The sequence below is a fragment of the Afipia dichlorophenoxyacetatis genome, assembly GCF_055386385.1.
Map to the genome: position 1 here is coordinate 570,021 of NZ_AP029250.1, position 451,305 is coordinate 1,021,325.

The 451,305-nt window shown below is 58.5% G+C and carries 422 protein-coding genes, 6 tRNA genes, 1 other RNA gene and 4 pseudogenes (2 of these 433 running past the window's edge); 233 read left to right on the top strand and 200 right to left on the bottom strand.

The features are described from left to right. Nucleotides 1-856: the 3' portion of a 3-hydroxyacyl-CoA dehydrogenase NAD-binding domain-containing protein gene (locus ACZ5C3_RS02625; protein ID WP_464044498.1), read on the top strand. 1,358 nt of this gene lie to the left of the window's left edge; the window shows 856 of its 2,214 coding nt (coding positions 1,359-2,214); the start codon falls outside the window, past its left edge; its stop codon occupies nt 854-856. A 114-nt stretch (nt 857-970) separates the two neighbouring features. On the opposite strand, the gene gstA is transcribed toward ACZ5C3_RS02625, so the two are convergent. Further along, complete coding sequence (gstA, locus tag ACZ5C3_RS02630; RefSeq protein WP_464035038.1) at nt 971-1,585, bottom strand: glutathione transferase GstA; 615 nt, start codon at nt 1,583-1,585, stop codon at nt 971-973. A gap of 130 nt (nt 1,586-1,715) precedes the next feature. Here gstA and ACZ5C3_RS02635 point away from each other — a divergent pair, with 130 nt between their 5' ends. From ACZ5C3_RS02635 to ACZ5C3_RS02655, 5 genes are all read left to right on the top strand, one after another. Beyond that, a complete protein-coding gene (locus ACZ5C3_RS02635) occupies nt 1,716-2,213 on the top strand; it encodes a MarR family winged helix-turn-helix transcriptional regulator (RefSeq protein WP_464035039.1) in 498 nt (165 codons plus the stop codon). A gap of 141 nt (nt 2,214-2,354) precedes the next feature. Beyond that, on the top strand, nt 2,355-3,725 hold the full coding sequence (locus tag ACZ5C3_RS02640) for a glutamate--cysteine ligase (protein ID WP_464044499.1): 1,371 nt from the start codon (nt 2,355-2,357) through the stop codon (nt 3,723-3,725). Between the two features lie 154 nt (nt 3,726-3,879). Beyond that, nucleotides 3,880-4,452: a PAN domain-containing protein gene (locus ACZ5C3_RS02645; RefSeq protein ID WP_464035040.1), complete on the top strand. Its 573-nt coding sequence runs from the start codon at nt 3,880-3,882 to the stop codon at nt 4,450-4,452. Between the two features lie 123 nt (nt 4,453-4,575). Further along, nucleotides 4,576-4,932 (top strand): DUF6152 family protein, encoded by a 357-nt coding sequence (locus ACZ5C3_RS02650; protein ID WP_464035042.1) that lies wholly within the window; start codon nt 4,576-4,578, stop codon nt 4,930-4,932. Further along, the gene (locus tag ACZ5C3_RS02655; RefSeq protein ID WP_464035043.1) at nt 4,932-5,501 is read left to right on the top strand and encodes a DUF6644 family protein; all 570 of its coding nucleotides are present in this window, start codon (nt 4,932-4,934) and stop codon (nt 5,499-5,501) included. Before ACZ5C3_RS02650 ends, ACZ5C3_RS02655 begins: the two co-directional genes overlap by 1 nt. Here the strand turns inward: ACZ5C3_RS02655 and lepB are convergent. The 3 genes from lepB to ACZ5C3_RS02670 form a co-directional block, all read right to left on the bottom strand. Continuing rightward, entirely contained in the window at nt 5,485-6,252 is a 768-nt protein-coding gene (gene lepB, locus ACZ5C3_RS02660; protein WP_464035045.1) for a signal peptidase I, read from the bottom strand. The genes ACZ5C3_RS02655 and lepB overlap by 17 nt on opposite strands. Then, complete coding sequence (gene tldD, locus ACZ5C3_RS02665; protein WP_464044500.1) at nt 6,249-7,691, bottom strand: metalloprotease TldD; 1,443 nt, start codon at nt 7,689-7,691, stop codon at nt 6,249-6,251. The genes lepB and tldD overlap by 4 nt, the downstream gene beginning before the upstream one ends. Before the next feature lie 96 nt (nt 7,692-7,787). Then, on the bottom strand, nt 7,788-8,417 hold the full coding sequence (locus tag ACZ5C3_RS02670) for an invasion associated locus B family protein (RefSeq protein ID WP_464044501.1): 630 nt from the start codon (nt 8,415-8,417) through the stop codon (nt 7,788-7,790). A gap of 409 nt (nt 8,418-8,826) precedes the next feature. Here ACZ5C3_RS02670 and coxB point away from each other — a divergent pair, with 409 nt between their 5' ends. The 12 genes from coxB to ACZ5C3_RS02730 all read left to right on the top strand — a co-directional run bounded on the left by coxB (nt 8,827) and on the right by ACZ5C3_RS02730 (nt 19,758). Next, a complete protein-coding gene (coxB, locus tag ACZ5C3_RS02675) occupies nt 8,827-9,666 on the top strand; it encodes a cytochrome c oxidase subunit II (protein ID WP_464035046.1) in 840 nt (279 codons plus the stop codon). Between the two features lie 83 nt (nt 9,667-9,749). Beyond that, on the top strand, nt 9,750-11,366 hold the full coding sequence (gene ctaD / locus ACZ5C3_RS02680; RefSeq protein ID WP_464035048.1) for a cytochrome c oxidase subunit I: 1,617 nt from the start codon (nt 9,750-9,752) through the stop codon (nt 11,364-11,366). A gap of 100 nt (nt 11,367-11,466) precedes the next feature. Continuing rightward, nucleotides 11,467-12,408 carry a heme o synthase gene (locus tag ACZ5C3_RS02685; protein ID WP_464035050.1) on the top strand — a complete coding sequence of 314 codons (942 nt, stop codon included), beginning with the start codon at nt 11,467-11,469 and terminating at the stop codon, nt 12,406-12,408. Continuing rightward, nucleotides 12,405-12,587, top strand: a complete 183-nt coding sequence (locus ACZ5C3_RS02690) for a CoxF protein (protein ID WP_464035052.1) — start codon at nt 12,405-12,407, stop codon at nt 12,585-12,587. Before ACZ5C3_RS02685 ends, ACZ5C3_RS02690 begins: the two co-directional genes overlap by 4 nt. A gap of 19 nt (nt 12,588-12,606) precedes the next feature. Further along, nucleotides 12,607-13,218: a cytochrome c oxidase assembly protein gene (locus ACZ5C3_RS02695; RefSeq protein WP_464035054.1), complete on the top strand. Its 612-nt coding sequence runs from the start codon at nt 12,607-12,609 to the stop codon at nt 13,216-13,218. 57 nt (nt 13,219-13,275) lie between these two features. Beyond that, nucleotides 13,276-14,133 carry a cytochrome c oxidase subunit 3 gene (locus ACZ5C3_RS02700; protein WP_464035056.1) on the top strand — a complete coding sequence of 286 codons (858 nt, stop codon included), beginning with the start codon at nt 13,276-13,278 and terminating at the stop codon, nt 14,131-14,133. A 90-nt stretch (nt 14,134-14,223) separates the two neighbouring features. Next, the gene (locus tag ACZ5C3_RS02705) at nt 14,224-14,613 is read left to right on the top strand and encodes a DUF983 domain-containing protein (protein ID WP_464035058.1); all 390 of its coding nucleotides are present in this window, start codon (nt 14,224-14,226) and stop codon (nt 14,611-14,613) included. Between the two features lie 43 nt (nt 14,614-14,656). Further along, nucleotides 14,657-15,427: an SURF1 family protein gene (locus ACZ5C3_RS02710; protein WP_464038240.1), complete on the top strand. Its 771-nt coding sequence runs from the start codon at nt 14,657-14,659 to the stop codon at nt 15,425-15,427. Between the two features lie 135 nt (nt 15,428-15,562). Continuing rightward, nucleotides 15,563-16,981: a threonine synthase gene (gene thrC / locus ACZ5C3_RS02715; RefSeq protein ID WP_464035060.1), complete on the top strand. Its 1,419-nt coding sequence runs from the start codon at nt 15,563-15,565 to the stop codon at nt 16,979-16,981. Further along, nucleotides 16,978-18,267, top strand: a complete 1,290-nt coding sequence (locus tag ACZ5C3_RS02720; protein ID WP_464044503.1) for a M16 family metallopeptidase — start codon at nt 16,978-16,980, stop codon at nt 18,265-18,267. The genes thrC and ACZ5C3_RS02720 overlap by 4 nt, the downstream gene beginning before the upstream one ends. A 119-nt stretch (nt 18,268-18,386) precedes the next feature. After that, a complete protein-coding gene (locus ACZ5C3_RS02725) occupies nt 18,387-18,974 on the top strand; it encodes a GNAT family N-acetyltransferase (RefSeq protein WP_464044504.1) in 588 nt (195 codons plus the stop codon). A gap of 94 nt (nt 18,975-19,068) precedes the next feature. Beyond that, nucleotides 19,069-19,758, top strand: coding sequence for a hypothetical protein (locus ACZ5C3_RS02730; protein ID WP_464035064.1), 690 nt, complete (start codon nt 19,069-19,071; stop codon nt 19,756-19,758). A 102-nt stretch (nt 19,759-19,860) separates the two neighbouring features. Here the strand turns inward: ACZ5C3_RS02730 and ACZ5C3_RS02735 are convergent, their stop codons facing one another. The 5 genes from ACZ5C3_RS02735 to ACZ5C3_RS02755 form a co-directional block, all read right to left on the bottom strand. Then, complete coding sequence (locus tag ACZ5C3_RS02735; protein ID WP_464035066.1) at nt 19,861-20,346, bottom strand: F0F1 ATP synthase subunit B family protein; 486 nt, start codon at nt 20,344-20,346, stop codon at nt 19,861-19,863. Between the two features lie 5 nt (nt 20,347-20,351). Next, on the bottom strand, nt 20,352-20,909 hold the full coding sequence (locus ACZ5C3_RS02740; protein ID WP_464044505.1) for a F0F1 ATP synthase subunit B family protein: 558 nt from the start codon (nt 20,907-20,909) through the stop codon (nt 20,352-20,354). 67 nt (nt 20,910-20,976) lie between these two features. After that, nucleotides 20,977-21,204 (bottom strand): F0F1 ATP synthase subunit C, encoded by a 228-nt coding sequence (locus ACZ5C3_RS02745; protein WP_002714289.1) that lies wholly within the window; start codon nt 21,202-21,204, stop codon nt 20,977-20,979. Nucleotides 21,205-21,256: 52 nt separating this feature from the next. Continuing rightward, nucleotides 21,257-22,006: a F0F1 ATP synthase subunit A gene (locus tag ACZ5C3_RS02750; RefSeq protein ID WP_464035070.1), complete on the bottom strand. Its 750-nt coding sequence runs from the start codon at nt 22,004-22,006 to the stop codon at nt 21,257-21,259. Between the two features lie 135 nt (nt 22,007-22,141). After that, nucleotides 22,142-22,525 (bottom strand): AtpZ/AtpI family protein, encoded by a 384-nt coding sequence (locus tag ACZ5C3_RS02755; RefSeq protein WP_464038241.1) that lies wholly within the window; start codon nt 22,523-22,525, stop codon nt 22,142-22,144. Between ACZ5C3_RS02755 and ACZ5C3_RS02760 the strand changes: the two genes are divergently transcribed. The 3 genes from ACZ5C3_RS02760 to ACZ5C3_RS02770 are packed head-to-tail and all read left to right on the top strand — an operon-like array spanning nt 22,424 to nt 23,990. Then, nucleotides 22,424-22,759, top strand: coding sequence for a hypothetical protein (locus ACZ5C3_RS02760; RefSeq protein ID WP_464038480.1), 336 nt, complete (start codon nt 22,424-22,426; stop codon nt 22,757-22,759). The genes ACZ5C3_RS02755 and ACZ5C3_RS02760 overlap by 102 nt on opposite strands. A 40-nt stretch (nt 22,760-22,799) precedes the next feature. Further along, the gene (locus ACZ5C3_RS02765; protein WP_464044506.1) at nt 22,800-23,423 is read left to right on the top strand and encodes a DsbA family protein; all 624 of its coding nucleotides are present in this window, start codon (nt 22,800-22,802) and stop codon (nt 23,421-23,423) included. A gap of 33 nt (nt 23,424-23,456) precedes the next feature. Next, on the top strand, nt 23,457-23,990 hold the full coding sequence (locus ACZ5C3_RS02770; RefSeq protein WP_464035072.1) for a hypothetical protein: 534 nt from the start codon (nt 23,457-23,459) through the stop codon (nt 23,988-23,990). 71 nt (nt 23,991-24,061) lie between these two features. Here ACZ5C3_RS02770 and ACZ5C3_RS02775 read toward each other — a convergent pair whose 3' ends face one another. Next, nucleotides 24,062-25,684, bottom strand: a complete 1,623-nt coding sequence (locus tag ACZ5C3_RS02775; RefSeq protein ID WP_464044772.1) for an MFS transporter — start codon at nt 25,682-25,684, stop codon at nt 24,062-24,064. Nucleotides 25,685-26,165: 481 nt separating this feature from the next. On the opposite strand from ACZ5C3_RS02775, the gene ACZ5C3_RS02780 reads away from it, so the two are divergent. Continuing rightward, complete coding sequence (locus ACZ5C3_RS02780; protein WP_464035074.1) at nt 26,166-26,837, top strand: response regulator; 672 nt, start codon at nt 26,166-26,168, stop codon at nt 26,835-26,837. Nucleotides 26,838-26,845: 8 nt separating this feature from the next. Here ACZ5C3_RS02780 and ACZ5C3_RS02785 read toward each other — a convergent pair whose 3' ends face one another. The 6 genes from ACZ5C3_RS02785 to ACZ5C3_RS02810 all read right to left on the bottom strand — a co-directional run bounded on the left by ACZ5C3_RS02785 (nt 26,846) and on the right by ACZ5C3_RS02810 (nt 37,920). Beyond that, entirely contained in the window at nt 26,846-30,346 is a 3,501-nt protein-coding gene (locus ACZ5C3_RS02785; protein ID WP_464044507.1) for a PAS domain-containing hybrid sensor histidine kinase/response regulator, read from the bottom strand. A gap of 211 nt (nt 30,347-30,557) precedes the next feature. Continuing rightward, a complete protein-coding gene (hemA, locus tag ACZ5C3_RS02790; protein ID WP_464035076.1) occupies nt 30,558-31,784 on the bottom strand; it encodes a 5-aminolevulinate synthase in 1,227 nt (408 codons plus the stop codon). A 164-nt stretch (nt 31,785-31,948) separates the two neighbouring features. Continuing rightward, nucleotides 31,949-33,013: an MBL fold metallo-hydrolase gene (locus ACZ5C3_RS02795; RefSeq protein ID WP_464035077.1), complete on the bottom strand. Its 1,065-nt coding sequence runs from the start codon at nt 33,011-33,013 to the stop codon at nt 31,949-31,951. A gap of 131 nt (nt 33,014-33,144) precedes the next feature. After that, nucleotides 33,145-34,212 (bottom strand): biotin synthase BioB, encoded by a 1,068-nt coding sequence (gene bioB, locus ACZ5C3_RS02800; RefSeq protein ID WP_464035079.1) that lies wholly within the window; start codon nt 34,210-34,212, stop codon nt 33,145-33,147. A gap of 166 nt (nt 34,213-34,378) precedes the next feature. Next, a complete protein-coding gene (locus ACZ5C3_RS02805) occupies nt 34,379-36,526 on the bottom strand; it encodes a methyl-accepting chemotaxis protein (protein ID WP_464035081.1) in 2,148 nt (715 codons plus the stop codon). A 203-nt stretch (nt 36,527-36,729) separates the two neighbouring features. Then, nucleotides 36,730-37,920 carry an MFS transporter gene (locus ACZ5C3_RS02810; protein ID WP_464035083.1) on the bottom strand — a complete coding sequence of 397 codons (1,191 nt, stop codon included), beginning with the start codon at nt 37,918-37,920 and terminating at the stop codon, nt 36,730-36,732. A gap of 93 nt (nt 37,921-38,013) precedes the next feature. Between ACZ5C3_RS02810 and ACZ5C3_RS02815 the strand changes: the two genes are divergently transcribed. Further along, on the top strand, nt 38,014-38,832 hold the full coding sequence (locus ACZ5C3_RS02815; RefSeq protein ID WP_464035085.1) for an AraC family transcriptional regulator: 819 nt from the start codon (nt 38,014-38,016) through the stop codon (nt 38,830-38,832). Nucleotides 38,833-38,843: 11 nt separating this feature from the next. Here the strand turns inward: ACZ5C3_RS02815 and ACZ5C3_RS02820 are convergent, their stop codons facing one another. From ACZ5C3_RS02820 to ACZ5C3_RS02845, 6 genes are read right to left on the bottom strand one after another with little or no spacing between them, the layout of a single operon-like run. Then, nucleotides 38,844-40,013 (bottom strand): serine hydrolase domain-containing protein, encoded by a 1,170-nt coding sequence (locus tag ACZ5C3_RS02820; protein WP_464035087.1) that lies wholly within the window; start codon nt 40,011-40,013, stop codon nt 38,844-38,846. A gap of 59 nt (nt 40,014-40,072) precedes the next feature. Next, the gene (glnQ, locus tag ACZ5C3_RS02825; RefSeq protein WP_464035089.1) at nt 40,073-40,801 is read right to left on the bottom strand and encodes a glutamine ABC transporter ATP-binding protein GlnQ; all 729 of its coding nucleotides are present in this window, start codon (nt 40,799-40,801) and stop codon (nt 40,073-40,075) included. Then, nucleotides 40,798-41,577, bottom strand: coding sequence for a glutamine ABC transporter permease GlnP (gene glnP, locus ACZ5C3_RS02830; RefSeq protein WP_464035091.1), 780 nt, complete (start codon nt 41,575-41,577; stop codon nt 40,798-40,800). The genes glnQ and glnP overlap by 4 nt, the downstream gene beginning before the upstream one ends. Next, nucleotides 41,555-42,298, bottom strand: coding sequence for a transporter substrate-binding domain-containing protein (locus ACZ5C3_RS02835; RefSeq protein ID WP_464035093.1), 744 nt, complete (start codon nt 42,296-42,298; stop codon nt 41,555-41,557). The genes glnP and ACZ5C3_RS02835 overlap by 23 nt, the downstream gene beginning before the upstream one ends. A gap of 14 nt (nt 42,299-42,312) precedes the next feature. Continuing rightward, a complete protein-coding gene (locus tag ACZ5C3_RS02840) occupies nt 42,313-42,810 on the bottom strand; it encodes a RidA family protein (protein WP_464035095.1) in 498 nt (165 codons plus the stop codon). Next, nucleotides 42,807-43,697 (bottom strand): PhzF family phenazine biosynthesis protein, encoded by an 891-nt coding sequence (locus tag ACZ5C3_RS02845; protein ID WP_464035097.1) that lies wholly within the window; start codon nt 43,695-43,697, stop codon nt 42,807-42,809. The genes ACZ5C3_RS02840 and ACZ5C3_RS02845 overlap by 4 nt, the downstream gene beginning before the upstream one ends. A gap of 219 nt (nt 43,698-43,916) precedes the next feature. Here ACZ5C3_RS02845 and ACZ5C3_RS02850 point away from each other — a divergent pair, with 219 nt between their 5' ends. Then, a complete protein-coding gene (locus tag ACZ5C3_RS02850) occupies nt 43,917-44,792 on the top strand; it encodes a helix-turn-helix domain-containing protein (protein ID WP_464035098.1) in 876 nt (291 codons plus the stop codon). Between the two features lie 19 nt (nt 44,793-44,811). Here ACZ5C3_RS02850 and ACZ5C3_RS02855 read toward each other — a convergent pair whose 3' ends face one another. The 3 genes from ACZ5C3_RS02855 to ACZ5C3_RS02865 form a co-directional block, all read right to left on the bottom strand. Next, on the bottom strand, nt 44,812-45,591 hold the full coding sequence (locus ACZ5C3_RS02855) for a formyltransferase family protein (protein WP_464035100.1): 780 nt from the start codon (nt 45,589-45,591) through the stop codon (nt 44,812-44,814). Between the two features lie 43 nt (nt 45,592-45,634). After that, entirely contained in the window at nt 45,635-47,047 is a 1,413-nt protein-coding gene (locus ACZ5C3_RS02860; RefSeq protein ID WP_464035101.1) for a hypothetical protein, read from the bottom strand. A 100-nt stretch (nt 47,048-47,147) separates the two neighbouring features. Next, nucleotides 47,148-49,640 carry a hypothetical protein gene (locus ACZ5C3_RS02865; protein ID WP_464035103.1) on the bottom strand — a complete coding sequence of 831 codons (2,493 nt, stop codon included), beginning with the start codon at nt 49,638-49,640 and terminating at the stop codon, nt 47,148-47,150. Between the two features lie 560 nt (nt 49,641-50,200). Between ACZ5C3_RS02865 and ACZ5C3_RS02870 the strand changes: the two genes are divergently transcribed. The 12 genes from ACZ5C3_RS02870 to ACZ5C3_RS02925 all read left to right on the top strand — a co-directional run bounded on the left by ACZ5C3_RS02870 (nt 50,201) and on the right by ACZ5C3_RS02925 (nt 60,899). Then, entirely contained in the window at nt 50,201-50,893 is a 693-nt protein-coding gene (locus ACZ5C3_RS02870; RefSeq protein ID WP_464035105.1) for an RNA polymerase sigma factor, read from the top strand. A gap of 139 nt (nt 50,894-51,032) precedes the next feature. Further along, nucleotides 51,033-51,857, top strand: a complete 825-nt coding sequence (locus tag ACZ5C3_RS02875) for a flagellin (RefSeq protein ID WP_464044508.1) — start codon at nt 51,033-51,035, stop codon at nt 51,855-51,857. Nucleotides 51,858-51,922: 65 nt separating this feature from the next. Next, the gene (gene fliD, locus ACZ5C3_RS02880) at nt 51,923-53,614 is read left to right on the top strand and encodes a flagellar filament capping protein FliD (protein ID WP_464044509.1); all 1,692 of its coding nucleotides are present in this window, start codon (nt 51,923-51,925) and stop codon (nt 53,612-53,614) included. After that, nucleotides 53,614-54,030, top strand: a complete 417-nt coding sequence (locus ACZ5C3_RS02885) for a flagellar export chaperone FliS (RefSeq protein ID WP_464035109.1) — start codon at nt 53,614-53,616, stop codon at nt 54,028-54,030. The genes fliD and ACZ5C3_RS02885 overlap by 1 nt, the downstream gene beginning before the upstream one ends. Before the next feature lie 192 nt (nt 54,031-54,222). Continuing rightward, nucleotides 54,223-54,663, top strand: coding sequence for a hypothetical protein (locus tag ACZ5C3_RS02890; protein ID WP_464035110.1), 441 nt, complete (start codon nt 54,223-54,225; stop codon nt 54,661-54,663). A gap of 16 nt (nt 54,664-54,679) precedes the next feature. Then, nucleotides 54,680-55,168 carry a periplasmic heavy metal sensor gene (locus tag ACZ5C3_RS02895; RefSeq protein ID WP_464035112.1) on the top strand — a complete coding sequence of 163 codons (489 nt, stop codon included), beginning with the start codon at nt 54,680-54,682 and terminating at the stop codon, nt 55,166-55,168. 300 nt (nt 55,169-55,468) lie between these two features. Continuing rightward, entirely contained in the window at nt 55,469-56,137 is a 669-nt protein-coding gene (locus ACZ5C3_RS02900) for a flagellar hook assembly protein FlgD (protein ID WP_464035114.1), read from the top strand. 21 nt (nt 56,138-56,158) lie between these two features. After that, complete coding sequence (flgE, locus tag ACZ5C3_RS02905; RefSeq protein ID WP_464035115.1) at nt 56,159-57,433, top strand: flagellar hook protein FlgE; 1,275 nt, start codon at nt 56,159-56,161, stop codon at nt 57,431-57,433. 2 nt (nt 57,434-57,435) lie between these two features. Then, nucleotides 57,436-57,723, top strand: coding sequence for a hypothetical protein (locus tag ACZ5C3_RS02910; protein WP_464035117.1), 288 nt, complete (start codon nt 57,436-57,438; stop codon nt 57,721-57,723). Beyond that, nucleotides 57,720-58,178 carry a flagellar protein FlgN gene (locus ACZ5C3_RS02915; protein ID WP_464035119.1) on the top strand — a complete coding sequence of 153 codons (459 nt, stop codon included), beginning with the start codon at nt 57,720-57,722 and terminating at the stop codon, nt 58,176-58,178. The genes ACZ5C3_RS02910 and ACZ5C3_RS02915 overlap by 4 nt, the downstream gene beginning before the upstream one ends. Before the next feature lie 26 nt (nt 58,179-58,204). Then, nucleotides 58,205-59,977 (top strand): flagellar hook-associated protein FlgK, encoded by a 1,773-nt coding sequence (gene flgK / locus ACZ5C3_RS02920; protein WP_464044510.1) that lies wholly within the window; start codon nt 58,205-58,207, stop codon nt 59,975-59,977. Nucleotides 59,978-59,987: 10 nt separating this feature from the next. Further along, nucleotides 59,988-60,899 carry a flagellin gene (locus tag ACZ5C3_RS02925; protein WP_464035120.1) on the top strand — a complete coding sequence of 304 codons (912 nt, stop codon included), beginning with the start codon at nt 59,988-59,990 and terminating at the stop codon, nt 60,897-60,899. A gap of 355 nt (nt 60,900-61,254) precedes the next feature. On the opposite strand, the gene ACZ5C3_RS02930 is transcribed toward ACZ5C3_RS02925, so the two are convergent. Both ACZ5C3_RS02930 and ACZ5C3_RS02935 read right to left on the bottom strand, forming a co-directional pair. Next, nucleotides 61,255-61,329 (bottom strand) — tRNA-Thr (locus tag ACZ5C3_RS02930). 153 nt (nt 61,330-61,482) lie between these two features. Beyond that, the gene (locus ACZ5C3_RS02935) at nt 61,483-61,932 is read right to left on the bottom strand and encodes a nuclear transport factor 2-like protein (protein WP_464044511.1); all 450 of its coding nucleotides are present in this window, start codon (nt 61,930-61,932) and stop codon (nt 61,483-61,485) included. 259 nt (nt 61,933-62,191) lie between these two features. Here ACZ5C3_RS02935 and ACZ5C3_RS02940 point away from each other — a divergent pair, with 259 nt between their 5' ends. The 14 genes from ACZ5C3_RS02940 (at nt 62,192) to ACZ5C3_RS03005 (ending at nt 72,041) form a co-directional block, all read left to right on the top strand. Beyond that, a complete protein-coding gene (locus ACZ5C3_RS02940; protein WP_464035124.1) occupies nt 62,192-62,386 on the top strand; it encodes a hypothetical protein in 195 nt (64 codons plus the stop codon). 69 nt (nt 62,387-62,455) lie between these two features. Then, nucleotides 62,456-64,195, top strand: coding sequence for an FAD-dependent oxidoreductase (locus ACZ5C3_RS02945; protein WP_464044773.1), 1,740 nt, complete (start codon nt 62,456-62,458; stop codon nt 64,193-64,195). Between the two features lie 55 nt (nt 64,196-64,250). Next, nucleotides 64,251-64,559: an EthD family reductase gene (locus ACZ5C3_RS02950; protein WP_464035126.1), complete on the top strand. Its 309-nt coding sequence runs from the start codon at nt 64,251-64,253 to the stop codon at nt 64,557-64,559. A 32-nt stretch (nt 64,560-64,591) separates the two neighbouring features. Beyond that, nucleotides 64,592-64,897, top strand: a complete 306-nt coding sequence (locus ACZ5C3_RS02955) for a UBP-type zinc finger domain-containing protein (RefSeq protein WP_464035128.1) — start codon at nt 64,592-64,594, stop codon at nt 64,895-64,897. 162 nt (nt 64,898-65,059) lie between these two features. After that, nucleotides 65,060-65,545 carry a hypothetical protein gene (locus tag ACZ5C3_RS02960; protein ID WP_464035130.1) on the top strand — a complete coding sequence of 162 codons (486 nt, stop codon included), beginning with the start codon at nt 65,060-65,062 and terminating at the stop codon, nt 65,543-65,545. 24 nt (nt 65,546-65,569) lie between these two features. Beyond that, nucleotides 65,570-66,232: an NAD-dependent epimerase/dehydratase family protein gene (locus tag ACZ5C3_RS02965; RefSeq protein ID WP_464035132.1), complete on the top strand. Its 663-nt coding sequence runs from the start codon at nt 65,570-65,572 to the stop codon at nt 66,230-66,232. 188 nt (nt 66,233-66,420) lie between these two features. Then, nucleotides 66,421-67,710, top strand: a complete 1,290-nt coding sequence (gene murA, locus ACZ5C3_RS02970) for a UDP-N-acetylglucosamine 1-carboxyvinyltransferase (RefSeq protein ID WP_464035134.1) — start codon at nt 66,421-66,423, stop codon at nt 67,708-67,710. A gap of 182 nt (nt 67,711-67,892) precedes the next feature. Then, on the top strand, nt 67,893-68,369 hold the full coding sequence (locus tag ACZ5C3_RS02975; RefSeq protein ID WP_464035135.1) for a DUF2948 family protein: 477 nt from the start codon (nt 67,893-67,895) through the stop codon (nt 68,367-68,369). Nucleotides 68,370-68,469: 100 nt separating this feature from the next. Beyond that, entirely contained in the window at nt 68,470-69,765 is a 1,296-nt protein-coding gene (gene hisD / locus ACZ5C3_RS02980; RefSeq protein ID WP_464035137.1) for a histidinol dehydrogenase, read from the top strand. Continuing rightward, nucleotides 69,762-70,256 (top strand): UPF0262 family protein, encoded by a 495-nt coding sequence (locus ACZ5C3_RS02985; RefSeq protein ID WP_464035138.1) that lies wholly within the window; start codon nt 69,762-69,764, stop codon nt 70,254-70,256. The genes hisD and ACZ5C3_RS02985 overlap by 4 nt, the downstream gene beginning before the upstream one ends. Before the next feature lie 9 nt (nt 70,257-70,265). Next, entirely contained in the window at nt 70,266-70,718 is a 453-nt protein-coding gene (locus ACZ5C3_RS02990; RefSeq protein WP_464038242.1) for an arsenate reductase ArsC, read from the top strand. A gap of 222 nt (nt 70,719-70,940) precedes the next feature. After that, nucleotides 70,941-71,564, top strand: coding sequence for a Maf-like protein (locus ACZ5C3_RS02995; RefSeq protein WP_464035140.1), 624 nt, complete (start codon nt 70,941-70,943; stop codon nt 71,562-71,564). Next, nucleotides 71,554-71,742 carry a DNA gyrase inhibitor YacG gene (yacG, locus tag ACZ5C3_RS03000; protein ID WP_464035142.1) on the top strand — a complete coding sequence of 63 codons (189 nt, stop codon included), beginning with the start codon at nt 71,554-71,556 and terminating at the stop codon, nt 71,740-71,742. The genes ACZ5C3_RS02995 and yacG overlap by 11 nt, the downstream gene beginning before the upstream one ends. Nucleotides 71,743-71,965: 223 nt before the next feature. Then, a tRNA-Phe gene (locus tag ACZ5C3_RS03005) sits at nt 71,966-72,041 on the top strand. 142 nt (nt 72,042-72,183) lie between these two features. On the opposite strand, the pseudogene ACZ5C3_RS03010 reads toward ACZ5C3_RS03005, so the two are convergent. Both ACZ5C3_RS03010 and ACZ5C3_RS03015 read right to left on the bottom strand, forming a co-directional pair. Further along, nucleotides 72,184-73,161, bottom strand: a pseudogene (locus ACZ5C3_RS03010) (tyrosine-type recombinase/integrase); the annotation flags it as partial. Between the two features lie 398 nt (nt 73,162-73,559). Further along, nucleotides 73,560-73,805 (bottom strand): hypothetical protein, encoded by a 246-nt coding sequence (locus ACZ5C3_RS03015; RefSeq protein ID WP_464035144.1) that lies wholly within the window; start codon nt 73,803-73,805, stop codon nt 73,560-73,562. Between ACZ5C3_RS03015 and ACZ5C3_RS03020 the strand changes: the two genes are divergently transcribed. Genes ACZ5C3_RS03020 through ACZ5C3_RS03030 form a run of 3 tightly spaced genes read left to right on the top strand, consistent with a single transcriptional unit; the run spans nt 73,798 to nt 75,579 of the window. Continuing rightward, complete coding sequence (locus ACZ5C3_RS03020; protein ID WP_464035146.1) at nt 73,798-74,136, top strand: hypothetical protein; 339 nt, start codon at nt 73,798-73,800, stop codon at nt 74,134-74,136. The genes ACZ5C3_RS03015 and ACZ5C3_RS03020 overlap by 8 nt on opposite strands. Nucleotides 74,137-74,158: 22 nt before the next feature. Beyond that, nucleotides 74,159-74,455: a hypothetical protein gene (locus ACZ5C3_RS03025; protein WP_464035147.1), complete on the top strand. Its 297-nt coding sequence runs from the start codon at nt 74,159-74,161 to the stop codon at nt 74,453-74,455. Beyond that, nucleotides 74,452-75,579, top strand: a complete 1,128-nt coding sequence (locus ACZ5C3_RS03030) for a tyrosine-type recombinase/integrase (RefSeq protein ID WP_464035148.1) — start codon at nt 74,452-74,454, stop codon at nt 75,577-75,579. Before ACZ5C3_RS03025 ends, ACZ5C3_RS03030 begins: the two co-directional genes overlap by 4 nt. Nucleotides 75,580-75,754: 175 nt before the next feature. Here the strand turns inward: ACZ5C3_RS03030 and ACZ5C3_RS03035 are convergent, their stop codons facing one another. Beyond that, nucleotides 75,755-76,153 carry a hypothetical protein gene (locus ACZ5C3_RS03035; RefSeq protein WP_464035150.1) on the bottom strand — a complete coding sequence of 133 codons (399 nt, stop codon included), beginning with the start codon at nt 76,151-76,153 and terminating at the stop codon, nt 75,755-75,757. 137 nt (nt 76,154-76,290) lie between these two features. On the opposite strand from ACZ5C3_RS03035, the gene ACZ5C3_RS03040 reads away from it, so the two are divergent. From ACZ5C3_RS03040 to ACZ5C3_RS03050, 3 genes are all read left to right on the top strand, one after another. After that, nucleotides 76,291-76,890 (top strand): hypothetical protein, encoded by a 600-nt coding sequence (locus ACZ5C3_RS03040; RefSeq protein WP_464035152.1) that lies wholly within the window; start codon nt 76,291-76,293, stop codon nt 76,888-76,890. Beyond that, nucleotides 76,891-77,616 (top strand): SOS response-associated peptidase, encoded by a 726-nt coding sequence (locus ACZ5C3_RS03045; RefSeq protein ID WP_464035154.1) that lies wholly within the window; start codon nt 76,891-76,893, stop codon nt 77,614-77,616. A gap of 210 nt (nt 77,617-77,826) precedes the next feature. Further along, nucleotides 77,827-78,051: a hypothetical protein gene (locus tag ACZ5C3_RS03050; RefSeq protein WP_464035156.1), complete on the top strand. Its 225-nt coding sequence runs from the start codon at nt 77,827-77,829 to the stop codon at nt 78,049-78,051. 44 nt (nt 78,052-78,095) lie between these two features. Here ACZ5C3_RS03050 and ACZ5C3_RS03055 read toward each other — a convergent pair whose 3' ends face one another. Together ACZ5C3_RS03055 and ACZ5C3_RS03060 are read right to left on the bottom strand one after the other, a co-directional pair. Beyond that, a complete protein-coding gene (locus ACZ5C3_RS03055; RefSeq protein ID WP_464035157.1) occupies nt 78,096-80,255 on the bottom strand; it encodes a phage tail tape measure protein in 2,160 nt (719 codons plus the stop codon). Continuing rightward, nucleotides 80,248-80,568: a hypothetical protein gene (locus ACZ5C3_RS03060; protein WP_464035159.1), complete on the bottom strand. Its 321-nt coding sequence runs from the start codon at nt 80,566-80,568 to the stop codon at nt 80,248-80,250. Before ACZ5C3_RS03060 ends, ACZ5C3_RS03055 begins: the two co-directional genes overlap by 8 nt. 114 nt (nt 80,569-80,682) lie before the next feature. Between ACZ5C3_RS03060 and ACZ5C3_RS03065 the strand changes: the two genes are divergently transcribed. From ACZ5C3_RS03065 to ACZ5C3_RS03075, 3 genes are read left to right on the top strand one after another with little or no spacing between them, the layout of a single operon-like run. Continuing rightward, on the top strand, nt 80,683-81,126 hold the full coding sequence (locus tag ACZ5C3_RS03065) for a PDDEXK-like family protein (RefSeq protein ID WP_464035161.1): 444 nt from the start codon (nt 80,683-80,685) through the stop codon (nt 81,124-81,126). A 42-nt stretch (nt 81,127-81,168) separates the two neighbouring features. Continuing rightward, entirely contained in the window at nt 81,169-81,906 is a 738-nt protein-coding gene (locus ACZ5C3_RS03070) for a hypothetical protein (protein WP_464035162.1), read from the top strand. Nucleotides 81,907-81,933: 27 nt separating this feature from the next. Beyond that, nucleotides 81,934-82,770, top strand: coding sequence for a hypothetical protein (locus ACZ5C3_RS03075; RefSeq protein ID WP_464035164.1), 837 nt, complete (start codon nt 81,934-81,936; stop codon nt 82,768-82,770). Between the two features lie 223 nt (nt 82,771-82,993). On the opposite strand, the gene ACZ5C3_RS03080 is transcribed toward ACZ5C3_RS03075, so the two are convergent. The 7 genes from ACZ5C3_RS03080 to ACZ5C3_RS03110 all read right to left on the bottom strand — a co-directional run bounded on the left by ACZ5C3_RS03080 (nt 82,994) and on the right by ACZ5C3_RS03110 (nt 88,969). Beyond that, the gene (locus ACZ5C3_RS03080; protein WP_464035166.1) at nt 82,994-83,341 is read right to left on the bottom strand and encodes a P27 family phage terminase small subunit; all 348 of its coding nucleotides are present in this window, start codon (nt 83,339-83,341) and stop codon (nt 82,994-82,996) included. Between the two features lie 758 nt (nt 83,342-84,099). Beyond that, nucleotides 84,100-84,864, bottom strand: coding sequence for a hypothetical protein (locus tag ACZ5C3_RS03085; protein ID WP_464035168.1), 765 nt, complete (start codon nt 84,862-84,864; stop codon nt 84,100-84,102). Beyond that, entirely contained in the window at nt 84,865-85,266 is a 402-nt protein-coding gene (locus tag ACZ5C3_RS03090; protein WP_464035170.1) for a hypothetical protein, read from the bottom strand. Between the two features lie 164 nt (nt 85,267-85,430). Next, on the bottom strand, nt 85,431-85,892 hold the full coding sequence (locus ACZ5C3_RS03095) for a MerR family transcriptional regulator (RefSeq protein ID WP_464035172.1): 462 nt from the start codon (nt 85,890-85,892) through the stop codon (nt 85,431-85,433). Nucleotides 85,893-86,082: 190 nt separating this feature from the next. Beyond that, nucleotides 86,083-86,559, bottom strand: coding sequence for a hypothetical protein (locus ACZ5C3_RS03100; protein ID WP_464035173.1), 477 nt, complete (start codon nt 86,557-86,559; stop codon nt 86,083-86,085). Between the two features lie 418 nt (nt 86,560-86,977). Beyond that, nucleotides 86,978-88,624 carry a YfjI family protein gene (locus ACZ5C3_RS03105; RefSeq protein WP_464035175.1) on the bottom strand — a complete coding sequence of 549 codons (1,647 nt, stop codon included), beginning with the start codon at nt 88,622-88,624 and terminating at the stop codon, nt 86,978-86,980. Nucleotides 88,625-88,699: 75 nt separating this feature from the next. Next, nucleotides 88,700-88,969 carry a hypothetical protein gene (locus ACZ5C3_RS03110; protein ID WP_464035177.1) on the bottom strand — a complete coding sequence of 90 codons (270 nt, stop codon included), beginning with the start codon at nt 88,967-88,969 and terminating at the stop codon, nt 88,700-88,702. Between the two features lie 264 nt (nt 88,970-89,233). Between ACZ5C3_RS03110 and ACZ5C3_RS03115 the strand changes: the two genes are divergently transcribed. Beyond that, a complete protein-coding gene (locus ACZ5C3_RS03115) occupies nt 89,234-89,830 on the top strand; it encodes a hypothetical protein (protein WP_464035179.1) in 597 nt (198 codons plus the stop codon). 1,368 nt (nt 89,831-91,198) lie between these two features. Continuing rightward, entirely contained in the window at nt 91,199-92,290 is a 1,092-nt protein-coding gene (locus ACZ5C3_RS03120; protein WP_464035181.1) for an amidohydrolase family protein, read from the top strand. A 178-nt stretch (nt 92,291-92,468) separates the two neighbouring features. Here ACZ5C3_RS03120 and ACZ5C3_RS03125 read toward each other — a convergent pair whose 3' ends face one another. Next, nucleotides 92,469-93,284 carry a TetR/AcrR family transcriptional regulator gene (locus ACZ5C3_RS03125; protein ID WP_464035183.1) on the bottom strand — a complete coding sequence of 272 codons (816 nt, stop codon included), beginning with the start codon at nt 93,282-93,284 and terminating at the stop codon, nt 92,469-92,471. 162 nt (nt 93,285-93,446) lie between these two features. Here ACZ5C3_RS03125 and ACZ5C3_RS03130 point away from each other — a divergent pair, with 162 nt between their 5' ends. Together ACZ5C3_RS03130 and ACZ5C3_RS03135 are read left to right on the top strand one after the other, a co-directional pair. Then, a complete protein-coding gene (locus ACZ5C3_RS03130; RefSeq protein ID WP_464035185.1) occupies nt 93,447-94,007 on the top strand; it encodes a cupin domain-containing protein in 561 nt (186 codons plus the stop codon). A 266-nt stretch (nt 94,008-94,273) separates the two neighbouring features. After that, nucleotides 94,274-94,483: a hypothetical protein gene (locus ACZ5C3_RS03135; RefSeq protein ID WP_464035186.1), complete on the top strand. Its 210-nt coding sequence runs from the start codon at nt 94,274-94,276 to the stop codon at nt 94,481-94,483. Between the two features lie 43 nt (nt 94,484-94,526). Here ACZ5C3_RS03135 and ACZ5C3_RS03140 read toward each other — a convergent pair whose 3' ends face one another. Beyond that, the gene (locus ACZ5C3_RS03140) at nt 94,527-95,474 is read right to left on the bottom strand and encodes an AEC family transporter (RefSeq protein ID WP_464035188.1); all 948 of its coding nucleotides are present in this window, start codon (nt 95,472-95,474) and stop codon (nt 94,527-94,529) included. 243 nt (nt 95,475-95,717) lie between these two features. Between ACZ5C3_RS03140 and ACZ5C3_RS03145 the strand changes: the two genes are divergently transcribed. The 3 genes from ACZ5C3_RS03145 (at nt 95,718) to ACZ5C3_RS03155 (ending at nt 99,669) form a co-directional block, all read left to right on the top strand. Beyond that, on the top strand, nt 95,718-97,406 hold the full coding sequence (locus tag ACZ5C3_RS03145) for a methyl-accepting chemotaxis protein (RefSeq protein WP_464035190.1): 1,689 nt from the start codon (nt 95,718-95,720) through the stop codon (nt 97,404-97,406). Nucleotides 97,407-97,609: 203 nt separating this feature from the next. Beyond that, nucleotides 97,610-98,770, top strand: a complete 1,161-nt coding sequence (locus tag ACZ5C3_RS03150; protein ID WP_464038243.1) for an MFS transporter — start codon at nt 97,610-97,612, stop codon at nt 98,768-98,770. Nucleotides 98,771-98,853: 83 nt separating this feature from the next. Continuing rightward, entirely contained in the window at nt 98,854-99,669 is an 816-nt protein-coding gene (locus ACZ5C3_RS03155) for an MBL fold metallo-hydrolase (protein WP_464035192.1), read from the top strand. Nucleotide 99,670: 1 nt separating this feature from the next. Here the strand turns inward: ACZ5C3_RS03155 and ACZ5C3_RS03160 are convergent, their stop codons facing one another. Next, nucleotides 99,671-100,717 (bottom strand): hypothetical protein, encoded by a 1,047-nt coding sequence (locus tag ACZ5C3_RS03160; RefSeq protein WP_464038244.1) that lies wholly within the window; start codon nt 100,715-100,717, stop codon nt 99,671-99,673. 140 nt (nt 100,718-100,857) lie between these two features. Then, nucleotides 100,858-101,646: a thioesterase family protein gene (locus tag ACZ5C3_RS03165; protein WP_464035194.1), complete on the bottom strand. Its 789-nt coding sequence runs from the start codon at nt 101,644-101,646 to the stop codon at nt 100,858-100,860. Nucleotides 101,647-101,926: 280 nt separating this feature from the next. On the opposite strand from ACZ5C3_RS03165, the gene ACZ5C3_RS03170 reads away from it, so the two are divergent. After that, on the top strand, nt 101,927-102,160 hold the full coding sequence (locus ACZ5C3_RS03170) for a hypothetical protein (RefSeq protein ID WP_464035195.1): 234 nt from the start codon (nt 101,927-101,929) through the stop codon (nt 102,158-102,160). A 7-nt stretch (nt 102,161-102,167) separates the two neighbouring features. Here ACZ5C3_RS03170 and ACZ5C3_RS03175 read toward each other — a convergent pair whose 3' ends face one another. The 4 genes from ACZ5C3_RS03175 to ACZ5C3_RS03190 all read right to left on the bottom strand — a co-directional run bounded on the left by ACZ5C3_RS03175 (nt 102,168) and on the right by ACZ5C3_RS03190 (nt 106,810). Beyond that, on the bottom strand, nt 102,168-103,868 hold the full coding sequence (locus ACZ5C3_RS03175; protein WP_464044512.1) for an MFS transporter: 1,701 nt from the start codon (nt 103,866-103,868) through the stop codon (nt 102,168-102,170). A gap of 104 nt (nt 103,869-103,972) precedes the next feature. Then, nucleotides 103,973-104,407 (bottom strand): hypothetical protein, encoded by a 435-nt coding sequence (locus ACZ5C3_RS03180; protein WP_464035197.1) that lies wholly within the window; start codon nt 104,405-104,407, stop codon nt 103,973-103,975. Nucleotides 104,408-104,521: 114 nt separating this feature from the next. Beyond that, entirely contained in the window at nt 104,522-105,526 is a 1,005-nt protein-coding gene (locus ACZ5C3_RS03185; protein ID WP_464035199.1) for a Bug family tripartite tricarboxylate transporter substrate binding protein, read from the bottom strand. Between the two features lie 105 nt (nt 105,527-105,631). Then, nucleotides 105,632-106,810: a YncE family protein gene (locus ACZ5C3_RS03190; RefSeq protein WP_464035200.1), complete on the bottom strand. Its 1,179-nt coding sequence runs from the start codon at nt 106,808-106,810 to the stop codon at nt 105,632-105,634. Nucleotides 106,811-107,114: 304 nt separating this feature from the next. Here ACZ5C3_RS03190 and ACZ5C3_RS03195 point away from each other — a divergent pair, with 304 nt between their 5' ends. From ACZ5C3_RS03195 to ACZ5C3_RS03215, 5 genes are all read left to right on the top strand, one after another. Then, complete coding sequence (locus ACZ5C3_RS03195) at nt 107,115-108,128, top strand: tetratricopeptide repeat protein (protein WP_464035202.1); 1,014 nt, start codon at nt 107,115-107,117, stop codon at nt 108,126-108,128. Nucleotides 108,129-108,284: 156 nt separating this feature from the next. Further along, complete coding sequence (locus tag ACZ5C3_RS03200) at nt 108,285-110,195, top strand: propionyl-CoA synthetase (protein WP_464035204.1); 1,911 nt, start codon at nt 108,285-108,287, stop codon at nt 110,193-110,195. A 43-nt stretch (nt 110,196-110,238) separates the two neighbouring features. Further along, nucleotides 110,239-110,445 (top strand): DUF6494 family protein, encoded by a 207-nt coding sequence (locus ACZ5C3_RS03205; RefSeq protein WP_464035206.1) that lies wholly within the window; start codon nt 110,239-110,241, stop codon nt 110,443-110,445. Nucleotides 110,446-110,539: 94 nt separating this feature from the next. Next, on the top strand, nt 110,540-110,812 hold the full coding sequence (locus ACZ5C3_RS03210; RefSeq protein ID WP_464035207.1) for a hypothetical protein: 273 nt from the start codon (nt 110,540-110,542) through the stop codon (nt 110,810-110,812). A 122-nt stretch (nt 110,813-110,934) separates the two neighbouring features. Further along, nucleotides 110,935-111,606 (top strand): DsbA family protein, encoded by a 672-nt coding sequence (locus tag ACZ5C3_RS03215; protein ID WP_464035209.1) that lies wholly within the window; start codon nt 110,935-110,937, stop codon nt 111,604-111,606. A 76-nt stretch (nt 111,607-111,682) separates the two neighbouring features. Here ACZ5C3_RS03215 and ACZ5C3_RS03220 read toward each other — a convergent pair whose 3' ends face one another. Next, nucleotides 111,683-112,393, bottom strand: a complete 711-nt coding sequence (locus ACZ5C3_RS03220) for a DUF1013 domain-containing protein (protein ID WP_464035210.1) — start codon at nt 112,391-112,393, stop codon at nt 111,683-111,685. A 198-nt stretch (nt 112,394-112,591) separates the two neighbouring features. On the opposite strand from ACZ5C3_RS03220, the gene ispH reads away from it, so the two are divergent. The 3 genes from ispH to rnhA are packed head-to-tail and all read left to right on the top strand — an operon-like array spanning nt 112,592 to nt 115,003. Then, nucleotides 112,592-113,563: a 4-hydroxy-3-methylbut-2-enyl diphosphate reductase gene (ispH, locus tag ACZ5C3_RS03225; protein WP_464035212.1), complete on the top strand. Its 972-nt coding sequence runs from the start codon at nt 112,592-112,594 to the stop codon at nt 113,561-113,563. 7 nt (nt 113,564-113,570) lie between these two features. Next, nucleotides 113,571-114,551 carry a homoserine kinase gene (locus ACZ5C3_RS03230; protein ID WP_464044513.1) on the top strand — a complete coding sequence of 327 codons (981 nt, stop codon included), beginning with the start codon at nt 113,571-113,573 and terminating at the stop codon, nt 114,549-114,551. Beyond that, entirely contained in the window at nt 114,548-115,003 is a 456-nt protein-coding gene (rnhA, locus tag ACZ5C3_RS03235) for a ribonuclease HI (protein ID WP_464035214.1), read from the top strand. Before ACZ5C3_RS03230 ends, rnhA begins: the two co-directional genes overlap by 4 nt. Nucleotides 115,004-115,095: 92 nt before the next feature. Here rnhA and ACZ5C3_RS03240 read toward each other — a convergent pair whose 3' ends face one another. Both ACZ5C3_RS03240 and ACZ5C3_RS03245 read right to left on the bottom strand, forming a co-directional pair. Beyond that, entirely contained in the window at nt 115,096-115,581 is a 486-nt protein-coding gene (locus ACZ5C3_RS03240; RefSeq protein WP_464035216.1) for a redoxin family protein, read from the bottom strand. Between the two features lie 97 nt (nt 115,582-115,678). Then, nucleotides 115,679-116,515 (bottom strand): protein-disulfide reductase DsbD domain-containing protein, encoded by an 837-nt coding sequence (locus ACZ5C3_RS03245; RefSeq protein WP_464044515.1) that lies wholly within the window; start codon nt 116,513-116,515, stop codon nt 115,679-115,681. Nucleotides 116,516-116,697: 182 nt separating this feature from the next. Here ACZ5C3_RS03245 and ACZ5C3_RS03250 point away from each other — a divergent pair, with 182 nt between their 5' ends. After that, entirely contained in the window at nt 116,698-117,354 is a 657-nt protein-coding gene (locus tag ACZ5C3_RS03250; RefSeq protein WP_464035218.1) for a YqgE/AlgH family protein, read from the top strand. 43 nt (nt 117,355-117,397) lie between these two features. Here ACZ5C3_RS03250 and ACZ5C3_RS03255 read toward each other — a convergent pair whose 3' ends face one another. Further along, the gene (locus ACZ5C3_RS03255; RefSeq protein WP_464044516.1) at nt 117,398-120,382 is read right to left on the bottom strand and encodes an EAL domain-containing protein; all 2,985 of its coding nucleotides are present in this window, start codon (nt 120,380-120,382) and stop codon (nt 117,398-117,400) included. A 111-nt stretch (nt 120,383-120,493) separates the two neighbouring features. Beyond that, nucleotides 120,494-121,492: an NAD(P)H-quinone oxidoreductase gene (locus ACZ5C3_RS03260; protein WP_464035221.1), complete on the bottom strand. Its 999-nt coding sequence runs from the start codon at nt 121,490-121,492 to the stop codon at nt 120,494-120,496. 66 nt (nt 121,493-121,558) lie between these two features. Here ACZ5C3_RS03260 and ACZ5C3_RS03265 point away from each other — a divergent pair, with 66 nt between their 5' ends. Next, nucleotides 121,559-121,750: a DUF1192 domain-containing protein gene (locus ACZ5C3_RS03265; RefSeq protein WP_464035222.1), complete on the top strand. Its 192-nt coding sequence runs from the start codon at nt 121,559-121,561 to the stop codon at nt 121,748-121,750. 378 nt (nt 121,751-122,128) lie between these two features. Then, complete coding sequence (gene rcdA, locus ACZ5C3_RS03270) at nt 122,129-122,641, top strand: protease adaptor protein RcdA (protein WP_464035224.1); 513 nt, start codon at nt 122,129-122,131, stop codon at nt 122,639-122,641. Between the two features lie 117 nt (nt 122,642-122,758). On the opposite strand, the gene rpmE is transcribed toward rcdA, so the two are convergent. After that, nucleotides 122,759-122,986, bottom strand: a complete 228-nt coding sequence (gene rpmE / locus ACZ5C3_RS03275; protein WP_002717151.1) for a 50S ribosomal protein L31 — start codon at nt 122,984-122,986, stop codon at nt 122,759-122,761. 167 nt (nt 122,987-123,153) lie between these two features. Between rpmE and ACZ5C3_RS03280 the strand changes: the two genes are divergently transcribed. Further along, nucleotides 123,154-125,037: an ABC transporter ATP-binding protein/permease gene (locus ACZ5C3_RS03280; RefSeq protein ID WP_464035226.1), complete on the top strand. Its 1,884-nt coding sequence runs from the start codon at nt 123,154-123,156 to the stop codon at nt 125,035-125,037. A gap of 7 nt (nt 125,038-125,044) precedes the next feature. Here the strand turns inward: ACZ5C3_RS03280 and ACZ5C3_RS03285 are convergent, their stop codons facing one another. The 10 genes from ACZ5C3_RS03285 to tkt (ACZ5C3_RS03330) form a co-directional block, all read right to left on the bottom strand. Continuing rightward, nucleotides 125,045-125,494 carry a GNAT family N-acetyltransferase gene (locus ACZ5C3_RS03285; RefSeq protein WP_464035228.1) on the bottom strand — a complete coding sequence of 150 codons (450 nt, stop codon included), beginning with the start codon at nt 125,492-125,494 and terminating at the stop codon, nt 125,045-125,047. Between the two features lie 32 nt (nt 125,495-125,526). After that, nucleotides 125,527-126,555: a peptidoglycan -binding protein gene (locus ACZ5C3_RS03290; protein ID WP_464035230.1), complete on the bottom strand. Its 1,029-nt coding sequence runs from the start codon at nt 126,553-126,555 to the stop codon at nt 125,527-125,529. A 43-nt stretch (nt 126,556-126,598) separates the two neighbouring features. Further along, nucleotides 126,599-127,600, bottom strand: coding sequence for a flagellar motor protein MotA (locus tag ACZ5C3_RS03295; protein WP_464035232.1), 1,002 nt, complete (start codon nt 127,598-127,600; stop codon nt 126,599-126,601). Between the two features lie 219 nt (nt 127,601-127,819). Then, nucleotides 127,820-128,611, bottom strand: coding sequence for an inositol monophosphatase family protein (locus ACZ5C3_RS03300; protein ID WP_464035234.1), 792 nt, complete (start codon nt 128,609-128,611; stop codon nt 127,820-127,822). Nucleotides 128,612-128,889: 278 nt separating this feature from the next. After that, complete coding sequence (locus ACZ5C3_RS03305; RefSeq protein WP_464035235.1) at nt 128,890-130,038, bottom strand: tetratricopeptide repeat protein; 1,149 nt, start codon at nt 130,036-130,038, stop codon at nt 128,890-128,892. Nucleotides 130,039-130,042: 4 nt separating this feature from the next. After that, nucleotides 130,043-130,723 (bottom strand): thiamine phosphate synthase, encoded by a 681-nt coding sequence (locus tag ACZ5C3_RS03310; RefSeq protein ID WP_464035237.1) that lies wholly within the window; start codon nt 130,721-130,723, stop codon nt 130,043-130,045. A gap of 236 nt (nt 130,724-130,959) precedes the next feature. After that, the gene (gene fba, locus ACZ5C3_RS03315) at nt 130,960-132,027 is read right to left on the bottom strand and encodes a class II fructose-bisphosphate aldolase (protein ID WP_464044517.1); all 1,068 of its coding nucleotides are present in this window, start codon (nt 132,025-132,027) and stop codon (nt 130,960-130,962) included. 72 nt (nt 132,028-132,099) lie between these two features. Continuing rightward, nucleotides 132,100-133,305, bottom strand: coding sequence for a phosphoglycerate kinase (locus tag ACZ5C3_RS03320; protein WP_464044518.1), 1,206 nt, complete (start codon nt 133,303-133,305; stop codon nt 132,100-132,102). Between the two features lie 35 nt (nt 133,306-133,340). After that, nucleotides 133,341-134,348, bottom strand: coding sequence for a type I glyceraldehyde-3-phosphate dehydrogenase (gap, locus tag ACZ5C3_RS03325; RefSeq protein ID WP_464035239.1), 1,008 nt, complete (start codon nt 134,346-134,348; stop codon nt 133,341-133,343). A 104-nt stretch (nt 134,349-134,452) separates the two neighbouring features. After that, nucleotides 134,453-136,444, bottom strand: a complete 1,992-nt coding sequence (gene tkt, locus ACZ5C3_RS03330; RefSeq protein ID WP_464035241.1) for a transketolase — start codon at nt 136,442-136,444, stop codon at nt 134,453-134,455. A gap of 271 nt (nt 136,445-136,715) precedes the next feature. Here tkt (ACZ5C3_RS03330) and ACZ5C3_RS03335 point away from each other — a divergent pair, with 271 nt between their 5' ends. The 14 genes from ACZ5C3_RS03335 (at nt 136,716) to ACZ5C3_RS03400 (ending at nt 145,903) form a co-directional block, all read left to right on the top strand. After that, nucleotides 136,716-137,045 carry a DUF4164 domain-containing protein gene (locus tag ACZ5C3_RS03335; RefSeq protein WP_464035242.1) on the top strand — a complete coding sequence of 110 codons (330 nt, stop codon included), beginning with the start codon at nt 136,716-136,718 and terminating at the stop codon, nt 137,043-137,045. After that, nucleotides 137,042-137,425, top strand: coding sequence for a cell division protein ZapA (locus ACZ5C3_RS03340; protein WP_464035244.1), 384 nt, complete (start codon nt 137,042-137,044; stop codon nt 137,423-137,425). Before ACZ5C3_RS03335 ends, ACZ5C3_RS03340 begins: the two co-directional genes overlap by 4 nt. A 43-nt stretch (nt 137,426-137,468) precedes the next feature. After that, nucleotides 137,469-137,629, top strand: a non-coding RNA gene (gene ssrS / locus ACZ5C3_RS03345) — 6S RNA. A gap of 106 nt (nt 137,630-137,735) precedes the next feature. Further along, nucleotides 137,736-138,320 carry a 5-formyltetrahydrofolate cyclo-ligase gene (locus ACZ5C3_RS03350; protein ID WP_464044519.1) on the top strand — a complete coding sequence of 195 codons (585 nt, stop codon included), beginning with the start codon at nt 137,736-137,738 and terminating at the stop codon, nt 138,318-138,320. Continuing rightward, entirely contained in the window at nt 138,321-139,139 is an 819-nt protein-coding gene (locus ACZ5C3_RS03355; protein ID WP_464035248.1) for a TIGR00282 family metallophosphoesterase, read from the top strand. Nucleotides 139,140-139,279: 140 nt separating this feature from the next. Continuing rightward, nucleotides 139,280-140,026, top strand: a complete 747-nt coding sequence (locus tag ACZ5C3_RS03360; RefSeq protein ID WP_464035250.1) for a YebC/PmpR family DNA-binding transcriptional regulator — start codon at nt 139,280-139,282, stop codon at nt 140,024-140,026. 97 nt (nt 140,027-140,123) lie between these two features. Next, nucleotides 140,124-140,648 carry a crossover junction endodeoxyribonuclease RuvC gene (ruvC, locus tag ACZ5C3_RS03365; protein ID WP_464035252.1) on the top strand — a complete coding sequence of 175 codons (525 nt, stop codon included), beginning with the start codon at nt 140,124-140,126 and terminating at the stop codon, nt 140,646-140,648. A 70-nt stretch (nt 140,649-140,718) separates the two neighbouring features. Continuing rightward, nucleotides 140,719-141,336: a LysE family translocator gene (locus ACZ5C3_RS03370; protein WP_464035253.1), complete on the top strand. Its 618-nt coding sequence runs from the start codon at nt 140,719-140,721 to the stop codon at nt 141,334-141,336. Nucleotides 141,337-141,345: 9 nt separating this feature from the next. Next, the gene (gene ruvA, locus ACZ5C3_RS03375; RefSeq protein ID WP_464035254.1) at nt 141,346-141,963 is read left to right on the top strand and encodes a Holliday junction branch migration protein RuvA; all 618 of its coding nucleotides are present in this window, start codon (nt 141,346-141,348) and stop codon (nt 141,961-141,963) included. Between the two features lie 7 nt (nt 141,964-141,970). Next, nucleotides 141,971-143,020: a Holliday junction branch migration DNA helicase RuvB gene (gene ruvB, locus ACZ5C3_RS03380; RefSeq protein ID WP_464035255.1), complete on the top strand. Its 1,050-nt coding sequence runs from the start codon at nt 141,971-141,973 to the stop codon at nt 143,018-143,020. A 49-nt stretch (nt 143,021-143,069) separates the two neighbouring features. Next, nucleotides 143,070-143,987: a metallophosphoesterase gene (locus ACZ5C3_RS03385; protein WP_464035256.1), complete on the top strand. Its 918-nt coding sequence runs from the start codon at nt 143,070-143,072 to the stop codon at nt 143,985-143,987. A 172-nt stretch (nt 143,988-144,159) separates the two neighbouring features. Further along, nucleotides 144,160-144,567, top strand: a complete 408-nt coding sequence (gene ybgC / locus ACZ5C3_RS03390; protein WP_464038245.1) for a tol-pal system-associated acyl-CoA thioesterase — start codon at nt 144,160-144,162, stop codon at nt 144,565-144,567. A gap of 107 nt (nt 144,568-144,674) precedes the next feature. Continuing rightward, nucleotides 144,675-145,139, top strand: a complete 465-nt coding sequence (locus ACZ5C3_RS03395) for a nuclear transport factor 2 family protein (protein ID WP_464035257.1) — start codon at nt 144,675-144,677, stop codon at nt 145,137-145,139. Between the two features lie 188 nt (nt 145,140-145,327). Further along, on the top strand, nt 145,328-145,903 hold the full coding sequence (locus tag ACZ5C3_RS03400) for a TetR/AcrR family transcriptional regulator (RefSeq protein ID WP_464035258.1): 576 nt from the start codon (nt 145,328-145,330) through the stop codon (nt 145,901-145,903). Between the two features lie 218 nt (nt 145,904-146,121). Here the strand turns inward: ACZ5C3_RS03400 and ACZ5C3_RS03405 are convergent, their stop codons facing one another. Next, nucleotides 146,122-146,763, bottom strand: coding sequence for a glutathione S-transferase N-terminal domain-containing protein (locus ACZ5C3_RS03405; RefSeq protein WP_464035260.1), 642 nt, complete (start codon nt 146,761-146,763; stop codon nt 146,122-146,124). 102 nt (nt 146,764-146,865) lie between these two features. On the opposite strand from ACZ5C3_RS03405, the gene ACZ5C3_RS03410 reads away from it, so the two are divergent. The 3 genes from ACZ5C3_RS03410 to ACZ5C3_RS03420 all read left to right on the top strand — a co-directional run bounded on the left by ACZ5C3_RS03410 (nt 146,866) and on the right by ACZ5C3_RS03420 (nt 148,823). Further along, nucleotides 146,866-147,519, top strand: coding sequence for a TetR/AcrR family transcriptional regulator (locus ACZ5C3_RS03410; RefSeq protein WP_464035262.1), 654 nt, complete (start codon nt 146,866-146,868; stop codon nt 147,517-147,519). A gap of 41 nt (nt 147,520-147,560) precedes the next feature. After that, on the top strand, nt 147,561-148,226 hold the full coding sequence (locus tag ACZ5C3_RS03415; protein ID WP_464035263.1) for a TetR/AcrR family transcriptional regulator: 666 nt from the start codon (nt 147,561-147,563) through the stop codon (nt 148,224-148,226). Between the two features lie 99 nt (nt 148,227-148,325). After that, entirely contained in the window at nt 148,326-148,823 is a 498-nt protein-coding gene (locus ACZ5C3_RS03420) for a DUF2852 domain-containing protein (protein WP_464035265.1), read from the top strand. Between the two features lie 60 nt (nt 148,824-148,883). Here the strand turns inward: ACZ5C3_RS03420 and ACZ5C3_RS03425 are convergent, their stop codons facing one another. Together ACZ5C3_RS03425 and ACZ5C3_RS03430 are read right to left on the bottom strand one after the other, a co-directional pair. Further along, nucleotides 148,884-149,279 carry a ribosomal maturation YjgA family protein gene (locus tag ACZ5C3_RS03425; RefSeq protein WP_464035267.1) on the bottom strand — a complete coding sequence of 132 codons (396 nt, stop codon included), beginning with the start codon at nt 149,277-149,279 and terminating at the stop codon, nt 148,884-148,886. Beyond that, nucleotides 149,280-150,194 carry a DUF817 domain-containing protein gene (locus ACZ5C3_RS03430; protein WP_464035268.1) on the bottom strand — a complete coding sequence of 305 codons (915 nt, stop codon included), beginning with the start codon at nt 150,192-150,194 and terminating at the stop codon, nt 149,280-149,282. 519 nt (nt 150,195-150,713) lie between these two features. Between ACZ5C3_RS03430 and tolQ the strand changes: the two genes are divergently transcribed. The 18 genes from tolQ (at nt 150,714) to ACZ5C3_RS03520 (ending at nt 171,819) form a co-directional block, all read left to right on the top strand. After that, complete coding sequence (tolQ, locus tag ACZ5C3_RS03435; RefSeq protein ID WP_464035269.1) at nt 150,714-151,427, top strand: protein TolQ; 714 nt, start codon at nt 150,714-150,716, stop codon at nt 151,425-151,427. A 51-nt stretch (nt 151,428-151,478) separates the two neighbouring features. Continuing rightward, nucleotides 151,479-151,934 (top strand): protein TolR, encoded by a 456-nt coding sequence (tolR, locus tag ACZ5C3_RS03440; protein ID WP_464035271.1) that lies wholly within the window; start codon nt 151,479-151,481, stop codon nt 151,932-151,934. A gap of 2 nt (nt 151,935-151,936) precedes the next feature. Continuing rightward, nucleotides 151,937-152,878 carry a cell envelope integrity TolA family protein gene (locus ACZ5C3_RS03445; RefSeq protein ID WP_464035273.1) on the top strand — a complete coding sequence of 314 codons (942 nt, stop codon included), beginning with the start codon at nt 151,937-151,939 and terminating at the stop codon, nt 152,876-152,878. Nucleotides 152,879-152,924: 46 nt separating this feature from the next. Beyond that, a complete protein-coding gene (gene tolB, locus ACZ5C3_RS03450; protein ID WP_464044774.1) occupies nt 152,925-154,292 on the top strand; it encodes a Tol-Pal system beta propeller repeat protein TolB in 1,368 nt (455 codons plus the stop codon). Between the two features lie 186 nt (nt 154,293-154,478). After that, a complete protein-coding gene (locus ACZ5C3_RS03455; protein WP_464035276.1) occupies nt 154,479-156,824 on the top strand; it encodes a putative bifunctional diguanylate cyclase/phosphodiesterase in 2,346 nt (781 codons plus the stop codon). Nucleotides 156,825-157,115: 291 nt separating this feature from the next. Beyond that, a complete protein-coding gene (locus tag ACZ5C3_RS03460; protein ID WP_464044775.1) occupies nt 157,116-157,868 on the top strand; it encodes an N-acyl amino acid synthase FeeM domain-containing protein in 753 nt (250 codons plus the stop codon). Nucleotides 157,869-158,445: 577 nt separating this feature from the next. Next, nucleotides 158,446-158,943: a peptidoglycan-associated lipoprotein Pal gene (pal, locus tag ACZ5C3_RS03465; RefSeq protein ID WP_464035277.1), complete on the top strand. Its 498-nt coding sequence runs from the start codon at nt 158,446-158,448 to the stop codon at nt 158,941-158,943. Between the two features lie 149 nt (nt 158,944-159,092). Next, on the top strand, nt 159,093-160,160 hold the full coding sequence (ybgF, locus tag ACZ5C3_RS03470) for a tol-pal system protein YbgF (RefSeq protein ID WP_464035279.1): 1,068 nt from the start codon (nt 159,093-159,095) through the stop codon (nt 160,158-160,160). A 110-nt stretch (nt 160,161-160,270) separates the two neighbouring features. Beyond that, nucleotides 160,271-161,299, top strand: a complete 1,029-nt coding sequence (tilS, locus tag ACZ5C3_RS03475; protein WP_464035280.1) for a tRNA lysidine(34) synthetase TilS — start codon at nt 160,271-160,273, stop codon at nt 161,297-161,299. A gap of 274 nt (nt 161,300-161,573) precedes the next feature. Then, a complete protein-coding gene (ftsH, locus tag ACZ5C3_RS03480) occupies nt 161,574-163,490 on the top strand; it encodes an ATP-dependent zinc metalloprotease FtsH (protein WP_464035282.1) in 1,917 nt (638 codons plus the stop codon). Nucleotides 163,491-163,732: 242 nt separating this feature from the next. Beyond that, nucleotides 163,733-164,491 (top strand): AzlC family ABC transporter permease, encoded by a 759-nt coding sequence (locus tag ACZ5C3_RS03485; RefSeq protein ID WP_464035284.1) that lies wholly within the window; start codon nt 163,733-163,735, stop codon nt 164,489-164,491. Then, the gene (locus tag ACZ5C3_RS03490; RefSeq protein ID WP_464035286.1) at nt 164,488-164,805 is read left to right on the top strand and encodes an AzlD family protein; all 318 of its coding nucleotides are present in this window, start codon (nt 164,488-164,490) and stop codon (nt 164,803-164,805) included. Before ACZ5C3_RS03485 ends, ACZ5C3_RS03490 begins: the two co-directional genes overlap by 4 nt. Nucleotides 164,806-164,929: 124 nt before the next feature. Next, nucleotides 164,930-165,622, top strand: coding sequence for a TetR/AcrR family transcriptional regulator (locus tag ACZ5C3_RS03495; RefSeq protein WP_464035288.1), 693 nt, complete (start codon nt 164,930-164,932; stop codon nt 165,620-165,622). 116 nt (nt 165,623-165,738) lie between these two features. Further along, on the top strand, nt 165,739-167,232 hold the full coding sequence (locus tag ACZ5C3_RS03500; RefSeq protein ID WP_464035289.1) for an FAD-linked oxidase C-terminal domain-containing protein: 1,494 nt from the start codon (nt 165,739-165,741) through the stop codon (nt 167,230-167,232). A gap of 56 nt (nt 167,233-167,288) precedes the next feature. Beyond that, on the top strand, nt 167,289-168,521 hold the full coding sequence (locus ACZ5C3_RS03505) for an FAD-binding protein (RefSeq protein WP_464035291.1): 1,233 nt from the start codon (nt 167,289-167,291) through the stop codon (nt 168,519-168,521). A gap of 18 nt (nt 168,522-168,539) precedes the next feature. Next, entirely contained in the window at nt 168,540-169,874 is a 1,335-nt protein-coding gene (glcF, locus tag ACZ5C3_RS03510) for a glycolate oxidase subunit GlcF (protein WP_464035293.1), read from the top strand. Nucleotides 169,875-169,945: 71 nt separating this feature from the next. Next, entirely contained in the window at nt 169,946-170,395 is a 450-nt protein-coding gene (locus ACZ5C3_RS03515) for a histone (RefSeq protein WP_464044520.1), read from the top strand. A 410-nt stretch (nt 170,396-170,805) separates the two neighbouring features. After that, on the top strand, nt 170,806-171,819 hold the full coding sequence (locus ACZ5C3_RS03520) for a TorF family putative porin (RefSeq protein WP_464035298.1): 1,014 nt from the start codon (nt 170,806-170,808) through the stop codon (nt 171,817-171,819). A 153-nt stretch (nt 171,820-171,972) separates the two neighbouring features. Here ACZ5C3_RS03520 and ACZ5C3_RS03525 read toward each other — a convergent pair whose 3' ends face one another. Then, a complete protein-coding gene (locus ACZ5C3_RS03525) occupies nt 171,973-173,721 on the bottom strand; it encodes an ABC transporter ATP-binding protein/permease (RefSeq protein ID WP_464044521.1) in 1,749 nt (582 codons plus the stop codon). 309 nt (nt 173,722-174,030) lie between these two features. Here ACZ5C3_RS03525 and ACZ5C3_RS03530 point away from each other — a divergent pair, with 309 nt between their 5' ends. Together ACZ5C3_RS03530 and ACZ5C3_RS03535 are read left to right on the top strand one after the other, a co-directional pair. Continuing rightward, nucleotides 174,031-175,695, top strand: coding sequence for an L-lactate permease (locus ACZ5C3_RS03530; RefSeq protein ID WP_464035300.1), 1,665 nt, complete (start codon nt 174,031-174,033; stop codon nt 175,693-175,695). Nucleotides 175,696-175,842: 147 nt separating this feature from the next. Then, entirely contained in the window at nt 175,843-176,253 is a 411-nt protein-coding gene (locus ACZ5C3_RS03535; RefSeq protein WP_464035302.1) for an META domain-containing protein, read from the top strand. A gap of 2 nt (nt 176,254-176,255) precedes the next feature. Here the strand turns inward: ACZ5C3_RS03535 and ACZ5C3_RS03540 are convergent, their stop codons facing one another. The 4 genes from ACZ5C3_RS03540 to ACZ5C3_RS03555 all read right to left on the bottom strand — a co-directional run bounded on the left by ACZ5C3_RS03540 (nt 176,256) and on the right by ACZ5C3_RS03555 (nt 181,255). After that, on the bottom strand, nt 176,256-177,743 hold the full coding sequence (locus ACZ5C3_RS03540) for a phytoene desaturase family protein (protein WP_464044522.1): 1,488 nt from the start codon (nt 177,741-177,743) through the stop codon (nt 176,256-176,258). Nucleotides 177,744-177,781: 38 nt separating this feature from the next. After that, entirely contained in the window at nt 177,782-178,987 is a 1,206-nt protein-coding gene (locus ACZ5C3_RS03545) for a hypothetical protein (protein WP_464035305.1), read from the bottom strand. 166 nt (nt 178,988-179,153) lie between these two features. Next, nucleotides 179,154-180,806 (bottom strand): chaperonin GroEL, encoded by a 1,653-nt coding sequence (groL, locus tag ACZ5C3_RS03550; RefSeq protein WP_464035307.1) that lies wholly within the window; start codon nt 180,804-180,806, stop codon nt 179,154-179,156. Between the two features lie 152 nt (nt 180,807-180,958). After that, nucleotides 180,959-181,255, bottom strand: a complete 297-nt coding sequence (locus ACZ5C3_RS03555) for a co-chaperone GroES (RefSeq protein WP_464035309.1) — start codon at nt 181,253-181,255, stop codon at nt 180,959-180,961. A gap of 314 nt (nt 181,256-181,569) precedes the next feature. On the opposite strand from ACZ5C3_RS03555, the gene ACZ5C3_RS03560 reads away from it, so the two are divergent. Further along, on the top strand, nt 181,570-182,097 hold the full coding sequence (locus tag ACZ5C3_RS03560) for a hypothetical protein (protein WP_464035311.1): 528 nt from the start codon (nt 181,570-181,572) through the stop codon (nt 182,095-182,097). Nucleotides 182,098-182,221: 124 nt separating this feature from the next. Here ACZ5C3_RS03560 and ACZ5C3_RS03565 read toward each other — a convergent pair whose 3' ends face one another. Then, a complete protein-coding gene (locus tag ACZ5C3_RS03565) occupies nt 182,222-183,028 on the bottom strand; it encodes a protein phosphatase CheZ (RefSeq protein WP_464035313.1) in 807 nt (268 codons plus the stop codon). A gap of 292 nt (nt 183,029-183,320) precedes the next feature. Here ACZ5C3_RS03565 and ACZ5C3_RS03570 point away from each other — a divergent pair, with 292 nt between their 5' ends. Continuing rightward, nucleotides 183,321-184,130 (top strand): L,D-transpeptidase, encoded by an 810-nt coding sequence (locus tag ACZ5C3_RS03570; protein ID WP_464035314.1) that lies wholly within the window; start codon nt 183,321-183,323, stop codon nt 184,128-184,130. 68 nt (nt 184,131-184,198) lie between these two features. Here the strand turns inward: ACZ5C3_RS03570 and ACZ5C3_RS03575 are convergent, their stop codons facing one another. From ACZ5C3_RS03575 to ACZ5C3_RS03600, 6 genes are all read right to left on the bottom strand, one after another. Continuing rightward, entirely contained in the window at nt 184,199-185,059 is an 861-nt protein-coding gene (locus tag ACZ5C3_RS03575; protein ID WP_464035316.1) for a DUF2076 domain-containing protein, read from the bottom strand. Nucleotides 185,060-185,362: 303 nt separating this feature from the next. Further along, nucleotides 185,363-186,214, bottom strand: a complete 852-nt coding sequence (locus ACZ5C3_RS03580; RefSeq protein ID WP_464044523.1) for a ChbG/HpnK family deacetylase — start codon at nt 186,212-186,214, stop codon at nt 185,363-185,365. Then, nucleotides 186,211-187,260: a glycosyltransferase family 2 protein gene (locus tag ACZ5C3_RS03585; RefSeq protein ID WP_464044524.1), complete on the bottom strand. Its 1,050-nt coding sequence runs from the start codon at nt 187,258-187,260 to the stop codon at nt 186,211-186,213. The genes ACZ5C3_RS03580 and ACZ5C3_RS03585 overlap by 4 nt, the downstream gene beginning before the upstream one ends. 415 nt (nt 187,261-187,675) lie before the next feature. Then, nucleotides 187,676-188,653, bottom strand: a complete 978-nt coding sequence (hisG, locus tag ACZ5C3_RS03590) for an ATP phosphoribosyltransferase (RefSeq protein WP_464035319.1) — start codon at nt 188,651-188,653, stop codon at nt 187,676-187,678. Beyond that, nucleotides 188,650-189,792 (bottom strand): ATP phosphoribosyltransferase regulatory subunit, encoded by a 1,143-nt coding sequence (locus ACZ5C3_RS03595; protein ID WP_464044525.1) that lies wholly within the window; start codon nt 189,790-189,792, stop codon nt 188,650-188,652. The genes hisG and ACZ5C3_RS03595 overlap by 4 nt, the downstream gene beginning before the upstream one ends. A 123-nt stretch (nt 189,793-189,915) precedes the next feature. Beyond that, nucleotides 189,916-190,671, bottom strand: a complete 756-nt coding sequence (locus ACZ5C3_RS03600) for a 16S rRNA (uracil(1498)-N(3))-methyltransferase (RefSeq protein ID WP_464035323.1) — start codon at nt 190,669-190,671, stop codon at nt 189,916-189,918. A 167-nt stretch (nt 190,672-190,838) separates the two neighbouring features. Between ACZ5C3_RS03600 and ACZ5C3_RS03605 the strand changes: the two genes are divergently transcribed. Both ACZ5C3_RS03605 and ubiA read left to right on the top strand, forming a co-directional pair. Then, complete coding sequence (locus ACZ5C3_RS03605; RefSeq protein WP_464038246.1) at nt 190,839-191,534, top strand: hypothetical protein; 696 nt, start codon at nt 190,839-190,841, stop codon at nt 191,532-191,534. Nucleotides 191,535-191,723: 189 nt separating this feature from the next. Further along, complete coding sequence (gene ubiA / locus ACZ5C3_RS03610) at nt 191,724-192,656, top strand: 4-hydroxybenzoate octaprenyltransferase (RefSeq protein WP_464035325.1); 933 nt, start codon at nt 191,724-191,726, stop codon at nt 192,654-192,656. Nucleotides 192,657-192,661: 5 nt separating this feature from the next. Here the strand turns inward: ubiA and ACZ5C3_RS03615 are convergent, their stop codons facing one another. Continuing rightward, nucleotides 192,662-193,192, bottom strand: a complete 531-nt coding sequence (locus tag ACZ5C3_RS03615; RefSeq protein WP_464035327.1) for a DUF6101 family protein — start codon at nt 193,190-193,192, stop codon at nt 192,662-192,664. 275 nt (nt 193,193-193,467) lie between these two features. Here ACZ5C3_RS03615 and ACZ5C3_RS03620 point away from each other — a divergent pair, with 275 nt between their 5' ends. The 6 genes from ACZ5C3_RS03620 to lpxK all read left to right on the top strand — a co-directional run bounded on the left by ACZ5C3_RS03620 (nt 193,468) and on the right by lpxK (nt 198,990). Then, nucleotides 193,468-194,865 carry a TldD/PmbA family protein gene (locus ACZ5C3_RS03620; protein WP_464035329.1) on the top strand — a complete coding sequence of 466 codons (1,398 nt, stop codon included), beginning with the start codon at nt 193,468-193,470 and terminating at the stop codon, nt 194,863-194,865. Continuing rightward, nucleotides 194,852-195,670: a 3'(2'),5'-bisphosphate nucleotidase CysQ gene (locus ACZ5C3_RS03625; RefSeq protein ID WP_464035331.1), complete on the top strand. Its 819-nt coding sequence runs from the start codon at nt 194,852-194,854 to the stop codon at nt 195,668-195,670. The genes ACZ5C3_RS03620 and ACZ5C3_RS03625 overlap by 14 nt, the downstream gene beginning before the upstream one ends. Before the next feature lie 61 nt (nt 195,671-195,731). After that, nucleotides 195,732-195,980 carry a DUF4170 domain-containing protein gene (locus tag ACZ5C3_RS03630; RefSeq protein ID WP_464035332.1) on the top strand — a complete coding sequence of 83 codons (249 nt, stop codon included), beginning with the start codon at nt 195,732-195,734 and terminating at the stop codon, nt 195,978-195,980. Next, nucleotides 195,977-196,690, top strand: a complete 714-nt coding sequence (locus tag ACZ5C3_RS03635; protein WP_464035334.1) for a lysophospholipid acyltransferase family protein — start codon at nt 195,977-195,979, stop codon at nt 196,688-196,690. The genes ACZ5C3_RS03630 and ACZ5C3_RS03635 overlap by 4 nt, the downstream gene beginning before the upstream one ends. Beyond that, entirely contained in the window at nt 196,683-197,987 is a 1,305-nt protein-coding gene (locus ACZ5C3_RS03640) for a 3-deoxy-D-manno-octulosonic acid transferase (RefSeq protein ID WP_464035336.1), read from the top strand. Before ACZ5C3_RS03635 ends, ACZ5C3_RS03640 begins: the two co-directional genes overlap by 8 nt. Next, nucleotides 197,980-198,990: a tetraacyldisaccharide 4'-kinase gene (gene lpxK, locus ACZ5C3_RS03645; protein WP_464035338.1), complete on the top strand. Its 1,011-nt coding sequence runs from the start codon at nt 197,980-197,982 to the stop codon at nt 198,988-198,990. Before ACZ5C3_RS03640 ends, lpxK begins: the two co-directional genes overlap by 8 nt. Nucleotide 198,991: 1 nt before the next feature. On the opposite strand, the gene ACZ5C3_RS03650 is transcribed toward lpxK, so the two are convergent. Both ACZ5C3_RS03650 and xseA read right to left on the bottom strand, forming a co-directional pair. Further along, on the bottom strand, nt 198,992-199,219 hold the full coding sequence (locus ACZ5C3_RS03650) for a DUF2093 domain-containing protein (protein ID WP_464038247.1): 228 nt from the start codon (nt 199,217-199,219) through the stop codon (nt 198,992-198,994). A gap of 108 nt (nt 199,220-199,327) precedes the next feature. Next, nucleotides 199,328-200,791, bottom strand: a complete 1,464-nt coding sequence (gene xseA / locus ACZ5C3_RS03655; protein ID WP_464035340.1) for an exodeoxyribonuclease VII large subunit — start codon at nt 200,789-200,791, stop codon at nt 199,328-199,330. 82 nt (nt 200,792-200,873) lie between these two features. On the opposite strand from xseA, the gene purD reads away from it, so the two are divergent. From purD to ACZ5C3_RS03670, 3 genes are read left to right on the top strand one after another with little or no spacing between them, the layout of a single operon-like run. After that, complete coding sequence (gene purD, locus ACZ5C3_RS03660) at nt 200,874-202,154, top strand: phosphoribosylamine--glycine ligase (protein WP_464035342.1); 1,281 nt, start codon at nt 200,874-200,876, stop codon at nt 202,152-202,154. An 11-nt stretch (nt 202,155-202,165) separates the two neighbouring features. Beyond that, a complete protein-coding gene (locus ACZ5C3_RS03665; RefSeq protein WP_464044526.1) occupies nt 202,166-203,074 on the top strand; it encodes an alpha/beta fold hydrolase in 909 nt (302 codons plus the stop codon). After that, nucleotides 203,074-203,520, top strand: coding sequence for a GNAT family N-acetyltransferase (locus tag ACZ5C3_RS03670; RefSeq protein ID WP_464035346.1), 447 nt, complete (start codon nt 203,074-203,076; stop codon nt 203,518-203,520). The genes ACZ5C3_RS03665 and ACZ5C3_RS03670 overlap by 1 nt, the downstream gene beginning before the upstream one ends. Here the strand turns inward: ACZ5C3_RS03670 and ACZ5C3_RS03675 are convergent. Continuing rightward, nucleotides 203,517-203,963 (bottom strand): nucleoside deaminase, encoded by a 447-nt coding sequence (locus ACZ5C3_RS03675; RefSeq protein ID WP_464035347.1) that lies wholly within the window; start codon nt 203,961-203,963, stop codon nt 203,517-203,519. The two genes, ACZ5C3_RS03670 and ACZ5C3_RS03675, sit on opposite strands and share 4 nt — an antisense overlap. 153 nt (nt 203,964-204,116) lie before the next feature. Between ACZ5C3_RS03675 and ACZ5C3_RS03680 the strand changes: the two genes are divergently transcribed. Together ACZ5C3_RS03680 and rsmD are read left to right on the top strand one after the other, a co-directional pair. Beyond that, entirely contained in the window at nt 204,117-206,381 is a 2,265-nt protein-coding gene (locus tag ACZ5C3_RS03680) for a pseudouridine synthase (protein WP_464035349.1), read from the top strand. A gap of 22 nt (nt 206,382-206,403) precedes the next feature. Next, nucleotides 206,404-207,000: a 16S rRNA (guanine(966)-N(2))-methyltransferase RsmD gene (rsmD, locus tag ACZ5C3_RS03685; protein ID WP_464038248.1), complete on the top strand. Its 597-nt coding sequence runs from the start codon at nt 206,404-206,406 to the stop codon at nt 206,998-207,000. Between the two features lie 6 nt (nt 207,001-207,006). On the opposite strand, the gene mutL is transcribed toward rsmD, so the two are convergent. Continuing rightward, on the bottom strand, nt 207,007-208,854 hold the full coding sequence (gene mutL, locus ACZ5C3_RS03690) for a DNA mismatch repair endonuclease MutL (protein ID WP_464044527.1): 1,848 nt from the start codon (nt 208,852-208,854) through the stop codon (nt 207,007-207,009). A 136-nt stretch (nt 208,855-208,990) separates the two neighbouring features. Between mutL and ACZ5C3_RS03695 the strand changes: the two genes are divergently transcribed. Then, the gene (locus ACZ5C3_RS03695; RefSeq protein WP_464035353.1) at nt 208,991-209,986 is read left to right on the top strand and encodes a DUF3592 domain-containing protein; all 996 of its coding nucleotides are present in this window, start codon (nt 208,991-208,993) and stop codon (nt 209,984-209,986) included. Between the two features lie 108 nt (nt 209,987-210,094). Here ACZ5C3_RS03695 and arfB read toward each other — a convergent pair whose 3' ends face one another. Together arfB and ACZ5C3_RS03705 are read right to left on the bottom strand one after the other, a co-directional pair. Beyond that, nucleotides 210,095-210,511, bottom strand: coding sequence for an alternative ribosome rescue aminoacyl-tRNA hydrolase ArfB (gene arfB, locus ACZ5C3_RS03700; protein WP_464035355.1), 417 nt, complete (start codon nt 210,509-210,511; stop codon nt 210,095-210,097). Between the two features lie 63 nt (nt 210,512-210,574). Then, complete coding sequence (locus tag ACZ5C3_RS03705) at nt 210,575-211,327, bottom strand: sulfite exporter TauE/SafE family protein (protein WP_464035357.1); 753 nt, start codon at nt 211,325-211,327, stop codon at nt 210,575-210,577. A 101-nt stretch (nt 211,328-211,428) separates the two neighbouring features. On the opposite strand from ACZ5C3_RS03705, the gene ACZ5C3_RS03710 reads away from it, so the two are divergent. Further along, the gene (locus ACZ5C3_RS03710; RefSeq protein ID WP_464035359.1) at nt 211,429-212,322 is read left to right on the top strand and encodes a LysR substrate-binding domain-containing protein; all 894 of its coding nucleotides are present in this window, start codon (nt 211,429-211,431) and stop codon (nt 212,320-212,322) included. A 13-nt stretch (nt 212,323-212,335) separates the two neighbouring features. On the opposite strand, the gene hisN is transcribed toward ACZ5C3_RS03710, so the two are convergent. Both hisN and ACZ5C3_RS03720 read right to left on the bottom strand, forming a co-directional pair. After that, nucleotides 212,336-213,118, bottom strand: a complete 783-nt coding sequence (hisN, locus tag ACZ5C3_RS03715) for a histidinol-phosphatase (RefSeq protein ID WP_464035361.1) — start codon at nt 213,116-213,118, stop codon at nt 212,336-212,338. Nucleotides 213,119-213,714: 596 nt separating this feature from the next. After that, nucleotides 213,715-214,614, bottom strand: a complete 900-nt coding sequence (locus ACZ5C3_RS03720) for an N-formylglutamate amidohydrolase (RefSeq protein ID WP_464035363.1) — start codon at nt 214,612-214,614, stop codon at nt 213,715-213,717. Between the two features lie 243 nt (nt 214,615-214,857). Between ACZ5C3_RS03720 and cpdR the strand changes: the two genes are divergently transcribed. The 7 genes from cpdR to ACZ5C3_RS03755 all read left to right on the top strand — a co-directional run bounded on the left by cpdR (nt 214,858) and on the right by ACZ5C3_RS03755 (nt 222,251). Beyond that, nucleotides 214,858-215,220, top strand: coding sequence for a cell cycle two-component system response regulator CpdR (gene cpdR, locus ACZ5C3_RS03725; protein ID WP_424629287.1), 363 nt, complete (start codon nt 214,858-214,860; stop codon nt 215,218-215,220). A 152-nt stretch (nt 215,221-215,372) separates the two neighbouring features. Next, nucleotides 215,373-215,447: transfer RNA gene (locus ACZ5C3_RS03730), tRNA-Val, on the top strand. A gap of 322 nt (nt 215,448-215,769) precedes the next feature. Next, the gene (locus ACZ5C3_RS03735) at nt 215,770-217,659 is read left to right on the top strand and encodes a hypothetical protein (RefSeq protein ID WP_464044528.1); all 1,890 of its coding nucleotides are present in this window, start codon (nt 215,770-215,772) and stop codon (nt 217,657-217,659) included. A 155-nt stretch (nt 217,660-217,814) separates the two neighbouring features. Then, nucleotides 217,815-218,798 carry a glycosyltransferase family 2 protein gene (locus ACZ5C3_RS03740; RefSeq protein ID WP_464035368.1) on the top strand — a complete coding sequence of 328 codons (984 nt, stop codon included), beginning with the start codon at nt 217,815-217,817 and terminating at the stop codon, nt 218,796-218,798. A gap of 4 nt (nt 218,799-218,802) precedes the next feature. Then, nucleotides 218,803-220,671, top strand: coding sequence for an asparagine synthase (glutamine-hydrolyzing) (asnB, locus tag ACZ5C3_RS03745; RefSeq protein ID WP_464044529.1), 1,869 nt, complete (start codon nt 218,803-218,805; stop codon nt 220,669-220,671). A gap of 1 nt (nt 220,672) precedes the next feature. Continuing rightward, on the top strand, nt 220,673-221,416 hold the full coding sequence (locus tag ACZ5C3_RS03750; protein ID WP_464044530.1) for a class I SAM-dependent methyltransferase: 744 nt from the start codon (nt 220,673-220,675) through the stop codon (nt 221,414-221,416). Nucleotides 221,417-221,426: 10 nt separating this feature from the next. Further along, entirely contained in the window at nt 221,427-222,251 is an 825-nt protein-coding gene (locus tag ACZ5C3_RS03755) for a class I SAM-dependent methyltransferase (RefSeq protein ID WP_464044531.1), read from the top strand. Nucleotides 222,252-222,338: 87 nt separating this feature from the next. Here the strand turns inward: ACZ5C3_RS03755 and ACZ5C3_RS03760 are convergent, their stop codons facing one another. Next, nucleotides 222,339-223,019 carry a spermidine synthase gene (locus ACZ5C3_RS03760; RefSeq protein ID WP_464035376.1) on the bottom strand — a complete coding sequence of 227 codons (681 nt, stop codon included), beginning with the start codon at nt 223,017-223,019 and terminating at the stop codon, nt 222,339-222,341. A gap of 131 nt (nt 223,020-223,150) precedes the next feature. On the opposite strand from ACZ5C3_RS03760, the gene ACZ5C3_RS03765 reads away from it, so the two are divergent. Continuing rightward, nucleotides 223,151-223,351, top strand: coding sequence for a DUF3551 domain-containing protein (locus ACZ5C3_RS03765; protein ID WP_464035378.1), 201 nt, complete (start codon nt 223,151-223,153; stop codon nt 223,349-223,351). Nucleotides 223,352-223,397: 46 nt separating this feature from the next. On the opposite strand, the gene ACZ5C3_RS03770 is transcribed toward ACZ5C3_RS03765, so the two are convergent. Continuing rightward, entirely contained in the window at nt 223,398-225,161 is a 1,764-nt protein-coding gene (locus tag ACZ5C3_RS03770) for an ABC transporter ATP-binding protein (protein ID WP_464035379.1), read from the bottom strand. A 198-nt stretch (nt 225,162-225,359) separates the two neighbouring features. On the opposite strand from ACZ5C3_RS03770, the gene ACZ5C3_RS03775 reads away from it, so the two are divergent. Beyond that, nucleotides 225,360-226,424, top strand: coding sequence for a glycosyltransferase family 4 protein (locus ACZ5C3_RS03775; protein WP_464035381.1), 1,065 nt, complete (start codon nt 225,360-225,362; stop codon nt 226,422-226,424). 26 nt (nt 226,425-226,450) lie between these two features. Here the strand turns inward: ACZ5C3_RS03775 and ACZ5C3_RS03780 are convergent, their stop codons facing one another. Together ACZ5C3_RS03780 and ACZ5C3_RS03785 are read right to left on the bottom strand one after the other, a co-directional pair. Beyond that, complete coding sequence (locus ACZ5C3_RS03780; RefSeq protein WP_464035383.1) at nt 226,451-227,710, bottom strand: MFS transporter; 1,260 nt, start codon at nt 227,708-227,710, stop codon at nt 226,451-226,453. Between the two features lie 21 nt (nt 227,711-227,731). Next, nucleotides 227,732-228,388 (bottom strand): PRC-barrel domain-containing protein, encoded by a 657-nt coding sequence (locus ACZ5C3_RS03785; RefSeq protein ID WP_464035385.1) that lies wholly within the window; start codon nt 228,386-228,388, stop codon nt 227,732-227,734. Nucleotides 228,389-228,783: 395 nt separating this feature from the next. On the opposite strand from ACZ5C3_RS03785, the gene ACZ5C3_RS03790 reads away from it, so the two are divergent. Beyond that, nucleotides 228,784-230,967 carry an amylo-alpha-1,6-glucosidase gene (locus tag ACZ5C3_RS03790; protein ID WP_464044776.1) on the top strand — a complete coding sequence of 728 codons (2,184 nt, stop codon included), beginning with the start codon at nt 228,784-228,786 and terminating at the stop codon, nt 230,965-230,967. A 7-nt stretch (nt 230,968-230,974) separates the two neighbouring features. Here ACZ5C3_RS03790 and ACZ5C3_RS03795 read toward each other — a convergent pair whose 3' ends face one another. After that, nucleotides 230,975-231,247: a hypothetical protein gene (locus tag ACZ5C3_RS03795; protein ID WP_464035389.1), complete on the bottom strand. Its 273-nt coding sequence runs from the start codon at nt 231,245-231,247 to the stop codon at nt 230,975-230,977. 149 nt (nt 231,248-231,396) lie between these two features. Between ACZ5C3_RS03795 and ACZ5C3_RS03800 the strand changes: the two genes are divergently transcribed. Together ACZ5C3_RS03800 and ACZ5C3_RS03805 are read left to right on the top strand one after the other, a co-directional pair. After that, nucleotides 231,397-231,624 carry a hypothetical protein gene (locus ACZ5C3_RS03800; protein WP_464035390.1) on the top strand — a complete coding sequence of 76 codons (228 nt, stop codon included), beginning with the start codon at nt 231,397-231,399 and terminating at the stop codon, nt 231,622-231,624. Between the two features lie 59 nt (nt 231,625-231,683). Continuing rightward, entirely contained in the window at nt 231,684-233,498 is a 1,815-nt protein-coding gene (locus ACZ5C3_RS03805; protein ID WP_464038249.1) for a glycoside hydrolase family 15 protein, read from the top strand. 13 nt (nt 233,499-233,511) lie between these two features. Here the strand turns inward: ACZ5C3_RS03805 and ACZ5C3_RS03810 are convergent, their stop codons facing one another. From ACZ5C3_RS03810 to ACZ5C3_RS03875, 14 genes and pseudogenes are all read right to left on the bottom strand, one after another. Beyond that, nucleotides 233,512-234,318 (bottom strand): Cof-type HAD-IIB family hydrolase, encoded by an 807-nt coding sequence (locus tag ACZ5C3_RS03810; protein WP_464038250.1) that lies wholly within the window; start codon nt 234,316-234,318, stop codon nt 233,512-233,514. 102 nt (nt 234,319-234,420) lie between these two features. Beyond that, a pseudogene (locus ACZ5C3_RS03815) lies at nt 234,421-234,903 on the bottom strand (gluconokinase); the annotation flags it as partial. After that, nucleotides 234,864-235,604, bottom strand: coding sequence for a 6-phosphogluconolactonase (gene pgl, locus ACZ5C3_RS03820; RefSeq protein ID WP_464035392.1), 741 nt, complete (start codon nt 235,602-235,604; stop codon nt 234,864-234,866). The pseudogene ACZ5C3_RS03815 and the gene pgl, both read right to left, overlap by 40 nt. Continuing rightward, nucleotides 235,601-237,121 carry a glucose-6-phosphate dehydrogenase gene (zwf, locus tag ACZ5C3_RS03825; protein WP_464035393.1) on the bottom strand — a complete coding sequence of 507 codons (1,521 nt, stop codon included), beginning with the start codon at nt 237,119-237,121 and terminating at the stop codon, nt 235,601-235,603. Before zwf ends, pgl begins: the two co-directional genes overlap by 4 nt. Nucleotides 237,122-237,141: 20 nt before the next feature. Beyond that, nucleotides 237,142-238,155: a phosphogluconate dehydrogenase (NAD(+)-dependent, decarboxylating) gene (gene gnd, locus ACZ5C3_RS03830; RefSeq protein WP_464044533.1), complete on the bottom strand. Its 1,014-nt coding sequence runs from the start codon at nt 238,153-238,155 to the stop codon at nt 237,142-237,144. Between the two features lie 9 nt (nt 238,156-238,164). Next, entirely contained in the window at nt 238,165-241,014 is a 2,850-nt protein-coding gene (locus ACZ5C3_RS03835) for a bifunctional transaldolase/phosoglucose isomerase (protein WP_464035395.1), read from the bottom strand. After that, entirely contained in the window at nt 241,011-243,113 is a 2,103-nt protein-coding gene (gene tkt, locus ACZ5C3_RS03840) for a transketolase (RefSeq protein WP_464035397.1), read from the bottom strand. Before tkt (ACZ5C3_RS03840) ends, ACZ5C3_RS03835 begins: the two co-directional genes overlap by 4 nt. 139 nt (nt 243,114-243,252) lie before the next feature. Further along, the gene (locus tag ACZ5C3_RS03845; protein ID WP_464044534.1) at nt 243,253-245,721 is read right to left on the bottom strand and encodes a glycogen/starch/alpha-glucan phosphorylase; all 2,469 of its coding nucleotides are present in this window, start codon (nt 245,719-245,721) and stop codon (nt 243,253-243,255) included. A gap of 483 nt (nt 245,722-246,204) precedes the next feature. After that, a complete protein-coding gene (gene treY, locus ACZ5C3_RS03850) occupies nt 246,205-249,009 on the bottom strand; it encodes a malto-oligosyltrehalose synthase (RefSeq protein ID WP_464035399.1) in 2,805 nt (934 codons plus the stop codon). Further along, nucleotides 249,009-250,772 carry a malto-oligosyltrehalose trehalohydrolase gene (gene treZ, locus ACZ5C3_RS03855; protein ID WP_464035401.1) on the bottom strand — a complete coding sequence of 588 codons (1,764 nt, stop codon included), beginning with the start codon at nt 250,770-250,772 and terminating at the stop codon, nt 249,009-249,011. Before treZ ends, treY begins: the two co-directional genes overlap by 1 nt. Beyond that, on the bottom strand, nt 250,769-252,844 hold the full coding sequence (gene glgX, locus ACZ5C3_RS03860; RefSeq protein ID WP_464035403.1) for a glycogen debranching protein GlgX: 2,076 nt from the start codon (nt 252,842-252,844) through the stop codon (nt 250,769-250,771). The genes treZ and glgX overlap by 4 nt, the downstream gene beginning before the upstream one ends. Before the next feature lies 1 nt (nt 252,845). Next, nucleotides 252,846-254,993: a 1,4-alpha-glucan branching protein GlgB gene (gene glgB, locus ACZ5C3_RS03865; RefSeq protein WP_464035404.1), complete on the bottom strand. Its 2,148-nt coding sequence runs from the start codon at nt 254,991-254,993 to the stop codon at nt 252,846-252,848. Continuing rightward, nucleotides 254,990-258,277, bottom strand: coding sequence for a maltose alpha-D-glucosyltransferase (treS, locus tag ACZ5C3_RS03870; RefSeq protein WP_464044535.1), 3,288 nt, complete (start codon nt 258,275-258,277; stop codon nt 254,990-254,992). The genes glgB and treS overlap by 4 nt, the downstream gene beginning before the upstream one ends. 8 nt (nt 258,278-258,285) lie before the next feature. Next, nucleotides 258,286-260,259: an alpha-1,4-glucan--maltose-1-phosphate maltosyltransferase gene (locus ACZ5C3_RS03875; RefSeq protein WP_464035407.1), complete on the bottom strand. Its 1,974-nt coding sequence runs from the start codon at nt 260,257-260,259 to the stop codon at nt 258,286-258,288. Nucleotides 260,260-260,395: 136 nt separating this feature from the next. On the opposite strand from ACZ5C3_RS03875, the gene malQ reads away from it, so the two are divergent. Further along, complete coding sequence (malQ, locus tag ACZ5C3_RS03880) at nt 260,396-262,354, top strand: 4-alpha-glucanotransferase (RefSeq protein WP_464035408.1); 1,959 nt, start codon at nt 260,396-260,398, stop codon at nt 262,352-262,354. A gap of 80 nt (nt 262,355-262,434) precedes the next feature. Further along, nucleotides 262,435-262,599 carry a DUF3309 family protein gene (locus ACZ5C3_RS03885; protein ID WP_011315652.1) on the top strand — a complete coding sequence of 55 codons (165 nt, stop codon included), beginning with the start codon at nt 262,435-262,437 and terminating at the stop codon, nt 262,597-262,599. Nucleotides 262,600-262,657: 58 nt separating this feature from the next. On the opposite strand, the gene ACZ5C3_RS03890 is transcribed toward ACZ5C3_RS03885, so the two are convergent. Beyond that, entirely contained in the window at nt 262,658-263,467 is an 810-nt protein-coding gene (locus tag ACZ5C3_RS03890) for a dienelactone hydrolase family protein (RefSeq protein ID WP_464038251.1), read from the bottom strand. Between the two features lie 304 nt (nt 263,468-263,771). Between ACZ5C3_RS03890 and ACZ5C3_RS03895 the strand changes: the two genes are divergently transcribed. Together ACZ5C3_RS03895 and ACZ5C3_RS03900 are read left to right on the top strand one after the other, a co-directional pair. After that, entirely contained in the window at nt 263,772-264,200 is a 429-nt protein-coding gene (locus ACZ5C3_RS03895) for a hypothetical protein (RefSeq protein WP_464038252.1), read from the top strand. Between the two features lie 70 nt (nt 264,201-264,270). Then, on the top strand, nt 264,271-264,483 hold the full coding sequence (locus ACZ5C3_RS03900; protein WP_464035410.1) for a hypothetical protein: 213 nt from the start codon (nt 264,271-264,273) through the stop codon (nt 264,481-264,483). A 63-nt stretch (nt 264,484-264,546) separates the two neighbouring features. On the opposite strand, the gene ACZ5C3_RS03905 is transcribed toward ACZ5C3_RS03900, so the two are convergent. From ACZ5C3_RS03905 to ACZ5C3_RS03920, 4 genes are all read right to left on the bottom strand, one after another. Further along, complete coding sequence (locus tag ACZ5C3_RS03905; RefSeq protein WP_464044536.1) at nt 264,547-264,858, bottom strand: polyhydroxyalkanoic acid system family protein; 312 nt, start codon at nt 264,856-264,858, stop codon at nt 264,547-264,549. Nucleotides 264,859-264,885: 27 nt separating this feature from the next. Further along, a complete protein-coding gene (locus ACZ5C3_RS03910; RefSeq protein ID WP_464035412.1) occupies nt 264,886-266,085 on the bottom strand; it encodes an alpha/beta fold hydrolase in 1,200 nt (399 codons plus the stop codon). Nucleotides 266,086-266,110: 25 nt separating this feature from the next. Further along, nucleotides 266,111-267,190 carry an amidohydrolase family protein gene (locus ACZ5C3_RS03915; RefSeq protein WP_464044777.1) on the bottom strand — a complete coding sequence of 360 codons (1,080 nt, stop codon included), beginning with the start codon at nt 267,188-267,190 and terminating at the stop codon, nt 266,111-266,113. 373 nt (nt 267,191-267,563) lie between these two features. Continuing rightward, entirely contained in the window at nt 267,564-269,960 is a 2,397-nt protein-coding gene (locus ACZ5C3_RS03920; RefSeq protein ID WP_464035414.1) for a mechanosensitive ion channel domain-containing protein, read from the bottom strand. A 238-nt stretch (nt 269,961-270,198) separates the two neighbouring features. On the opposite strand from ACZ5C3_RS03920, the gene ACZ5C3_RS03925 reads away from it, so the two are divergent. Then, nucleotides 270,199-271,158 (top strand): Bug family tripartite tricarboxylate transporter substrate binding protein, encoded by a 960-nt coding sequence (locus tag ACZ5C3_RS03925; RefSeq protein ID WP_464035416.1) that lies wholly within the window; start codon nt 270,199-270,201, stop codon nt 271,156-271,158. 86 nt (nt 271,159-271,244) lie between these two features. Next, complete coding sequence (locus ACZ5C3_RS03930; protein ID WP_464044537.1) at nt 271,245-271,436, top strand: DUF3606 domain-containing protein; 192 nt, start codon at nt 271,245-271,247, stop codon at nt 271,434-271,436. Nucleotides 271,437-271,464: 28 nt separating this feature from the next. Here the strand turns inward: ACZ5C3_RS03930 and ACZ5C3_RS03935 are convergent, their stop codons facing one another. The 5 genes from ACZ5C3_RS03935 to ACZ5C3_RS03955 form a co-directional block, all read right to left on the bottom strand. Next, a complete protein-coding gene (locus ACZ5C3_RS03935) occupies nt 271,465-271,839 on the bottom strand; it encodes a CsbD family protein (protein ID WP_464035419.1) in 375 nt (124 codons plus the stop codon). 203 nt (nt 271,840-272,042) lie between these two features. Then, on the bottom strand, nt 272,043-272,867 hold the full coding sequence (locus tag ACZ5C3_RS03940; RefSeq protein WP_464035421.1) for an alpha/beta fold hydrolase: 825 nt from the start codon (nt 272,865-272,867) through the stop codon (nt 272,043-272,045). Between the two features lie 205 nt (nt 272,868-273,072). After that, the gene (gene wrbA, locus ACZ5C3_RS03945) at nt 273,073-273,672 is read right to left on the bottom strand and encodes an NAD(P)H:quinone oxidoreductase (protein ID WP_464035422.1); all 600 of its coding nucleotides are present in this window, start codon (nt 273,670-273,672) and stop codon (nt 273,073-273,075) included. A 115-nt stretch (nt 273,673-273,787) separates the two neighbouring features. After that, on the bottom strand, nt 273,788-274,486 hold the full coding sequence (locus ACZ5C3_RS03950; RefSeq protein ID WP_464035424.1) for a pirin family protein: 699 nt from the start codon (nt 274,484-274,486) through the stop codon (nt 273,788-273,790). 71 nt (nt 274,487-274,557) lie between these two features. Then, nucleotides 274,558-275,307 (bottom strand): SDR family NAD(P)-dependent oxidoreductase, encoded by a 750-nt coding sequence (locus ACZ5C3_RS03955; RefSeq protein WP_464035426.1) that lies wholly within the window; start codon nt 275,305-275,307, stop codon nt 274,558-274,560. Nucleotides 275,308-275,430: 123 nt separating this feature from the next. Between ACZ5C3_RS03955 and ACZ5C3_RS03960 the strand changes: the two genes are divergently transcribed. Both ACZ5C3_RS03960 and ACZ5C3_RS03965 read left to right on the top strand, forming a co-directional pair. After that, nucleotides 275,431-276,348, top strand: a complete 918-nt coding sequence (locus tag ACZ5C3_RS03960; protein WP_464035427.1) for a LysR family transcriptional regulator — start codon at nt 275,431-275,433, stop codon at nt 276,346-276,348. Nucleotides 276,349-276,564: 216 nt separating this feature from the next. Next, nucleotides 276,565-278,142 (top strand): gamma-glutamyltransferase family protein, encoded by a 1,578-nt coding sequence (locus ACZ5C3_RS03965; RefSeq protein ID WP_464035429.1) that lies wholly within the window; start codon nt 276,565-276,567, stop codon nt 278,140-278,142. Nucleotides 278,143-278,206: 64 nt separating this feature from the next. On the opposite strand, the gene ACZ5C3_RS03970 is transcribed toward ACZ5C3_RS03965, so the two are convergent. Together ACZ5C3_RS03970 and ACZ5C3_RS03975 are read right to left on the bottom strand one after the other, a co-directional pair. After that, entirely contained in the window at nt 278,207-278,527 is a 321-nt protein-coding gene (locus ACZ5C3_RS03970; protein ID WP_464044538.1) for a hypothetical protein, read from the bottom strand. Between the two features lie 121 nt (nt 278,528-278,648). Further along, on the bottom strand, nt 278,649-279,386 hold the full coding sequence (locus tag ACZ5C3_RS03975; RefSeq protein ID WP_464035431.1) for a haloacid dehalogenase type II: 738 nt from the start codon (nt 279,384-279,386) through the stop codon (nt 278,649-278,651). 210 nt (nt 279,387-279,596) lie between these two features. Here ACZ5C3_RS03975 and ACZ5C3_RS03980 point away from each other — a divergent pair, with 210 nt between their 5' ends. From ACZ5C3_RS03980 to ACZ5C3_RS03990, 3 genes are all read left to right on the top strand, one after another. Continuing rightward, on the top strand, nt 279,597-281,276 hold the full coding sequence (locus ACZ5C3_RS03980; protein ID WP_464044539.1) for a methyl-accepting chemotaxis protein: 1,680 nt from the start codon (nt 279,597-279,599) through the stop codon (nt 281,274-281,276). A gap of 138 nt (nt 281,277-281,414) precedes the next feature. Beyond that, the gene (locus tag ACZ5C3_RS03985) at nt 281,415-282,413 is read left to right on the top strand and encodes a tripartite tricarboxylate transporter substrate binding protein (RefSeq protein WP_464035437.1); all 999 of its coding nucleotides are present in this window, start codon (nt 281,415-281,417) and stop codon (nt 282,411-282,413) included. 55 nt (nt 282,414-282,468) lie between these two features. Continuing rightward, the gene (locus ACZ5C3_RS03990) at nt 282,469-283,332 is read left to right on the top strand and encodes a fumarylacetoacetate hydrolase family protein (protein ID WP_464035439.1); all 864 of its coding nucleotides are present in this window, start codon (nt 282,469-282,471) and stop codon (nt 283,330-283,332) included. Between the two features lie 25 nt (nt 283,333-283,357). Here the strand turns inward: ACZ5C3_RS03990 and ACZ5C3_RS03995 are convergent, their stop codons facing one another. Continuing rightward, the gene (locus ACZ5C3_RS03995; protein WP_464044540.1) at nt 283,358-283,837 is read right to left on the bottom strand and encodes a YbaK/EbsC family protein; all 480 of its coding nucleotides are present in this window, start codon (nt 283,835-283,837) and stop codon (nt 283,358-283,360) included. A 62-nt stretch (nt 283,838-283,899) separates the two neighbouring features. Between ACZ5C3_RS03995 and ACZ5C3_RS04000 the strand changes: the two genes are divergently transcribed. Beyond that, nucleotides 283,900-284,277 carry a DUF3175 domain-containing protein gene (locus ACZ5C3_RS04000; protein WP_464035442.1) on the top strand — a complete coding sequence of 126 codons (378 nt, stop codon included), beginning with the start codon at nt 283,900-283,902 and terminating at the stop codon, nt 284,275-284,277. A 29-nt stretch (nt 284,278-284,306) separates the two neighbouring features. Here the strand turns inward: ACZ5C3_RS04000 and ACZ5C3_RS04005 are convergent, their stop codons facing one another. Then, nucleotides 284,307-285,089 (bottom strand): IclR family transcriptional regulator domain-containing protein, encoded by a 783-nt coding sequence (locus ACZ5C3_RS04005; RefSeq protein WP_464035444.1) that lies wholly within the window; start codon nt 285,087-285,089, stop codon nt 284,307-284,309. A 110-nt stretch (nt 285,090-285,199) separates the two neighbouring features. On the opposite strand from ACZ5C3_RS04005, the gene ACZ5C3_RS04010 reads away from it, so the two are divergent. The 3 genes from ACZ5C3_RS04010 (at nt 285,200) to ACZ5C3_RS04020 (ending at nt 287,209) form a co-directional block, all read left to right on the top strand. Beyond that, nucleotides 285,200-285,676: a MaoC family dehydratase gene (locus tag ACZ5C3_RS04010; protein ID WP_464035445.1), complete on the top strand. Its 477-nt coding sequence runs from the start codon at nt 285,200-285,202 to the stop codon at nt 285,674-285,676. A 26-nt stretch (nt 285,677-285,702) separates the two neighbouring features. Beyond that, nucleotides 285,703-286,143 carry a MaoC family dehydratase gene (locus tag ACZ5C3_RS04015; protein WP_464035447.1) on the top strand — a complete coding sequence of 147 codons (441 nt, stop codon included), beginning with the start codon at nt 285,703-285,705 and terminating at the stop codon, nt 286,141-286,143. Nucleotides 286,144-286,276: 133 nt separating this feature from the next. Next, on the top strand, nt 286,277-287,209 hold the full coding sequence (locus tag ACZ5C3_RS04020; RefSeq protein WP_464038254.1) for a tripartite tricarboxylate transporter substrate binding protein: 933 nt from the start codon (nt 286,277-286,279) through the stop codon (nt 287,207-287,209). Between the two features lie 15 nt (nt 287,210-287,224). Here the strand turns inward: ACZ5C3_RS04020 and ACZ5C3_RS04025 are convergent, their stop codons facing one another. Beyond that, nucleotides 287,225-288,193: an acyl-CoA desaturase gene (locus ACZ5C3_RS04025; RefSeq protein WP_464035449.1), complete on the bottom strand. Its 969-nt coding sequence runs from the start codon at nt 288,191-288,193 to the stop codon at nt 287,225-287,227. 405 nt (nt 288,194-288,598) lie between these two features. Here ACZ5C3_RS04025 and ykgO point away from each other — a divergent pair, with 405 nt between their 5' ends. From ykgO to ACZ5C3_RS04045, 4 genes are all read left to right on the top strand, one after another. Further along, nucleotides 288,599-288,724 (top strand): type B 50S ribosomal protein L36, encoded by a 126-nt coding sequence (gene ykgO / locus ACZ5C3_RS04030; protein WP_002718645.1) that lies wholly within the window; start codon nt 288,599-288,601, stop codon nt 288,722-288,724. 107 nt (nt 288,725-288,831) lie between these two features. Beyond that, on the top strand, nt 288,832-289,473 hold the full coding sequence (locus ACZ5C3_RS04035; protein ID WP_464035450.1) for a tetratricopeptide repeat protein: 642 nt from the start codon (nt 288,832-288,834) through the stop codon (nt 289,471-289,473). Nucleotides 289,474-289,662: 189 nt separating this feature from the next. Next, nucleotides 289,663-290,046: a hypothetical protein gene (locus ACZ5C3_RS04040; RefSeq protein ID WP_464035452.1), complete on the top strand. Its 384-nt coding sequence runs from the start codon at nt 289,663-289,665 to the stop codon at nt 290,044-290,046. Between the two features lie 181 nt (nt 290,047-290,227). Next, nucleotides 290,228-290,632: a phasin family protein gene (locus tag ACZ5C3_RS04045; protein ID WP_464035453.1), complete on the top strand. Its 405-nt coding sequence runs from the start codon at nt 290,228-290,230 to the stop codon at nt 290,630-290,632. Between the two features lie 107 nt (nt 290,633-290,739). Here the strand turns inward: ACZ5C3_RS04045 and sorB are convergent, their stop codons facing one another. From sorB to ACZ5C3_RS04065, 4 genes are all read right to left on the bottom strand, one after another. Beyond that, entirely contained in the window at nt 290,740-291,057 is a 318-nt protein-coding gene (gene sorB / locus ACZ5C3_RS04050; RefSeq protein ID WP_464035454.1) for a SorB family sulfite dehydrogenase c-type cytochrome subunit, read from the bottom strand. A 14-nt stretch (nt 291,058-291,071) separates the two neighbouring features. Next, complete coding sequence (sorA, locus tag ACZ5C3_RS04055) at nt 291,072-292,283, bottom strand: SorA family sulfite dehydrogenase catalytic subunit (RefSeq protein WP_464035456.1); 1,212 nt, start codon at nt 292,281-292,283, stop codon at nt 291,072-291,074. Between the two features lie 184 nt (nt 292,284-292,467). Further along, complete coding sequence (gene pyk / locus ACZ5C3_RS04060; protein WP_464035458.1) at nt 292,468-293,904, bottom strand: pyruvate kinase; 1,437 nt, start codon at nt 293,902-293,904, stop codon at nt 292,468-292,470. Beyond that, nucleotides 293,901-294,452 carry a DUF1036 domain-containing protein gene (locus ACZ5C3_RS04065; RefSeq protein WP_464035460.1) on the bottom strand — a complete coding sequence of 184 codons (552 nt, stop codon included), beginning with the start codon at nt 294,450-294,452 and terminating at the stop codon, nt 293,901-293,903. Before ACZ5C3_RS04065 ends, pyk begins: the two co-directional genes overlap by 4 nt. 281 nt (nt 294,453-294,733) lie before the next feature. Here ACZ5C3_RS04065 and ACZ5C3_RS04070 point away from each other — a divergent pair, with 281 nt between their 5' ends. Then, entirely contained in the window at nt 294,734-295,036 is a 303-nt protein-coding gene (locus tag ACZ5C3_RS04070; RefSeq protein ID WP_464035461.1) for a DUF1244 domain-containing protein, read from the top strand. Nucleotides 295,037-295,248: 212 nt separating this feature from the next. Continuing rightward, the gene (locus ACZ5C3_RS04075) at nt 295,249-295,518 is read left to right on the top strand and encodes a DUF2312 domain-containing protein (protein ID WP_464035463.1); all 270 of its coding nucleotides are present in this window, start codon (nt 295,249-295,251) and stop codon (nt 295,516-295,518) included. Nucleotides 295,519-295,624: 106 nt separating this feature from the next. Here the strand turns inward: ACZ5C3_RS04075 and ACZ5C3_RS04080 are convergent, their stop codons facing one another. The 3 genes from ACZ5C3_RS04080 to ACZ5C3_RS04090 form a co-directional block, all read right to left on the bottom strand. Beyond that, on the bottom strand, nt 295,625-297,217 hold the full coding sequence (locus tag ACZ5C3_RS04080; protein WP_464035465.1) for a peptidoglycan L,D-endopeptidase MepK: 1,593 nt from the start codon (nt 297,215-297,217) through the stop codon (nt 295,625-295,627). A 390-nt stretch (nt 297,218-297,607) separates the two neighbouring features. Further along, on the bottom strand, nt 297,608-299,743 hold the full coding sequence (locus tag ACZ5C3_RS04085) for a L,D-transpeptidase family protein (protein ID WP_464035467.1): 2,136 nt from the start codon (nt 299,741-299,743) through the stop codon (nt 297,608-297,610). A 322-nt stretch (nt 299,744-300,065) separates the two neighbouring features. Then, a complete protein-coding gene (locus ACZ5C3_RS04090; RefSeq protein WP_464035468.1) occupies nt 300,066-301,592 on the bottom strand; it encodes a sigma-54-dependent transcriptional regulator in 1,527 nt (508 codons plus the stop codon). Between the two features lie 203 nt (nt 301,593-301,795). Here ACZ5C3_RS04090 and ACZ5C3_RS04095 point away from each other — a divergent pair, with 203 nt between their 5' ends. The 5 genes from ACZ5C3_RS04095 to ACZ5C3_RS04115 all read left to right on the top strand — a co-directional run bounded on the left by ACZ5C3_RS04095 (nt 301,796) and on the right by ACZ5C3_RS04115 (nt 307,018). Further along, the gene (locus ACZ5C3_RS04095) at nt 301,796-303,736 is read left to right on the top strand and encodes a M3 family oligoendopeptidase (RefSeq protein WP_464035470.1); all 1,941 of its coding nucleotides are present in this window, start codon (nt 301,796-301,798) and stop codon (nt 303,734-303,736) included. Nucleotides 303,737-303,915: 179 nt separating this feature from the next. Continuing rightward, nucleotides 303,916-304,068, top strand: a complete 153-nt coding sequence (locus tag ACZ5C3_RS04100; RefSeq protein ID WP_464035472.1) for an aa3-type cytochrome c oxidase subunit IV — start codon at nt 303,916-303,918, stop codon at nt 304,066-304,068. A gap of 75 nt (nt 304,069-304,143) precedes the next feature. Beyond that, nucleotides 304,144-305,271, top strand: coding sequence for a Re/Si-specific NAD(P)(+) transhydrogenase subunit alpha (locus ACZ5C3_RS04105; protein ID WP_464035474.1), 1,128 nt, complete (start codon nt 304,144-304,146; stop codon nt 305,269-305,271). A 12-nt stretch (nt 305,272-305,283) separates the two neighbouring features. Continuing rightward, nucleotides 305,284-305,604, top strand: a complete 321-nt coding sequence (locus ACZ5C3_RS04110; RefSeq protein ID WP_464035476.1) for a proton-translocating transhydrogenase family protein — start codon at nt 305,284-305,286, stop codon at nt 305,602-305,604. Nucleotides 305,605-305,617: 13 nt separating this feature from the next. Continuing rightward, nucleotides 305,618-307,018 (top strand): NAD(P)(+) transhydrogenase (Re/Si-specific) subunit beta, encoded by a 1,401-nt coding sequence (locus ACZ5C3_RS04115; RefSeq protein ID WP_464035477.1) that lies wholly within the window; start codon nt 305,618-305,620, stop codon nt 307,016-307,018. Between the two features lie 67 nt (nt 307,019-307,085). Here the strand turns inward: ACZ5C3_RS04115 and ACZ5C3_RS04120 are convergent, their stop codons facing one another. After that, a complete protein-coding gene (locus ACZ5C3_RS04120; RefSeq protein ID WP_464035479.1) occupies nt 307,086-307,469 on the bottom strand; it encodes a VOC family protein in 384 nt (127 codons plus the stop codon). Between the two features lie 133 nt (nt 307,470-307,602). Between ACZ5C3_RS04120 and ACZ5C3_RS04125 the strand changes: the two genes are divergently transcribed. Next, nucleotides 307,603-308,700, top strand: a complete 1,098-nt coding sequence (locus ACZ5C3_RS04125) for a calcium:cation antiporter (protein ID WP_464035480.1) — start codon at nt 307,603-307,605, stop codon at nt 308,698-308,700. Here the strand turns inward: ACZ5C3_RS04125 and ACZ5C3_RS04130 are convergent, their stop codons facing one another. Next, complete coding sequence (locus tag ACZ5C3_RS04130) at nt 308,701-310,056, bottom strand: vWA domain-containing protein (RefSeq protein ID WP_464035482.1); 1,356 nt, start codon at nt 310,054-310,056, stop codon at nt 308,701-308,703. 5 nt (nt 310,057-310,061) lie between these two features. Further along, nucleotides 310,062-311,009, bottom strand: a complete 948-nt coding sequence (locus tag ACZ5C3_RS04135; RefSeq protein WP_464044541.1) for an AAA family ATPase — start codon at nt 311,007-311,009, stop codon at nt 310,062-310,064. A gap of 365 nt (nt 311,010-311,374) precedes the next feature. On the opposite strand from ACZ5C3_RS04135, the gene ACZ5C3_RS04140 reads away from it, so the two are divergent. Beyond that, the gene (locus ACZ5C3_RS04140; protein WP_464035483.1) at nt 311,375-312,244 is read left to right on the top strand and encodes a cell envelope biogenesis protein TolA; all 870 of its coding nucleotides are present in this window, start codon (nt 311,375-311,377) and stop codon (nt 312,242-312,244) included. A 12-nt stretch (nt 312,245-312,256) separates the two neighbouring features. On the opposite strand, the gene ACZ5C3_RS04145 is transcribed toward ACZ5C3_RS04140, so the two are convergent. Then, nucleotides 312,257-313,378, bottom strand: coding sequence for a substrate-binding domain-containing protein (locus ACZ5C3_RS04145; protein ID WP_464035485.1), 1,122 nt, complete (start codon nt 313,376-313,378; stop codon nt 312,257-312,259). Nucleotides 313,379-313,496: 118 nt separating this feature from the next. Here ACZ5C3_RS04145 and ACZ5C3_RS04150 point away from each other — a divergent pair, with 118 nt between their 5' ends. Together ACZ5C3_RS04150 and ACZ5C3_RS04155 are read left to right on the top strand one after the other, a co-directional pair. Continuing rightward, on the top strand, nt 313,497-314,984 hold the full coding sequence (locus ACZ5C3_RS04150; protein ID WP_464035487.1) for an aldehyde dehydrogenase family protein: 1,488 nt from the start codon (nt 313,497-313,499) through the stop codon (nt 314,982-314,984). A 195-nt stretch (nt 314,985-315,179) separates the two neighbouring features. Then, nucleotides 315,180-315,989 carry an alpha/beta hydrolase gene (locus ACZ5C3_RS04155; protein WP_464035489.1) on the top strand — a complete coding sequence of 270 codons (810 nt, stop codon included), beginning with the start codon at nt 315,180-315,182 and terminating at the stop codon, nt 315,987-315,989. Between the two features lie 78 nt (nt 315,990-316,067). Here ACZ5C3_RS04155 and rpsU read toward each other — a convergent pair whose 3' ends face one another. Next, on the bottom strand, nt 316,068-316,373 hold the full coding sequence (rpsU, locus tag ACZ5C3_RS04160) for a 30S ribosomal protein S21 (RefSeq protein WP_424629358.1): 306 nt from the start codon (nt 316,371-316,373) through the stop codon (nt 316,068-316,070). A gap of 272 nt (nt 316,374-316,645) precedes the next feature. Here rpsU and aqpZ point away from each other — a divergent pair, with 272 nt between their 5' ends. Continuing rightward, complete coding sequence (gene aqpZ / locus ACZ5C3_RS04165; RefSeq protein WP_464035491.1) at nt 316,646-317,362, top strand: aquaporin Z; 717 nt, start codon at nt 316,646-316,648, stop codon at nt 317,360-317,362. Nucleotides 317,363-317,432: 70 nt separating this feature from the next. On the opposite strand, the gene ACZ5C3_RS04170 is transcribed toward aqpZ, so the two are convergent. Both ACZ5C3_RS04170 and purE read right to left on the bottom strand, forming a co-directional pair. Then, entirely contained in the window at nt 317,433-318,533 is a 1,101-nt protein-coding gene (locus ACZ5C3_RS04170) for a 5-(carboxyamino)imidazole ribonucleotide synthase (RefSeq protein ID WP_464035493.1), read from the bottom strand. Continuing rightward, nucleotides 318,530-319,018 (bottom strand): 5-(carboxyamino)imidazole ribonucleotide mutase, encoded by a 489-nt coding sequence (gene purE / locus ACZ5C3_RS04175; protein WP_464044542.1) that lies wholly within the window; start codon nt 319,016-319,018, stop codon nt 318,530-318,532. The genes ACZ5C3_RS04170 and purE overlap by 4 nt, the downstream gene beginning before the upstream one ends. Nucleotides 319,019-319,094: 76 nt before the next feature. On the opposite strand from purE, the gene ACZ5C3_RS04180 reads away from it, so the two are divergent. Continuing rightward, nucleotides 319,095-319,919, top strand: coding sequence for a GGDEF domain-containing protein (locus ACZ5C3_RS04180; protein WP_464044543.1), 825 nt, complete (start codon nt 319,095-319,097; stop codon nt 319,917-319,919). On the opposite strand, the gene ACZ5C3_RS04185 is transcribed toward ACZ5C3_RS04180, so the two are convergent. Further along, a complete protein-coding gene (locus tag ACZ5C3_RS04185) occupies nt 319,892-320,098 on the bottom strand; it encodes a YdcH family protein (protein WP_464038255.1) in 207 nt (68 codons plus the stop codon). The genes ACZ5C3_RS04180 and ACZ5C3_RS04185 overlap by 28 nt on opposite strands. 341 nt (nt 320,099-320,439) lie before the next feature. Between ACZ5C3_RS04185 and ACZ5C3_RS04190 the strand changes: the two genes are divergently transcribed. Next, nucleotides 320,440-320,625, top strand: a complete 186-nt coding sequence (locus ACZ5C3_RS04190) for a YdcH family protein (RefSeq protein WP_464035497.1) — start codon at nt 320,440-320,442, stop codon at nt 320,623-320,625. Nucleotides 320,626-320,697: 72 nt separating this feature from the next. On the opposite strand, the gene ACZ5C3_RS04195 is transcribed toward ACZ5C3_RS04190, so the two are convergent. Both ACZ5C3_RS04195 and ACZ5C3_RS04200 read right to left on the bottom strand, forming a co-directional pair. Next, complete coding sequence (locus ACZ5C3_RS04195) at nt 320,698-321,807, bottom strand: NAD(P)/FAD-dependent oxidoreductase (RefSeq protein WP_464035499.1); 1,110 nt, start codon at nt 321,805-321,807, stop codon at nt 320,698-320,700. A gap of 87 nt (nt 321,808-321,894) precedes the next feature. Beyond that, complete coding sequence (locus tag ACZ5C3_RS04200; RefSeq protein WP_464044544.1) at nt 321,895-322,566, bottom strand: hypothetical protein; 672 nt, start codon at nt 322,564-322,566, stop codon at nt 321,895-321,897. Nucleotides 322,567-322,788: 222 nt separating this feature from the next. Between ACZ5C3_RS04200 and ACZ5C3_RS04205 the strand changes: the two genes are divergently transcribed. The 5 genes from ACZ5C3_RS04205 to ACZ5C3_RS04225 all read left to right on the top strand — a co-directional run bounded on the left by ACZ5C3_RS04205 (nt 322,789) and on the right by ACZ5C3_RS04225 (nt 329,831). After that, nucleotides 322,789-325,473, top strand: coding sequence for an EAL domain-containing protein (locus ACZ5C3_RS04205; protein ID WP_464035503.1), 2,685 nt, complete (start codon nt 322,789-322,791; stop codon nt 325,471-325,473). Between the two features lie 65 nt (nt 325,474-325,538). Next, nucleotides 325,539-326,999: a glycerol-3-phosphate dehydrogenase gene (locus tag ACZ5C3_RS04210; RefSeq protein ID WP_464035505.1), complete on the top strand. Its 1,461-nt coding sequence runs from the start codon at nt 325,539-325,541 to the stop codon at nt 326,997-326,999. Then, nucleotides 326,996-328,102, top strand: coding sequence for an ABC transporter ATP-binding protein (locus ACZ5C3_RS04215; RefSeq protein ID WP_464035507.1), 1,107 nt, complete (start codon nt 326,996-326,998; stop codon nt 328,100-328,102). The genes ACZ5C3_RS04210 and ACZ5C3_RS04215 overlap by 4 nt, the downstream gene beginning before the upstream one ends. Continuing rightward, on the top strand, nt 328,099-329,013 hold the full coding sequence (locus ACZ5C3_RS04220) for an ABC transporter permease (protein WP_464035509.1): 915 nt from the start codon (nt 328,099-328,101) through the stop codon (nt 329,011-329,013). Before ACZ5C3_RS04215 ends, ACZ5C3_RS04220 begins: the two co-directional genes overlap by 4 nt. Beyond that, a complete protein-coding gene (locus tag ACZ5C3_RS04225; RefSeq protein ID WP_464035510.1) occupies nt 329,013-329,831 on the top strand; it encodes an ABC transporter permease in 819 nt (272 codons plus the stop codon). Before ACZ5C3_RS04220 ends, ACZ5C3_RS04225 begins: the two co-directional genes overlap by 1 nt. Here the strand turns inward: ACZ5C3_RS04225 and ACZ5C3_RS04230 are convergent. Beyond that, nucleotides 329,828-331,819: an AsmA family protein gene (locus tag ACZ5C3_RS04230; RefSeq protein ID WP_464035512.1), complete on the bottom strand. Its 1,992-nt coding sequence runs from the start codon at nt 331,817-331,819 to the stop codon at nt 329,828-329,830. The two genes, ACZ5C3_RS04225 and ACZ5C3_RS04230, sit on opposite strands and share 4 nt — an antisense overlap. A gap of 313 nt (nt 331,820-332,132) precedes the next feature. On the opposite strand from ACZ5C3_RS04230, the gene ACZ5C3_RS04235 reads away from it, so the two are divergent. Together ACZ5C3_RS04235 and ACZ5C3_RS04240 are read left to right on the top strand one after the other, a co-directional pair. After that, a complete protein-coding gene (locus ACZ5C3_RS04235; RefSeq protein WP_464035514.1) occupies nt 332,133-332,834 on the top strand; it encodes a CoA transferase subunit A in 702 nt (233 codons plus the stop codon). A 25-nt stretch (nt 332,835-332,859) separates the two neighbouring features. Next, nucleotides 332,860-333,510, top strand: a complete 651-nt coding sequence (locus ACZ5C3_RS04240; protein WP_464035516.1) for a 3-oxoacid CoA-transferase subunit B — start codon at nt 332,860-332,862, stop codon at nt 333,508-333,510. Nucleotides 333,511-333,532: 22 nt separating this feature from the next. On the opposite strand, the gene ACZ5C3_RS04245 is transcribed toward ACZ5C3_RS04240, so the two are convergent. From ACZ5C3_RS04245 to ACZ5C3_RS04260, 4 genes and pseudogenes are all read right to left on the bottom strand, one after another. Next, nucleotides 333,533-333,964, bottom strand: coding sequence for an anthrone oxygenase family protein (locus ACZ5C3_RS04245; RefSeq protein ID WP_464035518.1), 432 nt, complete (start codon nt 333,962-333,964; stop codon nt 333,533-333,535). A 65-nt stretch (nt 333,965-334,029) separates the two neighbouring features. Then, nucleotides 334,030-335,672 (bottom strand): annotated as a pseudogene (locus tag ACZ5C3_RS04250) (ABC transporter permease). A gap of 153 nt (nt 335,673-335,825) precedes the next feature. Further along, nucleotides 335,826-336,851 carry a Fe(3+) ABC transporter substrate-binding protein gene (locus ACZ5C3_RS04255; RefSeq protein WP_464035519.1) on the bottom strand — a complete coding sequence of 342 codons (1,026 nt, stop codon included), beginning with the start codon at nt 336,849-336,851 and terminating at the stop codon, nt 335,826-335,828. 137 nt (nt 336,852-336,988) lie between these two features. Next, nucleotides 336,989-340,543: a PAS domain-containing sensor histidine kinase gene (locus ACZ5C3_RS04260; RefSeq protein WP_464044545.1), complete on the bottom strand. Its 3,555-nt coding sequence runs from the start codon at nt 340,541-340,543 to the stop codon at nt 336,989-336,991. A gap of 347 nt (nt 340,544-340,890) precedes the next feature. Between ACZ5C3_RS04260 and ACZ5C3_RS04265 the strand changes: the two genes are divergently transcribed. From ACZ5C3_RS04265 to ACZ5C3_RS04275, 3 genes are all read left to right on the top strand, one after another. Continuing rightward, complete coding sequence (locus ACZ5C3_RS04265; RefSeq protein ID WP_464035523.1) at nt 340,891-341,262, top strand: phasin family protein; 372 nt, start codon at nt 340,891-340,893, stop codon at nt 341,260-341,262. A 204-nt stretch (nt 341,263-341,466) separates the two neighbouring features. Beyond that, a complete protein-coding gene (locus tag ACZ5C3_RS04270; protein ID WP_464035524.1) occupies nt 341,467-341,895 on the top strand; it encodes a phasin in 429 nt (142 codons plus the stop codon). Between the two features lie 168 nt (nt 341,896-342,063). Next, a tRNA-His gene (locus ACZ5C3_RS04275) sits at nt 342,064-342,140 on the top strand. A 26-nt stretch (nt 342,141-342,166) separates the two neighbouring features. Here ACZ5C3_RS04275 and ACZ5C3_RS04280 read toward each other — a convergent pair. Further along, complete coding sequence (locus ACZ5C3_RS04280; protein ID WP_464035526.1) at nt 342,167-344,578, bottom strand: bifunctional diguanylate cyclase/phosphodiesterase; 2,412 nt, start codon at nt 344,576-344,578, stop codon at nt 342,167-342,169. 264 nt (nt 344,579-344,842) lie between these two features. Beyond that, nucleotides 344,843-345,118 (bottom strand): metal-sensitive transcriptional regulator, encoded by a 276-nt coding sequence (locus ACZ5C3_RS04285; RefSeq protein WP_464035527.1) that lies wholly within the window; start codon nt 345,116-345,118, stop codon nt 344,843-344,845. Nucleotides 345,119-345,160: 42 nt separating this feature from the next. Here ACZ5C3_RS04285 and ACZ5C3_RS04290 point away from each other — a divergent pair, with 42 nt between their 5' ends. Beyond that, entirely contained in the window at nt 345,161-347,590 is a 2,430-nt protein-coding gene (locus ACZ5C3_RS04290; RefSeq protein ID WP_464035529.1) for a heavy metal translocating P-type ATPase, read from the top strand. A gap of 269 nt (nt 347,591-347,859) precedes the next feature. Here ACZ5C3_RS04290 and ACZ5C3_RS04295 read toward each other — a convergent pair whose 3' ends face one another. Further along, entirely contained in the window at nt 347,860-348,783 is a 924-nt protein-coding gene (locus tag ACZ5C3_RS04295; protein WP_464044546.1) for a LysR family transcriptional regulator, read from the bottom strand. 4 nt (nt 348,784-348,787) lie between these two features. After that, the gene (gene trxB, locus ACZ5C3_RS04300; protein ID WP_464035531.1) at nt 348,788-349,753 is read right to left on the bottom strand and encodes a thioredoxin-disulfide reductase; all 966 of its coding nucleotides are present in this window, start codon (nt 349,751-349,753) and stop codon (nt 348,788-348,790) included. Nucleotides 349,754-350,023: 270 nt separating this feature from the next. Here trxB and ACZ5C3_RS04305 point away from each other — a divergent pair, with 270 nt between their 5' ends. Further along, on the top strand, nt 350,024-350,506 hold the full coding sequence (locus ACZ5C3_RS04305) for an Lrp/AsnC family transcriptional regulator (protein WP_464044547.1): 483 nt from the start codon (nt 350,024-350,026) through the stop codon (nt 350,504-350,506). A 139-nt stretch (nt 350,507-350,645) separates the two neighbouring features. Continuing rightward, on the top strand, nt 350,646-351,404 hold the full coding sequence (locus ACZ5C3_RS04310; protein WP_464035533.1) for a sulfite exporter TauE/SafE family protein: 759 nt from the start codon (nt 350,646-350,648) through the stop codon (nt 351,402-351,404). 15 nt (nt 351,405-351,419) lie between these two features. On the opposite strand, the gene ACZ5C3_RS04315 is transcribed toward ACZ5C3_RS04310, so the two are convergent. From ACZ5C3_RS04315 to ACZ5C3_RS04340, 6 genes are all read right to left on the bottom strand, one after another. Further along, entirely contained in the window at nt 351,420-351,827 is a 408-nt protein-coding gene (locus ACZ5C3_RS04315) for a DoxX family protein (protein ID WP_464044548.1), read from the bottom strand. 457 nt (nt 351,828-352,284) lie between these two features. Next, a complete protein-coding gene (locus ACZ5C3_RS04320) occupies nt 352,285-352,578 on the bottom strand; it encodes a hypothetical protein (RefSeq protein WP_464035535.1) in 294 nt (97 codons plus the stop codon). Between the two features lie 119 nt (nt 352,579-352,697). Further along, entirely contained in the window at nt 352,698-353,174 is a 477-nt protein-coding gene (greA, locus tag ACZ5C3_RS04325) for a transcription elongation factor GreA (protein WP_464035537.1), read from the bottom strand. Between the two features lie 291 nt (nt 353,175-353,465). After that, nucleotides 353,466-356,795, bottom strand: a complete 3,330-nt coding sequence (gene carB / locus ACZ5C3_RS04330) for a carbamoyl-phosphate synthase large subunit (protein WP_464035539.1) — start codon at nt 356,793-356,795, stop codon at nt 353,466-353,468. A 189-nt stretch (nt 356,796-356,984) separates the two neighbouring features. After that, nucleotides 356,985-357,060, bottom strand: a tRNA-Cys gene (locus tag ACZ5C3_RS04335). A gap of 110 nt (nt 357,061-357,170) precedes the next feature. Continuing rightward, on the bottom strand, nt 357,171-357,866 hold the full coding sequence (locus ACZ5C3_RS04340; protein ID WP_464044549.1) for a class I SAM-dependent methyltransferase: 696 nt from the start codon (nt 357,864-357,866) through the stop codon (nt 357,171-357,173). A 122-nt stretch (nt 357,867-357,988) separates the two neighbouring features. On the opposite strand from ACZ5C3_RS04340, the gene ACZ5C3_RS04345 reads away from it, so the two are divergent. After that, nucleotides 357,989-358,513 (top strand): Dps family protein, encoded by a 525-nt coding sequence (locus ACZ5C3_RS04345; protein ID WP_464035541.1) that lies wholly within the window; start codon nt 357,989-357,991, stop codon nt 358,511-358,513. Between the two features lie 209 nt (nt 358,514-358,722). Beyond that, on the top strand, nt 358,723-360,228 hold the full coding sequence (locus ACZ5C3_RS04350; protein ID WP_464044550.1) for a cation:proton antiporter: 1,506 nt from the start codon (nt 358,723-358,725) through the stop codon (nt 360,226-360,228). A 39-nt stretch (nt 360,229-360,267) separates the two neighbouring features. Here the strand turns inward: ACZ5C3_RS04350 and carA are convergent, their stop codons facing one another. Then, the gene (gene carA / locus ACZ5C3_RS04355; RefSeq protein WP_464044551.1) at nt 360,268-361,458 is read right to left on the bottom strand and encodes a glutamine-hydrolyzing carbamoyl-phosphate synthase small subunit; all 1,191 of its coding nucleotides are present in this window, start codon (nt 361,456-361,458) and stop codon (nt 360,268-360,270) included. A 157-nt stretch (nt 361,459-361,615) separates the two neighbouring features. On the opposite strand from carA, the gene ACZ5C3_RS04360 reads away from it, so the two are divergent. Next, nucleotides 361,616-363,208, top strand: coding sequence for an AMP-binding protein (locus tag ACZ5C3_RS04360; protein WP_464035544.1), 1,593 nt, complete (start codon nt 361,616-361,618; stop codon nt 363,206-363,208). Between the two features lie 33 nt (nt 363,209-363,241). Here ACZ5C3_RS04360 and ACZ5C3_RS04365 read toward each other — a convergent pair whose 3' ends face one another. Then, a complete protein-coding gene (locus ACZ5C3_RS04365) occupies nt 363,242-363,856 on the bottom strand; it encodes a LysE family translocator (RefSeq protein ID WP_464035546.1) in 615 nt (204 codons plus the stop codon). A 120-nt stretch (nt 363,857-363,976) separates the two neighbouring features. On the opposite strand from ACZ5C3_RS04365, the gene ACZ5C3_RS04370 reads away from it, so the two are divergent. Genes ACZ5C3_RS04370 through ACZ5C3_RS04380 form a run of 3 tightly spaced genes read left to right on the top strand, consistent with a single transcriptional unit; the run spans nt 363,977 to nt 365,266 of the window. After that, the gene (locus tag ACZ5C3_RS04370) at nt 363,977-364,291 is read left to right on the top strand and encodes an ArsR/SmtB family transcription factor (RefSeq protein WP_464038256.1); all 315 of its coding nucleotides are present in this window, start codon (nt 363,977-363,979) and stop codon (nt 364,289-364,291) included. Next, entirely contained in the window at nt 364,284-364,751 is a 468-nt protein-coding gene (locus tag ACZ5C3_RS04375) for an SRPBCC family protein (RefSeq protein ID WP_464035548.1), read from the top strand. Before ACZ5C3_RS04370 ends, ACZ5C3_RS04375 begins: the two co-directional genes overlap by 8 nt. Further along, on the top strand, nt 364,748-365,266 hold the full coding sequence (locus ACZ5C3_RS04380) for an SRPBCC family protein (RefSeq protein WP_464035550.1): 519 nt from the start codon (nt 364,748-364,750) through the stop codon (nt 365,264-365,266). Before ACZ5C3_RS04375 ends, ACZ5C3_RS04380 begins: the two co-directional genes overlap by 4 nt. A 65-nt stretch (nt 365,267-365,331) precedes the next feature. On the opposite strand, the gene ACZ5C3_RS04385 is transcribed toward ACZ5C3_RS04380, so the two are convergent. The 5 genes from ACZ5C3_RS04385 to ACZ5C3_RS04405 all read right to left on the bottom strand — a co-directional run bounded on the left by ACZ5C3_RS04385 (nt 365,332) and on the right by ACZ5C3_RS04405 (nt 370,053). Beyond that, on the bottom strand, nt 365,332-366,942 hold the full coding sequence (locus ACZ5C3_RS04385; protein WP_464044552.1) for an acyl-CoA synthetase: 1,611 nt from the start codon (nt 366,940-366,942) through the stop codon (nt 365,332-365,334). Nucleotides 366,943-367,108: 166 nt separating this feature from the next. Continuing rightward, complete coding sequence (locus ACZ5C3_RS04390; RefSeq protein WP_464035554.1) at nt 367,109-367,564, bottom strand: GatB/YqeY domain-containing protein; 456 nt, start codon at nt 367,562-367,564, stop codon at nt 367,109-367,111. Between the two features lie 110 nt (nt 367,565-367,674). Beyond that, on the bottom strand, nt 367,675-368,376 hold the full coding sequence (locus tag ACZ5C3_RS04395) for an alpha/beta fold hydrolase (protein WP_464044553.1): 702 nt from the start codon (nt 368,374-368,376) through the stop codon (nt 367,675-367,677). Nucleotides 368,377-368,445: 69 nt separating this feature from the next. Further along, nucleotides 368,446-369,147, bottom strand: a complete 702-nt coding sequence (locus ACZ5C3_RS04400) for an alpha/beta fold hydrolase (RefSeq protein WP_464035558.1) — start codon at nt 369,145-369,147, stop codon at nt 368,446-368,448. Between the two features lie 96 nt (nt 369,148-369,243). After that, complete coding sequence (locus tag ACZ5C3_RS04405) at nt 369,244-370,053, bottom strand: N-formylglutamate amidohydrolase (RefSeq protein ID WP_464035559.1); 810 nt, start codon at nt 370,051-370,053, stop codon at nt 369,244-369,246. Between the two features lie 98 nt (nt 370,054-370,151). On the opposite strand from ACZ5C3_RS04405, the gene ACZ5C3_RS04410 reads away from it, so the two are divergent. The 3 genes from ACZ5C3_RS04410 (at nt 370,152) to ACZ5C3_RS04420 (ending at nt 372,670) form a co-directional block, all read left to right on the top strand. Beyond that, on the top strand, nt 370,152-371,060 hold the full coding sequence (locus ACZ5C3_RS04410; RefSeq protein ID WP_464035561.1) for a transglutaminase family protein: 909 nt from the start codon (nt 370,152-370,154) through the stop codon (nt 371,058-371,060). After that, nucleotides 371,045-371,860, top strand: coding sequence for a transglutaminase-like domain-containing protein (locus tag ACZ5C3_RS04415; protein ID WP_464035562.1), 816 nt, complete (start codon nt 371,045-371,047; stop codon nt 371,858-371,860). Before ACZ5C3_RS04410 ends, ACZ5C3_RS04415 begins: the two co-directional genes overlap by 16 nt. Nucleotides 371,861-372,265: 405 nt before the next feature. Beyond that, on the top strand, nt 372,266-372,670 hold the full coding sequence (locus ACZ5C3_RS04420; protein WP_464035564.1) for a gamma-glutamylcyclotransferase family protein: 405 nt from the start codon (nt 372,266-372,268) through the stop codon (nt 372,668-372,670). A gap of 14 nt (nt 372,671-372,684) precedes the next feature. Here ACZ5C3_RS04420 and ACZ5C3_RS04425 read toward each other — a convergent pair whose 3' ends face one another. Both ACZ5C3_RS04425 and ACZ5C3_RS04430 read right to left on the bottom strand, forming a co-directional pair. Beyond that, nucleotides 372,685-373,893, bottom strand: a complete 1,209-nt coding sequence (locus tag ACZ5C3_RS04425) for an MFS transporter (protein ID WP_464035566.1) — start codon at nt 373,891-373,893, stop codon at nt 372,685-372,687. Between the two features lie 178 nt (nt 373,894-374,071). Beyond that, a complete protein-coding gene (locus ACZ5C3_RS04430) occupies nt 374,072-374,692 on the bottom strand; it encodes a cysteine hydrolase family protein (RefSeq protein WP_464035568.1) in 621 nt (206 codons plus the stop codon). Nucleotides 374,693-374,837: 145 nt separating this feature from the next. Between ACZ5C3_RS04430 and dnaG the strand changes: the two genes are divergently transcribed. Next, entirely contained in the window at nt 374,838-376,841 is a 2,004-nt protein-coding gene (gene dnaG, locus ACZ5C3_RS04435) for a DNA primase (RefSeq protein ID WP_464044554.1), read from the top strand. A 240-nt stretch (nt 376,842-377,081) separates the two neighbouring features. Beyond that, entirely contained in the window at nt 377,082-379,223 is a 2,142-nt protein-coding gene (rpoD, locus tag ACZ5C3_RS04440; RefSeq protein ID WP_464035570.1) for an RNA polymerase sigma factor RpoD, read from the top strand. 106 nt (nt 379,224-379,329) lie between these two features. Here the strand turns inward: rpoD and ACZ5C3_RS04445 are convergent, their stop codons facing one another. Both ACZ5C3_RS04445 and ACZ5C3_RS04450 read right to left on the bottom strand, forming a co-directional pair. Beyond that, nucleotides 379,330-380,181, bottom strand: coding sequence for an SDR family NAD(P)-dependent oxidoreductase (locus ACZ5C3_RS04445; RefSeq protein WP_464035572.1), 852 nt, complete (start codon nt 380,179-380,181; stop codon nt 379,330-379,332). A 221-nt stretch (nt 380,182-380,402) separates the two neighbouring features. Next, entirely contained in the window at nt 380,403-380,990 is a 588-nt protein-coding gene (locus ACZ5C3_RS04450) for a hypothetical protein (protein WP_464035574.1), read from the bottom strand. A gap of 122 nt (nt 380,991-381,112) precedes the next feature. Between ACZ5C3_RS04450 and ACZ5C3_RS04455 the strand changes: the two genes are divergently transcribed. The 5 genes from ACZ5C3_RS04455 to ACZ5C3_RS04475 all read left to right on the top strand — a co-directional run bounded on the left by ACZ5C3_RS04455 (nt 381,113) and on the right by ACZ5C3_RS04475 (nt 387,483). Beyond that, nucleotides 381,113-381,925: a lytic murein transglycosylase gene (locus tag ACZ5C3_RS04455; RefSeq protein WP_464035575.1), complete on the top strand. Its 813-nt coding sequence runs from the start codon at nt 381,113-381,115 to the stop codon at nt 381,923-381,925. 55 nt (nt 381,926-381,980) lie between these two features. After that, the gene (locus tag ACZ5C3_RS04460) at nt 381,981-383,135 is read left to right on the top strand and encodes a M20 family metallopeptidase (RefSeq protein ID WP_464035576.1); all 1,155 of its coding nucleotides are present in this window, start codon (nt 381,981-381,983) and stop codon (nt 383,133-383,135) included. A gap of 755 nt (nt 383,136-383,890) precedes the next feature. Beyond that, on the top strand, nt 383,891-385,102 hold the full coding sequence (locus ACZ5C3_RS04465) for a GGDEF domain-containing protein (protein WP_464035578.1): 1,212 nt from the start codon (nt 383,891-383,893) through the stop codon (nt 385,100-385,102). Between the two features lie 197 nt (nt 385,103-385,299). Beyond that, nucleotides 385,300-386,508 (top strand): GGDEF domain-containing protein, encoded by a 1,209-nt coding sequence (locus ACZ5C3_RS04470; RefSeq protein WP_464035580.1) that lies wholly within the window; start codon nt 385,300-385,302, stop codon nt 386,506-386,508. Nucleotides 386,509-387,240: 732 nt separating this feature from the next. Beyond that, on the top strand, nt 387,241-387,483 hold the full coding sequence (locus ACZ5C3_RS04475) for a PilZ domain-containing protein (RefSeq protein ID WP_464044555.1): 243 nt from the start codon (nt 387,241-387,243) through the stop codon (nt 387,481-387,483). A gap of 26 nt (nt 387,484-387,509) precedes the next feature. On the opposite strand, the gene greA (ACZ5C3_RS04480) is transcribed toward ACZ5C3_RS04475, so the two are convergent. After that, nucleotides 387,510-387,977, bottom strand: a complete 468-nt coding sequence (gene greA, locus ACZ5C3_RS04480; protein WP_464044556.1) for a transcription elongation factor GreA — start codon at nt 387,975-387,977, stop codon at nt 387,510-387,512. 121 nt (nt 387,978-388,098) lie between these two features. Between greA (ACZ5C3_RS04480) and ACZ5C3_RS04485 the strand changes: the two genes are divergently transcribed. Next, the gene (locus ACZ5C3_RS04485; protein ID WP_464038257.1) at nt 388,099-388,632 is read left to right on the top strand and encodes a DUF4112 domain-containing protein; all 534 of its coding nucleotides are present in this window, start codon (nt 388,099-388,101) and stop codon (nt 388,630-388,632) included. Nucleotides 388,633-388,757: 125 nt separating this feature from the next. Here ACZ5C3_RS04485 and ACZ5C3_RS04490 read toward each other — a convergent pair whose 3' ends face one another. The 4 genes from ACZ5C3_RS04490 to msrA form a co-directional block, all read right to left on the bottom strand. Continuing rightward, entirely contained in the window at nt 388,758-389,051 is a 294-nt protein-coding gene (locus tag ACZ5C3_RS04490; protein ID WP_464038258.1) for a hypothetical protein, read from the bottom strand. Nucleotides 389,052-389,300: 249 nt separating this feature from the next. After that, entirely contained in the window at nt 389,301-389,732 is a 432-nt protein-coding gene (locus ACZ5C3_RS04495; RefSeq protein WP_464035584.1) for a hypothetical protein, read from the bottom strand. 134 nt (nt 389,733-389,866) lie between these two features. Next, entirely contained in the window at nt 389,867-390,286 is a 420-nt protein-coding gene (gene msrB / locus ACZ5C3_RS04500; protein ID WP_464035586.1) for a peptide-methionine (R)-S-oxide reductase MsrB, read from the bottom strand. 19 nt (nt 390,287-390,305) lie between these two features. Then, nucleotides 390,306-391,022: a peptide-methionine (S)-S-oxide reductase MsrA gene (gene msrA, locus ACZ5C3_RS04505; RefSeq protein ID WP_464035588.1), complete on the bottom strand. Its 717-nt coding sequence runs from the start codon at nt 391,020-391,022 to the stop codon at nt 390,306-390,308. Nucleotides 391,023-391,267: 245 nt separating this feature from the next. Here msrA and ACZ5C3_RS04510 point away from each other — a divergent pair, with 245 nt between their 5' ends. Beyond that, entirely contained in the window at nt 391,268-391,477 is a 210-nt protein-coding gene (locus ACZ5C3_RS04510; protein ID WP_464035590.1) for a hypothetical protein, read from the top strand. 3 nt (nt 391,478-391,480) lie between these two features. On the opposite strand, the gene ACZ5C3_RS04515 is transcribed toward ACZ5C3_RS04510, so the two are convergent. The 5 genes from ACZ5C3_RS04515 to ACZ5C3_RS04535 form a co-directional block, all read right to left on the bottom strand. After that, entirely contained in the window at nt 391,481-391,924 is a 444-nt protein-coding gene (locus tag ACZ5C3_RS04515; protein WP_464035592.1) for a GFA family protein, read from the bottom strand. A gap of 24 nt (nt 391,925-391,948) precedes the next feature. Beyond that, nucleotides 391,949-393,181: a serine hydrolase domain-containing protein gene (locus ACZ5C3_RS04520; RefSeq protein WP_464035594.1), complete on the bottom strand. Its 1,233-nt coding sequence runs from the start codon at nt 393,179-393,181 to the stop codon at nt 391,949-391,951. Between the two features lie 261 nt (nt 393,182-393,442). Continuing rightward, nucleotides 393,443-393,814, bottom strand: coding sequence for a BA14K family protein (locus tag ACZ5C3_RS04525; protein ID WP_464035596.1), 372 nt, complete (start codon nt 393,812-393,814; stop codon nt 393,443-393,445). A gap of 146 nt (nt 393,815-393,960) precedes the next feature. After that, the gene (locus ACZ5C3_RS04530; RefSeq protein ID WP_464035598.1) at nt 393,961-395,667 is read right to left on the bottom strand and encodes an ArnT family glycosyltransferase; all 1,707 of its coding nucleotides are present in this window, start codon (nt 395,665-395,667) and stop codon (nt 393,961-393,963) included. A 252-nt stretch (nt 395,668-395,919) separates the two neighbouring features. After that, a complete protein-coding gene (locus ACZ5C3_RS04535; protein WP_464035600.1) occupies nt 395,920-397,029 on the bottom strand; it encodes an ATP-dependent DNA helicase in 1,110 nt (369 codons plus the stop codon). 187 nt (nt 397,030-397,216) lie between these two features. Between ACZ5C3_RS04535 and ACZ5C3_RS04540 the strand changes: the two genes are divergently transcribed. The 4 genes from ACZ5C3_RS04540 to ACZ5C3_RS04555 all read left to right on the top strand — a co-directional run bounded on the left by ACZ5C3_RS04540 (nt 397,217) and on the right by ACZ5C3_RS04555 (nt 399,268). Continuing rightward, a complete protein-coding gene (locus ACZ5C3_RS04540; protein WP_464035602.1) occupies nt 397,217-397,378 on the top strand; it encodes a hypothetical protein in 162 nt (53 codons plus the stop codon). Between the two features lie 104 nt (nt 397,379-397,482). Next, on the top strand, nt 397,483-398,721 hold the full coding sequence (locus tag ACZ5C3_RS04545) for an aminotransferase-like domain-containing protein (protein WP_464035603.1): 1,239 nt from the start codon (nt 397,483-397,485) through the stop codon (nt 398,719-398,721). Between the two features lie 17 nt (nt 398,722-398,738). After that, entirely contained in the window at nt 398,739-399,017 is a 279-nt protein-coding gene (locus ACZ5C3_RS04550) for a hypothetical protein (RefSeq protein ID WP_464038481.1), read from the top strand. Next, nucleotides 398,936-399,268: an SRPBCC family protein gene (locus ACZ5C3_RS04555; protein ID WP_464038259.1), complete on the top strand. Its 333-nt coding sequence runs from the start codon at nt 398,936-398,938 to the stop codon at nt 399,266-399,268. The genes ACZ5C3_RS04550 and ACZ5C3_RS04555 overlap by 82 nt, the downstream gene beginning before the upstream one ends. Before the next feature lie 51 nt (nt 399,269-399,319). Here ACZ5C3_RS04555 and flbD read toward each other — a convergent pair whose 3' ends face one another. The 8 genes from flbD to ACZ5C3_RS04595 form a co-directional block, all read right to left on the bottom strand. Continuing rightward, nucleotides 399,320-400,696, bottom strand: a complete 1,377-nt coding sequence (flbD, locus tag ACZ5C3_RS04560) for a sigma-54-dependent transcriptional regulator FlbD (protein WP_464035605.1) — start codon at nt 400,694-400,696, stop codon at nt 399,320-399,322. 59 nt (nt 400,697-400,755) lie between these two features. Further along, nucleotides 400,756-401,109, bottom strand: coding sequence for a flagellar motor switch protein FliN (gene fliN / locus ACZ5C3_RS04565; RefSeq protein WP_464035606.1), 354 nt, complete (start codon nt 401,107-401,109; stop codon nt 400,756-400,758). Beyond that, nucleotides 401,106-401,744, bottom strand: coding sequence for a FliH/SctL family protein (locus ACZ5C3_RS04570; protein WP_464035608.1), 639 nt, complete (start codon nt 401,742-401,744; stop codon nt 401,106-401,108). Before ACZ5C3_RS04570 ends, fliN begins: the two co-directional genes overlap by 4 nt. Continuing rightward, the gene (fliG, locus tag ACZ5C3_RS04575; protein WP_464035610.1) at nt 401,744-402,871 is read right to left on the bottom strand and encodes a flagellar motor switch protein FliG; all 1,128 of its coding nucleotides are present in this window, start codon (nt 402,869-402,871) and stop codon (nt 401,744-401,746) included. The genes ACZ5C3_RS04570 and fliG overlap by 1 nt, the downstream gene beginning before the upstream one ends. 6 nt (nt 402,872-402,877) lie before the next feature. Continuing rightward, complete coding sequence (gene fliF, locus ACZ5C3_RS04580; RefSeq protein ID WP_464035611.1) at nt 402,878-404,470, bottom strand: flagellar basal-body MS-ring/collar protein FliF; 1,593 nt, start codon at nt 404,468-404,470, stop codon at nt 402,878-402,880. A 255-nt stretch (nt 404,471-404,725) separates the two neighbouring features. Beyond that, nucleotides 404,726-405,001 (bottom strand): CtrA inhibitor SciP, encoded by a 276-nt coding sequence (sciP, locus tag ACZ5C3_RS04585; RefSeq protein ID WP_002714638.1) that lies wholly within the window; start codon nt 404,999-405,001, stop codon nt 404,726-404,728. A gap of 166 nt (nt 405,002-405,167) precedes the next feature. Continuing rightward, nucleotides 405,168-405,926 carry a flagellar hook assembly protein FlgD gene (locus ACZ5C3_RS04590; RefSeq protein WP_464044557.1) on the bottom strand — a complete coding sequence of 253 codons (759 nt, stop codon included), beginning with the start codon at nt 405,924-405,926 and terminating at the stop codon, nt 405,168-405,170. 11 nt (nt 405,927-405,937) lie between these two features. Further along, a complete protein-coding gene (locus tag ACZ5C3_RS04595; RefSeq protein ID WP_464035613.1) occupies nt 405,938-407,569 on the bottom strand; it encodes a flagellar hook-length control protein FliK in 1,632 nt (543 codons plus the stop codon). Nucleotides 407,570-407,859: 290 nt separating this feature from the next. Between ACZ5C3_RS04595 and mnmA the strand changes: the two genes are divergently transcribed. From mnmA to ACZ5C3_RS04625, 6 genes are all read left to right on the top strand, one after another. Next, a complete protein-coding gene (mnmA, locus tag ACZ5C3_RS04600) occupies nt 407,860-409,038 on the top strand; it encodes a tRNA 2-thiouridine(34) synthase MnmA (RefSeq protein ID WP_464035615.1) in 1,179 nt (392 codons plus the stop codon). A 28-nt stretch (nt 409,039-409,066) separates the two neighbouring features. After that, complete coding sequence (locus ACZ5C3_RS04605) at nt 409,067-409,705, top strand: class I SAM-dependent methyltransferase (RefSeq protein WP_464035616.1); 639 nt, start codon at nt 409,067-409,069, stop codon at nt 409,703-409,705. Between the two features lie 210 nt (nt 409,706-409,915). Beyond that, a complete protein-coding gene (locus tag ACZ5C3_RS04610) occupies nt 409,916-410,281 on the top strand; it encodes a hypothetical protein (protein WP_464035618.1) in 366 nt (121 codons plus the stop codon). A gap of 257 nt (nt 410,282-410,538) precedes the next feature. Then, nucleotides 410,539-410,615, top strand: a tRNA-Met gene (locus tag ACZ5C3_RS04615). Between the two features lie 609 nt (nt 410,616-411,224). Then, nucleotides 411,225-412,811: a hypothetical protein gene (locus ACZ5C3_RS04620; protein ID WP_464035619.1), complete on the top strand. Its 1,587-nt coding sequence runs from the start codon at nt 411,225-411,227 to the stop codon at nt 412,809-412,811. Nucleotides 412,812-412,898: 87 nt separating this feature from the next. Beyond that, entirely contained in the window at nt 412,899-413,648 is a 750-nt protein-coding gene (locus ACZ5C3_RS04625) for a class I SAM-dependent methyltransferase (RefSeq protein WP_464035621.1), read from the top strand. 54 nt (nt 413,649-413,702) lie between these two features. Here the strand turns inward: ACZ5C3_RS04625 and ACZ5C3_RS04630 are convergent, their stop codons facing one another. From ACZ5C3_RS04630 to ACZ5C3_RS04665, 8 genes are all read right to left on the bottom strand, one after another. Then, nucleotides 413,703-414,104 carry a GtrA family protein gene (locus ACZ5C3_RS04630; RefSeq protein WP_464035623.1) on the bottom strand — a complete coding sequence of 134 codons (402 nt, stop codon included), beginning with the start codon at nt 414,102-414,104 and terminating at the stop codon, nt 413,703-413,705. Further along, the gene (locus ACZ5C3_RS04635; RefSeq protein WP_464044558.1) at nt 414,101-415,006 is read right to left on the bottom strand and encodes a class I SAM-dependent methyltransferase; all 906 of its coding nucleotides are present in this window, start codon (nt 415,004-415,006) and stop codon (nt 414,101-414,103) included. The genes ACZ5C3_RS04630 and ACZ5C3_RS04635 overlap by 4 nt, the downstream gene beginning before the upstream one ends. Continuing rightward, entirely contained in the window at nt 415,003-417,045 is a 2,043-nt protein-coding gene (locus ACZ5C3_RS04640) for a hypothetical protein (RefSeq protein WP_464044559.1), read from the bottom strand. The genes ACZ5C3_RS04635 and ACZ5C3_RS04640 overlap by 4 nt, the downstream gene beginning before the upstream one ends. A gap of 87 nt (nt 417,046-417,132) precedes the next feature. Then, on the bottom strand, nt 417,133-419,097 hold the full coding sequence (locus ACZ5C3_RS04645) for an NAD-dependent epimerase/dehydratase family protein (protein WP_464035631.1): 1,965 nt from the start codon (nt 419,095-419,097) through the stop codon (nt 417,133-417,135). A 48-nt stretch (nt 419,098-419,145) separates the two neighbouring features. Next, a complete protein-coding gene (locus ACZ5C3_RS04650) occupies nt 419,146-420,054 on the bottom strand; it encodes a transketolase family protein (RefSeq protein ID WP_464035633.1) in 909 nt (302 codons plus the stop codon). Next, entirely contained in the window at nt 420,051-420,842 is a 792-nt protein-coding gene (locus ACZ5C3_RS04655) for a 1-deoxy-D-xylulose-5-phosphate synthase N-terminal domain-containing protein (protein ID WP_464035635.1), read from the bottom strand. Before ACZ5C3_RS04655 ends, ACZ5C3_RS04650 begins: the two co-directional genes overlap by 4 nt. A gap of 500 nt (nt 420,843-421,342) precedes the next feature. Beyond that, nucleotides 421,343-422,728 carry a glycosyltransferase family 61 protein gene (locus ACZ5C3_RS04660; RefSeq protein WP_464035637.1) on the bottom strand — a complete coding sequence of 462 codons (1,386 nt, stop codon included), beginning with the start codon at nt 422,726-422,728 and terminating at the stop codon, nt 421,343-421,345. 781 nt (nt 422,729-423,509) lie between these two features. After that, nucleotides 423,510-423,662, bottom strand: coding sequence for a hypothetical protein (locus ACZ5C3_RS04665; RefSeq protein ID WP_464035639.1), 153 nt, complete (start codon nt 423,660-423,662; stop codon nt 423,510-423,512). Nucleotides 423,663-424,416: 754 nt separating this feature from the next. Between ACZ5C3_RS04665 and ACZ5C3_RS04670 the strand changes: the two genes are divergently transcribed. The 5 genes from ACZ5C3_RS04670 to rfbC are packed head-to-tail and all read left to right on the top strand — an operon-like array spanning nt 424,417 to nt 428,732. Further along, complete coding sequence (locus tag ACZ5C3_RS04670) at nt 424,417-425,352, top strand: glycosyltransferase family 2 protein (protein ID WP_464044778.1); 936 nt, start codon at nt 424,417-424,419, stop codon at nt 425,350-425,352. After that, nucleotides 425,352-426,446 (top strand): dTDP-glucose 4,6-dehydratase, encoded by a 1,095-nt coding sequence (rfbB, locus tag ACZ5C3_RS04675; protein WP_464044560.1) that lies wholly within the window; start codon nt 425,352-425,354, stop codon nt 426,444-426,446. Before ACZ5C3_RS04670 ends, rfbB begins: the two co-directional genes overlap by 1 nt. After that, a complete protein-coding gene (gene rfbD / locus ACZ5C3_RS04680; protein WP_464044561.1) occupies nt 426,443-427,333 on the top strand; it encodes a dTDP-4-dehydrorhamnose reductase in 891 nt (296 codons plus the stop codon). The genes rfbB and rfbD overlap by 4 nt, the downstream gene beginning before the upstream one ends. Then, entirely contained in the window at nt 427,330-428,214 is an 885-nt protein-coding gene (gene rfbA, locus ACZ5C3_RS04685; RefSeq protein WP_464035646.1) for a glucose-1-phosphate thymidylyltransferase RfbA, read from the top strand. The genes rfbD and rfbA overlap by 4 nt, the downstream gene beginning before the upstream one ends. After that, nucleotides 428,211-428,732 (top strand): dTDP-4-dehydrorhamnose 3,5-epimerase, encoded by a 522-nt coding sequence (gene rfbC / locus ACZ5C3_RS04690; protein ID WP_464044562.1) that lies wholly within the window; start codon nt 428,211-428,213, stop codon nt 428,730-428,732. Before rfbA ends, rfbC begins: the two co-directional genes overlap by 4 nt. 34 nt (nt 428,733-428,766) lie before the next feature. On the opposite strand, the gene ACZ5C3_RS04695 is transcribed toward rfbC, so the two are convergent. After that, the gene (locus ACZ5C3_RS04695) at nt 428,767-429,549 is read right to left on the bottom strand and encodes an ABC transporter ATP-binding protein (RefSeq protein ID WP_464035648.1); all 783 of its coding nucleotides are present in this window, start codon (nt 429,547-429,549) and stop codon (nt 428,767-428,769) included. Further along, nucleotides 429,485-430,318: an ABC transporter permease gene (locus tag ACZ5C3_RS04700; RefSeq protein WP_464035650.1), complete on the bottom strand. Its 834-nt coding sequence runs from the start codon at nt 430,316-430,318 to the stop codon at nt 429,485-429,487. Before ACZ5C3_RS04700 ends, ACZ5C3_RS04695 begins: the two co-directional genes overlap by 65 nt. 391 nt (nt 430,319-430,709) lie before the next feature. Here ACZ5C3_RS04700 and ACZ5C3_RS04705 point away from each other — a divergent pair, with 391 nt between their 5' ends. After that, nucleotides 430,710-432,035: a glycosyltransferase family 61 protein gene (locus tag ACZ5C3_RS04705; RefSeq protein ID WP_464035651.1), complete on the top strand. Its 1,326-nt coding sequence runs from the start codon at nt 430,710-430,712 to the stop codon at nt 432,033-432,035. Nucleotides 432,036-432,211: 176 nt separating this feature from the next. On the opposite strand, the gene ACZ5C3_RS04710 is transcribed toward ACZ5C3_RS04705, so the two are convergent. The 6 genes from ACZ5C3_RS04710 to ACZ5C3_RS04735 form a co-directional block, all read right to left on the bottom strand. Continuing rightward, nucleotides 432,212-433,315, bottom strand: a complete 1,104-nt coding sequence (locus ACZ5C3_RS04710) for a DegT/DnrJ/EryC1/StrS family aminotransferase (protein WP_464035653.1) — start codon at nt 433,313-433,315, stop codon at nt 432,212-432,214. Next, the gene (locus ACZ5C3_RS04715; RefSeq protein WP_464035655.1) at nt 433,312-433,725 is read right to left on the bottom strand and encodes a sugar 3,4-ketoisomerase; all 414 of its coding nucleotides are present in this window, start codon (nt 433,723-433,725) and stop codon (nt 433,312-433,314) included. The genes ACZ5C3_RS04710 and ACZ5C3_RS04715 overlap by 4 nt, the downstream gene beginning before the upstream one ends. Nucleotides 433,726-433,766: 41 nt before the next feature. Beyond that, a complete protein-coding gene (locus ACZ5C3_RS04720) occupies nt 433,767-434,852 on the bottom strand; it encodes an FkbM family methyltransferase (RefSeq protein WP_464035657.1) in 1,086 nt (361 codons plus the stop codon). Then, a complete protein-coding gene (locus ACZ5C3_RS04725; protein ID WP_464035659.1) occupies nt 434,849-436,012 on the bottom strand; it encodes a Gfo/Idh/MocA family protein in 1,164 nt (387 codons plus the stop codon). The genes ACZ5C3_RS04720 and ACZ5C3_RS04725 overlap by 4 nt, the downstream gene beginning before the upstream one ends. After that, a complete protein-coding gene (locus ACZ5C3_RS04730; protein ID WP_464035661.1) occupies nt 436,009-437,184 on the bottom strand; it encodes an ATP-grasp domain-containing protein in 1,176 nt (391 codons plus the stop codon). The genes ACZ5C3_RS04725 and ACZ5C3_RS04730 overlap by 4 nt, the downstream gene beginning before the upstream one ends. Before the next feature lie 72 nt (nt 437,185-437,256). Beyond that, on the bottom strand, nt 437,257-438,558 hold the full coding sequence (locus ACZ5C3_RS04735) for a glycosyltransferase family 61 protein (protein ID WP_464035662.1): 1,302 nt from the start codon (nt 438,556-438,558) through the stop codon (nt 437,257-437,259). 1,092 nt (nt 438,559-439,650) lie between these two features. On the opposite strand from ACZ5C3_RS04735, the gene ACZ5C3_RS04740 reads away from it, so the two are divergent. The 6 genes from ACZ5C3_RS04740 (at nt 439,651) to ACZ5C3_RS04765 (ending at nt 448,713) form a co-directional block, all read left to right on the top strand. Continuing rightward, a complete protein-coding gene (locus ACZ5C3_RS04740; protein ID WP_464035664.1) occupies nt 439,651-440,712 on the top strand; it encodes an acyltransferase family protein in 1,062 nt (353 codons plus the stop codon). A gap of 327 nt (nt 440,713-441,039) precedes the next feature. After that, nucleotides 441,040-442,983: a PrkA family serine protein kinase gene (locus tag ACZ5C3_RS04745; RefSeq protein ID WP_464035665.1), complete on the top strand. Its 1,944-nt coding sequence runs from the start codon at nt 441,040-441,042 to the stop codon at nt 442,981-442,983. Nucleotides 442,984-443,002: 19 nt separating this feature from the next. Next, entirely contained in the window at nt 443,003-444,274 is a 1,272-nt protein-coding gene (locus ACZ5C3_RS04750) for a YeaH/YhbH family protein (protein ID WP_464035667.1), read from the top strand. After that, nucleotides 444,271-445,818 carry a SpoVR family protein gene (locus ACZ5C3_RS04755; RefSeq protein WP_464035669.1) on the top strand — a complete coding sequence of 516 codons (1,548 nt, stop codon included), beginning with the start codon at nt 444,271-444,273 and terminating at the stop codon, nt 445,816-445,818. The genes ACZ5C3_RS04750 and ACZ5C3_RS04755 overlap by 4 nt, the downstream gene beginning before the upstream one ends. A 57-nt stretch (nt 445,819-445,875) precedes the next feature. Beyond that, nucleotides 445,876-446,841 carry an arginase gene (gene rocF / locus ACZ5C3_RS04760; protein WP_464035671.1) on the top strand — a complete coding sequence of 322 codons (966 nt, stop codon included), beginning with the start codon at nt 445,876-445,878 and terminating at the stop codon, nt 446,839-446,841. Between the two features lie 249 nt (nt 446,842-447,090). Continuing rightward, entirely contained in the window at nt 447,091-448,713 is a 1,623-nt protein-coding gene (locus ACZ5C3_RS04765; RefSeq protein WP_464035673.1) for an ABC-F family ATP-binding cassette domain-containing protein, read from the top strand. Between the two features lie 73 nt (nt 448,714-448,786). Here ACZ5C3_RS04765 and ACZ5C3_RS04770 read toward each other — a convergent pair whose 3' ends face one another. Continuing rightward, the gene (locus ACZ5C3_RS04770; RefSeq protein WP_464044563.1) at nt 448,787-449,839 is read right to left on the bottom strand and encodes an alpha/beta fold hydrolase; all 1,053 of its coding nucleotides are present in this window, start codon (nt 449,837-449,839) and stop codon (nt 448,787-448,789) included. Nucleotides 449,840-450,258: 419 nt separating this feature from the next. On the opposite strand from ACZ5C3_RS04770, the gene ACZ5C3_RS04775 reads away from it, so the two are divergent. Next, complete coding sequence (locus tag ACZ5C3_RS04775; RefSeq protein ID WP_464035675.1) at nt 450,259-450,675, top strand: organic hydroperoxide resistance protein; 417 nt, start codon at nt 450,259-450,261, stop codon at nt 450,673-450,675. A 314-nt stretch (nt 450,676-450,989) separates the two neighbouring features. After that, a pseudogene (locus tag ACZ5C3_RS04780) lies at nt 450,990-451,148 on the top strand (thioredoxin domain-containing protein); the annotation flags it as partial. Between the two features lie 84 nt (nt 451,149-451,232). Here the strand turns inward: ACZ5C3_RS04780 and ACZ5C3_RS04785 are convergent. Further along, nucleotides 451,233-451,305 carry the 3' portion of a c-type cytochrome gene (locus ACZ5C3_RS04785; RefSeq protein ID WP_464035676.1) on the bottom strand. Its footprint extends 1,208 nt past the window's final position, so the window shows 73 of its 1,281 coding nt (coding positions 1,209-1,281); its start codon lies beyond the right edge, outside the window; its stop codon occupies nt 451,233-451,235.

Genomic DNA, 451,305 nt, shown 5'->3' on the forward strand with positions numbered 1-451,305 from the left:
ATGGAAGGATCAGTCGAAGTTCATCGGTATTCACTTCTTCTCGCCGGTCGAGAAGATGATGCTGGTGGAAATCATTGTCGGCAAGAACACCGGCGACGTGGCGCTTGCCACCGCGCTCGACTACGTGCGGCAGATCAAGAAGACGCCGATCGTGGTGAACGACTCGCGCGGCTTCTTCGCCAACCGCTGCGTGCTGCGCTACATCGCCGAAGGCTACGAAATGTTGCTGGAAGGTGTGCCGCCGGCGATGATCGAGAATGTCGGCAAGATGGCCGGCATGCCTGTCGGTCCGCTCTCGCTCAATGACGAAATCGCGATCGACCTTGCGCTCAAGATCATCAAGGCGACGGAGGTCGATCTTGGTCCGCAAGCCATTGAGCAGGACCAGAAAAAGCTGCTGATCGAAATGGTTGAGAAGCAGGGCCGTCTCGGCCGCAAGAACGGCAAGGGCTTCTACGACTATCCCGAGAAAGGCAAAGGTCAGAAGAAGCTGTGGCCTGAGCTGACGACGCTGCAGCCCAAGCATCTCGATCCCGATACGCTCGACGTCGAGGAATTGAAGCAGCGCTTCCTGGTGGTTCAGGCGGTCGAGGCTGCCCGCACGGTGGAAGATCACGTCATCACCGATCCGCGCGAGGCCGACGTCGGCTCGATCCTCGGTTTCGGCTTTGCACCGTTCACCGGTGGAACGCTGTCCTATATCGACTTCATGGGTACCAAGAAGTTCGTCGAATTGTGCCAGAAGCTCGAGAAGAAGTTCGGATCACGCTTTACGCCGCCGAAGCTGCTGCTCGACATGGCATCCAAGGGTGAGACGTTCTACGTGCGCTTCGCACCGAAGAAGCAGGCCGCGTAAGCGGGTGCTTTGCCGGGAGAGCGGCGAGGCCCGCTTCCAGCGAACGAGGACAAGCAAGATAAGAAAAAAGGCTGGATCGTCGATCCAGCCTTTTTCATTCGTTGGTGACGCCTGTCACGAAGCCTTCATCAAGCCTTCGGCTTTCAGGGCTTCCTGCACCATCGGCCGTGCGGCGACGCGCGTCTTGTAGGCGACGAGGTTCTCAAGTCCGGAAATGTCGATCTTCTGCCCATCGGCCCAGCGCAGCATCGTGAACAGATAGCCGTCGGGGACCGTGAACTGGCTGCCCATCAGGTAGTCCTTCCCGGTAAGCGCCGTGTTGATGTAGGTGAACTTGCCGGTGATGCGATCTTTGAAAAACTGCTTCACATCGTCGGGGATGGCCGGGTTGAACAATGGACTGAAGTTTTTGTGTAGTTCGCTGCCGACGAAGTTGAGCCACTCCTGTGCTCGGTAGCGTTCAACCGTCCCGGCCTGCGGCACCAGGTTCTTGCCAGGGACTTTGTCCGCGATCATCTGCACGATCACGGCGCCCTCGGTCAGGACGTCGCCATTGTCCATGCCAACGGCAGGGATCTGCCCCTTGGGATTGAGGCCCAGGTAGTCGCTGCCGTCTTCCGTTTTCTTGGCTTTCAGGTCGACTTTGACCAGATCGAACGGGATTCCGGCCTCTTTCAAGGCGATATGTGGCGATAGCGAGCAGGCCCCAGGCGAATAGTAGAGCTTCATAGGAGGTATCCTTCCCTCAGGCATTGGCAAATTGAACGCAGGTCCATTAAATGCATCTGCATGAAGCGGTCAACGTTGATGCAACTGCATTTAGTGGGGTACAATCGGGTTGAGCTGTACGGACGAGACCATGAAACGCAAACCTTCGACCGAGGCGACGGATGTCTGGATCCGCTTGATGCGCGTCCAGGGCCGGGTGCTTGGTGCAGTCGAGCAGGATCTCAAGAAGGCAGGGTTCCCCCCCTTGGCCTGGTATGACGCGCTGCTTGAGTTGTCGCGCGCGCCGGGTGGCGAGTTGCGCCCCGTCGAACTCGAAAAGCAGATGCTGCTGCCGCAATATTCGACATCCCGGCTGATCGATCGTCTGGTCGAAGAAGGGCTGGCGGTGCGCCGCGAATGCACAATGGACAAGCGCGGTTTGTTTGTGGAGATCACCGAGGCCGGACGCGATTTGCAAAAGCGGATGTGGGCTTCCTATTCCGCCGCGATCGAACGGCATATCGGCTCGAAACTATCGGATGCCGATGCCGTGAAACTCAGCGGCCTGCTTGACCGGCTTGGCTGCTCGTGCAGTGCGACTTTGTCGCCGGCAGCGCCTGCGCCCAAAGAAGCTACACCCGCACGATGATTTTTCCTCTGTTTCCCGTTACAACGGATGCTTGCGTCCGCGGCGTTGTCCAACGTGCGCGCATGGCGTGTCCTTCACAATCGAAGTTGCGATCTGAATACGCGCAGACATTCGAATTAAAACCTCTTACCTGGAATTCCTATGGCGCGTGATCAAATCGATATGACGCCGCTCCAATCCCGTGACGAACTCGTTGCGTGGCTTGAAGCGGGCGTGAAGCCGAAATCGGAATTCCGCATCGGCACCGAGCACGAGAAGACACCGTTCACTTTGGAGGGGCACAATCCGGTTCCCTACGAAGGCGCACGGGGAATCGGCGCGTTGCTCGAGGGAATGAAGCTCCTGCTCGGCTGGGAGCCGATCATGGAGAACGGCAATATTATCGGGCTTCATGATGTCACCGGCGGGGGCGCCATTTCGCTCGAGCCCGGGGGGCAATTCGAATTGTCCGGAGCGCCGGTTGAAACCGTGCATCAAACGATGTCGGAATTGATGGCGCATCTGGCGCAGGTGCGCGAGATCGCGACACCGCTTGGCATCGGTTTTCTTGGGCTAGGAATGACGCCGTCATGGTCGCGGGCCCAGATGCCGGTGATGCCGAAGGGCCGCTACCGGATCATGACCAATTACATGCCGAAAGTCGGCCAGTATGGCCTCGACATGATGTATCGCACCTGCACGGTGCAGACCAATCTCGACTTCTCCTCTGAAGCCGACATGGTCAAAAAGCTGCGTGTGTCGGTTGCCCTGCAGCCCGTTGCCACTGCGATGTTCGCCAACTCTCCGTTCACTGAGGGAAAGCCGAACGGTTTCCTCTCGTTCCGGTCGGAAATCTGGCGCGACACCGATAATGCCCGCGCGGGAATGCTGCCATGGGCGTTCGAAGACGGCATGGGTTTCGAGCGATGGGTCGACTATGCGCTCGATGTGCCGATGTATTTCGTCAAGCGCGGCGATGACTACATCGACGTCTCGGGTTCGTCGTTCCGTGACTTCTTTGAAGGCAAGAACGACAAGCTTCCCGGCGAAAAGCCGACGCTATCCGATTGGGCCAACCATCTCTCGACGATTTTCCCTGAAGTGCGATTGAAGCGTTATCTCGAAATGCGCGGGTCGGACGGCGTGCCATGGCAGCAATTGCCGTCGCTCCCGGCATTCTGGGTCGGGCTACTCTATGATGATGATTGTCTCGAAGCAGCCTGGGATATCGCCAAGCGATGGACCGCCCACGAGCGTCAGGCTTTGCGCGATGACGTGCCAAAGCTCGGCTTCAAGGCAAAGATCGGCAACCGCTACCTGTTCGAAGTCGCCAAGGATTGCATGGTGCTGGCGCACAAGGGATTGGCCAAGCGTGGCCGGATTGATGCGCTGGGCCGTGATGAAACGCGCTATCTCGAGCCGCTTGATCACATCATGGATACCGGCCGGACACCGGCGGAAGGATTGCTTGAGAAATTCCACAACAGCTGGAGTGGCTCGGTCGATCCGGTCTACCGAGAATATGCCTTCTAATTCAGGACGTTGAGCCTCATCACGAGAACGTTGTTCCAGCGTTTATCTGCCGTTCATCTGCCATCCATTAAGACGGCAATGAAATAGAACTTGTCTTGTCCGGCTGGATTCCCGGTCATTGGCTCGGGTCCGTCTCGCACTGAAAGTTATCGGCATGCTCCGAATCTGCGATTTCAGATCGTGCTTTCGCGCATTCCGTGCATTCAGTCTCATTTTTAGCGTCCTGGTCTTGGGGGTGTTTGCCGCCAGCTCCCCCGCGCACGCGCAAGCCAATTTCGATCGGCCGGGAAGTGATTATTTGAGTACGCCTGTGCCCTCGGGGGATCCCGCCGATTGCGCCTTGCAATGTGAACGCGACCGCCGCTGCCGCGCGTGGAGTTTCAACTATCCGACCGTGAGTGCGGACGGAGCGATTTGCTGGCTCAAGAGCGCCGTTCCTTCTCGTGTGAAGAGCGATTGCTGCGTTTCGGGTGTGCGCGGCGCCGGGGTCATCGAGCAGCGTAACAGCGCGATCGAAGGAGAGACGGACAGGCTCGGTGGTGACTATCGCAGCATCGACGCTGGGCAAGAAGAAGCCTGCAAAGCCGCGTGCGAGGCTGACAACAAATGCCGCGCCTGGACATTTGCACGGCCGGGATATGTCGGAAAGTCGGCCCGTTGCTTCCTGAAGGATCACGTCAAACCGCCGCGCCGCAAGCCCGGATTTATCTCCGGGGTGGTGCGATAGTCCGGTTGCCGGGCAAACCATTTCCAGATTTGAACGTTAGAACCGGCTCTCAGGCAGTACCGGTTCGGGCTGATTCATCGGATCAGAATTCAGTGCGGACTGAAGGACATCAGGAGCATCCCGATGAAGCATATCCGCGTGGCAATCATTGCGTTCTCGGCGTTCGCGGCCACGACGATGGTCGCGATCGCCCATCATGGCTGGGGAAGTTATGACGCGAGCCACCCGATCACGGTCGAAGGCTCGATCCTGAACAGCACGTTCGAGAATCCGCACGCGACCATTGCGGTGAAGGGCGCGGACAAGATCTGGACCGTGACATTGGCGCCGACGTCACGCATGATCGCCCGGGGACTACAGGCTGATATGGTTGCGATCGGCAAGAAAGTCTCTGCCTACGGCTATCCCTCCACGGTGGAGATGAATGAGATGCGCGCCGAACGCATTACCGTCGATGGCAAGACCTTCGAGCTGCGCTGATGACGGAGAGCGCGCCTGCAATCTTTATTGCGATTGAGGCGTCAGGTTTCGGTGCGGCAATACGACAGTCCCGCTGGCTCTATATGGCGGCGAACGTCGGTCACATTGTCTCGTTGATGGTGTTTGCCGGTGCAATTGCGGTCATGGATCTGCGGATGATGGGTGCGTTCGCGGCAACTTCCCCAGGGCGCGTGCTGAGAGCCGCGCGCACGGCCGCAATGATCGGGTTTGCCGGCCTCGTCTTGACCGGGTCCTTTTTATTCGCGGCTGAAGCCAGCCACGTGATCATGAATCCGGTCTTTCAGATCAAGCTTGGATTGATCGCGCTAGGTCTCATCAACATCGCGCTGTTCGAGATTTTCGTTACGCCGAAGGTCAGACATTTACCGCCCTCAACATCACTGCCGCCTGGTGCGTGTGCCAGCGCAGTGACATCGATCGGATCGCGGTCGCGATTTGCGGTCGCACGATCGCTTATTTTTGAGCGCGGTCCGGCAACTTCGGGCCACTGCAATGCAATGGCCCTAATCGTCGAATGTCGTCGCGGGTTGCTTAATGCACCGTTGTGAACGATCGCGCGAGCCGAAGGCCGGACAGCCAGGTCCAGATCGGACGGTTCTTCATGCCCATATCCCAGGAGCCCACCACAGCGTCGACGCGGCCGACAAGATTTTCGACCGGCAGCAGACCAACGCCGCCGTCATCGACAGGGACGCGGCTGTCCGCGGAATTGTCGCGGTTGTCGCCCATCACAAACAGGTGGTCCGGCGGGACGACGACATCCGGTGTATTGTCGAGGAACGCGTGTTCCCGCAGTTTAAAGATGGTGTGCTTGATGCCGCCCGGCAGGGTTTCGGTGAAGCGTGCCGCAGGTGTCCCGTGTCCTTCTTCGTCCTCTGCCTGACCTGTGCCGTCGCGGCTGAGATCAACGGGCTGTCCGTTGATCCAGAGACGGCCGTCACGCATCTGAACATGATCGCCCGGCAATCCGATCACGCGCTTGACCCAGACCTGGGATGTATCGCCAGGCCAGCGAAACACGACGACATCGCCGCGATTGGGCAGCGATCCGAACAGCCGCTGGGTGGGCGGCACCGCGACATGGATCGGAAGCGAAGCCGTGCTGTAGCCGTAGGGATATTTCGACGCGAGCAATGCGTCACCGATCAGCAGCGTCGGCTCCATCGACCCTGACGGGACGTAGAACGGCTCAGCAATCGCGCCCTTGGCTGCGAGCACGATCAGGAAGGCGGCTGCGATTTCGACAAAAGCCTTTGACCAGGAACGGGCCGGTTTGGCCGTGGTTGGCGTTTCGGTCATGCGCCTGTTCCTCCAACGGTGATTCGATCCATGCGAAGCGTCGGCTGTCCGACGCCAACCGGCACGCCCTGACCTTGTTTGCCGCAGGTGCCGATGCCGTCATCGAGCTGGAGGTCGTTGCCGATCATGGAAATGCGATGCAGGTCGGTCGGGCCGTTGCCGATCAACATGGCGCCCTTCAGTGGCGCGCCGAGCTTGCCATTTTCGATCCTGTAGGCCTCGGTGCACTGGAAGACATATTTGCCTGACGTGATGTCCACCTGGCCACCGCCGAAGTTGGCAGCGAAGATTCCGTTCTTCACCGACGCCAGAATCTCTGCCGGATCACGTTCGCCGGCCAGCATGTAAGTGTTGGTCATGCGTGGCATGGGGACGTGAGCATAGCTTTCACGGCGGCCATTGCCCGTCGGCTTCATGTTCATGAGCCGCGCGTTCTGGCGATCCTGCATATAGCCAACCAGGATGCCGTCTTCGATCAGCACCGTGCGGTTTGTCGGCGTGCCTTCGTCGTCAATCGAGAGTGAACCGCGCTTCGATGAAATGGTGCCGTCGTCCACGACGGTGACGCCCTTGGCAGCCACCTGCTGGCCCATCAGGCCAGCGAAAGCTGAAGTCTGTTTGCGGTTGAAGTCGCCCTCAAGACCGTGACCAACCGCTTCGTGCAGCATGACGCCCGGCCAGCCGGGGCCGAGAACGACATCCATTTCACCTGCCGGGGCCGGCACGGATTCGAGATTGACCATCGCCTGCCGGATCGCGCCGTCGGCGGCGGATCGCCACGCCTTGGTCTCTATGAAGCGCGCATAGCCCTCGCGGCCGCCATATCCGTGGCTGCCGGTTTCCTGACGGTCACCTGAGCCGGCAACGACGGAAATGTTGACGCGCACCAGCGGGCGGACATCGCGGTAGCTCTCACCGTCCGGGCGCACGATCTCGACCACCTGCCAGGTGGCGCCCAGGGTGACAGTCACCTGACGCACGCGCGGATCCTTGTCGCGCACATAGGCATCGATCTCCGCCAGCAGCTTGACCTTGGTCTCGAAGCTCTGGCCGTCGAGCGGGTTTTCATCGCCATAGAGGCGCACGTTGGTATGTCCCGGGGCCGCGGCGAAGGTTCCTGAATAGCCACCGCGCACGGCGCTGACGGCGTCGGCTGCGCGAATCAGGGCCGGCAGCGAGACGTCCGAGGAATGAGCGTACCCGACGGCGTCGTTCTTCACAGCGCGGAGGCCGAAGCCTTGTGCAGTGTCGTAGGTCGCCTGCTTCAGGCGTCCATTGTCGAACCCGAGCCCCTCGGACTGATGGTATTCAAGAAACAGTTCACCATCGTCGGCTCCGGCCAACCCGCGAATGATCTGGGCTCGCACCTCGTCCCGGTTGAGGCCGGCGCGGTCGAGCAGCGAAGCGGTGGCGGATACGGTGTCGGATGGATTGCTCATGGAAACTCCGGGATCCCGGTTGGGATCGCAAAAGGATTGGACTCCAAAGATAGGAGCGATCGGGCCGGAGGGCGAGGGGGCCTCAAGCGTCGGCGATCAGGGAAGCTTATCGTAGCCTTCGCCGAGACCCTTCAGGCTTAGCGGGAAGCCGATACCTTCTTCGGGTGTCTCGAAGATGATGAAAGTGGCGGTTTTCGCGGTTTTCAACTGATTGAGGAGGTCGTCATTCATCACAACCTCGGCAACGCAGCCGTTGGGCAGGCAGCGGACGAACCCGGCGCGCCCCACGTCCTTGTCGTCGAGCTTGAGGCCGAGACCGGAGGGCAGGAGGACGCCCAGTGGAGCCACCACACGCATCAGTTTGCTCTTCTGATCCGCGGTTTTGAGAATGATCACCGTGAGGCCGGCATTGGAGCGGTCCTCGGCGACCACGCTCTGGATCAGGGCGCACTGCTCGTTCTGGGCTCCGGCGGGCGTGTCGCAGCGGATCTGCCAATCGCCATGAACGGACTTGACCGCGCCTTGGGCTTGCGCCGGCGCTGGCATTGTTCCGAGCGACAAAAGCGTCGTCGCGGCGAGGATCGCCAGCCAAACGAGGGCAATGACACGGCGACAGATTGTTACAAGCTTCTTGGCCACACTGAAATCTCGCTGTTCAGAATAGCCCCTCAGGCTAAATCCCCTGTCCGGGGTCTCGGTAAAATATCCGGTAATACTTTTGACCATATTCGAGGTCTGTTCCCTGATCAGGCCCGCCCGATACGCACGGATTGACAGGGCAATGACGGCGTCTTGAAGGCAAGTCTATCCCGCAAATCTATTCTCAGGATACGCCCTAGCACTGCCGCGAATCGCATTTCTGCAGCCTATCCAGCTTGTGGGTACAACGGGCAGTCCACGTGTCAAGCGTCTCCTCCAGTACTCGGGTTGGATTAGCCCATTTTGGCAAGGGATTCCGGATACCTGTGCGCCTTATTACGTGCATTGCGATATGCGGCGAATTATGGTTTGAGAGGCGGGAAATTCGACGCGTTCTAACTTTGGCGAGTGATCAAAAGCCTGAGCGCGAATAGAAAATGCAGGTCTTGCCGCCCGGCGGGACCACTGGGGTGATAAGAGCAGGAGCGATAGCGGCATGAAGATGTCGAAGGGTCAAAAAGGCCGCTGGATACTGGGTTTTGCGGTGGTCGCCACCGCCATGGCCGCAGCGGGGGCTGCTTTCGCTGGAATGGGGCAGCCGTCACCGTGGGAATGGACCCTTCAGCAGTCCGCTACGCCGGTGATGGAGAACATCACCTGGTTTCATAACTTCCTGCTGTGGATCATCTCCGCGATCACGATCTTCGTTCTGATCCTGCTGATCATGGTCGCGGTCAAATTCAATGCCCGGGCCAATCCGGTGCCGTCCAAGACCACCCACAACACGCTGATCGAAGTAATCTGGACCATCGTTCCGGTTCTGGTTCTGGTCGGCATCGCGGTGCCGTCGTTCCGGCTGTTGTTCCAGGAGCTTGACGTTCCAAAGGCGGATCTGACGATCAAGGCCACGGGCAAGCAGTGGTACTGGAGCTATGCTTACCCCGATAACGGCAAGTTCGAATTCGACTCGCTCCTGGTTGCCGACAAGGCGCCCCGCCTGCTGGGTGTGGATAACGAAGTCGTCGTTCCAGTGAACAAGATCATCCGTGTCCAGACGACGGCGGCTGACGTGATCCATTCCTTCGCGATCCCGTCCTTCGGCATCAAGATCGACGCGATCCCGGGCCGTCTCAACGAGACTTGGTTCAAGGCGACCAAGGAAGGCATGTACTACGGCCAGTGCTCCGAGCTTTGCGGCAAGGATCACGCCTTCATGCCGATCGCCATTCGTGTTGTGAGCGACCAGGAATTCGCGACCTGGGTTGAAGCCGCGAAGAAGAAGTTCGCAAGCGCGCCGGCAAACACCTACGCTTCGATCGGCGTGGCGGCGCAGTAAGCGCATCGACGGATCAATGCGCGGCCCGCGGGGGCGCGAGAAACAACAGGCTGACGGAACTGCAAGGTTCAAAGGGATTGAAAATGGCCACCAACGCTGCAACACACGATCACGCTCATGACGATCATGCGCACGATCACCCAACTGGGTGGCGGCGTTACGTCTATTCGACGAACCATAAGGACATCGGCACGATGTACCTTATCTTCGCGATCATGGCGGGCATCATCGGCGGCGCGATGTCGGTCGCGATCCGCATCGAGCTGATGTATCCGGGTGTTCAGATCTTCCACGAATCCCACACCTACAACGTGTTCGTGACCTCTCACGGCCTCATCATGATCTTCTTCATGGTGATGCCTGCGATGATCGGCGGTTTTGGCAACTGGATGGTGCCGCTGATGATCGGCGCGCCGGACATGGCCTTCCCGCGCATGAACAACATCTCGTTCTGGCTGCTTCCGGCCTCGTTCGCGCTCCTCATTATCTCCACCTTCGTCGAGGGTGAGCCAGGAGCAAACGGCGTCGGCGCCGGCTGGACCATGTATGCGCCGCTCTCGACCTCGGGGCACCCCGGCCCGGCAGTGGACTTCGCCATTCTGTCGCTGCATCTCGCCGGTGCATCCTCGATCCTCGGTGCAATCAACTTCATCACCACGATCTTCAACATGCGCGCGCCGGGCATGACCCTGCACAAGATGCCGCTGTTCGTGTGGTCGGTGCTCGTGACCGTGTTCCTGCTGCTGCTGGCGCTGCCTGTTCTCGCCGGCGCGATCACCATGCTGCTGACCGACCGCAACTTCGGCACCACGTTCTTCGCAGCTGACGGCGGCGGTGATCCGGTTCTCTTCCAGCACCTGTTCTGGTTCTTCGGTCACCCTGAAGTGTACATCCTGATTCTGCCGGGCTTCGGCATGATCAGCCAGATCGTGTCGACCTTCTCCCGCAAGCCGGTGTTCGGCTATCTCGGCATGGCCTACGCGATGGTCGCCATCGGCGGCATCGGCTTCGTGGTGTGGGCTCACCACATGTACACCGTCGGTATGTCGTCGGCGACGCAGGCTTACTTCGTCGCGGCAACCATGGTCATCGCAGTGCCCACCGGCGTGAAGATCTTCTCGTGGATCGCCACCATGTGGGGCGGCTCGATCGAATTCCGCGCTCCGATGGTCTGGGCGATGGGCTTCATCTTCCTGTTCACCCTCGGTGGCGTGACGGGCGTCGTGCTCGCCAACGCAGGCGTCGATCGCGTGCTTCAGGACACTTACTACGTCGTCGCGCACTTCCACTACGTGCTGTCGCTCGGCGCTGTGTTCGCCATCTTCGCCGGCTGGTACTACTGGTTCCCGAAGATGTTCGGCTACATGTACAATGAAGGCATCGCCAAGCTGCATTTCTGGGTCACCTTCGTCGGCGTGAACCTGGTCTTCTTCCCGCAGCATTTCCTCGGCCTGTCCGGCATGCCACGACGCTATGTCGACTATCCGGATGCATTCGCTGGCTGGAATCTGGTCTCGTCGATCGGCTCCTACATCTCGGCCTTCGGCGTGCTGATCTTCATCTACGGTGTGATCGATGCCTTCGCGCGCAAGCAGCAGGCACCGGCCAATCCGTGGGGTGCTGGTGCGACCACGCTGGAATGGACGCTGTCATCGCCACCTCCGTTCCACCAGTTCGAGGTTCTGCCGCGCGTGCAGTAACCAGTTCATTCGCGACGGAGTTAGCGTCGCGATAAGATGAGACATCCGCCATAGCCGAAAGGCTGCGGCGGGTGGCGCATTAAAGGAAGTGAGTTCGATCTTGTCGGTTGTCGATCATCATACGCTCGATATTTCGCCCCGGATTTCCGAGGCGGGAGTCGCTGATTATCTCGCGCTGCTGAAGCCGCGCGTGATGTCGCTGGTGATTTTTACCGCGTTGGTTGGATTGTTGATTGCACCGGGGCATGTTCACCCGGTGACGGCCGTGACTTCGCTGCTCTGTATCGCGGTTGGTGCGGGCGCATCGGGCGCATTGAACATGTGGTACGACGCCGACATCGACGCATTGATGTCGCGGACCGTGAATCGGCCGATCCCGCGCGGGCGCGTTCTGCCCGGTGAGGCGCTGGCCTTCGGTCTGACGCTGTCGTTCTTCTCGGTGATGACGCTGGGCATCCTGGTGAACTGGCTCGCCGGTGGTCTGCTGGCGTTCACGATCTTCTTCTACGTGGTCATCTATACGATGTGGTTGAAGCGCTGGACCGCCCAAAACATCGTGATCGGCGGCGCGGCAGGGGCGTTGCCTCCCGTGGTGGCCTGGGCTGCGGCAACCGGTTCGCTCGCGCCCGAGCCGATCATGCTGTTCCTCATCATTTTCCTGTGGACGCCGCCCCACTTCTGGGCGCTGGCGCTGTTCCGCACCGACGATTACGCACGGGCCAATGTGCCGATGTTGCCGGTCACCGCCGGTCCGGACGCGACGCGCCTTCAGATCCTGCTTTATACCATCCTGCTTGTCGCCGTTGCGCTCGCGCCATGGCCGCTGGGTTATTTCAGTGCGGTCTATGGCGTGACTTCACTTGTCCTCGGCGCGGGAATGCTGTGGCTCGCCGTTCGGGTCTATCGCGACCGTACGGGAAGCCCGGCGCTGCGCGCGACACGCGGGTTGTTCAAATTCTCGATTCTCTATCTGTTTGCGCTGTTCGCTGTACTGCTCTGTGAAGTCGTCGTGTCCGCAGTGATGCGGATGGTTGGGGCATGAACAAGAGCATCGTCATGGACAGTAAAGAGCCGCAGGAAGGCATCGTTCTCACACCGGAGCAGAAGAAGCGCCAGCGCGAGCGGTCGATTGCTATCGCGCTCGCTCTGGGTGTGCTTGTGATTCTGTTTTTTGCAATGACAATGGTGAAGGGCCCGGCGGTCCTGCAGAGGCCGATTTAAGGAAAGACGCGCGAAATCGATGACGCAAGAACCGACCAGCAAGCGCAAGCCACGGATGAGCCGCGACGTCGTCGTGGCGTCGATCTGTGGTTTCGTCGTTGCGCTGATGGTCGGAGCGTCTTACGCAGCGGTCCCCTTCTACAACTGGTTTTGCCGCGCCACGGGCTTCAATGGGACGACGCAAGTCGCGACCTCGGCTCCGGCTAACGCGACCGAGCGTCGTATCGCCGTCCGCTTCGATGCCAATGTCAGCGGCGGCTTGCCCTGGAAGTTCGAGCCTGAGCAGACCGAGATCACCGTCAAGATCGGCGAGGTCGTCACGGCTTATTACACCGTGACCAATCAGGCCGCGCGTCCGACGTCAGGTCTTGCGGCCTACAACGTGGCGCCGTTGACCGTTGGGGCGTTCTTCCAAAAGATCAATTGCTTCTGCTTCACCGAGCAGAGCTTCGCACCGGGCGAAAAACGCGAGATGGCGGTCGTTTTTTATGTCGATCCCGCGCTCGTTGCCGACCACGAATACGACGAACTGAACACGATCACCTTGTCCTACACTTTCTACCCTGCGAAAGATTCGACACCGAAGCCGGTTGCGGCATCGGAGCCGGACAATCGCAAGGGCAATCTGTAATCTTAGTCTAGCAAGCTACGAACATGCGCCGGGCAACCGGCATCACGGAGAGACCAAATGGCAGCGGGCCAAGCCAAACACCACGACTATCATCTCGTTGACCCAAGCCCGTGGCCGTTCGTCGGCTCGGTTGCAGCATTCATCATGGCATTGGGCGCGATTGCCTGGATGCACAAGATGTTCGCTGGTGCGCCGATTGTGTTCGGCATCGGCACCATCGGTGTCCTCTACACCATGGCGAGCTGGTGGGGCGACGTCATTCGCGAGGCCGAATACAAGGGTGATCACACCCGCGTTGTTCAGCTGCATCATCGCTATGGCATGATCCTGTTCATCGCCTCCGAAGTCATGTTCTTCGTGGCGTGGTTCTGGGCCTACTTCAATGCAGCGCTGTTCCCGGCCGATCCGGTTCACTTCGCGCGCGAAGCTCTGTTTGGCGGCGTCTGGCCACCGAAGGGTATCGAGACCTTCGATCCCTGGCATCTGCCGCTGCTCAACACGCTGATCCTGCTGACCTCGGGCACCACCGTGACCTGGGCGCACCATGCGATGCTCGAGAACGACCGTCAGGGCGTGAAGTGGGGTCTCATCCTCACCGTGTTGCTCGGCGCCTGCTTCACCGTCGTGCAGGCCTTCGAATACAGCCACGCTGCGTTCAGCTTCGCTGGCCACGTGTATGGCGCAACGTTCTTCATGGCCACGGGTTTCCACGGCTTCCACGTGCTGGTCGGCACCATCTTCCTGCTGGTCTGCCTGCTGCGCGTCTACGCCGGTCACTTCACGCCGAAGCAGCACCTCGGCTTCGAATTCGCCGCATGGTACTGGCACTTCGTCGACGTGGTGTGGTTGTTCCTGTTCATCTGCATCTATGTCTGGGGACATGGCGCAGAGACGATGGCTCACGGCGCCCACTAATCGCCGGAATCATTTCCAACACCAGGGCGGCCTTTGGGCCGCCCTTTTGTTTGGTCCTTGCGATCAAGGGCGTAGCGAGAGGACATGGCCATGCAAGATCCCACCTCAGCCCCCTGGACACAGGCCGCCATGCGCGGAATTGCCTGCAAATGTCCGCGCTGCGGCAAGGGCAAGCTTTATGCGGGCTTCCTGTCGCTGCGGCCGGCTTGCGACCAATGCGGCCTCGACTATGCGTTTATTGATGCCGGGGACGGCCCTGCAATTTTCATCATTATGATTGCGGGCTTCATCGTCGTGGGGGCTGCGCTGGTGGTTGAGATCAAATATCAGCCGCCGTTCTGGGTTCATGCGGCGCTGTGGATTCCACTCGTTTTGGCAACGACGCTGTTGCCGCTACGGTCGATGAAATCGCTGCTGATCGCCTTGCAGTATCATCACAAAGCGTCCGAAGGGCAGTTGATTGAACGAAATCGGGAATGAAGCCTTTGTCCCGAGCAAGCGTGCGTGAAGTGGTCATGTGTCAATGATAACAAGCCCGACAACTGAAGTACCCGTCCGCAGGCGCAGCATATTAGGCCTCGCGCTCATTACGCTGGTGATGGTGTCGGTCCTGACAAGTCTCGGGATCTGGCAACTGCATCGACGGGATGAGAAGCACGCCTTGATCGCAGCGCTGACCGAGCGCCTCGCAGCGTCACCGGAAGCGCTTGCTCCATCGTCGGAATGGAAAACCTTGGATCCGCCGCATGATGAATTCCGGCGCGTCATACTGACAGGAACGTTCGCCGCAAAGCCTGATGCGATGGTCTATAGCTCGGGCTCGGCGGTGCGTGAGGACGTCTCTGGTCCGGGCACGTGGGCGTTTATGCCTGCGCAGCTTCCCGATGGCAGTGTTGTCGTGATCAACGCAGGCTTTGCGCAGAACACGATGCAGGACCGCGCTCAGCAGGATCGTGCGGTGGCGCGGCTCATCACCGGCGCGCCGCTGAAACTGACCGGCTATATTCGCTTTCCAGAACAGCGCGGTTGGCTCACGCCCCATCAAGACACTGCCAAGCGGCTGTGGTTCTTGCGCGATCATGTCGCCATGGCCCAGGCACTGGGGTGGGGCACCGTCGCGCCGTTCTATATCGATCTTGAATCTCCCGTTCCTTCGTCCGGCGTGCCGAAGCCTGGTCCGCTGACGGTTCATCTCAAGGATGATCACATGCAATATGCGATCACCTGGTTCGGTCTTGCACTCGTGGTTGCTGCAGCGTTTGGCTTCTGGGTGGCGAGCCAGCGACGGTCATGAGTGCGGCGCACACCGTCGCGGCTTCCTTGTGAAGCCCGTGGACAGCCGATATGGTGCGTTTCGCCTTCACTGCGGTGAAGTAAATAATCACTCATTGTCAAAGGCTTGCAGAGGAGTGAGCCTTTGGAGGACGTTTTGACGACGTATATTTCGACCCGGGGCGAGGCGCCCCACCTTGGTTTCTGCGATGTGATGCTGACCGGGCTTGCCCGCGATGGCGGCCTGTACGTGCCTGAAAGCTGGCCCCACCTCGATCCAGCAACCATCGCGGGGTTCTTTGGGCGCCCCTATTGGGAAGTCGCGGTTGAAGTGATTCGTCCGTTCGTGGCCGGAGAAATTTCCGAAGCGGATCTGGGGCGCATGGCGATCGAAGCCTATGCCACGTTCCGTCATCCAGCCGTCGTTCCGCTCAGCCAGATCAATTCGCATCTGTTCGTGCTTGAGCTCTTTCATGGCCCGACGCTCGCGTTCAAGGACGTGGCCATGCAGTTGCTGTCGCGCCTGATGGACCATGCGCTTGCCAAGCGCAGTCAGCGTACAACCATTGTGGTGGCGACGTCTGGTGATACCGGCGGCGCGGCTGTCGATGCGTTTAGTGGTCTCGACAATGTCGATCTCGTCGTGCTGTTTCCGCACGGTCGCATTTCCGACGTGCAGCGGCGCATGATGACGACGACCGGCGCCTCGAATGTGCACGCGCTCGCGATCGAAGGTACATTCGACGATTGCCAGGCGATCGTGAAAGGTTTGTTCAATCACCACAAATTCCGCGACGCGGTTGCTCTGTCCGGTGTGAACTCGATCAACTGGGCGCGCATCGTCGCGCAGGTGGTTTACTATTTCACTTCGGCGGTTGCGCTGGGCGCGCCGGGGCGTGAGGTCGATTTCACTGTGCCGACGGGAAATTTCGGCGACATCTTCGCGGGCTATGTTGCCAAGCGCATGGGATTGCCGGTGCGCCGTCTGCGGATCGCAGCGAATATCAACGACATTCTGGCGCGTACCCTCAAGACAGGAATTTACGAAGTGCGCGAAGTGCACGCCACCACTTCGCCGTCGATGGATATTCAAGTGTCCTCGAACTTTGAACGATTGCTGTTTGAAGCATCCGGACGGGACAGCGCCATGGTGCGCTCGCTAATGGGATCGCTGGCGCAATCGGGGCGCTTTGTGTTGCCTGATGCCGTGCTCGCAAAGGTGCGCGCTGATTTCGATGCCGGCCGCGCAGATGAGACCGAAACCAGTGCGGCCATCCGGACGGCGTGGCGCGAGGCGGGCGACCTTGTCGATCCGCATACGGCCGTCGCATTGACTGTTGCTGAGCAGGACAAGCCGGTCTCGACAGTACCGAATATCGTGCTCTCTACCGCGCATGCGGCGAAGTTTCCGGACGCGGTCGAGGCCGCCTGTGGCGTGCGCCCGACATTGCCGGCCTGGCTCGATGGACTGATGACCCGGTCCGAGGCCATGACGGTGATGAAAAACGACCAAAATGAAGTCGAGCGGTTTGTGCTCTCCGTGAGCCGTGCCGCGAAGCAGGGAGTAGCCGGATGAGTGTCGAAATCACCAAGCTGCCATCAGGTCTTACGGTGATCACCGACACGATGCCGCATCTCGAGACGGCGGCACTGGGTGTGTGGGCCGGCGTTGGCGGTCGTGATGAGAAACCGGACGAGCATGGCATGTCGCATCTGCTCGAACACATGGCCTTCAAAGGCACCACCACGCGCACGTCGCGCGAAATCGTCGAAGAGATCGAGGCCGTCGGCGGCGATCTCAATGCGGCTACGAGCACCGAAACCACAGCCTATTACGCACGCGTGCTAAAGGCCGATGTGCCGCTCGCGCTCGATGTGCTGTCGGACATCCTCGCCAATCCATCGTTCGATGCCGAAGAGTTGGAACGCGAGAAGAGCGTCATCGAGCAGGAAATCGGCGCGGCGCAGGATACGCCGGACGATGTCGTGTTCGAGCACTTGAGCGAGTTGAGTTATCCCGACCAGGCTATGGGCCGTTCACTGCTCGGAACGCCCCAGACGCTTGCCGCTTTTAACCGTGATAATTTACAGCGCTATCTGAATACGCACTACCGCGGTCCGGAGATGGTGGTGGCCGCGGCCGGTGCCGTCGATCATCAGCGCGTTGTCACTGAGGTTGAACGGCGATTTGCGAGCTTCGATGGCTCGCCTTCGCCGAAGCCCACGCCGGCGTCGTTCGGTAAGGGCGGTTCGCGTGTCATTCATCGTGACCTCGAACAGGCGCACTTAACCATGGCGCTGGAAGGACTGCCGCAATCGGATCTGTCGCTGTTCAGCCTGCAGGTCTTCACCAACATTCTCGGCGGCGGTATGTCGTCCCGCTTGTTCCAGGAAGTGCGTGAGAAGCGCGGTCTTTGCTACTCGATCTACACCTTCCACGCGGCCTATTCCGACACCGGCTTCTTCGGCCTCTACACCGGCACCGATCCAGCCGACGCGCCGGAAATGATGGAAGTCATTGTCGATGAAATTAACAATGCTGTGGAAACCCTGACGGAAGCGGAAATCGCACGCGCGAAGGCGCAGATGAAGGCCGGGTTGCTGATGGCGCTGGAAAGCTGCAGCGCGCGCGCCGAACAAATGGCGCGGCATATTTTGGCTTATGGGCGTCCGCTGACGGTTGATGAACTGGTGAAACGCATCGATGCTGTCAGCGTCGAAACCACGCGTGATGCAGCGCGTGGCCTGCTGAGCCGCAGCCGTCCCGCAGTAGTCGCGCTCGGCAGCGGTCGCGGCCTCGATACGGCTGTAGGTTTTGCCGAAGGTTTGTCCAAGCCTAAGGCGAGGGCGCTCCTGCACTGACTGACCGGGCTCCGCCAGCAGCGCGGAACTGCTCTGTCTGAGGTGCTTGTCGATGGCCGCGACAGTGGTATCGACTTTAGCTATCATTATTTGCCCGTTTGGAACTGAGAGGGGTCCGCATGGCCCTGTTTCGCCTTCCTTCTGCGACTGCCCCGGCGCTCGCGCCGCGCGGCCATGGCTTGTTGCTGCGCGCCCCGCAGATGGCGGACTACGTCCAGTGGAGTGATTTGCGCGAAAGCAGCCGGGCATTTCTGACCCCGTGGGAGCCGATCTGGCCCTCGGATGATCTCACCCGGGCAGGTTTCAGGCGTCGGCTACGTCGGTATTCCGAAGATATCGCCGAGGATCGGGCCTATCCGTTTGTGGTGATTCGCGAGAACGATGGGGTGCTGATCGGGGGCGTGACCCTCGCCAATGTGCGGCGTGGCATCGTGCAGGCTGGGACCGTAGGGTATTGGGTCGGCCAGCCTTATGCGGGCAAGGGATATATGACCGCTGCTCTCCGCGTTCTGCTGCCAACACTGTTTGGCGAGCTGAATCTCCATCGCATCGAAGCCGCCTGCATTCCAACCAATCAGCCCTCCATCCGGGTTTTGGAAAAATGCGGTTTTGCCCGGGAGGGGCTGGCGCGGCGCTACCTGTGCATCAACGGGATCTGGCAGGATCACTATCTCTATGGCCTGCTGGATGAGGATTTCTGCGGTTAACCAGCCCTCCCAATGACGATGTTGCGCCTTTGGTTCGCCGCGTTTGCCCTGCTATAAGGCCTCTCTCAGATTTTGGGGATCCAGTGGAAGCATAATGGCGGCCAGTCTTTTGAAGCGTGCGGCAGGGATCGCGTTGGTTATGATGGCGAGTTCTGCTCTGTCGGGCTGCGGCGGAGGCAGCTTGCTGGGGTCCTCGTCGAGCTCAAGTTCGTCGTCCTCCTCCGGGTCTGGCCTTACCAGCAGGTTCAGCCAGTTGTTCGGCTCGAAGTCTGAGGAGGCGACCACCACATCGACGCCGTCCACACAGGCGACAGAAAACAGCAATGATCTGACCTGTCCGAGTGTCGCTATTCGCTATGGCGCTTCGACATTGTCGGTTGGGTTGCCAGGGAAACCGGCTTCCGGCAGCGACCTGCGTTATCAGGGCTCGATCACGCGCACGGCGCGCGATTGTACCCTGTCGAACGGTCAGGTGACGGCGCGCATTGGTATTGTCGGCCGCGTCATCGTTGGACCGGCGGGGGCGCCGCCGACCGTCGATGTGCCCCTGCGTGTAGCCGTGGTGCAGGACGGGGCTCCCGAGAAGGTGATCGCGACGAAGGCCATCCGGACCACTGTCACCATCGCGCCTGATGAACAGAATGCTGAATTCAGCCTCGTCGCCGAGGATCTCACGTATCCAGCGCCAACCGCCGCGGCCAACGACAAGTACATCTTCTATGTTGGCTTCGATCCAGCAAGCCTGAAGCCGGAAGCGCCTGCCCGCGGAAGGAAAAAGAAGTAGCCGCAGCGATAGGTGCCGACAGACGCGCTCTCTGCTTCGCAGAAATAAAAAAGCCGGCCTCGCATCACGAGGCCGGCTTTTTGTTTCTTGGAAAGGTGTCGATCAGTTCAGCTTGCTGCGAACGTCAGCGATGCCCTTGGAAATCAAGTCGTCCGCCACGGATCCGCGAACCGACTGCCCCATGATGGAGGTGGCTGCGGAGACCGCAGCTTCGGCCGCCGCTGCACGAACGTCGGCAATTGCCTGGCTTTCGGCCTGGGCAATCTTGTTCTCGGCCGTCTTTGTGCGACGTGCGACGAACTCTTCCATTTTCGCCTTTGCTTCAGCCGCAATTCGCTCGGCTTCAGCCTTGGCGTTGGTCACGATGTCCTGTGCTTCACGCTCGGCGCTGGCGCGACGGGACCGATATTCCTCGACCAGCTTCGCTGCCTCTTCCTTGAGGCGGCGGGCATCGTCGAGCTCTTTCTGAATCCGGTCGCGGCGATGATCCAGCGCCGACAAGATTGTCTTGTGAACCCCGAAATAGGCAAACAATGCCAACAGGATCACAAAGGCCGCGGCAACCCAGAATTCTGCTTCAAGCAACATCGATCTCAACCCTTCAAGGACGCATCGACGGCACTTTCGACAGCCTTGCTGTCGGGCGCCACACCGGTCAAACGCTGAACGATCGCCGAAGCCGCATCAGATGCGATCGAGCGAACGTTGCCCATCGCTGTTGTGCGAGTCGCGGCGATGGTCTTTTCGGCGTCTGCAAGCTTGGTCGTCAGGCTTGCTTCCAGCGCCTTGCGGTCGCCTTCAGCCTGCGCGTTCAGCTTGTCACGCGTCTCGGTGCTGATGGCCTGAGCCCGCGCCCGCGCATTTGCGAGTTCGGTTTCATATGCCTTCAGCGCTTCGTCGGATTCGTCCTTCAGCTTCTGTGCTTCGGAAAGATCATTCTCGATCTTGCCTTCACGGGTGGCAAGCAAGCTGCCGACCCGAGGAAGCGCGAACTTCGACACGATGAAGTAAAGCAGCGCAAAGGCAATCGCGAACGAAACCAACTGCGAAGCAAAGGTCTCCTTCTGGAAAGGCGGGAATCCCGCCTTGCCATGGCCCTCTGCTTCGGTGTGGGCGGTCGCGCCCTTCACATTGCCCTGACTCGTGGCCATGAGCGTCTCCTGTTGGCGTCAACCGCAGTTATACAAGATTTGCGGTGACGCATCCATTCGGTCTGACTTAGACGGCGAACAGCAGCAACAGCGCGATCAGCAGCGAGAAGATGCCGAGCGCTTCCGTCACGGCGAAGCCGAAAATCAGGTTAGCGAACTGGCCCTGAGAAGCCGACGGATTGCGCAGCGCGCCGTTGAGGAACTGGCTGAAGATCATGCCGACGCCGACACCTGCGCCGCCCATGCCGAGACAAGCAATGCCTGCGCCGATGTACTTTGCTGCGACTGGATCCATAGTAAAACTCCTTCTTGGGATGTTGGTATGAGTAACGGTTGAGGAAATCCGGTTAGTGACCGGGATGAAGTGCGTCGTTCAGATAGATGCAGGTCAGGATCGCGAACACGTAGGCCTGCAGGAAGGCCACAAGCAGTTCAAGTGCCGTCAACGCTGTGGTCATTGCCAGCGGCAATACAGCGCCAACCGCGCCTGCAGCGCCGATCGCGCCCATGGAGGCGACGAAGCCTGCGAACACCTTCAAGGTAATGTGGCCCGCCAGCATGTTGGCGAACAGACGCACCGAGTGAGATACCGGTCGCGACAGGAAGGAGATGACTTCGATGACAACAATCAGCGGCAGGATGTACATCGGGATGCCGCTGGGGACGAAAAGCTTGAAGAATTTCAGGCCGTTCTTATAGAGCCCGTAAAGAAAGACCGTCAGGAATACCATCAGCGCGAGCGAAAGCGTGACGATGAGATGGCTGGTCACGCTGAAGGTAAAGGGAATGATGCCGATCAGGTTCGCGACGAGAATGAACATGAAGATCGAGAAAACGAGAGGGAAGAACTTCATGCCCTCGTCGCCGGCGCTTTGTCTAAGTGTATTGGAGACAAATTCGTAGGACAGCTCCGCCAGCGACTGGAAGCGGTTCGGAATCAGCCGGCGTCCGGCACTGCCGCCGATCATCAATAATCCGATCAGGGCCACCGTCGCGAACATGTAGGCGGACGAGTTCGTGAACGCGATTTCCTGATTGCCGATGTGGCCCAGGGTGAAGATCTTGTGGATCTCAAATTGATGGATCGGATCGGCCATCCCGTCGCGTCTTTCATTTCTGCCGGCTTGCGCCGGGGTGCATCGTTGCCGGCAGTGCCGGTGGATTAGGGCCGGTATCCCGGCATGTCACGTGCGCCAGTGGATCTGGCACAAAATTCCAACAGCGTTCTTCGGTTAGGAGCGATCGGACGCGTTCGTATTCGCGACGCCGGCTGACCGCATCACGTTGATCACCCCAGCCACAAAGCCAAGCAGAAAAAACACGATGAGACCCCAAGGAGACGTCGACAATAAACGGTCGAAGCCCCAGCCGATGACCGCTCCGACAAGGACACCTGCAATCAATTCGGAGGAGAGGCGGAAACCCCGTGCCATCGCGGACGCGTTGGCGGAGGCAGCCCCGCTTCCTGACTGATCTGTCTGGCTTTTACGGTCTTTCCGGAATGCGGAAAGGCGATGATTCAGACGGTCAAGCCTCGCGGAGAGCGCAGCTTCGTCGGCCGGCGGTTTATCTCGCCTGTCCTCACTGCGACCATCCTTGCGCGTGCCGTTCGCCATTGCCTCGACACCCACGTTCGTCGCGCGATTTCAGAAAAAACGCCCACCACCCACGAAAACCGCGCGGACCATACTGACGGCATACGGTCAAGTCAAGATTGCCTGATCAATCATTATCATATTGAAAACGCTTGTGGAATTCTAGAAATTTTTGAGCTCTGCGCGCACTCGCCGCATTGCGATAACCACAATGGCCAGTCCGCTGCTTGTCGAGGCCAATTCGGTCTGTTGTGATAGCCCTGAGCTGTGATGGATTCGAGCGACCGGAGGACCAATGGCGCGCCAGATTGACTACTATTTTTCCATTCAATCGCCCTGGGCCTATATCGGGCACGCGCTGTTTGAGGATCTCGCTCGCGCTCATCAGTTGAAGGTCAACTACAAGCCGGTCTTGCTGGTGGACTTGTTCTCTGAGACGGGGGGGCTGCCTCTGACCAAGCGTCATCCGGCCCGGCAGCGCTATCGCTTGATGGAAATGCAGCGCTGGCGTGACAAGCGCGGCCTGAATTTCCACATCAGGCCGAAGCATTGGCCGTTTGATGTGAAATTGGCCGACGGAACGGTGGTCGCCGCGATCGAGGCCGGCCACAATCCTGAAGCGTTCCTTCGCCGGGCGTTCGCCGGCGTGTGGGAAAAAGAGGAGAACTTGGCAGACGCCGCAACGCTCACGCGTCTGGCGGATGAGGCTGGGTTGCCTGGTGCGCAGCTTGTCGAGCGGGCGTCATCGGACGCTGTTGCCGCCCTCTACGAGCAGAATCGCCAGGATGCGATTGCCGCAGACGTGTTTGGCTCCCCGGCCTGGGTATTGGATGGGGAGATTTTCTGGGGGCAGGACCGGATCGAATTGTTGGCCGACGCGTTGAAAGCGGGTCGTAAAGCCTACACGGCTGATGTGTAAGGTACCGGGATCAGCAGAACGGGCGTTGATCATATGAAGCACGCAGCCGCGACACTGCAATTTTTCCGGCCCTCGCGTGGGCTGGCGATTGCGTTCGCGATGCTGGCTGCGCCGCTCTCAGCAGATATCGTCCGTGCACAGGACACGCCCGATACGGAGAATGGCCGATACACGTTGTCTCCCGTGTCGGAAGGTTTTCTTCGTCTCGACACCCGCACCGGCGCGGTTTCCACCTGCAGCGGCGTGAAGGACAATTGGGTTTGCCGCGTGGTGCCCGATGAGCGCGCGGCGCTCGATACCGAAATCGGCCGGCTGCAGGCAGACAACAGAAAGCTGAAAGAGCAGCTTGCACAGCGTGACACGGTCACCGGCAAGACGGACGCACCGCTTTCGAAGGAAGATCGTAAGGATCTCGATAGCAAGTCGGCGCAGGCGCCTTCCGATAAGAAAGCCGAGAGGCCTTTGTCCGCCGAACATGAAAAGCTCATGGCGCTGATCGATCGCGTCTGGGACCAGCTGCTTGATATGGCTGTTCGGCTGCAGAAAAAGCTCTCTGATAAAATCTAACAACGGGCCAAAAAGAAATCGGCCGCGGAATGATCCGCGGCCGATTGGCATTGGTGATTGTGTTTTGTTTGTTACTTCGTGATGTCGACGTCCTTGGTTTCCGGCAGGAAGAAGAAGCCGATCACCACGGTGATAAGTGCGAAGATTACCGGGTACCAGAGACCCGCGTATATATCGCCCGTTGAGGCCACGATAGCGAATGCGGTCGCCGGGAGCAGTCCGCCGAACCAGCCGTTACCGATGTGATAGGGCAGCGACATCGAGGTGTAGCGGATGCGGGTCGGGAACAGTTCCACCAGCATCGCAGCGATCGGGCCGTAAACCATGGTGACGAAGAGCACCAGAATGAACAGCAGCCCGATCACGGCCGCCACCTGAGGCCTGAAGATGTCGAACGGGTGCGACATCTTCACGATGCCCGCATTACCGGCCTTCGGATAGCCGGCATCCGCGACCGCCGCAGCAACAAGTGGATTCGATGTCTTGGCGTCGGCGTAAGGCACCTCCTTGCCGTTCACCATCACCTTCACGCCCGAGCCTGCCGGTCCCGGCACGGTCGAGTACTTGACCGACGACTGAGCCAGGAAAGCACGAGCGGTATCGCACGGTGCGGTAAAGACGCGGGTGCCGACCGGGTTGAACAAGTCACCGCACCCCTTCGGATCGGCCACCACCTCTACCTTCGCCGTCTCAATCGCCTTTTCCAGCGCCGGGTTGGCGTTGGTCGTGATCATGCGGAAGATCGGGAAGAAGGTGAGGGCGGCAATGAGGCAGCCCGCAAGAATGATCGGCTTGCGGCCAATCTTGTCCGACAACGCGCCAAACACGATGAAGAAGCCGGTGCCGAGCAACAGCGACCATGCGACCAACAGGTTGGAGGTATAACCGTCGACCTTAAGGATCGATTGCAGGAAGAACAATGCGTAGAACTGGCCCGTGTACCAGACCACGCCCTGACCCATCACGCCGCCGAGTAGTGCGATCAACACGATCTTGGCGTTGCTCCAGTTGGCGAAAGCTTCGGTCAAAGGTGCCTTCGAAGCCTTGCCTTCGTCCTTCATGCGCTGGAACACAGGCGACTCGTTCAGGCGCAAACGGATCCAGACCGAGATGCCGAGCAGCAGCACCGACACCAGGAACGGGATGCGCCAGCCCCAGGCGGCGAAGTCTGCCTCACCCAGGATCGTACGTGTGAAGAGAATCACGATCAGCGAGAGGAACAGGCCAAGCGTTGCGGTGGTCTGAATAAAGGAGGTGTAATAACCGCGCTTGCCCATTGGGGCGTGTTCCGCGACGTAGGTTGCCGCACCGCCGTACTCACCGCCGAGCGCGAGGCCCTGCAGCAGGCGGAGTGCGATCAGGATGATCGGTGCCGCGATGCCGATGGTGGCTGCGTTCGGGAGCAGGCCGACGATAAAGGTCGACAGGCCCATGATGAGGATCGTCACCAGGAAGGTGTATTTGCGGCCGACGATATCGCCAACGCGGCCGAAGACAATCGCGCCGAACGGGCGGACAAGAAAACCCGCCGCGAAGGCCAGCAGCGCGAAGATGTCACGCGTTCCAGGTGGATAGGCGCTGAAGAATTGCGCGCCGATGATCGCCGCCAGCGATCCGTAAAGATAAAAATCGTACCATTCGAATACGGTGCCGAGCGATGACGCGATGATGACGAAACGTTCGTCCTTGGTCATGCCGGGCGCTTTGGACGTGGTCGTCGTAAGCGTTGCCATTATTAAAGCTCCCCGATTGTTTCCCGAAAATTCAGCGTCCGCGCGTCGGTCTTTTTGCCGGCTTCAATGCGCGAGGCGTTCGCAAATACGGTAACATCGGCGTGAAATATCGCCATATACGACTTTTGGACGTATGAACTGGCGATCCGTCGTACGGTGCGATGCACAATGGCATCGTGGCGCGCTTCTCAACTTGCCAGAGTGGAAAGGGCGGTGGACACTTGATTTGCTCGATCCGTCAGGCCACTCAGGCGATCTAGAGTCCCGCTTCCAAAGTTCGCATCATTCCGCCGCTCGTTCGTCTGCGAACTTTGGAAGCGAAGGACTCTAGTAAGTTATTGTTCTAGTGTGGCTTTGGTTCTGAAGTCCGCATTCCAGACTCGCCGCACGAACGATGCGGACTTCAGAACCGCCACACTAGTCACGTTCTCGCGCGGGATAAATGAACGCAGTTTCCAGCACCCATCTCGTCATCGCCGACGACCATCCGCTCTTCCGCGACGCGCTGCGACAAGCAGTCGCGACTGTTGTGGCCTCTGCAAAGATCAACGAGGCGGGGTCATTCGAGGAGCTAACGGCGCTGCTGGAACGCGAGACCGATGTCGACCTGATCCTGCTTGATCTATCGATGCCGGGAATCAGCGGGTTTTCAGGGCTGATTTATCTGCGGGCGCAGTTTCCCGCGATTCCTGTGGTGATCGTTTCCGCCAGTGATGACGCGGCAACAATCCGCCGATCGATGGATTTTGGCGCATCCGGATTTATCCCGAAGCGATTCGGCGTCGAGACGTTGCGCGACGCTATCGGGAAGGTGATGAACGGCGACGTGTGGATTCCGGCTGACGTGGATATCTCGGCCGCGGCCGACCCCGATATGACCAAGTTGCGCGACCGGTTGGTGACGCTGACTCCGCAGCAGGTGCGAGTGCTGATGATGCTGTCGGAGGGGCTGCTCAACAAGCAGATCGCCTACGAGCTCGGTGTCTCGGAAGCGACCATCAAGGCGCACGTGTCGGCAATTCTGCAAAAACTCGGCGTCGAGAGCCGGACCCAGGCTGTGATCGCCGCCGCGAAGATTGCCGGCGGGCAATGGCGCCAGGGCGAACCGTCCTAGACACCACGTTATTCGGCCGCAACCATCTGCTGTGTGCGCCATTGGGCAAGCAATGCGCGCAGCGCTGCCGGCTTCAGCGGTTTGTTGAGCACGACGATGTTGTCCTCACGCGCGGCGTCGCGCACATGCGGGCTGCGGTCGGCGGTGATCAGGATCGCCGGGATGGACTGGCCGAACTTCTGGCGGATATCGCGGATCGCTGCGATGCCGTTGCCGCGGTCGAGATGATAGTCGACCAGCAAGCCGGTTACACGTTCGCCTGAAGCTGCAATGGCGTCCGCAGCCGACGTCGGGTCGACAGCGGCGATGACTTTCGCATCCCAGCCCGTCAGCAACGTCCGCATGCCGTCGAGAATGGCACGGTCGTTCTCGATGCAGACAATGAGCGTCCCGCTCATGGGCGTTTGGGCCGAAATATTGGCTCCCGAGAGCGCGGCCGTAAACGTCACGGTCTTCGCAATCGGCATCATCACCGAGAAGCGTGAGCCGCCGCTGCGGTTCGAATCGACCGCGATGCCGTGGTTGAGCACGCGGGCCAGCCGCTCCACGATCGAGAGGCCGAGTCCAAGTCCGCGCGCGATACGGGCTCCCTGGTCGAGGCGGTGGAACTCCTTGAAGATCTCGCCGCGCTTTAAAATCGGAATGCCGAGCCCTGTGTCGTAAATTCCGATCTCCAATGACGTTCCCTTGCGCCGGCAGCCAACCAGCACACGCCCTTTGGGGGTGTATTTGATGGCGTTGGAGATCAGGTTCTGCAGCAGCCGCCGCAGCATCACGCGGTCGGACGAGACGGCCAGCGCGCATGGCACGAATGTCAGCTTGAGCTTCCGCGCGCGCGCAATCGGAGAGAACTCGACTTCAAGTGAGCGCATCAAATCGCCGATCTTGAAGCTGGTGATCGAAGGCGTCATCGCGCCGGAATCCAGGCGCGAAATGTCGAGCAGGGCGCCGAGGATTTCCTCGATGGCTTCGAGGGAATCATCGATGTTGCCGACGAGTCGAGCGTCTTCGCCACCGTCCTGCCGCTCGACCAGACTCGTGACGTAAAGCCGCGCAGCATTCAGCGGCTGCAGGATGTCGTGACTGGCCGCGGCGAGAAAGCGGGTCTTTGAAATATTGGCTTCTTCCGCGGTACTCTTGGCCCGTGCCAATTCGGTGTTGAGGCGGGTCAGTTCCTCAGTGCGTTCCCGAACACGTCGCTCAAGCGTCGCATTGGCGCGTTCCAGAGCTTCCGCGGCCTCGAAGCTCGGTGTGACGTCGGAGAATGTGATGACCAGCGCGCCGCCGGGCATCCGGTTGGCGCGCACCTCGACCACCATGTTGCGGTCCGTCAGCCGTTCGAGATAGGGCTCTCCCTCGGTGGTGTAGGCTGTGATCCGCCGCTCAAGCGCAGCGCGATCAGTGTCGTTTGTGGTTCCCTTGCTTCCGATAAACTCGATGATCTCCGTCAGCGGAATCCCGATCTGGGTGTATTGCGCGGGAAGATCGAGAATTTCGCCGAACTGCCGGTTCGAGGTGATGAGCTGCAGTTCGGGATTGAACACGGCAATGCCCTGACGCACGTGGTTGAGCGCTGTCTGCAGCATCTCGCGGTTGAAGTGCAGGGCGGCATGAGCGTCGTCGAGCAGTTTCAGCGCGGCCTTGGCGGACACGGCGCGCTTGCGCAGCAGAAGCGAGAGCACGAGCCGCGACGACGCGGCGCCGATTGATGACGCGATCAGGTGCTCGGCGTGACGAAGCAGTTGAAAATCGGCGGGCGCGGTGCGTTCGAGATTGATGCGGTGACGCGTGGCGAAGGTTTCGAATGATAGCTGCGCGCGTTCGGGGCCGAGATATTGTGCCACCGTGCTGAGAAGATCCTGCACAGTGACTGTCGTCCGCCAGCGCATGAAGCTCGGTGCGATCGGCGCGAGCTCGCTGGGGACGAACACGTCCGCCTGCACACGTTCAATCGACGTCGGTTGACGCCACAGCGACATCACGACATAGGTCAAAACGTTGAGCGAGAGACTCCACAGCACACCGTGGATGAGGGGGGGCATCTCTGCGCCGAATAGCGCCTGAGGCCGCAACGCTGCGATTCCGAATAGTCCTTCGTTGAGCCAGAGCGTTCCAAGCGGGTCAACGTCGGCAAAGCTCGGCAGGAACAGCGTATAAGCCCATACCGCGAAGCCAACCAGCATGCCGCCGATCGCGCCTTGCGCGGTTGCTCGGCGCCAGAACAGTCCTCCGAGAAAGGCGGGAGCAAGCTGTGCAATGGCCGCAAATGAAAGCAGGCCGATGGCGGCGAGCTGTGCATTCCCGAGTGCGTGATAATAGAGGTAAGCCATCGCCATGATGGCAAAGATCGCGACGCGGCGAACGGTGAGAAGGAAGCCGCCGAAATTCGGTTTGCCGCCCTGGGACGCGGGCCGCAGCACGAGCGGCATCACCATGTCGTTCGACACCATGATGGCGAGTGCCACGCATTCCACAATCACCATGGCTGTCGCGGCTGACAACCCGCCGACGAAAACCGCGACGCTGAGAAATGTTGATCCCGCCGAGATCGGCAGCGCAAGCACGTACATGTCGCTGTCGACTGCGCCAAACGGGAAGGTGATGAGGCCCGCCAGCGCGATCGGGATCACGAACAGGTTGATCGCGACCAGATACAGCGGGAAAAGCCAACGCGCGCGGCGGACCTCGGCGTCGGAAGAATTCTCGACCACGCTGACATGAAACTGCCGCGGCAGAAGCATGATCGCGAGAAACGATAGTAGCGTCATCGCGATGAAGTTGCCGATGGACGGCGTGGTCTGGAGCGCACGCGCGGCTTCCGGCGTCTTCATGGCGCGTTCGATCAGTTCGGTCGGCCCGAACATGTAGAAGGTGACGAAGGCGCCTGCAGCGAGGAAGGCCACCAGCTTGACGAGGGATTCGGTTGCCACGGCGAGCATCAGGCCGTGTTGATGTTCGGTGGCGTCGGCCTGGCGCGTCCCGAACAGGACTGCGAACACGGCAAGCGTGATGGTGACGATCAGAGCGATGTCGCCGATGTAGGGGATGCTGGAGACGTCCTGATCCTGGTTGAGGATGGTCTCCAGCGATGACGCGACCGCTTTCAGCTGAAGCGCGATATAGGGCACCGAGCCGATGATGGCGATGGCGGCGGCAGTTGCCGCGACCGCCTGGCTCTTGCCGTACCGTGCGGCAATGAAGTCGGCGATCGACGTGATGTTCTGCGATTTTGCGAGGTGGATGACGCGCATCAGGAGCGGCGTGCAGCACGCCACCATCAGGATCGGTCCGACATAGATCGCGAGGAACTCGATGCTGGTCCGGGTCGCGAAGCCAACCGAGCCGAAAAACGTCCACGATGTGCAATAGATCGCAAGCGATAGTGGATAGATGAACGTGCCGAGGCGGCCGCGCTGGAACTGCGTCAGCCGCTCGCCGTAGCTGGCAACGACGAAAAGGAAGCCGATGTAGCCGAACGCGGCTGCGATCACGCCCCAGTCATGCAGCATTCAGTTGCTCCTTATGGGCTTTAAGCCCGTCCGGAGACTTTACCCGGCCCGCGCGTCCGGCGCATCGATTTTGGTGCTTTATTTGGCTGAGCCGGGGTGCTCGACGTTAACGTGGGTCCACGGCGCCGGTTGCGCCGCGGCACATGGCGGTTTACCCGCGGGCCGGGCTTATTCGCCCGGCGCTACGCGCGTTGGTGATGAGGTGAAACGCCTATTCAGCCGCCATGGACTTGGCGTGCAATGGCAGGCCAAGACGCTCCCACACCTGAACCAGTGCATCGGCAAGATCGTCGATCAGCGCGTCGTCGTGATAGGGCGATGGCGTAATACGAAGCCGCTCCGAGCCCTTGGGCACAGTCGGATAGTTGATCGGCTGGATATAGATGCTGTGTTCTTCGAGCAGGATATCGCAGGCCTGCTTGCAGCGCTCGGGGTCGCCGACAAACAGCGGCACGATGTGCGTGTCGCTCGACATCACTGGGAGCCCCGCGGCATTGAGGATCGCCTTCACGCGCGCGGCGCGATCTTGATGGCGTTCGCGTTCCCAAGCTGATGTCTTCAAATGCTTGATCGCGGCTGTCGCCGCCGCGCAAACCGCCGGCGGAAGCGCGGTGGTGAAGATGAAGCCGGGTGCGTAGGAGCGCACCGCGTCAACCAGCTTGGTGCTGCCGGCAATATAGCCGCCGAGGCAGCCAAAAGCCTTGGCCAGCGTGCCTTCCAGCACGTCAATCCGGTGTATGACGCCGTCGCGCTCGGCAATGCCGCCACCGCGGGGACCATACATGCCGACGGCATGGACTTCGTCCACATAGGTCATGGCGCCGTAACGCTCGGCAAGATCGCAGAACTTGGCGAGTGGCGCCACGTCGCCGTCCATCGAGTAAAGGCTCTCGCAAACGATCAGGGTCGGGCGGCCGGCATTGGCGATCAGCAATTCTTCCAGATGCGCGACATCGTTATGGCGGAAGATGATGTAGGGAATGCCCGACTGGCGGATGCCCTCGATCATCGAGTTGTGATTCAGCGCATCAGACAGGATCAGGCAATTCGGGATCAGCTTCGCGATCGTCGCGATGCCGGTCTGGTTGGAGACGTATCCCGAGGTGAAAACGAGCGCCGCTTCCTTGCCGTGCAGATCGGCGAGTTCGTCCTCAAGCTTGATCAGCGAATGATTAGTGCCTGCGATGTTGCGGGTGCCGCCGGCGCCGGTGCCGACGCGGGTCGCGGTCTCGACCATGGCGCCCACCACCTTCGGATGCTGGCCCATGCCGAGGTAATCGTTTGAGCACCAGATCGCGACGTTGCGTTCACCCTTGGGGGAATGCCAGACGGCATGGGGAAAACGGCCTGCGATACGCTCAAGATCGGCAAATACGCGATAGCGCCTTTCGTTGTGGAGCTTATCGAGGGCGTCGCCGAAGAACTTATTGTAATCCATCACAAATTTCCTGGATGGGAACTCAAAAAAAGACGGTCTGGGCACCCAGGCGCAGGCTGTCGCAGGGTCTTTTTAGAGCTTTTCCAGGTTTAATGTCGAGGCGGATTTCGCCGGGGGGCTATGTCACTTTGTCCAACCTCGGAGGGTTGGATCAAGTCCGTCTATCAGACGGCCCGGAAGCGCAGCACGCCGTCTGCTCTTGTCTCGGATGTCAGCCGGCCCTGCACCAGCATGTAATTGACGTGAGCGATCAGCTCGCCGGCGGCGAAACCGGTCTGGTGGGCATCGAGCACGTGCTTGTGGAAGACGACAGGCACCAGCTCCGCGGATGTCTTGGGTGTCTCGGTGCAGGCCTTGGCGATCAGCTGGCAGCGCTCCTCATGGTGATCGGCAAGCTGCCTGATTCGGGTCTTGACCCCGTAGAAGGGGACGCCGTGGCCGGGTAGCACGAGCACATCGTCGGGCAGTTCGCGCTCAAGTTCAGCGAGCGAAGCGAGATATTCGCCGAGCGAGTTGGCATCAGGCTCAACGGCCCAGACGCTGACGTTGGGGGAGATCTTGCTCAGCACCTGATCGGCGGACAGGAAAATATTATCCGCTTCGCAATAGAGCATCACCTGATCGAGCGCGTGCCCGCCGCCGGTGAGCACCTTGAAGGTCCGTGATCCGATCACGACGTCATTGCCCTTCGACAGGCGGTGATAAGACGCCGGCAGGATCGAGACGCGCTTGAGATAATCCTGTCCGCGGCCGAGCAGCTGATCGGTGATGGTTTCGTCCATCCCGTGGCGGCGGAAGAACAGCCGCTGCGCCAGCATGCGCTCTTCCGAGCCGCGATGCTGATGATAGGCGCTCTGCAGATATTCCACCTGCGACATGTGGAGCGCGCATCCGAAGCGCTCGACGATCCATCCCGCAAGGCCGACGTGATCTGGGTGAGCGTGGGTGACAATCAGCCGCGTGATCTTGAAGGATTTCAGTGGTCCTTCGAACAGCACAGTCCATGCAGCGATGGTGGCTTCATTGCCGAGGCCGGTATCGACCATGGTCCAGCCGTCGCCGTCGGCGATCAGATAGACGTTCACATGGTTGAGGCGAAACGGCAGCTCAAGCCGAACCCAGATCAGTCCAGGTGCAACTTCGATCACTTCATCCGGCTGGGGCGGCGTCTCAATGGGATAACGCAGTCCGTCCGCCGCAGCGGGAGTCGTGGTCGCCTTTGTGTGCATCGTCTCGCAATCGCTTTGTTCAACATCGGCTTAACGTGACAGATCCTATCACGCCAGCCGAAATTGATGCTGAGCGGCGGTTGGCGGCATGGCCGCCATGCGCTTGTTTTGCGAAACTCGTTTAAAACGGATTATGCAGCCGTTGCGCCTTTTGCGGCCACGTCTGCAGGTGCAACGGCACCTGCCGGAACCGTCTCTCTCGCATGATCGAGCTGCGACTTGATGCCGAGCCGGTCGAGTAAATCCGCGTCGCGCACCGTCTGCGGATTCTTGGTCGTCAGCAGCACGTCACCAATGAAGATCGAATTCGCGCCCGCCACGAAACACAGCGCCTGCAGTTCGTCGGTCATGTACTGACGGCCTGCGGAGAGACGCACCACGCTCTTCGGCATCATGATGCGGGCGACCGCGACCATGCGCGCCAATGCGATCGGGTCCGGGCGCTCGGCTGTGTTGGCGACGGGCACGCCCTTCACTTCGTTCCACATGTTGATGGGAACGCTTTCGGGATGTTCTGGCAAGTTGGCGAGCAGCGCTAGCATGCCGAGACGATCGTCAACCTGCTCTCCCATGCCGATGATGCCGCCGCAGCAGACCTTGAGTCCGGCGTCGCGTGCGTGAGCCAGCGTATCGATGCGATCCTGCATCGTGCGCGTGGTGATGATGTTGCCGTAGAACTCCGGTGAGGTATCGACGTTGTGGTTGTAGAAATCGAGACCGGCATCATGCAGCCGCGTCGCTTGTGCGGGCGTCAGCATGCCCAGCGTCACGCAGGTCTCCATGCCGAGATCCTTCACGGCGGTGATCATCTCGGCGACCTTGTCGAGGTCCTTGTCCTTCGGGTTGCGCCAGGCTGCGGCCATGCAGAAGCGGCTCGCACCGGCATCCTTCGCACGCTGCGCGGTTGCCAACACGTCGTCCTTCTCCATCAGCTTGGTCGCTTTCAGGCCGGTGTCGTATTTGGCGCTCTGCGAGCAGTAGCCGCAGTCCTCGGGACAACCACCGGTCTTGATGCTGAGCAGGCTCGCGGTTTCGACGTGGTTCGGATCGAAATTGCGGCGGTGAATGCTCTGAGCCTGGAAGATCAGATCCGCAAACGGCAGATCATACAGCGCCTGCGCTTCTGCGCGTGTCCAATCGTGTCGTGGCGTGATGGAGGAATCCTTGCCGCCATTGATTGAAACCGGCGATGTGCTCATGCGCTGATCCTTTGCACTTACGTTTATTGTCGCGCAGTAACACGTCCTGCGCGAGGGCCCTAAATACCTGAATTAGCAAGGATCACGAGCCCTAAGAAGAGTCAATCTGAGGACCGGATGGGATGGAACGCAGCCATGCCGGTCGGCATGGCTGTGTCTGACCGGCTCAAGCGGCCCGGATATTGAGCAGGAACGTATCGATTTCTGCACGTAAAGTATCGGCCTCGCGGCGAAGCTCGCCGGATGCGTTCAGGACCTCGCTTGCAGCGGCGCCGGCTTCGATGGACGCCTGGCTCACGCCCACGATGTTGGTTGACACCTCGCTGGTTCCGCCGGCCGCATGTTGAATGTTGCGGGCGATTTCCCGGGTCGCAGCACCTTGCTGTTCGACAGCCGCGGCGATCGCCGTGGTCACGTCGTTGATTTGGCCGATGGTTGAGCCAATGCTGCGGATCGCACCGACTGCGGACGATGTCACGGTCTGCATGCTGGTGATCTGCCCACGGATCTCGTCGGTGGCTTTCGCGGTCTGTTCGGCGAGATTCTTCACTTCCGATGCGACAACCGCAAAGCCGCGGCCGGCATCGCCGGCGCGTGCGGCTTCAATGGTCGCATTGAGTGCGAGCAGATTGGTCTGCGACGCGATCTCCTGGATGAGATCGACGACGCTGCTGATGCGGTTCGCATTCTCGGCAAGGCCCTGCATGGTCGCATCGGTTTGGCTGGCCTCGCTGACGGCGTTGTTGGCGATCTCCGTCGATGTCGTCACCTGACGGCCGATTTCCTGGATCGAGGACGACAGCTCTTCAGTGCCCGAGGACACCGTCTGAACGTTCACCGATGTCTCTTCGGCAGCCGAAGCCACGGCACTGACGAGTGCGCTGGAGCGGTCAGCTGTTGCCGACATGCTCTCAGCCGTCACCTGCATGGAGTTTGCCGACGCCATCAGGCCTTCGAGGGCCACACGGACTTTGTCCTCGAAGCCTGCAATCTGCGCTTCGATACGCGAGGCCCGGTCGGCCTTGGCGGCGCGATCCTGATCCTGCTCGCTGCTCAATGCGCGCGACTGGATCATGCTTTCACGGAACACTTCAAGCGAGCGGGCCATTACGGAGATTTCGTCCTGCTGCTTGCTGCGTGCCGCCTCCGCATCAAGATCGCCGTCCGACAGCCGCTGCATCACCTTCTGAAGATTAGCGATGCGCCTCAGAATACTGCGTCCGACATAGAGCCAGACGAACAGGAACGAGCCGACAAGCGTGAGGCCGCCAAGTACCAGCATGACGGTGGTTGCCAGAGAGATCTTGCCTTGTGCGACGCCGGCCGCGGCTTGCGTTTGCGACTGTACATCGCTGACGAGTTGCTTGACGCTGATTTCAAGCCCGCGGTTCAGCTTGCGGGTTTCGTCCACGATGAGCTGGCCATATTCGGCCGCATCGAGCTCCTTCTGGCGAATCTTGAAGACGCCGTCCTTTCCGTCCGCCAGCGCGAGAAGCTTGTTGAGCGGCTCTCTGATTGCGCCGCCGGTGTTGAGCTCCTTCAGGTCCTTGAGCTTGGTGGCAAGGCCGTCCTTGCGGGATTTGAACGAATCCTGAAATGGGTTGAGCGCATCGCTGCTGGTTGCCGAGAGCGCGGCCGTCATGTCGGCTGTCATCAAATTTGCATCGGTGATGATGCTGCCGAGCAGGTCGTTCGCGCGCGAGGTTTCCATGGCGTCGCTTTGCGAGAACGCGGCTGAGCCGAGCACAGCGTTCATTTGGGTCTGGGCGTCGAGCGTCGCGGCGCTTGCCGCGGCGAGGAAATCGGTCTGCGCCTTGCGTAGAGCCACCGATTGAGTTTCGCGTGCTGCAGCAGCTTCAAGGCGCTCCTTGGCGGCAGACCCGATGCTGGTGACGGTGTCGCCGATGTTCTTGCTGGTTTCGATCAGGGCATCCACGACCGATTTGTCGGCGCCGAGTTTCGCGATCTCCGCGAGCTTGTCGGCAGCACCCAGCTGAGTTTCCTTCATCTGCGCGGTGCGCTCTTTCAGGGCACTTTCGTCGGCCGACGACAACAGCGATTGGGCCTGGCTCGCCAGCGCCGCGCTTTGGGCCGAAAGCTGCAGGCTAGCCGAGAGGCGGGGAATGTCGCGCTCGTTGAGGTTGCTCACGATGCCGCCGAGCTGCTGGAGAAGCAGGCTGGCGCTGGCGCTGATGACAAGCGCCATGCCCGCAATCACGGCGAAGGCGAGAAAGAGATTTCCCCGAATTCCCATTTTGAGGCGTGGAATGCGGAGCCGATTGAGTAATTTTCCAAAAGGAAATCGCAAAGCCATGGAGCCCCCAGCTAACTCAAATGATCGAAAAATAAGCGGCAGCAGTATCGCGGGAGCGGGTTAATAAATTTCGGAATTTGGAACTTTGGGGGCCTGAAATCGGACTGCTGGGCTGCTATGCGCCGAAACTAACGAGATCTAATCCGCACAGCGAAATTAGACCTCAGATCATGCGTCTTCTCACGTTGAGGGAAAGGCGATGGCTACTCCGCCGGCTGCTGTGCCGGAGCTTGCGCACGTTCTTCAGACGGAAACACGAGCGCACCCAGAATCACCAGCACGCACAGCGCCGAGAACACTTGCAGCGTCAGGGCGAATCCGCCGCGCTCATGGAGCCATGCCACCAAACCGACTGAGGCGCCCGCAGCGGTGAAGCCGACAAAGTAGCGTACTGAATACGCGCGCGCCCGCCATTGATCGGCAGTGTATTTGCCGACCATCGCATCGTTGACCGTGACCTGACCGAAGATGCCCATCACGATGCCGATCGAGACCACGATCAACGGAAGATTCTGAAATTCCGCGGCGAGGTATAGCAGCGGCGTCAACACGATCGATAGCGGAAGAAACACGGCCTTGAGTGAATAGCGGTCGATCAGGCCGCCGATGGTGTACTGCGTCAATGCGCCGAAGATGTAGACCCCGGCTGTGATCAGGCCGAGCGTCGCCGGACTTGTGGTGATATCCGCCAGGCGCTCAGCAAACAGCTTCGGCAACGCCACGGTGACCGCGTTGAACGTCGTCGAACTGGCGATCACGGTGACGATAAGTGCGACGACCACGCGCCACATCGCGCTTTTAGAGACACGGGCTGTGGCGCCGGCAGTCTTGTGACCGGTGCGGACCTCGTGATGGACCGCGCGCATGAACGCCACGCCGAATGCGATGGTCACCAGTCCGGGCAGGATAAAGGCCCAGCGCCATCCCAGCATCTGCGCTGCGACGCCGGTGACGAGAGCTGAAGACGCCACGCCGAGATTGCCCCACACGCCGTTGATTCCGACTTCACGGCCAAGATTTTTGTCTGAATAGGAAACGATCATCGCGGTGCCGACTGGATGATAGATCGCGGCGAACAGGCCGACCACGAACAGGGCGATGCCAAGCTGCATCGGCGTTTGCACCAGGCCGACCGCAATCATGCTTGCGCCGATGCCAAGGAAGAAGATCACCATCATGTGCCGGCGGCTCCAGCGGTCGCCGAGCCAGCCTGTCGCCAGCGAGCCCGCACCAAAGGCGACGAAGCCGGGCGTGGCGTAGGGCAGCAGGTCGCCATAGGGGAGGTTGAACACCGGACCCATTACGATCACCGCCGCCGCGAAGATCAGCATCGCGTAGTGGTCGATGAAATGCGCGATGTTGACGTAATTGATCACGGTTTGAGGGCGGTTCATCGGCAGGCCACTTCCTTCGGGCGGTTTTGCGATCGAGGGTTTCTCCGAACCCCAAACCAGCATACGCTGGCGGCCTATCGATTTGGAGCCGATATGTATCGCCAAGACGCCAGTGGAGCCGCCAATGGAGGGCGGCGCCATGTCCCCTCGATCCCCGTCTGCGGGGGAATGCGTGTTCTTGCGCGCAGCTATCGCAGAGGGACCCGGCTCGACACCCACATGCATCGGGAAGCTCAGCTGATCTTTGCCGAGCGCGGCGTCATGCAGGTGACGACGCCGAAGGGGCGTTGGCTCGTTCCGCCCGCCCGCGCAGTGTGGGTGCCGCCACGGCTTGAACATGCCATCGATGTGTTGGCCGATATCGAGATGCGTGCGCTTTATGCCGAGCCTGAGTGGTTGGCGACGCATCCGGAAGCACCGCGCCTGACCCGCGAGTTTGTTGTCGCCGTCGGCCCGTTGCTGCGGGAATCGGTGCTTGCCTTGTTCGGCGATCAGATCCATCCGCGCCGGGCGGAAGTGCTGGCCGAACTTGTTCTGTATGAACTGGCCGAGGCGGAGGACCCGGCCACCTTCATGCCGATGCCGGCAGATGCGCGTGCCCGGCAGGTCGCGGCGCTGGTTCTGGCCGACCCTCTGGTGGAACGGGACCTCGACGATCTCGCGCTTGCGGCCGGCGCTTCGCCACGCACGGTGACGCGGCTGTTTCCCGACGAGACGGGACTGACGTTTCGTGAATGGCGCCGCCGCGCGCGGATCATGGCCGCAGCGGAAATGCTCAGCAGCGGATCACGGCCGGTGAAGGATGTTTCCTCGCGCTTTGGCTTTTCCAGCACCGCTGCGTTCGGCCATGCCTTCCGCGAGGTGATGGGCATGACGCCCGGCGAGTTTCAACGGCGGTCAGGCGGTTTCTAGCAGGATTGCATTCAAACCATTTCCGACAGAGCCGCGAACAACGCCAAGTTTAAGTGCTTGAGCGGATTATTGATCGGTTCTGGTTGCGATGAGAACTTGGCAATCACAGTCTCCGCCTTTGGATTCACGTAGAGCCACTGGCCATGAATACCTAGCGCGAAGAACGCATCGCCCAACTGATACCATTGGTTTCGATAATTTCCGTCAGGCAGCCAATACGCACCGCTTCCCTTTTGCCAGGCTTCTCGGCTTCCGCCAGAGATGGTGTCCCGGACCCACTCAGCTGCCACAATGCGACGTCCGTTCATGGTGCCGTTGAGCCGCATGAGTTCGCCTACTCTTGCGAAGTCCCGTGTCGTCATGAAGAGACCGCCGCCAGCCCGCGCCGTCCCCGTTGCGTCGACAGTGACGTAAGCATCTTCACGCGCTCCGATCGGCCGCCAGAGACGCTCACTGATCAGATCTGGGAAACGTTGGCCGGATGCGCGCTCAACGATGAGGCCGAGAACATCCGAGTTGGGAGAGCAATAATGAAACGGGCCACCATGATCGGATGATCCTTTTTTCAGGGATGCCAGAAATTCGATGACGGATTCCTTTTTGCTTCCCTCGCGCGGTGGATCCAGCAGTCCGGCCCGACGGTAGCGTGCAAAGTCACCCATCGGATCGAGATAGTCCTCGTTGAACGAAAGACTCGTCCGCATATCGAGCACGTGCCTCACCGTGGCATCCCCGAACGCGGAGTGCTCCAGCTCAGGCACGTAACGCGTGACGACTTTTTCCGGATCGAGACGGCCATCGTCCACAAGCATTCCAGCAAGAATGCCGGTGACCGATTTGCTTGATGAAAAGAGAATGTGGCGGCTGCGCACCGTGACGTTCGGAGCAAGAAAATCGGCGACAAACTTTCCAGCCTTGCTGACGACCAGGGCATCGGTATGGGTTTGCCGAAGCGCTTCCGCGACGGTCTTGCGCTCGCCGCCTAGCTCGAACTCCTGCTTGCTCAAGTCAGAGGGATCAGTTGCGGGCTCCTCAGCGGTACCAGTCGAGGCTTCGATACGCGCCATCGGGATCAGTTCAGGGATGTTGCGAAACGCCCAAGTGCTAAAGGGCGTATCGCGCCAATTGCCAAGATGAACGCTGTCTCGGCGAAATCCGTTGTCTTGTTCGAAAGTGGTCATGCTGATAGCGAGATCCAACGTGCGGTGTATGATGGATACGGCGTCGGGCCTATTGCCCTTTAATGAACATGTTGCAGGAAATCACGGAACCGTTCGCTCGGGGGAGAGGTGAGCAGGTCGACAGGCTTTCCATCGTGAATGATGCGACCCGCGTCCATGAACAGCAAGCGCGAGCCCACACGTTGGGCGAAACCCATTTCATGCGTGACAACGATCATTGTCATTCCTTCGCTCGCCAACGTCTGCATGACCTTGAGCACCTCCTGCCGCAACTCCGGATCCAGAGCAGATGTTGGCTCGTCGAAGAGGATCAGTTTGGGCTGGACGGCCAGTGCCCGGGCGATGGCGACACGCTGCTGCTGTCCGCCTGAAAGCTGGGACGGATAGTAGTTCTTCCGCTCCGCGAGCCCGACCTTATCGAGGAGCGCCGCCGCGATGTCCCGCGCTTCGGCCTTTGAACAGCCCCGTGCCCGGACCGGTCCGAACATGACGTTTTGGATGGCCGTCAGTTGCGGAAATAGATTGAATTGTTGAAACACCATGCCGGCTTCGAGCCTGATGCGTCGTACATCGCGTGACGAGCCAAGCACGCTGATGTTGTCCACCAGCAGGTCGCCATCGCTGATCTGCTCGAGGACATTGATGCAGCGGAGCATTGTGGACTTGCCTGATCCGGATGGACCCACCACAACGGCGACTTCGCCGCGATTGACCGTGAGGTTGATCGGATGCAGCACGAGGTGCGTTCCGAATGTCTTTGAAGTGTTTTTGAATTCAACCATGCTCATGGCAAGCGCATCCTTCGTTCCAGGACGCGAAGGCTGAAGGCCAGGATGCTGATGACGATGAGGTAAATCACCGCGACCGCGGTCCAGATTTCCACCGCGCGGAAATTTGTGGCCATGATCTCCTGTCCGCGCCGCGTCAGTTCTCCGACTCCGATGACGAGGAAGATCGACGTTTCCTTGACGACGTTGACCGCCTGGTTGCCCATCGCTGGCAGAGCGCGCCGGACAGCGACGGGTGCAATCACATGGACGATCACGGATCGGAACGTTAGACCCATGGAGAGGCCGGCTTCCTGGAGCCCCTTGGGAACGCTGTCCAACGCTCCGCGCACAATCTCCGCAATGTACGCGCCGGAGTTGATGACGAGCGTGATGATGGCTGCATTTGTCGCGCCGATGCGAATCCCCATCAGGATCGGCAGCGCAAAGTAAACGAACATCACCTGCACCACGATGGGCGTGCCGCGAATAAGAGCGACATAGATCTGAGCCGGAATCGTAGCAATCTTCCCGCCGTAAGTGAGGACGACGCCGGTCAGGATTCCAAGAACGGTCCCACCCGCCAAGCCGATGGCAGCGATCAAAATTGTGAGCTGCAGACCTTCGAGCAGGTCCGGAAGTGCATCGGTAACGGCGGTCCAATCGAACATCATGAGACATGTCTCTTGCGATGGGCGATCCATCGCGGTCGACTGTTGCGACAACAGACAGCCGTGAAATGTGAGCGTTCCGATCGGTGCATTGCGAGACTGTCTACGCGCCGAACCATTGCTCACGCAGCGCCTTCAGGCGCCCGTCTGCCTTCATCGCCGCAAGCTGTGCGTTGACGGGGCCGACAAGCGGGCTGCCTTTTTGCAGCCCGATGCCAACGGGTTGACCGACGAGTTTGGGAAGGATGACCTTCACCTTTCCTTTGCCGGCTGAACTGGCGTAGTACATCAGCTTCGGCGTATCGTAGATCACCGCATCCGTGCGCCCGGCTTCGAGCGCCAGCAGGGCGTTGTTGATATTGGGCAATTGCTCAAGCTTGCTGTCCTTGATGTTGTTCTTGATGTAGTCGATCGCGATCGTCCCGGTCTCGGTTCCGATCGTCTTTCCTTCAAGGTCGGCAGGTGTGTTGATCGCGGTGTTGTCGATACGCGTGATCGCAACCAGGCCGCTATCGTAATACGGGTCGGAAAAGTCGATGACTTTCTGCCGCTCAGGCTTGATGAAGAGCTGGGACACGATCGCGTCGATGTTCTTTGTTTGCAGCGCCGGGATCAAAGCTGCGAATTCCATCTGCTGCCATCGCCATTTGCGACCGATACCCTTGGCGACTTCCCGCCAGACCTCGACATCGAATCCTGTGTAGGTGTCGCCCTGTCTGATGGCGAAGGGAGGGGAGCTGGCATTGGAGCCGACAATCAGCTCAGCATCCTCTGCTTCAGCATGGCGCGACAGCATGATTGCAGGTGCCGCGATGAGGCCGAGTTGCAGCAGTCTACGACGATTCATCATTTCCTCCATTGCTAATGCTCAAACAGAGTTGGGCTCAAACGAGGTGCAGTTGACAGAGCGACAGTGAGTTCAATTTCCATCAACCCGCCGTTAGGGAGACTGTTGACCCCGATGGCAGATCTGGCGTGCTGCCCGCGCTCGCCGAAGATTCGATGGAGAAGTGATGAGGCCTCGTCCAAGACCTGTGAGTGGTTCTGGAAGGCCGGAACGGCGTTGATGAAGCCGCGCAGGAACAGGATGCGCTCCACGCTGGCCGCGTGGTCCTCGGCTTCAGCCAGGATACTTAGGGCACGCAACACGCAAGCTTGAGCCGCGGTGGTTATCGTTTCCGAAGATGTCCGATCATCAACCGGCCCAGTGATCGTCATGTCATCGGCACGGCTGACCTGACCGCTGACGTAAGCCACATCCTGATGGATGACGAGGCTCGAATAGATTCCTCGCGGTGTTGGGGGAGGCGGAAGTGTCAGGCCCAGTTCTACAACGCGAAGGCGAATGCTGAACGTCATGGCGGCGTTTCCTCCATTCGAACGGAGCCGCCGAGCCAGCAACCAGCTGGACGGCCGTTCTCAAGGCGGAAGCGAACCGAGATTTGAGATGGGCGGCCCATGGCTCGGCCCTGTCGTATTGTGATGAGACGCTCGGAGGATTCGACTTCGCCGTTTGCGAGGAGGCCGAATGACAGAGCTGCGGCAGCAATGCCCGTCGCCGCGTCTTCCGGATAGCCGGATGATTTCGGAAATTGCCGTGCGTCGAAGATTTGGCCCTCGCGGTCGTGCGCAGCGTAAGGATAGAGGCCGGTCGAACCGATCTTTTCGCACAGCTCTTCCATACGCCCGAAGTCCGGTTGCAGCTCGTCGAGGATCTTCGTGCTAACGAGAGGAATGAGCGTCTTGACGCGGCTCGTGCATGCGTTCCAGATCGGGTGGGGGGCAAGTTCGCCCTCACCGATGCCGAGAACGTCCAGTATTTCAGCTTTGTTCAGTTCGGGCTCAGGCAACGGCTCGACTGTCCCCAGCGGTTGCGAAATCTCGACCGTTGCGCCGTGATCCGTTCGCCCGAGGATCCGGGCGTCGACGCGCCCGCTCTTGGTCAGAATGGAGAGGTGATCGCGCTGGAGTTGGCCAGCCTGATCGAGCAGCCAGACGGTGCCCACCGTCGCGTGTCCACACATGGACATCTCGTGGTTTGGCACCCAGAAGCGAAATTCGAAGTCGCACTTGGAGGACGGGGGCGGCGGAAAAGCAAAGCCGCTTTCGTGGCCATGGGTCCGGGCGACCTGCTGCATCTCTGCATCGGACATGCCGGCCGCGTCGATGACGATGGGAGCAGGGTTTCCGCCACCGGCCTCTGTGGCGAACACGCTTACAACTTTGACGTCTCGACTCAACCGCATCGAAGCCCCGGAACCGAACTTTCCAATCCGGATAGGCTAGGAGGTCGTCTGGGTCACGGCGCGTTCGAACGGGCCTTGCGTTTTGACTGAACGGGCCATGGGTCGGTTACGATTGTGCGGCCAGCTGCTGCATCCGCAGGGCCGTTTCTGCCTTGATTTTGTTCGAGTTGCCCTTGGAATCGGTATTGGAATACGAGGGCCTTCCGTTATGCTGAAAAGATGCTGAGAGCGTTGCACACACTTACGCACGAAGCCGTGCCCGGCGCGCTGATCGCTGCGGACGATGATCGTGCTGTGCTGAAAGGCGGAGGCGGTTGCTATAGCCGTCCCTGGCACTGGCACGACTGCTTCATGTTTCTTTTGCCAGCCACAGGCGCAATGGAGTTGCGCGTCGAAGAGCAACCGACAGGTTTCTGGTTGTCGGAGGATCGCTTTGCGGTCGTCCCATCCAATCGCGCCCACGAGAGCTCGACGGCCCGGGACAATAGTGCCCATATCGCGATCTATTTGACGAACTCCGCACTCAGTGGAATCGAACGCAAACTTGGATCGCTGTCGCGCTTCAGAGCGCAGACGAAATCCTCCGCGGTGTTTGCGGCCACCCCGCAAATCCGTACTTTGCAAAGGCTTTGCCGCGAGGATAACGCGAATGAATTTGCATCGATCGCTGTGCGCCGGCAGTTGTCTGCGGCGCTGCTTCTGAGCTGTCTCAGCCAAAGCGAACGGACCGAGGCTTTACCCACGGCCTCTCAGAGCTCGCATGGGTCCGCGCTTGTCGCGGAAGTGAAATCGTTTGTGGCGGATCACGTTGCGAAAGAATTTTCGTTGGATCGGCTGTCGGAGCGGTTTGGCGTATCACGGCGCCATATCACCCGCCTGTTCCGCGAACATACCGGCGTGTCGATCGGCGAATTCCAAAAGTGCGAACGGTTGACGCTGGCAAAACGGTTGCTGGCGGAAACTGAGCTGCCCGTCGGAGAAATCGCATTCCGGGTCGGTTTCGAAAGTGGCACGACGCTGGCGCGCATCATGCGCCGTTCCGAGGGATTTTCTCCCTCGGAAGTTCGAGCGATGGCTCGGACGGCGAAGCGATAAGTCTCGTTTTCTTGTACGCCTAGTTTTGGCTTGCGGCCATTGACGGAGCGTCGTTGACCACACGCAACGGGGCTTCCGACCGAGACCGATCTGTCTTTAGCACTTGTTCGACGTGTTTCTTATTATGAACTGGTGCGGCAGCGGCCTGAAACCGGATGCCATGCAAGGTGATCGTCGGGAAAATTGCGCGGAAGTCGTCATGGAAGGCACGAATGCGCAATTCCAGTTCGTCCCGCGAAACATCTGCCGGAATCTCGCATTTTTCCTTGTACATCTGTCGCGTGCTTTTGCGTCCGCTCCATTCGAGCGGCAGGAAAGGCATCGGTTCGTTCCGCGTCGCAAGGTCTTTGGATAGCCGCCAAAACAGATATGCGAGACGGATGAACGCGATCTGTTCGAGTTCGCGCACCGCGATGCCGTCCGGGACTGGGAATGTTTCGACGCCAATGATCGGGCCGGCATCGACGCGCTCGACCATAACATGCGCCGTCGCGCCGAAGGTAGGTGCGCGTTCGTACAATGCGAAATGCGCTGGTGCCCAGCCGGGATAGTGTGGCGGTCCCGGGTGGAAATTGTAGGCTCCGTGGCCAAGCGCCTGCAGGATTTGTGGAGGAACAATGGTGCCCGAGGTGAAGGCGAGGAGGCGCGAATGGCGCAATGTCTCCGGGGGCAGAGCAAGAAGGTCTTCCTTTGTCAGCGCATATCGAAACGAAAGTCGCGGATTGTGCGCCTTGAGCAACGCGGTCAACGCCAGTTGCTGGGAAGCTTGGCCGGTCAGAAGAACAATCTCGTGAAGCATGATGTTCAGGTCACTCTGGGTAGAATAGCGAATGTGCCAACAATCAGTGCAGGACGGTTCCGAAGGGCGCACGCGTCGCTTTTTCTGAACGTGGCGACCAACGAATGACCGTGCCTTCAGCTTGCTTGCCTGCTGCGCCGGAAAATTTTCGAAACATGTCGTCCGGAATGGTTTTGGACGGAACGATTTCGAGGATCTTGTGATTGGAGGCTTTGGCAACCTCGATGGTCGCTTTGACCTCTTCCTGCCAGGAACAAAGCGACAATTCGAGATGGCTGAACCCACCCGAGTCATGGACAAAGGCGCGCGCGACAGCTTCGACGAGCGCCGCCACCGTGCGTGTTCCAGCCGAGTGGATATCGCGTATGATCACCGTGACCGCATCCCTTGAACTCTCGTCATATTTTTTTTCGGCCTTCAGCAAGAGGAGGGCTTCGGGAGCACCGGTCCGTCCTGCGCGCCGCGCGGTGCGGGCTGCGTTGGGGAAGCCCTGGTCGGGATCAAGATCCGCAGAGGTCGCCTGAACATTGTGAATCACAACGGAGTAGTGCTGTGGTCCGTGTCCGACCGATGCGGCATGATATGTCCGCGGCAGCCACACGGTATCGAGCGCCATCTGCGACGATACGAGGGTCCATGCCTGATCGAGGACGTGACCATCCCAGATGCTTCCGAATGATGACGAAAACATTTGCCAAGTCTGGAGAATGGCTTTGGCGGCGGCCGAACGTCCGAAATACAATGTCCGTGTCGACATGCTCCAGCCATTCCATTTGTGAACGGCGAAATCGCAACCAATGTGGGTCAGGAGGGACGGAGGGTCGGCCAAAAGGGCGTCAGGGTCGATCCATAGGATCGGACGATCGTGCTTCTCCCACATCGCCGCAATAAAGTTGGCTTTCTCACAGCCACGCAAACTTTGTGAATCAGCTGTGTCGACAGCTTCAATCACAAAATCCAGATGATGAGATGTGAGAGAGCGCGTGAGGTGCGCAACCTCATGTTCGCGAGTGCCGCGAGGATAACATGAGACGATCAGCGGAAAGTTATCCGACGAGCCGGATTTCGTCAGATCCGACCAGCTTGATCCGCCCCACCAGAGCTCGTGCGGTCCATCGGCGCCCGACGGGCCCGCTGTACCGTAATCGGTGAGCCTGGATTTGAAAGAATCGAAAGCAGGGTTTTCTCCGAATGGAATCACCACAACGCTGTGAGGATGAAGCCCGCGGAAGAAGAATTCCGTGGCCGGGCCCGTCGGAGGGTCCAGCAGCATGATCAATCGGGCATCGCCGGGGTGAGATTCTCTGCGGTCCCACACCACCGGTTCGCCATAACGCTCAACGAGCCAGCTGAGACGCTGCTGTTGTCGCTCTCCGAGTATGATGTGGTGGGTTTCAAGCAGCCGTTCCAGTTGCGTACTTGGCGAGGTCTGATCTGTCTTATCGGTCTGGTTCATGCACGTATCACCTTTAAAGGTTTTACGTTTCGGGAACGCCAATCAGGCGGACCAATTCGCGGTTCGCGATATTTTTTGAGGGGGCGAAGTGAAGGCGAAATTAGCCCGCGGCGACGTGCGGTCCTTGGTCGAGCATCGCCTTCGCGAGGTTGTTGCCGGCGCCGCCGTCTTGCAGAGCCAGAATGCGGTCATTGGTGAGAGGTGTCAGTGCAATACTGAAGATGGTCACTGGCTCGTCCGATTGATCGACCGAGATCAGAAGACATCCGTCATCATCGGTGGCGCGATAATAACGGCCAGAGCGGACGAGCCCTGCCATGGTCATCGCTTGCTCCGGGAGGCCGATGACTTCGACACTTTTTGATGCCTTGCGGATTGTTTGTCCGGTTTGGATCGTGATGCCGTGCAGGATTCCTTCGGGCGCGAGTTGTGTAATGGGAATGGCGATCGTGCTGATCGCGAGCTTGCGCGAAATCGGCACGCGGATCCGGATTTCTCCCAGCCCTGTACGGTAGCAGGCCACACTTTCCATGGTGGCGCTGCCGTCCATACCAAACAGGCCGATCGTGACTGTGCCGCACTTGATGTCGCCGAAGATATCCGCGGGTAATCGATTGGCTCCGAACAGCATGTATAAAAATCCATGTGCCGGCGAGAGAGTGGCAAAGCTGCCAGCAAGCCACATTGGTGGCGCGGGCGCGGTGCAGGCGGTGGGCAAGGCTTGAGCGATCTGGAGATTCCTGATCAGCGTGCCATCGAGCATAGGCGCGAGCGTCTGTGTGCCGAGATTAACGTCGTGTTGGATTGTTCCCAGTGTCACAAGTTCGTCGTCGGTAGGAAGAAGTAGAAAACGCCCAAGGATAGCTGCCGTCCATTTGGCGGCGGTATCGAGCGCTTTGAATGGCTCCAGTTGATAGGCCGGCGAGAGATCGCGCGCGCGAGCGACAAACGCGAGAGCGCCCGCCTGGATTTCGGCGACAAGGGCGAGCTGCTCGACAGGCCGTTGATCTATTTCGCGGAGCACCTCGTTGGCCTGATAGCTTCGCACTGACCCGACCGGCGAGCAGCAGATTTGTTCGAGCAGCATGGCGTTACGCGTCAGCATTCTGTTGACATGTGGCGTCACGACAAGATCCGAGATGAAACCTTCCGCAGTATCATCGGGCGCCAGATCGTCGAATGCGTCGTCGAGCGACATCAGATACTCGCCATGGATCGTGATGTTGATCCCTTTACAGTCAAAGATGCGGCGCAACGACTTTTGAATGCTTCCACAATAGCCAATGTCAACGAGGACAAGGTCGGTGCAGTCGTCGAAGCCCGGAATTACTTGCCGAAGATAAGCAAGCAGTGTTTCGCGCATCGCGGTGGCGATATCGATAATTTGGCTTTCATCCAACAGCCCGGGAAGGGCATCGGCGAGTTCCTTGCCGGTTGCAATCCCATTAGGAAACCCACTGAAGAAGTGTTCGACCGGAGCGGGAAGGATTTTGACGATTTCGCCGAATGTCCTGGCGTCGATCTTCGGGATTTTGCTGAACAGTTCGACGAGCGGCTCTATCGTCGTTGCTGAAGCGATCAGGCTGACCCGCCGGTTGATTTCAATATAGGAAGCTGCGTCGTCGCCGTGACCGCGGCGGATCAGGTGCGGCAGGAAGCCGTCACGCCCAAGATAGGCAACCCTGACATTCGCACCCTTTCTTTGCAGCTGGACGGTTCGCTCGCGGATGAATGCATCAAAAGCCGCTAGCGCGGGGCCGATTGTGGTCACGCCAAGATGGAAGGCCGCAGATTTCTCCGGTACCTGGCCGGTAATCACCCGTCGAAGAGATCGCAAACCATGGTCGAGCCGAGAAAGGTCTCTTGGAAATAACAGCTCGAAAACGGCGCTTTCTCGCTGCAGCTGAGCGGCGAAATCGGCGGTGGCCTGCGGATAGAATCTGGTGCGCATGCCGCGACGACGCGCGCTCTTGATGTCCGCGTTTTCGTTATCGCCAATATGAACGGCCCGAGCGGGATCGAGGCCCTGATCGCCGAGATAGCGGTCGAACAGCTCTTCGCTTTTGCTCGTACCATTTTCGCAGGAGACGTAGAGAAAATCCCAATTCAGATCGGGTTGGCAGTGGCGCAGCAGCGAGGTGAGCTGCCGTTCGTTCCAATAAGTGTCAGATATGAAACCGACGCGCTGGCCGCTTTTTTGGGCCTCTTGATAAAGGCGCAGGATTTCCCTGTTCACTCTGCACAGATCGAACTCTGCCTGAAGTTCGGCATCCACGAGATCCTGCAGGGCGGTCCGGTCGAGCCGGAACAGGCGGAACGGGAAGTAAGAATAGATATCGATGATTGTGACTTCATAGGAGCCGCGTTGCTCCTTGGCTGATGAGCGCGCTCGCGCGTCGGCCTGAATGCGATGCTGGATATAACTCGCTGCGGCGCCGGGATATCTTGCACTGGCAGGTGACAGCTGAAAGGCGCGCTCAAATACACCCTCCGGTGTTGTGCAACTGCGAAGCAGGAAGGTGTCAAAGACGTCGAATGAGCAGAAAGCTGCCTGCTCGCGCGCCTGCGCGATTCTCAAATCTGACTCGATCATCCAATTGCCCCGTGATCCCCGTTGCTTAGTAAACGGAGACGACGAGCAAATCAGGCGCTGCGCTTTTCTGCACAGTTTGTTGATCTCGTTGTGAACGCGTTACTGATTGTTAATTGTTTTGCCGGGTTCGGAATCGTCTAGCGTCGTACGAAGTGATTCGCGGCTTTTCCTCACTGGGGAGAGGTCGCTCCGCATTTGTTCAATCTTACGTAGCTTGGGTATCAGTGCGCGGCGCCATTCTAAGATGAATGGAGCGTCGAAGCCCGGTGTTTAGGCGCGTTGTTGTCGCAGCAGCATATGGCGGACTACGAAGCAAAACTGTTGGGCGAGCACAAAAAGATGCCATGCATCTCGGTAGCCTTTCAGCGATCTCGACATCGTTCTCCGCTGAAGCCCGGTGACGAAGCGCGGCATATTTTGCCTGCCACCAGGCATGTTTTTCCCACTAAGTCTCTGAGAAAAATAAGAAAAGGGGCGCCTGATTTCATTCCCTTCCCCGTTCAAGCTTGTGAGGGCCGTGTGGGGCTGCATTTGCAGGCACGGCAGGGCGGGAGAATTTGATGGCCTACGCGCTTGATCTTTGGGCTCCAAGCAACATTGACAATGTGCCTATCGCGGCTGCGGCCGAGGCGTCTTCGCCTGACAGCAGGCTTACCACACATGATGCGCGTGTGGTTTCCCCGCAGATTTATGATGAGGACGAGCCGCTTCTGAATCGCCTTGCTGCAGATGACGAAGCGGCGTTCAGGATTCTGGTGGAGCGTCACATCGATCGCGCTTTTGGAATCGCGTTGCGCATCGTTGGCAGTCGAGCCGATGCCGAAGATGTCGTTCAGGACACGCTGCTGAAGGTCTGGACACATCGCGGACGCTGGCAGCATGGCCGCGCCAAGTTCTCCACGTGGCTCTATCGGGTCATCACCAACCGTTGCATCGATCTTCGCCGCCAGCCGCGCAGCGACGATGTGGACGCCGTTCCCGAACCGGTAGACACCCGGCCGGATGCCGCAAGCACGATGCAGCGCGATGAAGTCACCGACCTGCTCGAAAAGGCGATGCAGCAGCTTCCCGAGCAGCAGCGGATTGCCGTGATCTTTTCGTATCACGAAGATCTCAGCAACGCCGAGATCGCGGAAGTTATGAACACGACAGTCGCGGCTGTGGAGTCACTGCTCAAGCGTGGTCGGCAACAGCTTAAGGCGATCCTTCGTCGGCACGAGCGGGACCTTCGCCACGCGTTTGGTGATTATTAATCATAAAAAGAGCGTCGCATAATTAGCGCGACCGATGTTGGCGGCTAACCCGTTCAACGTGTCGGGTGGGGGATGTGCCATGTCAGGGGTCCCGCCTAGATGCGGCAGCTGTTGCCGTTCAATTGCAAGGAGCAATTAAATGCCCGTTATTTCGACCAACACGGCTGCCAACTCCGCGGTTCGTTACCTCAATATGAATGCCAATCAGGAATCGAGCGCGCTCTCGAAGTTGTCGAGCGGCTCGCGCATCACCCAGGCGTCGGACGACGCAGCGGGTCTCGCGATTTCCACCCGAATTTCTTCCGACGTCACCACGCTGCAGCAGGCAGCCACCAACGCATCGCAGGCGACTTCGATCCTGCAGACTGCTGACGGCGGCGCGTCCAACATCAGCGATATTCTTGCCCGCATGAAGTCGCTTGCTTCCGAATCGGCCTCCGGCACGGTTACCGACAGCAGCCGCACCTACATCAACTCGGAATTCACGCAGCTGACGAGTGAAATCGACAGCATCGCGAGCGGCACCCGCTACAGCGGACAGAGCCTGCTCGACGGCACCAGCGCATTCGCATCCGGCGTGTCGGTCCTTGTCGGTTCCTCTGGTTCGGACACTGTCACGATCACTATTTCGAGCCTCAAGGCGAGCACATTGGGCCTCAGCACGCTCGGCGTTGACACGCAGGCTAACGCGACCGCAGCATTGACCACCCTCGACACCGCGATCGATACCGTCTCGGCTGCTCGGGCCACCATCGGCGCACAGGAATCGCGCTTCAACTTCAGCGCGGACTCGATCTCTACGCAAACCGAAAACCTTCAATCGGCGAATTCGGCGATCAAGGATGTCGATGTCGCCTCGGAAGAAGCCACGCTGTCTTCCGCGGAAGTCAAGACGCAGGCTGCGGTTTCCGCTGAAACCGCGGCGAACCAGATGCCGCAGTTCCTGCTCAAGTTGCTCGGCTAATACTCGTCTACCGAACGGGCCGGCATACGCCGGCCCGTATTCGATTCACTTCATACAGGTGAGCCATGACGGTCAGCGCAGCATCATCGTCTCCCGCGCCAGCCACGCAGTCGAATCCCGCAAGCCTGGCAACGACGAATCCGGGCGGCCTCGACTGGAATGCGCTTATTCAGGCTGAAGTCAACGCCAAGCTTGCGGCTGCGACGTCAGTCGAGACCAAGATCACTGACAACGAAGCCAAGGTGAGCGCCTATCAGAATTTGCAGAACCTTCTGAGCAGTCTGGCTTCAGCCGCGAATCCGCTCTCGAGTTCGAATACCAGCTCGCTGTCCACGAGCATCTTCAGCGCCCGGACCGCGGACATCACGCCAGTTGGTGACGTCAGCCAAGATTCGGTGGTTTCCATGACGCTGAACAACGGCGCGCCGGCTGGCGCTTACACGCTCGAAGTTGGAAGCATGGCGGAGGCGCAGAAGGTCGCCGGGGCGTCTGTTGCGAGTGAATCCACCCCGCTTGGCTATACCGGTTCGTTCTCGCTCGGTCTGGCAGGAGGGGCGAGCGCGACCGTGTCGGTCAGTGCCGATATGACCCTTCAAGATGTGGTCGCCGTCATCAACGCGCAGATGGACACGACGAATGTGCAAGCCTCGATCGTTCAGGTGTCCAGCAGCCAGTATGAGATGGTCCTGACCGGAACGCAGGACGGCGCCAATATCGTAACCAGCAGTACATCCGGCGATGACGTGCTTGCTGGTCTGGGTGTGACCGATGGTTCCGGGGGCTTTAAGGACGAGATCCAGAAGGCGCAGATGGCAAGCATCACGCTGGACGGCATCAACATCACGCGCAACACCAACGACATCAGCGACGTGCTTGATGGCGTGACGTTCCATCTGCTTCAACCGACACCGGCTGGCACCTCGCTGAATATCAGCATCGGGACCGATCCTGACCAGATCACGACCGCGTTGCAGACGCTCGTGACCGATTACAATGCTTTTCGCGACTTTGTCACGAGCCAGCAGAAGACCAGCTCTGACGGAACCGCATCATCCGATGCGGTGTTGTTCGGCGACTCCACGATGAACGACATCATGACGCAGCTCCAAAGCGCCATGAACACCACAGTGAACGGACTGTCGCTGAGCGATCTCGGCCTGTCATTTAGCGACACGAACGATCTGCAACTTGATACCAGTGTCCTTCGGACGACGCTGAGCAGCAATTTGAAGGGTGTGGAGTCGTTGTTGGCCTCGCAGGCCACGACCTCGTCCGCCGATTTGTCCACTATCGCCGCCGGTGGTGCCGCGCCGGGATCATTCACGCTCGACGTCGCCGTCGATGGTTCAGGAAATCTGGTTTCGGCTTCGGTCGGCGGCGACAGCTCAATGTTTAAGGTAAGCGGCGACACCATCTTGGGAAACCCGGGAACGCCCTACGCTGGTATGGCGTTCGCGTATTCAGGTACGACATCTCAATCCATTGTCGTGACGACGACACCGGGTATCGCTTCGATGCTCAATAACATTGCAGAGACAAACTCAGATCCCTTGAACGGGACGCTGCAGGATCTGGTCTCCAACTTGCAAACACAAGACGGCTCTTTCCAGCAGCAAGTGTCCGATATCCAATCACAAGCTTCGACCTATCAGGCGCAATTGCAGAGCCAGTATGCACAGTATCAGGCTGCGATTCAGGAAGCGTCCACGACACTTGATTTCTTGCAGTCCCTCTTGAACTCGGAATCGAAAAGCTGATGACCCAGAATCTGAATGCCTACCATGCGGCTCAGGCTTATCGCGGCGTTGCTGTCACTGTTCCGTCATTAAGGGCGATTGTCATGCTTCTCGACGGCGCTATTCTTTGTCTCCACAAGACTATCGAGGCGAGCGAAAACAAGCGGATCGAGGAGAGCCACGATCAGCTTATTCGCGCAACATCGATCATGAGAGGGCTGGCGCATCACCTCAATTTCGAGAAGGGTGGGGCGCTCGCTGAGCGGCTCTACAAAACCTACAATTCCCTGATCATGGCCAGCCTTCGGTCGTTCGGCCGGCCAGACGCCACGCAGCGTTATCGCAAGCTCATCGCCAGCTTGACCGAGCTGCGGGATGCCTGGAATTACGTTGCTGTGTCGAACGTCGGTGCGCGATCCGGCGATACGCGCAGCTAGGAATTCCGTTCAATTTCGGAATTGAGTGATTTTTCTTCGTTTTTGCGGTTGTCGGAGATGTTGGATCGATTCCAGCATCGGTTCCGGCGACGCGACTCTTTTAGCTTGAAAAATTGACGCAATGCTTGCTTATACCCTCATGGACAAAATTTTGTCCCATTTCGCGTTGGGCCGACGGGATAAAGCGAGTAAATGGATATCGAGGAGTTCGAGGATTGGCTTGACCGCCTTGGCGACGATCTGTCGAAATGGCCCGAGCCGCAGCAGCAGGCGGCTCGTGCGCTGTTAGCAGAGTCTTCAGCCGCGCGAACTCTTATGAATGAAACGCAGGCTCTCAGCCGCATGCTGCGCTCACCTTCGGTACGCGCGCCTGTGGGTCTGGCTGACCGCATTGTGATGCAGGCCAAATCAGTCCCTGCGCATCGCCCCGTCGAAAAGCCCTCCATTGTTACCTGGTTGTCGGGATTTCTGGCGGTCGCATATCGGCTGTCGCTGGCTGTTTTCCTGCCACTTTGCTTCATTCTTGGGATACTTGTCGGATTCTTCCATAGTGTCGAAGAGCTGTACTCAGATGAACTCGATCTGACGTCCTATCTGATGCAAGTTGTCGATACAGCTGCCGTCCCGGATTAGGGTTTAGGAGTGGGGAATGGCATCGGGGTGGTTGCGACGATCGAATTTGGTCTCTGTGCTTCTGTTCTTGTCGCTCGGTGCCAACCTGTTTTTTATGGGATGGTTGCTTGGCGGCCACCCACATGTCCATGGGCATTTTAGCGGCTTGCTCGGTCATCCGGATCATTTCGGCGACCAGATACAGACGTCCCTGAGCCCCGCCGGGGCGGCCATCATGGAAGATACCTTCAACATCATTCGCAAACGCTTCTCTCGCACCCCGGATAACATTCGCGCGTCACGCGAACGCATCAAGGATGCGATGACTGCTGACCCCTTCGACGCAAGCCGCTTTATCGAAGTGTCCAAGGATGTGCGCTCCGGATACGAGAGTGATCGCGACGCGGCTGACGAAGAAATTGCTCGAGCCATCGCACGGCTGTCGCCCGATGACCGGCGCAAGCTCGCCGATATTCGTTCGACATCTCGATTTGGCGGCAAAGTTGGCGTTAGCCCGTTCCACTAGTCCGCATTCGGTAGCCCGTCCCTGTTGGACGAATAATTTTCGAAGTTGATGTGTCCTGCTCGCTTTGCGAATAGGAAAAAAATGCCGATCTTATGGGCATAACTTGCATTTCGGTGTTTCAAATTTCGCACGCCCGCGCGTGCTGAAAAATGTGCGCGATCCGCGAGCGATCGTGATCAAAAACACTGCCTGATTTTCCCGCGCCATCCGTTTCATCCAAGAACGGAATTCAAGACCACAAAATATCTGAAGCGCATCCCGCGCCGCTAACAGCGAGCGGGTGTATGGCCGGGGTTTGTCATGAGCACTAGTTCGGTCGGCGGAATGCCGTCGGTTGATCCCACAGGATCGTCTGTCAACGCGGCCGCCGCGGCTGGTGGCATCACCTCGGGTGACTTTCTCACTCTGCTGGTGAACGAGCTGCAGAACCAGGATCCACTCGATCCCACTAGCACCACCGACTTCATCAATCAGATGAGCTCTTATGCCACGTTCGATCAGCAGCAGACGCTGAACAATCAACTGGGCACCTTGCTCTCATCGTTCAACAGTCTTCTGACGATGAACTCGGTCAACTATCTCGGCCACAATGTCGAAGCCAAGGGCAACACCGCCACTCTTCAAAACGGCGAAGCATCGTTCGGCTACTCGCTCACTTCAGCAGTGAGCCGCGTCGGCATCACCATCCAGGATTCATCCGGAAATGTGGTGTGGTCAGGCACGGGTCCAACAGCTGCGGGGATGAATTCCGTCACGTGGGACGGCACTACGAACAGCGGCACACAGCTCAGCGATGGTGGTCAGTACACCATGAACGTCACGGCCACCGATGCGGCCGGCAATTCCGTCGTGAGCTACAGCACCTTCGTCGGCACCGTCACCGGTGTCGATAGCTCCAGCGGAACGACGATGCTGGATGTCGGAGGCGTGTCCGTGAATGTCAGCAACATCGTTGGCGTCAGATCTTAAGTTTGAAAAGGCAGATTTATCATGAGTCTCTCAGGTGCATTATCGTCAGCGATCTCGGGATTAAGTGCCCAGAGCCAAGCGTTGGCTATGGTGAGCGATAACCTCGCCAATGCCTCGACCACCGGATACAAGACGACGACGGGAATGTTCGACGACCTCGTCACGGGCTCTTCCAGCGCTTCGCAATATTCGTCAGGTGGCGTTACGGTTTATGGCCGGCAGAACATCACGCAGCAAGGATTGCTGCAAACCACCACAAATCCGACCGATGTCGGTATCCAAGGCCAAGGCTTCTTCATCGTGACGAGTGCGCCGAATGGCGGCGAGACGTCGTACACGCGGAACGGCGCCTTTACGACCGACAATCAGGGCTACCTCGTCAATCAGGGAAGCTATCTGATGGGGTATCGCACCGATGCGTCAGGGAATGTCGTCGGCGGCAATACGCTGGTGCCAATCAATACATCTGTGGCGGAAGTCAGCGCGGCTCCAACGACCCAGACAACGTTCCAGGCGAACTTGCCTGCTGATGCTGCTGCGGGCGCGACATTCACAACATCGATGCCGGTTTATGATGCGCTTGGCGCGGCAAGCACAATCGAGGTGACGTGGACCAAAGATAATTCCACACCTCCGGTTGCGAACACCTGGACAGCATCTTTCGGTGGGTCAGCCACTGATGCATCGGGAAACCCGACCGGAACGGTCACCGGCGCCACGGTGACGGTCACGTTCAATACGGATGGCTCGCTGAAAAGCCTGAGTCCGACATCGCCCTCCGTCGAGGTGACCGGTTGGAAAGACGGTGCGGCCGACAGCAACATCGCGCTGAATCTGGGAACGGTCGGTAAGGCAGACGGCTTGACCCAATACAGCACCGGTTCGGCAACGCCCGACATTAGTGTTACGGGCGGCATTCATTCCGATGGTATTGCGTTCGGAAAACTGAGTTCGGTTTCAATCGGACAGAACGGTATGGTGAACGCAACTTATTCGAACGGTCAGACCATTCCGATCTATAAAATTCCGGTCGCGACGTTCGATGCGCCTGATCAATTATCCGCGCAGAGCGACGGTCTCTATCAGGCGACGGCCGCTTCGGGGACTCCATCCATTCAGGCATCTGGCACGAACGGGGCGGGGACCGTGTTCGGTAGCGAGTTAGAATCAAGCGCTACCAACACGAACGACCAGTTCAGCACAATGATGACGGCGCAACAGGCCTATTCAGCATCCGCGCAGGTCGTCACCGCCGTCAACAAGATGTTTGATACCCTCCTCTCTGCCATGAGGTGATCGTGACCAACACAGAAAAATCCGATGGCGCTTCATTGATGTGGCGGCTTCGCCGCAGCATCGCCAAGGCGCGAAGCTCGGCTTGGAGCGGCGCCAACCATCGTCAGGGCCTTGCCTTGGCGGAGGAGATCAGAGCCGAGATCCGGGAATTGACAAAACGTCTGAATGCCGTCGGAAGCCAGATCGAAGCATCGAGCCGCAGGATTTCTGCGGCGGGTGCTTACAACCGCTGCGCCACTCTCCTCCGCCAGAAACAAGCACTGACACGCAACGAAAGAGCAAAGTCATGAATCGGCCCACCCAGATTTTCTCGGAGCTCAGCAAGGACACCGACACGACGATCGAGCACGTGATTACTCTGATCGACGAGCTGATCTTGGTCGTCGGCGAGGAGAATGCCTGGCTCGCGCAGGGCCTTCCGGCTTCCCGGTCGAAGCAGATTGCGCGCAAGACTGAGCTTGCCGATTGTTTCGAAAAATGCGTGGAGAATATCACGTCGCGCATGTCCTTCATTCAGGTCAACGATGAAGCGCTGCGAACGCGGTTCACCGAGCGGATGCAAGCCCTGAAGGACGCGATGGATGAAAACATCGTTCGGCTCCGCGCAGCGATCGAGGCAAGTCAGCGCCGCATCGAAGCCGTGATGAATGCCATCAAGGAACAGGTGGTGAGTGCGCGTCCCTATACGGCAAACGGCCGCTTGTACTACCCATCCACGTCGATTGGGACAAACATTCGCGCCTGATTTCCTTCCATCTGTGGAGAGTAGTGGTGTCTATCAGCAGCGCCAGTTATATTGCGTACAGCGCCCTCATGGCGACCCAAGTTCAGATATCGGTCGCTTCGGCCAACATCGCGAATGCGGATACCAAGGGTTATACCGAGAAGACAGCTAACCAGTCTGCCATTTTCACGGGTGGTGCGGGCGCTGGCGTCTCTATTAGCAGCATCACCGGGAGCGTCGACCAGCTTCTGATGAAATCTCTGGTGGGCGCGACATCCGACCTCGGCAGCGCCGACAGCATCAACAACTATCTCAATCAGCTTCAGTCTCTCTACGGCAGTACGATTGGTGACGGAAATTCCGGCACGTCGCTCGGAAATACGTTGTCGTCGCTGGAATCCGCGATCTCGTCGCTTGCGAATGATCCCAGCAACGCGTCGTTGTCGGCCAATGTGGTGCAGGCGCTCAACACGGTCGCTACCCAGTTGCGGCAGACATCCAGTGGAATACAGAAGCTGCGCGGAAATGCCGATCAGGACATTGCGTCATCCGTGGCGGACGTCAATCAACAACTGCAGCTCATCGACAGTCTGAATAAGCAGATAGCCCAGACCAGCGCGAGCGGCCAGCCGACCGGCGATCTGGAAGATCAGCGCAACACGGCGTTGCAGGACATTGCGTCCAAGATGGACGTCAGCTACTTCACCGCGCCCAATGGCAGCATGCAGATCTACACCACGAGTGGTCAGGCGCTGGTCGATAGTACTGCGCACGCTCTGAGCTACACCGCTGCGTCGAGCGTTACAGCGGGCACGACATACAGCCCCGGTTCGTCCAGTGGCTTCGGCGGGATCATGCTCAACGGCATGGACATCACGTCGCAGATCAAGGGCGGCTCTATCGGTGCGTTGGTGAGTCTACGTGATACGGTGCTTCCGGGGGCGCAATCGCAGCTCGATCAGTTGGCTGATCAGTTGGCGACGAGTTTGAATGCGGTTCACAATCAGGGCGCATCCTTGCCGCCGCCGGCAACATTGACCGGAACTGCGCCGGTCACGGCCACGACGCCTTTATCTGGAACAGGTACGGCGCGGATTGCCGTGACGGACTCACAGGGTAATCTCGTTTCCTATAAAGACTTCGATCTGTCGAGTTACTCCACCGTCGGCGATCTCGTCTCGGCGATCAACGGCACGCCCGGGCTGTCCGCATCGATCAACTCGGACGGTCATGTCGTCATCGGTGCTACGGGCTCCGGCGACGGCGTGGCGATCGATGAAATGTCGAGTGCAGTCGGCGCCAGTGGGCAAGGGCTTTCCGACTGGCTGGGGCTCAACGATCTGGTGACTGCGTCGGGTGCATCGGATTTCTCCGTCCGCAGCGACATTGTCGCCAATCCGGGTTTGCTGGCTACGTCATCGTTGGATTCATCAGCGTCGCTGACGAGCGGTGCTCAGGTTCTCAGCCCCGGCTCCGCAACCATCGCCAATAGCCTCGAGAGCACGATGACGGGATCGACGAATTTCTCGTCAGTCGCTGGACTTGGTGCGACAACCACGTCGTTTGCCGACTACGCCGCCGATATCGTGGGGAACGTGGCAACGCAGGCGTCGCAAGCATCAGACACCTATAACAACAAGCAGGCCTTGCAGTCGACATTCTCGTCGACCATGTCGTCTAACTCCGGCGTCAATCTCGACGAGGAGACCGCCCGGCTGAGCTCGCTGCAAAATGAATACACTGCCTCCGCCGAATTGTTGCAAGTGATCAACCAGATGTTCACCGCGCTAATGACCGCGGTGCAGACCGCCACGGCTTGAGGGATTCGCGATGGCAATGCGTGTTGCAACTTTTGCTCTCAACGATCAGATGATCGCTTCCGCCTTGCGGACGCAGAGCGTGATGGCCAAGGAGCAGATTCAGGAGGCGACTGGTGTCGTGTCGCCGGACTACGGTGGGCTTGGGCAAACATCGCAGCAGGTCATCAACCTTCAGGTGTCGGTTGCGCGTTCGCAATCCTATGGCGATGCCGCAACCGCCTCTGACAACAGAGTTCAGGCGATGTATTCGACGGTTACGTCGATCTCAGGCGTACTCAGCGACCTGCGGACGGCGCTTACAGCGGCGTCAAACAGCGTGTCCGTGGATCCTGCAACCGTTGCGGCATCGGCGCAGCAGATGCTGCAGGAAATGGCGTCGATGCTCAATACCCAGTACAATGGCGAATATCTTTTCGGTGGAGCACGAACCGAATCGCCGCCGGTCGATATTTCAAGCACCGCCTATCCGCCCGCCACGTCGCCATCGTCTCCCAATACATCTTATTATCAAGGCGATTCTCAGCTTGCTTCGACCCGGGTTTCGGACAGTGAGGTGGTGACCTATGGCGTGACGGCGGACAATTCCGCTTTTGAGCAGGGCATGCGGGCCCTTAGCCTTGTCGCCAATAACTCGCCGCTTTCCGCGGACACGCTCAATGAGGCGTTGAACCTAACCGTCAACGCGATCGATGGGACGTCGAGAGTGCAGGCGGGACTTGGGTTGGCTTCGAAATCCTTAGAGAACGCCAGCTCGTATCAGTCCGACTATCAGAATTTCGCCAAGACGCTTGGTGACGACCTCACGGGCGTGGACGTTGCCGCCGTGACCGCGCAACTCTCGACCTATGATGCGCAGCTCTCCGCATCCTACTCGGCCATTTCGAAGATCCAGGGCTTGGATCTGGCCAATTATCTGCACTAACCCGCGCGGCCCGTATTGGCCGTGCCTGCTGCTTCAGCGGTTCGGTGACGCCTTGCCCTTCAGATAGTTCAGCCGCCACCGGAAGCCGGCGGAGGAACTGCTCGGTGTGTTTTTCGAAGGGGGTTGGAGAACGTCCGGCTCAGAGAACTACTCCAGCGAACGCAGTTCCGGGAAAGGGCCGGGGCGCGGCAGAACAAACCGGGATCTCGCGGGCCAATTTTGCGTCAGCTGACACACGCTTTCTTGCTTTGTTCTTGTCAAAAATGGTGTTTCAGCGGAGCTGTACGCATAGCCTAAGCTTGCGCCAGTTCGCCGAATTGTCTTTTCTTTTCAAGACTTTCGAGATTTGGAGGGATGGTGCTGCCAGACAGGATTGAACTGTCGACCTCTCCATTACCAATGGAGTGCTCTACCACTGAGCTACGGCAGCGAAACCAGATTCGTCATAGATGACGTGAATCAGCTAAAGGCCTCTTGAGGCGGGGCTTCCTTGCCATAAGGCTGATGGCGGCGCAAGCACGGAACGCCCTTCTACTGAAAAGGAAATCCTTGGCTCGCTGGGGGAACGAATCCCAGGCAGGATTCAGCCCTGGGCGGCCCCCATTTTCTTATAGTCTTCCAGCCGGCCCGCGATCCGCTCGTTCATCCGTGCCCCGAGGGCCTGCAGCGCCTTCATCGGCCGAATCATCACCTCGAACTCGATAATTTTGCCGGCGGGATTGAATTTGATCAGATCGATCCCCTTGAGATCGAACTCGCTGATATTGGCGCTGAACTCCAGCCCGACATCATTCGGCCCCGCGACAAGGGTGCGGTGGTAGCGGAAATTCTCAAAAATATGGATGACGTTGGTCAGGATCAGCACACTCGCGTCGCGGCTCGGAAGAGGGATATGCGCGAACGGCGAGCGGAAAACGGTATCCTCGTCAAACAAGGGCCGGAGCACATCTTCGCTTTTTGTTTCGACGAAGCGATGCCAGCCTGCGAGGGTTTCTTGTGCCGCCGGTGCCAGAAGCTGCAAAACGTCGGTCATGAAAATCCTCATGTGGTATGATCTACCATCCGATATTAGCGCAATTGGTTCTGGTTTGCGACGTTGGGCTAGTGTCCCGAATCCGAAGTTCGCCTCATAGTACCGCGCACCTCGTAGCGAACTTCGGATTCGAAAGGACACTAGGAAGCTATGATTCTAGTGTGGTCTAGGTCCAGAAGTTCGCTTGAAGGATGTGTCGAGAGAGTGAAGCGAACTTCTGAACCACCACACTAGGCCATGCGTATGGAATGGATCGTCGATGGCGGATGAATCGGACAAGGAGGCGTCGGGCGCCAAAGCTGCGCGGGAAGCGCGACTGAAAGCGGCGTTGCGCGACAATCTGAAACGGAGAAAATCCCAGGCACGCGGCCGGGCGGGGATGACTGTCGTTACACCCGAAGATGACGCCCGCGTGCGAGAGGATGAATCTGCACGCGAAAAGTCCGGCCAATAGGCGCCGTAATGTTTGAGCATCGTGCAATTCGATGCACCTTTTATTTAGCGAGTAAAAAAGATGAGTGAGATGGTGACAGATCCGGCAGAGACCCTTGGTGCAAACGGAACGGCGCCTTTATCGGTGGCCACGCCTCATGACGAGCAGGCGTTTCCGCGTTACGAGCAAACATTCCCGACGCTGACCGATGCGGAAATTGACCGCATGCATAGCTTCGGGGATGTCCGTCAATATAAGGACGGCGAGCGGTTGTTCGAAACCGGGAAAACTGGTCCGGGCATGTTCGTCGTGTTGTCGGGCACGGTGTCCATCACCCAGCGCGATGGGATGGGACATATCACTCCGGTGATCGATCAGGGGCGGGGTCAGTTTCTCGCTGAGGTCGGGCAACTCTCGAATCGTGTGGCGCTTGTCGATGGCACTGCCGAGGGCGATGTCGAGGCGCTGCTGATTCCGTCGGCCAATCTCCGGGCACTTCTTGTCGCTGAGGCGGATCTCGGCGAGCGCATCATGCGGGCGCTGATCCTGCGCCGCGTCAATCTGATTCAGGGTGGTGTCGGCGGTCCGGTCCTGATCGGTTCGCCGCTGCTTGCCGACGTTGTCCGCCTGCAAGGTTTTCTGGCGCGGAACGGTAACCCTTATCATTTGCTCGACCCGGCAACTGACAAGGACGCGGCCGATCTGATCGGACGGTGTTCGACAAGGCAAAGCGACTTGCCGCTGGTGGTGTGTCCGGATGGCACGGTGTTGCGTAATCCCTCCGAGTCTGCCCTTGCCCGCGCCATGGGGATGATCGGCAGCGTATCGTGCAGGAAGATGTACGACGTGGCCATCGTCGGCAGCGGGCCCGCGGGGTTGGCGACGGCGGTGTATGCCGCATCGGAAGGATTGTCCGTGGCAGTGCTTGATGCGCGCTATTTCGGCGGTCAGGCTGGTGCGAGCGCGCGCATTGAAAACTACCTTGGCTTCCCCACGGGCATTTCGGGGCAGGCTCTTGCGGGGCGCGCGTTCACCCAGGCCCAGAAGTTCGGCGCCGACATGATGATCCCGGTGTCCGCCATCTCGCTCGATTGTTCGAAGCCGGATGGCGCATTCGAACTCGTGCTCGATTGCGGGGAAAAATTAAGGTCGAGGTCGGTGGTGGTGGCGAGTGGTGCGCGGTATCGTCGGCCAGCGATCGAGAATCTCGACAAGTTTGAAGGACGTGGCGTTTGGTACTGGGCTTCGCCCATCGAAGCGCGGCTTTGCGCGGAGCAGGAAATCATCCTGGTGGGGGGCGGAAATTCCGCGGGGCAGGCCGCGGTGTTTCTCTCGGGACACGCCAAAAAAGTTCGCGTGATGGTTCGTAGTGACGGTCTTGCAGCCAGCATGTCGCGCTATCTCATCGACCGCATCAACGCGACACCGAACATCGAGGTGATGACGCGAACCGAAATCGTTGCGCTGGAAGGCGCTCCCGATGAAGGCGGGCTGTCCCGCGTGCGCTGGCGCAACCGCGATTCCGGCAACGAGACGGCTGCCGATATCCGCAACGTATTTCTGTTTGTTGGCGCCGACCCTGCAACGGCTTGGCTCAACGGCTGCGGCGTGACCCTCGATCGCACCGGCTTCGTCGTGACGGGGGCGCAGTCCGAACAAAATCTCGGACGGCTGGTCGCGCCGCTGGAAACGTCGGTGCCCGGCGTGTACGCGGTGGGCGATGTGCGGTCCGGTTCAGTCAAGCGCGTGGGTGGCGCTATCGGCGAAGGCGCGCAGGTGGTTGCGGCGTTGCATGGTTTTCTCAGCGACACGGCGAAGCCGGCGCTATAGGCTGCCTTAGTCGGTCATAAGAACTTGGCCGGTCTTAAAAACAGGGAGGAAGGCAGTGGCACAGCTCGTCGTGACCTACAAAACGCCAAAAGATCCTGCAGCTTTCGATAAGTATTATGCCGAGACCCACATCGGGCTTGCGAAGAAAATTCCGGGCTTGCGAAAATACCAGATCAATCATGGACCGATCACAGCGCTGGCTGGGGCATCCGATGCTTATCTGGTCGCTATCCTCACCTTCGACAGCGCAACCGCCATTCAGGCGGGGCTCGCCAGTCCCGAAGGACAGGCTGCCGCGGGGGATTTACCGAATTTCGCGAGCGGTGGTGCGGACCTTATCCTGTTCGACACGAAAGACGTTTAAGTATCCTCACCAAACAACGGGTGTAGCCAAGCATGCCCAAATGCACACACATCGCCGGAATTCGAGACGTGACGCCAAGCGCGCTTGGCTGCGAGGAATGCCTCAAGACCGGCGATGAGTGGCTGCATCTGCGGATTTGCCGCACCTGCGGCCACGTTGGGTGTTGTGACGACTCGCCCAATAAACATGCGACTAAGCATTTCCACGCGACGCAGCACCCCATCATCGAAGGCTACGATCCGCCGGAAGGGTGGGGATGGTGTTATGTCGACGAGGTCGCCTTTGATCTCTCCGATCGCAAGACACCGCATAACGGTAAAATCCCGCGCTATTACTGAAAGCAGCAGCCTGTCGCTCAGACGCTTTTAGAGCGTCTGTCGCGTCGAGCCACGGCAGGTGCTCTTCACAAATTCTGGAAGCTAGCGCAATCCTGTCGAAGTCCTGTTGCGCTGGTGTGCGCATGCTGTAGCCTTGAATCACCTTAAAGATAGGGGCGCATCATGATTTTAGGTATGAGTCTGCAGGCATTTACGGTTTTCCATCTCATTCTCAGCATGCTTGGCATCGCCTTCGGCTTCATTGTCGCAGGCGGCATTCTTGCATCGAACAAGCTGCCCGGCTGGACCGCGTTGTTTCTTCTGACGACGATCCTCACGAACGCGACCGGGTTTCTGTTTCCGTTCGCCAAGGTCCTGCCGTCGCATATTGTCGCCGCCATCTCGCTGGTGATGCTCGCTGTTGCGCTTTATGCGTATTATGGCAAGGGCCTCGTCGGCGTATGGCGTCCGGTTTATATCGTGACCGCGATGCTGGCGTTGTGGTTCAACGTCTTCGTGCTGGTCGCGCAGTCGTTTCTGAAAGTCGCGTTGTTGAACGTGTACGCCCCGACGGGTACCGAGCCGCCTTTCGCGATTACGCAAGGCGTGGTGCTGGTTTTCTTCATTTTTGCGATTGTTCTCGGTATTCGGCGATTCCGGCCAGCGTAATATTGGCGAAGCGGTAGAGCGCCGATGAGAGTCATTCTGTTCGGCGCGACTGGTATGGTCGGGCAAGGCGTTCTGCGTGAATGCCTGCTCGATCCCGATGTGATCGATGTTCTTACCATCGGACGAAGCGCCACCGGCCAGCCGCATCCAAAACTGCGTGAAATTGTTCACTCGGATTTCCTGGATTATTCGGCGATCGAACATGATCTGTCCGGCTATGATGCCTGCTTCTTCTGTCTTGGCGTGACGTCGCTAGGAATGAGCGAAGAAGATTATCGCCGCGTGACCTACGACATCACGCTGGCCGCTGCGCGAACGCTCGTGCGGCTCAATCCGGATATGACGTTTGTCTATGTGACCGGGGCCAGCACCGACAGCACGGAGCAGGGCCGTGTGATGTGGGCGCGGGTCAAGGGCAAGACCGAAAACGATCTCTTGAGGCTGCCGTTCAAGGCGGTCTACATGTTCAGGCCCGGCGCGATCCAGCCGTTGCACGGGATCAAGTCCAAGACTGCCTGGTATCAGGCGATCTATGTCGTGGCCGGGCCGCTTCTGACGTTTCTGCGCAGGGTTGCGCCGAAATACGTCACGTCCACTGAGCAGATCGGTCGGGCTATGCTGAGGGTTGCCAAACGTGGTTATCCGACGCGGATTCTGGAAAACGAGGACATCAACCGGGTGGTGTGATTCGGCAACGGTGGGCCGGATTATGCCGATCCCGGTCCAGGCGACACAATTCCAGCGAAATTGGTTGCATTAGACTGAAAAGCTGAAGCTTTTGGGGACTATAGGCTTTCGTGGCGGCGATCCGTGCGACGGTTTCCACATCGCCTGAAACACGCTAAGACAATTTATCCGGAAAAGGCAGGTTTGGTATGGATCGCATTCGCATCGTCGGCGGCAATAAGCTCAATGGCACCATTCAAATCTCCGGCGCAAAGAATGCTGCCCTTCCGTTGATGATCGCAGGCCTCCTGACGGACGAAACGCTGATCCTCGACAACGTGCCTCGCCTCGCCGACGTCGTGCAGCTTCAGCGCATTCTCGGCAATCATGGCGTGGACATCATGGCCGCCGGCAAGCGGCCGGGCGACCACGAATATCAGGGCCAGACCCTGCACATTTCGGCTGCGAACATTATCGACACCACGGCCCCGTATGAACTCGTCTCGAAAATGCGTGCGAGCTTCTGGGTGATCGCGCCGCTGCTGGCGCGCATGAAAGTGGCGAAGGTGTCGCTGCCCGGTGGCTGTGCCATCGGCACGCGTCCGGTGGATCTGTTGATCATGGCGCTCGAGAAGCTCGGCGCGACGATTCAGATCGACGGTGGTTATGCTGTGGCTACCGCGCCGAATGGCTTGATCGGCGCTGAAATCGATTTTCCAAAAGTGACCGTCAGTGGCACGCATGTTGCGCTGATGGCTGCGACGCTGGCAAAGGGCACCACCGTTATCATCAATGCGGCCTGCGAGCCTGAGATCGCCGATGTCGCGGATTGTCTCAATAAGATGGGCGCGAAGATTGTCGGTGCAGGCACGCCGCGCATCGTGGTTGAAGGCGTTACCAAGCTCCACGGCGCCCGGCACACCGTGCTGCCGGATCGTATTGAGACCGGAACTTACGCTATGGCTGTCGCAATGACCGGTGGCGACGTGCAACTCGCCGGTGCCCGTCCGGAACTGCTGCAGTCGGCCCTCGATGTGCTGGCCGAAGCCGGCGCTGTTGTTACGCCGAATAACGAAGGCATTCGTGTTGCGCGGAACGGTGCCGGCATCAATCCGGTTGTCGTTTCAACGGCACCATTCCCCGGTTTCCCGACGGATCTGCAGGCGCAGCTCATGGCGCTGATGACAACCGCCAAGGGATCCTCTCATATTACCGAGACGATTTTCGAGAACCGTTTCATGCACGTTCAGGAACTCGCGCGGTTCGGCGCGCGTATTTCGCTGGACGGTGAAACTGCTATTGTCGAGGGTACGTCCAAGCTGCGCGGCGCGCCGGTCATGGCGACCGATCTTCGTGCGTCGGTGTCACTGGTGATCGCGGCACTTGCTGCCGAGGGGGAAACGGTCGTCAACCGCGTCTATCACCTCGACCGTGGTTTCGAACGGCTTGAGGAAAAACTGTCAGCCTGCGGTGCCACCATCGAGCGCATCAGCGGGTAGGAAAACGTCCTAGTACCGCCGATCTGAAGTCCCTGTAGCAGTTGCGGCGATCTCGTCCAGGGACTTCAAATCGATAGCGGTACTAGAATCATAGGTTGCTAGTACCCTTTGCTTTCCGAAGTTCGCAAAGCAGGTGCTGCGACGTGTTACGAACTTCGGAAAGCGGGTACTAGCGAGGGTCGATGTCGCCACACAAGCTGATCGCTCTCGATGAAGATGACCTGGCTGTGATCTCGGCGCATGTCCAGGACGCCTGCATTGTGGCGAGCGACATCATCTGGCGGCAGGGCGAAAAGCGGCTGGTTGTCGGGATGCGGCGGCCGGATTGCGAGGAAATCCTTGCCGGGCAGGGAGCCCCGCATCAGGTCATTTCCGCTCTGCGGTTCGATCGGGTCCTCGCCTGCAAGGCGCGGAACATCGATATGGCCACGCCGGAACGGCCCCTGAAGCTTTTGGGCCTCGAATTCCATCCCACCGATGCCCCCGGCGGCAACGTCCTGTTGCTGTTCGCCAGCGGCGGCGTCCTTCGGCTCGATGTCGAATGTCTTGAATGCGAACTGGCCGATCTCGCCTGCGACGTGTTTGGCGAGGCGTTGGACGAGACCTCCGGCGACGGCCGTTCCGACGGGAGTGATTTTTCCGACAGGACAGGGCTTTAGACGTTTTCCTGTCGATTCCCCGGCTCGCGATCTTGCGTCAGGGATGCTAAGGGTTAGGACCATTTGTTCTTAGTCCTCGACCAGAGAATTCTTCACGACAATGCCCCTTCGTCTCGACAGCAGCGCCGCCGACTTCGCCACGCGTTTCAATGCCTTCCTCGCCATGAAGCGTGAGGTCTCGGCCGACATCGACGCGGCTGCGCGTGCCATCGTGGACGATGTCGCCAGGCGCGGTGATGCCGCGTTGGTCGAAGCCACCCGGAAATTCGACCGTCTGGATGTTTCAGCCGATGGGCTGCGGATCACAGCGGACGAGGTCGATGCTGCCGTCAAAGCCTGTGACGATAGGACCGTCGATGCGCTGAAACTCGCGCGCGATCGCATCGAGCTTTTTCACAAACGTCAATTGCCGAAGGATGAGCGTTTTACAGACGCGCAGGGCGTTGAACTCGGTTGGCGCTGGAGTGCGATCGAAGCGGTAGGTCTTTACGTGCCGGGCGGGACAGCAGCATATCCCTCATCGGTGTTGATGAATGCGGTGCCGGCGAAAGTCGCCGGTGTCGATCGTGTGGTGATGGTGGTGCCGTCGCCTGACAACAAGCTCAATCCGCTAGTGCTCGCGGCGGCAAGGCTCGGTGGCGTGTCGGAGATCTATCGCGTGGGTGGTGCGCAGGCTGTCGCCGCGATGGCGTATGGCACCGCGACCATCAAGCCGGTGGCGAAGATTGTCGGTCCCGGCAATGCGTATGTCGCAGCCGCCAAGCGTCTTGTCTTCGGCAAGGTCGGCATCGACATGATCGCAGGCCCCTCCGAAGTACTGGTGATCGCCGACCGAGGTGCGAATCCGGACTGGATTGCGGCCGATTTGCTGGCGCAGGCAGAACACGACGCCAACGCGCAGTCGATTCTCATCACCGACGATGCATCGCTTGCAGCCGCGGTCGAGCGTGCGGTCGAAGCGCAGTTGACGACATTGCCGCGCGCTGAAATCGCGCGTGCGTCGTGGAACGATTTCGGCGCTGTGATCCTTGTCAAAACATTGGATGAATCCGTGGCGCTCGCCGATGCCATCGCTGCCGAGCATCTGGAAATCATCACCGCTGATCCGGAGAGCCTGAGCACACGCATCAGAAACGCTGGCGCCATCTTCCTCGGCGCGCATACGCCAGAGGCGATTGGAGACTATGTGGGCGGATCGAACCACGTGCTGCCGACAGCGCGATCGGCTCGCTTCTCGTCGGGACTGGGCGTGCTCGATTTCATGAAGCGGACGTCGATCCTGAAGTGCGGGCCGGAGCAGCTGCGTACCCTCGGGCCTGCTGCGATGACGCTGGGCAAGGCCGAAGGCCTTGATGCCCATGCGCGGTCCGTCGGAATACGCCTCAACCTGCCATGAGTACGCCTCCGCCAGATGATGATGTCGGCTACCGCATCGTCGCGGTGACGCTCGATGAAGAATCCATCGGACGTTCAGGGCCCGATATCGAGCATGAGCGTGCAATCGCGATCTACGATCTGGTGGAGCAGAATCTATTCGTGCCTGAAGGTGTGCCGCCGGGCCCTTTCACGCTGCACATCGGCATTACCGGCAATCGCCTGATGTTCGACATCAAGCGCGAGGACGGCACGCCTGTGGTCGTCCATCTGTTATCGCTGACGCCGTTCCGCCGGATCGTGAAGGACTATTTCATGATCTGCGACAGCTACTATCAGGCGATCCGCACCGCGACCCCTGACAAGATCGAAGCGATCGATATGGGGCGTCGTGGCGTTCACGACGAAGGATCGCGGACGCTGATGGAACGGCTTGAAGGTAAGGTGCGCTTGGATTTCGAGACCTCGCGCCGGTTGTTTACGCTGATCTCAGTTCTTCACTGGAAAGGGTGAGCGCGTATGATGGCGCGTTCCCCGCAGGCCGTCCTGTTCATGTGCGGACAGAACAGCGTCCGGTCGCCCACGGCGGCGTGCTTGTTGCGCCATCTCGTTCCGCGCGGGCTTTATGTGCAGTCGGCGGGTGTCAGCAAGGCTGATCTTGATCCGTTTGCGGTTGCGGTGATGAAGGAAATCGGCCTCGACATTTCCAACCACAAACCTTGGACGGTCAAGGACCTGGAAGACTGGGAGGGATTCAATTTTGATCTGATCGTCACGCTCTCCCCCGAGGCCCATCACAAGGCGCTGCAGTTGACAGCGACCCTTGCAACGGAAGTCGAATACTGGCCAACGCCCGATCCCGTCGGCGTTGAAGGTCGCCGTGAGCTGCAGCTCGATGCCTATCGTGCGGTGCGCGACGGTTTGCTGCAGAAAATCCGCAAGCGGTTCGGGTCGCCCGGTATGGCGAACGAGTAGGCCGCGCAATGATCACGCGGCTTGCGGTCCGGGGAGGCACCTGAGCCGAGCCAACGTCCGGTTGGTGGCATCCCTTTCCGGTGTCGTCCCGTGTGCTGGCCGAGTGATGATTATTTCGTCCCGAAAAGCCGCCGAATATGCCAATCCTGTGCTGTTGTCGTTCCGGCAACCTTCGGATAGTTTCCGCGCCCACTAACCTCAGATCGAATTGACCCATCCCGCATGTTAGGCCGTTCTAAATTCGTTCTCGCGTCCGGCTCGCCGCGGCGCCTCAGCCTGCTCAATCAGGTGGGCATCGAGCCCGATGCGCTACGCCCCGCCGATGTGGACGAGACGCCGAAGCGTGGCGAGCTGCCGCGGGCCTGTGCCAACCGGCTTGCACGTGCGAAGGCGGATGCCGCGCTGAAGTCGGTCCAGCTCGACGATGAACTGCGCGGCGCCTATATTCTGGCAGCCGATACGGTCGTCGCGGTCGGACGGCGGATCCTGCCGAAGGCGGAACTGGTGGACGAAGCCTCGCAATGTCTGCGTCTGCTGTCGGGCCGCAATCATCGGGTTTACACGGCGATTTGCCTGGTAACGCCGAAGGAGACCTTCCGACAGCGGCTGGTCGAGACGCGTGTGCGTTTCAAACGGCTGAACGAGGACGATATTGAGTCCTATATTGGCTCCGGTGAGTGGCGCAGCAAAGCCGGTGGCTACGCAGTGCAAGGCATCGCGGGGTCATTTGTGGTCAAGATGGTCGGCTCCTATACCAACGTTGTCGGCCTGCCTTTGTACGAGACCACCGCCTTGCTGGGCGGTGAAGGTTTTCCGATCCGTTTTGGCTGGTTGAATGCCAACTGACGATAAAGCGAAGGCACGTCCTGCCAAGCCTTGCCCGATCTGCGGTAAGCCGTCGATCGAAGCGTCGAAACCGTTCTGTTCGGAGCGCTGCCGCGATATCGACCTGAATCGCTGGCTATCGGGGTCCTACGCCATTCCGGCCCGTGAGGGCGACGACGAGGATGATGCGGAGAGCTGAAATAGTCCCGTCACCGGCGGGGGTGATCAGCCCATCATGTGAATAATCCTCCCCGATCTTGTTGCGGCAATCTTCGCGGTAATGGGCGAGCGTCGGCTAATTTCCGGTAATCATTGGGAAATTTTCACCCCTGTCGGGGCTAAGAATGCGCCGCAGGTGGCTGGACAGGATCGTTCGGTCTCACTATAAACCGGCGCTCTCCCTGAACTTGCTTCGGGGCGGCGCCCAGGTAGCTCAGTTGGTAGAGCATGCGACTGAAAATCGCAGTGTCGGTGGTTCGATCCCGCCCCTGGGCACCATTCGATTTATTTCATCAAAGATTTCAATCTCTTCTTCGGGCCGGTGGGGCACTTTTCCGCTTTTCGGCGAAGAGTGGGACACATTGGGGTGGGCAAAGCGTGCCATGGCGTTCTCGGCCAACACGCGCTGGCGAGCGCCGCGTGTGTATCGGGTAATTTCCTTCGATGTTCGATGGCCCGTAATGGCCATGATTTCGTTTTCTGGTGCACCCAATTCAGCCAGCCGTGCTGCAGCAGCCTTCCGTAATCCGTGCGCCGTACAGTGCGACAGGCCCGCCGCGTCACATTGCTTGCGAAACCAGTTGCCAAAGCCGTTCGAAGTGAATGGCTTGTTGAATTCCGTAACTAAGAAAGTCTCTTTGCCGGTCGCGCTGGCAGCAAGGATGCTTCGCAATTCCGGTCGAACGGGTATCTCCATACGAATCGGTTTGCGTTTCTTGTTCTTCTGCTGGGTAAATATCAGCCACCCATTTTTAAGGTGTTCTGGCCCGAGCAGGACGGCGTCGGAACGCCGCTGGCCCGTGTAGAGCATCAACGCCATCGCAAGTCGTGCCTTGCTGCCGATAGGATGGGCGGCTTCAAATTGCTCAACCTCTTCGATTGACCACGAGTGGAAGCCTTCCGATTGCGACGCAAGGTAGGGCACGTCCCGCGCGGGGTTAGAGTCGCAAAGGTTAGTGACCACCGCATGAGCAAATACCTGCCGCAAGAACTTCAAAAGCTGATTCGCAGCCTCCGGTGTTTCGGAGATCTGATCGCGAATGGCGAGGATATGACGAGGCAAAACTGAATTGCCCGGAAGCTCCCCGTGCTTTTCGCAGAGTCTATCCAACGCACGGCGTCTTACCATCTGCGTCCGTCCGTCCAAGGCTTTGAATTGGGCGCTCGTATAATAAGCGACCACCAGAGACCTCATACTGCCATCCTTCGGACGACGGTCCCTCATCAGAGTGGGCGCGGGTGCCAGTTTCCCGCTTAGTGCTTCGGCATAGGCAAGCTTAAAGTCTCGCGAACCAATTTTGTCGGGCAGGCGAATTTTTCGCTGGCCACGTTTGCGGAAATAGATTCGCACGTTGCCGTGCCGATCTTTGTCTTTGAGAACATAGGGCCAATCGGTCATTGGAGAGCGAGAGCCTTATCCCACGGATTTGCGTCAGAGTCGTCGCTTGGCAGGTTTTCAAATGCACGATCCAGTTCGTGCCGATCCCAAATGACGCGGCCACGAAATCTTCTCGGGCCGGGTATGGTCCGGTCCTTCACGCCAAGATCGAAGCTAGATGGTGAGATGCCAAAGTATTCTGCAGCCATTTCACGGGACAGCCCACGTGGAGGAAGGGATGCCGGTAACGACGAGCGGCGCGGTTGGTTATCGTTGGCTGCAGTTGGGTGGTTCATCCACTTCTCCATCGGACCAGTTAAATAGTTTGACATAAGAGGGGCTTGACGCTCGTCGCAGGAAGTAACCTGTTCGATCTATCATCCAAAAAGAAGAAGCCTCCCGAAGGAGGCCTTTTCTGTTCAGCAGAGACTAAGTGCGAGCTTTTGTATGAAGACATCCGCAAAATCTGGCTCGCCAGTTTGAAAGAGAATTTTACGCTTCGCTTCGCGATCCCCGTCGCTTGATATTGGTGCAGCCAAAATAGCCGCTTCGACGGCTGTCAGCCTGTCGTCCTGACTCGCGTCTTCGCTATCCAAAATCTGCTGCCTTGTGGCTGCAAGTTGATGCACGCTATTGCTCGATAGCGAGTAGCTATTGATGTCCATTGATCGCTCGCTGTTTTGGCTTCTGAAGGCCCGCTCAGTGACAGACCGAGCAACCGGGGGTTCAGAACTTGCCAGCAGCAAGCCGGACGCTTTTAACCTAACGGTCTGGACAGCGCGTCCGCCCCCGGCCATCGCTTGGCCTATACGCAATACTGATGAGCGTTTTTCAATTGCTTTACTGTTTGGGGTTCTGAAGCCCGGCGACACGATGCCATCAACGTCGGTGTTCGCAAGTCATTTCTCGCATCCAAAATCGGTTTTATTTGATCATTTCAAACCGAATATCGGTGCGTACTTGCTGTTGGCACGAAGACTCTTGTGTGTTCACTAAGGCGCGTCTCTCACAACAATGCATGCATGACGAGCGCCAGCCTTCAGCGTGCAAAATTGAACAAGGTCGCTTCATGAAAATAGACCATCGCTTCCCTCAATGGCCGCGTGGCCTAGCCCGCTTGATGGCCGCGCAATACATCGGCGTGTCGCCAGTCATATTCGACAGGATGGTGGCCGAAGGCGACATGCCCCAGCCGAAACGTTTTTATCAAAGAACGATCTGGGATCGGATCGCGGTTGATAAGGCATTCGACTTACTGGATGGTGGGAACGCGACCGCAATTTACGGTGAGGAAATCATAGAGTTTGCGCCGTGAAGATCAAATTACCAAAGTACGTTTCAAAAGATAAAGGACCGGACGGCAAAGAGCGATTTTACTTTCGTCGTGTCGGCCAAAAGAAGATCAGGATACGCGGCATTCCGTGGACGCCATCGTTCATGGCCGAGTACAAAGCGGCGAGTGGTGGTGTCGTTCTAACTCAGAGCATTAAGCCGCAGAAGGTCGGAACCTTCAGTTGGCTTTGTGAGCAATACTTTGCATCTGCAGAGTTTAAAGAACTAGACCAGACACTAACAGCGCCGCGTCGTAAGAATACTCTTTTGAAGATCTGCAAAGAGCCAACGAAGCCCGGAAGTAATATTCTTATGGGCGACGTACTGGTATCGGCATGGAATAAAAAAGCTGTGCGAGCGATGCGTGACCGCGTGGCTCATAAACCAGGTACAGCCAGTGATTGGCTTAAATGCTTGCGCAGTGTCTTTAAGTTCGGCGTAGATGCGGATCACTGCGAAGTTAATCCAACTCGCGACGTTCCTTTTATCCGCAGCAACAATGTCGATGGGCACCATTCTTGGACAATTGAGGAAGTTGAAAAGTTCGAAAAGAAGTGGCCTATTGGTTCGCGTGAGCGATTGGCGTTTTCTCTGCTGCTTTACACCGGCCAGCGTTTGTCGGACATCATTGCGTTTGGACCGCACAATGTAAAAGAAGGTTGGCTTCACTTCACGCAGCACAAGAACCGGAACAAAAAACCGGTTCACATGCAGGTGCCTATCCGGCCAGAACTGCAGCACGTGCTGGACAACACTGTGACCGGCGAAGATACTTTCCTGCACAACACGTTTGGCAAGCCGTACATCGCGAACACGTTCAATATGTTTTTTGCTGGCGCGTGTAAGACCGCAAAGGTCCCCGGTCGCGCTCACGGACTCCGTAAGGCGTTTGCATCCCAGTTGGCAGAGCTTGGATCGTCGGAAAACGAAATCATGTCCCTCACAGGCCACCAGACTTCGAAGGAAGTCACCCGTTACACAAAGGCGGCTAGGCAGCGCGTGATGGCAGAGAAGGCAATGGCAAGGCACAAGGTGGCAGGTGCGGCCCGTTTCGCGTACTTGCGCTTACCACTTCCGACCGCCGAGAACTTTTCCCTTCGACGGTAGGAGTTCGGCCTTTAGCTTGTCTCTTTGTGCGCAAAGGCCGTCGATCTTATCCAGCATACGCTGCAATAACTCTTCGGCAGACGCCGTCGAAATCCCAGCACGTTGAAGCCTCAAGATATCCTTGCGCTGGCGTCCTACCTGGCCACGCATGTACTCGATTTCTCTGCGGACGAATTCAAGAGACGGCATCGGGTCTTGCCACAGCGGTAAATATTGACGGATTGTTTTCTCGCTGGGTGACGAATTCGATGACCTTTTGAAGGAACTCATCAGCATCCACTGGTTCGAAACATCCAGATTGATGCCCCACGTGGTCCACTAGCAGATCAAGCATCTCGTCAAAACTCTGTGGCAGCCTTCTGCGTAATTCCTCGGCCTTGGCAAGCGTATCCAATGGAATTGCGTCAGATGTGTTCGATAAACGATCAAAGATATTGATCATTATCTTTTCGTGTTCATTGTAGTTTCGCACGCAACTGCCAATGGCGTCGTCAAGGTCAGGTTTCCCGTCATTCATGTAAAGGAGCCTCAAGCAGTTAAATCGCTGTGTGAGGTCTTGAACAAAGTTGTCCATGAGTCATGCTCCGACTTCGTTGATCTTTGCGCCTCACACGATCGAGGTACGCGCAACCGCGTTCACACGTTTTTTTTTGCGGGCCGAACGGACTGATCATGTGAGCCCGCTTCAGGGGGTAAATTCCCTGCCACGTATTGACGGCTACCCGTGAATGTTCCTATTTTGTTCTCATGGAGTCAAGCGAACAAAAACGCCGTTTTCCGCCCCCTTGGACGGTGGAACAGAACACCCATGGGTACGCGATTAAGGATTCAAGCGGCTTTGCCTTGGCGTATGTCTATTTTCGCGACGACATCCACGCGCAGAAGTACACCTTCGCCCACCAGTATCTAACGAGCGATGAGGCGCGAAGGATCGCCAAGGCTATTGCGCGCTTACCTGAATTCTTAAAGGCAGAGCCGGAATTTCCAGCCAGGCGCATGAAGCGCGTGGGTCGCTATTGGCGTTCAACTCACCCTTATCACGTGGCTCTTCAAGAATGTTACGTCCAAGAAAATTACGACGAGATTGTCGAATGCTGCCGCTTGAACAAGGTGCCCTTTGATGCAACAGGCGAACGCTTGACGCTCGGCTTCATACAATGGACCACTTACGAGTTCGCCTATCAGTTCGATGCAATCAGGTTTTGGCATAAGTTCGATGGACGATGGATGGTTGGCGACGACTTCATTGTTCCGACACCTCCGAAAGACTTTCGGCCAATGCAATCGGTGAAGAGGAAGGGCGCGATCTAGATGTGTAACCTCTATTCGATGACGACGAATGTCGAGGCAATCAGACGATTGTTCTCAGCGCTCAATAGCCGCGTTGGCAACCTTCCATCAATGCCCGGTATCTTTCCCGATTACCCAGCACCAATCGTCCGAAACATACCGGACGGCCGCGAGATCACCATGGCGCGTTGGGGTATGCCGTCGTCTGCGACCGCCCTATTTCAGGCCACGAAGAAACGCGCCGCGAAAATGGAAGCCAAAGGCAAGCCTGTCGACTTCAAAGAGTTGCTACGCATGGAGCCTGACGGCGGCACGACCAACATCCGCAATGTGACGAGCAAACACTGGACGCGATGGTTGGGGACGGAGAACCGCTGTGTGGTGCCGTTCACATCATTCAGCGAATTCAACAAGGCCGAAGGCGGCGACATCTGGTTCGCTTTTGACGAAACGCGTCCTCTTGCTTGCTTCGCTGGCCTCTGGACCAACTGGACATCCGTGCGCAAAGTCAAAGAAGGAGAGACGAACAACGACCTGTTCGCTTTCCTCACGACGGAGCCTAACGCGGAAGTCGGTGCCATTCATCCGAAGGCCATGCCTGTGATCCTTACGACACCTGCCGAAGTAAACACATGGATGACAGCGCCATCTGACGAGGCTCTCAAATTGCAGCGGCCGCTTCCGGATGGATCACTTCAGATAGTCGCTCGCGGCGTGAAGGAAGATCTAGTCGCGTCGGTGAATTGATCGACGGCCCGTGGGCCAACAACACCAAGCTGCTTGCCATTCAACTTCATGCAGCAAAGTTTTACCGGTACTCCGCTGCAGCAAGCAAATAGCGGCATTTCCACACAACAAGCGTCACTAGGCCTGACTTTCCGTAAGTCTTATTCGGTAATAGATCGACATGTATGGACACGGTAATCTCACTCGTTTTTTTTTCAAAGGAGGATTCCAATGCATAAGATGGTCGGAATCATATTCCTGGCGAGTGTTGTGGTTGGCCCAACATCTTCCTTCGGGGATGACAAGAAAACAACCCAAACCACAACGACGCAAGAGGCTGCAGAGGCAAAGAAAAGAGAAGGTCAAACGGGGACCAGCAACAAAGAAGCAGCCAAACAACTAGAGCAGATGGATAAACTGGAGAGGCAACAAACCACCGGTAAGCCACCGAAATAACACATACCGAAAAGCGGCGCTCCGATTGAGGAGCGCCGCCACCATTACTTCAGTTTTCTTGTTTTTTGAGCGCTCTTAACGACAGCAATCGTTCGCGATTCAAATTCTGCGCGATCTCTCGCCATTTGCTGTTTCAGATCGACAATGTCTTGGGTGTTGCCAGTAACGTTGTAGACCGGAGCGAAGTGAACATTCACCGGCGAGTTGTCGTTCGCTGGAGATCCTCCATTCGGAACGATCTGCGCGCCGTTCGGCACGTACATCCGCTCCGGTCCATGCTCGCCAACAATGGACCAGCCACCAGGTGCACTGGTCGTGCCATCGGCAAACCCAGGTAACGTCGGTCCAATCGGCGCGCTATATCCACCGCCTGGCAGAGCATTGGACGGCAGGGCATTACCCGGTCCGCTACTGCCAAGTCCGAAGAAGCTACCCAAACCACCTAGCAGACCGCTTCCGGCCCCGCCAAAAGCCTTTGACCAGAGGTTATCAACGGCCATGCTCAGAAGCTTGTCGCTGATCTTATTCAGGGCATTGGTACCGGCCTGTGCAAACGAACTCCACGCATTTGACCCACTTGACAAGGCATGGGTGAAATCCGTGGCGAAGCTCGTAGCGACCGACCGGCCTGTATCGCTGATGTCCTTCAGCGCCATATTCACACGCAAAGCAGCGGCTTCACTGCTCGCCAATGCCGCAGGTACGTCGTTTCCGTAAATGCCACGCAATTGCTGGGCAATCTGTAGGTCTTGCGGCCCCAGAAACGCAGTTTTCGCCCCGAAATCTATTTGAGAGGCTACTTTGGCAAGCTCTAAGGCTTGAGCCGCCTTACCGGCGCTTTCTGCAAGACTGTAGAATTTATCCGCGTACTTCTCGAGACCGGTGTATCCGGCCTGCTGAGCGGCAGTATAAAGGCTAGCTTCAGCACGGGATTGAGCCAGCGCGGATGCACCAAGCCCCACAGCCTCCGTATCCGCTTGGGTGCGTGCCGTGTGCTTTTCAAGCTGCTCGATTGCACGGTCAAGTGCATCGGACTGTTCCTCGATATCCGGAAGCTTGGTTGCTTTATTGCCGAATACGGCTGGGTTGACGCCGTCAACGCTCGGAAGATCGATAAGCTGCTTCTTCCAGAACGCAAGGTTCTTGAGCTTCGCGAGCATATCGTCTGCGGTTTGCAGATCAGCTTGGCCATCGCCGAGCAGCATCGATTTTTGGTTCGTTAGTTCTATATCGCGTTTTACAGCTACCGATGATGCCCTTAAACGATCAAAAAATGTTCCTTGAGTGTTCAGCAACGATGTAGGGTCTCGGATCAGATCGTAAATGTCCTTCACGTCCTGCATATTGTTGCGCAGTGACTGCACGGCAGCGATCTGCTTTTCTATATCAGTAGTCGACTGATCCTCAATCGGGGTAAACGACCTCGTAACAAACGAAGTGGCCTTACCTGCCGCCTCCAGAATCGTTGCCGCTAAATTTGCCGCCTGGATAAGCAGTGGCAGAACACCACCTAGCGCAGCTTTAAACTGAAGATCCCAAGCCGCTACAGCCGTTTTCCATTCTTTATCGAATTCAGATGCTTGCTGTACGATGTTGTCATCAACGATGACGCCAAGAGATTCCGCTCTGGTCTTAAGATTATCAATTTCGTCAGAGCCATCGCGAAGCAGCGGCAACCAGTCTTTAGTCAGTCCAACAATGCGAAGAATGGCTTGCTCGACATCAGGGGTCGGTGCGTTCTTAACCAGATTCGAGATGTCTGCGAGGGCATCCTTCGTGGTCTTAAGGTCACCATTTGCGTCCTTGATCGACAACCCGTTCTTTTCAAACAGCTTGCCGAAGTCAGTGGCGCTGCGACTTGCCGCTAGAAGGTCGTCACTGATTCTATCTAGACCGGAGACGAAGTCCTTGTCCGTAACCCCTCGCGATTTTGCCGCGTAAAGGGTCTCTTGAAACTCGCGGACCGACATCTGCGCATTTCGAGCGCTATCCGCAATGTCCGCATATTGCTTATTGATGCCGCCGACTTGGTCAACCGCAGCGCGTAAGCCAGCAAAAATAGCGCCAATTCCCACACCAGCAGCGAGAGTAACGGTAAGAAAATTGGTGGTGACGTCGGCTGCGCCCTGCATGGCTCTAGTGTAATTCTCTGCCTGGCTCACATCGGCATCGATTACGAGCTGGGTAACAACTTGATCAGTCACGAGATGCGGCCTTCATCTGCTTAATTTCGACGCGAGCATTTGGATGCAGGAGTTGAGAGGTAAGCCCTCGAAGAAACCCCAACCGGTAGCCGCGTTCGCCAGCTTCGGTCATGCCATTTTCTGATTTCTGGCTGACAACGTACTGATCTGCTGCGGCAGAGAACCGGGCAAGAACGGCTTCCCGCTTAATAGAGACGCTTTCGCTGTCCTGCAGCAAATTCTGAGCGCATAGAACGCCAAGCTCTAGGCCAAATACCTTGAAGTCAGCAGCAGTCGCTGGCCGGTCGATGACCGTGCCGTCTTGAGTAATCAATTGTGTGTCCTTGAAAGAAGTCTCTATACAGAGACGCCAATTATCGGCTGAAGTTGCAGCGGGACAGGTCATCCTCGCGAGCCAATGGGGATGGATCGAATCGGGTCGATCTCTATGAGTGATTTACCGAGAACAAAGCGTCGTTCTGGAATTCCTACGGGTAATGCGGGCGAATATTTCGTTATGGGCGAATTGCTGCGCAGGGGCTTCGATGCGCAACTCGCAGACAGAAACACCAAGGGATACGACATCTTGGTCGGAGAACACGACGCCGAGCATCTACAAAAAGTTCAAGTAAAGACGGTTCGGGCCGCGCCTTGGTACGTTAATCAATCGAGCTTTAAGGATAAGGGTCTAGATCAGATAACCGTTTACGTACTGCTGGGTCCGGAAAATTCCAAAGCGAGCGTCCGGTATTTTATTGCGAGGAATCGTGACCTCGAACCATTTTTATACATCCCTAAATCAGGAAGTTGGACTGCCAATGCATTTATGCGACTTCAATATCTTCTGCCGCACGAAGGTCAGTGGGCGCTATTTTCGAAAGATAACAATTGAGAAAAGTGAGCTGGAGGGGTGGTATATGGCGGGATACGTCTCATGAATTGCCACGGGCTAGGTTGCCAATCCACCGATCTCATCAAGGCTCACATAATACCTGCCGGTTTTGGTCGCCTGATTAGACCGTCTAATGGCAAAAACATTAAGATTGCTGGCAATCGTGTTCGCGAGGCAAATCCTCAATTAGGAGAATTCGATCCTTCTATCCTATGCGAGAGGTGTGACAACGTCCTTGGCCTGGATGACGAATACGCACTGGATGTCACCAAAAGAATCAAACCATTTCGTGCTGTGAACGAGGAGCTGTTTGTTGACACAACGGTCGATTGTAACCGGTTCAGTAAATTTGCGCTTTCGGTTATCTGGCGTGCCTCAATCAGTAAACGCGAAGCGTTCTCTGAGGTCTCTTTAGGGCCATACGAAAACTTGGCGCGCGATGTTCTGTTTGGGTCACGACCTTTATCCGACTTCCGCCAGTTCGAACTAGTTGTTTCGCGCTTTTCAAGTAAGAATCTCGACCCCAGCGGCATCAATTATTATCCGATGCGCTTCAAATACCTCGACCTCAACCTCAACACGTATGGTTTTTGTGTTTCAGGATTTCGGTTGCTTCTCAAGATCGATAATCGCAAGCTGCCGTCCGAGTATGAGCCATTGATCATTAATCGCACAAACGTCTTCCGTGGAGCATTTTTGCCGTTTGAAGAGTGTCAGGAGTTCAAGGGCCTCAAGGATGCTGTAACTGCCAATCAACGGCGAAGAGCGCAGAACTCATAGCTTGGTGAATCGAACTCAGGAAACGATATGTTTGCTTTTGTTTTAATGCCGTTTGATGCGGATTTTGACGATATCTACCGTCTTGGAATCAAGGAAACCGCTGAAGCCGTTGGCGTAAAAGCTGAGCGCGTCGATGAGCAAATTTTTCACAAAGAGAATATTTTGGAACGCATCTACGGACAGATCGATGCGGCGGATATCATTATTTCCGACATGACGGGTCGCAATCCTAACGTGTTTTATGAAACTGGTTATGCGCACGCCAAAGGCAAGACCTGCCTGCTTCTGACTTCAAACGCAGATGACATCCCGTTCGATTTGAAACACCATCGTCATGTTATCTATGGGGATTCCATTCAGAACTTGAGGCGAATGCTCGAGAGGGAGTTAGTCTCGCTAAAGGCGGTGATACAAAATAGGCAATCCGTCATAACCGTGAAATTGAATCGGGTCGTTGGATTGCTTGAGAAGGATGAATTTAGCGCCGATGCAGAAGTCGATCTAGTTTTCGACTTAAGCAATAAAACGGCGGGGCCTTCGCCAGAAATCGAGGCGATTTACTTCATCACTGGGAAGGGGTGGTTCTTTAAACAAGATGGGCAGGACTGCGCATCACGGGATGTCGATTTTGACGGTTATAAAATCAGTCACTTTGTGAGGTCCCCAGTGAGAAGAGTCCAAGGGACCTCTTGGGCCGAAATAAAGATAACTGGGCGGAAGATTCTTGAATTTGCTTCGTCCGGGAAGAAGCTAAAAGATAGGTATCGAGTATCGGGGCGGGCCATGATCAGAATCGTAACCTCGGATGGAACATTCGACTTTCCGATTGATATAGAAACCGAGGTTGATGAAATTCCGTTCTAGTCATTGATCGGCGGACAGTTGATACGAAACTACAAGGCGCGCGGATTCGTATTCTCTTTCATGTCCCACATGGCTACGCTGGGGTCGCCGTGGGCTTCCCAACAAGCCTTCCGCTCCTCGAATGATGCAAATTGAAACCAGGAGCGGTCACTACCATGCAGCCACATCAGTGTGTCTTCATCAACCGCATCCCGCCGCTTATCGTTCCTTCGACGTACCGGCATTAATTGCTCCTATTTGCTCGAAGCGAGTTTGGTCGGCTTTCGCTCGGCGGGGATACGTCGAGCCCGATTTCCCGGACGAGCCGCGCAAATGCCAGTCGGGAATCCCGCTCAATAGCGCACTCGGGTCGAGCGCGGGGTGCGCCAAATCGATCAGTGTAAGTTAAGCCCTGCTTTGCAATGGCCTCCCGGGCCATTTCACTGCGATCCCATGCTTCGCAAGCCTTCGTGAGGAGACGGATGTGATGGCTGTCGAGCGCAAATTCTGCGAGCACTTCGGCCCACCACCGCGATGTCTCAGGACGCAGGTGTTTTGGCGGCTTTTCAGCCCCAGGCTTCGTTTTGATCATGTTTCCAAAAATTTGTTTTCAATCGGGGAAAGCCTCGTAAATGTTTGCCTACCCGTCCGGTCCAGTCCCCTAAATCGCTAGAGAGTTGACCCGCCCCCTACCTTCAGCATCCGATCTCATTGATCTTCCAAAGCTTCCTTCATACAACGCAGCCTTTTTGCTGTTGCATGTCGTATGATATGGTTGCCAATTACTACGATCCCAAAACAATCTCATATCGCCTTTATGTGCCACGATATGGTCGACCATGTTGGCACGCTTCTTACATCCACATGCACACAAATCGTTGCCAGGTAGAGCAAGGTACGCCTTGCTTGCCTTCTCCCACTCCCATGTGTAGCCACGTTGACGTGCGTTAGGGCGCGTATCAACGTATGGCTTCCATTGTCGTGGTTTGTACTGTGGTGGTCTAAGCGGCACTTTGTCTTACGCTTACATCAGCGGCTTTTGTTAGCTCGACCTGGACCAAATCACCCAATCCAATATCGATATCTCCACCAGAGTGTTGGAAGGTAAGGCTCACCGGCAGAGGTCTTACGGCTGAATTGCGCGGATTAAATATCGGGTGCAATTCAAACGTCGTGGAAATTCCTTTGACTTCTCGGATCGCCGCCACCTTCCTCTCTGCTACTTCAAATATGAATTTACTTCCGCAATCTATCTTCAATCGATCTTCTCTTTCTTAAATGATCCAAACACTAGGTCGACCCGCCCGTTACCCAAGGCAGGCCGACCGGTCATGACGCGGCAGTCGCGCTTTAATAGAGGTAATGAAGGTGCTCCGTCTCTTCGACAAGAGCGTCGTACTGTTCTGACTGCCACCGAGCAGATTGAGACAACGTGAATTCGTACTTTGCTTTCGGGTCTGCATCTCGAATCTTCTGTTTCAGTTCTTTTACTGAGCGCGAGAGTCTGTGAAACCTGTGATGCAGGTCATAGACGTCCGAGCGTATTTCATCGCTAGGCTTTTGGGTATTTTCAGCATCGACGACGACCGCGAATGCGTTATCACCAGCCATTCCGTCTGAAACTTGCGATATTTCGTTAAGCTTGGCCTTGGTGACGACGATCACCTTCTCGCCGTCGACATTTTCAACGCGCGTTTCCATTAGCGTTGCGCCGATGGATATTGAGCTTGCTGCGCCGGATGCACATAGGGTGGCGATCAATGGCCCGCGCCCATTCTCGGCTTTATCGAGATCGAACCAAAAACGCCCATCCTGATAAAGCTCAAGCGCGTTGGTTGTATCGCCCGCCTTTGTCGCGGGATTATGGGCAAACTGAAATTCAACGATCTGTTTGCTTAAATCTCCAAAGCAATCATTCTCAAGCAAATACCATTGTTCTTTAATCTGATCGTAAAATGGAACGCCGAAGGCGGCGAACTGCCCCATCAATGCGCGGCCTTTGGTATCATCAAGTATCGTGTTCCACACGCCGCCTCGTTGATTTCGATCGAGACGAGCTTGGATTCGCTCAAGCGCGCGCATGTCCCGAGGATCTAGTTCAATCTTATTGGGCACTCAGCGCACGCTCTCTGGGATGTCAGATTTTTTGATGTGACCGTTCTCCACGAATTCACTAAGAACGTGATTGTAGAAGCCACAGGAGTCGGTCGGGCTACCGAGGTAGTAGGGACTTACACGGCCAAGACCTGATAGCCTCGCGCCAGTGTTCTCAACCGCATAAACAAACTGCAAGTATTCCTGATGCGCCGCGTGAAGTTCAATTGCTTTGGCTGCAAACTTCTTCGCCAGTCTGGAGTGTTCGGGGGCAGCGTGCTCGCAGACGATCCGAGAAGCTTTGATCTCTTCGTTGATAATTTCGGAATCGATTCTGTCGATGGCTTTGTTATGAGCATCTAACTCGTACAGTAGATCCTGTAGACGTTCGCTGTCTGGGCGGACGTTGTATTGTGTTGTCATTTTAGCTTCCGACAAGCTCAGCTACTCGGTCTGACATCGCCGACCCAAGATGTGGGTTGTCCTGTCGAGCGCGAATACTCACGATTTCAGATTTCAATTTTGCGGACTTCGCAAATAGATCATTTCGCCTTGCTCGAAGTTCGCGGATACGCGGCGATGCTTCCTCAAGACTCATTATGTTTTTCATTTATACCTAGCTTTGATTTTACGTTTGCTGCGAGCTTGCCGCAGTCAATGACGAAGACCGCGCCATCTTTAGGAAGGACGTCGTCTAGCGACTGATCGGGATCAACACAGATCACGTGATAGAAAGAGCGTTTTTGCCCAACCAGAAAAGTTCGTCCCAGCGGATATGGTTCGCCCACCTCGCGACCTTGATTACCTCGGTCGCTGAACATGAACGCTGCTTCAGCTGCGCGCGAAGCCGAGATACCAAGCGATACTAACTTCGTGGTGATAGCGATTTGATAGAGGCGACGAAGCGAATAACCTCGGTTTTGGCCGCTTCCATTTGCTGCGACATCACAGGGTTGGGGCTTGATGATGCCCCGCTCGTAGTAGCTTTGCAGTGTGCGGAATGGCGTATCCGTCGCAGAACAGGCGACGTTAGCCTTATAGGTGATCATTAGCTCCTCGTTGTGAATCCATGTGTGTGGGTGACATGGCCAAAAAGAAAGGACCGCCCCGTGCGGTGAACGGGACGGTCCTTAGTTCAAAGGAAGTAGGAATTGAACGAACTGCGTTCGCACTAATCACTAATTACACATTACCTCGAAACCGCGTGCATCGACCGATTCCGTGCACGGGATACGAAATTTAGGCAGCTCTGGCCTGGGCAGAAGCGTAGTGCCGCTCAAGCACACGCAGGGCTATCACCAAGGCCGTTATGGCTGCTGCACGTGCCTGTTGAGGCTGATTGCGACTACTGTAAGCCTTGCCAGCCACTTCTACGGGCCTGTTGTGAAGCAGGATATCGTCTACTAGTTGGGCGAGCCCTAACGCCTGCAGGGCGTTCCTGGCGCTGTAAAATGGTCGATGTTTATCAAGGATGCGTTCACCTGAAGATAGGTCCCGATAGGGATCGTACCGGCCACAGGATACCTGAGGCTTGGCGTAGTCTGGGCTGGCAATGGTTGAACGGCCTGTCTTATCGAAGTCGATGCGGTACCGCTCGCCGGTTGCGTGTAGCGCATGATTACGGGCGATATCGGCGTCCAATGCACCGTCTGCAAAGAGGCGGTGAAAGGGGTCGGCAATGCGCCGGGTGCGGAAATTGTCGTTGGCATACTTCATCCGGCGTGCTCCGCATCTGCCAAGCCGTAGCTTGCTAAGTCATCTCGTCCGGCCTCGGCAAGGGTCTCACGGAAAACCCAATGCCAACCGCATGTCCCAGTCTCATTATCCCGCGCCAGAAGGTGAATCTGTTCTTCGTCACAATCGTCGATGTCTTCAATGCTGTGGTAGTCCAATTGAATCATGAGTGCTGCTTTCTATGAACTTGTGAACTTGTGAAGTTGTCCCAGTGGCTAGTGTTCGGCGGAAAAATGCCTGGAACCGCAGAATCCGTGGAGTCGGGACAAGTTCAAAAGTAGTAAGAAAATTGGGGTGTTTAATATTAGAAGAGCTTGTGTCTCAGGGACTTTCGGAGGGGCTATAACTTTTGAAATGCCTCACAACTAGCCAAAAGTTCACAACGAGTGCCCGGCCTTCTCTAACAAGTTGGGAACGCGTTGTTGCTTTTCACAAGTTTGAATCGAGCGCGAGCACCAGGCTTTTGACCGGGTGAGGTTAGGTTTACGACCTGGCCGGTGTCGATGAGCCACTGTATCGCCTTTGAGACATCGTCGGCTTCAGCTTGGCTAACATACTGCCGTTGCAGAAGATGCGACCAGGCAAGTGTCTGATCCGGAGCGTCGGAAAGTGCGCCTGCCACGGCCTTACGCAATGCTTCAGCGGTTGAACCCGACATATACTTGGATACACCATCACCGATAACTTGAATTGAGCGATAGACGATGGCCCATGCCCATTCAATGTCGTCGAGATCGATCGTTGGAGTTGCCGCGTTTCGGGAGATTGCACGAACGGTAGCTAGCCGAATCGTGTTTTCAGCAGCGCGCCCGTTGATATCCCGATCTACCTGGGACCAAACTTGGGCATGTTGCCACTGAAAGATTTCTGCCCAACGCTGATAAGCCGGTCCTTCTTGGCCCTCCATGAACGGTACTACCGTTTTCTTTTGAAAAAGTAGATTGCCGTCTCCTTCAGCGACAGGGAACGCCTCCGAGGCGTTCCTTAAGCGCTCCACGAGTTCCGAGGGGATAACCGCCCGTTGACCGAGTTTGGGAGCACTTACATTCTTAGGATGAGTGCCCTCAAGAAAGACGAACCTGCTGAGAAACCCGTTGCCTAGAGAATCCGGAGTAAGCCCCTCATAAAGCGTCTTTGCCGTCGTCATTCCGAGGACCGTTAAGGCGGGTCCGTCGATGGGGCCGTCGTCCTTCTTTGTGTCCTCAGAAGCGTATTGGCGACCGTAAAACATACAGTCAGCTTGGTCGTAAATTGCGAGAATGAATTTTCGGATGGAGGCTGACGCCGAGTTTCCACTGTGCCGTGAGTTAACATCCTGCAACGTGATGCCAAATTCATCCATTACTACCACAGTAGATTTGTTTCTTCGAAGCATCCGCTCGATAGCCGCGTATGACGTTGGGTCTCCGTTCGTCACAGCACCGGGTCGCCCAGCAAGTTGTGCGAGATTAATAATCGATTTAGGCGCGTGCCCCTTACCGCTCGCGACACCCATAACTGTCGTCATGAATAGGTTGATGCCGCTGCGTGTTGGGCCGAGCGCGCGATCTCCAAAGATACCACTAAGGAGAGCAATGCTTGATGCAAGTGCCAACTCCGGGACAGGTATAATGGCGGTATCATTCACGTGCCGAGCGATGTCGCCGAGGAGACCGCCCGCCGCTTGCGGTGTAAACGGAGCCGGATGCATCATTGGAGGAGTGAGATCGATTTTCTTTCGATTGTCGTTAGCGGGCTGACCGCTCGCCTCACCCTCGGCTAAGCCTCGCGAAATGGTTTCGTTGATGCTCTGTTCCTGGTATTCCTTATTATAGAGGCGCGCGCCCGCGTGATGTTTTAGCAGATCTTCAAGATCAATCCGTTGGAACTGGTATGGGCGTAGTAATTGGCCACACTCGAATGCGATGCCGTACAACTTCGGCAGATCATAGGGGGCCTTCCATGCCGAAATTACGCTATTAATAAGGGGATGGAATTGAACTCGATTTTTGTCTGGTAACTCACGCGCATCAATGCTCTCCACAACCGTGGAGCTAGATTTAGTCATTTAGCTTCCTTTGAAAAATGCCAACGTTTTTTTGGTTGGCTATTCAACGCAAAAGTCCCGGCGTTGCTTCGGTATCTACGCGGCCCGTCCTAATTTGCGGCCGTTTTCGTTAGCTGCCTTTTCGGCAGCTTCATCTCGTGCAGCAGCGATATCCATTAGGCGGACTAGGCGGCTAGCAACTCGGCCAGTAATGAGCGGCAGATGTTTGCGGGGCGGCTTGCCTTGCGACGGGGCTGCATATGGTTTTTGCGGCCCACGCAGCCGGGCAGTGCGGGCGCGCAATTCCTCGATGGGAATCTCATAGTCGCTGCGGTCCGTAAGCCCGCAGATTCTACTGGTGGTCATTCTAGAATCCTTTTCACACATTGTGCTGCCGGGCACACCGGCTGGTAACGAACGCAAAACACCACCGCTGTTCGGCGGCGGGCAGGGTAGTTAGCTTGGTAGTTTTTGGCACCGGCCTAATGGCACGCGGCGCATACGCAAATGATGAGGCTACTTGTTTGTAGATAAAATCTGGATTGGATGCAACCGATAAAAGGTTGACATTGCATTGTTCTACCGTTTCGGCGCAGACTCATCAAGCGAAAAGAGGTTGGGGGAAGCATCGTGAACTTGAAGGCAGACACGGATCACAAGATCGATCCAGATTTTTTTGATGTCGTGATCCAGTCACTCTCTGTACTTTCGAGCGTGGCGACGCTCGCAACAACGTGGCTATCGTTTAAAGGGAATAGCCGCGCCAAATCCGATGAGAATGCCGAGCTCGTGCGGTCTGCTTTAAGGACTGTTCGAAGACAACTCGAAGACGTCTTTGAGGCCGTTGAAAATATACTTCGTATCTTGGAAGAGGGCAGAGCCCAAGAACTCGGCAAGGTCGACTTGCTTAGTGAAACTCCAAAGTTTGGATCAGCGGTATTTCTCTCCCAAGGACTGCTTTCACAAGTCCATCACCAACTGTCCAACCTTGACATGGCAACGATGAATGCTCGTCAAACGATTAGAAACATTGAGATGCTCCTCCCCTCTGCTGCGTTTGGGGATATGACCGACTTAAGATTTGATGTCGATCAATTCAATGAAGATCTTAATGAGGTGCTCTTTAAGAGCCGCACGTTCGGGGATGCAATGACCAAACTCCGCTCAGTTCAGCGGCGAGCTGAAGATTTCGTGAGTGACGTGTACAATCGGACAAGAAGAAACTAGGAAGATGGCCTGACGCGCATCATCTTCTCGCGCGGAGCGACGACGCCAATCAGCGATTAACCACCATTACGGTGTGAACGAAGCGAGTAATAAAGTAATAGCAAGCGAGTGAGGCCGCCCACTGAGGCGGCCTTTCTAGGAATAGTGCATGCCGACTTGGCTTATGAGAGTTGCAATTGGATGCGCGACGACAATCATGTCATTTGTCGCGATGGTTCTGCTCTTCATGCTGACGCTGTATCTTAAGTGCGGCGCCTGCGAGCCCGAATATAATAGTTCGGCATCGGACTATTATATCTTAGTCCTAGCAGCACCGTTATTCTTGCTTGCGAGCATTATTGTGGGGGCTGTCGTCGGATACCGAATGAAGCCCAACGCCAAAATTCAAAACGGGCCACTCCCAAAATCAAACTAAGCCATAGCGGTCGAAATTGGACAGGAACAGACGGGCACTAGCAGAACATCGTGTGTACGAGCAGGGGGATTGCGACAATCCTAGTGGGTCACACCGATTCAACTTCCTAAGACAATATGGGACGGTCGCGAGGGACCAACCTGGCTCAAGCGTTTGATTTGTAACCTTTATCTTGGCCCGCCCCTGGGCACCATCAATCTCACAATCGATCATTTTTTTGATTCTCGGCCAAAGCCCCAGTTCGCAGAAGGGGCAGATTGCTATGCGGGTGAGGCGTGCAATCGTTCGCGACGGAGCTGAGACCCTCAATCTTGGATTGTGCGCGACGCGGCTTGCGCCAAGTCGCGGTTTGAAAATCTGACGCGAAAAGCCATCGCGATCCCAACTAGCTTTCGTTCTATCGCCATCGGAAGACGGTTAGGGGGCGCGTGTCTTGTTCCTCGCCTCGAGCCAAAGAGTTCGTCAGCGAATAATCGTTTCGCTGATGCAATCTTTTAGGCAGATGCAAAGATCTCTTTGCAATTCTGATACTGTTCTTCGAAAGAAACAACGCTAACAGTGGTTCATGCCGTGATTTTCGTCGGCAGGCTGATTCATGAGCCCACTGTTTCTGGACTTTGAAATGTGCCGAAGGCCATACCCAGACCATGGTTTCGCATCACAACGACGGCTCCGAAACATGGCGTGTGGGAGTCTTTTTTTCGCAGAACGTTCGATCCGCGATTTCTAAAACAGTCTCTCAGCTTGATCACGCTGCCGCAGCGTTGAGCTTTGAGCAACTCGACACGGTTTCGTGTCTTTGATCCTGGATCGTCTCAATGGCATTGTCCGATCCGATTTCTCGTGAGTCTCGCTGACGATAAGATCGACAATAATCATCTGACGGGCATTTCGAGCGTTTCGCTAGCAAGAACGTCAACCAAACAAGAAGACTGAAAGGGAAAAAACTTATCATGACCACCAGACGAAGCTTTCTAAAACACGGCGCGGCGGCTGTCGCCGGAGTGATGTTTTGTGGCTGTGGCATGATGCACAAGGCCGGCGCGCAACAATCTCGGCAGAAATTGCCGGTGAGCGTCAACGGTAAGCGCATCAAGACCATCGACGTTCACGCGCATTGCCACATTCGAGAAGCCGCCGCACTGCTCGGGGCCGAGGGTGAGAAAATACAGGTCCTTCCGATCAACGGAGGAGACGAGGTTTACATCGGAATCGACAAGCGGCTCGCCGCCATGGATGCTCAAGCTGTTGATCTCGAGGTTCTGTCAATTAACCCCTACTGGTACGACCGCGATCGCGACCTGGCAGGCCAAATCGTCAAGATCCAGAACGAGAAGCTCGCTGAGCTCTGCGCGTCGAAGCCGGAGCGGTTTGCAGCTTTCGCATCGCTCACCCTTCAGGCTCCAGATCTCGCGGTTCAAGAACTAGAAGCAGCGGTCAAGAAACAGGGCCTCAAAGGGGCCGCCATCGGCGGCGCCGTTAACGGCGTGAACTTTTCCGATCCGAAATTCAACCCGGTGTGGGCGAAGGCCGAAGAGTTGGGTGTGCCACTTTTCATTCATCCGCAGGGCATCCCAGAGTTGAACAATCGGCTCTCTGGAAATGGTTGGCTTGCCAACACGATTGCAAATCCGCTCGAAACCACGATCGCCTTGTCTCATCTCATCTTCGAGGGGACGTTCGATCGTTTTCCTGGACTGACGGTTATTGCCGCGCATGGCGGTGGGTATCTGCCGTCATATGCCGACCGCTCAGATCATGCCTGTCTGGTCGGTCCGAAAGGATGCGACCCCAGCATCAAGCTGAAAAAGGCGCCGTCGGAATATCTCAAGCAGATCTATTTCGATTCGCTGGTCTTTACGCCCGAAGCCATTCGGCATCTGGCTGCGCAGGTCGGTCCAAATCAAATCATTCTCGGCAGCGACTATCCATATCCATGGCAGTTGGCGCCCGTCGATCACATCTTCGCTTGCTCGTCGTTGAGTGATGACGATAAGGCCGACATATTGGGGCGGACCGCCGCAAAGGTGCTCAGGTTGAGCTAAGAGTTATACGCGGGAGACGACGGCTTCAAACAGAACCGCCGCTCCCGCGCTCCAGGCCGCGGTTTCTAAGTGCTGCACGAGTCTCGGTATACTGCAGGTCAAGGACAACGCGGAGAGCGAGCTTCAGTCGCTCCTCCCTTCGTATGGCCGCGACGCGGCTAGAGGCAGCGAGCCAATTTCAGCGACGGCTTTGCGTTGGGGTCCGTGTCCTCATGATCAGCTTGGCGTTGTCGTAAAACTGCTCAACGAGCTGGGTGACGGTAGCCGGGATATCGCTGGGTGGTGGAACACCGTAAACCGACACACGAATGCCGATATAAAAAATACTGCCGTGCAAACTCCACATAAGTTCTGTCTCCGGCTCGGTCATCGGAACGGCGTCCAGATCAGGCAGTCCGAACTCATGACGCAGTTCGGCGATCACGCGCTTGAAAAGACCTTGCTTCGTCTGTTGAACGAACCGTTTGGCTATCGTGGCGCCGCCGAGACCCGAATACAGATAGATGCGACCCCACTCGTGATCGTGCAGCATGGTCGCATAATCCAGATAAAAATTGATCAGCCGTTGTAACAGCGTCTCCGCGCGGTTCCTCAAACCGGCCTCCCATTCCGGCCTGATGCGCTTGACGAATAGCTCTTCGTAGATTCGCTCAATCAGAAGATCCTTCGTCGGAAAGTAGCGATAGAGCAACCCTTGCGTGATTCCGAGCTGTTGCGCGAGCTCCCTCGTCTGACCGCCAAAGCCGCGTTCGGCAAAAAAACGAATAGCGCCGCGGACGATGAGATCGCTGCGCTCATCAGGCGAGAGTCGAGTGCGGTGCGGTATTGCCTTCGTTTCCGTTGCTACCGGGCTGCTGACAGATCGGCGAGTGGCCTGACTGGAAACCCTTTCAATGGTTTCTTTCGCTGCTTTCTTTGCAGGTTTTGGCGTCGACTTCCGTTCCGCCGGGCCGGCCTGCTTTGTCGTCTTTGTCATCGCATCCATCGTTTGCATGGCGCACTTAAGGCTCGCCGAGGGCGAACCATAACCGATCAGTCTCAAAAGTTATAATGATCACTTGACCAATAGGCCATGAGGATTTATTGGTCGAATGACCATTAATACGATGGTGCCGTGCCTTTTCCGAGGGCTGGTACAAAAACAAGGGAGATGACGATGGAGACTTTGCCGCGTTTCGGCTTGACCCGCGCCGACATGATGAAGCGAGTGGCATTTTTCAAAGATCTCAAAGGTTCTGACGGCGGGTTGCCCGATAGCAAGATGAAGGGCTGTATCCGCAAGCTTTACAACGTGATCGGCTTTCAGCCGCCAAAGGGCGAGGGTGGAGCGGTGACCTCGCCGGTCGGCGATGATGCCTCGCGTCTCGCGGCGATTCCGATCTCTGAAGGATTCAATCTCGGATATTGCCGCGCCAAGCCCGGCAATGGACCGATGATGCACAACCACGATACGAACGAGACCTTTATCCCGATGACCGGAAAGTGGCGGTGCAGCTGGGAAAATGAAAAGGGTGAAGTCGACTACGTCGACGCGGGTCCGTTCGATGTAGTGTCCTTCCCCGCGGGTTGCGCACGCCGTTTCGAGAATGTCACCGACGGGGATCCCAACGAAGAAGCGATCCTGATGTTCGTGATCGGCGGCAACGGGCCGAAGGCTGAATTCACCGACAAGGCGATGGATCAGCTCGTTGCTGCCGGCGCCTGGAAGCCCGCGTAACCAATCTCACGGTGTCCGGTCGCTGTTCAAGCGGCCGGACGGTTCTCGTCACCATGAGCAAACGGGCCGATCGTATCAACGAGAAAGGCGGTCTGCTGGGACGCAAGGTTCAACTGGTTCGGTACGGCGACCAGAGCAACCCGACCAATGTCCTTGGCATCTAAACCAAGTTGATCGAAGTCGACAAAGTGAATGTGGTCGTCTCTCCGTGCGGCACCAACCTGATTGCACCGGCCACGCCGGTTGTGATGTAGAAGCAGCTTACGATGATGAGCATGTTCGGCGTCGGCGTGAACGATCAATTCAATTACGATAGATACTTCCAGATTATGCCGATGGGGCCGAAGTCGAGCGAAGTCATTCCGGAATCGCTTTTCGAAGTGGCGACGAAGCTTAATCCCGCGCCGAAAACCGTTGCCATCGTCGGTGCCGACGCAACGTCGATCCGGTATGCGGCGCTGCCGGTGCGCTGTTGAAGGAGAAAAGCCTGGTTGCGTAACGTTTCGGCATAAAGAACGTTTAGCCCGCCCGTGCAGCGACACTTGAAAGCACATAGAGCCAGACCAGCAGTGTCGGGACCGACAGCAACGTTGTGATCGAAACCGTGGCCGCGACCAGCGGTTCCTCCACCTTGTATTCCCCTGCCAGGATATACACCGTCTTCGCGGTCGGCACGGCCGCACAGATAACAGCGGCGATCGTGTAAAGCGGATTAAGGCCCGAGGCCATACACAGTCCGTAGACGATCAACGGCATGATCACGAGCTTCACGGCGGCGAGCACGAGGGAGGCTGCGAGATTCGAGCGCACGTCTTTAACCGATAGACCAAGCCCTATCGCGAAAAGCGCGCAAGGCGTGAGTGCGGCTGAAAAGATGTTCAGATAGGCTGCGACCGGAGCAGGAATTGGCAAGCCTGTGATCGCCCACGCCAGACCGATCGCGGTTGATAGCACCATTGGATTGAGCGCAATGTGTTTTATCAGAACGACCGAACGCGCTGATTGCTCGTGCGCGACGCGTCCCTCACTTTCCAAGAGGATGACGGCCGTGGGGAACATCACCGCCGCTACAAACACAGTCGCAATGGCGGCGGGCAGAATTGCAGGCTGGCCGTAGATTGCGTGCAGGATTGGCAATGCCACGAATCCGGTGTTGGTCATCGCTGCGGCCATTCCATGCATCGTGCTGCTGGCGACATCGCGCCCCCGGACGGCGCGGACTACCAGAAATACCAGTCCGAAGCACAGGGCGGAGCCGCCGCCGAACGCCAGCAGAAAGCGCCATTCCAGGAAATTACGCGCCGGCTCCTGCGCGATGGTGACGATCAGCAGCGCCGGCATGGCGATGTTATAGGCAAAGTGCACGAGCCCGTCGGCCAGCGAGCGGGATATGTAGCCGGACCAACCGGCCAGCCAGCCGGTGACGATGATTGCAAACACGGGAAGGACCAGGCCGGCGACTTCCATCTTGGCATCCCTCGGGCAATATCCGATCAGTCGTCGTGTTGTGTGTTGAGCAGTATCGCTCGTCATCCGCGTGCTGATTGACGATAGTCTCAAGTTAACGCGATTATTTTCGCTATATGCGACTGACAAGCAGAAGAGATATTTCCGCTCAGTTCTCCGTGCCACGGATAAGGAAGCCTTAACGTCGTCTTTAGGTAACCGTGGCAGTTTGTCACGAAGTTGATAGCGTTTCTGGGGGCTACGGTGAATTTCTTCAACAAAATCAAGATCCGGACCAAGCTGTATTTGGTTCTGGCGCTCACGGCCGGCTCCCTGGCATTGGCGATTGGCGTATCCACGACGCTTCTCCGCGAGCGCATGATGGAAGACCGCATCGATAAGCTGCGCGCCGTCGCCGAGATGGCTTTTGAATTGGCAAAGTCGCTTGAACAAAACGTCAAGGATGGAAAGCTCTCGCTCGAAGATGCGCAGAAGCAGTTCTACAGCAGCACACGGGCGATGTGGTTCGACGATCACCGCAGCTATATGGCGATTGGCACCTTGGAAGGCGTTTGGACGATGAACGCCTCGGTCCCGAAAGTCGAGGGATCCCGCGGGACCAAGATGCCGAACGGAAAATACATCCTCGAGCATACGCTTGATACCATTGGCAGCAAGGACGAGGGAATATCGTATTACGATTATCCCAAGCCGGGGCAGACTCAGCCGCTGCTGAAGTTGACCTATGGCAAGAAATTCAAGCCTTGGAACCTCGTCATCACGACTGGTGTCTGGGTTGACGATATCGACGCCGATTACCACGAGGCCCTCCTGAAGCTTGCCGGCATGGGCGCCATCATTCTTCTGTTCGCAGGTAGTTTGGTGTTTCTGCTGAGCCGGGACATCAACAAAGGTCTCGCGGGCCTGCGCGACAAGATGAAGAAACTCGTCGATGGGGATCTGTCGGTTGACATCACCGAGGCGTCCCGCGCCGATGAAATCGGCGACATGGCAAAGGCTCTGGAAGTCTTCAAAGGCAACACCGCGCAGATGCGCCAGCTCCAGTCAGAGCAGCAACTGTTGAGCGAGCGCGCTGAGGAGCAGAAAAAGCAGGCGATGCGTGAGCTTGCTGACAGCTTCGAAAGCCGCGTCGGCAGGATCGTGAGCGCAGTGTCGGGCGCTGCAAGCGCCATGCAGGACACGGCGAAAACCATGTCGGGAAGCACCGAAGATACCAAGCAATTGGCCAGTGCCGTCGCTGCCGGTGCAGAGGAAGCGACTGCCAACGTTCAAAGCGTTGCTGCGGCGTCCGAGGAGTTGACCTCGTCCATCACCGAGATTGGCCGTCAGGTCACTCAAGCATCGGTCGTTGCCCGTAAGGCCAACGAGGAGAGCGAGACCACCAACGCGAGCGTGTCGGGCCTGGCCGAGGCTGCGAACAAGATCGGTGAAGTCGTCGCGCTCATCAATGACATCGCGAGCCAGACCAATCTGCTGGCGCTGAATGCGACGATTGAGGCGGCCCGCGCAGGCGAAGCGGGCAAGGGCTTTGCGGTCGTGGCGTCCGAGGTGAAGACGCTGGCAACCCAAACCTCGAAGGCCACCGACGATATCCGATCTCAAATCGCGACCATCCAGGCCGAGACCCAGGGCGCGGTCGAAGCGATCAAGCGCATCTCAAGCACAATCATCGAAGTGAACGAGATTTCAACCTCGATCGCATCCGCAATGGAAGAGCAGGCGGCCGCGACGCAGGAAATTACCCGGAACGTGCAGGAAGCGGCCAGCTCGGCGAAGGATGTCGCGCACAACATCGCCGGCGTCAGCGAATCCGTCGACGCTGCCGGGTCTGCCGCATCGACCTTGCTGGGTGCCGCCGATGAACTGGCCAGTCAGGCCGGAACATTGCGCGCTGAAGTCGACAACTTCCTCGCGACGGTACGCGCGGCCTAAGCCTCGGGGCACTCTCAACTTCTCGAATAAAGCCGCTTTGCTTGGCGCGAGGCGGCTTTATTCTTTTGCGCAATGTTTTTCTGTTGAAAGAAGCGCTCTCCGGCAAAGCGCATCGGAGGCATGTCGCGATTCGATATCGGGACGCGTCGAAGTATGTGATGCTGAGAAACTTGGGTGATATTTCGAAAGATCGTCTCAGGATTATGAGCCAACGCCAGCTACCGATCATTCTTGCTCTGGGCACCACCCAGACACTGGCTTGGGCGTCGAGTTACTACCTTCCAGCAATTCTGGCTGATCCCATCGCGCGCGATCTTGGCGTGTCGAGTAACTGGATTTTCGGGGCCTTCTCCGCGTCGCTGGTCATTTCCGGATTGCTCGGCCCATGGATCGGACGCCGCATCGATGTGGTCGGCGGCCGGCAGGTTCTGTCGATGTCGAACGTCATTTTGGCTGCGGGCTTGGCGTTACTGGGCTGTGCCTATTCCATTTGGGTTCTTGTTGCAGCGTGGCTGTTGCTCGGCATCGGCATGGGCGCTGGTCTATATGATGCCGCATTCGCTGCACTGGGCCGCATCTACGGCCAATCGGCGCGGCGGGCGATCACCGGCATCACGCTGCTGGCGGGCTTTGCGAGCACCATCGGCTGGCCGCTGACGGCGTGGGGACTGGAGACGATCGGCTGGCGCAATACCTGTTTCGCTTGGGCGGCAGCACACGTTCTCATTGGCCTTCCGCTGAATTTGTTTTTCCTGCCCTCGGTTCAAGATGGCTCCTCGAAAGACGTCGCCGCGCTCAAGCCCCACATTCCAATCGATCGCACAATGGTCCTCCTGGCGTTCGCATTCGCCACTGCGTGGGCCGTCACCGGCGCAATGGCTGCGCATCTGCCGCGTATCCTGGAGGCCGCGGGCGCGACCAGTGTTCAGGCGATCAGCGCCGGTGCGCTGATCGGTCCAGCCCAGGTGTTCGCTCGGATTGTGGAAGCAAATTTTCTGAGCAAGCTGCACCCATTGGTCACAACGCGTCTGGCGTGCCTGACCCATCCGGTGGGCGTCGGCATTCTCGCAGTTGTCGGAGGAGGCGCATCCGGGGTCTTTGCAGTCTTCCATGGTGCCGGAAACGGCATCCTGACCATCGCACGCGGCACGCTTCCGCTCGCGATCTTCGGTGCGGAGAATTATGGCTATCGCCTCGGCATTCTCGGTGCGCCCGCGCGCATCTCTCAAGCGATGGCGCCGTTGGCCTTCAGCCTGCTGATCGATCAGCTTGGAAGCCGCGTGCTCATTGTTTCATCTGCATTGAGCTTGATGGCCTTCGCGGCGTTATGCTTGCTCCGCAAAGGTTCGCATGCGGCGGAATGACAGCCGCTTGAAGGTTGCGTTGCCAAAGTCTTCCTGAGAGGATCGTAGCTTAAGCTTGTCAGCGAATGGCTGCGGAGCTTTCGATGCATTATTTGCGCTGGATCGTTGCGTTCGTCTCCTTTGTTTTGTCGTGCGAGGCGTTTGCACAAGACAAGCCGCAGCCCAGCCAATGCCTGGCCGTGGCTCAATCGCTTCCCAACGTCAAATTTGTCAGCTTGCGCATTGCAGCGGCGGAGAAGGGCGAGGTTGTTATCACCTATGCCGGGCATTCAACCTACGTCATCGAAACGCCGAGCCACGTCACCATCGCTACCGACTTCAGCGGTGTCTACACCGCGGGCAAGTCGCCTGACATCGTGACGATGAATCGCGCGCATTCGACGCACTACACGCTCAATCCCGATCCGCGCATCAAGTACGTGCTGCATGGCTGGAGCGACGGTGACGGCCCCGAGAAGCATGCGCTCACAGTTGGAGACGTCTTCATCCGCAATGTGCCGACCGATATTCGCGGCTATGGCCTGGGCCCTGACTCGATCATGCAGAAGGATGGGAATTCCATCTTTATCTTTGAGGTCGCAGGACTTTGCATTGGCCATCTCGGCCATCTGCACCATCCGCTGGACGAGGCCCGTTACGCCGCGATCGGCCGGCTCGACATTGTCATGGTGCCGATCGATGGCACTTACACGCTGTCGCTCGATGGGATGTCGGAGATCACGCGGCGGCTTCGGGCATCGATTGTTCTGCCGATGCATCGTTTCAGCACGCCGCTCTCGGAGTTTATCGCCCGGATGAACGGGCAATTCGAGGTCGATCTTCGCAAGGAGCGATCTTTCTCGATCTCGCTCGATACGTTGCCTAAAGCGCCGACGATTATTATTCTGGATGGCGTCTAACTTAAAAGGCCGCAGCCAGGTCCTTCGCCCCCGGCAGGATCATGTCGCGATCCATCTTGGCGTTGGTCGCGGCCAGAAGCTTGGAAACGACATTGTTTCGGATCGCAACGGGATTGCGTTCGTAGCCGGTGCGCTGGAAGAAATTCGATGTCGGTACCTGAGAGCGCATGGCGTCCGGCATCGACACCATGTCGAAGCCGTTGCCGTCGCCGGTCAGGTTCATCATCTCCAGCTCTGCGGCGGAGAGCGGCGTCATGTATCCTTTACGCTGCGCAAAATTGACCGAGTCCATCAGCTTCATCGTCTGCAGGATCGGCCCGACATCCATGTCGAGATTGAGGGCATGCACGGCGATGCCACGTGGCGTGACGCCGAGTTTTTCGTGGGCGCTCCATTCGTTGGGCACGGTTTTGCAGAAGGCCACCATCTGCTGGACGATGGCGATCTTCCGCTCCAGCTCAGCCTTGCGGGGGCCTGTTGCCTGCTGAAGCTGGTCGCGCAGGGATTTGAGAATGAGACCCCCGTGCTCGGACAGCAGATCGATAGTGTTGGTGGTCAGCAACTGGTTGTAACCAAGCGCGGTGGAAATCGCCCGCCCGCCCGGCTTCTCAAGCCCTGCCTGCACATCGTATTTGCCGTTGCCGCCGGCCTCGAAGCTATAGACGCGCACCGCCTGATCCCTGGTCAGGCCGAAGCTTGAAGCAACCTTGGCGTAGGCGCGCTTGAATTCGATCTCGCTCGCGGGTTTGTGCGGTGTGAATTGAAAATGTTCCAACGCGTTCTGCAGGAAGTCCGCAACCACCGGAATTGGCCTGCGCGCGGAAGGTGGTGTCGGAGGCGCGGACGGATCGACCGGCTTCGGCGGGCCGCTGTAGACCGGGGGCTGGGTCAGCACGTAGTTGTCGAGGGCAATGGGGTCGCCGCTACGTCGCTTTCCGTTTCTTATCTTCCGCTTCTCGCTGATGGCGGACCAATAGGCCGCAGCCTCCTCGTCGAAAGCCTGACGAATGGCTGTATATTCGGCCAGCTTGCGGCGATATTCCGCCATCCGCTGCGGGGTAACCGGGTTAGCGGGGGCTGCCGCCTTGGGTGCGTTGGTCGCTTTTTGCGCTCGACCGTCGGCGGACAGCCCCACAGTTGCTGCGGCAATGGCGATGCAGATCAGCAATGGCAGCCGGCGGCTTTGCCTCACATGAACACCGCCACGTTCTGCCGGGAGACAAGCACGGGCTGGCGTGCGGCATTGAAGACAACGGTCCCCTGACTGGAGTAGCCGTGCAGGACGCTTTCGGCCTGGGTCCTGATCAGCCACCAGCCATTCGTTGTCTCGAGCTTGTCGGTGAGGAAATCAATGGACCACGTCATGGTGCTGATCGGACCGAATTCCTTGAACAGCGACAATGCTGCCGGCGGCGGGGCGTCGGTCAATGCAAGGAGTGCGGTGGTTGAATTGGGTTCCGCATCATCGTGATGGCGCATCCACAATGCGATGGTGGGATCGTCCGCGCCGCTGAACGGGAAGCTGCCACCGGCCAGCCGGCCATCGAAATGTTGTGCGAAGTTAAGTCCAGGAAGCTTGCGAAAGAAATGCTGGCAGGCGTCAGGCTCTGGCACATTCGGTGCAACGAGTTTCCCGTATTCGATCGCAGACTGCCGCGCCGCACCAAAGCAGAAGGTTGCCCGAGTGGCGAGACCGGCATCGCCCGTCAGCTCCACGCCGACAAAGATGGTTGATTTGCCTTTGCGAAGGACGGTCGGCCGGATGGTCAAGCTGCCGGCGGCAGGACCCACGAACGAAAATTGTGCAGAGCGTAATGGCGGCAAGTCGCCGAACTGGCGCGATACGCTCTCGAGGCAGAACGCCGCCGCGAGACCGCCATAGATGGTCCGGCCCTGAAGCCAGTCATCCGTTGCAATGACCGTGCACGCGTCGCCGTCCTTCGCAAGGCTTGCCATCAATGTCGTAAAATCAATCATCTCATTCGACTCGTTCGGGAAAAATCGCGCGAATATACCGGCGTGGAATCACTGTGTCCGATCATAGCAGACATGAAGTGCCCGACTCGTTTGCGACATGCCATCGTGCACATCGCGCGCTTCAAATGGTTCCCGATTCGAATCAGTCAGGAAGGCTGACGGAGTTATCAACAGACGTTTGGAGTTTGCGCAGAGTTCGTGCTCGCACCTTGGACGAGAATCGATTCAAATATATCGTTCGCGAGAATGCGAATGAAGGCGCGTGGCAAGGGCGTTGATTATGAATCAGTTCGTGTCGCCGAAAGGCATTGATCAGAGTAAGCTGTCCAAGCTTTTTGATGATGTTCCGAAGCCGGATCGGGCCGAATGGGCCAAGGCGCTCGCCGCGATGAAGCCTTGGATGTCTCCGGAAAAATTCGCAGAAACCGAGAAGATCCACTGGCGCATGTTCGAGCGTGCGAACCGCTGGTTCGAGCCGCGCACGCCGACGACTGAGCCAAAAACGGGCAAGTGAGCGGCGGTTAGACGCCGCTGCCTGCGGACGTTGTGATCGGCAGCGTGCTCTTCTTGCTGTGATCTGGCGTCTCATCCTTCCAGCGCACCGAGCCCAATGGGCGTTCCAGCATACGACGCACGCGGATCGGTTCCGGTCCCATGTGGAATGAGATGGCTTTGAGATGCAGTTCGCGCTCAGCCCGCGTCGATCGATTGCGCTGACGCAAATAATCCAGCCACGTCGGGCAGTGATATCGTTCCGTCCATAGTTCGGGATCGGCCAGGTCGCGGGAAATCGACCAGTCATAGGCACCGTTGCGTTGCCGTGTCGACTGCACCTTCTGCATCAGGTCGTAGAATTCCCGAGCTTGATCCTGGTTCACCCGATATTCCACCTCAATGACGATCGGGCCACTGCGCGGGGTGATGGAGAGGTTTACCTCGGGTTCTGCGAGCGCTTCGCTCGGGTCATGGTCGGAGCCTTCGACGGCCGGCATGCGCAGCCAGATCACGAGCAGGGGAGACAGGAACATCGTCGCTCCTGCGATCATCAGCGCCTTGTCGACCCCGACGCCGTTCGCGACATGCCCCCAGAGCCAGCTTCCGATAGCGACGCCGCCGGCAATGGCCGCTTGATAGGCGGCCAGCGCCCGGCCGGCGACCCATCGCGGCGTCGAGAGCTGCACGCCGATATTGAACAGTGTCACCGACACCATCCAGGATATGCCGGCAACGATCAGCGCGGCGCCGGTCAGTACGGGACGATGGCTCAGGGCCATAACGCCAATAGCAATGCCCATGGTCAGAGCACACAGGCGGATTGCGCGTTCGCTGCTGAGATATTTCCGCACGCTCGAAATGTTCAGAGCGCCTAGCACCCCGCCCATGCCGAAACAGCCAAGCATCAGGCCGTAGGTCTGGGCGTCGCCCTTGAGGATGTCCCGGGCGACGAGGGGCAGAAGCGCGAGCACCGAGCCACCGGCGATGCCGGTGACCAGCGTCCGGTACAGCACGATGCGGATCGACGGTGAGTGAACGATGTAGCGCACGCCGGAGACGACGGCCCGACGCAGCCGCTCCGGCGGAAGCCGTGAGGGTTCCAGCGTTCGCCGCCACAGGTAGAGCACCGTGAGGAGCGGAATATAGAGCAACACGTTGGCGACAAAGGCGGCGACGGCCCCGCCTGCCGCAACGATAAGGCCGCCAAGGGCCGGGCCGAAACTGCGGGCGATGTTGTAGCTGATGCCGTTCAGTGCGACCGCCGAGGGCAGAGTGTCCGGCGGAACTTGTTCGCTGACCGATGCCTGCCAGGCGGGGCCGAACAGCGCCATGCCGCTGCCGATCATGAAGCAGAACATCAGCAGGCTATTGGGGGTAATCGCGCCGATATGCGCGAGTACCGACAGGGTGATTGCGCCGGTCAGGCCGATGGACAGCGCCACGAGACCGACGACGCGCCGGTCGTACATATCGGCCATCGCGCCGGCCGCCAGTGACAGCAGCATGATCGGCAGCATCAGCGCGGTCTGTACAAGGGCGACCATATCGGCGGACGACGTCATCTGGGTCATCGCCCAGGCTGCACCGACGCCATTGATCATCAACCCAAGGTTGGACAGCAGACTCGCCAGCCAAATCCGCCGGAAAACCGCATGCTTTAACGGCGCCGCGATGCCCTCGGCTGTGAGGAATGAACGTTTGGCAGGTTTGTCGGTCGTCGAACTCACGACGGAGGCCCTTAAATCGTTTCAGGTGGAAACGGCAGAATGGAGGGTGACGCGAAAATGAGACTTTACATCAACATTGGTTTGAAAAGTGTGTTCCGTTCAGCCTACCAGCGCCATTGCCCGTCGTCCGACCAGCGGGAGCGATAGCCGACAAGGCGCATCCAGACCGTGACAATCTGGTCGAAGCCGGTGGCGTAATTACACGCTTTATCGCGGGTCCATTTCGGATCGGCCCTCACCTCGCTCATCGTTTTTTCGTTGGCGAAGGAGAGAAGCTGAAGGGGCTTTGAAGGATCACTGATCTCTCTGCGGTTCGCGATCAGTTCACGATCGAGCTTGTTGAACAAGACGCACGGCGTGCTGGCGTAGGTCTGCCGCTGCTCGTCCACTACGACGCGTGCGTTGTCCGGCGGTTGTTCGATTGTGTACAGGAGGAGGAGCGCTGAAACGGCGACCAATGCGATCAGGATGGCGCTGACAATAATGAGCCGATCCCGGTTCGGCCGTTTCGCTGTCTGTGTCCGAATCGCGGGCGCCATGATTTCGACAATATCACCCCCCGCGAAAATGTTCCTGGCGATCGCGCATTGGGGGCGTCTGTGGTGCTTGGCGGGCGGCCGCGTTTGTTCGCCTGCCGCCCGCTGGGCCAGAAATTACTGAGGCGTGATCTTCGCGAACTCCGCGACCTTGCCCCACTTCTCCATCTCGGCAACCACGAAGGCCTGCATTTCCTCTGGCGTGCCGCCGATCGGCTCGCCGCCGAGCTTGCGGATGCGCTCGATACCGTCGGGCGACTTGATGTATTTGATCACGCTGGCATTCAGCTTCATCACGATGTCCTTGGAGACCTTGGCCGGTGCGGCGACCGTGAAAAAGGCTGCGGCGTCGTATCCCGGCACGCCGGCCTCGGCGATGGTCGGAATGTTCGGCAGCAGCGGCCACCGCTTGGCGGTGCTCACCGCGAGCGGACGCACATTGCCATTCTCCGCGAATGGAAGCACGGCCGGCAGATTGTCGATCATGACATGGACGCGGCCTGCGACCAGATCGGTCAGGGCTGGTGCACTGCCCTTATAGGGGACGTGGACAATATCGACGCCGGTCATCGACTTGAACAATTCTGTTGCGAGATGCGCCGTGCTGCCGAGGCCAGGTGTGCCGTACAGCAACTGGCCGGGCTTCGACTTCGCGAACTCAATGAATTCTGCGACTGATTTCGCCGGCACATCCGGGCTGACCGACATCAGGTTCGGCACGCTTGCGATGATGGTGACCGGCTGAATGTCCTTGAGCTGGTCATAGGGCATGTTCTTCTGAACAAATTTGTTGATTGAATGCGTGCCGGGCGTGCCGATCAGGAAGGTGTATCCATCCGGATCTGCCTTTGCGACGAAGTCAGCCGCGATGTTGCCGCCGGCGCCGGGCCTATTCTCGACGATGAACTGATAGCCGTACTCTTCCGAGAGTTTCTGCGCGACAAGGCGCCCGAGGATGTCGGTAGTGCCGCCGGCTGCGAACGGGACGACAAATTTAACGGGGCGCGATGGCCAGGTGTCTGCTTTCGCGCTGCGCATCAAAAATGGTGTCGCGCCAATCGCGGCTGCACCGCCGAGGAGAACGGAGCGCCGTGTGGGTCCGGAAGAAGTCTTGATGCGCATTGTCGTCAAATCCCTTGATAGTTCGCTTAGAAAAGTGTTCGCCGTCTCGAATGCAATGTGGTGTGTCGCCCCACGGCTGGGGCGACACACTGTACTAGTTTTTAATCAGTGACCCATGCGGGCCGATGCAGGATGTCCCGGCACCTTGAAGCGCTTGCCGGTGTCCGTGACCTTGGTGCCGTTGACCTTCAGAATCGAGAAATCGCTGTCAATGTAATTTCCGACCAGAATGTACTTCCCGTCCGGCGTGAACAGCACTGCTTCCGGCAGGCCGCCGACTTCGATGTCCTGGGTCTTGGTGATCTTGTTGCCGTCGATCTTCAGGATCGAGACGCTGCCGTTCTTCTTGTGGAAGAACAGATTCTTCATGTTGGAGCCACGAAGAATAGCCGCCGCGGCAAGGTTGCCTTTCGGACTCATCGCGATGCCCTCCGGCCCGTCGCCGACCACAACGCGATCGATGAAGCGGGGCGGATTTTGCGTCAGATCGGCAACGCTGACGGTATCGACGCTGCCATCGGACGAGCCTGCGTTGCCGTTGTCCGCAGTGAGCGCAAGCTTGCCATTGGGGGTCACGACGACATTGTAGGGCCAGAGGCCCGCCATCAGATCGACCTTGTTGTAGGTGACTTTGTCGCCGGCAATATCGAGCACTGAAAGCTTATGCGTCGTGAACTTGGTGGCGAGCGCACGCTTGCCATCCGGTGTGAACACCACTTGCGAGACACTGTCGCCCATCGGGATGGTGTCGGTGACTTTCACGTCTGTGCCGTTCACCGAGAGCACCGTGATGGAGTTGTCACCACGATTAGCAACCAGCGCCATCTTGCCGTTGGGGCTAAAGCTCAGGCCCGAGGGCTGCTTCCCGGCGGTCACGGTGCCGGCGAGCTTCGGTGGGTTGGCCTTCATGTCGATGACATAGACCTTGTTATCCAGCGATTGCTTCAGTGCATCGCCGTCCTTGGCGACATCCACCGAGTCCGCAACCAGTGCCACCGATCCGGTGGGATCGATATCGACGTTGACCGGAGGGCCGACCACAGAATTCTTGAGCGGAAGTGTCGCGACGATCTTCGGGCTTTCCGGATTGGCGAGATCGACGATCACCACCGAATCTTTGCCCGCAGCAGACAGCACCACTTTCCCGTCGCCATCCCACATGACCTTTTCGTCGTTGCCGACGATCATGAAGGGGGCAGCGCTTGCGGTATGGACCGCGGAGGCGCCAAGCAAAAGCGCGGCTCCGACAGACAAAGATGTAACGCGGTTAACAGACTTGAACATGATGGACATAGCCTCCCGGTATTACCGGCTTGTGCCGGATTCATAATTGGCCGGGGAGCGTATTCGGTAAGTTGCGATCAGGCCAGAGCACAGCAGCCAAGCATGCGGCAATTTGGACTAAAAAAACGCGCTGGACGGGAGAACGCTCGCCCTGGATAATTGCGATGCAGCAATATGTTCGCGGTTTTTAAGAGAGTCTTATACCAATGTCTAAGCCCGAGGTGTCGCACAGGCTCTCTGAGCTAAGACTTCGCATGCCGATTCATCTGACATGAGGCATCGCGCGGGCAGAATGCTGTTGGCCATGGCTGTTGTTTCGGCGGCGGTGTTGTTCGCGCCATCGGCTCATGCGCAACAGGCCGCGGATGTCTCGCCTGCTCCCGTCGCTGCGGAGACTGCAGGCGGCGTAACCGGAGGAGATCAGCCCAAGCCGGACAGCGCCCCGGCGGTCGCTCCCATGGACAACGCCACTATCGCAGCGGAGCACGTCGCGGCGCTGGTGATGCGTGCGCGCAGCAACCACGCCAAGGGCGATTTCGACAGCGCGCGCGAGGACAGTAGCGAGGCGATCCGCCTCGATCCTCAGAATGCAGAAGCCTTCGAAGTTCGCGGGGATGCCTGGGTCGGTGCCAAGCGCTATGAAAATGCCATCGACGACTACGACGCCGCGATCCGGTTGAAACCTGACGTCGCGCGTCTGTTTGCGCGTCGCGCAGTAGCGTTCGGGTTAATGAAGCAATTCCGCCTCGCGGTGCGCGACTACACCGAAGCTGTGCGTCTCGACCACTCGATTGCGATGTTAAGCGATCGGGCCGGTGCCTTTAAAAAGGTCCGGCGCTATGATCTTGCAATCGACGATCAAAGTGAAGCGATCCGGCTCGATCCCAATTCCGCGGAGCTATACGACAACCGCGGCCAAACCTACGCGCACAACAACGCCTACGATCGCGCGATTGCGGATTACAATGAAGCCATTCGCCTGAAGCCGACCGCGAGTTTCTATCTGAACCGCGGCACGTCTTATCAACTCAAGGGCGATACTGATCTAGCGATTGGGGATTACGACAAGGCGATCGCGCTCGATGACAAACTTGCGCTGGCCTACAACAATCGCGGCGTCGCGCTGCACGAAAAAGGCGATCGCCGTCGTGCTCTGGCGGATTTCACGGCTGCGCTCCGTCTTGATCCCGACCTGGAAGTTGCAGCCACGCATCGCAAGGCACTTGCACTCGAAATTGAGCGGATCGGTGCGCAGATGCCGTTGAAGCGGCCGGCAAAGACCGCATGCGCAGCCGGCGCGAAGGATTGTGCGAAATAATCTGGAAGGCCGAAACGCGAGGCCTGATCCGCCCGACGAATTATCGTCATGTGCGCACTTGTTCCAGTGAGCTCCGTCTTTTAGCTTGTCGGAAAATAGTGCGCTTGGGCTGGATCAAGCCGCCGGGTGCACCAGAAAGATCCGGGAGATCGCTTGATGAATGCCATATCCGACAGCCGTTACGCCGAAGTCCACGCGCGCGCGATGCGCGATCCGGAGGGCTTCTGGGGCGAGGCGGCGCGCGACATCGACTGGATCGAATTTCCCAAGACTATTTTCGATGCCAAGCAAGGCGTTTACGGCCGCTGGTTTGCCGACGGTGTCCTGAACACCTGCTACAATGCGCTCGATCGTCATGTCGAAAATGGCCGCGCCGATCAGCTTGCGTTGATCCATCATTCGCCGCTGGCGAATACGATCACGACCTTTACCTATAAGGATATGCTGAAGGAAGTGCAGGCGCTCGCGGCGGTACTCACTGACTTTGGCGTCGGCAAAGGTGATCGTGTCATCATCTACATGCCCATGGTGTCAGAGGCCGTTATGGCTATGTTGGCCTGTGCACGCATCGGCGCTATCCATTCGGTGGTGTTCGGTGGTTTTGCCGCGAAAGAACTTGCCGCGCGCATCGACGACGCCGCACCGAAACTTGTTCTGTCGGCAAGCTGCGGTCTCGAACCGGGCCGTATCGTCAAATACAAGCCGCTGCTCGACGAGGCGATTGGCCTTGCGAAGGCCAAGCCGGAGGCCTGCATTATTCTTCAGCGCCCGCAGGAGCGCTGCGAGCTAACAGCCGGCCGCGATCATGATTGGGCGGAATTGCGCAAGGCCGCACTCGACGCGGGCAAACAGGCCGCCTGCGTGCCGGTGAAAGCGACCGATCCGCTCTACATCCTTTACACGTCGGGAACGACCGGCGTGCCCAAGGGCGTTGTGCGCGACAATGGCGGCCATGCGGTGGCGCTGAAGTGGTCGATGTTCAATCTCTACGGTGTCAAACCGGGTGAAGTGTGGTGGTGTGGCTCGGACATCGGTTGGGTGGTCGGTCACAGTTACATCATTTATGCGCCGCTGTTCCACGGCGCGACAACCATCATGTACGAAGGCAAACCGGTCGGCACACCGGATGCCGGTGCGTTCTGGGATGTGATCTCGCAGCACAAGGCCGTGGCCTTTTTCACGGCGCCGACGGCGTTTCGCGCGATCAAGAAGGAAGATCCGAACGGCGACTTCATCCGTAAGTACGATCTTTCGAAATTCCGCACACTGTTCCTCGCCGGTGAGCGCGCCGATCCGCCGACGGTGGAGTGGGCGGAACAGCAACTGAAGGTGCCGGTGATTGATCACTGGTGGCAGACGGAGACAGGCTGGTGCATTGCAGGTGATCCGGTTGGCCTCGGCATGCTTCCGGTGAAGCATGGCTCGCCCACGGTGCCGATGCCCGGTTATCAGGTCGATGTGGTCGATGAGGCGGCGCGCCCGTTACCGCCCAACACCATGGGCTCCATCGTCATCAAGTTGCCGATGCCACCTGCTTGCTTACCAACGCTGTGGCAGCAGGACGAACGCTTTCGCGAGGCTTACCTTTCGGAATTTCCCGGCTACTACAAAACGTCCGATGCCGGATACAAGGATGATGACGGCTACATCTTCGTGATGGGCCGCACCGACGATATCATCAATGTCGCGGGTCATCGTCTCTCTACCGGCGGTATGGAGGAGGTTCTCGCTTCGCATACCGATGTTGCCGAGTGCGCGGTGCTGGGCATCAAGGATGCGGTGAAGGGCGAAGTGCCGTGTGGCTTCCTCGTCTTGAAAGCCGGCGTGACGCGGCCAGTTGCGGATGTTGAGAAGGAAATTGTCGCGCTGGTGCGCGAACGAATTGGCCCCGTGGCCGCATTCAAGCTCGCAATTACTGTGACGCGATTGCCGAAGACGCGGTCGGGCAAGATCCTACGCGGCACGATCAAGAAGATCGCCGATGGCGATCCCTGGACGATGCCCGCAACCATTGAGGACCCGATGGTGCTGGAGGAAATCAAGACCGCGCTGAGTGGCCGCGTTTAGATACACGCGCGTCGATGCAACACGGATAACTGAGGAGGATGCGATGAATGAAGACGTGTTCAACACCAGTCTGCGAAAATTCCTCAAGACCGTGGGCGTGACCAGCCAGCGCGAAATCGAAAAATCGGTGCGTGAGGCAGTGTCCAGTGGGCTCCTCAAAGGCAACGAAACGCTGCAGGCAAAGATGGTGCTCACGCTTGGAGGCGTCGCACTGTCATTCACTGTCGATGGCGATATTGCGCTTGAATAAGCCCCGAATGGTCCAGATCCGCCGTGACATTGCCGTGATGGTCCGATAAATCGCTCACGAACAATGCCACCAAGGTTACCCGACAGGACTGCTTATGCGTAAAGAAAGGCTGCGATTTGCTTTTGTGCTTGCCGCGACAGGTTTGTTGTTGGCGGGATGCGCGCAGTTCGAACGGCAGGCCGCGCCGGTTGCCACAGTGGACGATGATGCCTATTGCCGCACCAACGGCGGTGAGCCGGGCTCGGCGGCTTACGTCGCCTGCCGTAAGGATCGTGATGTCGCAGCCAGCCGTGCTGCGTCCGGTGGATCGGGCATCGAGCGGGCGCATCGCAACCTCGCTGAAGATATGCTGAACAATAGGCACTGAGCGGTCGTCGGACCGCTTTGAGTCTAAGCACTGCGACGCGTGCCATCGTGACATTGAGCGCGCATTTGGCTCAAAACCTGTTATAGGTCCCCGGCAATCGAACGTGACCGGGAACCTAGATCATGAACTTCAAGGCTGCTGCCCGCATCGGCGCCATTATTGTTTTATCACTCTGGGCCGGTGCCGTCACAGGAGCCCCCGCGCCAACACCAGCATCCGATACGCCGGACGATGTGCTCTCTAAGGAAAGCGTGTTGCGTGACGCCGATATTCCGGCGCTGGGAAATCCGCAGGGCGATATCACCATCGTCGAGTATTTTGATTACCAGTGCCCCTACTGCAAAAAGATCGCGCCAGTGCTCGATCAAGTGCTGCGCGACGACAAGCAGGTGCGACTGGTCCTGAAGGACTGGCCGATCCTCGGCGATCCGTCCGGTTATGCATCCCGCCTGGTGCATGCGACGAAATATCAGGACAAATATGAAGCCGCGCACCACGCGCTGATCAGCCGCACGGGCAAGCTCACCGAAGCAGCCATTGAAGAGACGCTTGCTCAGGCAGGAGTGGACGTCGCCAAGGCGAAGGCCGATCTGGACACCAACAAGGCTGCGATTGATGCGCTCATGAAGCGCAATACCGAACAGGCCCAGGCGTTCGGATTTCTTGGCACGCCCGGCTTCGTCGTTGGCTCGTTCCGCGTGCCGGGCGGTTTGACCGCGGAGCAGTTCAAGATGGCCATTGCCGACGCACGCGCCGCGGCAAAGAAGGGCAAGGCCAAGGCCAAGGGGAAGTAGCGAATAAGGCGCTACAAACAAAAACGCGGCGGGATATCCGCCGCGTTTGATCAACGTCCAATTGTCGCGTTTGCGCTTAGTTGTTCTCGTCTTCGTCGTGCTTCTTGCCGCCAAGGGTCTTCAGCTTGGCAAACACGGCATCCACTTCAGCGTCATCACGCCGCTTGTCGGAAGCCGCGGTGCTTTCAAGCGGCTCGTCTTTACGGGTGGTTTCTGAGGCCGGCAGCAGCGTCGCTCCACCGTATTCTTGGTTAATCGGCTTCTCCTTCGCGGCGCGCTGCACCTCGAAATCGAGTTCGATCTGCGAACACAGGCCAAGCGTCACCGGATCCATCGGCGTCAGCGTCGAGGCGTTCCAGTGGGTGCGGTCGCGGATGCTTGCGATCGTCGTCTTGGTGGTGCCGACAAGGCGCATGATCTGCGCGTCCTTGAGTTCCGGATGGCTGCGCAGCAGCCAGAGGATGGCGCTGGGGCGCTCGTGACGGCGCGAAACCGGGGTGTAGCGGGGACCCTTCTTCTTGCCGACAGGAGGCAGCACAACCTTGGATTCGCCGAGTTTCAGGCGATAGTCCGGATTGGCCTCGCCGCGCTCGATTTCCTCGCGAGAGAGCTGCCCGGTCGAGATCGGGTCCATGCCCTTAATACCCTGCGCGGCGTCGCCGTCGGCGATCGCGCGGACCTCGAGGGGGTGCATCTTGGTAAATTCGGCGACCTGGTCGAATGTCAGCGCGGTATTGTCAACCAGCCACACGGCAGTCGCCTTCGGCATCAGCGGTGCATTGCTCATGGCAAATCTCCTTTACGCTTCGCCCGCCGGATTTTTCGGAGGGTAAAGCCGTCTGGTCATCAGCGATGACGGGAATTCGTTCTTATATAGTCTGCCGAGGCCAGACCGTGCAATGGTCCGGATTGGCCTTGACAGATGGGGGAGTGCGGCCCCAAGTCCCGTATAATTAGTCCTCAAAACCCTTGATTCCGGCTTAAAATGACCCCTGAAGCGCAGAAACCATCCCTCACAGTCGTGCTTTGTTCGCCTCGGGGCTTTTGTGCCGGGGTGGTCCGGGCCATCGACACCGTCGAACGCGCCCTGAAGCTCTACGGCGCGCCAGTCTATGTCCGTCACGAGATCGTGCATAACCGCTATGTCGTCGAAAGCCTGCGCGAAAAAGGGGCTATTTTCGTCGCAGAACTGGATGAAATTCCCGATACCGAGGCGCCGGTGGTCTTTTCGGCCCATGGCGTGCCAAAGGCGATCCCGAGCGAGGCGGACAAGCGCAATTTCTTTACCCTGGACGCAACTTGCCCGCTGGTGACCAAGGTTCACCGCGAGGCGGCGATCCATTTCAAACGCGGTCGTGAGATCATCCTGATCGGCCATGCCGGTCACCCTGAGGTGGTCGGAACCCTGGGCCAGCTACCCAAGGACGCGGTGGTGCTCATTGAAACCATGGAAGCGGCCCGGACGTTCCAGCCGAAGGATGCTTCCAAGCTGGCTTTCGTGACGCAGACGACGCTGTCCATCGACGACACCAAGGAAATCGTCGCGGTGCTCAAGGAACGCTTCCCGGACATCGACGGCCCGCACAAAGAAGACATCTGCTACGCCACGACCAACCGCCAGCTCGCGGTGAAGAAGGTCGCGCCGAACGTGGACGCGATGGTGGTGGTCGGCTCGCCGAATTCGTCGAACTCCCAGCGCCTGCGTGAAGTGGCCGAGCGAGAAGGTTGCACGCGCTCGGTGCTGGTGCAGCGCGCCTCCGAACTCGACTGGTCGATGTTCGACGGCATCGAGCGTCTTGGTATCACTGCAGGCGCTTCGGCGCCGGAGGTGATCGTCGAGGAAATCATGGATGCGTTTGCCGCTCACTACAAACTGAGCGTTGAAACCGTGTCCGCTGCCCAGGAAAACGAATTCTTCCCGCTGCCGCGTCCGCTGCGGAACGACGCCGCGGAGTAATTTTCACATGGCGGTTTACACCGACGTCACCGCCGAAGAACTCGCGGATTTCCTCTCCACTTACAACATCGGCGAAATGCTCTCTTACAAGGGCATCGCCGAGGGCGTGGAGAACTCAAATTATTTGCTCCACACGACCGCGGGCTACTTTTTTCTGACGCTCTATGAAAAGCGCGTCGCAGTGAACGATCTCCCGTTTTTCCTTGGCCTCATGGGTCATCTTGCTTCCCATGGCATCAATTGTCCTCAGCCCGTGCTCAATAAGCGGGGCGAGGCGTTGAGCAGGCTTGCCGGTCGGCCGGCGGCCATCATCGATTTTCTCGAGGGGGCGTGGCCGCGCAAGCCGAATGTGGCGCATTGTGCCGGCGTCGGTCAGGCGCTCGCGCAAATGCACCTCGCGGGCGCTGATTTTTCCATGTCGCGCGCCAACGCGCTGTCGGTGTCGGGCTGGCGCTCCCTGTTCGATGCGGCTGCTCCACGCGCTGACAGCGTGCAGCATGGGCTGTGTGCGCTGCTTGAGAACGAACTCGATCATCTCGAGAAGCATTGGCCGAACTCACTGCCGCAGGGTGTGATCCACGCCGATCTTTTTCCTGACAATGCTTTGTTCCTCAGCGAGAAGCTTTCCGGCCTGATCGATTTCTATTTCGCCTGCAATGACACGCTGGCCTATGACGTTGCGATCTGTCTCAACGCCTGGTGCTTCGAGAGCGATCATTCTTTCAACGTGACCAAAGCGCGTGCCTTCCTCAATGCCTATACGCGTGAGCGCAAACTGTCCGCGGCAGAGCAGGAGGCGTTGCCATTGTTGGCGCGCGGCGCTGCGATGCGTTTCCTGCTGACGCGGCTGGTGGACTGGCTCAACGTGCCGCCGGGCGCGTTGGTCAAGCCGAAGGATCCGCTCGAATATGTCCGCAAGCTGAGATTCCATCAGAGCGTGACCAGCATGACCGATTACGGCTTCGAGCATTCCGGGTTCGCCGCGTGAGCGACGCCACGCTGCCCCACGTCACGATCTTTACAGATGGTGCCTGCTCCGGAAATCCGGGGCCGGGAGGGTGGGGAGCGATCCTGCGTTTCGGGGATGTCGAAAAAGAACTGAAGGGCGGGGAGAACCCGTCCACCAACAACCGCATGGAATTGCTGGCGGCGATTTCAGCGCTGGAAGCGCTGAAGCGGCCGGCGTCGGTCGATCTCACGACCGATAGCCAGTATGTGCGTCAGGGCATTACCGGCTGGATTCACAACTGGAAGCGTAATGGCTGGCGCACTGCTGACAAAAAGCCAGTGAAGAACGTCGACTTGTGGCAGCGGCTCGATGCGGCTCTGAAAGAGCATGAGGTGCGCTGGCACTGGATCAAGGGCCACGCAGGCCACGCGGAGAACGAGCGCGCGGATCAACTGGCACGTGACGGGCTGGCCGAGCACCGCAACAAGTAACGGCTCTCGGGGCCTACTGTCGCTGAGCCAATCCCTCAGAAACGCGAATGCCCGACACGAGGCCGGGCACAACGCACAGTCCAAAATCTAGATTAGAGCTGTCCGAGCAGCGTATCGCCGCCGGAGACTTCGACCTTGCCCGGAGCAGGCTCAAGATTGAAGATCTTCACCACGCCGTCGTCCACCAGCATCGAGTAGCGCTTCGAACGGATTCCAAGGCCGTTGCCGGATGCATCGAGCTCGAGGCCGATCGCCTTGGTGAAATCGGCGTTGCCGTCTGCAAGGAAGACGCCTTCATCGCGCTGGTCGGTGTCGCGCTTCCAGGCGTTCATGACAAACGCGTCGTTGACGGAAACGATCGCGATAGTGTCGACGCCCTTGGCCTTGATAGCATAGGCGTTCAGGAAAACGCTCGGCATATGCATCTTGTGGCAGGTGCCGGTATAGGCGCCGGGGACGGCAAACAGCGCGACCTTCTTGCCCTTGAAGATATCGTCGGTGGTTTTGACCTGAGGACCTTCCTCGGTCATCACACGAAACTTGGCCTCGGGCAGATGGTCGCCAACTTTAATCGTCATGGTCATTCTCCTTGGATCAATGAATGAGTATTTAAACGAGGTTGATGACAGGCACCACAGCCTTGCACGTCCCGACGCACTCCGAAAACAGGATTAGTTAGTGCAGGGTGGTGTTGAATTCGTAGGCTCCGTCCGAGCCAACCACAGTCAATTTCAGCGCAGCGCCGTCAGGGCTGGCCCCCGGTGGAAGGCCGTCGAGGTCGAAGCTGAAACGCATAATGCCGGATGCGTCGCGTTCGACCAGCTTTGGAATGGGCAGTGCCCAATCCTGGGTCGGCCCTTCCACGAACAGATCGACGTTTTGCTGATTGTCCGTCGCGGCCACATCGACCAACACGGATTTGCCATCGCGCTTCACGTTCAGCACGGTCAAGGGGCCGGCGTCGCCGATTTTCATGGGCTTTGGTACGGTGTCGAGCGCGGCGGTAATCACGCTGTCCTCGGTGCTGGCGACGCTGGCAAAGACGAGTTCGGCATTGGCTTCGACCGGCACGCAAATCTTCTCGCAAACAGCGTAGTTGATCGCGGCGCGTAACGTCACCGGCTTGTCAGCGTGCTTGGCGGTGATCCGCAGTGGTAGGATGACGTGCTTCTGGTACCCCAGCGACGTGCCGCCGGCTCCATCCGGGAATTTCTTCGGGGCAGGCCACAGGATTGTGACGGATTCGACGTTTTCGGATTTCGAAAAATCGATCCGAGGCGGCACGCCGGAATCGCCGGGATTTCGCCAGTAGGTTTTCCAACCCGGTTGCAGCTGGAAGCTGATGCCACCAAGAAAGGCGGCACCGCTCCGGGAGCCTGCGATCAGCCGAACGGCTGAGTAGGTGTCGTTCACCCAAGGCGAGGTATCCTGCGCGTTGGCACCCATCGACATCAGGCAGGCGATTGTCGCGCCGGCGAACTTTGAAATGCGCGGGGGAACTATAAAAGCCATACGCGTCCTTACAAGGCGAGGTACCAGTGAACCATTGAATTGCTCGTGATCGGGTCTTTTTCGCGACTAAAGAATAACCGGAGAGAACCATCAGGCGTTAGCACTCTTAATGTCCCGGACGCTTGATTGACAGAATTGACGCCCAATATCAGGATAAGTGGATACGGTGAGAGTCGTTCGGAATGAACACCACGCGCAAGAAGCCTGAAAAGCTCGCCGCAGGTCGCAAGATGGCCGCGGATAGTGCGTATAATGCGTCAAGCGGCTACCTCGACGGTCAACTGTTAATTGCCATGCCTGTGATGGACGACGAGCGCTTCGCGCGTTCGGTGATCTATGTTTGTGCGCATTCATCGGAAGGCGCCATGGGTATCATCGTCAATCGCCCGGCGGGGAGTATCGATTTTCCGCAACTGCTGATGCAGCTCGATATCATCGACAAGTCCGATTACATCAAGCTTCCTGACAGCGCGGAGATGATGAAGGTGATGAAGGGCGGGCCGGTCGACACCGGCCGTGGCTTCGTCCTGCACTCGAGCGATTTCTTTATCAAGAATGCAACGTTGCCGATCGACGACGGCATCTGCCTTACGGCTACTCTCGACATCCTGAAAGCCATCGCAGCCGGTGCCGGCCCGAAGCATGCGATCCTGGCACTTGGATACGCCGGCTGGGCGCCGGGGCAGTTGGAAAATGAAATCCAGCACAATGGCTGGCTTCATTGTCCCGCCGATCCTGACCTGATTTTTGGGCGCGACGTCGAAGACAAATACCGTCGCGCGTTGGACAAGATCGGTATCGATCTCGCCATGCTGTCCAACGAAGCGGGCCACGCTTAGTCTTTTTCGAACATACATCTGGCGCATGACGCGCCAGAGCGTATCAGGCCGAACCGGACTCGGGTGCGGCAGCCGACTGATCCTCTTGTGAGGGCGCGGTGGCGGGAGTTGCCGCCGGCGAGAGGAGCTTATTGCGGAAGCTTTGCCGCCGAGTGCGCGGCTTCTGGACTTTCTCGCCCGTCAGCAGCCGCATGGCTGCGTCCGCATCCATCGGTTCGCCGAAAGCGAAGCCCTGGGCGTATTCGCAGCCCAACTGATAGAGCTCCACTGCATCGGAGTCGGTTTCGGCGCCCTCGGCGACCACTTCCATGTTGAGGTCATGCGCCAGTGCGACGATGGACTTCAATAGCACCGGCCGCGCGCCGCGATTGGTGGTGCGCACGAACGACTGATCGATCTTGATGGTGTCGAAGGGGAAGCGCTGCAGGTAAGCCAGTGAGGAATGTCCCGTGCCGAAGTCGTCGAGGGACAAACCGACGCCAAGCTCCTTGATCCGGTGCAGCATCTGTGCCGCGTGTTCCGGATTTTCCATCACCAGGGATTCAGTCAGCTCAAGTTTGAGCGAGCCGCGCGTGACCGCTGAGCGCGACAGAACGCCGCGTACATCATGGATCAGGTCATGACGCAGCAACTGGCGCGATGACACATTGACACTGGCGAAAATCGGCTCGCGAGAGCGTACCGCGCGCTGCCAGATGGCGAGTTGCTTGGCGGTGGTGTCCATTACGAACAGGCCGAGTTCGACGATCAGGCCGATTTCTTCTGCGATCGAAATGAACTCGTTGGGCGACATCCGTCCGAGCTTGGGGTGATCCCAGCGCGCGAGCGCCTCGAAACCAGCGATGGCGCGATCTTCCAGCCGCACGATGGGCTGATAAAGAATGGTGATCTCCTGGCGCTCGATGGCGCGGCGCAATTCGGATTCCAGCGTGAGGCGATCGGTCTTCCGCGCACGCATCGCCGGCTTGTAGACGTCGATACGATCGCCGCCGATCCGCTTGGAGTGATACATCGCAAGCTCGGCATCCTTGATGATCTCGTCGCTCAGCGGCGTCTGTGGGTCGCTGAGAGCCAGTCCAATCGAGGCAGTGAGGAAGATTTCGCGGCCATCAAAGGAGATCGGAGCGCGAATGGTTTTGCGAATGGTTTCGGCGAACGCTGTGATCCGCGTCGACTCGTGTTCGGAGGTCAGGATCAGGCCGAATTGATCACCGGACAACCGCGCCAGCGTGTCCTGGGGCTTGAGGATGCGGGTCAGGCGTCGCGCCAGCGTCAACAGGATGGAATCGCCGACAGCAATGCCGACCGAGTCGTTCACCTGCTTGAAGCGATCGAGGTCGATCACCATCACGGTCGGGCGCAGATTGGTGGTCGTCTTGGCGAAATTCGACATCGCGCTAATGCGGTCGATGAAGATCTGGCGGTTGGGCAGGCCGGTCAGGTTGTCGTGCACGGAATCGTGCAGCAGCCGTTCTTCGGCATTCTTGATTTCAGTGACATCGGTCAGCGTGCCGACAACGCGCGACACCTCGCCATCAGAACCAACTACGGGACGCGCCTTCAGCGCGAACCACATGAAGTGACCGTCCGGCGTTCGCAGCCGGAAATCCTGCACCAAGCGGCCGCGGCGCTGGTCGAGCACGCTGTCGAGTGCTGCGCGGAAGCGATCCTGGTCGAGAGGATGAAGCACTTCGAGCCATTTTGCGGCGGGGCCTTCCAATGCTCCGCGCTTCAATCCGAGAAGCGCCTCGGTCTCGGGGCTGGTGAAGACCTTGTCGGCGGACACATCCCAGTCCCAGATCAGGTCGCCCGATCCTGTCAGCGCCAACGCGCGCCGTTCCATATCGGAAACGATGCCGTTAGCCGCGCTGCCGCCGGCGAAGGCGTGTTGCATCACGGTGAATCCGATCAGCATGACGATAAGGACAAGACCGCCGAGCAGTGCAGGCCCGACGATATCGTTAGTCACGCCGCCCGCGACCGTCATGCCTGCAGCGATGACCCAGACCACAAGCAGGAACCATGTCGGGATCAGCAGCACCGCGCGATCAAAGCCATGGGTCGAGAGATAGACGATCAGCACGAAGCCAAACACCGCGATCATCGCCAGCGAAATGCGCGCAATGCCTGACGCGACGGCGGGATCGAACAGCGCAAGGGCAACCAGTGCGCCCAGGAAGACAAGCCAGCCCATGGTGATATGCGAATAACGCACGTGCCATCGCGACAAATTGAGATAGGCAAACAGGAAAACCAGCAGCGTCGCTGCCAGCATCGCTTCGCCCGACGCACGCCAGATGCGTTCCGCACCTGCCGACATGTCGAACACCTTGCCCCAGAATCCGAAGTCGACGCCGATATAGACCAGCACTGCCCATGCCAGCGCCGCGGCAGCGGGGAACATGATGCTGCCCTTCACCACGAACAGGATGGTCAGCACCAGCGCCAGCAGTCCGGAGATGCCAATGACGATGCCCTGGTAGAGGGTGAAGGAGTTGACCTTGTCCTTGTAGGCTTCCGGCTCCCACAGATAGAGCTGCGGAATCTTGTCGGTGCGCAATTCGGCGACGAACGTGATCACGGCGCCGGGATCGAGCGTCACGCGGAAGATGTCGGCGGTTGCACTGTCTTGACGTTCGGGCCGGTCGCCGGTCGACGGCGTAATCGTGGAGATGCGCGACAGGCCGAGATCTGGCCACAGCAAGCCCGATGACACGATGCGATAATGCGGCACCACGATCAGACGGTCGAGCTGATCGTCGGTGTTGTTGGTCAATGCGAAGACGACCCAATTCTGTCCGCCCTCGCGTGCGCGCACCTCAATGCGGCGCACGATGCCGTCAGTTCCGGGAGCGGTGGAAACCTGAATGCGATCGGTGTCGCTGCGCTGGAACTCCAGTACGCCGGTCAGATCGATAGCCGGCGCATCGCTGCGGACGCTGATCGCATCAAGTGCGTGTGCCGGTTCCACGGCGGCAAGCATCATGAAGCTGAGCGCAAGCAGCACAAAGCATCTGAACGAGCGCAAAGTCAGCTCTCCACGTTGGACGCGGCGGACCTTTCAAAGGTCCGCCGATTGGAGCGCGATAAATGACACGAATATGAGGTGATTCAAAGGGTTTAGAGGTGTTCCGGTGCCTTAAACCGTGAGCACAATTTTGCCAATATGTTCGCTCGTCTCCATTCGCGCATGGGCCTTGGAGGCGTCCCTCAGCGGGAATGTGCTATCCATCAAGGGCTTGAGGCGGCCCTCCGCGATCCAGGGCAGGACCTTGGCGTTAATAGCAGTGACCATCGCGGCCTTGTCTTCATTGGTTCGAGGGCGCAGCGTTGAGCCGGTGTGATGCAGACGCTTGATCATCAGCTTGGTGAAATTTGGCGACGCTTTCACGCCTCCTAGGAATGCGATCTGGACAATCCGGCCTTCGATCGCTGCCGCGTCGTAGTTGCGGTCGATGTAGTCGCCGCCGACCATATCGAGAATGACATTGGCGCCCACATCGTTGGTGACGGCCTTGGTCTTGGCGACGAAATCCTCGGTTTTATAGTTGATCGCAACATCAGCGCCGAGCTTCAAGCAGGCATCGCATTTGTCCTGTGAGCCGACAGTCACGATCACCTTGGCGCCGTGTGCTTTTGCCATCTGGATTGCGGTAGTGCCGATGCCGGAAGAGCCGCCGTGAATCAGCAGTGTCTCGCCGGGCTTCAGGCCGCCGCGCTCAAATACGTTGTGCCAGACCGTCATGAGTGTTTCTGGCGTGGCTGCAGCCTCGATCATCGAGAAGCCGTTGGGCACAGGCATCGCGTGCGTCTCATGCGTCAGGCAATACTCTGCATAACCACCGCCTGCGACGAGCGACATGACCTTGTCGCCGATCTTGTACTTTGTTGCTCCCTCGCCGAGGGCAACCACTTCGCCTGACACCTCGAGGCCAGGCAGATCGCTCGCGCCGGGCGGCGGTGGATAACTGCCGCTGCGCTGTGCCACATCGGGACGATTCACACCGGCGGCCGCAACCTTGATCAGAATCTGATGTGGTCCCGGCGTCGGAACCGGACGTTGCTCGGGAATGAGGACCTCGGGTCCGCCGGGCTTGCTGATCGCGACGGCAGTCATTTGCGTGGGCAGCTTATCCATAGGGTAGGTCCTTGCAGTTCAAAAATGGAACATGAGCTATAATCGCGCAGAAGACCGGAGGGAAGCATGCCCATTGATGAGGATGACCGGCCGCGGCCGAAAATAACCCACGAGCTCGGGCAGGATCTGTCGCTGCTTTCGGTGGACGATATCGAAGCCCGCATTGCAGCGCTGACGACAGAGATCGAGCGGCTCAAGGCTGACGCAGCGAAGAAGCGCACGAGCCGGGATGCTGCCAACGCTTTCTTCAAAAGTTAACGCGAAGCATCCGGATCGGCTTCATCGCAAAGGAACCGTAAAAGAAACCGTTCATTTACGACGCATTAAGCTTTCGCGTTTATGACTTTGATCGTCCTTCTTTGGACACCGAGTGGCTCCTGTCCACTCTGTTTGACGCCTCCCTGTTATCAACTTTCAAAGCCGCCGGTAACGGCGGCTCTTTTTTGCCTTATTTCCAGCAATTGCCGCGTTTGATCCGGCAGGCGGATGGGAGGGCGTGTTTCCGCGTTCGCGATGGCGCTCTGGAAACCATATCTCGGCATTGTCACGCCGCACGGCTGGACTCCCGGCCGCAGGCGCGCAATGATTTATTCATCATAAAAAAATCCGCATAACAGCGTGTGTGAGGCGTTAACTATGTCAGACCAGTCGTTCGGCGCAGCCGATCTCGTTCTTTTGAGTGAACGGATCACCAATTCAGCCGCCTTTGGAGCCCTGTTCAAGGAGGGCATGGACCTGGTTGAGGAAACTGCTGCTTACCTTGATGGAGCAGGACGGCTCGAAGCGAAGGCGCTGGAGCGACCTGTCAGCCTGACCTATGCAACCGAAAGCATGCGCCTGACCACGCGTCTGATGCAGCTGGCCTCATGGCTGTTGCTGCACCGCGCGGTCAAGGAAGGTGAGATGACCCTGAGCCAGGCCAATCGGGAGAAGACGAAAGTCAAGCTGAGTGCAGCCGATCCCGGCAACGAGGAGTTGATCGGGAAGTTGCCGCAGCAATTGCAGGATCTGATTACTCGCTCGATGTCGTTGCAGACGCGTGTGCGCCGGCTGGATGCGACCATTCACACGCCGATCAACGAGCAGGTTTCCATCGGCAATCCATTGGTGCCGCAGATGAACCTCTTGAAGGCGGCCTTCGAGCGATAGGCCATTTTTTTCACTTTGATGCCGCCATATGGCGGCATCAAAGTGTGGATATTCCCGAAACGAAAAATGCCCCGGTCGATGCCGGGGCATTTCCGTATTCAGAGACTGAAGAAGGGATCAATCCTTCTTGAGGAAGCCCGAGAACTTCTTCTGGAACCGGGAGACACGGCCGCCGCGGTCGAGAATCTGCTGGGTTCCGCCGGTCCAGGCCGGATGCGACTTGGAGTCGATATCCAGGTTGAGGGTGTCGCCTTCCTTGCCGTAGGTCGAACGGGTGAGGTATTCGGTCCCGTCGGTCATGACCACCTTAATCGTATGATAATCCGGGTGAATTTCGGCTTTCATGGCAAATCCTCTGGCGCCCTGCGCCCACAGATCAGAAATGTTGGGGACGAATTTGGCCGCTCTATATCGCAGGATGGCCGCTGAAACAAGCGGGGAACGTTCATTTGCCAGCGCCCGCCATGGGGCCTATTTGAAGGCCTTCTAAACAAACCCCGCGGCGGGACTTGATGAGCGTAGCTGAAAGACTTGAAGATCAGGCGGCAGGCGGTTCGGCTGGACGTCCTCCGGAACTCGTAGCCGCGACAACGGCGCCCGCGACCGGTTCGGCTATGGGGCCGTTGCCGCTCCCCGGCCCAGAGAAGCGGTCTCGCCTGAAGCTGCGGCCGCTGATGGCGCTTCTGCCGTATGTCTCACGCTACCGCGGACAGGCCTTTGCAGCACTGATTGCGCTGATCGTGGCCTCGGCAGCGACCCTTGCGGTGCCGCTCGCCGTGCGCCGCATGATCGATTTCGGCTTCAGTCCGGAAGGCGTTGCGCTCATCAACAGCTACTTTGCTGTGATGATCGCCGTTGTTGCGGTGCTCGCGGGCGCCAGCGCCATGCGGTACTACCTCGTCATCACGCTGGGCGAGCGCATTGTCGCCGACTTGCGGCGCGATGTATTCAACCATCTCACGTCGCTCTCGCCCTCCTTCTTCGACACCGCGCACAGCGGCGAACTGGTGTCGCGCCTCACTGCGGATACGACGCAGATCAAATCGGCTGTGGGTGCATCGGTCTCGATCGCGCTGCGCAATCTCGTCTTGTTCATCGGCGCGTCCGCAATGATGGTGATCACAAGTCCCAAGCTGTCCGGCTTCGTGCTCGCAGTCATTCCGTTGATCGTGCTGCCGCTCGTTGCGTTCGGCCGCCGGGTGCGAAAATTGTCGCGCGGCGCGCAGGACACGCTTGCTGACGCATCGTCCTATGCATCCGAGTTGATCGGCGCGATCCGAACGCTGCAGGCCTTCACCAATGAGCGTCTGGCGGAAACGCGTTTCGGCGGTGAGGTCGAGCGCGCCTATCAGGCCGCGCGGAATTCGACGGGCGCGCGCGCTTATCTCACCGCGATTGTGATCTTCCTGATTTTTGCAAGCGTGGTGGCGATCCTGTGGATCGGTTCGCACGACGTGCTGACGCATCAGATCAGCGCCGGCCGCCTCGGACAGTTTGTGTTGTACGCGGCGTTCGCAGCGGGCGCGCTGGGCGAACTGAGTCAGGTCTGGGGTGAAATCTCGCAAGCCTCGGGGGCCTCGGAACGTTTGTTCGAGATCCTTCGCATCAAGCCGGACATTGCTCCACCCGCCAACCCGCGTGCATTGCCGGTGCCGCCGCGTGGCGATGTGACTTTCGAGAATGTTCGCTTTGCCTATCCAACGCGGCCCGAACACTTCGCGGCCGATGGCGTGTCATTCTCTGTGCGTGCCGGCGAGAGAGTCGCGGTCGTCGGACCGTCAGGGGCGGGCAAGAGCACGCTGTTTCACTTGCTGCTTCGTTTCTACGATCCGGTCAGTGGCTCGATCTCGCTCGATGGCGTGCCGATCCGCGAGGCGGACCCGCGCGCCGTGCGTGCGCGCATTGCTTTGGTGCCGCAGGATGCCGCTGTCTTCGCGGCTAGTGCGCGGGAAAATATTCGTTTCGGACGTCCGGATGCGACTGATGCGGAGGTCGAGCGTGCGGCGGATCTGGCACACGCCACGGAATTCATCACACGGCTTCCGCTAGGTTTTGAAACTCAGCTCGGCGAGCGCGGCGTAACGTTGTCGGGCGGTCAGCGCCAGCGCGTGGCGATCGCGCGTGCCATTCTGCGCGATGCGCCTCTGCTGTTGCTCGACGAAGCAACCTCGTCATTGGACGCGGAAAGCGAGACTCTGGTGCAGACCGCGCTGGAAGACCTGATGAGCCAGCGCACGACGCTTGTCATCGCGCATCGTCTGGCGACGGTGTTGTCGTGCGATCGCATCCTCGTGATGGAAAACGGCAAGATTGTCGAACAGGGCGCGCACGCGGCGTTGGTCGCAGCCAATGGTCTCTATGCCCGCCTTGCGCGGTTGCAATTCGAAGGCGTGTGAGGAGCGATTACGGTTTCCACGCCATACCGGACACAGGCCGGCCTGAGACCGGATTGACGTCATCGTGGGTGTGGCGGAATCCGTTACGCGTATAAAAGCGGATGGCGCGGGCATTGTCGGTGTTGACGAGCAATGTGATCCCGTTAGGCGACATGGCCTTGGCTTCCGTCATCAATGCGTTGCCGAGCTCTGATCCCCAGGACTCGGGGTCGACAACAAGCTGGTCGAGATATCCCGTTTGATCGATGGTGACAAAACCAATGATCTTGGTGTCTTGCTCGGCGACGACGATGCACGCGGATGGAACAAGCTCATTGCGCCAGCGGATACGCCAGTTGTCCAGACGCGCAGAAAAGTCGATTGACGGATAAGCCTGCTGCCAGGTGCGAAACCACAATTCTATGACCGCGTCTTCATCAGTATCGCGATAGGTCCGCAGATTGAACGCAGAGGTCATGCTGTCTTTCTGTTGGAGCGACTTCTCGCTGGCTACCGCTCGGTGAGTTTGAGTTCGATACGACGATTGCGCCGGTAGGCTTCTTCGGTTTTCTCGGGATCAAGCGGCTGGAATTCGGCAAAGCCTGCTGCGACCAGCCGCTGGGCCGGCACGCCAAGAGAGACAAGATATTGCACAACGGAAATCGCGCGCGCCGATGACAACTCCCAGTTCGACTTGAACTGCGGACTTGCGATCGGCCGCACGTCGGTGTGGCCGTCGACGCGCAGGACCCAGGCGATATCTGATGGAATTTGCTTGTCGAGATCGATGAGCGCCGCGGCGAGCTTGTCGAGTTCGGCGCGGCCTTCCGGCAGAAGTATCGCCTGTCCGGTATCGAAGAAGACTTCAGACTGAAATACGAAGCGATCGCCAACCACGCGGACATCCGGCCGGTTGCCGAGAATGGTCCGCAGCCGTCCGAAGAATTCGGACCGGTAACGCGAGAGCTCCTGGACCCGTTGTGCCAAGGCGACGTTCAGGCGCTGACCGAGATCGGCAATCTTGCCCTGCGATTCCTTGTCGCGTTTTTCTGAGGCATTGAGCGCTTCTTCAAGGGCCGCGAGCTGGCGGCGCAATGCACTGATCTGTTGATTCAGAACCTCCACTTGCGCAAGCGCGCGGGCGGAAATCTGCTTTTCGGAATCGAGCGCTTTGCCGAGTTCAGTGGCGCGGCCTGTTGCATCAGCCCCGGCGCCCGCAAGACCATCATAGAGGCCCTTGATGCGGTCGCGCTCACCTTCCGCTGAGGTCAATCCGGCCCGCATCTGCGAAACCTGATCCTCGAGGTTGAGCTTGCCGAGTTTCTCAAGCGACAGCAGATCGTTGAGCTGAGCGATCTGTGCGTTGAGGCGCTCCAGCGCTTTATCCTTGCCGGTGACTTCCTGCGACAGGAAGAACTGCACGACGAGAAAGACCGACAGCAGGAACACGATGGCGAGCACGAGTGTCGATAGCGCGTCGACGAAGCCCGGCCAGTAATTGAAACCGCTGTCATTGCGGCGTGAACGTGAGAGCGCCATTACCTGATATCCTTAAATGGCCTGCTATCCTTGATCTCAGCCGTCAGTTCTTTTCGGGCTGCCGTGCGATGCGCTCCAGAAGATTCTTGATCTCACGATTTTGTTCGCCCTGGCCGTCCGCCCATTCACGGATCAGTTGCTGCTCTGTTCGCATGTGATGAACAAGGCCCTGAATGGCTTCCGCGAGATTGGCCATCGCGGTTGTCGTTGCGCGGGTCGATCCCATTTCCTCGACAGCGAGGTGCAGCCGATCAAGCACAGGCTTCAATTCAGGCGACACAGCGGCATGAAGGCCATCAGCCGTATATTCCTGGGAGGTTTCTGCCAGCCAGTCTTCGAGATCGGTATAGAAACGGTTTTGCGCCTGGCTGGATTGAAGATCGAGAAAGCCCAGAATAAGCGAACCGGCAAGGCCGAACAGCGAGGACGAAAAAGAGATGCCCATACCGCCAAGTGGTGCGGCGAGGCCTTCCTTCAATGTATCGAATACCGAACCGGCATCCCCGCCGACCTTCAGGCCTTCAATGACCTTGCCAACGGAGCCGACGGTTTCAATCAGGCCCCAGAAGGTGCCGAGCAGGCCGAGAAAAACCAGCAGGCCGGTCATATAGCGAGACAGATCGCGCGCTTCATCAAGGCGTGTTGCGATGGAATCGAGCAGGTGCCGCATGGTCTGCTGCGAGATGCTCATGCGCCCGCCGGTGCGGTGGCTGAGAATGGCGGCCATTGGCGCCAGCAGCCTGGGACGGCGATCGACTGCGAGACCGGGATCGGAAATGCGAAAGCTGTTGACCCAGGAGATTTCGGGATAGAGGCGGATCACCTGCCGGAAGGCCAAGACGATGCCGATGGCCAGCACGCCGACGATCAGTGCGTTGAGGCCGGGATTGGCGAGAAATGCCAGCCAAATCTGTTTGTTGAGGACGACGACGATCAATCCGCACAGGATCAAAAAGACCAGCATCCGGACCAGAAATATTCGGGGCGTTGAGAGCTTGGTGACGTCGATATCGGTCGTGCTGCCGGGTACGGAAGGTTTCGCCATGTCGGGACCGTCATCCTTGTCTGGAGGAGATGTCAGCCACCAATATGGCACAGCGGCGGCGGGAGAAAAGACGGCATCGCTATCCAGCCGTTAAGTCGGGAACCGCGCAGTTGTTCAGCACATCGTTGTGCGCAAGCGAACGCATTCAACCAACGTTGCCGTCAGTAATCCATTCGCGCTGGTTATGTGACAGCCGTGTGCAGGCTGAAAAATAAGCGTTCAGCCCAGCGGCTTGAGGATTTTCACCAGTTCGCGCTGGATCGTCTCATTGCCGCAGACAACGTGGCCTGTCGCCATTGCCGTATCACCGCCCTCGATACCGCTGACGACGCCGCCGGCTTCACGCACCATGATCAATCCGGCCGCGATATCCCACGGCTGCAGATTCCGCTCCCAATAGCCGTCGAGGCGGCCTGCCGCGACGAATGCAAGGTCGAGCGATGCTGCGCCAAAGCGGCGCAGGCCTGCCACGCGATTTTGCATTTCAGTCATTTCACGGCGTGACAGCTCGTGGTCGCCGCGGCCAATATGCGGCAGTCCGCAAGCAACGACGGATTCATTCAGCTGCTTGCGTCCAGCGACGCGCAGACGCATGTCATTCAGGAAGGCGCCCTTGCCGCGTTCGGCAATATAGAGCTCGTCGTTCGCAGGGTTGTAGATCACGCCCGCGACGATCACGCCTTCGCGCTGTAAGGCAATCGAGATCGCGAACTGCGGAATGCCGTGCAGAAAGTTCGTGGTGCCGTCGAGCGGATCCACAATCCAGGTGTTGGCTTTGTCGGTGCCTTCGCGCGTGCCGCCTTCTTCGCCGAGAAAGCCATAGCCGGGCCGTGCCTTCAGGAGATCCTCATAGAGGATTTCCTCGGCGCGCTTGTCCGCGGCGGAAACGAAATTTGCGGGTCCTTTCAACGACACTTGAAGGTTTTCGATCTCGCCGAGATCGCGCTTGAGACTGCGGCCGGCACGACGCGCGGCTTTGACCATGACGTTGATGAGCGCTGAATGAAGCATGGACTCGATTTAAATCGACCTGGAAGAGAGGTCTGGATGAGAGGAGAGGCAATGTTGACTAGTGGTTCGTTTCTAACATTTGCATCCCGTTTCGGCAGGTACAGTTGCAAATGTTAGAAACAAAGAACCACTAGCAAATATACGCCGCTAGTGGAGCTTTGGATTTGACATTCGCCGAACGACCCCGCTGCCTGACCGGTAGCGAATGTCAAATCCGCTCCACTAGGATGCTTGGCGTCAAAGCGGATTGACGTCAAGCATATTGAATTATCGCGGTTTTATTTGGTCCCGAACCACTTTTTCGCGGCATCTTCGGCTTTTTTTTGAATTTCCGGCGGCTGCTGGGCAAATTGTGCGTCGAGGTCAGGATCGCCATTTCCGGCCGTCTTGGCCACCAGGTGCCAGCGAAAACCATTAACCTTGTCCTGGGGTACCCCGATCCCATCGACCAGAATGCGGGCGAGGCGATTTTGCGCGATCGGGCTGTTCTGACGTGAGGCTCTGTTCAGCAGCGCGATGGCTGTCGGGATATCCTTGGGTGTCCCGGTGCCATTGAAAAGTGCAATCGCGTATTCGACCTCGGCATCGATATTGTCGACCATGGCGGCTGCGCGCATCAGCCGTGCCGCTTCGGTGGGGTCTTTTTCGACACCGCGGCCTTCCTTGTAGAAGGTGGCCAGCGCGTATTGGGCTTCAGGGTTGCCGGCATCAGCAGCTTGACGAAACAGTTCGGCAGCGCGTTTCAGGTCCTGCGGAAACGTCTGGCCTTCGAGGTAGAGCAGGCCGAGATTATAGGCCGCCGCTGCTTTGCCCAGTTTGGCTGAAGCCGCGAGCAAGCGCGCCCCTTCTTCTCGATTGGCCGGCCCGCCGCGTCCGGCGATTTTCATCATCCCCAACGCGAACATCGCTTCACGGTCACCGCGATCCGCCGCCTGCTTGTACCATTCGGCGGCCTTCGCATCGTCGCGCTTGATCCCGAGCGCATTGGAATAGAGTTCACCCAGCAGCGTCATCGATTTGGGATCGCTGGTTTCCTGCACGCGCTTCATCGCGATATTAAACGCGGTACGATAGAGGCCTATCTGATAAGCACCATAGGCGGCATCGACATTGGGATTATCGGGCGCCGGTGCAGGAGCTGCAGCCTTGGACGCCGCGCCCTTCTTTTGCGCGGGAGCTGGTGACGGCTTTGGCGCAGGCTGATCTGCTTTCGGAGCAGGAGCTTCTGTCTTCGGCGCAGGTTTGGGAGCGGGAGCCTTTGCTTTCGGCGCGCTTTTTGGTTTCTCGGCGTTGGGCGGGGAAGGTGGCTGCTGGACGCCAGGAGGCGTCAACGAAATCTGCGCCGATGCGCTTGTCGCGAGGGCCACAGCGACAATGCTCGACGCAAAGTATCTTGCAAAAACCTTCGCATGAGAAGGCGTCGACATCGGTCTACGTCCCCTCGACCGTGGTGTGGCCGAACGCCTTGTCGAAACTTTCCGCGACGATATTGCCGGCCTCCACAAGGGCCGCTCGCGGGCCACGTGGGTCTTGCCAGATAAAGTCGCTGAGCAGAATGAAATCGGCTCCGGCTGACGCAAACAGGTCCGCTTCCTCTTTGGTCGCGGCAAAGCCCACACAAGGAGGTTCGAACACCTCCGCCCACCATTGCAGGCGATCAAACACTGCGTCGGCAGACGGGCGTTCGCCGTTCGCATCGGGCTCGCCAAACAGCACGTAGTCAGCTCCCGCTTCCCCGGCGACCATGGCGTCGTGGCGCGTGGTTAATCCACCAACACCGACAATCCGGTCGGGCTTCAGCGTGGGCATGGCCTCCTGCAATGCGTCCAGGCCGGTCAGGTTGGCGCCGTCGGCTCCAGCGCGTGCCACCAGCGTGGGGTGCCCGTCGAGCAGCAGTGCAACACCTGCCTTTTGGATTGCCGGGGCCAGTGCCTTGGTGCGCTGGATCATGCTGCGTTCATCGGCCGGCGCGAGACGGAGCAGCACGGCAGCAACATCTGCTGCCGTTAGCAGGTTAGGCATGTTTGCCAGCAGCTGTGTGGGATCGGTAACCGGCGGCGTCGCAAGGTAGAGCCTTGGTGCGGGTCGAGGTGGTACAGGTTTGGCGGCCATGATGCCTAGTGTCCTGGTTCTAACGTTCGCATCATATTGCAGCACTTTCGTTGGCGAACGTTAGAAGCAAAAGGGACACTAGCGACTCAACGAGGTTAGTGCGGTTTTGGATCTGACGTTCGTAGATAGATCTCGCCGCTACACTGATACGAACGTCAGACCCACCGCACTAATGTGATGCCCCCGGACTGCGGCCAAAAAAGGGGCGGGATAGATCCCGCCCGCTCTGAAAAGGGTTAGGCGATTTTCGGGTCGAGTTCGCCCGAGGCGTAACGTTTCGCCATTTCGGCGGTGGTTAGCACGCGCTTGATCTTGCTGGCCTGGCCTGCGGTATTGAACTCCTGCAGACGCTGCTTGCAGAGCTTGGTCATCGCTTCCATGGCTGGCTTCAGATACTTGCGCGGATCGAATTCGCTTGGGTTTTCGCTCAGGACCTTTCGGATCTGGCCGGTCATCGCCATGCGGTTGTCGGTATCGATGTTGATCTTGCGGACGCCGTTCTTGATGCCGCGCTGAATTTCTTCAACCGGCACGCCCCAGGTCGGCTTCATCTGTCCGCCGAACTTGTTGATGATGTCCTGCAGGTCCTGCGGGACCGATGACGAGCCGTGCATCACAAGGTGGGTGTTTGGCAGTTTGCGATGGATTTCCTCGATCACATTCATCGCCAGGATATTGCCGTCCGGCTTGCGCGTGAACTTGTAGGCGCCGTGCGATGTGCCCATGGCAATCGCCAGCGCGTCGACCTTGGTCTCTTGCACGAACTTCACGGCTTCATCGGGGTTCGTCAGGAGTTGGTCGTGGGAGAGCTTGCCTTCCGCGCCGTGGCCGTCTTCCTTGTCGCCCATGCCGGTTTCGAGAGAGCCCAGTACGCCGAGCTCACCTTCCACCGAGATGCCGCCGAGGTGGGCCATGTCGGTGACGGTCTTGGTCACGCCGACATTGTAAATCCAGTCGCCGGGAGTTTTGCCGTCGGCTTTCAATGAGCCGTCCATCATCACCGACGTGAAGCCGGCCTGAATCGCGGTCATGCAGGTCGCGGCTTCATTGCCGTGATCAAGATGCACGCAGACAGGGATTTGCGGATGGATTTCCGTCACCGCGTCCATCATGTGCTTCAGCATCACGTCATTGGCATAGGAGCGCGCGCCGCGCGAAGCCTGGATGATGACCGGTGCGTCGACGGAGCTGGCGGCTTCCATGATGGCAAGCGCCTGCTCCATGTTGTTGATGTTGAAGGCAGGTACCCCGTAGTCGTGTTCTGCTGCATGGTCCAGCAATTGACGCAAGGTGATGCGAGCCATCTATTCTCTCCAACCGTGATAATGGCGCCCTTGATGGCGCCAGCGTGAACTTAAAACGAAGAGCGCGCCGGTTTAGTGACCGGCGCGGCCCGTCCTTAAAACCTCGACGCCGGGCAAAGGTTTCCCTTCCATCCATTCGAGGAATGCGCCGCCTGCGGTCGAAACGTATGTGAAATCCTTAGCCACGCCTGCGTGGTTCAGCGCCGCAACCGTGTCGCCGCCACCGGCGACCGAGATCAGCTTGCCGGCTTTGGTGCGCGCCGCGGCATGCTTGGCAGCCTGCACGGTGCCGCGGTCGAACGGCGCCATCTCGAACGCACCGACCGGTCCATTCCAGACCAAGGTCGCGGCATCGTCGATTGCTGCGTTAACGCGCTCGACCGACAGCGGGCCGACGTCGAGGATCATGCCGTCATGAGGAATAGCATCGAGACCATACGCATGGGACGGCGCATTCGCCTCGAAGTGATAAGCGACGATCGCATCAACCGGCAGGATGATCGCGCAGTTTGCGCTCTCGGCTTTTTCAAGAATGCGCTGTGCGGTGGGCGCGAGATCCTTCTCGCACAGGGATTTGCCGACATTGACACCCTGCGCGTGCAGGAAGGTGTTGGCCATGCCGCCCCCAATCACCAGCGCATCGACCTTGGAGACGAGATTTTCCAGAAGGTCGATCTTGGTCGAAACCTTGGAGCCGCCGACGATGGCAATCACAGGATGCGTTGGGGCTTCGAGCGCCTTGCTCAGCGCGCCAAGTTCGGCCTCCATGGTGCGGCCGGCGTAGCCTGGCAGCACATGGCCGAGACCTTCGGTCGACGCGTGGGCGCGGTGAGCGCAGGAGAACGCATCGTTGACCCAGATGTCGCCGAGCTTCGCCAGCTCCGCAACAAAGGCCGGATCGTTTTTCTCTTCGCCCGGATGAAAGCGGGTGTTCTCGAGGCAGAGAATTTCGCTGTCCTTCATCGCCGCGACGGCCTTTTGCGCCACCTCGCCGATGCAGTCGGCCGCGAACTCAACATGACGTAGCAGGACGTAGCCGAGCGCAATCGCGACCGGCTTGAGCGATTCCTTCGGGTCCGGACCCTTGGGCCGTCCGAAGTGGGCGAGGATGATGACCTTGCCGCCTTTCTCGGACAGTTCGATGATCGTCTTGGCGATCCGTTGCAGCCGCGTGGTGTCGGACACGCGGCCATTGTCCATCGGAACATTGAGGTCGACGCGCAACAATACGCGCTTTCCCTTCACGTCGACGTCGTCGAGGGTACGAAAACCGGACATCAGAACTCGTTGCGACTGCTGGATGTCTTAACTAATCAGAGCAATTTGCCCATCGCAACGGCCGTATCCGACATGCGATTGGAGAAGCCCCACTCGTTATCGTACCACGACATCACGCGCACGAGCGTGCCGTTCTGAACCTTGGTCTGGTCGAAGGCAAATGTCGACGAGCTGGCGTCGTGGTTGAAGTCGATCGACACGTTCGGAGCGCTGGTGGTGCTCAGGATGCCCTTCAGCTCCTGCGCAGCCGCGCGCTTCATCGCGTCGTTGATCTCTTCCTTGGTGGTGGCCTTCTTGGCAATGATCTTAAGGTCGACGACCGAAACGTTCGGCGTCGGCACGCGGATCGCGACGCCGTCGAGCTTGCCGTTGAGTTCGGGAAGCACGAGACCGATCGCCTTTGCCGCACCGGTCGACGTCGGGATCATCGACAGCGCTGCTGCGCGGCCGCGATAGAGATCCTTGTGCATGGTGTCGAGGGTCGGCTGGTCGCCGGTATAGGCGTGGATGGTGGTCATGAAACCGGTTTCGATACCCACGGTGTCGTTCAGCACCTTGGCGACCGGTGCGAGGCAGTTCGTGGTGCACGAGCCGTTCGAGACCACGAGGTGATCCTTGGTCAGCTTGTCGTGGTTGACGCCGTAAACGATCGTTGCGTCCGCGCCGTCCGCCGGTGCCGAGACCAGCACGCGCTTGGCGCCTGCGGTGAGATGGGCCGAAGCTTTGTCCTTTGCGGTGAAGATGCCGGTGCATTCCATCGCGATGTCGATGCCGAGATCCTTCCAGGGGAGGGTCGACGGATCCTTGACGGCGGTGACCTTGATCTTGCCGTTGCCGAGGTTGATCGAGTCGCCGTCGACCGTCACTTCGCCGGGAAAGCGGCCATGCACTGAGTCATAGCGGAGAAGATGGGCATTGGTCTCGACCGGGCCGAGATCGTTAATGGCAACCACCTGGATGTCTGTGCGCTTGGATTCATAGATTGCGCGCAGAATGTTACGGCCGATACGGCCAAATCCATTGATCGCGACCCGGATTGCCATTCACCTTCTCCTCGACGTTCAAAAATGACGATTTTCGGGGCAGTTTTTGCCCCGAATGGCGTTGTGTTGCAATCTCCCGAAAGCTGAATGTTCCGGAAGGGTTATCAGGCCTTCAGCCGGGCCTGGGCGGCCTCCGCAACGGCGTCCGGGGTGATCCCGAAGTGCCGGTACAGCTCCTTATATGGGGCGCTGGCGCCGAATCCGTTCATGCCGACGAAAATGCCATCCATGCCAATAATGGCGTCCCAGCCCTGACGAATCGCAGCTTCCACCGCGACCTTGACCGGAGCGTTACCGATGATCGCGGCCTTTTTGTTGTCAGGCAGCTCAAGCAGACGATCCATGCATGGGACGGAGACCACCCGTGTCGGAATACCGCGCGCGGCGAGCAGCTTCTGCGCATCCACTGCCATAGAGACTTCCGAGCCCGACGCAAAGATCGAGACTTTCGCCTCGCCGTCCGACTTCGAAATTTCATAGGCGCCGTCAGCGCACTTGTTGTTGGCGTCGTTCGCCAAGCGCAGCTGCGGCAGGTTCTGACGGGTCAGCGCCAGCACGCTTGGGCGATCTTTCGATTCAAGGGCGAGCTGCCAGCACTCCAGCGTCTCCACCGTATCGCAGGGGCGGAACACATCGCAGTTTGGAATGGCGCGCAGAGCTGCGAGATGTTCGACCGGCTGATGGGTCGGGCCGTCTTCGCCAAGACCGATCGAGTCGTGGGTGAGCACGTGGATGACGCGCTCTCCCATCAGCGCCGCGAGGCGCAATGCCGGGCGCAAATAGTCTGAGAACACGAGGAATGTTCCGGAATACGGAATGAGGCCGCCGTGCAGGGCGATGCCGTTCATGGCAGCGGCCATGCCGTGCTCGCGGATGCCGTAGTTGATGTAGCGCCCGCCGTAATTGTTGGCGGAGATCGCGACCATGCCTTTGACGCGGGTGTTGTTGGAGCCGGTCAGATCCGCCGAGCCGCCGATCATTTCGGGAACCGCCACGCAAAGCACTTCAAGCGCCTGTTCGGACGCGGTGCGCGTCGCGATATCCTTAGGAGCAGCGGCAAGTGCCGCCTTCATGCCGGCGACGGCGTCCGCAAGGGCCTTCGCAGGCAAATCGCCTTTAACGCGACGCTCGAATTCCGCGCGTGCACCAGCCTCTGTCGCCGACAGCCGCTTGCTCCACTCGGCACGGGCCTTGGCGCCACGCGATCCCGCTTCACGCCAGGCGCTGAGAATGTCCTGCGGAATTTCGAAGGGCGGCGCATCCCAGTTGAGATTCTTGCGCGCGCCGGCGATTTCCTCGGCGCCGAGCGGCGAGCCGTGCGACTTTTCGGAACCGGCTTTGTTCGGCGCGCCGAAACCGATGGTGGTTTTGCACGCGATCAGGGTCGGACGATCGGACTTCTGTGCACGTGCGAGCGCGTCGGCGATTGCCTTTGGATCATGGCCGTTGATGCGCTCGGCAGCCCAGCCGGCGGCCTCGAAGCGCTTCACCTGATCGACGGAGTCCGACAGGGAAATCGCGCCGTCGATCGAGATGCCGTTGTCGTCGAACATCACGATCAGCTTGTTCAGCTTGAGATGCCCAGCAAACGCAATGGCTTCATGGCTTATGCCCTCCATGAGGTCGCCATCGGATGCGAGGACATAAGTGTAGTGATCAACAACATCGCCGCCGAAGTCCGCTGCCATGCGGCGCTCAGCGAGCGCCATGCCGACGGCGGTTGCAATGCCCTGGCCCAGCGGCCCGGTGGTTGTTTCGATGCCCGGCGTGACGAAGTTTTCAGGATGGCCCGGCGTCAGGGAACCCAGCTGGCGGAAATTCTTGATCTGCTCGATCGTCATCGTCTCGTTGCCGGTCAGATACAGCAGCGCATAGAGCAGCATCGAGCCGTGGCCGGCGGAGAGGACAAAACGATCACGGTCAGGCCAGGCCGGATCCTTCGCATCGAATTTGAGGAACTGCGTAAAGAGCACGGTGGCTACGTCGGCTGCGCCCATGGGCAGGCCAGGGTGACCGGATTTGGCCTTTTCGACCGCATCCATGGCGAGAGCCCGGACCGCATTGGCCATACGGGAGGGATCGACGTGCGTAGTCATGAAATGTCCGCCTGCGATTCGGAGTGTGGGAGGCCCGCGTCCATGGAAATGACGCGGTCAAAAGACCGTCATACGGGGCTGGATAGCACCTGAAAACCCGAGAGTCCAAGGGCATTGGGCACTGCAACCAAGCCACCTCTTCGCTTTGTGTGCATAGCTTGTGGCGAACATTGCGCTTCCCTCGGGAGGGACGTAAATTTCCTGCCCTAAATGCTTGCTGGTTCGCGGCTTTTGCGTCACCGGCTAGAGCAGAAAAGGCTACTGTCCCGCTATGACCGAACGCAGTGCCAAGAGTTTTGCCAATTCCGATCCCGCAGCCACCGGGCCAAGCGATATCGAACTCGCCACCCGGCGTCTTGCTGCCGCTCTTGATGGCCTCGAAAGTGCCGTCGAGCGCCGCCGTGAGGCAGACAACGCGCATGATGAAATGGCTGCGCAGATTCAGGCGTTAGGCAACGACCGTTCGCGGCTGGCCCACGAACTCGACGGCACGTTGGTGCGGTCTCGCACGCTTGAACGGACCAACCGTGAAATCGCGCAGCGTCTCGATGTGGCGATCGACACCATCCGTTCGGTCATCGATTCCGGAGAGCCGGCATGAATCATGTCAATGTCACCATCAATGGCCGGCAGTATCGCATGGCCTGCGAGCAGGGGCAGGAAGCGCGGTTGCTGAAGCTTGCGGAAAGCCTGGAATCCCGTATCTCGAATCTGCGCAGCAAGTTCGGAGAGATCGGCGATCAGCGCCTCACCGTGATGGCCGCATTGATGATCGCTGATGAATTGGTTGATGCCGGACAACGCATCCGCGGCCTTGAGGAAGAACTCGTGGCGTTGCGCGATGTGCGGGTTGTCGCGGCTGAACGCGCCCGGGTGACGCAGACAGCGGTGGTGAATGCGTTGAACTCGGCCTCGGATCGGATTGAAAAGATGACGCGTGAGCTCAATCGCCCGTCGCACAATGGTGTGGCAATTGGCTGAGACCACACTAGCGGTCGCGCGATATCGTGGTTACATTGTTGGGGCGAGGCTGCTTCGCGCGTCAGAAGCCATATAATCCCCGGGGCCTTATCGATCCTTTAGGGAACTGTCCCTGGCCGGGTCTGTGGACCCGATCACATGGTGCCCACCTACTTTCGTAGGTGCTCCGGGATCGAGTGCTTCAACGGCCATAGTGGCTTCGCACTTTCAAATTTCAGCACGTCCTGCTGATGTCGTGTTTCCCGGTCTTGTGTCAGGCTTGAAGGTCCTGTTTGTTGAACAGGCCGCGCCATGACAGTCACGGGGCTAGATGCAAGACGATTCCGCTCAGTTGAAGAATGAATTACGTCGAGCGGTTCTCGCGCGCCGCGATGCCTTGAGTGCCGAACAGCGCGGTCATGCCGCGCAGGTGATTGCAGCGACGCCATTGCCGGTTGAATTGCCTCCCGGTGTGATTGTGGCGGGCTACTCGCCGATCAATAGCGAACTCGATCCATTTCCTTTGATGGATGCTCTTGCAGGAAAAGGCGCGGTGCTCGCCTTGCCGGTGGTGATTGCGCGTGATCATGCGCTGATCTTTCGCGCGTGGGAGCCGAATGAGCGGCTGGTGCGAGGGCAGTACGGAATTTTTCAGCCATCGTCCGATGCGTCGGAGATTGATCCAGACATCGTGCTTGTCCCGCTGGCTGCATTCGATCGCGTAGGGCATCGCATCGGTTATGGCCGCGGATACTATGATCGCACGTTGCAAAATTTGCGCGCGCTCAAAAAGGTTACTGTGATTGGCGTTGCTTTTGCAGTGCAGGAAATCGACATCGTCCCTGCGTTCTCGCACGACGAGCAACTGGATTGTGTGCTAACCGAGCACGAGTTGATCGATCTGCGGAGGTTATAAGTGCGCATATTATTTGTCGGTGATGTGGTGGGGCGAAGCGGGCGCACAATTGTTATCGATACCTTGCCGGACCTTATTCGTGATTGGCAGCTCGATCTGACTGTGGTGAACGGCGAGAACGCTGCGGGCGGATTCGGTATTACTGAAGCCATTTATCAGGAATTGCTCGACGCAGGCGCAGATGTCGTCACGCTCGGCAATCACGCGTGGGATCAGCGCGAAGCGCTTGTGTTCATCGAACGCGCACCACGTCTCATCCGTCCGGCGAATTTTCCGCCGGGAACACCGGGGCGCGGTGCAGCGCTGGTCGAGACGAAAACGGGCAAGCGTGCGCTTGTTATCAATGGAATTGGTCGCGTCTTCATGCAGCCATTCGATGATCCCTTCGGCGTCATCGACCGCGAGCTGAATGCTTGTCCGTTGGGGCAGGCCGCGGATGCTGTCGTGGTCGACTTCCATGGCGAGGCGACCAGCGAGAAACAAGCGATTGGCTATTTCTGCGACGGGCGGGCGAGCCTTGTGGTTGGAACGCACACCCATGTGCCGACATCCGATCATCGTATCTTACCCGGCGGCACGGCCTATATGACTGATGCCGGTATGACTGGCGACTACCAGTCGGTCATTGGCATGGATCGTGAGGAGCCATTGGGGCGTTTCCTACGTGGCTACCCGGCCGGGCGTTTCGAGCCGGCGGACGGTGCCGCAACCCTCAGCGGTGTCGCGGTTGAAACGGATGATGCAACCGGCCTTGCAACGAAAGTCGCTGCGGTGCGGATCGGCCCGCTGCTGGAGCGCTCGGTACCGGACTTCTGGTGAAACCTATTGGCAGCGCGGTTGCTTGCCCCGTAAAATCGATCGACCCGTCTTTAATTTTATCCCGGCCGGGCCTATAAACCCGCGCCGTTGGGCGTTTTTTTGAACGTCCTCGCGAATCACAACTTTCGAGAGACTCCCGCATGGCCGGACATTCCCAATTCAAGAACATCATGCACCGCAAGGGCAAGCAGGACGCGATGCGGTCCAAGATGTTCGGCAAGCTTGCGCGCGAAATCACCGTGGCGGCCAAGCTGGGGACACCCGATCCGGCGATGAACCCGCGCCTGCGCGCCGCAGTGGTGGCGGCACGTGCGGAAAACATGCCGAAGGACAACATCGAGCGCGCCATCAAAAAGGCCATCGGCGGCGAAGGCGAGAACTACGATGAAATCCGTTACGAGGGATACGGTCCCGGCGGCGTTGCCGTCATCGTTGAAGCGCTGACCGACAACCGCAATCGCGCGGCGTCTGATATCCGCTCCTATTTTACCAAGTCGGGTGGCAACCTCGGGGAAACGGGTTCGGTGTCCTTCATGTTCGATCGCGTTGGCGTGATCGAGTACGGCGCGAAGGTCGCATCGACCGACGATATGCTGGAGGCTGCCATCGAAGCCGGCGCCGACGACGTGGTTTCGAGCGAAGATGGCCACGAGGTGTTTGCCTCGCAGGATACGTTCCGCGAAGTGGCCAAGGGCTTGGAATCGAAGTACGGCGAGCCGCGCAAAGCAGCATTGATCTGGAAGCCGCAGAACACCATCACGGTCGATGATGAGACCGGCGAGAAGCTGTTCAAGCTGCTCGACTCGTTGAACGAGCATGACGACGTCCAGAACGTCTACGCGAATTTCGAGGTCTCGGACGCGCTTGCGGCGAAGATGGCCGGTTAACCTTTCGCACATCATCCTGGTTGTTCCGAGGCGCACGATACCCTCGAAACCCATGTCGACTTGGATCAGAGCGGTGCGGTCGTGGTAGGAGTGAACCATGACCTCTCACCCGATTCGCTCGCCCGTTCGTATTCTGGGGATCGATCCAGGCTTGCGCCGGACCGGCTGGGGCGTGATCGATATCGATGGCAATCGACTCATCCATGTCGGTTGTGGTTCGGTGGAATCCCGCGACACGCTCTCGCTGGCGGAGCGGCTGCTCGCCATCCATGAAGGGCTTGCCCGTGTGCTCGGAGAGTTCAAGCCGCAGGAGGCGGCCGTCGAGCAGACCTTCGTCAACAAGGATGGCGCATCGACCCTAAAGCTTGGTCAGGCGCGCGGCGTGGCCATGCTCGCGCCGGCCCAGTTCGGCATTTCGGTGGCAGAATATGCTCCCAATCAGGTGAAGAAGACGGTGGTCGGAGCGGGGCATGCCGACAAGAACCAGATTCGTGTCATGCTCGGCATCTTGCTGCCCAAGGCTGATCCGAAAACGCCGGATGCCGCTGATGCGCTCGCGATTGCCATTACCCATGCTCATCACCGGCAAAGCGCGTTGCTGAAGCTGAAAGTTGCACTTTAAGATCGAGTGTCCGCAGGTGGCGGAGTTCGTCGTTCGATGCGATGATGGCGGAAATCGAGGATCATTTCCGATGGACGTGACGGCCCTGACAATTTTTGCGCTGGCGATTCTGGTGGCGGCGGCATCGCCCGGCCCTGCCATCGCAGCGCTGCTCGCGCGTGTCATTGGGCGCGGCACGGCCGGCGTTCCTGCCTTCATCGGCGGTATCGTGCTCGGCGATATCACATGGTTGGCTGTCGCAGTGCTCGGGCTGTCCTTCGTCGCGAACAGCTTCGCGGTGATCTTCGCGATCATCAAATATGTCGGCGCGGCCTATTTGCTCTTCATCGCCTGGCGCTTGTGGACCGCACCTGCGACGCCTGTCGATGTGAATGCCGCGACCAACGTCGACGGCAAACCCCTGCGATCGTTTTTCGGGGGATTGCTGCTGACACTCGGCAATCCCAAGACGATTGCGTTTTATCTCGCGCTGACACCGACGCTGATCGATGTGTCGCGGATCGACTTTGTCGGCTACGCCGAATTGGCGGGCATCATTGCCGTCGTCCTGGTGTTCGTGCTGGGCGGATATGCACTGGCGGCGGCACGCGCGCGATCGTTGTTTCGCAGCTCTCGCGCTATGCGCCTGCTCAATCGGATCGGCGGCACGGTGATGGCAGGCGCGGCGGCCGCCGTCGCGACACGATAGGGACGGGGCGTGATCGGAAAACTTAAAGGCCTGATCGATTCCTACGGCGAGGATTATGTGATCCTCGACGTGCAGGGAGTTGGTTACCAAGTGCACTGTTCGGCTCGCACGCTGCAGGCGCTGCCAACGCCCGGCGAAGCTGCAGTCTTGTCTATCGAAACTTATGTTCGTGAAGATCAGATCAAGCTCTTCGGCTTCCGGTCCGACACGGAGCGGGAGTGGTTTCGTTTGCTGCAGACCGTGCAAGGCGTCGGCGCCAAGGTCGCGCTTGCGGTGCTCAGCACGTTGCCGCCATCCGATCTCGCCAATGCGATCGCGCTGCGTGACAAGGCCGCGGTCGCGCGCACGCCGGGCGTTGGACCGAAAGTGGCTGAGCGTATTGTCACCGAATTGAAGGACAAGACCCCGGCCCTGGCAAATGTCGATCCGGCGGTGGTGCATCTCTCTGAGGCGATGGACGATAACCGCGCGCCACGCCCTGTGAGCGACGCGATCTCCGCGCTGGTCAATCTCGGTTACGGTCAACCGCAGGCCGCCGCCGCGATTGCAAGTGTAGTCCGCAACGCAGGCGACAATGCAGAGACAGCACAGCTCATTCGTTTGGGGCTGAAAGAGTTGTCAAAGTGAGTGAAGCATGACGACATCGCGCCTTGTGACGCCTGAGCGCCGCGCCGACGACATCGGCGATACCTCGCTGCGCCCGCAGAACCTGTCGGAGTTCGTCGGCCAGCAGCAGGCGCGCGCAAACCTGCAGATATTCATTGACGCCGCGCGCAAGCGTAACGAAGCGCTCGACCACGTGTTGTTTGTCGGCCCTCCTGGATTGGGCAAGACCACGCTGGCGCAGATTGTTGCGCGCGAACTCGGGGTCGGCTTTCGCGCGACCTCAGGGCCGGTGATAGCGAAAGCCGGTGATCTTGCCGCGCTGCTGACCAATCTCGAAGAGCGCGATGTCCTGTTCATCGACGAAATCCATCGCCTCAGCCCGGCCGTCGAGGAAGTGCTCTATCCTGCAATGGAAGACTTCCAGCTCGATCTCATCATCGGTGAGGGCCCTGCGGCGCGGTCGGTGAAGATCGATCTGGCGAAATTTACCCTTGTTGGCGCGACCACGCGTGCCGGGCTTTTGACCAATCCGCTGCGCGATCGTTTCGGCATTCCGGTGCGGCTGAATTTCTACACGGTGGACGAATTGGAAAAGATCGTCACCCGGGGCGCGCGCGTTCTCAACATCGGCATGACGCCGGATGGCGCAAACGAAATTGCCCGCCGCGCACGCGGCACGCCGCGCATTGCGGGACGACTGTTGCGGCGGGTGCGAGACTTTGCGTCCGTGGCGGATGCATCGGCCATCGATCGCAAGATCGCAGACAATGCGCTTGGTGCGCTGGAAGTCGACAACGCCGGTCTCGACGCCATGGACCGGCGCTATCTGACGACAATTGCCTTGAACTATGGGGGTGGCCCGGTCGGGGTCGAGACCATGGCGGCGGCGCTATCGGAGCCGCGCGATGCCATCGAGGACATCATCGAGCCTTATCTGATCCAGTGCGGCTATTTGCAGCGGACGCCACGTGGACGGTTGTTAACCTCTCATGCCTTTAAACATCTCGGGTTAACCGAACCGTCACGAGATCCTGCTCAATTTGGCTTGTTTGGCAGCAGCGACGACGACGCACCGTAATTCCGCTTTAATTGCTCGCCATGGATCGCGTGCATCACGATTAAAAGTCATGATTTCACGTCGACATTTCTTAAAGTTCATGGCCGGGCTGGGCGCATTTGGCGCCTCCACCGCGGCATACGGCTTCGGCATTGAGCCGGAGCGGCTAAACATCACCCAATACCGTGTCACGCCCCCAAAATGGCCCAATGGCCTTCAGCTGAAGATTGCGGCCATCGCCGATCTCCATGCCTGTGACCCATGGATGTCGCTTGATCGCATCGCGGGCATCGTCGATCGCACCAACGCTCTCGGCGCGGACGTCATTGTGATGCTGGGGGACTATGTCGCAGGCCATCGCCACGTCACCCGCTTCATTCCGGCAGCCGAATGGGCGCCGGTGCTGGCCGGGCTGAAGGCGCCGTTAGGCGTGCACGCGATCCTCGGCAATCACGACTGGTGGGACGACCACACTGTGCAGCGCGAGGGGCGCGGCCTGACCATCGCGCGCCAAGCGCTCGAAAAAGTCGGCATCCCCGTTTACGAAAACGATGTGCAACGCCTGACGAAGGGAAATCACCCGTTCTGGCTCGCTGGCCTTGGTGATCAACTGGCTTATGCGCCCGCACGCCGGTTCAGGCCGATGAAGCACTACGGTGTCGATGATCTGTCCGCAACGCTCAACAAGATCACCGATGACGCGCCGATCATTCTGCTCGCGCATGAACCGGATGTGGCACCGCGTGTGCCGGAGCGGGTGGCTTTGCAGCTCAGTGGCCATACCCATGGAGGCCAGGTTCGGTTGTTCGGCTGGTCGCCGATGGCCCCGTCAGGCAGGAAATTAGCCTATGGGCATGTCCGTGAGAAATGCGATGTTATCGTGTCGGGTGGGCTTGGATGCAGCATCATGCCGTTCCGTCTCGGCGTCCCGCCTGAGATCCTATTGGTGACCGTGGGGCAACCTGCAAAAGGCCCCGCCGTCTCGTAGTGCCCTGAGCTTGCGCAAGCGGGAATTTTGCGCAAAACCCTGCGCTATCTTCTTTTTTGACGCGTTTTCTTCACGCGAACCGGTAACCACTTCGCTTGAAAACGCTCTGGCAGCGATAGGTTTGGTAGTGACAGCACATCTCGACGGTTCGATCCGCGACGGCAAGCACGTCATGCAGGTGCGCGTCTATTACGAAGACACCGACTTCACCGGTATCGTCTATCACGCCAATTATCTGCGCTTCATGGAGCGTGGGCGGACGAACTATCTTCGCCTGCTCGGCGCTGATCAGCGCGCGCTGTTTGCGGAAGCCGAAAGCGAAGCGCCTGGGTTTGCCTTCGTCGTGCGCGCGATGCAGATCGAATATCTCAAGCCGGCCCGGATGGACGATGTGCTCGAGGTCATCACGGTCCCGGTCGAAGTGAAAGGCGCCTCGATCACGCTCGGGCAAGAAGTGCGGCGCGGCGATGACGTTTTGATCGAAGCCCGCGTCAAGGTCGCCTTCGTGTCGGGCGGCCGCGCGCGGCCGATTCCGAAACCCCTTCGGATCGCCATGCAGGCGGATCAGGACTCTCTCTGAATTTTTCGAAATTGCGTCAGTTTGCCTGCTCGAAATTTGTCTTGACGGACTGTACTGATCGGTACAATTTTGCGTGTCGGTACAAACAAGCTCGCAGGAGAAGATCGATGTCGCGTCCGCCGCTGCCGCCATTCACACGAGAGACCGCCGCGCAAAAAGCCCGCATGGCGGAAGATGCCTGGAATTCGCGGAACCCGGAAAAGGTTTCGCTGGCTTATTCAGAGGACAGCCGCTGGCGAAACCGCTCGGAATTTTTTCAAGGGCGTCCGGCTATTGTTGAATTCCTCACGCGCAAGTGGGCAAAAGAGCACGAATATCGCCTGATCAAAGATCTCTGGTGCTTCGACGGCAACTTCATCTCGGTACGCTTTCAGTATGAGTGGCATGACGATGATGGCCAGTGGTATCGCTCGTATGGCAACGAGAACTGGGAGTTCGATCAGGAAGGTCTGATGCGTCGTCGTGAAGCCAGCATCAACGATGTCAAAATCACTGAGGCTGAACGCCGCTTCCGCTGGCCTTTGGGGCCGCGGCCTGCGGATCATCCGGGTCTCGCTCCGGAGCCGAAGTAACCGCCCCACGCTAGTGTCCCGATTCCGAAGTTCGCGTCATTGCGCTGCACATTCGTTTGCGAACTTCGGGATCGAAGGACACTAGAAAGTTATCGATCTAGTGTGGCTTTGGTTCAGAAGTCCGCATTCCAGACTCGCCGCACAATGATGCGGACTTCTGAACCGCCACACTAGCGGGAAGGTTGGACATGGCGAAGTCTGTGACAGAGCGCGCGGAGCTGCTGACGCAATTGGCGGAAGTGTTTCGCGCGCATGGTTACGAGGGGGCGACGCTTGCACTGATCTCGCAGGCGACGGGCCTCGGCAAGGGCAGCCTGTACAACTACTTCCCCGGCGGGAAGGAACAGATGGCGGCGGAAGTCCTCGCCGCCATCGATCAGTGGTTTGTCGATCACATCTGCAAGCCGTTGCGCACAACGAGCGATCCCGTGAAGGGAATCGCCGAGATGTTCACTGCGGTCGACAATTACTTTCGGTCTGGCCAACGGGTCTGCCTTGTCGGCGTAATCGCGCTCGGCGCGTCGCGGGATATTTTCGGCGAAAAAGTGAAGACCTATTTCGCGGGTTGGGTCGATGCGCTGGCAACAGCGCTGCGACGGCTCGGCGATGGCAAAGCGCTCGCACGGCGCAAGGCGGAACAGGCGGTGCTGGAGATTCAAGGCGCACTGGTGCTGGCTCGTGCCCTCGATGATCCAAAGCTGTTTTCGCGCGCCATCGAAGAGTCTGAGCGGCGGCTCATGCTGCAAGAAGAAATAAGTGCGTGAACCAAAAAAGGAGCGCCAGCGCCTGAGGGAACGCGCTAGTACCCGCTTTCCGAAGTTCGTAACACGTCGTAGCACCCGCTTTGCGAACTTCGGAAAGCAAAGGGTACTAGCAACCTATGATTCTAGTACCGCTTTCGATTTGAAGTCCCTGGACGAGATCGCCGCAACTGATACAGGGACTTCAAATCGGCGGTACTAGCGCTTGAGTGTCGTGAAGATTATGCGGCCTTGTGGCGCTCCTGTTCAGCCTGGAAGAGTGCGGCCTCTTCTGTCAGCGCGCGCCTTACGCTCGGGCGTTTGCGCAGGCGGGACAGATAGTCCTTCACGTTCGGCCAGTTGGCGAGATCGATTTGCGGTGTGGCCTGGCTCCAGTTCAGCACTGTGACGAGATAGGCGTCCGCCACGGTGAAGTGATCGAGAAGGAATTCGCGGCCCTCGAGATACGTGTTGAGATAGTCGAGCCGCGAAAGGCTTTTCTTCAGTGTATAGTTATGCACCTCTGCCGGGGCTTTGCGGTCCAGCAGGTTGATGAACAATCCCTTATGCAATTCGGTGCCGATGAAGCACAGCCACTGGTGCAGGCGTGTCCGCTCGCGATCTGATGACGCCGCGATCCCTGCATCCGGAAAGCGGTTCGCGACATACTGGAGGATAGCGGCATTCTCGGTGAGAATGTCGCCGTCATCGGTACGCAGGGTTGGAACAAGTCCGAGCGGATTGATGGCGATAAAATCCGCGTTGTCCCGTTGCACGCGTTTTGTCTTCGGATCGACTTCAAAAAATATGGCATCCGCGCCGGCTTCATAAAGCGCAATACGCGTTGCCATTGAGCAGGCCAGGGGAGAAAAATAGAGATCCATCGGGGTGTCTCCTGATGAGGTGAAATCAAGCGGTCGCGCGCCCGTCTTGATTTTTATACCGTTCCGCATAAATTAAATCGGGTCAAGAGAATTATTTGCGATATGGTACAAAAAAAGAATGGAACGTCTGAAGCCCAGAGCGCGCCGAAGCGGCGCGGCCGTCCGCGTGCGTTCGAGCCCGAGGTGGCCCTGGGCAAGGCGATGGATGCGTTTCGCGATGGCGGTTTTGCCGCAACCTCTCTCGACGACCTCAGCGAGGCGATGGGGATCAACAGGCCGAGCCTCTACGGCACGTTCGGCGACAAGCGCGATCTGTTTCTAAAAGCCTATGAGCGTTATCGCCACGAGATGGCGGCGACCTTTGCTGGAGCGTTCGACCCCACACTGACCCTCCGCGAAACGCTGGAGAAGATTTATGCTACCGCCATCGACGTCTACCTTGCCGGTGAAAACGGCCCGCGTGGCTGCTTCACGGTGATGACGGCGACGTCGGAGGCGATGGCTGATCCGGAAATCCGGACCTACGTTCAAAAAGCTCTTGGCAGCACGCAGCGGGCGCTGGCGAAGCGCTTCCAGGTGGCGCAGGAGGCGGGTGAACTGCCGTCGAGTGCGGATGTGCAGGTACTGGCTCAAATCGGGGCTTCGTCTGTCGAGGCTATCGCTATCAGATCCCGCGCTCGCGTCGCCCGCGTTGAACTCGAGGCGATCGCTAAAGGCACGGTGGACCTGATCTGCGGGCCAGCATCCCGCCGCTGAACGGGTGACGCGACCGATCAACTCATGTAAAAGCTGTTCACATGAGTTGGGACAAACGCGGCCGCCGGGAAGGTGGTTATCATCACGGTAATCTGAAAGAGGCGCTGGTGCAGGCCGCGCTCGATCTCATTGCGCAAAAGGGCCCGGCTGGATTCACCTTCGCCGAGGCCGCGCGGTCGGCCGGTGTCAGTCCCGCTGCGCCCTATCGCCATTTTCGCGATCGCGATGAATTGCTCGCCAGCGTGGCACAGCAGGGGTTCGAGCAGTTCGAGGCAAGACTCACTGCGGCATGGGATGATGGCCGGCCCAATACGCCGGCTGCATTCGAGCGCGTGGGTAAAGCCTATCTGGCCTTTGCGCGCGAACATCCGGCTTATTATTCCGCAATGTTCGAGTCCGGCCTTCCATTGGAGAGCAATCCGTCACTGCTGGTGGCCAGCGAGCGCGCGTTTGCGATCATCCGCGCCGCTGCGGAGCGTCTGGTTGCGATGGCGCCGCCCGGCGTGCCGCGTCCGCCGGCGTTGATGATGGCGCTCCATATCTGGTCGATGTCGCACGGCATCGCCTCGTTGTTCGGTCGCGGAGATTCCGCCGGCCGCAAGCTGCCAATGACCGCGGAAGATCTCCTGGAAGCAGGTGTCCTGATCTATCTGAAGGGGCTTGGCTTCCCAACCGACCAGCGTCCGCCGGAACCGTCAAAAAATTAAATTCGGCACGGTCCATTTTGCCGCGCTTGACAAAATCCCGGGATGTTTTATCTATGTGAATGTTATTTACATTCACGGTGACGTGAGGGAGAGACGGTCATGGCGAATACCGCAGACGCCAACACTGCACACTTCGACAGATGGGGTCGCCCAGGATGGGCTGGACGGCCTTCCGATAATTTCGATTCACGGGATTTCGGTTGGCATCCCGGACGGATCATCGTGACCATCGCGGCTTTCATCATCTGGTGGCCGCTCGGTCTGGCCATCCTTGCTTATTCACTCTGGAGCAGAAACATGGGTTGCTGGAGCAACGATCGTCACGGCCGTTGGGCCGACAAGATGGAGCGCATGCAGTACAAGATGGAGCGGATGCGCGACCGAATGGAGCGCCGCGGTAGTTACGCTCCCTCGAGCGGCAACCGGGCTTTCGACGACTACCGCATGGAAACTCTGCGCCGTCTCGAAGAAGAGCAGGTCGAATTCAAGAACTTCCTCGACCGCCTGCGTCACGCCAAGGACAAGGAAGAGTTCGACGCATTCATGGCACAGCAGCGCCAGCGTCCGACCCCGCCGAGCGACCAGCCTCAGGGCTAAGAGAGCTGTCCTAAGTTAGAAGTATCGACGCCCGTTTGCGCAAGCAGGCGGGCGTTTCCTTTAGGTCGCGCGAGCAAATTTCTGTCGCAGCACGATAACGTCAAACGCGGCAATCACCGCAATCCCGGCTGAATACGAGACGATATCCCACCAGGAAAAGAACCGGCCGATCAGTAGAACACCGAGCCGCGTGGCGCGAAAGGCATCGAGTGCCTCGGTGTGCCAAAGCTGGCTGAATTCGACGCCTGCGGCGACAACGATCGCGACGACGGCAATTCGAACCGGATTGGCGTTCGGCGTGAAGCTCGCCAAAATGCAGTAGACCATGCTGCCCCAGAGCGCCGAGCCAAGATATTTGAGCAGCGCGTGATGGGCCGGTGGTGATAGGCGCGTCAGCAAGCCGACGCCGATGATGGCCAAGGCCAGCACAATGTATTTGAAACGCCCGGCCATCATTCAAGCTGCTTCCGCGCGCGTCGTGATCGATTGATCCGTCATCGTTTGCTCGTCGAGTTCGCGCGGTTTGTTGATCAATGCGACCATTGTGTAACTGACGATCAGCAATAGAAACCAGGATCCAAGTTTGGCGAACGAGACCATCGACCAGCCGTTCATCTGGGAGGGATAAAGCCAGGTTCTGCTGTAAGTCCCGATGTTTTCCGAAAACCAGATGAAGAGAGACACGAGTAGCAGACCCAGCAACAGCGGCATCCAGCGGTAATCCCGCCAGATCCGATAATAAATGCGTGTCTTGCGGAAGAGAAAGATGGTCACAGCGAAGAGGGCAAGACGAATGTCGGGAATGTAATGGTGCGCGAAAAAATTGACGTAGATGCCGATGCTCAGCGCGACCAGCGTCCAACCTGGCGGATGGTGCGTAAAGCGGAAGTCGAATATCCGCCACACGCGGAATAAATAGCTTCCGATGCAGGAATACATAAAGCCTGTAAAAAGCGGTACGCCCGCAATGTGGAAGATGCTTGCCTCCGGATAAATCCATGATCCGACCGAGGTCTTGAACAGCTCCATCGCTGTGCCGACGATGTGATAAAGCAGGATGATCTTGGCTTCATCGAGCGTCTCAAGCTTCGTGACCAGCAAGGTGATCTGTACGACAACAGCGCTTAGAAACAGAAAATCGTAGCGGGTCAACGGCATCGACGGCGGATACCAGTAGTGGGTGCCGATTATCAGCGCCACCATGATGCCGCCGAACAAACAGGCCCAGGCCTGCTTCATGCCAAAGCGAAGGAATTCGTAGAGCCACGCCGTCGCGCGGCTTTTTGCCATGTGATCAGCAAACTGTCGTTCGGTCTCAGCGAACAGGCTCAGGACCGGTCCGAGGCGATTGATCGATGTCGAGGAATCCAAACGGGCACTCACGGCAGGGCACGGGTCTTTCTTGGCGTGCGTTTGCGGTCGCCGTCGATGCAAATTGCTGTGTTTGGACGTCCTCAGCGATGTGCAGGTTCAAATTTTGTCGCGACTATGCCGGAGCACTTGGCCTGGGTGGCGTTCGATGAGGTCGGAACCGCGGAAGTCATGTCAGGACAGGCGCTTGACGCACCCAGGAGGAGGACTTCATCGGATATGCAGTTCCGTATATCCCTGTCCAGAATGCCGTTTCCAGAGCGAATGTCGACCGTGGTAACCCCGCCTTAACTATGATTAGCGTTTGGTTATACGAGCAAAATGCTGCTGACAGCCCTCGTTTTGACACGTTGGCAGGGGATTGAGGCGCTGGCCTCGGGACAGGCCCATCCCATGCGACACGAGATCGATAGAGGGCGGTCGGCAGCGTCGGCGCTTGTGCGGTTGGTCAACCCCACTGAGGGCGCCGCCTAGCCGTGTTCGACATGAGGGATTAATCGCCTTGAGAGGATACCGATCATGAATCCAGCCGACGTAACTCAGTCGGCGTTGCCGTTGGCCTCTGCCGATGTGTCGCTGATTTCGCTGTTCTTGCAGGCCCATATCGTCGTCAAATTCGTGATGCTCGGTCTCCTGGCCTGTTCAGTATGGGTCTGGGCGATCGCTATCGACAAGATTTTCCTCTATGCGCGGACCAAACGCGCAATGGATCGTTTTGAGCAGGCTTTCTGGTCCGGTCAGTCCATCGACGAGTTGTATCGAGCGCTATCGGCCAAGCCGACCCACTCGATGGCCGCGCTGTTTGTGGCGGCGATGCGGGAGTGGAAGCGGTCGTTCGAAAGCAATTCGCGGTCGTTCGGAGGCCTCCAGATGCGGATCGACAAGGTGATGAGCGTGTCGATTGCGCGAGAAGTTGAGCGGCTGGACCGGCGGCTGCTGGTTCTGGCTACGGTCGGCTCGGCAAGCCCGTTTGTCGGCCTGTTCGGCACGGTTTGGGGCATTATGTCGAGCTTTCAGTCCATTGCGGCCTCGAAGAACACCTCTTTGGCGGTGGTGGCCCCCGGTATTGCCGAAGCGCTGTTTGCAACCGCGATCGGTCTTATCGCCGCAATTCCGGCGACAATTTTCTACAATAAGTTCACCTCGGAGGTGAACCGGCAGGCCCAGCGGCTTGAAGGTTTCGCCGACGAGTTCTCGGCGATCCTGTCACGGCAGATCGATGAACGCGCGTGAGGAATAGCCTGTGAGCGCAAATGATTTGAGCGCGAACTTGGGGTGCCGGCCATGGGTATGAACATGGGAGGCGGTGCAAACGGTGGCGGTGGTCGCCGGCGTACCCGTCGTGCCGCTGTCATGGCCGAGATCAACGTCACCCCGATGGTCGACGTGATGCTCGTGCTGCTAATCATCTTCATGGTGTCCGCGCCGCTGCTCACGGTGGGCGTTCCGCTCGACCTGCCGCAGACGGCGGCCAAGAGCCTGGATCAGGACAAGGAGCCGCTCACGCTGTCGGTTCAGCTCAGCGGCAAGATTTTTCTGAACAACACCGAGATCAAGCCCGACGAACTGGTGCCAAAACTCAAGGCGATCACGGATGCGCGTGGCGGCATGGATGAGCGCATCTTTGTTCGGGGCGACACAAAGGTGGATTACGGTACGGTGATGCGCGTGATGGGACGCCTGTCCGCTGCAGGCTTCAAGCGCGTAGCTCTGGTGACCGAGGTCGAGCAGGGGACCTGACGTTGAAGATCGACAAGACCATCGTCGCGTCTGTCGCCCTCCACGCCCTGGTCCTTGGCTGGGGCCTGGTCTCGTTCTCGACGAAAGCGTTCGAATCGATGCCGGAAGAATCCGTGCCGGTCGATATCATCTCCTCGGATCAGTATGCCAAGGCGATGCAGGGGATGAAGACCGGCAAGAAGGAAAATCCGAAGCCAAAAGTCGAGAAAGTTGCCGAGGCTAAACCGCCGGTCGACGATGATGTCGGCAAGATCGACGACAAGAAGGCACCGGTCGTAACCGATACGGCGCCGCCGCCTACGCCCAAGCCCGTCGAAAAGCCGGTCGAGAAAAAGCCTGATCCGCCGAAGCCTGTCGCGCAGGACAAGCCGAAGGAAGAGACCAAGCCAGCGGAGAAAAAGCCCGATCAGGCGAAAGTCGATCCGATCGCCGAGGCGCTGAAGAAGGAAGAGAGCAAGAAGCCGCCGCCGAAGCCGCAACAGGCCAAGGCAGTGCCGCCTCCACCGGACAAGAACAAGGCCGAGCGCGTCTTCGATCAGTCTAAGATCGCGGCTCTGCTCGACAAACGTGATCCGTCGCGACAATCGATCACCGGAAGCGAGCTTAATTCACAGGCGTCGCTGGGCACCGCGAAGGGAAGCGCTGCCGACAATTCGGCGACATGGGGTGCCATGTTCCGCCAACAGGTCGAGCGTTGCTGGAAGAAGCCTTATGGCGGTGTTGAAGCACAGAAAGTTGAAGCGGTCTTTTCGATCAGGTTGAAGCGCGATGGCACGCTGGAAACCATGCCGGTGCCGCTACCCGGCGGGTCGAGCCCGTATTTCCGCGTCTATCAGGAGAGCGCGCAGCGCGCGATCATCGAGTGCCAGCCCTATAACTTGCCGGCGGCCTATTTCGATGAATGGAAATACTTCGAACCCGCTTTCACCGAAAAATTTTCGTGATGCGGCGATATAACGGCGTCGCCGCCAGAATGAAGTTTACATGACCATGCGAAACGAAGACGAGTTGCCTGAAATGAGTTTGAGAAGTGGTTTCCACCTGACGCGCCGCCGATTCATGGCGGGCGCGGGGTCGGCCGGCTTGCTGCTGACAACTCCCGTTCAGAAAGCCCTGGCGCAGGGAAAGCGCATTGTGGTCGACCAAGGCAACTTCCAGCCGATCCCGATTGCGATTCCGAATTTCGTTCCCGGCACCCAGGGCGACGGCGATGTGTCAGCCGGCATTGCGCAGGTCATCACCAACAATCTGCGGCGCAGCGGGCTGTTCGCGCCGATCGATCAGGCCGCGTTCATCGAGCGCATTTCGAACATCGACGTTCCACCGCAATTCCAGAACTGGCGCAGCATCAATGCACAGGCGCTGGTAACAGGTCGCGCTACCCGTCAGGGGGATGGACGCCTCAAGGCGGAATTCCGCTTGTGGGACGTGCCACAGGCGCAGCAACTCGCAGGCCAGCAGTATTTCACCTCGCCCGAGTCCTGGCGGCGCATCGCGCACATCATCTCCGACCAGATTTATGAACGCCTCACCGGTGAGAAGGGATATTTCGACAGCCGCGTTGTGTTCGTCGATGAAACCGGTCCCAAGGAGCGCCGCGTCAAACGCCTCGCGATGATGGATCAGGATGGCGCCAATTCGCGCTACCTCACCCGCGGTGCGGATCTGGTGCTGACGCCTCGCTTCTCGCCGTCCACGCAGGAAATCACTTACATGGAGTTCGGCCAGGGTGATCCGCGTGTCTATCTTCTCAATGTCGAGACTGGCCAGCGCGAGATTGTCGGCAATTTCCCCGGCATGTCCTTTTCGCCGCGCTTTTCGCCGGACGGCCAGCGCATCATCATGAGCCTGCAGCAGGGCGGCAACTCGAACCTGTTCGTGATGGATCTGCGGTCAAAATCGACCACGCGTCTCACAGATACCCCGGCTATCGACACGTCGCCATCCTATGCACCGGATGGCGGCCGGATCTGCTTCGAGTCCGATCGTGGCGGCAAACCGCAAATTTATGTGATGGGTGCCGGCGGCGGCAGCGCCCAGCGGATTTCGTTCGGCGACGGCAGCTATTCGACGCCGGTTTGGTCGCCGCGCGGTGACTACATCGCCTTCACCAAGCAGGGCGGCGGCCAGTTTGCCATTGGCATCATGAAACCGGATGGGTCGGGCGAGCGCATTCTCACCTCCGGCTACCACAATGAAGGTCCGACCTTCGCCCCTAACGGACGCGTGGTGATGTTCTTCCGCGATACGGGGGCGGGTCCGTCGTTGTTCACGGTCGATATCTCCGGCCGCAACGAGCAGAAGGTCCCGACACCAGGATTTGCATCAGACCCGGCATGGTCTCCGCTGCTATCGTAAACGGAGCGTAAATGGCGATACCGCTATCCTGCGGCATATCGGCAAGGATTGCCTAGTTTGCTGAATTCATAGACGAATTTCGTGTTTTTGGGTTCCGTATAAGATTTCGAAAACCATGTTCGCTCAGAAAGGCTTCATCTGCTCGCGCTAACAATTGCTCTTCAAAATCAGGGCAATTGGTAGCTGATGCAGCTCGTTGAAGCCGAACTGAAGAGCGACGACGATCGCTTGCCGCCGACGATTTACGCGTCGCTCGTCGATTCTCTTTTTCAGAATTTTATGCCGATCTTCGCGGGTACGGTGACGGCATCGATCGCCGCCGTCATGACGGCGATCAAGACCGGCAACCAGTTGATCTGGCCGTGCGCGGTCTGGATCGTCATGGTCGGTATCGCCCGCACGTTCCAGATGCGGAAGTATGAGATCGAGCGTCGTGAGACACCGCTGACACCGGAACGCGCGGCCTGGTGGGAGCCTCGCTACAAGGTGCTCGCCGATCTCTACGCCAGCTCCCTTGGCTTATGGTGTGCGGTCGTTGTGCTTGGAAGCGACGATGCTGTCGCACACATGCTCTGCACCGCCGTTACGATCGGTTACACCGCTGCGGGTGCCGGCCGTAACTATGGCCGCCCGCTGATTATCCAGCTGCATATTCTGTTCGCGTGCGCGCCGCTCTCGATCGCACTCATCATTCATGGCAACCCTTATTACCTGGGTCTTGGGTTGCTGCTGGTGCTGTTCTTCATCGGTCTCAAATACATCAATCTCAACCTTCATCGGATTTTCGTGAAGGCGAGAATTACCAGCGAACGCCTGGCGTCCATCGCCGGGCAGTTCGATACCGCGTTGAACAACATGCCGCACGGGTTGTGCATGTTCGGCCCCGACGGATGCCTCGCGGTGATGAACAACCGTTTCACCGCCATGATGGCTTTGCCGGAGAACATGGCGCATCTCGGCGCGTCTTTCAGCGAAGTGGTGGCGGCCTGCGTCAAGGCAAGGTCGCTGTCGCCGGAGAATGCCGAAGAGATCGTTCACGAAATCGAACGGACGAAAGCCGCGGAAGTCATCACGGTCAATAGTGAGCGCCGCAGCGAGCGGTCGTTGTCATGGAATTTTCAGCCGATGGTGGGCGGCGGGACCGTCGTGCTGGTGGAAGACATTACAGAGCGGCGTAATGCCGAAGCCAAGATCAGTCATATGGCTCGCTTCGACGAGCTGACGGGCTTGCCGAACCGGCTCAATTTCCGCAACCAGATCGAACAGATGCTGGCGCATCCGTCAGCCGAGGCGCCTCTATCCGCGTTGCTGTTTATCGACCTCGATCAATTCAAACAGGTCAACGACACGCTGGGCCATCCCAGCGGCGATACGCTTCTTTGTGCCGTCACCGCTCGCTTGCGCGGATTGTTGCGGCCGAATGACCTTGTTGCCCGGTTCGGCGGCGACGAATTCGTGGTCTTCCAACGCAATCTTCACTCCGCAGAAGACGCAGCCTCGCTCGCGCGCCGGATCGTCAGCCGTTTGAGCGAGCGTTACGAAGTGGATCAGCACCTCGTCGAAATCGGTGCCAGCGTCGGTATCGCTCTTACGCCGCCAAATGGTGGCGCCAGCGCGGATACGCTTTTGAAAAACGCCGATATGGCTTTGTACCGCGCTAAGGCCGATGGCCGCGGCACGTTCTGTTTCTTCCGCGACGAGATGGCTCAGACCGTAGAGGCACGGCGCGTGCTCGAACTGGATTTGCGCCAGGCGCTCGCGCACGAGGAGTTCGAGCTCTATTACCAGCCGCTGGTGAATCTGAAGAGTGGCCGCATCTCCACCTGCGAGGCGTTGCTGCGCTGGAATCATCCCACGCGCGGAGCGGTGTCGCCGGCCGACATTATCCCGGTGGTGGAGGATATGGGTCTCATCGTTGACCTTGGCCGCTGGATCCTGCGCAAGGCCTGCATGGAGTGTATGAAGTGGCCGGAGGGCGTCAGCGTTGCGGTGAACTTCTCGCCCCAGCAATTTCACCAGCGCGACGTCATGAGCGAGGTCCGCTACGCCCTCGAAGTATCGGGCTTGCCGCCTCAACGCCTGGAGATCGAAATCACCGAATCGTCGCTGCTGCGTAACACGCAATGGACACTCGATGTTCTGGAGCAACTGCGCGCTGCCGGTGTCCGCATCTCGCTGGACGATTTTGGTACCGGCTATTCAAGCTTGAGCTACCTGCACAATTTCCCGCTTCAGAAGGTGAAGATCGACCGTTCGTTCCTCGAAGGCATCGGCAACGACCGGCCGCTGACGTTGTTGCGCGGTGTTGCGCGCCTGAGCGCGGACCTTGGCATGTCGGTGGTGGTCGAAGGCGTGGAAACGAACGAGCAGCTCGAGCTGATCAGTGCCGACGGGGCCGTGACCGAGGTCCAGGGGTATGTTTTCAGTCCGCCGGTCCCCGCGCAGCAGATCAGGCAGCTCGTCACTGCTTCGCATAGCCGCGTTGCCAAGGACGCAGGAGCGAAGAGCGCAGCACTGCGCTCGATCGCCTAGTGTCCCGATTCCAAAGTTCGCATTCAAGACTCGCCGCGCGACTGATGCGGACTTTTGAACCGCCGCACTGAGAACTCTTTATTCTCCAAAGTCTTCCCGCCGCAGCACTAAATTCTCCGATCGCTGAACCATTGCGCGTGAAATCGCGACAAACGACTCGGCGCGGGCCAACGAAGTGATTGGGTGATGATTAACCCTAATATCGTAGCCTCTTTGCATCTTTCTTAAGAAGGCTTTAACCTTCTCGTACTGTTCGGAAATGGAAATTGCAGGTCAGTGGCCGGAGGCATGATGGGATCGGCGCTTCAAAATACCGGCCGCGCTCTCGAAAAAAGGATCGATCTCCTCGACCGGGTTGATTACCGGCTCGCGGAAACCGATGCCGACAGGGAAGCGATCTATCGTCTTCGCTATCGCGCCTATCTGTCCGAAGGCGCCATTGAACCCCGTAAAGACCATAGGCTTGCTGATCGCTTCGACGACGCGCCGAATTCCTGGACGTTTGGCATATATGTCGATGGTTCGCTGGCGAGTTCTTTGCGCATCAGCGTGGCCTCTCCGGAAAATCCCGATACGCCGGCGGTCGATGCATTTGGCGATTTGCTGGAGCCAGAGCTCGCAAGAGGGAAGGTCATCGTCGATCCGAACCGCTTTGTCGCGGATCCGTTTCGAGAGAACCGCATTCCTGAACTTCCCTATGTGACGCTGCGTTTGGCCTATGTTGCCTGCGCTTATTTCAATGCCGACATCGGGACAGCGACCGTCCGTAAGGAGCACCAGGCATTCTACCGGCGTGTCTTTATGCATACGCCGCTCTGCGCGCCGCGGCCGTATCCGAGCCTGATCAAGCCGCTGGGCCTGATGGCCGTGAACTTCAACGAGCTAAAGGAAAAGGTTTTCCAGCGTTATCCGTTCTTCCGGTCCAGCTTTTTTGAGCGCCGGATGCTGTTCGAGCGCCAGCATGATACTTTGCAGCCGCTGGCGCCGGTTTTGACGCTGCCGGATTTTCCGTTTGAACGAAGCCCGGTCCGCTCCTCATCCTGAGCGGAACACCGTATCGAATGTCACAGTTGGAAAATGAACGGGCCTCGAACAGCAGTTCGGGGCCGTTTTCGTTTAGTGTGGCGGTTCAGAAGTCCGCATCATTCGTGCGGCGAGTCTGGAGTGCGGACTTCTGAACCAAAGCCACATGAGTGGAGTGGATTTGACATTCGCTCCCCACTCGGCTGCGAGTTCGTCAAGCGAATGTCAAATCCAAAACTCCACTCAAAACTCATATTGGCTAGTGGTCCTTTGATTCTAACATTCGCAGGAGAGGTGCCTGATGAAATGGGATGCGAATGTTAGAATCGGACCACTAGATCAATAGCTTGCTAATGTCCTTCGATTCCGAAGTTCGCAAACGAAGGTGCCGCGGGATAGTGCGAACTTCGGAATCGGGACACTAGCATTCACCGTCGCGCCATATTTATCGCGCATTAACCATCGCCGTGGGTTTCACCCGTTAGTTGGCATTTGATGGGCCTTGGCAACGTCTCATCAAGGTTGACGGAACGTTCGCTTAACTAACCCCCTGTAGACCGGACGCTAGTCCATAAAACCAGAGCGTGGAGGCTCCGGAATGAAATCTCAAATGCGTATCCTCCAGGGATTGAAACTGGCCGCCGTTTTGGCTGTGGCGCTGTCGATGGGCGCCTGCGCGAACAAGAACGGCTTGGGCGGCGCTGATGGCGCCATGGCGAATGCAGCTGTTCCAGGCAGCCAGCAGGATTTCGTGGTGAACGTTGGCGATCGCGTGTTCTTCGAAAGCGATCAGACCGAACTGTCGCCGCAGGCGATCGCGACCCTCGATAAACAGGCACAATGGCTGCAGCAATACAGCCGTTACTCCTTCACCATCGAAGGACACGCTGACGAACGCGGCACGCGCGAATACAACATCGCGCTGGGCGCCAAGCGTGCCCAGTCCGTGAAGAGCTTCCTCGCATCGCGTGGTATCGATGCGCGCCGCATGCGGACGATCTCGTACGGCAAGGAGCGCCCCGTCGCGGTGTGTAATGACATCTCGTGCTGGTCGCAGAACCGCCGCGCGGTCACTGTGCTGAACGCCAGCTCCTAAGGTGATTTGGTATCTTTAAAGACAGGAACGGCGCCTTTGAGGGCGCCGTTTTTGTTTCCGCTTCCCCCTGTATGTAGTCACATTTTTGGCGTACTGAACGCTTCAATCTCGATTGCTTTGAAAGCAAAGCCCTTATTTGCCGGGTCAAAATGTCATCCAGGTTTCAAATTCTTGTCTACGCGGCGTTGGTGTCAGCCTCCGCCTGTTGGCCGCTGAGCGCAATGGCGCAGCAGGACGATGTCGATCCTGAAATGCGCATCGATCGGCTGGAAAACCAGCTACGCACGCTCACCGGTCAGAACGAGGAGCTGCAATATCGCAATCGCCAGCTCGAGGAGCAGTTGCGCGCATTGCAGAGCCAGCAGCCTCAACCGGCACCAGGCAATCAGGTGACCGCTCCTCCGCCGCGTCAGGCGTCGCCGAACGTCGTGGCCGCCCCGCCGGCGCAGCAAAATCCCGGTTACTATCCGCCGCCGGCGCAGCAACAGCCGACCTATGGCCAGCAGGCTCAGCCGCAGTACGGTCAGCAACCCGTCGATAGCCCTGCTGTGATCACAGCCGCACCTCCTCCCGGCGGAGGCCGTGGACGCCGCAATGATGCGTTCGACCCCAACCAGAATCCAAATGCGCCGGGCGTTCCGCGCGCCCTGGGCGGCGGTCAGATGCCGGTGACTGAAGGTGCGCCGGTTGGCGCGCCTGGTGGACGTGGCGCCGGAGAGCCGCTCGACTTGTCCAACGTTGGCGGTCCACGTGATCCCTATGGAGCTAATGCCCAGCGCGGCGCACCGCCGCCAGGAAACGCCACAGGTGCGCTGACCACCGCGCCGCCATCGCAGACGCCTCGCGACGAGTTCGATCTCGGTATCGGCTATATTCAGCGGAAGGACTACGCGCTCGCTGAAGAGACCATGCGGAATTTCGCGCAGAAGTACCCGAGCGATGCGCTGGTGCCGGATTCGCAATACTGGCTCGGTGAAAGCCTGTTCCAGCGGCAGAAATATCGTGATGCGGCTGAAGCGTTTCTCGGTGTGACCACGAAGTTCGATACCTCTGCCAAAGCGCCCGATGCATTGTTGCGACTGGGGCAGTCACTGGCTGCCTTGAAGGAGAAGGAAGCCGCCTGCGCAGCGTTTGGAGAAGTGACCCGCAAATATCCGCGTGCGTCCAACGGCGTCAAGCAAGGCGTTAGCCGCGAGCAAAAGCGCGTCGGTTGTTGATGGCTGTTCCCATCGCCGGTGAATTTTCGGCAGAGGGGACACCAACGTATTTTTACGGCATGATCCTTGGAATATCCTTGGAGACGTAATCCGGATCCCCGGACGACATCATGCTCAGACCGAATGCTTCCAAAGTCGTCTCCGCTGCTGATGGGCGACGGCTGTTCGCAGACTGGAAATCGGCGCCCGCCATCGTGTTAGCGGTCTCGGGCGGTCCCGATTCACTTGCTTTGATGTGGCTTGCCGTGCGCTGGCGGAAGACGCTGAAAGCGGGTCCGAAGCTCGTGGCCGTGACGGTCGATCATGGATTACGCACTGAGGCGGCCCGCGAAGCGCGCGACGTCAAGCAGCTCGCGAAATCGCTAGGGATCGAGCACCGCACATTGCGGTGGAGGGATGCCAAGCCGAAAACGGGACTTCCGGCCGCGGCGCGCGAGGCGCGCTATCGCCTGCTGATGCGGGCAGCCCGTGACTGCGGCGCGTCACACGTCTTCACGGCGCATACGCAGGACGACCAGGCAGAAACCTTTATCATGCGGATGTCGCGCGGCAGCGGCATTGCAGGTCTCGCGGCCATGGCGCGTGAAACGATGCGTGATGGGGTAATCCTCGCGCGGCCTTTGCTCGACGTTCCGAAAGCTCAACTGGTTGCTTCCCTCGCCAAAGCCGGGATCGAATTTGCGAACGATCCAACCAATCATGATGTGCGCTTCACCCGTCCGCGGTTGCGCGCGTTGATGCCGGCGCTGGCGGCGGAGGGGGCGGACTCGCACAGCCTCTCACGGCTCACCGCGCGATTGGCGCGTGCCAATGCGGCGCTGGAGGCCATGACCGACGGTGCCGAGCGATATCTGAAAAGCATGAACGGCCCGGAGGCCGGGGTCGATTTCGCGGCCTTTACCGCCATGTCGGACGAAATTCGCGTCCGGCTTCTACTCCGTGCGATCAGTCGCATCGGGCATGAAGGGCCGGCGGAGCTCGGCAAGGTCGAAGCCTTGCTGCAGGCAATGGATGACGCGGTGTGCGGAAAAGCGCGCCAGAAAACGGGCGTCCGGTTCAAGCAGACGCTGGCCGGAGCAGTCATCAGCATCACGCGCAATCGGATTCTCGTCGCCCCAGCGCCCCTACGTCGTCGCTAGTGTCTCGAATCTGCTGAAAATCCGGCGCCCCCCTCTGAACCGCCACACAAAACGCAGGGCAGATCGCAGAAAATACCTTAACCACTGTTGAAATCGCCATGGCGAACGCCCTTATTTCACCCGGAATGGCGGTAATATGCGTTAAATAGTCCTAAGGGGTTCCCTTGGCATCTAGGGGAGCCGCACCTAGATTGTATTGCAACCCGCCTGGAAAAATCCTGTTGCCGGCCCAAGGATATAAGGCCGTAATTCGCTCGGCCACGAAGGAAGCCCAATGAACGCCAACCTGCGCAATTTCGCCCTGTGGGTCATCATCGTCTTGCTGCTGTTGGCATTGTTCACGCTTTTCCAGAATCCTGGGCAGCGCGCCGCGTCGCAAGACATCTCATTCTCACAGCTTCTGACCGAGGTCGATCAGAGCCGCGTCCGTGATGTGGTTATCCAGGGGCCGGACATTAACGGAACCTTCACCAACGGCTCGACCTTCCACACCTATGCGCCAAGCGATCCGTCGCTGATCAAGCGGCTGTACGACGCCAAGGTGTCGATCACTGCGAAGCCTCCGGGCGACAACGTGCCGTGGTTCGTGTCGTTGCTGGTTTCCTGGCTGCCGTTCATTGCCCTGATTGGTGTGTGGATTTTCCTGTCCCGCCAGATGCAGGGAGGTGCCGGCAAGGCGATGGGCTTTGGCAAGTCGCGGGCAAAAATGCTTACAGAGGCTCATGGCCGGGTGACGTTTGAAGACGTGGCCGGTGTCGATGAAGCCAAGCAGGACCTTCAGGAAATCGTCGAATTTCTGCGTGATCCGGGCAAGTTCCAGCGCCTGGGTGGACGCATTCCACGCGGCGTGCTGCTGGTCGGCCCTCCCGGTACCGGTAAGACGTTGATCGCCCGTGCAGTTGCTGGCGAAGCCAACGTGCCGTTCTTCACGATCTCCGGTTCGGACTTCGTTGAAATGTTCGTCGGCGTCGGCGCGAGCCGCGTCCGCGACATGTTCGAGCAGGCAAAGAAGAATGCGCCGTGCATCATCTTTATCGACGAAATCGACGCGGTCGGCCGTCATCGCGGCGCCGGTCTCGGCGGCGGTAACGATGAACGCGAACAGACGCTCAACCAGTTGCTGGTCGAAATGGATGGCTTTGAAGCCAACGAGGGCGTGATCCTGATCGCGGCGACCAACCGTCCCGACGTGCTGGATCCTGCGCTGCTGCGTCCAGGCCGCTTCGACCGTCAGGTCGTTGTTCCCAATCCGGACGTTGTCGGCCGCGAACAGATCCTCAAGGTCCATGTTCGCAAGGTGCCGCTGGCGCCGGATATCAATCTGAAGACCATCGCACGCGGGACGCCGGGCTTTTCGGGTGCCGACCTGATGAACCTCGTCAACGAGGCCGCGCTGACGGCTGCTCGCCGCAACAAGCGCATGGTCACCCAGGCCGAGTTCGAAGAGGCCAAAGACAAGGTCATGATGGGCGCCGAACGCAAATCGCTCGTCATGACCGAGGAAGAGAAGCTGCTGACCGCCTATCATGAAGGCGGCCATGCTATCGTCGGCCTCAACGTCATTGCGACCGACCCGATCCACAAGGCGACCATCATTCCGCGCGGCCGTGCGCTGGGCATGGTCATGCAGTTGCCCGAGCGCGACAAGCTTTCGATGTCGCTCGAACAGATGACGTCCCGCCTCGCCATCATGATGGGTGGCCGTGTCGCGGAAGAGCTGATCTTCGGCCGCGAGAAGGTCACGTCGGGTGCTTCGTCCGACATCGAGCAGGCCACGCGCCTGGCCCGAATGATGGTCACGCGCTGGGGCTTGTCGGAAAAGCTCGGCACTGTGTCCTATGGTGAGAACCAGGACGAAGTGTTCCTCGGCATGTCAGTATCGCGGACTCAGAATGCCTCTGAGGCTACGGTTCAGATGATCGACGGTGAAATCAAGCGGCTGGTCGAGGAAGGCTATCAGGAGGCGACCCGCATTCTTACCGAGAAGCGCGAGGATCTTGAAACACTTGCCAAGGGCTTGCTGGAGTTCGAGACACTCTCCGGTGATGAAATCACCGATTTGCTGAACGGCAAGAAGCCAAATCGCGAGTCCGTGCTCGAGCCGACAGGTCCGCGCACCTCCGCGGTGCCTCCCGCTGGGAAGCCCCGTCCTCGGCCTGACCCGGGTCTCGAGCCGCAGCCGCAGGCGTAAGCCTCACACATCGCTGACTTCAGAAAGGCCGGTTTTCCAACCGGCCTTTCTTTTGAGCCCCATGCGAGTGTCCTGAATCCGAAGGTCGCCTCAAGGACCGTCGGAAAAATGAAGCGAACTTCTGAACTACCACACAAGCGCATGGGCTATATGCATTCGGCCCTTCTAGGACCTAGGTCGCACGTGAGCGGCTTGACCGCGCGCCGCATTCGCCGCACCCATGATGTTCAAGCGGATGCAGCATGACGACCCAACCGACACCTCCCGACCACTTTCACGAACCAGCCTACTGGTCTCGCAAAGCCATCGTCCCCGGCATCTATGCCATCTCTCCGATGCTCCCCGGCACGATTGCTTTCGGTCTCGCGTTTGGCGCGCTGTGCGCGCAGAAGAACTTCACGCTGGCGGAGGTGCAGGTGATGATGGCCTTCGTCTACGGAGGGCTGTCTCAGTTCGTGGCTGTTCAATCCTGGCCCGATACGCTGACGGTGTCTTCGATTGCGACGCTGGCGCTGCTCACCACCACGGTCAACATTCGCTTCTCGCTGATGAGCGCGAGTTTGCGGCCTTGGTTCGGAACGTTGCCGACGTGGCAGTCCTATCCGTCGATGCTGCTGGTGACCGATGGCGGCTGGCTCGCTGCCACGCGCTATCGAAATCACGGCGGCGCCGACGCATCGTTCTTCGTGGGCGGGGGCATCCTGCTTTATGTCGTTTGGTTCCTATCGTCGGTGCCGGGATATCTGATCGCTGGGCAACTGACTGACCCGAAGAAGTACGGCGTCGATCTGATCATGCCGGCTTTCTACGCGGCGATGCTGGTGCCAGCGTGGAAAGGTCCGCGCCTGGCAATTCCATGGCTCGTCGCAGGTGCCGTTGCCTTGACGGTGCATTGGCTGGTGCCAGGCTGGTGGTTCATCATCACCGGTGCATTGTCCGGCGCCATCAGCGCGGGGCTGATGGACGAGCCTGCAACGCAGGACGAGGGGCCGCCGGCATGAGCGATCTGGTTCGTTCCGACGTCATGATCGCCTTTGCGGTGATGATGGTGGTGACGGTGGCCTCGCGCCTCGGTGGCTTCTGGCTGATGGGGTACGTCAACATCACGCCGCGCGTGCGGCGAATGCTGGACGCCTTGCCGGGGTCGATCATTATCGCCGCCGCGCTGCCGGTGGCCGTCAATGGCGGCCCGGTCGTCCTGCTCGCCATCGCAGCTGCGGTCGCCACCACCATCATCCGGCGCAATGAATTTGTCGCCGTCATCACTGGCATGTTGGTGGCAGCGCTGGCGCGTGCGATGGGATTCAGTGGTTGAGTTTTTTGGACTGGGTTTTGGACTTGAGTTTTTGCTGCAGTGCGAATTTTAATGCAGTTGTTTCAAATAACTTGTTTCCCGATTTGAATTATTGTTCACTTCTTTCGGGAGGCAAGCGACGTCAATGGTTTACAGGCGAACTCATCAGGTCGTGAAACGCCTCGCAGCGCGACGCAATGCAATCCTTGCAGCGGCGCGCGATGCGGCAGCAGAAGGTGGAATGGGCGCGGTTCAAATTGCGCCCGTGGCTACACGTGCCAATGTCGCGGCGGGGACGGTGTACCGCTATTTTCCCTCGAAGGCTGATCTGATTTCAGAGCTCATCGCGGATGTTTCGCGGACGGAACTCGCAGCCATTCGTCGGGCTTCGGATGCAGCGCCGGGACCATCGTCAGCCCTGGCGGCTGCTGTGACGACCATTGCAGTTCACGTGGTGTCGAATCGAAAACTTGCCTGGGGCATCCTCGCCGAGCCGGTCGATGTCGACGTGACGGAATCTCGGATGGCGAGCCGCCGCGAGATTGCTGCCGAAATGGAAACCCGCATCGATGCGGCGGTGCGCGCCGGTCATTTGCCCGCGCAGGATACGGCGCTGGCGGCCACCGCATTGATCGGCGCCTTGCATGAATCATTGGTCGGGCCGCTCGCGCCTGCTGATCTAGATGACCCGGCGAAACTGCGCGATGCAGTGCAGACGATTACCTTATTCGCATTGCGAGCTGTCGGCGTGCTCGACGCCCGTGCGCGTGGCCTTGTCGTCCAGGCCGTGATGCCTGTGATGCCTCCCAAGCGCGAAATAGGCGCCTTGGTCGGCTGACCGATCTTGCCGCGCGGCATGTGTCGCCAGCTTTGAACTATTCAAAACCGGCAAGACGTGCTTGAACGTCAGAAAAATCAAGGCGCGGCACACACCCGTCGCTCGGGAGATTTCTGATGTCCATCATGATGCCTGAAGCCGATCAGGCTGTTCTGAATCGTCGCGAGGAAATCGTTGCGGCGCTGCGCAAGATTGTGCCGGGGGAGGGAGTGATCTCCAGCACTCTGGAGATGATGCCTTATGAATCCGATGCGCTGACGGCATATCGGCAGCCGCCGATGGTGGTGGTGCTCCCGGATACGACCGAACAGGTCTCCCAGGTCCTGAAGTATTGCTACGACAATGGCATCAAGGTGGTTCCGCGTGGATCCGGCACCTCGTTGTCGGGCGGTTCGCTGCCACTCAAGGACGGCGTGTTGCTGGGCCTAGGCAAGTTCAAGCGCGTGCGTGAAATCGATTTCGAGAACCGCGTTGCCGTGGTCGAGCCCGGTGTCACCAATCTCGCCATCAGCCAGGCGGTGGCACATGAAGGCTTTTATTACGCGCCCGATCCCTCATCGCAGATTGCCTGCTCGATCGGCGGCAACATCGGCGAAAACTCCGGCGGCGTGCACAGCCTCAAATACGGCATGACCACCAACAACGTGCTGGGTTGCGAGATCGTGCTGATCACCGGCGAAATTCTGCGGATCGGCAGCAAGGCGCCGGAGACAGACGGCTACGATCTGATGGGCATCATCACCGGCTCCGAGGGCCTTCTTGGCGTCGTGACCGAAGTGACGGTGCGCATCCTGAAAAAGCCGGAAACGGCGCGCGCGCTGATGGTGGGCTTCGCGGAGGTCGAGGCTGCGGGACAATGCGTGGCCGACATCATCGGCGCCGGCATTATTCCCGGCGGCATGGAGATGATGGACCGGAACGCGATCCATGCGGCGGAGGCATTTGTCCACGCCGGATATCCGCTCGACGTCGAAGCGTTGCTGATCATCGAACTGGATGGCCCCGGCGTTGAAGTCGACGAGCTGATCGGACGCGTGGAGAAGATTGCGCGGGATTGCGGGTCGACGACGCTGCAGATTTCCAACTCTGAACAGGAGCGGCTGTTGTTCTGGGCCGGACGCAAGGCGGCGTTCCCGGCGGTCGGACGCATGTCGCCGGATTACTTGTGCATGGACGGCACCATTCCCCGCGGCAAGCTCCCCGAAGCGCTGGCGCGGATCCGTGACCTCTCCGAGAAATACGGGCTACGCGTGGCGAACGTGTTTCATGCCGGCGACGGCAACCTGCACCCGCTCATTCTGTACGATGCGAATATCCCCGAGGAAATGGATAAGGCCGAAGCTTTCGGTGCGGACATTCTGCGGGCCTGTGTCGAGCTTGGCGGCGTGCTGACGGGTGAGCATGGGGTCGGCGTCGAAAAGCGGGATCTGATGCCGGAGATGTTCTCCGACATCGATCTGGCTCAGCAGCAGCGCCTCAAATGCGCGTTCGACACGCAAGGTCTCTTGAATCCCGGTAAGGTGTTTCCGACGCTTCACCGTTGTGCGGAGCTCGGCCGTGTTCACGTCCATGGCGGCAAGCTCGCATTTCCGGACATTCCGCGATTTTAATCGTCCAGAAGCCGGGTGTCCCGGCCAACGTGATTTGTAAAAGAAGCGAGACGCGCGTGGATACTTTGAAAGTTCGAGATGCCAAGGACGTCGAGCAGGCGGTGCGCCACGCGCTCGCTGCAGAACAGCCGCTGGAAATTATCGGCCATGGCAGCAAGCGCGCCATCGGACTGCCGATGGTGACCAACGCGGTGCTGGATCTGTCCGCACTGAATGCCGTGACGTCCTACGAGCCCAGCGAGTTGATCATCACGGTGCAGGCAGGGGCGCCAATTGCCGACGTGTTGTCACTGATCGACTCGAAAAATCAGGAATTCGCGTTCGACCCGATGGATACATCGCTGCTGCTGGGAACGCCGCGCGGCGCAGGCACCATCGGTGGAACGATCTCAGCCGGCCTCGCCGGTCCGCGCCGGATCAAGGCTGGTGGCGCGCGGGATCACCTGCTCGGTGCCGAGGCGGTCTCTGGTTTTGGTGATTCGTTCAAAGCCGGTGGCAAGGTAGTGAAGAACGTCACCGGTTACGATCTCTGCAAGCTCCTGGCGGGTTCATGGGGCACGCTCTCGGTGATGACCGAGGTGACGCTGAAGGTGATGCCCAAGGCCGAGAGCGAGCGCACGTTGGTTTTGCGAGGGCTCGACGACGTCTCAGCTAACAGGGCCATGACGATGGCTCTGGGGTCGTCGTTCGATGTGTCGGGTGTGGCCCACTTGCCCGTTTCGTCGTTGCGTGGTGCCAACGGGACGCTGTCGGGGCTCGGTTCGCTCCAGCAGGCGGTGACGCTGATCCGGCTCGAAGGCATCGGGGCCTCGGTGGTCGATCGCGCCAAATCGGTCAGCGGCATGCTGGCGTCGTTCGGTGCCGTTGACACGATCGAGGACGATATCTCCCGGGCGACATGGGCCGCGGTGCGCGATGTGCTGCCTTTTGCGGCCAATGGACCGCTCGGAGCGTGGCCGGTGTGGCGTATCGTGTGTCCGCCTGCGTCCGGTGGTGCCTTCGGTGAGGCGCTTGCGCGCGACACCGGCGGCGACGTCATTTACGACTGGGGTGGGGGCTTGATCTGGGCTGCCCTGCCGCCTGCGCCGGATGCCCACGCCGCACTGCTGCGCGAGCGGCTGAAGCCGATTGGCGGCCACGCCACCTTGATCCGCGCGAGCGATCAGGTGCGTACCGCGGTTGACGTGTTTCATCCGCAGCAGGCGGGGGTTGCTGCGCTCGGGCAGCGCGTCAAGGCCAGCTTCGATCCCAAGAACATCCTCAACCGCGGCCGCATGGTTCGCGCCTGATCGGGAATTTCTGACGCCATGAAGACCGAATTTTCCGCCGCGCAACTCGCTGATCCGGACATCCGGGAGGCCGACAAGATTTTGCGCGCCTGCGTGCATTGCGGGTTCTGTACCGCGACCTGTCCGACCTATGTGCTGTTGGGCGATGAACTCGATAGCCCGCGCGGCCGCATCTATCTCATCAAGGACATGCTTGAAAATGACCGCAAGCCGACTCAGGAAGTGGTCAAGCATGTCGACCGGTGCCTGTCGTGCCTGGCCTGCATGACCACGTGCCCGTCGGGGGTGAACTATATGCACCTCGTCGATCAGGCGCGGGTGAAGGTCGAGAATGAATATTCCCGACCGCTCTCGGAGCGCTTTCTGCGCTCGGTCCTGGGCACCGTGCTCCCGCGGCCCGGACTATTCAGGGTCAGCATGATGGCGGCCCGGCTGGTCAAACCGCTGGCGTCGCTGTTGCCGGCGTCACCGGCGGGACAAACGGCGCCAACGTTTTTCGACCGGGTCCGCGCCATGCTGGCGCTTGCGCCTACGGCTCTCCCGCAGCCGGGGCCCGCTGGCGGGACCGTCTTTCCGGCAATCGGCACCAAGCGTGGCCGTGTGGCCCTTCTGCAGGGATGTGCCCAGCAGGTGCTGTCACCGGGCATCAACCAGGCCGCCATTCGTTTTCTGACACGCCACGGCATCGAGGTGGTCCTGGTGGCTGACGAGCAGTGCTGCGGCTCGCTGACGCATCATATGGGACAGGATGGTGACGCACTGCGGCGGGCGCGGGCGAACATCGATGTGTGGACCAAGGAGGCCGACAGCAAAGGTCTTGATGCCATCCTGATCACCACGTCGGGGTGCGGCACCACCATCAAGGACTACGGTTATATGCTGCGCGAAGACCGCGCCTACGCGGCAAAGGCCAAGCGCGTTTCGGCGCTTGCGAAGGACGTGACCGAGTATGTGGGAGGTCTGGACATCGCATGGCCGCAAGGTGGCAAGGACCTTGTGGTGGCTTATCACTCAGCGTGTTCTTTGCAGCATGGCCAGAAAATCACACAGCTTCCGAAAGAATTGCTTTCCAAGAGCGGATTCGTGGTGAAAGATGTGCCAGAGAGTCATCTGTGTTGCGGTTCGGCAGGAACGTACAACATCCTCCAGCCCGACATTGCGAAGAGATTGCGCGAACGCAAGATCGCGAATATTGCTTCGGTGAAGCCGGATATCATTTCAGCTGGCAACATCGGCTGTATGGTACAGATCGGCTCAGTGCAGCGTACCGACGGAAAGTCAGTCCCTGTAGTGCACACGGTGGAATTGCTCGATTGGGCGACAGGCGGTCCTCGGCCGGAACTATTGAATTGATCGAAGAGCCCCCGCGATGGGAGTGCTTGAATCGCTGATCGCGTTTGCTCAGCGGAAGCAGGAGGACCACGATGGCTAAAGGTAAGAAGAAGAAGGACAAGAAAAGCAAAAAAGAAAAGAAGCTGATGTTGGCGAAGAAGAGCGCCAAGAAGGCTTCCAAGAAGTCGGCGAAGAAGGTCGCGAAAAAGTCGGCCAAGAAGTCTGCCAAGAAGGCCGCGAAGAAATCCGCCAAGAAGGCGGTGAAGAAGAGCGCCAAGAAGGCTGCAAAGAAATCAGCGAAGAAGGCTGCGAAAAAGTCGGCAGCCAAGAAGGCAGCCGCTCCTAAGAAGGCCGCTGCGAAAAAAGCTGCGCCGAGGAAGCGCGCACCGAAGGCGGCTCCCGCCGAGGAGCCCGCGATGGCCGCTCCGGCTTCCACCGACACCGGCTGGCCTGAGCCCGCGCCCGCCTCGTCACCCGCTCCGGCATCCAGCTGGTCGTCCAGCTTCGGATCGAGCCATAGCGACGACGACAACAACAGCTAAAAACTTCGGTCTGACATGTCAGACGACGCAAAGGCCGCAGCTCTCGCTGCGGCCTTTTTGCATGCTGAACCAGCTGCCACTCAGTCATGTAGAGCGCATCAAAATTCAGATATTGTTATACCGAATCAGTTCACCGTTCTTTCCACTGCCAAAGAACTGAGGCGGCAAAACGGACACCAAATGCCCGGTGCCGCGACCAAAGTGTGTTGTGCGAATGCCACAGTATCGCACAACCTCGCTGGAGGCGCTCCAAACGCCTAAAAAGGCAGCAGTTGCTTGAGTTTTTTGCTCCCGCGTATTGCGTGTGTCAGGCACATTATCACCACGAATTGAATTCCGTGCAGCCGATTGACCTTTGTCACCCTGACTTGGCAATCGGACTGAGACTTAAAACGATGATGGGGATCGTCATGAAGAAGGTAAGTTTGTCGGTCGCAGCGATACTTGCGATGGGGCTTGGTTCGGCGTCCGCTGCTGATCTCGGCAAGGTTTACAAGAAGGCTCCGCCTCCGGTTGAGGTCGTGTCGCCTTGGGATGTTGCGTTCGGCTCCGCCATCATGAGCGATTACGTGTTCCGCGGCGTGACCCAGTCGAACCACAATCCATCGGTGACGGCATATTTCGAGCCTCGCTACAACATCAACAAGGACCTGCAGCTCTACGCCGGTTCGTCGTTCGAAAGCATCTCGTTCGCCAACCGCGCTGCGGCTGAAGTCGACATCTACGGCGGTGTTCGCCCAACCTTCGGTCCGGTCGCGTTTGACTTCGGTGTCTGGGGCTATCTGTATCCAGGCGGAAAGTGCGCCGACAACGTCCTCACCGGCGGTATCCCCGGCGGCGGCGTTTGCCCGGTTGACATCAACACCGTGTTCCTCGCCAACGGCAACGTCATGAAGAAGGACGTGAGCTTCTACGAAGTCTACGGCAAGGTGAACTACACCTTTAACGACTACTTCACGATGGGCGGCAACGTCTTCTACTCGCCGAACTTCCTGAATACCGGTGCTGACGGCACCTACGCTTCGATTACCGCCAAGGTGACTGCACCGAGCACTCTTTTCGGCACGAGCGGTATCGGCGCTTATGTGTCGGGTGAATTCGGTCGTCAGTGGCTTGGTACGTCGGACACCTTCTACGGTGTGACCGCCGGAAACGGTTTCCCCGCTTCGGCAACCATCAACTACGCCGACTACAACACCTGGAACGTCGGTGTGGGCTTCACCTACAAGGTTTTCACCCTCGATCTGCGCTACTCCGACACGGACATGAGCAAGGGTGATTGCAACGCCTTCACCAGCGACTTCACTGCTTCGCAGCCTGGCAACGCAACCGCGATCAACACCGGTGGCATCGGCTCCAAGTGGTGCGGCTCGACCTTCATCGCCAAGCTCTCGGCTGACGTGACGCTGGGCGCTCTGAAATAACTTCTTTCTCCAATGAACCTATAGGCGGCAGAGCAATCTGCCGCCTTTTTTATTGAGTGCTTGGAGCCGGTGCTTCAGCGTGAAATGCAGGAGCAGGGGCATGCGCTCGTCAGAAAGTCGCTGAGTGAGCACATCTGCCAATCCCTGCCGGTCTTACGCCGGGTTTGCTGCCTTCTGCTTGTCGATAAGACCGAACTGGTCTCCCGTCCGCTCCACTGAAACTTGCCGCTGGTGAAACGCCTCAAGGGTGGCCCGATGCCCGATTGAAACGATCGTTGTTGCCGGCAGCTTCTCTGTGATGAGCCGATACAAGAGCGCTTCCGACGGTTCATCAAGCGATGCTGTTGCTTCATCGAGGAACAGATATTGCGGGGCCTGCAGAAGTGCGCGGGCAATCCCAAGACGCTGCTGCTCGCCAAGGGATAGCGTCCGGTTCCAGTGCCCTTCCTCGTCAAGCTTTGAAGCAAGTCCTGGAAGGCCGACGAGCTTGAGCACCTCACTCAGCCGGTCGGCGCTGAAGGTGGCATTTGGCGCCGGGTAAGTAATCGCCCCCGCCAGCGAACCGACAGGGAAGTAGGGCCGCTGCGGCAGCATCATGAGGGTCGCATCTTTCGGGATCGAGATGGTGCCCTTGCCGAAGGGCCAGATCCCGGCGATCGCACGGAACAAGGTTGATTTCCCAGCGCCCGATGGTCCCGTCACCAGCGTGCGCTCGCCGGCCTTGAGGCTAAAGCTATTGGCTCCGATCAGCGTCGTGCCGTTGGGAAGCAGCAGCAGCAGCTCTTTGAGGCTGATTGCGTTGTGGCCTGATTCAGGCGTGACGTGAATCGACTGCGGGTCGATCGCGAGTGCTCTCGCTGTATTGATGCCGGTTTCAAACCCATCAAGGCGCGATATGACAGCCTGCCACTCCGCCAGTGTGCGATACGTCGAAATGAAAAACGACAGGGCGCCTTGCACACTGCTGAAGGCGGATGCGGTCTGCATCATGCCACCGAGCTGAATCTTCTCGGCGAAGTAAGCTGGCGCGACGAGAATATAAGGAAAGATCACCGACGCCTGCGAGTAGCTGGCGGTGAATGCGGTGACCTTTTTGGTGCGGCTCATGATGCCGAGCCAGTTGTCGACCACATGTCCGAACCGCACCAGAAGCCTTTCGCGCTCTGCCGGCTCGCCGCGCAGCAGCGCGATCTGTTCAGAGTTCTCGCGGACGCGAACCAGATTGAAGCGGAAATCCGCTTCATAACGTTGCTGCCGGTAATCGAGGCCAACGAGCTGATGGCCGATCAGGTGGGTCAACCACGTGCCGAGCACGGCGTAGATCAGCGCACCCCAGACCATGTATCCGGGGAAGTCGATGTCCTTGCCGAACATGTGCAACGGCGCAGCGTTTGACAGACTCCACAGGATCACGATGAAGGAGGCGAGCGTCACGACTGAATTCAAAAGGCCGAGGCCGATGTTCAGGGTGCGATCGATGAACAGTTTGATGTCGTCGGTGATGCGCTGATCCGGATTATCGGCGACGTCGCCCTGCAGCTGCATGCGGTAGTGGGTGGCATGATCCAGCCACTCCACCAGATAGCGCTGGGTCATCCATTTGCGCCACCTGATTTGCAGCCATTGGTTCAGGTAAAGCTGATAAACCGCAAGCGCGATGAAGATCGCGGCCAGCACGCAGAAATAGCTGATCTCATAGACGAAATTGTCCCAATTCCGATCCTGCAGAGCATTGTAGAAACGGTTATTCCAGGTATTCAGCAGCACCGAGATACCGACAATGGCAAGTTCGATGGCGACCACTGCAGCCAGCAGGATGCGGCCCGCCCATTTGTCGTCGGAGCGGAAGTAGGGTGCTGCAATCCGCCACACCGTTGCGAGCGTTGAGCCGAGACCATTCACAGATTTATGCTCCTTGGAAAGGGCTCCAACGCCCTGAAAGACCTGTCAAATTCGCAGTTTTAAGACTAAAGTAGCAAACCGGCACGTGTGCGGCATCTTGTCCAGACTGCGGTGTTCACCCTAGCATGCGCCCGACGGCGAGGGCCGGGGGGCATCTCTGTTCGCAGCATTGTGAGCGTTTTTTGGCGGTTGGCCGACGTTCTTCCATTCTGAACATGTTGTGACGGGTGTCCTTTCATTCCCCGCCAGATGCTTGGCCAACCACGCTCTGGTCAGACGTCGGAATTAATGACGTGGGGAGGAAGTCTCATGTGGAACCAAATATATAACCCGATGGGGAATGCGGCGCTTTCCACCATCGCCGCGGCCATTCCGGTGGTCACGCTGCTGGTGTTGATCGCCAGTGGCAGGGTCAAGGCGCACATCGCCGCGATCATCGCGCTGATCGTCACCAACATCATTACGATCTTTGTCTTCACCATGCCGGCGGACATGTCGATCCGCGCGTCGTTGCTCGGCGTCGTGACGGGCTTCTTCCCGATCGGCTGGATCGTGCTCAACGTCATTTTCCTCTACCGCATCACGGTCGAGACCGGGCGGTTCGAGCTGCTTCAGCGTGCCATCGGCAGCGTGACCGAAGACCGCCGCCTGCAGATTCTGTTGATTGCGTTCTCGTTCGGCGCCTTCTTTGAAGGCGCGTCCGGTTTCGGTACGCCGGTCGCGATCACCGGTGCGGTGCTGATTGGTCTTGGCTTCTCGCCGCTGGCCGCCTCGGGCCTGTCGCTGATCGCCAATACCGCGCCGGTCGCCTTCGGTGCGCTTGGCACACCCATCCAGGGTCTCGCCTCCGTCACGGGCCTCGATCCGTATATCCTTGGCGCCATGGTCGGCCGTCAGCTTCCGTTCTTCTCTCTGCTCGTCCCGTTCTGGGTGATCTGGGCATTCGCGGGATGGCGCGGCATGATGGCAGTCTGGCCGGCCATTCTTGTCACGGCCGTGTCGTTCGCGATTCCGCAATTTGTGATTTCGAACTTCATCAATCCATGGATCGTCGACATCGGTGCTTCGCTGATCTCGATGGGCGCGCTGATCCTGTTCCTGAAGGTCTGGCAACCGAAGGAGCTGTGGCTTTCTCCGGTGCTGCGCGGCAAGGATGAATCAACCGCGACGATGGCGCCGGCCAAACCGCTCGACAAGACGCCGCTCACGCAGTCGCAGCTGTGGAGCTCGATGCTGCCATGGATCATCGTCTGCATCGTGATGCTGATCTGGGGCAACGGTTCGTTCAAGACCTGGGCAAACTCGATCTTCACCTGGAACTATCCGGTTCCTGGCCTGCACAACATGATCAACAAGGTGCCCCCGGTTGCGGCGAAGGAAACCAAGGAAGGCGCGGTCTTCGCGTTTACCTACCTGTCGTTCACCGGTACAGGCATGCTGATCGCTGCGATCATCTCCGGCCTCTTGATGGGCTTCTCACTTCCCAAGATGATCGCGGAGTATGGCCGCACCATCAAGATCTGCGCGATTTCGCTGATCACGATCTCGGCGATGCTGGCGATCGGTACGTTGACACGCCTCTCGGGCGTCGACGCGACCCTCGGCTTGGCCTTCGCTGCCACCGGTGTGTTGTACCCATTCTTCGGCACACTGCTCGGCTGGTTGGGTGTGGCACTGACGGGATCTGACACGTCTTCCAACATCCTGTTCGGCAACCTGCAGAAGATCACGTCGGAACAGCTCGGCATTTCGCCGATCCTGATGGCGGCCGCGAACTCTTCGGGTGGCGTGATGGGCAAGATGATCGACGCACAGTCGATCGTGGTGGCCTCCACCGCGACCAACTGGTACGGGCACGAGGGTACGATCCTGCGTTACGTCTTCTGGCACTCGATCGTGCTGGCGTGTCTCGTCGGCGTTCTCGTAATGTTGCAGGCTTACGTCTATCCGTTCACAGCGATGGTTATTCATTAATCTGCGTCCTGTCTGGAAACAGAAATCCCCGCGGCGCAAGCTGCGGGGATTTGCGTTTGAAGCGCCTTATTTAAGCAGCGCGCATGCTGACAATTGACACACTCGGCGGCTACAACAGCGCGCAACTAAAATCCGGAATTGATAGCAATGATTTTGAAGTTTAGGTGGCGCGCGTCTCTCGCGCTGGCTTTGATCACCACGGTTGTCGCAGCGACATCATCCCGTGCCGAAAGTGGATTCCCCTTCGGCCTTGAAATTACCCTTGAGGCGGCACAGCAGCCTGGCTCAAAGCGCATTCCGTCACTTGAGATCGGTGACAACGGCGAGGTTCTTCTCACTCTGTGGTGCAAATCCGGCAAGGGTCAGTTCTCGGTGGCCAATGACACCGTGATTTTCGTTCCGGGGCAGCTGGATGATCGCAACTGTACGCCCGCCAATGCGCAGGCTGACGATGCTCTGGTCAGTGCATTGAGCGAAGCCGCCACGTGGAAGCGGCAGGGTGATTTTGTTTCGTTCGTCGGCGCGAAGACCTTGCGGTTTCGGCTGAATACGAACTGACCCTAACGCTCGCTCAAGACCATATTCGCGCAAGCCTCCGCCGACTGGATGACACCGGTGTAGCCGCCGAGCCCCGCATAGGCAGAGGCAAAGTAGAGGCCGGCGATCGGCGTCGCATTCGTTTGCTCTGGAATATGCCTCGCCCGCGATGCCGTTGGTGCAAAGCCATAAACCGAGCCGTGTGGCGCGTTGAGATATTGCCGGACCGAAAACGCCGTGTTGAACGAGGATGCGACGACGGCGTCTGAAAGTCCTGGAAAGTGCTTTCCAAGGTACGCGACGATAGCGTCCTGCCAGCGCGCACGCTTGGCACGATACTCATCCTGGCCCAGTGCATTCCAGTTCGTCAGGGCATCCGGCCCGATCACCGACAGAACGTAGGGCGGCGCAGCCACACCGGAATCGATTGCCGCATAATCGACGATCGCGAGTGGCGGCATCCGGTCGCCCGGTTCGCCTGCCATGAGTGTCGTGCCTTGCGAATAGTCTGCGAAGTGCTTCATCCAATCGGGCAGCAACTGCGTCGAATAGCTGTCGACACCGAACTCGCTGGGTGGCTTTGATAATCCTAAGGTGAGAGCGAACAGCGACATCGACGGCTGACGGTCAGCGTAAGTCTTGCGCAGTTCAGCGCCGTGCGCGTTCGGCAAGAGGGACGCGACGGTTTCGGGCGCCGCGTTGCCGATGATGCAAGATGTTTCAATTGTCTGCGGATCGCTGCCGTCTTTGGCTGTATGGACCAGGGCGCAGACAGCGCCGTTGGAATCGACGCTGATCGCGCTTCCTGTACGGCGCAGAAGCACGTCGCTGCCTGCGGCACGAATGGCGCGGGCCAACGCGCTGGACAGGCGCTGAGAGCCGCCTTGCACGTAGACCCCGCCGTTCAAGAGGTACGCACCCTGTGCCATCGCGAACAACGCCCACGACATGGTCGCCGGGTCATCGTGGTAATAGGCGAGATTCGCAGCGACCGCGGCTTTGAGCGCTTCATTGTCGCCGAACGCCTGTTGCAGCCGCTCGGACAGCGAAAGCGACCAATCGATGGATGACAGATCATGCCCGGGTGTTCCCGTGGCGGCCACGATCTGCTCCATCTCCCCAAGCAGTCTCGCGATACTGCTGCGTGCGTCGGGAAATCGGTCTGCAAGAGTTTGCCTCGCGGCACTGAAATCGTCTGGCAAGGAGAACGGAGCACCGACAGGTCCACCACGCACAGTGTAAAACTGCCCGGCAGGAACCCACGTCACGGCATCGAGCACGCCGGCGCGCGTCAAGGGACGGTGTTTGGGGTCGCGTGGATCGCGAGGGTCGCTGGTCTCGTGCAGCGAGCCTTCGACAAAAAGTTCGCCGACCTTGTAGCTTGAGGCCGCGCCTCCAACGGAATTGCCGCGCTCGATAAGCAGAATCTTCCGTCCGGCGCGCGCCAGGATCGCCCCGACTGTGAGCCCACCGAGGCCCGCGCCAATGATGACAGCATCATAGCGCGCCATTCGTCACCGGCCTCTTGAGCAAGGCGCTGTAGAGCGCATTATTTCCAGGACGCCTTGTCGGTATCCCAACGCTGTCCTTTCAACTCGGTGGCGAGTGATTTGATCAGCCCGTCGTCGTCATTGAAGGTGCTTTCTTCCTCACCGCCCGAATTCTCGGCGATTTGCAGGTGCGGGCCCGCGGCTTCATCGGTCGTCTTGGTGGAAGGCACTCCCAGCCAGACGACCATGCGCTCGCTCGACCCCGGCTTGTCGGGGCTGATCAACGCCGTCATCTCAAGGGTTTCCGTAAGTTCGAGCGCGGGCGCCAGTTGGCTTGGCCGCGACACGGCAAAGGTCAGTTCGCCGGTGGTATCATTCCAGCTCGACGCAAGAGGCTTGGCCGACAGGACCTTGGCGGCAATGTTGGAGAGGGCTGCAGCGAACTTCTCCTTGTTCAGCTTGCCGCCTTCATTCCATTCGGTTCCCGGAAATCGGATCGCACGTTCCATATCATAAGTGCCCGTGGTCCAGCCTGCCGCGACTGCGCCTGGCGCGGCCTTCAACGTACTGACCAGTGCAGGGGCTCTCGCTGGATCGACCAGCACGCGCAACACTTGATGACCCGTTCGCAGCGTATTGCAGTCGGTCACGATGCTGTCGAGCGCGACCTGAACATTTTGTCCTTTCAGGCTTTTGACCAGATCGACGAAACCTTCGCGTTTGACCCTGACGGCGACCGATTGCGGCGACACTTGCGTGAAGTCCTTCGGGCTTTCGACGAGATCGTCATCCACGACCTGCGATTGCTGAAATTCGCTTTCATCGATGTCGGCGTTGTCCGGTGAATTGATCGTCGATATGAGATTGCCGACGGTGATCTTGCCGCCGAAGGTGAAGGACTTTCCGGCCTGCTTGCGGCTGAGATTGATTGTGACCGGCGTGTGGTTTTCCGTGCTTTGTCCGGAGCCGGTCAGCTTTTCGCCTTCGGGCTTGAGTTCGATGGCGAAGCGATCCTTGCGATCGGAGGTCGCAGAAACCGAATAGCAGACATCGAGAACGGCCGAGACCAGCTTGCCACCCTGACGCGTTTCCTTGATGAACGCGTCCACGGGAAGGTCGCCAAGCAAATCACCGAGCGAGGAGAAATAGCGCGTTTCCGCTGCGCCAGCTGTAGCCTTGGCATTGTCCTTGGTCTGCGCATGCACGAGGGTCCACGAGCTTGCGCCTGCAAGGGCAACGGCACAGCCAATCATCAATTTGCGCATGGTCTTCAGCCTGATTCGGTAGAGAGAGCGGATCATCGAAGGCCGCACAATCTCAAAAGCCGGACGAATTGTCGCGCGGTTTTTTGGACGCCCGATAACAAAGAGGTCAGCCAATAAAAAAGGCCGCCCGAAGGCGGCCTTTAATGTCTGAGGCGAGATGGCGGGTTTAGAAGCCCATACCACCCATTCCGCCCATGCCACCCATTCCGCCGCCGCCAGGCATCGCTGGAGCTGCTTCCTTCGGCAGTTCGGCAACCATGGCTTCGGTGGTGACCAGCAGGCCTGCAACCGAAGCTGCATCCTGCAGTGCAGTGCGGACCACCTTGGCGGGATCGATGATGCCCTTGGCGACCATGTCCACATATTCTTCGGTCTGTGCGTCGAAGCCGAAGGTTTCGGTCTTATTGTCGAGGATCTTGCCGACAACGATCGAGCCTTCAACGCCGGCGTTTTCTGAGATCTGACGGATCGGAGCTTCCAGAGCCTTCAGCACGATGTTGATGCCGGCCTGTACGTCGGAGTTGTCGTTGGTGATGCGGCCAACGGCCTTCTTGGCGCGGAGGAGAGCAGTGCCGCCACCGGGGACGATACCTTCCTGAACGGCTGCACGGGTCGCGTTGAGCGCGTCTTCGACGCGGTCCTTCTTTTCCTTCACTTCGATCTCGGTCGCACCGCCGACGCGGATAATCGCGACGCCGCCTGCGAGCTTCGCCAGACGCTCCTGGAGCTTCTCGCGATCGTAGTCCGAGGTGGTTTCCTCGACCTGCGCCTTGATCTGGTTCACCCGTGCTTCGATGTCGGCCTTCTTGCCGGCGCCGTTGACGATGGTGGTGTTTTCCTTGTCGATAACGACCTTCTTCGCACGGCCGAGCATCTTCACGGTGACGCTCTCGAGCTTCATGCCGAGGTCGTCGGAAATGAGCTGACCGCCGGTGAGGATGGCAATGTCTTCCAGCATGGCCTTGCGGCGATCGCCGAAGCCCGGAGCCTTAACAGCCGCAACCTTGAGACCGCCACGCAGACGGTTGACGACGAGGGTGGCGAGCGCCTCGCCCTCGATGTCTTCAGCGATGATCAGCAGCGGCTTGCCGGTCTGAACCACAGCCTCGAGCACCGGAAGCATGGCCTGAAGGCCGGAGAGCTTCTTCTCGTGCAGCAGGACGTAGGCGTCTTCCAACTCGGCGGTCATCTTTTCCGGATTGGTGACAAAGTAGGGCGAGAGATAGCCGCGGTCGAACTGCATGCCCTCGACGATATCGACTTCGGTATCGAGTGACTTGGCTTCTTCAACGGTGATGACGCCTTCGTTGCCGACCTTCTGCATGGCCTGCGCGATCATCTTGCCGATGTTGGTGTCACCGTTGGCGGAAATGGTGCCGATCTGGGCGACTTCGGACGAGGAGGCGACTGGCTTGGCGCGCTTTTCGATGTCCTTGACCACGGCGGCAACCGCGATGTCGATGCCGCGCTTGAGGTCCATCGGGTTCATGCCAGCAGCAACCGACTTGGCGCCTTCGCGCACGATGGCTTGTGCGAGCACCGTTGCAGTGGTGGTGCCGTCGCCAGCGGTGTCGTTGGTCTTGGAGGCGACTTCGCGCAGCATCTGCGCGCCCATGTTTTCGAACTTATCGTCGAGCTCGATTTCCTTGGCGACGGTGACGCCGTCCTTGGTGATGCGCGGTGCGCCGAAGCTCTTGTCGATCACGACGTTGCGGCCCTTCGGGCCCAGCGTCACCTTGACAGCGTTGGCGAGAATATCGACGCCGCGCAGCATACGGTCACGCGCGTCGCCCGAGAATTTGACTTCTTTAGCAGCCATGGGAATGTCTCCTGGTGATATGGGTTTGTGTCAGCCTGAGGAACGAGCGGCACTTGGCGCGAGCCTCTAAGGATGACGGCCGATGAGTTCAGTTGAATTTTGGTCCTTCGGGGCTCTCGCATCGCTCAAGCCCCGAGGAACGAGCGCGGGCCTTAGCTCAGTACGCCCATGATGTCCGACTCCTTCATGATGAGGAGTTCTTCGCCATCGAGCTTGACTTCCGTGCCCGACCATTTGCCGAACAGCACCTTGTCGCCAACCTTGAGGTCGATCGGGATCAGCTTGCCGGCCTCGTCTCGGCCACCGGGACCAACGGCTACGACCTGGCCCTGCGAAGGCTTTTCCTTGGCACTGTCCGGAATAATGATGCCGCCTTTGGTTTTTTCTTCGGCGTCGATACGCTTAACGACGACACGGTCATGCAGCGGGCGGAATGTTGTCTTGGCCATCGGGTGTCCTTTGGGCTTTTGTATGAAAGATTTGACGTGCGGCTGAGCGCGAGCCGTGGATAATGGCGCTGAACAACCCGGTCAGGGATGAAGCGGTATCCCTTAGCAATCACGCTCCAAGAGTGCTAAAGACAGCTCGGGAATATGGGTTGCCGCCGATCCTGTCAAGCAAGCCCTTAAGGCCTTGGTGAGGCCAATATACGATGATCTGGAAACCAGGGGACAAGGGCGCAACCGATCAAGCCATTCGCAGCGTGCGATGCCGTGCGTTCAATTTGGCCGAACGGAGCAAGGGCTATTTGCCGGGAGACAACATGATCAAGCCAATTCACGTCCGCACCACCCTCAATATTATGACAGTCATAGTCCTGTCGGGTTTCCTTGGTGCGTGTCAGGGCGGAGGCTGGGGAGGTTTCAGCGGTTTCGGCGGAGGCACGCAACCGGCGGTACAGGAACCGGCTGTCGCTCCCGAGATCCCGTCGACCATTCGCGCAGACGAGATCGTCGGACGATGGGGATATGCCGCATACCACAAGCCTGAGGACCGAGCCCGCACTGAAGCGGCGGCGCGAGGGCAATGCAAAAATCCCTATGTCATCGGCCAGGGATCTTCCGGTGGTGTGATCATGCATCTGGCCGATGAAGCGACGCCGCAGGAGCTGCGCTTGAAAGGCAGCCAGAGCGGCAAGAACTATATCGGTCCGGCTGGACCGGCGGGCGATGAAAAGGATCGCGAGATCGTTTCGTTCGACGGCCGCGTGCTGATTACCCGGTTCATCGACAAGGATGCGGCCAGCCGCTACGGAACTTCGATTTACGTCCGCTGCGCGCCACGCGCGTAAGCGTCAAGCAGACGGACGCTAAGGATATCTGCAAGCTGTTCAAATAAAATCAGGGGTGGAAGGCCGTTGTCAGCCTTCCACCCCTGATGTTTTTAGGTCCTGTTGCTTTTAAGTCTTGGCGCTTTTAGTCGAACAGCGCGTCGATATCGTCTTGCGATACGTGGCCTTCATCATCCATGCCCTTCGGGCCGTTCAGAAGACGGGCGTCGCCGACGCGGGTGTCGATGATCGCGGGCGCATGCGCCTTGATCGCGTCCACACCGCCCCAGATTTCCATCATGACGGTGATATGATGCTCGATGAATTTCATCGTGGTCATCACTTTGCTGATACGCTGGCCGGTGAGGTCCTGGAAGTTGCAGGCCTCGAAAATCGCCACAACGCGTTCCTGAATGTCTTCGCTGAGCTGCGCCTGCTGATCTGGCGACGTCATCTTGGTCAGGGCGCTGGCTGCCTGGTCGATGGCTTCTGCGGCTGCGAGGATCTGCTGGGTCGCTTCCTCGGTGCCGCCGACAACCGCGCCGAGCTCGCCGGTGACCTTCGACATTTCGTCGCCGCTGAAGCTCTTGCCGTGAAGGACGGCGATTTCCTGCTTGGTCCGATTGATGGCGTCATGGATGAGGTCGAGTTCGACCTTGAGCTTCTCGCACTGTTCGATCTGGGCGCGATAGGTATCAAGCAGCTTCTTGGCGTCGGCCAATTGCTCGGTTGTTACCGGTTCATCGCCAGCGTCAGTGGCGCTGCTCTTGGGCGCGCGTGAGGGTGCGGCCATCTGCGCGCGAATGGCCCGCAGTTCGCTCATGACCTCGCGATGATGATTGGAGGAAACGTCGTGGCCCGCAACGGTGACGTCGGTTTCGACCTCATCAAAAATCGGCATGCCGCCGGATGTGTTTTCTTCAATACGGAAACGTCTACGCTGAATAGCCATCGGTTATTCCACTCCCTGATGGAACCTTTGTACCTGGCTTCATTTAACGCGAAGTTCATGCGGAAGAACGAGTTGCAGAATTTGTGTCTTCGCGCGCACACCGATGATTAACCATGGGTGTTCTGCATTCATCGAAAATAAACGCTACCGGCAAGAACAGACTCGAATTGTCGACGTGGTGAATCAGAAAGCCGTCGTCGTTTACCAAACCGATGCGTTTGGAAATTTAAATGGTGCGTGTTCAGGCGCGCACTTCCCGCGCGTCGACGACGAAACAGTACAGAGTACGTCGATGATCAGAAATATGTCCCTCGCGCTCGTTGCCGGCGCGTCGCTGCTCGGTGTTGGTACCTTGCAGGCTTTCGCAATTGATGGCGATGCTCCGATGTCGGAGCCTCGCGTGGTCTACGCACAAACACCAGTGAATCCGCCGATGCCGATCCGCGTCGCTTATAACGACCGATCGAACATGGGCGGCGGGTTCATCGAATTCTTGTTCAGCGGCGGCCAGTCCGGTGATCCCGGATATGTACCGCCACGCTATGAACAGCAGCAGCCAGGCTATGCACCGATGCCTGGCTATCGCCGCGGCCTGCCGCCCATGGATCCTCAGGACGCGATGCGCGATGAATCGATCGAGCCGGGCCGCCAGGGTTTCGATCCGAAATATGAAAAGCAACTCGTCGACTATGACGGCAGACAATCGGCCGGCACGATCGTGATCGATACGCCAAACAAGTTTCTCTATCTCGTGCAAGGAAACGGGAAGGCGCTTCGCTACGGCATTGGGGTCGGTAAGCCCGGCTTTGAATGGGCTGGTGTAAAGACCATCTCTGCCAAAAAGGAATGGCCGGCGTGGACGCCGCCATCCGAAATGCTCAAGCGTCGTCCCGATCTGCCGCGCCATATGGAAGGCGGTCCGGAAAACCCACTCGGCGCACGTGCGATGTACCTCGGGTCATCGCTTTACCGCATTCACGGTTCGAACGAGCCCTGGACGATCGGCACTGCGGTGTCGTCGGGCTGCATTCGGATGCGCAACCAGGATGTCATCGACCTGTATGGCCGGGTTAACGTCGGCACCCGTGTCATCGTGATGTAAGAAACCCAAACACGACAAACAAAAACGGCCGCTGGTGAAAGCGGCCGTTTTCATTTCAATGACGTCGATCAGGCGAAGTCGCTGTCGTCCGGACCGAAGTCGTCATCGCCACCATAATCGTCGTCGCTGTCATCATCGTTATTGTCATAATCATCGTCGCTATTGTTGTTCTGATCATGCGACGAATTGTCGGCGAGGCTCTGACGGGAGTTGTCGTCGCGTCCGCTTTTGCCCACGTCATTCAAACCTGCATCGCGGGAGAGGTCTCCACCGGACTGACTGCCGCTGGACTGATTATTGTCCCACGGGCTCTTGGTGCTACTGGCGGTGTCGCCAAAGGACTGCTGATGGCTTCCGCCGCCGAACATGCCGCGCATGCTGTTCATCAGCATCGAGCCGCCGATCACGCCGGCTGCCGTCGCTGCGGCCGTTCCGAGGAATGATCCGCCACCACCTCCCGGGTTCCCGCCCATTTGGTTTTGGTTCCCACCACCGAACAGTCCGCCGCCGAAGCCTCCGCCTGGATTGCCCTGACGGTAGTCGGCGTTCGCCCGCGGATCAGGCTGATAGCCGGTTTGGCCCGTATTCCAGACGGCGCCACGTGGCGCGTCGCTTTCGCCCGGTCGTACGTTCGGCACCGACCCGCGTGACGATGATGGTCCGCGCAATGAATCGCGCATGCTGTCTAGAAAGCCGCCCGACTGCTGCTGCGGTCGACCTCCTTCTTCCAATTCTCTGATGTGGGCCTCGGCCTGCTTAAGCGCCTCGTCCTGCACCAGCACGGTCTGGACCAGCGCATAAACAGCGTTGGGCGCGCGGCGCAGACCGTCCGCGATCGCGGCTAATGCATCGGGATCGCGTGGTGATGTTTCAAGTTTGGCAAGACGGTCGAACAGATCGTCGATCAGTTGGCGTTCCTGCGGCGTCATCGTATCCTCCTCAGCATTCGGCATTCGAATGCGCGCAAAGATGTATGCCCGTAATATGACGGGTTAAGTCCCGGAACGGATTAAATTTGCGCAAGCTAGTGTCCCGAATCCAAAGTTCGCCAGATCGTGCAGCGCGCTCCGTAGCGAACTTTGGATTCGAGAGGACACTAGCAAATCCATGATTCCAGTGTGGTTTAGGTTCAGAAGTTCGCCGGAAGGACTCGCAGGAAACAATTGGGCGAACTTCTGAACCACCACACTGGCTGTTTCGGTGCGACAAAACGACTTAGCGAGCACGAACCGTTAGCTTCGTGACAACGTCACATGGCTTGCCGACAGCAGCCGCAGGAAGTCGTTGCCGGACAAAAATCCGAACTCCCGCTCACGCTGGTCGGTGACGTCATCAAGGCTGAGCAATGTTTCATCCACGAAGCCGGGATGACACATCACGAGCCCCTGGTCGGGAAGACCTTGGAGGAAGCCTGTCATAGCGAGAGCGAAATCATTGCCACGGACCATGTCGTAAGCGCCGGCGAAGCCTGGATTGTAAGCAACGCCCGCGCTGCTGCAGCGCTTTCGGAATGTACCGCTCAGGATATCGAGAAACAGCGCCTTCGGATTGCTGAATCGCCGGGCGACCGGCTGGGCTCGGCCGCACTGGCGTACCCAGGCTTGCGGAGCGTTATCCTTGACCATGGCGATAAAGGCGTCGCGGATCTGCGGAAACAACTGCACGTGCTGATGACCGTCAACGTAGTCAGGGGCTCGCCCGAAGAATTCCTTGAAAGCTGTGATCTGCGCCAGCAACTCAGCCTGCACCATTTCTGCATCGAACCTGCGTAGCAGGGCCGCCTGCAACGTATTGCCGAGCGACAGGAAGCGTCCGCCATCAAGCGGCTGGAAATGCATTGTCAGCGGATGAAACGGAGCGGTCAGCGTGGCGTGAAGTCCCAAGGCGCAGTCGGGGTTATCCGCCAGTTCCTGTTTCAGCGAATCGATTTCTGTCCGATCGATCGCCGGTCCCACCACCATGACGGAGGTCGCATTGATCCGCTTCAGTTTGATCAATTCGCGGATCGCGCGGTTGACTCCCGGAGCCATCCCATAGTCGTCGGCGCACAGCCAGATACGGCGGGGCGGAACGCTCTCGCTCATTCAGCGGCGGTCCGCGATGGGTTGTCGAGGGCGGGGGCAGAGTCCGCGCTCTTCACGCTGTGCTCGGCAACGAAGTAGATCGGACGCGCTTTGATCTCAGACAAGATCTTTCCAATGTATTCGCCGACGACACCGATCATGATCAGTTGCACGCCGCCGATGGTCATCAGGCCGACCACAAGAGACGGATAGCCGGGCACTGATTTGCCGTCGACAATAGTCTCCCACAAGATGGACAGGCCAAACAGGAAGGCAACGAACGCCAGTAACAACCCGAGAAGGCTGGCTATGCGCAGCGGCGCTACCGAGAACGACGTCAGTCCTTCGATCGACAATCCCAGCAAACGGCCGGCGTTGAACGTCGTGACGCCATGCGCTCGCGCATCAGGTTCATAATCGACACGGATTTGTTTGAAGCCGATCCAGCTGGCAAGTCCTTTGAAGAAACGGTTGCGCTCGGGAAGCAGACGCAAGGCTGCTGCCGCGCGTGGCGACAGCAGGCGGAAATCGCCGGCGTCTTCCGGGATCTTCTGCCGGTTGCCCCAGTTGATCAGCGTATAGAACGTCCGCACGCCGAAGCGCCGCAGGGACGATTCATTGTCGCGATTGGCTTTGGCCGTGTAGACGACATCAAAGCCATCATCGATCCAGTGGCTGACCAATCGCTGCACCAGTTCCGGTGCATGCTGGCCGTCGCCATCCATGAAAAGAACCGCGCCGCGACGGGCATGATCGAGCCCCGCCATGAGGGCGGCTTCCTTGCCGAAGTTCCGGGACAGCGAAACTACCTGGACGTCGAGATGGTCCGGCATCAGGCCGCGCGCGACGTCGAGCGTTCCGTCGGTGCTGCCGTCGTCAACGTAGACCACTTCGCATGCGAGGCCATAACGCTGCTTGAGCTCTTCCGCGAGTGCGGAGAGGCGTTCGTGCAGGCGCGACAGTCCAGCAGCTTCGTTGAAGGCCGGAACCACGATCGACAGTCCCTGCGCCGCTGGAGCGCGCAGGTCGCCGCCTGACAAGTCTGAAACACGAGCGCCGAGCATCATCGATCAGTTTCCGAAACAGTCCAGTCAATCATATGGGAATTGTCATGCGCGTCGCTACTGGTACGGTGGATCTGACGTTCGTATCAGTAATCACTGCTGGTCCATCATACGAACGTCAGATCCAAAACCGCACTAGGTTCATATTTGCTAGTGTCCCTTAGGTCCTGACATTCGTAAACGAGCTAAACTGCAAATTAGTACGAATGTCAGAACCGGGACACTAGTACCGCCGATTGGAAGTCCCTGCATCAGGTGCGGCGATCTCTTTCAGGGACTTCAAATCGAAGGCGGTACTAGAATCATAGGGTTGCTAGTACCCTTTGCTTTCCGAAGTTCGCAAGTGGTTGCTGCGACGTGTCACGAACTTCGGAAAGCGGGTACTAGCCTCCGCAGCTTTGGTGCGGTGCCGCAAGACTCACTGACGCAAGAATGCCTCGAGTTTGGCGAACAGAGGATTCTCGCGATCGAATACATATTCCAGTGAGGCGATCGAGACGGTTTCGGCACCGTGTTCGCGCAAGAAACTTCCCAGCGCATACAGATGCGACGGCGGGCAATGCAGTGTGACCATGCCGGAGGAGGTCGGTCCCCCAAACGGGGATACCACACCGAAACGGCTGTGCGCCTCCGCAAGTAGCTCTGCGTTGCAGCCTGCAAAGCGGGTGCGGACTTCCTTGTATTTGCGAGCGCGTGCACTGGATGCGATGTGATCGAGGATCACCCGCGCTGTCTCACGGGCGGCCAGTGACCAGTCGGCATCACGCGATGCTACAAGATTCGCTTGACTGCGCAGCATCACGCCGTCGTCGAGGACCTTCAAACCGTTGGCGGCAAGTGTCGCGCCTGTCGTGGTGATATCCACGATGAGCTCAGCTGTACCTGCCGCGGGCGCACCCTCCGTCGCACCTCCGCTCTCGACAATTCGGTAATCGACGACGCCTTGAGCGGCGAAGAAGTTGCGCGTGAGGTTGATGTATTTTGTCGCAACCCGCATGCGATGATTGTGCCGGGCGCGGAACGAGGTGGCGACATCGTCCAGGTCGGCCATGGTGCGGACATCGATCCACGCCTGCGGCACGGCGACGACCACGTTGGCGCTGCCGAAACCGAGGCTGTCGATCAGCATGACGCGCTTGTCGGCATCATGAATGTTTTCACGGATCAGATCTTCGCCGGTAATGCCGAGATGGACCGCGCCGCGCGCAAGTTGCGCGGCAATTTCGCTGGCCGAGAGATAAGCGATCTCGACATTGTCGAGGCCCGTGATGGTGCCGCGATATTCGCGCGCCCCGCGCGGCTTGGCGAGTGTCAGGCCTGCGCGAGCGAAGAACGCCTCAGCATTTTCCTGCAAACGGCCCTTGGACGGAACAGCAACAACAAACGGCGCGGTCATGACGCGCTTCCTTGTGAGAGGGCTTCAATCCAGATGGAGAAGCCGACAGCGGGGATGGGGTCGCGCGCGCCGAGCCGCGTCAGCAGCCCGTCATAGCGGCCTCCGCCGACCAATGGCTCTGCTCCATTGTTCTTCCGGTGCAACTCAAATTCGAAACCGGTGTAGTAGTCGAGGCCGCGACCGAACGACGTAGAAAAGCGAATGGCGGTGGTGTCGATGCCGCGCGCTGCCATGAAACCGGTGCGGCTTTCAAACAAGTCGATCGCGGCGTTGAGGTCGAGCTTCGCGTCCGAGGCAAGCGTCCGCAGTTGCGCAGCGGCTTCATCCGGTTCGCCCGCAATGGCGAGGAAGCGTTCAATCAGCTGCAAGGCGTCGCGTGGCAGCGATCCGCCTTTGAGCGTCGATTGCTCAAGGAAACGATCGGCGATCTCGGCAACCGTTCGCCCACCGACATTGCTTGTGCCGGCGATCGACATCAGGTCGGTGACGAGTGCCAGCGCAGCTTTCCGATCCGAGCCCGCGAGTGCGGCCAGCACGCCCTCGTATTCGTTGCGCGTTTTGCCGGTCTCCAGCGTCAGGCGCTCGAGATCCTGCGCAAGGCTGATCTTGCGGTTGAAATCCTTGAGCAGACGCCGCTTCCAGACGGGATAGAGATCAAGCGCATCGATCAGCGCCGTGAACAGAGCCACATCGCCGGTGCGGATATCGATATCGGTCAGGCCGAAAGCCGCTGTCGTCTCCAGGCCCAGCGCCAGCATCTCGGCGTCTGCCGCGGCGCGGTCCTGACGGCCGAAAGATTCGACCCCTGCCTGATTGAACTCGCTGGTCTGTCCGCCACGATACCGGAACACCGGACCGAGGTAGTAAAATCCAGCAGGCTGGCCGGCGCGGTTCGAGCCGAGGTAGTCCCGCGCCACTGGAATCGTGAGGTCGGGCCGCAGGCACAGTTCTTCGCCCGTGGCGTCGGTGGTCAGGTAAAGGCTCTTGCGGATGTCCTCGCCGGACAGATCGAGAAACGGCTCCGCCGGCTGCAGAATGGGCGGGCGGGCGTGGACATAGCCAGCCTGCGCAAAGGACTGCAGCAAGGCCTCCGCCGGTGCGGCGGACCCGGTCGCGGTTGCGGCACTGGTCTGGCTCATTTTGATATCCATCGGGGGTCAATGCGTGAATCGGGCGTCCCTTAACATGGCCAAGCCTATGTTTCGACGACGATTCTGAAAGTCGCTTAATGAGAATTACGGATCATGCAACTATTGCGTGCATCAAGGCGTTCCCCCCCAGTCGCCCAACGCGGTCTGGACCAGGGCTAAAGCCGCTACGGCGGCGGTATCAGCCCGCAAGATACGGGGACCAAGCGCGAGGCGCGCCACGCGCGGCTGCTTCAAGAGCATCGTTCGCTCCTCCTCGGCAAAGCCGCCTTCGGGTCCAATAAGGACGTCAATCCCGCTTAGACCCTCTTTGCGCGCATGAGCGAGGGTGGCGGCAGGGTCGCTATCGGGGGCTTCCTCATCGCAAAATACCAACAGCCGGCCGTCGGCACGCTCACCGAGGTACCGTTCCAGGGGCTGAGGCTCCTGGACCTCAGCGAGGCTGAGAATTCCGCATTGTTCCGCCGCTTCAATGACGTTCGCACGCATGCGATCCGTGTTGACGCGCGTCGCCTGCGTGAAACGCGTGGTGACCGGGCACAGTGCTGAAGCGCCCATTTCCACGGCTTTTTGGACCATGTAGTCGAGACGCGCATGTTTGAGGGGGGCAAATACATAGTGCAGGTCGGGCAAACGATCCTGCGGGCGTGTCTGGCTGACGATCTCTGCGCGATCGGGCCGTTTGCGGCCGGCTAGAGTGGCCTGCCATTCGCCGTCCCGGCCGTTGAATACGAGCACGGTGTCGCCGGCCGCGAGGCGCAATACGTTGCCGAGGTAGTTGGTCTGGTCGTGGTCAAGCGGAATCCCGATGCCTGCGGCCAATGGAGGCTCGACGAAAAGGCGCGGGCTGCGGGCATCGAATTTGGGCATTGAACTTTCCTTGAACAGAGGCTTTTAGCTCAATGGATGCCGATTATCAGCAGCTTGCGGAACGAAATGCCGCGGTCCTGCCAAATTCCACGGGTTGTTAAGGAGTGGCGGGAATCGTAGAAAGTCGCCTTTTAGGGACGCAGGAACCCGCCGGAGGAGAATCCGTGATCACTCATCGTCTGATCATATCGCTGGCCGCGGCCGCGTTCGTCGCGCATGCCGTTGAGGTCCGTGCGCAAGGTGCATTTCCTGCGCCATTGCCGGGGCAGGCCGCCGCGCCTGCGAGTTCTTCGCCGTTTCCTCCCGTCAATGGAAGTTCGTCTCCGTTTCCGCCGGTGAATGGCGCAACTGGCGCGCCCATGGCAGCTCCGCCGCCTTCGCCGAGCGCTTTCAGCACCGGCGCCCCGCCGATTGGCGGTGGTGGATTTGGTGGTCCTCCGGCTGGTGGACCGCCGCCCGGCGCTGAAGAGTGCCAGAATGGCTTCCTGCCGCTGCGCAAGGACGCCGAGGACAAGGCCAAGCTGATTCAGGCGGCCGGTAAGCGCAAGGCGCCCCCGCCGGAAGCCTGCAAATTGATCGGCAACTTCTCTCAGGCCGAACTCAAGATGATCAAATTTGTGGAAACCCACGCGCAGAAGTGCGGTATTCCGCCGAATGTCAGCGAGCAGATGAAGAAGGGGCACGCCAACACGGAGAAATTGCTGACCAAGGTGTGCTCCGTTGCGCAGCAGATGCAGCAGGGACCCGCAGGACCGAGCTTGAGCGAAGTGCTGGGGTCGGCCTCGTTGCCCGAAGCGAAGCCCACCAAGGGGCGCGGAGGGAGCACGTTTGATACCCTCAATGGTAATGTGCTGTCGCGATAATCGGCCTAGTGGTCCGATTCTAACATTTGCATCCCGTTGCAACAGGTGCGTTTGCAAATGTTAGAATCAAAAGGACCACTAGCAATTATAAGATTCTAGTGGAGTTCTGGATTTGGCATTCGCTTCCGGAGCTTGCGGTAAGGTGGGTAGCGAATGTCAAATCCACTCCACTAGTGTGACGGATCAATGATGAGCAACGCGGCGACGCCCGTCGCAGATGCCACGGCGAACTGGGTGGATACCCATGCGCCGTTGTGGGCGCGTCCCTACCTTCGGCTCGCACGTTCAGATCGTCCCATCGGGTGGTGGCTGTTGTTGCTGCCATGTTGGTGGTCCGCAGCGTTGGCCGCCGGCATCGCCGGAGATCTTCGATCGCTGCCGTCTGTGCTGGCGCTGTTCTTGATCGGCGCGATCGTTATGCGCGGTGCCGGATGCACCTGGAACGACATCACCGATCGCAAGCTTGATGCCAGCGTGGAGCGAACGCGGTCGCGGCCGATCCCCGCAGGCCAGGTGACAGTCACCCAGGCTGCTATTTTCCTCGTAGTTCAGGCATTGATTGGCCTTCTGGTTCTGCTGCAATTCAATCTCTTCGCGATCGTCACGGGCATAAGTTCACTTCTCGTGGTCGCGATCTATCCCTTTATGAAACGCATCACCCATTGGCCGCAGTTCGTTCTTGGCCTCGCATTTTCGTGGGGCGCGCTGATGGGGTTTGCCGTCATTCTCGAACGCATCGATGTCACGGCAATCGCGCTCTACATCGGTTCGATTTCATGGGTGATCGCGTACGACACGATCTATGCTCATCAGGATACCGAAGACGATGTGCTGATCGGTATCAAGTCGACTGCTTTGTTGTTCGGCGAGCGGACGAAGATGGCGCTGACGATATTCTACAGCCTGGCGGTTATCTTCATCGGCATAGCCTTGTGGCAAGGCGGGTCGCGATGGCTCGGTTGGATGGGTCTTGCGGCTTTCGCCACGCATCTCGGCTGGCAGGTTCGTACCATCGAGATCGGGAATTCTCCGCTCTGTCTGCGGCTGTTCAAGTCCAACAGAGATGCGGGACTGTTGCTGTTTGGTGGACTGCTCGCCGACGCAGCGCTGCGAGCAGTGTAGAAGATTTAGTTTCGTGCAATGATTTCGCGTTCGCCGCGATGAATTGAGGTTTCGGGGCGTGATCGGCCGGCTTTCCTACGCACAAGAAACTTGGGACGGCGGCTTTTGATTACATTCTGGCGACGACGACGCGCCGCGGGCTCGCGAGCCACGTCGCTCTCCTCTTCGATCTGCGGAAGTGAAAACGTATCGCTCCACATCTGCCAGCTGCGCTCGATCTGCTCTTCGTCTGATGTGACGAGAAGCGGCACCGACAGTGACGGATCGCGATGAACCAGGACGAGCGCCTGCGCCTCGTCGGTTGCGCGGCACGCAATGCCGAGAAATTCGTTGATGCGAAGGTTCACCGCCATGCGAATGCCGCTGACGGCACGTCGCACCACGACACGTTCGCGGTTGATTTCGATATGCCGGATGCCGCCATCCGCGCGACCATCGAGCGCTTCAAAGCTGACAGGCAAAGAATGGGGGTCGAGCTGCAAGCTGCAGCTCGACCCGGCGGGTTGCACCCCACCGACTCCGAATTGACGCCTCACGATTTTTATCTCCCACGCCGGAATTATGTTCCCGGTCGATGCGAGGAGAATGCCAGAGCCGCGTCCGAATTCGCTTAAGAAGGCTGGTTAATCGTCTCTGACCCGCATTCCTTCACTTCGCATGATTGACGACTCCTTGGCGGAGATGATTGACGAGACCTTTCTGAAGCGCTGAAATATCTTTTGTTTCATGTACCGAAAGTGCTTGAAGTCCGCGTAAAACAGGCACATCTGGTGATTTCTCCCATTTGCCTCCAAGCCCCGGGAATTTGTTCGTGAACTCTTCACCAAACGCATCATTGTCGTCTTCGCCGAAATCCTCGACATCGGATTTACTCGATCAGACCGCGCTGAGCGCGCTCGCGGAACGGCTGGTGGAAGCAGCCAAGCGTGCGGGAGCAGACGCCGCAGATGCAGTCGCCGTGCGGGGCGTCTCGCAAGGCGTGGAAGTGCGTGACGGTAAAGTCGAGGAAAGCGAACGCTCCGAAGGCGACGATGTGGGGCTGCGTGTCTTCGTTGGAAAACGTCAGGCGGTGGTGTCGACCAGTGACATTCGCGGTGATGTCGCGCAACTTGCCGAGCGCGCGGTGGCGATGGCGAAGGTTGCGCCCGACGATGAATTTGTCGGTCTTGCTGATCAAGCATTGCTCGCGACACAATTTCGGGATCTCGATTTGCTTGATCCGAAAGTGCCGTCCGTTGATGAACTGGAGCGGCGTGCCCAGGAAGCGGAAGTGGCCGCGCTCGCCGTCAAGGGTGTTTCAAAGTCTAGTGGTGCGTCTGCGTCAGCCGGCATCGGCGGCATGGTGCTTGTCACCAGCACTGGATTCCACGGTTCCTATCTGCGTTCGAGCCACAGCATTTCCATGACAGCGATTGCCGGCGAGGGCACCGGCATGGAACGCGATTACGATTTCACATCGGCGCTTCACGCCTCCGATTTGGCATCGCCGCGCAGCGTGGGGCAGCTCGCCGCTGAGCGTGCCGTTGCACGCCTTAACCCGCGCAAAGTCGCGACGTGCAAGGTGCCGGTGGTGTTTGATCCCCGTGTTTCCGGCTCATTGGTGGGACACGTTGTCGGCGCAGCAAATGGCGCGTCGATTGCCCGCAAGACAAGTTTCCTGAAAGACAGCTTGGGCAAGCAGCTTTTCGACAAGAGCATTCGCATTATCGACGATCCGCTGCGCGTGCGCGGATTGCGCTCACAATCGTTCGATGCGGAAGGCGTCGCCGTCAAGAAGCTCGCGATTATCGATGGCGGCGTTCTGACGTCATGGCTGCTCGATTCCGCAACCGCCCGTGAGCTCGGCATGAAGACCACTGGGCATGCCCATCGTGGTGTTTCATCGTCGCCGTCGCCAGGTGCTTACAATCTGCATCTGGAAGCAGGCACGCTGTCGCCTGCTGAACTGATGTCCGACATCAAGGAAGGTTTCTACGTGACGGACCTGATCGGCTCTGGCGTCAATGGCGTCACAGGCGATTACAGCCGTGGTGCGGCGGGATTCTGGATCGAGAATGGACAACTGACCTACGCGGTCAGCGAAGTGACCATTGCCGGACACTTGTTCGATATTTTCAAGTCGATGACGCCTGCCAACGACCTTGTATTCAAGTATGGCGTCAATGCGCCGACTGTGCGTATCGAGGGCCTGACGCTTGCCGGACTCTGAGCCCGAGGTTTCCAACAGACATCATCTGCCACGTGATGCCGCCTTGCTCGCCAACACCGTGCGCGAGGCCGGCGCTTTGGCCCTGCGTCTTTTCCGTACCGAGCTGAAGACCTGGACGAAAGGCGCGACGTCGCCGGTGTCGGAGGCCGATATCGCAGTCAATGATCTGATTGAGGAGCGTTTGCGGTCCGCCACGCCGGATTATGGCTGGCTGTCCGAGGAAAGTGCCGACGACACATCCCGGCTCCACAAACCGCTGACCTGGATCGTCGACCCGATCGATGGAACGCGAGCCTATCTGGCACGGCAAAACGACTGGTCCGTCAGCGTGGCGCTGGTGGAAAATGGATCGCCGCTTCTTGGAGCGGTCTTTGCGCCAGCCAGCAATGAGTTCTTTTTTGCGACCCGAGGCAGGGGCGCAATGCTGAACGATTCCAGAATCTTGGCCTCGACGGGCGATACGATTGATTTTTCAAGGATTGCCGGCCCCAAACCGCTGGTTGAGCGGTTACAGACCTTGCCGCCTGGGGAATCGTTACACCCTCGAATCGGTTCACTGGCCTTACGTCTTGTCCGGGTAGGGCAAGGTGCGCTAGATGCCGCCTTTGCAGCCGGTAGTAGCCGGGACTGGGATCTTGCGGCGGCTGACTTAATCGTGCACGAAGCGGGCGGGGAAATGACCACACTGGCCGGGGAACGTCTGGTTTATAACAGCCACGATGTCCGCCATGGGTTGCTGGTGGCGGCGGGGCATGCGCGCCACACGCATATAGTTGAGCACTTTCGGAAAAATCCGATCGAGTAATGCTCGCGTAGCGTTTTGGTGTTTCAATTCATGTTCCTGTATTTGCTTTAGGAAGCGATCAATGTCTGAGACTGCGCCACAGCAATTGCTTCATCTCGTCATCGGAGGTGAACTGCTCGATCTTGAACACGTCACTTTCAAGGATCTCGATAAGGTCGAGATTGTGGGATTATTTCCGAACTATGCGAGTGCCTTTGCCGTCTGGAAGGGCAAGGCGCAGCAGACCGTCGATAACGCGCACATGCGTTACTTCATCGTCCACCTCCACCGGCTGCTCGATCCGGGTCAAGATACGAAGTCCGAGCATTGAAAAAAGCACTGCGAAATCTCGGCCGCGCGAGTTGGGTGCAGCAACTCGCGGGGGTCACTGCTGCTGAATTTTTGCGGCTGATCTGGTGGACGAACCGGTTCACCTTGGATCCGCCTGAAATTTACAAGCAGATTGAGCCCGATATGCCGGTGATCGTTGCGTTTTGGCACGGTCAGCACTTCATGATGCCGTTTCTCAAGCTCGAGCAATATAAGGCGAAGGTTCTGATCTCGCGTCACCGCGACGGCGAAATCAACGCCATTGCAGCTGAACGGCTCGGCGTCGGAACTGTCCGCGGCTCAGGCGATCATGGCACCTCGTTCCATCGTAAAGGTGGTGTGGTGGCGTTCAAAAGCATGCTGAAGGTCCTCGAAGACGGTATCAACATGGCGCTGACGGCGGACGTCCCGAAGGTTTCGCGCAAGGCAGGTCTTGGTATTATCATGCTTGCCCGTGAATCGGGGCGGCCGATTCTCCCTGTGGCCATTGCCACGAGCCGGTTCAAGCGCCTGAACAATTGGGATCGCTCTGTTATTCACCTGCCCTTCGGGCGTGGAGTCATTGCTGCCGGTGATCTTGTCAGGGTTCCGGCTGATGCCGACAATACGGTGATGGAAGATATTCGAGCGCAATTGGAAGCCAATCTGAACAAGGTGACGCGCCGCGCATATACGCTCGTCGGCCGGCCCGACGAGGGCGGACATGCCTAGCGCGCTGCCGGTCACGCTGCGTGCGTACCGGAGGCTGTCCGCGCTTGCGACGCCTTTGACGGGCACGCTTGTCCAGCGTCGTCTCAAGCGTGGCAAAGAGGATCCCGAGCGCATCGGCGAGCGGCGGGGGATTGCGAGCGTCGAGCGTCCGCGTGGGCCGCTGATCTGGATTCACGGCGCGAGCGTCGGCGAAGTTCTTGCCGTTGCAGAACTGGTGGAGCGGCTACGGGCCCACAATGTCCGTATCCTGCTGACCTCCGGCACTGTGACATCTGCTGCGATCGTTCAGCGCAGATTCCCTCCGGATGTCATCCATCAATACGTGCCGTTTGACGCGCCCAAGTATGTGTCTTCCTTCCTTGATCACTGGCAACCAGGTCTCGCGCTGTTTATTGAGTCCGATATCTGGCCCAACCTGATTCTATCCAGCGCCGAGCGGCGCATCCCGATGGCCATTATCAATGCGCGGATGTCGCAACGCTCCTTTCCGCGTTGGCGCAGGTTCGGCGGCACCATTGGCACGTTGCTCGATTGCTTCGATCTTTGCCTGGCGCAATCCGATCTCGATGGAGAACGCTATGCGGCCCTGGGCAGCCGCAACGTTGTGACCTCAGGCAATCTCAAGCTTGATGTGAAAGGGCCTCCGGCCGACGTTCCAAAGCTGGAGCAGCTCAAGGCTGCGACGCAGCGCCGGTTGGTCTTTGTTGCAGCGTCCACGCATCCCGGCGAAGAAGAGATCATTCTCGACGCGCATCGTAGGCTGGCAGGCCAAATCCAGTCACTGTTGACGATCATTGTTCCGCGTCATGCCAATCGCGGTGTGGCCATCGCGCAGATGTTGTCTGCTTCAGGCGTAAATGTCGCGTTGCGTTCGCAAGGCGAATTGCCTTCGGCAAAAACCGATATTTATGTCGCGGATACCATGGGCGAGCTGGGTCTGTTTTATCGGCTCGCGCCGGTGGTGTTCATGGGCGGATCCCTTGTCAACCACGGCGGGCAGAACCCGATTGAAGCCATCAAACTTGGTGCGGCCATTCTGCACGGACCGCATATTTTCAATTTCACCGAGATCTACAACACGCTGGATCAGGCGGGTGGCGCCGTCCGCGCGGAGACCGACGAGGATTTCGTGAGATCGCTCGGCTCGCTTTTGGCAAACCCGATTTCGCGGCAGAGGTCTGTCGCTGCGGCCGAGAAGGTGGTCGAGCGGCTGGGAGGCGCGCTGGACAAAACGCTGGCGGCGCTCGAACCCTATTTGCTGCAAATGCGGATTGAAGGAGAAGTCGCCGATGCGTGAGCCGGCCTTCTGGTATCGGCCACCTTCGTGGATGTCGCGACTCCTGTTTCCGTTCGGCGCCATTTATGGCGCCATCACAGCGCAACGGATGGCGCGCAAGGGTGCTGTCGCCGGAATTCCGGTTTTCTGTATCGGCAACTATCATGTCGGCGGTGCCGGAAAGACACCGACAACGCTTGTGCTCTCGAAAATCCTGCATGAGATGGGTGAGCAGCCGTTCGTGGTCAGTCGCGGTTACGGTGGGCGATTGGAGGGGCCGGTCCGTGTCAGCACGGATGCCCATACGGCGAAGGACGTCGGCGACGAGCCGTTGATGATGGCCTCAGAAGTGCCGGTCATCGTCTCGCGCGACCGTGCGGCGGGCGCGCTGTTCGCACGTGAGCAAGGGGCCAGTGTCATCTTGCTCGATGACGGATTTCAAAATCCATCCCTTGCCAAAGACGCATCGTTGATCGTGATCGACAGCGGACGCGGGCTTGGTAATGCTTACGTGTTTCCGGCCGGGCCGTTGCGCGCGCCGCTCGCTCCGCAGATCGCGCGCACGGACGCATTGATCGTTGTGGGCGAAGGGCGCGGGGCTGATGGTGTTGCGCAGCATCTGCGCGCGCAAGGCAAGGTGGTGTTGAACGCGACGATCAGGCCTGATCCCGTCTCTGTCGCAGCATTAAGCGGAAAGCGCGTTCTGGCATTTGCCGGAATAGGTGATCCGGCACGGTTCTTTGCGACACTGAGAAAAAGCGGCGTGAATGTTGTCGACACAAAATCGTTCGACGATCATCACCCATATACAATCAGCGACGTCGAGCGGCTTATTGCGGATGCGCAGTCAAAATCATTGTCGCTGGTGACGACGGAAAAGGACATGGCGCGTTTGCGCAGCGATGGCAACCTCGCAACGCGCGTCGGGAATGCGACGGCGTTTGCCGTGTCGCTCGACTTTGACGAAACTGAAACGTTCCGGCGGTTTGTGGCGGAACGGCTGGCTAGAGCTCGCGGGAAGTAGTTCAGCTCTGGGTCTTGGCGATTGCAGGATAATGCCGCTGCAACACAGCGTTGGGCGTGGCGTACGCTTCCTGCCGGTCGACGCTCCAATACTTCAGTTCGTCCAGGGCAATATGTTCCCCGGTGATGGCGCAGCGAACGTAAGATCCCGGTGAAAGCACCCGGAAATCTCCGTCAAGATATTCTACCTTTGCTTCGCCATGGCCCGAGGGGCCGAACTTGTTGAGCACGATGGTCTGTCCTTGTGATCCGGCCAATTCTCTGACCGGGATATCTGTCAAAATATAGGTCCGCCGGCGGCCGGGTAAACCCTTTTTCGAGGCCCCAACCCTGCGTTATCAGAACAGGTCGCCCTGGACCTTCTTGACACCGAAGTCGGTGGTCCGCTTCGAAGCGGCCTTGGTTACCGGTGATTTCGGTTTCGCCGCAGTTCCTGTTTCCTCGCCGTCCGCCGTTGCGCCGATGCGGCCATCGGCAAATTCGATGCTGAGGCGTTGACCAGAACTGACGTTTACCGCCGTATGCAGCGGATGCCCATCTTCATCCCGAACTAGCGCGAAGCCGCGATCCAACACGCCCTTGTAGGACAAGGCATTGAGCAGCTGCGACACGTATCGCAAACGGGTTTCGCGTCGTTCGATATGCAGCCTGCTGCTGCGCTGCGCGCTCGCGGCAAGCCGCTGCACCCTCTCCTTCGCGCGGTCGATCTGGGAGCGCAGCGTTGTGACCGTGAGGCGGCCGGCCACGGCCGACAATCGGCGGTCATAAACGTGAGCGTTGGCGCGCAGGGCACGCGGCAGCGCGGACGTTGCGCGGTCAAGACGCTGGCGCGGAATATCGAGCAGCTCTGTCGCCTTGGGCAGCGCGCGCGCGGCTGCTCGTAGCTCACTACGGCGATGTTCCTGCGCGCGTTGCCAGCACAGCATTGCGCGTCGCGCGAGCGATGTGACTTCGACGAACAGCTCGGCGCGGACTGGAACGGCCATTTCTGCGGCGGCCGTCGGCGTGGGTGCGCGCTTGTCGGCAGCGAAGTCGATCAGCGTCACGTCGGTTTCGTGGCCGACTGCGGAGATCAGCGGGATCATGCTGTCCGCAGCTGCGCGTACCACGATCTCCTCATTGAACGACCAAAGGTCCTCGAGCGAGCCGCCGCCGCGTGCCACGATCAGAAGATCCGGTCGAGGAATCGCGCCATTCTCGGGAAGGGCATTGAAGCCGTTGATGGCTGCCGCAATCTGTTCAGCGGAGCCCTCGCCCTGGACGCGCACTGGCCACACCAGCACACGGCGCGGAAAGCGGTCTTCCAGCCGATGCAGGATGTCCCGGATCACGGCGCCGGTCGGCGACGTCACCACGCCGATCACTTCCGGCAGCCACGGCAGGAGTTGCTTCCGTCCTTCGTCAAATAGCCCTTCAGCTGCGAGCTTCTTCTTGCGCTCCTCCATCAGCGCCATCAGCGCACCGACGCCTGCGGGCTCGATGGCCTCGATGACGATCTGATACTTCGAGGAGCCGGGATAGGTCGTGAGCTTACCCGTGGCGATGATCTCCAGGCCTTCCTGCGGCTTGAAGCGCATGCGGCCGTGGACGCCCTTCCAGATCACGGCCTCGATCTTGGCGCTATCGTCCTTCAGCGCGAAATAGCAGTGGCCGGAAGAGTGCGGGCCGCGAAACCCCGAAATCTCGCCGCGCACCCGGACATGGCCGTAGGCGTCCTCCACCGTGCGTTTCAGCGCGTTGGAAAGCTCCGAAACGGTAAATTCCGGTGAATTTGGCAGGGTTTCTGCAGCACGTACGGTCATAGAGAATCGAATCTGTTGCGGTGCGGAGACATCATGATAAACCCTTCTATCATCACATAAACGCCGGTTCGACCCTCATCCCATGAATATCCTTCTCCTCGGTTCCGGCGGGCGTGAGCACGCATTGGCCTGGAAAATGGCGGCTTCGCCGCTGCTCACGAAACTCTGGTGTGCGCCGGGCAATGCCGGGATCGCGCAGGAGGCGGAGTGCGTCGCGCTCGACATCGCCGATCATTCTGCGGTGATCGCGTTCTGCAAGGCGAACAACATCGACCTCGTCATGGTCGGTCCTGAAGCACCGCTTGCCGCAGGCATCGTCGATGATCTCGCGGCTGCCGGCATCAAGGCATTTGGTCCGAGCAAGGCCGCTTCGCAACTGGAGAGCTCGAAAGGGTTCACCAAGGATCTCTGCAAATCGGCCAACATTCCGACAGCAGCTTACGAACGTTTCCGCGACGCTGATGCGGCCAAGGTTTATATCCGCAAGCATGGCGCGCCGATTGTTGTGAAAGCCGATGGGCTCGCAGCCGGAAAGGGCGTTGTCGTCGCGATGACCCTCGCTGAAGCGGAAGCCGCCATCGATATGATGCTCGGCGGCGGCTTCGGGGCGGCCGGCGCCGAGGCTGTGGTCGAAGAATTCCTCGAAGGCGAGGAAGCCTCGTTCTTTGTCCTCTGCGATGGCGATCATGCGTTGCCACTTGCCGCCGCTCAGGACCACAAGCGCGCGTTTGACGGTGATCAAGGACCGAATACCGGCGGCATGGGAGCTTACTCGCCCGCGCCGGTCATGACCGATGCTATGATCGCGCGCACGATGGATGAGATCATTGCGCCGACGCTGCGCGCGATGAAAGCAAAGGGCATGCCTTACAAAGGCGTTCTGTTTGCAGGGCTGATGATCACCAAGGATGGCCCGAAGTTGATTGAATATAATGCGCGCTTCGGTGATCCTGAAACGCAGGTTCTGATGATGCGGATGATGTCGGATCTCGTGCCGGCTTTGCAGGCATCGGTCGATGGCCAATTGAACAATTTCGATCTGCGCTGGTATCCGGAGCCTGCGCTGACTGTGGTGATGGCGGCGAAGGGCTATCCTGGTGATTATGCCAAGGGCACATTGATCGAGGGCCTAGGTGAGGCGGCGAAGATCGAAGGTGTCGAGATCTTCCATGCCGGGACGAAATCCGATGGCGACAGGATTCTCGCCAATGGTGGGCGTGTTCTGAACATCACGGCCACTGGGGCGACCGTGAGCGAGGCGCAGCGCCGTGCTTACGAAGCGGTTGACCGGATCAAGTGGCCTGAGGGTTTCTGTCGCCGCGATATCGGCTGGCAGGCAATCGCAAGGGAAAAGCAAAAATAACTGGAGGAACTATGTCTGATCTCGCCGATCTGTTTCCAGGTTTCGCATCCGAATGGAGCGACACGAAATCCGGTCGCATTTTCACGCGGATCGGCGGCGAGGGCCCTCCGCTGTTGTTGCTGCACGGCTATCCGCAGACGCATGTGATGTGGCATCGGGTTGCGCCGCAACTTGCGAAGAAGTTTACGCTGATCATTCCCGATCTGCCCGGATATGGCTGGTCAGACGTCCCGAAGACTGACGAGAATCATACGCCTTTCACCAAGCGCGCAATGGCGCGGGTGATGATCGAGGTGATGGAAAAGCTGGGCCATGTGCGCTTCGCGCTGGCCGGGCATGATCGCGGTGGCCGCGTAACTTATCGTTTAGCCCTCGACCATCCGGGGCGGCTGTCGCAGGTCGCGGTGCTCGATATTCTTCCGACTTACGAGTATTGGGCGAAGATGAATCGCGACTTCGCGCTGAAGATCTACCATTGGATGTTCCTGGCGCAGCCGAATCCCATTCCCGAAAACCTGATTCAATCGAATCCGGACGATTATTTTGGCCGGACGTTCGAGAGCTGGGCAAAAGCCGACGGTCCAAACCCATTCGATCCACGCGCGGTTCAGCACTATCTGACCGCGTTTCGCGATCCATTGCGTATTCATGCAGCCTGCGAAGACTATCGCGCCGGAGCCTATGCCGACTTCGAGCAAGACAAGGCCGATCGCGAGGCGGGGAATAAAATCAAGGTGCCGATGTTGGCGCTGTGGGGCGGCGCCGGCATTGCAGCAGCAGGTGCCACGCCGCTCGATACCTGGCGCAACTGGGCCACTGATGTGCGCGGTGGGCCGATCGACGCGGGACATTTTCTGGCGGAGGAGAATCCGCAAGCCACTGCCGATGCGCTGCTCAAATTTTTCTCGGAGCAGGCATAGTGGCGTTGCGCGAAGCTGGGCACGAAGATATTCGGCGCGTCGTCGAGATGCTGGCTGACGATGAACTTGCGCGCGGCCGGGAAGATCTCACCGGGGACATGGCGGCTTATCACGCTGCGTTCGACGCCATCGCGGCCGACCCGAACAACACGCTGTATGTCTGGGATGAGAATAGCGCCGTCATGGGTTGTCTGCAGCTCACGTTTCTGCCGGGGATTTCCTATCAGGGCAGCTGGATCGCGCAGGTGGAAGGGGTGCGCGTCGACAGCTCTCTTCGCGGCACAGGCGTCGGTGAGAAGATGATGGAAGCGGTTATTGCCAAAGCGCGGGAACGCGGTTGCAAGCAACTGCAGCTGACGACCAATAAGAAGCGTACCGCTGCGCAGCGGTTTTACAGCAGGCTTGGCTTCGTTGGTTCGCACGAAGGCATGAAGCTCGCGCTTTAGCGCCGCGCCTTGAAGAAGCTTTTCAGAAGCCCGGCGGCCTCGCTTTCGCCAACGGAAGGGTAGATCTCCGGCGCATGATGACAGGTGGGGGATGCGAAAAACCGCACGCCGCTGTCGACCGCGCCGCCCTTCGGGTCCGCGGCTCCGTAGTACAGCCGCCGGATGCGCGCGAAGGAGATCGCCGCGGCGCACATGGTGCACGGCTCCAAGGTGACATAGAGGTCGCAATCCACCAGCCGTTCGCTGCCGATCACGCGAGCAGCCTCACGGATCGCCAGAACCTCGGCATGCGCCGTCGGGTCCTTGTCGGTCAGCGTGCGGTTTCCAGCCCGCGCAAGGACCTTACCGTCGCGGACGATGACACACCCGATCGGTACTTCGCCTGAAGTTTCCGCGATTTGGGCCTGTTCCAGAGCCAAATCCATGAAAGATTGCGCCGTCATGCCTCGTTTCCTGCAAAGAACTCTGTTATGACAGCGCCTTCAGCCATACCGGTTTTGCTCGAAACCCGCTCTTCGCCTTAAGAAGCAGCGTTCGGATCGCAAACCGGATTCCTGCGCCAGATTGCGCATCCTAGACGCCCTGAGAGATCATTCATGCCCCGCGACAACGATAAAAACAACGGCCGTCCGCCGCGCCGCGGAGCAGGTGAGGGCTACAAGGGCGGCGGTAAGGGCCGCTCCGGTGGCGGCGACCGGCCAGCACGATCTGGCGGCGCGCGTGGTGGCGACAAGAAATTCGGTGACCGGAAGTTCGGCGACAAGCGTCCCTCCGGCTCTGGTGACAAGCGACCGGCGTCGCGAGGCTACGCTGGAAAGAGCGAGGGTTTTCGCAAGGACGGCGATCGTCTGCGTTTCAGCCGCGACGAGCGGCCGAGCCGTGGTCCGCGTAAGGACTTCGGCGCGGGGGATCAGGGAGAACGGCGGACGTTCAAACCACGTGAGGATCGCGGAGAGCGCTCGTTCGGTGGGGATCGTAGCCGGGATGATCGTGCACCTCGCGGTGAGCGCAGTGACTCGCGCGCGAGCCGTGGTCCGCGCAAGGACTTCGGCGCGGGGGATCAGGGAGAACGACGTTCGTTCAAACCACGCGAGGATCGCGGAGAGCGTTCGTTCGGTGGAGGCCGAGGCCGGGATGATCGTGCACCGCGCGGGGAGCGTGGTGATTCACGTCCGAGCCGCGGTCCACGCAAGGACTTCGGTGCGGGAGATCAGGGCGAACGGCGCCCCTTCAAACCTCGTGAGGACCGTGCGCCGCGCGGGGATCGCAGTGATTCACGTCCGAGCCGTTCAGGCGGTTTCGGCGACAAAAAGTTCGGCGAGAAGCGGCCGTATGCACCACGCGGCGAAGGCCGCGATGCCCGGCCGCCGCGGTTTGATCGTGGCGACAGACCGCAGCGCGACGATCGTCCGCGTTTCAACCGTGAGGATCGCGGCGAGCGTGGAGCCCCTCGTGGTCCCAAGCGGGATTTTTCTCGCGGTGAAGACCGCGGCAACGAGAAGCCATGGGACAACCGTGCGCCTCGGCGCGATGACGCACGGCGATCTGACAGGCCACGTGACGATCGCGGCCCGAGTGATCGCCCGCGTTTCTCACGGTCGCGCGACGATCGGCCGGAGCGAGACGAGCGCAAAAGCTTCGCACGTCCGCGTTTTGAGCGTGATGGCGAAGATCGTGCCCCACGCAGCCGGAACGACTGGCAAGAGCACCCGCGCAGTGAACCGCGGGAGCGCGGCGGCCGTGAGGATCGTCCGCGCCGCGACAACGAAGATGACAGCAGAATCTTCACCAAACGGCCGGCGTTCGGTGGTCGTGGCACTTATCGTGAGCGCAAGCCTGATTTCGACAAGCGCGCGCCGCGCGCAGCGCCGGAGAAAAAGAAGAGCGGCGAACGCATCGCCAAGGTTGTCGCACGGGCGGGCGTCTGTTCGCGCCGGGATGCCGAGGAATGGATCACGCAGGGCCGCGTCGCGGTCAATGGTCGCGTCATCACATCGCCAGCGCTTGATGTCACAACAAACGATGTGATCACGATCGACGGGAAGCCGTTGCCCGAGCGTGAACGTACGCGGCTGTTTCTCTATCACAAGCCGCGCGGCCTGATGACGACCCACGACGACCCCGAAGGTCGCCCTACGGTGTTCGACAATCTGCCGGAAGGTCTGCCGCGGCTTATGAGCGTCGGGCGACTGGATTTCAATACCGAAGGCTTGCTGCTGCTGACCAATGATGGCGGGCTTGCCCGTTCGCTCGAGCTGCCGGACACCGGCTGGCTGAGGCGCTATCGTGTTCGTGCGCATGGCGAGGTGACACAGGCCCAACTCGACGAACTGAAGAAGGGCGTCGAGGTTGATGGCGTGAAGTACGGTTCGATCGACGCGACGCTGGAGCGCGATCAGGGCGCCAACGTCTGGATCGTGTTCGCCATCCGCGAAGGCAAAAACCGCGAGGTGCGCAATGTGATGGCGCATCTTGGTCTTGAAGTGAACCGTCTGATCCGCGTCTCTTACGGTCCGTTCCAACTGGGCGAAATCGAAGAGGGGCAGGTCGATGAGATCCGCAGCCGTGTGTTGCGCGAACAGCTCGGCGAAAAGATCGTCACCCAGTCAGGCGCGCACTTCGATGCGCCGACCCACGAGCGGGTGGACGACGAGACGCCGCGCGGGAAGGGCCCCGTCAAGCCCAAGAGGGAGGTCGTCGCTGATCGCAAGGGCCGCCGCGTACTTGTTCAACGCACCGGAAGCGACGAGGCGCGGGCGCGCAATGAGGAGCGAGCAGCGGGTGGGCCGCCGCGCCGTCCGCGGGGCGGCTACAAAGGCAAGCGCGACATCAAACCGGAAGCCGATTTTACGGAAGACTGAGCATGATCTTCAGGGCTGAGAACTGCCGTTTCGGCAGGATCATGTTCGGAGTGCAGTAATGCGTGTCGTCGCCGGGCGGCTGCGGGGCCGCAATATTGCTGCGCCATCGTCGAACGACATTCGACCGACGCAAGATCGTTTGCGCGAGTCGGTGTTCAACATCCTGATGCATGCTTACGAAAATCCCGTGCTTGATGCGCGGGTATTGGATTTGTTTGCCGGAACTGGTGCGCTCGGCATCGAGGCGGTCTCGCGCGGTGCGGCTTTCACGTTGTTTGTCGATAACGGCGCGGAAGCGCGTGCCTTGCTGCGCAATAACGTCGAGGCCTTGGGGCTCGGCGGCGTGACAAAGGTCTATCGCCGCGATGCCACCAACCTCGGTCCGGCCTATCCGGTCGAGCCGTTTTCTCTCGCCTTCCTCGATCCACCCTATGGACTCGGTCTTGCCGACAAGGCGCTGGCCTCCCTGCGTGAGGGAAAATGGCTGGTCCCCGGCGCGTTGGTCGTGGTCGAGGAGTCGAAAGCCGCGGCGCTGAGCGCGCCGGAGGGCTTCGAGGAGCTTGAGCGGCGTGCTTACGATGAGACCGAATTCGTCTTTTTGCGCGCTTCAGCGAGTTGAGGGCGCCTAGCGCCTTCCGAACAGCTTCTCGATATCAGCCAGTTTCAATTCGACATAAGTCGGCCGGCCGTGGTTGCACTGACCGGAATTTGGCGTGACTTCCATCTCGCGCAACAGCGCGTTCATTTCCTCGGGCCTGAGAATGCGGCCCGAGCGGACCGAGCCATGACACGCCATGGTCGCCGCGACATGCATCAATCGGCGTTCAAGCGGCAAGGTCTCGTCCCATTCTTCCATGTGTTCGGAAAGATCGCGGACCAGCGAGGCCGCGTTGGTTTTTCCCAACAGTGACGGTGTCTCGCGTACGGCGACTGCGCCGGGTCCGAATGACTCGAGGACCAATCCGAACTTTTCCAGTTCGTCGGCACGCGCCACCAGCTTCTCGACGCTGGCTTCGTCCATTTCGACGATTTCGGGAATGAGCAGCATCTGTCGTTGCACGCCGTCGCGCTCAAGCGAGGCTTTCAAGCGTTCGTAAACGATGCGCTCATGTGCGGCATGTTGATCGACCACGAGGAGCCCGTCGCGGGTCTGGGTCACGATGTAGTTCTCATGGATTTGCGCGCGTGCTGCACCAAGCGGATGGTCCACGAGATCGCGCGGTGGCGGCTCGCTCACACGAACATCGGCCGAAGGAGCTCCGGTATCAAAGACCGCTTGGGCGGCTTCGGCAAATACGTTCGACGAAAATCCATAAGACGATGAGCTATCGAAGGACGTAGCCGTAGATTCGTCGAACGCTATACCAGGTGTCGTCGGATAGCTTGGCGAGCGGCGCCAATCCCAGCCACCACGTGGAATGCTGCCGGGCCGGAACGCCGTGATCGCTGCGCCATCGGAATTGGCAGCGGTGCGTTTTCCCTCGCGCGCCAGGCCGTCTTTCAGTGCATGAACGATGAGTGCGCGGACAAGGCCGGCGTTCCGGAAACGCACTTCCGTCTTAGCCGGATGCACGTTGGCATCGACTTCCTGCGTATCCAGCGTCACGAACAGTGCCACCACGGGATGCCGGTCGCGCGGCAGATAGTCCGCGTAGGCTGCGCGCACCGCGCCCAAAATGAGCTTATCGCGCACAGGACGGTTGTTGACGAACAGATATTGGCCGAGCGCATTGGCGCGTGTCAGTGACGGGGCGGCTGCGAAACCTTCCACAACGACGCCGTCACGCCCGGATCGGACTTCCATGGCGCTAGCGCGGAAATCCGCGCCGAGAATGTCGCCGAGCCGGGTCAGTTGTCCGGCCGCGCCGGGTAGCGCGGCGGCCCACGTCACCGGTGCCCGCTCTTCGCCAGCCATTGAGAACGCGATATCGGGCCGGGCCATTGCCAGCCGCCGGACGACTTCGCGGATGGCTTCAGCTTCGGTGCGATCGGTCTTGAGGAATTTGAGCCGGGCGGGCGTCGCATAAAACAGATCGCTAACCTCGACGCGCGTGCCGTTGGTCAGGGCCGCAGGCACGATGTCTGATTTTTCACCGGCATCGACGTTCAGTGCCCATGCATGTGGCTCGCTGGCGTGACGCGTCGTGATATTGAGCCGGGCGACCGCGCCGATGGATGGCAATGCTTCGCCTCGAAACCCGAGGGTTCGGATGCGGAGCAGATCTTCGTCGTCCAGTTTCGAAGTCGCATGGCGATCCACGGCGAGGGCAAGATCGCCATGCGTCATGCCCGAACCGTCATCGGTGATGGTAATGCGGCGCCGCCCGCCCCCGTCGGTGAAAATGTCGACACGGCTGGCGCCGGCGTCGATGGCGTTCTCGACCAATTCCTTCACTGCGCTCGCGGGGCGCTCCACCACTTCGCCGGCGGCGATGCGGTTGATGATCTGTTCGGGAAGCTGGCGGACTGGCATGGAGTATCCGGGCGATTCGCTGGTTTGGGTTATTTTAGGCCGGGATCGAACCCAATGTATGGCTAAAACGACCCAGCAATGGGATCCTTCGTGGGACTTTTACGCACCATTTCCTTGTTTTCCCGGAGTTATTTTGATGTTGAGCGCTTCCCAGCTGTTGTGGACCCGCATTGGCGCGGGTGTCTGTCTCTTTATGGTGGCCAATCAGATCTATGCGCTGTGGCTGGTGCGCAATCAGGTTGCGGCAGGAAAGGTCTGGTCGCGAACGTCCGGCAAGATCACCAATTCATCGCTGTCGCAGCCGGACGTGTTACGCAAAGGCGGCGAGACGGATGCGACTGTCGACATTCGTTATCAGTATCAGGTCTCGGGGAAAGATTTCGAAGGCAAGCGGGTCAAATTCGGTGGCCAGGGCGGCATGACACGGGTCGCCGCAGAACAGCTTGTTGCTAAATATCCCGCCGGAGCGGCCGTGGATGTCTATTATGATCCGAAGTCACCGGCGAAGTCCGCCCTGGAGCCTCGCAACAAGACGAACGTTGCACCGCATGTCGTGTTTCTGATTGTCTTTGCGGCCATTTCGTTCGTTCTCATCGTTCACTCCATTGCCGGTAAGGTGATCACCAACGCCAATGGAATGCCGTTGTTTGCGTTCCTGCTGCCGCTCGCCGCAATTCTTGTCGGCGTCGGCGCGTTTGTTCAATACGGCATGCAGCGCCAGCAAATCGGCGCCAGCATGCGTTGGCCAACTGTCCTGGGCAGGATCACGGACATCGGCATCGTTGCCGAGCAGCGACAAGAAGATGATGACGACGACAGCCGGGTACGCATCAGGACCGTTTATCGATCCGACGTGCGGTATGTCTACGCCGTCGGCGGTCGCGAATTCCATAGCAATGCGTGGAAATGGGGCTGGACAGCGTTTTATCCGGATGAGGCGAGTGCAAGGGCGCCTGTCGGGAAATACGCCGTCGGAGCAAGCGTCCCCGTTTTTTACAATCCCGAAAATCCGGAAGAGGCGATCCTGGAGCCCGGCAACAAGGACGGTCGGGGAGCGCAACTTGTTTTCGGTGCCATGTTCGCGGTTGCGGGCACCATTATGTTCTGGGCTTTCTGGATTATGAAGGTCTAGTGGAGTGGATTTGGCAGTGGTCCTTTGATTCTAACATTCGCAAGAGACGCCTGCCGAAGCGGGATGCGAATGTTAGAATCGGACCACGAGAGGCAGGCGCGGTCGACGTCAGTCGTGTCGGATCGAACCTCGATTGGCCTTGATGTCGCTGCGGCGTTTCTTACCCTCAAGGCGCCGTTTCTTGGAGCCCAACGTGGGCTTGGTCGCGCGGCGCGGTATCGGGCGCACGGAAGCTTCCCGTAGCAAGTCCAGCAGCCTGTCGATGGCGTCGGCGCGATTGCGTTCCTGGGTGCGGAAACGTTGCGCGTGAATGACGATGACGCCGTCCTTGGTCATCCGTTGACCGGCAAGCCCGCTTAGTCGGGTCAGCACATCTGGAGCCAGTTCAATGCGGCTCACGTCAAAGCGCAGCTGTGCAGCCGTCGACAGCTTGTTGACATTCTGTCCGCCCGGCCCCGAGGCTCGGACGAACGAGATGTCGATGTCGTTTTCATCGATGGTGATGTTGCGCGTGACCCGAAGCATACGGAATGACTAGCACGATCCGGAGCGAGGGGCACCGACTTTCCGGACTCACGGAGTGGCCGGTCAGCCGTGCAGCCTCATCAGGGTCTCGCTGGCGAGATAAATCCCGAGCAGCAGCATCGAGATCAGAAACCAGCGGCGGAACGTGTCAGCTGACATTCGCGAGCGAAGCACCTGGCCGATATACATGCCTGCGAAAGCGGCCACCATGGCAACGGCGCCCGGTAGAGCAATCGAGACGCCGAGTAACCCGGCGTCGGTCAGGTTGAAGATGAGTGCTACCGAGGCAGTGGTGAAAAAGACGCCGAGGGCCTGGACCAGTTCGTCCTTTTCCATGCCGATGGCCTGCATGAATGGCATCGAGGGGATCACCTGCACGCCGGTGGCCGCCGATATCACCCCCGTCACCGCACCAACAATTCCGCCAATCCATTTCTCGTTGGAACGCGGAACGCTGAAGCGGACTTTCGACAGACCGACGATGGCATAGATCACCAGCAGCACACCCAGAACGATCGTGCCGTACGGCGCGTACGGACCCGTCATCAGGCCGGAGCCGGACCAGATGCCGACGCATACCCCCGCCATCAGCGGCCACAGCCGCCGCACGATATCGCGCAGGTAAGGACCGCCGAAGGTCTGCCAGATGTTCGTGACGAGCGAGGGCACGATCACGATGGCGAGAGCCTGAGCGGGAGACATGCGAGTTGCGAGCAACCCGATGGCGACAGTGGGAAGGCCCATGCCGATTGTCCCCTTCACAAACCCTGCGAGGAGAAACACGACGGCGATGACGAAAAGGATCGGATCTGACATGGGCGGCACATTGACCACACTGTTGCGGCGGGCACAATGTGGAGATTACGGAGTTAGCCTTCGGTAAAATCGAAGGCAGAAAATCGACCTCGGGTGGGCCGATGCATTTCGATCTAACCGATCTCAGGCTGTTTGTGGCGGTTGCCGAAACCCGCAGCATCACCCACGGGGCCGAACGCGTGGCTCTTGCGCTCGCGTCTGCAAGCGCGCGCATCAAGGCGCTCGAAGCTGACCTTGGGGTCTCGTTGCTTGAGCGCCAGCGGCGCGGGGTGAGATTGACGGCTGCCGGCGAGAGCCTGCTCGACCACGCCCGGATCGTCCTGCATCAGGTGGCGACGCTGCAAGGGGAACTCGCGGTCTATGCGCGCGGTATGAAAGCCCGCATTCATATGCTCGCTAATACCTCCGGAGCCGTGGAGCATTTGCCGAAGGCGTTGGCGTCCTTCCTCGCGGCGTACCCGTCCATCAGCGTCGATGTGGAGGAGCGCGAAAGCCCGGAGATTGCCGTTGCTCTTGCTTCCGGCGCGGCTGACATCGGGATTGCCGTCGATGCGGTTCTGCCCGAGGGCCTGGATCGCTTTCCGTTTTGTGACGATCGGCTAGTCCTGATCGTGTCGGAACAGGATGAGATGGCTCGGCGGCGGCAGCTCTCGTTTGCTGACATTGTCGGGCGCGAATTCGTTGGTCTTGCCGAGGGCAGCGCGCTGCAGAACCATATCGCGGCACATGCCGCGGGTCTTGGCGCCCGGCTTCGCATGCGGGCGCGGCTGAAGAATTTTGATGCCGTGTGCCAAATGGTGGAGGCGGGCGTGGGTGTGGCGGTCATCCCCGAGGCAACCGCGCGGCGTTACAGCCGCTCGGCAAAGATCAAGGCGGTGCGGATGACTGACCCCTGGACAAATCGCAGGCTCGTTATCTGCATGCGTAACCGGCGCTCGCTGCCGCGGCCCGTCCAGCAATTGGCCGATCACTTGAAGACGTTTGCAAAAATTTGAGAGCGACTGCCGGTTATCCGTTCAAGATTTTCATCGCGGCTTCGTGCACGCGTTTATCGCCGGCGGCAATGATGCGGCCACCGGATTGGGCTGGCTTGCCGTCCCACGTGGTCATGATCCCGCCAGCGCCGCTCACGATCGGTATTAATGCCGCAACATCGTAGGGTTTGAGTTCGGTTTCGATGATAAGGTCGAGATGCCCCGCGGCGAGCATGCAGTAGGCGTAACAATCCCCGCCGTAGCGCGACAACCGGACGTCCTTCTCGACCTGCTCAAATTGCGAGCGATCTGCTGCATTCATCAGGCGCGGACTTGTGGTGAAGAGCGTTGCGTCCGCAAGCGACGCACATTTGCGCACGGCCAGGTTTCGCTTTCCCGAAGGGCCATTGTAGATCGCAGAGCCGCTATCGCCGCTAAAACGCTCACCGATGTAAGGCTGATGCATCATGCCGAACACGGGGGTGCCGTTATGCATGAGCGCAATCAGCGTGCCCCAGACCGGAAAGCCTGCAATGAACGATTTGGTGCCGTCGATGGGATCGAGGACCCAGACGTATTCCGCATCGGCGCGTTCCGAACCAAATTCCTCGCCGACGATGCCGTGCTGCGGAAAGTTCTCCTTGATCATCCGTCGCATGACGGCTTCCGCTGCGCGATCGGCTTCCGTCACCGGATCCAGGTCGTGGCCCGTATTCTTGTTCTCGATGCCGAGTGAGGTGCGGAAAAAGGGAAGAATGGTTTCGCCGGAGGCGGTCGCCAATCGTCCAATGAAGGCGGTGAAGTCGATAACTGTCACGGGTGATCCTCAGGCGGCAAGTGCATCGACGGATTGTAAATCCGGAGCATGAAAGGCCCTATAAGAGTTCGCTCATTCGAGCAATCCAAAGTCCGCGACGAAACGCGCTGCTCGATAAGGCGGCCTTTGGATTGAGACCCTTGAGATCAAAGGCAGGAATGAGTGGCCAGTGGATCATTCATTTCTTTAATGCCAGCTTTACTTCCAACCTCAAACGAGGTGCCTCTTGGCCGTTAAATTGGTCTTATGATTCATTTTTTGCGGCCAATTTTGATGATTTTAACAGTCATCCAAGAGTCATATTTCGATTTAAGCATTTGAAATAAATGGGTATTTTAAAGTTTCTCGAAGATGTGAGCCGCAAGTCTGTCATGCGCCGAGCGCATAAAGAATCCATGAAAAATACTTGCCTTGGGTGCGCTGCAGTTGCATATTGTTGCGGTGCGATAGCGCTTCGCGTTATCGCTGCCCTCCTTGGGCGTTTCCTCCCTAGACTTGGGCCACTTGCTTTCGCAAGTGGCCCCTTTTTCTTTTGGGGAGGGCGAACGACTTTCCTGAGGTGAAAGTCGCTGCCTCGTCCGAATGCCTGTTAGGTTTTATTCGGCTGCGGTCTGGAAAGGACCGAGCATATCGAGCGGAATCACCGCCAGCGCATCTGCCAGAACAATGAAATCGTCGGCGACTTTGCGGAAATTCGCGCTCCGCTCACGTCGGCGTTCGTCCATGTAGATCGCGCGGTTGAGCTCAAGTTGGATCGTATGCAGGCCGTTGACCGGATTGCCGTAGTGTTCAGTAATAAATCCGCCGGCGTAAGGCTTGTTGCGGCCGACCGAATAGCCAAGCGTCTTGAATGTATCCTCGACAATGTCCGGCAGCAGCGCAGCGCAGCTCGTTCCATAGCGATCGCCAATGACGAGGTCTGGACGTTTGGGCTCGTCCCGTGACACGCCGACCGACGGCATTGAATGACAATCCACCAGAATAACTGCCCCGAAAGCCTGGTGGGCCTTGTTGATCAGGCGCCGCAAGGCACGATGATAGGGCTTGTAGAGCGCTTCGATGCGGGAGAGCGCCTCTTCGACGTCCAGCCGTTCGCTATAAATTTCCTGTCCATCGCCGACCACCCGCGGGATGGTTCCTAGCCCGCCCGCGACCCGCATGGAGCGTGTGTTGGCAAAACTCGGAAGCCGGCCAGCAAACATGCGCGGATCGAGTTCATAGGGCTCACGATTTACATCCACATAGGAACGCGGAAAGTTGACGCGGGCGATCGGAAAACCGCGTCCGGCGAGATCGGCGACGATTTCGTCCATGAACGAATCTTCCGAGCGCCGCAGAGCTGCTTCGTCGATCCGGGAGGCCGCTAGAAATTCGCGCGGATAAATCGAGCCCGAATGCGGAGAGTTGAAGATGATCGGGGCTCGCCAGATGGCCGGCTCAACGATCTCGAACGGCGGCAACTCATCACTGGGCACGCTGGTATCAAATTGCGTCATTGCCGCCCTTATTTTTAGAGGCCCTATTTGGTGACGTCCCGGTTGCGAGGATCGGTTCGGCCTCGGCAATCAAGCCAATTGAGCAGCATATTTTAGCCTGAAAAAGGCATTTCTTCTGGATGACCATTGTCCGCAAGCCTAATCAATCTGCCAAGAGGAAGTTTGCCTTCACCCGAAATTTACTATCCTTCAGGCAAATAGAAGGCTGGGATTGAACCGTTCACCAGATTTACGACCAGGGTCATGCAGCACAAAATTCTCCTTGCCGAAGACGACAACGACATGCGCCGCTTTCTGGTCAAGGCGTTGGAGAACGCCGGTTTCCAGGTGTCCTCCTACGATAATGGCTTGTCAGCGTATCAGAGGTTGCGCGAGGAGCCCTTTGAAATGCTTTTAACCGACATCGTGATGCCGGAGATGGACGGTATCGAACTCGCGCGTCGGGCCTCGGAACTCGATCCTGACATCAAGATCATGTTCATCACCGGGTTTGCGGCGGTGGCCTTGAATGCTGATTCCGAGGCGCCCAAGAATGCCAAAGTGCTGTCCAAGCCGGTTCATCTGCGGGAATTGGTCAGCGAAGTGAACAAGATGCTGGCGGCCTGAGAGGCGCGGGGACTGATTTTGGAGGAAAAGTCCTCCGCGTCAGAGCCAAGCGGGCAAAAATCCTCGATCTCCTTCAAAATCACCCCTCATGACGCCTTGCCTCGCGCGAGGCGAGCCGATATAGGGTCCCATCCCGACACGAATGGTCTTTAGGGCGCGTAGCTCAGCGGGAGAGCACTACCTTGACATGGTAGGGGTCACAGGTTCGATCCCTGTCGCGCCCACCATCTGGCCTCTAAGGTGGCCGATGGTAATTGTGGGTCGGTGAAGGACCCGCCCCTTCGCGATCATCTTGAAGTTCCATTTTCGTTGATATGCGAGAGAACCGACGGGGCACCGACTCCATTCGGTCAAGACGTGGTTGCATGCATATATTTTTCGACCAGGATGGATGCGTCAGTCAGTAGGCTGAGTTCGGCGAATGCTCGACTCATCCTTCACGATTCAAGCGTGAGCTTCTCATTCGGCAATTGCTGGTTTGTGCAAGCCTGTTGGGGTTGTTGTACGACGCTGGCGCAAAACGCATGACCGCCGGTGGATTTTCTGACGATGACCGAGAAAACCAGCAATGGCGCAACGTGCCTGGCGAAGCCGGAGTGGCGGTACTTTATCTTGTCTGTCGCCATTGCCGCGGTGGTTGCTGTGGCGTTCACCAGCCGATTTTATTTTCTGCTCGATCGGGGAGGAGGCGCCTTCGATCAGCTGGCTTGGGCGAGAGCGAATTATTTCGGAGGGATTACCCACCATTATTTGTTGATGAGGGATGCGATCCTGACGTGGAAAGCCGAAGCCAAACTGTGGGCTTATCTACCCGGCTATCCGTTCTTTTTGGCGATTCTGCATTGGCTCGATATCAGGGACTTGGCCTTCGTTCGTTTGACCCAGATCGTCATCGATTCATTCGCGATCCTTCCCCTTTATTTTGTTCTCTTTCGCTTGGGAAAATCAGCGTATCTGGCGATATTTGGCTGTCTGATCTATGCGGCATCGCCATGGTGGAGCGTAGGTTCGACTTATCTTCTTGCTGAAGCGCTCATGCCTGCACTGGTCATTCTGGTGTTGGCAGCCATGATACTGGTCCGCGATCATTCGGCGCGCAGGCTGAATTGGTTTCTGCTCGGACTGTTTGCATCAGTTCTGCCGTTTTTCCGCTCGGAAATGATTTTGTTGTTCGGTCCGCTCGCTCTGTGGCCGTTGCTGGTGGCGCCGAAACGCAAACGCATCAGTGCGGCTGCGTGCGTGGCCGCAGGCTTCGCCCTTCCACTCATATTGTGGGCTTTACGCAACGACTACGTCCACGGCGCGCTGATATTGGCACCGCCGGCAACGTGGTACGTTGCATGGTCAGGGCTGGGCCAAGTCGGAAACAACTACGGTTATTTGGTGAGTGATTCCGAGGCAATGAAGCTGCTTGCGTCCAAGGGCATCGCGTATCATTCGCTGGAAGCGGAAAGCTATTGGTTCAAGGAGTATCTGAGCGCATGGATTCACCATCCTGATCATGTGATCAGGACGATCCTCTTTAGATTCGAAGGAATACTAGGAGGAATAGGAACAGAGGGTTTATCCGTCTCAGGTCTTGTGTTGAAAGCTTACAAAGTGATGGCCTTCATCACGCCCGTTGTATTGATCTGGCTGTTGTGTGAACGCCGGATAGCAGATGCGTTTCTCATCGCGTTGCCGATGGCCTATGCGCTTGCGAGTGTCGGCGTTCTCTATGTCGAGCAACGTTATGTACGGTACGCCGGCTTGTCCTATCTGCTTGCATTGCCAATCGCTCTCGGCAAGGCGGCTGATCTGCTGTTGGCGATCTGGACGCGCCAATGGCGGCTCTTCGCGCCGCGGATTGTGTCTGGTGTTGCTGCTACGGCTCTCTTGCTTCTGGTCGCTGGAATCGCCTGGCAACTGGCTTTTTTGCGAGGCATTGCGCAAATCAATCTGGCCGCCGACAGGCTAGATGCCAACGTGTCCCTAGCGCCAACATTCTCGTTGGCTCATGGAGCGTTTCAGCCCGCGAGCCCAACAGTCAAGATTTCTCGCAATGAAACCGGCTTGGAGCTCCAGGCCAGCGAGCCGGCTGGCCAATATCTGTTGATGGTGCAAACGGGTGCGCGCGGGAATAGCCTATTGGTCGTTCGTTATAACGCTACGCTACGGAGCGGTGCTCTTGGCTTCGGAGTTTTATCGGCAGATACAGCCCGATGGCTGTCGCATTCCAATGTCGCTGGTGAAATCGGCAAAGCGATCGAAGGGACGTTCGCAAGTGTCGTCCAAGCCGGCAGTCTGTTTGTCATAGACGCCCAAGGGGCCAAGCCCGGGGTCGATGTTCTCTTTGGCAAGTTGGAATGGGCGCTTGCTTGTCCAAGGCCTATGAATCTGTTGAGCGGATTCTTTAGCAAGGCGCCAGTTGAGGTTGGTGATTGCCCCACAGCCCAATAGCGGCTTATGGGGTTGGCTTGAATCTGCCTAGTTACTTCTGCTATTTGTATTTTCAGGTAATTTAATGCACGTGCGGGGCCAATTGATGCAGTTTGGCTTCGTCTGATATTTTTTGGATGTATTGAGATGTGGTTGCCGCGACAGAGACGAGCGTTATGTTCGTGAACGAACATGAGAAAGCGGCAGTTTGCGATCTTTCAGCTATCGTGCCGGTCTATAACGAAGAAGAAAGTATCCCACATCTCTGTACCCGGCTGTTCGCGACGCTCGACGGTCTTGGCAAGACGTTTGAGTTGATCTGCGTTGATGATGGCAGCCAGGACGCTTCGCTTTCAGTACTGAAAAGCATTGCCGCGACACGCCCAGAGCTGAAGATTGTTGCCTTCCGCCGCAACAGTGGTCAGACCGCTGCTATGATGGCGGGGATCGATCATGCGAGCGGCGATGTCATTGTCACGATCGATGCCGATCTGCAAAACGATCCGGATGATATCCCCGCGCTGCTCGCAAAGTTGGATGAGGGGTATGATGTCGTGTCCGGCTGGCGCAAGGATCGCCAGGATGCTGCAATCCGTCGTAATTTCGTCAGTCGAGTCGCGAACCGGGTGATCTCACGCATTTCTGGAGTCGCGCTCCATGATTATGGCTGCACGCTGAAGGCTTATCGGCGCGACGTTATCAAGGATATACGCCTCTATGGCGAGATGCATCGCTTCATCCCGATATATGCCGCATGGATGGGGGCCCGCGTCCACGAGATGCCGGTGCGCCATCACCCGCGCAAATTTGGTAAATCCAAGTATGGCCTTGAGCGCGTTGCCAAAGTCATTCTCGATCTTCTCGTTGTTAAGTTTCTCGACAGATATCTGGTTAAGCCGATCTACGTGTTCGGCGGTTTCGGTCTGCTGTCATTGGCAATCTCCGGTCTCATCTGCCTCTTCATGATCTGGCTCAAGTTCGTTGAGGGGGTGTCTATGATACAGACGCCGTTGCCGATTCTTGCCGCGATGACGCTTCTTATCGGCGTGCTTAGCCTGTTGATGGGGATCCTCGCTGAAATGATGGTGCGGACCTATTTCGAGTCCAGCGGTCGACGCTCCTATAGCGTGCGCGAGACGATCAACTTCAAGGATCATTGACGATATGTGCGGCATCGCTGGCTTCGTTGGTCATGGCGATCAGGCCGACTTGCTTGCGATGACGCGTGCGCTTGCCCATCGCGGTCCCGATGACGAAGGCTTCCATATCGATACGTCGATGCGGGTGTTCCTCGGGCATCGGCGTCTCGCGATCCGCGATATCGGTGGCGGCAAGCAACCGATGTGGAATGTCGATGGCACAATTTGCGTCGTCTACAACGGTGAGATCTATAATCATGAAGCGCTGCGTGCCGAGCTTGAGGCGAAAGGCTACGTCTTTGTAACCAGCCATTCCGACACCGAGGTGCTGGTGCATGGCTATGCGGAGTGGGGCACCGCGTTGGCGTCCCGCCTGAACGGAATGTTCGCTTTCGCCATCCTGGATACCACGCGCCGCCGGCTTTACCTCGCGCGAGACCGGTTCGGAGAGAAGCCGCTTTACTACGCCAGGCAACAGGGGTTGTTTGCGTTCGCCAGCGAGCTTTCCGCGCTTCCCCGCCATCGTCATATTACGGCGTCGCCATCGCCGCTCGCACTGCGCAAGCTATTCGCATACGGCTATCTGCCAGCGCCGCATGCGCTTTACGAGGGCACCGCGAAGTTGCCGGGTGGCCACGTTATGACTGTCGACGTCGATACGCTCGCCGTCGACATCGCACCTTACTGGCGTTTTGTGCTCGAGCCTGACGACGCGCTTGCGGCACGTGGCGACGAGATCCTCGCAGAGGAACTGCGCGAACTCCTGATTTCTGCGACCGAACGCCGGCTCGTCAGCGATGTGCCGATCGGCGTTTTTCTTAGCGGTGGGCTCGATTCTAGTATGGTGCTTGCTGCTGCGGCACATCGGCGGCCGCCGGGGGAGATAGCAAGCTTCACCATCGGCTTCACAGAGCCGTCCTATGACGAGTCGGGTTTTGCTCGTATTGTCGCCAACCATATCGGTTCGCGGCATCATGAGCGTATTCTTGATCTCGCCACGGCGCGCGATCTCATCCCGTCGGTGTTGTCACGACTCGATGAGCCGCATGCCGACGCCTCCATTCTGCCGACCCACATGCTCAGCGCTTTCGCCCGGGAGCATGTGACTGTGGCGCTCTCAGGCGACGGTGGAGATGAACTTTTTGCTGGTTACGATCCGTTTGCAGCGCTCAAACCGGCGGCTCTTTATGCAGCAGCTGTGCCTGCGCCGGTGCATGCGATGCTACGGTTTCTGGCCGGCCATCTGCCGCGCTCGTCCCGCAATATGAGCTTTGATTTCAAGGTTCGCCGCACTCTCATGGGTCTCTCGCAGAGAGAGTCCGCCTGGGCGCCGGCCTGGATGGCCGCGGTCGACCCGGACGATATGGGCGAACTGTTTGATGCGCCGGTGCGCGCGGAAGACCTCTACAGCGAAGCCATGGAACTCTGGGAGACCGGCCCGGCGCAAAGCCGCGTCGATCGGTTGCTTCAGTTCTTCACGACGTTCTATCTTCAAGATGATATTCTGGCCAAAGTCGACCGCGCAGCAATGATGTCTTCCTTGGAAACGAGAGCCGTGTTTCTCGACAACGACGTGGTTGATTTCTGTCGGCGGCTGCCGTCGCATTTCAAATACCGTAATGGCGAGCGTAAATACCTCCTCAAGAAGGCATTGGAGCCACTGTTGCCGCGCGAGATCGTCGCGCGCCGGAAAAAAGGTTTTGGCATCCCGCTGGCGGATTGGATGAAGCAGGTTCCGGCAGAGCCGCCTTTTGAGCCAGTGCCTGGCATTCGTCTCGGCTGGATGAAGCAGGCGTGGAGCGATCATCGCGCCGGTCGCGCGGATCACCGTCTTGCTCTATGGACGTGGCTGAGTTTGCAGTACGCATTGAACGCTGCGCGGACCGGGCATTGAAATGGATCGATCCGTTTTTCTCACCGAAGCCAAAATCGAGGCGACACACTGGTGGTTTGTCGAGCGCAGGCGCCTGTTTGCCGCGCTCATCCGCAAAGCGGCAATTCCATCCGACGCCACGGTGGTCGATATCGGCACCGGCACAGGTGCCAATCTCCGTCTGCTGAAGCAAATGGGTTTTACGCGAGTCGCGGGAATCGATCCAAGCGCGGACGCCGCGCACTGGTGTGCGGAAAAGGGGTTGGGGCAGGTCCACACCGGTGATATCCGCGCCCTCCCGCTTGCCGACGCGTCAGTAGATCTCTTGCTCGCGACCGACGTTATAGAACATGTTGACGACGACAAGCAGGCGGTCGCGGAGATATGGCGTGTGCTGCGACCAGGCGGAACAGCTCTGATTACAGTCCCCGCGTTTCCGAGCCTGTGGGGCCTGCAGGATATCAAGTCGCATCATTATCGACGCTATCGCATGACGCCGTTTCTGCAGCTGCTTGAGCGCTCTGGTCTCGTCGTCGAGAAGAGCTTTCACTTCAATTACCTGCTGTTTGCGCCGATTTTTGCTGCGCGTCAGGTGATCCGATGGCTGCGCATTGAGTTGGGAAGCGAAAACGAGGTCAACAACCCCGTGCTCAACCGCCTTCTCAGTTTCATTTTCCACTTCGATGTCATTACGGCGCCAGTTCTCAAGCCGCCTTTTGGGGTCTCGATACTTGCACTCGTTCACCGACCAGAGCAGTCAACCTAATGGGTCCGGCATGACATCACGTTTGACAGACCGTACGATCGACGATTTTGGCGATCAGTGGACGCGTTATACGGAAAATGACGGCTTCTATGGTTCACAGGAGCTGCTTGCGGATATTTTTGGCCCGTTATTGCCGCCTGATGCACTCAAGGGGCAACGCGTTGCGGAAATTGGCAGCGGCACGGGCCGCATCGTCCATATGCTTCTTGCTGAAGGTGCTGCGCATGTAACGGCGTTGGAGCCATCGCGAGCGATGGACGTCTTGCGTGAAAACACTCGCCTTGAGGCGGAGCGCATCACCTATCTGCAATGTCGCGGCGACGAATTGCCCGCAGAGCCGGCGCAGGACATCGTGGTCTCGATTGGGGTGCTGCATCATATTCCCGATCCGGCGCCGGTCGTGGCCGCGGCTTTTCGGGCGCTCAAGCCCGGGGGCCGGCTATTGGTGTGGCTCTATGGATGGGAAGGCAACGCCGCTTATCTGTCGTTCGTTCTGCCACTGCGCGCACTTTCGACGCGGTTGCCGCATCGCGTCCTTGCGGCACTATGCCATGCGCTTAACGGGCTTCTGGCCGTATACATCGCGATCGCGCGGCGTGTACCGATACCGCTGCATCGCTATATGACGGAGGTCATTGGTCGCTTCTCTCCAGAGAAGCGTTATCTTGTGATCTATGATCAGCTCAATCCAGCTTATGCAAAGTATTACCGCGAAGCCGAAGCGAGAGCGCTTCTGGAGCGGGCTGGCTTTGAGAATGTCATGCTGTATCACCGGCATGGTTACAGCTGGACCGTGATGGGCCGGCGGCCGGCACATGAGACAGTGGGGATCTGAGTATCTTTGATCTGCTGAGTGCAAGCTTCATCGCGCGAGGCAAATGATATTCTCATCCTAGGCGTCGTAGTCTCTGTCAGCACGCCGCTATTTGGTGCGCGTTGCTTTCCAGATCACATGTCGCGCACCGCCACGTTTGCCGTTGGCGCGCATCGGAATTTCTTCAGTATTGAAACCTGTCCTTCGCAGTCGCTGGGTGAAATTCCGATCTGGTCCGGACGACCACACCATCAAAACGCCGCCGGGGCGCAGTGCCGAATACGCAGCGCTTAATCCCCTTGCATCATAAAGCGCTCCATTGGCCTCGCGAACGAGACCGTCGGGGCCGTTGTCGACGTCGAGCAGGATCGCGTCGAAGGCCGAACGGCGAGAACGGATCAGTTCTCCGACATCTGCTTCGCGTATCGTGACACGCGGATCTGTCAGGCTTTGGCCGAAAATAGGGGCGAGCGGACCCCGGGCCCATGCCACAACGGCAGGCATCAGTTCTGCCACGATAACCTGCGCTTTATCAGTCAATTCCGCGAGCGCGGCACGCAATGTGAAGCCCATTCCAAGGCCGCCGATCAGCATATGCGGATGGGGCACGCCTTTAATGTGGGTGCATGCGATCGTTGCGAGTGCTTCCTCAGATCCGCTGAGGCGGCTGTTCATCAGCTCATTTTGTCCCAGCATGATCGAGAACTCCGTACCGCGCTGCATGAGTCGGAGTGTGTTCTCGCTGCTGCCGGGTACCGGAGCCGTATCAATCAGGGACCATGGAATCATTGCTGGTATCGAGCCGCCAAATGGCGATCCTTCAAATTGTACGTGTCGGGCCACGAGGTAAGACGTGGCGGCACGCGGAACCAATACCTGATATCGGAGTTTAGCGGGTGCAACTTAAGGAGGAACATCCAGTGAAAAGCATCATAGCCACAGTTGCTGCCCTGATCGCCATGACCGCAATCGTCGGAACCGCTGCCGAAGCAAGAAGCGCCCGGTACTGTCTAAAGTCGGGCCCGGGGCCCGGCGATTGCAGGTTTAGCACGATGAAGCAATGTCGCGCCTCAGCGTCCGGAATCGTTGGGACCTGCGTCAGAAATCACGGTCCGCGCTAACTGCGGCTGATTGTCTTCAAAAACAAGCTTCTCTGAGGGCAGTCCTTTAGGCCGCCCGCGTTGCAAGTCGTCCGACCTCGCGGTCGACCATTTTGCGGTAGGCGCCGTTCCGTTTGAGCAGGGTTTCGGGCGGGCCGTCTTCGATCAACTGTCCGTCCTTCATCACGAGAATGCGATCGAAATTGCGCAACGTCGACAGGCGGTGCGCAATGGCAATGACGGTTCGTCCTTCCATGAGGCGCGCCAAAGCGTCGCGAATGGCTTCCTCGACTTCGTTGTCGAGTGCGGAGGTTGCTTCATCCAAAACCAGAATGGGCGCGTTCTTGAGAAATGCCCGGGCAATGGAAATCCTTTGCCGTTGGCCTCCTGAAAGCTTCAGTCCTCTGTCACCGACGATCGTCTCGAAGCCGCGAGGCAATTTTGAGATAAATGAACTGCAGTGTGCTGCTTCTGCCGCCTGCGCAACTTCCTCGTCGGTAGCCTCAGGGCGCCCATATCGGATGTTCTCAAGCAATGAGCGATTGAACAGAGCCGTATCCTGTGGAACGGTCGAAATGGCCTGCCGCAAGCTGTTTTGCGTGACATGAGCGATGTCCTGACCATCGATCAAAATGCGGCCGCCATCCACATCGTAGAAGCGCTGGAGCAGTGTGACGAGTGTCGACTTGCCGCCGCCCGACGGGCCGATCAATCCAACACGTTCGCCAGGGCGAATAATAAGGCTAAGGTCTTTGAAGACATGTCTGCCGCCGGGATACTGGAATTTTGCGTGCTCGAATGTGACCGCAGCTCCCTTGTGAACAAGAGGAACCGCTTCGGGCGTGTCGCGCAGCTGGTGCGGCACGAGTAGTGTCGACAACGATTCCGACAGGCGCGCCATGTGCTGCGTGACATCCACGAGAGCGACAGCGAGATCGCGAGTTGCGCTCAATATTGAGATACCAAGCGTGCATACAAGGATGACGTCCCCGGCACTGATCTTATGCTGCTGCCAGAGGGTGATAGCCCAGGCCAGCATCGTGAGCGTCAGGATGACTGTGACAAGCGCATGTCCGAGACGGAGCTTTTCAAGATAAAGCAGGCTCCTCCGGCGTGCGTGCAGTTCGCGGTCAACGGTTTGATCGAAGCGGAAATGCTCTCGCACCATGCCGCTGAACGCTTTCACGAGGGCCATGTTGCCGACCACATCCACCATTTCGCCATCGACGCGCGCCGCCTTTCGGGCGAAATCGTGATGCAGTGGCTTACCCCGCGCGGCAAATCTAAACATGACCACCACGGCAATGGCGGCGATGGTCATGAGCGTTACCGCCATGATCCAGTTCACCGTCACGAGGAACGCGATTGATACGACTGTCGCCAGACACGGCGGCAACACGTTCCAGAAAAACATATTTTCGACAGTGAAGACCGCGTTTGACGTTGCGGTGACACGGCTCGTCAGTACGCCAGGCAGGCGATTGGAAAAGTAGCTGGGCGAATGATCTGTGATGTGTCGGAACAGATCGCGCCGCAAATCGCCGGTGACATGAACAAATGTGTAGCTCCCAGTCCAACTCGCCACGCGCCACGAAAAATTATCGGCAGCGATCAATGACACCAGGAATAGGAAAGCAGTCCAAGGCGCATGGCCGTTCGGACCGGCTGTCAGCGCGTCGACGAGAAGCTTCACGCCATATTGGGTGCTGACGGAACATGCCACTGCAGTGAGCACCGCGCCCAGAATAAGGGCATGTGATGCTTTGCGGCGAGCGACGTAGCGGAGCAGAAACGATTTTGGACGATCGGCAAAGCCACAGAGATCGCTCATACATTGGCCTTCTTCAACGTGATGCTCCGATCTCGTGCTCACAGTGGAACACTCAATCGATTTTCCTATTGTCTAATGTCGAAGGGAACGACCCGGTTCCAGAGCCGCACGTCCTTTTGACACACTCGATGTGTTCGATTGTTTCACCGACGTGTTGTCAATCCTGTGACCGTCTCACCGCCTTATGGAGGTAATTCTATGCGTATCGCGCAAATCTCGCCGTTGACGGAAGCTGTGCCACCCAAGCTCTACGGCGGGACTGAACGGGTGATCTCATGGCTGACGGAAGAACTGGTTTCGCTTGGTCATGATGTGACTTTGTTCGCAAGCGGAGATTCCCTGACATCAGCAACACTTGCGCCGATGTGGCCGCGTGCGCTGCGGCTAGATGGATCTGTGCGCGATCCCAATTCGCTTCACATGATGATGGTCGAGCAGGTGTGCCGGCGCGCAGATGAATTCGACATTCTGCATTTCCACCTGGACTACTACCCGTTTTCGCTGATGTCGCGTCAGCGAATACCTTTCATAACCACACTGCATGGCCGGCTTGATCTGCCGGAGCACCAGCCGGTGTTCGATACGTTCTCATCGATCCCGCTGGTGTCGATTTCGAATTCGCAGCGGCGACCAGTCCATAAGGCGAATTGGATCGACACGGTCCATCACGGGCTGCCCGAGGGGTTGCTCGCGCCGAAAGAAAAGACCCCGTCCTATCTTGCCTTTCTAGGGCGGATCTCGCCGGAAAAGCGGGTCGATCGCGCCATTCACATCGCGGAGCGATGCGGATTGCCGCTCAAGATCGCGGCCAAGGTTGATCCAACTGACCTCGACTATTTCAACGCGGATATTCGTCCCCTTCTTGAGAAATCGCATGTCGAATTTATCGGCGAGATTTCGGATGCTGAAAAGTCCGATTTTCTCAGCGCGGCGGTTGCACTGATCGTTCCGATTGATTGGCCAGAGCCGTTCGGTCTTGTCATGATTGAAGCCATGGCCTGTGGAACTCCCGTCGTGGCTTACAACAGAGGCGCAGCTCCCGAGATTGTTGAGGATGGCGTGACAGGCTTCGTCGTTGAAGATGAGACGAGCGCCGTCGGAGCTATAAAGAATATTGGATTGATCTCGCGCACTACAGTGCGCAAACGATTTGAAGAACGATTTACGTCGAACCGCATGGCCCTGGATTATCTGAACGTCTATCGGAAAGTCGCTCAGACCGATGAAGGGCGTAAAGCGAAGCCGCGCCTTGTGGCGGGATAAGATTCGGACCCAACGCCGGAATGTGGTCAATCACGTTCCGGCCGGGTTTCCGGCATGAATAGCCACACTGCTAAAAGTCCAACAGCCGCGATCACACCCAACGTCAGAAATGTCACGTAGCTGCTGAACCGGTCCGACAAAAACCCGGCAAGCGTCGTGCTGATTGCTGCGCCGATCCCCATTGCACACCCCACAAGCCCTTGGGTGAGGTTAAATCGCCCCGTCTCTCGCGTAATGTCGGCGAGCGTAAGCGGAACCAAGACGCCCAGCGCCGCGGCGGAAATGCCGTCCAGAATTTGCACAACGACAATCAACTGCGACGGCGTCACCGCGGCAAACAGGATGCCGCGGATCATCAACGCGGTAAAACCGATCAGCAGCAATGGCTTGCGCCCCCATGCTTGGGATTTCCTGCCGATGGCGGGGGAAACAATCGCGACAATGAATTGAGGCACCACCATCGCGACGGCGATAAGGGCCGGTGCCGACTCGCTCGACCGCAGGGTCAGCATGCTCGCGACCAGCGGCAACATCGCGGCGTTGGCGAGATGAAACAGCAGCACACAGAGCGCAAATATCACCAGTGTCCTGTTGGTGAGGAGTTGAAGAATAACAGACAGATTGAGCGGTTGCTTTTGCGCGCCGCCATGGGCTCTTTCCGGATCAATCTCTTGCGCATTGATCTGAAAGAGAGCGATCAATGCGGGAAATATGAATGCCGCAGTGACATAGAACACTGCTTGGTTTGAAATATAATATCCGCAGAGCCCCATTCCGGCTGCGGCGAGTCCTGTCCCGACCGAAGCAAACGATGCGTTTCGGCCCAGGCGTTCGCCGATTTCCGTTCGATGTACGAGCCCAAGGCTTAGTGCGGCGATCGCGGGCCCCAACACGCAGCTTGCGCTGGCCTGCAATATTCTCGACATCAGCACGACGGGGAAAATCGGCCAAATCGCCAGCATGAGGGCGCTGATGCCGATGACGAAGACCGACACGCCAGCGGCGAGCCGTGGAGATCGTAGTGCATCCAGGATTGCTCCTCCGGGAATTTGTCCGAATAGAGCGATGAGGCCGCCTATTGTCAGAATGAGACCGATGTCGGTTTGAGTCCATTTCTGAGCGGTCAGATAAACCGCAACGAATGGTCCAAAGCCGGTTTGGACATCGGCAACAAAGAAGACGAACCAATCCAGACCCCGCCGACTTTTCGGCGAAGCGCTGGACTTTCCTGGGTTCCCTCCGGCGCCTGCCTCGCCGGTGAGATGGGTCTTGGCTTTTTCATCCATCTCAATGCCGTTGGCAGGTCGTTATTTTGATGGTGGATCCTTCGCGACCGGATTGGCTGTGTCCGTTGTAGGTGGTGTTGGGGCCGCAGTAGCTTGTGGCGGAGCCGCGGGAGCGGGTTGAGGCGCGCTCGCCGGCTGTTGTTGGCCAAGAACCACAATCTGTTCTCCGGGTTTGTAGACCGGAGCGACCCGGAGTTGGTCCTTGCTGAGGTCGACGATCACGGCATCGGTCTTCCCGTCAGTGGGAAATCGTATGGCTTTCCAATCGACCGCGATTTGGCGATTGCCGACGCCAAGGAAACCGCCGAAGTCGACGATCGCGGCCCGAACCTGACCCGTTTTATCGGCAATGATGTCGATGATCCGCCCCATATCATCGCCGGCAGTGCTGCGAACTTTCTTTCCAAGAATGCTTTCGACTTGTTGGCCGTTGAGGACCATTGCGGGGGTTTCAGCAGGAGGTGGTGCCTTAGGCGTCGGGGCCTGCGCAGCTGGTGGTGGCGCTGGAGCTTGCGCGGCCGGTGGTGTCGCTGGCGCTGGTGAAATGTTGGCCGGCTGCGATGTCTCCGCTGGAACCTGCTGAGCCTGCGCATATTTCTCGTCTGCCGCGAGTGTGGGGCGGGCGATGACGGAAGCTGTTATGACCACCAGCATGAGCACCGCGGGGGATAACGACATTTCTCGGACGCGAGTGCGCGTCCGAGGTGGACGTTGAGTTCGTCGGCCGTGATGCATGGACGCTCCTTTGATCTGCGATGGCGACACACTTCGAGCAAAAACCAGAGGCAAGAATTGTTCGGTGCCGAGAGTGATTGTGCGACGCAGCTAAGGTCCTGAAATCGTCCGGAAATCAGCTTCCGCGAGGATGGGCTCGGCGCCTCGAACGTTTCGCAAGAACCCGGCGACGATGAGGCGGGCTACGCGATGCCGAGACATTGGGAATCCAGTCATTCGCTCTATCGGAGATGAAGTTGTTGTCAGAGGGAACCGGCTATCCCTGAATGCGTTCCATCTGACCTAAGGAAAACAAAACGCTCTCGAAAGGTGGTCCTTTGGTTGTTCCATCCCCTGCGGTGCGAAGCATCACCCCTCCACAAGAAACCCCCTTTTACATCCCGGCTGTGGGGTCTACCGCGCGCCCGCGTCGAACGCTAAAAGCGAACGACACGTTCGCTGTGGTCGACAGTCATGGTGATATCGGGGCATCGGCCGGTGATCCGGACGGTATTTTCAACAACGACACGCGATACCTTTCGCGCCTCGAACTGACCATTGATGATCTTGAGCCGCTTTTGCTCGGGTCGAACGTTCGGGACGACAACACGATGTTGACGGTCGATCTCACAAACCCGGACGTCTATGTCCGCGATCGTCTCGTTCTGCCGAAGGATACTGTTCATATCGTCCGGACGAGCTTCGTGTGGCAGGAGAATTTCTACACCCGCTTTCACATCCACAATCATGGCATTCAGCGGATCACCATGTCCCTGTCTTTCGCGTTTTCGAATGATTTCGCGGACATTTTCGAGGTGAGAGGAATGCGCCGTGCGCGTCGCGGGACGCAACGCGCAGCCATGGCTGAGGGAAACGATGTCTACTTGTTCTACGAGGGCTTGGACGGCATCGAGCGCAGCACGTCGCTCCGCTTTGATCCGCAGCCGGATCAAATCAGCGAAAGTCATGCGAAGTATAGCCTCACGTTGGCTCCGCACGAGCGTCGGTCGATTTTCCTGACGGTCAAGTGCAATGGGAAGCCCGGTGATCCGCCAGCGCACTTTTTCAAAGGGATGGCGCTTGCAGCCCGGGCATTTCGGAAGGATACGAATGACGCAATCGCGATCGGGACGTCGAGCGATGTATTCAATCAGATCCTGGCGCGATCTCTGAGCGATCTGCGGATGCTGACAACGGAGACGGTGGACGGCAATTATCCCTACGCCGGAATTCCTTGGTATTCGACCACGTTCGGGCGCGATGGAATCATCACGGCACTACAGATGTTGTGGTGCGTGCCGCATCTCGCGCGCGGGGTGCTGGCACGGTTGGCGGCACTGCAGGCCAAGACGGTCGATCCGCTCAACGATGCGGAGCCCGGAAAAATTCTGCATGAAATGCGGAACGGTGAAATGGCCCGGCTTCGGGAAGTCCCGTTCGGTCTCTATTACGGCAGTGTCGACGCCACGCCGTTGTTCGTTTTGCTTGCCGGCGAATATTTCGCACGAACCGCAGATGCGCAAACCATCCGAACGCTGTGGCCGAATATTGAGGCCGCGCTGGCATGGATTGACGGTCATTCGGCGCTCGATGGCGACGGATTTCTCCGCCATTCCCGCGACAATAAAGAAGGCTTGGCCAACCAGGGATGGAAGGACTCGTTCGACTCGGTGTTTCATGCCGATGGGCGTCTTGCTGAAGGCTCCATCGCGCTGGTCGAGGTCCAAGCATATGTCTACGCCGCGAAGCGCTCGATCGCGAAAGCCGCGCGGCATCTTGGATTTGTCGAACTCGCTGCTCAACTGGAGCGCGATGCGGAAGAGCTGTCTTCGCGATTTGAAAGAGCTTTCTGGTGCGAGGACATCGGCACCTACGCCATAGCGTTGGATGGAGACGGCCAGCCGTGCAAAGTGCGGACGTCCAATGCCGGCCACGTGCTGTTCGGTGGATTGGCTTCGCCGGAGCGTGCAAGGCGCGTCGTCGATGGATTGATGTCGCCTCGATTTTTCTCAGGGTGGGGCATCCGGACCGTGGCGTCGGGCGAAAGCCGCTACAATCCGATGTCCTATCACAACGGGTCGATCTGGCCGCACGACAATTCCCTGATCGCGGTTGGAATGGCGCGCTATGGTCACAAGGCTGCGGCGTGCGATGTTTTTGAAGCGATTAGTGGAGCAGCGTCCTACATGGATCTGCGCCGGCTGCCGGAATTGTTCTGCGGCTTCCGACGACAAAAGAGCCAGGGACCGACACTCTATCCGGTCGCATGTTCGCCGCAGGCGTGGGCCAGTGGAGCGCCTTTTGCAATGCTGCAGGCGTGCATCGGCATCGAATTCCAGCCGGAGCTCAATCGCATCCGGCTGACCGATCCGATGCTGCCGCCATTTCTGGATATGCTCATCCTTCGCAATATCGAACTTGGCGACGCGAAGATCGATTTCGCGCTCTACAGGTACGGTGAAAACGTCTCACTGCAGATTTTGCGAAATCCAAGCGGGATAGAAGTCTCCGTCAGCCATCTCCAGGCGCCGCCGAGCAGCTGAGGAGCGATTACTTGTCCCTGATCATCGGGCTTGGGACGGCAAGGTCTTTGCCGGCCGTGAGAAGCGGCGACTGTTGGCGGTCTTGCGATGCAAAATAAACCGCTGTCAGAACGGCGACGATAGCCAAAGCTGCCAGAAGCAAAGATGGGCCGCCATTCCCGCGGCCACCTTGTTTGATGTCACGGTTGATGTCTCCATTCATTGGCCTCTCCCCGTGCTGGAATGAGCCTGCTTGCTTCTCAAGCGTCTTGGGCGCCGCTTCGTCAACCGGCCAATTCATGCTCGGTTCCAAGACGTTAGCTGAAGCCGGCTGGCAGAGAGGCGGCGAGCGGTCTTCTCGCTATGCGCCGTACATACTGACCAAATGCGGTATGCTGCGGATGGAACCAACAGAGCAGCGAAGCGATTATTGGTCGGGAGGCTCCGACGATGCTGGTCGAACGTTTTTCAGAGGATGGTCATGAGGTGATCGGCGAAGCTTACATGATTGCCGCCAATTACCTCGATAAGGTGGGGGCGCTGCCGAGAAGCTTCGTCATCCACGAGCCACTGTTGAATCTGATCCTCAGGCGATTTGAACAAGGTCATACCAACAAGATCTGGCTCGCGAACAAGGCGATTTCAGAGTATCAAAAACATACGATCATCGATATTTGAGTAACGAATGAGATACGTTGTTTTATCACGACGCTCATTGGTCAAAATCGCGTTGTGATCTGCGAGGATCGTTGTCATCCCCCATCGAAGATTATGCCCTGATCGGTGATTGCCTCACTGCCGCGCTTGTGAGCCGCAATGGCTCCATCGATTGGCTGTGCTGGCCGTCTTTCGATTCCGATGCTTGCTTCGCAGCCCTTCTTGGTACGCGAGATCATGGGCGATGGCAGATTGCGCCGGATGTTCCGATTCGTGCGACGACGCGCGCTTACAACGGCGATACGCTGATTTTAGAGACGCGGTTTGAATGTGAGGGGGGTGAGGTCACGCTGATTGACTTCATGCCGCCTCGCGGAACAGCATCGGATGTCGTGCGGCTGGTGCGGGGCGACCGCGGCGTTGTCCGCATGGCGATGGAGCTGATCATCCGCTTTGGATCCGGCAGCAACATCCCCTGGGTTCGGCGCCTAAAGGATGGCACTTTGCTTGCCATCGCCGGGCCTGACATGGCGGTGCTGCGGACACCCGTTGCGCTGAGAGGCGAAGACATGACCACCCGCGCAAATTTTGATGTGCGGGCCGGGGAAATCATTCCGTTTGTACTGACGTATGACGCCTCACACCTGCCGGTGCCTAAGCCGATCGACCACATGCAGGCTTTGGAAGACACCAGAAGCTTCTGGACCGAGTGGTCGAGCTACGGCACCTACAAGGGCAAGCACCGCGATCTTATTCAGCGCTCGCTGATCACGTTGAAAGCACTGACTTATGCCCCAACCGGTGGCATCGTGGCCGCGCCGACATCGTCGCTCCCTGAGAAACCCGGCGGCGGCCGCAACTGGGACTACCGTTACTGCTGGCTTCGCGATGCGACGTTTACATTGCTGGCTCTCATGAACAGTGGCTATCAGACCGAAGCCGCATCCTGGCATAATTGGCTTTTGCGAGCCGTAGCAGGATCGCCCGCCGATATGCAGATCATGTACAGCATCACCGGCCAACGGCGGCTGTTGGAATGGGAGGCGGCCTGGCTGCCGGGGTACGCGGATTCGAAGCCAGTTCGTTTTGGCAATGCCGCACACGCGCAGCTGCAGCTCGATGTCTATGGCGAGTTAATGGACACCTTCCACCAGGCGCGCATGCTCAAGGTCGAGCTGGACGGCAGCACGTGGGCGCTGCAGCTCAAAATTCTTGAGCACCTCTCGAAGATCTGGCATCTGCCGGATTGCGGCATCTGGGAGCTGCGCGGCCCGCCTCAGCATTATGTGCTGTCCAAAGTCATGTGTTGGGTTGCATTCGATCGCGCCATCAAGAGCGCTGAGACTTTCAGCTTTAAGGGCCCTGTTGAATACTGGCGGGCACTGCGTGATCACATTCACGCCGATATCTGCGTCAATGGATTTGATGCCGAGGCCAACACCTTCGTCATATCGTATGGCTCGCATCTATTGGATGCGAGCTTGCTGTTGCTGCCGGCAGTTGGATTTCTGCCGCCGGATGATCCCCGCATCGTTGGGACCATCGCCGCGATTGAAAGACATCTGATACGCGACGGGTTTGTTCTTCGACACGATCCTCGTGGGACGCCGCCGGACGAGGTCGAACCCATCGAGGGAGCGTTTCTTGCGTGTACGCTATGGCTGGCGGATGCTTACGTTCTGGCTGGCCGTGTGGACGAAGCGCGGGAATTGTTCCGGCGGGTTGCAGGCGTGGCGAATGACGTCGGATTGATTGCCGAGGAATACGATCCGGCAACGCGCAGGCAGTTGGGGAATTTCCCTCAGGCACTCACACACATCGCCATCATCAATACGGCGTACAACATCTACGAGGCGCTCCACCCAGCAAAGCCGGCTGTGCAACGCGCGACTTGAAAGAGCAGGCTGCTCAGCCGTTCAGCGTCAGGATTGTCGCAACGGCCTTTGCAAAGCCGTCGTCCTCGTTGGACGCGGTGACATGCGCGGCTTGTGCCTTGATGGCGTCGGTTGCATTGCCCATGGCAAAAGACAGTCCGCTGGCGCGAAACATGGGAACGTCGTTCGTCATGTCGCCGATTGTTGCGATGGCCTGAGGCGGAATATTCAAGCGCTTTGCCATCGTTTTCACGAAGGTGCCTTTGTCGTATCCCGGCGGGGTAACGTCGAGATAGTAATTCTGCGATCGCGCGGCGTGGGCCTCCGTGCCTAGCGCAGCCTGCAATTCCGGTTCGCATCGCGCCAGCAGGTCGAAATCAGCGCTGACGCCGACGATCTTGCACGATTTATCAAGATATGGCGCATCGTCCGCGACCAGCAGAGGGTCTGTATCGATCGTTCTTTTCTCGTGGGCAACGTATTGCCCGTCGTCGCGATGAATGATCCAGTGCTCGTTGGTGAAAATCCAGACGTCGATGCCATAGCGTGCAAATAGCGCGAGGCTCGTGGTCACCGCATTTCGGGGGATCGTTTGTTGTTCGTCGACGGTCAGGTCGGGACGGACGATGGAGCTGCCGTTGAACGCTCCCATCGGCAGATCGAGGTTGAGCGGTTCTCGCAGCATTCGCATGCCGAAAGGTGGACGGCTGCTGGTGACCGAGAACTGGATGCCTCGCGCGCGTAGTTCGCGGACAGCCTCGACGGATGCGGGCGTGAGGCGCTTATCCTTGGTGACGAGCGTGCCATCGACGTCCGAAATCAGAAGTTTGATGGGCGTCATGATGCGCGATCCGGGCGTTGGAGTGACAAGCAAACGGTCGGCAATCGTGGCCACGACCTTATTGACCGAGGCGTCGATATCAACGACGACAACATTCTCGTCCGGCGTCGGCTCCTCGATCGTTGCGAACTGACTGTCGAGTAGGGAAGGGGGCATGAAATGCCCCTTCCGAAGCGCCAATCGTTCCGCGATGAGGTCGCGTGTGCCTTTCAGATAGACCAGCCGCACATCTGGGCGGCCATGGACAAGAATATCCCGATAGGCCCGTTTCAGCGCTGAACAAGACACCACGAAGGGGTGGCTGGTAGCGGCCCTGCGGTCGATATCGTCCGCAATGGCCTTGAGCCACGGCCAACGGTCATCATCCGTTAAAGGAGTGCCGGCTTGCATCTTCGCGACGTTGGAGGCCGGATGGTAGGAATCTCCATCCTCGCAGTCGAAGCCGACATATTTGGCCAGCGCCGAAGCAATCGTGCTTTTGCCGGAGCCGGAGACGCCCATCACGATAATGGCCGAAATATCAGTTGGAGCTTGCATGATGACTGTCAAATGTTCGCCGGAGCCGCAGCCTGATCGAGCAGCCATACCGTTTCTCCGTGCATGGCGCGTGCTCGAACCGCTGGGAGATCTTCGCCGGAAAATGCGCGGGTGAGAATATCCCGCTTCTCGCCGCCGGATACCAGAAAGAGCATCTCCCGCGTCGATGCCAGGCAAGGAAACGTCAGGCTTACGCGAGGGACGAAGGGCGCGACATTCGCTTTTGCCACGCCGACGGCCCATCGTTGTTGTTCCGCCAGTGCAGGGGAATTGGGAAACAGGCTTGCTGTATGCCCATCGGGGCCGATGCCCATCAGGACGAGATCGAACAGCGGCGGCTCTTGATCCAAAGAGGCTGCATGAAACGATCTGAGTTCACGCTCGTAGCGTTCTGCAGCCTCGTCAGGCGTCGCGGCCGACGTCGGGATAGCGTGCACATTTTCCGGAGGTGCGCATGCATCAAGAAAAGCCGCCCGGGCCATGCCGATATTGCTCAAGGGATCGTCCTGCGGAACGAAACGATCGTCGGTCATGAACCAGTGGACGCGCGGCCAGGGAATCTGTTTGCGCCAGAACGAAGTCGCGAGCAATTCATAAAGCCGCCGTGGCGTCGATCCACCAGTCAGGCAGACTCTGACTTGCTGCGCGTTCTTTGCAATGCGCTCAACCAGTCGCTTGGCCGCGGCATCCGCCAGCGATCGGCCATCGGCAACAACGATGCTCTGGGGCTTCGAGGTCGGCGTACTCATTCTCCGTCGATCCGGCGCCAGCGGCGGCCATCGCGTTCGATCAGCTCATCTGCTTCCTTGGGGCCATCTGTGCCGGCACGGTACAGGGAAAGCCCGTTGCCGCCCGCTTTCTTCCAAGCGTCGATAAAGGGCTGAACGGCTTGCCAGCCCGCCTCGACGCTGTCTGCGCGCTGAAACAGGATGTTATCACCGATCATGCAGTCGTAGAGCAGGGTTTCGTAGCCGGTGCTTGGCGCGGACTTGAAATAGTCCTTGTACTTGAATTTCATTTCCACGCCATCGACGGTGACGGTTGGTCCGGGCACCTTGGTGTTGAACTGAAGTGTAATGCTTTCCGTCGGCTCAACACCGATGACCAGATAGTTGCGCGACAGACGCTCCACCTCGGTAGCTCGGAACATGGAAAATGGCGCAGCCTTGAATCGGATCGCAACTTCGGTGCGTTTCCCGGACATCGCCTTGCCGGTGCGGAGATAAAATGGAACGCCGGCCCAACGCCAGTTGTCGATGGTCAGTTTCAGCGCAGCATAAGTCTCGACGACGCTGTCGGGGGAGACATTCTTGGTTCGGCGGTAATCGTCGATGTCCTTGTCGCGAATGCGGCCGGCGACGTACTGCCCGCGGACCGAGTTCTTGAGCGCTTCCTCTTCGCTCTGCACTTGGATGGCGGAGAGGACCTCGCCCTTTTCCGAACGCACCGAGTGCGCGTCGAAGCGCGACGGGGGCTCCATCGCGACCAAGGCAAGCAGTTGAAAGAGGTGGTTGGGGACCATGTCGCGCAACGCACCGGTCGATTCATAGAAACTGCCGCGGCGGCCGACATCGAGCATTTCGGAGACGGTAATCTGCACATGGTCGATGTGGTTTCGATTCCAGATCGGCTCGAACATCCCATTGGCAAATCGAAGCACCAAAATGTTCTGTACGGTTTCTTTGCCGAGATAGTGATCGATCCGGTAAATCTGATGCTCGCTCACGAGCTTGAGCAGATCGCGATTGAGGTCTTTCGCGGATTTGAGATCCGTGCCGAACGGTTTTTCGACCACAAGGCGCCGCCAGCCATCAGGCTGGTCGGTCAATAGACCCATCTTGCTGAGCTCTTCGCTGATGGGTTTAAAGCCATTGGGCGGAACAGCGAGATAGAATAGATTGTTCGTGATGCCGTCGGTCTTGGCGATCTTCTCGAGATGGTCTTTCAGTCTCTTGAACGATCCCGGTTCAGCTGGGTCAGCATGAATGCTGAGGATGCAATCGAACAACTTCTTGGCAATGGCCTGGTTGATTGGCCGCGTTGCGAATTGTTGGAGAGCCTTCATCAGGTCGTCTTTTAGGGTCGCACTCTGTATTTCAGTGCGGGTGATGCCGACCACGCAAAATTTTTCCGGCAGAAGTCCAGACTCGGCCAGATTGTAAAGCGCCGGGATAACAAGCCGATGAGCGAGATCGCCGGTGATGCCGAACACCACAAAGCAACATGAATCAGGGACCCTGGGCTTGGCAGTGGTATCAGAACTCATCGGCACTCCTTTTAGATCGCTTATTCCGCGGCTTTTTTGCCAGCAGTGCCGCCAAGTTTGGGTGGCTCGGTGTGGCCGCCGAAGCCATGACGCATGGCGGAGAGCACTTTCTCCGCGAAGGTATGTTCCTTGCGCGAGCGGAAGCGCGCATAGAGCGCCGCGGTGATGACTTCCGCCGGCACGGCCTCGTCGATCGCGGCATTGATGGTCCAGCGGCCTTCGCCGGAATCCTCGACGAACCCGGAGTAATTCTCGAGTGTGTCGTTCTTGGCCAGCGCCGCGGCTGTGAGGTCGAGCAGCCATGAGCTGACAACGCTGCCGCGACGCCAGACTTCAGCGATATCGGCGATATTGAGGTCGTACCGATGTTCGGGGGGCAGGGCATCGATATTCGCGTTCTTGAGAATATCGAAGCCTTCAGCATAAGCCTGCATCAGGCCATACTCGATGCCGTTGTGGATCATTTTGACGAAGTGGCCCGCGCCGACGGGGCCGGCATGGATATAGCCCCGCTCGGCACGCGGATCGCGCCCGTCGCGGCCCGATGTGCGTGGAATATCGCCGAGGCCGGGGGCAAGGCTCGCGAAGATCGGGTCGAGGCGATTCACGATCTCGGTTTCGCCTCCGATCATCATGCAGTAGCCGCGCTCAAGGCCCCATACGCCGCCGCTGGTGCCGACGTCGACATAATGAATGCCGATCCTCTTCAATTCGCCGGCGCGGCGGACATCGTCCTGCCAGAACGTATTGCCGCCATCGATGATGGTGTCGCCGGGCTCCATGGTCTTCCGGAGCGTTGCGATGGTGTCTTCCGTGATCTTGCCCGCGGGCAGCATCACCCATACCACCCGAGGAGCGGCGAGTTTTCTGACGAGATCTGGAAGCGAGGTAGCTCCCGTGGCGCCTGCTGCGGCAAGATCCGCCACAGCCTTTACGTTGGTGTCGAAGACGACGACGTTGTGCTGGCCCTTGGTGATGAGGCGGCGAACGATGTTGCCGCCCATGCGTCCCAAGCCGACGAGTCCGATCTGCATGTGCCGTTCCTATGACAATGCGCTTTGGACAGCCGCGCGGATGGTTGCGAGGCCCTTTGTGACATCGCCCTTGATATGCAGGCGCAGTGCCCGCCGATCGCGTTCGGTCAACACATCGAAATCGCCGCGCGCCTGTGCCGCCTTGATGACGCCGAAGCTCGCTTTGTGGCCCGGAATGGGCAGATCGTTGGCGTCCTCGGCCGTGATCTGCAGGAAGACACCGCTGTTCGGTCCGCCTTTATAGGCTTGCCCGGTCGAGTGCAGGAAGCGTGGACCGAAGCCGACGCAGGTGGCGATATGCTTTTTATCGCGGATTGCCATGCGCATCTCCTGCGCCGCCGCGATATCAGCGTCGTTGTGGTCGAGGTAAGCCAGGATGGCCGCATAGTCGCCGCTCTTGACGCGCCCGAAATGCGCTTTGAGCCACGATACGGCATCGCCGTTCGCGCCCGCCTTGCGCAAGGCGTCCGCATTCTTGGTGTCCGTATAGATGTCGATCTCGCCGTCGCTTGACACGGCGCTCTCGGAGGGGAGCTCGCCGGTTTTTTCGAAAGCCGAAGTCAGTTCCTTGGTCTTGATCTTCGCGGACTCCACGTCCGGCTGATCGAACGGGTTAATGCCCATCACGGCACCGGCAACTGCAGTCGCGATCTCAAAGCGGAAAAACTCCTGACCGATATGCTCAGGATTCGTAATAGTAATCCGGATCACCGGATGGCCTGCCTGCTCCAGCGTCGCAAGGGCAGCTTCGCGCGATGTGTCGGTATCGTCCTTCAGACGAAGATCGATGAACACGCGATCGTTGCCATAGACCTCGGGCTTGCCGAGCGTCTCGCCTTCGAGCGGAATCAGCGCCTTGCCGTTCTTGCCGGTGGATTCTGCGATGAGCTGTTCTGCCCACGCACCGAAATCCGCAATCTGTTTAGATCCGGTGAGCGTGATTTTGTCCCGGCCATGCTTGGCGGCGGCGCCGAGCGCCAATCCCAATTGGACGCCGGGGTTTTCGCCGGGAGGAACGTCGGGACCGCAGGCGCGTACCATCGACGCTGCGGACTCGAGGAGTTTGCCAAGGTCGATGCCAGCCGCTGCAGCAGGCACCAGCCCGAATGGCGACAGCACCGAATAACGGCCGCCGATGCTGGGCAGGCCATAAAAGACCTGAGCGAAATTGCGTGATTTCGCGACCTGCTCCATGGACGAACCTGGATCGGTCACGGCAACAAAGTGTTTGCCGGCTTCGCCCTTGGTCTCTTCGTTCACAAGGGCGAAGAAATAATCCATCAACGCGTTCGGCTCGGTCGTGCCGCCCGACTTGCTCGAGACGATGAATAGCGTCTTTCCGACGTTGATCGCCGCCTCGATGCGGCGAACCTGCGCGGGGTCAGTCGAATCGAGGATGCGAAGTTTGGGAAAGCCCTCGGCTTGACCAAATGTCATGGCCAGGACTTCAGGTCCCAGGCTCGAACCGCCCATGCCGAGTACGACGGCATCCGTGAAGCCATTGCTCTTCACCCAGCCGGAGAATGCGTCGTAACGTGAGAGTTCGCCGCGCTCGCGTTCAACGATATCAAGCCAGCCGAGCCATTTGGCCTCGTCCTTGCCGGTCCAGACCGAGGCATCGCGCGCCCACAATTTGCGAATGGTGCCGTCCGTGCGCCAGCGCTCCATCAGCGCCTTGCTGTCTTTCTCGATGTCCGGAGCAAGCGCAATGGTTTGCCCATCGATCCGGCCGCCGAGCATGGTAGCGCGCTTATGTGCAACGGCTCCAAGCAGCTTGTCGAACGCTTCGGCGAACAATTGCACGCCTTCCTTGACGAGGGTGTCCGTAATCGCGTCAAGCGAAATCCCTGCTTTTGCAAGGTCAGCGAGAACCCGCTCGGCTTCCGGGATGTTTTCTTCCAGACTGTCGCGGAGCTTGCCGTGGTCGCGGAAGGCGTCGAGTGTCGCCGGCGGTACCGTGTTCACTGTGTCGCGGCCGATCAGCTCTTCGATATACAGCACATCGCTATAGGCCTTGTTCTTGGTCCCGGTGCTGGCCCACAACAGCCGCTGAACCTTGGCTCCCTTGGCGACGAGCTTCTTCCAGCGGTCGGACGCGATCACCTTCTTGTAGTGCTGATAGGCGAGCTTCGCGTTGGCGATGGCCACCTTGCCTTTCAGCGCTTCGAGCCGAGCCTTTTGATCCTTGTCATTCGCTGCGGCGATCTGCTCGTCGAGCTGCTTGTCGACGGCTGTATCGATGCGGCTGACAAAGAAGCTTGCGACGCTTGCAATCTTGCTTGGGTCGCCGCCGCCTGCGACGAAGGCTTCGAGGCCCGCCAGATAAGCTTCCAGAACCTGCGCATAGACTTTTTGCGAGAACAACAGCGTGATGTTGATGCTGATGCCTTCCGAAATCAGCTTCTGAATCGCCGGCAAGCCCTCAGGAGTCGCGGGCACCTTCACCATCAGGTTTTCGCGGTCGACTGCTTTCCAGAGTCGCTCGGCTTCCGCGACGGTGCCTTTGGTATCGAGGGCGAGATAGGGTGAGACCTCAAGGCTGACGTAGCCATCGGCGCCGTGCAGGTCATCGTAGACCGGCTTCAGAACGTCTGCCGCGTGTTGGATATCTTCAATTGCAAGAGCCTCGTAGAGATCACCCACAGGCCGGTCATGCTGCTTCAACAATGCTGAAATCGCATCGTCATATTCATCAGTGCCGGCGATCGCCTTCTCAAAAATCGAGGGGTTTGAAGTGACGCCCAGCACTCCATCCCGTTCGATCAGCGTCTTCAGATCGCCTTTGGCGATGAAGCCGCGTGCGAGGAAATCGAGCCAGACAGCCTGGCCATGGCTTTGAAGCTTTTTGACTGGGTTCATGATCTCTTGTTCTGTTCGATCTGGCGTAGGGCAGCACTCAACACCTTCTCTGCCGTAAAGCCAAATTTTGTCAAAAGGTCTTTTAACGGGGCGGACGATCCGAATGTATGCATACCGATGATCGTACCGGAAGACCCTGCATAACGGTCCCAGCCGATCACGGAGGCTTGCTCGACGGTCACGCGCGCCGTGATGTCAGGCGGCAGGACGCTGTCGCGATAAGCCTTGTCCTGCTTTTCAAACAGGTCCCATGACGGCATGCTGACGACGCGGGCGCCGATGCCGCGCGATTTCAGCGTTTCATAGGCTCCGACGCAGAGCTGCACCTCGCTGCCGGTGCCGATCAGGATCACCTGAGGTGGACCGCTGTCCGGGTCGGCCATAACGTAGGCGCCCCGCGCAAGCCCCTCAGCTGATGCATAACGGCTCCGATCGAAGATCGGCAGAGCCTGGCGGCTCAGCACGAGAGCCGCAGGTTCGTCCTTGAGGCTCATGATAATTTTATAAGCCTCGCGCACTTCGTTCGCGTCTGCAGGCCGCAGGACCACCAGTCCCGGGACCGCGCGCAGTCCTGCCAGCTGTTCGACCGGTTGATGGGTCGGGCCATCTTCGCCAACGCCAATGGTGTCGTGGGTAAAGACGTTGAAGATCGGCAGTCTCATCAGAGCCGAGAGACGTATGGGCGGGCGCATATAGTCGCTGAAAATCAGGAACGTCGAACCGAAGCCCCGCAGGTGGCAAAGGCCCATACCGTTGACGATCGCGCCCATGGCATGTTCGCGGACGCCGAAATGCATGTTTCGTCCGCCGGGCGTTGTCTTCGTCAGTGTCCCAGCGCCATCGAATGACAGTTTGGTCTTGGTCGATGGCGCAAGGTCCGCCGCGCCGCCGAGGACCCACGGCATTCGCTCTGCCAGGACATTGAGAACTTTGCCTGACGCGTCGCGCGTCGCAATCCCCTTCGGGTTGGGTTCGAAGATTGGGAGATTGCGATCCCAGTTATCAGGGACACCGTGTTTGAGACATCGAATAATCTCGTCAGCGGTATCAGGGTGCTTGGCACGGTAGTCGTCGAAAGTTTTTTCCCACACGGCGCGCAGGGCGGCGCCTCGTTTGCCCATTCCATTGGTGAGACGATCATAAACACCATCCGGCACAAGAAATTGAGCATCCTCGGGCCAACCCAAGAACTTCTTTGTCTTGCGAACTTCGTCTTCGCCGAGCGCATCGCTATGGATCGACGCGGTGTTCTGCTTGTCCGGTGCGCCGTAACCGATGATGCTGTTGACCACGATCAGGGTTGGGCGGCCGCTTGTTTCCTTGAATTCCTCAAGCGCTTCGTGCACCCGATGGCGATCGTTAGCATCAGGCACGTGAACAATGTGCCAGCCATAACCACGGAAGCGCTCGGCAACATTCTCGCTGAAAGCGAGCTCGGTGTGGCCTTCGATGGTGATGGTGTTGCTGTCATAGATCCAGCACAGATTGTCGAGACCAAGATGCCCTGCCAGCGACGCAGCCTCGCTGGCGACACCTTCCATCAGATCGCCATCGCTGCAAATCACGTAGACGTTGAAATCAAACAGCGAGAGGCCAGGCTTGTTGTACTTCGCGCCGAGCCAGCGCGATGCGATCGCCATGCCGACGCTGTTGCCACAGCCCTGGCCAAGTGGGCCGGTCGTGGTTTCTACGCCTGTGGTGTGGCCGTATTCGGGATGTCCCGGAGTGACGCTGTCGATTTGACGGAAGGCCTTGATGTCGTCGAGAGAGACTGCGGGTGTATTCGTGACCTTGCCGTCCTGCAGGCGCTTGATCCCGGAGAGATGGATTAGCGAGTAAAGCAGCAGCGACGCATGACCTGCGGAAAGCACAAATCTGTCGCGATTGGGCCAGAGCGGATCAGCAGGATCGTAACGCAGCACATCCTGCCAGAGCGTATAGGCCACCGGCGCCATGCCCATAGGCGTGCCAGCATGGCCGGAATTTGCCTTCTGAACCGCATCGATGGTGAGCGTGCGGATCGTATTGACGCAAAGATCGTCAATTGAATCAGTTGCATGACGTCTTTGACTTCCGTCGTTCAACTGCACAGTACTCATGGGATATCCGTGGACTTGCGACGAAGTGATGCAGCTCGGAACCAGGGCAAGGTGAACGGAAAACTTCGCATCGCGGCAAATGTTCCGTCGCGCCGGTTAATGTGAATGCGGACTGCGGCGAGATTCCGCCTTCCGGGGCTCAGCGCTCAAACGGCACGTCCCAGATGTCTTCAGCGTATTCGCGAATGGTTCGGTCGGAGGAGAACCACGCCATGCGAGCAACATTGAGAATGCTCATGCGAGCCCAATCCGGCGTATTCCACTTCTCGTCAACAATGCGTTGCATCCGGTGATAGTCGTCGAAATCCGCCGACACCATGTAGTAGTCGAGATGACGCAGACTGTGAGTGATGGGCGTAAAACGGCCTGGATCGTTTGGAGAGAACATTCCGCTGTCGATGGCCTCGATCACGCGACATAGGATGGGTGAACGGGAAATTGTCTCCACGGCATCCAGCCCCTGTGCACGGCGCTGCGCGACCTGATCAGCCTGCAGGCCGAAGATAAAGATATTCTCCTCGCCGACATGATCACGGATTTCGATATTGGCGCCATCAAGTGTGCCGATGGTGAGGGCGCCGTTCAACGCAAGTTTCATATTGCCAGTGCCGGATGCTTCCATGCCGGCCGTTGAAATCTGCTCGGACAAATTGCTCGCAGGCACAATGGCTTCCGCTGCGCTCACATTGTAGTTCGGAATGAACGCAACTTTGAGTACGTCGCGGGCCGCCGGATCGCTATTGATCGTGAGCGCGATGTCATTGATGAACCTGATGATCAATTTCGCTTGCTGATAGCTCGCAGCCGCCTTGCCAGCGAACAGCTTGACCCGTGGTGTCCAGTTGCGTCCGGGATCGTTTTTGATCGCGAGATAGAGAGCGACGGTTTCGAGCGCATTCAGAAGCTGGCGCTTATATTCATGGATGCGCTTGATCTGAACATCGAACATTGCTGACGGATCAACGCGGACGCCGATCTGCGCTGCAATCGAATTAGCGAGGGCGACTTTGTTCTTGAACTTTGCGGACATGAATCGCTGCTGAAAAGCACGATCATCCGCCAGCTTTTCCAGCTCCCGCAGGTGATTTGGGTCATCGAGGACAACATCGCCGCATACGTCGCGCAGGATCTCAACAAGATGAGGATTGCATTGCTGCAGCCAGCGGCGAAACGTGATGCCGTTGGTCTTGTTGGTAATCCGCCCGGGATAGAGTGCGTTGAGGTCCGCAAACACGGTGCTACGCATCAGCTCGCTATGCATGGCGGACACGCCGTTGACCCGGTGCGATCCCACATAGGCTACCTGGCCCATACGTACGCGGCGCCCACCGGTCTCGTCGATCAATGAGACGGATGCGCGGAAACGGATGTCACCGGGGGCATGCGCTTCGGCCGCCGCAAGGTTGCGATCGTTGATTTGATAGATGATATCGAGGTGGCGCGGCAGCAGCCTCTGAAAGAGGTCGACAGGCCATGTTTCGAGTGCCTCCGGCAGCAGCGTGTGGTTGGTGTAAGAAATCGTTTTATTGGTGATGTGCCAGGCCTCATCCCAACTCAGCCGATATTCATCAATCAGCAGCCGCATGAGCTCCGGAATAGCCAGACTCGGATGTGTATCATTCATCTGGATGGCAGCTTTGGATGATAGCGTGCGCAAATCGCCGTCGCCCTGAAGATGATAGGCGATGATGTCCTGCAGTGAGGCCGAGACAAAGAAATACTCCTGTCTCAGACGTAGCTCTCGGCCGGCAGGTGTCTCATCGCTTGGATACAGGAATTTTGATATCGACTGCGCTCGCGCCATTTCCGACATGGCGCCGAGGTGATCACCGCTGTTGAAGACCTTGAGGTTCAGCGGATCGACCGCGCGCGCAGACCACAATCGAAGGGCGTTGACGTGATGCTTGCCCCAGCCGACGATAGGCGTGTCATAGGCCACGGCTTCAACGGTTTCATCCGGGAGCCAAATGCATCGTTCGCGATGCTCCGGATCGTCGCGTCCAATGCGGCCGCCATAATGAATGCGATAAGTAATCTCGGGACGCTCAAATTCCCATGGATTCCCGGACAGCAACCATTGCTCAGGAAACTCCTCCTGTTGTCCGTCTGAAATGATCTGACGGAAAAGGCCATGTTCATAGCGAATGCCGTAGCCCTGTGCCGGAATGCTGAGCGTGGCCATGCTTTCCATAAAGCAGGCAGCCAGGCGGCCGAGGCCGCCATTGCCCAGCGCTGCGTCGGGTTCAATCTTTTTCAGTTCGTCAAAATCAACGCCGAAATCTTCGAGCGCTGTTCGAAATGGCGCGACGAGATCAAGATTGGTCAACGCATCCGTAAACAGCCGGCCGATTAGGAATTCGAGCGAAAAATAGTAGACCCGCTTTTCGCCATTGCTGTGCGCAGTCTGGTTGGATTGCAGCCAGTGGTGGATGATGCGGTCTCGCAAGGTGAGAGCAGCAGCGATGTACCAATCGCGGTCGGTCGCGCGGTTCGCATCCTTGCCCGCCATCAGCACGATTTTTGCAAGCATCGCGCTTTTGATGCCTGCAACCACATCCTCTGTGTCCGGCTGCTGCATTCCAAGGCGCTCGCTGTATTGCATATTCATGCCACCAATCCCGATGAAGTACGATCCCAAAAAACGATCTTTCGGCTGTTGTTCTCAAAGTGACCAAATCTTATCGGCCACAATTTGACGCCTAATCTTTGAGCTTCGTTTTAACGATGATCGTCTCACTGCGATGGCACGTCTCACATCTGAAGGTGAGCCGCTGATATCCCGGGTCGCCTGGCACGATATGAGTAAGCGTCATGGTTGCTCCACAGTCTGGACAACTCAAAATATTGAGCAAGATCGAGCCGCCGGTCGCGGCTGGATGGTCGTCGCCGGGCATTCGTTAGTCTCGTTGTTCGGCCCATCTTGTTGCCGTGCAATAAGGAATTTCGTGTTGAGAAGTTCCTGCAGACAGATGGGGTCATTGCATGTGCTTGTCATCCCTTATTAGTTTGGCGGCCGCGGTAGGAGGGAACCGACCCGTGAGTCGGCACGACATCCGCTAGGCCGTCCGGCTATGCTCCCGGGCGGCCTTCCTTATGCGCCGGTCTTCTTCGCGCGCGATGGCTTCTCGGAAGCCTGCACTAGTTTCACCTTCAAGATCGCCGCCGGGAAGTTGCTGAACAATGCCCTGCAAGGAATGGCTGCCTTGCTGACATTTGCCGTCTCGAAATCACCCGCGTAATTGCTCAGATCGAGCGTGGCATCGATCGGTTCTCGCGGCCAGACACGTCCATGATCACTGAATTTTGCAAGGCGTCTGCCGAGAGCAACAATCACAGCATCTGACTTCGATTGGCGTGCGAAGGCAATGACATGAATCTTGTCGGGACCGCTTACGGCAATGGGCTCATAGTCACCTTTGGTGAAGACGTCTGGTAGCGCGTGCCTCATCTTGAGGAGTGTCCGCATCCAGGCCAATTTAATGCGACCATCCGGCCAGTTCGTAATCAAACTCTCCCAGTCCGGATTCTCGATTGCTGCCATTGCAGCTCGGCGCACGGCGAAATCGACCGGCCGTCGATTGTCGGGATCGACCAGCGAGCAATCCCAGAACTCCGTGCCTTGATAGAAATCCGGCACACCCGGCATCATTGTTTTCAAAGTGATTTGGGCCAGCGAATTCAAGGCGCCGAGCAGCGATGTCCGGCGAACGATTATTTCAATGGATGTGATGAAATCCGCAGATTGCGATCTGTCGAGAATGGACTCGATAAACCGCATCAGTGCATCTTCGTAGCGTACGTTTGGGTTGAGCCAGCTGGTTTCCAGCTTGGCCTCACGGGCGGCTTTGATCGCGTAGGCTTTCATGCGTTCAACGAAGATGTCGTCCAGTGTATTTGGCCACGCGCCGATCAGCGCTTGATACAACATGTATTCAAACGCGAGCGAGGGGCTACGCACGTCGCCCTCGGACATCACATGGCGAGCATTCATTTCCTTCCACCGGCTCACCATGCCGGTCCATTCATCCGCGAGCTCCGGCAAGGCCAACAACCGGGTGCGCGCATCCTCGCCACGCTTCGTGTCGTGTGTCGCCGTGGCCGTCATACCGTGAGGTAAAGTGTGAACCCTCTCACGCATCATGGCGTGAAAATCTTCGGTTGAAAGTCCCTGCGCCGCTGCGTCCCCGCCCACTTCATTGAGCGCCAGCAATCGATGAAAACGATAGAACGCAGTGTCTTCCAGAGACTTGGCCATCATCGGCCCAGTGAACTGCTGGATTTTTAGTCCGAAGCGGCGCATGCGCGGCTTGCCGGGGGCTACGCGGTCGGCCTTTGTAAGATCAAGGGTCAGCGTGTCCCGCAGGAAATCGAAGATGCCTTCATCCGCGCCGAACCAGTCTGCACGCGCCCTCTCGATTGCGCGATTGATCAAGTCGCGGTCTGTCGGAGAAGGACCCGTCGCCGTCATATAGGTGCGATAGACCGGGAAGTGCAGGACATATAGTTCAAGCGTCTGCCGTAGGCTGTCGGCGGAAAAGTCGCGTGTCGAATAGTGTCCGCCGGCGATGCGGGCCAGTAGACGAGAGAGCACTGTGAATTCGCTGGCCAGCAGAGTTTCGAGCACGCGGCGCTTTGCCTCTTCCAGCACAGGAGCAAGCTTTGGCGGACTATTGCTGGCTTGTCGCCAAGTCTCGTCCAGCGTATCCATGCCGCCCGAATCCAGCAGGACGTGCGCAATGGCGTTCAGCCATTCGTAGCCCGTGGTGCCGTGAACGCCCTGCAGGTTGGGAAGCTTCTCACGTTCGCCGAGAATCTTCTCGATAAGAAGATAGAATGGCTGACGCGAGTGTCCGCGCGCATCTTTGATGAGCCGTGAAAGCCTTTGACAATATTGCGCCGGATCGCGCAGGCCGTCGATATGATCGAGCCGCAATCCCTGCAGCTTGTCTTCCGCGATGAGTCGCTTCACGAGTCCATGTATGCCGTCGAATGTCTTCTGATCCTCGACACGCAGGCCCGCCAGGCTGTTGACGTCGAAAAACCGTCGGTAGTTGATTTCGCTTGTTGCCAGCCGCCAGTGAGCCAGCCTGTAATGCTGCCGTTCAAGAAGCGAATGAAGAGCTTTCGTTGGCGTGTCGCGATCGGGGCCAGAGCGATAGGCGCTGAGACCCTTTTCAATAATGGAGTGAATGGCCGGATCGGCAGCCAGCGCCGCCTTAAGGTCTGGTGCTTCACGACGATTGGGGCGATGTAAGCCGGTGTAACGTGCGGCCAGCTCGAGAATCTTGCGACCCCCGTCAGTCGTCGCGGCGCTGCCTTCAGCTTCCCCAACAATGACGCGGAGCATTTCACTATAGCGTTCAGGCGAGATCGGCAGCCGATGCTCATAATACCACGCTGAAAAGCTGCCCTCCTGCGGATCGAAGCGGAGTTCGATGTGTCCTTGTTCCAGCGCCTCGCCATAGGATGAGCCGAGAATGGGGAGGAGTACGCCGCCTTTCACGCGGTGAGGCAACGTATCCCAGTCGATATCGAAGGAGGCCGCGTGAGGGGACGCGGGCCCCCATTCAAGCACGTCGAGCCACCACGCATTGTCCGCGAAATGCACGCCCATATGGTTGGGCACGAAATCGAGAATGAGGCCGAGGTCATTCGCTTTCAGAGCTGCACTTAGCCGATTGAACGCGTCTTCTCCGCCGAGCTCCGGATTGAGCGCGTTGTGATCAACAATATCGTAGCCGTGCGTGCTGCCGCTTCGTGCTTTCAAAAATGGGGAGGCATAAAGATGCGTGATGCCCAGCTTCTTGAGATACGGGGCGATCTTTGCGGCTTCGTCGAAGCCGAATGCCGATGTGAGCTGGATGCGGTAAGTCGCGAGCGGAATGGGCGCGGGCATCAGCGATCTCCCACATCCCAAACCGCAGCCCATGGTGCGAGTTCGTCGCGAGGCATCTCTCCCCAGATGATGCGCTTTGCCTGATAAGACGCAGGGATGGCCACGACACCATCGGAAAGATTGGCGATGAGCTGCAGCGTTGCGCCGTCTCCCAAAGTCCAATGCGCAAGGAGCAGACCATTGTCGTTGACGTTGGCATCGCCGAAGCGGGCGTCGTCGAGATGGGGGGCAATCTCAGCGTGCCTGACCTTAAGAAGTCTGCTAACCAATATCAGCCGCGTACGATGAACCGGCTCATCAGTTTCGCTCCAGTTGAGCTGGGCAGACCTGAACGTGGTTTCATCCAGAGGGTCAGGAATGTCGTCTCCGTATTTTTCATACGCGGATTTGAATTCCGCCCGCCGCCCTTGCCGGATAGCATTGGCGAGATCACCGCTGAAATCGCAGAAAAACGGAAATGGTGCGGTCGTGCCCCATTCCTCGCCCATGAACATCATGGGCGGCAAGGGCGAGAGCAAGGTGATCGCGAGAGCGGCTTCTATGGAGGACGGGCTCGCGTTGACTTCCAGACGATCGCCGAGGGGGCGGTTGCCGATCTGATCATGATTTTGCAGAAAGTTGATGAATGCGAGCGGTGAGAGGTCACCGCTGGCCTCGCCGCGCAAGGCGCCATCGCGATGAGCAGACGCCTCGCCTTGATAGGCAAATCCGGAGCGCAGTGTGCGAGCGATGGCGACGCGGGGCGTCGGGTAATCGCCGTAATATCCAGCACCTTCTTCCGTCAGGAGCACGTGCCAGGCATGGTGATAATCGTCGTTCCATTGCGCGCGGTACTTTCCGCGGGGCGGATTTGTTGCCGGATCGAGATGAGTGGCGCGATTATCGTCGTTTTCGAGAACAAGATGGATCTCGCGCCCGCTTGCTTGCGCGAATTCGCCGACAGCGCGGCTCAGGTCATTGAGAATGTTCGGGTCTCCGACCTCGGTGATGGCGTGGACGGCATCGAGCCGCAGGCCATCGAATCGATAATTATTCAGCCAATGAAGCGCATTGCCGATGGCAAACTGCCGGACCTCCGGCACGCGATAATCGATCGCATTGCCCCACGGTGTCTGCGAGTTCGAGAATAATGTCGGCGCATAGCGGCCGAGATAATTTCCTTCCGGACCGAAGTGATTGTAGACCACATCGAGAAAGACCATGAGCCCGCGCAGATGGGCTTCGTCGACCAGCGCTTTCAGATCGTCAGGCCGCCCGTAACTGCTGTCAGGCGCGTACCACAGTACGCCGTCATAGCCCCAATTTCTCCGGCCTGGAAAATCTGCGAGTGGCATCAGTTCGAGTGCGGTGAAACCCGTCGCGACCAGATGATCGAGTTTCTCGATCATCGCGCGGTAGGTGCCCCCTGGCGTAAATGTGCCAACATGGGTTTCGATTAATACGGTGTCTTTCCACGGGCGGCCGCGCCAGCTTTCAGCGCGCCAGCGATAAGCCGTGTGATCAATGACTTCGCTCGGGCCCGCGATATCATCCGGCTGGAAGTGCGACGCAGGATCCGGCACGTCCAGTTCGCCATCGATCCGGAATTTATAACGCGTCCCGCCTTTGGCGCCGGAGACATAAGTGGAGAACCATCCGGCATCATCTCGTTGCATCGGATGAGCGACGTCGAGTACGACATCGACAGTCTTCGCAGCCGGTGCCCACAGTGAAAATGTGACACCGTCCTTAGTCAGGCTGGTTCCGAAACGATCGGCATTCATGCAGCGCCCGCGAAGGCAAGTACGGATCGGGCTGGAGCTTCCTCCGCGGTGCCTGACTGGTAAGACGCGCTTTCCTGTTCTGCCTGGGTGGTATCAAGCAGGCGGGTCCACTCCTTGTATTCAGGCAGTTTTGGCAGCGTGAACTGAATGGCTTCCGGTGCAGCATTCAGCACAACAAAAAGCGGGGGAGTATTCTCTTCAATAGGGCCAAGGACATAGGCCAGGAAACGCCCCTCGGGAAAATTCCAGTCCTGATCGGTCATTTCTGCAGCACTTGGAGTCAGCCAAAGAACACCATAGGAGCCGTCTTGCCGCCGTCCGTCGACCCAGCGTTGGGATTTGATTTGTGGAAAGCGATTGCGAAGCGCGGTCATGTGGCTGACGAATTCGGTGAGATCTTCGCCTTCTTGGCCAAGGCCCTCCCATCCGACCCAACCGATTTCGCTGTCCTGACAATAGGCGTTGTTATTGCCGCCTTGACTATTCCCGACTTCGTCGCCGGCAAGGATCAACGGCACGCCTTGGGCCAGCAGGAGACACGCGAGTTGGTTCTTCCGCAACTGACGGCGCAACGCAATGATCGCTGGATCATCGGTCGGGCCTTCATGGCCGCAATTGTTGCTGTTGTTGTCATTGGAGCCGTCGCGATTGTCTTCGCCGTTGGCTTCGTTGTGTTTCTCGTTGTAACTGAACAGATCGGCCAACGTAAAACCGTCGTGCACGGTGATGTGGTTGATGCTCGCGCGCGGCGTTCGCCCATCATGATTGAACGTATCGGACGAACCGGTCATGCGTGCGCCGACGTCGCCGATCAGATGTCCTTCACCGGACCAATAACGGCGCATCGTCGCGCGATATTTGTCATTCCATTCTGACCATTGTGAAGGGAATGCGCCGACCTGGTATCCACCCAATCCGACGTCCCAGGGTTCAGCCACAAGCTTGACTGACGCCAGCACGGGATCCTGCCGCACGGCGGTGAGGAACGCGTGGCCGCGGTCAAAGCCGCCGGGGCCTCGCGCGAGCTCCGTAGCAAGATCAAAGCGGAAGCCGTCGATGTGACACACCTCGACCCAGTAGCGCAACGAATCCATCACCATTTGCAGGACGCGCGGATGGGTCAGGTTGAGCGAATTCCCAGTGCCAGTGAAGTCATCGTAGAAGCGCGGATCATCCGGCTTCAGCCAGTAGTAGGACGCATTGTCGATGCCGCGGAACGACAATGTCGGCCCCATATGGTTGCCTTCAGCGGTGTGATTGTAGACGACGTCGAGCATGACCTCGATGCCGGCATCATGAAGACGCGCCACTGTCGTGCGGAAAACGTCGAGAGGGTTTTCCGGCGCATATCGTGCTTCGGGTGCGAAGAAGGCAATGGAGTTGTAACCCCAGTAATTGACCAGCTTTCTTTCAACAAGCTGGCGATCATCGATGAAGCCGTGGATTGGAAGGAGTTCGAGCGTCGTGACGCCGAGGCGCTTCAAGTGATCGATCATCGCCGGCGAACACAGGCCGCGAAATGTGCCGCGCATGCCGGGAGGGATGTCCTGACGCGTCTGGGTCAATCCTTTTGCATGCGCTTCATAGATGATCGTATCTGCCCACGGCACATGGGGACGGTTTTCGCGACGGCCCCAGTTGAACGTCTCATCGACGACAACAGCCTTCGGCATACCGCGGGCGTTGTCGCGGCGGTCGAATGAAAGATCTTCACGGGAGCTGCCGGTGCGATAAGCGAAATGCGCGTCGCTCCACACCAGTCGGCCGGCGAGCCGTTTGGCGTACGGGTCAAGCAGGAGCTTATTGCAATTGAAGCGATGACCCTGCTCCGGTGCGTAAGGGCCGTAGACACGGTATCCATAGAGCTGCCCGGGGGAGATATCGTTGAGGTAGCCGTGCCAGACATCCTCAGTGCGTTCCGGAAGATCGAGGCGTTCGATTTCACGGCGGCCCTGACTGTCGAACAGACAAAGTTGTACCCTCTCTGCGTGGGCAGAGAACAGGGCGAAGTTCGTGCCGCGTCCGTCCCAGGTTGCTCCGAGACGATGGTTCGTGCCCGCAGACAAGCGCATGTCACATGTCCGGTACGAGGAAGATTGCGGCAAGCGGCGGCACTGTCAGATTGAGATAGGGGACAGGGCCCTCCAGTGTTTTGATCCGGCCAATATTTCCGACATTGGTGCCGCCATAGTGCGCGGAATCCGAATTGAACACCTCACGCCAGTGGCCAGGGAAGGGCACCTTGACGCGATAATCGTGATAGACGTTCGGCGAAAAGTTCACGACCACCAGGCAACGTTCCCGCGCAGCATTCCCCTTGCGTATCCAGACGAACATGTTGCGGTCAGCATCGTCAGTAACAACCCATTCGAAGCCCGCCGGATCGCAATCGAGTTCATGAAGCGCCGGGAGGCTGCGGTGCAGATTGTTGAGATCGCGGATCAGAGACTGGATTCCGCGATGCTTGGGCTGACCCAGCAGGTGCCAATCGAGAGAGTGGTCGTGATTCCACTCCCGCTCCTGGCCGAATTCGCTGCCCATGAATATCAGCTTCTTGCCCGGGTGACCGAACATGAAAGCGTAGTAGGCGCGGAGGTTGGCGAAGCGCTGCCAGTCATCGCCTGGCATGCGGCCGAGGATCGAACGTTTGCCGTGCACGACTTCATCGTGCGAGAGCGGCAGGATGAAGTTCTCAGAGAATGCGTAATGCAGGCCGAACAAGATCTGATCGTGGTGGAATTTGCGGTGAATAGGATCCTTGCTGATGTAGTTCAGCGTGTCGTGCATCCAGCCCATGTTCCATTTGTAACCGAAGCCAAGCCCGCCGAACTCCACAGGTTTCGATACCTGTGGCCATGCGGTTGATTCTTCAGCGGCCGTTGTTGCATTCGGAAATTTTGCAAAGACTTCGGTGTTGAAGCGGCGCAGAAATTCGATGGCCTCTATGTTTTCACGGCCACCGTACTTATTCGGAATCCATCCGCCGGCTGGCCGGCTATAATCAAGGTAGAGCATTGAGGCGACGGCATCGACGCGCAGGCCGTCGATCCCGTAACGCTCGAGCCAGAACAGAGCATTGGAGACCAGGAAATTGACGACTTCAGTTCGTCCGTAATTATAGATCAGCGTGCCCCAATCGAGATGCCGCCCCTGCAACGGGTTGGCGTGCTCGTAGAGAGCGGTGCCGTCGAACATGGCGAGACCGTGTGGATCATCAGGGAAATGCCCTGGCACCCAGTCGAGCAAAACCGCCAATCCTTCCTTGTGGCAGGCGGCCACAAGCGCTGCAAAATCCTCGGGCTTGCCGAACCGGCTTGTGGGCGCATACAGCCCGGTGGGCTGGTAGCCCCAGGACCCATCGAAGGGATGTTCGCTGATCGGCAGGAATTCGACGTGAGTGAAGCCAAGATCGCGAACGTAATGCGGAAGCGTTTCAGCCAATTCGCGATAGGTCAGCCAATGGTTACCTTCCTTCTTGCGCCAGGAGCCGAGATGAACCTCGTAGATCGACATTGGCGCGCTGAGTTTGTTGGGTTGCCCTGCAACCGGAAACGGTGGGGGCAGGTGTGCTTCGTCGATGACAGTCGACGCGGTGTTTGGTCGCATTTCGGTGGCGAATGCGAGAGGATCCGCCTTCAGCGGCAGGCGCTGGTCGTTCGGTCCAACGATATCGAACTTATAGCAATCACCCGCTGTGACGCCCGGAATGAATATCTCCCAATAACCCTGTCCGCGAACGCGCATGGCATGACGGCGGTTGTCCCAGAAGTTGAAATCGCCGACGACGCTGACGCGTTTGGCATTCGGTGCGAATACGACGAACCCGACGCCGCGAACGCTGTCGAGCGTCATCAAGTGCGCGCCGAGCTTGTCATAGAGCCGCTGATGATTGCCCTCTCCGAGCAAATAGAGGTCAAAGTCGCTCAGGATCGGCGGAAAGTCATACGGATCGTAAAGCTCGACGACGTTCTCGCCGAAAGTCGCACGCAACTTGTAACGCTTTGATTTTCCAGGAACGGGGCCGATAAACAGTCCGGCATCGTGCACTTTCTCAAGGATGGCACTTTCCCCGCTATCTTCGACGGCTTCTACGAGTGACGCATTGGGCAGAAAGGCACGCACAACCGATTTGTTGTTCTCGACATGCAGGCCGAGATAATGAAACGGATCGGAATGGCGGCCCTCAAGAATTGCGTAAGCTTCAGCCGGAAGTTTCGTCATGCGGTCTCGTCTCCGGAAGCAAGAATGCGCAGCGCGCCAGTGAGCGGCACTCGCAGCCATTCGGGACGATGCGCAAGTTCATATTCGATTTCGTAGAAGACCTTCTCCACGAGGAAGAAGTTGAGCAATCGCGTGGCTGCCGCCACGTCGGTAGGCCAGAGCCGTTCGTCGCTCAGGTTCTCGTGATATGCCGATAGAAATTCCGCAACGGCGTTCGCTCGCCACATTTCAAGGCCGGCGGCGAGTTGACCGGTTTCGTCCGAAGTTACGTGCAGTGCGCGTTCGTACGCGGCCGCGGTTGAATAATCGATGGAGCGAATGAGCCCCGCGATATCTCGCGGAGCGGGCGCCTTGCGGCGGCGTTCGGCAAGTGAGCGTCGAGGTTCACCCTCAAAGTCGATGATGAAAATGTCGTCTTTGACGATCAAAAGCTGTCCGAGATGAAGGTCGCCATGATGGCGAATGTTCAATCCTTCGATGTTCCGAGGCAGAAGCGCCTCGAGGAACGGCCGAAGACTGTCTTGATATTTCATCAACTCATCGATCAGAGCACGATCGGCGTCTCTTGGAGGTTTACCAAGGAACTGTAGTCCAGCGAAAACACGCTCCGCACAGGCCATGATATTATCGATCCATCGATCGATGTCGTCGGGTGTGATGGCTTCGGGTCTGAATGCGTCGATATCATCACGGCTTGCCAGCGCCACCTGCATTTCCGCGACGCGCTTACCTGTCTGCTGCATGTATCGTGCATATGCGGTCTGCTCTTCGCTCTCGGTGGCCTGGTCTCCGCCGCTCAGGAGTCGCTGCTCATCGACAAACCGATCGAGGTAGCCGGATGTCAGAACCCAGCCATCCCCCTGATTGGCGACAAATGCGTGGACGATCGCGAGTGCGCTTCGGGAGTCACCTTCTACGACTTCCACGGAGCCGAGCAGCGCGGGTGTATTTGCGAAGTTCGCCGTGTCCGTCAGGAAACGACCCATCTCGATTTCCGGATTGATGCCTGACTCGAGCTTCCGGTACAGCTTCACCACGAAAGTTTCGTCGACAAGCGATGTGCTGTTAGATTGTTCGGTTTCGACCGGATGGACTGATTCAACCGGGACATCAGGAATCGTCGCCAGCCGTTCGCTGGCTTGAAATTCGAGGCTTCTGCCATGTTCAGTGATGGTCTCAGACAGCCGCAGATCGGCGAGAAGCTGCTTGATAAAATCTTTGTCGGTCGCAACATCGAACAACGTCCCTTCGCGCGACGCTTGCCTGACGGCAGCCAGCGCCCTGGGATTATAGCGTTCACGGTCAAACCGCACCCAGTCGATGCGGATCGGCATCGCGTATCGTGTGATCTTCCCGTTTTGCTCGGCCTCGAAAATCGTAAGCCATGGCCGCGATGCACCCTCATGGGCGAATGGAATGGCCGCGGTCACCCTTGTAATGATCGCGGCTGCGGATCGCTGTGGAAACCATCGCGTACGTGCAAGATGGGCCGGCAATACATCCCGTTCGAAGATCATGCGGGTACGGCTGAGCGTCATCCATGTCGAATTGTGGGGAACGACGAGAGTCTCAAACTCCGGCACGGGCATGTGCTGTTCTTGAGACGTCGCCGGTTTCTCATTCAGCCTGAACCAATAGAAGCCATACGGTGATAGTGTCACGAGATAGGGCAGCTCACCGATCGGCGGGAAATTGGTCCGGCCGAGCATTTCCTGCGGCACGCGCTCTTTCCATTGTGCGAGGTCAAGTTCTGTGGCCTGCGCGGAGCGAGAGAGATTGGCGACACACAGGATCACGTCGTCCTCATACTGCCTGACATAAGCGAGAACGGATCGGTTTGAGGGGCGGATGAATGTGATGGTGCCGCGGCCGAACGCGAGGGTGGACTTGCGGACGGAGATGAGACGCTTCGTCCAACTCAGGAGCGACGACAGGCTTCGCGATTGCGCTTCGACATTGACGGATTCATAGCCGTAAACAGGGTCCATGATGAGCGGCGCATAAAGCCGTGCCGGGTCGGCGCGAGAAAAGCCGCCGTTGCGGTCCGGCGTCCATTGCATCGGTGTGCGGACACCATTGCGATCGCCGAGATAGATGTTGTCTCCCATCCCGATTTCGTCGCCATAATAGATGATCGGCGTACCCGGAAACGAGAGCAGCAGGGAATTCATCAGCTCGATCTTGCGCCGATCGTTGTCCATGAGGGGTGCCAGCCGACGGCGAATGCCGACATTGATTCGTGCCCGCGGATCGTTGGCGTAGGTCGACCACAAATAGTCGCGCTCCACGTCCGTCACCATTTCGAGGGTCAGCTCGTCATGGTTACGCAGGAACAGCGCCCATTGGCAGTTCGCAGGGATATCAGGTGTTTGACGCAGGATATCTGTGACCGGAAATCGATCTTCCTGCGCGATAGCCATGTAAAAGCGCGGCATCAGCGGGAAGTGATAGGCCATTTGGCACTCATCGCCGTCGCCGAAATATTCCTGCACGTCTTCCGGCCACTGATTGGCTTCTGCCAGCAGTACTTTGTCTTTGGCGTAAGCGTCGAGCTCTGCGCGCAGCCGCTTGATAATGGTGTGCGTCTCCGGAAGATTCTCGTTGTTGGTGCCCTCGCGCTCGCAAAGATAGGGAATCGCGTCAAGCCGGAATCCATCGACGCCGGCATCTAACCAGCGCTTCATCACCTGCACGACGGCGCTGACCACGCGTGGATTGTCGAAGTTGAGATCAGGCTGGTGCGAAAAGAAGCGATGCCAGTAGAACGCGCCGGCTTCGGGGTCCCACGTCCAGTTGGATTTCTCGGTATCGGTGAAGATAATCCGAGTGCCTTGATACTTCTGGTCGGTGTCGCTCCAGACGTACCAGTTCCGCGCGCTAGATCCTGCTGAGCTGCGGCGCGCCCGCTTGAACCAGTCGTGTTGGTCGGAGGTATGATTGACGACGAGTTCGATAATCACGCGCAGGCCGCGCCGTTTGGCTTCGTGGATGAAGCGTCGGAAATCCTTCATCGTCCCGAAGTCCGGATTGATCGCGCCATAGTCCCCTATGTCGTAGCCGTCGTCGCGACCCGGTGACGGAAAGAACGGCAGCAGCCACAGCGTGGTGACGCCAAGCTCCTGCAGGTAATCCAGCTTTTCGGTCAGGCCGGCAAAGTCACCGATTCCATCATTGTTGCTGTCGGCGAAGGCTTTGACATGCAACTGATAGATGATGGCGTCTTTGTACCAGAGTTCGTTCTCGGTGGCGGTTGTGGCCGTCTCGATGGGTGACATCACGTTCATGGATGCGCCTACGCCAGACATCGGAAAAGGAGGGCGGGATCGCGTTGCGGATCTATCCGCAGGTGGACGCCACCCCATTCGACGGCATGCCGTTCACCGGTGATAATGTTCTCGAGCGCAGCGACATGCTTGGCCTCTCCCGACAGACCGACTTCTAGTCCTCCGATGGGAAACCAGAATTCGTGTGGGTCGTGGGAGAGAGCAATAGCGGCGACCACAACATTGCTGTTGTCGTTAGAGCTTTTGGAAAAGCCAATCACATTGAGATCGTCGATGTTCAGGAATTGCAATCGAGAAGTTTGCTGCAAAGCCGGATTGGCGCGCCGGGCCATGTTCAGATCGCGGATGTAGCTCTTGATGTTACCCGGACTATCCCAGTCTCGAACCTTGATCTCGTACTTCTCGGAGTTGAGATATTCTTCCTTGCCGGGAATAGGCTCGTGTTCGAGCAATTCAAACCCGTTGTAGATGCCATAAGTGCCTGACAGCGTCGCAGCCAGCGCCACGCGAGATTTGAACATCCATGCTTCGCCGCTCTGTAGATGATACGGCAGAATATCGGGCGTATTGACGAAGAAGTTAGGCCGATAGTATTCGCGCTCCGGATAGCCGGTGAGTTCGCGCAGATACTCCTCAAATTCCCATTTCTGCGTCCGCCAAGTGAAATAGGTGTAGGACTGAGTGAAGCCGAGCTTGGCCAATCCCTTCATCAATTTTGGCCGGGTGAATGCTTCCGCCAGGAAGATCACGTCCGGATCGTGCATCTGAATGTCCTTGATCAGCCATTCCCAGAACGGGAAAGGCTTGGTGTGCGGGTTGTCCACGCGGAAGATGCGGACACCGTGCGAGATCCAGAACTTGATAACGTCGCGTAATGCAGTCCAAAGCGCAGCCGCATCGTCGCTGTGAAAGTCGGGATTGTGAATATCTTCGTATTTCTTGGGCGGATTCTCCGCATACCGGATGCTGCCGTCCGGCCGGCGCTTGAACCAGTTGGGATGCTGTTTCAGCCATGGATGATCCGGCGCGCACTGGACCGCGAAGTCGAGTGCAATCTCCATGTTCAATGACTTCGCGGCCTCGATCAGCGCATGAAAGTCGTCGAATGTCCCGAGTTCGGGATGAATGGCATCGTGACCGCCTTCAGCGGCGCCGATTGCATAGGGACTTCCAGGATCGCCAGCCTCGGCTGTTAGCGCATTATTACGCCCCTTGCGGTTGACGCGGCCGATCGGATGGATCGGCGTGAAGTAAATCACGTCGAAGCCCAAAGCTGCAATCTCGGGCAGGCGCGCAATACAGTCCCGGAAGGTGCCGTGCTGACCTGGCACGGTGCCCTGGCTGCGGGGGATCATTTCGTACCACGCGCCCGACACGGCACGCTGCCGATCAATCACCAGCGGAAAGAGATTCGAGATGGTGCGATCGATTCGGATTTGACTTCGCGACATTGCCTGCCGGACATTTTCATCCAGCAGCGACGTGACATCACCACTTTCGAGAAATTTCTCGCAAGCGGACGTCAGTACAGTGGCAGATTCGCGGTCTGTCGGACGTGCTTTGGTCATCATTGCGGCGCCTTCGAGGGCATCGAGCGCGATATCCTGACCGGCTTTCTGCTTCAGCATCGCGCCATGCCGCCATGTCGCGAATTCATCCGTCCATGCTTCAATGGCGTAGACGTACCTCCCGGGCTTCATGGGCCGGAACGTCGCGGTCCATCGGTCATTGCTATGGTGAGTCATTAACTCGCGAGTCCATTCGGTCTCGCTTTCCAGACGCCATATCAATTCGGCTGAAACGATGTCGTGGCCGTCTTTATAAACATCGGCCCACACATCAAAGACGTCGCCTGCCACGCGTTTAACGGGAAACCGTCCGCAGTCGACAATCGGATAGACGTCTTCGATGTGAAACGCGCCAGCGCGAACCTGCGGAATATTCGGTAAATCACGTTGTCTCACAGGCGGCGATACTGACATTGCGTCCCCATCTCTCGAGGCGGGAGAGAACCGTTATCTAAGAAGTGGTTTGTGGCGATTTTGTTCCATCGGAACCGTTCGCGGAAAAAGGCGTTGCCTTACTTGCGTCAAAAACATGGGAAGGCGGGATTGAAAGATGGATGTGCTTTCAAAAGCTGCGCAGTTGGGAATCGAGACTTCTTTCATTGATGCAACGGGACAGCATCGCACCATCGATCCTTCGGCACTTCAGATGCTTCTTGAGGCGGTCCCTGATGCGCCGCTGCGCAATTTGCTGCCTCATGCTGTCGTCTGTCGAAACGCGAGGGAGTGTTCTCCAGTCGTGATATCCGGCGAGGTACCGATCAAGTGGCAAATTACAGATGATCGCGGAGCTATGGTCGCCGATGGCGTGTCACACGATCATCATGTGAACCTCCCTGCGACCAAGCAAGGTGTCTATTGCCTTCGCGTTATCGATGCGAACGGGAGTGAAGAGCAGACGAATTTGATTTCAGTTCCCGAACGCGCCTTTCCAGGCGACTTTGATCGCGTATGGATTCTCGCAGTTCAATTGTACGGTGTGCGATCGGCCAGAAACTGGGGCATCGGTGACTTCACAGATCTGGAGGCGTTGATTGAATGGGCGGCGCGATCCGGGGCGGCGGGGATCGGACTCAATCCGCTGCATGCCTTGTTCGATGATCATCCACAGGACTGCAGTCCATATTCACCGAACAGCCGCTTGTTCTTGAATTCGCTCTATATCGATGCGAGCCGCCTACCGGAGCTCCCCGAGGCGTTCGCGTCGGAGCACAAGGCATCGATCGAAGCTGCACGCTCCGCTCAATTCGTCGATTATCAAACCGTCGCTGACCTCAAATTGGCGGCGCTGCGTCGGGCATTCGACGCCTTCAAATTGAAAACGACACTGAAGCGCAGGACAAGCTTTGACGAGTTTCGGCGCGACGGTGGACCGCTGCTGTCACGCTTTGCGTGCTTTGAAGTTCTCCGCAAGAAATTCCCAGGCCCGTGGTGGGATTGGCCGAACCAATGGTCGTCTCCGCATGACGACGCGCTGAACGAGCTTCGCAATGGTCCGGATGCACTGGAGATCGAATTCATTGAGTTCGTGCAGTGGTGCGCCGATCTTCAGCTGAAGGCGTGCCGGGATTTGGCGAGCCGTCTGAATTTGCCGATCGGGCTCTATCTCGACGTGGCTGTGGGCGTCAAAGCCGATGGCTTTGACGCGTGGAATGAGCAGATTGCGATCTCGCGTCGGCTTTCGGTCGGAGCGCCGCCGGACTTGCTGAACGCGGCGGGGCAGGACTGGGGACTTGCCGGATTCAATGCATCGGGTCTGGCGTGGCGATCATATGAGCCGTTTCGCGCTGTGCTGCGCGCTTCGATGCGTTACGCCGGCGCGATCCGCCTCGATCATGTTCTCGGATTGAACCGCCTGTATCTCGTTCCGTCTGGATACCTTCCTAGTCAAGGCGCGTATGTCCAGATGCCGTTCGAGGCGCTGCTGGCGGTGGCAGCTCTGGAAAGCGTTGATCATCGGTGTGTGGTGATCGGAGAAGATTTGGGCACGGTGCCTGATGGTTTCCGGGAGAGGCTGCTGGATTGGGGGATCTGGTCTTATCGCGTGATGATGTTTGAACGTGGATATGACGGCTCGTTCCTCTCGATTGAGAGTTATCCGCAAGACGCGATGGTCACCTTCAATACCCATGATCTTCCGACCTTCGCCGGCTGGCGATCGGGACACGATATTGATTTGAAGCATGCCTTGGGCCTCGACCCCGGCGAGACGTGGGACGCGAGGGGGATTGCGATCCGCATGCTGGCGAAAGCCTTAAATGGTGCAGAGGATGGAGAGCCGATTTTCTATTCTGCCCTGGATTATCTCGCGCGCACGAGGTCTCGTATTTTCGGTGTGGAGATCGAGGATCTTCTTGGTGTGATGGATCAGCCAAATATCCCAGGCACGATTAATGAACATCCAAACTGGCGCCGCCGCTTGCCGGTCCCACTCGAAGAATGGTCGCAGTTCATCGACGATGAACGATTAAGTGTCGTCATGAAGGAAAGAGCGGTTGCGCGTGGGCAATAGCTGCGCGCGAATGGCGGAACAAAATACCATTTGAGAGGTCATCTATGTGGGCGGTGTTGACCGCGACATGGAGGCTTCAGATGTCAATTGGTACAATCATTCTGATCATTCTGATCATCGCGCTGCTGGGCGGCTTCAGCGGCGTTGGTGGCGGGCCGTTTTACGGGACCGGCTATTACGGCGGTGGCGGCCTCGGCCTCGTGATTGTTATTCTGCTGATTCTTATTTTGATGGGACGAATTTAGCTTTTCGCAATGCATTCGCCCCGCTGAAGCGGGGCGAATGGTTTTTCGGCATATTCTCTCAGCCAAGAACTTTGTACTTCTTCAGCCAAGCCTGCATCTGCATCCAGGCGTCGTCGGCAGCTTCCTTGCGATAACTTGGACGATAGTCCGCGTGGAAGCCGTGCGGCGCACCGGGATAAATTTTGAAGTCAGCGGTCTTGTTGGCTTTAGCAAGGGCTGCCTTGAGTTCTTCGACCTGCGCGACAGGAATGCCCTGATCAGCTTCGCCATAAAGACCAAGAACCGGGGCCTTCATCTCGGGCGCAAGCTGCATCGGGCTCTTTGGCCAAAGCGGATTGGGCGCGTCGACAGGCGGACCATAAAAAGCCACGCCTGCCTTCAAAGCCGTGCTGTGCGCAGCGTATTCCCAAACACTCCGTCCGCCACGGCAGAAGCCGATCATGCCCAGGCGGCTCGTATCACCACCTTGCGATTTGGCCCATTCCACGGTGCTGTCGAGATCCGACAGCAATTCTGAATCCGGCTTGGAATTGACCATTGGAATGAGTTTAGACATCTCAGTGACCTTGGTGAGGTCGCCCTTGCGGAAATAATAGTCCGGCGCCACCGCGAAAGCACCGAGCTTGGCAAGCCGTCGGGTCACATCCTTGATGTATTCGTGCAGACCGAAGATCTCCATGGCCACCAGCACCACGGGCGGATTCTTCACGCCCGCCGGCCGCGCGAAGTAGGCCGGCATCTCGTCGCCTGTGACCTTGATTATAGCAGTTCCGGCTTCGAGGCCATTGGTGTCCGTGGTGATGACATCGGCGCGGACGGGACCTGCGGCCAACGTGTAGCCTGCCGCTGCGGCAGCCGACGCCGTCATGAAGCCGCGGCGAGAGAGTGGCGCAGTTTTGGTCAATCCGATGATATCGGATGTGAGAATCGGGGCATCGGTCATTCGTGTCTCCGCGCGTGATTGCGACGTTGGTGGGACAGTGGATCGCGGCGAGAATCATCATCTCTCGTGGAGCAGCCAATTCACAATCACTTGATGCATTTCAGATGAAGGCGAGGAAACTTCCCGGTTGTTCAACCGTGATCGTCATCACGTTGTCTTGGAAGGCCGCGAGAGAACAGCCGCAATTTGCGGAGCATTGAAGCTCCCAACGAAAAGGATCAAGAACATGATGGCACATTCATTCCGGTGTTTGGCCGCTGCGGCGACTGTTGCAGCTTCATTAGCAGCCGCGCCTTTTGCTCAGGCGCAAACGGTGTCCGCCCCGCAGGCTGGGAGCGCCACCGCAACGGCCGACAATGCAATCATGCTGACGGTGTTCCTGAAGCACGATCAATCGCGCCCGCTGGCTGAATTGAATGCCCAGCTTGCCAAGCAGGGCTTTTACAAGGCGTTTCCGCCTGCCGGCATGGAAGTAGTGAGCTGGACCGTGGCCATGGGAATCGGCCAGATCATCACGCTTAAGCTTCCTGCATCGCGTATTCGTGAAGTAAATCGCGTGCTGGAAGATACCGCTTGGGGGAGTTATCGGACGGAGTTTTATCCGACCTATGACTACAAAGCCGTCGGTATGGCGGAGCATGAAAAAGCGTTGAAGTAACGTGGGTCATCGGTAGCCACCAGGAACTGTGTCGCTGGTCTCGCGTTATTTTGGCAGGAGGACGAGCACCATGCGAACCTTTTTGGGAATGATACTCGGCTGCATGCTGACTATTGCAGTCGTTTATATCCATGACTCGATGGCCACATCGACAGTCGCCAGCGGCAGCACTGCAGGGACGTCACGCCAGATCGTGAACTGGGACGTCGCTGCCAGAGAGTGGGGACAGGTCAAAGAGAATGTCCACACCACTTGGCTGAAGTTGAAAGCGAACACTGGTTAGATCAAGAGCTGACTGAAAAGGCCCGGCGAGCTGCCGGGCCTTTTTGCATGTCGTATTGGATTGCTATTTTTTCTCAAGCATCCGAGTGGCACGCGACTCGATCATCGCTTGTGCGCCATGGGCGAGACCGGCGAGCAGCCACGGCAGCAGGACCTCGATCTTCACGTGGTCTTCGGCCACATCCACCGTTCCGCTCGCTTGCTGCTTGAGGGCAGTGACGCGGAACGCGAGGCGGTTACCGCTCCAGATCTCTTCGTTGACCTGGAGAACCTGCGCGTATTGTGAGCGCACACCGCCGAGACCGGCCTTTAGGCGGCGGGTCGCTTCCTCCTGTCCCAGCTTATGCGGAATAGAAACGATCAGGGGCTTGGCCATGTCAGCCTTTGGTTCTCGGGATGAATCTCAATTGCCAAGACGCACGGAGGCCGCGTTGGTTCCCTTCTCGGCGTCGCGAAGGAACGCTAAAAGCAGATCGACGACCTTCTCGGGCTGCTCCTGCTGAACCCAATGCCCAGCGCCGTTGACCAGATGGCAGCCGATCATCCGTGTGCAGGCACGTTCCTGCATGGCTTCGAAAGCTCCGGGCTTCTGATATATGCCCCAATCACTGGCCCCTGCGACAAAGCAGGAGGGCACGTCGATGGTGCGGCCCGAAAAGAGTTGGAGTTCAAGAGTAAAGGCGTTGCTGGTGCCGCAGCGATACCATTGCAGTCCGCCCTGAAAGCCGGTTCGCTCATACTCGGAGCTGTAAAATTGTAGCTCAGCTTCGGGCAACCATTCACACGCGGCAATGTGCTTGGCGGAGGGCATCTGGCGGGCGACCATTTCCGCCATGCCGGCATCGCGATCCATCACGTAGTAGTCCGGCAGCCTCGCAAGTTCTCCGGCTGACCACGATTCGAGCCGGGTGGGCTTGTTGTCCGACCAGTCCGCGCTCTTGTGATGATAGTATGCGCGCAGGAAGGCATGGAGGCCTTGCGGGCAATTCCGCATGTTGTCATTGGCTTCGCGCGTTGAGTAGAACCACTGATAGTGCTTGCGGGGCCGAGGCAAGGCCGCAAGCTCGTCATGAATACGATCCGGCGCCGTCTGCTTTGTCTCGTTAGCAGTGTTGAATGGAATGCTAGGTGGCCCGGCAAACGGTGCGCTCATCAGCGCGACCGAGCGGAACACATCAGGCCGGACGAGTGCGCACCATGCTCCCACGGATGATCCGAAATCATGCCCGACCACCGCGGCGACCGATCGAATGCCGAGCGCGTTGACCAGACCCAACGCGTCTCGAACCAGATTCAACATGCGAAATGAAGCCAGATCCCCGTCGTAGTTTGGGTCCCATCCGGTCGTGCGGCCATAGCCGCGCTGATCCGGCGCGATCACATGGAAGCCGGCGTTGGCCAAAGGCACCATGACCTTGCGCCAGCTATAGGCCAGCTCAGGAAAACCGTGCAGCAGCAGAATGCTCGGGCGGTCTGGCGTCTCGAAGCCAGCTTCCAGCACATGCATGGTCAGGCCATTGATGCCTGGAATGGTCCGCGAGCGAATGCCCGGCGGCAGCGGGATATCCTTGGGCGGGCGTTCAGTTGAGACTTCTAGTTGCATAGCTTGCCGATCGAATGAGGGAGTCTTAACCGCGGCGCGTGCCGATCGCGGTGCGATCAAGCCGATAGACGCGGCGGGCATTGCCTTCGAATACTTTCTGCCTGTCATCATCGGAGAGTGCTAGGGCGTCGATATACTTCTTTGTGTCGTCGAACGAGCGCCCGGTCTGGGGATCAATCCCGCGAACCGCGCCCAGCATTTCCGAGGCAAACATGATGTTGTCGACGGGGACGACTTTGAACAGCAAATCGATTCCGGGCTGGTGATAGACGCAGGTGTCGAAATAGACGTTCTTGAGCAGAAGTTCTTCCAGCGGCGGCTTCTTCATATCCTGTGCAAGTCCGCGATAGCGGCCCCAATGATAAGGCACTGCGCCACCACCATGCGGAATGATCATTCGCAGCGTCGGGAAATCCTTGAACAGATCCGACGTCAAGAATTGCATGAAGGCGGTCGTGTCTGCGGCGATGTAGTGCGCCCCAGTGCCGTGGAAGTTCGGATTGACGGACGCGCTGACGTGAACCATCGCAGGTACGTCGAGTTCGACGAGCTTCTCGTAAAGCGGATACCACCAGCGGTCGGTGAGCGGTGGATCGGTCCAGTAGCCGCCGGACGGATCGGGATTGAGGTTCATGGCCACAAAGCCATAGGATTTCACGCAGCGCTCCAGCTCTTCGATGCAGTTGTCCGGCCGGACGCCTGGTGACTGCGGCAATTGTCCGACGCCGATGAAATTGTCAGGCATCAGGGTGGAGATGCGGTGGATGAGCTCATTCGACACCCGCGACCAGTCGGCGCTGGTCTCGGGTGTGCCGATGTGATGGCTCATTCCGGCGGCGCGGGGTGAGAAAATCGTAACGTCGGTGCCGCGCTCTCGTTGCAGCTTCAATTGAGGCTGGACGCTCTCGCGCAGCTCGTCGTCGCTGATTTTGACGCTGTCGATCAACGGCTTGGGTGATGAATCCTTTAGTGCCGCGATCTGCGCCTGACGGAAGGTCAGCAGAGCCTTCGGCTCGGTCGTGTAATGGCCATGGCAGTCGATGACGAGGGACTTGGCGGCCGGCTGCTGGGCAAAGGCAGGAAAAATAGCGGTGCTTGTGCTCATCGCGGCAAGCGCACTTGCGCCTTTCAGCCAGTCACGTCTGGACAATTCCATTGCGTCATCTCCCATGTCGCGCTTCTTCGAGCTTTCAGACAGTGTGAGATGTGGCGGACGTTCTGTCCAGCACAGGACATACAAGAGCAATGCAAAACTAGTGTGGCGGTTCAGAAGTCCGCATCATTTGCGCGGCGAGTCCGGAATGCGGACTTCTGAACCAAAGCCACACTAGATCAATAATTTACTAGTGTCCTTCGATTCCGAAGTTCGCAAACGAAGGTGCCGCGGAAAAATGCGAACTTCGGAATCGGGACACTAGGGAGGCCTCATCACCTTTCGCGTTGCTCGTGATCGGCGGCAACGCGAAAAGCTATGATCCCTAAGCTTTGCCGATGGCGCGGCGACGCTCCGGCTCGGCTTCGGGCTCGTCCACAGGGGGGACCTGCATCAGAATGGTCTGGCTGCCGCTGCTGGCGATTTCGATGCCAAGCTCCTTGAAACGCCGCATCATGCGCCGGTTGAATTCGCGCTGGACCGACCAGCGGCCTGAATCCGTGCAGCGGATCTGCCCGACAATGGTCGCCATCGAGCCATCCACCTTGTCGACGCCCCATAGCTCCAGATCGCTGCGCATCAGGTGACGATACTCTGGCTCATGCCGCATCTCGGCGGCGATGTCCTTCAGGATCTGGCCCACGCGATCGGTGTCTTCCTTGTAGGGCACATTGACGCTGACAGACGCGTTGCCCGCACCGCGGCTGTTGTTGGTGACGCTGGTGACGGCGCTGAACGGCACGATGTGCACGGCGCCATCGCCCGCCCGCAGCCGAATGGTGCGGATCGAGAGGTTCTCGACAACGCCGGTGAGCCCAGACACCGTCACGGTGTCGCCGACCTGCACGACGTTCTCCAGCAGTAGGAACAGTCCGGTGATCAGGTCCTGCACCAGCTTTTGCGATCCAAAGCCGACCGCGATGCCGACGATACCGGCACCTGCCAGCAGGGGCGCGACGTTGACACCGATTTCGCTCAACGCCGTCAGTGCGACAACGGCGATGATAACGGTCAGCAGTGCCGTGCGAAGCATCGGAAGGAAGGTTCGCAAGCGTGCGGCGCGCGCGAAATGGCCGTCATGGGTCAGCCGTGTCAGTTGCTGGTCGAGCAATGCGTTGCTGACTTCCCACACGGCTGCGGCGATCAGCGCCGCGATGCCAATCGTGACGACGGCCGAGAGCAGGCGGCCGCCGATCTGGCCGGCGGAGAACCAATAGATCGCATCGATACCCCAGACTTCCAGCAGCGCGACGATACCGATGGCGGTGACGATGTAAGAGACGATTTTGCGCAACATCGGCAAATAGCGATTGGCGCGGGTCTCGATGCCCGGAAAGCGCTCGACGATGTCTTCCGGCACACGGAAGATACGATCGATCGTGCCCAGAAGGACGATCGACATCAGGCGGGCGATCAGGATCACCGCGATGGTGCCGACGACATATTGGAACAGCAGCGAGTAGCCGTTCTGGATTCTGAGAGCCCAAACAACCCACAGACCCATGACAAGTGCGATGGCGATGTAGTGCCAGAAGTGGGCGAACCGGTTGCGCATTGCGGCCATCAGGCCGTCGCGGCCATCTGCACGGATCCACTGAGCAACGGGCCGGCGACACTGCAGGATCACAACGACGATCAGCAGATGAACCGTCAGCACGACAAGCCGCAGCAGCGCGAAATATCCTGGGCGGTAGAGGCCGAGCAGCAGTGCGACGTTAGCAAGCGCGATGCCGAAGACGCCAACAGTGGCGATGCGTCGGACCCAGATTTCAATATAGGCGGCGGTCTCACCGCGAATGGTGAAGATGCTAAGCTGTCCGGATGATACCAATGTCCGTGCGATGCATATGATGACTCGTCGCAGGACATAAGCGTTCACGATCGCGAGGACCACCAGCCGTGACGTCGCCTCCTCGCCGATCTGCGTGCCAAGCAACATGTTGCCGACGGCGGCAAAGGCGATGACCGGTAACAACTCAAGCACAAGAGCGCCGATCACGAATGGCAGCCGCATCAGTGCTTGCCATGCATGAGTCAGCTTGATCCGTCGCTGGCGGGTCTGCACCGCGGCTTCCGCTGGCTCAGCGGGTAAGGAAGCGATTTCGTCCTGGGTCAGAGTGGGCGTTATGGTGGTACGCGCGGAATTCGGGATGCGCGCATCAAGCATGGAAATCGGCTTGCGCACGGCGCGTTGGACCAGCCATTCAACGGCCAGGGCGGCCCCCAACACGAGTGCAAGTTTCCAGGCGATGTCGAGCAGAAGATCGTAGGTGGCCGGATTGGTTGCACTGTTCTGCAGCCAGTACCATAGCAGCGGGAAATGCGTCACAGTGTTCGCGGCCGCTGCGACCTGGGTCGAAATCGAGCCGAGCTGCTCGGACACTTGCAGAAGCAGTTGCGCGCCGAGACCGTCCGAATCCACCGGCACGATTGCGGGCTTTTCGGCTGGGGCAGGTGCTGGCGCCGGGGTGGGTTGCGCGGCCTGAGATTGAGAGGGCTGAGGCTTGGCATTGGCAAGCGCACGCAAGGTGTCAATGAACTGCGCACGCTTGGCATCATCCTGCAGGGTCTCCAGCGCACGCCGTGCTTCGTCGGGCGTCAGGGGGCTGGCTGTCGGCGCGGCAGAATGCGCTGCCGTGGGCGGGGTGGGGGACTGTGCAGTCGCCTGACCGGCGAACGCTAAAAGAGCAAGCAAAACAGCTGGGATCGACCTGAAAACCACGAGTACCCCTCAGAAGAGATTTTTCGCTGTCCCGTTATGTCTGAAATTGGCTGATTCGGCGGCGCTGGTTTGGCATTTCTGAAGATTCGGCGATACTGGGCGCAGGTCGCATATCGGAAAATGCCTTGTTGGGGCGAATTCAGATGTGCCTCGCGGAATGGATCTTGCAGTGTTTGGAGCGCGTGAATTTGGGGCAAGCGGGAACTGATCCCGCGATAGTGCTGAACGGAGCCGATACATGATTAAAAGCTTGAGATGGCCACTCGTCCTGGCCGGTGTGCTGCTTTCCTTTGCGGCGCAGGCGGACCCCTGGCCATCAAAGCTCATTAAAGCTGTCATTCCCTATGGTGCGGGAAGCGCGACGGATGTTGTGCCGCGCATGATCCTCGAACGCGTCTCCGCCGAGCTCGGCCAGCCGATCGTGATCGAGAACCGCACTGGAGCCGGCGGCACCATTGGTACGGCGGCGGTGGCACGTGCGGAGCCGGATGGCTACACCATCCTGGCCCATTCGTCCGCCTACACGATCACGCCGTCGATCATCGCCGATCTTCAATACGATCCTGCGAAGGATCTCACATCGGTGCTGATGATGGGCTACAGCGCCAATGTCATGATCGTCTCGCCGTCAAAGCCGTGGAAGACGATTCAGGAGTTTGTCGCGGCCGCGAAGCAGAAGGGCTCGACGATCTCGTTCGGTTCGGTCGGCGTCGGCACGGCGACGCATATCAGCGCCGAGAAATTTCGTCTCGCCGCTGGTATTGAGGCAACGCACATTCCGTATCGCGGCGGATCGGAAGCCATCACTGACATTCTCGGTGGCCGGATCGATTTTTATTTTTGCCCGCTCGCAACAGCTCTTCCTCTGATCCGCGAGGGACAGGTTCGAGCGCTTGTGGTGTCTACAGCTAAGCGCGTCGCCGATCTTCCCGATGTGCCGACGCCGCTGGAGGCGGGATACAAGGACGCGGACAGCGCAATCTGGTTCGGCATCTTCATGCCGTCGAAAACGCCACGTGATGTCATCGATAAATTTCACGCTGCAGGCATCAAGGTGCTGGCCGATCCCGCCATGCAGGCGAATCTGAAGCGTCTGGGTGTTGATCCATGGCCGCTGACCACCAAGGAAATGGACGAACTCGTCGGGCGTGAACTAGTGGCCAACGCAGAGCTCGTTAAAGCGGCAGGGATAAAATAAAAGCAAAAGAGACGAATATTTGCGGATTATTAATACTGAATCGGCCCGCTTAATGCGGGCCGATATTTTTATGATAGTATTTATCCATGATCAGGCTCGTGACAGTTGCTTCGGTGCTGTCGTCGAATACCGGTCCAGCACCGGTCATCGACACGAAGGACGATTCTGCCGCGACCTACTGGGCATCCAAGCTAAGGGTTTCACCCGAAGACATCGCTGCCGCCGTGGCAAAAGTCGGTCCTTCAGTAGCGGCAGTACGCAGATATCTCGGCAAATAGGATCGACGCTGGCGTTCTCTTAAGCGGGTCAGCGATAGTAGTAATCGCGGATGTTCCGACGGCGCGGTGGTCGATTGAGCATAAGAGCCAGCGCAAAACCAACAGCACCTGCCACGAGCAGCGCGCCGAGCGGTTGTTCCTTCACGGTCGATGCGACCGCACGGCTGCCTTCTTTATAGTATTCGCTGCCGGTATCCATCGCATCCTTGGCGAAATTGCTTGCGGCTTCGCCTGCATCACGGGCGACGTCTTTGGCTTGACCGTAGAGATTCTGCGCAACGCCAGATGCTTCTCGTACGCGGCCGGAAGCCTCGCGTGCAGCATCGCTTGTGGCGCGGCCAAAAGCACTCTCGACTTTGCCTGCTGCATCGTTTGCGGCGCCTGTAATTCTATCTTTGTCCATGGATCGTCCTCCTGATCTGGAGAGCTAACGGCCGTCATGCCGCGGGGTTCCGTCGAACGATCAAATCACCAGTGTGCCGCAGATGTTGTGAAGCGGTTCCTGCAACCTCGTGGGGCCTGCGCGGTTGGTACCGTAAGCCGCCCAAAGAAAATGCCGCCATCCAATCTGATGACGGCACTCGTTCATTGAGAGTTTTATCTGCTTCAGCTTTTGATGAACGCGAGCAGGTCGGCGTTGATCGTTTCAGCCTCGGTTGTCGGCATGCCATGCGGAAAACCTTTGTAGGTTTTCAAGGTGCCGTTCTTCACCAGCTTGGCGCTCAGCGGACCGGAGTCTGCATAAGGCACGATCTGATCGTCATCTCCATGCATCACCAGAACCGGAACCGTGATCTTCTTGAGATCCTCGGTGAAGTCGGTTTGCGAGAAGGCGACGATGCCGTCGTAGTGCGCCTTGGCGCCGCCCATCATTCCTTGCCGCCACCAGTTTTGGATGATGGCTTCCGAAGGCTTCGCGCTGGGACGATTGAAGCCGTAGAACGGCCCGGCCGGCAGATCGCGGTAAAACTGTGAGCGGTTCGCGGCGAGCTGTGCCTGCAGGTCGTCAAAGACGCTCTTCGGCAAGCCGCCGGGATTGTTGGGTGTCTGAACCATGATCGGCGGTACGGCGCTGATGAGTACAGCCTTGGCGACCCGGCTTTCGCCGTGACGTCCAATATAATGCGCGACCTCTCCGCCACCGGTCGAGTGGCCGACGTGCACTGCGTTCTTAAGATCAAGGTGGGTGGTCAGTGCTGCGAGATCGTCGGCATAGTGATCCATGTCATGACCGTCTCCGGTCTGGGTGGACCGGCCGTGGCCACGCCGATCATGAGCGATCACGCGGAAGCCCTTGTTGAGGAAAAACAGCATCTGGGTGTCCCAGTCATCAGCCGAAAGCGGCCAGCCATGACTGAAAACGATCGGCTGTCCGGAGCCCCAATCTTTGTAATAAATTTCGGTACCGTCTTTGACTGTAATGCTTGGCATCTCAATGTCCCCTTTACTCACTCGGCAAACCCGGCGGGTTGGAATGTAGCGGATGCTCGTGGCATTTGCGCGACCACTATTAGCCGCAGGTCGGGGGAAAACTACTACTCTCACGAGACCGACACTCGTCCTGTTTTTGAAAATTCAAAAAGAAACGGCAGCATTGCTGCCAATGCTGCCGTTTCGCTCAAGTCGTTTCGCTTAATCAGCCGTGAAGCTTCTTCGCTGTTTCGGCAATGGTCTTGCCCTGGTAGCGCGCGGCGTTGAGTTCATTCTCGCTGGGCTGACGGCTGCCGTCACCGTCCGTGATCGTCGTCGCGCCATAAGGCGAACCGCCGGTCACTTCCTTGACGCCCATCTGGCCGGCGAAGCCGTAGTTCAGGCCGACAACCACCATGCCGAAGTGCAGAAGGTTGGTAATGATCGAGAACAGTGTGGTTTCCTGGCCACCGTGCTGTGTGGCACTCGATGAAAATGCGCCACCGACCTTGCCGTGCAGTGCGCCCTTGGCCCACAGGCCGCCGGCCTGATCGAGGAAGTTCGCCATCTGCGAGGTGATGCGGCCAAAGCGGGTACCGGTGCCGACGATGATTGCATCGTAATTTGCAAGATCCTCGATTTTTGCGATCGGCGCTGCCTGATCCACTTTGTAATACGATGCCTTCGCGACCTCGGCCGGAACGAGTTCAGGCACGCGCTTGATGTCGACGGTCGCGCCGGCTTCGCGTGCCCCTTCAGCGACGGCATTCGCCATTGCTTCGATGTGGCCGTAAGCCGAATAATAAAGAACGAGAACCTTGGTCATTGTAGTCTCCATTTGCGGATTGGGGAGTTCGGTTGTGATGCGAGAGAAAGGTGCTTGAGATTCATCCGCCGTCACGGCTGCACGTTGCGTACAGCTGACGACAGAAAATTGAGGATCACGCGGAGTCGACCATCACGATTTCGGAATCTTCCAGTGCCGTGATCGTCAGGTTTGTTTCGTTCGCGATTGCGAGGCCGTCGCGGGCATTGGCGCGAACACCATTGACCTCGACGGTGCCTGCTGCAGGCACGAGATATCCCTTGCGGCCGTTCGCAAGGGCATACTCCGCGCGCTCGCCGGCCTTCAGTGTCGTGGCGAGCACACGTGCATCAGCGCGGATCGGAAGCGCGTCCGTGTCAGAGTCAAAGCCGCTGGCAACCGTCACGAGTTTGCCGGAGCGATTGGCCTTCGGAAATGGTTTCGCGCCCCATGTCGGCTGGCCGCCGTCTTTGGTCGGCTCGATCCAGATCTGAAACAGCGTCGTCTTCACCGGTTCGAGGTTGTATTCGGCGTGTCGGATGCCCGAGCCCGCGCTCATCACCTGAACGTCGCCGGCTTCGGTGCGTCCCTTGTTGCCGAGGCTATCCTGATGTGTGATCGCGCCCTCGCGGACATAGGTGATGATTTCCATGTTGGCATGCGGATGGGCGGGAAAGCCGGTGTTGGGCTCGATCTCGTCGTCGTTCCAGACGCGCAGCGCGCCGTGGCCCATGTTGTTGGGATCGTAGTGGCTGCCGAACGAGAAGTGATGCTTGGCCTTCAGCCAACCATGGTCAGCGCCGCCAAGCTTATTGAAAGGACGAAGTTCAATCATTGGATTGTCTTTCTTCGCTGGGGAGGGAGAGCAAGCCACGCGAGTCTCGCGTGGCTTGATTGAGTTTGACGTCAGGCAAGCACGCCACCGTCGACGTTGAGAACGGTGCCGGTGACGAAGGACGCACCGGGGCTTGCAAGGAAGACCACGCCTGCGGCGATCTCTTCCGGCGTACCGTAACGTTGCAGAGCATGCAGCGCGCGTTGCCCGTCAGCTTGCTCGCCATCGGCTGGATTCATGTCGGTGTTGATCGAGCCCGGCTGCAGGACGTTCACCGTGATGCCGCGGGGGCCGAGATCTCGCGCTGCGCCTTTCGAATAGCCGACGATCGCCGCTTTGCTGGCGGTGTAATCGGCCAGTCCCGGAAACGAGGCGCGGTCTGCAAGGAAAGAACCGATGGTAACGATGCGGCCACCTTCGCCCATAATTTTCGAAGCCGCGCGGATCGCCGTCACCACGCCGTTGACGTTGATTGCATACTGACGATTGAAGGCTGCGACATCGCTCTTGGGATCATCGACTGCGCCACCGACAGCCACACCCGCATTGTTGATGAGAATATCGAGGCCGCCGAATTGTGCGGCAACGTCCCTGATCAGTTGTTCGACTTCTGTCGGCTCCGCTTGATCAGCCTTGAAGGCTTTTGCCTTGACGCCCTTGGCCCGCAAGTCGCGGACAACGGCTTCAGCCTTGTCCGGGGATGACGTGTAGCTGATGGCGACGTCGGCGCCTTCATCAGCCAGGGCTTTGGCGCTTGCCGCACCGATGCCGCGAGAACCGCCGGTGACGAGAGCAACTTTCCCTTTGAGTGTCTTGGTCATGGAATTTCTCCGTGAGCTCGTTGCTGTTGTTCGATAGCGGTATGGATATGTTCTTCGGGGTGGTGCATAAATAGAAACTATTGAAACTCATTGTTTCCAAAAATGAGCTCAACAGGAGTGGACATGTCACGGCTACCAGACTTCGAGGGACTGGCGATCTTCGCGAAGGTCGTGGAAATGCGGTCGTTTGCGGGAGCGGCGACCGAGCTGGCGTTGTCCAAGGCAACAGTGTCCAAAGCGGTCACTCGCCTGGAGGAGCGTCTTGGTGCGCGGCTGTTCAACCGGACTTCGCGGCAACTGGCGCTGACGGATGCAGGACACAGATTGTCGGAGCGGGCCGCGCAGCTACTTGCGGATGGAGAAGCCGCAGAGAACGAAGCGCTCGCGCAGTCGGTGGTGCCACGCGGGCTGGTCAAGCTCGCGGTTCCGATGACCTACGGTGTGAAGGTGATCGCGCCGCTTCTGCCGGAGTTTCTTGCGACTTATCCTGAGGTGTCGATTGATCTGCACCTCAGCGACGCAACCGTCGATCTAATCGGAGATGGCTTTGATCTCGGGGTGCGTATCGGCAGTTTGCCGGACTCATCACTTGTGGCGCGCAGGCTGGCCCCCATGCCGCGCCACACCGTCGCCGCGCCGTCGTACCTGAAGACATACGGACGGCCGACGCACCCCATGCACCTCGCGCAGCACAAATGTTTTGCATATGCCTATCTTTCGACCGCCAGCGCCTGGCACTACACCAACGCTGCGGGCGACGAAGCCTCGGTGCGTCCGTCAGGGCAGTTGCGTGTCAACAATGGCGAAGCGTTGCTTGACTCGCTCATTGCGGGATTGGGCATTGCCGATCTGCCGGACTTTATCATCGGTGAGGCGCTGGCGTCCGGTAAGGTCGAAGCGATCCTGAAAGACTGGCGGCAACTGGAAGGTTCGGTGCATCTGGTCATGCCGCCCGGTGGTCCCCGTCCTGCGCGCGTGGAGGTACTCGCGGACTTTCTGACGAAGCATTTATCAGGTGGTTCTATGCGTAAGCGCCGCTAGTGTCCCGAATCCGAAGTTCGCCTCATCGTGCAGCGCATTTCATAGCGAACTTCGGATTCGAAGGGACACTAGCAATCTATGATTCTAGTGTGGTTTTAGGTTCAGAAGTTCGCTTGAAGGACTCGCTGGGAAACGAAGCGAACTTCTGAACCACCACACTAGCCAGCACTAGCTCCTAAAGCTAGGTTGCCCCCTCAATTCTGAAGGTTCCATCTCATGCGCAATTTTACGACACCATCCCGCTCGGTAGCGGTGGGCGAACGCGGCATGGCCGCAACCTCTCATCCGCAGGCAACGCTTGCCGCCCTTGATATTCTTAAAGCGGGTGGCAATGCGATGGATGCGGCCATCGCCGCTGTTGCGTTGCAGGGCGTGGTGGAGCCGCAGATGACCGGCGTCGGCGGCGATTGCTTCGTACTTTATTCGCCCAAGGCGGGCACGCCGGTGGCGCTGAATGGATCTGGCCGGACGCCGGCGAAGACTGATCTCGCGACAGCGATGGCGAAGGGGGCGAAGGATCTCGCGCCGACGGCGACCGAGGGCGTCACGATTCCGGGCGCGATCGACGCTTGGTGTAAGCTCGCCGCCGCTCATGGTAGCAAGTCGCTCGAAGAAATTCTCAAGCCCGCGATCGATGCGGCAGAGAATGGTTTTCGCGTTACGCCGCGCGTCGCCGCTGATTGGACGAAGTTCAAAGCGCGGCTTGAAAGCAATCCCAGCGCGAAAGAGCATTTCCTGCCGGGCGGCGTGGCTCCAGCCATCGGCGATAAGCGCAGTCAGCCCGCTCTCGGCAAAACGTTGCGCCGCATCGCCCGCGAGGGCCGTTCGGCCTTCTATGAAGGCGAGGTGGCCGAAGAACTGGCCGCTGTGCTGCAAGGGCTGGGCGGTGTGCATGCTGTTGAAGATTTCGCGGCGCATGTCTCGGAAGATGTGACGCCGATTTCGACGAAGTATCACGGCTACGATGTTCTTGAATGCCCGCCGAACGGGCAGGGACTTGCTGCGCTGATGATTCTGCGCGTGCTCGCTGGATATGACATCAAATCGTTGGCGGAGGTGGACCGCGTTCATCTGCTGTCCGAGGCGACCAAGGCTGCCTATCGTGCGCGCGATGCGTTCTTCTGCGATCCTGCTCATGGCAAGGTCGATGCCGCGCACTTCCTCTCAGATGACTACATCGGCAGGATCCGCAGCAAGATCGATATGAAGCGTGCGAGCAGCGAAGCCGACTGGGACGACATCGAACACACCGATACTGTGTACGTGACCGTGGTGGATCGGGATCTGAATGCAGTCTCGTTCATCAACTCGCTGTTCAATCCCTTCGGCAGCGGCATTTATGCGCCGAAGTCCGGCGTGCTGCTGCACAATCGCGGTTATGGTTTCAGGTTGAAGCCGGGACATCCAAATGCGCTCGCTCCCAACAAGCGGCCAATGCACACCATCATTCCCGGCATGGTGATGAAGGATGGACGCTGCCAGATGCCGTTCGGCGTGATGGGCGGTCACTATCAGGCAACAGGTCACGGTAATTTCTTGTCCAACGTGTTCGATCTCGGCATGGATATTCAGGCCGCGTCCGAGGCGCCCCGGTCCTTCGACTTCGATGGCGTTCTGTCTCTGGAGACGATCTTTGGAAAGAATATCGGCGAGGAACTTGCCGCGCGTGGCCATAACGTGAGCTGGTCGGATTCCGCTCTTGGTGGTTGTCAGGCGATCTGGATCGATCACGAACGTGGAGCACTCTTGGGCGCAAGCGACCACCGCAAGGACGGCGTCGCGCTCGGCCTTTGACGTTTTGCTCTCGGCCTCTCGCGCATCCAGCTTCGGCTGGATGTGCAAGATGCTTTAGCCGCGTTTATATGCTGCCGTACTTCATGAAGAAGCACCGCCTTTCTCCAGCATAGTTGTGGCATCGCCATGTTTTGCCATCTTCGCTGGGTGTCGCCTGGTCGAAGGGAACTAGCTCCTTAAAGCGGGTAAGCCAGATTCCATCGGGCCGTACCTGAACTTCCTCGGAACTCAATTGCTCGCAATCGCTAGGGCCGCAGCAATGGACTCCGTCGGAACCTCTGTACGCCCCTTCGGCGATCCAGTTCGGTCGCCCTTGCGCATCATGAGCAAAACTGACGCGGGTCAACAAACCCATCGCCAACGCTAAGAAAATGATTGAACGCATCACATCACCTCCTTCAAGGTGTATGCGAAGCATCAATCATGCCAAATGAAAGGCAGACCGGGCAAGGCAGGACTCTGAGCTACAACTTTTTTTGAAGCGTTGCTGCGATGCTTCTAGTCCGTTAGCTCCCGGCAATTCCTGGCAGGTCCGCCAACGTGGCGATGCGATAATCGGGTTCCCAGCCGTATTCGTCCATTTGCATCCGCAATGCCTTGAACATCGACAATGGTCGAACAAGATTTGCCTTCTTGAACTCACTCGCCATCGCTTGTGGCGTCACGCGTTCAATCCAGGCGACGTTGAGTCCGAACGCCTTGGCGCCGCATGCATCGAACGGATTGGAGGATACGAACAGCACCTCATGCGGCTTCACGCCGAGGTTCGTTTCGATCAGCATGTAAGTTTGCGGATTTGGTTTGTAGGTCTTCGTCGAGTCGATGCTGATCGTTGAGTCAAGAATTTTGTCGAGGCCGGTGTTATGGACCAGTGCATTCAGCATGTCTGTGCTGCCGTTTGACAGGATCGCGAGCTTGCGGCCCTTCAACGCAGCGAGCGCATCTTTGGCGTCGGGATAGAGATCGAGGTGGACGTATTTGTCCATGATGCGATCGAAGACGGCATCATTGAAAGAGAGGCCGATGGTGCGGAGCGTGAAGACCAGCGACTGACGGGTAATGACGGAGAAATCTTCGTAACGTCCCATCAGCGAACGCATCCAGGTATATTCGAGCTGCTTCAGTCGCCATATCTGGCTGATGAGCTCACCATAGCCGGGAAACGCCTCATCAGTGACTGAGGCCACCGATTGCACATCATAGAGCGTGCCGTAAGCATCAAATACAACTGCCTTGATCGTCATTCGGTCATCCATCCGGGAAAATTGCGCGGGCGGATACTAGTCGGGGACGTTGGACAAGCAACCGATGAAAACTCATGGAAGGCCGTCGATCTGGCCCGGTCGATAGGGGAATTGTACGTCGTTAGGAGCTATTTCACCAATTTCAGCTAACACACTGGACTGCATAGAAACCGCTTATTCTTTTCGTTCTTTTCTCCAGGAAGGTCCTCCATGTTCGGTAACTTGCGAATTTCCTCCAAGCTCCTGATCATGGTCGGCCTGTCAGTCCTCGGTATCGTTGTTGTCGCGGGCGTCGGCCTCTCGGAGCTCAAGGAGAATTTGCTGGAGGATCGCAAAGCGAAGCTTCAGGACCTTGTGCTTCTCGCCCGTCAGGCGCTGGAAAACGACTACGAGACATCCCGCAAGGCCGGGCTCTCGGAACAGCAGGCCGTTGAAAAGGGCAAGGCGCTGTTGCGCGGCTTTCGTTTCGGCAAGGACGATTATTTCTACTCCTTCAGCAAGGAAGGCGTTCTCCAGTCGCATCCTAATCCGAAGGTCGAAGGCAAGAACCTCTACGCCGTACCGGACTCGGATGGTGTATTTTACACCCGGACGCAGATCGAGCTGGCGGCCAAGGGCGGTGGCTTCGTGGCCTATCGCTTCTTAAAGCCGGGTTCGGATCAGCCCATGCCGAAGATTTCCTATGCCGTCGAGTTCAAGCCCTATGGATGGACCGTTGGTGGCGGCATCTATCTCGACGATATTGATGCGATCTTCTGGTCTCAGGTTATGCAGATCGGTGCGATCGTTGCGGTCACGCTTCTGCTGGTTGTCGGCATGTGTCTGCTGCTCGGCCGCAGCATTGTGCGGCCCATTACCGCCATGACTGCTGCGATGCGCAAACTCGCCGATGGCGAGACGGCGACCGTAATTCCGGCTCAGGAGCGCCGGGACGAAGTAGGGGCGATGGCTCAGTCGGTCCAGGTCTTCAAGGACAATATGATCGAAGCGACGCGGCTGCGTGGCGAACAGGACAATGTGAAGAGCCATGCCGAAACGGAGAGAAAAGCTTTCCTCGGCAAGATGGCCGACGACTTCGAGATGGGCATCCGCAGTTCGCTCGACGCGGTGGCGGGAGCGGCTACCGGTATGCGCTCGACATCCGCCAGCATGACGGCCACCGCTGAGGAGGCGAGCCATCAAGCTACGAGCGTGGCCGCCGTTGCAGAACAAGCCTCAGCCAATGTGCAAGCCGTCGCCGCGGCCACCGAAGAACTGTCTTCGTCAGTTTCCGAAATCGGGCGTCAGGTCGCTGAATCAACCCGCATTGCCGGCCAGGCAGTGGGCCAAGCCAATCGAACCAATGTGACCGTACAGGGCCTGTCAGCGGCGGCGCAAAAGATCGGTGATGTGGTCAAATTGATCAGCGACATCGCCGGGCAGACCAATCTTCTCGCGTTGAACGCGACCATCGAGGCCGCCCGCGCGGGCGATGCCGGAAAGGGCTTCGCCGTGGTTGCGAGCGAAGTGAAGTCGCTCGCCAGCCAGACCGCGAAGGCAACGGAAGAGATTTCCGCGCAGGTTGCAGCCATGCAGGGCGCCACCACTGAGGCCGTTCAGGCCATTGAGGGCATCGGCGGAACGATCGGGACGATCAACGAAATCGCCACGGCAATCGCATCGGCTGTCGAGCAGCAGGGCTCGGCAACCCGGGAGATCGCCCGCAATGTCCAGGAGGCCGCGCAAGGCACCAGCATGGTGTCGAGCAATATTATCGGCGTGAATAGCGCGGCCACCGAGACCGGCGCTGCGGCGGGGCAGGTGCTTGTGTCCGCCGAGCAGCTGAACGGTCAGGCTGCGACTCTGCGCGCGGATGTCGATCGTTTCCTCGCCAATATTCGCGCGGCATAAGCGGACCATCGCTAAAACCTTCGATGGACTGCATGGCCCGCTAAGGTATGGGCTTACGGAATAGCCCGATCAGCGTTTGTGCGCCTCCCAGAGTGTGCTAGTCACACCGCATAAAAAATAAAGCCTGGGAGGTTAGGAATGAATCGGCGCGAGATTCTCAAGGCCGGGGCGGCGCTGCCGCTGTCGCAATTGGCGTGGCCCGCATTGTCTGGAAGTGCGCAAGCACAGGCGGTCTGGCCAGCGCGCACCATCACCATGATTGTGCCTTTTCCGGCGGGCGGCCAGGCGGACTTAGCCGCGCGTCCCGTTGCAGCTGCGCTGGAAAAGATCGTCGGAAAACCTGTGATCGTTGATAACCGGGCGGGCGGTGCTGGTGGATCCGTCGGTAACGCAGCCGCCGCACGTGCGGAGCCGGATGGCTATACGCTGTTGATGACGCTGTCCTCGCTGGCTGTCTTGCCGGAAGCGGATCGGCTGTTTGATCGTCCGGTCGCCTATGAAGTTTCGCAATTCGCGCCGGTTGCGCGTGTGCTTGCTGATCCGACCATGCTCGCCGTTCCTGCTTCCGCTCCCTGGAAGACGGTGGAGGATTTCGTGGCAGACGCGAAAAAGCGGCCTGGTGAGATTCCTTACGGTTCATCGGGACCGTACGGCACGCTTCACATTGCGATGGAAATGTTTGCCGCCAGCGCAGGCATCAAGCTGCTGCACGTGCCTTTCCGCGGCGCAGGACCTGCATTGACAGGGCTGCTCACTGGTACCGTGCAGGCAGTCGCATCGGCACCCGGTACACTCCGAGCGCAGGTTGATGACGGAAAGATGCGGGTATTGGCATGTTGGGGCGCGCAGCGCGTAGCAAGCTTCCCGGATACACCGACCTTCCAGGAGCTTGGTTACAAGGACGTGGAATTCTACATCTGGGCCGGCCTGTTCGCGCAAAAGGCTTTGCCTGAGCCGATCATGACCAAGCTGCGGGATGGCATGCGTGAAGCCGTGCTGGCGCCGGAAGTGAAGAAGACGTTCGAGACAGCTGGAAGTCCGGTTGCTTATATGGATGCGCCGGAATTCGCCAAGTTCGTTGAAAGCGACAGCGCGCGCCTGATCGCGGCCGTCAAAAAAATCGGTAAGGTCGAGTGATGCTCGACGTCAATGCAAGTCGTTTGTTCCCTATTAGCACTGAGTGGAATCCAAAATGAAGTTTGCTTCGTTCTCTCATCAAGGCGCGACTCATATCGGCGTGGTTGACGCCTCCACCAGCCGCGTGCGGCCGCTCAACGGCGTCACCGGCATGGTCGATTTGATCGCACGCTACGATCAGATCAAATCATCGCTGAAGTCGGATGGTGCTGATATCGCGCTGTCTGACGTGAAGCTGCTGGCCCCGATTGCAACACCAGCCCGCAATATCATCTGTGTCGGCAAGAACTACGGCGAACATGCGCGTGAGTTCTCGAATAGCGGCTTCGAAGCCGGTGCCGTAAAGGGCGCGGAGATCGACGAATATCCCGCCGTGTTCTCGAAGGGACCCAACACCGTTGTTGGTCCTCACGACAACGTGGATCTTCATGCGAAGATGACCTCAAGCGTGGATTACGAAGTCGAGCTGGCGGTGGTGATTGGCAAGGGCGGCCGCGACATTTCAAAGTCGGATGCCTATAGCCATATCTTCGGCTACACGATCGTCAACGACGTGACAGCCCGCGACCGGCAGAAGAATCACAAGCAATGGTTCCTCGGCAAGACGCTCGACACGTTCTGTCCGATGGGACCGTGGATCACCACGAGCGACGAGCTCGATCCGGAAAATCTTGATGTCAAATGCTGGGTCAATGGTGAGCTGCGGCAGAACGCCAACACGCGCGACCTGATCTTCGACATTCCGACACTGGTGTCGACGATTTCCGCAGGTATGGCCCTGGTGCCGGGTGACATCATTGCGACCGGCACGCCGGCCGGTGTTGGAATCGGCTTCAATCCGCCGAAATTCCTGAAGTCCGGTGACGTCGTCGCGATGGAAATCTCGAAGATTGGCCGGATCGAGAACAAGTTCGTCTAAGAATTTCCGGCGCAGTCCTGGTGAATTAGGACTGCGCCGGAGCGGCGATCTCGCTGACGTCGACCCATTCCGCGTGCGTCAGTTCGGCCATACGCTGTGGTGAAATGCGCACCGCGCTGTTGAGCGAGCCGGCCGCAGGCACAACTTCCGCAAACTGTTTCAGTGAAATATCGCAATAGACCGGCAGCGGCGTTTTCAGTCCGAACGGACATATCCCGCCCACCGGATGTCCCGTTGCATCGAGTGCCTCTTCGGCGCTCAGCATGCGCGGCTTGCCGCCGAATACGGTACGCGCCTTCTTATTATCGAGCCGCGCGGTCCCGCACGTGACCACCAGGAGCACGCGGTCGCCGACGCGCAGCGACAATGTCTTTGCGATCTCCGCGGGCGTGACGTCGAAGGCCTCCGCCGCCAGAATGACGGTGGCGGAACTCTTGTCCGATTCAATCACGGAAATGTCGGGTGCGGTTTCTGCAAAGAACGCGCGAACCGATTCGATGCTCATGCTTTGTCCTGTCAGGAAGAATCCCGCGCGAACCGCGGGTGAGAAGGCGCAGGAGACCTAGCATGGCACGAACCGCTCGCAAATCGGCAACCCGTACGACGACGCGCAGGTCAGCTCCACGGAAGGGGCGGAAGACATCGTCCGCACGCAAGAGCGCAAAGCGCCCCGTTCGCAAATGGTCGGGCCACGTCACCGCGACGAGTGATGCGCTGGATCTCAAGAAAAATGTATTCAACCTCGACAGCCCGAAGGCCATCGCCCGGTCGCTGAAACGATCAGCCGAACAAAGCCATCGCCGCAAGAGCGATCCGTATCGTTCGGCGATGTCGATGCTAGTGTTCTACATCAACCGCGCCGGAAAGAATTTGCCGGCGACCCGCAAGCGCAAGCTCGAGGCCGCTAAAGGCGAACTGCGCAAGGCTTTCGGCAAAGCGAGCTAGAGCGTTGTCGAGCGAAGTGGTTACCAGCTCTAGGGTCTGTATGATCCGCTTGCGGCTGTTTGCGTGCGGATATCCTGCGCGGTCCGCTTCAAGGCGACCAGGTACCGCTGCTTGGCTTCGTCCTCGGTCATGGTGCCTGAGATCGTATTGATGCTGACAGCCGCGACAACGTTGTTGCTATGGTCGCGCACCGGCACACTGATGCCGCAGATGGCGGGATCAAGTTCGCCATCGATCCATGCATAGCCCTGCGTATTGATGCGATCGAGCTCGAGGCCAAGAGCCAGCGGATCCGTAATCGTGCGGGGGGTCACCGCTTTGAATTCGGTTGTATTCAGATAGTGGGAGCGCTGCTCCGGCGGTAAAGCTGCGAGAAGAACGCGGCCCAGCGAGACCAAATGCGCGGGCAGGCGGCTTCCAATCCCGAGGTTGGACGAAAGAATGCGTCGTGCCGGCAGGCGCAGCACGTACACGATCTCGCCTTCATCCAGCACCGCAAGCGCGCAGGATTCATTGATCTCGTTGCGCAGATCTTCCAGTGCGCGTTGCGCATAGCCCCAGTAGGGCAACGCATTGAGATAGGCCAGTCCCAGTCCGAGCGCGCGCGGACGAAGGCTGAAATATCGGCCCTCGGCCTCGCAATATTTCAACGCAACAAGTGTCGCGAGAATGCGTCGTGCGGTGGCACGCGTGAGACCGGCAGCGGCTGCAGCTTCGGACAGCGTGTGCCGTCCTGGTGGCTTCCCCAGTGCCTCAACAATCGAAAAACCTCTGGCGATTGCGCGGACGAAGCCATCGCTTTCCTTGGCCATGAAATTCCAACCTTCCACGATGCGCCCTTGTCAGCGCTGAAATGATCTGTCCATATTGTTCGTAAGGCGATTAAAAAGTTCGCTAAACGAACAATATGCGGGAGATCGGAATGGCGCAAGCCCAAGTTTTCGAAACTGACTTTTGGAAGGACGCCAACCTGCGGAAGGTATGGGACGACATCATCCCCGGCGAACCTCGCGAGACCATTCCCTATGTGCTGACCAAGGAAGCCATCCAGCTTTATTGCCGCTCGGTCGGCGAAGATCACCCGTTGTATTTCGACGAGGCTTACGCAAAGACGACGCTCTACGGCGGCCTCATCGCGCCTCCGTCAATCCACATCCTGTTGATGTTCGCGTGCACCCCGGCCGATGACTGGATGCGGACCCCCGGCACGGTCAATGCGGGACAATCCTGGAGCTACAACATCCCTGCACGCCCCGGTGACACGATCACCCTGCAGGCACGAGCACTCGACAAGTTCATCAAGCGCGAACGGCTATTCGTGGTGCACGACAATGTCTTCTTCAATCAGCACGGCGACGTCATTTGTTCGGGCCGTGGCCAGACCATCCGCCCGATGTAACCCGTGATGTGAAGAGGAGATTGATCATGACACAGACATTCGACAGCCTCTCGACCGGCGACAGTATCGATGGCCCGACCTTCGCAGTCTCGCGTGAATCCATCCGTTTGTTTTGCGACGGCTCACTCGATTACAATCCGCTACATCTCGACGACGAATATATGAAAGGTAATTTCGGCCGGACCAATTTCGGCGGCATCATTATGCACGGCATGAACAACTTTGGATTGATCACCCGCATGATCACTGATTGGGCCTATCCGCAAGGAGCCGTTCACCGCCGCCTCGAAACCCGCTGGGTCAAGCCGGTGAAGCCGGGCGATACCATTCAGCCGGTTGGTATCATCAAAGCGAAACAAATCACGAAGAATTCACGCTGGGTTCTGCTTGATGTTCTGGTACGGAATCAAAACGACGAAAAGGTCGCGACCGGCGAAGCCATGGTCGAGTTCCCGCGTAGTGTTTGAACATTATTCGTAAGGCGTTTTCAGACGAGAGGCCGAAGGAACGGCTCGGAAAGGTATCTTATACTTCCAGGGAGAATTTGAGATGGCACGTTCTCAGAACGCCATTGTTGTATTTTTGCTATCGTGTTTTGCGATGATGACAACTGGCGTTATGCCAGTACGGGCGCTGGATTCCCTGCCAAGTTCGATCAAAATCATTGTGCCTTTCCCCGCCGGGGGTACCACCGACATCCTCGCGCGGTTTGTCGCCCAGTATTTGGGCGACAAACTCGGTGTCACCACCATCGTCGAAAATCGCCCCGGTGCGTCAGGTGTCATTGGCTCGGAGATAGTTGCCAAGTCGCCGAATGACGGCAGCGTACTGTTGCTGACGGCGACCCACCACGTCATCAATCCAAGCCTCTATCGGAAGCTGCCCTACGACACCCAGAAGGAGTTCTCTCCGATTGCAGTCGTTGCATCCGCGCCGAACGCGCTGGTCGTGACCCGCGGATTTCCGGCCAAGACCGTTGCAGAACTAATCGCAATGGCGAAGAAAGAACCGGGCAAGCTCTCATTTGGCTCCGCCGGCATCGGGGGCGCCAATCATCTCTCCGGTGAACTGTTTAAGCAGATGGCCGGCGTCGACATCATGCACATTCCCTACAAGGGTGCGGCGCCGGCGATGAATGATCTGATCGGCGGCCACATTCCGATGATGTTCGACACATTGCCGACAGTGCTTCCAGCCGCTGCTGCGGGAAACATCCGCGTGCTCGCGGTCACAAGTCTGACACGTGCCGCTTCGCTGCCGGATGTTCCGACTCTTGATGAAGCAGGTGTGAAAGGTTTCGAGGCCACAGCCTGGTTCGGGCTTTATATGCCAGCGGCGAACAACAATGCGGCTTACGGCAAACTTGTTGTTGCGATGAAGGAGATCCTTGCCGCGCCTGCCACACGCGAGAAATTCGCTACGCAAGGTGTGGAGCCCGGTAAGCTCGCCGGCGCCGATTTCGTAGAATTCGTCGATGCCCAGATCAAGAAATGGGGCGCGGTGGTGAAGACCGCCAATGTACCGCCGCAGTAATTAGCTCGAAAATCGTCAGTCCAAAGGTGTGTCGGCTCCGCCACGCGTCGTCACGCCAGCCTTTGCGACGATGTGCGGGTTCGGGCCGACGACGTCTTTAGCTAGTCCGACCATTTCGAAAAGCCGGATGGTGAGAAAGGTCGTGTCAAATTCCCACCACTTATGGCCATGGCGAGCGGATCGTGGATCGGCGTGGTGGTTATTATGCCAACCCTCACCGTGCGCCAGCAGACCAATGAAGACGTTGTTTCTGCTGTCCTCGTCGGTCTGGTAATTTCGGTAGCCCCACAGGTGGGTCACGGAATTGACGGCCCAGGTCTGGTGCCAGACGAATACCGTTCGCACGAACACGCCCCAGACCAACAGGCTCAAGCCGAATTGACCGGCTTCCGCAAACGTACCTCCCATTAGAAGTTCGGCGAGGGCGCCTAGCCCGAAAAAAACGAGCCATTGGGCAAGGATGATCTTGAGCTGCAGGAAGTTACGTTCCATGGCTGCGTAAAATGGATCGCGCAAGATGTCCTTGGCATAGCGATCGTAGATACCGAGCCGGTTGAGTTCGGGATTCTTCACGACCACCCACCCGATGTGGCCCCATAGGAAATTGACCAAAGGGCTGTGCGGATCAGGTTGGTCGTCGGCATGCTGATGATGGCGGCGATGCACTGCGACCCAGCGGGCCGGGGTGTCCTGGACGCAGCAGATCGCGATCACCGCGAGGACGTGCTCGAACCATTTAGGGCACTTGAAGCCGCGGTGAGTCAGTAGCCGGTGGTAGCAGATGTTGATTCCGAGCAGGCCTGACAGCCGCGCAGTAACGATCGCAACAATCACGCCGGTCCAACTGAAATACCAAGGGACGAAGGCGAGCAGGGCTAGCAGGTGATAGAGCACAATCACTGAGGCGATCGGCCAGTCGACCTTTTGCAGAATCACCCCGACAGGCAGCGGCAGGCGCCGCCGTGAGCCCGAGGAAGAGGGCAAATCGGCTTGTCTAAGTTCAGTTTTCCCAAGTACAGCGGCCTTTGAAGCCGTCGGATGATCTATCGTCATATCGGCGGTCACTGGCCCTGGCTGGGTCCCTGTCTGGAAAGCTATTGCCTGTGTATCCGAAGCGCCGCACGAGATGAAGGCATTAAGGATTGGTCGCTCCATTTGTGACCATAAATCGCGATTTGGCTCTGATTCGGGTCGAAAATGGGGAGAGAATCCTACTATAGGGGGCAGAGCCCAGATATGCCGTCAAAGCCGTGGTGTGGATTGACATTCCAGCCCCAGATGGCCTAGAAACCGGCCTGTCTCGCGAGGCTCTGCCTGCGGGATATTGCCCATTTCGAACAAAGTTCCAGCAAACGGCCTGCAACGCGGCCTTCCAGAGAGCATTGTCCCATGAAGGTCCGTAATTCACTGAAGTCCCTGCGCGGTCGTCACCGCAACAACCGTCTGGTCCGCCGTAAGGGTCGGGTTTACGTTATCAACAAGGTCCAGCGCCGCTTCAAGGCTCGCCAGGGCTGATTGGTGTGCGCCGCCTTTGGCGGTGCGGCCAGAAATTCTGAACATCACGTGCCTTTGACACCGCTTGCACTTTGCACGCGGTGTTTTTCGCGCTTAGACTTTCAGTCATGACACTGCGATCGATATCGGCAACGCTGGCGATGGGCGCGTTCGTTCTTGCGGGAACGCTGGGGGCAGCCGCAGCTCAAGATCCGCGCATTGCTCCCCCGGGGAAGCAAAAGACTTTGCCCGGCGCTCCTTCCAAGCTGCCCAATGTGTCCGGCGAGAAGACCAAGAATCTGGATTTTTTGTTCGGAGCTCTGAAGGCTGCCCCTGATGAGGATAGCGCGAAGGCCGTCGAAGCCAGAATCTGGGCGGTGTGGACGGCAACCCCGAGCGACACGGCTGCACTTTTGATGTTGCGTGCAAAGACCGCGATGGATCGCAAGGAGATGGACGTCGCACTGAAGATCCTCGATGCCGTGATCAAGCTTCGTCCGGATTACGTGGAAGCATGGAATCGGCGTGCCACCCTCTATTACCTGCAGAACGATTACGCCCAGTCGATGGAAGACATTCGTCAGGTGCTGATCCGCGAACCGCGTCATTTCGGCGCGTTGGCTGGCCTCGGTATGATCATGCAGGAAACCGGCGACGACAAACATGCGCTGGATGCATTTCGTAAGGCGCTCGCCATCAATCCGTTTATGGAGCGCGTTCCCGACTTGGTGAAGACACTCACCGAAAAGGTCGAGGGACGGGATATCTGAAGACTGCTTTGAGGGTCCTCAGTGCCCAAGGGTCGGCTCTCAGCTCCGGTTTTTCAGGATGTTGAGCGGATAACCTCAAATCTGAAACGGATTTGCTGACTTCTGCCGCGCCGCCACATTGATTTCCAAACATGCGACTGATAGGTCCGCGGCTTTCGCGGATGCAAAAGCGTATTTGGGAGAATTCATATGAAGGCATCATCATTGAGTTTTTTGGTTGCTGTTCTGGCCGGTCTTGTCGGCATGGCTTGGGGTATCATCATGGCGATCTCGCATGATCATGCGGCAATGCCCGCCCATGCTCACCTTAATCTGCTCGGGTGGGTCTCATTGTTTTTGTTTGGAATTTATTACCGGCTGCACCCGCTGCTGGACAAAGCCTTGATGGCGCGCGCGCAGGTTGGTGTGTGGATCGTCGGTACTATTCTCCTCACCATCGGCGTCGGCATGATTCATACCGGCCGCCCTTCTGGTGAACCGTTCGCGGGCATCGGCTCGATCATCGTGCTGGCCGATATGCTGTTGTTCGGTTGGCTGGTGTTGCGGCAGGAGCGCGCAGCAGCCGCTGCCTAATTGTCACGCGATATCATGCGATCGAGTTATTGCTGCGCGAGCGTTGTATTTTCGTTTGTGCAAAGCAAACTCGATTTCTTTTTTTTTCGTCGCACCAAACATCACACTACCGCCATGTGGTGATGATTGAGTAACGTTGTTGCACGTCCTTGTTCTGCTCTAGCAAAATGTAGGTCGCAAGATGACAGTCCCTTCAAGCCATGAGAGTTCGTTCTATAAGCCTGCCGTCTCCCTGCCGTTTTTTGATTTCGCGCGTGTGAGCGAGATGAACGGAAACATGCTGTCGGAGACAGCGAAGATCAACGCGAAGATGACCGCAACGATGCAGAATATCGGTAAGGAATGGACCGAGTTCGTCGGTGCGCGCTTGCATGAAGATCAGCAACTTCTCGACACCTTGCGCCATTGTAAAACTCTGCCGGATATCCAGCACGCTTACGCCAAGTTCTGGCAAGACGCGTTTGCTCAGTACGGCGAGGAAGCACGGCGCATGATGAAGATCTCGCAGGGCGTCGTGGAAGAAACAGCACGTGCTGTGCAAGAGCATGCGGACGCGTCTGCGGAAGAAATTCATCGCGCGGCGTGAAGCATTGCCTCGTACAGGACGCTCCGATTAACACTCATACGAGTGAGCATGGGTCTGCGACATCAGGTGTTTCGATGTCGCAGATCGTTGTTGGCGGCTGACCGGTATCAGTATGTCGCGGTCAAATAGTCGACGATCTTGGCTGCATCGGCGTCGTCAATCGGGGCGCCATAGACCTTGATCATCTTTGTGACTTCGGCTTGCCAGAAATCCTTTTTGAACTTCGGGCCGCGCGGCTGGGTCTGGATGTAGTCGGCCGAGTGGCATGCTGTGCAGTTGTTCAGCGCGACATCCTGATTAGGTCCGGGTTTCAGCGTGGCAGTCTCCGGCGGAAGCTCATATTTTACTGGCTTGGCTTGAGCGATAAGACCGCCAGCGGTCAGAGCGACTATGCTGAACATAGCTGGGAGGATCGATGCCTTCATGATGATCAATCCTTTCACGCTGCGGTGACGCGCACGGTTTCGACGACATTGCGCAGGTAGCCCGCTGGATTCCACAATGGTTCCATTGGCTGGGTCTGTCCGGCATTGTTCGTGGCGCGGACCTTTAGTTCGTGCGCTCCGGCGGGAAGCTTGACGGCTGTCTTCCACTCCCGGAACGAATATTTGCCGAGATCCTTGCCAAGTTTCGTAGGCATCCAGGTTTTCCCGCCGTCGATCGAGACAGCCACTTCCTTGATGCCCTTGCCACCGTCGAAGGCGATGCCTTTGAGACGCGTGGTTTTGCCGGCTTTAACTTTGGCGCCGTCGGTAACGTTGGTGATGAAAGAACGCACGGTAAAGCGATTGATCGGGATTGTCGCTTTCGGTGCTGTGCCAGGCTCGACGCAATTGCATTCGTTGTCCGGAATCCGGTAGGCGCTCTTCATCCAGAAATTATCGAACACGCTGTCGATAACGGTGATTTCATTGAGGTGCTTCACCCAGTAGGTGCCGTAGTAGCCGGGCACGATAAGCCGCAACGGGAAACCATTGAAAACGGGCAAGTATTCGCCGTTCATCCCATAGGCCAGCATCACCTCGCCGTCGCGGGCGTGATCGATGTCGAGCGCCTTTGCGAAGTCAGGCGTCTTGTCGCTGACGGGGCCGTCCATCCCTGCAAACACAACCTGCTTTGCGCCGCTCTGCACCCCGGCTTTGTCAAGAACGGCCTTGAGCGGAACACCCTTCCAACGGGCATTGCCCATGGCGCCGTTACCGAGCTGTCCACCTGCAACACGTGGATTGAAGAAGCCGCGGCTGTTGCCTGAACATTGATTGACCGCCACCAGTTCGACGGATGGCATTTTTTTGATCTCAGCCAGCGACAGCTTCAGCGGCTTGTCGACCTTGCCCTTGATCTCGAGGGTGAACGTATCAGGGTCAATGTCCAGCGGCACGTCGGCAAGGTGATAGCGGACAAAGAAGGCGTCGTTCGGCGTGATGACGCTGTCATTGAACACCGAGAACGGTGTCTCTAACTGCGGTGGGCGAGACGTGAGGCCGATCATCATCCGCTTCTGCGGATATTTGACCAGTGGCCGTTCGCCGTTCTCGAAGGGTAAAGTGACGGTTTCGGCAAGGGCTTTAACAGAATTGAAGATTGTGTCGGAGCCGAGTGCTGCGATGGTCGCAGCTGATCCGGCGATCAGACGACGTCTGTCGATCATAGCGTTCTCCTTAGGACGAGCAGTCCATGTCCGGCGATCTCAGGTCGCCTTCACACTTCGGCGTGACATCCGGACAGGAAGCCACCGCGAAGCTTGGTGCTCAGCATGAATGGAGAACGTATCGCCCGCAAGGAATACCTTCGGCGACGTCTTGATAGACGAGACTTTTGATCCGATCCGAGCGTCAGATGTCCGCGTCGCGATCGGGGCCGACATAAGCGATGCGCACCATGTTGGTGGTGCCAGGTGTGCCGAGGGGCACGCCCGCGACGATGATCACGCGCTGGCCGGCCTTGGCGAAGCCATCGCGGAAGGCGATGCGGCCCGCACGATCCACCATGTCGTCCTGGTCATGAGCATCTTCTGCGATCACGCAGTGCACACCCCAAAGCAGCGACAGTTTACGGCCGGTGGCGATATTGGGGGAGATTGCGACAACCGGTGGTTTGGGACGTTCGCGGGCGACTCGCAATGCGGTGGAGCCGGAACTGGTCCAACAGATGATCGCCGAAAGCTCCAGTGTTTCGGCAATCTGGCGCGCGGCGTCGGCAATGGCATCGCCGACTGTTGCTTCGGGATCAGGCCGCTGCGAGCTGATGACGCCGCGATAGGTCGGATCGCGTTCGCATTCCTCGCCGATGCGGTTCATGGTCATCACTGCTTCGACCGGGTACTTGCCTGCGGCGGATTCGGCCGACAGCATGATCGCATCCGCACCTTCAAAGACGGCCGTCGCGACGTCGGAGACCTCAGCGCGTGTCGGCACTGGCGACTGGATCATGGATTCGAGCATTTGCGTCGCGATCACCACCGGCTTGCCGGCTTTTCGCGCCATTCGTGTCATCTGCTTCTGAAGGCCGGGCACGCGCTCAGCCGGAAGTTCGACGCCGAGGTCGCCGCGCGCCACCATCAAGGCGTCCGATGCCTCCATGATTTCCGCGAGGCGGTCGATCGCCTGCGGCTTCTCGATCTTGGACATCACCGCCGCGCGGCCACGCACCAGCTTCTTGGCTTCGATCACGTCATCGGCGCGCTGCACGAATGACAGCGCGATCCAGTCGATGCCCGTTTCCAGGGCCGCCTCGAGATCGGCCCGGTCTTTCGTCGTCATGGCTGAGACCGGTAGATCGGTGTCGGGCAGACTGACACCCTTGCGATCAGACATGCGCCCGCCAGTGACCACGCGGACGAGGGCATGATCGGGCGACGTCTCTTCCGCAATCAGTCGCAATTTTCCGTCGTCGATCAACAACGCGTGGCCTGGTCTCAACGCCTTCAGAATTTCAGGATGCGGAAGATAGACACGGGTCTTGTCGCCTGGTGTCGGATCCGAATCCAGCGTGAACATCGCGCCGTTGTTCAGTTCGACCGCGCCCTCGGTGAAGGTGCCAAGCCGCAGCTTGGGTCCCTGCAAGTCGACGAGGATTCCGATTGGGCGGCCGTAGCTGCTTTCAACATTTCGGATTGTCGCGACCAACTCCCGCATTCTGTCATGCGAGGTGTGGCTCATGTTGATGCGAAAGACATCCGCGCCTGCTTCGAAAAGCTTGCGGATCATGGCGCTGTCAGACGAAGCGGGTCCCAGCGTGGCGAGAATTTTGATACGACGCAAACGTCTCATTTCGGATTTCCGGGGGCAGTGCCGGGAAGGGCGCCCGGTTGTGTGGCTCCCGGCGAATTCGGCATGCCGGGAAGTCCCGGCGTGCGCTTTGGATTTTGTTCATTGGATTCGGTCAATTGCACGGTCCAGGCACGCTGCTCGCCGGTATCGACCTCGAAATATCCAGTCTTGTCGAAGCCGCGGGCGAGGCAATCTTCCGTGCCCTTGATGGTGAATTCTTTGTCGCGCGAGCACATGAAGGCTTGGCCCGACCATTCGCCGCCGCGATCGTAATCAACCGCGTAAATATAATAGTAGCGCGCGACGAGTGTGCCCTTCAGCAATGTTTCACAGCTGTTGGACGACACATTCCACCAGCCTTCGGTGACCCAACCTTCGTTATCTTTATAGCCCAGCGCAATGCCGACCCGGCTCGATGTATTGTTGCAGAGCCGGAAATCCGCGGCTGCCGGACTGCTCCAGGCACATAGGGCCACAAACGCAACAAGCCCAGTGAGGCTGGCGATGATGGTTCGGCGGGAGAATGCACGTCGGGCGGGGGCTGTCATCTAAATCGAGTGTATATCAACCAATGATTGATTTCGCGTAACAGATGGCGCGGGACCGGCAAAAAACCGTCACCGCTTCCCTTTTGCGGTTAATCCGTTCCAACCCACCATATAGGCCCACAAGCGGATCGCCAAACCGTTGGGCATGATTGATCTGCCGGTTGCACCTTTCAACCTGTTTGGGCCCAGGATATGGCAGATTGTGGGACGATACCCATGTTAAACTCAATCTAGAACACGTTAAGCTCAACCCAGAGCAAGACAATTTCGGGAAAATGGCCATGACGATGGACGACAAGACCCAAACCGAGCTGGAAGCGGCGGTTTTTCGCCGGCTCGTCGAACACCTGCGCACGCGCACCGACGTGCAGAATATCGATTTGATGAATCTCGCGGGTTTTTGCCGCAACTGTCTGTCGAATTGGCTCAAGGATGCTGCCGATGCGAAGGGTGTCGCGTTCAGTAAGGATGAAAGCCGCGAGGCGGTTTATGGCATGCCGTATGATGCGTGGAAGGCGAAGTATCAGAGCGAGGCGACGCCCGAACAGATTGCAGCGATGAAAAAGAGCGCCGCTGGCCACTAACTCGGAAGACATAGAGAATCGCGAGACACGCGGCTCGTCGTGGCAAGTCAAATTGCTCCACCGGGACGGATTTTTCTTTCTTCTGTGGGTCGCTGTGGATGAGCGGGCCCCTTGCCTTGACGCAACGGGCCGTGTTCTTGAGTGTGAACCGGAGATGACGTGTCGCCGCGAGGGTGCGCGCTTCGTTACCATCACAAGTTCAGGAGTACCCGATGGCCACCGCTGCCGCCGCCGTCACTGATGAAGCGCATCGCTTCGCGAAAGATCAGCTAAAGTCGATTATCGAGCGTATCGAAAAGCTCGAGGAAGAGAAAAAGGCGATCTCCGACGACATCAAGGACGTTTACGGCGAAGCCAAGGGCAACGGCTTCGACGTCAAGGCGCTGCGAACCATTATCCGTCTGCGGAAGCAGGATGCGGATGAGCGCCAGGAACAGGAAACCATCCTGGAAACCTACATGCAGGCGCTGGGAATGCTCTGATCGCGTCTGTTTTGACGTCTGATAAATCTTGCGCGCGGTGTTGCGCCGCGCGCGCCAACCCTAAAAAAATCTGAAACAACAGCCTGGAAAGAAGCCGGCTGGATGATCAGCGCAGCGACGCAGTCCGCATCGCAAAGGATGTGGTCGGCAGTGTCGCGATTGCGGAGCCGGTGAACTGCTCGCAAACCACACCCATCTGCGGATCATCCGAGAACGTCATGGCGACGGTGGTGTTTGGCTTGACGAAGTGCGCCCGCATCACCGTCATGTCTTGATCGCCGATCATGGAAGCCGTCAGCGTTCTGCTGGCGCTTGGCGTGACGATCATCGCGCGCAGCCAAAGATCGTTCGCTTTCGACGTGGTCTTGACACGAACCGTTTTGGCGATGGCACCCGACTGGGTCTTGGCGATCAGGGCTTCGCTGCTTCCGAGCGGATTGGATGTCAGTGACGCCGAGCGGACACGCGGTGAGACCGGTGTGCTGGCGGCAACAATCGGGCTGCGGTCAAGCGGTGTGGTCGGTGGCGCATAGGCCAACGCGTCCGAAACCTTCTCCGGCAGGCTGGCTGTCGATTGCGGATCTGCCGCGACCTGTGCGCCGCGCCGTTTGAGAGCGGCAACCTGCGCCGGAGGCGCATAATTCTCCGCCGACGCGTTATCCCAAATGCCGCGGGCATTGATGACGTCGACGGCCGTTGGTTCCGATGGTTCAGCCGGCGCGGTTGTTGCGGGTTCTTCCCTCAGCGCCACAGGCGTCGGAGCAGCTGTAGCGACCTGATAGGTCGTCGCCGTCTTCGGCTTGGCGCGCGGCAGCGGAATAATCTCGGCAAGTTTCGCGAGACCACTCGGCTTGGCCTCGGTGGTGGCTGCAGCAGCCGTTACTGTCGCGTTGCCACCAGCAGCATCACTCGCGGAGCTTTCCTCATCATCATCGGTCTGCTTGCGGCCGAACAGGGATGCCAGGAAGCTCTTGCTCTTGGACGGCGCATCGGCCTCGTCGCCGCGCTTGCGAATATCCGCCAAAGCCAGCTCGTAACCCTTCAACGGCTTGCCGTCGGTCGGCACATGCACGGTGCGGCCATCCGGGAACACGCGCGCCAGTTGATCGTGCGTCATGCGCGGCCAGTGTCGGATGTTGCCAGTGTCGAGGTGCACGAAAGGCGAACCGGAGGTCGGATAGAAACCAACGCCGCCGCGCTGCAGGCGCAATCCAGCAAAGCGGATTTGCTCAAGCGGAACGCCCGGGATGAAGAAGTCCATCGCGTGGCCCTGCATGTGCTGGCTGAAGCGCGCGACACCCGAAGAGCGGCGGCGGAGCATGGCGTTGGTGGCCGGAGAGCGATAGGCGGAAATGATCTGGATCGGCTGCTTGCCGTCGACGTCGCGATAGACCTCCCAGATGATGTCGAACAGGCGTCGATCCATCGTGGTCTCATCCTGGCTGCGCCAGTCGCGGAGGAAGTGGTTGATCTTTTTCAGCGCGGCTTCGTCGTAGCGGCCGCTGCGCTTGAAGGTGATGGTGAGGTCTTCACCGGAATGGGTGTGGTGGAAGGAGAGGGTGCGGGTGTCGCCGTCGGCGGTGGCGTTATGGACGGAACGGGCGCCAGTGACGATCAGCAGCAGCGAGGCGAGGCTGACGCGAACGCTGGTTCGCGAAAGTCGTCGAAAGTCGAAGCTGCGTGGAAAACCGCCCGCCACTCAGAATCCCGTCAGCTAGCTGTTCGTTAAAGGGATCCCCCGCTACCCCACGCAACGAGGGAGGATGTCACTTTGATGAACGCAGTCTTAAGGCAGGAGAGTTAACCGAGCTTTAGCTAATCTCAAGTCCACCCCGAACGCGTTTACCCTAACCAGTTCGACCCAAGTCCAAACTCACCCAAGTCTTACGTCCAAGTCTTACCGATAGTTCATGAAGACCCGTCGGCATATGACGGGGTGAGTATGGCAAAAAAGCGCCGGTAAGCCGATCCGACAGGGGGCGGATTAAAAGGGATGGTTAATAAAAAGGCCCCGAACTCGGTCGGGGCCTTTTTAAGTTTTACCGGAAGGGGTTAAGTGAAATCCCCTTTTTGTCGCTAACTCAGTAACTTAGCGGGCAGCGCGACGTCCGCGAACCGGCGCGGGCGGCGGTGTCGGTGCGCCGAACAGACGCTCGAAGAATCCCGGGCCGCTGCTGCCGGTGTTGCTGGCATAGGTGTCGCCAGGCACGTTGAGGTTGCGGGTCGGACGCACATAGTTCGGCTGCGAATGGGCCACGACCGCTTCGAGGTCCTTGCCGCTGCCGCCCTTGAGCATCGAAATCATGGTGGCGTCACGGCCGTAGACGTCCTTGCGGAATTCGAGCTTGCCCGCATCGTCCACGAACGCTGTTTGATAGGTGATGTTCACCGGGATAGGCGTCGGGAAGTTGATGTTGATTTCGTTGCGGCCATACATGCTGCGGATCTTTTCCGCCGTGTAGTTGTCCTTCGGCAACGCAATGCCGAGCAGTGTCGCCGCATATTGGTCGGGGTTCTGCACGCGCATGCAGCCGTGGCTGAAGGCGCGCTCGTCCTTCGCGAACAGATACTTGTCCGGCGTGTCGTGCTGATAGACCAGGAACTTGTTTGGGAAGTTGAAGCGGATGCGGCCGAGCGCATTGCCTTCGCCCGGCGGCTGCGAAATATGGATGCTGCCGTCAGGGTTACGCTCGAACTTCAGGCCCATACGCTGCAGGACGGTGGGGTCCTGCTGCATCGCCGGCAGATACTCGTTGTAAATGATCGACGGCGGCACGTTCCAGGTCGGATTGACGGTGATGTACTTCATCGTTTCCGTCAAAAGCGGCGTGGCATGCGTGCCCGGCTTGCCGGTGACGACGCGGGTCTTCCAGACCTGTTCGCCATTGTGCATCACTTTCAGGGTGTAGTCGGGAATGTTCAGGATCACGTAGGCATTGCCCAGCGACTTCGCGCCGAGTTCGCGCGGCAGCCAGCGCCAGCGCTCCATGTTGACGCGAACGATATCGATCTGGCGCTCGCTCTTCGGGCCGTTGATGGCCTGCACCGTGCGGTTATCGAGAGCGCCGGTGGCCTTGAGACCATTGCTTGCCTGAAACTTGCGGACCGCGGCGGCAACGTTCGCATCGTAGTGCTTGTCGTCTGCGTTTTCCGCAATGTTCAGCTTGGCGCGCAATGACGGCACGCGCTCGTCTTCCATCACGACGGGCGCCGGATTCTTTTTCGTCGGCTTGGCGAACGCCAGCGTCTCGCCTTCAGCGATTTGCTTGGAGGAATCGTCACTGACGCCGCGCAGCTCGGCAAGCTTGGCCTTCAGGGCCTTATAATCCTTCTGCTGAGGATTATAGCCATCGAGGGCTGCGGACGCGTTCTGTGCGGTCGAAAGGTTGGTCAGCACTTCAGCCGGATCGATCGGATGTTCCGGAAACAGGATGTCGGCGCTGACACGGGACCAATGCATGCGGCCGCTCTGGGCATGACGCGCATAGTCCATCGCGCTCTCGGTCAGCCTCAATTCGGCTTCAGCCAGCGCGTCCGGGGTGGTCGCTGCGGCGAAGTCAGGCGTCGGATAGTCGCTCGGATTAAGGCCTTCTGCGGCGGCATCCTTCAGGCGTGCGATCACGCCCTTTGCGCGCTCGGTTGCCTTGCTGCTATCGCTCCAGACTGGCGCGTAGTTGCGGTCCTTGTAGAAGGCTTCAACAGCTGTGCGTTCTGCCTTGCGGTCGAAATACTTGGTTGCCTTGGTGGCGATCAGGTCGCGCAGCTTGTCTGCGACCGGCTGGTCGGCGGAGGCAACGGCCGGAGTGGATGCTGTTGCAGGAGCAGCGGCGGGAGCTGCCGTTGTTGTCGGTGCTGGGGCGGCCGGTGTCGTGCTGGCGGTTTCCGGCGCCGCTGGGGTGGCCGCTGGTGCTGCGGCGGTCGATGATGCGGCAGCAGGAACTGGAGCCGGTGTCGCGGGGGCCGCAGCTTCTTCCTCTTTCTTGGGAAGAGCAGCAGGAGCGGTCGCCGTGGTGTCGAGCTTGATGTCGGCTGCCGTCGGAGGAGGGACGTTGGCAGGTTCAGGAACCGGGACTGCGGCGTCGATGGCGAGTTCTGCCGGTGTTTTCGTCGGACCAGACTGTGCGATCGCTGCGGTCGATGCGACCGCGAGGAAAGTTGCTGCGACGGCTGCCACCACCCGGTCGAAGCCCGTCAGGCCACTGCGGCCATTCGAAAAGTCATGCATTCTCGCACCCCTTGGGTGAAACTGTTCCGCTATGGAACAGCTCCTTTGTTCCGTCAGACCCTTTGCAAAAGCGCCGGTCAGTACTGCAACGCGTCCCGCACCTTGAAGTTCAGCGGGACGGTACACGCGCCGGGTTGAAGCGGCCAGCTAGCGCCAGATCAACTCAAAGTCATCTCAGAGAAATGACTTCAATTCGGCATCCCTTGCAACGGTTTGCGCGCATTGCCGCGCGCTTTTCCTTGGTCTGTCACCAGACCGCAACGGTTCAACGGGAGGCAAAAAAATGAGATTGCACGCCGCAAATTTTGCGGTGATTCGATGCTCAATGGTCTCGATCGGAAGAGGCGGTTCCAGATGCTGCCGTCTCGTCGAGCTTCCGGTACAGGGTTGATCGGCCGATCTTGAGCCGTCGCGCGACTTCCGACATCTGTCCCCGATAGTGCGAGATGGCAAAGCGGATCGTTTCCGTCTCGATGTCCGCAAGTGGGCGAACCTCGCCATCATCGCCGATCATGGTGACGGCCCCGTAGGCTGATGGGGTGACAGCGAACTGGTTGGCAGTTGGCGCAGGTACAATAGGTATTTCGGCACCAGTGACCAATTGGGTGAGAGAGACCTGTTCGGAATGAAGCGTCAGCGGCTCTGCGGAAGACGTCACTGAATCCGCCTGCATCGTGCCAACCTGCGGGAAATCATTGATCCCAAGCTGATCGCCGTCGCTCATGACCACTGCGCGATAAACCACATTCTCGAGCTGGCGAACGTTACCGGGCCACGGCACCCGAGCCATCAGCGCCATAGCCTCGCCGCTGATGCCGGTGATCCGCCGATTTTCCTCGGCGCTGAAACGGGCCACGAAATGGCGGACGAGATGGGGAATGTCCTCCAGGCGTGCGCGCAGCGGCGGGATGGTCAGCGGCAGCACGTGCAGGCGGTAGAACAGGTCCTCGCGGAAATGCCCGGCTTTCACGTGATTGAGCAGATTGCGGTTGGTCGCCGAGACGATGCGGACATCGACCTTGACGGGTCTACGGCCACCAACCGGCTCGACTTCGCCCTGTTGCAGGGCACGGAGCAGCTTGACCTGGGCTGCCAGCGGTAATTCGCTGATCTCGTCCAGAAACAACGTGCCGCCGGACGCTTCGACGAATTTACCCGCATGTCGCTCGGTAGCGCCGGTAAATGCACCTTTCTCGTGGCCGAACAGGATCGACTCGACGAGATTTTCAGGGATGGCGCCACAATTGACGGCGATAAATGGCTTTGCGCTGCGCTCGCTGGAGCCATGGATGGCGCGGGCGATCAGCTCCTTGCCGACGCCGGATTCGCCCTCGATCAGCACGGGAATAGCCGAGGAGGCCGCGCGCTTGCCCATGGCGATGACGTTCGTCATCACCTCCGATCGCGTGATGATGTCGGAAAATGTCAGCTTGCCTTCGCGGCTGTGCTTGATGCGTTGCAGCTCGCCTTTCAGCGCGCTGGAATTGAGCGCATTGCGCAAGGACACCTGGAGACGTTCGATGCCGACCGGCTTCACCACGAAATCATGCGCACCTGCACGCATCGCGGACACGACATTGTCGATGCCGCCATGAGCGGTTTGCACGATCACCGGCAGATCGAGACCAGCCTCGCGGATTTTCGCCAGGACGCCCAGGCCGTCGAGGCCTGGCATAACAAGATCGAGCACCAGTGCGTCGATCGCTTTTGCATTGGAATCGAGCAACAGGGCAACGGCCGCGTCGCCATTTTCGACCGTCACTGCGTCATAACCGCAACGCTGCACCATATTTTCGACGAGCCGCCGCTGTACTGCGTCGTCGTCGGCAATGAGAATGGTTGCAGCCATGGCGTTCCCCGCGTTTTAGTTTTATCTGTCTCGAATCGAGGCACTCTGGCCGATGCCGATTAACGGCCTCTTAAGAGTTCACCTCGGGTTGTCGCAACGCTGTCGTTGCACACAGGTTAGAGAAACGCTGCATTGCGTTGGTGTTTGGTTGTTGTCGCGTTGGTAAAGCCGGTCTGAAACGTAACTAAAGGTTTGAAACAAGCATGGCCTCGCGTTCGTCATCTGCTCTCCGCAAGTCTCCCGCCAAGTCTGCAGCTAAGTCAGCAGCCAAGAAGGTCGCGGCCAAGAAGGCAGCCAAGAAATCCGTCGCCAAGGCAGCAAAGCCAAAAGGCGCGGCCAAATCTTCAAGTAACAAGACGGCGAGCAAGCTCGGCAAATTGCCGGAATGGAATCTGACAGATCTCTATCCGTCGATCGATGCGCCAGAGGTGACGCGCGATCTCGACAAGCTTGATGCTGACTGTCTCGCGTTCGAGAACGCTTACAAGGGCAAGATCGCGGAGAATGTCGCAAATCCTGATGGCGGCAACTGGCTGGCCGAAGTCGTCCGGAGCTATGAGGCGATCGACGATCTTGCGGGCCGGCTCGCCTCCTTTGCGGGACTGGCTCATGCCGGCGATACTGTCGATCCGGCCATTTCGAAATTTTACGGCGACGTATCCGAGCGTATCACGTCGGCGTCGGTGCATCTGTTGTTCTTCGCGCTCGAACTTAACCGCGTTGACGATGATCTGCTCGATCAGGCGATGGAGACGCAGGCGCTGGGGCACTATCGTCCGTGGATCGAGGATCTGCGCAAGGACAAGCCGTACCAGCTCGAGGATCGCGTTGAGCAGTTGTTTCATGAGAAGTCGGTGACCGGCTACTCAGCATGGAACAGACAGTTTGACCAGACCATCGCCGGATTGCGCTTCAAGATCGGCGGCAAGGAGCTCGCGATCGAGCCGACCCTGACCCTGATGCAGGACCGCGACCCGGCGAAGCGCAAGGCGGCGGCCGAAGCGCTGGCGAAAACCTTCAAGGCCAATGAGCGCACCTTTGCGTTGATCACCAATACGCTCGCCAAAGACAAGGAAATTTCGGATCGCTGGCGCGGTTTCCAGGACATCGCGGATTCTCGCCATCTCGCCAACCGCGTCGAGCGTGAAGTGGTCGATGCGCTGGTGGCGTCCGTGCGGGCGGCCTATCCGCGGCTGTCGCATCGCTACTATGCGATGAAGGCGCGCTGGTTCAAAAAGAAGAAGCTCGCTTATTGGGATCGCAACGCGCCGCTTCCGTTCGCGTCCTCTGCCCAGATCGGCTGGGATGAGGCGAAGGGGACGATCCTGAAGGCCTACGGCGATTTCTCACCAGAAATGGCCGGGATCGCCGGGCGTTTCTTTGATGACCGGTGGATTGATGCACCGGTCCGTCCCGGGAAGGCGCCGGGGGCGTTTTCGCATCCCACCACACCGTCAGCGCACCCCTATGTCCTGATGAACTATCAGGGTAAGCCGCGCGATGTGATGACGCTCGCCCATGAGCTGGGTCACGGCGTGCATCAGGTGCTCGCGGCCAAGAATGGGGCGCTGATGGCTCCGACCCCGCTGACGCTGGCTGAGACGGCCAGCGTGTTCGGCGAAATGCTGACGTTCAAGCGCCTGCTCGCCCAGACCAAGAGCGCCAAGGATCGTCAGGCCCTGCTCGCGGGCAAGGTCGAGGACATGATCAACACCGTGGTGCGCCAGATTGCATTCTATTCGTTCGAGCGTGCGGTGCACACAGAGCGCCGCAATGGCGAATTGACCGCTGAGCGGATCGGCGAGATCTGGCTGAGCGTGCAGGGCGAAAGCCTTGGACCGGCGATCGACATCAAGCCGGGCTACGAGACCTACTGGATGTACATCCCGCATTTCATCCATTCGCCGTTCTACGTCTATGCCTATGCCTTCGGCGATTGCCTCGTGAACTCGCTCTACGCGGTCTACGAACATGCGGCCGAAGGGTTCGCCGAGCGCTATCTGGCCATGCTCTCGGCCGGCGGCACGAAGCACTATTCGGAACTGCTTGCGCCGTTTGGGCTCGATGCCAAGGATCCCAAATTCTGGGACGGTGGGCTCGCGGTCATCGAAAGCCTGATCGCGGAGCTCGAAGAGATGGGCTAGCGCCCGAGGGGGCGGCCATGGTCCGCTCTCGTTCCGTATCGTGGAAAAACTTCACAGATTGCATTGCATAGCTTGCATGAGGGCGGTTTAATCAGCCCGTTGGAGGCTGCTGGACGTTGCCCTTGCTCCGCAATTGGGCTAATTCCCGCTACCTTTTTTTAATGGTGCTGGAGGGACCAATGGCCGATCATAGCGAAGTCGCTTACACAACCGCGGATGGCAACGACTATGTCGCGCACGAGCAGACCTATGAAGGGTTCTTGGCGCTGACAAAATACGGCACGCTGAGCGTCATCGCCATTCTCGTGCTGATGGCAATCTTCCTGCTCTGATCCAATCGTTCCGTCGTCACCGGCGGCCACGCCGGTGCTAGTCATGCGCGGCGTTACAGGGTCGCGGGAGGCGTCATGAAAATTGCGATAGCCAAAGAAATCGATGCAGCGGAGCCGCGTGTTGCGGCGACCCCTGACACGGTCAAAAAATATAAATCGCTGGGCATTGATGTAGCGATCGAACCGGGCGCGGGCATTAAGTCGGGTCTGCTGGACTCAGACTATGAGGCTGTCGGTGCCACGGTGAGCGCCGATGCGGTGAAGGATGCCGACATCGTCATCAAGGTGAAGCGTCCGGAAGCCGCTGAAGTCGCCAAGTACAAAAAGGGCGCACTGGCGATCGCCATCATGGACCCTTACGGCAACGACGCCGCGCTGAAGACGATCGCGGATGCAGGCATCGCCGCCTTCGCGATGGAGTTGATGCCGCGCATCACCCGCGCACAGGTCATGGACGTCCTCTCGTCGCAGGCGAACCTCGCGGGCTACCGCGCCGTGATCGAATCTGCCGAAGCCTTCGGCCGCGCCTTCCCGATGATGATGACGGCCGCCGGCACTGTGCCCGCCGCCAAGGTCTTCATCATGGGTGTCGGCGTTGCCGGCCTTCAGGCGATCGCAACAGCGCGCCGTCTCGGCGCTGTCGTGACCGCGACAGACGTTCGCCCGGCGGTGAAGGAACAGGTCGTGTCGCTCGGCGCGAAGTTCATCGCCGTCGAGGATGAAGAGTTCAAACAGGCGGAAACCGCGGGCGGTTACGCCAAGGAAATGTCGAAAGAGTATCAGGCCAAGCAGGCTGAGCTCACGGCAGAGCACATCAAGAAGCAGGATATCGTCATCACCACGGCGCTGATCCCGGGCCGACCCGCGCCGCGGCTGATCAGCCTCGATATGGTGAAGTCGATGAAGCCGGGTTCAGTGCTGGTCGACCTCGCGGTCGAGCGCGGCGGCAACGTGGAAGGTGTTCAGTCCGGCCAGATCGCAGACGTCAACGGCGTCAAGATCGTCGGCTTCCCGAACCTCGCGGGCAAGGTTGCCGCGTCTGCGTCGAGTCTCTACGCCAAGAACCTCCAGTCATTTATCGAGACGCTCTACGACAAGGAGAGCAAGTCGCTCGCCGTGAAGTGGGACGATGAACTGGTGAAAGCCACCGCGCTGACCAAGGACGGCGCTGTCATTCATCCAAATTTCCAACCGAAAGCATAAGGGAGAGCCGCCATGCACGGGATTGAGGCTGTCGATCCGTTTGTCTTCCGGTTGTCGATCTTCGTACTCGCCGTTTTCGTCGGCTATTTCGTGGTGTGGTCGGTGACGCCCGCGCTGCATACGCCGCTGATGTCGGTGACCAACGCTATTTCATCGGTCATCGTGGTCGGTGCATTGCTTGCTGTCGGCGTCTCGATGGTCGGCGACGACAATGGTCCGCTGTGGGCGCGCGCCTTCGGCTTCGTTGCATTGATTTTTGCATGTGTGAATATTTTCGGCGGCTTCTTGGTCACCCAGCGCATGCTGGCGATGTACAAGAAGAAGCAGAAGTGAGCAGGGGCTGTCGATGAACGCCAATTTATCCGCAGTCCTGTATCTGATCGCAGGTTCACTTTTCATCCTTTCACTTCGTGGTCTGTCGAGCCCGGCATCGTCCCGCCAGGGCAACTTCTTCGGCATGATCGGTATGGCCATTGCTGTCGCGACGACGCTGGCCGCACATCCGCCTACCAGCGCCACCGGCTGGATCCTCGTGATCCTCGGTATCGCCATCGGCGGCGGCATCGGTGCGGTGATCGCGCGCCGTGTACCGATGACCTCGATGCCGGAGCTGGTCGCGGCCTTCCACTCGCTGGTCGGTATGGCGGCGGTGTTGGTGGCGGCCGGTGCGTTCTACGCACCAGCAGCCTTCGACATCGGTACTCCCGGCAATATTCACGGCTCAAGCCTTGTCGAAATGTCGCTCGGCGTCGCCATCGGCGCGCTGACCTTCACCGGCTCGGTGATCGCGTTCTTGAAATTGTCGGGCCGCATGAGCGGCGCACCGATCATTCTGCCGGCGCGCCATATCATCAACATCGTGCTGGCCCTCGCACTGGTGTTCTTTATCTACGGCCTGGTGTCGTCGCAGAGCGCGGTCGACTTCTGGCTGATCACCATCATCGCGCTGGTACTCGGCGCACTGCTGATCATTCCGATCGGCGGCGCGGACATGCCGGTCGTGATCTCGATGCTGAACTCCTACTCGGGTTGGGCAGCAGCCGGCATCGGCTTCACTCTGGGTAACTCGGCCTTGATCATCACGGGCGCGCTGGTGGGGTCGTCTGGTGCGATCCTGTCCTACATCATGTGCCACGCGATGAACCGCTCCTTCATCTCGGTCATCCTCGGCGGCTTCGGCGGTGAGACCGGCGGTGCAGCTGCGGCTGGCGGCGGCGAAGTGAAGCCGGTCAAGCTCGGCTCTGCCGACGATGCGGCCTTCATCATGAAGAATGCGCAGAAGGTCATCATCGTGCCGGGCTACGGCATGGCGGTGGCGCAGGCCCAGCACGCGCTCCGCGAAATGGCGGACACGCTCAAGAAGGAAGGCGTCGAGGTCAAGTACGCCATCCATCCGGTCGCCGGCCGTATGCCCGGCCACATGAACGTGCTGCTTGCTGAAGCGAACGTGCCTTACGACGAGGTGTTCGAGCTGGAAGACATCAACTCGGAATTCGCCCAGGCGGATGTCGCGTTTGTCATCGGCGCCAATGACGTCACCAACCCGGCCGCGGAAGAAGATCCGAAGTCGCCGATCTATGGCATGCCGGTGCTTCAGGTCTGGAAGGCGGGCACGGTGATGTTCATCAAGCGCTCACTGGCCTCAGGCTACGCCGGCGTCGACAACCCGCTGTTCTATCGTGACAACACGATGATGCTGCTGGGCGATGCCAAGAAGATGACCGAAAACATCGTCAAGGCGATGTAAGCCGAACTCGGTTTTGTCGGCTTATGAATATTTGAAGGCCGCGCCGAGTAGCGCGGCCTTATTTTTTTTAGGCCCTTGGGATGCGATACGACGCGCAGAGCTTGTTGCCGTCCAGGTCGCGCAGATAGGCGAGGTATATTTTCATCTCGCCCATCGCGCGGATGCCAGGTGGATCCTCGCAGGTAGTGCCGCCGTTCTCGATCCCCATTGCGTGCCAGGCCGCAACTTCCTCGGCTGAGGTGGCTGCAAAGCCAATGGTTCCGCCGTTCGCTACGGTGGCCGGTTTGCCATCGATCGGTCTGGAGACGGAAAATGTCCCGGTCTTGGTGCGATAAAAGATGCGATGGCGATCAATTATGGCCGGCTGCACGCCAAGCGTCCCCAGCAGCTTGTCATAAAATGACTTGGCTTTATCGAGATCGTTGGTCCCGACCATGATGTGAGAGAACATTTTTTCGTTTCCTTCCCTAAACGCAGTCCCTTTTGGTTAAAGTATCCTGCATCGGCCTGCAAATTTTCTTCACCTCCGGCTACTACGGTGGATCCTACGGACCTCGGCCCTCGATCATGGAGCTATCCTGCGCATGAGCGCTCACACTCACATGCCACGGTCAGCCTGGGTCTACCCCACGTTGGCCGTTTTGCTTTTCGCCAGCACCATATTTCCGGGCCTGGGCTTCACCCAGTCGCCGGCCGGGTACGTCTTCGCGGCGGTGCTGCTGGTCATCCTGTTCGGGACGGTGTTTGCCGCCGTGCACCATGCCGAAGTCATCGCCCATAGAGTCGGCGAACCCTTCGGCACGCTGCTGCTGACATTGTCGGTGACGGTGATCGAGGTTGCGCTGATCGCGACCATCATGCTTGGCGACAAGGCCGCGGCATCGCTGGCGCGCGACACCGTGTTCGCGGTGGTCATGATCGTGTGCAACGGTCTGGTCGGTATCTGCATTCTGGCAGGCGGGCTTCGCTACAAGGAGCAGGATTTCCAGGTCACTGGCGTCAACGTTTATCTCGGTGTGTTGATCGTCCTTGCGACTATCACTCTAGTGCTGCCGAACTACACGCAGGCCACGCCCGGGCCAATCTATTCCGCGCCGCAACTCGCCTTTGTCTGTGTCGTGACGGTCGTGCTCTACGGCGTGTTTCTCTACACCCAGACGATCCGCCATCGCGATTACTTCATCGTCGAGACGGCGCAGGAGGAGGAGGAACACGCATCGGCACCAGCGAAAGAACTCGTTCTCAGCAGCTTGCTGCTGCTGGTGTCGCTTGGAGCGGTGGTGCTACTCGCCAAGAAATTTTCTCTTGTTGTGGATGCCGGTGCTGCGGCGATTGGCGCGCCTCCAGCCTTTGCGGGCGTTATCGTGGCGCTGTTGGTCCTTCTGCCGGAAAGCATCGCAGCCGTGTCAGCGGCGCGGAAGAACGATCTGCAAAAGAGCCTCAACCTTGCGCTGGGGTCGTCGCTGGCGACCATCGGCCTGACGATCCCTGCGGTTGCGATCGCTACTTACGTCCTAGGCAAGACGCTGGTCTTGGGGCTCGACGGACGCGACACGGTGTTGTTGGTCATGACGATGTTTGTCAGCCTGACGACATTCGGCACGGGGCGCACCAACATCATGTTCGGACTGGTGCACACGCTGATCTTCGCCGTGTACATCTTCCTGGTGCTGTCGCCGTAGTTACTGATACGACGCGACGATATCGGTGACCGCGCGCTCGAGTTGCTTTGCCGAGGAGCACTGGCGTACGACGTTGCAATAGGTCGCGTAGCGCGGCATCTCGGAGTCGCCCCAACCCCATCCCATGCGGCCTTCAGGGTTGAGCCACACCAGCCGCTTGGATCGCTCTGAAATCCGCCGCAGGATGTCGGCGCGAGGATTGAGATTGTTGGTTCTCGCATCGCCCAGCACAATCACGGTGGTCAGCGGCGTGACGGCCTTGAGGGCCAGTTTCTCAAAATCGGCCAGGGACTTGCCATAGTCGGAAGAGCCGAACCCGACCTTTGACATGATCTCCTTCATCGCCTGACCAGAATCCTGCGAATCGAGAATGTCGCTGACTTCGATCAGATGGCTCGAAAAGGCGAACGAGCGCACATCCGAGACCACCTCGTGCAGGCTGTAGATCAGCAGCAGGAAGAAATCTGAGACACGGGCGACCGATCCGCTGACGTCGCACAACGCGATAATTCTCGGCTTCTCGCGATGTTTGCGCTTCCACGTGGTCAGGAACGGGACGCCACCCCAGGCGGCGTTGCGGCGGATCGTGCGGCGAACGTCGAGATGGCCGCGCCGCGGTCGCTTGCGCGGCTTGCTGTAACGCTCGCGCAGCCGGCGCGCGATCTGCCGGATCAATAGGCGCATCTGCTCGGCCTGCCGCTGGTCAAGTTGCGACATCGGCGCGTTGCGAAGGATTTCGTGGCGAAGATTTTCACTTTCCTCGCGGCCGTACAGAACCAGCGCTTGAGAAACAGTGTCGCGGACAGTTTCGCGCAGCGCTTCCGTCGCTGCCGCAAGCCGCTCAGCTTGTGCCGGGTCTGACGCGGTCAAGGCATCGAGATCGTCTCTCAATTGTATGATGCCGAGTTGGTCGAGCATCCGGCTCGAATAGATACCGCGCTGGGTGAAAAATCGGATGCCGGAAAGTCCGGCCGCGTTGGCGGCATTGGCGACTGCAGCCGCGATGGCGTTGCGGTCCTGCGACATCAGCATCTGGGCCAACGGTCCCAGGCTGGATGGGGACTCTGCTGGTTCGGTGGAAGACGCCTGTTCTGACGGCGGCGTTTCAGGCTGGTTGTCCTGAGTTGCAGGCGCAGTGATTTCAGGCTGCTGGAAGAAAAGGTCGAAGCACTGGCCGAGCGATTGCTTCTCTTCCTGGGTCTTGGCGAGCGTTAGCAGCAGCGTATCGCGCAACACCGCCCGGTCGGAAAAACCGACGTCAGCGACGGCTTTCATCGCATCGATGCTTTCAGATGGTGAAACCCGGACGCCGGCCCCACGGGCCGCCCGAAAGAAGCGATGGAGGTTCTCGCGCATCCGGTTTACCCGAAGACGTTTTCGCGACGGTTCTTGCTGATGAAGGTGGTGACCTGGGGCAGGGTGGTCTCGATATCGGCCTCATATTTGAGGAGGACATTGAGCGTGTCCTTGACCATCTGCTGATCCAGTTCGCCTGCCTGCAACAGCACAAGCACGCGGGCCCAGTCGATGGCCTCGCTGACCGAAGGCAGCTTCTTCAGGTCCAGCGTGCGCACATCGTTGATGAAGCTGACGATCTGGCGCCGCAACGTTTGGGAGATGCCGGGCACACGGCTCTCCACAATACGTTCTTCGAGCCGCTGTTCGGGGAAGCCGATGTGCAGATGCAAGCAGCGCCGCTTGAGGGCGTCGCCGAGGTCGCGTTCGCTGTTCGAGGTCAGGATCACCGTCGGTGCCGCCAGCGCTGTCACCGTGCCAAGTTCGGGGATCGTGACCTGAAAATCCGACAGGATTTCGAGCAGCAGGGATTCGAATTCCGCATCCGACTTGTCGATTTCGTCGATCAGCAGCACGCAGCCCTGTGGCTGTTCGAGTGCCTGCAACAGTGGCCGCGGCTCGACGAACTCCTTGGAGAAGAAGACGTCACCGAAATCGTGAAGTTTGTTCAGTGCCGCCGGAAGCGTCTCCGCTTCACCGAGAACCTCGCTGAGCTTATCCTTCAGGATCTGGGTGTAGAGAAGCTGTTTGGCGTATTTCCACTCGTAGAGCGCCTTGGCCTCATCGAGCCCTTCGTAACATTGCAGGCGGATCAGCTTGAGGCCGCGCCACGCGGCAATGGCCTTGGCGAGTTCGGTCTTGCCGACGCCGGCCGGGCCTTCCACGAGGATCGGCTTTTCAATCCGCTCCGAGAGATAAACGGCAGTCGCGATCTGACGGCTGGCGATGTAGCCGGCCGATGCCAGGCCCTGTTCGACCGCGTCGATGGAGGCTGTCGGCTGATGCTCGGTCACGATCGTAAAACTCCCGGAAGGCTTTGGCTGGCGATGTTATTTTGGGCGTCCCAAGCGCTTGCCGGGAGCCGGTTCCTTGCTACGCCGCTATGACAGTTTCGTCCATATCGGCGCCGCGATGCATGCCAGCTCGTCTTCCACACGGACCGCTGTGCGGAATGAGGAACTGCTGCGTGGACGTCTCCAGCGACGTTCCGTTGCAGGCCAGTTAGCGCCGGTTAACGAATTGTTGCTAAACCCCCGGCTGGCTGAAGGGGTTGTGATGCCGAAGACGATGGATCGTAATGTTTGCCACCGATCTGTCGCAGTTGATCCCTCAATCGGCCCCAAAGTTCCAGCATTCAATGCGGTGCGGGGAGTTGACGATGCTCAAGAAATTTCTGTCCAAATATATTCTGGAAGTGATCCCATCGATCTTGGCGACGGTTGTCGGCGCCTACATTGTGACGCACTACATCAACAACAAGCCGGAGGCCGACAAGCCGCAGGCGGCTATGGCCGCTCCGACGAACCCCGCCAAGGCTCCAGATACCCCCGCCAGCAACAAGCCAGCGCAGCAGAACGACACTGCGCAAGCCGAGAAAGCTGCCAAGGCTGAGGCTGCCAAGGTGAAGGCCGCCGAAAAGGCTGCTGCGGATAAGGCTGCCGCCGAAAAGCTCGCCAGCGAGAAAGCGGAGAAAGCCGCAGCCGAGAAATTTGCCGCCGAGAAGGCGCTGGCTGAGAAGGCCGAAAAGGAAGCGAAAGAAGCGGAAGCCCGCCGGGCTCGTGAAAAGACCGTTGCCAAGGCTGCTCCTGTTGCCCCCGCCGCCGAGGCTAACGCTGTGGCAGATGACAAGCGCGATGCCAACGATCTGGCCCGGGCCGCGATCGAACGCCTGCGCAGCGCCGATCAGCCCCGCCAGGCTGAACAACCCCGCGCGCAGGACACAGCACGGGTGATCGAGACCTCGCGGCCGCAGGAGCGCCGGGTCAACAGCGTCGTCTATACGCCGCCGTCGATGGTGCAGCCGCTGCCTCCCGCGGTGACGATTGCACCGACGCCTACTGAAACTGAGACACGGGCTCCGCAGGCATCCGCACCCCGCTCCACCGAAGCACAGGCTGACGACTCGATGCGCCTCACACCGCCGGCGGATATCCCGCCGCGCCAGTTGCGCGCCGAGGAACGTCCGTCGGTCGCCGAAGATGTGGTATCGGCTGCGAAGTCGGTGTTCCAGGCTGTCGTGCCGCGCTAACGCGGATACCGATTATTTAGATGGTTTCGTTTTAACGCCGGTTTGAGCCGGAGCTTCAGCTTCCACGCTGTCCAGAAACTCCTTCACGGTGCTGACAGATCCGGATCGGGTCTCGACGTAACCGGGAAGACTCGCGATAGCGTCATGGAATTCCTGGCCCTTCATGATGTCGATCACGCGCTTCATCGGCTCGGTTTCGAGGAATGAACGGCGGCAGACGAAGAAATAGTCCTCGGTCAGCAACCGGATGAAATCGAGCCCGAATTGGCGGGCTGCAGCCTCTACGCCGAAACTCACATCTGCCATGCCGCTCGCGACGTAAGCGGCAACGGCGGCATGGGTGAATTCGATCTGCTGGGCACCATTGATTTTCGCTTCATCGATCTTGTGCAGGGCCAACAGCTGATCGAACAGCAATCGCGTCCCGGAATCGTGGTCGCGGTTGACGAACCGGGCCTGAGACGAAACCAGATCTTCCAGCGATGTGATCTTCAGCGGATTGCCGCGCTTCACCATCAGGCCCATTTCGCGGGTCACAAAGCTGATGACGCGGTCTTCGCGCGGATCGAGCCATTCGCGATAAGCCTGAATGTTCTGTGCGCGCAGTTCTCCACGCGGAAGATGAACGCCGGAGAGGTCGCAGGCGCCTTGAGCCAGTGACTCAAGCGAATGCTGGTTGCTGACGTAGCGCAGGTCGACACCGATCCCGGGTTCGCGATCCAGCAGCTCGCGCAATTTGGAGACCGCGAAGCCGTGACTCGCGTGGACGCGGATCACAGACGGGCGCTGATGCAGGAACGGTTTGATTTCCGTCGCCAGCTCTTGCGCAAGGTTTTCGAGTTGGGGGCCGAGCCGCGCCTGCATGCGCTCACCCGCCCAGACAAGCTTTTCTCCGAAAGGCGTCAGTTTGGTGCCTTTGCCGCGCTGGGTTTCGACCAGCGGCACGCCAAAGAACGCGGACCACTGTTCCACGAGATTCCAGACGTGCCGATACGAGAGCTGGGCGTGGTCAGCGGCGCTGGTGAGTTTTCCGGTTTTCCGGATCTCGTTCAGGATTCCGAGCATCACCACGGCGGTCTGCGGGCTGCCTTCCTTATGAAATCGCCAGATGGTCTCGATCTCGATATGTAACATTTGTGCGCCAATCTTATGAAATTAATTTCATATGAACGTGAGCTCACCGGTATGCGATTTCATATTTACACGGGCATATTTAGTACACACATTGAGGGACAAGAACAGGAGGAATATGATGTCAATTGCATATGACTATTCCCACGAAAAAACGTCCCCGGTGTCCCGCTCCACTGAGAAGCTGCTGCTGATCGATGGCCAGCGTGTCCCGTCGGTCTCCGGCCGCACCTTCAACACGTTGAACCCGGCCACGGAGCAGGTCATCGCGACTATTGCCGAAGGTAACGCTGACGACGTGGATCGCGCCGTTGTCGCTGCTCGGCGTGCCTTCGAAGGCCCATGGCGCACCATGCGTGCCTCCGAGCGCGGCCAAATCCTGCTGCGCTGGGCCGACTTGATGAAGCAGCATTCGGATGAGATCGCAGAAATCGAAAGCCTCGACGCGGGCAAGCCCATTGCCGGCGTGCTGCGGCAAGACCTTCCGGCCGCGATCGATACGTTGACCTATTACGCCGGCTGGGCCGACAAGATTCATGGCGAGGTCGTCCCGACCCGTGACGAAGCTTTGACTTACACGCTGCGCGAACCCGTGGGCGTGGTGGCCGCTATCGTGCCGTGGAATTTCCCGCTGATGATCGGCATGTGGAAGTTGGCCCCTGCACTGGCTTGCGGCTGCACGGTGGTCATGAAGCCGGCCGAGCTGACGTCATTGTCGGCACTACGTATTGCCGAGTTGGCGCTGGAAGCCGGTCTGCCTCCGGGTGTGTTCAACGTCGTGACGGGACCGGGCCGCGTGGTCGGAGATGCGCTGGTCAATCATCCGGACGTCGACAAGGTGACCTTCACCGGTTCGCCCGGTGTGGGCCGCGGCATCCTTCGTGGTGCAGCCGGAAATTTCAAGCGCGTGTCGCTTGAGCTCGGCGGCAAATCCGCGAACGTGATCTTTGAAGACGCTGACCTCGACGCTGCGACCAAGGCTGCCGCGTCGGGCATTTTCTTCAATGCAGGTCAGGTGTGCTCAGCGGGCTCCCGCGTGCTCGCTCACGAAGCCGTTTACGACGAAGTCGTCGAGCGGCTCACGGCACGTGCGAACGCGATCCGCATCGGCAATCCGCAGGACCGCGCGACCGTGATGGGTCCGGTGATTTCCGAGAAGCAGATGAAATCGATTCTCGATTATGTCGACATCGGCCAGAAGGAAGGTGCGCTGCTGACGACGGGTGGCGAGCGGATCGGTACGCGCGGCTACTTCATCAGTCCCGCGGTCTTCGCGAACGTGAAGCATGAGATGCGGATCTCGCAAGAAGAGATCTTCGGACCGGTGGTGAGCGTCATCAAGTTCAAGGATGAAGCTGACGCCCTGCGCATCGCCAACGGAACGGCCTACAGCCTTGCCGCTGGCGTCTGGAGCCGGGACATGGGCCGCGTACAGCGTTTCGCCAAGAAGGCCCGCGCCGGCACGGTCTGGATCAACACTTACGGCTACACCGACGTTCGATTGCCGTGGGGTGGTGAGCGCGATTCCGGTTTCGGTCGCGAACACGGCACTGCCGCGATCGATAACTTCACCGAGCCCAAGGCTGTGTGGATGAATCTCAACGTTTAAAGCAGCTTCCTCCTGCGGGTGAGGGACTGTCTTCCCGGATCGGCGGCAGTGTCTCACCCGACTTTTTCGGACAGAAGCAGGGATGGACTGACAAAAACGCGGGCGAGAGCCCGCGTTTTTGTTTGCGCAACGCTTGGCAAATTGGCGCAATTCTCACCCCATGATTGGGTGGTGAAGCGGAGCCGGCGTTGAGCCATGAAAACTGTACTATGGATCGTGATGGGTGCGGCGGCGGTTTACGCGGCTGCTATTGGCGCCCTGTATTTCTACCAACGGTCGTTGCTTTATCCAGCCCCACAGACCACACGGACAGATCCGGCGTCAGCCGGCTTTCCGCAAGCGCAGGAAGTCGTCCTCGAGACCAAGGATGGCGAGAAGGTCATCGTCTGGCATGTCCCGCCGAAGGAGGGAAAGCCGGTCGTGCTGTTCTTTCACGGCAACGGCGAGGTGCTGGCGTGGCGAGTGCCGCGCTTCCAGGCCATCACCGCGGATGGCACAGGCTTGGTTGCATTGTCGTTTCGCGGCTATGGCGGCTCGAGCGGCACGCCAAGCGAGGAGGGTTTGCTGAACGATGCCGCAGCAGCCTACGATTTCGCAGCCGCTCGCTATTCACCGTCACGCATTGTCCCGTGGGGTTATTCGCTGGGCAGCGGCGTTGCCGTTGCCATCGCAACAACACGGCCTGTCGCGAAGCTGATCCTGGAAGCGCCTTATACCTCAACAGAGGATGTTGCAGCTGCCGCGTTTCCGTGGGTGCCGGTGCGATGGCTGATGCGCGATCGCTTCCATTCCGATCAGCGTATCGCAAAGCTCGATGTGCCCTTGCTGATCATGCACGGCGAGAAGGACACTGTTATTCCGATCGGCATCGGCAGGCGGCTGTTTGATTTGGCCCCCGGCCGCAAACGTTTCGTCGCTCTGCCAAAGGGGACGCACGTTAATCTGGATGAGCAGGGCATTATCCCGATCGCGCAAGCCTTTCTGGCAGGCGACGGCAAGGACTGACGATTGGGTAGATAAAAATAGACAAACAAAAACGCGAGCCGTGAGGCCCGCGCTTTGAACTAAAAATCTGAAAGTCGCTTAGCGTGGGCCGCGCGGACCTGCGCCTGCACCGCCACGGCCACCGCCTGCGCCACGGTCCGCACCCGGACCAGCGCCGAACACCGGCTTCGGCTTCATCGGCAACAGGCCTTCGCGCTGCAGCTTCTTGCGGGCCAGCTTGCGGGCGCGGCGAACGGCTTCCGCCTTTTCGCGGGCCTTCTTCTCGGACGGCTTTTCGTAATGGCCGCGGAGCTTCATCTCGCGGAAAATACCCTCGCGCTGCATCTTCTTCTTGAGCGCCTTGAGGGCCTGATCAACATTGTTATCGCGGACGAGAACCTGCACGCGGCATCCTCTTGTTTTGAACGATCTGTAATTCGGAAGATGTTGGAGGGGCCGACAAAAGGCCATGCCCTTCCCATCAAGGGCGCGGATTTACCAGATCAAACCGGGAATGTCCACCTGTGGACAACGATTTTCAACCTATAAGCGCGCAATAAATAAGGGCGAAACTACCGGTCCCGGGCTTTTGAGTCGGTAGATTCAGCAGGCCTTAAGGGGCTTCTTACAGGGTCTCAAAGGTTTAATCGGAACCCTTCGTCCAGCGGAGATAAAACATGAACGCAAAAAAATACACGGCTGAGGCTATTGGTACCTTCTGGCTGACCTTCGCGGGCTGCGGCAGCGCGGTCATCGCTGCGGCTTTCCCACAGGTCGGCATCGGGCTTTTGGGCGTCTCGTTTGCGTTTGGCTTAAGCGTCGTGACCATGGCCTATGCCATCGGTCATATCTCCGGCTGCCACCTCAATCCGGCGGTGACGGTCGGGCTCGCGGCCGGTGGCCGGTTCCCCGGCGGGCAGGTCCTGCCGTACATCATTGCGCAGGTGATCGGGGCGATAGCTGCCTCGGCGCTGCTTTACATGATCGCCAGCGGTGCCCCCGGGTTCGACGTGACCAAAGGGTTCGCCGCAAACGGCTTTGAGGCCCATTCGCCCGGCGGATACAGCCTTGTTGCCTGTTTCGTGATGGAAGTCACGATGACGGCGGTGTTCCTGTTCGTTATCATGGGCTCGACCCACGGCAAGGCTCCAGCGGGATTCGCCCCGTTGGCGATTGGTCTCGCGCTCGTGCTGATCCATCTGGTCAGCATTCCTGTGACCAATACCTCGGTCAATCCGGCACGCAGCACGGGTCCTGCGCTGTTCGTCGGTGGCTGGGCTTTGCAGCAGTTGTGGCTGTTCTGGGTTGCCCCGCTGATCGGCGGGGTCATCGGTGGTGTCGTTTATCGTTGGCTCAGCGACGAACCGACAGGAACGGTCGCGGGCGACCGATAACGGACAAGCTTTTTGAATGAGATACAGGCTGCCGCGAGCAATCGTGGCAGCTTTTTCTTTGGGAGTGAGGTCAGTCGTTTTCGACGACTGTGACGTGGCCCATCTTGCGGCCCGGGCGCGGCGCACCCTTGCCGTAGAGATGCACGGTTGCGCCCGGTTTTGTCAGCCACTTCCCGTAATCGAGAATGTCGTTCCCGATCAGGTTGGTCATGGTGACGTTGCCGTGGCGGACCGGCTGAGCGAGCGGCCAGCCGGCAATGGCGCGAATGTGCTGTTCGAACTGCGACACCGAGGCGCCATCGAGCGTCCAGTGACCGGAATTGTGCACGCGCGGCGCGATCTCGTTCACCAGCAAGGTCGGCGTGGTGCCGTTCACGCCAGGAACGACGAACATTTCCACAGCCAGCACACCGACGTAATTGAGAGCGGTCGCAATTTTCTCGGCTATGGCGCGGGCCTGGGCGCCCACGCTTTCTGGAATAGCGGCGGGCGCGCGCGAGATCTTCAGAATATGGTCGCGATGCTCATTTTCGGTGACATCGTAGCAAACTACTTCGCCAGTCACGCTGCGCGCGGCGATGACGGAAATTTCGCGCTCGAACGGCACGAAGCCCTCAAGGATAGCGGAACGTGTTTCGAGCTCGGCCCAGACCACTTCTGGATCGTCACCCTCGCGTATCACGATCTGGCCCTTACCGTCGTAGCCGAAGCGCCTCGTCTTGAGCACGGCAGGAAGACCGATCTTCGCGATCGCTGCTTTCAATTCGTCTGCCGAAGATACGTCAGCATAAGGTGCGGTCGCGATGCCGAGCTTGGTGACGAAGTCCTTCTCGATAAGGCGGTCCTGGGTGGTTTGCAGGACTTCTGGATCGGGCAACACCACACGGCGGGCAGCAAGAATCATCGCCGTTGCGGACGGCACATTCTCGAATTCGTAGGTGATGACATCGACGTCCGATGCAAACAGCTCAAGCGCCTCGACATCCGCGTATTCCGCGCAGGTCGCGTTCTGCACCACGTCGAAGGCTGGCGAATCCGGATCGGGTGAAAAGACCTGCGCCTTGAGGCCCAGCCTCGCGGCGGCAAGCGCCAACATCCGACCCAACTGTCCGCCGCCGAGAATTCCGATGGTGTCGCCTGGTTTCAGCGTCACCCGCTTCGAAGATGTCACTTAGGGTCCTCCGGGCGCTCGCGGACCGCCTCGGTCTGTTGCTTCCGCCATGTGGCGAGCTTGGTCGCAAGGCCAGCGTCGTTCAGGGCCAGCATGCTTGCCGCGAGCAGGGCGGCATTGATAGCGCCCGGCTTTCCGATCGCCAAGGTGCCGACCGGGATTCCGGCAGGCATTTGCACAATCGAATAAAGGGAATCGACACCGGACAGCGCCTTGGATTCGACCGGCACGCCGAGCACAGGAAGTTCCGTCAGGGCGGCCGCCATGCCCGGCAGATGGGCGGCACCGCCGGCCCCGGCGATCACGATCTTGAAGCCGGCCGCCTTGGCCCCCTTGGCAAAGGCATACAGCCGTTCCGGGGTGCGGTGCGCCGATACGATCAACGCCTCGTGTGAAATACCGAGTGCCGTCAGGGTTTCAGCGGCGTGACGCATGGTCTCCCAGTCGGACTGGCTTCCCATGATAATGGCGACGGCAGCGGTCATGCGGAAATCTTTGAAAAGGGTGGAAAAAAGAGACGCGGATTATAGGGTTGCACTTTCGCGTGGCAAGCCATGGGGAATGGACTATCCTTTCATGGTCAACGCCGGCAAGGGCGATTCTCCGCCTGTTTTCGGTGCGTGGAGCTGCAGCAGGACGCGTGGCAAAGGTGCCAATTTGAAAGTCTCGAAGACCGGGGCGGCCACGGGACGGCCGGGTCCAAAAGCGTCCAGCACGACAACAGCCAAGGCACGGCCCAAAGTTCCGGCCAAATTGTCTGCCACCAAGGGCATAGCGCAGTCAGCGCGCGCGCTAAAAGCAGAAGCTGAGATTGAAATCCTCAAGGCACAGCTTGCCGCCGCCCATGCCAGGATCGATGAACTCCAGGCTTGGGCAGATACGGATTTTCTGCTGAACATTTACAATCGCCGCGGTTTTGAGCGGGAACTCAACCGCGCCAGCGCTTACATGAACCGCTATCACGCGACCGGTGCGTTGATTGTGTTGGACGTGGATCATCTGAAACCGATCAACGACACTTTTGGCCATGCCGCGGGCGATATGGTGCTGAAAGGCGTGGTGGCGGTGCTGATGCGGTACATCCGCTCGTCGGATGTCGTCGGCCGGCTCGGGGGCGACGAATTCGCCTTGCTGCTCTGGAACCTGTCAGAGACCGATGCGAGCGCCAAGGCCTTGGCTCTTGAGCAGGCGATCGACTCCCTGATCTTCATGTTCAAAGGACAGGCTGTGGCTGCTGGCGCTTCGGCCGGCGTAGCGATGCTGAAGCCGATGGATGATGCGGCTTTGGCATTGGAAAAAGCAGACCGAGCCATGTACGCCCGGAAAGCGGAGCGCAAAGGCGCAGCAGCATCCTTCGATCAGGCAATGATGTCCGGGGTAATCTGATCTTCGATGAACGAGATACGGTCGCGCAGTTGAAGCTTGCGCTTCTTCAACCGTTGTAGCCGCAGCAGATCAGGAGCCGGCGATTGTTGGAGCGCCTCGATAGCGGCATCCAGATCGCGATGCTCTTGCTGCAGTCGCGCCAGTTCAAGAGCAAATTCGTTGTTGTCCTGATCTACCATAACCGTCGGTGAGTTAGCTCTGCCGGGCTTCAGCAAACCTGTTGAATTAGATGGTGTGCCGCACGCGCATTGTCATTGCAGAAAACAGGAATAATTTCCAGTAATGGAATTGCCAAATGGTTCCTTCAGAACCGTTTTTTAATCGTGAGAAAAATTTTAAGCTTGTTTCTGCGTTCCTTGTCGACAGCGCGTCTCCGTCATGTACACTTCATGGTCTGGATCGAGTGGGCTCAACCATTCGATCCCACTAAAGGAGCGCGTTTTCACGCGAACCGGATACGCCATTCGCTTGTTAGCGCGTTTCATCCAACTTTGAAGTCAATCAACAAAGGAGGATACATATGGCGATCGAGTCGCATCTCGTTGAACTGGAACGCAAGCACGAAGTTCTGGAAAACGAATTGCACGATGCTCTCCAGCATCTTTCCACAGACGACCTCCACATCATTGAACTGAAGCGCCGGAAGCTGGTGCTGAAGGATCAAATCGAACGTATCCGCCACGCGGCCAGTTCGACCGTTCACTGACATAGCAAAAACCATAGCCAATGCGGGCACCCCGTGATGATCGTGACGGCAAATGCCGTCGCGGCCTTCGCATCATGATCGCACAGCCGCCACTCGCGCGACTTCGTCCGCGATGGCCAGTGATGATGTCAGTCCGGGCGATTCAATCCCGAACAGATTGATCAGTCCGGACACGCCGTGATCTTGCGGTCCCTGGATCAGGAAGTCCTGCTTTGCCACGGCAGGCGGGACGATCTTGGGCCGGATGCCTGAATAACTGGGCGTCAAGGCTCCGTCCGGCAATGCGGGCCAATAGCGCCGGATCGCGGGATAAAATCGTTCGGAGCGTGAAGCATCGACGGCGTAGTCGATTGTATCCACCCACTGCACATCCGGTCCAAACTTCGCTTGTCCACCGAGATCGATGGTGAGGTGCACGCCGAGGCCGCCAGGCTCCGGCACCGGATAGATCAGATGCGTGAATGGCGCGCGGACGTTGCAGCTGAAGTAGTTGCCTTTTGCATAGTAAGCCGTCGGGATGCGATCGGCTGGCATCCCGTCGATCGCGCGCGCAATGGAAGGCGCAGCGAGACCGGCCGAATTGATCAGCAGCTTGCAGCCGATATCCATCGGAGCTTCGCCGCCGACATGAAGGACGAAGCCTTCGGGAGTTACTTTCGCGCCCATCAACGGTGCATGAAATGCGAAAGCAGCGCCCGCGTTCTCTGCATCGCCGCGCAACGCGAGCATGTAGGCGTGGCTATCGATGATGCCGGTCGAGGGCGACAAGAGAGCGCCCACACAATTGAGTGCCGGTTCGAGCGCGCGTGCCTCTTCACCCGTCAGCGTTTTCATGTCGTCGACGCCGTTCGCTTTGGCATGCGCTTTGATCGAAGCGAGTTTGGCGACTTCATCTTCGGTGGTGCCGACGATCAATTTTCCGCATCGGCGATAGGGGATTCCGTGATCGTCGCAATAAGCGTACAGCGCCTTCTTGCCGCTGACGCACATGCGCGCCATTAAGCTTCCCGCAGGATAATAAATTCCGGCATGGATGACTTCGCTGTTTCGCGATGACGTTCCGGTGCCGATATCTTCCGCGGCTTCCACGACGATGACTTCTAGGCCCGCTTGGGCCATCCGTCGTGCTGTGGCGAGGCCAACAACGCCGGCGCCCACGACTACGCAATCAATCTTGTCCATTCATCGTCCAAAGTCGTTTCGCTTGATCCGCATGATCAAGTCCACGTGCATGACGTATAGCGAGGCGCGGAATAAAGGCCAACCACGCTACCCAAAATAAAGAACCGCGCCATCAGGCATAGGGAGCTGGCGACGCCCGAGCAGGATCTCGACCGACGTGATGTTGTCGCACCAATATGCGTTAGGTCCTCCCACGTCGCGGGCGACTTGCTTGATAAGCGCATCGTTGTCGAGGCTCGGTCCTCCATAACCATCGCGTATGTTGTCATGTACAAGTTGCTGGAAGGGCAGCAACTCAAAGCGCACGTCGATGCGATCCTCGGTGAGCCGTTCCTGGTTAAACTGTAGCGGATCAGGGTTGAGATCTGTGCCGGGGCGATAGCCCGATAGAAGGTGTCGGCCTTGAGCATTTGCTTCGATCAACACGAGACAGGACGAGTCGTAGAGATTGAGCTGGAAGCCGGGAGCAGACAAACGGCGCAGAAGCTCGACCAGGCGCATCCATTGCGCACCCGGGGCACGCGCGCCGAGCAACTCGAGTGGCGTGGTCTTAACGACGGTCCATCCCGGCGCTCCCGGAAAGATCGCGACACCCCACGTCTCGGCTTGTAACGGATCAGTGCCCAGTTTTTCGAGAGGCGAGGGTGGTGGCGCGATCGCCTGTTGCGTGCGCTCTTCGCGCAGAAGGGTTCCAACAGCATCCGCAACCCGTTGGCTTGCACCGTCTTGGATGTAAGTCGTGTTTTGCCACAAGCCCATTCAAGCGCCAGACTTTATCACAACGTATGAAGGTCTCTCGCGCGGTATTGCCTTTTCCGCCTCAGCATAACAAAGGTCCGCGCGATCCCTTGGCATTAGGGTTTCGTTAATCACGAACCGCCTTTGCCTCTATTTTAGACAAAATTACGTCACGTACAGGGTACGCATTTACCCGATTCAAACGGCAACAGCCAGACAATCCCTCCCGGAAGAATCCGTGGAATGGGAATGACTGGCTGGCAGAAGCAAGCGAGCGAACCGATCATCGCGAGTCCCGGAAGGGCCTCGGTGGTGCTGCTTGCCTTGTCGGCAGCGGCTTTCCTTTCGGAAGCATCCGCAGCCGCGATGTCTCCGCCATCGATAATCCTGGCGTCCTATTCCGATCCCAGCATGATCTGGAACATCCTGGTCAGCGGATTTGTCATTTTTGCTTTTCTGGCATGCGTCATTCTGTGGGTGATGGCGGCGCTGCGCAAGTTGCGACGGGCGAACACCAGCCGCTCAGCCTTTGTCTCGACGGCACTGAATAATCTCAGCCAGGGCGTCGTCATGGTGGATGGGCGCAAGCGCGTCGTTTTCTGCAACGACCGCTATCTCGAAATCTATGGATTGTCGCGGTCGGACATCTTCAAGGGCATGACAGGCCGGCAGTTGATCGAGCTGCGTGCGGCGCGGGGCATGCTCGGCTCAGCCGACGAGTCTATCGAAGAATACTACAGGCAGGTTCAGTCGCAGGAAGGTTACATCTGCGAGCTGAAGGATGGCCGCTCGATCCTGATCAAGCATCGGGAGTTGACGAAGGGCGGAGGCGTATCCACGCATGAGGACTACACCGCGCAGCGCACCCTGGCGAAGCAGCTTGCGACGACCAAGAACTTCCTTGAATCGGTCATCGACAACATTCCTGTTTGTGTCGCCGTTAAAACCATCGAAGACGGCCAATATATCCTCGCCAACCGCGCGTTCGAGCAATTCTCGCAGCTGAGCCGCGAGCAGATCGTAGGCAAGACGGCGGAAGACCTTTACACGCTGCAGACGGCGCGCACGATCACGCAGGCCGACCAGGCGACAATAGTTTCACCCGAGGGGCAAGTTCGCAGCGAGTTCTTCATCGAGCGTCGAGGCGAGAGGCGCATGCTTGCGAGCAATCGCGTCATCGCACGCAACGAGAAGAATGAACCGGAATATCTGGTCGCGCTGTTCGAAGATGTCACCGAACGCCGCAGCGCCAAGAAGTTCCTTGAGCTGGTGGTTGATAATATTCCTGTCGCCCTTGTCGTGAAGCGGCTGCGCGACGGTCAATTTGTTTTGGCCAATCGAGGCGCCGAGACGACGTTGAGCCGCCCTCGTGAGGAGGTTGTTGGCCGAACCGTCGAGGATATCTGCACGCCGGCTGATGCGCAGCTCATCTTGAAGCGCGACGAGGATGCTGTCCGCAAGGGTGGAATTGTCACCGAGGAGCATCCGATTCAGACCGAAAACGGCCTGCGTCTGTTCCTGACGCGGCGGATGACTGTTCCGAACGAAGCGGGCGAACCGGAATATCTCATCAAGACTCACGAAGACATCACCGACCGGCGCGAGACGGAATCGCGCATGGCCCACATGGCCTATCACGACACGTTGACGGGTCTGCCAAATCGCGCTGCGTTCCAGCAGGCCATGGAACAGATGATCGATGCGTGTGCGGATTGTAACGAAGAGTTCGCGGTGTTGTCGGTCGATCTCGATCGCCTGAAGGATATCAATGACGTCTTCGGTCACGAAGTCGGCGATAAGCTGTTGATCGAAGTGTCGCGGCGAATCGAGAGTGCGTCGCCAGGAGCAGTGGTCGCGCGCCTGAGCGGCGACGAATTCGGGCTTATCATCGATGGCGCTCAGCCGGAGGCAGCAAAGGCGCTTGCTGCTCGCCTGTCGCAGGCGGTGCAAGATGAATTCATCGTCGATGGCCGCTCGCTCCGTATTGGCCTGACCGTTGGTATATCGCTGTTCCCGCGTAACGGCAGTGACGGCGAAGCGCTGCTGTCCAATGCCGATGCCGCTCTGTTCCGTGCCAAGGCGAAGTCCCGCGGCTCGGTCAGTTTCTATGAAGCCGAAATGGATCAGCAGATCCGCGACCGCCGTGCCCTGCACCAGGATCTTTCGGCCGCCATCCGCAACGGCGAGCTGTCGTTGCATTATCAGCCGCAGGCAAAAACCCGCCATCATTTGTCCGGGGACGATGTCATCGGCTTCGAGGCGTTGGCACGATGGGTTCATCCCAAGCGCGGCTTTGTCCCGCCGAGCGACTTTATTCCGTTGGCAGAGGAAAGCGGCCTGATTGTCGAGATGGGCGAGTGGATCCTGCGCGAAGCATGTCGTGAGGCGGCTTCGTGGCCGCGGCCGCTGCAGATTTCGGTCAATCTTTCCCCGGCGCAGTTTGCGCACGGCGATCTCGTCAGCCTGGTGCACTCGATCCTGCTTGAGACCGGGCTGTCACCCAGCCGTCTGGAACTTGAGATTACCGAAGGCGTCCTGATTGACGACTTCGACCGCGGTCTGTCACTGCTGCGACGGCTGAAGGCGCTCGGTGTGCGGATCGCCATGGACGATTTCGGCAGTGGCTATTCTTCGCTGACCTACTTGCAGGCGTTCCCGTTCGACAAGATCAAGATCGACCGCGCTTTTGTGATGAATCTCGGACGTAACACGCAATCGGCCGCCATCATTCGTGCGATGATCGGCCTTTGCCATGGTCTTGGAATTTCCATCGTGGCCGAAGGTGTGGAAACGCAGGATCAGCTTAGCTTCCTCTCGGATGAAGCCTGCGATCAGGTGCAGGGCTATTTCCTCGGCAAGCCGGCCCCGATTCCGAACTATGCCGAATGGGTCGGTCGTCCAGCCACTGACGCACGCAAGATCGGCTGAAGTCTCCGTCGCGTTACCAAATCTTTCGTTGACTTGTGGTGACTCTCGTCGGAGATCATCGCGACATGACCGATTTCGACGTCGCGATCATCGGCGGGGGATTGAACGGCGTGGCCATCGCTCGCGACGCCGCCGGTCGCGGATTGCGCGTTGCTCTTTTCGAGCAACATGACCTTGGGAGCAGTGGACCCCAGGCTGCCCCGCACCTGCTTCATGGAAATTTTTTCGATCTGGAGCGCCGTCGCGCCCTCGGTGTCCGCCGTGCATTGCGGGAGCGCGATGTTATGTTGCGGACGGCTCCGCATCTGGTCCGGCCGCTGCGTTTCGTTCTGCCGGTGCATTCCGAAGAACGGCCGCTCGCGGTGTTGCGTGCGGGTCTCTACGTCTATGAGCGCCTCGCTTCGGGCGGTCCGCTGCCGCGCACCGAGACGCTCGACCTGACGATCCATGTGACCGGCCACCCTCTCAAACGTTCGCTGGGAACCGCTTGCGCCTATTCCGATTGCGTGGTGGACGAGTCACGGTTGGTGATGCTTAACGCCCGTGACGCGGCGGAACGTGGCGCTGCCATCACCACTGGCGCCCGGTGCGCCCGCGCGGATCGCTCCGATGTCTGGAAGTTGGCCGTGATCAATCGCGGTCAGCGAGAGATCGTCACCGCCCGCGCGTTGGTCAATGCGACTGGCCCCTGGTCTCCGAGCGTTGCTGAAACCGTCTTGCATGTGCCGGCAGTTCCGCTGCGCGTCAGCCGGGTCAGCCAGATCATCGTGAAGAGGCTCTTCGAAGGCGACCATGTCTATGCCTTTCAGAACGACGATCAGCGTGTGATTTATGCAATTCCGTTTCATGAGGATTTCACCCTCATCGGCACGGCCGTTCAGGCATTCAGGGGCGATCCGTCGATCATGTCGGCGACGTCGGCCGACATCGGCTATCTCTGCAAGGCAGCCAGCCGCTACTTTCGCGAACGCATCGAGCCGGCCGACGTTATTCACGCCATGGCCGGACCAGATGTGACGAATGAGCGCGATCATCCGCACCGGGACGGCTTTATGAAGCTCGAGCGGAAGTATGGGGAAGCGCCTCTGCTCACGGTCTTCGGTGGCGACACAACCACGGCGCGGCGCCGCGCGGAACATGCGACGACGCAATTGGCCCGGTTCTTCATCGCACGACCGGTCTGGACCGCGACGTCACCGCTCCCCGGGGGCGATTTTTTGTGGGATGACCACGACGATCTGGTTGAAAACACCCGGCAGCGCTGGCCTTTTCTTAATCAGCGCCATGCACGCCGCCTGGTGGCGGCCTATGGTAAGCGAGTTGGGGATATTTTAAATGCTGCGGAACATCCGGATGAACTCGGCCCGGTTTTCGGCGAAAACCTGACCGGAGCAGAGGTGCGTTATCTCATGGGGAAGGAATGGGCGAGATTTGCTGACGATGTTCTGTGGCGGCGCTCCAAGCTCGGACTGACCATGGCGGCTCCGGATCGCGAGGCTCTGGAAAAATTCATGGCGGCGGCATGAGCGTTGATCAGTTGCAGTCTCGACCGCTGTTGAGAATTTCCTCAGTGGTGAAGCGCTTCGGCGGCTTTACGGCGGTCGACGGCCTGTCGCTCGACATCGGCGCAGGGGAATTCTTTGCGTTGCTGGGACCCAGCGGCTGCGGCAAGACCACGCTGCTGCGCATGCTGGCAGGTTTCGAGGCGCCCGACTCGGGCGCAATTCATTTGAACAATGAGGACATTGCGCATGTGCCGCCGCATCAGCGGCCGGTGAACATGATGTTTCAGAACTATGCGTTGTTTCCGCATCTCACGGTCGAGGGCAATATTGCTTTCGGCCTCAAGCGTGCCGGCCTGCCGAAGGCCGAGATCGATACGCGGGTCGCAGACATGGTCGCACTTGTCCGCCTTGGTGGTTTCGAGAAACGGCGCCCCGATCAACTGTCCGGCGGCCAGCGTCAGCGGGTGGCGTTGGCGCGCTCGCTTGCGCGCCGTCCGCAGGTTCTGCTGCTCGATGAGCCGCTGGCGGCCCTCGATAAGAAGCTTCGTGAGGAAACACAGGCGGAACTGATCGACGTGCAGCGTCGTCTCGGGATGACTTTTGTCATCGTGACCCATGATCAGGAAGAGGCCATGACGCTCGCCGATCGAATCGGCGTGATGGACAAGGGGCAGCTCGTGCAGGTGGCGCCGCCGCGCCAGCTCTATGAGGCGCCGGTCTCGCGCTGGATCGCGGGTTTCGTCGGAGACATCAACCTGATCGAAGGGCAGGTTTCATCTCGTGATGTCAACGACGTCACCGTCAACACGTTGGCTGGGGAAACGATCACCGCCTCGCAGGCGCCGGAGGGCGCTTCAGCTGTCTGCGTCGCGATCCGGCCTGAGAAAATCAGGCTCATGCACGCGGAACAGGGCGAATCAGATTCGCCGAACACGCTCGCAGGTGAATTGACCGACATCGGGTTTCTTGGCGGTGTATCGGTCTACAAGGTCAAGCTTCAATCGGGCGCGGTGCTTCGGGTTGCTGCACCCAATGCTACACGCAGTGCTGCGAATGGATTTGCGGTCGGACAGCAAGTCAGCGTCTCTTTCGCCCCGGACGACATCGTGGTGCTGGATCGATGAGCACGCGGAAGATCTTCACGCGTCCGGCTCGGATCGCGGCGATTGCGCCCTACCTCTGGATGCTGTTGTTCTTTCTGGTGCCGTTTGGCTTCGTGCTGAAGATCGCTCTGTCGCAGACGGCGATCGCACAGCCACCCTACGTGCCGCTGTTTGATCTTGCGGCCGGTTGGGACAATTTCAAATCTGCACTGGCGGCACTGTCTCCGGACAATTTCAAACTGCTTTCGTCTGACGACCTTTACATTCTGTCGTATGTCCGCAGTCTCATCGTTGCATTGAGTGCAACCGCCATTCTGCTGCTGATCGGCTATCCGGTCGCCTATGGAATGTCGCGCCTGCCGCAACGCTGGCAGCTCATCGCAATGATGCTTGTCATCGTTCCATTCTGGACGTCATTTTTGATCCGCATCTATGCCTGGATCAACATCCTGCAGCACGACGGATTGCTCAATAAAATTCTGCTTTCGCTCGGCATCATCGACAAGCCGCTGGTTTGGCTTGCGACCGATGCGGCGATGTATCTTGGTATCGTCTATTCCTATTTCCCGTTCATGATCCTGCCGCTCTACGCGACCCTGTCGAAAATGGACGAGACGTTGCTGGAAGCAGCTAGCGATCTGGGATGCTCCCGCAGCAAAGCATTCTGGCTGGTGACATTTCCGTTGTCGCTCCCCGGCATCGGTGCTGGCGTCCTGCTGTGTTTCATTCCGATCGTCGGTGAATTCGTCATTCCGGATCTGCTGGCCGGCTCAGGCAATCTGATGATCGGGCAGACCTTGTGGCTTGAATTCTTCACCAACAAGGATTGGCCTGTGGCCTCCGCCATTGCCGTCGTGCTGCTGGCGGTTCTGCTGTTGCCGCTGTTGGTTTACGAGAAGCTGCAGCGCCGTCATCTGGAGGCGCAGCGCTGATGGCGGGTGAAAATACCAAGCGTCTGTCTCCGTTCAACATGGCCTCCGTTGCGATCGGGATCGCGTTCCTCTACCTGCCGATCGTCATTCTTGTGATCTATTCGTTCAACGCGTCGCGCCTGGTGACCGTTTGGGGCGGATGGTCGCTGCGGTGGTATTGGGAGTTCTTCAACGACCAGGCCATGTTGTCGGCCACGTGGATGAGCCTGCGCGTAGCTGTGGTCGCTGCCACGCTTGCGACGATCCTTGGAACGCTCGCGGCCATCGCGCTGTCGCGAGGGGAGAGCTTTCGCGGACGAACGCTGTTCTCCGGCATGCTATATGCGCCTTTGGTGATGCCGGAAGTCATTACAGGCTTGTCGCTGTTGCTGCTGTTTGTCGCGATCAACGCCGAGCGCGGGTTCTGGACCGTCACCATCGCGCACACTACGCTGACCATGTGCTTTGTCGCTGTTGTGGTTCAGTCGCGTTTGAACGGCCTTGATCGCAGTCTGGAGGAGGCGGCGATGGATCTCGGGTGTACGCCGCTACGGGCCTTCATCGCTGTGACCTTGCCGTTGATCCTGCCCTCGATCATTGCGGGATGGCTATTGGCCTTCACGCTCTCACTCGATGATCTGGTGATTGCGAGCTTTACTACGGGGCCCGGTTCGGCGACGCTGCCGATCCGCATCTATTCAGAGGTGCGGCTCGGTGTGAAGCCGGAGATCAATGCGATCTGCACTTTGGTCGTCGGTGCCGTGGCATTGGTGATCATCGCGGCGTCTCTTGCTTCCAAGCTCTCAAGCAAGCAAGGCGAAAGCGCTGCGCCGCTCTAATTCGACTTCTCGGAGTTTTGGGTCGCGGCGGCGGATGGCGGGTTGCCCGAGGTCGCCGGCGCCGGTGGGGCGCTGCCAGATGTGTTGTTGTCTGGAGCTTTTTTGCCGCCGGTGAAACGTTCAATGACGGACTTCACGGCATCGCGTGTCTTGCTGTCTTTTATTGAATCGAGCAGTGGTGCTGACGCTGGCGAGCGGCGGATCAGTGAATCTGAATCCGGGAAGATCAGCGGATCGTCCCATGGTCCCTGCACCACGAACGGCAGTTGGAAGGTTGGTGGCGCGTCTTTCGCGGACACGAGGCTGGCAACGCCCTTCAGGTCATACTCGCGCGCAGGCACGGATGCCGTTCCGCTGAGCGTGACGATTGTGGTCGGTCCCTCAAGCCGGGCATCCTCCGTCGTAGCGATGCCGTCATTGAAGCGGATGGAAATATTCAGTTTGTCGAAGGGCGTACTGCCGGTGCGGAAGTTACCTGCACCCGACAAGGGGCGTCGTTCAAGCCGCTTCAGGAGCTGCTCTATATTCATGCCCCCAATCGCGCCGTCGTGGCCAGCCAGACTTGCGGTGCCATCGAGCGACTGGGCCAGTCCGAATGGACTGGAGCCCGATGCTTCCAGCGCCAGATTGAGGTTCCCGCGTCCCGTCAGTTTGCTGACGCCGAACATCTCATTGGCGCAGGTCGCCAGGTCGACGTCGGTGAATTGGAACTGAGCCTTCACGTCGGCAGTCGCATCTGATCGGGCGATGCCGATTGAGCCTTTGAGGATCCCGCCATAAACTTGTGCTTCGCCGATGCTCAGCGCCAACGTGCCGTTGCGCAAATTGGCGCCCACGGCGGTGCGGCCGAGCTTAGAGGGGCCGATGGTGACCTTCGCTGCGGACAAGCGCATGTCGAGATCGGTCGCCGACAATCCGCGGAGATCGAACAACTGTCTATTCCAGTCGCGTGCTCCGCTGGCCAGCCAGCGCACAGTATTGACGTAGGGCGTGAAGTCGAGCGTGTCTGCGGCCAGCGTCGCCTGGACAGTCTGCCGCTCACCCCTGCTGTAGGTGATCACGCCTTCCGCGGAGTTGCCATCGAGTTCGAGATTGACATTGGTCAGCGCGATTGATTCACCAACGACATTGGTGCGAGCCTTGAGCGCAAAACGTTCGAGCCCGCCAGTGGCGGGTGTATCCTGTCCGGCCCAGCGCAAGGCATTACGCAAGGAGGGACTGTCGGCCGTCAGCGTTCCTTCCATCAGAAGGCTGGTCCGGTTTGCTATCGCGCCGTCGAACGCGAATTTCAAAGGTGCGCTTGTGACGCGAACCTTGATCGCCGATCGGTCGCCGGACAGCGCCGCGACAAAATCAGCGATGTTCAGGCTGCCATCGACGCGCTCGCCGCGCCAGTCAAACTGGCCGGTCGCAGCAAAGGCACGTGAAATGGAAGGCCATGCCAGAGACAGATCAACGCCGTCGATCGTTTCGGTCCCGTTGTGAGCGTTCTGATAGCTGAGGGCGCCGTCCTTGATGCGAATTTCCGAAAACGAGACTGGACTGTCCACGCTCGGTTTCAACGTGCGTGCCAGTGTTTCGACAATGGGGGTCCAGTTGCTCTGGCCGTCCACGCCGTGCTTCACGTTCATCTGCGGATGCAGCAATATGACATCCGCGATGTCGTAACGGCCTAATAGCAGCGACGGCAGGCGCAGATTGGCGGTCAACTCATCGACTGTCAGGGGCTCGTCGGCGAATCCGCTGCCACGTGTGCTGGTGCCTTTGAGCCCGACCTTGTGCAGCTTGACGTAGCTGCCGGGAAAGATCGAGATGTCGACGTCACCATTCACCACCAGATCAAGGCCGGTGGCGGCGCGAATCTGCCGTTCCACAGACTGCTGCACGGCGTTCCGGTCGACGAGCCACGACATCGCGATCAGCCCGATCAAAACGGCTGCGAGCAATGCCGCAATCGGTATCCCGAGGCGTTTTATTCCTTGGGCCATCGTCAATGAGGTCATCCGGTAAGGGGCGGTGGCTTGAAAAGCACCGGCAGATTCCCTCCTGCCGCGCGGGCGCAACTTGATAGCTTTTCTTGACGCTTTCAAGGCCATTGGCGGCCTTGCCGCGGTGTCATCCCCCATACTAAAGGCCCTAGGTCGAGCGGATTTGATGCCCCTGTTTGCCGTGAATTCGTAATGCGAACGTGGGAATCGGACCACTGGCCAGCCCGCGATTGACGTATCTCGAAGATTTCGCCTAATAATCGCCTACTCCCCGGCGGGCTCTGCCGCTTTTCCTCGATCAGGTCACATCACAATGAACAAGGTCTTCCCCGACGCGAAATCCGCGCTCGAAGGTGTTCTCAAGGACGGCATGATGGTCATGTCGGGCGGCTTCGGACTTTGCGGTATCGCCGAGGTCCTCTCGGACGCCCTGCGTGAATCCGGTGTCAAGAATCTGACAGTTGTTTCCAACAACGCAGGCGTTGACGGCATCGGACTGAGCCGGCTGCTGGAAACCCGGCAAATCAAGAAGATGATCTCGTCCTATGTCGGCGAGAACAAGCTGTTCGCCCAACAGTATCTGGCCGGTGAACTGGAACTCGAATTCAACCCGCAGGGAACGCTGGCAGAGCGTATCCGCGCCGGCGGCGCGGGCATTCCGGCATTTTTCACCAAGACCGGCGTCGGCACTCTGATTGCGGAAGGCAAGGAAGTGCGCGAATTCAATGGCGAGAAGTACATCATGGAAACCGGCCTCGTTGCCGATCTCGCGATTGTGCACGCCTGGAAGGGTGACACCGCTGGCAACCTCGTTTACCGCAAAACCGCCCGCAACTTTAACCCGATGATGGCGACCGCCGCCAAGGTGACGATCGCCGAGGTCGAGCATCTCGTGCCCGCTGGTGAAATCGATCCCGACCACATCCACACGCCCGGCATTTTCGTGCAGCGTATCATTGCGGTCGATCCGAAGTTGAAGCGCATCGAGCAGCGCACCCTGCGCAAGCGCGCCTAACCCATTTCCGACAGGAGAGAGCACCATGGCCTGGACTCGTGAACAGATGGCTGCCCGCGCCGCGAAGGAATTGCGCGACGGCTATTACGTCAACCTCGGCATCGGCATTCCGACGCTGGTGTCAAATTACATTCCCGACGGCGTCGACGTCGCGCTGCAGAGCGAGAACGGCATGCTCGGCATGGGCCCGTTCCCTTATGAGGGCGAAGAAGACCCGGACCTGATCAACGCCGGCAAGCAAACGGTGACGGAACTTCCGGATACCAGCTATTTCTCCAGCGCGGATTCGTTTGCGATGGTGCGTGGCGGTCATATCGATCTTTCCATTCTCGGCGCCATGCAGGTGGCGGAGAACGGCGATCTCGCCAACTGGATGATCCCGGGCAAGATGGTCAAGGGCATGGGCGGCGCGATGGATCTCGTCGCGGGCGTCAAGCGCGTCGTTGTGGTCATGGAGCACTCGGCCAAGGACGGTGCGAAGCTCCTGCATCGCTGCAACCTGCCGCTGACCGGCGAGCGTGTGGTCGACATGGTCGTGACTGACCTTGCGGTCTTTACCATCGACAAGCACGGCAAAGATGGCATGGCGCTGATCGAGCTTGCTGACGGCGTCACACTCGATGAAGTGAAGGCAAAGACCGAAGCCAACTTCCGCGTCGCGCTGAAGAACGCATAAAGTTTTGTGGGCGTCGGTCAGTTTATCTGCCCGACGCCCACAGAAAGATCAGGGTGGCCAGTGCTCCGAGCGTGGTTCGACCCGCGTGCAGCGTGGCCCATCTCTCGATCAAGCTCCTAGCCTCAGAACCGGCTTCTGCCGGGTCCATGCGCATCAGCTTCTGATTGGTCGGCATGATCGCCAACAGCGTGTAGGGCCAATTCGCGACCAAGACGACGGCGCCTAGCAGCCAGAGCCACTCCGCAGTCTGCCACCAGGCTATTACCCCCAGCACAAAACCGATGACTGCCAGCGGCGCCTGCATGGCAAAGCCGCGTTTGTAGGACGGCTTCCACTCGGTCAGGAGTGCGCGGTCATCGAGGGTCAGCCGCGCCGGCTGTTCGACGACACTGACATACATTGCTGCGCCCGTAAAAATCGCTGAGACGATCAGCGCAAGCTGGCCTGCGAACATGTCGGCTCTCCGTGATGAAGGCTGTTCAAGCGTAGCAGTCAACCATCGAAGACGTCAGTCAATTCTCAGACGGGTCCCTTCGGCATATCGGAAAACCGCGTCAGCCAAGCGACTGGACCGATGCTCGCCGCTACGATGAGGAGCGCGGCAAATGCGCCTTCCTCGAAACTGCCGCGGCTGGCGTATTGGTAGATGGACGTCGATAGCGTCTCGACATTCATCGGGCGTAACAATAACGTTGCCGGCAATTCCTTCAGGCAATCGACAAACACGATAATGACAGCACCGAGCATCGCCGGCTGCAAGAGTGGTATGTAGATTCGCCGCATTGACGTGATTTGTCCGGCGCCGACGCTGCGTGCGCTATCGTCGTAGCGAGTGGAATGCGCTCGAAGCCGGCCTTGATGAAGCCGGTCGGCACCGCCAGAAACCGGATCACATAAGCGCTGACGACTGCGGCCCCAGAGCCCATCAGGACCAGACCTGGCAACGCGCTCCCGATCGAGCCGGCGAGCGTGTTCAATCCATTGTCGATGGCGAGCAGCGGTGTCAGCAGGCCGAGCGCCAGCACAAGGCCGGGCAAGGCGTAACCCATCTGCGTGATATTCGCCGATACGGATTTCCAGGCCTGCGGTCGCCAGCGGTTGGCCAAAATCGTTGCGAAACCTAGGAGCAGCGCAATCAGTGTGGCAAGCGTTGCGAACGTCACCGAGCTGAACGCGTCGCGCCATACCGCTGTGGAATTTGCGAACAATCCGCGCCGCGCGCTTTGGTGGAGCAGAAATAGCAGTGGAATGAAAAAGCCAACCAACACTGGCATGAAACATACGGCTGCTGCCAGCCAGCCTCTGAAACCTGAAAGAGGTGTCCGATGTGTTAGTCTCGGGCTTTCTGACGAAAACTCGGTGTTGGCGTGACGCCGCCCATAACGTTCCAGTGCGATCAATACAGACACAATTGCCAGCACGAAACAGGACAGCTGTGCTGCACCCGCAAGGCTGCCGCGGTTGAGCCAGGTGCTGAAAATCGACACTGTGAGTGTGCGTACGCCGAGATATTCGCTGGCGCCGATATCGTTCAACGTTTCGAGGGCTACGAGCGCAAGGCCAACGGCAAGGGCCGGGCGCGCCATGGGCAATGACACACGCCAGAAGATACTCCACCGGCCGGCCCCCAGTGTTTTGGCGGCCTCGGAGAATTCCGCGCTTTGCAATTGAAACATCGCGCGTGCCGACAGATAGACGTAAGGATAAAGCACGAGGCCAATGATGAAGATTGCGCCGGGCAGAGACCGCAGGTCTGGCAGAGCGGTGACGGCATCCTGGACAGGAAGCCACAAGGTCAGCATGCGATATACAAGACCCAGCGGTTCGAACATGTCGACATAGACGTAAGCCGCGATGTAGGTCGGAATCGCAAGCGGGAGCGGCATCAGCCAGAGCAGCGTGCCGCGTCCGGGAAACTCATGTAGCGAGATCAGCCACGCGGTGCCTGCACCGATGATGAGTGTGACCACGCCGACGCCGAGTAGCAGCAGCGCCGTATCGCGTAGAGCGAAGGGCAATACGTAATTCAGGAGATGTGGCCAGAGATCAGGCGCCGGCTGCAGCGACAATACCACGATCGCAATCACCGGCGTCGCGACGAGCAGGGACGCAAACAGGGCCAGTGAGAGAACAACCGGCTCTGAAATTTGTATGGACGCTATGCGCGTGCCTTTTCTTCTCTGGACCGCATAGAGATGAGGGCCTGCGGACGATGCGCTCTTTCTTTCCCGCTTGGAATCGGCTTTGCCCTGTGCGCCTGGAGGTGTGAAGAAAGAGAATGCATCGCCCATCGCAACACCCGGACGATAACGCGACTAGTTATCAAAGCCGACCTTGTCCACCAGGGTCGAGGCGGCCTTGCGGCTTGCTGAGATCTTCGCAATGGGCAAGGTGTCTGCATTCAACTTGCCGTAACCTGCGATGGTTGGATTGATGCTGACGCCGACGCGGACGGGGTATTCGTAATTGGCGTCGGCATAGAGTTGCTGCGCCTTTTCGCTCGCCAGCCATTCGATCAATTTGACACCATTGGCTCGGTTGGGTGCATTCTTGGCCAGCAAGACGCCGGACAGGTTCACATGCGTGCCGTCGCCCGCGAATGTGGGGAGGATGACGCGCGTGGCTTCCGCCCAGGACTTCTTGTCGGGATCATTGTTCATCATCAGCGCCCAATAATAGGTGTTGCCGATGCCGAGATCGCATTTTCCCGCCGCAACATCGCGCGCGGTTTCACGGTCGCCGCCGGAGGGCTTCTGCGCCAGATTGGCTTTGAGACCGCGCAGCCATTCCTCCGCTTTCGCTTCGCCGTGGCGGGCGACATAAGCCGCGAATAGTGCGTTGTTATAGATGTGCTGACCGGAGCGAATGCAGATCTTGCCTTTCCATTTCGGGTCTGCGAGTTCCTCGTAAGTGATCGCGTCCTGCTTCACGCGATCTTTTGAGGCGTAAATCACGCGCGCGCGCATCGAGATGCCGGCCCAATGACCATCGGGATCGCGATATTGCGCAGGCACGGTCTTGTCGATGACCTCCGATTTGATCGGTTGAGTGACGCCTGCCTGCACGGCTTCGTCGATACGGCCGATATCCACCGTCAGCAACACATCGGCAGGACTGTTGGCGCCTTCGGCCTTCATGCGCTGCTCAAGGCCGGAACTGGCCGAGACTACGTTGACCTTGATGCCGGTGTCTTTCGTGAAAGCGTCGAAGAGCGGCTGTATCAACTTTGTCTCGCGGTAGGTGTAGACATTCACTTCGCCTGATTCAGCGACCGCCGATGTGTTGAAGACTGTCGCGGATACGATGGCCGTTGCGGCCGCGAGAATGCGAATATGGGACATGGTGAAGCTCCGGCAGCGTTAAGGTGCGCAGAGGATTGCACTGCGCTGCTGTGATGCTGTCTAACGCAGCCACACACGCTCGCTCCCGCGACGCAGTGTCGCGAAAACGTCGATTTAGAGCGATTCCAGAGAGGCGTTTACGCGATCGCACTCGCGTGGGAGAATACCACTTCGATCAACGTGCCGGAATGAGGCGCGGTCTTGATGTAAAATTTTGCGCGATTGGCCTCAACGAGGGCTTTCGTCAGTGAAAGGCTCATCGTGGAATTGTCGGTCGTCTCATCCTTTGCAAGGGGCGTGCGGAACGGCGCCATTGCAGCCGCAATTTCGCTATCGTTGAGCCCTGGGCCGGTGTCGCGAACGCGCAGCACAATGTCCCCGAAATCCGTGGTGGCGGTGGAGACGATGACCTGCCCGCCGGCGTTGGCGAGATGGATCGAATTTCCGATCAAGTTGAGCGCGATCTGTCGCAGCGCGCGTGCATCGGCTTTCACCGGCGGCAGGGCATGAGCGAGAGAAGTGCGGATGATGATCCGCTCGCGGTTGGCCTGCGGCTGCATCACCCCGACGCACTGCTCGACCAGACTGTTCAGATCCTGATTGGTGAACGACAGCTCCATCTTTCCGGATTCGATCCGTGACAGATCGAGGAGGTCGTCGATGATCGCCATCACGCGCTGGCCGGAGGCGCGGATGTCTTTCATGTATTCGATGTAACGATCGTTGCCGAGCGCGCCGAAGCGCTCTTCGATCATGACGTCAGCAAAGCCGATGATCGCGTTCAGCGGCGTGCGGACCTCGTGGCTGATCTTGCCCAGAATGTCCGATTTCGCGCTCGCAGACCGTTCGACCTGCCGCCGGGCCTGCACCAGTTCGCCTTCGTTTTTCTTCACCTGCGACAGATCGCGGAAGATCGCAAAAAAGCGTGCGCCGTCTGGGCGTGTTCGCCCCATCGTGATCGACAGCGGAATGATGCCGCCATCGCGCACGCGGCCGAGGACATCGCGGCCATGATCGAGCAGGCTCGCGACGCTCGTGGCCTTGATGCTCTCGAGATAGTCGAGCACGCCGCGCTGGCTTTCCGGCGCGAACAAATCGATCAGATTGAGCGCGGTCATGTGACTGTCGTCGTGGCCGAACAAGGCTTCGGCGCTGCGGTTGCAGGAGACGACACGACCAAGACTATCGAACATCACGATGCCTTCGGCCGTGGTGTCGAGAATTGTGCTCAACTCTTCCGCGAGAGATGAATCTTCGCTTGGCAAAGCTACGGCAGGCGCCACGACTGGCGCTTTGGGCTCGACATGCGTGCTGGAAAACATCAGCGAATGCGCCGGCTCGCCGTCCCAAGTAATTCCAAACAATGTCGCGTCCGCCGGTCTTCCACCGTTTTTTGCTGCGGAGATAATCACCGGTGTTCCGCTTTCAGAGGAACCACTGGTCGCTGGGCTGCCAGGTTCGACGAATAGTGCATCGAGGCCGCCGGCTTCGTTGAGTGCGTGCAGGCTGTCGTAACCGATCGCATTGAGAAACGCGCGATTGCAGTAGATCAGCCGATCCAGCCGATAGACCAGAACGCCGACCGGAAGCCGATCCAGGAATTGCGAATCCTGCATCGGATTCGCACGTGGTGGCGGAGTCTCCGGTTGCAGGAATGCCAAGGCAGGTTCTGCCGTGGGCTCGGGTTGAACTTCAGATTGAACCGACGACTCCGGGGATGGCGTTGGTGATGTAGATTCAACGATGTCGGCTGGTTCGTTCGCGCCCTCAAGCCGCGCAGACAAGCGCCGGGCGAGTTCGTCAAACGCATTGCTCTCGCCCGGCGTTAGCGAGGGTGCCTTCGGCTCGTTTGGAGACCGGAACGGCAAAACGTTTTTGGGTGTTTCGTCCACGGCTGTATCCGGTTCTGTGTGCGATGATGTGTCGTTTGTATTGAAGTCGGTCGTACTGAAAATGGGAGATTGTACGTCCGCGGCCGGCGGTACATCGGGCGCTAATGCGTCCGGTTTCGGAGGCGGAGCCGCCGGCGGCGAGGACGAGTATAACACGTCATCCCGCCGTTGTGCGGCCAGCCGGGCCAGCCCTTCCAGGTCGCGGCAGACGCCAAACCCACGGTAGCCTACGAAATTGCGTTGCCTGTCATAGAGCGGCAGGCCTGAAAGCTCGACAGGCAGACGCGTACCGACGCCATCCGCCGGCCAATGCACAATGATGCCGCTCCAGGTGTCATGGGTGGCAATCGCTGCTGCCACACGTCCCTCTGGATCGAGATCGAGAACGTCTGCGATCTCACTCCACAACCGGCCGAAAGCTGCGGCGGTGCGTGCGCCGATCAGGCGCGTGAATTCGTCGGAGCCGAGCGAAAAACGGCCGTCCTGATCCATTTTCCACATAAATCGCAGAGGATGCCGGCGCGGGTGCACGACCGGCGGGACGTCTATTTGCGACAATGTCGCTGACACGTAACTCATATCTGCAGCGGGAGGCGCGGGGACAGGTTTGTCTCGCAGCGTATCCTGCGCATCGATGACAGGAGCTTCTGGTTCGCTGATCGATGCTTCGGTGCGAGGCGCGTCCGTTGCAGGCTCGTCCGAGGAAACGAGAGCGGCTGCGGTCCCGTCTGTTGTAATGACGTTGTCCGGCTCGTGATCGACTGCCGGTTCTTCTGTGGTCTCATGTGGAGCGACAAGCGGCGATGTATCGTTAGCGGCGTTCAGTTCGATAGCAGGATGAAGGTCCGTCGTAGTCTGATCATCGGTCGTGGCTGCACTATCTTCCGCATCGCGCTCTGCTGCTTGATCGATATGAACAGGATCTGCAGGTGTCTCGCTGATGATCGCCGCGCTTTCATCTGAAGGTGCGGCGACAGCCGATGGCACGACGTCGTCAGCAATCAGCGATGAAAGGTCGACAGGTGCTTCGACCCTTTCGGCGACCTTAGTGGTTGAGTCCGAGACGTGTGACGTCTCGTCTTGTGGAACAGTTCGGACCGTAGGAATCACCACAGGTGGCGATCCCGCGGTTTGTCGACGCGGCACGATCACCGCATCGATCACCGCGATCAACGCCGTCTCTGCACTCGCGCCCACACGCTGGACAGCAATGCGGCCGAAGTCCATCTGCACCAGCGCTTGTCCATCCGCGATCGCGGCGTCGCGGGCTTTGTCGAGACCGTCGCCCGACAAATCGTTGAGCAGCGATGTAAAGTTTTTCGCAGGCTCATTCGCCCCGGCAAATTTGCCATCTCGCGTGAACGCCATTGCGGGCTTCGAGAGGCTGTCGATCACGCGGGCGAGGCGCTCGTTCAACGGCATCGATCGTCCGGCTGATTCAACCGCCACGACGAGGACACCCGTTGTGCCATCAGTCAGCGTCAGTCGTGCGCAGGCACATGTCAGCAGCCGGCCCAGCGGCGCGCCGAAGCCGCGCAGGCGTTCGAGCCTGGCCGCGCCCGTGGGGGACAATCGGGCGGCGAGTTGCGCGACCTGACGCCGGTGCTGGTCGGCAGGGCCGATCGTCCTCGCGGCAAGCTCGGCGGAATTCTCCGCGCCAAAGAGCTTGGCGGCCACGGGATTCGCCCAGAGCACGCGCGTGCCGTTTGTCGCCCAGAACCATGCGGGCATGCTGCCGGTCGCATGAACCGCCAGACGCGGATCGCGGACCCCCTGCAGTTGAAAACTCGCATCACTCATTCTTGGACGGGCCCGGCGACGGGCTCTTTACTCGCTTTCATGGTGCCGGATACCGGCTGCGGCCGGATCCGACAAGGTTAACAAATCATTAGTATGGCGTGACCTGCGCAAGGTCCACGGTCTGCGGCGACGCTACCACTCTAAACCCGTGATAACCTTAATTCGTCGGGTATGCTGGACCTTCGTGCCTCACACTGCGTTGAGAGGTGTTGCAAAAGAAATTCAAAGGCTCACGATAGGTGTAATGCACTGCGTCATATCCGCGATGTGGCCGGGCAATAAAATGGACGGACAGAGACACGGGGCCGCTGAATGGCCACCGGTTGTGAGAGCAGGGAGGGTGGACCATGGAGACCGACCGTTTCGAGATTCCGAAGGAAATGCGCGCCATGGCGGAGGCAAGCTTTGAGCAGGCCCGCAAGGCGTTCGAGACCTTTATTGGCAGCGCCCAGCAGACAGCAGAGATGTTTGGCGGCAGGGGAGACGCGACCCGCGCCAGCGCGAAGGATATCAGTGCCAAGGCGATAGCCTTTGCAGAAAAGAATGTGCAGGCGTCGCTGACTTACGCCCAGCAGCTTGTTCACGCCAAGGACCTGACCGAAGTCATGCGTCTCCACACCGAGTATGTGCAGGCGCAGATGCGCGCCTTGGCGGAGCAAGCCAGCGAAATGGGCCAGACCGTCACCCGCGCAGCCATGGATGTGGCAAAACCCAAATAAACAGAGGACGTTAAGACTGTTAACCGTCCTATTGAGCCCGGCTCTATGCCGGGTTCCGCGCTGCAATATTTATTGCGGCGCACAAGCTCGCTGTTATACTCATTCTAATTGCCGGCCCGGATGGGCACCCGGCAGCCCATTGCGACGGTGATTTATTGCCTCCCGTTGGGTCGCGGTTCTGAGTTCAACGAGAGGAATATCTCCATGAGTGCGAACGATCCGTTTTCTACCGTCGTCCCGTTCCAGGTCCCGGAGCAGGTTCGCGCCTTCGCCGAGAAGGGCGTCTCCCAGGCCCGTGAGAGCTATCAGAAGCTCAAGGAAGCAGCGGAAACCAACAACGGTGCTATTGAGGCCGCTTATACCTCGGCCACCAAGGGCGCTGGCGACTACACCGCGAAGGTGATCGAAATCGCCAAGACCAACACCGAATCGGCCTTTGATTTCGCGCAGGCTCTGCTTGGCGTGAAGTCGCTGCCGGAGGCCTTTGAGCTGGTGAACAACCACGCGCGCAAGCAGTTCGAAATCCTGACTGCGCAGTCGAAGGATCTCGCCGACATCACCCAGAAAGTTGCCACCGAGACCGTTGAGCCGATAAAGGCCGGTGCTGCGAAGGCTTTCAAGACGGTCGCCTGATCAGCAATCTTTTCCACAAGTTCAAAGCCCGGATTTTTTAATCCGGGCTTTTGTTTGGGCCATTACCGGTCTTGCCAAAACCGGGCATTGCACCTAGTTTCCGGCCCATTCGAGCGCCCCTGTTGAAGGCGCACCGGGCCGGGCCAAGTGTCCCGCCCGACCGAAAATGCAGTTGTAGCTCAGCTGGTTAGAGCGCCGGATTGTGGATCCGGAGGTCGGTGGTTCGATCCCACCCAACTGTACCACTCTCCCTGTCAGATACTGGAACGCGTTAGGCCGACTTCGCCTGTAGAATGCGCTCCTCATGGCCGGCTTCGATGTCGGCTTCTTCCCCATGCGTCACTGCACGGAATTTGCCGATCGCGGCGGGGCGGCCCACCAGATAGCCTTGGACTTCATTGCAGAGCTCAGCCTGCAGAAACTCCAGCTCTGCCGGCGTCTCGACGCCTTCCGCAAGAACGGGCAAGCCCAGACCGCGTCCGAGCCCGAGCACCGCCCGCACGATGGTCGCGGCCTGCTCGTTGGTGTTGACCGACTTGATGAACGAACCATCGATCTTGATCTTGTCGAACGGGAAGGCGCGCAGATTTGAGAGCGACGAATATCCCGTGCCGAAATCGTCCATAGCGATGTGCACGCCGAGCGCCTTGATGCGACGCAAGGTCGTAAGCGCACGGTTGAGATCGCGGATCAGCGCGGTTTCCGTGATTTCCAGCTCTAACCTGCCTGGCGCCAATCCGGTCTCGAGCAGGACTTCATGGACCAGTTGCACGAAGTGCTCGTTGTAGATCTGCACCGCAGACACGTTGACGGCGATCGTCAATGGCTGAGACCAGCTCGCAGCCTGCTTGCATGCCTCGCGCAGCACCCATTCGCCGATGCCGAGGATGGCGCCTGATTCTTCCGCGATCGGGATGAACACCACCGGTGAGATCCAGCCGCGGGTGCGATGCTTCCAGCGCAGCAAGGCCTCGAAGCCGACGATGCCCTTCGTTTCGATATCTTCCTGCGGTTGATAGACCAGCGAGAACTCGCCTTGGGCGACGGCCTGGCGCAGATCATGTTCGAGCATTCTACGATCGCGCACCGCAGCTCCCATCCCCGCCTCGAAGAAGCGATAGGTGGCGCGGCCTTCGGTTTTGGCGCGATAGAGCGCGGTGTCGGCGTGGTTGAGAAGGGTCTCGCGGTCGCTTGCATCGTCCGGGCAGATGGCAATGCCGATGCTGCACGAAATAACGTCGTTCTCCGAGCCATCGCCTTCGGGCTTTAGCGCGTCGAGGATTTTTTCGGCAAGCCTGCCAGCGGCCGTAGGGCCGGTCAGCCCTGGAATGAGAACGGCAAATTCATCGCCGCCGAGGCGTGCCACCATGCATGTGGAGTCGAGAATCCTTGTCACGCGGGATGCAACGTGTTGCAGCACCTTGTCACCGGCCGCGTGGCCGAACAGATCGTTGACCTCCTTGAACCGGTCGAGATCGAAGCACAGCACGGCCAGCTTCTGGCTGTTCTCCAGCGTCGCTGCAATTTCCTGATCGAGCCGGGCATGAAAGTTGGCGCGATTGGGGATCGATGTCAGCGCATCATGATGTGCGAGATAAAGAATGTGCTGCTCGGCCTCCTTGCGTGCCTGCAGGTTGCGGACAGCGATCACGTGATGCGAGCGTCCGGCAAAATCAATGGATCGCAGGATCAGTTCGACCGGGATCATTGTGCCATCGACGTGACGAAGATTGGCTTCGACAGGTTGATTGGGACTGGCAAACAGCTTCGCGCGGGCGCCGTCGTCGGGCACATGGTCTTCGAGTTTGCTGCCGACCAGTTTCTCCGAGGATGATCCGACGAGCTGTGCGAAGCTGGTATTGACGGTGACAGCGACATCATCGTCGCAAACCAGAAGCCCTTCGACGGCGGCGTTGGCAAGTCCGCGCATCCGGTCAGCTTCGAGATGAGAGCGGCGCTGTTCGCGGACATCCAGCGCGAGACCGGCAAGCGACAGCAGGATGATCGCGAAACTCGCAACGGCAACGCCAACGGCGAGCCAAGCACCGGGCAGAGCGGCTTGTGAGACCTTGATATTGGGATCCGGAATAATTGAAACCGCGCCCATGGCGGTGAAGTGATGGCTGCAGATTGCGAGAGTCAGCAACAGCGCACCGGCGGTCTTCCATTTATCGCCCTGTTTGTGCAGTCCTACGGGCAAAGCGACCGCGCCGATCAGCGTTCCAAACAAGATGGATGCGACGACGAGTGCGGGATCCCAGATGATGATGCCCTCAATCTCGAAGGCCGCCATGCCGAGATAGTGCATGGTGGCAATGCCACCTCCGACGATGGCGCCACCAAGCCATGGCCCCAATTTCCATTTGGGATTCATCGACAGCGCGAGCCCCGCTGTGGTCAGAAGGATCGCGGCGGCGAGTGACAACAAAGTGAGTGCAATATTGTAGCCGCTTGGAAGTCCCGGTGAGAAAGCCAGCATGGCAATGAAGTGCGTCGCCCAGATACCGAAGCCGGTCGAGATCGCGGATACCGTCAGCCAGACGCCGCGCATATGGCCGGTCGATGCGCGTGCGTGCCGGAGGAGATTGATTGCAGCGAGTGAAGCCAGTGTGCAGATGACAGCGGCAAGAGCAACCAGCCACAGATCATGTGCTGTGGCGATACAATTATAAACTTTCAACATCCGGCGGTCCGCAACACGAGTACAAATGTTATCGCGCGATAACTAAGTGGTATTGCGTAAGAAGCCGTAAACTCGTGGTGTTTCGCAAAATCGCCATGCGTATCAAAACAGAGCACCCAAGCAGCGACACCTGTTTGCCCTTCCGAGCAGAACACCTTGAAACGAAGGTGATTTCGGATGGTCGATAAAGTTTTACGCGTTTATCCCCGCATTGAAATGCTAACGCGCGATAAACCATGCAAGGCGGAACAGGCAACGCGCTGATTAACGATCCGCGCGGCTGACCACATCCATCAGCTCAGCGATCTTTCGGCGCTGATCGGCTTTGTCGCCGGAGTTGATGGCGTGCTCGACGCAATGCGCGACGTGGTCGCGCAGGATTTCCTCTTCGACGCGACGCAGCGCGGTACGTGCTGCAGCGATCTGCGTGACGATGTCGATGCAATAGCGATCGTCCTCGACCATGCCCGCGAGCCCGCGAACCTGACCTTCAATCCGTTTCAGCCTTTTCAGGCACGATGCCTTGATTTCCTGTCGCATGAAGATCTATATACCCCCATAGGGTATGGGATGCAAGCGAGGATGCGAGCCGTGACATCGAATAAGGACGGCGAGACGAGCAGTTGCTGCGGCGGGCACGGCGAACATCATCACGCAGCCCACGGTATGCACGACCACACGCATCAACCGGATAAGTCGGGTGATGCCGGTCGCGATCACGGGACAATGCGTGTTCTCGATCCGGTGTGCGGCATGACTGTCGATCCCGCGACGGCGAAACATCGCTTTGCCTACAAGGGGCAGGACTATTTCTTCTGTTCGGGACGTTGCCGCGAGCGCTTCGAGGCCGAGCCCGAAAAATTCCTGCAGCTGAAGTCCGAAGTGCCGGCAGAGGATGTGCCTGAAGGCACGATCTATACCTGCCCGATGCATCCCGAGGTGAGGCAGGTTGGTCCTGGCAGTTGTCCGATTTGCGGCATGGCACTCGAACCAGAAACCATCTCGCTCGATGACAAGCCTGATCCTGAACTGATCGACATGACGCGTCGCTTCTGGATCGCTCTGGCATTGACACTGCCGGTATTTGTTATCGATATGACCGCGCACTTCGGCGGCGTTCATCTGTTGCCACCACACGTATCGAACTGGCTGTCGTTTGCGCTCGCGACGCCGGTGGTGATGTGGGCCGGGTGGCCGTTTTTCGAACGCGGTTGGCGCTCGCTGATGACCCGCAACCTCAATATGTTCACCCTGATCGCGATGGGCACGGGCGTCGCTTACGTTTACAGCGTCGTTGCTACGCTTGCGCCGCAGATTTTTCCGCAGGCATTCCGCGACATGCATGGCGCGGTCGCGGTCTATTTCGAGGCTGCGGCGGTGATTACAGTTCTGGTGCTACTTGGACAGGTGCTTGAACTTCGCGCGCGGGCGCGGACATCAGGCGCGATCCGTGCGCTGCTTGGACTCGCACCAAAGACGGCTCGCCGCATCGGCAAGGCGGGCGATGAAGACATCTCTATCGATCTCATTTCAGTTGGAGATCTCTTGCGTGTTCGTCCCGGCGAGAAAGTTCCGGTCGATGGTGTCGTGACGGAGGGGACGTCTCTGGTGGATGAATCGCTTGTCACAGGCGAGGCGATGCCGGTGAGGAAAAGCGAGGGCGCGCAAGTCATCGGTGGCACCGTCAATCAGAACGGAGGCTTGGTGATCCGTGCCGACAAAGTAGGCCGCGACACAATGCTATCGCGCATTGTTGATCTCGTCGCTAAGGCACAGCGTTCGCGCGCACCAGTGCAACGTCTTGCTGATCAAGTCGCGGGCTGGTTCGTTCCGCTGGTGCTCGTGGCGGCGATTGCAGCCTTCGCGGCGTGGGCTGCATTCGGACCCGAGCCGCGCCTCTCCTTCGCACTGATTGCCGCGGTGACGGTGCTGATCATTGCGTGCCCTTGCGCGCTTGGTTTGGCGACCCCGATGTCGATCATGGTTGGTGTCGGCCGTGGTGCGCGATCGGGCATTTTGATCCGCGATGCCGAGGCACTTGAACGGATGGAGCGCGTCAACACGCTGGTGATCGACAAGACCGGTACGCTCACGGAGGGCAAGCCACGGGTGGTCGCAGTTGCTCCTGTGGCCGACGTCAACGAGACCGAATTGCTGCGGCTTGCCGCCAGCGTGGAGCGGGCCAGCGAGCATCCGCTGGCGCTTGCAGTCATCAACGCTGCCACGGAACGCAAGCTCGCTCTGAGTGATGTGCGGGATTTCTCATCACCGGCGGGGAAGGGAGCTGCGGGATCGGTTGATGGAAAGTTGGTTGTGCTTGGCAATGAGATGATCATGCAGCAATCGAACATCGACACGACAACGTTAGCCGCATCAGCACAAAAGCATCGTGAGAGCGGGGCGACTGCGATCTTTGTCGCGGTCGATGGTCGAGCGGCGGGGGTCATCGCAATTGCCGATCCTGTGAAGCCGAGCGCACCGCAGGCATTGCAAGCGTTGCGATCGGATGGATTGCGGATCGTGATGCTGACGGGCGACAATGTCGTCACCGCGCAGGCGGTGGCAAAGACGCTCGACATTCGCGAAGTCGAATCCGATGTGTTGCCTGAACGGAAAAGCGATGTGGTTGTCCGTTTGCGCAGCGAAGGACGTGTTGTTGCGATGGTCGGTGATGGCATCAACGACGCGCCGGCGCTGGCTGCTGCCGATGTCGGTATCGCGATGGGGGGCGGTACGGACGTAGCGATTGAAAGTGCAGGCATCACGCTGTTGCGCGGTGATCTCATGGGGCTCGTCGAAGCGCGCAGGCTGTCGAAGGCCACGATGCGCAACATCAGGCAAAATCTGGCATTCGCCTTTGTCTACAATGCAGCGGGGATACCGGTGGCAGCGGGTGTGCTTTATCCGATCTTCGGCATTCTGCTGTCGCCGATGGTAGGTGCCGCGGCCATGGCTTTATCTTCAGTCAGTGTTATCGCGAACGCGTTGCGGTTGGCTCGCGCGCGTCTCTAGTGCGGTGGATTAGTAATATCACTGACACATGCAGAGATGCGAATAGAAAAAAAGCCGGGCATAGAGCCCGGCTTGTTTAGTTTTTGGCCACGTGAGGCCGACACAATCACCTTCCAAGAGGGATAGCTGAGTTCCCGCGCCGCTGGAGGAGGGGGACAATATGCGAGCGAACTCTCAGCATGGAGTGAGTATGAGCCCCGCCTCGCCATGCGGGCAACTCCGAACATGGTATGTCAGTCATGCGGAGAATGCGGGCTCAAACAGATGTTTTACGACGGCCAGCGCTGCGCTTTGCTCACAATGAAATCACGGAAGACCTGCACACGCGCCACCGACTTCAATTCTTCGGGATAAACAAAATACGTGTCCAATTGAATCGAATCCGATTCACCGAACAGCTGAACCAAACGGTTGTTATCTTCAATGAGATAGTCGGGCAGGGCAGCGATGCCGAGGCCTTGTTGGCATGCGCGAACGAGACCAAGCACATTGTTGACTTTGAAGAACGGCTCGCGCAGTCCCGCCCCGTTCCGGCCAGCCTCGATCAGCCAGTTTCTGTTTTGCAGATGCTGCGGCACGTTGTGGTCGCTGAGAATGATCAGGCGATGATTGTCGAGTTCTTCGAGGGTGCGCGGCGTTCCATAGTGCTTGATGTATTCCGGCGAGCAGTAGGCATGAAAACCCATCGAGAACAGCTTGCGCTGGATCAGATCAGGCTGTGTCGGCTTGCGGGTACGGATGGCCACATCGGCTTCGCGCATCGACAGGTCAAGCTCTTCGTCGGTGACGATCAGCGAGATGCGGATGTCGGGGTAAAGCGAGGTGAATTCGCCCAGCCGCGGAATCAGCCAGTTGATGCCGACCCCTGGCGTCGTTGTGACCTTGAGATCGCCGCTTGGCCGTTCGCGGCTGTCGGTCAGTTTGGCGCGGGCTGCCTGGAGCTGCATGAAGACGTCGTGCGCAGTGCGAAACAGCAAATCGCCCTGTTCGGTCAGGATCAGTCCGCGTGCGTGACGGTGAAACAATGAAACGGAGAGTTCCTGCTCCAGTGCGCTGACTTGGCGCGAGACGGCTGATTGCGAGAGCCCGAGTTGCTCGCCGGCGTGTGTAAAGCTCCCTGCTTCTGCCGCCGCGTGGAAAACCTTTAGCTTGTCCCAATCCATGTCGCTAAATCCGTCGCGTGTTCGTGACATCAAACTATTCCGCTGCTGCGCGTTCGACGGCGCTGTGCGCCAGGAAGCGTTCCGTTTCCAGCGCCGCCATGCAGCCGAGCCCTGCTGCCGTGACCGCCTGACGATAGGTTTCGTCAGCAACGTCACCGGCGGCGAAGACGCCCGGGACCGAGGTTGCGGTGGAGTGTGGAGCGATTTCGACATAGCCGGAGGCTTTGAGCTTGAGCTGGCCCTTCACGAGCTCCGTGGCGGGCGCATGGCCAATGGCGATAAAGACGCCGTCGGCGGCCTGCTCAGTCACGGCGCCGGTCTTAAGATTTTTCAGGCGCACATGCGTGACTTTGGATGGATTGTCCGATCCGCAGATCTCCTCGATCTCGCTGTCCCAGACGACCTTGATCTTGGGATGCTTGAACAGGCGATCCTGGAGGATGCGCTCGGCACGCAAACTGTCGCGGCGATGCACCAGCGTCACGGTGGAGGCGAAATTGGTCAGGAACAGCGCTTCTTCGACTGCGGTGTTGCCGCCGCCGACCACAATGACTTCCTTGTTCCGATAGAAGAATCCGTCACAGGTCGCGCAGGCGGAAACGCCGAAGCCCTTGAATGTTTCTTCCGACGGCAGGCCGAGCCAGCGCGCCTGGGCGCCGGTCGAGAGGATCACGGCCTCCGCCAGATAGACATCTCCGCTGTCGCAGGTGATCCGGAAGGGGCGCTGACCAAGCTCGAGCTTATTGACGTGGTCGGTCACGATCTTGGTGCCGACATGCGCAGCCTGCTTTTCCATCTGCTCCATGAGCCAGGGGCCCTGGATGACATCGGCGAAGCCGGGGAAATTTTCCACGTCAGTGGTGATCGTCAGCTGGCCGCCGGGCTGGATGCCCTGGATAAGGACCGGCTCCAGCATCGCGCGCGCGGCATAGATGGCGGCGGTGTATCCGGCAGGACCTGAACCGATGATGACGACTTTGGCATGAATAGGAGCGGCCATAACCCGACCTTGAAAGCTTCGAGGGTGGAGTGGTCAGCGAAAAGGCGGGAAATGCCCGCAAAGGCATCGCTGGGACGTCGAAAGTGTCAGAGGCAAGTCTAAGTCATCTGGCGAGCCATGCAAGATATGCAACCCATATCAGAAAATTTTCCCCAGCAGAGCGTAAGTTGGCTGTTCGCGAAATAAAATTGCGCGAACCAATTTCAATGGCTAAAAGTGTTCATGAATTCGGCGCAGAGCTCGCCAAGGATGCTGGGGACCAAAATACACGTGTCAAAAGACCTCGATGAAATCGACCTGAAAATTCTCAGTGAAATCCAGGCCGACGGTCGAATCACCAATGTCGAATTGGCCAAGCGGGCCGGCATTTCCCCGCCGCCATGCCTGCGCCGTGTCCGCGCCTTGGAGGAGGCTGGCTACATTCGCGGCTATCGGGGTCTCCTGGACCCGCAACTACTGGGCTTTGACGTGACGGTGTTTGCCTCCGTGCACCTCTCTAGCCAGGCTGATGCGGATTTGCGGGCGTTCGAAGAGTTCGTTCGCCAGGAGCCGTTGGTGCGCGAGTGCTGGATGCTGTCCGGCGAGGTCGATTTCATTCTGAAGTGCGTCGCCCCGGATATGGCGACCTTCCAGAATTTTGTTTCGCATCTGACTGCAGCCCCCCATGTCCGTAACGTGCGCACTTCTCTTGTCCTGCACAATTCCAAGAATGCGCCCGACGTGCCGCTGGAGCTGAAGACGCCCCACAGCTGAGACGCCTTTGAAGCTACATAAGGTGCCTCGTTTTCGCATGGTGCATCAACGCGCTGGGGCGTTTGTCTGCGCCGGAACCTGTTCTACAAGCCCATTGCCGGGCGCTCTCCCTTGCGCCCATTTGCGTTAAGGGATTGCCGTGACTCTGTTTCAGATCGCGTTGCTGGTGGCTGCGGGATTCGCTGCCAGCACGATAAATGCGCTTGCCGGTGGCGGTACGTTTGTGACCTTCGCCGCTCTCGTTGCCAGCGGACTGCCGACTCTCGATGCGAACGCCACGAGCGCCGTGGCGTTAACGCCCGCTAATCTCGCAAGCGTTGCTGCCTATCGCTCTGAAGTGCGCTTGCACTATCGCGAGATGATTCCGTTTGCGATCATCGGCCTGTTCGGTGGTGTCGGCGGCGCGCTGCTGCTGATCTGGATGGGCGACGGCGGCTTTCGTCCTCTCGTGCCATGGCTCCTCCTGGTCGCAACACTGATGTTTGCGTTGGGTGACCGTATTCGTGCTGTCGTCGAGCCTTGGTCCAAGGGGCAGCATACCGTTGCAAAGCTCGTGGCCTATGGCGTGATGGCTGTGGTCTCGATTTACGGCGGCTTCTTTGGCGCGGGTGTCGGCATCATGATGCTGGCCGCGCTCTCGATCGTGACCCGCGACGACTATCACAAGGCGAACGCCACCAAGATTGTTGTCGCGTTTCTGATTCAGACGTTCTCTGCCGCTTTACTGATCGCCGGTGGTCTGGTCCATTGGCCGCAGGCGCTGGTGACGATCGCGGCCTCAATCCTCGGCGGCTACTTTGGCGTCAGTGTCGCGCGCCGCATTCCGGCAAAAATAATCCGCGCCGCGGTGGTCACCATCGGCGCGGTATTGACGGTAATTTTCTTTATCAGGACGTGATCCCGATAGGACAGATCAGGTCTTGCGGCGCATCATCGCGTCAAGGCTCAGCGGGCCAGGCCCGGCGGCTGCAAGATAAAGACAGGCGAAGCAGAACAGGATTGCTGGCGTGCCGCCGTTGTTCAGCGGAAGCCAGACTGGTGTACCGGTCTTGAACATGTGGCCAATGAAATAGGCGAACGCCATTTCACCCGAGAGGATGAATGCAGACAGGCGGGAGAACAGACCGACCATCAAGAGCGCACCGAGCACAAGCTCAAGAGCGCCTGCGGTGAAGGTGAGCGACGAGATATTGGCGAAGTATGGCAGAGCTGGAAATTTGAAAATTTTGGCCACGCCGTATTGAAACAGCAATAGGCCGGTGATGAAGCGAAACAGGCTCAGAATCTGTGGTCGCCAAGCCTCGAGAAACTTCTCGTTCATATGCAGTCCCCCTCAATGGATTCCATCAAATTGATATCGTGCGTGGACGACAAGTGAAAGCTAGTGTCCCGTCTCCGAATACCCGAATCATTTGCGGCACGTTCGCACGGTTATTCGGAGACGAAAGGACACTAGCAGAATCAAACTACTAACGTCCCGATTTCGAAGTTCGCACAAGCTTGCGGCCTGCTCGGATGCGAACTTCGAAATCAAAGGGACGATAGCAAATTTATGATTCTAGTGCCGCTTTTGGATTTGAAGTTCTTCATTGAGCTTGCGGCCTCGCCCGGAAGAATTTCAAAATCCGCGGCACTAGTGTGGCGTCTCGCAATTGCCGATAAGAGACCAACCGCGAAGGTGGTCGGCAATAGCGAGACGCCACACTAGCGTCAAACGACATTCAACGATGATTTTGCGGGGCTAAAGGAATAATTCAGGGAGGGGGCGACTTCTCGCCCTACTTCTGCGGCTCGCTCTTCTGTTGTTCGCTCTTCGGGGCATCCGGGCTCAGACACCGGATCGCCTTTGGCTGGCATGCGATTCCGATGTTCGAACAAACAGGTGCCGCTGCGGTATCGGTTTCCCGCGTGCAGGTGACGCATTCGTCGGTCCAGCGACTGCAGTTTGGTTGATTAACGTAGACGGAAAGCTCTTTGGGGTTGCCGGGCGGCGGCACATCCAGTTCGGCGGCAAGAGCGCTACTGATGCCGATGCAAGCCGTGATGAGGATCGTCAGTTTGCATTTTCGCATTCACGCCTCCGCGTCCACATCGTTACGGCTGAGCTTTCTCCACCAACCATAAAACAAAAACGGCCGGGACGAACCCGGCCATTTCGAAATAGCAAATTGGAGTGAACGAACGCGAGGCGTTACTTCCAGTCCACCCTGGCGATTTCGTAGGCCTTGGCGCCGCCAGGCGCTACCACTTCCACCGACGCGCCCTTTTTCTTGCCGATCAGGGCACGGGCGAGCGGCGATGTAATAGAGATGCGGCCTTTCTTCGCATCGGCTTCCGGTTCGCCGACGATCTGCCAGACAGCCTTTTTCTCGGTGTCTTCATCGATCAGCGTTACGGTCGCACCGAACATAATGGTATCGCCGGAGAGCTTTGCCACATCTATGACGTCGGCACGCGCGAGCTTGTCTTCCAGCTCCGCAATGCGGCCTTCGTTGTGCGACTGCGCTTCCTTCGCGGCGTGGTATTCAGCGTTTTCCGACAGGTCGCCATGCGCGCGTGCTTCTGCGATCTGCTCAATGATGCGTGGGCGATCAACGGATTGGCGCTGCTTCAGTTCAACTTCCAGCGCGGCATGCCCCGCCTCTGTCATCGGTACCTTCTCAACCATCTTGCCTTCATCCTTCAATTTCGTGCGGCGAAGCAGCCTTCGACACACAAAACATTCTGGTTTTGCCCGATTGGCTTACGATGGCCACGGGCAAGGAAAGAGAACCTGATCTCGACGGGCCGGTTCCCGTCCCGGTTCTCACTTTATCGCGCCGGATATCAATTGCAGCTTACATTTCCGGTCCTGGATCGGGATAAGCCAAGACCGAAAATCTGATCGTGTCTAACGAGTTAGAATATGATGTGTCCGAAAGCCGCATCGCACTTCGGCACCATGCTCGTCTGAACAATACTAAAGATCGGAGAAGTAGCCTTGCAGGGTACGGACCTCGAGATCCCCGCCCAGATAAGCACGGATGCCCTGTGCGGCAGCTAGCGCCCCCGAAAGAGTGGTGTAATACGGGACTTTATGCAAGAGGGCAGCGCGCCGCAACGAACGGCTGTCCGCCAGAGCCTGCGGCCCCTCGGTGGTATTGAATACGAGCTGTACCTCGCCATTGGTGATTGCGTCGACGATGTGCGGCCGGCCTTCCAGCACCTTGTTAATCTTTTCGGCAGGAACGCCGTTTTCAACAAGGAAGCGCTGCGTGCCGGATGTCGCGATCACCTTGAAGCCGAGCGACGACAACAGTTTGACAGCATCGAGGATGCGCGCCTTGTCTGTCTCACGCACTGAGACGAAAACTGTCCCCTTGCGCGGTACGCGGGTTCCACCGCCGAGTTGGCTCTTGGCAAAAGCAACGGCAAATGACCGGTCGATACCCATCACTTCGCCGGTCGATTTCATCTCAGGGCCGAGCACGGTGTCGACGCCAGGGAAACGCGCGAAGGGGAAGACCGATTCCTTGACGCCCACATGTTCAAGTTTAGGCGGCTTCAAATTGAAGTCGGCCAGCTTCTCGCCCGCCATGATACGTGCTGCGATCTTGGCGACAGGGATGCCGACCACCTTTGCAACGAACGGCACCGTGCGCGACGCGCGTGGATTAACTTCGAGCACATAGATATCGCCGTTCTTGATGGCGTATTGCACGTTCATCAAGCCAACGACATCGAGGCCGAGCGCGAGTTCGCGTGTCTGCCGTTCGAGTTCGGCGATCACCGACGGATCAAGCGAATGTGGCGGTAGTGAGCAGGCCGAGTCGCCCGAGTGGATACCGGCTTCCTCGATGTGTTCCATGATGCCGACAACGAACGTATCCTTGCCGTCGCACAGGCAGTCGACGTCGACTTCCGTAGCATCCGACAGGTAACGGTCGAACAGCAGCGGGTTCTTGCCGAGCACGGTGTTGATCTGCCCGGTCTTGTCGTTCGGATAGCGCGCCTTGATGTCAGCAGGCACCAGCTCCGGCAGTGTGCCGAGCAGATAGTCGCCGAGTTGGGTCTCTTCGCGAATGATCTGCATCGCGCGGCCGCCCAGCACGTAGGATGGGCGCACCACCAGCGGCAGGCCGAGATCCGCGGCGATCAGGCGGGCCTGCTCAACAGAGTAGGCGATGCCATTCTTAGGTTGCTTCAATTTCAGCTTGTCGAGCACGCGCTTGAAACGGTCGCGGTCTTCCGCAAGGTCGATGGCGTCCGGCGATGTGCCGAGGATCGGCACGTTGGCGGCTTCCAGGGAATGCGCAAGCTTCAGCGGTGTCTGGCCGCCGAACTGCACGATCACGCCATGCAGCGTGCCGTTGGTTCGTTCGGTGTCGATGATCTCCAGCACGTCTTCGGCCGTGAGCGGCTCGAAGTACAGGCGGTCCGCGGTGTCGTAGTCGGTCGACACCGTTTCCGGATTGCAGTTGATCATGATGGTTTCATAGCCGGCGTCATGCAACGCGAAGCAGGCATGGCAGCAGCAGTAGTCGAACTCGATGCCCTGGCCGATCCGGTTCGGGCCGCCGCCAAGGATGATCACCTTGTTCTTGTCGGAGGGCGCGCTTTCGTCGGCGGTCGCGCCTGCAAACGGCGCTTCGTAAGTCGAGTACATGTATGCGGTGGGGGAGGCGAACTCCGCAGCACACGTATCGATGCGCTTGAACACGGGACGCACACCGAGCGCGCGGCGCGCAGCCTTCACGTCAGCTTCGGTCTTGCCGGCTAGCACGGCGAGGCGTGCGTCGGAGAAGCCCATCGCCTTGAGTGTGCGCATACCGTGGGCATTGGTCGGGAGACCATGGGTCTTGACCTTGTTCTCCATGTCGATGATGCCGCGCATCTCGGCAAGGAACCATGGATCGATTTTGCACGACGTGAAGATATCTTCGTTCGACCAGCCAAGCCGCATCGCCTGTGCAACCTGCAGAAGACGGTTCGGCGTTGGCGTCCCAAGCGCGGCGCGGACGGCGTTCTTGTCGTCGCTCTGGCCGAGCCCTTCGATCTCGATTTCATCGAGCCCGGTGAGGCCCGTTTCGAGGCCGCGCAATGCCTTCTGCAGACTTTCCTGGAAGGTGCGGCCGATCGCCATGACTTCGCCGACCGACTTCATCGACGTGGTCAGCGTGGTGGAGGCGCCGGGGAATTTCTCGAACGCGAAGCGTGGAATTTTGGTGACGACGTAATCGATGGTCGGTTCGAACGACGCAGGCGTTGCGCCGCCGGTGATGTCGTTGGCGATTTCGTCCAGTGTGTAGCCGACAGCGAGTTTGGCCGCGACCTTTGCAATCGGGAAGCCTGTCGCCTTGGAGGCAAGCGCCGATGAACGCGACACGCGCGGATTCATCTCGATCACCACCATGCGGCCGTCGGCCGGGTTGACGCCGAACTGCACGTTGGAGCCGCCGGTCTCAACACCGATCTCGCGCAGCACCGCCAGCGAGGCGTCGCGCATGATCTGGTATTCTTTGTCGGTCAGCGTCAATGCTGGGGCAACAGTGATGGAGTCACCGGTGTGGACGCCCATCGGATCGAGATTTTCGATGGAGCAGACGATGATGCAGTTGTCCTTCTTGTCGCGGACAACCTCCATCTCGAATTCTTTCCAGCCGAGCACCGACTCTTCGATCAGCACTTCGTCGGTCGGCGAAGCATCGATGCCGCGCTCGACGATCTCGATGAACTCAGCCTTGGTGTAGGCGATGCCGCCGCCGGTGCCGCCCATGGTGAAGGACGGGCGGATGATCGCAGGCAGGCCGATGTCGTCGAGGATGCGCAGCGCATCCGGCAGCGTCTTGGTCTGCATCGAACGCGGGGTTTCGAGGCCGATCTTGGTCATGGCCTCGCGGAAACGGCCGCGGTCTTCTGCCTTGTCGATGGCGTCGGCAGTGGCGCCGATCATCTCGACATCGAACTTATCCAGCGTGCCCTGGCGGCGCAGTGACAGCGCGCAGTTGAGCGCGGTCTGGCCGCCCATGGTCGGCAGCAAAGCGAAGCCGCCGGGAATGACGTTGCGTTCCTTCTCGATGATCTTGGCGACGATCTCCGGCGTAATGGGCTCGATGTAGGTCGCATCGGCCAATTCCGGGTCGGTCATGATGGTGGCCGGGTTGGAATTGACGAGGACGATGCGATAGCCCTCTTCACGCAGGGTTTTCACAGCCTGGGTGCCGGAATAATCGAATTCACAGGCCTGGCCGATCACGATGGGGCCGGCGCCGATGATGAGGATCGTCGAGATGTCGGTTCTTTTAGGCATTAAGTCTCACGGGCAGGAAACTGGGCACAAAAAAAGGGCGCGCATCCGCGCGTCCCTCGAGCCATAGCGCTAGGTTACCCTTGCGCGCGGGGCTGTCTTTAAACCAGATTTAGCAGGTGGGGAAGGCTTTTAAGCCAATAATCAACGGCTTTTCCGGGCTTGCCGGCGATAATCATCGTGGGAGAGGTTTGGAGGCCCAGCCTGGACTTGAACCAGGATATGAAGCGTTTGCGGCGCCCCCGCGTTGACATTCCGCCACCGGGCCATGGTGGAAGTTATCCAGCCCGGATCGGGTTGCCCAGCGCGAGCCGCTGGTAAGCTTAATTCAAGATTGCAGGAATTGGCCGGATTTGACGGACCAACTCCGGAGCCCGCTCAGCCGGACGGGGTCGCCACGAAGGTCATTCGCGCCGGGTTATAGCCGATGTTGGTTGGCGCCCGCGTGGCGTCGAAGCCGGCCGTCTTGAGCTTCGCGATGATGTCCGCTTCCCCATAGCGCTTCAGCCCGATGCTTTGGCGCAGTTGCCAGTAATCGGAGAGGGCGGTGCGGGCGAGGCCCCAGAGGGCATCGGTGAGGAAACCGTTTTTTGCCGCGAGCTTGAGAAGGGCCATCACATCGGCTGGAGCGCCCACATCTGGGTGCAAAATGTCGCCCAGGACGAGTTTCCCGGTGGGCTTCAAAACCCGCCTCATCATCGCGAAGGTTTGGTCCAATTCCTCCGAGGTCATGTACTGCGCCACTGAATTGATCACCGCGAGATCGATGGACTGATCTGGTTGCTGCTGCAATTCGTCGAGCGAGCGGATCGTGATCTTCGGATTTTGCTTAAATCGGGCGATCAGGCGGCCGCGGACGCCGGGGGCTGGCTCCGCCAGGATCAAATGTCCGCAAACCGACGCGATGTCGGGTGCCGAAAGCGCCTCGCCGCAGGAATAGTCGAGGACCACTGCGTCACGCGAAGGAATGTGACGGATGATGTCATTGGCAATGACGCGAAAATGCACGTCGCGGTGCAGTTTGCTGACATAAATCGTATGGGTTGAATCGTAATAATCGATCCAGTCTTCCATCGGGCCTGTCCGGATGATTTTGAGTTCCGGTCTAGGAACCGGCGGGTGTAGGATGCGTTAAATGGTCTGGCGATCTCTGTCCATCGCCACCATCCTCAAATGTCCTAACAGGAAGGTCAGCCGTGAGCAAAACCAAGAATTCTGTCTCTCCCGAACTCGATACACCCACCGATCTGTCGCAGGAGGGGGTCGACAAGATTACTGCGGCGCTCAACCCGTTGGTGGCCGACTCCTTCGCGCTCTACATCAAGACGAAGAACTTCCATTGGCACGTCAGCGGGCGTCATTTCCACGACTACCACCTGATGCTCGACGAGCAGGCCGATGCCATCTTCGCCTCGATCGACGACCTCGCGGAGCGTGTCCGCAAGATTGGCGGCACGACGCTGCGCTCGGTCGGTCATCTCGCCAAGCTGAAGACCATCGAGGACAATGATGAGAAGTTCGTTCCGCCGCGTGAGATGTTGCGCGAACTGATGAACGACAACAAGCAGATGGTAGTTGCGATGCGTAAGGCGCATGAGGTTGCCGATAAGTACAACGACTCGGCTACGGCCAGCATTCTCGAAAACTTCATCGACGCTACAGAACGGCGGACCTGGTTCCTGTTCGAGGCCAGCCGCCAGGAAGGCGGCAACGAAGCTTAAACTTCATCGGATCGATGTGACAAAACGCCCGCTTTTCAGCGGGCGTTTTTATTTTTTGACTGCAACTGATTAAGACCCGACGGTCAAACCGTTGATGATGTGACGATTTTATCTTGTTCATCCGATCGCATAAGCTCTGGGATTGTCAAGGAGCGGAGCAGAATACTTTGCACGATTTTGAATGGATGGTTGGCTTATTGATTGGGGCAATGATGCTGTCGGCGTTAGCGCGGCGGCTCGGCGTCCCGTATCCAACATTTCTGGCGCTCGGCGGAATCGCTATCGCGTTTATTCCCGATTCCCCGGCCTGGACGCTCGAGCCCGATCTTGCCCTCGCGCTGTTCGTGGCGCCCGTGCTGCTGGACGCCGCGTTCGACACCTCAATGCGAGACCTGCGTGACAACTGGCTGCCGGTCGCGACGCTGGTGGTGGTCGCAGTCGCCTTGACGACGGCAGCTGTGGCCGTGGTCATGCACTGGCTGGTGCCGGGCATGCCGCTGGCCGCGGCAATCGCGCTTGGGGCCATCGTCGCGCCGCCGGATGCGGCAGCAGCGACCACGGTGTTGCGCAGTGTGAAGTTGCCCTATCGGATCATGAAGATTCTCGAGGGTGAAAGCCTGCTCAACGATGCCAGCGCGCTGCTGATCTATCGCGTCGCGGTGGGGGTCGCCATGGCATCGTCACTCAAGATGAGCCATGTGGCGCCGACCCTTGCCGCCGCAGTGTTTGGAAGCCTGATTGTTGGCTATGTCCTCGGGCGCGCGGCGCTGGTGATCAATCGTTCTATCAAGGACATTCCAAGCGTTATCATCGTTCAATTCGTCGGCACTTTCGTGGTGTGGATTTTGGCCGAGCAAACAGGCCTGTCCGGCATTCTGACCATCGTCGTCTATGCGGTGACGCTGGCGCGCAGCGCGCCGGCTGACACGCCGGCACGCATCCGTGTGCCGTCTTACGCGGTGTGGGAGACGGCGGTTTTTCTGCTGAACGTGCTCGCCTTCATCCTGATCGGGATGCAGTTGCGTCCGATCTGGGAAGGGTTCGCCGAGTCGCTACGCTGGCAGTACAGCATCGTTGCAGGTGCCGTGCTGGTGACGGTGATCGTCACGCGCATCATCTGGGTAATGAGCTTCAACACCGTGCTGCGGGCTGCGATCCGTCATTTCGGCTACAAACCACGCCGGTCCACGTTGTCGCGCCCGACATTTAAGGGGGGCCTCCTGATCTCCTGGTGTGGGATGCGTGGGATCGTGACACTGGCGGCCGCCTTCGCGTTGCCTGAAGGCTTCCCGTATCGGAACCTGATCCTGCTGTGCGCTTTCGCGGTGGTGCTCGGCACGCTCGTCATTAATGGCGTGACGCTGCGCCCCTTGATCGGATGGCTCGCACTTGAGGACGATGATCCCGTTTCGCACGAAGTCGGCTGGGCCCGCCGTGCGGCGTTTCATGCCGCGCTTGAAGCCATTGATGGCGATACGTCTCCGGAGGCAGAGATGCTGCGGCTCGAATACCGGCAGATGCTCGACAAAGCGGAAAGCGATCCCGATGGGATCACGTCCAGCGAGCTGCCCGCTGATCCGCTACGCCGTCAGGCGATCAGTGCAGCGCGGCGCGTGCTGTTTGAGATGCGCAGTTCCGGTGAAATCGGCGACGACGCATTCCATCGGCTGGAAGAGGAATTCGACTGGGCTGAACTGAGCGCTGCTGCGTCATAAAAAAAGAGTTTCCTCTCCCACAAGGGGAGAGGAACGTTATCAGGCGCGCTTCTTGTCGCGCATCAGCTCTGCGAAGCGCTTGAACAGGTAGTGCGAGTCGCGCGGACCGGGTGACGCTTCCGGGTGGTACTGCACCGAGAACACGGGCTTGTCCTTCAGCGCGATGCCGCAGTTGGATTCGTCGAACAGCGAAATGTGCGTCTGCTCAACATTGTCCGGCAGCGTGGCCTTGTCCACGGCGAAGCCGTGGTTCATCGAGGTGATCTCGACTTTGCCGGTGGTCATGTCCTTCACCGGGTGATTGGCGCCGTGATGACCCTGATGCATTTTCACGGTCTTGCCGCCGACAGCGAGGCCCAGCATCTGGTGACCGAGGCAAATGCCGAAGGTCGGCGTGCCGGATTCGATGACTTTCTTGATCACCGGGACAGCGTACTCACCAGTCGCGGCCGGATCACCAGGCCCGTTGGAGAGAAACACGCCATCGGGCTTCATCGCCAGAATGTCTTCGGCAGATGTCTTGGCGTTGACCACGGTGATCTTGCAGCCTTCACCCGCGAGGAGACGCAGGATGTTGCGCTTGATGCCATAGTCGACCGCGACGACGTTGAATTCCGGTTTGTCCTGCTTGCCGAAGCCCTTGTCCCATTCCCACGGCGTCTCGTTCCAGTCGAAACGCTGGGCGCTGGTGACCATGGGCACGAGGTCCATGCCTTCCAGGCCTGGCCACTCGCGGGCTTCTTCCTTGAGACCGTGCAAGTCGAACTTGCCGTCCTTGGAATGGGCAATCACAGCGTTCGGCATGCCCTTGCTACGGATCAGCGCCGTCAGCGCGCGGGTGTCGATGCCGGCCAGGCCGATAATGCCGCGTGCCTTCAGCCACTGGTCGAGATGCTTCGTCGCACGATAGTTCGACGGATCGGTGATCGATGCGCGCAGGATGACCCCGCGTGCACCCGGCGTTGCCGCCATGTTCACCGTCTCGATATCCTCGTCGTTGGTGCCGACGTTGCCGATATGAGGGAAGGTGAAGGTGATGAGCTGCCCGGCATAGGACGGATCGGTGAGGATCTCCTCATAGCCGGTCATGGCGGTGTTGAAGCAGACTTCGCCCACGGCGTGGCCTTCCGCGCCAAGGCCAAAGCCTTCCAGCACGGTGCCATCGGCGAGCACGAGAAGCGCGGTCGGTTTGAGGTCCGGCCAAGCTGAGGAATTATCGGATGTTGTCATAAGCCTATGACATAGCCGCTGCGCTGCGGCGCGTCAAAGGCGGAAGGGTCTGAAATTCATGCCATTTGCACATATTTGACACCCGCCAAGCGCTCCCTAATCTGCCTTTCAGCCGCGCGGGAACATAACAAGCGGTTATAGGGTGGGAGACAGGTTAATGAATTCAACGGGGAATACGCCGGATTTGCATCAGATCCATTCCGGCGGCGCGATCGGCGGGCTGATTGTCAACGCGATTGCGCGGTTCGGGGATCGGCCCGCCATGGCCGATGGCCGCGTGCGGTGGACATACCGAGAATTCGGCGACGTGGTCGCCCGTTTTATCACTCTATTTCGGTCGCTTGGCCTGCAGAAGGGCAGCGCTCTCTCGATCCTCACCAGCAATCGCGCCGAAGCATGGGCAGCGATCTGTGCCGCGATGGTGATGGGCGTGCGTTACACGTCGCTGCACCCGATGGCCGCGGAAGACGATCACGCTTTCATTATCGAGGATGCCGAAATCGACGTGCTGATCGTGGAGGGGGCTAAGTTCGCCGCGCGCGGGTTGGCGATCAAGGCGCGCGTCCCTGGCCTCAAGCACCTGCTCTCGTTTGGCCCGATGGATGGCGCGCGCGATGTCATTCCCGTCCTTGAAGGCGTCGCGCCCGCGCCGCTGGTTGACGAGAGTGCCGCGCATGAGATCGCGTTTCTCGCCTATACCGGCGGCACCACGGGCCGCTCCAAGGGCGTCATGCTGTCCCACCGTGCGCTCGTGGCCATGACGCTGCTGATGTTCGGCGATTGGGATTGGCCGCAGGAGATCCGCTTTTTGGCTGCCACGCCCATCAGTCATTCAGCGGGTGTGACGCTGTTCCCGGTGATGATGCGCGGCGGACTGATGCGGCTGGTACAGGGCTTTGACCCCGAAGTGTATGCAGGCGTCGTTGCGGCAGAGAAAATCAACGCGACGTTCCTGGTGCCGACGCTGATCTATGCGCTGATCGACAATGCGGATTTGCGTGCGCGTCACGATCTCTCGTCGCTTGAAACGATTGTCTACGGCGCGGCGCCGATGTCGCCGGATCGGCTGCTCGAAGGCATGAAGATCTTCGGCAAGGTGTTCGTGCAGCTCTATGGGCAGACCGAAGCGCCGCAGATCATTACATCGATGCGCAAGTGCGATCATGATGAAACGAAGCTGCACAGATTCGGCTCGTGCGGGCGCCCAAGCCCGATGGTGGATGTCAAATTGTTCGACACTGATATGCGTGAAGTCGGGGTCGGTGAGCCAGGAGAAATCTGCGTGCGCGGTCCGCTGGTGATGGACGGCTACTGGAAGCGTCCGGACGCCAACGCCGAAACATTCAAGGGAGGCTGGCTGCACACCGGTGACGTCGCGGTCCGCGATGAGGAAGGCTATTTCTATCTCGTCGATCGCACCAAGGACATGATCATCTCCGGTGGATTCAATATCTACCCGCGCGAGGTAGAGGACGCGCTGATGTCCCATCAGGCCGTGGCGTCAGTCGCGGTGATCGGTATTCCCGACGACAAGTGGGGAGAAGCAGTGAAGGCGTTCGTCGTTCTGAAAAGTGGTGCAGCGACCGGCGTGACGGAACTGCAGGCGCATGTGAAGGACAAGCGCGGTGCGCCGTGGTCGCCAAAGACCATCGATGTCGTCGATGTGATCCCGGTGACAGGCCTCGGCAAGATCGATCGCAAGGCGCTGCGCGCGCCATATTGGCAGGGGCGCACACGCGGCGTGGCGTAAGTTCCGCCGCTGTCTTTTAAAAGCCCGGCGGCGTCACCGTGCGCGCGACAATGCGAGCCAGATGCCGCCGCCGATCATGAAGCCGCCCGAGATGCGTGAAATCAGACGCGCCCGCCGTGCGGAGAGAATCTTTCCAGCGCGGCCTGCCAGCAACGCGTAAGAACCATCGGACAGCGCTGCAATGATCATGAAGGTGATGCCGAGCAGCATTACCTGCGGAAGATGATCGCGTTGCATGTCGACGAATTGCGGGATGAAGGCACCGAAGAACACCAGCACTTTTGGATTGCTGAGCAGCACGAGAAAGCCCTGCAGGAAAAAGCCGCCGCGTGGCGGGGGTAATTTTTCGTCAGAGCCGAGCAACGCAGGTGCGCGGATCAGCTTGATGCCGAGCCAGACCAGATAGGCCGCGCCGGCCAGCCGCACCCATTCGAACCAGTAACCCATCGTCGCCATCAATGACGTGAGACCAACGGCAATGATGCCGATCACGATCGCGAGCCCGAGTTGCGCGCCCGCAATGTTGGTGAGCGCGGCACGCGTGCCGTGGCGCAGGCCGTTGGCAATCACGAGCGTGACGATCGGGCCGGGCAGGATCGCCAGCGCAACGCAGGCGGCGACATAAGCGAGATAGAGCTGAAGTGACATAGATACTTCCGATGATGGGGTGCGGCATCAAAGAATGAAATTTCACGCAAAGGCAAGCGACGAGCGCCGCCTTTCCTTTGTGCTTGACATGCAACCATTTGGTTGCCTATTATTTTGACCATGGATGAAGTCTTCAAGGCGCTGGCCGATGTTTCACGACGCTCGCTGCTGGATCGGCTTCATGTCCGCAACGGGCAGACGTTGCTCGAACTCTGCGACGGCCTCGCCATGACGCGGCAGGCCGTGACCAAGCATCTTGCGATTCTGGAAGCGGCCAATCTTGTCACGTCAATCAAGCATGGCCGCGAAAAACTGCACTACCTGAACCCGGTGCCGATCCATGAAATCGGCCAACGGTGGATCAAGAAATTCGAGCGCGGCAAGCTTGCAGCGCTCAGTGAATTGAAACGGCAATTGGAGAAGCGTGATGAGTAAACCGGAATTCGTCTATGTGACCTATATCGAGACCACCGCTGAGAAACTTTGGCAGGCGCTGACATCGAGCGATTTCACCGCGCTGTACTGGTTCGGCTACCGCGTTGATGCGGATTGGAAGGTCGGGTCGTCCTACAAATTCTCGAAGGAAGGGGCCAACAGCGTCGAAGGTAAGGTGCTGGAATCCGATCCGCCTCGCCGGCTTGCCTACACGTGGGATCCTTGTTCTCCCGAGCTCAAGAATGAGCGCCCCTCGCGCGTGACTTTCGAGATCGCGCCGCAGGGCAAGGTCGTCAAACTCGTGGTCATCCATGACGATTTTGAGGAGGGCAGCAAGTCACTCATGATGATTTCCCAGGGCTGGCCGGTGGTCCTCTCCAACCTCAAGAGCCTGCTTGAAGTGGGTCATGCGTTGGTACAGCTTCCTCCCGGCGCCGATGTTCGGAGAGTTGATGCATGATTGACGTCACCGCCTTCAGGCCAACCGTCGTCTACACGATCTACATCGCGTCCACGCCTGAGAAGGTTTGGGAAGCACTGACGAGTGCTGAATTCAGCAGACAGTACTTCTCGAAATTCGGCGTCGAAGTCGAACTGAAAGTCGGCGGTCGGTTCCGCGTCAAAACGCCCGATGGTTCGGACCACATCACGGGCGAAGTTGTCGAATGCGACCCGCCGCGCAGGCTGACGGTGACATGGGACGTGAACTGGCCGGGCCTCGTCGAAAAGCTCGGCTCGACGCTCGTAACCTACAATATCGAGCAGGCGGGCGGTTGCGTCCGCCTGACGATGACGCAGGCCAATGACCGTCCAATCGATGACGATATCCTGTCCGGTGGCCGCACGGGCTGGCCTGCGATCCTGTCCAACCTCAAGAGTCTGCTTGAGACGGGCAACACGATGTCCATCAAGATGGAGCCGCCAGTGCGGATGCTGGAGGCTCTTAAAAAGCTTGGAATTAAAATTCCGTCTTGAGCCGTGGTTCGGCTGTCGACCTGGACCGACGATGCTTCCTCGCGAAGTAACGTCGGATCTGCAATCTAGCCTAGCGCACGCAATTCCCGGCGTAACACCTTGCCCGTTGCCGTGAGCGGCAGCGCCTCGGCGAATTGGATATGGCGTGGGTATTCGTGGGCAGCGAGCTGCACCTTCACGAAGTCCTGAATCTCCCGGGCGAGCGCATCGCTTGGCTCATGATCTGGACGCAGCACGATCCACGCCTTGATGGCTTCGGTGCGGATCGGATCGGGAATGCCGACGACCGCGGCCATCGCCACCGCCGGATGCTTCAACAGCGTATGTTCGATTTCGGATGGGCCGATGCGATAGCCTGCGCTGGTAATGACATCGTCTTCGCGGCTGACGTACCAGAAGTAGCCATCGTCATCCTGCACGCCGAGATCACCTGTGAGGATAAAGCCTCCGGCGTATTTCTTTGTCGTGGCTTCCGGGTTGCTCCAGTATTCAAGCATCATGCATGGGTTCGGCGCGCGCACACCGATGATGCCCCGCTCGCCGCGCGGCAACTCCTCGCCTTGCTCGGTGACGATGCAGACGTCGAAGCCCGGAGTCGCCTTGCCCATCGAGCCCGGCTTGATTGGAAACAGGCTTGAGTTGTTGCCGACCACGAGATTGCATTCGGTCTGGCCGTAGATTTCATGGGCATTGACGCCGAACGTCGTGCGCACCCAGTCGAGCAGTTCAGCGCCAAGCGACTCGCCGCCGGTGAAGATGCTGCGCAACTTCACGCCGTCATGTTTGACGTTGGCTTGCCGCATCAGTTTCAGCGCCGTCGGCGGCAGGAAGACGTTGCGGACGTTATGATCGGCCATCAGCTGCATCGCAGCCTGTGGCTCGAACTTCTTGGCCCGATACCCGAGCATCGGTACACCGTGGTACCAGGCGGGAAACAACGCATCGAAAAGGCCTCCGATCCAGGCCCAATCGGCGGGCGTCCACATCAGGTCGCCGGACTTCGGAAAGAAGTCGTGGGCCATCTCGACATTCGGCAGGTGGCCGAGCAGCACGCGATGCGCGTGTAGCGCCCCCTTCGGATTTCCCGTGGTGCCGGATGTGTAAATGATGATGGCGGGATCATCGGCACTGGTATCGACCGTCGCGAAATCTTCAGACGCTTCTTCGATGGCCTGCCAGAACGGCTTTGCCCCGGCATGGATCGTTCCGCTGGTGACATAGATGTCCTGCAGATGCGGCAGGCGATCGCGGATCTTGGTCAGCTTGTCCCAGCCGCTTTCGTCGGTGATGACGGCCTTCGCATTGCTGTTGGAGAGCCTGAATTCCAGCGCATCTTCGCCGAACAATGTGAACAGCGGCACCGAGACGAGGCCCGAGCGGAACGCCGCAAGGTGGGCGATCGGCAGTTCGACTGACTGCGACAGGAACACGGCGACGCGGTCGCCTCGTTGTAGACCGTCAGCCTTCAATACATTGGCAAAGCGCTTCGAGAGGGTGCTCATTTCATCGAACGACAGCCGCTGCGCAGCGCCGGTCTCGTCGACATAAATCAGCGCGAGCTTGTCAGAGCCATTTGCATGCCGATCGCAGCAGGCGGTTGCGATGTTGAATCGCGTCGGAACCTCCCAGCGGAAATTCCGGGTGAGATCGTCATAGCTGCTGGTCTGGTTGAGCATATCGGTGGCCTTCGCGTTTCTTCCCTAACCTCCTTAAGAGGTTTGATTGAGAGCGTAGCGAAGACTCCGGGTCGGCAACAACCGAATAATCGGGGCAAAAAATAAGCCCGCGTTTCCCGAGATCGAAACGAGAAACGCGGGCTCACTTTGCGAAATTTCAGGCCGACTAGCCCGTGAGAGCAGCCTTCACCAGACCGCTGGCCTTGCCGAAATCCATCTGGCCGGCATACTTCGCCTTCAACGCGGCAATCACCTTGCCCATGTCCTTCATGCCGGCGGCGCCGGTTTCCGAGATGACGGTGCCGATCGCGGCCTTCACTTCGTCTTCGGACATCTGCTTGGGCAGATAGGCCGTAATCACCGCGATCTCTGCGCGCTCCTGATCAGCGAGCTCGGCGCGGCCACCCTTGTCGTAAAGTTCAACCGACTCCTGCCGCTGCTTGATCATCTTCTGCAGCACGCCGAGGATGTCCTCGTCGCTCAGCGGTGGCTTGCCCTGTCCACGGGCCTCGATATCCGCATTCTTCAACGTCGAATTGACCATGCGCAGGGTGGAGAGCTTGCGCTCATCCTTGGCCTTCATCGCCTCTTTGACGGCGTTATTGATGTCATCGCGCAGCATCGGCGTCTCCTTCGCGGTCGTGCAATGTGTATGGAATGTCCTGTGATGTAAGGTGTTTCGCCGCTCTGCACAACCTTTGAGAGGTTCAGGAGCGGCGCTCCGGATGGTGGTTACATTTTTAGCCAGTCGAGCATCGCGGCCGTCACGGCCTCGGGTTTCTCCAGCTGGGGAAGGTGGCCGCAGTCCGGAATCACCACCAGCTTCGCGCCGGGAATGCCCTCCGCAAGTTCGGTCGAGAATGCATTCGGTACGGTGTTGTCGGTATCGCTGGTCAGGATCAGCGTCGGGCATTTAATTGAGGGGAGGAGCGGGCGCGAATCCGAGCGGCCCGTGATCGCCTCTAACTGGCCTATGAAGGCTTCAGGGCCGACGTCGTCACCCATGTCGCGGGCGATCTTTTGCAGGTTGGTGTCCTTCAGCCGTGAAGGATGCACGAAGTTTGCGAACAGCTTGTCGAGTACGGCGTGATAGCCGCCCGCTTTGGTCTCCGCGATCCAGCCACGGCGGCGCTCAGTGGCTTCCGGCGTGTCAGGGCGTGCGGATGTGCTGAGAAGCGCCAGCCGCTTCACGCGCTCCGGCGCCTGCCGTGTGATTTCCAGACAAATGAATCCGCCCATGGAATGCCCGGCGATCGCGAATTCATCGGGGGCCTCATCGAGAATGCGCTTCGCGATGCCGGCCATGGTGTTGTCGCGGATATGGTTGGCAAGGATGACCGGACCGTTTTGCCACAGCGCGGGGATCTGAGGCGCATAGATCCGCGGCGAACAGGTGAGGCCGGGGACGAGAATGATGGGAAGCGATTTCGACATGAGGCGTTCCTGCAATGGCGTCTGACGGAGCGTGACACAATCCGTCGCTCAGCTTAACCGGAACAGAGGTTACATAGCGAGCCAGTTCAGCAGCGCGACTGTCAGGGCTTCTGGTTTCTCGAGCGGAGGCAGATGTCCGCACTCTGGAATGACCACGAGTTTCGCGCCAGGGATGGCCTCCGCCATTGCGAACGACGCCTGGTTCGGGACCGAACGATCAGAGTCGCTGGTTAGCACCAGCGTTGGACATGAGATCGATGCGAGCAGAGGGCGGGCGTCACCCCGTGTCATGATCGCTTCCACTTGCCGCACGAATGCTTCCGGGCCGACCTCATCGCCCATATCGAGAATCAACTGCTTCAGCGCCGCATCATTTGCCAACCTTGGATGCACCGCATCGGCGAACATGCGCTCGAGCACGGCGCGATAGCCGCCTTGTTGGACCTCAGTGATCCGACGGCGTCGGTGCTCCGCCCCTTCAGGAGGATCGGGCCGCGAGTAAGTGTTCAGCAGCGCCAGCCGTGCGATCCGCTCCGGCGCCTGGCGCCAGATTTCGAGGCAGACATAGCCGCCCATGGAATGACCGGCGAGTGCGAAACGAGGCGGCGCTCCGTCAAGGATGCGCTTTGCTATTCCCTCCATCGTGTTGTCGCGCAGCGGACTGGCAACAGACACCGGGCCGTGCCGCCGCAGAGCGGGAAGCTGCGCGGCAAAAACCCGTGGCGAACAGGCAAGACCGGGGACAAGAACGATGGGAAGCGAGTCAGACATTCCGGATGAAATCCATCTCATCGCGGACAGAGAAACCGATCGCTGTGCCTGTCATGGATGCTTCATAATGGGTGCGTTGAGGGACATCCGATGATCCTACACGGGCATCAGCTTTTTCGCATGGAGAGCCTCTTCGATCTCGCGCAAAAGACGCGCGAGGCGTTCGGCCCATTCGTGCTGTCCGGCCTGGTCGATGATCAGGTCCTGCCGGATTTCGATGCCGGTGTGCATCAGGCCGCGTTTCTCGCCATGCACTGGAATTGTGTAGTCGGTGGTATCGCTCACCGCATAAGGCTCGTTGTCGCCGACCACGAGGTCGCCCTCGGCGCGAAGCTTGTCCCGCAGCATGTGCGGCAGGCGGGCATCGTAGTGATAAAGCGTGCCGATGTGCCAGGGCCGGGCAATTCCGGCATAGACCGGCGTGAAAGAGTGCAGCGATACTAAAATTGTGGGAAGCCCACACGCCTTGCGTGCATCGAGCGCCTCCGCGATGCGTGCGTGGTAGGGCGCGAAGATCGACTGCTGTCGTGCTGTGATCTCTTCGCGTGTCAAACCGCTATTGCCGGGAATTTCAGTGGCTTCGCTGATTAGCGGCACTGAGCCCGAGCTCTTGAACGGGCGGTTACAATCGATCACCATGCGGGAATATCGCTGTGCGATCAAATGCACGCCGAGCTCTTTGGCCAGCAGGGTGGCGACACCGGCGATGCCGATGTCCCAGGCGATGTGCCGCTCCCGCTCGCTTTCCGCCACGCCGAGATCGCCCAGCGCACGGGGAATTAGCCGACCATAGTGATCGCATGTGAAGAAAAAGGGCGATTGGCTGTCGACATTTTCCTCAAGCACCGGCGGAACTTCGTCGGCGGCCAGAAGTAGGGAAATGTCACTTATATTTTGCTGAAGCATCGGACGTGGATTGCCTGACGTTGTGGCGGTTGGAGCCTAAGATTTGGTCGGAAGGTACCCCCGCTTTGGGTGTACGCTTTAGGGTAGCGAGTGTCACGATGCCTTTGCTGACGATCCACCACAAGACTGCGTATCACTACGCCTGTCCCGTAGGATTCGGTGAGCATCGCATCATGCTGCGTCCGCGCGACGGACATGATCTGCGGGTTCTGTCGGAGGAGCTAGCGATATCACCAAAGCCATCATCATTGCGGAGAATTCATGATGCGTTCGGCAACAGTGTGGCTATCGCTGATTTTAACACGCGAGCCGATCGCTTGGTGTTCGAAAGCACCGTCACTGTCGAGCACTACCCGCTGGACGAAGTCGCTCTGACTGCCGGCGACGACGCCTACCACTATCCCTTCGCCTATGATCCGGAAGAATTGCCGGATCTCATGCCGTCGATCACCCCGCAGTACAACGATCCGGACGACGCTCTGGCGGACTGGGCGCGAACCTTTCTGAGCGCTGACAAGCGAACCCAGACAAGGGATCTGCTGGTTGGGATGACCCACGGCGTGCGCGAACAATTCGCCTATCGCAAGCGTCACGAACACGGCACCCAGCATCCGCTCGATACGCTCAGCACCCGTTCGGGCACCTGTCGCGACTTTGCACTGCTGATGATCGAGGCACTGCGCCGGCTCGGCATCGCAGCTCGATTTGTGAGCGGCTACATTTTCGTGCCGGGCGAGCGTGAGCACGGGTATGTGGGAGATGGTTCAACGCATGCGTGGGTTCGCGCCTATCTGCCAAGTGCAGGCTGGGTGGAGTTCGATCCCACCAACGGCATTGTTGGCAATCGCGATCTTATCCGCGTGGCCGTCGCGCGCGATCCGCATCAGGCAATTCCTATTCATGGCACCTATTTCGGAAATGCCGACGCCCACCTCGGGATGGATATCACCATCCATGTTGCGTCGGTGGCGGAAAACCAGAAAGCCGCAGAATGCTTATCAGGGTAGGCTTCGAGATTGCCTATGAAGCAACGGCGGCAACGCCGATGGTGATGATGCTACGGATTCATCCGTCGCGCGCTAGAGACATCGCCGGCAAAGAGATGATCATCACCGAACCGGACGTCCGCATCCGCTACTATCACGACTCATTTGGCAACATTTGCGGACGTCTTACTGCGCCGCCTGGCGGTGTCACTTTCAAGCTCGATGCATTGGTTCGGGACAGCGGACTAACCGACGCCATCGTGCCGGAGGCGCAGCAGATGCCGGTCGAGCAATTGCCCGATGAGGTGTTGCTATATTTGATGCCGAGCCGCTATTGCGAAACCGACCGGTTGACTGACATTGCGTGGTCCTTGTTCAAGGACACGAAGCCAAGTTGGGAGCGCGTACAGGCGATCAACGATTTCGTGAATGGTCACGTCAAATTCGGTTACGAACACGCACGGCCAACGAAGTCGGCCTTTGATGTGTATAGCGAAAAGCAAGGAGTTTGCCGAGATTTCGCGCATCTGGCGGTGACGCTATGCCGGTGCATGAACATTCCGGCCCGTTATGTCACGGGCTATCTCGGTGACATTGGAGTTCCTCCGGATCCAGCACCAATGGATTTTTCGGGCTGGTACGAAGTGTATCTGTCCGGCAAATGGTACACCTTTGATGCGCGTCACAATGAGCCACGCGTCGGGCGTATTCTGATGGCGACGGGGCGCGATGCCGCCGACGTTGCGTTATCGACCACGTTTGGTCGTATGACTCTGAAAACGTTCTCTGTTGTCACTGACGAAGTCGTCGAAGCACTCTGATGCGGCTCGAGATTGGTAGGCAGGGCAATCCCGGCACCGCCGTAAAAGAGAACTGACACCAAAATTCTTGGCAACCCACACGCCTTGCGTGCATCAAGCGCCTGCACGATGCGCGTTTAGTCGGGTGCGACGATCGACTGCTGCCGCGCTGTGATCTACCGGGATATCAAACCGCTGTTGCTGGGGCATTTCAGTGCCGGAGCGTCGCTGGCTGACTGGCACTACGCAATTTGAGGTTGATCGATTCGCACATCGGTCCAGTGTATGGCTGGCATCACGATGCCTTTGCAGGTGATTCACCACAAGGCCGAGTATCGCTGTGATCTTCCCTCGGTTGCGGGCGGATACAGGTTGCCGGGTCGTCGTGATGCGACGAGAACTACAGTCCATATAGGGCCACCACGAATGTTGGAGCGTTTGTTTGTCTACGGCACGCTGAAGCGTGAATCGTCTCTCCCGCTGGCGCAGGAATTGAACCGGAGCGCCACGTTTGAAGGTGAGGCCCGCTTCAATGGAAAGCTTTATTTGGTATCGCACTATCCCGCCGCCGTACCATCCGACAGGCCTGAGGAGTGGGTTCATGGTGAACTTTTCGTAGTTCGCGATCCCGGTTTTCTTGTGACGCTGGACCAGTACGAAGAGTGTGGTCCGGAGGATGTCCAGCCGACTGAATTTCGTCGGTTGGCTCAGACCGTCGTGAATAGCCGCGGCGAAAGCGTTGAGGCGTGGATGTACGTCTACAACCGTCCGGTCGCTGATCTTCGGCGCATCGCCTCTGGACAATTTGGCTCGGGCACCAGTGCTGGATAACTCAGGTAGCTGACTCATCCAGGCTTCCCGCGCGAGCCACGGAATTCCGTCACGAACAGCGCAAACGCCACGACGGCAAATCCAAACCCGATGGCGCTGAAAGTGGCGTCGCCGCCGCGGGTCACAGCAAAACCGCTGAGTGCTGATCCGACCGCGCCGCCAAGAAAGAAGATGGCGAGGTAGAGCGCATTGAGCCGGCTGCGGATGTCGGCCGGCAGCGCGTAGATGGCTTTTTGGCCGACTACGAGGTTGGCCTGGGTGCCTGCATCGAGCGTAATTCCGGCGATGATAAACATCACCAGCGATCCAGAGCTGCCGAGCCACGTCAGGATGAAGGTGACGGCGAGCAGACCGATGGAGATCCCCGTGACAGCCTGTCCGTGACCTTTATCTGCGAGACGTCCGGCGAGCGGCGCGACGAATGCGCCGATCACACCGCTCAGCATCACCGCGGACAACGCGACATTGCCTAATGAAAATGGCGGTGCTTCCAGCAGCAGCGGCACGGCGGTCCAGAACATTGTGAAGGCGCCGAAGAAGAACGCCTGGTACACCGCGCGCCGTTGTAGGACCGGCGTGGTCAACAGCAGGTGCCATAGCGATGCGATCAGGGCACCATAGGACAGGCTGTGTTTGGGATGTCGCCGTGGCAGCGCGAGCGCCATAATCAAGAGCGCTGCGCACATCACGACGCCGGACAGGCCATACATTGCGCGCCAGCCGAATTGCCCGCCGAACAAGGTTGATAGCGGACGCGCCAGCAGGATCCCCAACAAGAGACCGCTCACCACGGTGCCGATGACCTGTCCGCGTCTGTGCTCGGGGGTGAGGTGCGCGGCGATCGGCACGATCATCTGCGTGGCTGTCGAGGTCAAACCGAGCAACAGCGACGCCGCGATGAAGACCCAGACGTTGTTGGCGGTCGCCGCCGCGATCAGGCTGACGATCACGCCCGCGAGCGTGAGCAGGATCAGACGCTTGTTCTCGATCAGATCGCCCAGCGGAACGATGAAGAACAATCCGGCGACATAGCCAAGCTGCAGGATGGTGATGATCAGTCCGGCTGCCGAGACGTCGACGCCGAAGGAATTACCGATCTGCCCGATCAGCGGCTGCGCGTAATAAAGATTTGCCACCGTCGCGCCGCCCGCCATGGCGAGCGACAAAATAAGCCAGGGGCGAGGTCCTCCGGTGGAGGAGCCCGTTTGCGAAGAAGACGACATTTGAATCTCTGGGGAGGCGTCGCCGATAAGGCCGCCAATGGAGGCGCCTCTATAACCGATGCGCTGCGATAGATTAATGACGATATGGTGAGCAGCGGGATCGGTTGTACGAGTGGAAGTTCGCAGCAGCCACGCTGGACTGCATGGCTGCTGCCGTATTTTTAGGCTGTTGGCGAAATCATGCGGCTTTCGTTGCAGCCGTGAGAGCCGCGGTGTCCTTCACCACAATGGCGAAACGATCCGAGAGTTCGGTCAGCGCGACGCGTTGAACAACACTTGCGGGAATCGTGCCGCCGAGTGGATCGGGCAAATCACGCGTTGCGGTGGCATTGGCGACGATCGTGGTGCGATACTTCAAATCAAGCGCGGCACGCGCGGTGGCGCTCACGCACATGTGGGTCATGAAGCCCGCAAGGATCAACTCGGTGCGTCCGGTGCTCTTCACCAAGGCGTCCAGATCGGTGCCCGCGAATGCGTTGGGCAGATTCTTGCGCACCACAACTTCCTCGGCTGCAGGCGTCAGCTCACGTACGATCGCTGCATTCGGTCCAGTTTCGTCGAACAACGGGCGTCCGGCCGGCGCGTGCTGAACGACGTGGAACACCGGCACGCCGCTTTTGCGGGCCAGCGTCAAGAGCTTCTCGGCCTCAAGGACCGCGTTGTCGACGCCATCGAGCGGCAGATTGCCCTTGGTGTATTCCAGTTGCGCGTCGATGATCACGAGCGCGGATTTATCGAGCGCGCTCGGGTGGAGCGGCGCGCCGGCGATCTGGAGCAGCGTTTTCGGAGCTGAGGTCATTTTGTTGCTTTCGTTGGATAACTCGGAATAGCGCCGGACAATAGGACCTGTGTGAAGCGGGGACAATCCGGCACAATCCGGTGCGGCTTGGGCCAATCGCCGCGTGATCCTATATTCATGATCGGTTACAGAGGCCTCCTGATTTATGCGCTTTACGCCTGAATTTCTCGACGAACTGCGTGCCCGGCTTCCGGTTTCGGAAGTGGTGGGCCGGCGCGTGAAATTGAAGCGAGCGGGCAAGGAATGGAAGGGCCTCTCGCCATTCCACCGAGAGAAGACGCCGTCCTTCACGGTCAATGACCAGAAGGGATTTTATCACGACTTTTCCAGCGGCCGGCATGGCGACATCATCCGCTTCGTGATGGAGACCGAGGGCGTCACGTTCCCTGAAGCGGTCGAACGGCTTGCACAGATGGCGGGCATGGCGCTGCCGGCAGTGACGCCGGATGCCGCGCGTCATGAGCAGCGCCGCAAGACGCTCTACGACGTGATGGATCTGGCGGCGAAGTTCTTCGCCGAGAGGCTGGCTTCGCGCAACGGCGCCAAGGCTCGGGGCTATCTCGGCGACCGCTCGATTCAGCCCGCGACGCAATTGCAGTTTCGTATGGGGTACGCACCGGGACCAGAGAAGTTTGCGTTGAAGGAGCATCTCGGCGGCCTCGGCATTCCGGTCGCGGACATGGTTGAAGCGGGACTGCTGATCGGCGGCGATGACATCCCGGTGCCGTACGATCGTTTCCGCGATCGCGTGATGTTTCCCATCACCGACGCACGCGGGCGCATCATCGCCTTCGGCGGACGCGCGCTCGAAAAGGACGTCCCGGCGAAATACCTGAACTCGCCGGAGACGCCGCTCTTTCACAAAGGCGACAATCTCTACAACCTCTTCACCGCGCGACAGGCTGCGCATGACGGCGCGCCGCTCATCGTGGTGGAAGGTTATGTCGACGTCATCGCCATGGTCACTGTCGGCTTCAATGCAACGGTCGCGCCGTTGGGCACTGCGCTGACCGAGAACCAGCTCGCGCTGCTCTGGAAGATGGCGGATGAGCCGATCCTATGTTTCGACGGCGATGGTGCCGGACAGCGGGCGGCGTATCGCGCTGCGGATTTGGCGTTGCCGCATCTGAAGCCCGGAAAGAGTCTTCGCTTTGCGCTGTTGCCCGAGGGACAGGACCCGGACGACCTCGCGCGTTCAGGTGGCCGCGGGGCGATCGAAGAGGTGATCAACCTGGCGAAGCCGTTGGCGGAGGTGGTGTGGTCGCGCGAGATCGAAGGCGGCAGCTACGCCACGCCGGAGCGCCGGGCTGCACTGGAAGCCCGCATCAACGAACTCACCAACGGCATCCGCGACGAAGTCGTGCGGCGCTATTATCGGCAGGATTTCCAGCAGCGCCTGCAGCGCGCTTTTGCCCCTGAAGCCGGGGGCGGCCAGCGCGCCGGTTTTCGCGGTTCCTATCCCTCCAGGGGCGAATCAGCCCAGCGTTTTGCGCCGCGGGCACCCTTTTCCACAGGCGGAGCCGGCCGGACGGGCGGACTATCCACAGGCGGGCGGGCCCTGGGGCGTGGCCCTTATCAGGTCGCCAGCCCCCAGCTGGCGACGAGTTCCATCATGCGCGGCCAGCGCAGCGCGATCTCCCGGCGTGAGGCGCTGATCCTGCAATCGCTGCTTAATCACCCCTGGCTGCTGCACGATCATCTGGAGGAAGTGGCCGCTCTGGAATTGGCGCATCCGGAGGCGCACAAGCTGCGTGCCGTAATTATCGCGGCCTTCTCAAATTATTCGCACACGGATGATCCAGCGGAGGAGAGTGCCCGGTTGCGGGCCAATCTTGAGAAAAGCGGATATTCCGAGCAAATTCAAAAGGTTGAACGGGCCATTACGACTAAGAACGTCTGGGGGGCGCGTGCCGGCGCCGCGGTGGAAGACGTTCTTCCCACTTGGCATCAACTTGTTGCCTTGCATCGGCAATGGCACTCCTTACTTAGGGAGCTCAAGGATGCCGAACTGGCTCTTGGGCAAGACAGCAGCGAAGCAAATTATGGCTGGCTGCGCGATGTGAAAGCCCGGCTCGCCGAAGTGGACGGCCTTGAGGCGTTGATTGAGGGGTTTGGCGAATCCTCGGGACGGTTCCAGCGCAGCGTGTAACTTGATATGATGCAAGGCACTCGCCAAGGCCTTAAAAAGACTCGCCAAACCGGTTTTTTAGCCGCAAAAACAGGGTTAATCGAGGCTTAACGGCCTTGGGCTAAAAGCTGGGACACAAGTCAAGTCCGGCCGGGTGGTGCCCTCACAAGCGCCGCCCTTTCCGCACGGATTGCGGACCAACAATTCTATGTCTACGCGGGCGGCAAGCCCACGTCGTGAGCGCGTTTCAGGAGCTAGTGAATGGCCACCAAGGCAAAGACGGCAGTGATCAAGGATACCACTAAAGATCAGAAAGCCGCCGATACCCCGGAGAAGGATGCCGCGGACGCCCCGTCGCCGTTGCTCGATCTCTCCGATGCCGCGGTCAAGAAGATGATCAAGCAGGCCAAGAAGCGTGGCTTCGTGACCTTCGATCAGCTCAATGAAGTGCTGCCCTCCGATCAGACCTCGCCGGAGCAGATCGAGGACATCATGGCGATGCTCTCCGACATGGGCATCAACGTGTCCGAGTCCGACGACGACGCCGAGGATGAAGATAGCAAGGACGATGCCGACGACGAGACGGATAACGAGCTCGTCGAGGTCACGTCGAAGGCCGTCACTGAAACCAAGAAGTCCGAGCCTGGTGAACGCACCGACGATCCCGTGCGCATGTATCTGCGCGAGATGGGCACCGTCGAGCTGCTGTCGCGCGAGGGCGAAATCGCCATCGCCAAGCGCATCGAGGCCGGCCGCGAGGCCATGATCTCGGGCCTTTGCGAAAGCCCGCTGACGTTCCAGGCGATCATCATCTGGCGCGATGAATTGAACGAAGGAAAGATCTTCCTGCGTGACATCATCGATCTCGAAGCGACGTATGCCGGTCCTGAAGGCAAGAACGGCGCCGCAATGATCGCCGGCCCTGTGAATGCAGACGGCCAGCAGACCGCCGCTGTCGTCAATGGTGACGGCTCCGTGGAAGTCTTGGCGCCGCAAGCCGCACCCGCGCACATCGCGCCGCCGGCGGCGCCTCCGTCGCCGACGCCGTTCCGCGCGGCTCCGGCAGCCGAGCCGAAGGATCCGGGTGAAGCTGCTGCCGAAGCGGACATGGACGAGGACGACGAGTTCGAGAACCAGATGTCGCTTGCGGCAATCGAGGCCGAACTGAAGCCGAAGGTTGTCGAGACCTTCGACAAGATCGCGGACTCGTACAAGAAGCTGCGCCGCCTGCAGGAACAGGACATCCAGAACCAGCTTCAGAGCGAGTCGCTCTCGCCGTCGCAGGAGCGCAAGTACAAGAAGCTGAAGGACGAGATCATCGTCGAGGTGAAGTCGCTGCGCCTCAACCAAGCGCGTATCGATTCGCTCGTCGAGCAGCTCTACGACATCAACAAGAGGCTGGTGTCCTACGAAAGCCGTCTGTTCCGCCTCGGCGACAGCCATGGCGTTGGCCGCGAGGACTTCCTGCGCAACTATCAGGGCTCGGAGCTTGATCCGCGCTGGCTCAACCGCGTCTCGAAGCTTGCCGCCAAAGGTTGGAAGAATTTCGTTGCGGTGGAGAAGGACCGCATCAAGGAGCTTCGCCACGAGATCCAACAGCTTGCTGCGTTGACCGGCCTCGAGATCGGCGAATTCCGCAAGATCGTGCTCGGCGTGCAGAAGGGCGAGCGCGAAGCCCGTCAGGCGAAGAAGGAAATGGTCGAGGCCAACCTGCGCCTCGTGATTTCCATCGCCAAGAAGTACACCAACCGCGGCCTGCAGTTCCTCGACCTCATTCAGGAAGGCAACATCGGCCTGATGAAGGCGGTCGATAAGTTCGAATACCGCCGCGGTTACAAGTTCTCGACCTACGCCACGTGGTGGATCCGTCAGGCGATCACCCGTTCGATCGCCGACCAGGCCCGCACCATCCGTATTCCGGTGCACATGATCGAGACGATCAACAAGATCGTCCGCACCTCGCGCCAGATGCTGAACGAGATCGGCCGTGAACCGACGCCGGAAGAGCTCGCCGAGAAGCTCGGCATGCCGCTGGAGAAGGTGCGCAAGGTTCTGAAGATCGCCAAGGAGCCGCTCTCGCTCGAAACCCCGGTGGGCGACGAGGAAGACTCACACCTTGGCGATTTCATCGAGGACAAGAACGCGATCCTGCCGATCGATGCGGCGATCCAGTCGAACCTGCGCGAAACCACCACGCGCGTGCTCGCCTCGCTCACCCCGCGTGAAGAGCGCGTGCTGCGCATGCGCTTCGGCATCGGCATGAACACCGACCACACGCTGGAAGAAGTCGGCCAGCAGTTCTCGGTGACACGCGAACGTATTCGCCAGATCGAGGCGAAGGCGCTGCGCAAGCTCAAGCATCCGTCCCGTAGCCGCAAGCTGCGCAGCTTCCTGGATAACTGAGCTTTACAGTTCATCATCGAAACAAAACGGCGGGCCCAAAGCCCGCCGTTTTTTATTTGCTTACCGTCTTGCGCGGTCCAACGGCGCGACCGTACGCGCGATTTGATTACTCACTCTCTACAAACGCCTTGAACGCTTCCGCGTAATCCGGATGCCAGCGTGAGAGGGCCGGGCGGTTCTCGACGATGTCGCCCATCGCCCATGTCACGCGTTTCTCGTCCAGCTTGCGCGGCACGTCGTTGTCCGGGCAAAGAATGTAGAAGTCGTTGGCAGCAAGCCGTTCGATCATGAAATCGACGGTCTGCTCTGACGTCCACGCACCGGCAGGTTTCTCAGTTCGGCCGCGTGCGGTGAGGCCGGTGAAGACGAAGCCCGGAATCAAGAGATGCGCGCTCACCTGGCACTCGGGCGTATTGCGCAGTTCGTGCTGCAGCGCCTCGGTGAAGGCCTTCACGCCGGCCTTGGCGACGTTATAGGCGGGATCGCCCGGCGGCGTGGTGATGCCCTGTTTGGAGCCGGTGTTGATGATCAGCCCGGGCCGCTTGCGCGCGATCATGCCGGGCGCAAACACCTGTGAGCCATTGATGATGCCCCACAGGTTGACGCCGAGTACGCGCTCCCAGTTCTCGCGTGGGCCAAACATCTGGCTGCCGGGCTGGATGCCCGCATTGTTCATCAGCACATCCGTGCCGCCAAAGCGCTCGCGCACCGCGGCTTCCAGCTGTTCGATCTGTTCGCGGTGGCTGACGTCAGCCTCCATGGTCATCACATCGGAGGCGCCACCCGATGCTGAAGCTGCAACGACCGTCGCGGCTTCGGCGAGCCGCGCCTTGCCGAGGTCGGCGATACAGACTTTTAATCCAAGCTCTGCGAACCGCACGGCTGTAGCCAGGCCGATGCCGGATGCACCGCCCGTGATGACGGCGACGGCTTCCGGAACGAGGGCGGGATGCGACATGATGAATCTCCGGGCAACGTTATTTCCAAAGTAAGGTCCGTGCCCAAGGGAGGCGTGAACACGGTGCTTGCCTGCTGATACCGCCCAAATGCATCAGGTTTTTGATGCCGAACATGGCGCGCATTCGAAGATCAATGACCAACGGCAATGGTGTCCCTGTAGCGCAGTTGAGTGAGCTTGAGGGATCAAACAAACTTGAAAGGAAGTCGCTCGGTCTCGGCTTATTTCAGCAATTCTTCCGGTGGACGCGTCGGATCGTAGTCGCGCGGCACATTGTTTTGCATCGTACGAAGCATCGACCAGCATAATCCACCACCGGCGACCGTGGCGATGAGAAGCTTGAATTCTCCGGTGACCACCAGCATCACGAGCGGCCCGACGAAGCAGATCAATCCGAGCAGCAAGACACCCACCATCACCACCCGATGGCGCCCGCCCATGTATCCGGCGGTAAAACGGATCGAGTTCACGCCCGACGCAACGAGCCGTGCGTGCAGGTCGTGCATGAATGCACGATAGACCGGAGTTTGCTGTTCGGTGACAACGCCATAGGCATTCGCATCGGTGATGGTGAGCAGGTGGCCGTCGGCAAACCGGATCAGGCACTGGTTGATTTCACCGCCGGATTGCAGATGGACGGACGCGATACTCTTGAAAGGAGCGCTGTCGCTCTGGCCATCGAAGGTCCACGCGATCCGCTCGTCGGTCAGTGTCACGCCATGGTTGTCATTGCGGACATAAAAGCCGGCCTTTCCAGCCCTCAAATACACATCATGACGGGTTTCAGAAGCGGCGGTGGGGGCATTCATGAGACAAGCCTAACAACGGGACTTCACATTCGCCAGATCAAGGTTCAGCCGCCAGCGTCCGTCATTGTTCGGACGCATGGGCCATGTCATCATTGTCGAGTCATTGTCAAACGGGGTTCATCATGATCGCGCGCCTATTCGCGACCGCTCTTGTCTCAATTTCTGTCTTTGCCGCCACTCCCACCTTTGCCGCCCAATGTGGCGGAGATTTTCAGACCTTCGTTGGAAACATGTCGCGTGAAGCGCAGGCGGCGGGCATTTCGCAGGGCGTGCTCTCGGAGGCTCTGGGCGGGGTGACGCAGGATGGTGCGGTGCTGGCGTTCGACCGGCGTCAGCGCGGCACCTTCAACAAGACCTTCGAACAGTATGTCTCGACACGTGTCGGCCCCGGGCGGATCAATACAGGCAAGGCGATGCTGCTGCGTAATGGCTCGTTGCTGTCGCGTATCGAGCAGCAATATGGAGTGCCGGCGGAGATCCTGGTGGCGATCTGGGGACTGGAGAGTGATTTCGGCAAGGGCGACATGGGCAAGCTGCCGGTTTTCCGCGTGCTGGCGACCATGGCGCATGACTGCCGCCGCACCGATCTGTTTCAAGGCGAGCTGCTGGCCGCGCTGAAAATTGTGCAGCGGGGCGACCTGACGGTGCGCGATATGATCGGCGCTTATGCAGGCGAGATCGGCCAGACGCAGTTCTTGCCGTCGTCCTACATCAAGTATGGCGTCGATTTCGACGGCAATGGCCATATCGATCTGCGTCACAGCGTGCCGGATGTGCTCGCCTCCACTGCCAATTTGCTGAAGACCAATGGCTGGAAAACCGGGGGCGACTATCACGAAGGGTCGGCCAATTTCGACGCGATGCGGGAATGGAATCGCGCGGAGATCTATCGCAAGACCATTGCCTATTTTGCCGACCAACTGGCGGGGAAGTAAGAGAGCGTTGCACCCATAGCAGTGCTTCACGCGCAAAGAGGGATTTTGTCGATCAATGTCTGAAGAAGTGTATTCCTGGCTGGCATCGCAGCAAGACGCGATGCTGGCGCTGATGGAGAAAGCGGTCAATATCGACAGCGGATCCTATGACAAGGCCGGCGTTGATGCGGTGGGTGAGGTCTTTGCGGACTTCTTCAGAAGCCATGAGATCGATGTCGAGCGCCTGCCCAGCAACAGCTCTGCTGGCGATATTTTCCGGGCGAGCATTTCGGGACAGGGAAATGCCCCGATCGTTCTGATGGGCCATCGGGATACCGTGTTCTCGAAGGGCGAGGCTGCGCGCCGTCCCTTCACGATCAAGAACGGACGTGCTTACGGGCCCGGCGTCATGGACATGAAAGGCGGTCTCGTCCTCAATGCCTACGTTCTTGTCGCCTTCAAGAAATTTGGCGGCAATCCGGCGCCGCTGGTGGCGCTGCTGACGTCGGACGAGGAAATCGGCTCCCCTCATTCACGCCGCACGATCGAGGAGACGGCGCGCGGGGCACGGGCCGTCTATAACGCGGAGCCGGGGCGGGCGAGCGGGAATGTCGTTTCCGGCCGCAAGGGTGGCATCTTCATGGTTATGGATGTCGTCGGCAAAGCCGCCCATTCCGGCGTCAATTTCCAGGACGGGCATAGCGCCATTCACGCGCTTGCGCATAAGACCGTCGAGATCGCTGCGCTGACGGATCTGTCGATTGGGCTCACCCTGAACGTTGGACTGATCTCCGGCGGCCAGTCGGTTAACACCGTTGCGCCATCCGCAACGGGTGAAATCGATATGCGATACGCCCGGCATGCCGACCGGGATCGCATCGTTGGCGAGATCGAACGCATCGTCGCGAAAGAGCATGTGGCAGGGACCTCGGCGACCTTGCGGATCAAGGGCGAGTTTCTGCCATTCGAGCAGACGGTGGGAAATGCCAGTCTTTTGTCGATCTACCAGCAGGCCGCGCAGCTGAGCGGCCTGACGCTGGAAGGGGAGTTTACAGGCGGGTGTGCGGACTCCGGCTTTACGTCGGCGATCGGCACGCCGACCCTTTGCGGCACGGGACCGGTCGGAGGAAAGGCCCACAGCCCGGAGGAGTATCTGGAGATCGACAGCATCGTGCCGCGTGCGCAATCGCTGGCGCGAGCTGTCGCGGCGACGGCTCCGCTCAAAACCTGACTGCGATGGTACGAAACGAGCAGTGGTGTCGGTGACGATGCCCGGCCGTCGCGGGCGATATCGCATAGTCTGCCGTGATTTGTTTGCAAAAAGCCGGGCGATTTAAGAACGAAGTATCGAAACTAAAACAAAGCTCGAGCGGATGGCTCCGCCCGAGCCAGTGTCGTGAAATCTGTCGCGTTACTTCTTGGCCTTGGCCTTCTTCGCCTTTTTGGCTTTTTTCGCCGGTGCTTTCTTCGCCGCCTTCTTCGCCTTCTTGGCTTTCTTAGCCATAGCAACCTCTCGGGTTTGAGTTGACGATAACGTCAGATGAGGCTTGCTCGGCAGAGGGCCATGGTGCAGCAGCCTCGTAACAATCCGAACTGATTCGCGTGGCGTTGTCTCGTGCTTTCCAAAGTTGTGCAGAATTTATGACGCTTTCAAAGCATTGCTCGCGATCAACAGGTGCGCCGTTACGGTTAACGATCGGCGAAGGGTTTGGCGATGAACGTCGAAAACGGACAGAGCGCGTCTCCTCCTGGCAAACTCCATTCATTTTCGAAAGTGTGAGACGTCTCCTTCATGGATTCACAACCACGCTGAGGATTATGCGATCGCAGTGAGATTCCATTAAGCGTACAGGCGCAGGATGCTTCGACTTTCGGGGGAATTGCCACGCTTTCAAGCCGAAATGCGAGCTTGAGCAATGTGTGGATTGAATTACGGAAACCCGTCCGGAAGCAGAGTACGCGCGGTTCGCGTCTTCAGGATATGATATGCTGAGTGTGCCGACATTATTTGTCGTCTTCGTCGTCAATTTTTTGGCGATCGGTCTGGTTTGGAGTTACGTCGCCCGCAGCTATCCCAATTTTGAGGCTGCCCGCTACTGGTGCGCCATGGCACTGATCGCCGCGCTGGGGGCCGGGATATCCCTGATGCGCGGACAGATCGATCCATTGATACCGATCCTGCTCGGCAATGGCCTGATCATCTTTGCCTGCTGTACCGGCATGATGGGCATCAGGCGGTTTTACGGAAAGCCCGTTTCCTGGTTGCCCGCCATCGTCATCACTGGCGCGACCGTTGCTGGTCTGGCCGTCTTCAAGATCTGGCATGACGACATTGTCGCGCGTATCGCGATCTATTCGACGGGACAGACCTTGCCGCTGGTATTGTCGCTGAAAAATTTGTTGAGCCGCGAGAATCGTCCGGTGAGCCCGGGCGCTCGGATGGCGGTGTCCATCACAATTCTGATTGCTGTGGTCCACATTGTGAGATGGGTGGCTGCAGTATTCGATGTTGGTGGTCCGGTAGCCCTGATCGAGCTGAATCAGTTTCAAGCGGCCATGATCGTGCTGCTGGTCTTTGCTTCAATGTCGTGGAATTTCGGCTTCATGCTGATGGCCATCGACCGCTTACGGACCGAAGTGGCCAATCTGGCGATGTTCGACGACCTTACGGGTTCGGCCAACCGCCGCCAGCTGCTGGCGCGGCTTGACGAGGAATGCGCGCGTTCCGACCGGGCGATGCAACCATTTGCGGTGCTGGTCATCGACCTCGATGGCTTCAAGGAAATCAACGACGGGCACGGTCATGCTGCGGGAGACGAATGCCTGCGGATGTTCACCCGAGCGGTGCAAGCGCGGCTGCGGACAGGAGATCTCCTGGCGCGGATTGGCGGCGATGAATTCTGCGTCGTGCTGCCCTCGACCACGTTGCGCGAAGCGGCGATCGTCGCCCGTCAAATCGTCGAAACCTGCCGCGATGAGTGCGCGCAATGGAACAGCGCCCCCATCTCGCTCTCTGCTTCGGTCGGCGTCGCGCAATGGCGTGCAGAGATCGGCCGTCAAGCCGATCGGTTGATCGCCGAAGCTGATCAGGCGCTCTACATTGCCAAGAAAGACGGCAAGAACGGCTATGCGATCCATCAGGATTTACAGCCGCTCGCGCCGACGGAAGCTGCAAAGCCGTTTCTCAAGACCGCGTGACGGCCGTTCAGGTTGCCTGCTGAACAGACTGCCCTTGTGACTTGTATTTTATTTATCGATTGAAAACCACGTGATTGATTGCTTGGCCGGAGTGAAGATTCCTTAAGCGCTCCGGCTCATCTTCGCCTCGTATCTGAGGTGAGGGACATGACAAGCGTCAGCACGGAATGGGCGATGTGTGCCCGGGAGCAGCGACAATGCTGAGCGTGCCGACGCTTTGGACTGTCTTTGTGACCAATTTTCTGGCGCTGGGTCTGGTCTGGACCTACGTCATGCGCAGCTACCCGAACTTCGATGCGGCGCGCTTCTGGACGGCCGCGGCGCTTCTCGCAGCATTTGGTGCCGCGCTGGCAATGTTGCGCGACGTGATGCCTCCGCTGGTGCCCTTGATCATCGGTGGCACGCTGTTGATTGCCGCCTGCAGCGTGGCATCGATGGGAATCGAACGATTTTACGGACGTGCCGTCTCGTGGCGTATTCACACGCTGGTCCTGGCATTCAGTCTGGTGGGCCTGTGCTATTTCTCTGCCTGGCAGCCCAGCATGGCCATGCGCATCGTCACCTATTCGATAGGACAGTCGATCGTCATTGGGCTGACATTGCCGCTGACACTCTCTCTCCAGCGCGAACGCAAACTTCCTGGCGCGCGCCTGGCGGGCTGTGTTGCCGTTTTGATCATCGCGGTGAACGTGCTTCGATCCGGGATGGCCGCGCTGCATATCGGCGGCGAAGTATCGATGATGCGCTTCAACGCATTTCAGTCCGTGCTGGTGCTTGCGCTGGTGTTCCTATCGATGATGTGGAACTTCGGCTTCCTGCTGATGGCGATCGACGGGTTGCGCGGCGAGGTGGCCGAGCTCGCGATGTCCGATGATCTGACCGGAGCTGCCAACCGCCGCCAGTTGTTGGTGCGGCTGGATGAGGAGTGCGCTCGCTCCGACCGGGCGATGCAGCCGTTCGCACTGCTGGTGATCGACCTTGATGGCTTCAAGGATATCAACGACGGATATGGCCATGCTGCGGGTGACGAATGCTTGCGGCGGGTCACCCGCACGCTGCAGGCGCGGTTGCGGACCGGTGATCTGCTGGCCCGCATTGGCGGTGATGAATTCTGCATCGTGTTGCCATCGACGACGTTGCATGAAGCTGCGCTCGTAGCGCGTCAACTCCTCGACGCTTGCCGCGCGGAGCGTGTCGTGTGGCATGGAGTATCGATAGCGCTGGCGGCTTCGATCGGTGTTGCACAATGGCGGCCGGATATCGGACGCCATCCTGATCGGCTGATCGCGGAAGCGGACCGCGCGCTTTACATTGCCAAGAACAACGGAAAGAACGGCTGTGCGCTGCACGATGATGTGCCGCCGCCTCTCGCTCCCGCGACGGAACTCCTCAGCCAGATCGCATGAGCTGCAAAGTCACGACCTCACCCGAATGGTACTGGCCGGCGTTGGTGGAGGCTGGAACCTCCCAAGCGAATAAAAGTTGATGGATGTGCCCAAAGGGAGTGCACACCATGGAAGAAGATCCTCGCAGGCCGCAGACAATGGCCCTTGCACCTGTGTTGATATTTGCGCTGATTCTTGCTGCGGTGTTTGGTGCGGCAGTAATAACGACACTGGATCATAATAAGCCCGCCGTGGTCGCGGGAGATAGCGCGCCTCCAGGAACGACAGGCTTGGCAAGGCCACATCCGAAATCGGAAATACGGTAACCGAATACGTACTGCGTCGAGTGGCGCTGTCGCGACGCTTGGTTTTGCACGCTTTGATGAGTTCCTGATTTAACCTCCGCTGCGCCTATTAAGGTTGCCACGCGGGTTTCGTTGCGATGTCGCACAGACCGGCTAGCGTCGCTGCTCCGGGACATTGCAGCTACCCGGGACACTGCGTGGCGAAGACGTCGGGCGGTATACTGCGCCCGGCGGCTTCGTTTGAACCCCGAGGGCGCGGTCATGTTTTCGATTGGTTTTAGTCGTTTTCTGAATTCGCAGAACGCTCCCGTTTACAGTGAGGTTTGGCATCTGTGGAATGTCATCGTTCCACGGCGAACCATTACCGGCCGGTTGGCATGGGGCACCGTGTGGCGTCGACGCGATGGCCGTCAGTGGATTTATAAGCAATATCTCCCGAGACATCACCATGCGTGAGCGGCGCGCGCGTCCCCGCCTCGTGATCTCACGGCAGGCCCTGGTGCATTTCAAAGGGCAGCGTTCGGTATTTCCATGTCACGTGCGTGATATTGCGCCTGCCGGCGCTGGGGTTCGCTTGCAGGACGTTCATCTCTTTCCGCTCGAATTCGATTTGTCGTTCGACGGCTTCCGCACGACGCAACACTGCAAGGTCATATGGCGCGATAACTATTTTTGTGGCGTCGCGTTCTGACGCGCCGCAGTTGGCGATTACCTGCGTCAGCGAACTTCGAGAATTTCCAGTTCGTGTTCGCCCACGCGCACGGCATCGCCGACGCTCTTGCCGAACAACGCACGCGCCAGGGGCGCGACGTGGGAGATCTTGCCCTTCGCGGGGTCGGATTCGTCTTCGCCGACAATACGGAAAATTTGTTCACGGCCATCGTCGCGTGCGAGTTTCACGGTGTGGCCGAAGCGGATGTATTCGGTAGAGTCCGCGTTATGCACAACATGAGCGGTGGCGCGCCGGGCTTCCCAATACCGCATGTCCCGCGCAGCGCGAGCGAGCGCATCGCTTTCACCGCCATCAGCTTGGGCTTTGATGAGGGCTTCGTGGGCGCGCGCAAATTCCGCCTCGATTTGCGCGAGGCCTTCTGTGGTGACGTCGTTCGGATGCTCGGAGATCGACAGCTCGGGCAAATCGATCGGACCGCTTCCATCCGGCTCCTTGACGAATGCTCTGCTCATGAGAATCCCTACATTAAAGGGGTTTTCGGTTTTTGGGACGCGATGGTTTGACGCAACTTGCGTAAGCCCAGCGAATTCCTATCTAGGTGGCCTCGTGAACAAGGGACGCCCCCGCAACAGCATGACGGACGACAGCCTTTTTGACCGGACCACCCCGCGCCGCGGCGCCCGTCGTCCACCGATTATCGACCAGGACGGCAACGAGGTACACCCCGGCGGGGGTGGCTTCGGGACGTCCGGTTTCCGCCTTAACGGCGCTGGCGACGTATTCAGCAGCATCCAGTTCGGAGCTGGTCCTTACTTCGGGCCTCTGACCCGCGAGCAGCGTTTCGCGCGGATCGATGCCCTGGCGAAGCTCCTTGACGTTGCCTTTGTCGTGCCTGGTACCAAGGTTCGCTACGGTATCGATGGCTTGATCGGGCTTGTCCCGATCGTCGGCGATCTGATCACGACGGCGATCTCGCTCTGGATCGTCCGCGAGGCGAGGGCGCTCGGCGCCCCCAAATATTTGGTGGCGCGAATGCTTGCCAATGTCGCGCTTGATGGTGTCGTCGGCATCGTGCCGTTCGTCGGTGATGCCTTCGACGTCATGTTCCGCGCCAACATGCGCAATATTCGCATTCTCAAACGCTGGATGGACAAGCAGCCAAGATAAGCTTGAACAACACAAGCTTGAACAAAGTCGATCTTGACCCAAGCAGACTTGAATAGGACGAGCCTGATCGAGTCTGCCTTTGAGATGTGCTTTTACAGAAGGGGAGCGGATAGCCGATCGAACGATCAGCCGGCCGCGCGCTGCTTTTCTTCTTCGTCGGCTTCGGCTGGCTCCGGGCGGTTACGCTGAAGCGGGAATGCATCGCTTTCATACAGCGTGCGGATGCCGCTCTGGTCGAAACGCGCTTCATCCACTTGCAGGTAAGCGCCGTTCAGAGAGTCGGCAGGGAGTTGCTCAATTGCGAACTGCACGGCTTCGGCTGCGGTTGAAAACCGACGGTAGGCAAAACCGGCGCGCTTCTTCTTGCGGATCGCCGCAGGAAAGAGTTCGGCTTCGGTGTTGAAATTGAACGCAGCCATGAGCTCGGCCTTTTGATTGTTGATATGTGGGAACCAACGACATGCGGGGCGCGAAAAACCGATGCCGCGCGGCGCTGTCACATGTAAGAACAGTCCCTAATATAGGCCTTTTTTTGCCAATTGCGACCCATGAATGGGGCGTATGATAAACGTACTGAACAGACGTTCGATGCGTTAATTATCACTTGAAAATCAAGATCATAGCTATGCGGCCAGACCGCAGGGTTTTGCGACCCGGCCCCAGGTCGTTCAGTTGACCTCTGTTGGCCGTTCGGGACGGGAACCGCGTTGCATCGCGGCCTCGTCGATCCTCCCAGCGCTGATCGGAACCACCTTCAACTTGGTGGAGTACGCCTCAACATGAACGTCGTCACTCGACGGCACTTTGATGTGGCGCACGGGGGCTTGTTCCAGCTCGCCGCTAGTGCCGCGCCGGACAGAGTACTGCCAAGCTGTCAGCATGCCGCTCTCATGCAGTGACTTTTCAACGGCATCGGCATTCTTGGCTGCCAGTTGCTTGAGCTCTTTCGCGGTCAGGCCGATGACAATTTCCTGCTTCGGCGTGGTGACCTTGAACAGGGTTACCTTGTTAACGGCGAAAGCTGGGTGAGAGATCACAGCATCGATCAACAAACCGGCCAGCCCAAAGGCCAGCACAGCGTGGCGCGACGTCTTCGACATCGAAATTTCCTTGAAGTTTTTAGCCGCGTTTCTTGTTGTTGGCGGTGCAACATAAATAGGCGAACGCTGCGGCTATTTTAAGCGCGCGCGACGCATGTCTCCTCTGCAACGATTTTGTGACGTTCGATTAACCGTTACTTCGGCTGGTGTTTCAGTGACGCCGAGTTGATGCAGTAACGTAATCCCGTCGGTCCGGGGCCATCCGGAAAGACATGGCCAAGATGGCCCTGACATTTCGAACACAGCACCTCGGTTCGCACCATGCCGTGCGAGACATCGCGTTCCTCGTCGATGCTGCCTTCGCTGGCAGGCTGTGAAAATGCCGGCCAACCGCAGCCCGAATCGAATTTTGCGTCGGAATCGAACAAAGGTTGTCCGCATCCCGCGCAAACGTAAGTGCCCGGATCAAATGAATGATCGTACTCGCCAGTGAATGGCCGCTCGGTGGCTTTCTCGCGCAGCACCGCATACTGCATCGGCGTCAGCTCACTGCGCCATTCGGCATCTGACTTCTCGATCTTGCCGGAGCCGGGCTTGGTTTTGGTCTCAGTCATGCTGGCTCCCTTTTTGTTCTCAGTTCGAAGCACGCGTGCTGCTCACCAGCACCGGCTTCTCTCGATAGCTGTCAGCGAAGATCTTTTTCAGATTCTCGATCTTCGGCAAATCGTTGAACGCTATATAGGGTTGGTTCGGGTGCAGCGTCAGGTAGTCCTGATGGTATTCTTCCGCCGGGTAGAAGGCCTGGAGCGGTTCGAGCGTTGTGGCGATCTTCTTCTTGTAAACGTTCGCGGCGTTAAGCTGCGCGATATAGGCCTCAACAACCTTGCGCTCTTGCGGATCAGACGTGAAAACCGTCGATCGATATTGAGTACCGCTGTCAGGTCCCTGGCGATTCAACTGGGTCGGGTCGTGCACCACGGAGAAGTAGATCTGCAGCAATTTACCCAGCGTGACCTTTTTCGGATCGTAGGTGATCTGCACGGATTCGGCGTGGCCCGTGGTTCCGCCGCTAACGGTTTCATAGTTCGCCGTACGCGCTTGGCCGCCCGCGTAGCCTGACACCGCCTTCACAACGCCATTGGTGTGTTGATAGACGCCCTGGACGCCCCAGAAACAGCCGCCGGCGAGCACGAGCGTCTTAACGCCGTCAGTTGATGCGACATCCGATACGGGCGGAGGAATGATGAAAGCTTCCTCGGCGGCGCGTGAGGGGACAGCAAACCACGACAGTGCCAGCACGCTTGCGGTGGCAAGAGCGATGGAGGTCCGGCGGAATGAAAAGGAGGGCATGGGGATTTCCTCAGGCAGTCGTCAAAGCACGTTTCGATGCCACAGATACGGGACGAAACCGGCAACCGTTACATTCCCATGCCTGCACATGTTTGTGAACCGGGAGCTCGATAGCCTGCTGGTCTCTGCGGATGGGGACGTCTCAATCGGACGATTGACAGGAACGATAATTCTTGGAACAAATAGTGAACATTTACTCGCGGGCAGAGGCAGTCAGTTCCTGTCAAACCCGCAACGGAGGAGCCATGTTCGAACCAGCCACGCAAAGTGAGATCGATCGTTACGACCGTGCTGTCGACAGCGCTATTGCAACCTGTGGCGGCGACCTGCGCGGAGCGATCAAGGCCCTAATCATTGCCAACGAATACCTCGAGCGAGAGTTAGGCCAGGTCCTGAACCCCGCCGTTCGGTCCCTCTTGCGCGCGAGTGGGGTGTCGAAGCGCAATGTTGCGTAACGCCTACATGTCGGCGGCCTTTGTCAGCACCGCATGCTCTTCGTATTGCGGCAAGTCGTCGGTAATCCTGAACCAGGGCGCCTTGGAGCCAACGAAGATGTGCACGGTGGGCCTAATCGACGGATCATCGACGAGCGTACCCATCGGAACGTGGACGAACGCACCATCGCGGACAACTGAATAGAGAAGTGAGCCGCATACCTCGCAGTGCGCATCGTGACCGTCTTCATCACCGAAGCGCTTGAGGCGATCCTTACCTTTGGTCATACGCAATTTCTCGCGTGCGATGCCGGCAAACGGTTTGAATGCTGAACCGGTCGTCCTTCGGCAATTCGAGCAGTGACAGTTCGCGGCGTAAAGAAATTCATCAGCCACCGCATAGTGGACAGTGCCGCAGAGGCATTGTCCTGCGATCGTCCGGCCGCTTATTTCCTTCCCGTCCACCATCGGCTTCTCCGCTGGAGCAAATAACTACTTCATCAGTTCGTTCGCGATCGCCGCGTACATGGGCAAGCTGATGGGATCGTTTGCGGCATTCCCGGCGATGGGATGCGATGCATAACGCACGATGACCATTTCAGCTTTCGGATCGATGTAGATGCTTTGGCCGTGGATACCGCGCGCCGTGTATGCGTTGTGCTCATTTTGCGTCATCCACCACATGTCGCGATAAGACCAGCCCTTCAGTTGGGCGTAGCCCGCTTTCGCAAAATGCTCCTTGTCAGCGCCGCTTTCGATATCGTTGACGGCGGCTGCAGGGATGATCTGCTGGCCGTTGAACTTGCCGTGGTTGCGCATCATTTCGCCGAAGCGTGCGAGATCGCGCAATGTGGTATTCAATCCACCGCCGCCAGACTCTGTGCCGATGCTATCCACTGTAAAGTAGCCGTCGTGCTCCGCGCCGAGCTTCGACCAGATCGTGTCGGACAGCAGGTCGGCCATCGACTGGCCGCTGACGCGCCTGATGATCCACGCTAAGATCTCTGCGTTCGACGTCTGATATTTGAAGGCTTGGCCGTGTTCGCCGTCCTTTTTTAAGGTCACCAGAAAATCGTAAAAAGTGCGAGGCCCTTGATAGTTCGGTGGAGTTGGCGCTAGTCCGCCGGCGCGCGCGTAGGCGAATACCTCGGCGTTTGGATCAGAATAGTCCTCCGAGAATTTCACGCCGATCGTCATGTCCATCACCTGGCGGACAGTCGCATCACCATAGGCGGAGTCTTTCAGCTCCGGCACGTATTTCGTCACCAGTGCTGCCGGATCGAGCTTTCCTTCTACCGCAAGCACCGCAGCGAGAGTGCCAACGATGGATTTCGTAACCGAGAACGCGATGTGCGGTCGTTGCGGGTTGCCGGCGCCGAAATACTTCTCGAATACGATCTTGCCTTTGTGCAGCACGAGAATGCCATCGGTATAGGTCAAGCCAATCGCGTCATCGAATATCATCGACTTGCCGTCGAGTGTGATGAAAGCGACGTTCGATAGATCTCGCTCTGAACGCGGCAATTCCACGATAGGTCCTTCGCCGCGTGAAACATTGGCCGTCGGCACCAGTTTGCGAATGTGGTTGAACGCCCAACGCGTGTAAGGAAAGCGCGAGCTGGTGCCGTCGTAGAAGCGGATGATCTTGTCTGGCGGAGGCGGGAAACCTTGCATCATGCCAAGTGCTTTCGGATCGGTCTGTGCAGCGGTGGGAAAGGTCTTCATGCCAGGTCCTTCTGCGTATGCGGGCACTATAATTCCAGCGAGAAGGAGTAATCCAAATATGGACGCGGTGATGCGGACTATCATTTGCATGTCTCCGTTCCAACGCAGACGATTTTGTCGTGAGGCGACACGTCGCAGCCTATCTGAGGAGGTTGTGGCAAGCCACCGCAATTGATCCATGACACCAACAAAAAAAACCGCGAGACAGAAATCTCGCGGTTCTTGTGATCGATGCGCGATGAAGCGCATGTGTCAGATTCTTTAAGGGCAGGGATACCGATTGCCGTTGGTGCTCAGATACGTGCCCGAGCGTGGGTCATAGGAGCGATAGCGCTGTGCGCAATAGGCCGCATTTTGATTGGCCTGTGCAGCAGATGCGGCGATTGCGCCGCCGATGATGGCGCCCGCGGCAAGACCGATGCCGATTCCTGCGGCTGTGCCGCCGCCACCGCCTCGCCGATAATAGCCATTCCGGTGCCACCGGCGATACTGCACGTTCGTCACGTCGCTGGACGAGGCGGCTTTGGAGAAGCTGGCGTTGTTCATCAACGGCGCTGAAGTTGCTGGCAGCGAAGAGGCGAGCGTCATCGAGCCGACGAGCATTGCCACCGCAAGACGTCTTGCTGTTCGCATATGACTTCCTTTTCTTGAGATTGGTACGTGAATGGACTTCAAACCTTCGCACAGCGAAGCGATGCAACTATGCCACACGTTTGATGAAACGCAGATTAAAAATCGGTGTCAAATGTCGCGCACTGAAATGTGGATTGTTTACCGTTTCATTCTGTGGGCTTATAGCCGTGCGCGCGGATTGCGCGGCGATCTTTGACGACACCGATGATCACGCCCATACGCTCGATTGTCGCAACCGTTGTGCCATCGAGATTGCGGTCGCAGTTCATGTGTGTTGGTGCGATATAAAAATCCGCGTAACGCCAGTCAGGCATCTTGATCCAGTGCAGATTGGGCTGTGCATATTCTTCATATGAGACCCGTTCACCACACACGGCCACTCGGTAGTCACGTGTCTTGGCGGTGGCAGGTTCTGTACGCTCCAGGAAATCGTGCAATTCCTCGACGGCCTCCGGCATGATGTTGACCCAATAGTCCGTGACGAAGCGTCGTGATGCACCCTCCAGCCCGCCGACAAGTTGATTGTAGTAAAGGTATTCATGGGGATGGAGCTCGATGAGTTTGGTTGCTGTCCAGGCATAACAAGCACCAACGAGGGTGAGGCCGCCGATCATCGCGTTGCGGTGCCAGCGTTTCAGTAACCCGATGCCGTTGCTGAGCCCGATGCCTGCCAGAACTGCGATAGGCGGGAATACGAACAGGAAGTGCCTGCAGCCATCCAGCGCAGGGCCCTGCGTGATCACCTGACACAGTACCGGAAAGAATGCCGTGAACGCGATCAAGCCGATCTCGCGCCGGCGCCGGCGGTTGTCGGTTCGACCGGATGTCAATGCGGGGACTGCGATCAGCGTGGTCATCAGGACTGCTGCGCATAGCGTCAGCAACGGAAGCCTGATCGCGATGTAGGTCGGAATGTAGTAACGGGGCACGTCAGCCATCTCGTACATCCGGCCGAAAATGATCGTGCGGATGTGATAGTGGAAGTCGCCGAATGAAATCAGGCCGCGTATCGGATTGAGCGGGGAGAGCGCTGCGTAAGGCCATGCGGCGACCATGATCACATACGCGGCGACGACCCCGGGCAAGAGCCACAGCATCGATGTCAGGACGAATTGCGCTCGTTCTTTCCAGTATCCGGCGATGGGTCTGGGCAAGTTCATCAGGATGGCGAGGCCGGCATATCCAAAGAGCAAAAGGCTCAGCGATCTGATGCCAAGGGCTGCGCCCGTCATCACGCCGAGACCGATCACGTAGCGCATGCGCGGAATCGGCAAGTCGCGCGTGGCGCGGATCAGAAAATAGGTTGCGCCAGCCATGAACGTGGCCAGTGGGACGCCCTTGGTGTGGTTGAACATGCCGCCATACCATGAGCCGCACAGCGCAAGCGCTACAATGGCGAAGAATCCCGCGCGTGGACCGGCAATCAGCCGCGCAGTTGCGCCTGTGACGGCAATGCCACCGATGCCGATCAGGGCGCAGAGGAGATGGCGCAGTTCGTAAATATCAAGGGGAAGGATGTTGCCGAGCAGGACTGCGGAAACGTCGAACAGCCCACCATAAAGATAGAGATTGTCAAACTTGAACAGGGACTGATCGGTAAATCCGCTTTTGTAATAGGCGATGATCAGTTCGCCGTAACGGTTTTGCAGGCCTTCGTCGTTGGAGATGGCATAGTCCTGGAAGGTCCAGAACACGACCGCCAGCAGGACCACCAATGCACACGCTGAAGCGAGATCGAAGGCATCGCGCGCGGCGATCCAGCTCTGGGCCTGTTTTGCTTGCGTCCGGATAACAGCACGCAAAGACCGTCGTGGCTCGGTTTGTCCGAGCTGTCCGCTAACGGAATCGCTCATGCCAATAGATGCCCCTCATCCCCTCGTCGCACAGGCGACGTGTCCCCCTTTGCCGGCGTCTTGGGCCAGCTTGGGGAAACCATAGGTGGGGAACGGAGGACCGCTCAAGCAAATTACGTTTTGCGGTGCGGAAGGTGGCCTAAGAAAAAGGTATTATAGCGTTTTCGAGCGAAGTGATTACCGGTTCGCGTGAAGAAAACGCGTCAAAACAAAGAATCTAGAGCTTGGTTCTGATGCAATCAGGACCAAGGTCTAGACGACGATCGTCAGTCGTTTGGCCGCTCGCGTGATGCCAGTGTACAGCCAGCGGGCGCGGCTGTCCTGAAATGCAAAACTTTCATCGAACAGGACGACATCATTCCATTGCGACCCTTGCGATTTGTGCACGGTGAGCACGTAGCCGTAGTCGAATTCGTCGTAGGGGCGGCGTTGCTCCCACGGAATATCCTCGATGCCGCCCGCGAAACAATCTGCGCGGACAGAGACCTTGGTGACCTTCGCGCCGAATTCTTCCTCGGGCGACAGCCGCATGGTGATGATCTGAGATTTTGACGTTGCCCGGGCCTTCACGCGCCACAGTCCACCGTTGAAGAGGGCTTTCTTGCGGTTGTTTCGCAGGCAGACCAGCTTGTCGCCAGCCACCGGCAGCGGATCTTCGATGTTCTGCTTTTGCCGCACGCGCATGTTGTAAGAACGGCGCGTGTTGTTGCGGCCGACGAGAATCTGATCGGCTGCCATCACCCGGTCGGGATCAAGGCTATCTCGCCGAACCACCTCGCTCTCGCCGAATGTTCCGACGTCCAATGTGCGGCCTTCGCGCACCGCCATCGACATCCGCACGATCGGATCGTCCTGAGCCTGGCGATGCACTTCGGTCAGCATGGCATCGGGTTCGGAGTCGGTGAAAAAGCCGCCACCCTGGATCGGGGGCAGCTGCGCCGGGTCACCCAGAACCAGCAGAGGGCAGTCGAAGGACATCAAATCGCGGCCGAGCTCTGCATCCACCATCGAACATTCGTCGATGACAATCAGCTTGGCCTTCGAGGCAGGCGCATCATCCCATAGCTCGAAGTTTGGCTGCTCTTCGCCGGATTCCCGGGTGCGGTAAATCAACGAGTGAATCGTGGAGGCGTTATCGCAACCCTTGTTCCGCATCACCAGCGCGGCCTTGCCGGTGAAGGCAGCAAATTTCACATTGCCGCTGACACCGTCGGCAATATGCCGCGCAAGCGTCGTCTTTCCCGTGCCGGCATAGCCGAACAGCCGAAAAACCGGCGGCGTGTTGCCCTTGCCAGGCTTGGCTTTGAGCCAGTCTGAAACGGCCTGAAGAGCCTGATCTTGATGCGGTGTGAAAGTCGCCATGTTGTTTGGACAATTTACGGGGAGCTGGAAGACGTGCCGGTCAGATGCATAGCCGACTCGCTGTCATGATGGGCAGGAATATAGTGACCCCGGCGTCTCGAAACAGTAGCAATTCCTAATCGAAGCTCGCGAATATCCAGTAAAGTGCACTCCGACGAAGCAATGGACTGATTGAACGGGGTAGGTGGTGAAGTTTTTCAAACGTCTTGTCGTCGCAATCGTCATCCTCTTCATCATCACAGTGTTTGGCCTGTTCGCCTTCAATTTCTACCGCCACTATACCGCCGGCGAGCCCGATGCGCGGCCGCCGGTCATCTATGAACGATCCGACCGGCCAGCGCGGGTTTGATGCGGTTGCACGCCACCCGCGGGTGCTTCTATAAAACGGAACAGCCGGAAAACGGCGAATGAGGGAAGCCTCATGCAAGCAACAAAAAATGGAGAGACGCCCTCATGACCGCCGCATCGTTCGACTTCGCACCGCTGCTGGCCGACGGGTTACCCCCTGCTGCAGCGAAATGGAATGGCTTTCCAAAGTACAATTTCGTCGGCGGCAATAACGATCCCGATCAGGTTCCGGTCGATCGGCTGCTGGCGGCATCGACCGCCGTGTTGACGCGCGAAGGCAAGACTCTTTCGACCTACGGCCTCAACAGCGGGCCGCTTGGTTATCGGCCGCTGCGCGAGTTTCTGATCGGCAAGCTCAAGCGTGATGCCGGCATCACCTGCACCGCGGATGAAATCCTCATCACGTCGGGCTCCCTGCAAGGGCTCGATCTGATCAACAGCATTCTGACGTCGTCCGGTGACACGGTGCTGATCGAACAGGAATGCTATCAGGGCTCGATCACCCGGCTAGTTCGGCGCGGCGTCAACATCGTCGGTATTCCGCTCGATAGTGAAGGGATACGGATCGATGCGGTCGCGGAGGCGCTTGAAAACCTCAAGCGCAAGGGTATCCGACCGAAATACATCTACACCATCCCTACGGTGCAGAACCCCACGGGTACGATCCTGAGCGAACAGCGCCGGCAGGAACTGCTCAAGCTGTCGGAAGATTATGGTGTGCCGATCTTTGAAGATGACTGTTACGCGGATTTGATCTGGAACGGCCAGCGTCCGCCGGCGCTTTATGCCATGAGCAGGAATGGCGGTGTCATTCACATCGGCTCGTTCTCGAAATCAGTCGCGCCGGCTTTGCGTGTTGGTTACATCGTCGCACCATGGTCGGTGCTGTCACGCATTCTACCCATCAAGACAGATGCCGGGTCTGGTGCACTGGAACAGATGGTTCTCTCGGAATTCTGTACAGCTCATTTTACGGATCATGTGCCGAAGCTGACGCGCGGCCTCCGTGCCAAGCTGGATGCGTTGATGGATGCACTCGCAGAGCAGTTCGGAACAGCGGCTGAATTTGAAGAGCCGAAGGGCGGTATCTTCCTCTGGGTTAAGTTGCCGGATAACGTCGATACGATGAAGCTGTATCAGCAGGCGCTGGCATCGGGGATTGCCATCAATCCAGGAACGGAATGGTCCACCAACGGCTCGCATAGCAAAAGCAGGCTGAGGCTGTGCTTCGCCAGCCCGTCGGTGCAGGAAATTCGAGATGGCGTTGCGGCACTCGCCGAAGTCTGCCGCCGCGAATTCGGCGTGCCGAGCAGAAGCGCGAACGTCGAGCGGGCCGCGAAGTAGAGGATTGGGGAAGGCCGTTGCTGAAGAAAGTTCTATTCGGTCTTGCGACGCTGCTGGTCGTGCTGGTTGCGCTCATCATCATCCAGCCGTCCGAATATCGTGTGTCGCGTACGCTGACAATGACGGCACCCGCACAGGACATCTTTGCTCAGCTTAACGACTTCCATCGCTGGGAAGCGTGGCACCATGGTCCAAGCTCGATCCAGCAGCAAAAGTGTCGTTTGAAGGCCCTGTCGCCGGCAAGGGCGCCATCTTTGCATGGTCCGGCAACAGCAAAGTCGGCGAGGGACGGATGACGATGGTTGAGAGCACGCCAGATAGTCTCGTCAGGACACGTACCGACTTTGTAAAGCCGTTCGTGGGCAGTAGCTACAGCGAATTTACCTTGCGTCCTGAAGGTGCTGGCACCGTGGTATCCTGGACGATGTTTGGTGAGAACGATTTCATCGGCAAGGCCATGTGTCTTGTCGTCAGCATGGACAAGATTCTAGGCGGCGAAATGGAGAAAGGGCTCGCCAGCATCAAAGGGCTGGTCGAGGCAAAATAAAAACGCCGGCGAGGATTAATCCTGCGCCGGCGTTTGTTGAGTGGTTCGTGATCAGGCCGCAGCCGCGCCTCGCAACTCACCCGATCCGGGCGGCGGGATCGGCTGACCGTCGTCAGCATATTCGTTCAGCTTGTTGCGCAGCGTTCGGATGGAGATGCCGAGAATATTCGCGGCATGGGTGCGATTGCCGAGGCAGTGCTTCAGGGTTTCGAGAATGAGATCTCGCTCGACGTCGGCGACTGTGCGGCCAACCAGTGCGCGCGTCACTTGCTCTGCGGCAAGCGTCGCGTGAGCCACGACCGGAGCAGTCTTGGTGAGATCGAGCCGATCACCATCGGGTGACAGGATCGCGTCCGCACCAATTTCATCACCGTTTGCCATCAGCACCGCGCGGTGCAAGGTGTTCTCGAGTTCACGGACGTTGCCTTGCCACCGATTGGTGGTCAGGACACGTCGCGCCTCAGCGGAAATGGGCCGCAGCGGAACACCATTGGCATCGGAGTATTTCTTGGCAAAGTGTTGCGCGAGTTCGAGGATGTCAGCCGGCCGGTCGCGGAGCGCCGGAATCTTCAAGTTGACGACATTGAGCCGGAACAGCAGGTCCTCGCGGAACGTGCCTTCGCGCACCGCATCCGAAAGGTTGCGGTTCGAGGTCGCGATAATGCGGATGTCGACCGGAACGGGACGCGTGCCGCCGACGCGATCGATCACGCGCTCCTGAATAGCGCGCAGCAGTTTCGATTGCAGCCGCACGTCCATTTCCGAGATTTCGTCCAGCAGCAGCGTGCCGCCGGTGGCTTCCTCGAACTTGCCGATACGCCGTGCGATGGCGCCAGTGAAGGCTCCTTTCTCGTGGCCGAAGAGTTCGGATTCCAGGAGGTGTTCGGGGATCGCCGCGCAGTTGACTGAGATGAAGGGCCGTTTGGCGCGGTTCGAGCGGGTATGAACGTAGCGCGCGAGGACTTCCTTACCGGTGCCGGACTCGCCGGTAATCATGACGGAGGCATCGGAGCCGGCGATCTGCTGGGCCAGCTTGATGACCTTTGCCATCACTTCATCACGGTAGATGAGATCGCGGGAATCGTTTGCGACCGCTGCTAGAACTGCCGCGATCAATTCCGGATCGGGGGGGAGAGGAATGTATTCTTTCGCCCCCGCATGGATCGCCGCGACTGCCGCCCGGGCGTCGGTGGTGATGCCACAGGCGACGATCGGCACATGAATGTGCTCCGCCTCCAGTCGCATCACGAGGTCGCGGATATCCAATGCAACATCGACCAGCAAAAGATCTGCACCTTTGCCGCCGCGGACAACGCGCATTGCCTGCTCGCTGTCCTCGGCGTGGGTCACCGTTGCACCGCTCTCCATGGCGATCTTGGTCGCCGTAGTGAGCTGTCCTTTCAAAGTGCCAACAATGAGAAGCCGCATGGTATACTCCTGTTGATATCCCGCACCATTCGCGGCGGCAGGTCGTTAATGCAGAATGATTAAGCGCGTTCAGCCTTGATGATTTCAGTCATGGTCACGCCAAGCTTGTCCTCCACGAGGACGACTTCACCGCGTGCAACAAGCCGGTTGTTGACATAAATGTCGATGGCTTCGCCGACGCGGCGATCGAGTTCGAGAACTGTGCCAGGCCCTAGCTTCAGCAGATTGCCAACGTCCATTTTGGATCGGCCGAGAACAGCAGAAACCTGTACCGGAACGTCGAAAACTGCTTCGAGGTCAGAGGCGATCCTGCCACCGTAGTCATCGTCGTCGAACATCTCCTGATCATCGAGCGGTGGCGCGTCAGCAGCATTGAGATCTGGAAGCGGAATGTTGCCGTCTGTGTCACTCATGATTGACCCCCGTTGCGGGACACCAGATAGCGCCCGACTAATTCATTGATTTTGGTATCGATCGCCGCGCGGTCGAGCGTGACGCCACCGTCGGCCCATTCTATTTTGCAGTCGCCGGTTGGAATGTCAGGTTCGGCAAGGATAACAAGGCGCCCTTCAAAGCCGCTGCGCTTGGCGAGCTGTTCGATCCGCTCCCGGGCGGAATCATAAAGCGAGTCGTTGATCCGGACGACGATATGCGGTGTGGACGTCAGATGCCGGAAGCAATCGCTGACCAGCGCGGTGATTTCCGTCAGGGGCTCCGCAGCCATTAGTTCAGTGCAGAGCTTCCGCGCCACGGCCAGAGCAACTTCGACCGCCTCTGTTTCCATCCGATTTTCGACGGTTGCAAAGCTCTTGGCGATGGCTGCGACTGAAGAATCGATGCCGGCGAGGGCTTGCGCCATCTGCCGGTCGCTCAAGACCTTGGCTTCGCGCTGGGCCGCATCGAAGCCTGCGCGATAGCTGCGCGCCTCGGCGTCTGCGACTTGCTTGGCAATCTCTTCCGCGGTTGGGACGTGTTCCTTGCCGGCATTCGTATCCTTCGCCGGTGGGGCGAAGTCGACGTCGAAAAGGAATTTTGCTGGCGCACCCATCAATATACCAACTCGTCGTCAGCGCGGTTCTTTTGCAGCATGATTTCACCTTTGGCGGCGAGATCCTTGGCAAGATTGACCAGGAGGGCCTGCGCTTCGTCGACGTCGCGCAGCCGGACGGGACCGGCTGCCGCCATGTCGTCGGTGAGCATTTTGGCAGCGCGGCTCGACATGTTGCCGAGGAAGAAGTCGCGAACTGTTTCGTTGGCGCCCTTCAATGCAATACCGAGCTTGTCCTTGTCGACATGGCGCATGAGCGTCTGGGCAGAGCCGGCGTCGAGTTTCACCAGATCGTCGAAGGTGAACATCAGCGCCTTGATGCGTTCGGCGGATTCACGATTGTCCTCTTCCAAGGAGGTCAGGAAGCGCGTTTCGGTCTGACGGTCGAAGTTGTTGAAGATTTCGGCCATCACTTCGTGAGCATCGCGCCGGCGCGTCTGCGACAGGTTCGACATGAACTCAACCCGCAGGGTCTGCTCGATGCGCTCGACGACTTCCTTTTGAACCGCTTCCATCTTGAGCATGCGGCCGACGACATCGAGGGCCATATCCTCCGGGAGGATTGCCAGCACGCGCGCGGCGTGTTCGGGCTTCAGCTTCGACAGGACGACGGCAATGGTCTGCGGGTATTCATTCTTGAGGTAGTTGGCGAGAACCTCTTCCTGCACGTTGGAGAGTTTTTCCCACATGTTGCGGCCAACCGGGCCGCGGATTTCATCCATGATGCCGGTCACGCGATCGGATGGCAGATATTGATGCAGCAGACGTTCGGTCGCGTCGAAGTTACCCATGAGAGCGCCGGATGCCGACATGCGTGAGACGAATTCCAGCAGCAGGTCTTCAACAACTTCCGCTTCGACGGTACCCAGGTTGGCCATGACCCCGGACAGCTCACGCACCTCGTCGTCGTGTAGCAAAGACCAGACCTTGGCGCCGTACTTCTCGCCAAGCGCCAGCATCATAATGGCCGCACGTCTTGGTCCGGACAAGGGCGCACTTTGGGCGCGGCCGCTCTGGCGGCTCGCGAGCGTGGCGACAACACCGGTGATGTCACTGGTGTTGGCCGCAACGGTGTCGGCGGAAGACTGGGACGTCGGAGTATTGGTCAGAGCTGGAGATGTTGCCATGTCGGGTTACGCCGGTTCTGCGAGCCATTGACGGATGATGGAGACGGTCTCGTTCGGATTGCGTTCAGCGAGTTCGCCGACACGCTGTACGGATTGAGCGTGGACCTGGCCTTGAACCTGCGCGACGTCGATCATGGAGTTTGCGACAAGCTGGGCCGGCTCAATTTCGGCAGTCACCAGCGGCGGCTCAACAAGCTCCGGCTTAGGATCGGCGGCCAGCACACGCTTGAGGAGCGGGCGCACCACCATGAACACCACGACCAGACCCAGGATCATCATCACCCCGAGTTCGACGAAGTACATGATGTCGTCTTTGGTGAACTGGAACATTCCGAGGAAGCCTTTCGGCTCCTGTGATGGAATCATGGACGGGCCTTCCGCGAACCGCAGATTGACCACCTCGACCTGGTCACCGCGCTTCTGATCGAAACCGATGGCCGAGCGGACCAAGGTGCCGATGCGATCGAGTTCTTCTTGCGGGCGGGCGGCGTAGACGACTTCACCCTTGTCGTTCTTAGTGTAGCTGCCGTCGACGAGCACGGCGACGGAGATGCGATTGACACGGCCGGCTTCGATGACCTCGGTCTTGGTGACGCGGGAAATCTCGTAGTTGTTGATTTCCTCGCTCTTCTTGCTTTGGTCCTTCGCTGCGTTTGCCGAATTCTGTCCCTGATTGCCGGGAAGTTCGTTGTTGACGGTGACCTGGCCGTCTTTGCCGTCTGACGTCTGGGAGGCTTCTTCGCGCGACTGGCTCGACCGCAGCACGCGACCTTCCGGATCGAACTTGTCGGAGGTCTGTGTGATCTTGTTGTAGTCGAAATCGGCGGAAAGCTGGACGCGGGCTCGGCCGGCGCCGACAACGGACGAAACAATCCCCTCGACCTGGTCGCGCAAGCGTTTTTCATAGGCCGAGCGGCGTTCGTCACCGCCGGCGCCATCGCTGGCGCCGTCTTCGGCGGCGCCGTTGGCCAACAACTGTCCGGTTTCGTCGACGATCGAGACGCGCTGTGCCTTCATGCCATTCACGGCGGAGGCAACAATGTGGCGGATCGCACGAACCTGCTGCGGCTCGAGTGCCCCACGGACCCGCAGCACGATGGAAGCCGAAGGCTCCGGTGTTTCACGCGAGAACAGCGGCCGTTCGGGCAGTACGAGGTGGACACGTGCGGCCTGAATGCGGTCGATGCCCTTGATGGTGCGGGCCAGTTCGCCTTCGAGAGCACGCAGGTGATTGATGTTCTGGACGAAGCTGGTGGAGCCTAGGGCGTCGGACTTATCAAAGATCTCGTAACCGATGCCACCACCTTTGGGCAGGCCGCCTTCGGCCAGCTTCATGCGCAGCCGTGTGACTTTGTCCTTCGGCACCATAATGACGGCGCCGTCGTTCTTCATTTCGTAGGGGATGTTCTGGCGCTCGAGATCCTTGATGATTGCCGAGGAGTCTTCGTAGCTCAGATCCGTGAAGAGGGTCATCATGGGCGGCGTTGTGACGCGCATGATGACGAAGCCGAAGAAGCCGATGAGAGCCAGCGTCACGGCGCCCATCGCTGCCATGCGTGCTGCGCCCAGACTTTTCAAAAATTCCAATAGACCTTGCAAGACTCAGCCCGCCCCAAGATTCGGCACCACGTGCCACTGGGCAGAATTTGCCTAGATATGGTTTCCATATGGTTAACGGCGGTTAACGGCTCCTACGCAATTCTTAAAATTGGTCACCGGCGCCATCACGGGAAGGAAAAATTTTTACGGATTGAAGGTTGTGTCTCGGCTGCATTTTACTGACCAATAGCGTCAAAGCCGGCTTCAGGTCTGAAGCCGGCTTTGAAACACTAATGAAAAGTAAATATCGGGGTCTTACTGGCGATATTGCTGGATGCGGGTAGTGCGCAATCCGGCTAGACCATGCTGGTCGATGGAGAATTGCCAGGACAGGAATTCGTCAACAGTCAGCGTATAACGGCTGCAGGCTTCTTCGAGGGACAACAGGCCACCGCGAACAGCGGCCACGACCTCGGCTTTGCGACGGATGACCCATCGCTTGGTTCCGGGCGCGGGAAGGTCCGCAATCGTTAACGGACTTCCATCGGGCCCGATGACGTACTTCACCCTCGGGCGGTGGGGTTCTGTCATGGTGTACTCACAAACTCGAAACTACTGAACTCGTGAGATGACCCTACCCCCCGCCGCTTAAAATTTGCCTAAACCCAAGCCTCGAATACGATTCTCCTTCGATTTGTCTCAAAAGTGTCAACCCGGCCCTGGAGAGGCTCCGGTCGAGAGGACTGTTGAGACAGGATTAGCTACTGGTTCCACCGCTGCCGTTGCTACCGCTGCCGTTGTTTCCGCTGCCAGCGTTTGGAGCCACGACGCGTTTGATCTGATCGGTTGTGTAGTTTTGGCCGCCGATCGAGAGCAAAGCAGGGCTTCCGGTGAGATCGACGGAATCGACCAGACCCTGTACTTCGGTCGGAATGGCCACGTTGTTACCGTTGCTGTCCTGGGCAGTGATCGTCATCTTGTAGTTGCCGGTGGGCCATTGCGTGCCGTCATTGCCCTTGCCGTCCCAGACGAAACTGAAGTCACCGCCTTTGATATTCATGTTGCCCGTATAAGCGGTGCGGCCTTGCGAATCCTCAATCGTGATTGTCGCTGCCACATCCTTCGGAGCCGTCAGATTCCAGGTGGCATGTCCATCGAACATAGCCGTACTGCCATCGACTGCGACAGTCTGACCGACGTAGACCAGCGCTTGCGTCGTTTGCCCCGACTTCTCGATGTTGACGAGCGAGGTCAGCGAATCGTTGGTCTTGAGCTGTTGTTCGACCTGCGCGAATTGCACGAGCTGCTGGGTGAACTGGTTGGTATCCAGCGGATCGAGCGGGTTCTGGTTCTGCAACTGCGTGGTCAGCAGTGTGAGGAACTGCTGGAAGTTATCCGCAATACCGCCCGCGCCGCTTGCGTCGGAGCTCGAGCTGCTGCTGCTTGAAGCAGGGGTTGTCGATGGCGCTGATGTGGGGACGGGCGCTTGATTTGGGGTCGTGGAACTGACGGCCATAATTTATCTCCTTAAACCCTGATGTCGACGCCGCCGCTCGATCCGAGCATGCGGCCATAGCTGCGTCCTGCAGCTTGTGCGGGCGCGGCGTTTTCTTCTGCAATGACCAGGCGCTGTGACTGGCGGCCTGAACCGTTATCGTTTTGCTGACCGGACGATGATTGATCGCGAAGGCTGAATTGCAGACCGCTGTCTCCGGTTTTCAGGCCGGCATCTTCCAGTGCCTGCTGCAATTGCGGTGCATCCCGCCGCAACATGTCGAGTGTTGCAGGGCGCTCGACTGTGAGGTGCGAGGTCACTTGACCGTGCTTGTCAACGTCGAGGCGAACGTCGATGCGTCCAAGCTCAGCGGGATCGAGGCGGATTTCAAAGCGGCTGTTGCCGCCGGCCGCGCGTAGCGCGATGTCGGCCGCCAGCCCATCCAGCGGAACAGGAGCACCGCCAGCGAGCACCGTCGCCGTCAACTGCGGGGCAGGCGCTGCTGCGACGTTAGGAACGTTCAGCTGAAGCTGCTGCGACTGGTTATTTGCAACGAGGACACTTGGATCAGGCTGAAGCGGCTGGACAGTCGGAGCAGCAGGTGTCGGGCGATGCTCGGTCGTCTGTGCAAGCGGCGCCTTGGCGGTCTTGGACGAATCCGTGTCATCCGTTGAAGTTGCTGCGGCGTCCTGCTTGGTCTCAGTCTTGTCAGTCTCTGACTTTTCAGTCACGGGCTTCTCAGAGCCGGTGTCTGCCTTAGACCCTGTCTTTTGCACCTTCGCCGGTTCTGCCGTCTGCTGTGGGGAGGCAGATGCTGTCGATGACTCGATGACTTGCTTGTCGCCACCCTTGTTGGACGCGCCGGTCTTTGCCGAGGCCTCTGCGGTTTTGGTCTTGCCAGCTCCCTGCGGTTGCTGCGCCATAGTTGCGGTGGCGATTGCGGCAGTGGCGACTTCTGCCGCCTCTGGCGTGGAAAGCTTCGTGGCATCCGCCGCGGTTGCTGTAGCTAATTTCGGGTCGGTCGAAGGCGTGGCATTTTTATTGGCGTCCGACCTGGCGTTCGAAGTGTCAACGGCCGCAGACGGATCGGCTTTTCCCGCGGTTTGGGCCGCGGTGGTCGCCGGCGTTCCGGTGATGGCTTCGATTGCCGCTTGCACATCGCCCGTGGGGGATGAGGCTGGAGCCGTCGCGACGGGCACAACGACAGCGACAGCGGCGGCGGCGTTCGGATCGACAGCAACGGCAGACGATGCTGCTACCGAAGCGTCAGTTTTGCCGTCTTTGGTCTGGTCGCCGTCCTTCTTGCCATCGGACGATACTTTGCCGGTTCCGTTTCCCTTGGTCGGACCCTGGCCGTCCGCAGCCGTCTTGCCGGTCTGATGGGTCGTCTTGCTATCGGTGACGGGTGCGTCCTTCGCGTCCGTTGGAGCGGAGGTCGCCTGCGCCGCGCCAGGAGCGTCCTGAGGGGCGGTGTCGCGGGTGGCGTTGTCTGAGCGTTGTGGCTGGGTGGGCTGCGGAACACCGCGGGTGTCGGGTGACGCGGGCGCAGCACTGTCAATCAGCGCGGCGAAGCCATCCGATGGCGCCGGCGCCGACTGCGGTTGCTTCGGTCGTGCGGTGTAAGCCGGCGCAGACGAGGCAATTTCATGAGTGGTACTGAACACGGGAGACCTTTCACGATAGAGGTTCATAACTGTTCAGCAAGGACCGGGCCAATCCCTGATTCTTGTAAAAAATCGTACATTTTCAATGTTTTGCTTCGAGCAGCCAGAGCTGGGAACGGAGCGAAGAACCAGCGTTTTTCTGCCCGCCCGGCAAGTTTTGCCCCTAGAGGAGATCAAGTCGGCTGCGATTGCTTCGCGGGGGAGCGAGCTATAAATAAAGATAAACACCCCAAGTTTGATGCCGCCGGTTCCCTGCAATCGTTGTGGCAACAACAAGATCGGCCGGAACCATGCTCAACAGCCTCGACCTCGAAGGTCGCCCGGAGGATACCCGGGTCGTCGTCGCTATGTCAGGCGGCGTTGATTCCTCAGCCACGGCGGCGTTGCTGAAGGCGGAAGGTTACGACGTCGTCGGCATCACGCTGCAGCTCTACGATCATGGCGCGGCGACCCATCGCAAGGGCGCATGCTGCGCGGGCCGGGACATTCACGATGCGCGCGACGTCGCGGAACGGATCGGCATCCCGCATTATGTGCTCGACTACGAAAGCCGGTTTCGTGAATCGGTGATCGAGAGCTTTGCCGAGAGTTATGTGCACGGTGAAACGCCGGTGCCGTGCATCGAGTGCAACCGCTCGATCAAGTTTCGTGACCTTCTTGCAACGGCGAGGGACCTTGGCGCAAAAGCGCTGGCCACTGGCCACTATATTGCGTCCCGCCGTCTGGCGGATGGATCGCGTGCGCTGGTCTGCGCCGCGGATGCCGACCGCGACCAGAGCTACTTCCTGTTTGCAACGACGCAGGAGCAGCTGGCCGACGTGCGCTTTCCGCTCGGCGATATGACCAAGGCACAGACCCGCGACTTGGCGCGCCGGTTCGGCTTGTCTGTGGCGGACAAGCAGGACAGCCAGGACATCTGTTTTGTGCCGACGGGCCGTTACACGGACGTGATCGAGCGGCTGAAGCCGAATGCCATGGAGCCGGGCGATATCGTTGACCTCGACGGGCACGTCATTGGCCACCATCAGGGCATCGTCAATTTCACCATCGGGCAGCGTCGCGGTCTGGGAATCGCGGCAAGTGCTCCGCTCTACGTCGTTCATCTTGATGCAGATACGCGCAGGGTGGTCGTGGGTCCGCGCGAGGCGCTGAATGTCAGGCGTATCCTCTTGCGCGACGTGAACTGGATCGGTGATGGCGCGCTCGAGCAGGCGGTCGCAGGCGGACTTGAAATGTTCGTCAAAGTCCGCTCGACCCGCGCGCCGCAGCCGGCGTGGTTGCGCCGGATCGATGGCAACTACGAAGTTGAGCTGGTTGACGGCGAAGAAGGCGTCTCGCCCGGTCAGGCCTGTGTGTTCTATGATGCGCCATCGGGGCAGGCACGGGTGCTTGGCGGCGGCTTCATCAAGAGCGCTACGCCGCGGCATTCACGCGAGAAGCCTGGGTTGCGTGCAGCGCTGGCTGAGTAGCAGGCGCAGCAAGAGCGGGGCTGGGCAAATGAGTAACGATATCGACCGCGCCGGCGTGGCGAGGGCCTATGCGGCCTGGGCGCCGGTGTACGATTTCGTGTTTGGTGCGGTGTTCGATCACGGCCGCAAATCGACCATCGCGATCGCTGACGCGATTGGAGGGCGGGTGCTGGACGTTGGTGTCGGCACTGGCTTGTCGTTGTCGGATTACTCACGGACAACCAGATTGTGCGGCGTCGATATTTCCGAACCGATGCTGCGTCGGGCGCAGGAGCGTGTTCGTGCTCTCAACCTCACCAATGTTGAGACCTTGTCGGTGATGGACGCCAAAAATCTCGCGTTCCCGGACGGCGCGTTTGATGCGGTGGTGGCGCAATATGTCATCACGGCGGTGCCGGATCCCGAAGGAACACTCGATGATTTCGTCCGCGTGCTGAAGCCGGGCGGCGAGCTCATTCTGGTCAATCACATCGGCGCGGAAAGCGGTCCGCGTAAAATTTTCGAACTCGCGTTCGCCCCGCTGGCACGGAGACTTGGCTGGCGGCCGGAATTCCCGTGGGATCGGCTGACAAACTGGGCGGCTAAACATGGCGGTGTCACCTTGATTGAACGCCGCCCGATGCCCCCGATGGGCCACTTTTCGCTCATTCGCTATCGCAAGGGCTGACCGTCAGCGAGTGTCTCGATTCCGAAGTTCGCATCATCGAGAGGCACACCTTCGTTTGCGAACTTCGGAATCGAGGGACACTAGCAAGTGATTGATCTAGTATGGCTTTGGTTCAGAAGTCCGCATTTTGGCCTCGCCGTATGAATGATGCGGACTTCTGAACCGCCACACCGGTGCGGAACATCCGCGTGCGGACGTCGTTGGCCTTGCATGAAAGCAAGACTCTCGGTCGCATTGATTTGTACGCTGCCTTTATACCTCGCGACGGCCGGAGCGCAGGCGCCTCCTGCACCTGCGACACCGCCGGCACAGACCGCACCACCGAACCCGGCTCGCGACACCCGTTGCACCCCGACCGAAGCAGTACCTCAAAACAGCACGGTTGCCCCCAAAGGAACCACGACGGGGCAGGGATCGAGTTCGCTTGGTGACAAGCTGGCCAAATCCGACGGCGTTTTATGTCCGCCGCCCGGTGTCGACCCTGAAATCCATGCGCCGACACCGCAAGGCGGGACCATGCCTGTCATTCCACCGCCCGGCGGCCCGGGAGGGGATCCGAACGTCAGGCCGAAATGAGGAATAATGATACGGGGTCGAGCCGAGAATTTCGCCCCTGCGGACTTATGCGAGGCTGGAACAAGGAATATCGGTCTCTTAAGGGGCTGGAGTAGAGTTAAACAGAAATCGATATCCTGGCCTATTGAAGGGGACGAGCCCCAGTTTGCCGAGCATTTTGCTCACCGGGGCTGATCAGCAACCGTCATCGCTTGACAGGCGTTTAGCTGACTTCCTATAAGCCGCTGGTTCACCCTTGCATCTGCCGGGGAACGTGTGGCGAGGTAGCTCAGCTGGTTAGAGCACGGGAATCATAATCCTGGGGTCGGGGGTTCGAGTCCCTCTCTCGCTACCACTAAGGCCCCCCTGGGAACGGGCCGCGAACGTAGGAATTTCCAACAACTCAGCAAGTCGTCCGCGGATCTCGATCTCAAGATCTGTCGTCGCGCAGACAATGGCGGAATTGATCAACTAGCGCAGCGTCTTGATTAGTTCGTCCCGCGAGTTTTGCGACAGCTGAGTCGGGCGCGCGAAGCATGACGCGATAGTCCATCACCTTTAAGTCGACAAAATCCGCTGTCGCTGCCGCTAAGTGGCACAATCAAAACCGGCGAGTGTTTTCGGGCGCGTTGAAGGCCGAAGCTGCATTTCATGCCAATCCACTGCTAATTCGCGCTTCTGAGGTGGCGAGGGCTTCACGAAGGGCCGTTCTTTTATTGTTCCGGGAAGCGATGGTAGAACGCGGCGTACAGGCACTATCCTTGAACGGGATGAGTAGCACGTGGTGTGTTTCTCATATATTTAAGCGTCGGACAAATAGGCTTTAAGCGATGGCTCACATGTATGAGTGCGGCACGTTACGATACGCCCACTGAAAGATACGTCTCTCGTGAATTTCATTGTTTGAGAGACGGTCGACTGATGATCTTCTCCTGAATTTCCCCACATAATGAAACATCCCAGAATGAAGCATTCCAAGTCAGCGATTTTCCGCTTCGATATCCCAGTTTTGCTGTTGATTTCTACTGCGGTGGTAGTCCTCTCTTTGGCGCAAGGTGCATACCATTTAGATCCGCACCATTGGGGCTTAATGCTAAGCAATGCGGTCGACTTAGCTAAGGGGCGTATTCCGTATAAGGAAATATTTATTCAGTATGGCCTCTTAACGACCCTCATCGAGTTCTTGTTTTATTCGCTTTACCACAATGTCCTCTCACTAATCTTTGGAGTGTCGCTCCTCTACGCCATAGGGCTCGTTGGCATTTACTTCCTAGCTCTGCAACTGTCATCGAAGCGCAAAATCGCGCTCTTTACATTCATTACTGCTTTTCTGATTCATCCACTCGCGATCTATCCTTGGTCTAACTACGTTTCTTTTCCATTCATCGTTTTCGGATGTTGGATGATTGTGAGGAGTGGGGACGACTGGTTTATTGGTTTGTGCGGAGGGCTCCTTCTCGGATGCGCCGTACTAGCACGAGAGGGTCTTTTTTTTCCCCTTATGATCGCAGTTTGCGCGTCTCTGCCGATATACGTATGGTTCTCGCCGGTCGGCACATCGGTCGTTTCCCGCGTAGCTTCGATTCTGGGATTTTTTGTGCCGCTCATCGCGTTTGGCCTCTACCTCTGGCGTGCTGAGCTCTTCGAATATTGGCGGTTGACGGCAATTGAGCTTCCGAAATTATATGCGCCAATTTTTCTCCAAAATGGGTTGGTTTCGGCAATTATTACGCTCCTGAGGTATGTTTTCCATGTGTCGTTTTCCGAACACGCTCGACAAACCGTTTTTGCGCTTGTTTTGTTGTCGGCGGCTGCAGTTTGGATGTTCGCCTTATTGGGACGAGAGCGCCGTAACCCGAATCTTCTGTTTGTGGCTCTTATCTCTGCACTTCTTTTCAGTTCGGCGCTCCACCTCAACGAGATCTTTCGTTTGGCGACCAGCGTCACTGTAGGATTGTGTCTCGTTTTCCTCGTTGCCGATAAGTTATCGCTTGCAACTCCGCTCTTTACCGTATTGTCGATCGGTCTTGTCATCGGCACATTTGGAAATGATAGCGGCAATTATTTTCTGCCCAGTAAGGCTCAGGTTGAATCTGCAACGACCGACGATCATATTGCTCTTTTCAACGGGCAACATTGGAGTGGCAATGTGTTCGAATATTACAATTGGTTTGCCGATGACATGCGGCTTCTCGAATCCCGCTCGTGCGGTCTGAGGTATTTTCGAAACGAAACTCGTGACGCGTTTCTCGCGATCCTTTCTCCCTTTCGACAGTATCAGCTTATGCCAGTTGGGGCCGGTATGCATAATGTGCCGGTCGATGATTGGAGTCGTCGTTTGCGCCCAGACTATAATCTCGCTGAGAGATTGCTTGCGCATGACATCGTTATATTCTCATCCCAGAGCGCGACGGCATCGACCGATCGAGCACTCCCGGAAGGGTATAAAATCTTTGATCGGAAGATTACCCCTAAGTCACGCTTCTTGCCTGACGGTGATATAACTCTCATTCTGACGCCGGCAACTTGCGGAAGCCGCGACCCGGCGTAGGAGTATGGCAATAGCAGACGTCCGCCCTGACAGTTCATCTATGAAATGCCCGCTGCCACCACGTATATGCTTAAACAAGGCTGACGAATGAAGAGCCAAATTATCGAAGAGTTCAAACCGATTCCGCAGAGGCAAAGCGACGGTCTGTTGGGTCGGCTATTTTTTCACGCTCGTTCGATCGTCGATCTACAAGCATTGACGATTTATCGCTTCGTGAAGCCAGTCTTTGATAAAATGAGCGGAAAGGTGTTGGACGTTGGTTGCGGAGAAATGCCATATCGATCCTTGCTCCCAGCGGAGGTCGAATACAAAGGCATAGATATCGCGCAGGCAGTAGATTTTAACATGGCTGCCACGAGCGATGTAACGATCTTTGATGGAGTAAACATTCCGTTCGCAGACAAAACATTCGACTATGTGATCTGTACAGAAGTCCTCGAGCATGCAGCTCAACCTGAGTTGTTGGTCGCGGAAATCTACCGCGTTTTACGTTTGGGGGGCACGTTCGTAATGACTGTGCCATTTGCCGCGCGGGTTCATTTCGTGCCGCATGATTACCGACGATTCACGCTCTATGGACTCGCGCAGCTGCTTTCTCGTTTCCGAGATGTTCGTGTGGAGCCGCGTGGCAATGACATCGCGGTCATCGCCAATAAATTGATCGTGATCTGTGTCCGAATGGTCAAGCTTGATCGTTTCTTGGTGTTTCGATTGCCGGGGATCCTCTTTTTCGGATCGCTCTCAATGGTCTTCTTGGCTCTGGCGCATCTCTCATTTGTCACGGGGTGGGGCTCCTCGATGGATCCACTGGGGTATGGCGTGACAGCCAGAAAGTGACCGTTGACGCTGTCGTGCTGCGTGCAAGCCTTGCTGAAGGGGCTTTGACCGGCGTTAAGAGTCTTCAGAGGATTTACATGGCGCTTCGTGTTTCTTGAATACAAATCTCGAAAGAAGAATGTAGGAGAGAATTGCCATCGGGGCGGTGAGGATTAATTGAGCCGTGATTGGATCGAACTTCCGCGCAAGTAGGTCAAGGCTGATCAGGTTCGTCGCATAGATAACCGAGTAAGAGGCGGCAAATTGAGGAAGGCGCTTGAGCGTGAACTGGCGAAACGCGTAGCCGCCGATCGAGACGAAGTTGAATGCGATGCCAACGACAATGCCGCAAATCAGCGCTACCCACGGTTCGAACCCAGCCAGAATGGTGACGGTATAGATACTCCAACCGAAAAGGGTATTTGCTGCTCCGGCTATCAAGAACCGGATGAAGGTGTGGCGGAACAAATGTTTCATGCGTCGGGCCGATAGCCGTAGGAAAACATGTTGCCGACGTTGAAGGTTAACTTGATGTCGGCAACGTTGGTCGCCTCGAGACAACGGATAAGGGCCTTCTTCGGCCCAAGACCGAGCGGGAGAAGTCGAATCCAATACCGAAGCATATATCGGTTTGGAAAGCTGGCGACTTTGATGCCGCGATATCCACTCCGCTCAAGCAGTGTTTCGATGCTTTTTGGCGAGAACAACTGCATGTGTTCGACGTCGATGATGGGCGACCGCCTGCCTAGCAGCCGGTTGACGGGGCTGCGGTAGTCATGCGTCACTAGCGCGATAGCGCCCCCGGGTCTCAGCAGGCGCGTGGCGCCGGTTACCAATTCCTGAGGGTCGCGGACGTGCTCCAGAGTCATGAAGCAGCAGATGAAATCGAAGCTTTCCGGCTCGTAGTCGGATTCACGGAAGATAGCTTCGCGAATCCAGGCGCGACGGTGAGGAGGAGCGGCCGCAATGGCGGCCGAAGAGGGTTCGATGCCGGTCACCGTCTTGAAGCCGTGGTTCGCCAGGGCCTCTAGGAATATTCCTGTGCCGGTGCCGATCTCGAGCGCCGCCGATTTGCGCTTCAGACCGGCGAGCACCGGTAGGATAGCTCGGTCGTAGGCGGTGGCCGCGTCGTCGGCTTCCTGTGCGCTATCGAATTCGGCGACGTGGTAGGCGTTAGCCAGCGCGGATTGATCGGGTGGATCGTCTGCATAGACGAGGTCACAATTCGGGCACTGAACCAGGCGGTGGCACATGAATTCCGGCAGCTTGCGAGACGCGAAGCTGAAGTCGGATAGCCTCTCTTGATCGATGTTTTGTTCGAGGAAAAGACGTGCGGTGGACGAGTCAGTATTGCAGACGGGGCAGGCGCGCGCTGTCATCGTGGGTGGTCCTCGTCTGGTTCATTCTTCGGAATATAGCGAATGGCCTTGTAAGAGCCGAATTCCACTTCGCGATCGCGGTTGTACACGGTGTCGTAGTCACTTAGATACGATGCAGTGTCCCAATGAGTATCGTAGAGTACCCAGCCAGGACGCTGGAAGCGGCGCGCCACTCGCTCTAGGTAGGTGCGGCGCAGCTCCGACGGGATGAAGACGTAGTTTTCTGGTCCGTGCAGGGCATTCCACGGCGGGTGATGCTCCGCGCCGTCGACCAAGAAAAACAGGTCGAAGATCTCGACGGACTCGCCAACAGTTTCTCTTATGTATTTCAGGGCGGGAATCGCTTCCTCGGGGAGAGCGTTCAATCCAAGGGCCTGTGGTCGAATGTAAAACAGACCGCGCGCGGACTCTCGATCGAACGAGGCGACGAGTAGACGGGGTGCAAATTCGAAGAGCGATCCCTTGGCCCATGCTTCGTTGAAGTGGGAGATGCCGAACGTCGGAATCCATCCGACTATCGCCGCTATGAGACCCGCTGAGAAGGTGCGGACGGGGGAAAGCGTCGTGACGGAGCGGATCGCCACAAGCAGAAGCATTAGGTAAGGCAAGAGATTAAGGATGTTGTTGTCGTGACTGCGGCCGAGATAGTAGCTGAACGTGGCGAACGCGAACAAGACGATCACCCAACTTGCGCGGCGTACATCATCTTTCGCATCCGTGTTCCGGATCCAGACCCAACCGAGAAGCCAACTAGCCAAACATGCAACGGCGAAAAGAACGGTGCCCCGCGGATTGATCGGCATCGGTCCAGGGGGATGGAGCGCATAAACGATGTATTCCTCCAACAACGGCCATTCGCCGAACGCTAGGCGGTAGCCGATCGCGAAGGCTGCGACACCACTCGCCAAGACAAGTGCCAGCGTCACAGCCGCGCTGATGCCACGTGAGACGAGATGATCCGACCCGCACTGCAAAGTCCGCGTCCAGAAGAAGTACGGAGCCCAGATCGTGGTCGCTTGGAAACCCGCTTCGGGCGACCAGAAGATGCACGCCAACCACAGAAGATGACCCCATTTAGCGGACGTTGTCATCGGATCGTGCCTCATGATGCGGTCGACGATCCAAGTCAATAGCACTGTGCCTGGAAGGAAGCGCATGCCGGAAGTCGACGGCACCGCAAGTGTGGGCAGGAGGTCAGGCGGATAAGCGGTCCAGAGGAGGCAGGCTGCGAGTGTGATGATGAGAACGATAACAACCGACGCAGGATTGCGAAACCGGCCGAGTTTCAGAACGATATGCGCGATCAGAAAGGTCTGGACAATCGTCGTCAGGCCGGCCGTCCAATACATCGTCTCCCAGCAATTGCCGATGATGCAACCCTTCGCCAGGATCAGGCTTGGGCCAAGCCCGTACTGGAGAGGAATGTCGCGCAACGGCAACGCGCCGGCGGCGATCATTTGTGCGGGCCCAATATAGGCACTCCAGTGATGCCATTCGATCGCGGTTTGCATCGTGCGGCTTACGCCGGTCGACAATACCAGGAAGCAAACACTGGCGCCGAACACGGCATAAGCCGCAGTGAGCCACTTTGTGGCGGTGTTGCCGTTTGAGGCGCCGGAGTTCCGCGTTAGCATCCAGAAGGCACCGGCCGTGAGAGCGGGCACGATGATGCTCTGAAAAACAGAAAGCGAGAGAGGGGTTCCGTCACGGAGCCACCACGGTAGCTGTCCGGAAATCAGAAGCGCAAGAAACATGGCAATGCCGTCAACTAAGCGTCGCTCGGATTGGAATACCGCGACGACACCGGATGCCATAGCACTGGCTACGATAAACGGCCAAGCCTGCAAGGGATAGAGGAGCCCCAGAACGAGGACGGCTGGCGCGGTCGTTAGAAGAAGAAGTCTGCCGTCGAATCGGATCAAATCAACGGCCGAGTGCGACTTCAGGGTAGTGCGCCAGTAATCCCATAAGGGGATTGCGATGGCCAAGGTTGCCCCGACGAGGCCGTAGATCAATAGGGCCGAAGACTTGTTTGCCATAGTTATCCTTCCGATGGCCGCAATGGTGAACGCCGCTGCGTATCGGTTCGGCGGTTTTCTCGTCGATGGTGTCCCTTGCCCGCTCTGTTAGGATCTCTCCCTGCTCGGAAGAAGATCGGTGCTCTTGCCGTTGCGGATCAGCGCCGCTCGAATAAGCCGAGGTCGACCTTTGACCTCGGCCATGATCTTGGTGACGTATTCGCCCACCAAACCGACTGCGAACAGATTGAGCGATCCGAAGAATAGGATGGAGACGAGCACGGTCGTGATTCCGCGCGGCGCGACGTCTGGCACGGTCATGCGCAGAACCATCAGAAGGGCTGCCACCAGCACGGAAACGCCGAGCAGCACGATGCCAACCGCGGTCAGCATGGTGAGAGGCGTGTCGCTGAAGGAGAAGATGCCTTTTTTGGCCCAATCGATGTTCTTGAGAAGATTGTTGGTCGACACGCCGAACATGCGTTCGGGGCGGTGATAGTCGACGCCGGTCTGCCTAAAGCCCACGTAGGCACGCAAGCCGCGGATGAAGAGGTCGCGTTCCGGACAGTTCAGCAACCAGGACACAACCTTGCGGTCCATCAGCGAGAAATCGCCGGCGTCGTGAGGGATCGGGACGTAGCTAAAGGCGGCAAAGACCCGATAGAAGGCCTTGTACATGAGCCCCCAGAAGAGAGGCATTTCGCGCTTGATCCGCCGACCGTAGACGACGTCCCAGCCCTCCTCCCATTTTTCGTAGAACTGTTCGATGAGTTCCGGCGGGTCTTGCAGATCCCCGTCAAGCAGAACGACCGAGTCCTTTGTGCTCAGCTCCATGCCGCTTCGGAAAGCCATCTGCGAACCGAAGTTGCGCGAGTGGGAAATACCGATCACGTGGGGATCGCTGACACTGATTTCCTCTATGATTTTGGCGCTCCCGTCCGGAGAGCAATCGTTGACGAAGACGATCTCGTAGTCGATGCCGAGCTTAGTGAAGGTCTCGGTTAATCGACGATGCATGTGAGGGATGGCGCGCTCGTCCTTGTAACACGCGATGACCGCGGTCACACTGCGCTTGCGGACGGGCGCGTTCTTCTTGGTCGACGTCGCCATGTCGGTATCGGAAAGCGACGCCACCCATTCGGAGGTCCGTTTCAGGCCTTGGGCGAGATCGATAGTCGCCTTCCAGCCGAGTGCCGTCTCCGCGCGTGCGGGATTGGCGTACCAGTCGGGCAGATCCCAGGCGCGCCCCTCCATCGAGCCGAAGCGCGGTGCCTCCCGGATGTCGAACAGGTGTCGGGTGGTCTCAGCCAGATCGGCGATCGTTGTGCGGACGCCGGTGCCGATGTTGAAGCTCTGCCCATAAATGTCCGGGTGCATTCGTACCGCCGCCTGGATGAAAGCACCACATACGTCGTCAACATGGACGAAGTCGCGTGACGTACGCGGATCGACGAAGGGTGGGAACTGGCCTTTCAGAGACTGTCGGAGCAAGTTAGGTACGAGCCGCGAGGTATCTTCCAGCGGACCGTAGACTGAATAGAGTCGAAGATTGACGCAGGGCACTTTGCGGTGCTCACCGACATGGGCGAGGTAGTCGGAGACCGCCGACTTCGAAACCGCATAATGACTGTCGGGCATTCGCGGAGCGGCTTCGACCGGTGCAGTGCAGTTAGTTCCGTATTCGGAAGAACTGCCAGCATGGACGTAGGCGGCCAGATCTTTTTTGGCCAGAGCTTCGACCATCCGCACGACCGCGGCGAAGTTCGTCTCGTAGATCAGGTCGGCGTTTTCCTCAAAGGAGTAGGCACCGTATGCGACGCAATCGAAGACGGTCTTCGGCGCGATGGCGTCGATAAGGTTTTTGACGGCGTTGCGATCGGTGATGTCGGCGGCGACGATATGGTCGTCGTGTATGTCGGCCAATCGCCAGCCCTTGCTTTCGCGAACGACGGCATAGACGTCGCGTCGATGTGCCGCCAGTCGCTTGAACAGATTAGCCCCGACGAAGCCGGAGGCCCCGGTCACCAGAATTGGGCCTTTCAGGATCGCAATGTAATCAGAGGTTTTCAGCATAAGCTCGTTACCAGAGGTGGAGCGGTAGTGCGTTTTGAGATGTTAAAATCAGAGAGTGGCCAAGGCAGTCTGCAGCGAAGTCGGATCCAACCCCGACTTTTCTCGCATGTAAGACTGCGAACCGTAGCGGTTGAAACGGTGAGCTGTTGCGTAGAGGTGCCTGAGATGGAGGGGAGCGAGACCCCGTTCGGTCAGCCAAAGCGCTAGTTCGGAGCCGACTCCGCCTCGGCGCACGTGCTCCTCTGCAACCAATAACCTGCCGGAGGTGGCAAGTCGTTGGAGTAAGGCCCTGGGGGGTGGATAGTCCTCAATAGGCAGCATCGAGACGGCCCAAAGCTCTGGCCGCTCGTCCTCGGGGATAGCAAGGCAACTCGCGACATAGGTGCCGGCGAGCGGTCCGACAGCCACTACTACGGGCCCGCGCCCCTCTGTGAGGCGACGCCAAGGAGCGAACGGTGGCGCGACGTAGCCGGCCGGCGGCTCGCCGCGGCCGAGGCGCAGATAGGTTGGACGACCATTCTCAGCAACCTCCGCGACGGCCGCAGCGAGATCTTCGTCAAAGGCGGGGACGCAGGCCTGCATAGCTGGCAGTGCAAGCATGACGCCGTAGTCCTCAATGGCGTGATGCGTTGGCCCCATGACGCCGTAGCCGTAGCCACCGCCGTTACCGACGATCTTGACGGGCAGATCGTGCAGGGCGACATCGTTTCGAATCTGCTCGAAGGGGCGGGCGTAGGCAAAAGGTGCAATGCTGTAGGCCCAGACCTCGAGGCCGGTTCGGCACATTGCGGCTGCGACCGAGAGCATGTTCTGTTCGGAGACCCCAGCGTTGATGAAGCGGTTGCCAAGTGCTTCTCGCAACGGCTCCAGCGCCATGAAGCCAAGGTCGCCAGTCAGAAAGGCCATGTTGGGCCGGGTCGCTCTAGCGACCATGGCGTCGCAAAACTGCGTCCTCATGACGACTTCAGACCCGACATAGCGGATCGATACTGTTCGTCGCTCATGGGTAGGTAGTGCCATTCCATCCGGTCAGCCATGAAATCAACTCCGTGTCCCTTCACCGTTTTTAGAAAGATCAGGTGGGGACGCGAACAGGGCCGGTGGAGCGTCTCCCGGATAGTGTTGATGTCATGCCCGTCAATCACGGTGACATCAGCATCGTAACCTGTGACTTTCTCCCAGAGCGGGGGCATGGAGGTTATTTCGGTAACGCGGCCGAAGCCTTGGAGGCCATTGTGATCGATTAGGACCGTCAGATTATCTAGACGGTGATGGCAGGCGAAAATCAGCGCCTCCCAAGTCGATCCCTCCTGCCACTCGCCATCGGAGGTAAGGCAGAAGACGCGGCCGGATTTGTTTTGAAGCTTCCAACCGGTGGCGGTGCCGGCCGCCAACGAGAGTCCGTGACCCAAGCTCCCAGTTGCAAAGGGGATGTCGGGAATGCCGAAGGAAGGAGGATGGCCGGCAAGCAATGTGTCGTCGCGATGGAAGGTGTCGAGGTCGGCGTCGCTCAGACGCCCGACGCTCCATAGCGCCGTGTAAAGTGCGCCTGCCGAGTGGCCCTTGGACAGAACAAAGCTGTCGTGTTCGGTGAGCAGGTCGTGGAAGACCACTAGCATGGCGTCGAGTGACGATAGGTTACCGCCGATGTGGCCGACCCGGGACTTGAAATGCATAGTGAGGAGGCGCTCGATCGCCAACTTCCGACGCTCGGGAGTTAGTTCGGAGTTTGAAATTCGGGTCATAGAATGTCCTGGGTAGGCCCCATCCCGAACCATTGCGTGGATTTATAGCTGGCGGGAACCCGCTCCGACTTTTATCTATCACGCGGCGAATGGCTGTGTCTGCCGCTTTGCCCGTAGACATGAGGTCAACGCGTTAGCGTTGTCAACATGTCCACAGCATTCACCTTGGCTATGACATTTGCGCTAAACACCGTTGGCGTTTAGCTGGGCGCATGGTGAAGACGCCGATGATGGTAGAGTTTCATCTGCGCTGCGATATCGGCACGAGCCCCTCCAACGGCGGCGTATCGCTTGGGTAGTTCGCATACATTTGTCGACGAGTGCGCGTTTGCATTCAGGCCTCAAAGTTTTTTAGAGGCACGTTCTGCAGCATGGCTAGCTACTTCAACAGACGTTTTCTCGGAAGGTAATCCGGGAAATTACCGACAAATCTAGAAGCTAACCGCAGATTGTCTCTCGTCCGAGCATGCTTAATCCAACAATAGGAGCTGAGTGATCATTCAACCATCTCCAGCCCGCTCTAACGCCAACGAGTATTCGTTTAGGTCTATCGAATAGTTTCGATGCAATGTGTGGCTGGAAGATTCTGTTTGATTTCCAATGACGTATTCAAGGTCGTGGCCGACGGCCCCCAGAAGATTGGACCAGAAAAAGTAGTTAGCCTCAGGGTAATAGGGCGACATTCCTACGATTTTGCAGCCAGTAGGCGAGAATAGCGTATTAACAAGAGCTGCCCCGATCTGCCCCGTTACTGCGCTAGCATTGCTGAAGAGGGACACTTGGTGGTCGAACGACATCGTGCCCGGGTCGATGACGTGATAGCCCATTCGTGCAGCGATCAATTCTGCATCGTCCGCGTTCGTTGCGCGGCGAGAATTGCCTGTCATGGTTCGGCGCAGGTAGTACTTGCGGCGGCTTAGCCCTCGAGAGGGTTGAAGGTTAGGGTAGTTAGATAGGATCGCGGCTTTCGTGGAGAGTAGGGCAGATCGGGAAAATGGAAATCTTTCCCGAGAAGACGCCACAAGAGATCGGGTTTTATAGTGGTCGCGATGTTCCGCTACGATGTATGCGGTCGGTGAGACGGTAATCAAATGATCTACAAAAATTGACTCCCAACGGTCGACAAGGATGATCTCTCTTCTGCCTTGATTCACAGCGTGCAGCGCGCGGTGGAAATTAGGATGCGTCCACTTCGCCATGAGGATTGGGGCATCATCGAATAAGTTCGACTGATTCAGGACAGTCAGTCTTGGCAGAACCTCAACTAGGAAGTGGGCGTAATTTCCTTCGCATTGGGATATCAGGGATACAGCTTGGTGAACGCGGCGCTTCGGCCTGTTAACCGCGCGGATTGTCTTGCCGTGAACCTTGATGAGTCCGAATGTCTCTGCGGGGCAGACCTCAGTGGCAGGATTATATAGATCTGGGTGTATCACCGTGCGATCTTTAAAAATCAGATCGGTGCCGCCTATAATTGATGCGTCGATGATCTCGGCTATTTCTAACTTCGGAGATTTTACAGGGGTTGTGGCCCCATGCTTCTGATCGGTGGGGGTCTTTCCGACAAAATTAGGAGATGGAACATCATACCAATGTTCAGCCTCAATGAGAACTCGGCTACTGGTAGGTGCGAGATTCATTGGAATGGCGACGTGCCCGCGCTTCGGAGTGTTGGCGCGGATGAATTTGGCGACGCGCCATCGCGTCGGAGTGTAGACTCCCCAAAATAGATGGATGGCGATATTCTTAAGCGCGCGGAAAACTCGGTGCCTTGCGAGGTACGATCGATAGAACTGCCTTAGTGGATGGAGGCGGTTTTGCTCGGTCGTTTCGTTGAACTTTGGCACGATGGTGTGCTTGTTGTTGTCGCGATCGACTGTCATCATTTCGACATCTATCGCGAATTGCCGCTAAGGTAGCTACGTCGCTGGGTATAGCTCGCAAACTTCTGCTTCACCAGCCGTATTTAGCTTGCTTTCTCCGGGCGCCTTTTTTCCGCCATCTGGCGCATCCCTACAATTTGCCTACCCTTAGACTAATGGCTGAATCCATCTTGATGCTGTCGCGCATTATTTGGTCTGGTAGCTGCCTTTTCGTTCAAAGAGCTTCTAGGCAGCACGTGCAGTGTCTTTGTCTAGATAAATATAACGTATCGTCTCCGCGGAGCAATTCGCTTCCGGGGCAGAGCGCCAATATGAATTGCACAGCGCTGTTCCGCCAATGGCGACATTCCAACTTGTCCGAGCAGCGCAACGGCAATACAAAAATCGCTACTTTGCTGGGCGCCTCGGGCTCTGTCAGTGCGCTGGGATGATCGGACTAAAAGCCAGGATCAGCTCAGTGAGCATTACGGTGATAAACATCCCGTAGCGAATTGGCATCTCGCTTATGGCATCTCTAGGCTGTTTCGAATGAGCGAAAAAGCCATTAGCGGAAAAACAATTGCTTCGACTGCCGGGCCGGCCATCACGAAGTGTGGTGAGTGGAACCACCGCAACGTAAGGAATCGAAGGAAATAATCAATTCTAGGTGGGACGCTTTCTAAACTGAACTATTGATGCGGCGACGGACTGTTCCTGAAGATAGATCAAGCAAAACGCAGCGCCGAATACAAAGAAGGCGCTGCGCAAGATCAAGATTCCAGTGATCGCTTTCGTGGCTGACGGCTCAAACAGCAAGGCGTCCACTCGTCTCGTGATAAGCAGCAATGGCGCCGTTACGCGGGTTGTGCTTGGCTTCTCTATTGGCATCGAGATCACCAACCCTGGCAAGCCGCGCAAAGTTGTCGATGGCGTTGACCAGGGGCACGACGATCGACACAACAACGATCCGTCGATCGTCGTGAAATATGCGAAGGAAACGACACGGTGTGGAGAATGGTCTGACTTACTCCGATGTAAAGATCGCGGCCGTCACTGAACTGGGGAAGATTATCTCCAATGCCTTCGACTCAAGGAGATCGTCACACATTGCTTGACTTCGCCCACCAATCTGCTGTTTCCACAAGACCAAGTGCGCAGCGATGTCTTGCCAGCGAACCGCTTGGGATTCGCCGACTTGTCTCGTCCAGAGGATAGTGGCGACGCAAAGCCTGGGGAGCATCATGCGAGCGATGGCTGATCGCCGACGCCGACGGGAATCTCACTCGGGTGCTAATTTCATATCGGGCCACAACTCGCGGAATGAGTCGGGGAGGGGGCCATTGGTTCAGAGTACGATAACGGCTAGCGCAGTCAGCTATCGTACGCGTTCACCATCGCGCGGCACGTCAATCGATAAATGATGACCACCGACACCGTGAGGCCTCAGGGCATCGATATCCAATGAAGCAGGACAATCCCATCATAAAGCTCAAACGACCCTCAACGAGACCGGTCATCACCTTGAGTGCATCGGAGCAGTCGTGTAAACGGCACGATACTGCGATGGGCTAGGTCACGTTCCCAACATCGTGGAGGGCCAAAAGCGCAGAAAGTATTGATATTTTTCAATTTTTTCGGCCTCTGTGGCTTGTGCAACTAGTGGGGCATTAGTGACCGATGTCCATTGCCCCCAGAATTTATCCGCGATTGAGATGGCCGGTTCCTTGCCCCCCCCCACAAATTGTGTCGCAATCCTACTTGGCACTAGAAATGGGGGCTTATATCTGCAGCAGCAGCTGCTGTCATTTACGCAGCAGACCCACCCAAACTGGCGGCTCTACGTCTCTGATGACGGCTCATCGGACGAAACACTAGCGATGATTCAGCGTTTTAGGGCCACTGTCAGGCAGTCAGTCGAGGTAATCGCGGGCCCGCGCCGCGGCTTCGCCGCCAACTACCTTAGTCTAGCTCGCAATCCGGCGATCCGGGGCGATTGCTTCGCATTCAGCGACCAGGACGACATCTGGCACGCTGATAAGCTAGAGCGCGCCGTGACTTGGATAAGCGGCAATCCAGCCGAGAAGCCAGCACTGTATTTCTCCCGCACCGAGCTTATCGGGGCCAACGGCGCCCCGCTGGGCCGTTCGGCGTTGTTCTCCAGGCCGCCGACCTTCCAAAATGCGCTAGTGCAAAACATCGGCGGCGCCAACACGATGGTATTCAATCGGGCCACCAAGCGGTTGTTGGAAGCGATTGACTGCGATATCGCCTCCCACGACTGGGCGGCCTACCAACTCGTGACGGCCGTGGGCGGCCAAATCAGGTACGATACCACCCCGAGTCTAGCCTATCGCCAGCACACAACAAATATCGTTGGCGAGAACCGAAGCCTGCTCGCGCGCCTGCGGCGCGTCCAGTTGCTGCTCGCCGGTCAATTCACCCGCTGGACCGAGATCAACATCCGCATGCTGAAGCCATTCGCATCGCAGATGACGCCGGGCAGCCGCAAAACTTTGGAATTTTTTACAAAAGCCAGAACTGCGTCGCTGCCATCTCGGATATACAACCTGAAACGATCTGGAGTTTATCGACAGACGCTGCTCGGCAACTTCGGTCTTATCGCCGCAGCAATTTTCAGAAGGTTTTAATGATGGCTGCTGGATTGGCGGATGAAAGTAAAGCAAGTGCCATTTTAGTAACGGGAGGTGCTGGCTTTATCGGCTCCAATTTTGTGCTGGATTGGTGTGCCGTTGACGCCTCGCCCGTGGTGACACTCGACAAGCTGACCTATGCTGGCAACATAAATAACCTGACAGGGCTGCAGGGGCACTCCAAGCACAATTTCGTCCATGGCAATATCAATGATGCCGATCTCGTCGCGTCGCTGCTTGAGCGGGTGAAGCCACGGGCGATCGTGAACTTTGCGGCAGAATCCCATGTCGATCGCTCTATTCACAGCCCTGAGGCTTTCATCACGACCAATATCTCTGGGACCTTCCGGCTGCTCGAATGTGCCCGGGCATACTGGCTCAATTTGCCCGCGCACAAGCAGGACAGTTTCCGCTTCCTGCATGTGTCGACCGACGAGGTTTATGGTTCGCTGACACCAACCTGTGCGCCGTTCACCGAGGCTAATCGTTACATGCCTAACAGTCCATATTCGGCCTCGAAGGCTGCGTCGGACCATCTGGTGCGCGCGTGGCACCATACCTACGGACTGCCGACGCTGATCACCAACTGTTCTAATAATTATGGCCCGTACCAGTTTCCGGAAAAGCTGATACCGCTTGTGATTGACCGTGCTCTTAAGGGAGAGCCGCTACCGATCTACGGCGACGGCCAGCAGGTGCGCGACTGGCTCTATGTTGGCGACCATTGTGGCGCGATCCGCCGCGTGCTCGATGTCGGCTCGCCGGGCGAGACCTACAACATCGGCGGCAACAACGAAAAGACCAACTTGGAGGTGGTCAAGACCATCTGCGCAAAGCTCGATAGTCTAAAGCCGCGCGTCGATCGACGTTCCTATGCAGAGCAGATCACCTTTGTGAAGGATCGACCCGGTCATGACCGGCGCTACGCGATCAATGCCGATAAGATCAAGCGCGACTTGAATTGGACGCCAACGGAGACCTTCGAAAGCGGCATTGCTAAGACTGTTGATTGGTATCTCAACAACTCCGACTGGATCGCCGATGTAACGAGTGGTGCCTACCGGGATTGGATCGAGAAACAATACGCATGAACTTATTGGTCTTCGGCAAGAACGGGCAGCTCGGAACGGAGTTGCAGCAAACGCTACCGCCGCTCGGTAATGTCGTGCTGGCCGGCCGAAGTAATGCGGACTTTTCTCAGCCGGAAGCATTGCGTGCTTTCCTCGAGACCTGTGAGCCGGACGCGATCGTTAACGCGGCTGCTTACACTCGGGTAGATCAGGCCGAGACGGAGATCGAGCTCGCGCGCGCAATCAATGTCGAGAGCGTCCGCGTGTTGGCTGAATTCGCGCGTGCCCGTGGCATCTGGCTGATCCACTATTCCACAGACTACGTATTCGACGGCGAATCTACCTTACCCTACACGGAAGCCGATGCGACTAATCCGCTCGGAGTGTACGGCCAAACGAAGCGCGACGGCGAAGTTGCGATCTCCTCATCCGGCTGTCGACATCTAATCTTCCGCACCAGCTGGCTTCACGAACCGCACGGTGCGAATTTCGTAACCAAGATCCCGCGACTCGCACGAACGCAGGCCCGGCTGCGGGTGGTTGCCGATCAGTTTGGCGCGCCGACTGGCGCGGATATAGTTGCCGACGTGACTGCCGAGGTGCTGCAGCGTGTCCTTTTTGGGGACGTTCCATCAGGAGTGTATCATCTCACCTGCACCGGTGCGATCAACTGGTACGATTGCGCGCGTTATTTGTTGCGAATCGCTAGTACATATGGAGAGAAGCTCGCCTGCACGTCGGATACGGTCGACCCGGTGACATCGGCCGAGTATAACGCGCGGGCTCGCCGACCACACAATTCGCGGCTAGATACCGCCAAATCGAGCCGGGTGTTTAACGCAGCGCTACCTGACTGGCGACTTGGCGTTGAGCGCACCGTCCGAGTATTCATCGAGAACGCAACATGACACGCAAAGGTATTGTGCTTGCGGGCGGCTCCGGCACCCGCCTCCATCCGGCGACTCTATCGATATCCAAGCAGCTGCTGCCGGTCTACGACAAGCCGATGATCTATTATCCACTTACCACGCTCATGTTGGGTGGTCTGCGCGACATCCTGATCATTTCAACGCCGGAAGACACGCCGCGCTTCCAGCGCTTACTAGGCGACGGTCATCAATGGGGGATCAGCCTATCCTACGCTGTGCAGCCAAGCCCCGACGGGCTGGCGCAGGCATTTTTAATTGCGGAGCATTTCTTGGCCGGCAGCCCTAGCGCCATGGTCCTGGGCGATAACATTTTCTTCGGCCACAGTTTCGATCAATTGCTGATGCGGGCTGATCAGCGTAGTCACGGGGCGACGATTTTCACCTATCATGTGCAAGATCCCGAACGCTATGGCGTTGCCGAGTTTGGCTCGGATGGCAAGGTTGTCAGTATCGAAGAAAAGCCTGAGCGGCCTCGTTCGTCCTATGCCGTCACCGGTCTCTACTATTATGATGATACCGCCGTAGCTCGAGCGAAATCCCTCAAACCCTCGCCGCGCGGAGAACTCGAGATCACAGATCTTAACCGTCATTATCTTGACGAAGGACAGTTGAGGCTGGAGGTCATGGGCCGCGGATACGCTTGGCTAGACACAGGCACCCACGATTCCTTGCTGGAAGCAAGCCAATTCATCGCCACTCTGGAAAAGCGCCAGGGTTTCAAGGTCGCCTGTCCGGAGGAAATCGCCTGGCGCAAATCTTGGATTACAGACGATGAGTTGCTTGCTCTGGCTGCCCCGCTGGGAAAGAGTGGTTACGGTCGCTATCTCGAAAAACTGCCCAGTGAACAACGGTTAAAATGAAAGCTACCCGCTTAGCCATTCCAGATGTAGTTCTGCTTGAGCCATCGGTCTTTGAGGACGCGCGGGGCTGTTTTTTCGAGAGTTTCAGCCAACGTGAGTTTGAACGTCTGACCGGCGTGAGCGCGACGTTCGTCCAAGACAACCATTCCGTCAGTCGGAAGGACGTCCTCCGTGGGTTGCACTTCCAGGTTCCACCACATGTGCAGGGCAAACTTGTCCGTGTAGTCCGTGGGGCCATCTTTGACGTTGCAGTTGATATCCGCGAACAATCTCCGACCTATCATCGCTGGGTTGGCCAACGCATAGGCGCAGATACCCGAGAGCAGATCTGGATTCCCCCCGGTTTCGCCCACGGTTTTCTCGCCTTGGAGGATGGTACTCAAGTTCTTTACAAAACTACGACGTACTATGATAGCGAGAGCGAGCGCGTTATTCCTTGGGATGATCCTGATATCGAAATTGATTGGCCGACGGGCTCGCCAATTCTCTCGGGCAAGGACGCAGCGGCCCGGGGATGACAATGGAGAGCACCTCCGGTTTCAGTTCGTTCATCTAGCGATGCTGCTGAACGAGTTGGCCGTGCTCCATTGTGATCCGTCGATTGCAGAAGCGCGCCAGCAATTCTTCTGAATGGCTGGCGATTAACACGATCGAGGTCTTCTCGAATAGCCGCTCGATCCGCTGCTCAGCCTTCTTCTGGAACTCGGCGTCACCAGCACCGATGCCCTCGTCTACTAGAAGAACATCTGTCTCCGGAGCGGTAGAGATAGCAAAGGTGAGCCGAGCGGCCATGCCGGCTGAATAAGTCTTCATCGGCAAGGATAAGAAGTCGCCCAGTTCGGAGAAGTTCGCAATGTCGTCGAGCTTGGACCTTATTTCTTGTGTCGACATTCCGAGCAGGTGGCCGCGCAAATAAACGTTCTCATACCCAGTGGATTCCATGTCCATGCCCGCGGCCGGATCGAGCAACGTTCCCACCCGCCCCTCAATCTCGATGCGACCCGCAGTCGGCTTGTAGATGCCGGATAGGACGCGCAGCAGAGTAGATTTACCTGAACCGTTATGCCCCATCAGCCCGACACGATCGCCGTCTTTGATCTCGAGATTAAGGCCATCGAGAGCACGTACAACGACGACGTCGCGGGCTCCTGCCATCACTTTGCCGCCTGTCGCCTGGGCGATGATGCTGTTCTTTAAAGAGCGAGAACTTGCCCCGAAGATGGCGAATTCAACTGTGAGATTCGAGATCGATATGTGAGCCATGGCAATTTTATATCCAATAAGCAATGCGTGGATAAGCGCGCCGATAAAGCAGTAATGTTGCCGCGCTTCCAAACACGGCGCACCCTAATGCTACCACCCAAGAAAGTATGTGCGGTTGTCCGCCGAGCAACGGCGTTCGCACGATCTCTATCAGATGGTAGATTGGATTCCACAGGATGAATACCGGTCGGTTTGGCAGCGTTTGTGCCGACCAGAACACTGGAGTCACGAAGAAGATCACTTGTAGAAGGTTCGCTACCACCTGGGGGATATCGCGATAACGGGCCGATAGCGCCGCAAGAGCGATCGAGGACCAAATGATATTGATCAATAAGAGAATAAATCCTGGGATTACCAGCAGGTAGTTCATGCTCAGGGGATGCGGGAAGATCAGCAGCATTAGAAGATAGATAGTCATATTGAAGGCAAGAATGATGACGTTTCTCGCGATCATACGATAGACATGGACACTGAGAGGAATCGGAACATTGCGCACTTGGTCCGCGGCAGCGATGAAGACCATCGCACCTTCGTTTAGGCATGAATTGATGAAGCCCCAGAGGATAAGGCCGACAGCTATATAAGGAAGGATTCCGGCGATCTCCTGTTGGAAGATCGTTGAGAACACTAATCCGAGTGCGCCCACCATGATGCCCATGCTGAGCGTCAGCCAAAAGGGACCTATCAAGGAGCGACGGAAACGCTGCTTAATGTCGTGCAGCGCAAAGCGCCACCACATTTCATAGCGGCGACCTCCTTCGGCCAGATCGTGGACCGCCTGTGCTGGAATTGCTGCCGCAGTTATGACGTAGAGCGGCTTTCTATTAGCAGTCTCGTGCATTTACCCCTGACCCGTCGGATCCTCGTGTCCGCACTTAGCGGCACCATTTGCGGCCCTCTTATCACTCGCCGTCTACGTAGTCACCTTATTGACATCGAAGGGTAGTCGGTGCTCGCAAAAGCCCTCGTTGCGCCTGCGCTGCTGCCTCTCACCAGCATGGAGCGTTGAAGAGATTGGAGCCTTCAGATATCTTCCAACCGGTTTCGTCTGTTTGGGAGGGACCTCGTTTGTCAAGCATCCAGAGACCGATCGCGAATATGGCGTCAAGATATCAATCCGGTGTGTACATTGGCTCGTAATTGAGCTTGAGACTGGGTTCTTTCGCTAAGCTACGCGGAGACCGCTCACAGCTATTCGTACTACTACCTGTCTTTAGATTTTGAAGGTCATCTTGCTGTCAACCTATTGGCGCAGCCGTAAGCTCATGGGCGAGCTCCGCTCGTTTTACCGCAAATACTTGTCCCGATATTCGGCGTTTCGCACGGTGCGAAATTGGGCGCTGTTGGGGCATGACCGTTGCCGCCGTGAATGGATCCGCATGCTGCTGCGCTATCGCGGCGCAACCTTCAAGCTCATGTCGATTGACACTTATGCGGGCGATCAAGGTTTGTCCCTGCAGACCATTGAGCCCGAAATGCTGATTGAGATCCCGTCACCCCGTTTTATTGGCTTTACGCCGGACGAGTATGCCGACCTTAAGACCGTCCGCGTTATCTCTCCTCAGCTGGCGCTCACCGAGATTCCCAGGGCGAGCCTGATCGGCGGTACCGATTTCGTGTTAGTCAACGACCATGCACTTCATTCAAGTTTCTATCGCCCTGAGCGCGAGGTCTGTCCAGCCGAGACGTTCGGCGAGGCTGGCATCGAACCGGAGCAAGGCCTGATGCGGGCGATGGTTCCCCACGGTGCGCGACGGATAGGTTCGGCTGCTACAATTCTCGGGCAATGCGCCGGCAACTATGCCCATTGGCTGATCGAAATTTTGCCGAAGGTGATGATGCTCGACAGCAGCGAAACGGGCAAGGATTTACCGCTCCTGGTCGATGGCTGGGTTCACCCCAATCTTCATGAAGCATTGCAAGTCGTGAACCAGAACAAGCGGCCGCTGATAAAGGTCGAACGATGGGAAATGATATCAGCCGAACGCGTCCTCTATGCTGCCCCGGTGGCGTACATTCCGGCAGAATACCGAGAATATGTGACTAGCGGCAGGATTCCAAAGACTGGTCCAAATGAATTTCCGTTCTCACGCACCGCACTTCGCGCCCTGCGCGATACTGCGCTGAAAGCAGCTATCCCGGCCAAAAAGGCATGCCGCAAGCTGTACCTGCGCCGCGCTAATAACGGCAATACGCGCGCAGCAGTCAATGACAACCTGGCTGAAGAACTCGCGCGACGCTACGGCTTTGAGACAATCGAACCGGGTAGTCTCTCGTTCCAGGAACAGCTTTCGATCTTCAGCGATGCCGAGCTGGTTGTCGGGCAGACTGGCGCCGCGTTGGCAAACGTGATCTTCGCGAAACAGCATTGCAAGGTTATCGTGATGTCACCCTACTACGAGAACGCTAATTACTATTTCTTCTCTAACCTATTTGGCATGTTGGGCCACGAACTTTACTATGTTGTTGGCCCTCAAATCGGGGAAGGTCATCCCTTCCATAAAAACTTCAAGATCGATCTTGATGGGCTGGAACGGGCATTCCGCCAGTTCGCGTGACTCGGCTCTTTGGATGATCAAGCTTTATGGTATCAGCGAGCTACACCCAGCGTAAACGTGCCTTTAGGACGGAAATTGCACACTTGGTCCGTTGGTCGCTGTAAGGGCGCGATCGAAGCCTGCAATGAGCTGCCGAACCTGCTCCGGCAGCTCACAGTCTGATACAACCGCGTTGGTTACGATCTCCAAGCCGCGATGGCACTTAGCACCTGATCGACCTGCTGGTTTGTCATCCCCGGGAATAGCGGGAGGCTAAGCACACGATTCTGCAGCCGCTCTGCGATCGGGAAAGTTCGACCAGCGTAGTCGAGCTTGGCATAGGCAGGTTGGAGGTGCGGCGCCACTGGATAGTGGATCACTGTTTCGACGCCGTGTTCCTGTAGGTGAGCTCGCAGATGTTCACGATCTGCCACACTCACCACGAGCAGATGCCAGGATGACAGCGTCTCCGGCAGCGGTTTCACGACCTCTATCCCGTGATCGGCCAGCTTCTCGGTATAACGACCGACGATCTCACGCCGCGCCGCATTACTCTGCTCAAGCGACCGCAATTTCACCCGCAGCAGCGCTGCCTGCATCTCATCAAGGCGCGAGTTGCAGCCTTGCACGAGATGCTCATACTTCTTCATGGAGCCGTAGTTGCGGATTAGGCGGATTTGGTCAGCGAGTGTATCGTCATCAGTGGTGACGGCGCCACCATCCCCAAGGGCACCGAGATTCTTCCCTGGATAAAAACTGAAGCCAGCGGCGTGCCCGAGCGAGCCCGCCTTGCGGCCCCGATAGACTGCGCCATGCGCCTGGGCCGCGTCCTCAATCACTTTGAGGCCGTATCTTCGTGCGATCGCATTGATCGGATCCATGTCCGCCGGGTGACCATAGAGGTGAACCGGGATGATCACCTTGGTACGTGTCGTGATCGACTGCTCCAGCGCCGCCGGATCGAGGTTGTGTGAAGACGGATTCGGCTCGACCGGAACGATCGTCGCGCCGACTCCCGTCACGGCCAGCCATGTGGCAATGAAGGTGTTACTGGGAACTATGACCTCGTCGCCGGGGCCAACTTGCATTGCCCGCAGTGTGATCTGTAATGCTTCGAGGCCATTGCCCACCCCAATGCAGTGTTTCACCCCGCAAAATTCAGCGAACTCACGCTCGAATGCCTGGACCTCATTGCCGAGAATGTACCAGCCCGAGTCGATCACGGAGGTCGCAGCGGCCACCAGATCCTCGCGCATAGCGCGGTGTTGAACGGCGAGGTCGAGAAACGCAACCTTGGTCATCGTGTCTTTTCGATTTCCTGGAGGAACTCATCAAAGGAGCGCATGTAGTCCGCCTCGTCATAGAAATCCGAAGCTATGTTCATACAGACTGCGCCTGAGGAGAAGTTGTCCAAGTCGCGCCAGGTCATTGGCGGAATATACAGACCAAAATACGAACGATTTAGGTGAAATTTCTTCCGCTCGCGGCCGTCATCGAGCGTCACGTCGAAAGCGCCCGACATCGCGACCATGAGCTGGTGCAGCTCGCGATGGGCGTGACCGGCGCGTGAAGCTCCCCCTGGAATGTCATACAGGTAATAGACACGCTTAATGTCGAAAGGGATCTGGCGCCCGGCCTCGACAATGCTGAGATTGCCCCGGTGATCCTGGATCCTGGGCAGTTCAATGATTCTACAATCGCTCAGAGCCATCTAGATCTCATGGGTTAGGGCTTCCCCTTCAGAGTATTATCCTAATGCTTCGGAATAAAGAACATCACGGTCTCATAAATGCTTTCCGTGTAGTGCCTGACATACAGGTCGTAATCGTTCCGTACTGATAGGATCGCCTGTGGGATGCGCCAGAAGTCTCCCGCATTGTGATAGATCGACATCGCGAGCCGCGGATGAGCTGACGCGATCGTCGCCTTCGCTCCGTCGATAGCCTTCAGTTCGGCGCCTTCGATATCCATCTTCACAAAGGTCGGCGCCTCGTCGATCACATCGTCAAGCCGGTCGACGTCGATGATCATGGTGCCCTGCTCATCGATCCGCGAGGTCGATCCGCCGGCGCTGAAATGCAGACGCTCTTTGTGGTCGGACAGGCCGCAAGGATGGAAATGGATGCTGCGGTGACCTGATAGGCGGACCTTGCATACGTCGATGTTCTTCTGCTCGGGCTCGAACACGTGGATCGCTTGATAGTCTGGGCAGTGCTTGATGAACTCGAGACTAGTATGGCCGTCGAAACAGCCCACATCCACGAACGTCTCACCACTGCGCTGAAGCGTAAGAAAAGGCTCAAAGTACTGCACATCCTCTCGCGAGGTGAACCCGCGCAGGCTGTCGAGATCGTAGTTGACACGGAAGTTTACCAACTTCTGGAATATCCGTCTTGACTCGTCGTCACGAAGTGACTCGAAAATGCGCTGATATTCGAGGTGATTGGCCGCGTAATCGGCAGCGAAGTCTTCATTGAACACAATCTCACGAAGCTGCAGTTCTGACCATTTATAAAACGCGAAATAGTCGAGGTGCTCTAGGCCGAACGTATCGAGATGGCTCATCGCGGTGAATGGACGACCACCGGAAGCCACCAGCACCATCGCATCCTTCGGCGCCGACGCCGTCTTAATGATTGGCAACCCGAGGAATGCATCGTTCTTCGAGAAGTCGTCAATAAAGCCATCGACCTTGATCTGCTTGACAAGATCCGGGCCATAGGCGTTGCAACCGAAAATATATTTCTTGCGCCCATTATGGCGAACGAACTCGCGGCAGAATTTCTGCGCGATATCAGCCCATTCCGGCCTGCCAGCGTCGTTAACGATCAACATCATGTGGAAACGGTTACCCAGCTTTTCTTATTGGAGGAAGTTGTGATGGCTTCCAGCATATTCAGCCCTTGAAGCGCCTCATCGATGCCGAATACATAGGGTGGAAACTTGGCATTTTGGTCGCGTTGATACGCCTCAAGCGCATCCGCCACGTCGCTGTAGTAGTTGGCGAACGCTTCGATGAAGCCAGCCGGGTGTCCGACCTTGAAACGCGTATACCGAGTTTGATTGGCAATCACCGCCTCTGAGCTGCCGCGATCGAGGGTCGACTTCTGGCCAATAACGTTAGCAAGGTGCAGATACTCTGGACTTTCCTGATGCCACTCTGCCGAGCCGTTCTTTCCGAATAGCCGCAGGCGCAGACCATTGCGATAGCCTAGCGCGCTTTTCCCGTACCAGACATTCGAGGTTAGGTTATTTGTGTAGCGTGCAATGCAGAGTACATTGTCTGCTACCTGATCGAAATGGCCGAAGCTATCTTGGATTGCAACGAGCTCGCGCGGGCTCGCACTGGTTAGGAACTTAATGAGGCTGTGCACATGTGTTCCGAGGTCTAATGAAACGGTCGGGATGCTGGTCCCGTCGCGCAGCCGCCAGTCCTGAGGCGACGGACGGTTGCCCTCGGCATCCAGGCGGGCGAAGCCTTCCTGTGGCATCTCAATATGGATCTGGCTGATCGGCCCGAAATGGTCCTGCGCAATTAGGTGCTGCAACTCCCGCAGCATCGGGTAGCCCGTGTAATTATAGGTCACGGCTAGAAAGCCGCGCGTCTGGTCAAGAGCCGATTTTATCTCGCGTGCGTCTGAGCTCGAGCGGGCCAATGCCTTCTCACAAATCACTGGGACGCCGCTCTTAATGCAGTCGAGCACCTGGCCGCGATGCTGGTCTGTCGGCGTCAGTATCAAAATCGCGTCGATCTGCTTACGCTCAGCCGACAACAGGTCACCGAGATTCGCGTAAACACGCTCTTTCGTCACGCCATACGTTGCGGCGGTTCGCAGGTTCGAGTCGCTATCGCGGCCAAAACAACCTGCTACCAACTCGTACCGCAAATCCATATCTATCGCGATTCGATGCACTTGGCCGACCGCCGAATCGATACCACCGCCGAGAAATGCGACCTTCAGCTTACGATGCCCGCTGGGTTCTCGAACGTTCATCATGCAAGCTCCAAGGATTGGATGGTCACATGGTCCGCCCAACGCGGTGCGACCTGCAGCATTTCTTCCTCGCTACGATGTTCAGCGAAGAGAATGGCCAGTTTGTCGTAAGGAGCGGGTTCGAGCACCTCGCCACTGATCTTGAGTTGCACGACATCGACGCTCTTCGCCGGCGCATGGTGGCTGAAGGCGTGCGCAACAATACGCTCTTTGACCGAGACAGTGTGCCGGCTACACGGCTTCGGAACATCATTCCTATTCGGTAGGATATAGCGCTCGCCCAGATATTTGGCGACGACCAGGTCGTGGTACGAAACGCCAGTCGAGCGCTCAACAAGGCCGCCATAGAGATCACCTGGACAGCGGCGCATGCATTCAATCAGCCAGACCTCGCTGCCATTGCTGATAAATTGAGTATGCAACAGGCCGTCACAAAGTTGCAACGCTCCGATGAGCTGACGGATAGAGGTGCGCATTGCTTGCTGAATGACCGTCGACAAGCGCGTCGGATGGTTCGAGCAATCGACTTGGAATGGATAGACCGTGCAGAACTCATCGACGAAAGTGTCAAAGACGATATCACCGTCCTCGATAAACGCGGTGTGACTGTGGAGGCTCCCCTCTACGAACTCCTCAACGAGCACTTGACCGGATCGCGAGGCCTTGAGTGCCTGTTCGATTACCGAGGAAAGATCGGCTTCAGGTGACGCCTTAGTCATGCCGCGGCCACTGAAGCTATCGTCTGGTTTAAATAGCAGTGGTTGGGGAAGATCGAAAGCGGCCACCTGGTCAACGGATCGCAGCTGTCGTGCACGCGGTGCCGGAATCCCTTCCGCTTCGGTGAATTTGCGGAAGCTGACCTTGGTGTGCAGGATTTGTGCGACGTCAAAACGGTCGAAACCAGGAAAGCCATGCTGCTTTGCGAGTGCTGCGCAAGACATATAGGAGTAGTCGTTACAGCTCGGGACGAGATAGTCGACGGACACACTTTTCAAGAAGCTGGCAAGTTTCTCCGTAACGGAGTAATCAAAGTAGAACGAGCGATCCGCATATTGGTGACAGGGGTCGTTTTCGGCGTTCCCGCACACCCATACCTCAAGTCCGCGCCGCTTCAACGCAAAGAATAAGGGTGCCGCACTGAAGCTGCTTCCGACGAGAACCGCAATCTTGCTCATTTAGCGTTCGTTTTCCAAAGGTTTCATCTGTAAACCGCTTTGTTGGCTGGCCCGGAAGAGCAAAGCGCTGGTTCAGGCGCTGGCTTTTATCGTGCCTTCCAAGGCTACGGGGTCAATATGGTAGTCATTGTGAAGAGGGTGAGCCCGCCGATTTGAGGGTGTGCCTAACACGTACAACAGCTTGTGTCCAAGTACTCCCGAAAGGACCGCGTAGTAATAGTAGTTGCCATTTTCATAGAAGGGCGCGAGGGCAATGACCGTTGCTCCCGCTGGGGCAAAGATCATATTAGCTAAGCTGGCCCCCACCGGCGCCGCGATTACCCGTGCGTTTCTACACAAACGAACTTGATCGGCGAAACTAAGTCGTCCAGAATCGACCGGCACAAAGCCGTTGTCGACCATGATCTGCTCGACTTCGGCTCCGTTGCTCAAGCCGCGGACGTTAGTACTGCCGGTCCCCCGTCGTAGATAAATCTTCTCTGGCGCGGCGTCCGCCGATGGCAGAGTCGCGTTGTGCGCCACGGCTCGTACCGCATCGAGCGCATATCGAGAGAAACAATTCTTGTATTTCGGGTGTTGTTTGTTGCTTAGCTTATGCGGGATATATGGCTCATATCCCGTCGCGGAGACCTCGGCGAGAATTTTCACTGCGATCGGTTGCCACCGATCGACAAGAATTATCTGTCGAGGCTTTTGTGACAGTAGCGCGACAGAGTCGTGCATATTGCGGTGGATCCAACCGTCCACCAGGATCGGCCAATCATCATAGTCAGGCGAAGCGTCGAGAATGGCGAGTTTTGGTACGATCTCCGTCATCCAGTGCGCATAGTTGGCGGCGCTTTGGCCCAATAAATTGATAGCCCGCGGCAAGGTTCGAGCGACCGGACCGAAATAGGAAGTCATGCCGGTGCGGGATGAATCGATCTTGATGAAACCGCGAATCTCAGCCGGCGACTCGTCCGTCTTCGGCGTCAGCATATCGGGATGGATGGCGCAGCTCAGCGCCAGAACGAAACTCGTGCCGCCGATCACTGTTGCATCGACGATCTCTATGATCCGAGCTTCGGGTGTGTCGATTTCGATAGGCGCAACCGTTAGCTGTGTCGCAGACGAAGTGGCAATGATCTGCGGTGGCGGCAATATGAAATGCGCCGCTGGCGCAACCAACAATGTCTTAGGATTCGTTCGGCGCTGAAATTGTGAAAACGAAATGAAGATATAGTCAGTAACCGTATCGCCGTGCCAAAGCCGACAGTTGAGACGATAGATCGATCGATAGAAGGCTAGCGCAATCTCACGGAGCAACCGAAAGATATAAAATTGCGCTAGATGCCGGCGATAAATTCGCAGGCTGCTCGAGATGATTTTTCCCACCACAGATCAACTATAAGTGTGCACGGAGTGGCGGTATAACATCGCTGGTTTAGCTTGGAAATAGCTGTGCATTTATTCTAAGCGAATCGCTATGCGGAGGACGCGTGGTATTCGCATCAGCGGCGCATGGGCTGAAGATAAGCGGGCCGCGGCTATTGCCGCCATCCCAGCAGCCGAGAAGGCTGAGCGGATTGAAAGCCTGAAACATCGAGCGGATGAGCTTTGGTTCTGATTGGTCTCGCGCCCGTTGTGAAGTCGATGCCTGCATCGTTTCACATCCCATGGACGATGGCGTTACCGCGCGTCGCTCTACCATTCTCAAGGAGTGCTTTATTTCCCTTGGTCGTTGCAATCCCAGACAGCGTTCCTGAGATTAATACAAGGTTGAGCAAACACAGCTCAAGATTAGAGGGTTGAGTTAACCCGAGGCTTGACGGCTTCTGTAGGTCAGATTGCGCGAACTCAATCCAGTTTAGCAAACCTCCCAGACCATCCCCGCACTCGATGTTATGATCGTTGCCGAGAGCACGCGGTCATTAACTTGTGAGGAGCAGCATCAGCTTTCCTGTACGCGCTTGGGCCCTATTTCAAGGAGTTCGGAGATCCGATCCCGGACGTTATCATCTGCATCAGCCGAGACGCATTGCTCGGCGCGCTTTTGACCAAAGGCTGGCGCGTGTTGCTTCGGCTCGGCTACTAACCTGCAAACCAATACGTTCGTAACGCATGAGCAACGCAGAGGCCGTCTTCGTAAATGGCCCTAGAGCTGTCAGGATGAGGGCGCACATCGCGATGGCCAACGCTCGGCCCTCGTCGCGGATCGATACAATATGGTTCGAGCAAGATAGGCCAGCGGCGGTGCGAAATGGTGACGTGGCCACTACAGAAGTTCTGCAACGCTGGTTCCGACGCTCTCATTTTCTTTCAAGAACCCTCCGTCGTTAGACAAACGCATATCTGATAACGCAGCCGCATTGGGTCATTCTCTATTTGTCGAAAGCGGCCTCAGACGCGAGCAGCCTCCTTAAAACAGGCATTGGACGCTGATGCGTCCTGTGCCAAGTTGCCGCTGACTCATTTGGAAGTTAGCCAGTGGAAAAACGACAATCCGAGAATAATTTTGACCTTCTAAGGTTAATTGCCGCGATAATGGTCGTTTGGTCACACCAATTTGTCGTTCTCGGCCACCCGCAGCCAGAAGTTCATCTCGTCAATGGCTATGTCGGCTCGTTCGGCGTAATGATCTTCTTTGGCATTAGCGGATATCTCAACACAAAGAGCCTTGTTAGACGGAAGAGCGCAACGTCATTTCTGGCCTCTCGTGCCACTCGGTTATACCCGGCGCTGGTGGTCTGCGTTTTTCTCACCATCATCATGGGCGCATTGATCACCAGCACGCCCCATGAATACTTCAATGTGAAGACTCTACGATACCTACTGAACTCAACGCTGTTTTGGCTTGAGGTTAGACTGCCTGGTGTCTTCACGGAAAACATTTATCCAGAGGCCGTGAATAACTCTCTTTGGACTCTTCCAATGGAGGCCGCGTGCTATATCGGTCTTGCGACAATCTTTCAGGTAGGGCGTTTTGGACGGTATGCGACACTAGCCCCTCTGCTCTTGGTCGCCATTTCCCTTCTCGTTTTCTCCTCCACTGTTCGCGGTCTGACAGAAGATTGGCTAGTCAACCAAGATCACGCCCCCCGCTATTACGGAGTTGGCTTCTTGAGCGGATCTCTGCTCGCCGCTTTCGAGGGGATATTTAACCGCACAACAGCTGCGATATTTCTTTGCTCAGTAGCGACAGCGTTTGTACTAGCCGACCAACGTTTGACCGCGATCCTGCTAGTTCTTCCCATCATATTCATCTCGTTAGGACGCCTTCCATCCCAGAGGTGGATGCGCCCGCTAGTAGATGTATCCTACGGTACATACCTCTACGCATTTCCGATTCAACAGCTTATCTCCAATACCGGACTATCCTTTTGGCTCTCTTTCGTGATTTCGCTGTTTGCTTCGTTGTCATTCGGATTGCTCTCCGCAATTCTTGTAGAGCGTCCTGCTCTGCGATGGCTCGCGTCGAGACAACGGCAGATGTCGGACCGCCCACTTTCGACAACATCGGAAAAACCGTCTCGGGCAGCATTTTCATGATTGGACCACATCCATAATCATGGCCAAACCTAGCTCGGCTATGCAACCCAGCGGGTATGGTGCTCGACATTAAAAGTTGCCCCGCGGCAACATTCACGGCCATTTGTGAGAAAGAATCCGCCGCGCGGTTCCATACGCACAGTTTATCGGCAATTGCCCGCTAATGAATCCACCGCTGCCCAAGCGTTACGTTGCAATCATCTGCCTACGAAGTGTTCAATCGATATATGCTGAATGCAGATGCTGATTCGCGGCGGACGTGGGGCGTTCCAGTGATAAGTCGAAAGCGTCGCCTCTCAGCACATTGATCGGGCAAGGAGAGGGATCATGTACAACGATTCTCTGTTCAATGCGTTTGCGCGCTCGTTTGAAGCTCGAAGCGAAACGGATATGTCCATGGCGGAATATCTGGAGTCGTGTCGAGACGACCCCATGAGGTACGCCAACGCGGCGGAAAGAATGTTGGCAGCCATCGGCGAGCCCCAGATGATCGACACGGCCAAGGATCCTCGCCTTGGCCGTATTTTTTTGAACAGGACCGTGCGGGCATATCCGGCATTTGCCGGGTTCCACGGCATGGAAGAGACGATCGAACGCATCGTCGCTTTCTTCAGACATGCCGCGCAGGGGTTGGAAGAGCGCAAACAGATCCTCTATCTGCTGGGCCCGGTCGGCGGCGGCAAATCATCCCTCGCCGAGCGCCTCAAGCTGCTGATGGAGGTTCACCCGATCTATGTGTTGAAGGCGGGCGATGAACTCAGCCCGGTTTTCGAAAGCCCGCTCAGCCTGTTCGATCCGGAAACCTTGGGCTCCATGATCGAAGAGCGCTACGGCATTCCTCGCCGGCGTCTCACCGGTCTGATGAGTCCATGGTGCTACAAGCGGCTTGAAGCCTTCGGTGGCGACATCTCGCGGTTCCGTGTCGCTCGCATCCAGCCATCGCGGCTACGGCAGATAGCGATCGCCAAGACCGAGCCCGGCGACGAGAACAACCAGGATATCTCTTCGCTGGTCGGCAAGGTGGATATCCGCAAGCTCGAGACATTCGCCCAGAACGATCCCGATGCTTACAGCTATTCTGGTGGGCTCAATCGGGCCAATCAGGGCGTTCTTGAATTCGTCGAGATGTTCAAAGCGCCAATCAAGATGCTCCACCCGCTGTTGACCGCGACGCAAGAGGGCAACTATATCGGCACCGAAAACATTGGCGCGATCCCGTTCACCGGTGTCATTCTCGCACACTCCAATGAATCGGAGTGGCAGAGCTTCAAGACCAACAAGAACAACGAAGCTTTTATCGATCGCATCTGCGTCATCAAGGTTCCATACTGCTTGCGCGTCACGGAAGAGCAGAAGATCTACGAAAAGCTGATTGAGGGTTCTGAATTGTCGCGGGCGCCGTGTGCTCCTGCAACACTTGAAACTCTGGCGCGCTTTACGGTGGCCTCGAGGCTGCGCAAGCATGAGAACTCCACGTTGTTCGCCAAGTTGAGGGTTTACGACGGCGAAAGCCTGAAGGAATCCGATCCCAAGGCGCGCAGCGTTCAGGAATATAAAGACGCCGCCGGCGTGGATGAGGGCATGGATGGCGTCTCGACGCGCTTTGCCTTCAAAGTTCTGGCAGCGACGTTCAATCACGACACGGCGGAGGTTGGTGCCGATCCGGTCCATCTGATGTACACGCTCGAGCAGTCGATCCGGCGCGAACAGTTGCCTGAAGAAATCGAGAAGCGTTATCTCGAGTTCATCAAGGCCGAACTTGTCACGCGATATGCCGAGTTTATCGGCCACGAGATCCAGAAGGCCTACTTGGAGTCGTACTCCGACTACGGACAGAATCTGTTCGATCGCTATGTCGATTATGCCGATGCGTGGATCGAAGATCAGGACTTCAAGGATCCCGATACAGGACAGCTTCTTGATCGCGAACTCCTCAATCAGGAGCTGACCAAGATCGAGAAGCCTGCGGGAATTGCCAACCCCAAGGATTTCCGCAACGAGATCGTCAAGTTTTCGCTGCGATCGCGGGCGCAAAACGGCGGCAAGAATCCAAGCTGGACCAGCTACGAGAAGATCCGCGAAGTGATCGAGAAGCGCATATTCTCGCAAGTGGAAGATCTGCTGCCCGTCATATCATTCGGTTCGAAAAAGGACGGTGAAACCGAGAAGAAGCACGGCGAGTTCGTCAACCGGATGGTGGAGCGCGGGTACACCGAGCGTCAGGTTCGTCGGTTGGTCGAATGGTACATGCGGGTGAAGCAGGCTGGCTGAACCGCATCTGAGGACGGCCATGAATATCATCGATCGTCGTTTGAATCCGGGTAGCAAGAGTCTCGAAAATCGCCAGCGCTTTCTGCGTCGTGCAAAAACGCTGGTTCGTGATGCCGTCAAGAAGTCCTCGGAGTCGCGCGACATCAAGGATGTTCTGGAAGGAGGCGAGGTCAGCATTCCGCTCGACGGCATGCATGAGCCTCGTCTTCGGCGGGAAGGAGGCATCCGCGACATGGTCCTTCCCGGCAACAAGAAGTTCGTGGAAGGCGATGTGCTCCCCCGTTCGGGACAAAGCAGCGGGAAGCCTAGCGAACCGGGGGAAGGCGACAGCGAAGACGCTTTCCGCTTCGTCCTCAGCCGGGACGAGTTCGTCGATATCTTCCTCGATGACCTCGAACTTCCGGACCTCGCCAAGCGAAAGATGGCTGAAGCGGAGCAGCACACCCTCCGTCGCGCCGGCTATTCGGTCTCCGGATCGCCGACCAACATCTCGATCAGCCGCACGATGCGGCTGGCCATGGCGCGCCGGGTAGCGCTCCGCAGGCCACGGCCGGAAACTATCGCGGAGCTCGAAGCCGAAATGCTGGAGTGCGGAGAGGAGCGTCGCAATGAGATCATTGCGGAGCTTGCTTCGCTCAAATCCAGGATTCAGCGGATCTCTTATATCGATCCGATCGACATCCGCTATCGGCGGTTCGAGACCACACCAAAGCCTGTAGCCCAGGCGGTGATGTTTTGCCTGATGGATGTGTCCGGCTCGATGTCAGAGCACATGAAGGATCTGGCAAAGCGCTTCTACATGCTGCTCTACGTGTTCCTCACGCGCCGATATCGTCACGTCGATATTGTCTTCATCCGTCACACCGATCGTGCTGAAGAGGTGGATGAAGACACATTTTTCCATGGCCCAGCCTCCGGCGGAACGCTGGTCTCCAGTGCGCTGGAAGCCATGAAAGAGATCGTGAAATCGCGCTACCGTCCTGAAGACTGGAATATCTACGCGGCGCAAGCCTCAGACGGCGATAATTTGTATTCCGACGGTGATGTAACGGCATCCCTGCTGAAAGATTACATCCTGCCGGTCACGCAGTTCTTCGCTTATCTCGAGGTTGGGGAGGCCACGGGCAATCCGTTCGATACCTCGGATTCCTCGCTGTGGGCGCTCTATCAGCGATTGCGTATCGAGGGTGCGCCGCTGTCGATGCGCAAGGTCAGCAGCCGTGGCGAAATTTTCCCTGTGTTCCACGAGCTCTTCCAGCGCCGCAGCAAGCAGGAGAAGGTTGCGCCATGAACGATACTTCGGCCGGACGTTTGTATCAGGGCGCGGACTGGGACTTTCAGACTCTTCAAAGAATTCATGATGCTTGCGAGGAAGTTGCCAAGTCCGACCTCGGCCTCGACACTTACCCCAACCAGATCGAGGTCATTACTGCCGAACAGATGTTGGACGCGTATTCCTCGGTAGGAATGCCGCTGTTCTACAAGCACTGGTCATTTGGCAAGCAGTTCGCCCATCAGGAAACGTTTTATCGAAAAGGCTTGATGGGGCTCGCGTACGAAATCGTCATCAACAGCTCGCCGTGCATTTCCTACCTGATGGAGGAAAACACCGCGACGATGCAGACTCTGGTCATCGCGCACGCGGCGTTCGGACATAATCACTTCTTCAAGAACAATTATCTGTTCAAGCAGTGGACCGATGCCGACGGAATCCTCGACTATCTCGACTTCGCCAAACGATACATTGCGCAATGCGAAGAGCGTTATGGCCACATCGCGGTTGAACGGACATTGGATGCCGCACACGCATTGATGTCACATGGTGTCTATCGGTATCCGGGCAAGAAGAAGCTCAATCTGCGTGAGGAAGAGAAGCGCGCCAAGGAACGGCGATCCCACGAAGAGAGCGTTTTCAACGATCTCTGGCGCACCGTGCCGACGGGGCCTAATAAGACCGTGTCTGAACTGACCGCCGAGCGGCGGATCGCCATGCTTGGCCTCCCGCAAGAGAACATCCTCTATTTTCTGGAGAAGTCCGCACCGCGTCTGCAGCCGTGGCAGCGCGAGTTGTTGCGCATCGTGCGCCACATCGCGCAATACTTCTATCCGCAGGGGCAGACCAAGGTCATGAACGAGGGGACAGCGACGTATGTCCACTATCGCATCATGACGCGGCTGCTGGAACAGGGCCGCATTTCCGAGGGAAACTTCCTCGAGTTTTTGCAGTCGCATACCAACGTCGTCTTTCAGCCGGACTTCGACGATCGGCGGTACTCCGGGTTCAATCCGTATGCGCTCGGATTTGCGATGATGCAGGATATCGAGAGAATCGTGTCCAACCCCGAAGATGAGGATCGGGAATGGTTTCCCGATATCGCCGGGCGCGGGGATGTCATGGGCGTGCTGCGGGACGTCTGGGCGAATTATCGCGACGAAAGTTTTGTCAGTCAGTTCCTCAGCCCGCGGCTGATGCGGCATATGCGGATGTTCCATCTGCACGATGACCCCGCCGACACAGATGGCATTCGGGTCGGAGCTATCCATAACGAGCAAGGTTATCGCCGCATCCGCCGGCAGTTGGCCCGGCAATACGACGTTGGTGTTGTCGATGCCAATATCGAGGTTGTCGATGTCGATCTCGCAGGCGACAGGCGGCTACTACTTCGCCACGCGGTGGTGAATGGGGCGCTTCTGAATGAGGTGGATGCCAAGCGCGTGGTTCAGCACTTGGCCAATCTTTGGAGCTATGATGTGTCCCTGAGCGAGGTCGATTCCTCGGGGACAGTGTTGAAGGAGCATGCCGCCAGCCCTCACGTGGCGGCGATTGCAGCCTGAGCCGTTGCGTCACGAAAGCGTATGGGGGCGCTGGTACGATGCCGCGGGGACTTCATGATGGCTGATCGTGAGAACACGCGAATTGCATTGCTTGGTGCGCCAGTCGATGTCGGCGCATCGCGGCGTGGTACATTGATGGGGCCGGCGGCCTTGCGCACCGCGGGTCTTCCCGGTGTACTTGAGGGGCTCGGATATCACGTTGAGGATCACGGCGATATTCTGCCGAGAGATTTGAAGCTGACGGCCGACGAGCCGCCGCGAAACGCCAACCACTACACAGAGATTCAGGCTTGGACGCGCGTGTTAAGCGCCCGTGCCTTTGAGCTTGCCCGTTCGGGTGTGATTCCGCTTTTTCTCGGCGGCGATCACAGCCTGTCGATGGGATCGATCAATGGCGTCGCGCGACACTGGAAAGAGCAGGGGCGGCCGTTGTTCGTGCTCTGGCTGGATGCGCATGCTGACTACAACACGCCGTCCACCACGCTGACCGCAAACATGCATGGCATGTCGGCTGCTTTTCTCTGTGGCGAGCCGGGGCTTGACCGGCTGCTGGGCGATGAGCCTCGGGCGTCGATTACGCCTGCTGAGCTGGACCTGTTTGGTGTCCGTTCGATCGACAAACTGGAAGGCGAGCTGATCCGCGAGCGTGGCATTTCCATTGTCGATATGCGCCACATCGACGAATTCGGCGTTGCTGTCTTGATCCGGCGAGTCATCAACCGGGTGAAGGAACGCAACGGCGTGCTGCATGTGAGCTTCGACGTCGACTTCCTCGACCCAAGCATTGCGCCAGGGGTGGGTACAACAGTGCCGGGTGGCGCAAGCTACCGCGAAGCGCATTTAGCCATGGAGCTCATGCACGATTCAGGTCTGGTGCGCTCAGTAGATATCGTCGAGCTCAATCCATTTCTCGATGAGCGTGGACGTACGGCGCGTGTCGCGGTCGAACTCGTCGCCAGCCTGTTTGGCCAGCGGATCACGGATCGCGCGACGCCGACCAACGCGATTATCTCTCCCAGATAGGGATGTGTTGAAGGCGACGGGCTACCTGCCAACAAGGAGTGCGGATTTAGGTCTTCGCCCGTACCAATCATGTTGTCGGGACCGAGCCTGAGGCGCATCGGCATAGGGCCGAGCGATCATCGGGAACGGTTTCGGGGATAGGACTAAATCCCGCTTTTTACTCGGAGACACCCCGCGGAATGCCCTTTCGCAGATGCGAGACATAGCGTAAGTCCAGCCCGAAATCGCTTTCCCAGACTCCGTGTGCACATGATTCGACTAGACAACATCAGCAAGCAAAATGGCCATCAAATCCTCTTCATTGAAGCCTCCGCGGCGCTTCAAAAAGGAGAGAAAATTGGGCTGGTAGGGCCTAACGGGGCCGGAAAAACCACGCTTTTTCGGATGATCAATGGCGGCGAGTTGCCTGACGAAGGACAAGTTGTCACCGAGCGGGGTGTGACCATCGGGTATTTCAGCCAGGACGTGGGCGAGATGTCCGGCCGCAGCGCTGTGTCCGAAGTGATGGATGGCGTCGGACCGGTGAGCGCCGTGGCGACCGAGCTGAAGGAGCTCGAAACCGCCATGGCTGATCCGGATCGCGCGGATGAAATGGATGACATCATCACACGCTATGGCGAAGTGCAGGCCCGCTTCGAGGAACTGGATGGTTACGCCCTCGATGCGCGTGCGCGCGAGGTACTTGCTGGCTTGGGCTTTAGCCAGGAGATGATGGATGGCGACGTGGGGGCGCTGTCCGGCGGTTGGAAGATGCGCGTGGCGCTCGCCCGTATTCTTCTCATGCGACCCGAGGCCATGCTTCTGGACGAGCCGAGCAACCACTTGGACCTCGAGAGCCTCATCTGGCTGGAATCGTTCCTGAAAGGCTATGAAGGCGCATTGCTCATGACCTCGCACGATCGCGAATTCATGAACCGCATCGTCAACAAGATCGTGGAAATCGATGGTGGTTCGCTGACGACGTACTCCGGTGACTATGAGTTCTACGAACAGCAGCGTGCGATGAACGAAAAGCAGCAGCAGGCGCAGTTCGAGCGTCAGCAGGCGATGCTGGCCAAGGAAATCAAATTCATCGAGCGGTTTAAGGCGCGCGCTTCGCATGCCGCGCAGGTGCAGAGCCGGGTGAAGAAGCTCGAGAAGATCGAGCGCGTCGAACCGCCAAGGCGTCGTCAGACCGTCGCATTTGACTTCCTGCCGGCGCCTCGTTCTGGCGAAGACGTGGTGACGCTGAAGAACGTCAACAAAAGCTATGGCAGCCGCACCATTTACGAAGGCCTCGATTTTTCCGTGCGCCGTAAGGAGCGCTGGTGTGTGATGGGCATCAACGGCGCGGGCAAGTCCACGCTGCTGAAACTGGTGACAGGGACAGCGGAGCCGGATGATGGATCCGTCGTTCTGGGTGGCAGTGTGAAGATGGGGTACTTCGCACAACATGCCATGGATCTGTTAGGCGGCGAGCGGACCGTGTTCGAGCAGCTCGAATATTCGTTTCCGCAGGCAGGGCAGGGCTCGTTGCGTGCTCTCGCGGGCTGCTTCGGTTTCTCCGGCGACGACGTCGAGAAGAGATGCCGTGTGTTGTCGGGCGGCGAAAAGGCGCGTCTGGTGATGGCGCTGATGCTTTTCGATCCGCCGAATTTCCTGGTGCTGGACGAGCCGACCAACCATTTGGACATGGCGACGAAGGAAATGCTCATCACCGCGCTCTCGGAATATGAGGGGACGATGCTGTTCGTCTCCCATGATCGGCATTTTCTGGCGGCGCTCTCCAATCGCGTGCTGGAGCTGACGCCCGAGGGCGTCCACAAATACGGCGGTGGTTACACGGAGTATGTGGAGCGCACAGGCCAGGAAGCTCCTGGTCTGCGGAGCTAATTCTTAGATTTTGTTTGAATACCGTGTGACGCCGTTTCCGGCGTCACACTAGGTTCGAGTTCAACAGGCCTTCTTAGAAGCTGGCGACGTCGATCACCGCTTGAGCGAACTCCGTCGGTGCTTCCTGCGGCAGATTATGGCCGATGCCACCCTTGATGAGCCGGTGCTCGTATTTGCCCGAGAACATCTTGGCGTAGGCGCTGGGCTCCGGGTGTGGCGCGCCGTTAGCATCGCCTTCCATGGTGATGGTGGGCACGGTGATGATCGGGGCTGCCGCCAACTTCTTTTCGAGATCGTCATACTTGCTTTCGCCCTCGGCCAATCCAAGTCGCCAGCGATAATTGTGGATCGTAATATCGACATGGTCCGGATTGTCGAAGGCCGCGGCGCTGCGATCAAATGTGGCGTCATCGAAATTCCATTTTGGCGATGCGAGCTGCCAAATCAGCTTTGCGAAATCGTGCCGGTTCTGTGCGTAGCCGGCGCGGCCGCGTTCGGTGGCGAAATAGAATTGATACCACCATGCAAGCTCGGCCTTCGGCGGCAATGGCTTCCTGTTGATCTCCTGATTGCCGATCAGATAGCCGCTCACCGAGACCATCGCCTTGCAGCGCTCCGGCCACAGGGCCGCGAGGATGTTGGCCGTGCGCGCGCCCCAGTCAAAACCGGCGATGATCGCCTTCTCGATCTTGAGGGCATCCATCAGGGCAATGATATCGACGGCGAGGACCGCCTGCTGTCCGTTCCGGATTGTGTCGGTTGAAAGAAAGCGCGTGGTGCCATAGCCGCGCAGGTACGGAATGATCACCCTGTAGCCTTTGGACGCCAGCAGTGGGGCGACATCGACAAAGCTGTAAATGTCATAGGGCCAGCCGTGCAGCAGGAGCACGACAGGGCCATCGGCTGGTCCGGCTTCGGCATAGCCCACATTAAGTGTACCGGCGTTGATCTGCTTGAGCGGACCGAACGACGTATGGGTCCCGGGCTTGACCGCGGGCAGCTCAGCAGATTTCGGTGTGCCAGACTGGGCGAACGCGGAATCGATCAAGCCGAACTGTGCGGCGGCAATGGCGACGGCGGCGGTGCCGAAAAAGCGGCGGCGATGGTGGTTGATCTCTTCGGACATTACTCTTCTCCAGTGAATGTGTTCCGACAGCGACAACATCGAATCCATGTATCTGCGTTGTGTCCTGATCCGTCTGAATTGAATGAGCGTGTAGCTTCCGTACCGCGGGATACATGCCGTTACAAATCGGCCGGGCGGCCCGATTGGGGGGAATCTCCGCCTCGTGAGTATTCATCCTGTTGCACATTCAAGCACGCACCGGGGCCACCTTACTATTTAGAAGAAGCTGACCTTGGTGCACGACTGCGTGTCGGGCCCTCTTGTACAACCATGTATAGGCCCGGCACGTTGGCACGCTTTGTTACACTTCTGATCAATCCGGACACATGCCCGATACGTCTGAACCGCTTTATGCGGCCACTCGCTGGGCCCTGGTCATTCCGCCTAGGCGCCACCGATCGTTGCAAAGGAGTTCAGACATGACCAAGCTCGAAAAAGTGCTGTATACGGGAAAGACCCGCATGTCGGGCGGACGTGACGGCGCATCGCGCAGTTCCGATGGCCGTCTTGACGTCAAGCTCTCGTCTCCCGGCTCGTCGGGCAGCGGTACCAATCCGGAGCAGCTGTTCGCTGCCGGCTGGTCGGCCTGCTTCATCGGAGCCATGGGCTTGGCGGCTGCTCAGATGAAGGTCGCTCTTCCGGCAAATCTTGCGGTCAATGCGGAAGTCGATCTCGGAACGACAGGTGGAGGCTATTTCCTCCAGGCGCGCCTCAATGTGAGCCTGCCGGGCGTGGATCGCGACGTCGCACAAGCCATCGTGGATACCGCGCATCAGACCTGTCCGTACTCGAAGGCCACGCGCGGCAACATCGACGTGGTGATCAATCTCGTCTGAACCCGTCCCTCTGACCGCGATGGCCGGCTTAGGTGCTGGTCATCGTCCTCAACGCTCATGATGATGATGGAGAATGCCCATAATGCGGCTTGCTTTAACATGCCTCATTGGACTTTCGGTGCTGGCGGCGCCGTGCGTCTATGATACCGACCCCCGCGAGCCTTCGGCTGTGGCTGCAGTCATCGCGAAGCTGTTTCCAATGGATAGCGGATCTGCAACAGGGACCTCGAATTTTCAGCCTATACACAATGTTTCGGGAATCTTCCCATGACGCTCCCGCTTTATGACCAATCAAAAAACCAGGACTTTCGGCAATGAAGCTTCATGCGAACGAAGTTTCTTCGGCGACATCGCGCGTGCGGATTGCTCTCGCCCTGAAGGGGCTTCACATAGAGATGCAGCCCGTAAATATCTTCGGCGCGGATGCGGAGAGCCCCCAGCCGGAATATCGCGGGGTCAATCCGAGGCACTTGGCGTTCAAAGGTCTGAGGAACTCCAGCTGATTGTTCATCGTGTTTTGTTTCGCCGTGTATCGAGATGCATCTTAAAACCTTGGTCTACCGATTTGTCGTCCGCTCCAGAAAATGCACAAGTGCTTTGCGGTCTTCGTCCGAGCCGATGATCTGTTCG

Excerpts from the sequence above, each read along its gene's own strand:
- ACZ5C3_RS03755 (WP_464044531.1), top strand. The coding sequence starts at position 221,427 with ATGACATCACGTTTGACAGACCGTACGATCGACGATTTTGGCGATCAG.
- ACZ5C3_RS03520 (WP_464035298.1), top strand. The coding sequence starts at position 170,806 with ATGAAGAAGGTAAGTTTGTCGGTCGCAGCGATACTTGCGATGGGGCTT.
- yacG (WP_464035142.1), top strand. The coding sequence starts at position 71,554 with ATGCCAACTGACGATAAAGCGAAGGCACGTCCTGCCAAGCCTTGCCCG.
- ACZ5C3_RS04410 (WP_464035561.1), top strand. The coding sequence starts at position 370,152 with ATGCCTTTGCTGACGATCCACCACAAGACTGCGTATCACTACGCCTGT.
- ACZ5C3_RS04370 (WP_464038256.1), top strand. The coding sequence starts at position 363,977 with ATGGATGAAGTCTTCAAGGCGCTGGCCGATGTTTCACGACGCTCGCTG.
- sorA (WP_464035456.1), bottom strand. The coding sequence starts at position 292,283 with ATGATCGACAGACGTCGTCTGATCGCCGGATCAGCTGCGACCATCGCA.
- ACZ5C3_RS03165 (WP_464035194.1), bottom strand. The coding sequence starts at position 101,646 with ATGATTGATTTTACGACATTGATGGCAAGCCTTGCGAAGGACGGCGAC.
- ACZ5C3_RS03210 (WP_464035207.1), top strand. The coding sequence starts at position 110,540 with ATGCGTAAAGAAAGGCTGCGATTTGCTTTTGTGCTTGCCGCGACAGGT.
- ACZ5C3_RS04375 (WP_464035548.1), top strand. The coding sequence starts at position 364,284 with ATGAGTAAACCGGAATTCGTCTATGTGACCTATATCGAGACCACCGCT.
- ACZ5C3_RS02745 (WP_002714289.1), bottom strand. The coding sequence starts at position 21,204 with ATGGATCCAGTCGCAGCAAAGTACATCGGCGCAGGCATTGCTTGTCTC.
- ACZ5C3_RS04405 (WP_464035559.1), bottom strand. The coding sequence starts at position 370,053 with ATGCTTCAGCAAAATATAAGTGACATTTCCCTACTTCTGGCCGCCGAC.
- ACZ5C3_RS03490 (WP_464035286.1), top strand. The coding sequence starts at position 164,488 with ATGAGCGATCTGGTTCGTTCCGACGTCATGATCGCCTTTGCGGTGATG.
- rfbD (WP_464044561.1), top strand. The coding sequence starts at position 426,443 with ATGAACTTATTGGTCTTCGGCAAGAACGGGCAGCTCGGAACGGAGTTG.
- ACZ5C3_RS04745 (WP_464035665.1), top strand. The coding sequence starts at position 441,040 with ATGTACAACGATTCTCTGTTCAATGCGTTTGCGCGCTCGTTTGAAGCT.
- ACZ5C3_RS02995 (WP_464035140.1), top strand. The coding sequence starts at position 70,941 with ATGTTAGGCCGTTCTAAATTCGTTCTCGCGTCCGGCTCGCCGCGGCGC.
- ACZ5C3_RS03155 (WP_464035192.1), top strand. The coding sequence starts at position 98,854 with ATGCATTATTTGCGCTGGATCGTTGCGTTCGTCTCCTTTGTTTTGTCG.
- ACZ5C3_RS03220 (WP_464035210.1), bottom strand. The coding sequence starts at position 112,393 with ATGAGCAATGCACCGCTGATGCCGAAGGCGACTGCCGTGTGGCTGGTT.
- ACZ5C3_RS03910 (WP_464035412.1), bottom strand. The coding sequence starts at position 266,085 with ATGCAACTAGAAGTCTCAACTGAACGCCCGCCCAAGGATATCCCGCTG.
- ACZ5C3_RS04155 (WP_464035489.1), top strand. The coding sequence starts at position 315,180 with ATGAAAACTGTACTATGGATCGTGATGGGTGCGGCGGCGGTTTACGCG.
- malQ (WP_464035408.1), top strand. The coding sequence starts at position 260,396 with ATGGATGTGCTTTCAAAAGCTGCGCAGTTGGGAATCGAGACTTCTTTC.
- gnd (WP_464044533.1), bottom strand. The coding sequence starts at position 238,155 with ATGCAGATCGGACTCGTCGGCTTGGGACGCATGGGCGGCAACATCGTT.
- ACZ5C3_RS03770 (WP_464035379.1), bottom strand. The coding sequence starts at position 225,161 with ATGAGCGATCTCTGTGGCTTTGCCGATCGTCCAAAATCGTTTCTGCTC.
- ACZ5C3_RS04725 (WP_464035659.1), bottom strand. The coding sequence starts at position 436,012 with ATGATGAACGTTCGAGAACCCAGCGGGCATCGTAAGCTGAAGGTCGCA.
- ACZ5C3_RS03190 (WP_464035200.1), bottom strand. The coding sequence starts at position 106,810 with ATGTTCAAGTCTGTTAACCGCGTTACATCTTTGTCTGTCGGAGCCGCG.
- ACZ5C3_RS04510 (WP_464035590.1), top strand. The coding sequence starts at position 391,268 with ATGTTCGAACCAGCCACGCAAAGTGAGATCGATCGTTACGACCGTGCT.
- ACZ5C3_RS03360 (WP_464035250.1), top strand. The coding sequence starts at position 139,280 with ATGGCCGGACATTCCCAATTCAAGAACATCATGCACCGCAAGGGCAAG.
- ACZ5C3_RS04750 (WP_464035667.1), top strand. The coding sequence starts at position 443,003 with ATGAATATCATCGATCGTCGTTTGAATCCGGGTAGCAAGAGTCTCGAA.
- ACZ5C3_RS04270 (WP_464035524.1), top strand. The coding sequence starts at position 341,467 with ATGAGTGCGAACGATCCGTTTTCTACCGTCGTCCCGTTCCAGGTCCCG.
- ACZ5C3_RS03675 (WP_464035347.1), bottom strand. The coding sequence starts at position 203,963 with ATGACGGCGCAATCTTTCATGGATTTGGCTCTGGAACAGGCCCAAATC.
- ACZ5C3_RS02785 (WP_464044507.1), bottom strand. The coding sequence starts at position 30,346 with ATGCTGCATGACTGGGGCGTGATCGCAGCCGCGTTCGGCTACATCGGC.
- ACZ5C3_RS03065 (WP_464035161.1), top strand. The coding sequence starts at position 80,683 with ATGAGTGATTTACCGAGAACAAAGCGTCGTTCTGGAATTCCTACGGGT.
- ACZ5C3_RS04040 (WP_464035452.1), top strand. The coding sequence starts at position 289,663 with ATGAAGGCATCATCATTGAGTTTTTTGGTTGCTGTTCTGGCCGGTCTT.
- ACZ5C3_RS04140 (WP_464035483.1), top strand. The coding sequence starts at position 311,375 with ATGCTCAAGAAATTTCTGTCCAAATATATTCTGGAAGTGATCCCATCG.
- ACZ5C3_RS04230 (WP_464035512.1), bottom strand. The coding sequence starts at position 331,819 with ATGGCCCAAGGAATAAAACGCCTCGGGATACCGATTGCGGCATTGCTC.
- ACZ5C3_RS04385 (WP_464044552.1), bottom strand. The coding sequence starts at position 366,942 with ATGCTCAACCAGACCAGCAGCTATGACGATCTCACCCGGAATTTCCGC.
- ACZ5C3_RS02795 (WP_464035077.1), bottom strand. The coding sequence starts at position 33,013 with ATGCACACAAAGGCGACCACGACTCCCGCTGCGGCGGACGGACTGCGT.
- ACZ5C3_RS02850 (WP_464035098.1), top strand. The coding sequence starts at position 43,917 with ATGCTGAGAGCGTTGCACACACTTACGCACGAAGCCGTGCCCGGCGCG.
- ACZ5C3_RS03750 (WP_464044530.1), top strand. The coding sequence starts at position 220,673 with ATGGATCGATCCGTTTTTCTCACCGAAGCCAAAATCGAGGCGACACAC.
- ACZ5C3_RS03535 (WP_464035302.1), top strand. The coding sequence starts at position 175,843 with ATGATTTTGAAGTTTAGGTGGCGCGCGTCTCTCGCGCTGGCTTTGATC.
- ACZ5C3_RS03585 (WP_464044524.1), bottom strand. The coding sequence starts at position 187,260 with ATGATGCTCGGCGCTCGTGTTTCAGACTTGTCAGGCGGCGACCTGCGC.
- ACZ5C3_RS04195 (WP_464035499.1), bottom strand. The coding sequence starts at position 321,807 with ATGGACAAGATTGATTGCGTAGTCGTGGGCGCCGGCGTTGTTGGCCTC.
- ACZ5C3_RS03215 (WP_464035209.1), top strand. The coding sequence starts at position 110,935 with ATGAACTTCAAGGCTGCTGCCCGCATCGGCGCCATTATTGTTTTATCA.
- ACZ5C3_RS03895 (WP_464038252.1), top strand. The coding sequence starts at position 263,772 with ATGGCACATTCATTCCGGTGTTTGGCCGCTGCGGCGACTGTTGCAGCT.
- lepB (WP_464035045.1), bottom strand. The coding sequence starts at position 6,252 with ATGACCGAAACGCCAACCACGGCCAAACCGGCCCGTTCCTGGTCAAAG.
- ACZ5C3_RS04015 (WP_464035447.1), top strand. The coding sequence starts at position 285,703 with ATGACACAGACATTCGACAGCCTCTCGACCGGCGACAGTATCGATGGC.
- ACZ5C3_RS04470 (WP_464035580.1), top strand. The coding sequence starts at position 385,300 with ATGCTGAGCGTGCCGACGCTTTGGACTGTCTTTGTGACCAATTTTCTG.
- ACZ5C3_RS02815 (WP_464035085.1), top strand. The coding sequence starts at position 38,014 with ATGTATCGCCAAGACGCCAGTGGAGCCGCCAATGGAGGGCGGCGCCAT.
- ACZ5C3_RS03295 (WP_464035232.1), bottom strand. The coding sequence starts at position 127,600 with ATGGCGAAACCTTCCGTACCCGGCAGCACGACCGATATCGACGTCACC.
- ACZ5C3_RS04065 (WP_464035460.1), bottom strand. The coding sequence starts at position 294,452 with ATGACAGCCCCCGCCCGACGTGCATTCTCCCGCCGAACCATCATCGCC.
- gstA (WP_464035038.1), bottom strand. The coding sequence starts at position 1,585 with ATGAAGCTCTACTATTCGCCTGGGGCCTGCTCGCTATCGCCACATATC.
- ACZ5C3_RS03695 (WP_464035353.1), top strand. The coding sequence starts at position 208,991 with ATGTTGAGCGCTTCCCAGCTGTTGTGGACCCGCATTGGCGCGGGTGTC.
- tolB (WP_464044774.1), top strand. The coding sequence starts at position 152,925 with ATGCGAAACGAAGACGAGTTGCCTGAAATGAGTTTGAGAAGTGGTTTC.
- ACZ5C3_RS03300 (WP_464035234.1), bottom strand. The coding sequence starts at position 128,611 with ATGCTTCATTCAGCGCTCATCAACGTCATGGTCAAAGCCGCGCGTCGT.
- ACZ5C3_RS03485 (WP_464035284.1), top strand. The coding sequence starts at position 163,733 with ATGACGACCCAACCGACACCTCCCGACCACTTTCACGAACCAGCCTAC.
- ACZ5C3_RS03185 (WP_464035199.1), bottom strand. The coding sequence starts at position 105,526 with ATGCGCATCAAGACTTCTTCCGGACCCACACGGCGCTCCGTTCTCCTC.
- pal (WP_464035277.1), top strand. The coding sequence starts at position 158,446 with ATGAAATCTCAAATGCGTATCCTCCAGGGATTGAAACTGGCCGCCGTT.
- ACZ5C3_RS03680 (WP_464035349.1), top strand. The coding sequence starts at position 204,117 with ATGCCCCGCGACAACGATAAAAACAACGGCCGTCCGCCGCGCCGCGGA.
- ctaD (WP_464035048.1), top strand. The coding sequence starts at position 9,750 with ATGGCCACCAACGCTGCAACACACGATCACGCTCATGACGATCATGCG.
- ACZ5C3_RS04070 (WP_464035461.1), top strand. The coding sequence starts at position 294,734 with ATGACGATGGACGACAAGACCCAAACCGAGCTGGAAGCGGCGGTTTTT.
- ubiA (WP_464035325.1), top strand. The coding sequence starts at position 191,724 with ATGAGCAACGCGGCGACGCCCGTCGCAGATGCCACGGCGAACTGGGTG.
- ACZ5C3_RS04755 (WP_464035669.1), top strand. The coding sequence starts at position 444,271 with ATGAACGATACTTCGGCCGGACGTTTGTATCAGGGCGCGGACTGGGAC.
- ACZ5C3_RS03245 (WP_464044515.1), bottom strand. The coding sequence starts at position 116,515 with ATGGCTTTTATAGTTCCCCCGCGCATTTCAAAGTTCGCCGGCGCGACA.
- ACZ5C3_RS04340 (WP_464044549.1), bottom strand. The coding sequence starts at position 357,866 with ATGGAAGACTGGATCGATTATTACGATTCAACCCATACGATTTATGTC.
- ACZ5C3_RS02705 (WP_464035058.1), top strand. The coding sequence starts at position 14,224 with ATGCAAGATCCCACCTCAGCCCCCTGGACACAGGCCGCCATGCGCGGA.
- ACZ5C3_RS04700 (WP_464035650.1), bottom strand. The coding sequence starts at position 430,318 with ATGCACGAGACTGCTAATAGAAAGCCGCTCTACGTCATAACTGCGGCA.
- rfbC (WP_464044562.1), top strand. The coding sequence starts at position 428,211 with ATGAAAGCTACCCGCTTAGCCATTCCAGATGTAGTTCTGCTTGAGCCA.
- ACZ5C3_RS04035 (WP_464035450.1), top strand. The coding sequence starts at position 288,832 with ATGACACTGCGATCGATATCGGCAACGCTGGCGATGGGCGCGTTCGTT.
- ftsH (WP_464035282.1), top strand. The coding sequence starts at position 161,574 with ATGAACGCCAACCTGCGCAATTTCGCCCTGTGGGTCATCATCGTCTTG.
- ACZ5C3_RS03515 (WP_464044520.1), top strand. The coding sequence starts at position 169,946 with ATGGCTAAAGGTAAGAAGAAGAAGGACAAGAAAAGCAAAAAAGAAAAG.
- ACZ5C3_RS04010 (WP_464035445.1), top strand. The coding sequence starts at position 285,200 with ATGGCGCAAGCCCAAGTTTTCGAAACTGACTTTTGGAAGGACGCCAAC.
- ACZ5C3_RS03950 (WP_464035424.1), bottom strand. The coding sequence starts at position 274,486 with ATGATTGAACTTCGTCCTTTCAATAAGCTTGGCGGCGCTGACCATGGT.
- ACZ5C3_RS03915 (WP_464044777.1), bottom strand. The coding sequence starts at position 267,190 with ATGAGCACAAGCACCGCTATTTTTCCTGCCTTTGCCCAGCAGCCGGCC.
- ACZ5C3_RS03080 (WP_464035166.1), bottom strand. The coding sequence starts at position 83,341 with ATGATCAAAACGAAGCCTGGGGCTGAAAAGCCGCCAAAACACCTGCGT.
- ruvB (WP_464035255.1), top strand. The coding sequence starts at position 141,971 with ATGACGACATCGCGCCTTGTGACGCCTGAGCGCCGCGCCGACGACATC.
- ACZ5C3_RS02740 (WP_464044505.1), bottom strand. The coding sequence starts at position 20,909 with ATGGCCACGAGTCAGGGCAATGTGAAGGGCGCGACCGCCCACACCGAA.
- ACZ5C3_RS04425 (WP_464035566.1), bottom strand. The coding sequence starts at position 373,893 with ATGTCGTCTTCTTCGCAAACGGGCTCCTCCACCGGAGGACCTCGCCCC.
- ACZ5C3_RS04465 (WP_464035578.1), top strand. The coding sequence starts at position 383,891 with ATGCTGAGTGTGCCGACATTATTTGTCGTCTTCGTCGTCAATTTTTTG.
- tilS (WP_464035280.1), top strand. The coding sequence starts at position 160,271 with ATGCTCAGACCGAATGCTTCCAAAGTCGTCTCCGCTGCTGATGGGCGA.
- ACZ5C3_RS04145 (WP_464035485.1), bottom strand. The coding sequence starts at position 313,378 with ATGTTACATATCGAGATCGAGACCATCTGGCGATTTCATAAGGAAGGC.
- ACZ5C3_RS02760 (WP_464038480.1), top strand. The coding sequence starts at position 22,424 with ATGATTCAGACGGTCAAGCCTCGCGGAGAGCGCAGCTTCGTCGGCCGG.
- ACZ5C3_RS04525 (WP_464035596.1), bottom strand. The coding sequence starts at position 393,814 with ATGCGAACAGCAAGACGTCTTGCGGTGGCAATGCTCGTCGGCTCGATG.
- ACZ5C3_RS03905 (WP_464044536.1), bottom strand. The coding sequence starts at position 264,858 with ATGGCCAAGCCCCTGATCGTTTCTATTCCGCATAAGCTGGGACAGGAG.
- ACZ5C3_RS02875 (WP_464044508.1), top strand. The coding sequence starts at position 51,033 with ATGCCCGTTATTTCGACCAACACGGCTGCCAACTCCGCGGTTCGTTAC.
- ACZ5C3_RS03980 (WP_464044539.1), top strand. The coding sequence starts at position 279,597 with ATGTTCGGTAACTTGCGAATTTCCTCCAAGCTCCTGATCATGGTCGGC.
- ACZ5C3_RS03200 (WP_464035204.1), top strand. The coding sequence starts at position 108,285 with ATGAATGCCATATCCGACAGCCGTTACGCCGAAGTCCACGCGCGCGCG.
- ACZ5C3_RS02670 (WP_464044501.1), bottom strand. The coding sequence starts at position 8,417 with ATGGTCAAAAGTATTACCGGATATTTTACCGAGACCCCGGACAGGGGA.
- ACZ5C3_RS04430 (WP_464035568.1), bottom strand. The coding sequence starts at position 374,692 with ATGACCTCAGCTCCGAAAACGCTGCTCCAGATCGCCGGCGCGCCGCTC.
- ACZ5C3_RS03405 (WP_464035260.1), bottom strand. The coding sequence starts at position 146,763 with ATGGATCTCTATTTTTCTCCCCTGGCCTGCTCAATGGCAACGCGTATT.
- ACZ5C3_RS03595 (WP_464044525.1), bottom strand. The coding sequence starts at position 189,792 with ATGAGCCAGACCAGTGCCGCAACCGCGACCGGGTCCGCCGCACCGGCG.
- ACZ5C3_RS04100 (WP_464035472.1), top strand. The coding sequence starts at position 303,916 with ATGGCCGATCATAGCGAAGTCGCTTACACAACCGCGGATGGCAACGAC.
- ispH (WP_464035212.1), top strand. The coding sequence starts at position 112,592 with ATGACCCCTGAAGCGCAGAAACCATCCCTCACAGTCGTGCTTTGTTCG.
- treY (WP_464035399.1), bottom strand. The coding sequence starts at position 249,009 with ATGCCCGCGCCCATTCCGCTCGCGACTTACCGCATCCAGCTCACATCG.
- ACZ5C3_RS03705 (WP_464035357.1), bottom strand. The coding sequence starts at position 211,327 with ATGTCAGATCCGATCCTTTTCGTCATCGCCGTCGTGTTTCTCCTCGCA.
- ACZ5C3_RS03495 (WP_464035288.1), top strand. The coding sequence starts at position 164,930 with ATGGTTTACAGGCGAACTCATCAGGTCGTGAAACGCCTCGCAGCGCGA.
- ACZ5C3_RS03530 (WP_464035300.1), top strand. The coding sequence starts at position 174,031 with ATGTGGAACCAAATATATAACCCGATGGGGAATGCGGCGCTTTCCACC.
- ACZ5C3_RS04445 (WP_464035572.1), bottom strand. The coding sequence starts at position 380,181 with ATGTCGCATCCCGCCCTCGTTCCGGAAGCCGTCGCCGTCATCACGGGC.
- murA (WP_464035134.1), top strand. The coding sequence starts at position 66,421 with ATGGATCGCATTCGCATCGTCGGCGGCAATAAGCTCAATGGCACCATT.
- ACZ5C3_RS03580 (WP_464044523.1), bottom strand. The coding sequence starts at position 186,214 with ATGAGCGAGAGCGTTCCGCCCCGCCGTATCTGGCTGTGCGCCGACGAC.
- ACZ5C3_RS03760 (WP_464035376.1), bottom strand. The coding sequence starts at position 223,019 with ATGATTCCATGGTCCCTGATTGATACGGCTCCGGTACCCGGCAGCAGC.
- ACZ5C3_RS04200 (WP_464044544.1), bottom strand. The coding sequence starts at position 322,566 with ATGGGCTTGTGGCAAAACACGACTTACATCCAAGACGGTGCAAGCCAA.
- greA (WP_464035537.1), bottom strand. The coding sequence starts at position 353,174 with ATGGTTGAGAAGGTACCGATGACAGAGGCGGGGCATGCCGCGCTGGAA.
- xseA (WP_464035340.1), bottom strand. The coding sequence starts at position 200,791 with ATGACCGTACGTGCTGCAGAAACCCTGCCAAATTCACCGGAATTTACC.
- ACZ5C3_RS04570 (WP_464035608.1), bottom strand. The coding sequence starts at position 401,744 with ATGGGTGCGCCAGCAAAATTCCTTTTCGACGTCGACTTCGCCCCACCG.
- ACZ5C3_RS03545 (WP_464035305.1), bottom strand. The coding sequence starts at position 178,987 with ATGCGCAAATTGATGATTGGCTGTGCCGTTGCCCTTGCAGGCGCAAGC.
- ACZ5C3_RS04350 (WP_464044550.1), top strand. The coding sequence starts at position 358,723 with ATGATGCTGTCGGCGTTAGCGCGGCGGCTCGGCGTCCCGTATCCAACA.
- ACZ5C3_RS03140 (WP_464035188.1), bottom strand. The coding sequence starts at position 95,474 with ATGGAAGTCGCCGGCCTGGTCCTTCCCGTGTTTGCAATCATCGTCACC.
- ACZ5C3_RS02845 (WP_464035097.1), bottom strand. The coding sequence starts at position 43,697 with ATGCGGTTGAGTCGAGACGTCAAAGTTGTAAGCGTGTTCGCCACAGAG.
- ACZ5C3_RS02640 (WP_464044499.1), top strand. The coding sequence starts at position 2,355 with ATGGCGCGTGATCAAATCGATATGACGCCGCTCCAATCCCGTGACGAA.
- ACZ5C3_RS04150 (WP_464035487.1), top strand. The coding sequence starts at position 313,497 with ATGTCAATTGCATATGACTATTCCCACGAAAAAACGTCCCCGGTGTCC.
- purE (WP_464044542.1), bottom strand. The coding sequence starts at position 319,018 with ATGACCGCTGCCGTCGCCATTATCATGGGAAGCCAGTCCGACTGGGAG.
- ACZ5C3_RS02770 (WP_464035072.1), top strand. The coding sequence starts at position 23,457 with ATGAAGCACGCAGCCGCGACACTGCAATTTTTCCGGCCCTCGCGTGGG.
- ACZ5C3_RS03985 (WP_464035437.1), top strand. The coding sequence starts at position 281,415 with ATGAATCGGCGCGAGATTCTCAAGGCCGGGGCGGCGCTGCCGCTGTCG.
- ACZ5C3_RS04730 (WP_464035661.1), bottom strand. The coding sequence starts at position 437,184 with ATGAGCAAGATTGCGGTTCTCGTCGGAAGCAGCTTCAGTGCGGCACCC.
- ACZ5C3_RS03050 (WP_464035156.1), top strand. The coding sequence starts at position 77,827 with ATGCATAAGATGGTCGGAATCATATTCCTGGCGAGTGTTGTGGTTGGC.
- ACZ5C3_RS04190 (WP_464035497.1), top strand. The coding sequence starts at position 320,440 with ATGGCGATCGAGTCGCATCTCGTTGAACTGGAACGCAAGCACGAAGTT.
- ACZ5C3_RS03100 (WP_464035173.1), bottom strand. The coding sequence starts at position 86,559 with ATGAAGTATGCCAACGACAATTTCCGCACCCGGCGCATTGCCGACCCC.
- ACZ5C3_RS03305 (WP_464035235.1), bottom strand. The coding sequence starts at position 130,038 with ATGTCGACGCCTTCTCATGCGAAGGTTTTTGCAAGATACTTTGCGTCG.
- ACZ5C3_RS02735 (WP_464035066.1), bottom strand. The coding sequence starts at position 20,346 with ATGTTGCTTGAAGCAGAATTCTGGGTTGCCGCGGCCTTTGTGATCCTG.
- ACZ5C3_RS03130 (WP_464035185.1), top strand. The coding sequence starts at position 93,447 with ATGGAGACTTTGCCGCGTTTCGGCTTGACCCGCGCCGACATGATGAAG.
- ACZ5C3_RS04715 (WP_464035655.1), bottom strand. The coding sequence starts at position 433,725 with ATGGCTCTGAGCGATTGTAGAATCATTGAACTGCCCAGGATCCAGGAT.
- ACZ5C3_RS03965 (WP_464035429.1), top strand. The coding sequence starts at position 276,565 with ATGCGCAATTTTACGACACCATCCCGCTCGGTAGCGGTGGGCGAACGC.
- ACZ5C3_RS04530 (WP_464035598.1), bottom strand. The coding sequence starts at position 395,667 with ATGAGCGATTCCGTTAGCGGACAGCTCGGACAAACCGAGCCACGACGG.
- ACZ5C3_RS04360 (WP_464035544.1), top strand. The coding sequence starts at position 361,616 with ATGAATTCAACGGGGAATACGCCGGATTTGCATCAGATCCATTCCGGC.
- ACZ5C3_RS03735 (WP_464044528.1), top strand. The coding sequence starts at position 215,770 with ATGACCGAGAAAACCAGCAATGGCGCAACGTGCCTGGCGAAGCCGGAG.
- ACZ5C3_RS03205 (WP_464035206.1), top strand. The coding sequence starts at position 110,239 with ATGAATGAAGACGTGTTCAACACCAGTCTGCGAAAATTCCTCAAGACC.
- ACZ5C3_RS04460 (WP_464035576.1), top strand. The coding sequence starts at position 381,981 with ATGTCTGAAGAAGTGTATTCCTGGCTGGCATCGCAGCAAGACGCGATG.
- rfbB (WP_464044560.1), top strand. The coding sequence starts at position 425,352 with ATGATGGCTGCTGGATTGGCGGATGAAAGTAAAGCAAGTGCCATTTTA.
- ACZ5C3_RS04650 (WP_464035633.1), bottom strand. The coding sequence starts at position 420,054 with ATGAGGACGCAGTTTTGCGACGCCATGGTCGCTAGAGCGACCCGGCCC.
- ACZ5C3_RS02655 (WP_464035043.1), top strand. The coding sequence starts at position 4,932 with ATGACGGAGAGCGCGCCTGCAATCTTTATTGCGATTGAGGCGTCAGGT.
- bioB (WP_464035079.1), bottom strand. The coding sequence starts at position 34,212 with ATGAGCACATCGCCGGTTTCAATCAATGGCGGCAAGGATTCCTCCATC.
- ACZ5C3_RS04645 (WP_464035631.1), bottom strand. The coding sequence starts at position 419,097 with ATGCTGAAAACCTCTGATTACATTGCGATCCTGAAAGGCCCAATTCTG.
- dnaG (WP_464044554.1), top strand. The coding sequence starts at position 374,838 with ATGCGCTTTACGCCTGAATTTCTCGACGAACTGCGTGCCCGGCTTCCG.
- ACZ5C3_RS02720 (WP_464044503.1), top strand. The coding sequence starts at position 16,978 with ATGAGTGTCGAAATCACCAAGCTGCCATCAGGTCTTACGGTGATCACC.
- ACZ5C3_RS03990 (WP_464035439.1), top strand. The coding sequence starts at position 282,469 with ATGAAGTTTGCTTCGTTCTCTCATCAAGGCGCGACTCATATCGGCGTG.
- glnQ (WP_464035089.1), bottom strand. The coding sequence starts at position 40,801 with ATGAGCATGGTTGAATTCAAAAACACTTCAAAGACATTCGGAACGCAC.
- ACZ5C3_RS03240 (WP_464035216.1), bottom strand. The coding sequence starts at position 115,581 with ATGACGATTAAAGTTGGCGACCATCTGCCCGAGGCCAAGTTTCGTGTG.
- ACZ5C3_RS03710 (WP_464035359.1), top strand. The coding sequence starts at position 211,429 with ATGCATTTCGATCTAACCGATCTCAGGCTGTTTGTGGCGGTTGCCGAA.
- ACZ5C3_RS04590 (WP_464044557.1), bottom strand. The coding sequence starts at position 405,926 with ATGGCCGTCAGTTCCACGACCCCAAATCAAGCGCCCGTCCCCACATCA.
- ACZ5C3_RS04075 (WP_464035463.1), top strand. The coding sequence starts at position 295,249 with ATGGCCACCGCTGCCGCCGCCGTCACTGATGAAGCGCATCGCTTCGCG.
- rcdA (WP_464035224.1), top strand. The coding sequence starts at position 122,129 with ATGTCAGACCAGTCGTTCGGCGCAGCCGATCTCGTTCTTTTGAGTGAA.
- ACZ5C3_RS02750 (WP_464035070.1), bottom strand. The coding sequence starts at position 22,006 with ATGGCCGATCCGATCCATCAATTTGAGATCCACAAGATCTTCACCCTG.
- ACZ5C3_RS03810 (WP_464038250.1), bottom strand. The coding sequence starts at position 234,318 with ATGACGCCCATCAAACTTCTGATTTCGGACGTCGATGGCACGCTCGTC.
- glgB (WP_464035404.1), bottom strand. The coding sequence starts at position 254,993 with ATGACGAAACTTCCGGCTGAAGCTTACGCAATTCTTGAGGGCCGCCAT.
- ACZ5C3_RS03780 (WP_464035383.1), bottom strand. The coding sequence starts at position 227,710 with ATGGATGAAAAAGCCAAGACCCATCTCACCGGCGAGGCAGGCGCCGGA.
- glgX (WP_464035403.1), bottom strand. The coding sequence starts at position 252,844 with ATGCGCTTGTCTGCGGGCACGAACCATCGTCTCGGAGCAACCTGGGAC.
- ACZ5C3_RS04315 (WP_464044548.1), bottom strand. The coding sequence starts at position 351,827 with ATGAACGAGAAGTTTCTCGAGGCTTGGCGACCACAGATTCTGAGCCTG.
- ACZ5C3_RS04395 (WP_464044553.1), bottom strand. The coding sequence starts at position 368,376 with ATGTCGAAATCGCTTCCCATCATTCTCGTCCCCGGCCTCACCTGTTCG.
- ACZ5C3_RS02945 (WP_464044773.1), top strand. The coding sequence starts at position 62,456 with ATGGTGACAGATCCGGCAGAGACCCTTGGTGCAAACGGAACGGCGCCT.
- ACZ5C3_RS04130 (WP_464035482.1), bottom strand. The coding sequence starts at position 310,056 with ATGCGCGAGAACCTCCATCGCTTCTTTCGGGCGGCCCGTGGGGCCGGC.
- ACZ5C3_RS02865 (WP_464035103.1), bottom strand. The coding sequence starts at position 49,640 with ATGATCGAGTCAGATTTGAGAATCGCGCAGGCGCGCGAGCAGGCAGCT.
- ACZ5C3_RS04475 (WP_464044555.1), top strand. The coding sequence starts at position 387,241 with ATGCGTGAGCGGCGCGCGCGTCCCCGCCTCGTGATCTCACGGCAGGCC.
- tolQ (WP_464035269.1), top strand. The coding sequence starts at position 150,714 with ATGAATCCAGCCGACGTAACTCAGTCGGCGTTGCCGTTGGCCTCTGCC.
- tolR (WP_464035271.1), top strand. The coding sequence starts at position 151,479 with ATGGGTATGAACATGGGAGGCGGTGCAAACGGTGGCGGTGGTCGCCGG.
- ACZ5C3_RS03970 (WP_464044538.1), bottom strand. The coding sequence starts at position 278,527 with ATGCGTTCAATCATTTTCTTAGCGTTGGCGATGGGTTTGTTGACCCGC.
- pgl (WP_464035392.1), bottom strand. The coding sequence starts at position 235,604 with ATGAGTACGCCGACCTCGAAGCCCCAGAGCATCGTTGTTGCCGATGGC.
- ACZ5C3_RS04000 (WP_464035442.1), top strand. The coding sequence starts at position 283,900 with ATGGCACGAACCGCTCGCAAATCGGCAACCCGTACGACGACGCGCAGG.
- pyk (WP_464035458.1), bottom strand. The coding sequence starts at position 293,904 with ATGAGACGTTTGCGTCGTATCAAAATTCTCGCCACGCTGGGACCCGCT.
- ACZ5C3_RS04255 (WP_464035519.1), bottom strand. The coding sequence starts at position 336,851 with ATGTCCCATATTCGCATTCTCGCGGCCGCAACGGCCATCGTATCCGCG.
- ACZ5C3_RS03395 (WP_464035257.1), top strand. The coding sequence starts at position 144,675 with ATGTCGCGTCCGCCGCTGCCGCCATTCACACGAGAGACCGCCGCGCAA.
- ACZ5C3_RS02925 (WP_464035120.1), top strand. The coding sequence starts at position 59,988 with ATGGCAATGCGTGTTGCAACTTTTGCTCTCAACGATCAGATGATCGCT.
- ACZ5C3_RS03600 (WP_464035323.1), bottom strand. The coding sequence starts at position 190,671 with ATGCCCAAATTCGATGCCCGCAGCCCGCGCCTTTTCGTCGAGCCTCCA.
- ACZ5C3_RS03955 (WP_464035426.1), bottom strand. The coding sequence starts at position 275,307 with ATGACCAAGACACTCAAAGGGAAAGTTGCTCTCGTCACCGGCGGTTCT.
- ACZ5C3_RS03960 (WP_464035427.1), top strand. The coding sequence starts at position 275,431 with ATGTCACGGCTACCAGACTTCGAGGGACTGGCGATCTTCGCGAAGGTC.
- ACZ5C3_RS02860 (WP_464035101.1), bottom strand. The coding sequence starts at position 47,047 with ATGAACCAGACCGATAAGACAGATCAGACCTCGCCAAGTACGCAACTG.
- ACZ5C3_RS04420 (WP_464035564.1), top strand. The coding sequence starts at position 372,266 with ATGTTGGAGCGTTTGTTTGTCTACGGCACGCTGAAGCGTGAATCGTCT.
- ACZ5C3_RS03250 (WP_464035218.1), top strand. The coding sequence starts at position 116,698 with ATGAACACCACGCGCAAGAAGCCTGAAAAGCTCGCCGCAGGTCGCAAG.
- ACZ5C3_RS04625 (WP_464035621.1), top strand. The coding sequence starts at position 412,899 with ATGAAGAGCCAAATTATCGAAGAGTTCAAACCGATTCCGCAGAGGCAA.
- ACZ5C3_RS03070 (WP_464035162.1), top strand. The coding sequence starts at position 81,169 with ATGAATTGCCACGGGCTAGGTTGCCAATCCACCGATCTCATCAAGGCT.
- hisD (WP_464035137.1), top strand. The coding sequence starts at position 68,470 with ATGCCCCTTCGTCTCGACAGCAGCGCCGCCGACTTCGCCACGCGTTTC.
- gap (WP_464035239.1), bottom strand. The coding sequence starts at position 134,348 with ATGGCAATCCGGGTCGCGATCAATGGATTTGGCCGTATCGGCCGTAAC.
- ruvC (WP_464035252.1), top strand. The coding sequence starts at position 140,124 with ATGACCTCTCACCCGATTCGCTCGCCCGTTCGTATTCTGGGGATCGAT.
- rpmE (WP_002717151.1), bottom strand. The coding sequence starts at position 122,986 with ATGAAAGCCGAAATTCACCCGGATTATCATACGATTAAGGTGGTCATG.
- ACZ5C3_RS04380 (WP_464035550.1), top strand. The coding sequence starts at position 364,748 with ATGATTGACGTCACCGCCTTCAGGCCAACCGTCGTCTACACGATCTAC.
- msrA (WP_464035588.1), bottom strand. The coding sequence starts at position 391,022 with ATGCCCTCCTTTTCATTCCGCCGGACCTCCATCGCTCTTGCCACCGCA.
- hisG (WP_464035319.1), bottom strand. The coding sequence starts at position 188,653 with ATGACCGCGCCGTTTGTTGTTGCTGTTCCGTCCAAGGGCCGTTTGCAG.
- ACZ5C3_RS03340 (WP_464035244.1), top strand. The coding sequence starts at position 137,042 with ATGAATCATGTCAATGTCACCATCAATGGCCGGCAGTATCGCATGGCC.
- ACZ5C3_RS03575 (WP_464035316.1), bottom strand. The coding sequence starts at position 185,059 with ATGACGCCGCAGGAACGCCAACTGATCGACGATCTGTTCGACCGTCTT.
- ACZ5C3_RS03125 (WP_464035183.1), bottom strand. The coding sequence starts at position 93,284 with ATGCAAACGATGGATGCGATGACAAAGACGACAAAGCAGGCCGGCCCG.
- ACZ5C3_RS04115 (WP_464035477.1), top strand. The coding sequence starts at position 305,618 with ATGAACGCCAATTTATCCGCAGTCCTGTATCTGATCGCAGGTTCACTT.
- ACZ5C3_RS04045 (WP_464035453.1), top strand. The coding sequence starts at position 290,228 with ATGACAGTCCCTTCAAGCCATGAGAGTTCGTTCTATAAGCCTGCCGTC.
- ACZ5C3_RS03935 (WP_464035419.1), bottom strand. The coding sequence starts at position 271,839 with ATGGACAAAGATAGAATTACAGGCGCCGCAAACGATGCAGCAGGCAAA.
- ACZ5C3_RS03385 (WP_464035256.1), top strand. The coding sequence starts at position 143,070 with ATGATTTCACGTCGACATTTCTTAAAGTTCATGGCCGGGCTGGGCGCA.
- ACZ5C3_RS02985 (WP_464035138.1), top strand. The coding sequence starts at position 69,762 with ATGAGTACGCCTCCGCCAGATGATGATGTCGGCTACCGCATCGTCGCG.
- ACZ5C3_RS02690 (WP_464035052.1), top strand. The coding sequence starts at position 12,405 with ATGAACAAGAGCATCGTCATGGACAGTAAAGAGCCGCAGGAAGGCATC.
- ACZ5C3_RS03035 (WP_464035150.1), bottom strand. The coding sequence starts at position 76,153 with ATGGACAACTTTGTTCAAGACCTCACACAGCGATTTAACTGCTTGAGG.
- ACZ5C3_RS03835 (WP_464035395.1), bottom strand. The coding sequence starts at position 241,014 with ATGAACCCAGTCAAAAAGCTTCAAAGCCATGGCCAGGCTGTCTGGCTC.
- ACZ5C3_RS04210 (WP_464035505.1), top strand. The coding sequence starts at position 325,539 with ATGACCGATTTCGACGTCGCGATCATCGGCGGGGGATTGAACGGCGTG.
- ACZ5C3_RS03995 (WP_464044540.1), bottom strand. The coding sequence starts at position 283,837 with ATGAGCATCGAATCGGTTCGCGCGTTCTTTGCAGAAACCGCACCCGAC.
- ACZ5C3_RS04095 (WP_464035470.1), top strand. The coding sequence starts at position 301,796 with ATGGCCTCGCGTTCGTCATCTGCTCTCCGCAAGTCTCCCGCCAAGTCT.
- ACZ5C3_RS03940 (WP_464035421.1), bottom strand. The coding sequence starts at position 272,867 with ATGCCAAGCATTACAGTCAAAGACGGTACCGAAATTTATTACAAAGAT.
- ACZ5C3_RS04455 (WP_464035575.1), top strand. The coding sequence starts at position 381,113 with ATGATCGCGCGCCTATTCGCGACCGCTCTTGTCTCAATTTCTGTCTTT.
- ACZ5C3_RS04120 (WP_464035479.1), bottom strand. The coding sequence starts at position 307,469 with ATGTTCTCTCACATCATGGTCGGGACCAACGATCTCGATAAAGCCAAG.
- ACZ5C3_RS02645 (WP_464035040.1), top strand. The coding sequence starts at position 3,880 with ATGCTCCGAATCTGCGATTTCAGATCGTGCTTTCGCGCATTCCGTGCA.
- ACZ5C3_RS03135 (WP_464035186.1), top strand. The coding sequence starts at position 94,274 with ATGATGAGCATGTTCGGCGTCGGCGTGAACGATCAATTCAATTACGAT.
- ACZ5C3_RS03280 (WP_464035226.1), top strand. The coding sequence starts at position 123,154 with ATGAGCGTAGCTGAAAGACTTGAAGATCAGGCGGCAGGCGGTTCGGCT.
- ACZ5C3_RS02710 (WP_464038240.1), top strand. The coding sequence starts at position 14,657 with ATGATAACAAGCCCGACAACTGAAGTACCCGTCCGCAGGCGCAGCATA.
- ACZ5C3_RS03400 (WP_464035258.1), top strand. The coding sequence starts at position 145,328 with ATGGCGAAGTCTGTGACAGAGCGCGCGGAGCTGCTGACGCAATTGGCG.
- ACZ5C3_RS03795 (WP_464035389.1), bottom strand. The coding sequence starts at position 231,247 with ATGAATTGGCCGGTTGACGAAGCGGCGCCCAAGACGCTTGAGAAGCAA.
- ACZ5C3_RS04660 (WP_464035637.1), bottom strand. The coding sequence starts at position 422,728 with ATGATGACAGTCGATCGCGACAACAACAAGCACACCATCGTGCCAAAG.
- ACZ5C3_RS03170 (WP_464035195.1), top strand. The coding sequence starts at position 101,927 with ATGAATCAGTTCGTGTCGCCGAAAGGCATTGATCAGAGTAAGCTGTCC.
- ACZ5C3_RS04260 (WP_464044545.1), bottom strand. The coding sequence starts at position 340,543 with ATGAGTGATGCGAGTTTTCAACTGCAGGGGGTCCGCGATCCGCGTCTG.
- sorB (WP_464035454.1), bottom strand. The coding sequence starts at position 291,057 with ATGAAGGCATCGATCCTCCCAGCTATGTTCAGCATAGTCGCTCTGACC.
- ACZ5C3_RS04225 (WP_464035510.1), top strand. The coding sequence starts at position 329,013 with ATGGCGGGTGAAAATACCAAGCGTCTGTCTCCGTTCAACATGGCCTCC.
- msrB (WP_464035586.1), bottom strand. The coding sequence starts at position 390,286 with ATGACTGAGACCAAAACCAAGCCCGGCTCCGGCAAGATCGAGAAGTCA.
- ACZ5C3_RS03925 (WP_464035416.1), top strand. The coding sequence starts at position 270,199 with ATGATTAAAAGCTTGAGATGGCCACTCGTCCTGGCCGGTGTGCTGCTT.
- ACZ5C3_RS02820 (WP_464035087.1), bottom strand. The coding sequence starts at position 40,013 with ATGACCACTTTCGAACAAGACAACGGATTTCGCCGAGACAGCGTTCAT.
- asnB (WP_464044529.1), top strand. The coding sequence starts at position 218,803 with ATGTGCGGCATCGCTGGCTTCGTTGGTCATGGCGATCAGGCCGACTTG.
- ACZ5C3_RS03845 (WP_464044534.1), bottom strand. The coding sequence starts at position 245,721 with ATGAATATGCAATACAGCGAGCGCCTTGGAATGCAGCAGCCGGACACA.
- ACZ5C3_RS02885 (WP_464035109.1), top strand. The coding sequence starts at position 53,614 with ATGACCCAGAATCTGAATGCCTACCATGCGGCTCAGGCTTATCGCGGC.
- aqpZ (WP_464035491.1), top strand. The coding sequence starts at position 316,646 with ATGAACGCAAAAAAATACACGGCTGAGGCTATTGGTACCTTCTGGCTG.
- rpoD (WP_464035570.1), top strand. The coding sequence starts at position 377,082 with ATGGCCACCAAGGCAAAGACGGCAGTGATCAAGGATACCACTAAAGAT.
- ACZ5C3_RS03090 (WP_464035170.1), bottom strand. The coding sequence starts at position 85,266 with ATGACAACACAATACAACGTCCGCCCAGACAGCGAACGTCTACAGGAT.
- ACZ5C3_RS02730 (WP_464035064.1), top strand. The coding sequence starts at position 19,069 with ATGGCGGCCAGTCTTTTGAAGCGTGCGGCAGGGATCGCGTTGGTTATG.
- rocF (WP_464035671.1), top strand. The coding sequence starts at position 445,876 with ATGGCTGATCGTGAGAACACGCGAATTGCATTGCTTGGTGCGCCAGTC.
- ACZ5C3_RS03555 (WP_464035309.1), bottom strand. The coding sequence starts at position 181,255 with ATGGCCAAGACAACATTCCGCCCGCTGCATGACCGTGTCGTCGTTAAG.
- greA (WP_464044556.1), bottom strand. The coding sequence starts at position 387,977 with ATGAGCAGAGCATTCGTCAAGGAGCCGGATGGAAGCGGTCCGATCGAT.
- ACZ5C3_RS03320 (WP_464044518.1), bottom strand. The coding sequence starts at position 133,305 with ATGTCCGGTTTTCGTACCCTCGACGACGTCGACGTGAAGGGAAAGCGC.
- ACZ5C3_RS04490 (WP_464038258.1), bottom strand. The coding sequence starts at position 389,051 with ATGGCTGCGTTCAATTTCAACACCGAAGCCGAACTCTTTCCTGCGGCG.
- arfB (WP_464035355.1), bottom strand. The coding sequence starts at position 210,511 with ATGCTTCGGGTCACGCGCAACATCACCATCGATGAAAACGACATCGAC.
- ACZ5C3_RS04710 (WP_464035653.1), bottom strand. The coding sequence starts at position 433,315 with ATGACCAAGGTTGCGTTTCTCGACCTCGCCGTTCAACACCGCGCTATG.
- ACZ5C3_RS03180 (WP_464035197.1), bottom strand. The coding sequence starts at position 104,407 with ATGGCGCCCGCGATTCGGACACAGACAGCGAAACGGCCGAACCGGGAT.
- ybgF (WP_464035279.1), top strand. The coding sequence starts at position 159,093 with ATGTCATCCAGGTTTCAAATTCTTGTCTACGCGGCGTTGGTGTCAGCC.
- ACZ5C3_RS04630 (WP_464035623.1), bottom strand. The coding sequence starts at position 414,104 with ATGAAACATTTGTTCCGCCACACCTTCATCCGGTTCTTGATAGCCGGA.
- ACZ5C3_RS02900 (WP_464035114.1), top strand. The coding sequence starts at position 55,469 with ATGAGCACTAGTTCGGTCGGCGGAATGCCGTCGGTTGATCCCACAGGA.
- ACZ5C3_RS02650 (WP_464035042.1), top strand. The coding sequence starts at position 4,576 with ATGAAGCATATCCGCGTGGCAATCATTGCGTTCTCGGCGTTCGCGGCC.
- treZ (WP_464035401.1), bottom strand. The coding sequence starts at position 250,772 with ATGAATGCCGATCGTTTCGGAACCAGCCTGACTAAGGACGGTGTCACA.
- ACZ5C3_RS03640 (WP_464035336.1), top strand. The coding sequence starts at position 196,683 with ATGCCTAGCGCGCTGCCGGTCACGCTGCGTGCGTACCGGAGGCTGTCC.
- ACZ5C3_RS04185 (WP_464038255.1), bottom strand. The coding sequence starts at position 320,098 with ATGGTAGATCAGGACAACAACGAATTTGCTCTTGAACTGGCGCGACTG.
- ACZ5C3_RS04535 (WP_464035600.1), bottom strand. The coding sequence starts at position 397,029 with ATGGCGACTTTCACACCGCATCAAGATCAGGCTCTTCAGGCCGTTTCA.
- ACZ5C3_RS03310 (WP_464035237.1), bottom strand. The coding sequence starts at position 130,723 with ATGGCCGCCAAACCTGTACCACCTCGACCCGCACCAAGGCTCTACCTT.
- ACZ5C3_RS03015 (WP_464035144.1), bottom strand. The coding sequence starts at position 73,805 with ATGGACATCAATAGCTACTCGCTATCGAGCAATAGCGTGCATCAACTT.
- mnmA (WP_464035615.1), top strand. The coding sequence starts at position 407,860 with ATGCTCAACAGCCTCGACCTCGAAGGTCGCCCGGAGGATACCCGGGTC.
- ACZ5C3_RS02975 (WP_464035135.1), top strand. The coding sequence starts at position 67,893 with ATGTCGCCACACAAGCTGATCGCTCTCGATGAAGATGACCTGGCTGTG.
- ACZ5C3_RS03105 (WP_464035175.1), bottom strand. The coding sequence starts at position 88,624 with ATGACTAAATCTAGCTCCACGGTTGTGGAGAGCATTGATGCGCGTGAG.
- ACZ5C3_RS03565 (WP_464035313.1), bottom strand. The coding sequence starts at position 183,028 with ATGGCTATTCAGCGTAGACGTTTCCGTATTGAAGAAAACACATCCGGC.
- ACZ5C3_RS02890 (WP_464035110.1), top strand. The coding sequence starts at position 54,223 with ATGGATATCGAGGAGTTCGAGGATTGGCTTGACCGCCTTGGCGACGAT.
- ACZ5C3_RS04415 (WP_464035562.1), top strand. The coding sequence starts at position 371,045 with ATGCTTATCAGGGTAGGCTTCGAGATTGCCTATGAAGCAACGGCGGCA.
- mutL (WP_464044527.1), bottom strand. The coding sequence starts at position 208,854 with ATGCCAGTCCGCCAGCTTCCCGAACAGATCATCAACCGCATCGCCGCC.
- ACZ5C3_RS02700 (WP_464035056.1), top strand. The coding sequence starts at position 13,276 with ATGGCAGCGGGCCAAGCCAAACACCACGACTATCATCTCGTTGACCCA.
- ACZ5C3_RS02695 (WP_464035054.1), top strand. The coding sequence starts at position 12,607 with ATGACGCAAGAACCGACCAGCAAGCGCAAGCCACGGATGAGCCGCGAC.
- wrbA (WP_464035422.1), bottom strand. The coding sequence starts at position 273,672 with ATGACCAAGGTTCTCGTTCTTTATTATTCGGCTTACGGCCACATCGAA.
- ACZ5C3_RS03265 (WP_464035222.1), top strand. The coding sequence starts at position 121,559 with ATGCCCATTGATGAGGATGACCGGCCGCGGCCGAAAATAACCCACGAG.
- fba (WP_464044517.1), bottom strand. The coding sequence starts at position 132,027 with ATGGCTCGCATCACCTTGCGTCAATTGCTGGACCATGCAGCAGAACAC.
- ACZ5C3_RS03290 (WP_464035230.1), bottom strand. The coding sequence starts at position 126,555 with ATGGCGCTCTCACGTTCACGCCGCAATGACAGCGGTTTCAATTACTGG.
- groL (WP_464035307.1), bottom strand. The coding sequence starts at position 180,806 with ATGGCTGCTAAAGAAGTCAAATTCTCGGGCGACGCGCGTGACCGTATG.
- ACZ5C3_RS03740 (WP_464035368.1), top strand. The coding sequence starts at position 217,815 with ATGTTCGTGAACGAACATGAGAAAGCGGCAGTTTGCGATCTTTCAGCT.
- ACZ5C3_RS03875 (WP_464035407.1), bottom strand. The coding sequence starts at position 260,259 with ATGTCAGTATCGCCGCCTGTGAGACAACGTGATTTACCGAATATTCCG.
- ACZ5C3_RS04085 (WP_464035467.1), bottom strand. The coding sequence starts at position 299,743 with ATGCATGACTTTTCGAATGGCCGCAGTGGCCTGACGGGCTTCGACCGG.
- ACZ5C3_RS04090 (WP_464035468.1), bottom strand. The coding sequence starts at position 301,592 with ATGGCTGCAACCATTCTCATTGCCGACGACGACGCAGTACAGCGGCGG.
- ACZ5C3_RS04240 (WP_464035516.1), top strand. The coding sequence starts at position 332,860 with ATGGCCTGGACTCGTGAACAGATGGCTGCCCGCGCCGCGAAGGAATTG.
- ACZ5C3_RS03415 (WP_464035263.1), top strand. The coding sequence starts at position 147,561 with ATGAGTTGGGACAAACGCGGCCGCCGGGAAGGTGGTTATCATCACGGT.
- ACZ5C3_RS03410 (WP_464035262.1), top strand. The coding sequence starts at position 146,866 with ATGGTACAAAAAAAGAATGGAACGTCTGAAGCCCAGAGCGCGCCGAAG.
- ACZ5C3_RS04620 (WP_464035619.1), top strand. The coding sequence starts at position 411,225 with ATGAAGCATTCCAAGTCAGCGATTTTCCGCTTCGATATCCCAGTTTTG.
- ACZ5C3_RS04765 (WP_464035673.1), top strand. The coding sequence starts at position 447,091 with ATGATTCGACTAGACAACATCAGCAAGCAAAATGGCCATCAAATCCTC.
- ACZ5C3_RS04485 (WP_464038257.1), top strand. The coding sequence starts at position 388,099 with ATGACGGACGACAGCCTTTTTGACCGGACCACCCCGCGCCGCGGCGCC.
- ACZ5C3_RS03560 (WP_464035311.1), top strand. The coding sequence starts at position 181,570 with ATGATCAAGCCAATTCACGTCCGCACCACCCTCAATATTATGACAGTC.
- ACZ5C3_RS04125 (WP_464035480.1), top strand. The coding sequence starts at position 307,603 with ATGAGCGCTCACACTCACATGCCACGGTCAGCCTGGGTCTACCCCACG.
- treS (WP_464044535.1), bottom strand. The coding sequence starts at position 258,277 with ATGAACGTGATGTCACCCATCGAGACGGCCACAACCGCCACCGAGAAC.
- ACZ5C3_RS03020 (WP_464035146.1), top strand. The coding sequence starts at position 73,798 with ATGTCCATTGATCGCTCGCTGTTTTGGCTTCTGAAGGCCCGCTCAGTG.
- ACZ5C3_RS03160 (WP_464038244.1), bottom strand. The coding sequence starts at position 100,717 with ATGGCGGAATATCGCCGCAAGCTGGCCGAATATACAGCCATTCGTCAG.
- ACZ5C3_RS04720 (WP_464035657.1), bottom strand. The coding sequence starts at position 434,852 with ATGATGTTGATCGTTAACGACGCTGGCAGGCCGGAATGGGCTGATATC.
- ACZ5C3_RS04265 (WP_464035523.1), top strand. The coding sequence starts at position 340,891 with ATGGAGACCGACCGTTTCGAGATTCCGAAGGAAATGCGCGCCATGGCG.
- ACZ5C3_RS03150 (WP_464038243.1), top strand. The coding sequence starts at position 97,610 with ATGAGCCAACGCCAGCTACCGATCATTCTTGCTCTGGGCACCACCCAG.
- ACZ5C3_RS04515 (WP_464035592.1), bottom strand. The coding sequence starts at position 391,924 with ATGGTGGACGGGAAGGAAATAAGCGGCCGGACGATCGCAGGACAATGC.
- glcF (WP_464035293.1), top strand. The coding sequence starts at position 168,540 with ATGAAGACCGAATTTTCCGCCGCGCAACTCGCTGATCCGGACATCCGG.
- ACZ5C3_RS04320 (WP_464035535.1), bottom strand. The coding sequence starts at position 352,578 with ATGCGAAAATGCAAACTGACGATCCTCATCACGGCTTGCATCGGCATC.
- ACZ5C3_RS04220 (WP_464035509.1), top strand. The coding sequence starts at position 328,099 with ATGAGCACGCGGAAGATCTTCACGCGTCCGGCTCGGATCGCGGCGATT.
- fliN (WP_464035606.1), bottom strand. The coding sequence starts at position 401,109 with ATGAGTGACACAGACGGCAACATTCCGCTTCCAGATCTCAATGCTGCT.
- ACZ5C3_RS04005 (WP_464035444.1), bottom strand. The coding sequence starts at position 285,089 with ATGGCCAAGGAAAGCGATGGCTTCGTCCGCGCAATCGCCAGAGGTTTT.
- ACZ5C3_RS03425 (WP_464035267.1), bottom strand. The coding sequence starts at position 149,279 with ATGATGGCCGGGCGTTTCAAATACATTGTGCTGGCCTTGGCCATCATC.
- ACZ5C3_RS03420 (WP_464035265.1), top strand. The coding sequence starts at position 148,326 with ATGGCGAATACCGCAGACGCCAACACTGCACACTTCGACAGATGGGGT.
- ACZ5C3_RS04205 (WP_464035503.1), top strand. The coding sequence starts at position 322,789 with ATGGGAATGACTGGCTGGCAGAAGCAAGCGAGCGAACCGATCATCGCG.
- ACZ5C3_RS02810 (WP_464035083.1), bottom strand. The coding sequence starts at position 37,920 with ATGAACCGCCCTCAAACCGTGATCAATTACGTCAACATCGCGCATTTC.
- ACZ5C3_RS03665 (WP_464044526.1), top strand. The coding sequence starts at position 202,166 with ATGTCTGATCTCGCCGATCTGTTTCCAGGTTTCGCATCCGAATGGAGC.
- ACZ5C3_RS03775 (WP_464035381.1), top strand. The coding sequence starts at position 225,360 with ATGCGTATCGCGCAAATCTCGCCGTTGACGGAAGCTGTGCCACCCAAG.
- ACZ5C3_RS03335 (WP_464035242.1), top strand. The coding sequence starts at position 136,716 with ATGACCGAACGCAGTGCCAAGAGTTTTGCCAATTCCGATCCCGCAGCC.
- trxB (WP_464035531.1), bottom strand. The coding sequence starts at position 349,753 with ATGGCCGCTCCTATTCATGCCAAAGTCGTCATCATCGGTTCAGGTCCT.
- ACZ5C3_RS02780 (WP_464035074.1), top strand. The coding sequence starts at position 26,166 with ATGAACGCAGTTTCCAGCACCCATCTCGTCATCGCCGACGACCATCCG.
- ACZ5C3_RS04670 (WP_464044778.1), top strand. The coding sequence starts at position 424,417 with ATGGCCGGTTCCTTGCCCCCCCCCACAAATTGTGTCGCAATCCTACTT.
- flbD (WP_464035605.1), bottom strand. The coding sequence starts at position 400,696 with ATGCGGCTTCTCATTGTTGGCACTTTGAAAGGACAGCTCACTACGGCG.
- ACZ5C3_RS03110 (WP_464035177.1), bottom strand. The coding sequence starts at position 88,969 with ATGACCACCAGTAGAATCTGCGGGCTTACGGACCGCAGCGACTATGAG.
- ACZ5C3_RS03045 (WP_464035154.1), top strand. The coding sequence starts at position 76,891 with ATGTGTAACCTCTATTCGATGACGACGAATGTCGAGGCAATCAGACGA.
- ACZ5C3_RS02965 (WP_464035132.1), top strand. The coding sequence starts at position 65,570 with ATGAGAGTCATTCTGTTCGGCGCGACTGGTATGGTCGGGCAAGGCGTT.
- ACZ5C3_RS03095 (WP_464035172.1), bottom strand. The coding sequence starts at position 85,892 with ATGATCACCTATAAGGCTAACGTCGCCTGTTCTGCGACGGATACGCCA.
- ACZ5C3_RS02855 (WP_464035100.1), bottom strand. The coding sequence starts at position 45,591 with ATGCTTCACGAGATTGTTCTTCTGACCGGCCAAGCTTCCCAGCAACTG.
- ACZ5C3_RS03230 (WP_464044513.1), top strand. The coding sequence starts at position 113,571 with ATGGCGGTTTACACCGACGTCACCGCCGAAGAACTCGCGGATTTCCTC.
- carA (WP_464044551.1), bottom strand. The coding sequence starts at position 361,458 with ATGACAACATCCGATAATTCCTCAGCTTGGCCGGACCTCAAACCGACC.
- ACZ5C3_RS03460 (WP_464044775.1), top strand. The coding sequence starts at position 157,116 with ATGGGATCGGCGCTTCAAAATACCGGCCGCGCTCTCGAAAAAAGGATC.
- ACZ5C3_RS04640 (WP_464044559.1), bottom strand. The coding sequence starts at position 417,045 with ATGGCAAACAAGTCTTCGGCCCTATTGATCTACGGCCTCGTCGGGGCA.
- sciP (WP_002714638.1), bottom strand. The coding sequence starts at position 405,001 with ATGACAGAACCCCACCGCCCGAGGGTGAAGTACGTCATCGGGCCCGAT.
- ACZ5C3_RS02835 (WP_464035093.1), bottom strand. The coding sequence starts at position 42,298 with ATGAATCGTCGTAGACTGCTGCAACTCGGCCTCATCGCGGCACCTGCA.
- ACZ5C3_RS04400 (WP_464035558.1), bottom strand. The coding sequence starts at position 369,147 with ATGTCTGACTCGCTTCCCATCGTTCTTGTCCCCGGTCTTGCCTGTTCG.
- ACZ5C3_RS02775 (WP_464044772.1), bottom strand. The coding sequence starts at position 25,684 with ATGACCAAGGACGAACGTTTCGTCATCATCGCGTCATCGCTCGGCACC.
- fliG (WP_464035610.1), bottom strand. The coding sequence starts at position 402,871 with ATGGCAACATCTCCAGCTCTGACCAATACTCCGACGTCCCAGTCTTCC.
- ACZ5C3_RS04605 (WP_464035616.1), top strand. The coding sequence starts at position 409,067 with ATGAGTAACGATATCGACCGCGCCGGCGTGGCGAGGGCCTATGCGGCC.
- ACZ5C3_RS03900 (WP_464035410.1), top strand. The coding sequence starts at position 264,271 with ATGCGAACCTTTTTGGGAATGATACTCGGCTGCATGCTGACTATTGCA.
- ACZ5C3_RS04635 (WP_464044558.1), bottom strand. The coding sequence starts at position 415,006 with ATGACAGCGCGCGCCTGCCCCGTCTGCAATACTGACTCGTCCACCGCA.
- ACZ5C3_RS04545 (WP_464035603.1), top strand. The coding sequence starts at position 397,483 with ATGACCGCCGCATCGTTCGACTTCGCACCGCTGCTGGCCGACGGGTTA.
- ACZ5C3_RS03195 (WP_464035202.1), top strand. The coding sequence starts at position 107,115 with ATGGCTGTTGTTTCGGCGGCGGTGTTGTTCGCGCCATCGGCTCATGCG.
- ACZ5C3_RS02755 (WP_464038241.1), bottom strand. The coding sequence starts at position 22,525 with ATGGCGAACGGCACGCGCAAGGATGGTCGCAGTGAGGACAGGCGAGAT.
- hemA (WP_464035076.1), bottom strand. The coding sequence starts at position 31,784 with ATGGATTACAATAAGTTCTTCGGCGACGCCCTCGATAAGCTCCACAAC.
- ACZ5C3_RS03930 (WP_464044537.1), top strand. The coding sequence starts at position 271,245 with ATGATCAGGCTCGTGACAGTTGCTTCGGTGCTGTCGTCGAATACCGGT.
- ACZ5C3_RS04450 (WP_464035574.1), bottom strand. The coding sequence starts at position 380,990 with ATGAATGCCCCCACCGCCGCTTCTGAAACCCGTCATGATGTGTATTTG.
- ACZ5C3_RS04235 (WP_464035514.1), top strand. The coding sequence starts at position 332,133 with ATGAACAAGGTCTTCCCCGACGCGAAATCCGCGCTCGAAGGTGTTCTC.
- ACZ5C3_RS03785 (WP_464035385.1), bottom strand. The coding sequence starts at position 228,388 with ATGTCGTTATCCCCCGCGGTGCTCATGCTGGTGGTCATAACAGCTTCC.
- ACZ5C3_RS02725 (WP_464044504.1), top strand. The coding sequence starts at position 18,387 with ATGGCCCTGTTTCGCCTTCCTTCTGCGACTGCCCCGGCGCTCGCGCCG.
- ACZ5C3_RS04365 (WP_464035546.1), bottom strand. The coding sequence starts at position 363,856 with ATGTCACTTCAGCTCTATCTCGCTTATGTCGCCGCCTGCGTTGCGCTG.
- ACZ5C3_RS04245 (WP_464035518.1), bottom strand. The coding sequence starts at position 333,964 with ATGTTCGCAGGCCAGCTTGCGCTGATCGTCTCAGCGATTTTTACGGGC.
- ACZ5C3_RS04180 (WP_464044543.1), top strand. The coding sequence starts at position 319,095 with ATGGACTATCCTTTCATGGTCAACGCCGGCAAGGGCGATTCTCCGCCT.
- flgE (WP_464035115.1), top strand. The coding sequence starts at position 56,159 with ATGAGTCTCTCAGGTGCATTATCGTCAGCGATCTCGGGATTAAGTGCC.
- ACZ5C3_RS03975 (WP_464035431.1), bottom strand. The coding sequence starts at position 279,386 with ATGACGATCAAGGCAGTTGTATTTGATGCTTACGGCACGCTCTATGAT.
- ACZ5C3_RS04280 (WP_464035526.1), bottom strand. The coding sequence starts at position 344,578 with ATGTTGAAAGTTTATAATTGTATCGCCACAGCACATGATCTGTGGCTG.
- ACZ5C3_RS04020 (WP_464038254.1), top strand. The coding sequence starts at position 286,277 with ATGATGACAACTGGCGTTATGCCAGTACGGGCGCTGGATTCCCTGCCA.
- ACZ5C3_RS03720 (WP_464035363.1), bottom strand. The coding sequence starts at position 214,614 with ATGACGCAATTTGATACCAGCGTGCCCAGTGATGAGTTGCCGCCGTTC.
- ACZ5C3_RS02870 (WP_464035105.1), top strand. The coding sequence starts at position 50,201 with ATGGCCTACGCGCTTGATCTTTGGGCTCCAAGCAACATTGACAATGTG.
- ACZ5C3_RS04390 (WP_464035554.1), bottom strand. The coding sequence starts at position 367,564 with ATGCTGCGCGATGACATCAATAACGCCGTCAAAGAGGCGATGAAGGCC.
- cpdR (WP_424629287.1), top strand. The coding sequence starts at position 214,858 with ATGCAGCACAAAATTCTCCTTGCCGAAGACGACAACGACATGCGCCGC.
- ACZ5C3_RS03540 (WP_464044522.1), bottom strand. The coding sequence starts at position 177,743 with ATGGCGCGCTATGATGCTGTCATCATTGGCGCGGGCCTCGGTGGGCTC.
- ACZ5C3_RS02635 (WP_464035039.1), top strand. The coding sequence starts at position 1,716 with ATGAAACGCAAACCTTCGACCGAGGCGACGGATGTCTGGATCCGCTTG.
- coxB (WP_464035046.1), top strand. The coding sequence starts at position 8,827 with ATGAAGATGTCGAAGGGTCAAAAAGGCCGCTGGATACTGGGTTTTGCG.
- ACZ5C3_RS02940 (WP_464035124.1), top strand. The coding sequence starts at position 62,192 with ATGGCGGATGAATCGGACAAGGAGGCGTCGGGCGCCAAAGCTGCGCGG.
- ACZ5C3_RS04290 (WP_464035529.1), top strand. The coding sequence starts at position 345,161 with ATGCGAGCCGTGACATCGAATAAGGACGGCGAGACGAGCAGTTGCTGC.
- ACZ5C3_RS02960 (WP_464035130.1), top strand. The coding sequence starts at position 65,060 with ATGATTTTAGGTATGAGTCTGCAGGCATTTACGGTTTTCCATCTCATT.
- carB (WP_464035539.1), bottom strand. The coding sequence starts at position 356,795 with ATGCCTAAAAGAACCGACATCTCGACGATCCTCATCATCGGCGCCGGC.
- ACZ5C3_RS02805 (WP_464035081.1), bottom strand. The coding sequence starts at position 36,526 with ATGGCTTTGCGATTTCCTTTTGGAAAATTACTCAATCGGCTCCGCATT.
- ACZ5C3_RS04105 (WP_464035474.1), top strand. The coding sequence starts at position 304,144 with ATGAAAATTGCGATAGCCAAAGAAATCGATGCAGCGGAGCCGCGTGTT.
- ACZ5C3_RS02990 (WP_464038242.1), top strand. The coding sequence starts at position 70,266 with ATGGCGCGTTCCCCGCAGGCCGTCCTGTTCATGTGCGGACAGAACAGC.
- ACZ5C3_RS03630 (WP_464035332.1), top strand. The coding sequence starts at position 195,732 with ATGTCTGAGACTGCGCCACAGCAATTGCTTCATCTCGTCATCGGAGGT.
- purD (WP_464035342.1), top strand. The coding sequence starts at position 200,874 with ATGAATATCCTTCTCCTCGGTTCCGGCGGGCGTGAGCACGCATTGGCC.
- ACZ5C3_RS03890 (WP_464038251.1), bottom strand. The coding sequence starts at position 263,467 with ATGACGGCGTCGGCTGCCGCAGCGGCAGGCTACACGTTGGCCGCAGGT.
- ACZ5C3_RS04110 (WP_464035476.1), top strand. The coding sequence starts at position 305,284 with ATGCACGGGATTGAGGCTGTCGATCCGTTTGTCTTCCGGTTGTCGATC.
- ACZ5C3_RS02955 (WP_464035128.1), top strand. The coding sequence starts at position 64,592 with ATGCCCAAATGCACACACATCGCCGGAATTCGAGACGTGACGCCAAGC.
- ACZ5C3_RS03370 (WP_464035253.1), top strand. The coding sequence starts at position 140,719 with ATGGACGTGACGGCCCTGACAATTTTTGCGCTGGCGATTCTGGTGGCG.
- tldD (WP_464044500.1), bottom strand. The coding sequence starts at position 7,691 with ATGAGCAATCCATCCGACACCGTATCCGCCACCGCTTCGCTGCTCGAC.
- ACZ5C3_RS03025 (WP_464035147.1), top strand. The coding sequence starts at position 74,159 with ATGCATGACGAGCGCCAGCCTTCAGCGTGCAAAATTGAACAAGGTCGC.
- ACZ5C3_RS04770 (WP_464044563.1), bottom strand. The coding sequence starts at position 449,839 with ATGTCCGAAGAGATCAACCACCATCGCCGCCGCTTTTTCGGCACCGCC.
- ACZ5C3_RS03350 (WP_464044519.1), top strand. The coding sequence starts at position 137,736 with ATGCAAGACGATTCCGCTCAGTTGAAGAATGAATTACGTCGAGCGGTT.
- ACZ5C3_RS02840 (WP_464035095.1), bottom strand. The coding sequence starts at position 42,810 with ATGACGTTCAGCATTCGCCTTCGCGTTGTAGAACTGGGCCTGACACTT.
- ACZ5C3_RS02915 (WP_464035119.1), top strand. The coding sequence starts at position 57,720 with ATGAATCGGCCCACCCAGATTTTCTCGGAGCTCAGCAAGGACACCGAC.
- ACZ5C3_RS03285 (WP_464035228.1), bottom strand. The coding sequence starts at position 125,494 with ATGACCTCTGCGTTCAATCTGCGGACCTATCGCGATACTGATGAAGAC.
- ACZ5C3_RS02895 (WP_464035112.1), top strand. The coding sequence starts at position 54,680 with ATGGCATCGGGGTGGTTGCGACGATCGAATTTGGTCTCTGTGCTTCTG.
- ACZ5C3_RS04775 (WP_464035675.1), top strand. The coding sequence starts at position 450,259 with ATGACCAAGCTCGAAAAAGTGCTGTATACGGGAAAGACCCGCATGTCG.
- tkt (WP_464035397.1), bottom strand. The coding sequence starts at position 243,113 with ATGAGTACTGTGCAGTTGAACGACGGAAGTCAAAGACGTCATGCAACT.
- ACZ5C3_RS03120 (WP_464035181.1), top strand. The coding sequence starts at position 91,199 with ATGACCACCAGACGAAGCTTTCTAAAACACGGCGCGGCGGCTGTCGCC.
- ACZ5C3_RS02935 (WP_464044511.1), bottom strand. The coding sequence starts at position 61,932 with ATGACCGACGTTTTGCAGCTTCTGGCACCGGCGGCACAAGAAACCCTC.
- tkt (WP_464035241.1), bottom strand. The coding sequence starts at position 136,444 with ATGACTACGCACGTCGATCCCTCCCGTATGGCCAATGCGGTCCGGGCT.
- zwf (WP_464035393.1), bottom strand. The coding sequence starts at position 237,121 with ATGAGTTCTGATACCACTGCCAAGCCCAGGGTCCCTGATTCATGTTGC.
- ACZ5C3_RS02765 (WP_464044506.1), top strand. The coding sequence starts at position 22,800 with ATGGCGCGCCAGATTGACTACTATTTTTCCATTCAATCGCCCTGGGCC.
- ACZ5C3_RS03075 (WP_464035164.1), top strand. The coding sequence starts at position 81,934 with ATGTTTGCTTTTGTTTTAATGCCGTTTGATGCGGATTTTGACGATATC.
- fliD (WP_464044509.1), top strand. The coding sequence starts at position 51,923 with ATGACGGTCAGCGCAGCATCATCGTCTCCCGCGCCAGCCACGCAGTCG.
- ACZ5C3_RS03570 (WP_464035314.1), top strand. The coding sequence starts at position 183,321 with ATGATCAGAAATATGTCCCTCGCGCTCGTTGCCGGCGCGTCGCTGCTC.
- ykgO (WP_002718645.1), top strand. The coding sequence starts at position 288,599 with ATGAAGGTCCGTAATTCACTGAAGTCCCTGCGCGGTCGTCACCGCAAC.
- lpxK (WP_464035338.1), top strand. The coding sequence starts at position 197,980 with ATGCGTGAGCCGGCCTTCTGGTATCGGCCACCTTCGTGGATGTCGCGA.
- ACZ5C3_RS03500 (WP_464035289.1), top strand. The coding sequence starts at position 165,739 with ATGTCCATCATGATGCCTGAAGCCGATCAGGCTGTTCTGAATCGTCGC.
- ACZ5C3_RS04295 (WP_464044546.1), bottom strand. The coding sequence starts at position 348,783 with ATGTCACGAACACGCGACGGATTTAGCGACATGGATTGGGACAAGCTA.
- ACZ5C3_RS04655 (WP_464035635.1), bottom strand. The coding sequence starts at position 420,842 with ATGACCCGAATTTCAAACTCCGAACTAACTCCCGAGCGTCGGAAGTTG.
- ACZ5C3_RS04520 (WP_464035594.1), bottom strand. The coding sequence starts at position 393,181 with ATGAAGACCTTTCCCACCGCTGCACAGACCGATCCGAAAGCACTTGGC.
- ACZ5C3_RS04285 (WP_464035527.1), bottom strand. The coding sequence starts at position 345,118 with ATGCGACAGGAAATCAAGGCATCGTGCCTGAAAAGGCTGAAACGGATT.
- ACZ5C3_RS03885 (WP_011315652.1), top strand. The coding sequence starts at position 262,435 with ATGTCAATTGGTACAATCATTCTGATCATTCTGATCATCGCGCTGCTG.
- ACZ5C3_RS03260 (WP_464035221.1), bottom strand. The coding sequence starts at position 121,492 with ATGGATAAGCTGCCCACGCAAATGACTGCCGTCGCGATCAGCAAGCCC.
- rfbA (WP_464035646.1), top strand. The coding sequence starts at position 427,330 with ATGACACGCAAAGGTATTGTGCTTGCGGGCGGCTCCGGCACCCGCCTC.
- ACZ5C3_RS04215 (WP_464035507.1), top strand. The coding sequence starts at position 326,996 with ATGAGCGTTGATCAGTTGCAGTCTCGACCGCTGTTGAGAATTTCCTCA.
- ACZ5C3_RS04495 (WP_464035584.1), bottom strand. The coding sequence starts at position 389,732 with ATGTCGAAGACGTCGCGCCACGCTGTGCTGGCCTTTGGGCTGGCCGGT.
- ACZ5C3_RS03800 (WP_464035390.1), top strand. The coding sequence starts at position 231,397 with ATGCTGGTCGAACGTTTTTCAGAGGATGGTCATGAGGTGATCGGCGAA.
- ACZ5C3_RS04610 (WP_464035618.1), top strand. The coding sequence starts at position 409,916 with ATGAAAGCAAGACTCTCGGTCGCATTGATTTGTACGCTGCCTTTATAC.
- ybgC (WP_464038245.1), top strand. The coding sequence starts at position 144,160 with ATGCAGGTGCGCGTCTATTACGAAGACACCGACTTCACCGGTATCGTC.
- ACZ5C3_RS03455 (WP_464035276.1), top strand. The coding sequence starts at position 154,479 with ATGCAGCTCGTTGAAGCCGAACTGAAGAGCGACGACGATCGCTTGCCG.